Genomic DNA, 388,355 nt, shown 5'->3' with positions numbered 1-388,355 from the left:
GCCGCCCAGGCCGAGCCCAACCCCATCCGCGCCATCGGCCATCGCCTGGATGCCGAACAGTGGGAGCAGGCAGCCGCCGACATCGTGGCCAATGGGCAAGCGCTGATCAGCCAAGGCGCTTGGCGCGCACTGGTCCGCAGCATCACCCGGCTGCCACGCGAAGTGCTGGACCGCGATCCCGAGTTGTGGCTCATGCTCGCCTCTTCAGCCTGGTCCAATGGCGACATGATCGAAGTGCGTCACTGCCTGCGCCGGGCCGCCGCGCTGTGCCGCGGCCGCGAGGACGTCGACGGAGAGAGCCGCATCAACCTGCTGATGCTTCCGCCGCTCGTGATGCTCGGCGACCTGACCTCGGCCGAGCGGGTCCTCGAGTGGTGCGAGAGCCGAGTTCCCACCGATGCGCGGCAACGCAAACTGCTGCCGCTTGCCCGCATGTGGCACGACCTGACCACGGGCGACGCAGCGAGCATGTCCCGCAACTTCGAAGCGCTGGCGAACCTGGTCCGCTCGGAAGACGCGGACCTGCTGTTCGCCTGGCTCAGCCGCTCCGGCGGTGGCTTGCGGGGCAGCATCGTCGGGTTCCGGGGCTGGCACTCGTTCTTCTACGAGTTCGAAGACGCCGTCATGTCGGGCCCCATCGCCGAACTGGAATCTCACCCCGTGCGGACGATGACGCTCACCCTGCGGGCGTGGCGCCTGCTGTGGACCGGTGACCTGCTGGAAGCCCGAGCCGCGATCGACTTCGCGGAAGAGACACAGCGCCGCACGGGCAGCTCTCGCGGCACGGCTGTCGACCTGAGCCATGCGGACATGCTGCTGCGTGCCGTGGCGGGGGATGCCGCCGGCAGTGAAGCCTCCGGCCGCTCGATGCTCGCGCTGATCGAATCCTGCCGCGGGATCCGCGAGGCCTTCACGCCGGTGTACCTGCTCCTCCAGGCCCGCGCCTGCTGGATCCTGGGGCGGTTCACCGAGATGGAAGAAGCCTGCCGGCAGGCTTTCACGGCGGACTTCTCCAATACGCCGCCGTATTTCGAAGGCGCATTGCATCTCACCCAGGCCTACTGCGCCGTGGCCCGAGGTGATCTTGCGACAGCGACCAAGGAACTGGCGGCGGCGACGCGCATCCAGGCACGCATGCCAGTGGCCGCCTTCTACGGCGATGCCACCCTCGTCAGGGCGTACGTCCACCTTCTCGCCGGCGAACAGGAGCAAGCCGCCACGCTCTTCTCGGACGTGCTCGATCGAGTCGACGCCGACAGCAGCCTGGGCCTGCTGATCGTGGAACGCCGCGACATCGTGGACGCGTTGTTTCGCGTTCTTCCCTCCGCATCGCAACCCCATCATGCTGCGCAGCGCCTGCAGCTCGCCGTACGCCGGGCCCACGGCGGGTTGCAGCAAGCCACCCAGGCCGCGGCGCGGCGCGAAGTGCAGCTGTCGGCACGCGAACTCGAAGTTCTGCAGCTGGTGGCCAGCGGCGCCAGCAACAAGATCATCGCGCGCAAGCTGCTCCTGAGCGTGCACACGGTCAAGCGCCACCTGGCGAACATCACCGGCAAGCTCGGTGTAGGCGGCCGCATCGAAGCGGCTGCCGCCTTCCGGCACTCGCAACCGGCACCTCCCTGATCGAAGCGAGCCCGGAGCCATGCGCACCTTGGCTCCTAGTGCGGATGGCGCTCCGGAAGGCGAACTCGACAGTTGAGTTCACCTTCGAAAGCAGTACGCCATGTCCAATTTTCGCCCCGTAGCCACCTTTCGCATGAACCAGCCGATGCGCGCGATCGCATTGGGCTCGCCGGTGGTCAACACCGACGCGGCATTGCTGACCGTCGCGCGCCAGGGCTTCTGCCGGCGCGGCGAGTTCCTGCTGCTTCGCGCCAAGCAGCAGGCCCTGCCGTCCGCTTCGCAGGAGGCCCACGCCACGATCCTGGAGGCAGCCGTCAACTCCCTGCACACGGACGACTATGTGCAGGCCGACCACTGGTCGCACGCGATCGCGTTCCTCGAAACGCTGGCGCAAGCCTGGTCGTCCTTCAGTCCGGCTCATCCCGGCCTGGAGGCCCTGGTCACGATGCAAGGCACCACTCGCGGTGTCCACATCTCGCTGACGGCCGCACGCACGGGTTGGTCCAACTGCCCCAAGGATCTGCACCGCATGGTGCTGCCGATCATGGAAGCGCGGCTGGTCGAACAGCCTGTCGAAGAACTGATCGCTGCGTGAGCCGCGCATGACGCTGCTCGATCTCCTTGGCTTGCGGCGGTCGACGCGATCACCTGATCCACTCGGGGCGGCGTCGCTCCCTGAACATTCCGGCTTGTCCGAACAGCGGTCAGGCTCCCTTCGCAGCAGCTATCCGCACTCGTTGCACCACGATGTCGACGTGGAAGACTTCAGCGGACCGGAGTTCGAGCGCGCTTTCGCGGACACCGAAGCCATGGCACCGCGCGAAAGCTGATTGCTTGCGTCGAACCGCCGGTGGCTCCAACGGGTGAAGAGTCCAGTTCCTTCGCGCGTGAACATCGCCTGCCCCAAGGGATAGGCAGGACGATGAAGGAAGTTGCGGACGTGAGTGCGATGCTGACCCAGGCTTCGGCGCTGTACGCGGCCGGCAACCGGCCGGCGGCAGAACAACTGTGCCAGGCCGTCCTGCAGCTGCAGCCGTCCCATGTGAAGGCACTTCACTTCCTCGGCACCGCCGCCAATCTCGCCGGCGAACACGCCCGCGCCGAGACCCATCTGGCGCAAGCCAGCGCGGTGCAGCCACAAGACCCCCAGCTTCTGTTCGACCTGGGCACGGCTTGCCTGCTGCAGGGCAAGCATGCGCAAGCCCTCGAGGCTTTCGATCGGAGTCTGGCCCTTTCCCCCGCACAGCCGGAGGCGCTCTACAACCGCGGCCTCGCCCTCAACCGGTTGGGCCGCGCGGCCGAGGCCCTTCGCAGCCACGAGCAGGCCTGCCGTCTCGATGGCCGCCACGCGAGAGCGATCTACAGCTGCGGCCTCATCCACCAAGAGGCTGGCCGACCGGAGGCGGCGCTGGCGAAGTACGACGCCGCCATTGCCGCGAAGTTCGACTTCCCGGAGGCGCACGGCAACCGCGGCTTCGTGTTGAATGAGCTCGGCGAGCATGCCGAAGCCCTGGAAAGCTACGGCCGTGCCATCTCGCTGCGGCCCATGTCGGGCATGTACCACTTCGGCAAGGCAAAAGTGCTGCGCCGGATGAATCGCCCACTCGAAGCGCTGGCGAGTTTCCGGGCGGCGGCGCAAGTGGAACCAGGGCTCACGGGTGCGCGGATGGAAGCCGGCGACCTGCTGGAATCCATGAAGCGGCCCGACGAAGCGCTGCAGGAATACGCGGCGGCGATGGCTGCCGATCCCGCATGCCTGCCGGCCTTGCACGCCCGGGGAAGACTGCTGTTGGCAGCCGGGCGTTTCGATGAAGCACGCACCGATTTCCTGCGGGGCGCGGCGGCCGCCCCTCTGGATGCGGCGTTCGCGTTCGGCCTGGCTGCGTGCGCGCAGCGGCGCCGCAACGACCGGCAAGGCATCCAGCAGGCATTGACGTGCGTGGAGAAAGTCCTCGCGCATGAGCCCGGCGCAAAGCTCCACGTCATGCGTGCCAGCCTGCTCAATGCCTTGCTTCGGTTCGATGAAGCCGTCGCCGCAATGGAAACCGCCGAGCGGCTCGGCCCGCTGGACGCCGAGATGCTGCTGGTGCGCGGGCACTCGAACTTCGAAGCCGGCCGCTACGACGCCGCCTTGCAGGACTTCCATCAGGCCGTCGTGCTGGAGCCGCTCAACGGGCTGGGCCGCCTGGACGAAGCGCTCGTCCACCTGCTCAAGGGAGACTTCGTCCAAGGCTGGCCTCTGTACGAATGGCGCTGGGGCAACGGCGCGCTCAAGCCGGAGTTCACGGCCGGCAGGAAGATGTGGCTGGGGCAGGAACCGCTGCAGGACCGCACCATCCTGCTGCACCTCGAGCAAGGCTACGGCGACGTCATCCAGTTTTCGCGCTACGCCACCGTGCTCGCGAACCAGGGTGCCAAGGTCATTCTCTACGTCCAGCCGCCGCTGGTGCCGCTTCTCGCCACCATCCCGGGCGCACACCAGGTCGTCGCAGCCGGCGAAGCCCCACCGGACTTCGATGTGTACTGCCCACTGCTGTCGGTACCGATGGCCACCAACACCACATTGAAGAACATCCCGGGGCCGGCGTCGTACCTGCGCGCCAGTCCCGCAAAGGCACAGCAGTGGCGCGAGCGTCTCGGTCCGCGCAAAGGCCCGCGCATCGGTATCGTGTGCAGTGGCAACACGGATCATGCAAGAGACGCCTTGCGCAGCGTGCCGCTGGCCAGCCTTCTCAGCACGCTGCCGGAAGCCGCGCAGGTCGTCGTGCTGCAGCGCGAACTGCGGGAAAGTGACGCGCGAAGCCTGCAACAGCATGGCCGCGTTCTCTATTTCGGCGAGCAGATCCAGGACTTCTCCGACACCGCCGCGCTGTGCGCCCAGATGGACCTCGTGATCGCGGTGGACACCAGCGTCGCCCACCTGGCCGGCGCGCTGGGCGTGCCGACATGGCTGCTGCTGTCGTTTGCCCCCGACTGGCGCTGGTTGCTGGATCGGGAAGATTCGCCCTGGTACCCGTCGATGCGCCTGTTCCGGCAGCACCGCCTCAACGAGGGCTGGGAGGATGTGCTGCAACGGGTGCGCGGACAGTTGATGCAGCGCTTCAATCCAGCACCTGTCCCGGCCGAGGTGCTCGCCAGCGCTTAGGCGCGAAGCTAGATGGCGCCGGCGTCGCGCAGCGCGGCAATGTCGGCCGATGCCAGGCCGAGTTCAGCAAGGATGGCATCGGTGTGCTGGCCCAGAGCGGGGATAGCGTCCATCCGCGGCTCGCCGGGCTGCAAGCCGGGCGGTACCAACGCGGGGAGCACGCCCGAAGGCGAGGGGACTTCAGACCAGCGGTCGCGGCTGTGGAGCTGCTCGTGGTCCCACAGTTGCTGCATGGTGTTCACACGCGCATTCGCGATCTGCGCGGCCTCGAGCCTTTCCACCAGCTGCGGCGCGGTCAAGGGACGGAACGCATCCTCGATCAGGCCGCGCAGTTGCACCTGGTTCGCCACCCGATTGGCATTGCCGGTGAATCGCGCATCGGTCGCCAGCTCCGCGCGCAACAGCACCTTTTCACAGAAGCTCACCCACTCTCGCTCGTTCTGCAGGCCGAACATGACGCTGCCGCCGTCGGCACCCGTCGGGAACGGGCCGTAAGGAAAGATCGTCGCGTGCGAAGCGCCCGTGCGCTGCGGCTGCGGCGCGCCGTCGAACGCGTAGTACAGGGGGAATCCCGTCCATTCCGCCAGCGCTTCCAGCATCGAGATGTCGATGCGACGGCCGGCGCCCGTGCGCTGGCGTTCGATCAGGGCCGCCAGGACGTTGCTGTACGCGTACATGCCCGCGGCGATGTCGGCGATGGAGATGCCGGCCTTGCTTGGCGTTTCCAGCGTGCCGGTGACGGACAGGAAGCCTGCTTCGCCCTGGATCAGCAGGTCGTACGCCTTCTTGTCGCGGTACGGCCCATCGCTGCCGTAGCCGGAGATGTCGCACACGATGAGCGAAGGCTTGAGCCCGGAAAGGCGGTCATGGCCCAGGCCCAGGCGCGCGGCCGCGCCCGGCGCCAGGTTCTGCACCAGCACGTCGGCCTTCTCCAGTACCAGCCTTTCCAGCAGCGCTGCCGCCCCCGGATGCTTCACGTCCAGCGTGAGGCTTTCCTTCGAACGGTTGGTCCAGACGAAATGCGAAGCGAGGCCTCGCACGCGCTGGTCGTAGCCGCGCGCGAAATCGCCGCTGCCCGGTCTTTCGACCTTGATGACGCGCGCGCCCAGGTCGGCGAGATGGCGCGTGCAATAGGGTGCCGCGATCGCATGTTCCAGCGTGACCACCGTCACGCCCTTGAGAGGCTGCATGGTTGTCCTTCGCCGTCAGCACAGGGTGGCGGTGGCGTCCATCGTGAGCCAGCCTTCGTGGTCCTCGGCCCAGAGCCGCACTGTGCGTCCGTCGGCTTCCGGGCGGCCATTCACGCTCAAGGGTTTGCCATCGAACGTGGGCCGAACCGCGCGGAATGCGAAGGTGGCGAGTTGCGCTTGCGGCATCTCGCGTCCCAGCAGATCGACGAGCAGGGTGGCGATCAGCGGACCGTGCACGATCAGCCCGGGATAGCCTTCCACTTCGGTCACGTAGCGGCGGTCGTAGTGGATTCGGTGGCCATTGAAGGTCAGCGCGGAATAGCGGAACAGCAGCACATCGTCCGGCAGCCATTCGCGCCGCCATGTGGGTGCGCCATGCGTTGCTTTCTGCGGCGGCGGCTCGGCGTCGCCGGGTTTGCGCGCTTCACGGTAGACGATGTCGTGATGCTCCACCAGCGCCGGCTGCGCCGCATCGTTCGCGCGCACTTCATGCCGCACGCGCACGAACACCAGCGGCCCCGTGCGGCCCGACTTGGACGTGACGTCCTCGATGAACGATCTTCGCTCGACACGGTCGCCCACGCGCAGCGGCGAACGGAAGTCGAACTGCCCGCCGGCCCACATGCGCCGCGGCAGCGGCACCGGTGGCAGGAAGCCGCCGCGCCGGGCGTGGCCGTCAGGTCCGATCTCCGATTGGCGGTGCCGCGGCAGGAAGTACAGCCAATGCCACAGTGGAGGCAACGGCATGTCCTGCGGCGCCGAGGGCTCACGGTCCAGCGTCGCTTGCAGCGCCATCACCGGGGTGGGATACGCGACGTCCTCGACCTTCTCGCTGCGCCCGATCCACGCCCGCCAGTCCTGCGCACCGTCCGACATCTTCACTCCTGCGGGACAGCCATGCCCCGCCGCGAGTCTGTCGCGCGTGCGGACCCGTGGCAAGGCCGCGCGGAAAAGAAAACGCCCACCGAAGTGGGCCGTGCAAAAAGAAAGACGCCCACCAAGGTGGGCGTCTGGATTTGGTTGCGCGGGCCTGCAACGTACGTCGGAAGCTGATTCGGGCAGCGAGCTAGACCCCTTCCTCCTGGTAGGCAGGAAGCGGGGGCCCGCGGCGCGAAGGCGGCACAGGGGAGCGCAGCTCCAGGGGGCCGGGGGATGCAATCCCCACGCGGAGGAGCGCCGCGTGGCGCGGGCCGGAGGCCGGTGCCCGCCCCCGCTGCGGGCACAATGTCTCCCTGATGAGCGCTCCCACTCCCACGCCGCCGCCCGGTGACCCCGACAAGGTCCCCGACGAGCTGGCTTTGGCTGCGGCGGAGCGACTCAAGCGCGCGCGGGGCGAGCTTCCGCCGCCTCCCCCAGATCTGCCGGCGGACGATGCCGCTTTCGCGGCACGGCTGAAGGCGGCCCGCGAAGAGCGCAACTTCACTCAGGCAGCCGTTGCAAACCGATCCAGGATGATCGACCCCGCGCAGAAGGGGGTATCGCGCACGGCCATCATCGCGTACGAGCAGGGCACGACGAAGCCCGGCATCCGGGAGCTGCGGATGCTCTGCGAGGTGCTGCACGTCACGCCGAACTGGCTGATCTACGGAACGGACTCCGCAGCGAAGGCGGCGCTCCCCAGCCTGGAGTTCTTCAACGGCGGCCGCCCGGCGGATCTGCGGGACGTGCTGACGCTCTCGCTGGCGATCCTGTCGCTGAAAGGGCATGAGCGCGACTCGCTGCTGACCCTGGCACTTTCCCTTGCTGGGCGCGAGCTCGGTGACGTTCGGCTCTCCTCGCTGATGTCCTGGGGCTGGCTGCTCCAGGATCAATTCCTGAACGCGATCAAGTCCTCATTCCCTGACGAGGTGAAGGACCTCACCCTCGAGCAGCTCGCCGCGCACATGGCCGACGAGGGGACCACCACGAACATGGGAAACCGGTTCCGCCTGGGTGAAGAGGGCGAGATTCTGAACCCCGAAACCGCCGTCTATCCCGGCCCGACTGTTGGGAAAAGTCGCAAATCCTGACTCTATCAAGTCTCAACATTTGACAGGCTGATGTCGGCCATCTAAACTTTTTCATGTCAATTTTGACGACATGAAAAGGTCCACATGGCCCAGCCGAAAAAGGGGGTGAGCCCCGAACAGCTCCGGCAGCTCTCGAAGGAGCTGAACCTCACCGTCGCCGCGATCGCTGAAGGCACGGGCCTATCCAAGGCCTACATCAGCGAGTTCCGGAACGAGACCCGCAACCTGTCCGCGTCCCAGATCGCGCAGCTGCGGGCCTTCCTCGACCAGAAGTGCGAGGAGACGGGGATCGACTTCCCGGAGGACGAGGCGTCCGACGCAGCCGGTGAGCAACTGGTGAAGGGCCTCGGCGGGATGATCCAGCGCATCACGCGGCCGGCCATCCTGTTGTCCGAAGACATCCCGAAGGCGCAGGCCGAGAAGCTCCTGGACCTAATCGAGTCGAACCGGCTGAAGGTCGGCGAGCTCCTGGCCAGTGAGTTCAAGACGCAAGGTGGGATCCTCTTCACCAGTGGCGACGAGATCTCGCCCGACACCGAGCAGAAGATCCGCGACATCTTCGGCCTGCTCGCCCTGAACTACCTGGCGATCACGATCCTGCAGGGCCGCAACGTCGTGCGCGCCGTGCCGCCGGACATCGACGTCAAGACCCTGGGTGACTGGCTCTCCCGCTACGTCACCCAGAACTCGGACCTCGCCGGGCTCCTGCCCGCCGAACCGGTGAAACCGGCCGAGAAGGAACCGGCCCTGGCTGAGGGGGACGAGGAATGAACGGCTTCAGCGCTCCCGTCTCCATGCTGGCTGCCAAGGGTGGCAGCGGCGCGATCGTGGCCGGCGTCATCGGCCTGCTGATCGTCCTCGCCCTCGCTGCGCAGCGCGATCCCACGGCAGCGACCGCGCAGAACCGCCGGTAGGCCACCATGCGTTCCGACGCCTCGAAACCCGCTTCTGACGCGGGTTTCCAAGCCACACCTACGTCCGCAGACGCGCCGATGAGCCTGCGTGACCACTTCGCGCTTCAGGCCCTTCCGGCCATCCTCGCCCACTTCCAGAACGGGCACCCCTTCGGCTGGCACGGCATCGCGGGCGGCGCGTACATGGTCGCCGACGCGCTGCTCGAGGCGCGCCAGGCTGCATCGGGCGATGAGTACGTCGCAGCACTCGCCCAGGCCACCCGCGAAGCCGAGGAAGCGCTCGATCGGGAAGAGAGCGGGTCATGACAGGGGAGCCGCTCTTCTCCCGCCTCGGCCTCGGCATCGTTGGCCGCGGCCGTCTGGGGTACAGCCTGGCGGACATCCTCGGGCTGAGCGCCAAACCGTTCAACGGCACGCCGGCCGAGCGCCTGCGGTCCCTCTGGAGCTGGACCCTCGATGCGGTGCGCCGCCCCTGGTGCATCGCGACGGGCTGCAACTTCGACACGCCCGTCATCCGCTCCTGGTGCCTCTACACGTGCACCCGGTGCGGCTGCGAGATGCTGGGGCGGACCTTCGCCGACCTGGAGCCGGCGCCCGTCGATGACGACGACCGCTTCTTCGACTGGGACCTCCCGGGGGATGGCCGGTGAGCGCGGTGAGCACCTGGCGCACGCCCGGTCTCCGACCCATGTCCGCGCTCCTGCCGGATGTTCTGGCCAGCGTGCTCCGCGCCCGTTCTGATGCGTCGAAACCCAGTTCTGACGCGGCCTCCAGCCCGATTGACTTCCACGCTGCCGGCGTCCCGGCAGGCGTTCTGATGGCCCTTCGAGGGTTGATCGACACGGACATGGCCGGGTCGTCAGAGCGTCTGCCAGTGCGCCGGCAGACCGTCCGAAACCCAGCCGGCGAGGACCCTGCGCGGGCCCTGGAGCCGCGCAACGCAGCCAGGGGTACCCGGTGACTCACCTCCTCCAGATCGACCAGCCAGGGCGGCTTCCGCTGTTCGTGCGCCGCCTCGCCCGAGACGGTCGGATGGCCGTGACCTTCGATCCGGCCCAGGCCTGCCGCTACCCGGCCTGCAGCCCGTCCCTCCTCCGCCACGCCGCCGCCGCTGCCGCCGCCTGGCCGTCTCCAGGGCGCGCTGCCTTCGTCTCCGCCCCCGTCTGACTATGTCTCGGTATACACGCGAAATCGATACACCGGGAACGGGGGGCGGAGCCGCCGACGACCGTCGTTCCATGCTCCAGAAGCGCCACCGGCTGCTCCGCCAGGCGCAGACGATCATGTTCGACCCGGCCAAGGAAGCGAAGGCGCAGCACCGGGTGGTCTGGTGCCACCGGCACGTGCGGACGGAAGGCGCGATGCCGGTCCTGCGCCAACTGGATGGCTCCCGGTCCCGCCTGGGCAGCGTCAAGACCTGCGGCAGCGTGTGGGCCTGCCCGGTGTGTGCGGCGAAGGTGGCCGAGAAGCGCCGCCAGGAACTGGCAGACGCCATGGTCAAGCACACGGCAGCCGGTGGCCACGCCTACCTGCTCACGTTCACCTTCCCGCACTACAAGGGCGAGGCACTGGCGGACCTGATGAAGCCGTTCGACAAGGCCCGCCAGCAGTTCCAGAACTCGAAGGGCTGGAAGAAGGTGATGGGAAAGGAAGGCACCGCAGGCCGCGTCGGTGGCGTCACCTCGCTCGAGGTGACCTACGGCGACGGCAACGGCTGGCACCCGCACCTGCACATGCTGGTGTTCTGCGCACCTGGCGCGTTCCAGGAAGGGGAGCCCGACGAGCAGGGCCGCCTCTCCAGCGCCGCGATCGACTACTTCCGCGGCGTGTGGGTGTCGAAGCTGGAACGGAACGGCCTGGTCGATGCGCAGAATCGGACCCACGCCAGCCAGTACGGGCTCGACGTGCGCGGCGGCGAGAAAGCCGCGGAGTACATCGCGAAGTGGGGCCATGACGAGAAGTGGGGCATGTCGTCGGAGCTGACGAGCAGCCACGCGAAGGTGGGCAAGCGCGCGCAGTGGGGCGCGAACGACCACTACACCCCGTTCCAGCTCCTGGCCATGGCGGACGCGGGCGACATGCGCGCGCTGTGCGCCTTCCGCGAGTTCGTGAAGGCCTTCGACGGGAAACGCATGCTGACCTGGTCGCCCGGGCTGAAGGATCACTTCGGCATCGCCGAGTTGAGCGATGAGGATGCGGCCGCCGAGCAGGCGCTCGCGCTGAACGACGAGCACCAGGTGGGCGAGATCGTGCAGGAGCAGCTGCAGGTGCTCACGAAGTGGGGCCGCCTGGGCGACTTCCTCGCCTTCGTGGCCGAGCATGGCCACCAGGACGACAGCCAGCAGCTCATTGACGACTGGATCGCGAACTGCGCCGGTGGGCGACGACGGCGGGGGAACATCCTGGTCGACGCCCTAGTTGTCCCGGAGCACGGGAACCGCTACTTCTACAAGCCGGTGGAGATCGAGGCGTGAACGCACCCCGCCGCGTCCGCAAGCCGCTCACCGCGCGCCAGGTGGCGCTGGCCCAACTCGACATGTTCGGCGAGGTGCCCGTCACCCGGCAGGACGTGTATGCCTGGCTGATGGCCGTCGTGCAGATGGACCCGGAGAGCTTCCGGGCCGCCGACTACATCCGGAACTATCGCGTCCTGGACAAGATCGTCGCGGCGAAGCTCGATGGCACCTTCGAGCAGATCGTGGGCCCGGCGCGTGCGAGCGCGCGATTCCGCGAGCTTGATGCCGCCGGCACCGCCAACCCTGACGCGCGGAACACGCTGGGAGTCGGCGAGCACCGCGGCGAGCTGGCACCGGCACCGCTGCCGATGAAACCCGTGATGCGCGCGCCCAGGCGGCCACCCGAGGTGATCGCACGCGAACGGGAACGCGCGAAGGCAGAGAAGCGGGCACGCGGGAAGCTGCGCACGTCAGTACTGAATCGGTGGCTGCCCTCCGGCCTGCCCTCCTTCCAGGCGATCCTCGAGGATCTCGGTCAGCCCGACGCGGAGGCAATCGGCGCCGGCCTTCAGGTGCACCCGACCACCGTGCGGCGCTGGCTGCGTGACGGCGATGCGCCGCACGCCATCAAGCTCGCCCTGTTCTGGATGACGCGATGGGGCATTTCCACCGTCGAAGTCAACGCGCAGAACGACGCGATCAACAGCGAGCGCATCGCACGGCTCCACGAGCTGGAGGCCGAGAAGCTGCGCGACAACCTGCGCCTGGTCGAACGGATCGCCGACTTCGGCTCTGCGAACGATCCGCTGCCGAACGTGCAGGCACGCCATCAGCCTGCCGAGACGGCCGAGGGCATGTCATCAGGCGCGGACGTCGACGAGCGCTCTGCGCCCCTTCCTCCTGGTGAGCAGGCAGCGGGGGCCCTGCGCCGAAGGGCGCAAGGGGGCGCAGCCCCGGGGGGCCGGGGGGCGGCACGCCCCGCCGCGGAGGAGCGCCCTAGGCGCGGGCCGGAGGCCTCTTCGGACTCTGACGACACCGGGAGGAACGCATGCGCCGCCTGAAGCGAGTCGAGAAGCGGAAGCCCGGCGAGTTCCGCCTGCTGCTGCGGATCGGAATGGACGGCACGCGCACGCGTGAGGAAGCGCTGGAGTACGCCGCCGGCATCAACGTCGTGCGCTTCAAAAAACACGTCGAGAAGCTGCGCCACCGTCTCTACTGGGACCTCGCGCTGCGCAAAATCAAGGTGCAGGCACGGCGCCGCCGTCGCACCCTGAAGCTGGAAGCGCAGGGGAGTGACGTTTGATCAGGAACGCGGCCTCCCGTCTCGCAGCCGCGCGCGAACTGGCCCAGCTTCTGGTGCTGAACATCGTGCAGCAGCTCGTCGAGGAAGCGTCACACGATGATGGAATCAAGGACGATGACTCTCTCGGCCAGCAGCCCTGCACCGCTCCGCGCGGTGCTCTACGCGCGGTACAGCACCGACCGGCAGCGCGAAACCTCGATCGATGACCAGCTGCGCGCGGCTCGTGCGCGTGCTGCTGCCGAAGGCTGGGTGATAGTCGCGGAGTACGCCGACGAAGGGATCAGCGGCAGCGTGCCCGTTGCCTTGCGCAAAGGCGGCAAGGCCGTGTTGGCAGACGCGCTGGCCGGCCGCTTCGATCTGCTCGTCGTGGAAGGCCTTGATCGCCTGAGCCGGGACGTCGGCGAGCAGGACCAGGTGGTGAAGCGGCTGGAGTTCCGCGGACTGCGCCTGGTGGGCACCGCAGACGGCTACGACACGCAGGCGCGCGGCCGCAAGGTGATGCGCGTTGCTCGCGGGCTGGTGAACGAGCTGTACCTCGATGACCTGCGCGAGAAGACGCACCGCGGGCTCGCCGGCCAGTTCGACCGCGGCTACCACGTCGGCGGCGTCTGCTACGGCTACCGCAGCCAGCCCACGGCTGACGGGCGCGGCCGCGAGCTGGTGATCGACGAGGAGCAGACGTCGGTCGTGCGGCGGATCTTCAACGAATACGCCGATGGCAGCGGCATACGGACCATCGTTCACCGCCTCAACGCGGAAGGGATCAAGAGCCCGCGCGGCGGCACCTGGGCTGTCTCCGCCCTGGTCGGCGATCGCGCTCGTGGCGCTGGGCTTCTGAACTCCGAGATCTACATCGGTCGCCTGATCTGGAACCGCCGGCAGTGGTTGAAGGATCCCGAGACCGGAAAGCGGTGCTGCATCGATCGGCCCCGGGAGGAGTGGCAGATCCGCGATGTGCCGCACCTGCGCATCATCGACGCCGCGACATGGGACGCCGCTCGGGCGCGTGATCAGCACCGCACGCCGTCGAAGGGTGGCGCGAAGATGCGCACCCTCTTTGCCGGCCTGATGCGGTGTTCCGCGTGCGGCGGCCCGATCATCGCGATCGACGCGCGCCGCTACGGCTGCAACGTGCGCAAGGACCGCGGCCCTGCGGCCTGCCCGGGCGGCGGTGCCTTCCTGCGGACGGACGTCGATCAAGCACTGCTGTCGGTCGTCCGCGAGGACCTCATGGCGCCCGAGGTGCTTTCGACGGTAATAGCGACCGTGCAGGCCGCAGTGCGGGCCGCGGAAGCGGAGCGCCAAGCGAAGACGCAGGCCGCGCCTGGCCGGCGGGCCGCCCTTCAGGCCGAGATCGGGCGTCTTGTGGATGCGATCGCGGACATCGGCATGAGCCCGGCACTGCGCGCGCGCCTGGCGGCCGCGGAGGCCGAGCTCGCGAGCCTTCCGGAACAGACCGAGACCCCGATCGACGCCGACCGCCTAGCGCAGCAAGCGATCGCCGCGTACAAGCGCCGCATGCTGGATCTAGCTGCTGCCCTGCAGAAGGACACCACCGACCGCGATCGCACTCGCGCGCTGCTGGCCGAGATCCTCGGGCCGGTGATCCTGCGTCGTGACGACGTCGGCGACTGGGCAGAAATGGAAGAGCCGGCTCAGCGGGTGGCGCTGGCCGGCTCTACGCTTCTATCTGTGGTTGCGCGGGCAAGATTTGAACTTGCGACCTTTGGGTTATGAGCCCAACGAGCTACCAGGCTGCTCCACCGCGCGTCAGAGGGAGAGATTATAGGTTATTCGGAGGCCGATTGCTCGCCGCCTTCGACGGGCTCGGGACGATCGACCAGTTCGACCAGCGCCATCGGCGCGTTGTCGCCGACGCGGAAGCCCATCTTCAGGATGCGCGTGTAGCCGCCCGGACGAGCCTTGTAGCGAGGGCCCAGATCGTCGAACAGCTTGCTCACGTTGTCGCGGTTGCGCAGGCGGTCGAACGCCAGGCGCTTGTTCGCGAGCGTGGGCTCCTTGCCGAGCGTGATCATCGGCTCGACGACGCGGCGCAGTTCCTTCGCCTTCGGCACGGTGGTCTTGATCACCTCGTGCTCGATCAGCGAGTTCATCATGTTGCGCAGCATCGCGAGGCGGTGCTCGCTGGTGCGATTGAGTTTGCGGAGGCCGTGACCGTGACGCATGGTGATTTCCTTTCCTTATCTGCGCCCAGCCGTGTCAGGTACTGGGCGGTTCACCGTGTTGATGGATTAACGCTTGTCCAGGCCGGCAGGCGGCCAGGATTCCAGCTTCATGCCGAGCGTGAGCCCGCGCGAAGCCAGCACTTCCTTGATTTCGTTGAGCGACTTGCGGCCCAGGTTCGGGGTCTTCAGCAGCTCGTTCTCGGTACGCTGGATCAGGTCGCCGATGTAATAGATGTTTTCGGCCTTCAGGCAGTTGGCCGAGCGGACCGTGAGTTCCAGCTCGTCCACCGGACGCAGCAGGATCGGGTCGAACTGCTGCGAGCTGCGCTGCACCGGCTGGTCGAACGCGGCCAGCTCGCTGCCTTCCAGCTGCGCGAACACGGCCAGCTGCTCGACCAGGATCTTGGCCGAAGCGCGCACGGCGTCTTCGGCCGTGATGGCGCCGTTGGTCTCGATCTCGACCACCAGCTTGTCCAGGTCGGTGCGCTGCTCGACGCGGGCGCTTTCGACGGTGTAGCTCACGCGCTTGACCGGCGAGAACGAAGCGTCCAGCACGATGCGGCCGATGGACTTGGTCGGCTCGTCGGCATAACGGCGCATCGTGCCGGGCACGTAGCCGCGGCCCTTCTCGACCTTGATCTGCATGTCGATCTTGCCGCCCTGCGACAGGTGGGCGATGACATGGTCGGGGTTGATGATCTCGACGTCGTGCGGCGTCTGGATGTCGGCGGCGGTGACCACGCCTTCGCCGTCCTTGCGCAGCGACAGGGTGACTTCGTCGCGGTTGTGCAGCTTGAAGACCACGCCCTTGAGGTTCAGCAGGATGCTGACCACGTCTTCCTGGACGCCGTCGATCGAGCTGTACTCGTGCAGCACGCCGGCGATCGTCACTTCGGTTGCCGCATACCCGACCATCGAGGAGAGCAGCACGCGGCGCAAGGCGTTGCCCAGCGTGTGGCCGTAGCCGCGCTCGAACGGCTCCAGCGTCACCTTGGCACGGTTGGTGCCAAGCTGTTCCACGTTGATGGACTTGGGTTTCAGCAGGTTGGTTTGCATGCAGGACTTCCTCTCAATACCCCCGGCTCGTTACACCGGTAAGGCTGGTGAAGTGCCCGGTCACGGTGCCCCGCAACAGGGAACGAAATACTTGTCGGGCGGGACCTTGGGCCCCGCGCCAGCCGCTTAGCGGGAATACAGTTCGACGATCAGCGACTCGTTGATGTCGGAGCCGAATTCGTCGCGGTCGGGCACCTTCTTGAACGTGCCTTCCGCCTTGTCGGCGTTCACTTCCACCCAGCCGGGGATGCCCACCTGCTGGGCCAGCTGCAAGGCTTCGACGATGCGGTTCTGCTTCTTGGATTTCTCGCGCACGGCGACCACGTCACCGGCCTTGACCAGGTACGACGGGATGTTCACCGGCTGGCCGTTCACCGTGATGGCCTTGTGGCTCACCAGCTGGCGCGCTTCGGCGCGGGTGGAGCCGAAGCCCATGCGGTACACGACGTTGTCCAGGCGCGATTCCAGCAGGAACAGCAGGTTGGCGCCGGAGTTGCCCTTGCGGCGGGAAGCTTCCTCGAAGTAGCGGCGGAACTGCTTTTCCAGCACGCCGTACATGCGCTTGACCTTCTGCTTTTCGCGCAGCTGCAGGCCGAAGTCGCTGGTGCGCTGGCCGGAGGTGCGGCCGTGCTGGCCGGGCTTGCTGTCGAACTTGGCCTTGTCGCTGATCGAGCGGCGGGCGCTCTTGAGGAACAGGTCCGTGCCTTCGCGGCGGGAGAGTTTGGCCTTCGGGCCGAGGTAACGTGCCACTTGCTTTCCTTCGTTGACTGCCGCGGCCGTTCACCGCGGGAGCCGGCATCGCATGCGACGCCGGCGGTGGGCTTCAATGAAAACGGCGCGCGCCCCAACGGCGCACGCCGGTTGCGGTCGCAGCCTTAGATGCGACGGCGCTTTTGCGGGCGGCAGCCGTTGTGCGGGACCGGCGTCACGTCGGAGATCGACGTGATGCGGATGCCCAGCGCAGCCAGCGCACGCACCGAGGATTCACGGCCGGGACCGGGGCCCTTGATCTCGACTTCCAGGTTCTTGATGCCCTGCTCGATCGCGGCACGGCCGGCGACTTCGCTGGCCACCTGCGCCGCGAACGGCGTGGACTTGCGCGAACCCTTGAAGCCCTGGCCGCCGGACGAGGCCCAGGAGAGCGCGTTGCCCTGGCGGTCGGTGATCGTGATGATGGTGTTGTTGAAGGAAGCGTGCACGTGCGCGACGCCGTCGCTCACGTTCTTGCGGACCTTCTTGCGCACACGCTGCGCGGCGTTGTTGACGGGGGCCTTGGCCATGGTCTATCTCTTTCCCGGTTTATTTCTTGAGCGCTTGCGCGGCCTTGCGCGGACCCTTGCGGGTGCGTGCGTTGGTGCGCGTGCGCTGGCCGCGCATGGGCAGGCCGCGGCGATGGCGGAAGCCGCGGTAGCAGCCGATGTCCATCAGGCGCTTGATGTTCATCGTGGTTTCGCGGCGCAGGTCGCCCTCGATCGTGAACTGGCCGACGGCGTCGCGGACCTTCTCGAGCTCGGCGTCGCTCAGGTCCTTGACCTTCTTCGAGTAGGCGATGCCGCAGGCCTCGCAGATCTTGCGGGCGCGCGTGCGGCCGATGCCGAAGATGGCGGTGAGGCCGATCTCAGCGTGCTGGTGCGGCGGAATGTTGATGCCGGCGATACGTGCCATGTTCTTTCCCCTAAACCTTTAGCCTTGGCGCTGCTTGTGGCGCGGATCGGTGCAGATCACGCGGACGACGCCCTTGCGGCGGATGATCTTGCAGTTGCGGCAGATCTTCTTGACGGAAGCCGAAACTCTCATTCTTTCTCTCCTAAATCTCTTCCAGCCTTTACTTGGCCCGGAACACGATACGTGCCCTGGACAAGTCGTAGGGCGTCAATTCCACGGTGACCCTGTCACCCGGCAGGATGCGGATGTAGTGCATCCGCATCTTTCCGGAGATGTGGCCCAGCACGACATGACCGTTTTCCAGCTTCACGCGAAAAGTCGCGTTGGGAAGGTTTTCAACCACCTCTCCCTGCATCTGGATCACGTCATCCTTGGCCATCCTTCCTCACCCGCCGAGTGATGTCTTGAAGTTCGCTTTCTTCAGCAGCGATTCATACTGCTGGCTCATCAGGTAGTTCTGCACCTGCGCCATGAAGTCCATCGTGACCACCACGATGATCAGGAGCGAGGTGCCGCCGAAGTAGAACGGCACGTTGTATTTCAGGATCAGGAACTCCGGCAGCAGGCAGACGAAGGTGATGTACACCGCCCCCGCCAGCGTCAGCCGGGCCAGGATCTTGTCGATGTAGCGCGCCGTCTGGTCGCCCGGACGGATGCCCGGCACGAAGGCGCCGCTCTTCTTCAGGTTGTCGGCGGTCTCGCGGCTGTTGAACACCAGCGCCGTGTAGAAGAAGCAGAAGAACACGATTGCGCCCGCATACAGCAGGGTGTAGATCGGCTGTCCCGGTGCCAGCGTGGCGGCGATGTCCTTCAGCCAGCGCATGGAGTCGCCGGTGGAGAACCAGCTGACCACCGTGGCGGGCAGCAGGATGATCGACGACGCGAAGATCGGCGGGATCACACCGGCCATGTTCAGCTTCAGCGGCAGGTGCGACGACTGGCCTCCGTAGACCTTGTTGCCGACTTGCCGCCGCGCGTAGTTCACCAGGATCTTGCGCTGGCCGCGTTCGATGAACACCACCAGGTAGGTCACGCCCGCCACCACGGCGACGATGAAGATGGACGCCAGGATGCTCATGGCACCCGTGCGCACCAGCTCCAGCAAGCCGCCGATCGCGTTGGGCAGGCCCGCGGCGATGCCGGCGAAGATCAGGATCGAGATGCCGTTGCCCAGCCCGCGCTCGGTGATCTGCTCGCCCAGCCACATCAGGAACATGGTGCCGGCCGTCAGGCTGACCACCGCGGTCATGCGGAAGCCGAAGCCCGGCGTGATCACCAGGCCCGGCGAACCTTCCAGCGCCATCGCGATGCCCAGCGACTGGAACAGCGCCAGCCCCAGCGTGCCGTAGCGCGTGTACTGCGTGATCTTGCGGCGGCCGGCCTCGCCCTCCTTCTTCAGCTGCTCGAACGTGGGGAGCACATACGTCAGCAGCTGCATGATGATGGAGGCCGAGATGTACGGCATGATGCCCAGCGCGAACACCGTGAACCGCGACAGCGCGCCACCCGAGAACATGTTGAACAGGCTCAGGATGCCGCCCTGCTGCCCCTTGAACAGGGACTGCAGCTGCCCGGGGTCGATGCCGGGCACGGGGATGTGCGCGCCGACGCGGTAAACCACCAGCGCGAGCAGCAGGAACACCAGCCGCCGGCGCAGGTCGCCGAACTTGCCGGTCTTCGCGAGTTGTGCGGCGTTCGTGGCCAACTTCTTCCTTCGTCCTTCCGGCCGCTTACGCCAGGCTGCCGCCGGCCGCCTCGATGGCAGCCTTCGCGCCGGCGGTCGCGCCGATGCCGGTCAGCTTCACGGCGCGCTTGAGCTCGCCGGACTTGATGACCTTCACGTTCTTGATCAGCTCGCCGACCAGGCCGGCCTGCTTCAGGGCCAGCAGGTCGACTTCCGCCGCGCCGAGCTTTTCCAGCGCGGTCAGCGTGACCTCGCCGTTGAACTTCAGCGTCTGCGACTTGAAGCCACGCTTGGGCAGGCGGCGCTGCAGCGGCATCTGGCCGCCTTCGAAGCCCACCTTGTGGTAGCCGCCCGAACGCGACTTCTGGCCTTTGTGGCCGCGGCCCGCGGTCTTGCCCAGGCCCGAGCCGATGCCGCGGCCGACGCGGCGGCGCGCCTTGCGCGAGCCGGCGGCCGGCTTGAGGTTGTTCAGTTCCATGTCAGAGCACCTTCACCAGGTAGCTGATCTTGTTGATCATCCCGCGCACAGCAGGCGTGTCCTGCAGCTCGGAAACCGAGTTCAGCTTGCGCAGGCCCAGGCCGCGCACCGTGGCGCGGTGCGATTCCTTGGTGCCGATGGGGCTGCGCACCAGCTGCACCTTGACCGTGTTTTGTTGGGTGGCCATGTCGTTCGTCCTTGGCTTCAGGCGGCGAACAGGTCTTCGACCGACTTGCCGCGCTTGGCCGCCACTTCCGAAGGAGTGGTTGAGTTCTTCAGCGCGTCGAAAGTGGCGCGGACCATGTTGTATGGGTTGGTCGAACCGTGGCTCTTGGCCACGATGTCGGTGATGCCCATCACTTCGAAGACGGCGCGCATCGGGCCGCCGGCGATGATGCCCGTGCCCTTGGGGGCGGGCGCCATCATCACGCGCGCGGCGCCGTGGTGGCCGTGCACGCTGTGGTGCAGGGTGCCGTTCTTCAGCGACACCTTGGTCATGTTGCGGCGGGCTTCTTCCATCGCCTTCTGCACGGCCAGCGGCACTTCCTTGGACTTGCCCTTGCCCATGCCGACGCGGCCGTCGCCGTCGCCCACCACGGTCAGCGCGGCGAAGCCGAGGATGCGGCCGCCCTTCACCACCTTGGTGACGCGGTTGACCGCGATCATCTTTTCCTTGAGGCCGTCTTCCGGACCGTCGGCCTGCCTGTTCGCTTGAATCTTTGCCATGTTGCTATCCGTGTCCGTTAGAACTGCAGGCCCGCTTCACGGGCGGCGTCGGCCAGCGCCTTGACGCGGCCGTGGTACGCGAAACCCGAGCGGTCGAAGGCGACCTTCTCGACACCGGCGGCCTTGGCACGCTCGGCGATCAGCTTGCCCACGCGGGCGGCCGCAGCGGCATTGCCGCCCTTGCCGGCGCCGCCGAGTTCGGTGCGCAGGTCTTTATGCGCGGTGGACGCCGAAGCCAGGACCTTGCTGCCGTCCTCGGAGATCACCGAGGCGTAGATGTGCAGGTTGGTGCGGTTGACCGTCAGGCGCGCCACGCCTTGCGTGGCGATGCGGATGCGCGTCTGGCGGGCACGGCGGAGGCGCTGCTCTTTCTTGTTCAACATCGTCCGCTCCTTACTTCTTCTTGGTTTCCTTGATCACGACCTTCTCATCCGAATAACGGATGCCCTTGCCTTTGTAGGGCTCGGGGGCGCGAACGGCACGGATCTCGGCGGCGAGCTGGCCGACGCGCTGGCGGTCGGCGCCCTTCACCACGATTTCGGTCGGGGTCGGGGTCTCGAACTTGATGCCTTGGGGCATCTCGATGTTCACCGGGTGCGAATAGCCCACCGACAGGTTGAGCTTTCCGCCCTGGACGGCGGCCTTGTAGCCCACGCCCACCAGGGTCAGGCGCTTCTCGAAGCCCTTGGTCACGCCCACGACCATGTTGTTCACCAGCTGGCGCAGGGTGCCGCTCATGGCGTTGGCTTCACGCGATTCGTTGGCCGGCTCAAAGGACAGCTTGCCGTCCTTGCTGGTCACCTTGACCAGCGCATTGTTCGCCAGCGACAGCGTGCCGCCCGCGCCCTTGACGCTGATCTGGTCTTCCTTGATCTGCACGTCGACGCCCTGGGGGACGGCGACCGGCATCTTTCCTACTCGGGACATTGCTCGTTCCTCCCTCTTACGCGACGTAGCAGAGCACTTCGCCGCCGACACCGGTGGCGCGCGCCTTGCGGTCGGTCATCACGCCCTTGGGCGTGGTGACGATCGCGACACCCAGGCCGTTCATGACCTGCGGGATGGCGTCGCGGCCCTTGTAGACGCGCAGGCCGGGGCGGGACACGCGCTCGATGCGCTCGATGACGGGGCGGCCGGCGTAGTACTTCAGCGAGATCTCGAGCTCGCTCTTGTTGCCGTCCTTCTTGACCTCGAAACCGTCGATGTAGCCCTCGTCCTTCAGGACCTGGGCGATCGCGACCTTCAGGTTCGACGCCGGCACGCTCACCGACGGCTTGGCCACCATCTGCGCATTGCGGATGCGGGTCAGCAGGTCGGCGATGGGATCACTCATGCTCATTGTTCTCTCCTCGCCTTACCAGCTGGCCTTGATCACGCCCGGGATGTCGCCGGTGAAGGCCATCTCGCGGATCTTGTTGCGGGCCAGGCCGAACTGGCGGAACGTGCCGCGCGGGCGGCCCGTGATCTCGCAGCGGTTGCGCTGGCGGGTCGGGTTGGCGTTGCGCGGGAGCTTCTGCAGCGCCAGGCGGGCGGCCGCGCGCTCCTCGTCGCTCTTCTTGGCATCGCCGGCGATGGCCTTCAGTTCCGCGTGCTTCTTCGCGTACTGGGCGACCAGCTTGTCGCGCTTGAGTTCGCGCTGGATCAAAGCAGTTTTAGCCACGATGCACCTTCAGTTCTTGAACGGGAAACGGAAGCCCTGGAGAAGCGCCTTCGCTTCGTCGTCGGTCTTGGCCGTGGTGGTGATGCTGATGTTCAGGCCGCGCAGGGCGTCGACCTTGTCGTATTCGATCTCGGGGAAGATGATCTGTTCCTTGACCCCGATGTTGTAGTTGCCGCGGCCGTCGAAGGCACGGCCCGAGATGCCGCGGAAGTCGCGCACGCGCGGCAGCGCGATGGTGACGAAGCGGTCCAGGAACTCGTACATCTTCTCGCCGCGCAGCGTGACCATGCAGCCGATGGCCTGGCCTTCGCGGATCTTGAAGCCGGCGATGGCCTTCTTGGCCTTGGTCACCACGGGCTTCTGGCCGGCGATCTTGGTCAGGTCGCCCACGGCGTTGTCCATGACCTTCTTGTCGGCGACGGCCTCGCTCACGCCCATGTTCAGCGTGATCTTGGAGAGGCGCGGCACCTCCATCGGCGACTTGTAGCCGAACTTCTGGGTCAGTTCGGGAGCGATCTTGTCGCGGTAAACCTGTTGCAGTCGTGCGGTTGCCATGTTCACGCCACCTTGATTTCTTCGCCGCTGGACTTGAAGACGCGGATGCGCTTGTCGCCGTCGGCCTTGATGCCCACGCGGTCGGCCTTGCCGGTCGCCGGGTTGAAGATCGCCACGTTGGACTGGTGGATGGGCATGGCCTTCTCCACGATGCCGCCGGTGGTGCCCTTGAGCGGGTTGGGCTTGGTGTGCTTCTTCACCAGGTTGATGCCCTCGACCACGACGCGCTCGTCGTCCTTGCGCAGGACCACCTTGCCGCGCTTGCCCTTGTCACGCCCGGCCAGGACGATGACTTCGTCGCCTTTGCGAATCTTGTTCATGTCTGTCTTCTCGCCTTGGGGTTAGAGGACTTCGGGCGCCAGCGACACGATCTTCATGAACTTCTCGGTGCGCAGCTCGCGCGTGACCGGTCCGAAGATGCGGGTGCCGATGGGCTCCAGCTTGTTGTTGAGCAGAACGGCGGCGTTGCCGTCGAACTTGACGAGCGAGCCGTCGCCACGGCGGATGCCCTTGGCCGTACGGACGACGACGGCGCTGTACACCTCGCCCTTCTTGACGCGGCCACGCGGGGCGGCTTCCTTGATGGACACCTTGATGATGTCGCCCACGCTGGCGTAGCGGCGCTTCGAGCCGCCCAGCACCTTGATGCACAGGACGGACTTCGCGCCGGTGTTGTCGGCGACTTCGAGCCGGGATTCAGTCTGGATCATTTGTGTCTTCCCAACTTGTTCCCGAAGCCGCCTGGCACCACGCCGGCAGGTCTATCGAGGACAGTCTTGGGCCTGTCGTCGGCGCCGAGGGCGGGTTGCCGCTGGATCGGCGCCTCCGGAAAGGCAGATAGCTCGCCCAAAAACAGGCGAGCCCGCGATTATGCCTTATCCACAGGTTCTGTCAACCGGGCCCGAAAGCCCGGGCTTCAGGCCCGCGCGGGCAGGTAGCTGGCCGCCAGCGCCTGGAAGGCGGTCTCGCCCGGCTCCGCGCCGGTTTCCTCGCGCAGCAGCCGCGCCACCACGGGCGCCAGCCGGGCGGCCAGCGCGGCGTCCAGGAACAGCAGCCGCGAGCGCCGGGCCAGCACGTCTTCCACCTTGCGCGCGTATTCGTGGCGGGCGGCGAAGCGCACCATGGCTTCCGTCAGGCCGCCGCCCAGCTCGGCGCCGGCACCCGGCAGTGCCTGGACCTTGGCGGCTTCCGATCCATACAGATGCAGGCCGGGCGCCTCGCTCACCGGCACGGGCTGCGCCCCGCCGAGATCACCGCCGACCAGCGTCAAGTTGGTGGTCACTCCAGCCGCAACCCTCTGGAGAAGCTGCGCCTGGAAGCAGCGATCCAGCACGTCTTCCGCCATCGCGCGGTAGGTCGTCCATTTGCCGCCGGTCACCGTCACCAGGCCGGAACGGCTGACCAGCACGGTGTGCTCGCGGCTCAGCGCCTTGGTGTTGCCGCCGTCATCGTCCTGCGGCTTCACCAGGGGACGCAGGCCGACCCAGATGCTGCGCGCATCCGCCAGCTTCGGCGCCTTGACCAGGTAGCGCCCCGCCTCGCCGAGGATGAAATCCAGTTCTGCCTGGAAAGGCCGCGGCTCGCGCGGCAGGTCGGTGCGCGGCGTATCGGTCGTGCCCAGGATCACCTTGCCGAGCCAGGGCACGGCGAACAGGACGCGGCCATCCGCGGTCTTGGGCACCAGGATGGCGTGGCGGCCGGGCAGGAAGTGGCGGTCCACCACCACGTGCACGCCCTGGCTGGGCGCCACCATCGGCCGAACCGGCCGGCCCATCGCTTCGCCGTCCTGCTGGCGCAGCTGGTCCACCCAGACGCCGGCGGCATTGATCACGCACTTGGCCCGGACCTCGAAGGCCTGGCCGGTCTCCGCGTCCTGCGCCTTCACGCCGGCAACACGGCCCTGCTCGTGCAGCAGGCCCGTCACCGGCATGTAGTTCATCACCAGCGCGCCCTGGGCTTGCGCCGTGCGCGCCAGCGCCAGCGCCAGCCGCGCGTCATCGAACTGGCCGTCCCAGTACTCCACGCCGCCCTTCAGGCCGTCCGGCCGCGCCGTGGGCACTGCGCGCAGCGTGCCGGTCTTCGAGAGGAACCGCGTCGGCGCCAGCCCGGCCGCGCCGGCCAGCGCGTCGTACAGCTTGAGACCGGTGCCGTAGAACGGCGTCTCCCACAGCTTGTACGAAGGCATGACGAAGGGCAGCGGCTGCGCCAGGTGCGGCGCGTTCTTCAGCAGCACGGTGCGCTCGTGCAGCGCCTCCCGCACCAGCGCCACGTTGCCCTGCGCCAGGTAGCGCACGCCGCCATGCACCAGCTTGGTCGCGCGCGACGAAGTGCCGCCGCCGAAGTCGTGCGATTCCAGCAGCACCACGGAAAAACCGCGGGCCGCGGCGTCCAGCGCCACGCCCAGGCCGGTGGCCCCACCCCCAATGATCGCCACGTCCCACGTGGCCGGCCGGGCCAGTTCGCCCAGCAATTCCTGTCGAGTCATTGCCCCGATTGTCCTTCACGCGCCCTGACTGCCCGCCACCCGAAAGCCGCGACGGCTTGCCGGCGCACCTTGAAGGGCGGGAGCCGGTGCAGCTCGGAAGCACTGCGCCGCCGCGCAAAAGCTGAAGAATGTTCGACGCCGGCCCCACTAGACTGGAGGAATGAACATCGCATTCATCGGCGGCGGCAACATGGCTTCGGCCATCCTCGGCGGGCTGCTCAAGCAGGGGCTGGCGCCCTCCGCCGTCCAGATCGTCGAACCCTGGAACGAAGCGCGCGAGCGCCTGCAACGCGACTTCGGCGTGCGGGCGGACGCCCAGGCCGGCGCCTCACTGGCAAATGCATCGCTGGTGGTGTGGGCCGTCAAGCCCCAAACCTTCCGCGATGCCGCAGCGGCCGTCGCGCCGCACGCGCGCGGCGCGCTGCACCTGAGCGTGGCCGCCGGCATCCGCTCGGACAGCATCGCGCAATGGCTGGGCACCGATCGCATCGTTCGTTGCATGCCCAACACGCCCGCGCTGGTGGGCAAAGGCATGACGGCGCTGGTGGCACGCCCCGCCGTCTCCGCGGCCGACCGCGCGCAGGTCGAGCAGGTGCTGTCGCCCACCGGCGCGACGCTGTGGGTGGACGAAGAGAAGCAGCTCGATGCGGTGACGGCGCTGTCCGGCTCCGGCCCGGCGTACGTCTTCTATTTCATCGAAGCGATGGCCAAGGCCGGCGAGCAGCTGGGCCTGCCGGCCGACAAGGCGCTGCAGCTCGCCAAAGGCACCTTCACCGGCGCCAGCGAACTCGCGGCCTCCTCGAATGAGCCGCCTTCGGTGCTGCGCGAGCGCGTCACGTCCAAGGGCGGCACGACCTACGCCGCGCTCACGTCGATGCAGAAGGACGCGGTGGCCGACCACTTCATCGCCGCCATGCACGCCGCATGCAAGCGCGCGGCCGAACTGGGCGACGAATTCGGCCGCGCCTGAGGCGCTACTTCAGCGCGTAGCCGGCCGCCACCCCGGCGAACACCGCGAACCCCACCCAGTGATTGAGGCGGAAGGCGCGGAAGCAGCCTTCGCGCGTGCGGTCGCGGATCATGCGCCAGTGCCACAGCGCCTGCGCCGCGGCGGCCAGCACACCCAGGTTGAACGGCCAGCCCAGCTCGCGCTCGCCCAGCGCCGCCAGCCAGATCGCCAGGAAGGCGCCATAGCAAGCCATCACCACCGCGACATCGGCGCGGCCCAGCGTGATGGCGGACGTGCGGATGCCGATCTTCAGGTCGTCGTCGCGGTCGACCATCGCGTACTCGGTGTCATAGGCCAGCACCCAGAACAGGTTGCCCAGCAGCAGCACCCACGCCAGCAGCGGCACACGCGACTGCACCGCCGCGAAAGCCATCGGGATGCCGAAGCTGAACGCGATGCCCAGCACCGCCTGCGGCATGGCGACGTAGCGCTTGGCGTACGGGTAGACCAACGCGATGGCGAGCGCCGCGAACGACCACAGCACCGTCGCGCGATTCGTCGTCAGCACCAGCCCGAACGCCAGCAGCGCCAGTACGGCGCCCAGCGCCAAAGCTTCCTTCACGGAAATGCGCCCCGCCGTCACAGGCCGCTGCGCGGTCCGTTTCACGTGGCGGTCGAACTCGCGGTCGGCGACGTCGTTGACGCAGCAGCCCGCGCTGCGCATCAGCACCGTGCCGAGCGTGAACACCGCCACCAGGTGCCAGCCGGGAAACCCGTGCGCGGCCACCCACAGCGCCGACAGCGTGGGCCACAGCAGCAGCAGCCAGCCCGCCGGCCGGTTCCAGCGGATCAGGTCCAGCCAGAGCGCCACACGCGCGTGCATCGCGCTTCAGCGAAAGCCCAGCCGGCGCAAGTCCAGCTGGCCGCCGCGCATCGGCGGGCACCAGTAGTACGAGCCGCTGACCGGGCGCGAGAGCTTGAACACGCCGTCGACGATGCCGTCGTCCAGGCCGGCCATGCGGCGCATCTGCGCTTCGAAGGCGTCGAACGACTTGCCGAAGGCCACGAACATCAGGCCGGCCTGCGTGCTGGCCAGCCAAGGCATGGAGCGGCGCAGCACGAAGGCTTCGGGATCGAAGCTTTCCTGCGCCGTGCGCTTGACGTGCGCGGATTCGGGCGCGTCCTCGATCTCTTCGTTGTCCGACAGGCGCCGGCCGATGGCGTGGTTCTGGTGCTCTTCGGGCATGGCGTCGAAGGCATCCAGGTCGTGCACCCACTGCTGCACGGCCACGAAGCTGGCGCCGTCCAGGCCTTCGCCCTGGCCATGCGCAAATGCAGCTTCGATCGCCTCGCCGTCCTTCGGGTTCTCCGTGCCGTCTTCGAAGCCGGTGAGGTCGCGTCCGAAGCCGGTGACGCCGTCATGGCGATGCCGGAAAGCATCGGTGACATGTCGCAGCGTGAACACCGGCGCCAGCGCCTTCTGCAGCTTGCGCGTGACGTGCAGCAGGTCGCCCAGGTCGTCGCCGCGCACCCAGCACCACAGCGTGCCGGGCGTCACGGGCACCTTCACCGAGCCGCCGAGTTCCGGGAACTCGTGCAGGCCCGGCACCTCGCCGCCCAGCGCCTTCACCAATGCGGGCGCCAGGCCGATCACCACGTCGCGCCCGTTCACCAGCGGCGAGATGCGGGTCATCGCGTCTTTCAATGCGCGCGCGGGCTGCCGCTCGCCCGCAAGCGTGAATTGCACGTAACGCGCGACGCGCGGAACGCCTTCGAGGATGCCGGGTTGGTACAGCTGGGAATCGTCGGCCATGTTCAGTTGAAGATCATTTCGCCGCCGCTCACGACAGCCGCTTCACGCCCGGCAGCTCGCAGGCGTAGATGGCGTTGCGCAGCGCGGCGATGGCTTCGTAGCGGGTGAAGCTGCGGCGCCACGCCAGCACCACGCGGCGCGAGGGCGGGTCGCCTTCGAAAGGGATGTAGCGCACGAAGGCCTGGTCGTCCCGGCGGCGCCTGGGCTTGCTGTCGAAAGCTTCCTTGGGCACGGACAGGCGCGGCACCAGCGTGATGCCCATGCCCGCGGCGACCATGTGCTTGATGGTTTCCAGCGACGACCCCTCGAAGCTCTTGCGGATGCCTTCCGCGTCGCTGGAAAAGCGCGCGAACTCCGGGCACACCTCCAGCACGTGGTCGCGGAAGCAGTGGCCGTTGCCCAGCAGCAGCATGGTCTCGGCCTTGAGTTCCTGCGCGGTGACCGCCTTGCGTTCGGCCAGCGGATGGCCGGTGGGCACGGCCGCATAGAACGGCTCGTCGTACAGCGGCGCCAGCGCCAGGCCGGTGTCGGGGAAGGGCTCGGCCATGATGGCGCAGTCGATCTCGCCGGTGCGCAACATCTCCAGCAGCTTCACCGTGAAGTTCTCCTGCAGCATCAGCGGCATCTGCGGCGTGCGGTCGATGGCCTGGCGCACCAGGTCGGGCAGCAGGTAGGGGCCGATGGTGTAGATGATCCCCAGCTTCAGCGGACCGGCCAGCGGGTCCTTGCCGCGCTTGGCGATCTCCTTGATCGCGGCGGCCTGCTCCAGCACGCTTTGCGCCTGGCGCACGATCTCTTCGCCCAGCGGCGTGACGCTCACCTCGTTGGCGCTGCGCTCGAACAGCTTGATCTCCAGCTCGTCCTCGAGCTTCTTGATCGCCACCGACAAGGTGGGCTGCGAGACGAAGCACGCTTCGGCGGCCTTGCCGAAGTGCTTCTCGCGCGCCACCGCGACGATGTACTTGAGTTCGGTGAGGGTCATCCGCCTGCGCCCATTGTCCCGGTCTATGCCTTCAGGTAATCCGATTTTCCACCCAACCAGCGGTCCACGTGGCGGCGGGCGTTTTCGGGGAACCGGTCCAGCATCAGCGGCGCCAGCTCGCGTGCGGCTTGCAGCAGGTGGGTGTCGGTGGCCAGGTCGGCGAAGCGCAACAGTGGGGCACCCGATTGGCGTGCGCCCAGGAACTCGCCCGGGCCGCGGATGTCCAGGTCTCGGCGCGCGATTTCGAAGCCGTCGGCGGTCTCCGCCATCGCCTTCAATCGCGCCCGCGCTGTTTCGCCCAGGCGGCCGTTGTCACCGGCCGAGTACAGCAGCACGCAGGCGGAAGCCGCCGCGCCGCGGCCCACGCGGCCGCGCAGCTGGTGCAACTGCGACAGGCCGAAACGCTCGGCATGTTCGATCACCATCAGCGAAGCATTGGGCACGTCCACGCCCACTTCGATGACGGTGGTGGACACCAGCACGCCCATCTGGCCGCCGGAGAACAGCGCCATCACCGCCTTCTTTTCGGCGGGCGGCATGCGCGAATGCAGCAGGCCGACCATCACGCCGGGCAAAGCGGCCGATAACTCTTCGTGAGTGGCGGTCGCGTTCGTGAGGTCCAGCGCCTCGCTCTCTTCAATCAGAGGACAGACCCAGTACACCTGCCGGCCTTGCGCCAGCTGCGAGCGGATGCGCTCGATGACTTCCTCGCGCCGGCTGTCCGCCACGACCTTGGTGACGATGGGCGTGCGGCCCGGCGGCAGTTCGTCGATCGTCGAGACATCCAGGTCGGCGTAATAGCTCATCGCCAAAGTTCGCGGGATCGGCGTCGCGGACATCATGAGCAGGTGAGGCTCGCGGCCTTCATCGCTCATCTTCTCCCGCAACGCCAGCCGCTGCGCGACGCCGAAGCGGTGCTGTTCGTCGATGATGGCCAGCGCCAGCCGCTGGAACTGCACCTGCTCCTGGATGACCGCGTGCGTGCCCACCACCAGCGCGGCCTGCCCGCCGGCCACCGCGGCCAGCATGGGTTCTCGTTCCTTCTTGCGCTGCCCGCCGGTGAGCCACGCAACGGTGAGCCCCTTGGGCGAGAGCAGTGGTTCCAGCCAGCCGATGAGCTTGCGGAAATGCTGCTCGGCCAGGATTTCGGTCGGCGCCATCAGCGCGCACTGCCAGCCCGAATCGATGGCGATGGCCGCCGCCAGCGCGGCGACCACGGTCTTGCCGGATCCGACGTCGCCCTGCAGCAGGCGGTGCATCGGCACCTCGCGCGCCAGGTCGCGCGCGATCTCCTCGCCGACGCGCCGCTGCGCCGCGGTCAGCTGGAACGGCAGCGCCGCGAGCAGCTGCTCGTGCAGCCCGCCGGCGTTCGTGGCCAGCGCCGGCGCGCGCAACGCATCGCGCTCGCGCTTGCTCTGCAGTTGCGACAGCTGCTGCGCGAGCAATTCCTCGGCCTTCAGCCGTTGCCACGCCGGGTGGCTGCGGTCTTCCAGCGCGGCGAGCGATGTGTCCGGCGTCGGATGATGCAGGAACTGCAAGGCTTCACGCAGGCTCCAGCCGGTTTGCAGCCCCAGCTGGGGCGACAGTTGCGGCGGGATGGTGTCGGCCAGGTCGGCGCGTGCCACGCCCGACTGCACCGCCTTGCGCAGGTACGTTTGCGGCAGGCTGGCGACCGTCGAATACACCGGCGTCAGCGCCTGCGGCAACTCGCCACCCGCCGCGCGAAAGCCCGGGTGCACCATCTGCCGCCCGAGGAAGCCGCCCTTGATCTCGCCGCGCGCGACGATGCGGTTGCCCACCGCCATCGCCTTCTGGTGCGATGGGTAGAAGGTGAAGAAGCGCAGCGCGCAGGTGTCGCTGCCGTCGTCGATGGTCACCACCAGCTGGCGGCGCGGGCGGAAGGCGATGTGGCTGTCGGTGACCACGCCCTCGATCTGCACCGTCTCGCCATCGCGCGCGTCGCGCAGCTTCGTGATGCGGGTCTCGTCCTCGTAGCGCAGCGGCAGGTGCAGGGCCAGGTCGATGTCCCGCGCCAGGCCCATCTTGTGCAGGGCTTTCTGGGGCGCCGTCAGGGGCACGTTGGCGGGCATGGGACAATTCTGCCTGTCCTCCTTGTCGGGAACGGGTCCGTCCGGCCCTCCAGAACATGCGCACCTTCTCCCTGGGCGATTTCGACTTCGCCCTGCCCCCCGAACTGATCGCCCAGCATCCCGCGCCGGAGCGCAGCGCTTCGCGCCTGCTGGATGGGCGCCATTCACGGCCTGCCGACCGCGTCTTCCGCGAGCTGCCCGCCTTGCTGTCGCCCGGCGACCTGATGATCTGCAACGACACGCAGGTGGTGAAGGCGCGCCTGTTCGGCGGGAAGCCCACCGGCGGCAAGCTCGAACTGCTGGTGGAGCGCGTGCTGGCCAACGGCGAGGTCGTCGCCCACATGAAGGTGAGCAAGAAGCCGCCGGTGGGCACGGTGCTGGCCATGGACGGCGGCTTCACCGCCACGCTGCTCGGGCGCTGGCCCGACCCGGAAGGCGCGCTATTCCACCTGCGCTTCAGCGAAGACCCGTTCGGCCTGATGGAACGCCACGGCCACGTGCCGCTGCCGCCCTACATCGAGCACGAGGACACCGCGCAGGACGTCGACCGCTACCAGACCGTGTTCGCGCGCTCGCCCGGCGCGGTGGCGGCGCCGACGGCGGCGCTGCACTTCGACGACTCCGTGCTCGCCAGCCTGGACGCCTGCGGCGTGCGCCGCGCGGCGATCACGCTGCACGTGGGCGCGGGCACCTTCCAGCCGGTGAAGACCGAGGACATCGCCCGGCACCGCATGCACAGCGAGTGGTACGAGATTCCCGCGGCCACCCAGGACGCCATCACGCGCACGCGCCGCGAGGGCGGCCGGATCATCGCGGTCGGCACGACGACCGTGCGCACGCTGGAAACCTGGGCCGCGACCGGCCGCGCGCAAGGCGACACCGACATCTTCATCACGCCGGGCTTCCGCTTCCGCGTGGTCGACCTGATGATCACCAATTTCCACCTGCCCAAGTCCACGCTGATGATGCTGGTGTCCGCCTTCGCGGGCTACGAGCACGTGATGGCGCTGTACCGCCACGCCGTGGCGCAGCGCTACCGCTTTTTCAGCTACGGCGACGCGATGCTGCTGGAGCGGCGCACCTGAGATGCTGAAATTCGAACTGCTGGCCACGGAAGGCCTCGCGCGCCGCGGGCGCCTGACCCTGAACCACGGCGTGGTGCAGACCCCCATCTTCATGCCCGTGGGCACCTACGGCACGGTGAAAGGCGTCACGCCCCGCTCGCTGGACGACATGGGCGCGCAGATCATCCTGGGCAACACCTTCCACCTGTGGATGCGCCCCGGCCTGGACGTGCTGGCGCAGTTCGGCGGCCTGCACCGCTTCGAGCAGTGGCACCGGCCCATCCTCACCGACTCGGGCGGCTTCCAGGTCTGGAGCCTGGGCGAGATGCGCAAGATCACCGAGGAAGGCGTGAAGTTCGCTTCGCCGGTGAACGGCGACAGGCTGTTCCTCACGCCCGAGATCTCGATGCAGATCCAGACGGCGCTGAACAGCGACATCGTCATGCAGTTCGACGAGTGCACGCCGTACGAAACCAAGGGCCACCTCACCACCGAGGCGGAAGCGCGCTTCTCGATGGAGCTGAGCCTGCGCTGGGCGCAGCGCTGCAAGACCGAGTTCGCGCGGTTGAACAACCCCAACGCGCTGTTCGGCATCGTGCAGGGCGGCATGTTCGAGCACCTGCGCGAAGAGTCGCTGGCGACCCTGGTGGAGATGGATTTCCCCGGCTACGCCGTCGGCGGCGTGAGCGTGGGCGAGCCCAAGGAAGACATGCTGCGCATCACCGCGCACACGCCGCACCGGCTGCCGGAAAACAAGCCGCGCTACCTGATGGGCGTGGGCACGCCCGAAGACCTGGTGGAAGGCGTGGCGCAGGGCGTGGACATGTTCGATTGCGTTATGCCCACCCGCAACGCGCGCAACGGCCACCTGTTCACCCGCTTCGGCGACCTGAAGCTGCGCAACTCGCGCCACCGCACCGACGAGCGCCCGCTGGACGAAAGCTGCACCTGCTACGCGTGCAAGGGCCACACCGCGCCGGACGGCACGGTGAGCGGCGGCTTCTCGCGCGCGTACCTGCACCACCTGGAGCGCTGCGGCGAGATGCTGGCGCCGATGCTGGCCAGCATCCACAACCTGCACTACTACCTGAACCTGATGCGCGAGATCCGCGAATCGCTGGAAGCCGGCCGCTTCGCGCAGTTCCGCACGGTGTTCCGGGAAGATCGCGCGCGCGGCGTCTGACCGCGCCGCTACCATCGCGCCACATGGGGCGCCGCTTCCTTTCCTTCCTCGGCCGGCTGGCCAGCTGGCCGATCGCGCTGCTGATCCTGTTCGAGGAATGGGGCTGGGAGCCGCTGCAGCACGGGCTGGTGTGGCTCAGCGCGCGCCTGCACCTGCGCTGGCTGGAGCCGCGCATCCGTGCCTTGCCGCCCTACGCAGCGCTGGCGCTGTTCGTCGTCCCCACGTTGCTGCTGCTGCCGGTGAAGCTGCTCGCGCTGTGGCTGGTCGGCCAGGGACACGTGGCGCTGGGGGCCACCGTCATCATCGTCGCGAAACTGGCGGGCACGGCCATCGTCGCGCGCCTGTTCTCGCTGACGCAGCCGGCGCTGATGCGGCTGGCGTGGTTCGCCAGGCTGTACCCGCGCTGGGTCGCGTGGAAAGATGCACTGCTGGCGCGCGTGCGCTCGTCGTACGCCTGGCGCTGGTCGCGCCTGGTCCGCCGGCGCACGGCGCGCTGGTGGTACCGCCTGCGCGCGGCCTGAACTCTCAGGGCAGCGCGTCCAGGCGCACGGCCTGCGGCGCCGACCCCAGGCCTGACTTCGCCAGCCAGGCGAACGCCGAGTCCACCGTCACGGTCTCGATGCGGTCCGAGAAGCGCTTCTCGTTCGGGTGGTCGTCGAAAGCGATGTTGGCGCGCGTGACGCGGCCGCCCAGGCGTGTGAGCGGGCCCAGGTGCAGCGTGGTGGGCTGGTAGCCCTGCCATTGCAGCCAGGCCTGCGCCTGCGCGCGGTCGGCGGCCGGCGGTGTCTGTGCCAGGGCCAGGGTCTCGATCACCCACTGGTTGGACTGCTGGTACTTCGTGGCCCACGAGTACGCGACCATGCTGTACGCGGGCTGGTGCAGCTTCGCGACGGCAACGTTGTCGCGCAGCAGCGGCAACAGGCGCTGCTGCAGCTCGGGCTTGAGCACCACCCAGGCGGCTTCCTGCCGCCACAGGTCGTCGAGGAAGAACTCACCCAGTCCCTGCCGGTAGAGGGCGCTGGTGGCGGTGCCGCACTGATTGAGCTTGTGCACCACGCGCCAGGTGGCGGCGCCGCCCGACTCGTCGCGGTACGCGTAGCCGAAGTGCGAGTACCGCAGCCCGTACTTCGAAAGGTCCTGGCCGGCCCGCGCCAGCACCACCACCTGCGTGCCGTTGCGGGCGTGTTCGGCTTCCAGCGCCTCCTGAGCGCGCTGGGCCGTGGCCAGCCCGTTGCGCAGCATGTCAGCCGTCATCGGGCGGTCCTCGCAGGACCGGCCCGCGTGGGCATGGCCGGCCGCCAGGGCCAATACCAGCAGCCAGGCCGGTGCGAAAGAGTCGCGGGCCTTCATCTCAGTTCGTCACGCGTTCGTTGTGCATCAGCGCCTTGCCCAGCTCGTTGGGGATGAAGGCGATGACTTCGCCGGCGGCCGACAACACGATGCCGCTGGCCACCACGGTGCTGACCACGGTCTTGTCGACCATCCGGGATGCGCCGTCCGCCACGCGGCCGGCCACTTCCACGCTGATGCGCGCGCCATCCGAGACCCGCTCGAGCACGTACACCGTGCCTTTTGCGCTGGCCTCGACGCCCTTGACCACCAGCGTCGCGCCCGCGGCCGACAACGTCACCGGCACGGCAACCGCAGCGGCCGAGAGCGCCGCGGATCCCACGACCACCGACGCTACCGGTGCGACCGATACCGCGGCGGAGGCGTGGACAGCGTCGTTGGCAGCGCGCGCGGTTCCGGACAGCAGCATCGCGGCGGACAACAGCACGGCGAGTCGCTTGGCGTTGTTCATGGCTTCTTCTTCCTTCTTCGTGGACCCGGTCATCCGGGCGGACGCAGTGTCGGGCCGGTTCCCGCGGCGGAGGCAGGCTTTCGGCCGAATGGCGCGGTCCGCGCTGCCTGGTATCGCTTTTCGATACTTTCAGCCCACCAGCAGCTGCGACACGCGGGCCCGCAGCACCGCCGGCTGCACTTGCGCCGCCGGCAGCGGCTCGCCCACGTTCAGCCCGACACGGCTGAACATCCCGCGCCGGAACGGCCGCACCATCGCGCGCCCTTCCTCCACGCGGCTGAAGAACGAGCCCCACAGGTTGGTCAGCGCCATCGGCACCACCGGGGGCTGCACGCCGTCGGCGCGGGCGCGGTCCAGTACCTTCATGATCCCGCCCTTGAATTCCTGCAGCTGCCCGTCGCGCGTGATCGCGCCCTCGGGAAAGATCGCCAGCAGGTCACCTTCGCGCAGCACCTGCGCCGCGCGTTCGAAAGCCGCTTCGTAGACGGCTGGATCTTCCTTCTGCGGCGCGATGGGGATCGCGCGCGCCAGCCGGAACAGCCAGCCCAGCACCGGGATGCGGAAGATGCGGTGGTCCATCACGAAGTAGATCGGCCGCGGGCTGGCCGCCATCAGCAGCACCGCGTCGACGAAGCTCACGTGGTTGCAGGCCAGCACGGCGGCGCCTTCCACCGGGATGTGCTCGTCGCCGCGCACGCGGAAGCGGTAGATGAAGCGCGACGAGAACCAGGCCACGAAGCGCAGCAGGTATTCCGGCACCAGCAGGAAGATGTACGCCGCCACCACCGCGTTGGCGATGCCGGTGAACAGGAAGATCTGCGGGATGCCGAAGCCGGACTTCAGCAGCGCGCCGGCGATCACCGCGCTGGCGATCATGAACAGCGCGTTCAGGATGTTGTTGGCCGCGATGATGCGGGCGCGGTGCGTGGGCTGGCAGCGCAGCTGGATCAGCGCGTACATCGGCACGCTGTACAGCCCCGCGAACAGCGACAGCAGCGCCAGGTCGGCCATCACGCGCCAGTGCGCGGCCTTGGCGACGAACACGCCCAGCGCCTGCACCGGCACCGCGGGCAGCCCGCGCGAGGCGAAGTACAGGTCCACCGCGAACACGCTCATGCCGATGGCGCCCAGCGGCACCAGGCCGATCTCCACGTGGCGGCGCGACAGCACCTCGCACAGCAGCGAACCGATGCCGATGCCCACCGAGAACACCACCAGCAGCAGCGACGCGACCTGCTCGTTGCCGTGCAGCACCTCCTTGGCGAAGCTGGGGAACTGGCTGAGGAACACCGCGCCGAAGAACCACATCCAGCTGATGCCCAGCAGCGAGCGGAACACCACCACGTTGCCGTTCGCCAGCTTCAGGTTGCGCCACGTCTCCGTGAACGGGTTCCAGTTGATGCGCAGCTGCGGATCGGTGGAAGGCGAGGGCGGGATGAACTGCGCGGCGGCGCGGCCGGCCACCGCCATGGCGATGCACGCCCAGCCCACCCAGTGCGGGCCGACGTCCGGCACCGCGACCAGCAGGCCGCCCGCCACGTTGCCCAGCAGGATGGCGACGAAGGTGCCCATCTCCACCATGCCGTTGCCGCCCGTGAGTTCGCGCTCGGCCAGGTGCTGCGGCAGGTAGGCGTACTTCACCGGGCCGAACAGCGTGGAGTGCACGCCCATGAGGAAGGTGCACAGCAGCAGCGCGGGCACGTTGGCGGCGAAGAAGCCCCAGGCCGCGATCAGCATGATCACGATCTCCAGCCACTTCACGAAGCGGATCAGCACGCGCTTGTCGTACTTGTCCGCCAGCTGGCCGCTGGTGGCCGACAGCAGCAGGAACGGCAGGATGAAGAGAGCGCCGATCGCCAGCCCCGCGAGAGCGGGCGGCAGCCAGCCCACCTGCAGCTGGTAGGTCACCATGACGGTGAACGCGAACTTGAACAGGTTGTCGTTGGCCGCGCCCGCGAACTGCGTCCAGAAGAACGGCGCGAAGCGCCGCTGGCCGAGCAGCGCGAACTGGTTGGGATGCTCGTGCGCGGCCGTCGCCGGCGCGCCTTGCGCGATGGTGGTCATCGTTGTTCTCCTCCTCGGGTCAGGCCGCCTTCAGCGGCTGTTGGGCGGCATTCTGCCCGGCGGGCCGTGGCGTCCATGTGGCCAGTACCGGCCACACCGCGGCCGCAGCGACCAGGTGCTTGAGGCTGTGGCCCGAGATCCACTGGCCCGTCGCTTCCCAGATCGCGTGATCGCCCAGCTCGAACAGCTTGGCCAGCGCGTAGGCGGCGATCACCAGCTCCCAACGGATGGGCAGCGCGTCGTGCCCGCGCAGTAGTGCGCATGCCAGCAGCAGCGCCATGCCGCCGCCTTGCAGCACCGCCCACGGCAGCAGGTTGCCGCTGGCCGCGAACACCAGCAGCGTCAGCGGCGCACCCACCAGCACCAGCACGGCAGTGGCGATGCCCGCGCGGCGGCTGACGTGGCAAGCCGCCAGTCCGAGCAGGCCCGCGAACGCGACGGTCATGCCCAGGCGATCGATCACCAACCCGGCATCACCCGGCTGCAGGTGGTACCAGGACGAACAAGCGGCCGTCAGCAGCAATCCGGCGCAGGCCAGTGCGCCCAGCGCCCGCTGCACGCGGTCCAGCTGCGCAACCGCAAGCCGCCATGCGCCGGCCAGCCCCGTCGCAGCGAACGCCAGGTTCGACAGCACGTCCGCCGCGTGCGGCACGCCCCAGCGGGCCTGCTGGTCCGCGAAGTCGTGGTAGTGCGCGTGCTGCGCGACGGCGGGGCCGAAAGCAGCCACGGCGACCAAGGCCAGTACGGCGGCGAGCAGCCAGCTTTCCCGATCGGTGATGCGGTTCATGTCCTGAATTCCTTCTTGGAGTGGGAACGGACCGCAATGTGCGATCGGGGTGACAGCCGGTCTCGAAATTCAGGCTACATTGCCGCCGCAGAGCACCTCAAGTATCAATACCCGATACCGCCATGAGCACCACCGCCGACCTGGTCACCGCCCTCAAGAAGGAACTCAAGGCCGCGCAACTCACTTACGCCGATCTCGCCAAGCGGCTGGGCATGGCGGAGTCCAGCGTCAAGCGCATGCTCGCCAAAGGCGACATGTCGCTCTCGCGCGTGGACGCGGTGTGCCGCGCGCTCAAGCTCGATTTCGCCGATCTGGCGCGCCGCGTGGCGGACGCGCAGCCGCTGCTGACCGAGCTGACGCAGGAGCAGGAGCGCGCCGTGGTCGCCGACAAGAGATTGCTGCTCGCCGCCATCTGCGTGCTGTCGCAGTGGACGCTGGAGCAGATCGTCGCCGCGTACCGCATCAGCGAAGCCGAGGCGGTGAAGGCGCTCGTTCAACTGGACCGCATCGGCATCATCGAGTTGCGGCCGCTCAACCGCTACCGGCTGAAGCTGGCCAAGACCTTCCGCTGGCGCCCGCACGGCCCGGTGATGAACTTCTTCCGCGACCACGTGGTGCTGGACTACTTCGCGGGCGGCTTCGACGCCCATGCCGAGGGCCTGCTGCTGGTGCACGGCAACGTCAGCCGCGCCATCGCGCCTTCCTTCGTGGAACGCATGCAGCGCCTGGCGCAGGACTTCGCCCAGCAGCACCAGGCCGACCAGAAGCTGGCCGAGAAGGAGCGCGAGGGCTACACGCTGGTGCTGGCGATGCGCAACTGGGAATTCGAGGCGTTCACGCGGCTGCGCCGCTGAAACTCACTCCAGCGCGCCGGGACCGGTGTCCATGGAGCGCGAAGGCACCACTTCCGAACTGTTCCGGAAATCACGCAGCTCCCAGTCGTTTTGCGCGACGGTGCGCGGGCCCAGGTTCTGCGTCACCCCGCCCCTGCCGGGCGCCAGCAGCACCAGGCGGCGGCCGAACTCGTCGCGCAGCAGGGTGCGGGTGCGGATCCAGTAGTCGGCGCGGCGCGTCTGCCGCGAGCGCTTCTCGTCCGACAGCGCGGTGGCCTCCAGCTTCTCGTCGGAGTTCAGCGGCAGCATCACCCAGCCCGGCATCCCCCAGCGGCCGCCGAAGTGGTCCCACAGCGCTTCGTAGCTGGTGAAGATGCGCTTCGCCGCTTCGCGGTGGCTGCGCCGCCAGTTGTACGGCCACGCCCGCAGCCGGTGCCACGAGGGGTCCAGCCCCGCGAGCTGCAGGCCCCAGTACCGGGCCAGTTCCTGCGCCACGCGCACCATCAGCACCGGTGCCTTCCAGCCCTGCAGCACCTGCGTCACTTCGGTGGCCGACATGCGCGAGGCATCGCGCTGCCCGCGCACGCCGCCGATGGCCAGCGTGGGCACCGTGTCCAGGCGGATGCGGGTGAAGGCCAGCACCGCGACGTCGAGCGAAGGCGCCGCGGGCTGCACCTGCGCGGAACGCCGCACCGACAACGTCAACAGCAGCTCGCCTTCCGGGCTCTGGCGAACGTTGCGCTGCAGGCGCAGCTGCACCGCGTCGTAGCCGCGCGGCGGCGGCAGTTCGGCCAGGACCAGCGGCTGGCCGCGCACCAGCCCCTCGTAGGCATCGGGCTGGAACGCGGTCTCCATCCAGTCCAGGTGGTCGATCAGTTGCGCGACGCGCGCGCCGACGTCGGTCTGGCGGTGCACGAAGGGACGCAGCGCGCGCAGGTACTCGCGGCGCTCGTCGTCGATGAGCCCGCGCGAGCGCAGGTCGCTCACCGCGGCCAGCCAGCGGCGCAGCGGCTTGCCGTGGCGCAACGCCGCCAGCACCGCGCGCGCGCCCAGCGCCGCGCGGCCGCGTTGCTCGCCCCAGGCCCACGCCACGCCGCGCCACACGGCCCCATTGCTGGAAGTCGATCCCTTGGCCATCGTTCACCCGAAGACGGTGAGCACGCCCGTATAGCCGTACACGTGGTGGCGCGCGATCTCGCCGCCGGCGAAGAAGCCCACCAGCGGCACGTCGCCCAGCGCGCGGCGCACGATCTGCAGTTCCGCGCTGGGACCGCCGAAATGCGGGCCGCCGCGGCCCGCGCAGCTGACGTAGATGGCGCCCGCGATGCGGCGGTCCGGCGACGGGGACGACAGCGCATCGGGCGCTGCCATCGCGGCCGCCGCGTGCAGCGACATTTCCTCGGGCTCGAATTCCTCGCGGATCTCGGCGCAGATGCGCATCAGGTCGGCCCGTGCGGCCTGCGCGTTGCGGTGGCAGAAAGCCATGCGCATGCCCTTCTCCACCTGGCTGGCCACGGCCACGCCGCGGCGGCCGGGGTCCAGGCCGATGATGTGGCGCACCTCGACGTCGGTGCCGAAGGTGCCGGCGCGCGCCATCACGTCGTCGCCGGGCGCGCTCAGGCCCACCAGCGTGGCGCGCAGCGCGGACATCGCGGCCTGCGGGCGGTCGAGCGAGATGCCCGCTTCATCCAGCAGCACGTCCAGCGCGGGCTCGCCGTCCAGCGTGAGCAGCACGTTGCCTTCGGCGGACGTCACTTCGCGTTCGCGGCCGGTCGGCTGGCAGCCTTGCGTGACGCGCGACACCAGCTTCACGCCTTCGCCGAAAGCCACGCCCGACAGGCCGCCGCGGAACACGCCGCCGGCCTTGCCCTGGCCCTTGATGTTGCCGTTGCCGCCGACGGCGAACTGCACGGCCTGCTGGCGGCTGGCGGCCAGCCCGCCGAACAGGTAGCCGGTGGCGGTGCGGTCGGCCATCTCGGCGATCAGCTCGCCCAGGTCGGGCGTGGCCGCGTCCGCGTGCACCAGCGCCGTGTGCGGCTCGAACCCCATGCCTTCGCCCGCGCCCAGCGGCGCGACGCCGGAGAACACCCGGTACTGATGCGGCGGCACGGCGCACAGCATGACGGCCAGCGCGGGCTCGTCGAAGTACTCGACGTTGCTGGAAGCGATGCCCACGCCGACGGTCCCGCACCAGTCGGTGACCTCGGGCAGCTCGGCGCTGACGTGGTCCAGGATGTCCTGCGCGTACGGCGCGTAGTGGTCGGTGATGTACAGCAGGCCCAGCGTGGGCGACGCCGCGTACCCGGGCAGCGCCAGCTGGGCGCGCAGTTGCGCCAGCACCAGACCGGCCGCCATCGGCCATTGCGGGTGCGTCGCGTGCGCGAACGGGAACAGTTTCATCGGGGGGTCAGCCCGTCTTGCGGCCAGTGGTCTTGCGGGCCTTCTTCGCGGGCGTCTTGCGGGTGACGGACTTCACCGCCTCCTTCGCGACGCCGGTGGCCATGTTGCGAGCGGTGTCGATGGCGGTGTTGCGCGCCGCGTCCTTCATCGCGTCGGCGGCGATCTGCTGGAACTGCTGCGTGAGCGAGCCCCACCACTGCATCGGGTCGACCACGCCGCTGCCGGCAGCCTTGGCTTTCGCGCCCGAGCCGCGCGACGTGGAAGACACCTTCTTCGCCGCGCTGGCGGCAGTCTCGGCGGCCTTCTGCATGCCGCCCATCATGGTTTCGCCCGCCTTCAGCTTCATCGCATTGGCGAGATCACCCATGTTGAAGTTCATGCCCTTCAGCGTGGCCAGCGTCATCTTCTGCACCTCGAGTGCCTGGATGGTGGCCGACAGCGCCTTGGAGTTCTGGTCCAGCCAGAAGTGCACCGCCTTCAGCTCTTCGATGCGCTTCTCGAGTTCTTCGACGTTGAGCGTGGGCGCAACCCAGTTGGAGAGATTGGGCAGCTGCGGGATCGTCTGCGTGGCGCCCTTGGCCAAGCTCTGCAAGAAATCGAACCCGGGAACGAACTTCGCGAAGCCGAGGTTGGGGTTGTCGCTCATGGGGGCGCCTCCGGGTGGTTGGCGCCAGCTTAGCAGGCGCAAGGCGCACGCGCCGGAGCGCGTGCGGCGCCTTGGCAACGGCTGGTGTCAATGCTTGTGCGGCTCCGCACCTACCACGCCCGCTTCCTTGGGCGGCAGGGTTGACACGGGCACCTGCACGGTCAGCTGGCGCGCTTCGCCCTTGGCGGTGCGGAAGCTCAGGGTGACCGGGATGCTGGTATTGGGCGCGAGCGGCGCCTTCAGCTCCTGCAGCATCAGGTGGTAGCCGCCGGGCTTGAGCTGGAACGGCTGGTTGGCCGGCAGCGGCACCGACTGCACGGCGCGCATGCGCATGACGTCGCCTTCCATCTTCATCTCGTGCACCTCGGCCACGCCCGCGACAGGCGTGGACACGCCGACCAGGGTCAGCGCTTCGGCGGGCACCAGCGTCATGAACGCGCCCGAAGCGCGCTGGCCCTGCACGGTGGCGCGGGCCCAGGGGGCCGTCACCGTCACGGGCGCCGAGGCCTGCGCGAAAGCGCCGGCGGCGGCCAGCAGCATCGCGCCGGCCAGCAGAGTCTTCATCTTCTTCATCCAGTCCTCCTGCAAACTTCAATGCGAATGCCCGCCGCCTTCGGCGGGCAGGATCTCCAGCGCGGCGGCCGGGCTCTTCAGGTCCGACAGCTTCTGCCCCGGCTTGGGCACCTCGGTCCAGTCGGCGCGGCCCTGGTCGCACACCTGGCTGACCGGCCAGTAGATCGTGCCCGCCTTGTCGGGCATGGTGGCGGCCAGCACGAACTCATCGTACTGGTCGTTGGGCAGCGCGTCGGCCGGCGTGCGCGCAGTCCAGGTGATGACCGCGACGTCTTCGGCGATGGTGCGCCCGTGCGAGGTGTACGGCGCAGCCAGCTTTTCGCGGCGGATGTCCAGCTGCCAGCCCGGCTTGGGCATGGGCCGCGCGCCCTGCACGCCCGCCGGGATGCGCACGCTGATCTGCCTCGTGGGCGAAGCGTCGGCGCAGCCGTGGCCGACCTTGAAGGTCGCCTTGTAGCTGCTGGCCGCGGGCGCGACCTGGTACTCGAGCACGACGTGCGCGCCGGCGGCGCCGGCCGCGCAGGCGGCGGCGACAAAGAGGAGGTGTTTCTTGCTCATAGGTCTGCCTTCAATTCTGCGAAGTAGCTTCGCTGGGGATAAGGGTGGAAGTTCCAGTATTTGTCGTTGTTGACGTTGTCGATGCCGAACGCGGCCGTCAAGTGCCGGTCCAGTTTGACCTGCGCGCGCAGGTCCACGACGAAGAACCGGCTCACGCCCATGTAGGCGAAGCCGTTGACGTCGCTGTTGTCCAGCGTGCGGAACTGGCGGCTGCTGTAGCGCGCGCCGATGGACGTGGACCAGCGCTCGTTCCAGCGGAACGAAGCCAGCATCGACGCGCGCCAGCGCGGGATGTTGGGCTGGCGCTTGCCGATGGTGTCGCCGGGCGTGGTGACGAAGCCGGCGTTCTCCTTGATCACGGAGTTGGCGTACGTCGCGCTCGCGTTCAGGTCCAGGCCCCTGGCCCAGACGTCGTTGCCGCTCCACGCCGCCTCCAGCCCCTGCGTGCCGATGCGGCCGACGTTCTGCACGCGGCTCACGTTCCGGTTCGCCACGGGATCGAACAGCGTCTGGTTGTAGAGCGCGTCGCGCGTGTCCTCGGTGAAGAAGGTCAGGCGCGCGGTGCCGTTGCCCAGGTCTTTTTCGGCGCTGAGCTCGCCGGTCCAGGACCGCTCCGGCCGCAGGTTGGGGTCGTTGATGAACTGCGCGTTGACGGTGGAAGTCGCCCCGTACAACTCCGCCACGGTGGGAAAACGCACCGCGCGGCCGACCGCGCCCTTGAGCACCACGTCGGGCTTCCACTGCCAGGACAGCGCCGCTTTCGGTGACAACGCGCTTTCGCGTCGCTGGGGCCAATCGGTGTTCACCGCGGGCGCCGCGCCGGGGATGCGCGTGAAGCCAGAGTACGCGGTCCACTGCTCCACGCGCGCGCCCGGCACGAACTTCCAGCCCGGCGCGAACGACCACACGTCCTGCGCCCACAGGCTGCGCAGCCGCGTGCGGCCGCCGGTATCGCTGGCCACCGGGCCGGCGGCATCCACCAGCCAGTTGCCCGGCACGGCGGACGTCAGGTACGCGAGGCGGTAGCTGTCCTGCTGCACGCCGAAGTCGACGATGTGCGGCCCCTTCTCGCCCTGCGGCCGCCACGTGCCGCGCCACGCGAACGCGATCCAGCCGGTGCCGCTGCCGTCGGCGACGGTGCCCGGCCCGCCGGTGAAGGCGGCGGGCGGAACGTTGGCGCCGGCGTTCTGCCGCTTGGTGTCGCGCTGGTAGTCGTAGAGGCTGGCATTCGCCTCCCAGTCGAACTCGCCGCCCGTGCGGCTCTTCACGCCGACGCCGTGCATCACGTGCGTGAGCGACTCTCGCGTGAGCGGGAAGTCCGCGCCCGTGAGCGGCGCGAACGTGGCGCCGCCCAGGCTGACGGCACCCGACGTCACCGGCGCGCCAGCCGCATTGCGCAGGTACGACGCCGGATTGCCGGCGGACTCGTTGCGCCACCAGCCCAGCGTGTACGTCGCGCGCAGCGTGCCGCTGAAGTCGTACGCGAGCTTCACCTTGAAGTGGTCCTGCCGCGTGGCGTATTGCGTCGCGCTGCCGATCACGTACCAGGGCGCGCCGGCGCTGTTGTTCACCAGCGCGGCGCCGGTGACCGGAACACCGGCGCCGCCGGGCGTGCCCGCGCTCGCAAGGCGCGTAGCGAAGGTGAGCGGCTGCCCCTCACTGTCCGTGCGGTTGACACTCACCCACCACGACAGGTCGCCGCTTTTGTTGCCGATCGACGCGCTGGTCTGCCACGCACGGTAGGTGGCATCCGTGCCGTACAGCTCGAACGGCTGCACGACGTAGCCGGCCTTCGCGTGCGCTTCCAGTTTCGTGGGCATGCGCGTCACGTAGTCCACCACGGCGCCGGCCGAGTTGCCGGGATACGCCGCCGAGAACGGGCCGTACATCACGTCGACGCGGTCGATCTCCTCCGGCGTGACCAGGCCCCATCGCGGCGGGAACGAAAGTCCGCCCACGCCGTTGCCCAGCAGGTTGGACAGCAGGATGCCGTCCGCATAGACCAGCGAGCGGGCGCTGTTGCCCGTGCCGGACGCGCGACTGGACAGGATGGCGTGGTTGTAGTCGCCGACGTAGCGCTTGCGCACCAGCAGGCTGGGCAGGTAGCGCAGCGCGTCTTCGCTGTCGGTGGCGTTGACCGATCGCTCGATCTGCTCGCGGTCCACGCCTTCCATGGTGGCGGGCACCTGCGTGGGCAGCGACGTCGACTGGCCGCCGGTGATGGTGACGACGCCCAGCGACTTGCGCGGCGCTTCCTGCGCCTGCGACGCCGGGACGAAGCCGGCAGGGACAACCACGGCCAAGGCCATGGCAAGGGGTGTGCGATGCACGGAATCTCCTGGATGGAACACGGGCCACGCCGCGGCCTCGCCGCGCGTGGACAGGTCAGTGCGTCAGGAGAAAGAAGGTGGTCCGCGCGCCGGCAACGGCGCCGCGGTGAGCGCCGCGGTCTCGGCGGCCGGGATGGATTGAACCGCGCGGCCCAGGGGCTGGACCACGGGCGCCGGCTCCATGACCGGCGGGGGCGCGGAAGCGGCGGCGCAAAGCGGGCAGTCCAACTTGTGCGTCGTGGGCGCCTGGCCGTCGTCGCCGCCGTCCTGGAAGACCACTTTCATGGCGGCGCCACTGCACACCAGCTGCATCGCCTTGGGCTGCACCAGCGGCGACGCGATCGCCACGCCCAGCGACAGCGCGAACCACGCCAGCACGAGGCGGGCGAGGAAGCGGGCGTGGCGCAGGCGCTGCATGGGCCGGATTATCCGGGTTCGCGCGGGAGGCCGCAGCGCGGCCATGCGCAAGGCCCGTTCAGCCGCCGAACTTGGGCGCGCGGCGGTCGCGAAGCGAAGCCACGCCCTCGCGCACGTCGGGGCCCGCGAAGCCCATGAATTCCAGCGCGAGCGAAGTGTCGAAAGCCGGACCGGCCTGGCGCAGCCAGTTGTTCAGCGAGTACTTGGTCCAGCGGATCGCGCTCTGGCTGCCTTGCGCCAGCTTGTCCGCGACCTCGTAGGCCTTGTCCAGCAGCTTGTCGTCGTCCACCGCCAGCGCCACCAGGCCGATGCGCTCGGCTTCCTCGCCGCTGACCGGCTCGCACAGCATCAGGTAGTACTTGGCCTTGGCCAGGCCGCACAGCAGCGGCCACACGATGGCCGCGTGGTCGCCCGCCGCCACGCCCAGGCGCGTGTGGCCATCGACGATGCGCGCAGTCTTCGCCGCGATCGGGATGTCGGCCAGCAGGCCCGCAACGAGCCCCGCGCCCACCGCGGGCCCGTGCATCGCGCTGACGATGGGCTTGTCGCAGTTGATGACGTTGTAGACCAGGTCGCGCGCTTCGCGCCACACACGGCTGCGCACCTCGAAGTCCTGCGTCATGTCCTGCACCAGCGACAGGTCGCCGCCGCCGGAAAAGCCCTGGCCTTCGCCGCGCAGCACCGCCACGCGCACGCTGTCGTCGGCGGACACGTCGCGCCAGACTTCGGTGAGCTCGCGGTGGCCCTCGTGGCCGGCGGTCGGCAGCTTGCCATTGGTGGCGCGCATCTGGATGTCCAGCACGGAATCCGAAGGGCCGCGGCGGGTGATCGCGAGCGTGCGGTAGCGCGAGTAGTCCATCTGGTGCTGCGTTAGTCTTGGGGGGATGCGAAGCTTATTCCACCTCGCCTTCCACGTGACCGACCTCGACGAGGCGCGCCGCTTCTACGGCGGCGTGCTCGGCTGCGTGGAAGGGCGCAGCACCGACACCTGGGTGGACTTCGATTTCTTCGACCACCAGATCTCGCTGCACCTGGGCGAGCCCTTCAAGACCACGCGCACCGGCAAGGTCGGCGGCCAGCTGGTGCCCATGCCGCACTTCGGCCTGGTGCTGCAGCGGGCGCAATGGCAGGCGATGGCCGACCGGCTGAAAGCGGCGGGCACCGAATTCGTGCTGGAACCGCAACTGCGCTACCCCGGCCAGCCGGGCGAGCAATGGACCATGTTCTTCTGCGATCCGTTCGGCAATCCGATCGAGGTGAAGGGGTTCGAATCGCTTGAAGGGCTGTACGCGAGGTAGAGCTCACAGGCGCCACCCGACGCGTCCGCGCAGCCTTCGGACGAGTGGACTCGGCGCGCCCATGCCCCTTCCGCCGAAGCGCGTCGGCACGTAGGCTCATTCCTACACACTCAGGCGCTGGGCAGGCCTGACGGCGGCAACCCGGCGATGGTAGGTTCACGATCCATGAGTTTCGTGGACATCCTGAGTCCGGCCTGCGCGTTGTTCCTGGACTTCGACGGCACGCTGGTGGACATCGCGCCCGAGCCGGGCGCCGTGGTCGTCCCCTCGGGACTCGTTCCCACGCTGTCGGCGTTGCACGGCTACCTCGGCGGCGCCATGGCGGTCGTCAGCGGCCGGCCCATCCGCGAGATCGACCGCTTCCTGCGCCCGCTGCAGCTGGCCGTGGCCGGCGTGCACGGCGCGGAACGCCGCAGCGCGCACGGCGCCGTCGACCGGCTGCCGGCGCATCCCATGCACACCGTGGAGCGCGCGGCCAGGGAACTGGCGGCGGTGCACTCGCAGCTGATGGTCGAGCACAAGGAGCGCTCGCTGGCCGTGCACTACCGGCAGGCGCCGCACCTGGAAGCGCTGTGCCTGGAAGCGATGGAACGCGCGGTGGCGCTGTCGCCCGGCCTGACGCTGCTGCGCGGGAAGATGGTGGTGGAAGCCAAGCCCGGCGCCGCCAGCAAGGGCAACGCCATCGAGGCTTTCCTGCGCGAGGCCCCGTTCCAGGGCCGCGTGCCGGTGTTCGTCGGCGACGACGTCACCGACGAAGCCGGCTTCGCGGCCGTGCAGCGCGCGGGCGGCCTGGGCGTGAAGGTGGGCGAAGGCCCCACCGTGGCGTGGCAGCGGCTGGCCGACCCCGGCGCGCTGCGAACCGAATTCGAGAACGCGGTGGCCATGAAGGTCGCCCGCAGAGGAGAAACCGCATGAATCCCAACCCCGCGGTGCCGAACCTGAACCTCGGCGTCATCGGCAACTGCGCCTACAGCGCGCTGGTGGACGAGCGCGGCAGCATCGTCTGGTGCTGCCTGCCGCGCTTCGACGGCGATCCGGTGTTCAACGCGCTGCTGGACCCCAGCGACAACGGCAGCGTGTGGGCCTTCGAGCTGGAAGACTTCGAGCGCAGCGAACACGCGTACGAGCCCAACACCGCCATCCTGCGCACGCGCCTGTACGACCGGCAGGGGCAGGGCATCGAGATCACCGACTTCGCGCCGCGCTTCTGGAACCGCGGCCGCACGTTCCGGCCGCTGACGCTGATCCGCCGCGTGCGCGTGCTGGGCGGCACGCCGCGCATGCGCGTGCTGCTGCGCCCGCGCTTCGACTACGGCCGCTTCCAGCCGCAGGTGACGCGCGGCAGCACCCACATCCGCTTCGTCGGGCCCGCGCAGACCCTGCGCGTGAACACCGACGCGCCCATCGACTACATCCTCTCCGAGACGTACTTCGTCGCCGACCGGCCGCTGAACTTCATCATGGGCCCGGACGAGACGCTCACGGGCGGCATCGAGGACACGGCGCGCTCGTTCGAGCAGGACACGGCGGCGTACTGGCGCAACTGGTCGCGCGCGCTCGCATTGCCGCTGGAATGGCAGGACGCGGTGATCCGCGCGGCCATCACGCTGAAGATGTCGCTGTTCGAGGACACCGGCGCCATCATCGCGGCCATGACCACCAGCATCCCGGAGGCGCCCCACAGCGGCCGCAACTGGGACTACCGGTACTGCTGGCTGCGCGACGCGTTCTTCGTCGTGCGCGCGCTCAACAGCATCTCCGAAGTCGCGACGATGGAGGAGTACCTGCGCTGGCTCACCAACGTGGTGGTGCGCTCGCGCGGCGGGCACATCCAGCCGCTGTTCGGCGTGGGGCAGGAGGAGAAGCTGCCGGAATCGATCCTGGACCACCTGCCCGGCTACCGCGGCATGGGTCCGGTGCGCCTGGGCAACCAGGCCGCCGAGCACTTCCAGCACGACGTGTACGGCAACATCGTGCTGGCGACGGCACAGGCCTTCCACGACCACCGCCTGCTGCGGCGCGCGGGGCGCGCGGAGTTCGCTTCGCTGGAAGCGGTGGCCGAGCAGGCTTTCCGCGTGTACAGCGAGCCCGATGCCGGCATGTGGGAGCTGCGCACGCGCGCGCGCATCCACACCTCGTCGGCCCTCATGAGCTGGGCCGCCTGCGACCGGCTGGCCAAGGTGGCGCAGACGCTGAGCCTGAGGGATCGCGCCAACTACTGGTCCGAACGCGCCACCACCATCCGCGACCGCATCCTCAACGAATCGTGGAGCGAGGAGCGCCAGGCTTTCGCCGAAAGCTTCGGCGGCCGCGACCTGGACGCCAGCGCGCTGCTGATGGCCGAGGTGAACTTCATCGATCCCAAGGACCCGCGCTTCGTGAAGACCGTGGATGCGCTGGAGAAGTCGCTGTGCAACGGCCCCTACATGCGGCGCTACGAGGCCGCCGACGATTTCGGCGCGCCCGAGGTGGCCTTCAACATCTGCACGTTCTGGCGCATCGATGCGCTGGCGCGCATCGGGCGCAAGCAACAGGCGCGCGAGATCTTCGAGCGGATGCTCGAGTGCCGCAACCCGTTGGGGCTGCTGTCCGAGGACACGCACGAGACCACCGGGGAGATGTGGGGCAACTTCCCGCAGACCTATTCCATGGTCGGCCTGATCAACGCCGCGGTGCGCCTGTCGTCGTCGTGGGACACGGTGATCTGACGGCATGGGACGCCTCGTCGTCGTATCGAACCGGGTAGCGGACCCCCGCAAGACGGCGGCGGGCGGCCTGGCCGTCGCGCTGGGCGAGGTGCTGAACGACAGCGGCGGCCTGTGGTTCGGCTGGAGCGGCAAGCTGGTGGAAGAACCCGTCGGCACCGAGACGCAGATGCACGTGCACCACGCAGGGCCGGTGACGCTGGCCACGGTGGACCTCACGCGCGAGGACTACGACGCGTACTACGTGGGCTACAGCAACGGCGTGCTGTGGCCGGTGTTCCATTACCGGCTGGACCTGGCCGACTTCGACGCCGGCTACATCGAAGGCTACCGGCGCGTGAACCAGATGTTCGCGCGGCGCCTGCTGGCGATGCTGCAGCCCGACGACGTGATCTGGGTGCAGGACTACCACCTCATCCCGCTGGCGGCGGAACTGCGCTCGCTCGGCTGCACGCAGCGCATCGGCTACTTCCTGCACATCCCGCTGCCGCCACCGCTGATCCTGGCCGCCATCCCCGGCCACGACTGGCTGATGAAAGGCCTGTGCGCGTACGACCTCGTGGGCTTCCAGAGCAACGCGGACCTCGACCACTTCTGCCGCTACATCCAGGACGAGGCGCACGCCCAGCCGGCCGGCGAGGGCCGCTGGCGCGTGTTCAACCGCTTCATCCACGCCGCGGCCTTCCCCATCGGCATCGACGTCGGCGAATTCCGGGCGCTCACCGCGGCGCCGGAAGCGCAGGAGATGTACCAGCGCATGAGCCGCGAGTATTCGCGCCGCAAGCTGCTGGTGGGCGTGGACCGGCTCGACTACTCCAAGGGTTTGCCGCAGCGCATGCGCGCCTTCCGCGAGCTGCTGGCGCGCTATCCGGAGACGCGCCAGAGCGCCACGCTGATCCAGATCGCCTCGCCCAGCCGCGAGGACGTCAGCGCGTACACGGACATCCTGCACGAGCTGGAAAGCCTGTGCGGCTCCATCAACGGCAACTACGGCGAACTCGACTGGATGCCGGTGCGCTACATGCACCGCACGGTGGCGCGCGCGCGACTGCCGGGCCTGTACCGCGCCAGCCGCGTGGCGCTGGTGACCCCGCTGCGCGATGGGATGAACCTGGTCTGCAAGGAATTCATCGCGGCGCAGAACCCCGAAGACCCCGGCGTGCTGGTGCTCTCGCGTTTCGCCGGCGCGGCGGAGCAGCTGAAGGAGGCGTTGCTGGTCAACCCGTACGACAGCGAAGGCACCGCGGCCGCCATCCACCTGGCGCTGCAGATGCCGCTGGAGGAACGCCGCGAGCGGCACAAGGCCCTGCTGGCGACCATCCGCCGCACCGACGTGCACTGGTGGTGCGACTCGTTCCTGGACCTGCTCGGCCAGGCCGAGGCGGAAGAAAGCGGGACGCCCTGGCTGCGGCTGTGAGCGGGACGCGCCCGCGGCGCGCCGTCAGCGCGAGTCGTTGACCGAATCGCGCACCAGGTGGCCCGGCGCGGTGAACGGGTCCCAGCTGGGGGGCAGCTGGTCGATCTCCAGCCGCACCTTGTGTTCCGCGGCCACCAGGGCCTGCAGCTCGTTGGGATAGATGCTGCTGATCACGTCGGCCTGGCCCTTCGCGCGCCACGCGGCGCTGGGGCGCTTGGCGCACGCGGCGCCGTAACCCACGAAGCCGCCCTTGGCTTCAACCGTGTAGGCGGCGACGAAGTAGCCGCGGTAGGGGCCGGTGATGCGGTGCATGGACGCTCATCTTACGGCCGGGCTGCGGCCGCCGAAAGCCCCCGCGCGCCACTCCGGCGAATCCGCCCGCGTGCGGCGGCGCGCAAGGGGTGCCTCCCTCAGAGGGGAAGGTCAAGAATCTCAGCCGGGCTGCGCGATCTTCTGCTCGATCGCCCCGAAGATCGACTGCCCGTCCTTGCCTTTCATCTCGATGCGGATGGTGTCGCCGAACCGCATGAACCCGGTGGAGGGTTTGCCGTCCTGGATGGTCTCGATGGCGCGCTTCTCGGCGATGCAGCTGTAGCCCTTGGGCCAGTCGGTGCGGCCGTCCTTCTCCACGCCCTTGTTGCTCACGGTGCCCGAGCCCACGATGCTGCCGGCGCGCACGTTGCGCGTCTTGCAGATGTGCGCGATCAGCTGGCCGAAGTGGAAGGTCATCTCCGGACCCGCTTCGCACATGCCCACGCGGCGGCCGTTCCAGGTGGATTGCAGCGTGAGGTGCAGGCGGCCGCCTTGCCACGCGTCGCCCAGTTCGTCGGGCGTCACCGCCACCGGGCTGAACGCGGTGGCCGGCTTGCTCTGGAAGAAGCCAAAGCCCTTGGCCAGCTCCGGCGGGATGAGGTTGCGCAGGCTGACGTCGTTGGCCAGCAGCAGCAGGCGGATGCCGTCCAGCGCCTGGTCGGGCGTGGCCTGCATCGGCACGTCGCCGGTGATGACCGCGACCTCGGCTTCGAAGTCGATGCCGTAGTCCTCTTTCGGCACGACCACGTCGTCGCACGGGCCCAGGAAGTCGTCGCTGCCGCCCTGGTACATGAGCGGGTCGGTGTAGAAGCTCTCGGGCACTTCGGCGTTGCGCGCGCGGCGCACCAGCTCCACGTGGTTGATGTACGCGGAGCCGTCGGCCCACTGGTAGGCGCGCGGCAGCGGCGCCATGCAGCGCCGCGGCTCGAACGGGAAGGCGTGGCGCGCCTTGCCGCCGTTCAGCGACTCGTACAGGTCCTGCAGCTGCGGCGCGGCGAAGCCCCAGTCGTCCAGCGCCTGCTGCAGGCGCGCGGCGATGCCGGTCGCATAATGAGCCGTCGCCAGGTCGCGCGACACCACCACCAGCTGGCCGTCGCGCGAACCGTCCTTGTACGTCGCAAGCTTCATTGCGGATTTGCCTTCGTTTCGCGTGTTGCGCTAGAGTCGCGGCCGGCGCTAGCGTTACGCATGGTGAAATGAATTTAACTAATCGAAATTCTACCGGAAGCCTCCCGGCATGAAGGAAAGGGTCGGGATCCAGTCGGTGGAGGTGGGCTTCGCGTTGCTCGAAGCCCTGGGCCAGTCGCGCGGGCCGATGATGCTGCGCGACCTGGCGGCGGCGGCCGGCATGAGCGCCGCCAAAGCGCACCGCTACCTCGTGAGCTTCCAGCGGCTGCAACTGGTGTCGCAGGACGCGCACAGCACGCGCTACGACCTCGGCCCCGCGGCGCTGAAGCTGGGGCTGGCGTCGCTGTCGCGGCTGGACGCGGTGAAGCTGGCCCGCGAGCGCATCGAACTGCTGATGGAGAGCATCGGCCACACGCTCGCCCTCGCGGTGTGGGGCAACCACGGGCCGACCATCGTCCATTGGGAGGAGTCGCCGTCAGCCGTGACGGTGAACCTGCGTTTGGGTGACGTGATGCCGCTGCTGTCCTCCGCCACCGGCCGCTGCTTCGCCGCCTACGCGTCGAAGGAGGCCATCACGCCCATGCTGCGCGAGGAGATAGCCCGCGCGCAGAAGCAGGCGCGCGCCGACGTGCCGGCCACCCTGGCGCAGGCGCGGGCCATGCTCGACGAGGTGAAGCAGCGCGGCGCCGCCCGCGTGGTGGACGTGCTGCTGCCGGGCATCGTCGGTTTCTGCGTGCCCGTGTTCGATGCCGACGGCCACATGGCACTGGGCATCGTGGCGCTCGGGCCCACCGGCAGTTTCGACGCCGAGTGGGAAGGCGCCGTGCACGCGCCGCTGCGCGACGCGGCGGCGCAGCTGTCCAGCGACCTGGGCTGGCGGGGATGAACGCGGGGCCGCGCGTCGCGCCGCGGCCCCTGCTGGCGCTCACGGCCGCCGTGCTGGCCGTGCATTGGCTTGCCTTGCGCGGCGTGCCGGAGCGCATCGCATGGCCCAAGTGGGCGGCGCAGCCCGTGCAGGCGCACGTGGTCGATCCTGCCCCGGCTCCGCAGCCGATCGCCGACAAAGTGGCGGTGCGTGCGGAACCGAAACGCACGTCGCCGGCAAAGGCTGCGCGGTCCACGCCTGCGGCAGCGCCCGTCGAGACGGCGGCCCCGCCACAGCCCGCCGTGCTGCTGCCCGCCTCCGCCCGCTGGCGCTACGACGTCACCGCACGCGCTCGCGGCCGGTCCGCATCGGGACACGCGGAACTCTCCTGGCGCCGCGACGGCGACACCTTCGAAGCTTCGCTGCGCGTCGACGTGCCGCCGTGTCCCGTGCGTGCGCAGTCCAGCACGGGCGCCGTCGTTGCGGCCGGCCTCGCGCCCGAACGCTTCTCGGACAAGCTGCGCAGCGAGGAAGCGGCGCACTTCGACAAGGACGGCGCCCGCATCGTCTTCAGCGCCAACCGCGCGCCGGTGGAACTGCAGGCCGGTGCGCAGGACCGGCTGAGCGTGCTGGTGCAGCTGGCCGGCCTGCTGGCTGCCGACCCGGCGCGCTATGCGCCCGGCACGGCCATCGAGGTGCAGACCGCAACCACCCGCGAAGCCGGGGCCTGGCGGTTCACCGTCGAGGGGGAAGAAGAGCTCGCGTTGCCCGGCGGTACGGTGCGTGCGCTCAAGCTCACGCGGCCGCCGGCGCGGCTTTACGACCTGCGCATCGAGGCGTGGTTCGCGCCCGGCGCGGACTACGGTCCGGTGCGCCTGCGTCTGACATACCCGAATGGTGATTGGCAGGACATGCAGTGGTCCGGCACCGACAAAGGCTGAGGCAGCCCGTCCCTACGCTGTGACCCATATCGCGGCGAATGGGTGTCTTGAAAGCCGACTCGGCGCAGCCATCTGGGAGATCGAAGGAATACACCATGCAGATGCTCTATGACTCCGATTCGTTCGTCGTCGTGCACATGCAGGCGAACGAACCCGCCGAAGGCGAGCCGCCGCCGCGCAGCGTCCGTCACGGTTTCGAGATCGTGGACAAGCGGACCAACAAGGAGGTTTACCTCGACGGCACCTGGGCCGAGGCTTTCCAGAAGCAGATCAACGCCTGGCAGCTGAACACGCCCACCCAGGAAGAGGTCGAGGAAACGCTCGACGGCTACGCCGAGCTGGCGCAGAACCCGCTGGTCATGCATTGACCCCGCGGCCGGCCCGCCGCGCGCGGGCCGGCGCCCCCGGCTGCCGGGTCAGCGCAGCCAGCCGTGGCGGTGCAGCGGTTCCACCAGCACCAGCACCGCCACCAGCCGGCAGACCTGGAAAGCGGTCACCACCGGCACCCCCAGCTGAAGCACCTTGGCCGTGATGGCCATCTCGGCGATGCCGCCGGGCGAAGTGCCCAGGATGAGCGTGGCGGGATGCAGTCCCGTGGTCCAGGCCAGCAGCAGCGCGAACAGGATGCACACGCCGATCATCGCCACGGTGCCGAAAGCGACGGCCGCCAGCCAGCGCGGCGCCGTGTGCACGAACTCGGCGCGAAAACGCACGCCCAGGCTGATGCCGATGATGAGCTGCGCCGCGTTGGTCAGCGGCTGCGGCATCGCCGACAGCTCGATGCCGGCCACGGTCAAGCCCATCGACGCCAGCAGCGCGCCGATGAACCACGGGTTGGCGCGGCCGGTGCGGGACATCAGGAACGAACCGACGCCCGTGATCGCCAGCAGCACCGGCAAGGCACCCCAGTCCACGGCGCGCGGGCCCGGCAGCGTGGCATCCACGCCGTGCATGCCCGACCACGTCATGCCGACGGGCAGCAGGATGGTGACGACCAGCAGCCGCAGGCTGTGTGCCGCGGCGACCAGGTCCGTGCGCGCGCCGGCCCGCTCGGCCAGCAGCGTCATTTCGGAAGCGCCGCCGATCGCGCCCGCGAAATAGGTCGTGGCACGCTGCTCGGCCTCAGTGCCGGGCATCCGGCCGCGCACCACGTTCTGCAGCCAGCGCCCGAACCCCCAGCCCAGCAGCAGCGCCCAGCCGATGGCCAGCAGGATGGCCCACCAGAGCTTGAGCACGAGCGCCGACACCTGCGGCGTGAAGTACAGGCCCAGCGCGCCGCCAATCGCCCATTGCGCCACGTTGCGCAGCGGCGTCCAGCTTTGCGTGGGCGCGCCCAGCACCGAGGCGAGGGCGGTGGCGATCAGCGGGCCCAGCATCCAGGGCAGCGGCGTGTGCAGCCAGACACACAGCGAAGCGGTGGCCACCGCGAGGGCCAGGGTCGCCGCGGCGCGCAAGTGGAAACGGGAATCCATGGGAGAGCGGTGCACGGGCCGCAGGCGGTGCGGCCGCGCTTAGTATCGCCGCATGCCCCACTGGTCCCCTGCCGCCTTCCTGACGACGCTCGTGTTGCTGCTCGCCGGCTGCGCCGCGCCGCTGGACCCGGCGGACTGGCGCGGTGCGGACGCGGTGCTGCTCGGCGAGCAGCATGACGACCCGTCGCACCAGCGCACGCACGTGGAAGCGGTGCGGCGGCTCGCGGCCGATGGAAGGCTCGCGGCGCTGGCGCTGGAGATGGCCGACCAGGGCGGCAGCACCGCGGGCTTGCCGCGCGACGCCAGCGAAGCGCAGGTACGCGCCGCGTTGCATTGGGTCGCCGAAGCCTGGCCCTGGTCCGCGTACGGGCCCGCGGTGATGGCGGCCGTGCGCGCGGGTGTTCCCGTGCTGGGTGCCAACTTGCCACGCGCCTCGACGCGCGCGGCAATGAATGACACCGTACTCGATGCAGCGCTGGACGAGCGCAGCATGGCAGCCCAACGAGAGGCGGTGCGTGAAGGCCATTGCGGCCTGATGCCGGAGCAGCAGCTCGCGCCCATGGCGCGGGTGCAGGTCGCGCGCGACCGCGCGATGGCGCGGACGATCATGGACGCGTGGGCGCCGGGCCGCACCGTGCTGTTGCTGGCGGGCGCGGGCCACGTCGATCCCCAGCTGGGCGTGCCGCGGCATCTTCCGCCCGCGATGGCCGTGCGCACCATCGCGCTGCCTCGCGATTCCGCAGCATCAGCGAAAGACCACTGCGCCGGACTGCGCGAGCAGCTCCAGCGCCAACGCTGAACGCCCGCGGCCTACCGCTCAACGGCGCAAGCCGAACGCTTCCGCCGGCCAGTGCCCTGAGCTCACGGAGCCTTCGTGCGAGTGGTAGATGCAGGTGCGCCGCTCCGACAGGAAGCAGCGGAACTTCGGCATCGTGACGCGGGCCACGACGTTGTCCGCGTAGTGGTGCGCCGCGTCGGCGCGCAAGTCTTCCAGCAGCGCCTGGGCGAACCCGCGGTTGAAGCACATCGTCGAGCTCATGCCGCCGGGCGCGTGCGAGTTGAATTCCACGTCCCCATCCAGGCGCCAGTCGCGCGGCTGCGTGTACAGCACGCCGGCGCGCCGCGAGATGGAGAAATCCCAGCCGTCCAGCTCGGCCAGGCCCGCGGCGACGTGGTCGCGCAGGTACAGATCGTCGTGGTCGGTCCAGAAGAAGTGCGTGCAGCCCGCGCCCAGCAGGTGCGCGAGAGGGACGGCGTACCAGTCGTGCTGGCGCAGGCGCTGCGGCGTGTACAGCCAGTCGAGGCGGAAGGGCAGGCGCAGGTCGGCCACAGCCCAGTCGTAACGCGGGCCTTCCCCGTTCTGGTGGACGGCAACGACGTCGGGCAGCCGCGATTGCGCGGCCAGCTGCAGCACGCAGGAACGCAGCAGGTCGGGGCGGCCCGCGGTGGGGACCAGCACGCCGACCTGCGGCCGCGCCATCGCGTCAGGCGTGCGCGCGGATGGAATCGGCCAGCGTGTTCACCAGCTGGTCGATGTGCGACTTCTCGACGATGTACGGCGGCGCGATGACCAGCACGTCGCCGGCCGGGCGCACCAGCGCACCCTTCTTGAAGCAGTCCACGAAGATGTCGTAGGCGCGCTTGCCGGGCGAACCGGCGATGGGCGCGAGCTCCACCGCGGCGGCCAGCCCCAGGCTGCGGATGCCGACGACGTTGGGCAGGCCCCTCAGCGTGGAATGGAACGCGTCGCCCAGCACCTTGCCCATCTCGCCCGCGCGCTGGAACAGGTTTTCCTGCTGGAAGAGTTCCAGCGTGGCGATGGCCGCGGCGCACGCCACCGGGTGGCCGGAGTAGGTGTAGCCGTGGAAGAACTCGACCACGTGCTCGGGCGCGTCGGTCTTCATCATCGTGTCGTACAGCTTGTCGCGGCAGATCACGCCGCCCAGCGGGATGACGCCGTTGGTGACGCACTTGGCGAAGTTCAGCATGTCCGGCACCACGCCGTAGAAGTCGGCGCCGAAGTTGGTGCCCATGCGGCCGAACCCGGTGATCACCTCGTCGAAAATCAGCAGGATGCCGTGCTTGTCGCAGATCTCGCGCAGGCGCTGCAGGTAGCCCTTGGGCGGCAGGTACCAGCCCGCCGAGCCCGCCACCGGCTCCACGACGATGGCGGCCACGTTGCTGGGATCGTGCAGCGGCAGGATGCGCTGCTCCAGCTCCAGCAGCGGGTCTTCCTTCCACACCGGTTCCTGGTTGTGGATGTACGCGTTGTTCACCGGGTCGTGGATGAAGCGCATGTGGTCCACGCGCGGCAGCAGCGCGGAGCCGAACACCTTGCGGTTGGCCGGGATGCCGCCCACGCTCATGCCGCCGAAGCCCACGCCGTGGTAGCCGCGCTCGCGGCCGATGAAGACGTTGCGGTGGCCTTCGCCGCGCGCGCGGTGGTAGGCCAGCGCCACCTTCATCGAGGTGTCCGCCGCCTCCGAGCCGGAGTTGCAGAACAGCACCTTGTTGAGGTCGCCGGGCGCCATCGCCGCGATCATCTCGGCCGCGCGGAAGGCCTTGTCGTTGGACGCCTGGAACGCGGTGGCGTAGTCCAGCGTGTCCAGCTGCTTCTTGATCGCCTCGTTGATGGGCTTGCGGTTGTGGCCGGCTGCCACGCACCACAGGCTGGAGATGCCGTCGATGACCTGGCGGCCGTCGTGCGTGGTGAAGTTCATGCCGTCCGCGGCCACGAAGATGCGGGGGTCCTTGCGGAAGCTGCGGTTGGGGGTGAAGGGCAACCACTGGTTGTCCATCTTGAAGTCTTGGTAGGCCATGCTCGGGGCTCCTTCGAATCAGGTAATCATTTTGCTACCGATGACGAATGACTTCGCGCTGCGCGCTCCATGACGGATGACACACCGTCCTCGTCATTCGTCATTCGTCATTCGTCATTCGTCATTTCACTTCAGGGCGCCGAACACCTTGCGCAGGATGTCGCTGCCCGCCGCGACCGGGTTCTGGCGGATCTTCTTTTCCTCGTCCCCGATCACGAGGTACAGGCCGTCCAGCGCCTTGCGCGTGACGTAATGGTTGATGCTGGCGTCTTCCTGCTTGAGCAGCCCCATGCCGGCGGCCTTGCCGGCCACTTTGTCGTACTTGGCCGCCAGCCCGACCTTGGACACGGCCTGCTGCACCACCGGCAGGAACTGGCCGGAGAGCGGCTCGCGCGTCTTGCCTTCGAAGAAGTGCGTGACCGAGGTGTCGCCGCCCGTGAGGATGTTCTTGGCGTCGGTGACCGACATGCCGCGCACCGCGTTCACCAGCAGGTTCTTCGCCATGGGCACCGCCGCTTCCGCGGCGCGGTTGAGGGCGATCTCCAGGTCTTCCACCTGTTTCTTCTGGCCCATGGCCTTGAGCAGCTTGGACGCGTCCTGCAGCGCGCTGGGCAGTGGGATGTGCACCTTGGGATTGGCGAGGAAGCCGTCGTTCACGCCCAGCAGCTTCACGGCGTTCAGCGCGCCGGTTTCCAGCGCGGTCTTCAGGCCCTTGGTGGCGTCGGCGTCGGTGATGGAAGCCAGGCCCGCGGCGCGTGCGGGAAACGGGAGCGTCAGGGGGGCGGCGGTCAGGGCGATGGTCAGTTGTCGGCGGTCCATGGCATGGGTCGGAAAACGAGGGAAGCGCCCATCATGCCGCCGCGGCCCCAACCCGGCAATGACAGCCGTGCTTTGCGACAATCGCGGCTCCCATGCAGCACGCCTACATCCTCACCCTGTCCTGCCCCGACCGCACGGGCATCGTCCACGCCGTTTCCGGGTTCCTGCTCGAGCGTGGCGGCAACATCGAGGAAGCGGCGCAGTACAACGACCCGGACACGGGCCTGTTCTTCATGCGCGTGCAGTTCGGCTGCGACCAGCTGACCCACGAAGACCTGAAGCTGCAGCTGAAACTGTTCGCCGACACCTTCAGCATGGACTGGCAGCTTCAGGCGGCGCGCGAGCCCATGCGCACGGTCATCTGCGTCAGCAAGGAAGGCCACTGCCTGAACGACCTGCTGTTCCGCTGGAAGAGCGGGCTGCTCCGGCTGGACATCGCGGCCATCGTGTCCAACCACCGCGACTTCTACCAGCTGGCGGCCAGCTACAACGTGCCGTTCCACCACGTCCCGGTGACCGCGGCCACCAAGGCGCAAGCGGAAGCGCGCCTTTACGAAGTGGTGGAAGCCGAGCGTGCCGAACTCGTGGTGCTGGCCCGCTACATGCAGATCCTGTCCGACGACCTGTGCCGCAAGCTGGCCGGCCGCGCGATCAACATCCACCACAGCTTCCTGCCCAGCTTCAAGGGCGCCAAGCCGTACTACCAGGCGCACGACCGCGGCGTGAAGCTGATCGGCGCCACCGCGCACTACGTGACGGCCGACCTGGACGAAGGCCCCATCATCGAGCAGGACGTCGCGCGCGTGGACCACGCCCACACGGTGGAAGACCTCACCGCCGTCGGCCGCGACACCGAAAGCCAGGTTCTCGCCCGCGCGGTGAAGTGGCACAGCGAGCACCGCGTGCTGCTCAACGGGCACAAGACGGTGATCTTCAAGTGACGTTGCGCAACGGAGTGAGCAACGTCATCCCCGCGCAGGCGGGGATCCAGAGCGCACCGCGCTAGCGGTGCCCACCCATGACCGCCCGCATCCCGCCCATCCAGTGCCTGCTGACGTTCGAGGCCCTGGCGCGCCTGCGGTCGGTCACGCAAGCCGCCGAGGAGCTGTGCGTCACGCCCAGCGCGGTGAGCCACCGCGTGCGGCAGCTGGAACAGATCCTGGGGACGAAACTGTTCGGTCGCTCGGACTTCTCGCTCACCACCGAAGGCAGCGAGTACCTCGCCCACGTGCGCGAGGGCCTGTCCATCCTGGAGCGCTTCCCCGGCCGGAACGCCGCGCAGGGCAAGCGCAAGCTGCGCGTCGCGGTCACGCCGACCTTCGCGCGCTCCATGCTGATGCCGCGCCTGCGCGCCTTCACCGACGCCTATCCCGAGATCGACCTCACGCTGCAGGTGTCCATCCCGCTGCTGGACGTGGTGGCCGAGGACGCCGACCTGATGATCCGCTTCGGCAGCGGCCGCTACGCCGACGTGGAGCACCTGTGCCTGATGACGGACGAAGTCACGCCGCTCGCTTCACCGGCGTTCGTGCGCGAGTACGGCCCGTTCGACACGCCGCAGGAGCTGCTGGCCGCGCGCCTGATCCGCAGCCCCCTGGAACCATGGCGAACCTGGTTCCTGGCCCATGGCGTGGACGCCGGCGAGCCCACCGACGGGTCCACCTTCAACGACATCGGCCTGATGTGCGATGCCGCGGCGCAAGGCCTGGGCGTCGCCCTCGTGCGCCTGAAGCTCGGGGCGCCCTGGCTGGAAAACGGCACGCTCGTTCGCTTGTCGGAACGCAACGTCCCCAGCCCGCATGCGCACTACCTGTGCTGGCGCACCGGCACCATGGACCGTTGGGAGTGCGCCGCATTCGCGGACTGGCTGCGCAAATCCCTCGCCTGATCGCTTGGGCTGCGAGGCCCAGGATGTAAGAATCCGTATCAACGCGGTACGGAGCGCGCAAAGGAGGGGATCTTGGCCGAGCACAAAAGCCTGGGGATGACCGCCGGCTGGTGGTTACCGGCGGCGGCCGCCGCCGCTCTCGTGGCGTGGACGGCAGCAGCTTACAAGCCGGTGTCGCTCGCCTTGGTGCTCGCCTCGCTGGCGTGGTTCGCGGTCAGCCTCTGGTCCTGCCGCGCGCTGCTCGGGCGCCGCGCCTCCTGGGCCTTCGTCGTGCTCGCTTTCGCGCTCGGCTGGTTCGCCGAGGAGATGGGCTCGCGCCACGGCTGGTTCTTCGGCGACTACCACTACACCGACGTGCTGGGGCCGCGCCTCGGCTCGGTGCCGGTGGTCATCCCGCTCATGTGGTTCGGCGTCTGCCAGGTCGGCCTGACGATGGCCTGCCTGATCGCGTGGCGGCACCCCGTGCCGCCCGCCGGGTCCGGGTGGCGCCGCGGCGCCGTCACGGCGCTGCTCACCGCGCTGCTGGTCACCGCGTTCGACCTGGGCGCGGACCCGTACTTCGTCTACCAGCTCAAGGCCTGGGTGATGGTGAAGGAAGGCGACTGGTTCGGCGAAACCGTGTGGGGCTTCGCGGGCTGGCTGTTCGTGAGTTTCACCATCACCGCGCTGTTCCTGTGGCTGCTGCGGCTGGTGCCGACGGCATCGAAGGCGCCCGCGACGCTGCGCCGCGCCGCGCTCGTGCCCGTGCTCATCTACACCGGCATGATGGCCTACCAGGTCGCGGTCGGCGATCCGGTCGCGCTGCGCGTGGTCTCGTTCTTCGCGATGGGCATCCCGGCGCTGGCCGCGGCCCTGGGCTGGTGGCAGTGGCGCGCCGCGCCGGTGGCGTCGTCAGTGGATGCGGCGCCTTCGCCCGCGGCCTCCGCGCGCCCGATCGCATGGGATGCGATGACGCGCGAAGCCGACCCGCTGGCCGATCGCACGGTCGCCGCGCTGGTCGGCGCGTGGGATGCGGACGGGCAGCCTCCCGCGGAGGGCCTTGCGCGCCTGGGGCAAGCCACGCGCTTGATGGCGGGCTGGACCAGCAACGCCGCTCTCGCCAACTGGTCGCCCGCGGGCCCGGGCATCGACGCGGACGTGGTCGCCATCCTGCGCGGCTACCTCAGCGAAGCCGGCGACGTGCCCGCCTGGATACGGCCGTCGGAAGTGGAAACGGCCGAAACCGTGTTCATGGACTACGGTCCCCTGTCGTGCACGCTGCTGTTCTGCGCCAGCCTGCCGGAGTGCTACCTGCTGCCCGGGTTGTCCGAGGTGCTGCACATCGCCGGCCAGCTGGAAGCGCGCACCGAACACCGCATCCGCCAGACCGCGGCGATGGTGTTCCCCGTGATGATGAAGGGCGGCCTCACGCGGCCCGAAGGCGCCGGCATCGCGCAGGTGCTGAAGGTGCGCCTGATCCACGCCACCATCCGCCACCTGATCCTGCACGGCTCGCCGACGCAATCGCATTGCGTGCCGCAGCGCGAACGGCGCGCGGGTGCGAGCCTGAACGAAGCGCTGCTGGCGCATGGCTGGGACACGGACCGCCAGGGGCTGCCCTGCAACCAGCTGGAGCTGGCGTACACGCTCCTGACCTTCAGCTACGTGTTCCTGAACGGCTTGCGCAAGCTCGGGCTCGGGTTGCCGCAGGAACAGGAACGGGCGTATCTGCATGCATGGAACGTGGTCGGCCACGTGCTGGGCGTCCGTGACGACCTGCTCGCGCACACGATGGAAGACGCCGCCGCGATGTTCGGTGACCTGCAGGCGCGGGCGCGCGCCAGGCCCGCCGACCCCGACGTGCGCCCGCCGCTCGGCCGTGCGCTGATGGATGCGATGGCGCATTCCATCGGCGTGCCCGTGCTGCGGCACCTGCCGGTGCCGATGACGCGCTGGCTGGTGGGGCGCGCCACCGCCAACGCCATCGGCGTCAACCAGCGCGTGGGCCTGCTGACGCTGCTGCTGTTCCAGGGCGGGCGTTTGTTCCTGCTGGGATTCGACCGCCTGGTGCGCATGGTGGTGCCCGATTTCTCGATCACGCGCATGGTCACCAGAGTCGTGGGGTACCACCTGCTCACGCGCTTCCTGCTCGACCAGACGCGGCCGCTGGGCCTGCCGGAGGAGCTGCTCAACCCGATGAAGCACACGGTGTCCGGCTGGCACCAGGACGCCCGCTCGCCGCGCTGGGTGAACCGGCTGGAAACGCGCCTGACGCGCAAGACTGCGGGCGCGTGATGCAGGCGCTGTCGCCGTCCTGGCGCCGCTGGCTGGCCCTGGCGTGCTGGCTGCTCCTGCTGCCCGCCGCGTCGGCGGCAGAAGCGCCGCGGATCTCGCAATGGGTCGATGCATCGGGCGGCGCCACCATCGAGGAGGTGGCGGGAAATGCGGCCAGGTTCGAACCGATGGAGCACCCGCGCCCAATCACCCTGGGCAATGGCGCGCTGTGGCTGCGCGTCGAAACGCCCGAGCTGCCCGCGGACGAGCACTGGTACCTGATGCTCACCGGCGCGGCCTTCATCGATCACGCCACCCTGTTTTCATCCGTCGGCGGCTGGCGCGAGCAATTCGCGGGCGACCACCGGCCCGTGTCGCAGTGGTCGCACCCGAACTTCGCGCCGCTGTTCGAGCTGCCGCCCGGCGGGGGCACCGTGTGGCTGCGCATCGAGAACAAGCCGGCGCCGGTCAGCACGCACCTGCGCCTGCTCTCGGCTTCGGAACTGCAGGACACGCGCGACTGGACCTATCTGCTGGTGGGCGCGTACCTGGGCTTCGGCGTGCTGGTGGCGGTTCTCGCCATCATGTACGGCCGGCTCTCCGCCGACGTGTCCTTCCATTCGTACACGGCCTACGTGCTGGGCATGCTGCTGTTCCAGCTGGCGTTCACCGGCGTGGGCGCCGTGTTCTTCTGGCCGCACTGGGCGCTTCTCGCCGATGCGGCGCCGTCGATGTTCGTGCTGCTGATGACGGCGGCGGGCATCTGGAACATCCGCAACGCGACGGCGCTGCCGCGGCACGGCCGCTTCGCGGACCGCGCGGTGATGGGCTACGCGTTCCTGGGCCTCGCGCTCGTGCCGATTTACCTGGGCCTGAACAACGCCGCGACCTACGTCGCGCTGAACCTGTACGCGCTGGGCTCGGTGGTGCTGAGCATCTCGGTGTGCCTGTGGACCTGGCGGCGCGGCGAGTCGTACTCGTTGTGGCTGTTCTTCGGCTTCCTGCCGGTGCACCTGGCTTACCCGTTCCCGGCCCTGCGCGCGGCGGGCGTGCTGCCGGACAGCTGGGCCACGCAATACGCGGTGCTGATCGGATCGGCCATCGAGATCCCGCTGCTGCTGTACGTGCTGCACCGGCGCGCGCGCGACTTCAGCGAGAACCGCGCCCGCCTGCGCGCGCTGGAAAGCACCGACCCGCTCACCGGCCTGGTGCTGGCGCCGGTGCTGCGGCTGCGGCTGCGCGACGCGCTGCGGCGCGGCCGCCGGCTGGCGCACCGCAGCGCGGTGATGATGGTGGAGCTGTCCAACCACCAGCAGATCGCGCAGGCGGAGGGCCGCGACGCGGCGGATCGCGCGCTGGTGGTCGCGGCTTCGCGCCTGTCGGCGCTGGTGCGCGACGTCGACACCGTGTGCCGCGTTTCGGACACACGCTTCGCCGTGCTGCTGGAAGGGCCGTGCGAGGAAGAGCTGCGCAAGCGCATGGCGCAGCACATGGTGGCGCGCGGCCTGGAGCGCGTGCACACGCTGCCGCCCGACCTGAACCTGCGCTTTCGCATCGTCACCGCGAGCGTGCCGGACGGCGACCTGGAAACGGCGCTGGACGGCGGCATCGACGAACTCCAGGTGCTGCGGCGCATGGACCAGGCGCTGGACCAGCTGGCCGACGATCCCAGGCGCGTGATCGCGCACCGCGAGCAGCGCGCCGCGGCTGCAGCGGCAGAAGCCACCTGAGCGGCTCAGCGCCGCGCTTCGAAGGGTCGGCAGGTCGTGGTGGCCACGGCCACCAGCGTCGCGTCCTCGCCGAGCATGGCCCAGACGCGCGCCGTGGAGACCGCGTGCGACTTGCCCACCTGCACCGCCTGCCCGACCGCCAGCAGGCGCTCGCCGACGGCCGGTGCGAGGTTGTGCACCTCGAAGGCGGTCGTCGATGCGGCCCAGCCCGCGGGCAAGGTGGATGAAGCGGCGCTGACGCCGGCGTAGTCGGCCAGCATGCCCACCACGCCGCCCTGCACCACGCGGCCGTCGAAGGTGACCTGCGGCGACATGGGCAACTCCAGCAGCGACACGCCGCCGGGCGCGAACCCGCGCACCCGCAAGCCGATGAGGCGGGACGATGGCATCGCTTCGATGGCGGCGGCCAGGTCGGCGCGCAGGCCGGGCTGCAGTTCGGGCGGCGAATAGCTCACCATGGCGTTCTCTCCTGTGGTGCGAGGCATGGTGAGCTTCGGTGGTGGCTTTGCCAGCCACGCCCGCGACAGCCTGTCGCCCGGGTGCCAGCGCCGATTGCAGCGCGCGGCGGTGCCGGATGAAGAATCTTCAGCCTGCCGCGCCGGAACTGGTTTAGGGTTGCGGCCATGAACGCCCCGCTGGATCCCGCCGTCGCTTCCGAAGCCGCGCTGCTCGACCGCCTGCTGCCGGCGCTGCGAGCGGTGCTGCCGCCGCAAGCGCTGCTGTGGCATGCCGAAGAAACACGCCCGTACGAATGCGACGGCCTCACCGCCTACCGCGAGCGGCCGCTCGCCGTCGCGTTGCCCGAGACCGAGGAACAGGTGCAGGGCGTGCTGCGCGCCTGCCATGCGCTGGGCGTGCCGGTGGTCGCACGCGGCGCGGGCACCGGCCTTTCCGGCGGCGCGATGCCGCACCGGCAAGGCGTGACGCTGTCGCTGTCCCGGTTCAACCGCATCGTCTCGCTGGACCCGGCCAGCCGCACCGCGCGCGTGCAATGCGGCGTGCGCAACCTCGCGATCAGCGAAGCCGCGGCGACCTACGGCCTGTACTACGCGCCCGATCCTTCCAGCCAGATCGCCTGCACCATCGGCGGCAACGTGGCGGAGAACTCCGGCGGCGTGCACTGTCTGAAGTACGGCCTGACGCTGCACAACGTGCTGCGCGTGCGCGGCTTCACCGCGGAAGGCGAGCCGGTCACCTTCGGTTCGGAAGCGCTGGACGCGTCCGGCTACGACCTGCTGGGTGTGGTGGTCGGCAGCGAGGGCATGCTGGCGGTGACGATGGAAGTCACCGTCAAGCTGGTGCCCAAGCCGCAACTGGCGCGCTGCATCATGGCCAGCTTCGACGACCTGCGCAAAGCTGGCGACGCGGTGGCGGCGGTCATCTCCGCGGGCATCATCCCGGCCGGCCTGGAGATGATGGACAAGCGCATGACGGCCGCGGTGGAAGACTTCGTCCAAGCGGGGTACGACCTCGACGCCGAAGCCATCCTGCTGTGCGAAAGCGACGGCACGCCGGAAGAGGTGGAAGAGGAGATAGCCCGCATGACGCAGGTGCTGCGCGGCGCGGGCGCCACCGCCATCGCGGTGAGCCGCGACGAGGCCGAGCGGCTGCGCTTCTGGAGCGGGCGCAAGAACGCCTTCCCCGCGTCCGGCCGCATCAGCCCCGACTACATGTGCATGGACTCCACCATCCCGCGCAAGCGGCTGGCGGACATCCTGCTGGCCATCCAGGAGATGGAGCGGAAGTACCGGCTGCGCTGCGTCAACGTGTTCCACGCGGGCGACGGCAACCTGCATCCGTTGATCCTGTTCGATGCCAACGACCCCGACGAGCTGCATCGCTGCGAGAAGTTCGGCGCCGACATCCTGGAAGCCAGCGTCGCCATGGGCGGCACGGTGACGGGCGAGCACGGCGTGGGCGTGGAGAAGCTCAACTCGATGTGCGTGCAGTTCAGCCCCGAGGAGCGCGAGCAGATGTTCGGCGTCAAGCGCGCGTTCGATCCGGCGGGCCGCCTGAACCCCGGCAAGGTGATCCCCACGCTGCACCGCTGCGCGGAGTACGGAAAGATGCTGGTGCGCGGCAACCGCCTGCCGCACCCGGAGCTGCCGCGCTTCTGACGCGCGGCGCGCACCCATGAAAAAAGGGCTGCCGCGGCAGCCCTTTTGCTTGCGCGAGTCCCGCCTCAGGACGGCTTGCAGGACGTGTCGGTCACGACGATGTCGTCGCCCTTCTTCGCCTGCTCTTCCTTGTCGTCCTTCTTGCCCAACGAGTTGTTGGTGGTCTCCACCAGCACCTGTTGCAGGTCGGCCAGTGTCGCGTTCGGCAACAGCTGCTGCAGGGCCGCGATCAGGCCCGCGGCGGTGCCACCGGGGATGTCGATCACCTGGCCGCCGATGTTCATGCGCATCTGCGCCATGATGGCGCTGGGGCCGGACATGCGCGAGAAGCGGCCGGTCGCGGCCGAAGCCTGGATCAGCTCGTAGAAGCTCGTGGGCGCATCGCTCACGGCCACCATCTGCCGCGCCGTCGCCAGCGCCACCGTGCTGGTGGGCACCGCAGGCAGCGAGGAAACCACCAGCTGTCCACCCAGGTTGGCCGTGCCGCCGACCACCAGCTGGTCGTAGGTCTGGCCGGGCACGTAGGTCGTGTTGCCGGCCACGTCCATGCGCAGGAAACCGGTGCTGCCTTGCGAATAGTCGCCCGTGACCACCAGGCGGCCGATGCCGCCCTGTCCGCCGGGCGCGACGGTGCCGAAGTTGGCGACGCTGCCATCGATGGTGCCGGTGCCCTGGATGGTGCCCTGCGGCCCGTTCACCAGCGCCTGCCCGCTGCCGGACAGCCCGCCGGTGGTGTGGTCGTAGCGGCCGAGCAGCACGGTGGACCCGGACTGCAGCGTGAGAGCGTCGTTGTTGGTCCACTGGGCATCGACGTAGAGCTGCGCCGGCACGGTGGTGGACGTGGGCGTGGTCACGGCAGCCAGCATGACGGCCGCCAGCGCCGGCGGGCCGCTCGGCGGGGGCGTGGAACGCGTCGTGGTCGTCATCGTCGACGGCACCACGATGCCGCCGGAGACGGACGTGGAGAACGTTCCCCAGGTCGACCCGTTGCTGCCCGCACGGGCAGGATCGGGCACGTAGTCGCCCACGGTGGCGTCGTAGGTGTACGCGGTGCCTCCGTGGCCGGCGCCGGCCAGCACATCGCCCGCCAGGGTCAGGGTACCGGCCACGTTGATGTTGATGGAACCGCCGTTGCCGCCGTTGCCACCGCGGCCGGCATCGACCTCGCCGCCTTCGCCGCCGCTCGCGTCCAGCGAACCCAGGAGCTTGCTGCTCGCCGCCGCCGTGATGACGATGGCACCGCCTTGCCCGCCGTCGCCGCCGCGGGTGTCGCTGCTGTAGCCGCCCTGGCCGCCGAAGGCTGCGATGAAGCCGCCGGAGCTGCTGGAAGGATCGAGGACCACGCCACCGCCTTGCGCGACCAGGGTGATGGCGCCGCCCGCGCCGCCCTTGCCACCCGCGCTGCCGCTGTAGCCGCCACCGCCCGTTCCGCCCGCCGCGTAAATGGTCTTGCTGGAGAGATCCAGGTCACCGGACTTCTGGACGAGGGTGACGCTGCCGCCATTGCCGCCCATGCCTCCCGGCGTCGTGCCGTCGCTGGAACTGCCGCCCTGGCCACCCGACACATCGACGTAGCTGGTCGAGACTGCGCTCGCAGTCACCGAAACGTTGCCGCCGTTGCCGCCGGCCCGGCCCGGGCCGCCGTCGCCACCGTAAGCGTGGATCGAGCCCACCTGTGCGGTGCCGGCCGCGTTGATCGACACGCCATTCGCGTTGCCGCCCGCGCCGCTGCCGCCGCCGCCTTCCGTGCCGATCGCATAGTCCACGGTGACGTTGCCGAACTGGCTGGTCAGCGAGACGAGGCCGCCATTGCCGCCGCCCAGGCTGCCGCTGTACGAATCGCCGCCGTACGTGCCGATGTTGTAGGCATGGATGTTGCCACCGGCCGTCATGGACACCGCGCCGCCGTCGCCGCCGCGCGCGTACGAGCTGGAGCCGTACGCGTCGACGTAGCCGACATCGATCGCGCCGGTGCCGCGGGCGATCAACGACACGCCGCCGCCGGAGCCCAGGCTGCCGCTGCTGGTGTCGATCGAATAGCCGGTGATGTTGTTGCCGGCCTCGACGCCCACGTGGCCGCCGTGGATCTTTCCGCTGCTGGAGCGCGTGGAGATGCTGTTGAAGTCGATGTTGCCGCCGGCCTTGAGGCTGACGCCGGGGCCATCGGCCGTGGTGCTGCCGCCCGTGTAGAACGAAGACCCCGAGGCGGCGATGTTGCCGCTCGCGTCCAGGCCGATGGAAGCACCGTGGACGTCACGGTTGACCTGGATGTCACCGCCACGCGCCGTCAGCGACACCGCACCCGAGGCGGAGATGTCATCGGAGCTCTTGATGACGAGTGCGCCCGTCTGCTGCACCAGCGTGAGATTGCCGCCGTAGAAGCCGAGCGAGCCGCTGCCGGCGCTTGCATAGCCCTGGGTCGTCTCCAGGTCACTGCTGCCGTACGCCATCACGCTGCCGCCATTGGTCAGCGTGCCGGCCAGGAACCTGGCGTCGCCCAGTTCGACGTAGCCGTTGTTCGCGAACGTGGCGTCGGCGGCCGCCAGCTTGCTGCCGGCGCGCAGGTAGAGGCTGCCGTTGTTCTGCCACGTCGTCCCCGACGTGAGGTTCAGCTTCACCGCATTGCCCGGCCCGCCGGTGCTGGCCGTCACGGTGGTGGGACCGTCGGTGAAAACGGACTTCGCCGCCGTGTTGAAGTTGACGTTCAACACGCCGGTGCCGCCGTCGGTGGCCTGGAAATCCACGCTCCCGGCGCCGACGAACTTGATGGCGCCGTCGGCGTTCAGGTTCAGGTTCGTGGTGCCGCCGGTCGTCTTGTTGAACGTCATCGACCCCGCCGCGGTGTCGAAGGTGATGTCGCCGGTGCCGCCGGTGCCGGAATTCGTCTCGATCGTCACGTTCGTGCCGCCGCCGTTCAGCGCGGCATCGAGCGTGGAAGCCAGCAGGTACGACGTGCCGGCGGCGCCGGCCGAGAACACGTCGTTCGGAGCGCCCGCGCTCGTCGCATCTTCGGCGCCGCCCGCGACGATCGTGATGTCCGCCGGATCCAGCAGCCAGGCGCCGTTCGCACCCTTGGCGGCCGACGCATCCACCTTCACGCCGCTCGCCTGCAGCACCCGCTTGCCCGACGTCTCGACGAAGCCGCCGTTGCCACCGTTCGCACCGCCCTTGGCCTCGATGGTGCCGTGCACGCGCGTGGTGTCGTCGGCCCAGACGATGACGCGCCCGCCGTTGCCGCTGTCGGTGGCATTCGCGCGCAGCGTCGCGCCTTCGGCGACGTAGGTCACCTGCGCGTTCGGCGCACCGGCGCTGGCGCCGCGGTAGTCGCCGCCGATCCGGATCTGTCCGCCGCCCGCGGTGTTGGAGGTGTCGATGGCCGCGCCGTCCATCACGCCCACCGTGCGCGCCAGCACGTCCACCTTGCCGCCCGCGCCATTCATGCCCTGCGCCAAGGTCGTGCCGGACGTCTCGGCGTGCTCGCTCGCCTTGAGCACCACGCGCCCGCCTTCCACCGTCACGCCGGTGGCCTGCACCAGGCCGCTGTGGCGCAGCGTGCCGGCGAAGACGCCGACCGCGTCGCCGCGCAAGGTGCCCAGGTTCACCGCCTGATCCGTCGGCGCCTGCACCTCGAAGAAGATGCCTTCCAGCCCGCGGCCGGTGACTTCCACCTTCTGGCCCGCGGCCAGCACGGTCGCGCCCGCGGGGCTTTCGACCACGGCACCGGCGCCCACCTGCACGTCGCTGCCGATCAGCACCACGTTGCCCTGGCGCGCCAGCACGCGGCCGTCCACGCGCAATGGGCCACCGGCCGTGCCGTCGCCGAAGCGCAGGCGGCCGGCGATGGCATCGGCGTCGCTCATGCGCAGCGTCGAAGCGGTGAAGCCCGCGGTGTCCACCACCGCGCCGGCGCCCACGGCGATGCCGTTCGGGTTCACCAGCACCAGCTTGCCGTTCGACGACAGCGTGCCGAAGATTTTGCTGGGGTCCGCGCCCAGCACGCGGTTGATCGAGGTGCTGGCCGCGTTGGGCTGGTTGAAGTAGGTGGTCGAACCGCCCGGGACGTTGAAGCTCTGCCAGTTGATGGCCGAATGGTTGCTGTTGGCGCCGTTGGTGGTGGTGACCACCAGGTTGTTGCCGTTCTGGTCGAACCGGGCCGTGCCGTGGATCGCGCCGATCGGCACCGACTGCGCGCGCGCGGCGACGGCGGTGAAGCCCGCGGCCAGCGCCAGGGCCAGCAGCACCGGGCGGTGGCCGGCAGCCGCGGGGGCCGGCGCGGGCACCTGGCCGGCCCGCAGGCGTTGGGGGAACTGGCGTCGCGTCATGGACGGCCCTCTTGAAGGTCGTTGGTTTCGAAGCGGCCGCCGCATTTCGACGAGCCAATGCCTTCGTGGCTACTTAGAGCCACGGTCGAGCTGACGGTAGCACACCGTTACGACAGCGGCAACGAATTACAGGTAGCGGTACGCTCCGCGCTCAGGGCCACCTGGTTAGATGCGGTAAATGTCACATCTGAGCCGATCTGCCGGGGCCCAGGAAAGTCAACCCAGCCATGAGCGTCTTCGTCAGCATCGCCGCCTACTGCGACCCGGTCCTGGGCTTTACCCTGGCGCGCGCCCGGGCTGCGGCCAGCCGGCCGCAGGACCTGCATTTCGGGGTGGTGGACCAGAGCCCGCAGCCGCCGGCCGATTCCGCGCTGGCCTTGCTGGCGCCTGCCCGCCTGACCTACCAGCGCATCGAGCCCATCTACGCCCGCGGCCCGTGCTGGGCGCGCGCGCTGGCGATGGCGCTGTACGACGGCGAGGACTGGTTCCTGCAGCTGGACTCGCACATGGATTTCGAGCCCGGCTGGGACGAGCGCCTGGTCTCGCAGGCGAAGGCGCTGGCCCAGGGGCGGCGCGGCGTCGTGCTCTCGGCCTACCCCAACGCCTTCGCCTTCGAGAACGGCCGCCCCGTGCCGCGCCCGACCACGGACAAGGTGCTGGCCCACGTGATCAAGCCCGGCACCGGGTTCGAGGAGGGGCACCCGGTGCTGTCGTTCGAAGCCCAGCCCGTGGACACCGACCAGCCCGTGCCGGGCTTCCACCTGGGCGCGGGCTGCCTTTTCGCGCCGGGGCACTTCGCGCTGCAGTTCCCTTACGACCCGAAGCTGTACTTCCACGGCGAGGAACAGGCCATCGCGGCGCGCCTGTTCACGCACGGCTGGGACATCTTCCACGTGCCTGGCCTGCCGATCTCGCACCTGTACAACGACGGCCGCTCGGGCATGCCGCCGCGCCCGCTGCACTGGGACGCGGCGCACGAAGCCGCGCGCAAGCAGCCGTGGTGGCAACTGGAAGACCGGGCGCGCCGGCGGCTGGCCGCCTTGTTCGACGACGCGCCATTGGGCGTGTATGGATTGGGCGAAGCGCGCACGATGGCGCAATACGCGCAGTGGTGCGGCATCGACTACGCGGCCCGCACGCTGTCGCCGCAGGCCTTCCAGCCAATGCGCAGCGAGCCGCCGCCGCCGGCGGACTGAATCAACCGGCGTCCAGCGTGGTCGCGGCCAGGCACAGATCGGCCCAGGCCTTGGCCTTGTCCGGCAGGTTGCGCAGCAGGTAGGCCGGGTGGTAGGTCACCACCAGCGGCACACCGTGGTAGTCGTGCACGCGGCCGCGCAGGCGGCCCACCGGTTCCTGCGTCTGCAACAGGCTCTGCACCGCGAAGCGGCCCATCGCCAGGATCATGCGCGGCTTCACCAGCTCGACCTGGCGGCGAAGGAAGGGCTCGCATTGCGCGACTTCCTGCGGCTCCGGGTTGCGGTTGCCCGGCGGGCGGCACTTGAGCACGTTGGCGATGTAGACGTTGCGGCCGCGGTCAAGTCCCAGCGCGCGCAGCATGTTGTCCAGCAGCTTGCCGGCCTGGCCGACGAAGGGCTCGCCCCGCAGGTCCTCGTTCTCGCCGGGCGCTTCGCCGATCACCATCCAGTCGGCCTGGCGGGGACCGACGCCGAACACGGTGTTGCGGCGCGACTCGCACAGCCCGCACGCACGGCAACCGGCGACGGCGGCTTCCAGTTCGGGCCAGTCCAGCGTGGGGACGCCCGCGGGGCGATCGCCGAGCGATCGCGCCGGCGGCACCGCGATGGGCGCCTCGACGACCGCCGGTACCTCGGCGCGCAGCGCGGGCGCTTCGGCCGCTTCGGCATCGATCGCTGCCTGCTCCTGCGCAGGCAGCGCCCACGCCGGCAGCAGCCGGATGCCCATCTCGCGCAGCATGGCCGCGCGGCGTTCGTCCATCGCCAGCGTCACAGTTTCAGGCTCATCACGATGGCGTCTTCGCGCCGGCCGTTCAACGCCGGGTAGTAGCCCCGGCGTTCGCCCACGCGGCGGAAGCCGTGCCGCAGGTAGACCTTCTGCGCGCGCTCGTTGCCCATGCGCACTTCCAGCCACAGCCATTGCGCACCCTGGCCTCGCGACCAGAGGGCCAGCGCGTCCAGCATCAGGCGGCCCCAACCCTGGCCCTGGCAGGCGGGCGCGACAGTGAGGTTGAGCAGATGGACTTCATCCACGCCTTTCATGGCGACGAAATAGCCCAGCAGTTCGCTGCCGGCGCGCAGCACCTGGCCCTGGTAGCCCGAGCGCAGCGAATCGGCGAAGTTGCCCGCGGTCCACGGGTGGTCGTAGGCGGCGCGCTCGATGACCAGCACCGAATCCAGGTCGGCGAGGGTCATGGCTTCGAAGCCCGCTTCGCGGGTGTCCAGCACGGCGCTCATGACGGCATTTTCGCTTGGGGAGCGGCGGCGCGCGCCGCTTCGCGCTCGGCCGTGGTCTGCGCGACACGGTCGCGCACATACAGGGGCAGCGCCTGCTCGGCCGGCACCGATTCGCCGCGCGCGATCAGCGCGGGCGCCAGGCTCAGCAGGGCCTTGGCTTCGGGCAGGGCTTCGACGCGGCGTGCCGCGGGCAGCCGGTCGCCGTACGCGGCGAAGGCGTTGCCCGCCAGCAGCGTGCCGGGCGGACAGGCCACGGCTTCGGGCGCGATCAGCTCGATGGCGCCTTCGCGTTGCCAGGCTTGCCCGTCGTGGCGGTAGCGGGCGGCGTAAACCTCGTCCATCCGCGCATCCAGCACGGCCAGCACGTTGGCCGCGCCGTCCTGCGCGCGCGCGGCCTCGGCCACGGCCATCAGCGTTTCGACCGGCAGCACCGGCCGGTCGGCGCCCAGCGCGAGGCCCTGCGCCACGGCGCACGCGGTGCGCAAGCCGGTGAACGATCCCGGGCCCCGCCCGAACACGATGGCATCGAGTTGCCGCAGCGAGAGGCCGGCTTCCGCCAGCATGGCCATCGCCATCGGGATGAGCGTCGCGGACGCGCGCGCGCCGCCCGCCTCGCGCCGCTGCAGCACGGCGCTGCCGGCGCGCACCGCCAGCGTCATCGTTTCGGTGCTGGTATCGAAGGCGAGGAGGTTCAAGGGCGCGCGCGGGGGAAACCCCGATTATCGAGCCGGGATAATCGCCCCGATGCGCTTGCTGTTCCTGCTCGTGGCCGCCTGGTGGTGTTCGGTTTCGGCGGCGCAGCCGCTCCCTGCGGAGGTGGACGCCGCGCTGGCCCGCGCCCGCCTGCCGCGCGACGCCGTCACCCTGCTGGTGGCCGACGTGGACCCTGCCGTGCCGCCGCGCCTGGCGCACCGGGTCAACGCGCCGATGAACCCGGCGTCGATCGCCAAGCTGGCCACCACCTTCGCCGCGCTGGAACTGCTGGGGCCCGCCTTCACGTGGTCCACGCCTGTCTACGTGGACGGGCCCATCGTCGGGCGCGTCCTGCAAGGCAATCTTTACCTCAAGGGCCAGGGCGATCCGAAGCTGGTGCACGAGCGGCTGTGGCTGCTGATCCGCCGCCTGCACGCACTGGGCATCGACCGCGTCGCGGGCGACATCGTGCTGGACCGCAGCGCTTTCGAGCCGATCGCGGGCGACCCGGCGGCTTTCGACGGCGAACCGCTGCGCCCGTACAACGCGCTGCCCGACGCGCTGCTGCTCAACTTCAAGGCCGTGGCGCTGACGTTCACGCCGCAGCCGGGCGGCACGGCGCGGGTGGTTGCGGAACCGCCCCTGGCCGGCGTCGAGTTTCCCGCCACCGTGCCGCTGGCCGCGGGCGATTGCGGCGACTGGCGCACGGGGCTGCTGCTGGCCTTTCCCGCTCCCACCCGCGCGCAGTTCGGCGGCTCGTATGCCGCGGCGTGCGGCGAGCGCACCTGGCCCATCGCCGCGCCCGATGGCGCCGGCTATACGGCGCGGCTGGTGGCGTCCATGTGGCAGGAGGCGGGCGGCACCGTCGGCGGACAGGTGCGCGAAGGCCGGGCGCCCACGGGCCTGGGGCCCATCGCCGAATCGGTTTCACCCTCGCTGGCCGAGGTGGTCCGCGACATCAACAAGTACAGCAACAACGTGATGGCGCAGCAGGTGTTCCTCACGCTGAGCCTGAAGGCGCGCGGCATGGGCTCGCGCCAAGGCTCGCGCGAGCTGCTGCGCGCGTGGTGGCGCGAGCGCTTCGCCGGTGAGCCGCCGCAGTTCGACAACGGCTCTGGACTTTCGCGCGACGAGCGCATCACCGCCGCGCAACTGGCGCAGCTGCTGCAGTACGCGTGGGCCTCGCCGCTGATGCCGGAACTGGCGGCATCGCTGCCGGTGGCCGGCACCGACGGCACGCTGCGGCGCACGAAGGCGGCCCTCGGCGCGCACCTGAAAAGCGGCAGCCTGCGTGACGTGCAGGGCGTGGCCGGCTACGTGCACCTGCCCGGCGGCCGCCGCTTGGTGCTGGTGGCCATCGCCAACCACCCCAATGCCGGCGGCATGCGCCCGGTGATCGAGGCCGTGCTGGCCTGGCTGGCGGCGAAATGAAGAAGGGCCCCGCAGGGCCCTTACGTATCGCGCGCCGGGATGCTTACCAGCGGTCCTTCGAACGCTGGAAAGCATAGTCGCCGAGCGTGGCATTGCCGGCCGGCGTGAGGTACACCTTGTCCGCGAACAGGAAGCTGCCGGGGGAACCGGTGGTCAGCGTTGCGCCGGTGCACAGCGCGGAGTTGACCTGGCCCGCGCCGATGCCGATGCCCACGCCGGGATCGACGGAATTGCAGGTCACGGTGGTGACGTCCGTGTAGCCATACGTGGCGGGCGACGCGGTGACCAGGTTGAACTGGAGCGCGGCATCCACGTAGAGCACATTGGCGCCGAGGTCGACGATGGCGATCTTCAGGCCGTCGTTGAAGTTGGTGGCCAGAGCCTCCATCGCGACAGCGCGACCGGTGGCGATCGCCCACGGCGAGCGGCCGATGTTGTACACGCCCGCGACGATGATGTGCTTGACGCCCGCATCGACCAGGCGCTTGATCTGCGCGCCCAGCTGCGTGCCGGCCTGGCGGACATTGGCGTTCGCCTGGGCATCGCTTTGCGTGCCGGCGATCGCCGCCTGCTCCTCGACGATGAGGTCCGCCGTGCCGGCGCCGATGATCACCAGGTCGTCGCTTTGGACGCCAGAGGTCAGATAAGCCGTCACCTGGTCGGTCACCGTGGGAGTGGCCGCATTGCCTTGCGCGTCCGGCTGCAGGGCAACCCGGGCGCTGCCGATGGCATAGGAGTTGCCGCCGGAAGCCGTGGACGCCAGCGACAGGTTGTAGTTCGCGGCCAGGCGCTGCGTCCAGTTGCTGGTGGTGCTGTCGTTGATCGAGTACTGCGAGCCGCGCCGGCCCGCGTCCGAGAACGCATCGCCCAGGGCGACGGCTCGCGCCGGGGCGAACTGGGACACGACTTTGCCGCCGCCGCAGGCGGCGAGCAGCAGCGAAACGGCACAGGCGGCCGGCAACAAGGCGCGGCGCAAGCGCTGGAAAGGCATGGGGGAATCTCCGTCTTCGAAAGCCCGGATAGTGTAACGACCGCTCAGGCGGCGGCCGCGCGGGCCAGGCGGTCGCGCACGCCGTCCCATTCGGCGTCCTCCGGCGGCGCCTCGACCCAGATCAACTGCACGCCCTGGTCGTCGAAGTCGCGCAGCACCGCGAACAGCTGCCGGGCGGCTTCGACGGCGTCGTCCGGCATGCGCCGGCGCAGCACGCGCTCCGATCGCGTCTGCAGGATGGCGCGGGAATACGTGGCGATGTTGGCCGCCTGGCCGCCCAGCAGATCCAGCGCGGTCTGCAGCCCGCGCGCGTCCATCAGGCGCACCTTCGCGCGCGGCGCGTAGTGCGCTTCCAGCGTGCCCGAAGCGCGCGGCGCGCCGGGCAGGTCTTCTGGCCGGACCAGCGGCTCGCCGCAGGCCGACTCGATCTGCGCCGCCGTGAGAACGCCCGGGCGCAGCAGCACGGGACGCCCGCGGGTGCAGTCGACGATGGCGGATTCGATGCCGACCTCGCACGGTCCGCCGTCCAGCACCAGCAGGCCGTCGCCGAACTCCGATGCCACGTGCTGCGCGCTGGTGGGGCTGACGCGGCCGAACTTGTTGGCGCTGGGCGCCGCGAGTCCGGGAACGGGCGGCTGCGCGTCCGCGCAAGCGCGCAAGAGCGCGTGTGCGACCGGGTGCGAGGGACAGCGCAATCCGATCGACGACTGGCCGCCCGCCGCGGCGCGCGCCACTTCCGGGCGGCGCGGCAGGATCAACGTCAGCGGACCCGGCCAGAACGCGTCGATCAGCTTCTGCGCGAACGGCGGCACGGACGCGGCGAAGTCGCCGACGCGCGAAGCGTCCGGCACATGCACGATCAGCGGATGGTCGCTGGGCCGGCCCTTGGCCTCGAAGATGCGCGCCACGGCTTCGTCGCGCGAAGCATCGGCGCCGAGGCCGTAGACGGTTTCCGTGGCGAAGGCGACCAGCTCGCCCGCCTGCAGGCGGCGCACCGCCTCCTGCAGCGCCGCGGGGTCACTCGGGTCGCGGACCATGGCTCAGAACGTTTCGAGCCCCAGCAGCCCGCACGCGCGCAGCGCCGTGGTGCGCGCCTGTGCCGCATCCGCGGCGGTGAACGTCAGGTGGCCCATCTTGCGGCCGGGCCGCGCGCTGGCCTTGCCGTACAGGTGCAGGTGCGCACCGGGCAGCGCGAGCACGTCGGCCCACGGCGGCGTGCGTTCCGCGCCGCTGGCGAACCAAAGGTCGCCCAACAGGTTGAGCATGATCGCGTGGCTGTGCTGGCGCGGGGCCGCCAACGGCAGGCCCGCCAGCGTGCGCACCTGCAGTTCGAACTGCGACACGTCGGCGCCGTCCATGCTCCAGTGGCCGCTGTTGTGCGGGCGCGGCGCCATCTCGTTGACGACCAGCGAGCCGTCCTGCAGCACGAAGAATTCCACGCACAGCACGCCGACGTAGTCCAAGCCTTGCGCGATGGCGCGCGTGGACTCGATCGCCTGCTGCGCCAGTGCGCCTGGCACCACGCCTTCGCCCACCTCGGTGACGGCCAGGATGCCCGCGCGGTGCAGGTTCTTCTGCACCGGCAGGTGGACCATCGCGCCGTCGGCGCCGCGCGCCACGACGACCGAAATCTCGGAGGCGAGCGGCAGCAGTTTTTCCAGCACGCAAGGCACGCGCTTGAGTTCGTCCCAGGCTTTCGCGAGCGCCGCGCGGTCGGCCACGCGCACCTGGCCCTTGCCGTCGTAGCCCAGGCGCGCGGTCTTCAGCACGCCGGGCAGCAGCGCATCCGGCACGTCGGCCAGCTGGCCCGGCGTTTCGATCAACGCGTTGGGCGCGCAGGGCACGCCGCAGCGGGTGAAGTGCGCCTTCTCTTTGGTGCGGTCCTGTGCCACGGACACCGCATCGGCCGCGGGCGCGACGAAGCGCCGTTCCGCCAGCCCGGTCAGTGCCTCGGCCGGCACGTTCTCGAACTCGGTGGTGATGGCGTCGGCCACTTGCGCCAGCCGGTGCAGCCCGGCCTCGTCGAGGTAGCCAGCCTGCACGTGATGGTGGCTGACCAGGCCGGCCGGGCTGGCTTCGTCGGGATCGAGCACGGCCGTGGCGTAACCCAGCCGCTGCGCCGCGTGCACGAACATGCGGCCGAGCTGGCCGCCGCCCATCACGCCCAGCGTGGCGCCGGGCGCGAGCGGATGTCCGGGAACGGAAGAGGTCATGCCGCCGGCGGCAGCGTCATCGCGCGCGCCGCTTCGGTCTGGCGCGTGCGGAAGGTTTCCAGCTGCGTGCGCAGCCGGGCGTCGTCCGTGGCGAGCATGGCGACCGCGAACAGCGCCGCATTGGCCGCGCCGGCCGCGCCGATGGCGAAGGTGGCCACCGGGACGCCCTTGGGCATCTGCACGATGCTGTGCAGCGAATCGACGCCCTGCAGGTGGCGGCTGGGGACCGGGACGCCCAGCACCGGCACCGTGGTCTTGGCGGCCAGCATGCCCGGCAGATGAGCCGCGCCGCCGGCGCCGGCAATGATGGCCTTCAGGCCGCGGCCCGCCGCCTGTTCGGCGTAGGCGAACATGTCGTCCGGCATGCGGTGGGCCGAGACGACCCTCGCCTCATGGGCGATGCCGAATTCCTGGAGAATCTGCACTGCGTGCTGCAGGGTCTCCCAGTCGCTGCTGGACCCCATCACCACGCCGACCTGGACCGGGGGCATTGAGCTGCTCCTAAAGGCCGGATTCTACGGTTACACCACACTTGCCATGATCGACGCCACCATCGAGAACTTCGAAACCGAAGTCATCGCCGCCTCCATGACCCAGCCCGTGCTGGTGGACTTCTGGGCCCCGTGGTGCGGCCCCTGCAAGACCATCGGCCCCCTCCTGGAGAAGCTGGAGACGGAATACGCCGGCCGCTTCAAGCTGGTGAAGATCAACTCCGACGACGAGCAGCAGCTGGCCGCCGCCTTCGGCATCCGCAGCATCCCCACCTGCATCCTGCTGATGAACGGCCAGCCGGTCGACGGCTTCATGGGCGCGGTGCCGGAAGGCCAGCTGCGGCAGTTCCTCGACAAGCACGTGCCGCCCGCGGGTGAGCAAGACGAGGAGGTCATCGAGGAAGAAGAGGCCGCGCCGCTGGATGCCGAAGGCCAGCTGGAAAAACTGCAGCACGCGGTGGTCACCAATCCGTCCGACGACGATGCGCGCGCCGAGTACGTGAAGGCGCTGCTGCTGGCGGGCCGCGTGGCCGATGCGAAGACGGCTTTCGCGCCGGTGGCGTCCAAGGTCGCAGGCGTGCGCGTGCTCGATTCGCTGCAGCTCGCCATCGACATGATGGAGTTCGCCGCGTCGCAGGGCGATGCCGCCAAGGCCATCGCCGGCTTCGACGCGAAGATCGCCGCCGGCAAGCGCGACTTCGAAGCCCGCTTCGGCCGCGCGCGCGTGCTGGCCGCGCAGCGCCGCTGGACCGACGCGATGGACGAGCTGCTGGAAATCCTGATGCGCGACAAGGCCTGGAACGAGGACGCCGCGCGCAAGGCCTACATCGCGATCCTGGACCTCATCGAGCCGCCGAAGGCCAAGGTCGCGGAAGGGCAGATCCCGGCGGAAGACCCGACGGTGGCGACGTACCGCCGCCGGTTGTCGAGCGTCGTGCTGTCCTGAGTATCCCGAACCGCTGGGCACCCGTACCGTTCCGATGCCCATCCCGTTCGGGCTGAGCTTGTCGAAGCCTGGGGACTACCCTTCGACAAGCTCAGGGCGAACGGTGCGGGGAAACGGCGCGGGGGATAGGGCGAGCGGGGCGGCTCAAGCCGTCAGCCGCTCCAGCGCCTCGCGGTACTTGGCCGCGGTGCGCTCCACCACTTCCTGCGACAGGCGCGGCGCCGGCGGCGTCTTGTCCCAGGGCTTGCCGTTGATGCGCACCTGCTCCAGCCAGTCGCGCAGGTACTGCTTGTCGAAGCTGGGCGGGTTGCGGCCTTCGCGCAGCGCCTCTTCGTAGCCTTCCACCGGCCAGTAGCGGGAAGAGTCGGGCGTCAGCACCTCGTCCATCAGCACGACCTGGCCCTTCTCGTCGAGGCCGAACTCGAACTTGGTGTCCGCGATGATCATGCCCTTGGCCAGCGCGATCTTCGCGGCCGCTTCGTACAGCGCGATGCTGATGTCGCGGATCTTCGCCGCGACGTCGGCGCCCACCATCTGCACGGTGCGCTCGTAGGTGATGTTCTCGTCGTGCTCGCCGGCCTCGGCCTTGGCGGCCGGTGTGTAGATCGGCTGCGGCAGGCGCGCCGCGTTGGTCAGGCCTTCGGGCAGCTGCACGCCGCACACCGAGCGCGACTCCTGGTATTCCTTCCAGCCGCTGCCCGCCAGGTAGCCGCGCACCACCGCCTCGACGGGGATGGGCTTGAGCCGCTTGACCAGCATCGAGCGGCCTACCACCTGCTGCGCCTCGGCCGAGGTCACCACGCTTTCGGGCGTCTCGCCGGTGAGGTGGTTGGGGCACATGCCCGCGAGCCTGCCGAACCAGAACATGGCCATCTGCGTCAGCAGCGCGCCCTTGCCGGGGATGGGTTCGCCCATGATGACGTCGAACGCCGAGATGCGGTCGCTGGCGACCATCAGGATGCGGTCGCTGCCCACGGCGTAGTTGTCGCGGACCTTGCCGCGCGCCAGCAGCGGCAGCGAGGTGAGCGAAGAGGTGTGCAGGGCGGAAGTCATGGCTGTGCGGCTCGGGGGAAAAAGCAAAACGGCCCGCTGGCAGGCGGGCCGCTCCATTATCGCGGGGACAGTCAGTTCACCGTCTGCGCCAGCTCGCCGCGCTCGTACTTCTGCGCGACGACCTGCAGCGTGTGGCCCTTGATCTTGGGCGCCTGGCCTTCGCAGCCGAACTCGATGTAGCGCTGCCTGCAGACCTGCTTGGCGGCTTCGCGCGCCGGCTTCATCCATTCGCGCATGTCGAACTTGTCCAGGTTCTCGGCCAAGAACTTGCGCACCGCGCCGGTCATGGCCAGGCGGATGTCGGTGTCGATGTTGATCTTGCGCACGCCGTGCTTGATGGCTTCCTGGATCTCCTCGACCGGCACGCCGTAGGTTTCCTTCATCTTGCCGCCGTACTGGTTGATCTGCTTGAGCAGCTCCTGCGGCACGGACGAAGAGCCGTGCATCACCAGGTGCGTGCTGGGGATGCGGCGGTGGATTTCCTTGATGCGGTCGATGGCCAGGATGTCGCCCGTGGGCTTGCGCGAGAACTTGTACGCGCCGTGGCTGGTGCCGATGGCGATGGCCAGCGCGTCCAGCTGGGTCTTCTTCACGAAATCGGCGGCCTGCTCGGGGTCGGTCAGCAGCTGCTCGCGCGTCATCGTGGAATCCGTGCCGTGGCCGTCTTCCTTGTCGCCCTTCATCGTCTCCAGGGAGCCCAGGCAACCGAGTTCGCCTTCGACGGTGACGCCCAGCTTGTGCGCCATCTCGACGACCTTCTTCGTCACGTCGACGTTGTAGTCGTAGCTCGCGATGGTCTTGCCGTCGGCTTCCAGCGAGCCGTCCATCATCACCGAGGAGAAGCCCAGCTTGATGGCGCCCGCGCACACGTCGGGGCTCTGGCCATGGTCCTGGTGCATCACCAGCGGGATCTCGGGGTAGGCCTCCAGCGCGGCCTGGATCAGGTGCTTCACGAAAGGCTCGCCGGCGTATTTGCGGGCGCCGGCGCTGGCCTGCAGGATGACCGGCGAGCCGGTTTCCTTGGCGGCTTCCATCACCGCCTGCACCTGCTCGAGGTTGTTGACGTTGAAGGCCGGGATGCCATAGCCGTTCTCGGCGGCATGGTCCAGCAGTTCGCGCATGGAAACGAGTGGCATGGTGCAGTCCTTGGAATGTGAAACCGTCGGCGCCCGCGCGCGGCGCAGGGCGGGAACTGCGTGGAATTTTACCGGTGGGGTTGCCTCGCGGGGGACTTGGCGCCTCGCCCGGGCGGGTCATGGACGCGGTGCGCGCGTGCGCTCACCGCGCGGTTTACCTCAACGGCGGCGCTGCCGGGCAGCGCGTGGCGTCACTGCACGCGGCAGATCTTGAGCATGTTGGTGCCGCCCGGGGCACCCATGGGCTCGCCGCACGTGATGGCGTAGATGTCGCCGGAAGCGACGATGCCGCGCTTCTTCAGGTGCGCCTCGGCGTCACCCAGCGCGGTGTCGCGCTCGGCGCTCTGGTCCATGAGCAGCGGCCGCACGTTGCGGTACAGCGCCATCTTGCGCTGCGTGGCCACCTTGGGCGTCAGCGCGTAGATGGGCACGTGGATGCGGTGGCGGCTCATCCACAGCGCGGTCGAGCCCGAGTCGGTGAGCGCCACGATGGCCTTGCAGCCGAGGTGGTGCGCGGTGAAGAGCGCGCCCATGGCGATGGACTGGTCGATGCGCGAGAAGTCCATGCCGGTGAAGTCGGCGTCCAGCTTCACGTCCTCGGCCATTTCCGCCTCGGCGCAGATGTTGGCCATCTCGATCACCGTCTCCAGCGGGTACTTGCCCGCGGCGGTTTCGGCGCTGAGCATCACCGCGTCGGTGCCGTCCAGCACCGCGTTGGCCACGTCGCTCACCTCGGCGCGCGTGGGCACGGGGTTGGTGATCATCGACTCCATCATCTGCGTGGCCGTGATGACGACCTTGTCGCAGCTGCGCGCGAGCCGGATCATGCGTTTCTGGATCGCCGGCACGGCCGCGTTGCCCACTTCCACCGCCAGGTCGCCGCGCGCCACCATCACGCCGTCACTGGCCTTCAGGATGGACTCGAGGTTGGGGATGGCTTCGGCGCGCTCGATCTTGGCGATGAGCCCCGGCTTGTGCCGGTAGTCGGCGGCCGCCACGTTGCACAGCTGGCGCGCCATCTCCATGTCAGTGGCCGTCTTGGGAAAGCTCACGGCGACGTAGTCGGCCTGGAAGCTCATCGCGGTGCGGATGTCTTCCATGTCCTTGGCGGTCAACGCGGGCGCCGACAGGCCACCGCCCTGCTTGTTGATGCCCTTGTTGTTGGACAGCTCGCCGCCCAGCTTCACGGTGGTGTGCACCTTGTCGCCGGCCACGTTGTCGACGGTCAGCACGATGAGGCCGTCGTTCAGCAGCAGCGTGTCGCCCGGCTTCACGTCGCGCGGAAGCTCCTTGTAGTCCAGGCCGACGCCGTTGATGTCACCGAGTTCGGTGCGCGACGCGTCCAGCACGAACTGGTGGCCCGGCTCGAGCTGCACCTTGCCTTCGGCGAACTTGCCCACGCGGATCTTGGGACCCTGCAGGTCGGCCATGATGGCCACCTCGCGGCCGGCGCGCTGCGCAACTTCACGAACAAGGTTGGCGCGGTCGATGTGGTCCTGCGCCTTGCCGTGGCTGAAGTTCAGGCGCACGACGTTCACGCCGGCGCGGATCATCTGCTCCAGCAGCTTGGGGTCGCTGGAGGCGGGGCCGAGGGTGGCAACGATCTTGGTGGCGCGTCGGGCCATGAAGGCGTCCTGGAGAGAATGCGGTGGGCGGCATTCTCACACGCTGCGCGGGCGTGGGTTACAGGGCGGTTACGGAGCCGCCCCGTACCGATCAGCCCGTGGCGCGCTTGGCCAGGATCTCGAAGGCCGGCAGCGTCTTGCCTTCCAGCACTTCCAGGAAGGCGCCGCCGCCGGTGGAGATGTAGCCCACGTCCTTCTCGATGCCGTACTTGGCGATGGCGGCCAGCGTGTCGCCGCCGCCGGCGATGCTGAACGCGCTGGACTCGGCGATGGCGCGCGCGATGGTCTCGGTGCCTTTGGAGAACGCGTCGAACTCGAACACGCCCACCGGGCCGTTCCACACGATGGTGCCCGCGGCCTTCAGCTGCTGCGCCAGGCGCTGCGCGGTCTGCGGGCCGATGTCCAGGATCAGGTCGTCGGCTTCCACGTCCTTCGCCGCTTTCACGGTGGCGGGCGCGTCGGCGGCGAACGTCTTGGCGGTGACCACGTCGGTGGGGATGGGCACCTCGGCGCCGCGCGCCTTCATCGCTTCCATCACGGTCCTGGCGTCACCCACCAGGTCGGCTTCGGCCAGCGACTTGCCGATGGGCAGGCCGGCCGCCAGCATGAACGTGTTGGCGATGCCGCCGCCGACGATCAGCTGGTCGACGTTCTTCGCCAGCGACTGCAGGATGGTGAGCTTGGTCGACACTTTGGAGCCGGCGACGATGGCGGCCAGCGGCCGCTTCGGATTGGCCAGCGCCTTGGTGATGGCGTCGATCTCCGCCGCCAGCAGCGGGCCGGCGCAGGCGACCTTGGCGTATTCGGCGATGCCGTAGGTCGAAGCTTCCGCGCGATGGGCGGTGCCGAACGCGTCGTGCACGAAGATGTCGCACAGCGCGGCCAGCTTCTTCGCCAGCTCCGGGTTGTTCTTCTTCTCGCCCTTGTTCAGGCGGCAGTTCTCCAACAGCACGACCTGGCCCGGCGCGACATCGACGCCGTCCACCCAGTTCGACTTCAGCGGCACTTCGCGGCCCAACAGCTCGGCCATGCGCTGCGCGACGGGCGCCAGCGAATCTTCCGGCTTGAATTCGCCTTCGGTGGGGCGGCCCAGGTGCGACGTGACCATCACGGCCGCGCCGGCGTCCAGCGCCATGCGGATGCACGGGATGGAGGCGCGGATGCGCGTGTCCTCGGTGATGCGGCCCTGGTCGTCCTGCGGCACGTTCAGGTCGGCGCGGATGAACACGCGTTGGCCGCGGGCGCGGCCCTGGGCGCACAGGTCGGAAAAGCGCAGGACGTTCATGGGGTGTGGTCGTCGGTTCGGTGGAAAGTGAACCGGCGATTCTAGGCAGCGGGGCCGTACCTGCGGGCCCTGCCAGCCCGGCCGCGCTACCAGCCCAGGCCCAGGTGCAGCGGCAGATAGACCAGCATGCCGGCGCCGATGGTGGCCAGCACGCTGCGGCGCCAGTAGAAGGCGGCGACGCCGGCGATGGCGCCGAACACGCGGGCGTCCCACGCCTGGATGAGCTTGCCCTGCACGGTGAAGATCTCGGGCATCACCACCGCGGCCAGCGCGGCGATGGGCGCGTATTGCAGGCCGCGCTCGGCCCAGCGCGGCAGCGACCAGTCGCGCTCGGAGATGAAGAAGAAGCCGCGCGCGAGCACGGTCACGGCGGCCAGCGCAAGGATGATGCCGACGGTCCACAGGTCGGTCATGCGACCTGCTTTCCGGCGCCCGGCCGCTGCTCGAGCGACAGGCACACGAGCACCGCCACCGCGATGGCCATCACGATGTTCAGTTTCAGCGGCAGCGCATAGCCCGTAATGGCGGCCGCGCCACCCACCACCACCGCCACCCAGCGCATGCGCGTGCTGGCCAGCGAACACAGGATGCCCAGCAGGCACAGGATGCCGGCGAAGCCCAGTCCCCAGCGCGTGGGAATCAGGTTGGCCAGCACGATGCCGGCCATGCTGGGGAACACCCAGCTGCCCCAGTTCACGAGGCAGTTGCCCGCCAGATAAGCCTCCTGCGCGAGACGGCCTTCGTCATCCTGCGCGGGCTGCGGAAAACGGCGGGTGAAGATCGCGTACGTCAGGTCCGCGGTGAGGTAGCCGTGCGTGAGCCTTTGCCACAAAGGCAGGTGCATCACATACGGACGCAGGTGCAGGCTGAAGACGACGAAGCGCAGGTTGACGCAGAAACCCGTGGCCAGGATCACCCACGCCGGCGCGCCCGCGATGATCAGCGGCAGCGCCGCGAGTTGCGAGCTGCCCGCGAAGACCAGCAGCGCCATCGCCGACGATTCGACGAACGACAGGCCCGACTGCATCATCGCCACGCCGGTCATCAAGCCCCACGCCGCGATGCCGGGCGCCTGCGGCCACATGTCGCGCATGCCGGCGCGGAACCCGGGGTGGCGGCGCAGCGCCGCGGAGAGGAACATCAGGCTGCCGCGCCGAACCGCTGGCCGGCCGCGACGGGCAGGCCGCGCAGGAAATCGGCCACCGGCAGCCGCCTGCCGCCGGCGCGCTGCAGCTCCACGAGGCGCAGCACGCCCTCGCCGGTGGCGACATCGATGCCGTCGTTGCCCACGGCGACGACGGTGCCAGGCGCGGGCGTTGCATCGGCGCGCACGGCTTGCGCGCGCCACAACTTGATCGCCTCGTCGCCGAACGCCGTGGAGGCGCCCGGGAAAGGATCGAAAGCCCGCATCCGGCGCTCGATCACGGCAGCCGGCTGCGACCAGTCCACCTGCGCTTGCGCCTTCTCGATCTTGTGCGCGTAGGTGATGCCCTCGGCGGGCTGGGGCGTGCGCACCAGGCCGCCGCATGCGGCCATCTCCAGCGCCTCCACCGCCAGCCGCCCGCCCAGCACGGCCAGGCGGTCGTGCAGCGAACCGGTGGTGTCGTCGGGCCGGATGGCCATGCGCTCGGTGAGCAGCATGTCGCCGGTGTCCAGGCCCGCGTCCATCTGCATGAGCGTGATGCCGGTTTCCGCGTCGCCGGCCTCGATGGCGCGGTGGATGGGCGCCGCGCCACGCCAGCGCGGCAGCAGCGAAGCGTGGATGTTGAGGCAGCCCAGGCGCTGCGTGTCCAGCACCCATTGCGGCAGGATCAGGCCGTAGGCGGCCACCATCATCACGTCGGCACGCGCGGCCAGCAGCGCTTCACGCCCGGCCTGCGCATCGTCCGGGTACTTGCCGTCCAGGCGCAGGCTCCGGGGCTGCGCGACGGCGATGCCATGCGCCTGCGCGAACTGCTTGACGGGCGAAGGCTGCAGCTTCATGCCACGGCCGGCCGGCCGGTCCGGCTGCGTCAGGACAAGGGGGATGTCGAATCCGGCCGCGTGCAATCGCTCGAGAGCGACGCGGGCGAACTCGGGCGTGCCGGCGAAGGCGACCCGCATGCGCAGCGCCGTCACCGGTTACGGTCGTCGGGGGCGTTGATGAAGTCGATGCCCGGGTGTGCCCGCTGCACCACGCCAGCCCGGTCGAGGTAGACGTAATAGAACATCAAGCTGCCGTCCAGGTCGCGCCACTGGTAGGTGGCGATCGGGCCGTCCCAGCTGCTCACGTGCTCGAAGTGGTCGGGCGGGCCGAACTCGCGTTCCATGTCCTCGCGCGTCCACTGGCCCGGCACGATGCGAGCGAACTCGCGCGAGTTCAGCACCTGCCGCGCGCTGACGACCCGTCCCGCTCCATCCAGGTCCACCATCCACGTGGCGCGGCCGAACGGCTGGTACGAGTACTGCAGGCGCTCACCGCCCACGATGGGGACCACGCGGGTAGGCTGGCCCAGGCGGGCGATCACATCCTGGCGAGGCGTGCCGGGCACGACGTCGGCGAACGGGTTGACGGCGCAGGCCGCGACGGACGCAGCGGCAAGAACGGCGGCGATGCGGGCGCGCATGGTGGGCACTCCGGGGCTCAGGCCCGCTCGGTCTCGCGGCGCACCTTGAGCATCTTGGTCTTGATGCGGTTGCGCTTGAGGGGCGACAGGTACTCGACGAACACCTTGCCCAGCAGGTGGTCCATCTCGTGCTGGATGCACACGGCCAGGATGCCCTCGGCCTCCAGGGTGCGCGGCTGGCCATTCTCGTCCAGGGCACTGACTTTCACGGCGATGGAGCGCTCCACGCCGTCGTAAATGCCCGGCACGGAAAGGCAGCCTTCGTCATTGAGCTGCTTTTCCTCGCTCGCCCAGACGATCTCGGGATTCACCAGCACCAGCGGCCGGTTGCGCTCCTCCGATACGTCGATGACGATGATCCGCTCGTGGGTGTCCACTTGCGTCGCCGCCAGCCCGATGCCATTGGCGTCGTACATGGTTTCCAGCATGTCGGCCACCAGCTGGCGGATGCGGGCGTCGACGGCCTGCACGGGCTTGGCCACGGTGGTCAGGCGGGGGTCGGGATAACAGAGGATGGGGAGCAGGGCCATGGGAAGCAGGTGGGGGCTGTCGCTATTTTCGCCACTTTTCCGGAGCCCTGCCGCGTCAACAAGCCATAAACGTTGCCGAAATCAAGGGCTTAAGCGCAGAATCGGCAGTGATTTGTCAAGTCGAGTCGAGGAGGAACAGATGATGGCGCAACGCGAGGCCGTGGCCGCCCTCCCCCCGTTTGCACGCCGCGCTGCGGTCGTGCTGGCCGCCGCGCTGGTGGCCCTGCCTGCCATGGCCCAGCCGGTTTCGCCGGCCCAGCGGTCCACGGCCCAGCAGGTGGCCCAGGGCGGCGTGCCTTTGAGCGAGCTGGCGCCCAACGCGCCGGACAGCTACACCGTCAAGAGCGGCGACACGCTGTGGGCCATCTCCCGGCTCTTCCTCACCAGCCCGTGGCGTTGGCCCGAGCTGTGGGGCATGAACATGCAGGAAGTGCGCAACCCGCACCGCATCTATCCGGGCCAGGTGCTGGTGCTGGAGAAGAGCGGCGACCGCGCCCGCCTGCGCGTGCAGCAGGCGCAAGGCGCCCTCGACACGCCGCCGACCGAGACGCTGCGCGTGTCGCCACGCGTGCGCATCGAAACGCTGGCCGACACGGCCCTGCCCACCCTGCAGCCCAACCTGATCGAGCCCTTCCTGGCCGAGCCCGTCATCGTCGAGCCCGGCACCATGGAAAAGGCGCCTCGCATCGTCGCGGTGCCGGAAAACCGGGTGCTCATCACGCGCGGTGACCGCGTGTATGCCCGCGCCAGCAATGGCACGCCGCTGGCCGTGAAGACCAGCGGCCCGCTGGAGGAATTCCGCGTCTTCCGCGAAGCCGTGCCGCTGCGTGACCCCGTCACGCGCAGCGTGCTGGGCTACGAGGCGCAGTACCTGGGCAAGGCCACCCTGGTGCGCGGCGAAGGCACCGAGGAGCCGGCCGGCGGCAAGGGCAAGGCCATGCCCATCCCGGCGACGCTGGACATCGTGTCGGCCCGCGGCGAGATCGCCATCGGCGACCGCCTGCTGCCCGAGCCGCCGCGCCAGCTGGTCAGCTACACGCCGCGCGCTCCCGAAGCCCGCATCGACGCCTCCGTGGTCTCCATGTACGGCGACGCCGTGGGCATGGCCGGCCAGAACCAGGTGGTCGTCATCAACAAGGGCACGGCCGACGGGCTGGAATCCGGCCACGTGCTGGCCATCCAGCGTGCCGGCGCCACCGTGGTGGACCGCACCACCAACGGCGAGCGTGCCACCATCAAGCTGCCCAACGAGCGCAACGGCCTGCTGATGGTGTTCCGGCCGTTCGACCACCTGTCGTACGCGCTCATCCTGGAGTCCGGCGACGGCGTCCAGGTCGGCGACCGGGTCGTCAACCCACGCTGATCCCCGTGCAGCGCGAGGAGCTGGCCGGCTGGCTTCGGCTGGCCTGGTCGCCCGACATCGGCCGGCCGGCCGCACGGCGGCTCCTCGCGGCTTTCGGGCTTCCCCAGCAAATCTTCGCGCAGGCGCCTGAAGCGCTGGGCACGGTCCTGCCGCACCGGCAACTGGAAGCGCTGCTGGCCGAGCCCCAGGGGCTTCCCGCCTTGCTGGACGCCACCTGGGCCTGGCTGCAGGCCGAGCCGGGCCGGCGCCGCGTCCTGACGCTGGGCGACCCTGCCTATCCGCCCGCGCTGCTGCAGACCGAAGACCCGCCGCTACTGCTTTACGCGCACGGCCAACCGGTGGCCGAATGGCCACGCGCCATCGCAGTGGTCGGCAGCCGCAATCCGACACCGCAGGGACGCGAGAACGCGCGGCGGTTCGGCCACAGCTTTGCGCAAGCGGGCCTCACCGTGGTCTCCGGGCTCGCCCTGGGCATCGACGGCGCGGCGCACGAGGGCGCACTGGAGGGCGCCGCCGAGGGGCAGCTGGCGACCATCGCCGTGGTCGGCACCGGCCTGGACCGTGTCTACCCGCCGCAGCATCACGACCTCGCGCACCGCATCGCCGGACGCGGCCTCATCGTCTCCGAATACCCGCTGGGCATCGGCCCGCTGCCGGAGAACTTCCCGCGCCGCAACCGCATCATCTCGGCGCTGGGGCTGGGCACTCTGGTGGTGGAAGCGGCGCTGAAATCGGGTTCGCTCATCACCGCGCGGCAGGCCGCGGAGCAGGGCCGCGACGTGTTCGCGATCCCGGGTTCCATCCATTCGCCGCAATCGCGCGGCTGCCACGAGCTGCTGCGCCAGGGCGCGAAGCTGGTGGAGACCGCGCAGGACGTGCTGGAGGAACTCGCGCCCCGCGCCGCAGCGGCAAAGACCATGGACGCGCCATCGCCCAGCCGCGAGGAACGTCCGCTGCTCGAAGCGATGGGCTTCGATCCGGTCGGCCTCGATGCGCTGGTGGCACGCACCGGCATCTCCGCCGCGGACCTGCAGGCACAGCTGCTCGAACTGGAACTCGAAGGCCTCGTCGCGCGTTTGCCCGGCGGCCTCTTCCAGCGCCAGCAGCTCGCCTGAACGTCACCGCGCGCACGATGCGCGCCCGCAACACACGGGACAAAATTGCCCCCCGCACGGCCGGCGTTCTGCTCTATATTTGCCTTCCATGTTCGATGTGCTGGTGTTTGTGTATGAACACTTCTGGCGCGGGGATGCCTGCCCCGAACTTCAGCAACTCGGACGCAAGCTCAGCGCCCACGGCTTCGAGCCGGACGAGATCCAGGAAGCGCTGGCCTGGCTCGATGGCCTGAATTTCGCGGCGCAGAGCGCGCAGGTTCCCGAACCCACTTACGCCCTTGCCGAGACCTCCGGCGCTCTGCGCGTGTACTCGGTCGCCGAACAGGATCACCTGGGTGCGCAGTGCCTGGGCTTCATCAGCTTCCTCGACTCCGCCGGCGTGCTGCCGCCCGCGATGCGCGAGATCGTCGTCGACCGCGCGATGGCCGCGCCCGGGGACCCGGTGTCGCTGGACGACCTGAAGATCATCGTGCTGATGGTGTACTGGAGCATGGGACAGGAGCCCGACGCGCTGATCCTCGACGAGCTTTGCGAGGACCACACCGGCCGCGTCGCCCACTGACGGCGGACAAGGTTCCGCAAAAAACAAAGGCCCGCTGACGCGGGCCTTTTCATTGGCGCAGCGGGATCACGCCAGCAGGCGTTCCGGATTGGCGTCCAGCTTGGCCAGCGCGTCGCGCGTGGCACGCACGGTGAGCGCTTCTTCCTCCGCCGGCAGCAGCAGCCCTGCCTGCAGGTAGGCCGCCAGCCGCTTCATCTGCACCAGGAAACTGCGGCCTTCACCGGACGCGAACAGGTGCAGCTGGCCGCGGTCGCTGCGCCAGACGTACTGCACCTGGTGCACCTTGCCGTTGTGGTCCAGCGTGAACCAGTTGCCCTGCTGCAGTTCCGCGGCCCACGCCAGCATGGCGTCGCTGGGCTTGGAGCCGCCGTCGGCCACCACTTCGATCATCGAAGCGTCGATGCCCAGCATCATCTCCAGCGCGTCCTGGTCCAGCTCCAGGTCCACCGACGGGTCGTCGGTGATGAAGTCCTCGAGGTTGGCCAGGCGCTTGCCGATGGCGTCGATCTGCTGCTGCGGGATGGACTCGGTCTTGGACATGAAGGCGTCGGCCAGCGTGTCGCCGATCACCTTGATGTGGTTCTCCTGGTCGGCGCCCTGCAGGCCCATCAGCGACATGCCCTTGCGCAGGCGCTGCAGCAGCGCGGGCAGCTCCTGGATCACCTTGGCGCGCTCGGCCCGGTTGGGCTTGGCGCTGGCGGACCACACCAGGTCGGCCGCCGATTTCTTCAGCGACACCGTCTCTTCGTGCTGCGGGCCGTGCTTGACGGCGGCCACGGCCAGCACCTCGGCCCAGATCTTGAACAGGAACTCGCGGATCTCGTCGCGCACCGGCAGGTCGGCCAGCATCTTGCGAAGCTCGATGGTGTACTGGATCGCCATCGTCTCCTTCTGCTCCACCTGCTGCGCGATGCTCACCACCTTCTGGGTGTCGCCCTTCTCGGTGAGGAACTTGGCCAGGAACTTCTGGAATTCGTCGTACACCAGCTGGAACACGCGCCTGCCGGTCTCGGGGTACTGCTCGATGACCTGCACCACGCGCTTGATCTCGATCTCCAGCGCGCTGCCGCCGATGGCCGCGGCATCGAAGCCCAGCACGCACGAGCCCATGCGGTCGATCAGCTGGCGCGCGGGGTGCTGCAGCGTGCCGAAGAATTCAGGCTCGGCCAGCGCCACGCGCAGCACCGGCATCTGCAGCCGCGCGAACCACACCCGCACGGCGGGCGGGATGCGCTCCTCGGCCAGGATGCTCTGGAACATGAGCGCGACAATCTCGATGGTGGCCTTCTCGCTCTGCGTGGAGGCCTTCTTCTTCAGCTCGCCGGTGCGCTGGCGCAGGTCAACCGCCGCGCGTTCGACCGCGGCGTCGTCGTAGACCACCACCTCGCCGGCCGTGTCGGGCGCGACTTCGGTGGACACCTGGGTCTGCACCTGGGTGTGGTGCCGACCCATGGCTTCCGCCAGCGCGGGCGAGGGCGCCACCGCCTGATTGGGATCGAAGCCGGCCTTTTCCGTCAGCAGGCGCTTGAGCTGCCCAATCACGCCGGTGGCCCGCGCCTTGGCGCGCGCCAGCGGCGTGGTGGCGGTCATCATCCGGGTTTCTTCCGCCGCGCTGCCGCCCAGGCCGCGCGTGTGGCCCGGGCCGCCGTAGCTGGACGCCGCGCCGGCATCGCCGCCCGCGTAGCCGCCGCGGCCCCCGCCGCCGCCGCCACCACCAAAGCTTCCGCCGACACCGCCGCCGTAGCCACTCCCTGCGCCAGCAGCTGATGCTCCGGCATCCCCACCCGGGCCGCCGGAAGCGCCGGCACCATGGCCGCCCGAACCAGCGCCCGAACCAGCGCCCGAGCCGCCATAACCGCCGGAACCGCCATAGCCGCCGCCTGCGCCACCAGGGCCACCCGCGCCGCCGCCAGGACCGCCGCCGTAACCGGACGAGCCGCCGGAGCCGCCACCACCGCCGCCGGGACCGCCACCGTAGCCGGAAGAATTGCCATAGCCGCTTCCACCGCCACCGCCGCCACCGGCCAAGCCACCCGCTCCGGTGCCGCCGGTACCGCCCGTATCGGGGGTCCCGCCACCCTCACCGGGTGCCGCGCTGGACGCCGGCCGCCGCTTGGGTGAGGACGCATTGCGCTTGACGCGCGCGCTCAGGTCGATGTCCGGCAGCACGCCGCGATCGACCAGCAGCTTGTTGGTCGACTGGTAAGCCGCGAGCATGGTTTCCACCATGTGCTTCTGGATCACGTCCTGCACCAGCACCCAGGTCGGGCGCGGCAGGCCGGCGGTGTTCCACTGCTCGACCATCAGCTGGGCGACCGCTTCCGGCCGCAGCACGTCGTGGCCGGCCAGCTCTTCGCCGTCCAGGTGCTCCATGCGCGCCTTCAGGTCGTTCAGCTCGAAGGTGGACTTCTCCGCCACCGACAGCGCGACACGCGACGCCAGGATCTTGTTCTCGACCACCTCGTCGCCGATGAGCGACAGGTTGATGGCCTCCAGCCGCACGCGTGCCGTGGCGGTGGGCGGCAGCACCGCGCGCCGCCAGGCCTTGGCCACGCCTTCCTGCCAGGGACGGCGCTGGCGGTCAAAGTCCAGCATTGCGTCGCGCCGCTCCTGCGCCTCGCGCGTGCTGGTGGACGCATCCACCTGCTCGATCAGGCGGGCACGGATGCCATCCGTCAACGCGGGCAGCGAGCCTTCGAGCAGGCCGACGAAATGCTCCCGCGCCTGCCGTGCCACGGCCGCCTGGTTGGAGGAAGGCTGGCTGCTCACGTCCGTTCCGTCAAACCACCGCGCCCGCGTTGGGGTCGTTCGGGTCCTCCTTGCGGGAGCCCCCCTTGACCAGGTCTTCGCGCTTGACGCCCAGCCACATGGCGATGGCGGCGGCGACGAACACCGACGAATAGATGCCGAACAGGATGCCGATGGTCAGCGCCAGCGCGAAGTGGTGCAGCGTCGGGCCGCCGAACAGCAGCATGGACAGCACCATCATCTGGGTGGAGCCGTGGGTGATGATGGTGCGGCTGATCGTCGACGTGATCGCGTTGTCGATGATCTGCACCGTGTTCATCTTGCGGTAGCGCCGGAAGTTCTCCCGGATCCGGTCGAAGATGACCACCGACTCGTTCACCGAGTAGCCCAGCACCGCCAGCACCGCCGCCAGCACCGCCAGCGAGAACTCCCACTGGAAGAAGGCGAAGAAGCCCAGGATGATGACCACGTCGTGCAGGTTGGCGATGATGGCCGCCACCGCGAACTTCCACTCGAAGCGGAAGGCCAGGTAGATGACGATGCCGGCGACCACCATGGCCAGCGCCTTCAGGCCGTCGGTGGCCAGCTCCTCGCCGACCTGCGGGCCGACGAACTCGGTGCGGTGCAGCGTCACGCCCTGGTCGGCGGCCTTCAGCGCGCTCAGCACGCGCTCACTTTGCTGCGCCGAGCTGACGCCCTTTTGCGCCGGCAGGCGGATCATCACGTCGCTGGCGGTGCCGAAGTTCTGCACCTGCACGTCGGCGTAACCCAGGTCCGCCACCGTGCGGCGCACGCCTTCGACGTCGGCCGCGTGGGTGTAGCCCACCTGCATCACGGTGCCGCCGGTGAATTCCACCGACAGGTGCAGCCCCCTGGTCACTAGGAAGAACACCGCGGCGACGAACGTGAGGAAGGAAACCACGTTGAACACCAGCGCGTTCTCCATGAACGGGATGTCGCGGCGGATCTTGAAGAATTCCATGTTCTTGGCCCTGCCTCACTCCGGCTTGGTTATAGCGTGGTCCGCGCCGGGGCGCCAGACGGTACCGATGGAGACCGTCTTCAACTTCTTCTGGCGCCCGTACCACAGGTTCACCAGGCCGCGCGAGAAGAACACGGCGGAGAACATGGAGGTCAGGATGCCGATGCAGTGCACCACCGCGAACCCGCGGACGGGTCCGGAGCCGAAAGCCAGCAGCGCCAGGCCGGCGATCAGGGTGGTGACGTTGGAGTCCAGGATCGTCGCCCAGGCCCGGTCGTAGCCCGCGTGGATGGCCGCCTGCGGCGACGCACCGTTGCGCAGCTCCTCCCGCACCCGTTCGTTGATCAGGACGTTGGAGTCGATGGCCATGCCCAGCGCCAGCGCCATGGCCGCCATGCCCGGCAGCGTGAGAGTGGCCTGCAGCATGGACAGGATGGCCACCAGCAGCAGCAGGTTGACGGCCAGCGCCAGCCCGGAGAACAGGCCGAACAGCATGTAGTAGGCGGCCATGAACGCCACGATGGCGGCGAAGCCCCAGGCCACGCTGTGGAAGCCCTTGGTGATGTTCTCGGCGCCGAGGCTCGGGCCGATGGTCAGTTCCTCGATGATCTCCATCGGCGCGGCCAGGGCGCCGGCGCGCAGCAGCAGCGCCAGGTCGTTGGCCTCGTTCACGCTCATGGAGCCCGAGATCTGGAAGCGGGTGCCCAGCTCGCCCTGGATGACGGGCGCCGTCAGCACTTCACCCTTGCCCTTTTCGAACAGCAGGATGGCCATGCGCTTCTTCAGGTTCTCGCGGCTGACCTCGCGCATGATGCGGCCGCCCTTGGCGTCCACCGTCAGGTCCACCTTGGGCTGCTGGGTCTGCTGGTCGAAGCCCGGTTGGGCGTCGGTCAGGCTGTCGCCCGCCAGGATGACCTGCTTCTTCACGATGACCGGCCGGCCGCCGCGTTCGATGTAGCGCTCGGAACCGAACGGTACCGGGCCCGTGCCCAGTTCGGCCGCGCGCGCCTCGCTGCTTTCGTCCACCAGGCGCATCTCCAGCGTCGCGGTGCGGCCCAGGATGGCCTTGGCGCGGCTGGTGTCCTGCACGCCGGGCAGCTGCACCACGATGCGGTCCGCGCCCTGCTGCTGGATCACCGGCTCGGCCACGCCCAGCTCATTGATACGGTTGTGCAGCGTGACGATGTTCTGCTTGAGCGCCTGCTCCTGGATGCGGCGGGCCGCGTCCGGCTTGAGCGTGGCCACGATCTTGTATTCGGCGCCGTCGGGGCTGTCGGTTGCCTGCAGGTCGGCGAACTGGTCCTGCAGCACCTTGCGGATGGCGGCCACCGTCTGCGTGTCGCGGGCGCGGATCTCCACCTGCTGGCCATTGCGGGCGATGCCGCTGTGGCGCACGTTGGCTTCGCGCAGCTGGCTGCGCAGGTCGCCGGACAGCGACTCGGCGCGCTTGGTCAGCGCCGCCTGCATGTCCACCTGCAGCATGAAGTGCACGCCGCCGCGCAGGTCCAGGCCCAGGTACATGGGGACCGCGTGGATGGCGGCCAGCCACTGCGGCGAATTGGACAGCAGATTCAGCGCCACCACGTACGGCGCATCGTCCTGGTTGGGCGCCAGCGACTTCTGGATGGCGTCACGCGCTTTCAGCTGCGTGTCCGTGCTGTCCAGCCGCACCTTCACCGAGTTGGGGTCCAGCAGCACCAGCTCCGGCTTGATGCCGGCGGCCGAAAGCGCCTGCTCGACCTTCGCCTGGGTGGTGGCGTCGATCCTGACGGTGGACTTGGCGGCCGAGACCTGCACGGCCGGCGCCTCGCCGAAGAAGTTGGGCAGGGTGAAGAGCACCCCCACCAGCAGCGCGACCACCAGGATCGCGTATTTCCAGACGGGATATCTGTTCATGGTTGAGCGTTGGGTGTTGAGCGTCCAGCGGGCGGGACAGTTCCCGCTCAGCGCCCAACGCTCAACGCTGAACCTGTTATTTGATCGAGCCCTTGGGAAGGACCTGGACCACGGAGCTGCGCTGGACCTGCACTTCCACGCCGCTGGCGATCTCCAGCGTGACGAAGCTGTCACCCAGACGGGTGACCTTGCCCAGCAGGCCGCCGGCGGTGGCGACCTCGTCGCCCTTGGCCAGCGCCTCGATCATGGTGCGATGTTCCTTCTGCCGCTTCATTTGCGGGCGGATCATCACGAAGTACAGCACCACGAACATGAGCACCAGCGGCAGCATGCTCATGAGGGAGGATTGCATGTCGCCCCCGGCGGCGGCGGCCGGCGCGGTCTGGGCATAGGCGGAAGAGATGAACACGGAGGCTCCAGCGGATTCGGGTTGTCGAACGCGGGCGCCCCGCCGTGCCCCGAGGGCTGCGACCGGGCGCACAAGAGCGGGATTGTAAGTCGGGGGACGTGCCCCGCCGCGCCGCGCCGGGGTAGCTGAAGGGGTACTTCAGGCAGCTTGGCGCACGGACTCGGCCGGCTGGCGCCAGCGGGCCATCAGCTCGTCCCAGCGGGGGCGGGCCGCCGCCAGGTGGCGCTCCTTCACGTGGCCGAAGCCGCGGATCTGCTCGGGGATAGCGGCGATCTCCAGCGCCAGGGCGTGGTTCGCAGGCGACAGTTTCGCCAGCACCTCCTCGATGCTGCGGCGGTACTCGCCGATCAGCGCGCGCTCGGTGCGGCGCTCCTCGGTGTAGCCGAACACGTCCAGCGCCGTCCCGCGCAGGCCGCGCAGCTTCGCCAGCGCCCGGAAACCCAGCGCCATGGCCGGGCCGTACTTGCGCTTGACCAGCTCGCCCTTCTCGTTGCGCTTCGCCAGCAGCGGCGGCGCCAGGTGGTAGTTCACCTTGTAGTCGCCTTCGAACATGGCGGCGACGCGCTCCTGGAAGCCGGTCTCGGTGTGCAGGCGGGCCACCTCGTACTCGTCCTTGTATGCCATCAGCTTGAACAGGTAGCGGGCCACGGTCTCGGCCAGCGAGGTCTTGCCCAGCGGCGCCTCGGCCGCGCGCACCTTCTCGACGAACGCCTGGTACTCGCGCGCATAGGCCGCGCTCTGGTACGCGGTGAGGAACTCCACGCGGCGGGCCACCAGCGTCTCCAGCGTCTCGCGCTTCTTCAGCTCGATGACCTGCGCGGGCGTGAGCAGCTTTTCCACGCGCGCCGGGTCGTGCGCCGCCTGGCGGCCCCATTCGAAGGCCGCCTTGTTCGCGTCGACGGCCACCGCGTTCAGCTCGATGGCGCGCATCAGCGCCTCGCGGCCGATCGGCACCCAGCCCTTCTGCCACGCGTAGCCCAGCAGCATGGGGTTGGTGTAGATGCTGTCGCCCATCAGCTTGGTGGCCGCCGCGTCCGCGTTGAACGCGCCCACCGCGCCATCGCCCACCGCCTTGGCGATCTCCGCCGTGCAGGCATCGGCGGGATTGGCCCAGCCGGTGTTTCGCACGAAAGCCGCGGTCGGCGTGGCGTGCGCGTTCAGCGCGACGTGCGTGCGGCCCTGGCGCATGCGCAGCGCCGTTTCCTTGCCGGCGGCGACGATGGGATCGCAGCCGATGACCAGGTCGGCCGCGGCCATGCCGACGCGCGTGGTGTGGATCGCTTCCGGTGAATCACCCACCAGCACGTGGCTCCAGGTGGCGCCGCCCTTTTGCGCCAGGCCCGCCGCATCCTGCGTGACGATGCCCTTGCCCTCGATGTGCGCGGCCATGCCCAGCAGCTGGCCGATGGTGATGACGCCGGTGCCGCCCACGCCCGCCACCACGATCCCGTAGGCGCCGTGGATCGCAGGCAGCGTCGGCTCGGGCAGCTCGCCCAGTTCGTACGGCGACACGGCCTTGGCTTTTTCCTTGGCCTTGAGCCTGCCGCCTTCCACGGTGACGAAGCTGGGGCAGAAGCCCTTCAGGCAGCTGGTGTCCTTGTTGCAGGTGCTCTGGTTGATGGTGCGCTTGCGGCCGAACTCGGTTTCCAGCGGTTCCACCGACAGGCAGTTGCTCTTCACGCCGCAGTCGCCGCAGCCTTCGCACACCAGGTCGTTGATCACCACGCGCACGGCCGGATCGACCATGGTGCCGCGCTTGCGGCGGCGGCGCTTTTCGGTGGCGCAGGTCTGGTCGTAGACGATGGCCGTGGTGCCGGGGATCTCGCGGAACTCGCGCTGGATGGCGTCGAGCTCGTCGCGGTGCTTCACTTCGACGCCGGGCGGCAGCGACCGTTCACCCTGAGCCTGTCGAAGGGCCGTGTACTTCTCCGGCTGGTCGGTCACGACCACCAGCTTGCTCACACCTTCGGCCACCAGGCTGTGCGAGATCTGCAGCACCGAGTGGCCCTCCGGCCGCTCGCCCACCTGCTGGCCGCCCGTCATGGCGACCGCGTCGTTGTAGAGGACCTTGTAGGTGATGTTCACGCCCGCCGCGATCGACTGGCGCACGGCCAGGAGGCCGCTGTGGAAGTAGGTGCCGTCGCCCAGGTTGGCGAACACGTGCTTTTCGTTCGTGAACGGCTGCTGGCCGACCCAGGGCACGCCTTCGCCGCCCATCTGCGTGAAGCCGACGGTGGCGCGGTCCATCCAGGTCGCCATGAAGTGGCAGCCGATGCCGGCCATCGCGCGCGAGCCGTCGGGCACGACGGTGGACGTGTTGTGCGGGCAGCCCGAGCAGAACCAGGGCAGGCGGTCGCCCTTGACCTCCAGCACCTGCATGGCCCGTTCCTTGGCTTCCAGGATGGCCAGCTGCGCGTCGATGCGCACCTGCGTGTCGGCGTCCAGGCCCAGCTTGCGCAAGCGCCGCGCGATGGCGCGCGCGATGATGGCCGGCGACAGGTCGGCGTTGGCGCGCAGCAGCGCGTTGCCCGTGGGGTTGGGCATGGACCATTCGCCGCCGCTGCCTTCCACCTCGTCGAACTTGCCCAGCACGGTGGGGCGCACGTCGTCGCGCCAGTTGTACAGCTCTTCCTTCAGCTGGTATTCGATGACCTGGCGCTTTTCCTCCACCACCAGGATCTCGCGCAGGCCGGTGGCGAACTCGCGGGTGGCCTGCGCTTCCAGCGGCCACACCACCGCCACCTTGTGCAGGCGGATGCCGATGCGGCGGCAGGTCTCTTCGTCCAGGCCCAGGTCGGCCAGCGCCTGGCGCGTGTCGTTGTAGGCCTTGCCGCTGGCGATGATGCCGAAGCGATCATGGGGCCCTTCGATCACGTTGTGGTTCAGGCGGTTGGAGCGCACGTACGCGAGGGCCGCGTACCACTTGTAGTCAAAGAGGCGCGCCTCCTGCTCCAGCGCGGCGTCGGGCCAGCGGATGTGCACGCCGCCGGGCGGCATCGTGAAGTCTTCGGGCAGTTTCACCTGCACGCGCTCGGGGTCGATCATCGCCGTAGCGCTGGACTCGACGATCTCCTGGATGGTCTTCATGCCGGTCCACACGCCGGCGTAGCGGCTCATCGCGAACGCGTGCACGCCCAGATCCAGGATGTCCTGCACGTTGGCCGGGAAGAACACCGGCAGGCCGCAGGCCTTGAAGATGTGGTCGCTCTGGTGCGCGGCCGTGGAGCTCTTGGCGACGTGGTCGTCGCCCGCCACCGCGATGACGCCGCCCCACGGCGTGGTACCCGCCATGTTGGCGTGCTTGAACACGTCGGAGCAGCGGTCCACGCCGGGACCCTTGCCGTACCAGATGCCGAACACGCCGTCGAACTTCTGCGGCTCCTTCGGCGCGAAGCCCAGCTGCTGCGTGCCCCACAGCGCGGTGGCGGCGAGTTCCTCGTTCACGCCGGGCTGGAACACCACGTTCTGCGCCTGCAGGTACTTCCTGGCCTTCCACAGCGCCTGGTCGTAGCCGCCCAGCGGCGAACCGCGGTAGCCGCTGACGAAGCCGGCGGTGTTCTTGCCCGCCAGCGCGTCGCGCTGGCGCTGCAGCATCGGCAGCTTCACCAGCGCCTGCACGCCGCTCATGAAGGCGCGCCCGTAGTCGAGCGAGTACTTGTCGTCCAGCGTGACGGTCTCGAGTGCCTTGCGAATGTGTTCGGGCAGGGGGGCGTTCACTTTGTGCTTGTCTCCGGGCTAAGCGGCACAGTGTAGGCAAGCGGGGGCGATATGTCTTTGCTTTTGATGCCGTGAACAGGCTAGGATGAGAAAGGATTTTTCTCGTTTGACCAATCCATGGAAAGACTCGACAAGTTCGACCTGCGCATCCTGCAAGAGCTGCAGGACGACGCGCGGCTCACCAACGCCGAACTGGCGCAGCGCGTGGGCCTGTCGGCCGCGCCCTGCTGGCGGCGCGTGCGCGCGCTGGAAGAGGCGGGCTACATCAAGGGCTACCACGCCGAGATCGACCGCCACAAGATCGGCCTGGGCGTGCTGGCCTTCGTGCGGCTGGACGCCGACCGCAACACCGGCGAGCGCACGCGCGCGATGGAGGAGGCGATCCGCAAGATTCCCGAGATCGTCTCCTGCCACTACATCAGCGGCGCCGGCACGTTCGAACTGCAGGTGGTGTGCAGCGACCTGGACGCGTTCTCGCAGTTCGCGCGGCAGGTGCTGATCAACCTGCCGAACGTCAAGGACATCCACACCAGCTTCTCGCTGGGCGAAGTGAAGGCCAGCAGCGCCTGGCCGCTGAAGCACCTAGCAAGCTGAGGTTCAAGCGCCGTGACACTTGAGCGAAGCGCTCGCGTTCACGGCCCAGTCATCGTCGCTGCCGAAAGTGCGAGGCCCCACCACCTGGAGGCCTCATGCCCGACAACGATCAGATCGGCATCGATCCCGATGACCGCGAGAACAACAACAGCGCCAACACCGACTTCGACTCGCTCCTGAAGGCGCGCCTGCACCGCCGCCACCTGCTTCGCGGCGGCGTCGGCGCCATGGCCGTCGCCGGCCTGGGCCCGCTGGCCCTGAGCGCCTGCGGCGGCGGCAGCGCCGCGGCAGCCGCCGCGGCGCCGGCGGAGCAACTGCCCGCCGCCAGCCTGAAACTGGGCTTCAACGCCGTGCCCAAGGACCTGGCCGACCGCCTGGTGGTCGCCGACGGGTACACGGCCACGGTGATCTACGCCACCGGCGATTCGATCGACCCGGCCGTCACCGACTACGCCAACAACGGCACCGATGCCAGCTTCGCCCGCCGCGCGGGTGACCACCACGACGCCATCGAATACTTCGGCATGAACGCCGCCGGCACCGCGCGCGATCCGCTGAACGCCGACCGCGCGCTGCTGGCCATGAACCACGAGAACATCGCCGGCACGGTGGTGTTCATGCACGCGAACGGCCAGACCAACCCGGCGGGCGTGCGGCCCGAAGCCGAGGCGATCAAGGAGCTGGAAGCGCACGGCGTGTCCATCGTCGAGATCCAGAAGGCGGGCGGGCGCTTCGCGGTCAACAAGAACTCCGCGTTCAACCGCCGCGTCACCGCGCGCACGACCATGGAGATCAACGGCCCCGTGCGCGGGGACGTCCTGGCGCGCACGCTGTTCTCGCCCACCGGCACGCAGACGCGCGGCACCATCAACAACTGCGCCGCGGGCCAGACGCCGTGGGGCACCTACCTCACCTGCGAAGAGAACTGGGCCGGCTATTTCCGCCGCGCGGCCAGCGACACCGGCCGCACGGCCAAGGAAACGACGGCCTTCCGGCGCGTGGGCCTGCTGCCCGGCGCCAACGGCAACAACCGCTGGTTCACCGTCGTGCCCGCCGATCCCACCAGCACCGAGTTCAGCCGCTGGGACGTGACGGCCACCGGCGCCGACGAGACCACCGACTTCCGCAACGCGCACAACACGTTCGGCTGGGCGGTGGAGATCGACCCGTTCGCGCCCGCCTCGGTGCCGCGCAAGCGCACGGCCCTGGGCCGCTTCGCGCACGAAGGCGCCAGCTGCAGCGTGCCCGTGGCCGGCAAGCCGCTGGCCTTCTACATGGGCGACGATTCGCGCGGCGAGTACGTCTACAAGTTCGTCTCGCAATCCGCCTGGGACCCGGCGGACGTCGCGGGCGGGCTGGCGGCTGGCGACAAGTACCTGGACACGGGCACGCTGTACGCGGCGCGCTTCAACGCCGACGGCACCGGCACCTGGCTGAAGCTGGACATGAGCAACGCGGCGATCACCGGCTACGCGCCGTACGCTTTCGCCAACCTGGCGGACGTGCTGGTCAACGCGCGCATCGCGGCCGACGCCGCGGGCGCCACCAAGATGGACCGCCCCGAGTGGGCCGCCGTCAACCCGCGCAACGGCGAGGTGTACGTCACCATGACCGAGAACCCCGACCGCGGCAACGTCGGCAGCAGCAGCAACAACAACCCCAACCCGCCGCTGGACGCCGCCAACCCGCGCTACTGGCTGGACAAGAAGGGCGCCGCCAACCAGAAGGGCAACGTCAACGGCCACATCGTGCGTCTGCGCGAGACCGGCAACGATCCCTCGTCCAGCACCTTCGACTGGGACATCTTCCTGTTCGGGGCGCAGGCGCATGCCGACGCGGGCATCGACGACGTGAACTGGCAGGCCAACGTCAACCTGTCCGGCCTGTCGGACTTCAACGACCTGTCCAAGCCGGACGGCTGCTGGTTCTCGCGCGCGACCGGCATCCTGTGGATCGAGACCGACGACAACACCTACACGGACGTCACCAACTGCATGCTGCTGGCCGCCATCCCGGGCCAGTACGGCGACGGCGCCACCGTGACCGTGGTGAACAAGCCGGACGGCAGTCCCAACGCGGCCGTCGTGGCCAACGTGGACGTCACGACGCGCATGGGCCGCAAGATGAGCGACACGACGTTCAAGCGCTTCCTCACCGCGCCCAAGGGCGCGGAGGTGACGGGCGTGACGGAATCGCCGGACGGCCGCGCGCTGTTCGTCAACATCCAGCACCCGGGCGAGAACACCGCCGTCGCCAACATCGGCACGCCGGCCCTCTACGAAAGCCACTGGCCCGGCAACGGCGCCGGCGTGGCCGCCTACGGGCCCGGCGGCGCGAACGCGCGGCCGCGTTCCTCGACCATCATGATCACCCGCAACGACGGCGGGCTGATCGGCACCTGAAGGCGCTCAGGCCAGCCTGCGCCGCGGCGGCCTCTGCGGCCCCGCGGCCCACCGGGCGCGCCAGGAAATACGTGGTCATGCGGCCCTTGCCCTTGACCTCGATGCCGCCGCGCTCCTCGAAGGCGAACTGGCCGAGCAACTCGTCGCGCACCGCCTCCGTCACGTGCACGCGGCCCGGCTCGCCGCCCGATTCCATGCGGCTGGCCACGTTCACGGTGTCGCCCCACACGTCGTACAGGAAGCGCTTCACGCCGATCACGCCCGCCACCGCGGGGCCGACGTGCAGCCCGATGCGCAGGCGGAAAGCCGTGCCGTGCTCCGCGTTGTACGCATCGATGGCGTCGAGCATGTCCAGCGCCAGCTCGGCCAGGTCGGCCGTGCGCCGCTGCGAGACGGCCATGTACGCGTCGCCGATGGTCTTGATCTTCTCCAGCGAGTGGCGGTCCACCAGGTGATCGAAGCGCGAGAAGATGTCGTCGAGCACTTTCACCACCGACTGCGGCGGCAGCGAACTCGAGTAGTTCGTGAACCCCACCAGGTCGGTGAACATCACGCCCATGCCGTCGAAGCGCACCGCGTTCACGCGCTCGTTCGCCTTCAGTTCATCGGCGATGGACGTGGGCAGCACGTTGTAGAGCACCTTGTCGGCGCGGGCCCGCTCGTGTTCCGCGCGCTGTTTCTCGGCGAACAGCTCCACGTTGCGGAAGTAGGTGTAGCGGTCCAGGTTCACCGCCACGATGGCGATGGACACCGGGTTGACCATCGCGTTCAGCAGGTCCTGCCCGGTGTTCACGTGGAAGACGATGAAGGCGAAGATCAGCGCCACGCCCGCGAAGTACATCGCATGCCGCACGGGGCGCGGCGTGCACAGCACGGTGGCGACGAAGACCGCGCCCAGCGCGAACATCGACAGGTCGCCAACGATGGTCCAGTTGATGATGGCGATCAGCGTCGTCAGCACCAGGATGGCGGCGGCCAGTCCCGTCAGGCAGGCCTGTGTGTGGCGGCGCGCCACCGGCCGGCTGTTGACCCACACGGCGCCCAGCACCACCAATTCGGCCGCGATGTGCCACAGCGCCATCGCGATCCAGGAGGGGTCGTGGCGGCGCGCCGGGTCGAACAGCATCGGCACGTCCACCGACAGCGCCACCGCCGGGATCAGCAGCGCGGCCGCCTTGCAGAAGCCCACGCCCTGGCTCCAGGACTTGTGCGCCAGCCAGCCGGCGAACTCGGGATGGGACGCCATCGCCGCGCGGGAGGCCGCGGCTTGGGCGGAGGAAGACGGCGGGGATTTGGACATGGGGTCAGGCAGGCCGGCAGTGGAGGTCGCGGGGCTGCGGCTGGAGCAGGTGCACCACCGCTTCGCTCGCCTGCGCGCCGAGGCCGAACTCGGCACGCGCACGCGCGTTGGAGAAGACGCTTTGCTGCGGCGTCACGCCGCCGGCGTCGCGCAGCAGCACTTCGCGCCCGCCGGGCAGGCCGTCGACTTGCACTTCGTCCTGCAGCACGCGCAGCCGCAGCTGCAGCCCGTCGTCGCAGCGCAGCCGGATCACGCCCGCCTCGTCCGCCGGCGGCGGCGAGGTCGCCGAGCGCTTGGGCAAGGTCTCGCGCGGCGGCGGCGCCTCGCTGGCGGGCGGCGGATCGCGCATCGCGCAGGCGGCCAGCAGCGCGGCAGCCGCCAGCAGGAGGATTCGGTTTTGCTTCTTCATCTTGGCCACAACGCCCACAGCCGCAGCGGCTGCTTCAGGCGCCCTGCGAGTTCGCCGGCTTCCGGCCCCGCGCCCGCGAACCAGTCGGCGCGCACGGCGCCGACGATGGCGCTGCCGGTGTCCTGCGCCAGCACCAGGCGTTGCAGCTGCACGGTCGGGCCCGTGGAAGCCAGCCACACCGGCGTGCCGTAGGGGATGCTGTCCTTGTCCACCGCGATGGAGCGGCCCGCGGTCAGCGGCACGCCCTGCGCGCCGCGCGGACCGAGCTCGGCGTCCGGCAACGGTTCCTCGCGAAAGAACACCACGCGCGGATTGCTCCACAGCAGCTCGTTCAGCCGCTGCGGGTTGTCGCGCAGCCAGGCCTTGATGCCGGGCCACGACGCGTCGCGTACCGCGCCCTGCTGCAGCAGCCAGCCGCCCACGCTGCGGTAAGGCTGGTCGTTGCTGCCGGCGAACGAAAGGCGCACCACGCGCTGGCTGCCGTCACCCTCGGCGACCCGCAACCGGCCCGAACCCTGGATCTGCAGCACCAGCGCGTCGAGCGGATCGGCCAGCCAGGCGATCTCGCGGCCGCGCAGCTGCTCGCGCGGTTCGGGCAGCGTGTCGATCTCCTGCCGCGTGTACCAGGGCTTGCGGCTCGCCAGCGTGGCGGGCGGCCGGTACAGCGGCACGGTGTGGCGCGCCGTGGGCTGGCGCGACGCATCGAGCATCGGTTCGTAGTACGCGGTGAGCAGGCCATCGGCCGGCCCCTGCAGCGGTTCGATGCGGTAAGGCTGCAGGTTGCGCCGCATCCAGTCGCGCTGCTCGCTCGGCGCCGCGATGGACAGCTGCCGCACCTGCGGGCACAGCGCCGCGAAAGCCGCGGGCGGGCGCTCGCAGCTGCGCAGCCAGGCGTTCCACGCTTCGTACAGCACGTCGTCTTCGAAACCCGGCAGGTCGCTCCAGCGCACCGGCCACCAGCGGCTCTTGCCTTGCACGATGGGCGCGCCGGCGACGGACGGCTCGGCCGTGGCGGCAGGCGGCGCCGCGGCCACGGGGGCGGACGGGGCCTCGACCGGCGGCGGGGCCGAGGCGCATCCCGCGAGCATTCCTACAATCGCCACCAGCCTCGTCATTCTTCTCATGCTGCTGATTTTGCTGGAAGCGCTGCTCGCGCTGGCGCTCTTCGTGCTCATCGTGTGGTGGACCATGTTCTCCGGCCGCCCCAAGGGTGAGCCGCCGAAGGACGACGACCCGCCGCCGCGCGACTGACGGTGGTTGCCGGTCCGCCGCCGGCCCGAAATCCCGGCCCCGGGAACTGTCGAGCTCCGCCGCGGTCCGACCCATCCATGTCCGCACGTTCCTCGTTCACCCGCCGCACCCTGCTGGCCGCATCCCCCTGGCTGTTCGGCGCCGCCCGCGCCGCGCAGCTGCCCGCCGCGCTGGAGGCCCTGCCCCGCACACCGAAGATGCCGGTGGTCTTCATCGGCCACGGCAGCCCGATGAACGTGATCGAGGACAACCCCTGGCGCCCGCAATGGGGAGCGCTGGGCGCGCGCTTCGGCCGCGACTTCCCGCGGCCGAACCTGGTGCTGTGCATCTCGGCCCACTGGCTCACCGAAGGCTGGTGGGTCACCGGCATGGCCAGCCCCAAGACCATCCACGACTTCGGCGGCTTCCCGCAGGCGCTGTTCGACCAGCGCTACCCCGCGCCGGGCGCGCCCGCCATCGCTTCCGCCTTGTCGGCCGCGAACAAGCCGCGGCGCCTGCAACTGGACACGAAAGAGTGGGGCTTCGACCACGGCGCCTGGTCGGTGCTCAAGCCCATGTTCCCCAAAGCCGACATCCCGGTGCTGCAACTGAGCCTGGACTATGGCCGCCCACCCGCCGAACACCTGGCGGCCGGCGCCGCGCTGAAGGCGCTGCGCGAACGCGGCGTGCTGGTCGTCGGCAGCGGCAACGTGGTTCACAACCTGCGCGCGACGCAGCGAGGCGCCGCGCCCCACCAGGCCTACGACTGGGCCGCCGTGTTCGACCGCTGGGCCGCACCGCTGATCGACAAGGCCGACGGCCGAACACTCGCCGCGTTCCAGGGACAGGGCGAGCTGGCGGCGCTGGCGCATCCCTCGCACGACCACCTGCTGCCGCTGTTGCACGCGGTGGGCGCGGTCGACCCGGGCGAGAAGGCGGCGCAGTTCGCGCTGGGGTTCCAGAGCGGCTCGATCTCGATGCGGTCGGTGGTCTGGGGCTGAATTCAAATGAACTACTACACCTGGTTGGTGGACGATGAAGACGACTCCTTCGCGTGGTTTCTGGACACACCGAAGGAGTTGATGGAAACGGACTACCTGCTGCGAAAGGGGAACCCTTGCAAGGAGTGGTTCACTGAAGGCATGGTGTTCGATCTCTCCGAAGAGCGTGGCTCCGCGCTGACGGATGCCATTCCCAACACCGATCGACTCCTCGTCGTCTCGGAGAAGCTCAAGGACCTCCTTGAACGGCATGCCCCGGAAGATTCCATCGAGTTCCTGCCCGTGCGGCTGCGCACGCCCGAGGGGCGGCTGATTCCCCAAGCCTATTTCGTCGCCAACGTCCTGGGTACCGTGGCGTGCGTGAACCGGGAAGAATCAAAGTTCACCATGAACGCCATCCTGAAAGACCAGGTCGGGCGATTCCAGCACCTGGTGCTTGACGAACCGGCCATCCCGGACGGGAAGAAGATCTTCCGGTTGGCGGAATTGAGGACGCTGATCATTGCGCGGCAGGACCTTGCGCAGGCGATCGTCGACGCCGACTGCACCGGGATGCTCTTCATTCCCTTGAAGGACTACGGCGCCGAGTTCCGTTCTGATGTGACGGACGACGACGAGGATGACTAGCGCGGGAGGCTAAGCGCCGTCCACGCCGCGCAGCACGTTGGCCAGCTCCACGGCCGACTTCACTTCCATCTTGTCGAACACCCGCGCGCGATGCACTTCCACCGTGCGCACGCTGATGGCCAGCTGGTCGGCGATCAACTTGTTGGGCAGGCCCTTGGCGACCAGGCGCATGACGTCGCGTTCGCGCTCGGTCAGTTCCGCCAGCCGCGCCGCCAGCCGTTCGGCTTCGCGCCGCTGCGCCAGCACCTCGCTGGACCGGCGCAGCGCCTGCTCGACGCGGTCGACCAGCGCGTTGTCCGAGAACGGCTTCTCGCAGAAGTCGAACGCGCCACGCTTGACCATGTCCACCGCGGTGGGCACGTCGGCATGGCCGGTGAGGAAGATCACCGGCATCGCCTCGACCAGCCCGCGTTCGGCGATGCGCTCGAAAAGCGCCAGGCCGCTCATGCCGGGCATGCGCACGTCCAGCAGCAGGCAGCACGGGTGGGCGGGGCGAAAGCCCCCCTCCAGCAGCGCCTCGAAAGCTTCCGCGTCCTCGAAGCGCTCGCTGGCCAGGTGGCGCGAGCGCAGCAGCCACGCCAGCGCTTCGCGCACGCTCTCGTCGTCATCGACGATGAAGACGGTGGCGTCGGGCGCGGGTTGCATCAGGCGGTGGGCAGGGCGGCCGCCGCGGGCGCCGCAACGGAAGCGGCGTTGCCGGTGGGCAGCGTGAAGCGGAAGATCGTACCCCGCGGACGGTTGGGCTCGAAAGCGAGAAATCCGCCATGCTGCTCGACCACCGTGCGGCACAGCGACAAGCCCAGCCCCATGCCTTCCGCCTTGGTGGTGAAGAAGGGCGTGAACAGCTGCTCGCGCACTTCCTCGGGGATGCCGGGGCCCTGGTCGGCCACCGAGAATTCCAGCCAGCCGGTGCGCGCCGATCCATCGTCCGGCACCGCGCGGCGCAGCTGCAGCAGCAGCGAGGGCTGCGCGATGCGCGCCTCGTCCATCGCCTGCATCGCGTTGCGGGCCAGGTTGAGCAGCACCTGCTCCACCATCGTGCGGTCGCACAGCACCGGAGGCAGGTCGGGAGCGATGCGCGTTTCCACCTGCACGCGCAGCTTGCGCGCCTGCAGCGTCACCAGCGGCATCACCGCGTCCATCAGGTCGCGCGGCGCGACCAGTTCGCGCGCCTTGTCGCGGCGGCGCACGAAGTCGTGCACGCTCTTGATCACCTTGCCCGCGCGCTCGGCCTGTTCGGCGATGCGGCGCAGCGCCAGATGCAGGTCGCCGGCGGCCGGCGCGCCCCGGTCGGCGCCCAGCAGGTTCATGGAGCCGGTGGCGTAGCTGGCAATGGCCGCCAGCGGCTGGTTCAGCTCGTGGCTGAGCAGCGACGCCATCTCGCCCACGGTGGCCAGGCGCGCGGTGGCCTGCAGCCGCTCCTGGCTGGCGCGGGAGAGTTCCTCCACGCGGCGCTGTTCGCTGATGTCCAGGAACGCGCTCATCCAGCCGGTCTGCAGGCCCTGCGCGTTGATCAGGGGCGCCTCGATGATCAGCACCGGGAAGCGCGAGCCGTCCTTGCGCATGAAGACCGATTCGAAACCTTCGCGCGGCGGCGCGTGCCGGCCCGCCAGCCGCACCTCCTGCCGCTTCTGGTACTCGCCCACCAGTTCCGGCGGCCAGTAGGGCGCGGGCGCGCTGTGGCCCAGCAGCTCGTCGGGCGAAAAGCCCACCATGGCGCAGAAAGCCGGGTTCACGTAGGTGATGCGGCCGCTCAGGTCGCGCGCGCGCAGGCCGGTCACCAGCGAGTCTTCCATCGCCTTGCGGAAAGCCAGCGCGTCGGCCAGGTCGCGTTCCACCTGCAGGCGCCGGCGCATGTCCTTGGCCAGCAGCAGCAACACGGACAGCAGCGCGATGGACATCGCGGTGACCAGCGCCGTGAGCACGTTGGGGAACAGGTCGGGCGCGGCGCGCCAGCTGTCCATGCGCAGCACCAGCGTGTTGCCCGGCAGGTCCAGCAGCTGCTGCGAGCTGAACACGCGGCTGCCGCGGCGCACCGCGCCGTGCACGGCCAGCCGCGTGCCGTCGGCCTCGGTGAACGACACCTCGTGGCTGCGCACCAGCTGGGGCCCGAGCAGGCTGGCCAGCATCTCGCCCAGCGAGTAGGTCGCCACCACGAACCCCGCCGGGTGGCCGCCGCTGACCTGCGGCAGGCACATCTCCATCACCTCGATGCCCAGCCCGTCCGGCTGCGGCACGAAGGCGCTCACGGAATAGCCCGGGCCGCTGCTGCGGCGCGCGTTGGTGCAGGCCAGGACGACGTCGGCGTGCGCGTTCTGCCGGCCCAGGCGCGCGAACGCCGGCGCGCGGTACGGCGTGTCCACCGCGGCAATCACGCCCAGCTGGTTGTCGCGCCACTCGATGCGCACCAGCTCGCGCCTCTCGTGCAGCAGCTTCTGCGCGTCCTGCGTCCAGCTGTCCCGGCTGGGCGTGCCCGCCTGCAGGGCCTGCAGCGACTGCACGTTGCGCGTGAGCGCCGCGCGGATGTCGCCGATGGCTTCGGCGTTGTCGCGCTCCAGCCGCGACTGCACCTGGCTCACCTCGTAGCGCCCGGCCAGCCACACCAGGGTGAGCAGCAGCGCCGCGACCAGCGCGATCAGGAGCATCCACAGGCCGCGCCGCGACAACGGCGGGCGCGGGCCCGGCGGTGCGGGCTCGCGCTCTTCCTGCGCCTCGGTCATAGCACCCGGTGATCCAGCGCCGGCAACTGGCGGCGCCACTGCGCTTGCGCGGCGGGGTCGAGATCGGCGGCGACCACGCCTTCGCCTTGCTCGGCGCGCTGCGACACCACCACGCCCCACGGGTCCACCACCAGGCTGTGGCCCCAGGTGCGGCGGCCGGTCTCGTGCACCCCGCCTTGCGCCGGCGCCAGCACCCAGGCCAGGTTCTCGATGGCGCGTGCGCGCAGCAAGGGTTCCCAATGCGCCTGGCCGGTGACGTAGGTGAAGGCGCTGGGCACCAGCAGCACGTCGGCGCGCAGCTCGCGGTACAGCTCGGGGAAGCGCAGGTCGTAGCACACCGACATGCCGATGCGCCAGTCGCGCCCGTCACGCGCGCGCAAGGTGAACGTGGCCGGGCCGCGGCCGGCTTCGATGACGCGCGCCTCGTCGAAGCGCTCTTGCCCGTTGTCGAAGCGGAACAGGTGGATCTTGTCGTAGCGCGCCACGCACTCGCCCTGCGGCGAGAAGGCGAGGCTGGTGTTGCGCACGTGCTGCTCGTCGCCGGCCGCCAGGGGCAGCGTGCCGCCCACCAGCCACAGGCCGTGTTCGCGCGCGGTGCGGGCGAGGAAGTCCTGGATGGGGCCTTCGCCGGGCGCTTCGCGCACGACGAGCTTGTCGGTGTCCTGCCGGCCCATGAGGCAGAAGTACTCGGGCAGCACGGCCAGCTCGCAGCCCTGTGCGGCGGCTTGCGCGACGAGGCGCGCGGCAGCTTCGAGGTTGTCCTGCACGCGCGGGGCGGACACCATCTGGATGGCGGCGGCTTTCATCGGCTGGCCTCCTTTTCGGTCGGCTTGTCGCCCGCGTTCGGCGCCGTGCTTGCGGCGGCGCCCTGGCGCGGCACGCGGGTGATGCGCGGGTCGGCCCAGCTGCCGTCGATCTGGAACTGCTGCGTGGCGGCGCGGGCCAGCGGCTGGCGCAGGAACAGCTGCGCGAGGAACGTGCCCAGGCCGATGGCCGGGTTGATGGCCGCGGCCACCAGCGATGCGGTGCCGGCATTGATCTCGGGCACCACCACGACGCGGATGTCCTGCGTCTCGCGCGCGATGTCGGCCTTGCCCTCCATCAGCACGGCGGCGTTCACGCCTTTCATCTGCAGGTTGTTGGTGGCGGCCACGCCCTGCTGGATGGTGACGTCGCCGCGCACGAAATCGAACTGGAAGCCCTCGCTGAACACGTCGCGGAAATCGAGCGACAGCCGGCGCGGCAGGGACTGCAGGCTCAGCACGCCCAGCAGCTTGGCCAGCCCGGGGTCGGCCTTGAGGAACTGGCCGTTGGCCACGTCGACGTGGAAGGCGCCCTGCATCGACGGGTAATCCAGCCCCAGCGGCGAACCCAGCCACGCGACCTGCCCCTCCATGCGGCCCGCTGCGCGGCGGATGACGTCCTTCATGCCCAGGCGCGCCAGCAGCTGGCCGGCGTCGGCGATGTCGAAGCGGAAGTTCATCACCGTGCGGCGGCGCTCGCTGCCGCGCGCCGGGCGCGCCGCCGCTTGCGCGTCCACCGCGGCCCAGTTGCCGGTGGCGGTGAACTGCGCCTCGGGCATCGAGAGCGCCAGCTTGTTCAGGCGCCATTCGCGCGTGCCGCCTTCGCGCCCGCCGCGGTTGACCGCGTCGATCTCCAGCTTGCCCAGCTTGCGGCCGCGCAGCTCGAAGTCGTCCACCACGATGTCCAGCGCCGGGATGCTGCCGGGCTGCTCGTCCAGCAGCGTCTCCACCGCGTTCGCCTGCGAGGCGGCGATGGCCAGGCGCGACAGGCGCGCGTACACGCGGCCCGCGCCGGCGCCGCTGGGCTGGCGGTATTCCAGGTAGCCGCCCAGTTCGTCCGCATCGACGTTGCCGCGCCAGACCTGGCCTTCGCGCGAGCCGCCGACCACCACGTTGTGCAGCGTGCGGCCCTCCACCGTGATCTGGCGTGCGCGCAGCGCCAGCATGTTCGGCAGGTAGCCCGATGCGTTCGACGGCGGCGCCGCGGTGCCGGCGCCCGGACGCGACGGGCTGGACGCGACGGCCACGCCGTCGAGCACCTGCTCCCAGGCGTCGATGCTGGCCGTGCCCAGTCGCACGTTGGCCGTCACGCCCTGCTCGGGCAGCACGGCGGTTTCGCCGGGCGGCAGGTTCAGCGCGATGGCGCCGCGCAGCACGCGCGGTTCGGCGCCCGAGATGTCGCGCACGTAGTTCACCGACACCAGCTTGCCCACTTCCACCGCCAGCCAGTCCTGCAGCGGCCCGCCGGCCGTGCCGGGCATCACCATGTTCTCGTAGCGCAGGGGCAGGGCTTCGTTCGCCGCCTTGGTGAGCGGCGCGGGCAGGTCGATCGCCAGTCCCTGCAGGCTGCTGGTGACCAGCACCTCCGGCTTGCCGCGGCGGAAGTTGACGGCCACCGCGTACGGCGCCGACCCGGTGGCCTGCTTCGCCAGGCGGGCGATGTAGCCCAGCTCGCGGGCCTGCCGCAACCCTTCGGCGGTGGCCACGCCTTGCGCGCGGATCTGCACCGTGGTCTCGCCGCCGTTGGCCGGCGTGCGCGTGCCGCCTTCGATGCGGACGTCGCCGCCGAAGGCCCGCGCCTGCGTGCCCGCCAGCGCGAAGCCGCGGTCGTTGAACGTCACCACGCCGCGGGCGCGCTGCAGCGCCGGCGTGTCCGGCGTGATCTGCACGTCGTTGCCCGCCAGCGTGACGGTGCCTTGCACCGTGCTGCGGGCCATCTGCGAGATGGGCAGGGAAAGCGCCAGCTTCACGTCGGCGTTGCCGTTGCCGCTGGCCTGCCCCAGCGCGTCCTGCGCCAAGGCGGAAATGGGCGAGCGCTGCACGATGGCCAGCGCCTCGGCCAGCGGGCCCTGCACCTCGCCGTCGACGCCGACGACGGTGTGCGCGAGGTCCGGGATCTCGGCGCGCGCCTTCACGCGCAGGCCCGGCGCGCCGGCGAAGCGGCCGTCCACGTCGTCCACCGTCATGCCGCCCTTGTCGAAGCTGAGGTGGCCCGACAGCTGCTGCAGCGTGGGCCAGGGCAGGCCCGCCGTCTTCACCACGCCGCGCGGCGCGAACGCGAAGGTCGCGTTGCGCACGTGGCCGCTGACGTGGAAATCGCCCGGGCCGGTGCGGAACGGGAAATGGTTCAGTTCGCCCTGCAGGCGGAACTTGCCGTCCGTCACGTCGGCCTGTGCCACGCCCTGGTGGACGTACTCGCGCGCGTCCTGCGGCACCACCAGCGGCAGGTAGCGCCACACCCGCGCGCCGTTGGCCCGCGCCAGCGTGCCTTTCAGGTCGATGACGCCGGGGAAGCGGTGCTGCGGGTCGGCCCCGGTGCGCCAGCTGGCCTCGCCTTCGCCCTGCGCGTCGGCGTTGGCGAAGCGCAGGTTCGCGGCGTTGACCGAGATGCGGTCGCCGTCCAGCGTCCACTGCACGTCGGTGGACAGCTGGTCGAAGGGCAGGACCGGGTCCTCGAACACGCCGGGCAGCTCCAGCGCGCCGCCCGCCAGCGACAGCCGGGCCTTGCCGCGCGACTCGCTGAAGTCGAAGTCGATGCTGGCGTTGCGCACGCCGGGCGTGCCGGCGGCGTGCTTGCCGTCCGCCGGTTCGTGCGGCGCCGAAGCCACGTACAGGCCGCTGATGCGGCCCTTGGCCTGGTACTTGCGCGGCGATTGCCAGGGGCCCTGCCAGCGCGCCTGCACGTTCTCCACCACGCCCTGCGGCGCGTAGCGGTCCAGCGCGGCATGGGTGGCGTCGCCCAGCGGCAGCCGGCCCGCCAGCTGGCCCAGCGCGCCCAGGTCCAGCCGGTCGGCGCGGAACTCGCCGCTGCCGCCTTCCTTGCCGCTTTCGTCGAACGAGGCGAACACGTTGCCGGCGGGCCAGCGCTGGCCTTCGGCGGTGACGAACTGCAGCTCGCTGGCCTGCAGCTCCCAGCCGCCGGGCAGCCGCTTGCCGCCCAGGCGCCCGGAGACGGAGGCCAGGGCCAGCGGCTGCAGCGAAGGCCCGAGCGTGGTGGACACGTCGGCGGCCGACACGTCGGCCACCCCGCCGACCACCTGGCCGCGGTCGACGTCGGCCCAGGCGCGCACGGCGCCGCGGCCGCTGTCAATGCGCACCTGCAGCTGGACGTACCGGTGCAGCTCGGCCAGGTCGACGCGGTGGAAGTCGGCGTGCAGCTGGCCGCTCCAGTCCTGCCAGCGGCCGGCGCGCCCGGACAGCAGCGGCTGGCGGAACATGCCCATGACGGTGAAGCGGTCGCCCCAGGCCGTCGGCGGGGTGGCGTCCAGGCGCATCGAATGGCGGCGCGCGGAGTTGCGCATCACCAGGTCGACGTTGGCCAGCTGCAGCGGCGGCGCGTCGCGCAGCTCGTCGGTCCAGCGCACGGTGCCGCCGCGGATGACGAATTCGGCTTGCTGGAAGAACCAGTCGGCGCCGCCGCCGTCGTCCTGGCCGCCGCGCGCGAGGTCCAGGCCGGCGACGAAGACGTGGCCGTCCTTGCCGCGGCGCACGTCCAGCTCCGGCCTTTCGATGTACAGCTGGTCGAAGCCCAGGTTCCACAAAGACCGCAGCGACAGCGCGGCCTCCACGCGCGGCAGGCGCAGGGCTTCGCGGCCGCCGGCATCCAGCAGCACCACGGATTCCAGCTGCAGCGAGGGCACGAGGCCGTCGCGCGTGGCGCTGACGGACCCGATGCGCACGGGGATTCCCAGGGCCCTGGAGGCCTGCATTTCCAGCTGGGGACGCCATTCGCCGATTCGCGGCACAATCCACGCGTGCAGCGCGCCCCAGGCGAGCAGCAACAGCAGCCAGGCGGTGGCCAGGAGCCACAGGAACCACTTCGCGCAGGCGGCATAGACCTTGAGCAGGCCCGAGGGAAGCGGCGGCGAATCGTTCATGAAGACTACGAGGTGGCAGGAATTATGAGCCCCGGTGCGCAAGCGGGTGAGATGCCGGTGGCCGCGCAGGGTTCCGCCTTCTCCCGGTTCGTCCAGCGCATCCGCCGCCGTTACGCCGCGGAAATGGACCTGCTGCCTCCCGGCGCACCCAGCCGCGACACGCTGCAGTCCACTTACGAAGCGTTGCTGGCGCGCGGCCACGACACCGGCGCGGCGCTGCGCATCCTGCGCCAGCTGGTGCTGGAACGCCTCGCGCGCCTGGACTGCGACGAGCAGGCGCCGCTGGCCACGGTCACCCTTTCCGTCACGCTGCTGGCCGAGTTCGCCCTGGACGCCGCCCTGCGCCACGCGCTGGCCGAGCTGGAAACGGTGCACGGCCGGCCGCTGGGCCCCGACGGCCAGCCGGCGCGCCTGTGGATCATCGGCATGGGCAAGCTGGGCGCGCGCGAGCTGAACGTCTCCAGCGACGTCGACCTGATCTACGTCTACGACCACGAAGGCGAAACGGCGGGGGTCGACGGCCGCGGCCGCCTCAGCCACCAGGAATTCTTCGCCAAGGCGGTGCGGCATGTGTACGCGCTGGTGGGCGAGACCACCGAGCACGGCTTCGTCTTCCGCGTCGACCTGGCGCTGCGGCCCAACGGCAACTCCGGGCCGCCGGTCGTTTCGCTCGACGCGCTGGAGGAATATTTCCTGGTGCAGGGCCGCGAGTGGGAACGCTTCGCCTGGCTCAAGAGCCGCGTGGTGGCGCCGCGCGCCTGGATCAAGGACGGCTCGGCGCAGGCGCTGCGTTCCGTGGTGCTGCCGTTCGTGTTCCGCCGCTACCTGGACTACGGCGTGTTCGATTCGCTGCGGGTGCTGCACCGGCAGATCCGCGAGCACGCCGCGCGCCGCAGCGCCGGCCGGCCCGAGCGCGCCAACGACGTCAAGCTCTCGCGCGGCGGCATCCGCGAGATCGAATTCATCGTGCAGCTGCTGCAGGTGGTGCGCGGCGGCCAGTTCCCCGAACTGCGCACGCGCCCCACGCTGGAAGCGCTGCAGCGCGTCGCGGCCGCGGGGCTGATGCCCGAGGCCACGGCGCAATCGCTGGCCCGCGCTTACGAATTCCTGCGCCGCGTCGAGCACCGCATCCAGTACCTGGACGACCAGCAGACGCACGTGCTGCCCATGGGCTGCGACGAAGGCGACGGCGACCTGGGCTGGATCGCGCGCACCATGGGCTACGCCGAATGCTGCCCGTTCCTGCACGAGCTGGACGGCCACCGCGAATTCGTCGCGCAGGAATTCGACAAGCTGCTGGGCGCCAACGAAGGCTGCAAGACCTGCGGCGGCCCCAAGGGCGGCAAGGCCGCGGCGCCCGATCTCGATGCCCTCTGCGAGCAGTTGCCCGGGCAGCTGCGCGAACGCATCGGCCGCTGGCGCGACCACCCGCGCGTGCTGGCGCTGCGCGAGGACGCGCGCAACCGCCTCTCGCGCCTGATCGCGCGCACCGGCCAGTGGCTGCTGGAAGGGCGCGTCAGCGAAGAAGCAGCGGTGCGCATGGCCGACTGGCTGGAACCGCTGCTGCGGCGCGAGAGCTATCTCGCGTTGCTGCTGGAGCGCCCCGGCGTGCACGAAAGATTGCTGCGCCTGCTGGGCGCGGCGCGCTGGCCCGCACGCTACCTGCTGCGCCATCCCGGCGTGATCGACGAACTGGCGAGCGAAGCGCTCTATGCGGAGCGATTCGACGCGCAAGCCTTCGAGCAGGAGCTGGAAGAGCGCCTGCGCGCGCTGCGCCGCACGAACGAGGACGACGACGAGTCGCTGCTGAACCTGCTGCGCCGCGCGCACCACGCCGAGGTGTTCCGCACGCTGGCGCGAGACGTCGAAGGGCGGCTCACCGTCGAACAGGTGGCCGACGACCTGAGCGCGCTGGCCGACGCGGTGCTGCGCGTCACCACGCGCTGGTGCTGGCAGCGGCTGAAGTCGCGCCACCGCGACGAACCTTGCTTCGGCATCATCGGCTACGGCAAGCTGGGCGGCAAAGAGCTGGGTTACGGCAGCGACCTGGACATCGTGTTCGTCTTCGACGACCAGGACGAACGCGCGCAGGAGGTGTACGGCGCGTTCGTGCACAAGCTGATCAACTGGCTGACCACCAAGACCGCCGAAGGCGACCTGTACGAGATCGACACGGCGCTGCGGCCCAACGGCAACTCCGGCCTGCTGGTCACCACGTTCGACGCGTACGCGAAATACCAGCAGGGACGCGGCAGCAACACCGCGTGGACCTGGGAACACCAAGCCATGACGCGCGCCCGCTTCGTGCTGGGCGGGGCCGACCTGCAGGCGCGCTTCGACGCCGTGCGCGAAGCGGTCATCACCGCGCCGCGCGACGAGGCGGCGCTGCGCACCGAGATCGTGGCCATGCGCAGCCGCGTGCGCGAGGCGCACCCGGTGAAGCCCGGCCTGTTCGACATCAAGCACAGCGAAGGCGGCATGGTCGATGCCGAGTTCGCCGTGCAGTTCCTGGTGCTCGCCGATTCGGGCAAGCATCCCGAGCTGGTGCCCAACGTCGGCAACATCGCGCTGCTGCAGCGCGCCGAAGCCGCGGGACTGCTGCCCGCGAAGGTGGGCCAGCGCGCCGCCGCGGCGTACCGCGAACTGCGCCGCCTGCAGCACCGCGCGCGCCTGGACGAAGCCTCGACCCAGGTGGCGCCCGCGCCGCTGGAAGCCGAGCGCGACGCCATCCACGCCCTCTGGTCCGCCGTCTTCGGTTGAGTTGGCGCCGGCGCGGGATGGTAGGCTTTCGGGCTGCTTCAAGCCGCGGGTGCCACCAGGCCCGCGCGCCCGGGCGCCAACGCCCGCACCAGAGAAGGATCCGATGAAGAAGCTCCGTGTGATCGCGGCAGCCGCGCTGCTGCCGTGGCTGGCAGGCTGCGCGTTGCCGCGGCCCCCGTCCGGCACCGCCGCCGAAGTCCCCGATCGCTGGTATGCGCCGCTGCCGCACGGCGGCACCCAGGCGGACCTGCAGCGCTGGTGGCAGCAATTGGGCGACCCGGTGCTGGTGGACCTGGTCGCCGCGGCGCAGACCGCCAACCCCAATGTCGCTTCCGCACGCTCGCGCATCGGGCAGGCGCGAGCCACGCGCGTGGCCGCGGCCGCCGCGTTGTGGCCCACGCTGGACGCGCAGGCTTCCACCAGCCGCGGCAGCCAGCAGGCGGAATTCCTGGGCACCACGGCCACCATCTCTCAGGTGGGTCTGCAGTCGACGTGGGAGCTGGACCTGTTCGGCGCCAACGGCGCGCGGCGCGACGCGGCGCAGGCGCGCCTGGCCGCCGCCGAGGCGGGCTGGCACGACGCGCGCGTGGCCGTCGCGGCCGAGACCGCCAACAGCTACCTGTCCTGGCGCACGTGCCAGCGCCAGCTGGTGGTCGCGGGCAACGACGCGCGGTCCCGCGGCGAAACCTCGCGCCTCACCGACCTGAGCATGAAAGCCGGCTTCACCGCGCCCGCGACCGCGGCGCTGGCCCGCGCCAGCGCGGCCGAGAGCGCGGCGCGCGAGACGCAGCAGCGCGCGGCATGCGAAACCGAGCTGAAGGCGCTGGTGGCGCTGACCGCCTTGCCCGAACCGGCGCTGCGCGAGAAGCTCGCCGCGGCCTGGAACGAGCCGCCGCTCACGGTGCTGGCCACCGTGCCCGCGCTGCCAGCGCAAGTGCTGGCGCAGCGGCCCGACGTGTTCAGCGCCGAACAGGAAGTTACTGCGGCCAGCGCCGAAGTGGGCGCCACGGATGCGGACCGCTACCCGCGCCTGTCGATCTCGGGATCCATCGCGCTGACTTCGGTGCGCGCCGACGGCATCAGCACCAGCGGCGGCACGTGGCAGGTGGGCCCGCTGGCCGTCTCGCTGCCGCTGTTCGACGCCGGCCGGCGCGCGGCGGCTTCGGACGCGGCGCGCGACCGCTACGACGAAGCGGCGGCGCTGTACCGCGCCAAGGTGCGCGACGCGGTGCGCGAGGTGGAGCAGGCGCTGATCGCCCTGGACAGCGCGCGCTCGCGCAACGAGAACGCGCGCATCGCGGCCGAGGACTACCGCCATTCGTTCAACGCCACCGAGGCGCGCTACCGCGCCGGCCTGGCCAGCCTGGTGGAACTGGAAGACGCGCGCCGCACGCTGCTGGCCGCGGAGACGGCGCTGGTGGGATTGCAGCGCGAAGGACTGGCCGCGTGGGTGAGCCTGTACCGGGCGGCAGGCGGCGGGTGGCGGCGCGGGGAAGGCGTCGCGGCCCGCTGATCGACAAGAAGAAACGCAAGCGAGAAGAAACCATGAAGCTCTCCCGACCCAAGATCGTCGCCCTGGTGGCGCTGGCCGTGGCGATCGTCATCGGCGCCGTCGTGGCGCTGCGCGGCAGCAAGCAGGATGCCGCGAAGAAGGACGAGAAGGCCGCCGGCGCCAAGCCCGCGCTGACCGTCGCCACCACCGTGCCGCAGCGCGTGCCGCTGCCGGTGCGCCTGTCGGCCAACGGCAACATCGCCGCGTGGCAGGAAGCCAGCATCGGCGCCGAAGCCGGCGGCCTGCGCATCACCGAAGTGCGCGTGAACGTGGGCGACCGCGTCGAGAAGGGCCAGGTGCTGGCCACCTTCGCCACCGATACGCTCAAGGCCGACCTGGGCCAGGCGAAGGCGGCGCTGGCCGAAGCCGATGCGGCGGCCGCCGACGCCGCCGCCAACGCCGAGCGCGCGCGCAGCCTGCAGCAGACCGGGGCGCTGAGCGCCTCGCAGATCAACCAGTACCTCACGGCCGAGAAGACCGCGCAGGCCCGCGTGCAGGCCGCGCGCGCGGCGTTCGACGTGCAGCAGGTGCGCCTGACGCAAAGCCTGGTGGTCGCACCCGACGCCGGCATGATCTCGGCCCGCACGGCCACTGTCGGCCAGGTGGTGGCCAACGGCACCGAGCTGTTCCGCCTGATCCGCCAGGGCCGCCTGGAGTGGCGCGCCGAGGTGACGTCGGCCGAACTCGGCAAGCTGGCGCCCGGCACCACCGCCAGCGTCACCGCCGCCAGCGGCGCCAGGCTCGCCGGCCGCGTGCGCACGCTCGGCGCCAGCGTGGACCCGCAGACGCGCACGGCCATCGTGTACGTGGACCTCACGCCGCTGCCGGGCGCCGCCAATGCCAGCGCGCGCGCCGGCATGTTCGCGCGCGGCGACTTCGAGCTGGGCTCGACCCCCGCGCTGACCATCCCGCAGTCGGCGCTGGTGCTGCGCGAAGGCTTCAGTTACGTGCTGCGCGTCAACGACGACCAGCGCGTGTCGCAGGTGAAGGTGCAGCCGGGCCGCATGGCCGGCGACCGGGTGGAGATCGGCGAAGGCTTGCCGGCCGGCGCGCGCATCGTCGCCAGCGGCGGCAGCTTCCTGAACGACGGCGACCTGGTGCGCGTCGCCGACACCGCGCCCGCCCCGGCCGCGGCGGCTTCGCGCGCTTCCGCCGCGAAGCCGGCGGCCAGCCGCTGAACGGGACGCACGCCATGCTCAACGTCTCGTCCTGGTCCATCCGCAACCCGATCCCGGCGGTGATGCTGTTCGTGTTGCTCACGTTCGGCGGCCTGCTGGGCTTCAAGGCGATGAAGGTCCAGCAGTTCCCGGACATCGACCTGCCCACCGTGGTGGTCACCGCATCGCTGCCGGGCGCGTCGCCCGGCCAGCTGGAAACCGACGTCGCGCGCAAGCTCGAGAACGCGATGGCCACGCTGCAGGGCCTGAAGCACCTGTACACCAAGGTGCAGGACGGCGTGGTCACCATCACCGCGGAATTCCGGCTGGAAAAGCCGGTGCAGGAAGCGGTGGACGACACGCGCTCGGCGGTCTCGCGCGTGCGCAGCGACCTGCCCGCGGACCTGCGCGACCCCATCGTCACCAAGATGGACCTGGCCGGCCAGCCGGTGCTGGCCTTCACCATCGCCTCGCCGCAGATGGACGAGGAGGCCTTGTCCTGGTTCGTCGACAACGACATCTCGCGCCGGCTGCTGGCCGTCAAGGGCGTCGGCGCCGTCAACCGCGTGGGCGGCGTCAGCCGCGAAGTGCGTGTCGCGCTGGACCCGCTGCGCATGCAGGGCCTGGGCATCAGCGCGGCCGAAGTGTCGCGGCAGCTGCGCCAGGTGCAGGTGGAAAGCGCCGGCGGCCGCACCGACCTGGGCGGCGGCGAGCAGCCCGTGCGCACGCTGGCCACGGTGAAGACCGCGGCCGAGATCGGCCGCATCGACATCGCGCTGCCGGCCGCCGCGAACGGTGCCGGCCGCCGTGTGAAGCTGTCCGACATCGCGACCGTCAGCGACACCATCGCCGAACCGCGCGCGGCCGCGCTGCTGAACGGCAAGCCGGTGGTGGGCTTCGAGGTGGCGCGCAGCCGCGGCGAAAGCGAGGTGGCCGTGGGCGCCGCCGTGCACCAGGCGCTGGACGAACTGAAGGCGCGCCGCCCCGACATCCAGCTGACGCAGGCGTTCGACTTCGTCACGCCGGTGCAGGAGGAATACGACGGCTCGCTGCACCTGCTGTACGAAGGCGCCGCGCTGGCGGTGCTGGTGGTGTGGCTGTTCCTGCGCGACTGGCGCGCCACCTTCGTGTCGGCCGTCGCGCTGCCGATGTCGGCCATCCCCGCCTTCCTGGGCATGTACCTGCTGGGCTTCTCGATCAACGTGGTGACGCTGCTGGCGCTGTCGCTGGTGGTCGGCATCCTGGTGGACGACGCCATCGTGGAAGTCGAGAACATCGTGCGCCACCTGCGCATGGGCAAGACGCCTTACCAGGCGGCGATGGAGGCGGCCGACGAGATCGGCCTGGCGGTGATCGCCACCACCTTCACGCTGATCGCGGTGTTCCTGCCCACCGCGTTCATGAGCGGCATCGCCGGCAAGTTCTTCAAGCAGTTCGGCTGGACCGCCGCGCTGGCGGTGTTCGCCTCGCTGGTGGTGGCGCGCATGCTCACCCCGATGATGGCCGCGTACATGCTGCGGCCGATCGTGAAGCCGCACCAGGAGCCGCGCTGGATGCCGCCCTACCTGCGCTGCGTGCAGTGGGCGCTGCGCCACCGCCTGGCCACCAGCGTGCTGGCCGGCCTGTTCTTCTTCGGCTCGCTGGCGCTGACGCCGCTGCTGCCGGCGGGCTTCATCCCGCCGGACGACAACTCGCAGACGCAGGTGTACCTGGAACTGCAGCCCGGCTCCACGCTGGAACAGACCAAGGCCGTCGCCGAGCAGGCGCGCGGCCTCATCACGAAGGTGCCGCACGTGCGCAGCGTGTACACCACCATCGGCGGCGGCGCCGCGGGCGGCGACCCGTTCGCCAACACCGGCGCGGCCGAGGTGCGCAAGGCCACGCTCACCATCGAGCTGGACCCGCGCGGCGACCGCCCGCGCAAGCAGCCGATCGAGAACCAGATCCGCAAGGCGCTGGAGCCGCTGCCCGGCGTGCGCAGCAAGGTCGGCCTGGGCGGCTCGGGCGAGAAGTACGTGCTGGTGCTCAGCGGCGACGATCCGCAGGCGCTGCAGGCGGCCGCGATGGCGGTGGAGCGCGACCTGCGCACCATCCCCGGACTGGGACAGATCGCGTCGACGGCCAGCCTGATCCGGCCCGAGATCGCGGTGCGGCCCGACTTCGCGCGGGCCGCCGACCTGGGCGTCACCAGCGCCGCCATCGGCGAGACGCTGCGCATCGCCACCGCCGGCGACTACGACGTGGCGCTGCCCAAGCTGAACCTGTCGCAGCGGCAGGTGCCCATCGTGGTGAAGCTGCAGGACGAGGCGCGCCGCGACCTGCAACTGCTCGAACGCCTGGCCGTGCCGGGCTCGCGCGGGCCGGTGATGCTGGGCGAAGTGGCCACGCTGCAGTTGACGGGTGGCCCCGCGGTGATCGACCGCTACGACCGTTCGCGCAACATCAACTTCGAGATCGAGCTGTCGGGCCAGCCGCTGGGCGAAGTGGCCGATGCCGTGCAGAAGCTGCCCTCCGTGCGCAACCTGCCGGCGGGCGTCTTCGTGCGCGAGGTGGGTGACGCCGAGGTGATGGGCGAGCTGTTCGCCAGTTTCGGGCTGGCCATGCTGACCGGCGTGCTGTGCATCTACATCGTGCTGGTGCTGCTGTTCAAGGACTTCCTGCACCCGTTCACCATCCTGGCCGCGCTGCCGCTGTCCATCGGCGGCGCGTTCGTCGGGCTGCTGGTGGGCAACGCGATGCTGTCGATGCCTTCGCTGATCGGGCTGATCATGCTGATGGGCATCGCGACCAAGAACTCCATCCTGCTGGTGGAATACGCGATCATGGCCCGCACGGAGCACGGCATGAGCCGCTGGGAGGCACTGATGGACGCCTGCCACAAACGCGCGCGGCCCATCATCATGACCACCATCGCCATGGGCGCGGGCATGCTGCCCATCGCGCTGGGCATGGGCGCGGCGGACCAGAGCTTCCGTTCGCCGATGGCCACCGCGGTGATCGGCGGCCTGATCACGTCCACCGTGCTGAGCCTGGTGGTGATCCCGGTGGTCTACACGATCTTCGACGACGTGGAAGGCTTCATCCGGCGGCAGGCGAAGAAGCTGCGGCGCCACGAAAGCGCCGCAAGCTCGGAGCCCGCGAAGGGTTAGGCCGCCTTCAGCGCGATGGGGCGCGGCCCCACCGGCAAGCGCATGCCCACGCCCAGCCGGTTCCAGGCGTTGATCTGCGCGATGGCGAACGACAGCTCGGCGATCTCCTGGTCGCTGAAGTGGTCGCGCAGCGCGTCGAAGCGCTCCTGCGGCGCCTGCGTTTCGCGCAGCAGCGTCAGGCTCTCGGCCCACTTCAGCGCGGCGCGCTCGCGCGGCGTGTAGAGCGACGTCTCTTCCCAAGCCGCCAGGCAGGCGATGCGCTGCAGCGTCTCGCCGGCGGCCGCCAGTTCGCGCGTGTGCATGTCCAGGCAGTACGCGCAGCCGTTCAGCTGCGACACGCGCGAATCCACCAGCGCCAGCAGCTGCTTGCCCAGGCTGGACTTCTTGACGGTTTCGCTCACGCCCAGCATGGCGCGGAAAGCGTCGGGGGCGAGCCTGGTGTGTTCAAGGCGGGGAGAAGCGTGGTCCATGTCGGTTTCCTGGTTGATGACAGAGACAAGACGCGGGCCTCAGCCCGTTTGTGACAGCGCGGCCTGCACGGCCCGCAATTTGTCCGGGTTGCGCTGCACGTACACCGCCGCGATGCGGCCGTCAGCGGTGAGCTCGAAAGCCTGTACCGATTCCAGCCGGCCGTCGAAGTAGCGCGCTACGCCAGGCCCGCCGTTCACGCGCACCGGCACGTAGCGCACCGACTCGCCAGCTCGGCGGAAGGTCGCGTAGTAAAGCTGCGCCAGGCGCTGCGACCCGTGCAGCACGTGCGCGAAAGCGGAGACGCGGCCGCCGCCGTCGCTGACCAGCGCCGCGTCGTCGGCGAACAATTGCCGCAGGCCCTGGAAGTCGCCGCGCGCGGCCGCATCGGCGAAAGCCTCCAGCAACCGGCGATGCGCGGCGGAGTCCACCGCCTGCGGCACGCGCTGTGCCTGCACGCGTTCCTGCGCGCGGTGCACCAGCTGGCGGCAGGCGGCCTCGCTCTTGCCCAGCAAGGTGGCGATCTCGGCGTAGCCGGTGTCGAACACCTGCCGCAGCACGAAGGCCGCGCGCTCGGCCGGCGCCAGCGTCTCCAGCACGCGCAGCAGCGCCATCGACACGTCGTCGGCCCGCTCCAGCAGCGACTGCGGCGTGTCTTCGTCCAGCGGTTCGACCAGCGGCTCGGGCAGCCAGTGGCCGGTGTAATGCTCGCGCTCGGTCTTGGCGTGCCGCAGGCGGTCGATGGCCAGGCGCGAGGTGACGGTCACCAGCCAGGCTTCCGGCGTGCGGAGGCTGTCGGTGTCGGACTCGTTCCAGCGCAGCCACGCGTCCTGCAGCACGTCTTCGGCGTCGGCGCGCGAGCCGAGCATGCGGTAGGCCAGGCCGAAGAGGCGCGGTCGGTGCCGCTGGAAGAGGGCGGTGCGTTGGTCCATCGGCGAAGACGTTCCGGCCCCGCCGCTTGTGACAGCGTCAGCTGCCGGAGCGGATGCGGTCGACGAGGTTGGTGGTGGAGTAGCCATCCACGAACGGGATGGCCAGCGCGCGGCCGCCCCAGCTTTCCACCAGCCGCGTTTCGGCCAGCCTGGCCATGTCGTAGTCGCCGCCCTTGACGTACAGGCCGGGCCTGAGCTCGCCCAGCAGCTGCACCGGCGTGTCTTCGTCGAAGAAGGTGACCAGGTCCACCGACGCCAGCGCGGCGAGCAGCGTGGCGCGGTCGTTCTCGCGGTTCAGCGGGCGGTCCGGGCCCTTGCCCAGGCGGCGGGCGGACGCGTCGGTGTTGACGGCGACCACCAGCGACGCGCCGAGCGCGCGGGCCTGCGCCAGGTAAGTGGCGTGCCCGCGGTGCAGCACGTCGAAAACGCCGTTGGTGAAGACCACCGGCCGCGGCAGGGCGGCCATGGCGGCGGCCGCGCTTTCGCGCGGCACGATCTTGCGCAGGAAGTCCGGGGGCGCGGCGGCCCGTTCCATCAGGCCGCGCTGGAGGCCGGGGCCGCGCCGGTGAGCGAGGCGCCCAGTTCCTTGCGGAAGCGGTTGAGCTCCTGCACGCTCTTGAAGCTGCGGTCCATCAGCAGGCTCATGTTGTGCAGGATGCGTTCGACCACCTTGGTTTCCCACACGGCGTCGAAGTTGATCTGCTTGTCCAGCCAGTGCTCCAACCATTCCGGGTTGGGCAGGCGGCTCTGGATGGTGTCGCGCGGGAACAGGGTCTTGTTCACGTGCAGGTTGGTCGGGTGCAGCGCCTGCGCCGTGCGGCGCGCGCTGGCCATCAGCACGCCCACCTTGGCGAATGCGGCCTTGGCCTCGACGCCGAACTTGCCGATGGCGCGCTTCATGTAGCGCAGGTAGGCGCCGCCGTGGCGGGCCTCGTCCTGGCTGAGCGTCTGGTAGATGTGCTTGATCACCGGCTCGGTGTGCCACTCGGAAGCGCGGCGGTACCAGTGGTTCAGGCGGATTTCGCCGCAGAAGTGCAGCATCAGCGTTTCGAGCGCGGGGGCGGGCTCGAACTCGAAGCGGATCTCGTGCAGTTCCTGCTCGGTGGGCACCAGGTCGGGGCGGAAGCGGCGCAGGTATTCCATCAGCACCAGCGAGTGCTTCTGCTCCTCGAAGAACCAGATGGACATGAACGCGGAGAAGTCGCTGTCGTCGCGGTTGTCGCGCAGGAACATCTCGGTGGCCGGCAGCGCCGCCCATTCCGTGATGGCGTTCATCTTGATGGTCTGGGCCTGCTCGTCGGACAGCATGGACGCGTCGAAGCGGTCCCAGGGGATGTCCTTGTCCATGTCCCAGCGGACGGACTCGAGCTGCTTGAATAGTTCTGGGTAAAGCATGGCGGTGGGAAAGATCGCCCGGATTTTAAGCGGGTGCGAATGAAAGTGTTCTTACAGCAGCCCCTGCACCCGGGGGCATCGGACAAAGCCGCATGCGGCCATGGCCGGCCCGCGTGCATCAGAATGGAACGAACCCAAGTCGCAGCGGAGCTGGCCATGACCTTGCGCATCCCTTTCCTGGTGCTGATCACCCTCGCATTTGCCATTCCGGCCGCGGCACAGTCGCCGGCGCGTCCTGCCTCGGCGGCGCCGGCCGCGGCCGCCTGTCCCGCCGTGCTGCGATACCAGTTCCCCCGGCTGCAGGACGAGAAGCCGCAAGCGCTGTGCCAGTACGCCGGCAAGGTGCTGCTGGTGGTGAACACCGCCAGCTACTGCGGGTTCACGCCGCAGTACAAGGGGCTGGAAGCGCTGTACGCGCGCTACCGCGACCGCGGGCTGGTGGTGCTGGGCTTCCCGTCCAACGACTTCGCGCAGGAGAAGAACAGCAATCACGAGATCGCGGACTTCTGCGAGAACACCTACGGCGTGAAATTCCCGATGTTCGGCAAGAGCAGCGTGCGCGGCGCGGACGCCAACCCGCTGTTCAAGGAACTGGCCGCGAAGACCGGGCGCCAGCCGATGTGGAACTTCCACAAGTACCTGATCGCGCGCGACGGCGCGGTGGTCGCGCAGTACTCCAGCCTCACCACGCCGGAAGACCCGGAACTGGTCGGCCGCATCGAACAGCTTCTCGGCAAGCCCTGACTCGCGCGCCTTGAACTGACTGGTAATCACCAATACCGATCAGTTCATTCGGCTGCACCGATGCACACAAACATTTACCGGACAGTGTCACTCGGGACGGAACTGGGGACGACAGTACAGGGTCGATAAGGGCACGGAGCGGGGGACTGGATCCCAATTGCTGTCGCGAAGCCTTCCCGGCGCATGCCGCCGGGCTGCAATCCTGGGGCGACTCTTCTCCTCCTCCCTCCCTCCCTCCTTCGTCACGGGGCGCTTCGCGGCATTTTTCTTTCCGGCCTGGCCCGGTGGACACGGCGGCGGCGACATGAAAGTCGCCGTCGTCGGTTCCGGTTCCGACTTCGCGGCCGCGCACCAGCGCATTGCGCGCGAACGAATGGTCGCTGGACGAGATGCTGCGCCACCAGCAGGCGAACCGCGTCGGCGCGCTGCACGTCATCGCACGCAGAACGACTTCCGCATGCCGGCAAGGCGCGCCGGTTCACCGGCGGATGGAAGGACAGAGGCGGGAAGAAACGCCCGCGTCAGGCGGGCTTGGTGTCGATGAAGCTCTGCCGCTGCTCCAACTTGGCGTACAGCTTCTCGAGATTCGGGTAGGGCGTCCGCCAATCGATGTCCGGGAAGCGGAAATCGAGGTAGCCGAGCGCGCAGCCGACGGCGATGTCGGCCAGGCTGAGATGGATGCCGGCGCAGAACGGCTTGTCGCCCAGGCCCTGGTTCATGGCCTTGACGCTCGCGTTGACCTTGCCCAATTGGCGGTCGATCCAGGCCTGGCTGCGCTGCGCCTTGGTGCGGCCGGCCCAGTTGGCTTCCAGGCGCGCCAGGATGGCGGCATCGCACACGCCGTCGGCCAGCGCTTCCCAGGTCTTGACCTCGGCACGCTCGCGGCCCACCGCGGGAATGAGCTTGCCCACCGGCGACAGCGTGTCCAGGTACTCGACCACCACGCGCGAATCGAACAGCGCTTCGCCGCCTTCCATCACCAGGCAGGGCACCTTGCCCAGCGGGTTGGATTCGGCGATGGTGGTCTCCGCCGACCACACGTCTTCCTGCACGAACTGATAGTCCAGCTTCTTCTCGGCCATCACCACGCGCACCTTGCGCACGTAAGGGCTGGTCACGGCTCCGATCAGTTTCATGGGGCTCTTGCTGTTGGGGGTCACGCGGCGATTCTAGGGGGAAGCCGGTGCACCGATGTGGTGGAGGGACGACACGCCGCATGGCCCGTCCGCAGGGGTGCGCCCGCCTACAATTCCTGCTTCCCATGACCCTTTCCACCATCTCCGCGCTGTCGCCGCTGGACGGCCGCTACGCCGGGCGCCTGGCGCCCCTGCGTCCCCTCATGAGCGAGCAAGGCTACATGCACCGCCGCGTGCAGGTGGAGGTGTGCTGGTTCATCGCGCTGTCCGACGCCGGCTTCAAGGAGTTCAAGCCGCTCACGCCGGGGGCGCGCACCTACCTGCTCGGGCTGGTGAAGAACTTCTCCGAAGCCGACGCGCTGGCCATCAAGGAGATCGAGAAGACCACCAACCACGACGTCAAGGCGGTGGAGTACTGGATCAAGTCGAAGTTCGAGGCGCGGCCCGAGCTGCGCGCGGCCAGCGAGTTCGTGCACTTCGCTTGCACCAGCGAGGACATCAACAACACCAGCCACGCGCTGCAACTGAAGTACGCGCGCGAACAGGTGCTGCTGCCCGCGCTGGACGCGGTGATCTCGCGCATGCGCGAGATGGCGCACGCCTATGCGGCGGTGCCCATGCTCAGCCGCACGCACGGCCAGACCGCCAGTCCCACGACCGTCGGCAAGGAGATCGCCAACGTGGTGGTGCGCCTGGCCGGCGCGCGCGAGCGCATCGCCGCCGTGCAGCTGATGGGCAAGATGAACGGCGCGGTGGGCAACTACAACGCGCACCTCGCCGCCTGGCCCGAGTTCGACTGGGAAGCCTTCAGCCGCAAGGTAGTGGAGACGCCCGAGCCGCTGGGCCTGGGCCTGACGTTCCAGCCGTACAGCATCCAGATCGAACCGCACGACTACATGGCCGAGCTGTTCGACGCCGTGGCTCGCGCCAACACCATCCTGGTGGACTGGGCGCGCGACGTGTGGGGCTACGTCAGCCTGGGCTATTTCAAGCAGAAGCTGCGCGAAGGCGAGATCGGCTCGTCCACCATGCCGCACAAGGTCAACCCCATCGACTTCGAGAACGCCGAAGGCAACCTGGGGCTGGCCAACGCGCTGCTGCGCCACCTGTCGGAGAAGCTGCCGGTCTCGCGCTGGCAGCGCGACCTCACCGATTCCACCGTGCTGCGCAACATGGGCGTGGCCCTGGGCTACGCCACGCTGGCGTACCACTCGCTGGGCATCGGCCTCGCGAAGCTGGAACTCAACTCGGAAGCGCTGGCCGCCGACCTGGACCAGGCCTGGGAAGTGCTGGCCGAACCTATCCAGACCGTCATGCGCCGCTTCGGCGTGCAGGGCGCGTACGAGAAGCTCAAGGAAGTGACGCGCGGCAAGACCGTGCGCGCCGAGGACCTGCACGGGCTGATCCGCTCGCTGGACATCCCGCAGGAAGAGCGCGACCGCCTGCTCGCGATGACGCCCGCCAGCTACATCGGCGCCGCGGCTGACCTGGCGCGCCGCGCCTGACGCGCGTGGCGCTCAAGTCCACCGTCTTCAAGGCGCAGCTGGCGGTCGCCGACATCGACCGCGGCTACTACGCCGACCACGCGCTGACGCTGGCGCGGCACCCCAGCGAGACCGACGAACGCATGATGGTGCGGCTGGCCGCGCTGGCGCTGAACGCGCACTCGCTGCAGACCGACTGCGGCGGCGACGCCACCCTCGGCTTCGGCGCGGGCCTGTCGGATCCCGACGATCCCGACGCGCTGGTGCGCGACTTCACCGGCCGCGTGGTGCGCTGGATCGAGGTCGGCCAGCCGGAAGAAAAGCCGCTGGTGCGCGCGTGTTCCCGCGCCGACCAGGTGATCGTGTACGCGTTCCATCACGCCGCCGAAGTGTGGTGGCGCGGAATGGAGAACAAGGTGTCGCGCCTGGACAAGCTGCAGGTCTGGCGCTTTCCCTCCGAAGCGTCGCAGGCGCTGGCCGCACTGGCCGAGCGCAGCATGCAGCTGCAGGCGACCATCCAGGAAGGCTCGCTGATGCTGTCGTCGCCGCTGGGCAGCGCGGACATCGAGCCGGTTCGGTGGAAGTGACGTCACGCCCGGCGCATCGCGCGAGCCGGTAACTCATCCCGCGCAGGCGCGGATCCAGTTCGTTCAGGCGGGCGCCGGGCGGCCGCAGTTCCAGCAGCTGCCGAACCCGCCTTCGACGATCTCGCCGCACTCGCAGGCCCAGCGACGCTGCGGGATCGAACGCAGCGCCTGAAGCATCTCGCGCGCACCGGCTTCCTGCGAATCGTCGGCGATCCAGACTTCCGGCAGGCACTGGTCGGGCGGCAGCTCGCCGGCGGCGGCGCCCAGGTAGTAGCGCTGCACGCTGGCGTCGAAACCGGCCTGCCGCAGCGCGTCGGCCCACAGCGCCGCGATGGCGATGTTGGGCGCGCGTGCCAGGCGGCGCATCAGCGGCTCTCGTCTTCCGGTTTTGGCGGCGCGCCTTCGCGCGCCCGCTCCGCGTAGCGGTTGAACCGCCACGCCTCGCCGTGCTGCGTGATGCGGCGCCAGGTCTGGCGCTTGGCGGCGGGCGACATCTCGGGCCACAGCTGGACTTCCTCGAAAGTGCGCCCGCAGCCCTTGCAGGTTTCATCGCCCTGGCTGGTGGAGCAGATGGCGATGCAGGGCGTGTCCGGCGTGCTGTCGTACCAGGCCTTCCAGGCTTCGTACGCCTTGGGCGGGAAGCCTTTCTCGTCGGCCTCGTCCTCGCGGTAATACACCATCAGCGCGTACACCTCGGCCAGCGCGCGCAGCTCGGGCGCCAGCGTCACGCCGTCCGGCGACGGCTTGCGCTCGCGCCAGAAGTTGATGGCCGACTCGATGTCGGTGATGTGGATGCCTGCCATGGCGCGTGGGGACCGGGGCAGGGATGATAGCCAAGCGCGCAAGCCCGCGCGGGGCCCGGCGAATGCGGCGGCGATGCTATCCTGCCCGCGATGAAACTGGTCGCCAAATGGCTGCTCAGCGCCGTCGCGCTGCTGTTCGTGGCCGCGGTCTATTCGGGCGTCGAGGTGAAGAACTTCACCGCCGCCTTGCTGGCCGCCTTCGTCATCGGCCTGCTCAACCTGGTGGTGCGTCCCGTGCTCGTCGTGCTGACGCTGCCGGTGACGGTGGTGACGCTGGGACTGTTCCTGTTCGTGATCAACGCCCTGATGTTCTGGGCCGCGGCCACGCTGCTGGACGGCTTCCAGGTGAAGGGATTCCTGCCGGCGCTGGTGGGATCGCTGATCTACTCGGCGATCGGCGTGGTCATCGATTCAGCGCTCGAGCGACTGTTCCCGAAGAAGTGATTCCACTTCGCGCGTGCGGCTGTCGATGATCGAAGCCTCGATGTGGTCGCCGCCGCCGCCACCACGCCGCACCAGGTCCTGCGCAGCCTTGAGCCGGTCCACCGCCGCGGCGTAATCCAGCACCGCCACCTGCGCTTCGGCATCGGCACGGATCGCGCGCAGCTGCTGTCCCTGCGCGGTGTACGCCGCGGACAGCGTGTGCCAGGCCTCCGCATCGCGCGGCTGCTGCGCCACCCATGTCTGCAGCCGCTGCGCCACTTCGGGCGCGCCGCCGGTCGCCAGCCGCGCATGCGACCACAGCAACACCTCGGGCCGCTTCGTGGCGTTCGCGTCCAGCAACGGCAACGCCGACTGGGCGCGGCCGCCCGCGATCGACACTTCCGCCAACAGCAACCGCGCGAGCCGCGCGCCCACCGCGTCGTCCTTCAGCTGGTCAGCCAAGCGTTGAGCCTGCGTGACCGCCGTGCCGGTATCGCGCAGGCGCGAGGCGGCGAGGCTGGCCGAGTAGAGCAGCGATGCGCGCCGCACCGGCGCCACGTTGGCGGGCATGCTGGCCGCGTCATGCACCAGCGTGCGCAGCGCGTCGACGCCCACGGCGGACAGGGCGCGCGCCCGGGCAGCCATCAGCGAGTGCTCCAGCGACGGCGCGGCCGGCGCCTTCTCGCGCGGCAGGAGTTGCTGGCGCGCCTGCATGTCGGCGGCACGCTCGGTCGTCATCGGGTGCGTGCGGAGGTACGGGTAGTCGCCGCTGTCGTTCAGCCGCGCGGCCTGCGTCAGCTTGTTGAACATGGTGACGAAGCCTTGCGGGTCGAAGCCGGCCTGCGTGAGGACGTTGTAGCCGACGCGGTCGGCCTCGCGCTCCATGTCGCGCGAGAAATTCAGCTGCCCCTGCATGGCCACGGCCTGGCTGCCGCTGATCATCGCGTTGGCCGCGTCGGGACTCTTGCGCCCGGCGAGCGCGCCCAGGATCATGGCGCCGATCACCCAAGGCGCCTGCCGCTTTTCCTGGCTGGTGAGGCGCGAGATGTGCCGCTGCGTCACGTGGCTCAGCTCGTGCGCCAGCACGGACGCGAGTTCGTCGCGGCTGGTGGTGACGCTGATCAGGCCCAGGTGCAGCCCCATCCAGCCGCCGGGCAGCGCGAAGGCGTTGACGGTGCGATCCTTGCCCAGCAGCACCTGCCACGCGAATCGCTGGTCCAGTTCCGCCGTCAGGTCACCGCGCGCGCGCGAAGCCGCCAGCAGCGGCTGCCACACGCCCTGCACGTATTCCACCAGCACCGGATCGTCGATGTAGTCCGGGTCGCGATAGAGCTCGCGCGCGATCTTCTCGCCCAGCCGGCGCTCGGCCGAGCTGGTCATCTCGCTCTCATCGCCCAGCGTGGGCAATTGCGCGCGCGCGAGCGGTGCACAGGCCATCACGGCGGCGAGGGCCGCGGCCGCGAGCCGGCGGGGATAGTGACGGAAGGTGAACGCCATCGATGGGAATGATGCGCCAGAACCGTAAATGGAAGGTAACAGGCCCGGGACGCGCCGTATGATGCCGCGATCCCCGGATTACTCCTTACCCCTGCGGCATGAGCGGCCTCACCCACTTCGATTCCCAAGGCCAGGCCCATATGGTCGACGTGGCCGCGAAGGCGCCGACGCACCGCGTGGCCATCGCCGCGGGCCGCATCGTCATGCAGCCGGCCACGCTGGCGCTGGTGAAGTCGGGTACCGCGAAGAAGGGCGACGTGCTGGGCATCGCGCGCATCGCCGGCATCCAGGGCGCCAAGCGCACCAGCGACCTGATCCCGCTGTGCCACCCGCTGGCGCTGACGCGCGTGGCGGTGGAATTCGAGCTGAACGAAGCGGCGAATGCCGTGACGTGCACTGCCACCGCCGAGACCGTCGGGCCCACCGGCGTGGAGATGGAGGCGCTGACGGCGGTGCAGGTGGCGCTGCTGACGATCTACGACATGTGCAAGGCGGTGGATCGGGGGATGACCATCACCGACGTGAAGCTGCTGGAGAAGAAGGGCGGCAAGTCGGGCAGCTGGACGGCTCCGTAGGTCCGGCATCCGGGCGCCGGACGTCCGATCCGCGCCACGCTTCCCGCCTTCCGTTGCCACCCACGGCAAGAAATTCGCCCATACGGCGATCTCGTCACGGACCCTTCGCCCAAGTCTGCGGAACGGACTTCCGCGCCCACTATAGTTACGCGGCCGATGAGCATCACGCCGCCAGCCTTGCCGCGCACGCACCCGGCGCGACGCGTGCTCGTCGAGCAGATTAGGGACCCTATGACCAAGGCATCCGTCACGCCCGCCACAGTTCTCGCCGCGCGAAAGCGCCTCCTGCAAATGCATCACGAGAGCGGGGTTGGACACATTGGCGGCAACCTCTCTTCGCTGGATTCGCTGCTGGTCCTCTTCCATGAGCGCATCCGCCATGCTGACCGCTTCGTGCTGTCCAAGGGACACTCCGCGGGAGCGCTGTACACGGCGCTGTGGAGCATCGGGCGGCTCACGGACGCCGATCTCAGGACCTTCCACCAGGATGGCACCCTGCTCTCCGGACATCCGCCCGCCAAAGGCCTCGGCGACGTCCTGTTCGCCACGGGCAGCCTGGGCCACGGCCTTTCCCTCGCGGCGGGCACTGCCCTGGCGCTTCGCATGAAGGAGTCCACCGGCCACGTCTACTGCGTGACCTCGGATGGCGAGTGGCAGGAAGGCTCGACCTGGGAAGCGCTGGTCTTCGCCTGCCACCATCGCCTTGCCAACCTCACGGTGCTGGTGGACCACAACGGGCTGCAGGGTTTCGGTTCGACCGGCGAGGTCGCATCGATGTCGCCGCTTTGGGAGAAGGTGCGGGGTTTCGATGCGCAGGCCACCGTGATCGACGGGCACGACCTCGATGCCATCCGTGGCGCGATGGACAGTGCCGCAACCGGACCCAGGCTCGTCTTCATGCGGACCGTCAAGGGCGCCGGCGTCAGCTTCCTCGAAGGCCGCATGGACTCGCATTACCTGCCGCTGACGGCCGACAAGTACCAGAGCGCCGTGCAGGAACTGGACGCCGCATGAGAAAGCACCTTTGCGATGCGCTGGTGGCGCATTCCGCCAATCGTTCGATGGTGTTCCTGACCGGCGATCTCGGGTTCATGGCGCTGGAGCCGCTGCAGGACGCCATGGGCCCGCGCTTCATCAACGCGGGTGTCGCGGAGCAAAACATGGTTTCGGTTGCGGCCGGCCTCGCCCGGGAGGGCCTCGACGTCTGGGCCTACAGCATCGCGCCCTTCATCTACGCGCGACCTTTCGAGCAGGTGCGCAATGACGTGGCTTTCCACAGCCTGCCCGTCCGCCTGATCGGCAATGGCGGCGGCTACGGCTATGGAGTGATGGGCCCCACGCACCATGCCATCGAGGACTACGGCACGCTGCTGACTTTGCCTGGCATGAGCGTGTATGCCCCGGTGTTCGACGAAGACGTTGCCGCGATGGTCACGCGCGCCGCGGCTAGCCGCGGCCCGGCCTACCTGCGCATCGGCCGCGGCGAGCCGCCCGCCGGATGGGAGATTCCGGACTATGCACCGTGGCGGCGGCTGGTCGCCGGCGACGGGCCGGTCCTGGTCGGCGTGGGTCCGCTGGCGGGAACCTACGTCAAGGCCTTGCTTGGCCTGCCCCAGGCGGTGCGCCCCGAACTGTGGGCGGTCGCCGAATTGCCGGTACGCCTGCCCGACATTCCGCGCGAGCTGCTGCAGGCTCTCCAGTCCGGCCGTCCGCTGTGCGTGGCAGAAGAGCACGTCGCCCAAGGCGGCATGGCCGCGCAGATGCTGCTGGCGCTGGCCGGCGCGGGCGTCGGCGTTTCGCGGCTGCGCCACTTTCACGCCACGGCCCACCACTACGAGCGCTACGGTTCGCAAAGCTGGCTGCGCCGGCGGTCGGGACTGGACCCGGACAGCGTGCTGACATCCTTGCAGGAGCTGCGATGACCGACCTGCAAGCGCAGATCACCGCGCTGCGTGGCCCGATCCTGGTGCTGGGTGCCGCGGGGTTCGTCGGCGCGAACCTGTTCCGGCATCTCAGCCGCTTGCGCGACGACGTGTACGCAGTCATCCGCGACGAGAAGAACTGGCGCCTGCGGGACGTGGACGACGACCGCATCATCGCCTGCGACCTGAACGACCCTGTGGCGGCGAAGCACATGGTGCAGTCCATCGCACCGCAAACGGTGTTCGACTGTGTCGCGTACGGTGCGTACTCGTTCGAAGACAAGGCGGACCTGATCTACCGCACCAACTTCAACTCGCTGGTGCAGCTGGTCGAACTGCTGCGCGAGCGTCCCCTGGCGGCTTTCGTCCATGCGGGCTCTTCTTCGGAGTACGGCCTGAACTGCGCCGCGCCCGCCGAGGAGGGCCCCTTCGAACCCAACAGCCACTATGCGGTGTCGAAAGTGGCCGCGGCCAGCTACCTGCACTGGGTAGGCAAGCAGAAGGCATTCCCCTGCGCGAACCTCCGGCTGTATTCGATCTACGGCCCGCTGGAAGACACGTCGCGGCTGATTCCCAACGTCGTGCGCATGGCGCAGCAGGGCCGCCTGCCACCGCTGGTGGATCCGCGCACGTCGCGCGACTTCGTGCACGTTGACGATGCCTGCGCCGCCTTCGTGATGGCGGCCGTGCGCATGAACCCCGAGTTGTACGGCGAAGACTTCAACATCGGCTCGGGCACTCGCACGACCATCGCCGACCTGGCAGCCACCGTACGTGCAGAGTTCGGCGTCCAGGAGGAACCGAAGTTCGGCAGCATGGAAGGCCGCAGCTGGGACCTGGCCGACTGGTATGCCGACCCGGGCAAGGCGTTGCGCCTGCTCGGCTGGAAGACCCGGATCTCCCTCGCCGACGGCCTGCGATCGACGGCCGAGTGGATCCGAACCTTGAGCGATTCCGAAGTCGCGGTCGCCACCAAGAAGACGGCGGCGGGCGCCAGGCGTTCGCTGTCGGCCATCATCGCCTGCTACAAGGACGCGCAGGCGATCCCGGTGATGCACGAGCGGCTGACCGGCACCTTCCGCAAGCTGGGCATCGACTACGAGATCATCTTCGTCAACGACGGCAGCCCCGACGACAGTGCCGAGGTGATCCGCGCCATCAGCGAACGCGACCCGCACGTGCTGGGCATCACCCATTCGCGCAACTTCGGTTCGCAAATGGCCTTCCGCAGCGGCATGGAGGTGTCGACCAAGGACGGCGTCGTCCTGCTCGACGGCGACCTGCAGGATCCGCCCGAGCTGATCGAGCAGTTCTACGCGCAATGGATAGCGGGCCACGACGTCATCTACGGCCGCCGCGTCAAGCGCGACATGCCCTGGCACTGGGGGCTGATGTACAAGGCGTTCTATCGCGTGTTCGCCGCCTTCAGCTACGTCAACATCCCGCTGGATGCAGGCGATTTCTCGCTGATCGACAAGCGGGTGGTGTCCTGGCTGCTGAAGTTCCCTGAGCGGGACCTGTTCATGCGCGGACTGCGGGCCTATGTCGGTTTCCGGCAAACCGGCGTGGACTATGTGCGGCCTGAACGCATGTTCGGCGTGTCGACCAACAATTTCCTGAAGAACATCGACTGGGCCAAGAAGGGAATCTTTTCCTTCAGCAACACGCCGCTGACGATGCTGACGGCGGCGGGCATCGTGCTGCTGGGGCTCTCACTTCTGGCCGCGTTCGTGACCGCAGTCCTTCGCCTGCTGTTCCCCGACATCGCGCCGCGCGGCGTCACTACGCTTCTCATCGCCATCCTGGTTTTCGGCTCGCTCAACCTGTTCGCCGTCGGACTGATCGGCGAGTATGTCGCCAAGATCATGACGGAGGTCAAGCGGCGGCCGGCGCTGATTCGCGCCGCATTCGTGCGCAGCGGCAAGGTCACGGAGCTGCTGCCCGACGGCAAGGAAGCGGCCCGCTGAGGGCGCGGCTACGAGCGCGCCGGAGGTTCGCCGGCTGGCACGCCGGCGAACACCAGCTTCTTCAGCAGGAAGTACGACAGCAGCGCCATGGGCGGAGTCAGGATGGCCTGTGCCACGATAGGCCCGGCAGTCAGATCCGACAGGCGCCCGATGAAGAACCAGTTGGACAGGTAGACCACCGCATAGACGGAAGCGAACCGGGGAAAGCGAGCCATCACGAGGCTGCGGAAAACATAGCCGCCCGTCGTCACGAAGTTGAAGCAGATGCCGGCGAGGTTGCTCGCGGCCAGCGCCGCCCAAACGGGACCATGCATAAGGATGACCGCGCTGTAGACGGTGAAACCGAACAACGTGTTCAGCGCGCTCGCCGCGATGAACCTGGCGAACCGGTGTCGTTGCAGCAGCCGTCGAAGCCGCGTGATCATCTGGAGGACGGGATGCGAAGTGAAGATGCCGCGGGAGCGCGGGGGAAGGATGCATGATTATGGATGCGCACTGCGATCGCCTGGACATGAACGACAACGCCAAACACCCGACGAGGGCCTGCCCGGTCTGCAACGCACCCGCCGCGGCCGCGAAGCTGTTCATGGAAGAGAATCTGCAGCAGGACAAGCTGTCGTCGTTCAGCTTCGCCTCGCGCAAGCTGCCGGAGTACATGTGCCACCACCTCGTGCGCTGCTCCCGCTGCGACGTCGTCTACGCCGACCGCCCGCCGTCGCAGGGTGAGCTGGCGCAGGCGTACCACACGGCCGACTACGACAGCTCCGAGGAAGCCAACGACGCCGCCGCTTCGTATGCCGCCGCCATTCGCCCCGTGCTCGCACAGTTGCCGCAACGAGGAAGCGCGCTGGAGATCGGCACCGGCACCGGAATCTTCCTGGAGCACTTGGGCCAGGAAGGGTTCAGCGACCTGGCCGGCGTCGAGCCGTCGACGGCGGCGGTCGCTTCGGCACCGGCGCACCGCCGCGCCTGGATTCGCGAAGCCATGTTCGTGGAAGACGACTACGCGCCGCGCAGCTTCGACCTGATCTGCTGCTTCATGACCATGGAGCACGTCCGGGATCCGCTGGAGATCGCACGCTCGGCTTCCCGCCTATTGAGACCCGGCGGGGCGTTCGTGACCGTGACGCACGACTACCACTCGTGGGTGAACAAGCTGCTGGGCAAGCGCTCGCCCATCATCGACGTCGAGCACCTCCAGCTGTTCTCGCAAGCGAGCCTGCAGCACTTGTTCACGGGGGCCGGCTTCACGCGGTTCGGCGCCCGCCCGTTCGTGAACCGCTACTCCCTGCGGTACTGGACGCGCCTCGCGCCCCTTCCTTCGGGCCCAAAGGCGCAGTTGTCGAAAGTGCTGGACGCCACCGGTATCGGCAGATCCCGGCTCGGCGTGAACGTCGGCAACACCATCGCCCACGGGTTCGTTCCCGGCTGATCGCCAGGTCGCCAGCGTGGACAAGCTTGCGGAATCAGGGGCGCCGCGAGTTCCTTTCGCGCAGCCGCAGCGCTAGCACTGCCAGAAGGCCTGCGATGCCCAGCAGCAATCCGCTGCGCAGCCCCGGCATGGCGTACTCCAGCTCGATGCGATGCTGCCCGGCGGACACCGGCGCCGCCAGCAAGCCGGCATCGGCGCGCATCAAGGGCACGGGTTGGCCATCGACGCGCAGCGACCAGCCGCTGTAGGCGGGAATGGAGAACACCAGGATGCCCGCCTCGCGGGGGGAGACCGTGCCCGTGATGCGATCGTTCTCGAACGTCTCGATGCGCAGGCCCGACTGCTGCAGCGCCTGCGCGCGCTCGGCATAAGCGGTGCGCAGGTCGATGTTCGGTTGCGAGGACAGCGTGCGGATGTCGAACCGGGCTCCCGCCTCCACCTGCGGCGCGTCGAGCACCGCTGCGTGCAGCAAGGCCAGCTCGCGCAACGCCTGGCGGCGCGGGCCGGTTTCGCCCGGCAACTCCCAATCCGCGCGCGACATCCAGCGTGACTGTACGAACCCGAGCGGCAGCGCAAAGGCGTTGCGATAAGCGAACCAGCCGGGGCCCTGGTGCGCCGGCTCGAAGCCCGGCCAGTCCAGCGGCGACTTGCTGATCACGTACTTCACGCCCAGCAGCGAGTTCAGGACGATGTGGTCACCCGGCCCTTCCAGCCAGTTGGTGTAGTTGGGGGGCTGGAATTTCCCGAAGTTGGGCACCATTCCCAGCGCTTGGTGGAATTCGACGACAGAGCGACCGTGGTAGTAGTAAGACCGCACGCCCATGTAGTCCTGCGCGGCGGAGTCGTCCTGCGTGGCACTGGCGAAGGTCTTTTCCACGCGAAAGATGCCCGGGTCCGCGCCGCGGATGGCCCGTAAGGCGGGCAAGGTGACGTCGTTGAACGGCTGCGCGGCCGGGTTCACCGTCTTGCGGCCGGCCAGGTACGACGGCCAGGCAAACGCCACGGATTCGACCAGCGCCAACATCAAGACCAGCGATGCCAGGCGCGACGCTGGCAGGCGGCGCTTGCCGGCTATGGCAAAGACCGCGGCCCACGCGAACAGGGCCACAATCACCTGCAACAGGTGAGGCGGCCACAGCAAGCCCCAGTTGGGAATGCTGCCGGCAGCCAGCAGCAGAAAGCTCGCACCCAGGCCTGCGGCCAGCAGCCGCAGATCGACGCGATCCAGCGCAAGGTCGAGCGCACGCACGCCCAGCAGCAGCAGGGCCAAGGGAATCCACAGCGTGGTCACGCGAAAGTACGGGACGGCGAAGCCGTAGCCGGCCAGCCGGAAGACCGGCAGTAGCATGTACAGCGCGCAACCCGCCAGGCCCACCACCAATGCACGCCGGTCGTGGGCGCCGCCGCGCCACAGCTGCGGGATCAGCACCAACCAGAGCAGCCCGGCATAGAAACCCGGCCCTTCCAGGTAGTTCATGTAGCCGAAATAGTCGTTGCCCGATCCGAGCAGGTCCTTGTGGAACAACGCTGCCACCTGCAGGGACAGCATCTTCAGGTCGCTGGGCTCCAGGGCCTGCTGCAGCCGTTGCAGCACCGCCCCGCCGCCCGCGACCCGGGGGCTGTCCAGTAGTTGCAAGGCCAGCGGCAGCACGATGGGCGCCCCGATCACGAACCCCAGGACGGCCAGCGGCGCCAGGCGCGTGAGCCACGGGCGCAGCATCGCTCGCGGTTCCTGTGCCAGTGCAAGGCTGGCGAGGAAAGCGACGAAGAGCGACACCGCCAGCGTGACGAAGAAAACGCCCGACAACAAGGCCGCGCCGACCGCCAGAGGAAAGCTTACCTGGTCGCCTTGGCGCAGGAAGCGCACGAGCGACCACAACACCAGCGGGAAGAACACGAAGGCGCTGGCTTCGGAATCCCACACGCCATTGACGACGATGTACCCGCAAAAGGAGTAGCAAAGCGCGGCGACCAGCGCGGCTTCCTTGCGTGCCGCGAACTGGCGCGCCAACAGCAGGAAGAAGGCGCCCCCCAAGGCGATTCTGAGCAGGTACACCCAGATGCGCAGGTCCAGCACGTGTTCGGCACCGCCTACCTGGGTCAGCAGCCGGATCGTGTCGATGAAGTTGAAGGTGATGGGCGCGCCCAAGCCGATCTGGAACGTCCAGCCCGTCCATCCTTCGCGGCCGAACAACCGCGCCAGGTCCTGGCTGAACGCCGTCGCGTTGTTGTAGGTGTCCGAGGCAATGTCCAGGTAGGCGAAGTACCGCTGGCCCGAGATGAACGGCCACAGCGCCAGCGAAGCCACCACCGCCTGCAGGATCAGCAGCACTATCCAGGGCTGTATACGCGTGGCGCCGCCGGTTGCGGCGCGTCCGCCGTTCATGTTCGATTGCGTTTCCAATGCTCCTCCGTGCTTTTTGTAGTCAAGAGCCCGCGCGACCGGCCTGCCGCTGCAGCCACGCCTGGTAAGCATCCGGGAACGCGGCGCGGTATCGCGCCGCGGCCCAGGTTGCGGTCTCCTGGTCGCCGACCAGCAGCGAACTTTCGATCAAGCGCTCGGCCACCATCGGCTCGGGCGAATAGTGCAGCAGCTCGCGTGCCAGCCGCTGCACGTCCACCGCGTTCGCGCGGCTGAGCGGCGTGACCGAGAGTTCGGCGAACCGCAGCTGCGGTTCGAACAGTACCGAGTGACCCGCCCGGCGCACCGGGTCGGCACGGTAGTCCGCCCAGCGCTGCTCCGGCGCCAGGAAGGCCTGGCTGACGCTCTGGTAGTCGGCCCAGATAAATCCCGCGGCGGCGATGATCGACACCGCGATCATCACTATGCGGCCACGGGTGAGCACCACAGCCGTAGCGGGCCGAAGCAGTTGCAGGCACAGGATGGCGGCGACCTGGAATGGCCCATACCAGAGCGGGTACTCGAGCAGGCTGTGCAGGCCGACGACGAGCAGCACACACCAGGCGAGCTGGCGGGCCGACTCCGCCTCTCGCCAAGGCGCGGCGCGCCAGACGATCGCCACCAGCAGCCCGATGGCCACGGCCGCGGCGGGAATGCCCAGCTCCACGGCCAAGTGCAAGGGCAGGTTGTGCGCGTTGTCCAAGATGTCGCAGAACCTGGCGCCGGGATACAGCGTGGAGAAGTGCGCAAAGTCCAACTCTCCCCAACCCCAGCCGGTCCACGGCCGCTCGAGAATCAGCTCGACGACGTTCGACCAAAGCACTTTGCGGCTGCTGCACCCGAGCTCCGAAGTGGCGCGCGCGAGCACGTTCACGGCGTCCACGCCGCGCCACTGCAGGAGCAGCAAAGGCAACAGGAAGGTGGCGACCATGTAGAGGATCAGACCGACGGCGCACCACTGCACCCGCTGCCGCCGGTCCCCCGGCCAGGCGGCAGCCAGCAGAAGCAGGGCCACCCACTCGATCGCACCGGTGCGGGAAGCGGACGCCGCGTTGGCGAAGGCTAGCAGCGCCACGGCAACGGCCGTCCACGCCCTGCCTCGCAAGGGACGGCACCACACGAGAGCCGCCAGGCCGATCGCGGTCAGGGTGGCGAACTGGTTGCGCTGGCGAAGGTTGCCGTAGGCCTGGCCGATGTCCGCGGAACTGATCCAGCTGGTGTGGGGCGCGGCGCCAAACCACTGCAGCAGCCCAATCAGGCTGCTGGCCAGCGCCGCCGCGACCCAGGCCCTGGGCGCCGCCCAAGCGGCTGGGACACCGCCCCAGGATGACAACACCAGCGCCGCGCTCCAACAGCACCACGCGGCGAGGACCGGAACGACGTTGGGCGAGGGGCCTGGCGCGAACGGCCACAGCCAGGGCAATGCCAGCGCAAGCAAAGTCGCGGCTCGCAAAAACCGGTGCTCGCCGGGCAGGTCCATCGTCGGCCGGATGCCGGCCGGCATCCGGCCGGCAGGCTCAGTCATCTCCATCAAGATACCGTCGCGCCACCGCCAACGCCTGTTCCGCACTGGGCATCGGGATCGATAAGGCCGTGGCGTCATCCGTCTGCGCGGCGAACGGATCGAACCCCATCAGCGTGGCCCAGCGCACGCGCGCCTCGGTGCGGTTGCCGGCATCCAGCTCGATAGCGGGATCCACCAGGACGCCCAAGGCGCGATGCACGCGCAACCGGCCGCCGCGCTGGTATACCTCGTGCGTCCAGGCTTCCTCCAGCAAGGTGGCGGCGCCGTGCAGTTCCTCATCGAACTCGACGTCCCGCACCGCCTGCGCGCGGCAAGCCAGCAAGGCGCCTTCGAGCAGCGCCATGCCATCGGCTTGCGCAGTCCGGCCCGGGCCGGCCAGGTGCAGCTCCCAAACCCCCTGGCGTTCCGTTGAAGGTTGCACGACCCCACCGGCTTTCTGCGCGAAGTCGTCCAGCCGCCAATCCATGCGAACCCAGCGTCGCGCGCCCGCAAAACTGACGAGGTCGGCACCTTCGAGCGCCCGTGCGACGCGGCCCGGTAAGCCAGGACCCAGCGGACTGGCGTTCTTCTGCAGCAGCAGCACGATATCGGCGTCTGGGGCACCCAGGGCATCCTGGTAGGCCCGCACGCGATCGTGTTGCGCGCAGCGCTGGATGTCCAGCCGCCATCCGCTCGCACCGGCACAGGCCTCGCGCACCTGGCGCTCGACCGCGTCAAACCGCGCCGGTTCGTCACAGGGAACCACGACCGTGAAACGCCGCTGCGGGCCGGGCGCTTGCGTGCTTGGCAGCGACGCTGCCGCGTGTTCGTCATCGGCAAGCGCGCACCGGAACAGCCGCTCCTGCATCCTGTCGAATGGGTCCGTGGCCCAGGACGCATCGACGGCGTCCAGTTCCTCCCGGGCCTGCGCGTGCCGGCCGAGCAGCACATGAACCCGCGCGGCGGCGAGCGCCGCTGAGAACCGGTCGGCGGGTGCCATCGCAGGCGTCTCCCGCCGGAGGTAGGCCAGCGCTTCGTCGTATCGGCGATCCCACACCATCAATTGCATGCGCAGCAGGTGGGCCGGACCGTCATTGGGGTACTCGCGCAGGCAGTGGTCCAGGATGCGTGCCGCCCCCTTGAGCTGCCCGCGCTGCGCGGCCCAGTACGCCCGGCGCGTGATCTCGCGTGCGGGCAATACCGGGATCTCGGAGCGCCAAGCCGGCGGGTCGTCCGCTGGCCGGGCACGCAAGGCGCTTTCGCAGGCTTGCTCGAACTCGGCGGCGAACAGCCGGCCGTTGCCCAATGCGGTGCCGGCATAGCGCGCGCGGGCCCCTGCGCGGAAGCGGCGCTGGCAGGGCAGGTCCCGCGCCAGATCGATCGCCCGTCGTACGTACGAATGCTCGTCCTGGACCACGAAATCCGCCGCCCCCAGGTTGGCCAGGACCGAGCGTCCCATGCGGCTGAGAAGCGACTCGCCCTCCAGACTCACCACGGGAACGCCCATGTACGTGCAGATGCAGGTGGTGGTGCCGCCGTTGAACGGAAAGGTGTCCAGCATGACGTCGATTTCCCCATACGACTCGTACAGGGCGGCGCCCGATTCGGGCTTGCGCAGGTCGACGCGATCCATCGGAAGGCCGGCGTTGCGCAGGCGCTCGCGCATGGCATTCTCGGACATGGGATCGGTGAAGGTGATGGAGCGGATCAGCAGCCGGCTGCCCTTGACCTCGTCCAGGATCTCGCTCCACGACTGCAGCATACGGTTCGTGATCTTGGCGATATTGCCCACGGACCCGAAGGTGACGTAGCCGTTCCGTTCGCAAGGAGGAGGGACAGGCTCGGGCACTTCCTCCAGCGGGTCGAAGCACCAGAACGAGGTGGGCAGCGCGAGGGGCGCTTCGGCGTAGAAGCGCTCCGGCTGGTCCGTGAGCACATGCGAATCCAGCAGCTTGAAGTCGACGCTCTGCAGGCCCGTCGTAGGGGGATAGCCGATGCCGGTGACCTGCAGGTCCGCCAGGCGGTCCTGCAACAGCGACATGCGATTGTGCGAGGTGTGGCCGGCCAGTTCCACCAGCACGTCCAGCCCATGGCTTCGGATCAGGTTCCGCAATTCGGCGTCGGACAGGGAATGAACGTCGTGGAAATGCTCCGACATGCCTTCGAGCTTGGTCGTCTGCACGTCCTTGCCGGGAAAGTCGTGATAGACGAATGTCTCGACGGCGGATCGGTCGTGGCCATTCAGGAGCGGTCCGAAGAAGAAGCGGACCGAATGGCTGCGCAGGTCGGGTGAGAGATAGCCGATGCGCATGCGGCGCCGGAGCGTCCCGTCCTCAGCGAAAAGTGCCGGCTGGGGTGCCGTTTCATCGGCGCCCTGCTCGCGCGGTTCGGCTGCGGAAGCGCTGTCCGGGGTGGGGGCGACGGTGGATGCCCAGAAGCGATGTTCGGCCGCAAGCCGTTCCTCCGGCAAGTCCGCATAGCAAGACCAGAACAGGTAGGCATTGGCGTGCCGCAGACTGTCGAAATTGGCGCACCACGCGCGCAACTGGTGGGAGAGAGCGCGGTCGACGTCACCGTTGGCCATGCACAACGCGGCGTAGACGCTGTCGACGTGCAGCATGTCCGGCGCGCTCACCTTCGCCCGAACCAGGTAGGGCATCGCTTCCGCGCCGCGCTTGTTGTCGACCAGGACGCGCGCGTGGTTGGCCATCGCGGGCAGGAAGGTGTCGTCGAGCGCGTACGCGAGCTCGAACGTGTCGTTTGCGGCCTGGACGTCTCCGATGTCCGAGAGACACGCCGCGTAGTCGTTCAGAGCGCCGACATTCGCGGGCTCGACGTCGAGGATGCGGCGCAGGACCTTCAGCGACCCGCGGACGTCACCCTTGCCCCGCAGTTCTGCGGCCTCGTCGAACCATTCTTGGGGCGCCTTGTCGGCAGCGGCAGTTTTGGGGGAGAGCAGCCGGTTGAAGTACCGCAGGAGCATTTCGGATGGACGAACTGGGGCGGATCAGAGGCACGAGTGTGCCCGCAAAAAAACAAACCCCCTTACGGGGGTCTGTTGGCGGCAGCTGAAGCCGATCAGCCGCGGCACGTGCCGGGCAGGTACTTGACCGGGCTGCCGGAGCAGGTCCAGGTCAGGGTGCCGGCAGTGCTGCCCGACGAAGTCGGGGTCAGGGTCACGGTCACCGGCTGGCCGATGGCAGTCGAGTTGCCGATGACGGTCACCACGCCGCTGGCGTTCACGGAAGCCGACGACACCTTGCCCTGGGCAACAATGGAGCAGTCAGAGATCACGCTGGATGGGAGGTTGCCGCCGGCAGACTGATAGGCCTCGGTGATGCAAGTACGGGCGCCAGAGGCAGCCAGCATCAGCTCGGACACTTTCGCGCGGATCGTGTAGTCCTGGTAGGCCGGCAGGGCGACGGCCGCCAAGATGCCGATGATCGCCACGACGATCATCAGTTCGATCAGGGTGAAACCCTGTTGAAGTTGACGTTTCATGTAACCTCCAGAGATAGGGAGTACGTCGGATTGCAAACGACGTGCCAGCCGGCTCACTTGGCCGCCGCCCGCCGCGCGCGTGTCAATTCGACAACAAGGCCTTCGGTCACCATGTCGATGAACTCGCCAGGGTAGCCCGCGCTGGCCAACTCCCACTTGAAGTCGTTGGCAAACACGGCGCGCCGGATCATCCCGAGCCGGTGCTGGCGCTCATAGCCGGCGGCACGCGCGTAGGTTTTCTCGAGCATCCGGGTGATCCTGTTCACGGTCATCGACCTGCGATCGGACAGCACCCGGTCGGGCGGCAGATCGAGCACCAGCTGCCGCACCAGCTCCTGCACGAACTCCCGGTGCTTGCGTCCCCCGAACAGCTGAAACATGCTTCTCCCCTGAAAAAAAGAAAACCCCTCGAGAGGGGTTTTCGTGGACATCGTTGATCTTAGATCAGCCGCGGCAGGTACCGGGCAGGTACTTGATCGGGTTGCCGGAGCAGGTCCAGGTCAGGGTACCGGCAGTGCTGCCCGACGAAGTCGGGGTCAGGGTGACGGTCACCGGCTGGCCGATGGCAGTCGAGTTACCGATAACTGTCACGACGCCGCTGGCGTCCACCGAGGCCGACGACACCTTGCCCTGAGCGACAATGGAGCAGTCGGAGGTGACCGACGAGGGCATGTTTCCGCCAGCCGACTGATAGGCCTCCGTGATGCAGGTACGCGCGCCGGATGCAGCCAGCATCAGCTCGGAAACCTTGGCGCGGATGGTGTAGTCCTGATAGGCAGGCAGCGCAACGGCTGCCAGGATGCCGATGATCGCCACGACGATCATCAGTTCGATGAGGGTGAAACCTTGTTGCACTTGACGCTTCATAAATCCTCCGGAGTGAAAGAAGCGATGAGTTTCAGCAAGCGCCGTGCCACCCTCGTTTGTCAGTCTGCTCACAGAAGCACGGCGGTTGTGAGTCTGCTCACAGAAGCACAGCGCCTATAAAGTTCAAAAACGTCCACGCATCAGGAATGGTGGTGACAAATTTGTTACCCGGCCTTGTCATTTGATGCAAACCGATCGAACCTGCTTCAGGTCCGTCAGCCCCATCATGATCTTCTCCATCCCGTCCATCTTCAGTGTGCGCATGCCGCCGGCGACGGCGCAGACGAACAGTTCGGCGACACGGGCTCGCTCCTGGATCAATTTCTTGATGTCGTCTTCACCGATCAGGAGTTCGTGCAGGCCGACGCGGCCCTTGTAGCCAGTCTTGCCGCACTTGTCGCAGCCCACGGCACGGTACATGCGCAGCCGGCCGTTCTCGCCGTAGCTCTTGGCCCAGCCCTCGTAAAGCTTCTTGGCCTCGCCCGCATAGTCGGCCTTCCAGGCCGCGGTGTGCCGCAGGTCCTCGGCGTATTCGGCGATGAAGGTCTTGATTTCATCCGGCTCGGGGAAATAAGGCTCCTTGCAGTCGCACAGGCGCTTGGCCAGGCGCTGCGCCAGGATGCCGAGCAGGGCGTCCGCGAAGTTGAACGGGTCCATGCCCATGTCCAGCAGGCGGATGATGGATTCGGGCGCGCTGTTGGTGTGCAGCGTGGAAAACACCAGGTGGCCGGTGAGCGAGGCTTCCACGCCCATGGACACCGTTTCCTTGTCGCGCGACTCGCCCACCATGATGATGTCCGGGTCGGCCCGCAGGAAGGCGCGCATCACCAGCGCGAAGTCGATGCCCGCCTTCTTGTTCACCTGCACCTGGCGCAGGCCCTTCTGCGTGATTTCCACCGGGTCCTCGGCCGTCCAGATCTTGGTCTCGGGCGAGTTGAGGAACTTCAGGATGGAGTGCAGGGTGGTCGTCTTGCCGGAACCCGTGGGGCCGCAGACGTAGAACAGGCCGTACGGCTTGCTCACGGTCTTCTCGACCCGTTCCTTGTTGTGAGGGGTCAGGCCCAGCTTCTCCAGCGGGATGGGCTCGCCGGCGGCCAGGATACGCATCACCACGTCCTCGACGCCGCCGGCCGAGGGGATGGTGGCGACGCGCAGCTCGATGTCGAGCGGGCCGTACTTCTTGAACTTGATCTTGCCGTCCTGCGGCTTGCGGCGCTCGGAGATGTCGAGGTCGCACATGATCTTCAGGCGCGTGACCAGCGCCTGGCGGAAGTGCGCGGGCACCTCGATGTACGGCACCAGGCTGCCGTCGATGCGAAAGCGGATGCCCGTCTTGCCCTTGCCCGGCAGCGGCTCGATATGGATGTCCGAGCAGCGTTGGTTGTAGGCGTCGATGATGACCTTGTTGACGAACTTGACCAGCTCGTTGTCCGAGGCGGCGGACTCCAGGTTGCCGTCGCCCTCGCCATCGTCGTCCATCGGCGCGTTCAGGTCGGCCAGCAGGTCGTCGATGGATTCGCCGGCGCCCGCGCCGTAAAGCTGCGCCAGCGTCTCTTCGAACTCGGTCTGCGTCGTGACGCGGTACGAGAACTTCGCGAACCGCGGGAACACCTGGGGCACCACGCGCGAGCCGCGCACGGCTTCGGGGTCCATGCACATGAGGACCAGGCCGTCGGGCGATTCCTCCAGCGGGATCCAGCCCTGTTCCTCGACGAACTCGCGCTTGAGCATGCCCTGGATCTGCTCGGATTTGATGCGGCCGGCGTTGAATGCCTCGTACGGCACGCCGAAGAAGCGCGAGAGCGACGGGCCGATCTGCGCGGGGCGGATCTGGTAGTCGGCCATCAGCACGTGCTCGACCGGCTTGCCGTCCTCGCGTGCCTTGGAGATGCACTTCGTGAGCTCCTCCTGCGTCAGCACGCCGTCGGCCAGCAGGCCGTCGTACTTGGTGGCGCGGCGCCGGGCGCTCTCGATCTCCTTCTGCATGCGCTGGCGGATGGCCGTGGCCAGCGTCTTGGACAGCTGCGTCGCCCCTTCGATCTCGAGTTCGCCGAACGGGTTGTCGCTCTTGTTGTTGATCACCTGGATGACACCGTGCAGCACGGCGCCGTCCAGGATGGGCACCACCAGCATCTGCTTGGTGCGGTAGCCCGAGCGCTTGTCCACTTCCTTCAGGAACGCCAGGTTCGGGTGGATGCGCTTCAACGCCTCGTCGTCGTAGACGTCGGCGATGTTGACCATCTGCTTGCTGTAGGCCACGAAGCCCGCGATGGACTGCGGGCTGATCGGCAGCTTCAGGTCCTTGGCCGCGTTCAGGCCGGTCTTCACCTTGGAGATGATGGCCGTGCGGTCCTCGTTCACCGCGTACAGCGTCAGGCGGTCGGCGTTGAACAGCTTGCAGATGTCCTGGCTGGACTCCAGCATGATCTGGTCGACGTTCTCCGTCTCGTGGATGCGCGTGGTCACCAGCTGCAGCTGCCGGAAGAACAGCGCTTCGAAGGTGACGCCGCGCTTTTCCGGCGGCAGCTGCTGGGAATCGAAGAAGGCCTGCGAATCCCGCTCTGTCTTGAGGACTGCGCTCATGGGGAACTCCTGGGAACGTACCGGCGCGGCGGCCGGGGGTTACAGCTCGAACTCCTGGCCGGCGCGCAGGTAGCGGATGTCGTGGCTGACGTCGGCGCCGAACGGCTGCGTCTGGTCGAACCGCTGGATCTCGGCCATGATCAGGTCGGTCTCGGCCGGCTTGGTGTGCGTGATGAAGATCGGGAAGCGCCGGCCCTTCTCGATGCAATCGAGCTCCTCGGCCAGCGCGTTGGGCGACAGGTGCAGGCTGCGCCTGGCCAGTTCCTTCTCGCGATTGGAGAAGGCGGTCTCGATGACCAGCGCCGCGACGCTCATCGCGTTCAGGCGGCGCCAGAACGCGGGGTTGCGTTCCGTGTCGCCGGTGAAGACCCATGCGCCACCCTGCGCCGAGATGGCGTAACCCACCGCGGGCACCGTGTGCACGGCGGGCAGCACCTCGACGCGCTTGCCACCCAATTCCAGGATCTGGCCGACCTGAAGTTCGCGGAAGGTGATGAAGGGCTTCTCGGGCGTGGGGATGCGGCTGAAGTCGGGCCAGATGACGTTGTTGAACACGTGGTTCTTCAACGCGTTGATGGTGCCCGGCAGCGCGTGGATGATGACCGGGCGCGTGAGTTGCGATGCGATGGAATCGATCATCAGCGGCAGCGCCGCGACGTGGTCCAGGTGCGAATGCGTCAGCAGCACGTGCTCGATGCCCGCCATCTCCTCGAGCGTGAGGTCGCCCACGCCGGTACCCGCGTCGACCAGCACGTCGCGGTCGATCAGGAACGAGGTCGTGCGGCAGCCCTTGGCGATGGCGCCCGAGCAGCCCAGCACCCGCACGCGCACGTCAGGCCCCCTGGCGCCCGGCGGCGCGGGTGCCGGCGAGGCGCGGCAGTTGGCGGGAGAGGGTGCCCATGGCGGTCCTCATTTGGTCTCGAAGTTGGTGGCGCCGTCCCAGGCCGGGTCGAACGGCAACAGCTTCATTGAGGCTACACGTTCGTTGTACAGCTCGTAAAGGAATTTTTTGGGGTTCATGCGCTGCAGGTTGAGCAGCAGCACTTCGCAGTTGTCCCAGTCCTGCGCCCGGTACGCCTTCAGCAGCGCCGCCCAGGTTTTGAGCTCGTCCTGCTGCGGCTTTTCCAGCCTGTCCGCCGGCGCCACCGGCCAGAAGATGGCCACGGCCTGCTCCTTGCCCTTGACGCGCACCCGGTCCAGTTCCTGCCAGGCGAAGTCCTTGGCCAGCTGGCGGGTGCTTTCGCTGACCACGATGTCCACGCCGTAGGCCTTGGACAGGCCCTCGAGCCGGGAGCCCAGGTTGACCGCGTCGCCGATCACCGTGTAGCTGCGGCGCACCTGCGAGCCCATGTCGCCCACGCACATCATCCCGGTGTTCAGGCCGATGCCCACGCCGATCTCCGGCAGGCCTTTTTCGCGGTGCTCCTCGTTGATCTTGCGCACCGCGTCGGCCATCTCCATCGAGCTCTTGACCGCCAAGTGAGCGTGCTCGGAAGTTTCGACCGGCGCGCCCCAGAAGGCCATCACGCAGTCGCCCATGTACTTGTCGATGGTGCCGCGGTTGTCGCGGATGATGTCCGTCAGCCGGTTGAACACCGCGTTCAGCAGCTCCTGCAGCTGCACTGGCTCCATCTTCTCGGACATCTTGGTGAAGCCCCGCATGTCGCAGAACATCACCGTCAGCTCCTTGTTGGTGGCCGTCATGCTGTAGCTGTCCGGGTCCTTGACCATCTCGTCCACCAGCTCCGGCGGGACGTAGGTGCCGAACAGGTTGGCCAGCTCGCGCTTGGAACGGCTTTCGATGAAGTAGCCGTAGCTCATGTTCAGCGCGAAAGCCGTCAGCACCATCGACAGCGCTGCGGCCAGCGGCATGACCAGACCGGCGCCGAGGAACAGCCACAGGTTCAGGCCCACCACCGCGGCCAGCACGCCGAGACTGACCGCCACCGCCTTGGGCGCGGTGAGCAGCGGCAGCGCAAATGCCAGCACCAGGCCCGCGAGGAGCAGCACCACCACGTCGTAGCCAATGGCGTAGTCGGGCCGCACGGCCAGGCGGTTGTCCAGCAGGCCCGAGATCATGTTGGCGTGCGTCTCCACCCCCGGGTAGGTCTCGCTCATGGGGGTGGAGCGCAGGTCTTGCAGGCCGGGCGCCGTGGTGCCCACCAGGACGATCTTGCCTTTCAGGCTGCCGGGCGGCAGGCGCCTGGCCACCAGGTCGCCGGCGGAGACGTAGCGGAACGAGCCGCCGCTCACGCCGCCCGGGCCGCGGAAAGGCACCAGCGCCGACACGCGGTCGTCCACCGGGATGCCCATGGTCTTCTGCCCGAGGCGAAGCACCACGCTTTCCAGGCCCTGGTACCCACGGCCGAGGAAGCGGTCGCGCGGGAAGCCGGGTTCCACCGTCGGCAGGCCAACCAACATGCGGAACATGGCCAGCGACAGCGATTCGTAGTACTGGTCGCCGTATTCCGCGAGAAGCGGCACGGCGCGCACCACGCCGTCGACGTCGATGATCGGGTTGAAGAACCCCGCCATGGGCGCCGCCTTGGCGATGGGCTCGATGTTGGAACCGTAGCCGTTCCAGGCCGTGAAGCGGATCGGCCGGCCGCGCAGGTCCTCGCGCTTCATCACCGGCTCGGTCAGCACGCCGCTGGTGCCGCCGCCGCGGTCGCTGCTGAAGTAGTAGCCCAGCACCGCCGGCTTCTTCTGCAGCGAGCGTGCGAACACGGCGTCGTAGTCCAGAGAACCGGCCAGCTGGTCGATGCGCCCCGCGAAACCAGGCGCGTCCTTCAACTCACCTTGCGCCAGCGCGCGCAGCCGCTTCAGGCCCGAGCTGTCATCGGGTTCGGCAAACACCACGTCGAAGCCGGCCAGCGCCACCTGCTGGCGGTCGAACAGTTCGTCCGTGAGTTCAGCCATGCGGTTGCGGCCCCAGGGCCAGCGGCCGACTTCGGCCAGGCTTTTCTCGTCGATGTCGACGATGACGATGCGCTCGTCCATCGTGCGCGGCATGGTGGCGCGCAGGCGGGCGTCATAAAGAACGTTGTCCAAGCGGTCGAGCGCCGCCAGCGGCAACGCCCCGCTGGCGTGCAGCAGGGCGATGAGCAGCGGGATGAGGGTGACCGCGATCCGGGTCCAGTGTCTGGCGAGCGCGCCCATCCGGCCCCGAGCTGGCGAGTGTTGCTTTGCGAACGCCCGGGGCTATCAGCCCTGGACGAATTGCATCTGGGTGCCGGCGAGCTCCAGCAGGTCACCGTTCTTCAGGGTGACCGGCTCCTGGCCGATGGCCGCGCCATTGAGCGTGGGCTTGTTGCCGCCTTCGACATGGGCGACGACGAAGCCGTGGGGGCGCTTGGTGATGGCGGCCACGGCGACGCCGGGCTTGCCGATGGTGGTGACCACCTTGACCAGTGGCACTTCGCGGCCGGCGGCGGCGCCGGAGAGCACCTTGATGGCGCCCTTGACGTCGGCCAGGTCCCCGCCGGTGGCGGCAGCCGCGCCCGCGGTTGCTCCCGCAGGCGCCGCCGGGGGCACCATGCCCGGCTTCATGATCATGGTCTTCTCGAACGTGGCGCCCGGCACCTCGTTCACATACTTGATCTTGTACTTGCCGATCTCGACCGTGTCGTTGTTCTGCAACAGCTGCTTCTTCACGGCCTTGCCGTTGATGTAGGTGCCGTTGGTGCTGTTCAAGTCCTCGAGGTAGACCTCATTGCCGGTCATCTGCAGCACGGCGTGCTCGCCGCTCACCGCGAGGTTGTCGATCACGATGTCGTTGTACGGACGGCGGCCCAGCGTGGTGCGGTCTTTCGTCAGCTGCACTTCCTTGATGACGACACCGTCGATCGAGACGATCATCTTCGGCATGGCCCACTCCTGTTCCAGATCTCTCTTCTAAAAATTCAATACCGAAAACCGAAGGCCTATTTTCCCAGCAATCGGGAGATCAGTCCCTTCTTTTTCGCCCCGCTGTCCGCCTGCGCAAGCAGTACCGAGATGTTGTCCCGGCCCCCGTTCGCGTTGGCCGCGTCCACCAGCTGCACCGCCTTCTCCTCCAGCGCGGCTTCGCCGGCCAGGACGCGCGCGATGCCCTCGTCGTCCACCATGTCCGACAGGCCGTCGGAGCACATGACGTAGATGTCGCCCGGCTCCACCTTGTGCTCGTTCACTTCCAGCAGCACCGCGTCTTCCACGCCCAGGGCGCGGGTGACCAGGTTCTTGTTGGTGGAGACAGCCGCCTGCTCCGGCGTGATGAGGCCCGCGTCCATCTGCTCCTGCAGCAGCGAGTGGTCCTTGGTGATCTGGGCCAGCTCCCCGCCGCGCAGGCGGTAGCAGCGCGAGTCGCCGATGTGGCCCAGGAGCAGGCGCCCGTCCTGGAACACGCCCACGACCAGCGTCGTGCCCATGCCCGAATACTGCGGGTTGGAGTTGGCGGCGTTGAAGATGGAGCGGTTGGCGTTGTCCACGCAGATCTCCATCGCGCGGCGCACTTCCTTGGCGCTGGCATGCCGGCCGGCCTGGGCCAGCCAGCGCCCGAGCTCGGACTTGATGAAGGTGGTGGCCATGCCGCTGGCGATCTCGCCGGCGTTGTAGCCGCCCATGCCGTCGGCCAGGATGCCGAGGCGATTGGGCTCGTCAAAGGTGACGGAGTCCTCGTTGTTCTCTCTGGCGAGGCCCGGGTCGGTACGCGTGCAGAACTCGTAATTCATAGCTGGCCGGCTCAGGCCTCCGGATCGGCCTTGGGAATGTCTGGCTTGTTGTTGAACACCGCCGTCTTGGCGAAGGCATCGGTTTCCCCGCCGGCCGCCGCAGGCGCATCATAGCCGCCCGGATGGGCTGCCATGACCATGGTCTTCTCCGCCACGGCCTGCGCCTGGGCGGCGGCCCCCAGATTCATGGCACGGGTCTTGTTCATGTCATCGCCGGCCGCCGCGGAAGCGGGTGCGCCGCCAGCCAGCCCCGCGCTGGCGGCCCGCAGGTCGGCCGCGAACCTGTCGCCGTCCTGGTAGCGGGCCTCGGGCTTCTTGGCCAGGGCCAGCGCCACCACCTGCGCCAGCCGCTCGGGGATCTCGCTGCGCACGACGCGGATGTCCGGCGCTTCCTCGTTGGCGATCTTGTACATCAGCTCCGCCATCGAATCGCCGCGGAACGGCAGCACGCCGCCGAGCATCTGGAACAGCATCACACCAAGCGAATAGAGGTCGGAGCGGCCGTCCACCTTCTTGCCCGCGATCTGCTCGGGCGACATGAAGCTGGGCGTGCCCAACACCAGGCCGGTCTTGGTCTTGCTGGAGTCGGTGATGCGCGCGATGCCGAAGTCGGTGACCTTGACGGTGTCCGAATCGTGCTCGTACATGATATTGGCCGGCTTGATGTCGCGGTGCACCACGTTCTGCCGGTGCGCGTAGGCCAGCGCTTCCGCCACGCGGGCGACGATGGACAGCACGCGCGGGATGGGCAGCAGGTGGCCGTCCTTGCAGAAGTCGGCCAAGTCCTTGCCCCTGAGGAATTCCATGGCGATATAAGCCAGGTCGTGCTCTTCGCCCGCGTCGAAGATGGTGACGATGTTCTGGTGCTGCAGGCGGCCGGCCGTCTCGGCCTCGCGGAAGAAGCGCTCGCGCGCGTCGTTCAGCTCCTCGCCCTCGAATTCCTGCGACAGGGCCATCGTCTTGATCGCCACCACGCGGCCGATCTTCGGGTCCTTGCCCATGTAGACGACGCCCATCGCGCCCTTGCCCAGTTCCTTCTCGACCTGGTAGCGGCCCAGCATGGGCTTTTCCACCGCGCCGCCATCCAGCAGCATGGTGCCGCCGGGGTGCGCCCCGCCGCCGCCCAGCATCACGGTCTCGGACAGGTTCTTGGCGCGGTTGATGCGCGCCTGCAGGTCCTTGTAGTCCTTGTTGTATGTGGCCATGTGCATGTACACGGCTTCGGCCTTGTTGAACTGGCGCTTGCGCTCGAAGTCCAGCGCCAGGTTGAACAGGTTGTCCATCAGCGAGTCGTTCAGCGGCACGCGCCGAAAGCGGTCGAACGCCATGTCCAGCTGGCCTTGGCCCTGCAGCGCCAGGCCCATCATGCGGTTGGTCTCGGCCGATTCCTCGTCCGACTTCACCTTGCCCGCCTCGGTGACCAGGAAGCGCTTGGTCGTCAGCGCGGCGTGGCCGATGACCAGCAATGCCGCCGGCAACACGAAGCGCAGCCAGGTCGCGGCGCTGGAAAGCAGGAAGTACTCGGCGACCAGCAGCGCCAGCAGCAGCGCGCCGGACGTGGCCGCACCGACACCCGCCGACAGGCGAGGCAGTCCCGCGATGAGATAGCCCGCCACCAGCAGGAAGGCGCCGAACGCTGCCCAGCCGCCCCACGAAGGCTCGACGATGAAATGCTCGCCGAGGATGTTGGAGGTGACGTGCGCCATCATCTCCGCGGGGCTGAGCGCCGCGTAGCCAGGCACGGGGAACGTGGTGCCCACGCCTTGCGCGGTAGGACCGATGAGGACGATCTTGTCGGCGTATTTGCTGGCGGGAATCTTGCCGTTCAGCACGTCGTAGAAGGAGTCGACGGCGAACGGCGGCTTGCCGTCGCGCGCGCGGTAGAACTGCGGCAGGATGCGCGCGGCGTCATCTGTGCGGATGCGCAGGCGGCCCACCTGCACGCCTTCGCCCGGCAGCACCTTGATGTCGCCGGGGCCGAGGTTCAGGCTCTTGGCCGCGGCCAGAAGCGACATCGACGGCACGCCTTGGCCGTAGTAGTTGATCAACAGCGGATCGGCCCGCACGGCGCCGTCCGGATCGTTGGTGACGTTCAGGTGGCCTACGCCGGCGGCCGCATTGCCGATGGCGTCCAGCGGGTACTGGCCGCGCACGGCCGGCAGCGAGAAGCTGTCCTTGTCGGCCACGGCGTTCCTGGCCACGCCCGCGGGCAGTTCCTTGTCAGGCTTGCCCTGCGGCTCGCCCAGCACGAACACCGAAGGGACGATGACGTTGCCCGCCTTGGCCATGCTGGCCGCCAGCTTGGCGTCGGTGTCCAGCGATTGCTCGGCCTCGGCCATCAGCTTGGCGATGGCTTCGTTGCTGTCCGCGCCGGCGCCCAGGGCTTCCTTGATCTTGCGGACGATCACCAGGCCGCGCTCGGTCTGCGGCTCGAAGAAGAACGAGTTGTAGACGATGGTCTTGGCCTTGGCGGCGGCCAGCTTGTCGATCAGCTCGGCGTGCACGTCGCGCGGCCACGGCCAGCGCCCGATGTTGGCGATGCTCTGGTCGTCGATGGCGATGACCGCGATGCGGTCCGAAGGCTGGCGCGAACTCTGGCTGCTGGCCGTGTCGTAGAAGCGGCGCTCCAGGGCTTCGAACAGGCCGGTGGCTTTCCACAGGACGAACACCGCGACGACGATGGCGGCGCCGATGAACCAGTCCGCGCGCCAGAACTGGCGGCGTTTGCCTGTTGAAGAGTGACTCACTTCTGCCCCTTGTGCCTCGGGTGGACTTTTCTGCCGCCAAGGACAGCCTTCCTCGCCCGCTCCGCCGAGGGGCAGGACTTCTGGCTGGACGTTAGCAGAGGGCCCCAGAGCGGACAAGGCAATAGCTCACGGCCTCAGTACGTTTTGTTGCAAATAAGCGGCAAGTCGTGCTGCGATGCACAAGACGCGAAAAAGCCGGCACGGGGCCGGCTTTCGGAATCGATGCCCGCACGTGGCGGGCGCGCTTCACAAGAGCGACTTCAGCAGCTTGCCCATCTCGGACGGGTTGCGGGTCACCTTGAAGCCGCACTCCTCCATGATCGCCAGCTTGGCGTCGGCGGTGTCGGCGCCGCCGGAGATCAGCGCGCCGGCGTGGCCCATGCGCTTGCCGGGAGGCGCCGTGACACCGGCGATGAAGCCGACGATCGGCTTCTTCATGTGGTCCTTGCACCAGCGCGCGGCTTCGGCTTCGTCGGGACCGCCGATCTCGCCGATCATGATGACGGCTTCGGTCTCGGGGTCGTCGTTGAACGCCTTCATCACGTCGATGTGCTTCAGGCCGTTGATCGGGTCGCCGCCGATGCCCACGGCACTGGATTGGCCCAGGCCGATCTCGGTGAGCTGCGCCACCGCTTCATAGGTGAGCGTGCCCGAGCGCGAGACCACGCCGATCCTGCCCTTGCGGTGGATGTGGCCCGGCATGATGCCGATCTTGATCTCGTCCGGCGTGATCAGGCCGGGGCAGTTGGGGCCCAGCAGCAGCGTCTTCTTGCCGCCCTTGGCCTCCTTCTGCTTCATCTTGTTGCGCACGACCAGCATGTCGCGCACCGGGATGCCCTCGGTGATGCAGATGGCCAGGTCCAGGTCGGCTTCCACCGCTTCCCAGATGGCGTCGGCGGCGCCCGCCGGCGGCACGTAGATCACCGACACCGTGGCGCCGGTCTGCTGCCTGGCTTCCTTGACCGAGGCGTAGATCGGGATGTCGAAGATCTTCTCGCCGGCCTTCTTCGGGTTCACGCCGGCGACGAAGCAGTTCTTGCCGTTGGCGTACTCCTGGCACTTCTGGGTGTGGAACTGGCCGGTCTTGCCCGTGATGCCCTGGGTGATGACCTTGGTGTCCTTGTTGATGTAGATCGACATGTGCTTGCTCCGGGCTTCAGGCCTTGACGGCGGCGACGACCTTCTGGGCCGCTTCGGCCATGGTGTCCGCGCTGATGATCGGCAGGCCGGACTCGGCCAGCATCTTCTTGCCCAATTCCTCGTTCGTGCCCTTCATGCGCACGACCAGCGGAACCGAAAGCTGGACCGCCTTGCTGGCGGTGATCACGCCGGTGGCGATGGTGTCGCACTTCATGATGCCGCCGAAGATGTTCACCAGGATCGCCTTGACCTTGGGGTTCTTCAGCATGATCTTGAAGGCCTCGGTCACCTTCTCCGGGGTGGCGCCGCCGCCGACGTCCAGGAAGTTGGCCGGCTCGGCGCCGAACAGCTTGATGGTGTCCATGGTGGCCATCGCCAGGCCCGCGCCGTTCACCAGGCAGCCGATGTTGCCGTCCAGGCTGATGTACGCCAGGTCGAACTTCGAAGCCTCGATCTCGGCCGGGTCCTCTTCATCCAGGTCGCGCAGCGCGACGATGTCCGGATGGCGGAAGAGGGCGTTGGAGTCGAAGTTGAACTTCGCGTCCAGCGCGACGACGTTGCCCTTGCTGTCGCGGTTCAGCGGATTGATCTCCACCAGCGACGCGTCGGTGTCCATGTAGCACTTGTACAGCTTGCGGCACACGTCGGCGAACTGCGCCTGCGAGTCGGCCGGCATGCCCACGCCCTTGCCCAGTTCCTGCGCCTGCGCGTCGGTCAGGCCGATGAGCGGATCGACGAAGATCTTCACGATCTTCTCGGGCGTGGAGTGCGCCACTTCCTCGATGTCCATGCCGCCTTCGCTGGAGGCGATGAAGGCCACCTTCTGCGTGCCGCGATCGGTCACGACGGAGAGGTAGTACTCCTTCTGGATGTCGGCGCCGTCCTCGATGTACAGGCGGCGCACCTTCTGGCCTTCGGGGCCGGTCTGGTGAGTCTTGAGCTGCATGCCCAGGATCTGGCCGGCCAGTTCCTTGACTTGGTCCAGGCTCTTGGCGACCTTGACGCCGCCGCCCTTGCCGCGGCCGCCGGCGTGGATCTGCGCCTTCACGACCCACACCGGGCCGCCGAGCTTCTGGGCGGCTTCCACCGCCTCCTGGACCGTGAATGCCGGGATGCCGCGCGGCACGGGCACGCCGAAGCTGCGCAAGATCTCCTTGCCTTGGTACTCGTGAATCTTCATGGGGTCTCTTTCGGGACGGATGGGCGGTGCGGCGACTTCAGGAGCGCGGCTGCGGCGCCTCGCCAGCGAAGTGCAGCCGCCGACTGTATCATGGTGCGTTGCACAAACCCGGCGCTGGGGCAAGCCCCGCCGGGCGGATTCACAGGACAGTTTCATGCCCAAGGTCTTCATCGACGGCGAGGCCGGCACCACCGGCCTGCAGATCCGCGAACGGCTCGAGAAGATGCCGTCGGTCCAGCTCATGAGCATCGCGTCCGAGCGGCGAAAGGACCCGGCCGCCAAGCGCGAGCTGATGGCCGGCGTGGACCTGGTGATCCTGTGCCTGCACGACGATGCGGCGCGCGAATCGGCGGCCATGGTCGACGCCATCGAGAAAGAGAAGGGCAAGGCCCCGCGCATCATCGATGCCTCGACGGCGCATCGCGTGGCCGACGGCTGGGTCTTCGGCTTCCCGGAACTGGCGCCCGGCCAGCGTGAAGCCGTGCAGAAGGCCAGGCGGGTGAGCAACCCCGGCTGTTACTCGACGGGCGCGATCGCCCTCATCCGGCCGCTGGTCGATGCAGGGATCATCCCGAAGGACTTCCCGCTCGCCATTCCCGCCGTCAGCGGCTACACGGGCGGCGGCCGCTCGATGATCGAAGCGTTCCAGAAGGGCGAGTCAGGCCCGTTCGAGCTTTACGGCCTCGCGCTCAAGCACAAGCACCTGCCGGAGATCGTGAAGTACACCGGCCTGACGCGCCGGCCGATCTTCATCCCGTCGGTCGGCAACTTCGCGCAGGGCATGCTGGTGCAGCTGCCGCTGTTCCTGGACGATCTGCCGGGCAAGCCCAAGCTGGCCGAGCTGGAGCAGGCGCTGAAAAAACATTACGCCGGCAGCGAATGGGTGACCGTGGAGCCGGCCATCGAAGGCGGCCGCATCGAAGCCACCGCGCTGAACGACACCAACAAGATGGAACTGCGCGTTTTCGGCAACGAAGAACAGCGGCAGGCCGTGCTGGTGGCGCGCCTGGACAACCTGGGCAAGGGCGCCAGCGGCGCCGCCGTGCAGAACCTGAAGCTGATGTTCGGCCTGTAAGGCCGGCCTTCAGTCTTCGTCGCCCGATCCGCCGAGCACGCGGCGGATCGTTTCCCCTCCGAAGCCCCGCGCCGCCAGGAACCGCGACTGCTTGCCGCGCGCGGCCGCGTCCTGCGGCAGTTCACCGAACTTGCGGCGCCACACTTCGCGCGCCCTTTCCACTTCGGTGCCGCGCAGCTGGTCCATCGCCTGCGCGACGATGTCGGCCGCCAGCCCCTTGGCCTGCAGTTCCTGCCGGATGCGGCCCGCGCCCAGGCGGGCGGCACGCCGGTGCAGCACCGACTCGGCCACCCGCTCGTCGCGGATGAAACCCTTGGCCTGCAGCTCGTCCAGCACGCGCTGCAGCTGGCCCGCTTCTTCTTCGTGCGGTGCCAGCTTGCGCAGCAGCTCGGCGCGGGAATGTTCCCGCTGGCCGAGCAGGCGCAAGGCCCTCCCCTTGAGTGACAGCTGTCTCGTGACGGCCGGCATGCGGCGGGCGCTTACTCGGCGTCTTCCTCGTCTTCCACGTCCGGCAGCAGGGCGATGCTGAGCGATTCGCGGATCTTGTTCTCGATCTCGCGCGCCAGCTGCGGGTTCTCGCGCAGGAACTCGCGCGCGTTGTCGCGGCCCTGGCCGATCTTCTCGCCCTGGTAGGCATACCAGGCGCCCGACTTCTCCAGGATGCGCGCGTTGACGCCCATGTCGATGACCTCGCCCTCGCGGCTGATGCCCTCGCCGAACAGGATGTCGAACTCCGCGGTCTTGAAGGGGGGCGAGACCTTGTTCTTCACGACCTTGACCTTGGTCTCGTTGCCGATCGCCTCTTCGCCCTTCTTGATGGTGCCGGTGCGGCGGATGTCCAGGCGCACCGAGGCGTAGAACTTCAGCGCGTTGCCGCCGGTGGTGGTCTCGGGGCTGCCGAACATCACGCCGATCTTCATGCGAATCTGGTTGATGAAGATGACCATGCAGTTGGTCTTCTTGATCGTGGCCGTGAGCTTGCGCAGCGCCTGCGACATCAGTCGGGCCTGCAGGCCGGGCAGCGAATCGCCCATCTCGCCTTCGATTTCGGCCTTGGGCACCAGCGCGGCGACCGAGTCGATGACGATCAGGTCCACGGCGCCCGAGCGCACCAGGCTGTCGACGATCTCCAGCGCCTGCTCGCCGGTGTCCGGCTGGCTGATCAGCAACTCCTGCAGGTTGACGCCCAGCTTCTGGGCGTACTGCGTATCCAGGGCGTGCTCGGCGTCGACGAAGGCGCATGTGCCCGCCTGACGCTGCATCTCGGCAATGACCTGCAGGGTGAGGGTGGTCTTGCCCGACGATTCGGGGCCGTAGATCTCGATCACGCGGCCGCGCGGCAGGCCGCCGACGCCCAGCGCGATGTCCAGGCCCAGCGAGCCGGTGGACACCACCTGGATGTCCTCGATCACCTCGCCTTCGCCGAGCTTCATGATCGTGCCCTTGCCGAACTGCTTCTCGATCTGGGCCAGGGCGGCCTGGAGGGCCTTGGCCTTCTCGTTGTCGGCGGCCGCGATCTTGCTCCCCTTGACTTGCGCATCCATGGCAATCTCCTTGTGAATCAATGAGTTAGGTTGTCCACATCCGCTGTTTTGATTCACAGGCTGGATGCATGACCAGCACTCTAACGCGGCAGGTTGCGTGCCGTAAACGGGTTTTTTGGTCAGTTTGCCTTACCATCAACGAATGCTCCCCCATCCGGATGACGCCTGGCGGCAGACCCACTTGGGACGCCTGCTCGGCCACGCCATGCGGCGGTTCGACGAGCGCGTGCTGCACCTGATGGCGCACAACGTGGACGTGCCGCTGGCGCTGTCCAACCTGGCCGCCAGGGCGCAAGTGGGCGCGGCCCACGTCCACATCACCCGCCACCTCGCCATGGGCGGCTCGCGTCTCACCGACCTGGCGGCGCGCGCCGGCATGACCAAGCAAGCGATGGGCGACCTGGTCACGCAGTGCGAAGCCTGGGGCCTGGTCGTGCGGGAGCCCGACCCGCTGGATGCCCGCGCGCGGCAGGTGAGGTTTACCGAAGCCGGGCTGGCCTGGGTCGATGCCTTCCGCAAGGCGGTGCGGCAGGCCGAGGACGAATTCCGCGCCGAGGTGGGCACTGAGATCGCCACCGTCGTCGCCCTCGGCCTCGAGGCCTATGCAGGGCCCGCCGCGGGCGAGTAACAGGTCCGGTCCGCGCCAGCCCGGCGCCTAGAATTTGCCCGGCAGCGCCGGCCACGGCGCGAAGACGACAGGAGACAACGGCATGCGCATCCTCATCGCCGAAGACGACCAGGTGCTGGCGGACGGCCTGCTTCGCAGCCTGCGCGCTTCCGGCGCGGCCGTCGACCACGTCAGCAGTGGCAGCGAGGCCGACACCGCGCTGATGACGAACAACGAGTTCGACCTGCTGATCCTGGACCTGGGCCTGCCGAAGATGCACGGCCTGGAGGTGCTGAAGAAGCTGCGATCGCGCGGCTCGTCGATGCCGGTGCTGATCCTCACCGCCGCCGACAGCGTCGAGGAACGCGTCAAGGGCCTGGACCACGGCGCCGACGACTACATGGCCAAGCCGTTCTCGCTGCAGGAACTGGAGGCGCGCGTGCGCGCCCTCACGCGGCGCGGCATGGGCGCCACCAGCAGCACGATCAAGCACGGCCCGCTGGTGTACGACCAGGCCGGCCGCGTCGCCACCATCGACGGCAAGATGGTCGAGCTCTCCGCGCGCGAACTGGGTTTGCTGGAAGTTCTGCTGCAGCGCGCCGGGCGCCTCGTCAGCAAGGATCAGCTGGTGGAGCGGCTGTGCGAGTGGGGCGAGGAGGTGAGCAACAACGCCATCGAGGTGTACATCCACCGCCTGCGCAAGAAGATCGAGAAAGGCCCGATCCGCATTGCCACGGTGCGGGGGCTGGGTTACTGCCTGGAGAAGATCTCCGGATGACGGATGACTTCGCTGCGGCTCAACGACAAATGACAACGCCGCCATTCGTCATTGAGCCGCAGCGAAGTCATTCGTCATTCGTCATCCGATGAAGATCTTTCAGCGCGAACAGCGCTCCCTCTTCGGCGAGATCCTCGACTGGATGCTCACGCCGCTGCTGCTGCTGTGGCCGGTGAGCCTGGCGCTCACCTGGCTGGTGGCGCAAAGCATCGCCGGCAAGCCGTTCGACCGTGCGCTCGAATACAACGTGCAGGCGCTGGCGCAGCTGGTCCTGGTGCAGAACCAGCGCGCGGTGTTCAACCTGCCGCAGCCCGCTCGCGAGCTGCTGCGCGCCGACGACGCCGACCACGTCTACTACCAGGTGGTGGGCCCCAAGGGCGAGGTGCTCAGCGGCGAGCGCGATTTCCCCGCGCCGCCGGAAGACGAGAAGCCCCTGCTCGGCGAAGTGCGCCTGCGCGACGACGAGATCCGCGGGCTGGACGTGCGCGTGGCGTACACGTGGGTGCGCGTGGACTTGCCCGGCGCGCAGCCGGCGCTGGTGCAGGTGGCCGAAACGCGCGAGAAGCGCAGCGTGCTGGCCACCGAGATCATCAAGGGCGTGATGCTGCCGCAGTTCGTCATCCTGCCGCTGGCGGTGCTGCTGGTGTGGCTGGCGCTGGTGCGCGGCATCAAGCCGCTGTCGCAGCTGGAAGAGCGCATCCGCGCGCGCAAGCCGGACGACCTGTCGCCGCTGGACGACCGTGCCGTGCCGCTGGAGGTGGCGCCCCTGGTGTCGTCGGTGAACGACCTGCTGCTGCGGCTGAAGGATTCCATCGCCACGCAGAAGCGCTTCCTCGCCGACGCGGCGCACCAGCTGAAGACGCCTCTCGCCGGCCTTCGCATGCAGGCCGACCTGGCGCAGCGGGAAGGCGCCAATGCCGACGAGCTGAAGCAGTCGCTCAAGCAGATCGGCCGCTCGAGCGTGCGCGCCACGCACACGGTGAACCAGCTGCTGGCGCTGGCGCGCGCCGAAAGCAGCGGCCGGGCGCTGCCCCGCCAGGCCTGCGACGTGGCCGCGCTGACGCAGGAAGCGGTGCGCGACCTGCTGCCCCGCGCGATGGACCGCCGCATCGACCTGGGCTACGACGGCGCGCAGCCTGGAGCGCCCGGTGTGGGCGTCACCGGCAACGCCACGCTGCTGAAGGAGTTGATCCGCAACCTGCTGGACAACGCGATCAACTACACGCCGTCCAGCGACGCGCAGCCCGGCGTCATCACCGCGCGCGTGCTGGCCGACCCGATCGGCGGCGTGGTGCTGCTGCAGGTGGAAGACTCCGGGCCCGGCATCCCCGAAGCCGAGCGTGAGCTGGTGTTCCAGCCTTTCTACCGTTCGCTGGACACGACGGTGGACGGCTCGGGCCTGGGCTTGCCCATCGTGCTGGAGATCGCGCGGCAGCATGGCGCGCAAGTGCGCCTGGAAGACGCCCACCCGGGACAGGTGCCGCCGGGCACGCGCGCCGTGGTGAGGTTCACCAGCCGCGTGGAGATGGAAGAGGGCGAGGCGGCGCAGGCCGCCTGAAATCTCAAGCCGGCTTGTAGACGTTCAGCTGCAGCCGCTCGCGTTCGATGGCGCGTGCCACGGCCGGCAGCTGCGCCACCTTCTGCACGTGCGCCCACAAGGCCGGGAAGCTTGCGGGGTCGATGCCCGCGAAGCCGCCCCAGCGCAGCAGGGTCAGCGCGTACGCGTCCATCGGCCCGAACTGCGCGCCGCCGAGGAACTCGCGGCCCTGCGAATTCATGCTCTTGGCCATGGCTTCGATCTCGGCCAGCATGGGCCGGTACAGCTGCGCGTTGTAGGCCTTCAGCTCGGCCTGCACCTCGGGCTTGTCGCTGTACTTGAACGGCATGAACACGTGCGTGAAGGTCGGGTGCACGGTGTTGTTCATCCACGCCAGCGTCTCGATCGCCTTGGCGCGCGCCAGCGGTTCCTTCGGCAGGAAACCCAGCTGCGGATGCTTCGCGTCCAGGTAGCCGACGATGGCCAGGATCTGCGTGATGGTGGCGCCGCCGTCCACCAGCACGGGCACCTGGCCGTGGGGGTTGATCGCCAGGTACTCGGGCGACTTCTGCTCGTTCTTGTGCAGCTTCACCATCACCGGCTCGAACGGCTCGCCGATGGTTTCCAGCAGCGTGTGCGGCACGAACGAACAGGCACCGGGCGCGAAATACAGCTTCACGGTCATTTCAGTCTCCTTGGGTCAGCGGCAGGGCCGCAGCGGCTTGCCGCCCAGCGCGGGCTTCAGGTCGTCCAGGCGCCCGCGCAGCGAATCGTCCAGCGCGGGCAGCACCAGCCGCTGGCCGCGGACCTCCGGGCGTTCCTGCACCACCTTCGCGGTGCGCACGCCGCGCGTGTTCAGCTTCTCCAGCTGCTGCTGCGCGGCTTCCTGCGTGGGAAAACCGCCGAGCGACAGACCCGGCTCGAGGTCGGGATTGGACAGCGCTTCGTAGGTCACGCCGATCTGGCGCAGCTCGCCCTTCTTGCGCTCGACGTTTTCCGCGTTCGGGTACTTGCCCATGTAGACGATCCAGCGCCCGGGTTCGTTCACGGGTTCCAGCGACCAGGCCGACTCGGGCCAGCTCACCAGCGCCTGCCGCAGCGGGTCGATGGCGGCGGTTTCGAAGGGGCCGGCCTGCAGGCATTCCGCCGGCCTGGCTTCGGCCTGCAGCCGCCTGGCCTCCTCGGGCGGCAGCACCCGCACCGCTTCCGGCTTGACCTGCTGGGCCAGCCGATGCGGCTCGCGCTCGGGCAGCGGGCCGAAGCCCCAGGACAGCAGCAGGCCGTCGGCCCATGCGTAGTAGGCGCCGTTGGCCAGCAGCAGCAACAGGACGAGGAGGCGAAGCATTTGGGTTCAGGCGGGCCGCACGCTGACTTCCGCGCTGGTGACGGCCCGCATGCCGGCGGCAGTATGCACGAGCAGGGCACCGCGCTCGTCCACGCCGTGGGCCGTGCCGGCCATGCCGTCGGACAGGCGCACCGCGCGGTCGGCGAGGGCGTCGCGGCGCTCGAAGCGGGCCTGGAACGGGGAGAAGCCGAACTGCTCGAAAGCCTGCAACGTGCGCACGACCGGCTCGGCCACCGCAAGCAAGGTGCCGGGCGCCGTGGCATCGGGCTGCAGCTCCCGCAGGCCGATGGCCGGCGCGGCGCGCGGCGCCACGTTGATGCCGATGCCCACGATGGTGTACCGCGAAGCGCCACCGTCCACAGGTGCCGCCGTCTCGATCAGGATGCCCGTGAGCTTGCGATCATCGACCCAAAGGTCGTTCGGCCACTTCAGGCGGATGTCCGCGTGCAGGGCTTCCGCCACCGCCACGCCCACCGCGAGCGACAGCCCCGACCAGTCGGGCGGCGCCAGCGGCAACCCCAGCGAGAAGGTGAGCGAATCGCCGGCGGCGCTTTCCCAGCTGCGCCCCAGCCGGCCGCGGCCGGCCGTCTGGTGCTCGGCCACCAGCAGCACCGGCTCCGTGCGGCCAGCGCGGGCGCGCCGCATCAGTTCGGAATTGGTAGAGTCCAGCTCGGGCAGCACCTCGACGGTAAAGCCCGGCAGCAGGGGCGCCACCGCCTCCCACACGGCTTCGGCCGGCCAGCGCATGGGCTTCAGTCCTTCTTCTTTTTCTTCTTTTTTTTCTTCTTCTCGTCCTTGGGAGCGAGAAGGGTGCCGCGGCAGTCGCCGGCCCCGCACCAGCAGGGGTAGTCGGCCTTGAGCTCCTTGGTGATCTTGCCGTCGATCACCAGGCCGTAGTCGTAGTTGAGCTCCTCGCCGGCCGCGATGTTGCGCAGGGCCTTGATGAACACCCGGCCGCCCACCTCGTCGGCTTCGCAGTTCGGGGCGCAGGAATGGTTGATCCAGCGGGAGGAATTGCCGCCATACAGCGCGTCGATGACACGCTTGTCGTCCACGTGGAAATAGAAGGTATGGTTCGGGTCCTTCGGGTCGTGGGGATGGCGGCGCTGGGCCTCTTTCCAGGAGATGACCTCGCCGACGTATTCGATGATGGTCTCGCCCTCGGGGATGTCCTGCACGGCGAACACACCCTTGCCGTGGACGCCGGAGCGGCGGGTCTGGATCTTCCGACCGGCCCCGGATACTGCGTTTGTTGCCATTCCTGAAACTCTGATAAGTTGAATATGCACACACGCGTGCGCGTACGCGCGCGTGAGAGACACGGGATTGTAGGAACATGGGAAAGACACTGGTCATCGCCGAAAAGCCGTCCGTGGCGCAGGACATCGTCCGCGCGCTCACGCCCGTTGCCGGCAAGTTCGACAAGCACGACGAATACTTCGAGAACGACGCGTGGGTCGTCACCAGCGCCGTGGGGCACCTGGTGGAGATCCAGGCGCCGGAGGAATTCGACGTCAAGCGCGGCAAGTGGAGCTTCGCCCACCTGCCGGTGATCCCGCCGTACTTCGACCTGAAGCCGGTGGACAAGACCAAGGGGCGCCTCAGCGCCGTGGTCAAGCTCGCCAAGCGCAAGGACATCAGCGAACTCGTCAACGCCTGCGACGCGGGCCGCGAGGGCGAGCTGATCTTCCGGCTGATCGAGCAGTACGCGTTCGGGGAAGGCGGCGAGAAGAAGGCCGCCGTGCGCAAGCCGGTCCGTCGCCTGTGGCTGCAGTCGATGACGCCGCAGGCCATCCGCGACGGCTTCGACGCGCTGCGCAGCGACCAGCAGATGCAGGGCCTGGCTTCGGCCGCGCGCTCGCGCTCGGAAGCCGACTGGCTGGTGGGCATCAACGGCACGCGCGCGATGACCGCGTTCAACTCGCGCGATGGCGGCTTCTTCCTCACCACCGTGGGCCGGGTGCAGACGCCGACGCTGGCCATCGTGGTCGAGCGCGAAGAGCAGATCCGCAAGTTCATCAGCCGCGACTACTGGGAGGTGCACGCCACCTTCCTGGCGGAGGCCGGCGAGTACCCCGGCAAGTGGTTCGACCCCAAGTGGAAGAAGAACCCGGACGACGCCGAGCAGAAGGCCGACCGCGTCTGGTCCGCGAAGGAAGCGCAGGCCATCGCCGTCGCGGTGCGCGGCAAGGCCGCCACCGTCACCGAGGAATCCAAGCCCAGCACGCAGGCTTCGCCCCTGCTGTTCGACCTGACTTCGCTGCAGCGCGAGGCCAACGGCCGCTTCGGCTACTCGGCCAAGACCACGCTGGCGCTGGCGCAGTCGCTGTACGAGCGCCACAAGGCGCTGACCTACCCGCGGACCGATTCGCGCGCGCTGCCCGAGGACTACCTCGCCACCGTCAAGCAGACCATGGGCATGCTGGCCGACAGCGGCATGGGCCACCTGGCGCCGTTCGCGGCGCAGGCGCTGAAGGAAGGCTACGTCAAGCCGACCAAGCGCGTGTTCGACAACAGCAAGGTCAGCGACCACTTCGCCATCATCCCGACGCCGCAGGCGCCCAGCGGCCTGTCGGACGCCGAGCAGAAGCTGTACGACCTGGTGGTGCGCCGCTTCCTGTCGGTGTTCTTCCCCAGCGCCGAGTACCTGGTCACCACGCGCATCAGCCAGGTGGTGGACCACAGCTTCCGCACCGACGGCAAGGTGCTGGTCAAGCCGGGCTGGCTGGCCATCTGGGGCAAGGAAGCCGAAGTCGACAAGCCCGAGGGCGAGGAAGGCAGCGGCAAATCGCTGGTGCCGGTGCGCGAAGGCGAGATGCCGCGCGCCGAGGTCGTCGAGCCCAAGGGCTTGAAGACGCGCCCGCCGGCGCGCTACTCGGAAGCCACGCTGCTGGGCGCGATGGAAGGCGCCGGCAAGTTCGTCGAGGACGACGAGCTGCGCGAAGCCATGCAGGAGAAGGGCCTGGGCACGCCGGCCACGCGGGCGGCCACCATCGAAGGCCTCATCGCCGAGAAGTACATGCTGCGCGACGGCCGCGAGCTGATCCCCACCGCCAAGGCGTTCCAGCTGATGACGCTGCTGCGCGGCCTGGGCGTGGAGGAACTCACCAAACCCGAGCTTACCGGCGAGTGGGAACACAAGCTTGCGCAGATGGAGCACGGCAAGCTCTCGCGCGACGCGTTCATGCTCGAGATCGCTGAGATGACCAGGCACATCGTCCGCAAGGCCAAGGAGTACGACCGCGACACGGTGCCGGGCGACTACGCCACGCTGAAGACGCCGTGCCCCAACTGCGGCGGCATCGTGCGCGAAAACTACCGCCGCTACACCTGCACCGGCCGCAGCGGCACGGGCGAGGACGCGTGCGGCTTCTCGTTCACCAAGATCCCCGCCGGCCGCGCATTCGAGCAGGACGAGGTGGAGCAGTTCCTGCGCGACAAGCGCATCGGGCCGCTGGAAGGCTTCCGCTCCAAGGCGGGCTGGCCGTTCACGGCCGAGATCGCGCTGAAGTACGACGAGGAAGAGAAGAACTGGAAGCTGGAGTTCGATTTCGGCGACGAGGAAGACCCGGCGCAAACCGGCGAAGTGATCGACTTCAGCGGTCAGGAATCGCTGGGGCCGTGCCCGAAGTGCGGTGCGCGCGTCTTCGAGTGGGGCAAGAACTACGTCTGCGAAAAGTCGGTGCCGACCGCGGCGCAACCCACGCCCAGCTGCGACTTCAAGACCGGCCAGATCATCCTGCAGCAGCCGGTGGACCGCGAGCAGATGCACAAGCTGCTGGCCACCGGCAAGACCGGCCTGCTGGACAAGTTCGTGTCGATGCGCACGCGCCGGCCGTTCAAGGCTTTCCTCGCGTGGGATGCGGAGGCGGGCAAGGTGAACTTCGAATTCGAGCAGCGCGAAAGCAAGTTCCCGCCGCGCAAGGGCGCCGCCGCGCGCGCTGCGCCGCCGGCCAAGAAGACAGCCGCAGCGAAGTCGCCGGCCGCGAAGAAGGCGCCCGCGGCGAAAAAGGCTGCGGCGCCCAAGGCACCGCGCAAGGCCGGCCCGGGTCTCGCGCCCAGCGCCGACCTCGCCGCCGTGATCGGCGCGGAACCGGTCGCGCGCACCGAGGCCGTGAAGAAGATCTGGGACTACATCAAGGCCAACGGCCTGCAGGACGCGAAGGACAAGCGCGCCATCAATGCCGACGCCAAGCTGCAGAAGGTGTTCGGCAAGCCGCAGGTCACGATGTTCGAGCTGGCCGGCATCCTGGGCAAGCACCTGGGCTGACATGCCGTCCGCCGACACCCTCGAACGCTTCATCGCCCGCGTGGAGAGCAACGCCCACGTCGAGGCGATCCTCGAGTTCTACGCCGAAGGCGCCTCGATGCAGGAGAACTTCGACCCGCCCCGCGTGGGCCGCGAAGCGCTCGTCGCCAACGAGCAGAGGGCCTTGTCGATGGCGAAGTCGGTGTACTCGGAATGCGTGCGGCCGGCATTCGTCAGCGGCGACCGCGTGGTGATCCGCTGGATCTTCGAGTTCACCGGCCATGACGGCAGCGTGCGCCGCATCGAGGAACTGGCCTACCAGCGCTGGGAAGGCGAGCGCATCGCGCAGGAACAGTTCTTCTACGACCCGCGCCAGTTCGCGCCGCGCAAGCGCGACTGAGCGATCAGCGCAGCGCGCGGTGCATGTGCACCTTGCCGTGCGCGCGGCCGTCCACGACGATGGCGCGCGGTTCGGTGCCGAACGCGCGGAAGCCGGCTTTCTCATACAGCCGCTGTGCGGCGCCGTTGCCTTCGGTGACGGTGAGCACCAGGTCGGTCAGGCCGCCCGCGATCGCTTCGTCCAGCAGCGCCTGCAGCAACGCGCGGCCAGCGCCACGCCCCGCCGCTTCCGGCGCCACGTACATGCCCACCACATGCCCCTTGTGGCGCTCCTTCGCCCGCGGCAGCCGTTCCAGCCCGACCATGCCGGCCAGCATGCCCGCGTCGTCGAAAGCGCCCCAGAACATGGTGTTCGTTGAAGCGAGACGCTGCCGCGAAGCTTCCGGCGGCTTGGCACTGTCTTCTTCCCAACTGGACGTGAAGGCCTCGGGATGCTCGCGCAGCGCGCGCAGCCGCAACTCGCGGTAGGCCAGGGCGTCTTCCGGTTGCAGGCGTCGAATGAGCATGCGGCCGATGATGCCGCAGCCGGCGTCAGGCCGCCTGCAGTTCCGCGCGTGCCACGGGCGCGACACGCTCGCGCAACAGCCAATACGCGAGCAAGGGGCCGCGCCCGCGCAGGTCGACCAGACCGCGCGCGCTGAAGTCGAACGCGGCGCCGGCCTGCCGGACAACGGCTTCGCTCACCTGGATGCCGCCTTCGCGGCCGCTGGACTCCAGCCGGCTGGCGACGTTGACCGTGTCGCCCCACACGTCGTACAGGAAGCGCCGCACGCCCAGCACGCCCCCGACCGCGGGCCCGGCGTGCACACCGATGCGCATGGCCAACTCGGTGCCGTTCTCGCGGTTGTAGCGCGCCAGAACCAAGCGCATGTCGAGCGCCAGGCGGCAGAGCGCGTCGACGCGCACGTGCGACACCGCCATGTACGCATCGCCGATGGTCTTGATCTTCTCCACGCCGTGCCAGTCCGCCAGCCGGTCGAAGCCCGAAAAGATGTCGTCGAGCACCAGCACCAGCTGCTCGGGCGGCAGCCCGCTGGAAAAGCGCGTGAAGCCCACGATGTCGGCGAACAGCACGCCCAGGTTGTCGAACTTGCGCGCACGCGCCCGTCCATCGCGCTTGATCTCCTCGGCCACCGCGCGCGGCAAGGCGTTGTGCAGAACTTCGTCGGCACGCTTGCGCTCCGTCTCCGCGCGTTGGGTTTCGGTGTACAGCGCCAGATCACGCGCAAAGGTGAAGCGGTCCAGCCACAGGCACAGCACCACCACGCAGAACGGGTTGAGCAGGCCGGTCAGCGTCCTCTCCAGGTCGCCGCCTTCGCGCTGCCAGAAGGCGCAGCCCAGGCCGATCACGCTGAGGGCGTACAGGGGCTGCCGGATGCGCCGGCGCATGGCCGCCACCGCGGCGCCGAAGGTCATGCCGGCGGCATAGACCGACAGGTCGCGGTGCATCGAAATGTCGACCATGCCGCTCCAGGTGCACAGGCCGATGAAGGCGGCGCAGAACGCGTTGAGCAACAGTTCGCTCGCCGATGCCTGCCAGCGGTCGGCCAGCAGCATGGACAGGAACACGGCTTCCGTCGCCACCTGCCAGGCGATGAGCCAGCCCAGGGATGGCGCGGCGGGGTCGTGCAGCAACTGCAGGTTCGTGGCCAGCGACGCCAGCGGCAGCACCACCGCCACCACCTTGCTGTACCGCACGGTGACCGTCCAGCTCCTGTGCGTGAGCCACTGCACGAATGCCGCATCTTCCATCGTCCCTCCCATCCCGCGTGCCGCGGGGGAGGCGCAACTTAAGGCGGCGCGGCGCCCGTGCGCAACGTGCGCTCCAAGAAGAAAAGCGCCCGGCGGGCGCTTTTCTCATCGGGAGTGGGGACGGGCGCTTACTTCGCCGCGACCACCCGGGCCATCTCCAGCACCTTGTTGGAGTAGCCCCACTCGTTGTCGTACCAGCTCACCAGCTTGACGAAGGTGCCGTCCAGCGCGATGCCGGCGTCAGCGTCGAAGATGGACGTGCGCGCGTCGCCGCGGAAGTCCGTGGCCACCACCTTGTCTTCGGTGTAGCCCAGTATGCCCTTCAGCGCGCCCTGGCTCTGCGCCTTCATCTCGGCGCAGATCTCGTCGTAGGTCGCCGACTTGTTCAGCTCCACCGTCAGGTCGACCACCGAGACGTCGGAGGTCGGCACGCGGAACGACATGCCGGTGAGCTTCTTGTTCAGCTCGGGGATCACCACGCCCACCGCCTTGGCCGCGCCGGTGGACGACGGGATGATGTTTTCCAGGACGCCGCGGCCGCCGCGCCAGTCCTTGTTGCTGGGGCCGTCCACGGTCTTCTGGGTGGCGGTGGTGGCGTGCACGGTGGTCATCAGGCCGCGCTTGATGCCCCACTTGTCGTTCACCACCTTGGCCAGCGGCGCCAGGCAGTTGGTGGTGCAGGACGCGTTGGAGATGATCGCCTCGCCCTTGTACGTCTTGTCGTTGACGCCGAACACGAACATCGGCGTGTCGTCCTTCGACGGCGCGGACATGATGACCTTCTTGGCCCCGGCGGCGATGTGCTTCTGCGCGCCTTCCTTGGTGAGGAAGATGCCGGTGGACTCCACCACGACCTCGGCGCCGACGGCGCTCCAGTTGAGCTCGGACGGATCCTTCACCGCGGTCAGGCGGATCTTCTTGCCGTTGACGATGAGCGTGTTGCCGTCCACCGAGACGTCGCCTTCGAACCGGCCGTGCACGCTGTCGTAGCGAAGCATGTAGGCCAGGTAGTCGGGCTCGAGCAGGTCGTTGATGCCGACCACCTCGATGTCCTTGAAGTTCTGCACCGCGGCGCGGAACACCATGCGGCCGATTCGGCCGAAGCCGTTGATCCCGATCTTGATGGTCATCTTCAGTCTTCCAGTGGTTTCAATGCGAATTCGACAATTCTTGCCCAGCCGCGCGCGCTTGTGGGGCGCCTCAGCGCGACAGTGCCACCCGCACGGTGTCGGCCACGTTCTCCGGCGTGAAGCCGAAGTGCTTGAACAGCACGTTGGCGGGCGCGGACTCGCCGTAGGTGTCGATGCCGACCACCGCCGCGCAGCCGTACTTCCACCAGAAGTCGGTGACGCCCGCCTCGACGGCGATGCGCGGCACGCCCGCGGGCAGCACTTCCGTCTTGTACGCGGCGCTCTGGCGGTCGAACGTGGTGGTGCTGGGCATGGAGACCACGCGAACCGCGATGCCGTCCTGCGCCAGCTGCTCCTGCGCCTTCAGCGCCAGCTGCACTTCGGAGCCGGTGGCGATGATCACCGCGCGCGGCTTGCCGCGGGCGCCGACTTCCGCCGGCTCGGCCAGCACGTAGCCACCCTTGCTGATGTCTTCCAGGCCGGCCTTGGGCGCGTACGGCAGGTTCTGGCGCGAGAGCAGCAGCGCGGTCGGGCGCTGCGTGTTCTGCAGCGCGACGGCCCAAGCCACGGTGGTTTCGGCCGTGTCAGCCGGGCGCCAGACGTCCAGGTTGGGGATCAGGCGCAGGCTGGAAGCATGCTCGATGGACTGGTGGGTCGGACCGTCTTCGCCCAGGCCGATGGAGTCGTGCGTGAACACGTGGATCACGCGCTGCTTCATCAGCGCCGCCATGCGGATGGCGTTGCGGCTGTAGTCGCTGAACGTGAGGAAGGTGCCGGCGTACGGGATGTAGCCGCCGTGCAGCGCGATGCCGTTCAGCACCGCGGCCATGCCGAACTCGCGCACGCCGTAGTTGATGTGGCGGCCGATGCGGCCCTGCTCGTCGCGCTTGACCTCGCCCGCCAGGTCGAAGCGCAGCGGCGCGGTGCTCTTGGTGTTGGTGAGGTTGGAGCCGGTGAGGTCGGCGCTGCCGCCCAGCATCTCCGGCAGGGCGGCGGTGAAGGCTTCCAGCGCCAGCTGCGAAGCCTTGCGCGAGGCGACGGTCTCGGCCTTGGCATGCGCGCCCACGGCGGCATCGACGGCCACTTGCGCGAAGTTGCGCGGCAGCTCGCCCTTCATGCGGCGGGCGAATTCGGTCGCGAGCTCGGGGTAGGCGGCCTTGTACATGGCGAAGCGCGCTTCCCACTCGGCCTGCGCCTTGCGGCCGGAGGCCTTGGCATCCCATGCGCCGTAGATTTCCTTGGGCACCACGAAGGGGTCGTGCGGCCAGCCCAGCGCCTCGCGCGTGAGCGTCACTTCTTCCAGGCCCAGCGCCTCGCCGTGCGCCTTGGCGGTGTTCACGCGGTTGGGGCTGCCCTTGCCGATCTGCGTCTTGGCGACGACCAGCGTGGGCTTGTCGGCGCTGTTGCGCGCGTCGGCGATGGCGCGGTCCACCGCGTCCACATCGTGGCCGTCGATCGGGCCGATGACGTTCCAGCCGTAGGCGCGGAAGCGCGCGGGCGTGTCGTCGATGAACCAGGGCGTGACCTGGCCGTCGATGGAGATGCCATTGTCGTCATAGACGGCCACCAGCTTGTTCAGCTTCCAGGCGCCGGCCAGCGCGCAGGCTTCGTGGCTGATGCCCTCCATCAGGCAGCCGTCACCGAGGAAGACGTAGGTGTGGTGATCGACGATGGTGTGGCCATCGCGGTTGAATTCCGCGGCCAGCAGCTTCTCGGCCAGCGCCATGCCCACCGCGTTGGTGATGCCCTGGCCCAGCGGGCCGGTGGTGGTTTCCACGCCGGGCGTCACGCCCACTTCGGGGTGGCCGGCGGTCTTGCTGTGCAGCTGGCGGAAGTTCTTCAGCTCCTGCATCGGCAGGTCGTAACCGGTCAGGTGCAGCAGCGCGTAGACCAGCATGGAGCCGTGGCCGTTGGACAGCACGAAGCGGTCGCGGTCGAACCACTTCGGATCGGCCGGGTTGTGCCTCAGGTGGCGGTGCCACAACGCAACCGCGATGTCGGCCATGCCCATCGGCGCGCCCGGGTGGCCGGAGTTGGCTGCCTGCACCGCGTCCATGGCCAGCGCCCGGATGGCGTTGGCCATCTGCGCGGCGTCGGCGCGCGCAGCAGCAGGAGTGGAAGAAGCCGGGGTGGAAGCAGCGGAGAGGAGGGACATCGCGGGCGCCTAGGGGGAAACCCGAAATTTTACTGGCTGGGCTGGCGGCCCCTCCGGTCGCGCCGCCGCCGCGTCCGGTCGTCTAAAGTGGCGCAATGCGAGGTCTTCATCTCACCGCCGATCTCTACCAGTGCCGCTGCGAGCCGCGCTGGCTGACCGACGCGCGGGAACTGGGCGAGTGGTCGCGCCAGGCGGCCGAAGCCGTGGGCCTGCCCGTCGAGCGCGAGCTCTTCTACGCCTCGGAGGCTTCCGGCGGCGCCACCGCTGCGCTGATGCTGCCCGGCTCGCACGTCTGCCTGCACACCTGGCCCGACCAGCGCGGCGTCACCGTCGATGTCTGCCTGGCGCATGCCGAAGACGATCTCTCCGCCAAGGCGCGCGGACTGATGTACGCGCTGGTGCAACGCTTCCAGCCCGAGTGGACGGAGCAGCGCTCGCTCGACCGCGGGGACGGCGAGTAATGCAGGCACAGGCGATGGTGCTGGCCGCCGGGCGCGGCGAACGCATGCGGCCGCTGACCGACAGCTGCCCCAAGCCGCTGCTGGAAGTGCAAGGCCGGCCGCTGATCGGCTGGCACCTCGAAGCACTGGCGGATGCCGGCTACGGCGAAACGGTGATCAACACCGCCTGGCTGGGCGAACAGATCGAGTCGCGCTACGGCCACCGCCTGGGCGGCATGCGGCTGGCGTACTCGCACGAAGGCCGTGACTTCGGCGGCGCACTGGAGACGGCCGGCGGCATCGCGCGGGCATTGCCGCTGCTGGACGAGGTGTTCTGGGTGGTGGCCGGCGACGTGTACGTGCCGGGCTTCGCCTTCGACCACGAAGCGCTCCAGCGTTTCGCGTCCGGCACCGCGCTGGCGCACCTGTTCTTCGTGCCCAACCCCGAGCACAACCCGAAGGGTGATTTCGGCCTTCGTGCCGACGGCATCGCGCTGAACCGCGGCGAACCGAGCTACACGTATTCCACCATCGGCCTGTACCGCAAGGCCTTCTTCGACGAACTGCCCGCCGGCAATCCGCGCGGCGAAAAAGTCCCGCTCGCCCCCATGCTGCGCCGCGCGATGGACAATCGGCAGGTCACCGCGCAGCTTCACACCGGACCCTGGACCGACGTCGGCACGCCGCAGCGGCTGGCCCAACTGAACTCACCATGAACAGCACCCACCTGTACGCCGAGCGCCGCGCGCGCGTCGCTTCCCGGATCGGCAAGAACGGCATCGCGCTCGTGCCCACCGCGCCCGAGCGCGCGCGAAACCGCGACAGCGATTTCCTCTACCGGCACGACAGCTACTTCTACTACCTCACCGGCTTCGAGGAGCCGAACGCATTTCTCGTCATCGCGGGTGACGGCAAGAGCACGCTGTTCTGCGCACCCAAGGACCTGGAGCGCGAGATCTGGGACGGCTACCGACTGGGGCCCGAGGCCGCGCCGGCGAAGCTGGGCGTGCAGGAAGCCTTCTCCATCAACGAACTGGACACGCGCCTGCCGCGCCTGCTGGAAAACCGCGACGCGGTCTGGTACCCGTTCGCGATCCACGAAGGCCTGGAAGCGCGCGTCGGCAACTGGCTCAATCAGGTGCGCGCGCGCGTGCGCTACGGCGCGCTTTGCCCCGAGGAGCAGCGTGACCTTTGCTCCGTACTGGACGAGATGCGCCTGGTGAAGGACGCGCACGAGCTGGACGTGATGCGCCGCGCATCGCAGATCAGCGCCCGCGCGCACGTCCGCGCAATGAAGCTGTCGGCGCGCATGTTGCGCGAAGGCCGGGACGTGCGCGAGTACCACCTGGACGCCGAGCTGCTGCACGAGTTCCGCCTGGGCGGCTCGCAGTACCCTGCCTACGGCTCCATCGTCGCGGCGGGTGCCAATGCGTGCGTGCTGCACTACCGCGCCGCAGGCACGCCGGTGCGCAAGGGCGAGCTGGTGCTGATCGACGCCGGCTGCGAACTGGATGGCTACGCCAGCGACATCACCCGAACTTTCCCGGCCGACGGCAAGTTCACCGGCCCGCAGCGCGAGCTGTACAACCTGGTGCTCGCCTCCCAAGACGCCGCGGTGGCGGCGACGAAGGCCGGCGCCCGCTTCAGCGACCCGCACGACGCCACGGTGAAGGTGCTGGCGCAAGGCATGCTGGACGTCGGCCTGCTGGACCGCAACAAGGTCGGCACCGTCGACGACGTCATCGAGAAGCGCGCCTACTTCCAGTTCTACATGCACCGCACCGGCCACTGGCTGGGCATGGACGTGCACGATTGCGGCAGCTATGTCGAACCCAGCGAAGTGGGCGAGGTCAGCGAGCGGCGCGATCCGCTCTCGGGCGAGACGATCAAGAACCGGCCCAGCCGCATCCTGAAGCCCGGCATGGTGCTGACCATCGAACCCGGCATCTACGTGCGGCCCGCCGAGGGCGTGCCCGAGAAGTTCCACCACATCGGCATCCGCATCGAGGACGACGCGGTGGTCACGGACAAGGGTTGCGAGCTGATCACGCGCGGCGTGCCGGTGAAGGCCGACGAGATCGAGGCCCTGATGCGCGCTTGACGCGCGTCCTCGGGGTTCTTGCGCGCTTGACGCGTATCAGCCTTCCGCGAACCCCAGCACCTTCTCCGCCCAGCGCGGGCGCTGCACCGTGTGCAGCTGCATCTGGCTGCCCATCACGGTGGCGATCAGCCGCGGGCCGCCTTCGTGCGCGTCGCTGCCGTCGAACAGCAGCGAGAGGTCGGCCAGGAACACCGCATGCCGCAGGTGGTCCAGTGTGCGGGCGTAGCGCGCCAGCAGCTTGTGCGTCGGCACGCCGTGGCCGCCCTCGCGCACCCGCTGGTTCACGCGCTGCAGCAGCTTGCGCGGCTCGTCCAGGCCCATCGCATACAGCACCACTTCGAAACCCAGCGTTCGCGCCTGCCCGATCAAGGCCAGGCGCGAAGGATGCGAAAGCCCCGTCTCGGCGACGAACGAGACGCGCTCGCGCAGCAGCCGCTGCCACTGCGCGTCGGCCCAGTCGCGCGCAGCGGACGCGCGTGCCTCGTCGTCCTGCAGGTGCTGCAGGTGCGCGGCGGCGTAAGCCTGGGGATCGACGAACGGCAGTGCCGGGTAGCGCGGCGCGACCAAGTAGTGGTACAGCGCCGTCTTGCCCACGCCGTGCGGCCCCGCGATCAGGTGCAGGACCGGCATCGGCTGGGTCTCATGCGGACTTTCGCCCCTTGCCGCGGCCGCGCGAGCGGCCGGTGCTGACGGCTTCCTGCGCCCGCGCCGTCAGCGCGCCGGACTTGGCGAGCGCGAGCACGTGCGCCTGCAGGTCTTCCAGCTCGGGCGAGGCCGGTGGCGGGCTGGTGCCGGGCCCGTAGGCAGATCGCTCCTGCCGGGCGATGAGCGCGCGGCTGTCGCTGGTGGACAGGCCCGCGTGTTCCAGGGCCTTGCCCAGGGTGGCCCAGTACTCGATCTGGCTGGCGACCGAGCGGCGCATGGTCTGCGCCGCCTCGCGCGCCTGGTTCACCAGGTCGGCCGGCAGCTTGACCGAGACGTAGGTGGGAGTGGGTTCTGACATGGCGCGCCTCCGATGTCGGGATTGCGCCATTTTACGCCATGGTGCGCCATGAGGGCGCGTTGCGGCGCGCCCTTTCGGCTGAGCGCCGGATGGCGCCCTCGAGTCAGGCGCGATCTACAATCGCGGCCCCTGAATGAGCCGGCTGCGCCAACGAGCGGCCGGCCGTGGAGACACCCTGCCCATGCCCCCCAACGATTCGCAGAACGCGGGCGACAAGCGTGCCCAGTTGCGCCAGGCCGCCCTCGAATACCACGAGCATCCGACGCCGGGGAAAGTGGCGATCGCCGCGACCAAGCAGCTGCTGAACCAGCACGACCTGGCGCTGGCCTATTCCCCCGGCGTGGCCGCGCCGTGCGAGGAGATCGTCAAGGATCCCGCCGCCGCCTTCCGCTACACCGCGCGCGGCAACCTCGTGGCCGTCATCACCAACGGCACGGCCGTGCTGGGCCTGGGCGACATCGGCCCGCTGGCGTCCAAGCCGGTGATGGAAGGCAAGGGCGTGCTGTTCAAGAAGTTCGCCGGCATCGACGTCTTCGACATCGAGATCAACGAGAAGAACGATCTCGACAAGCTGGTCGACGTGATCGCCGCGCTGGAGCCCACCTTCGGCGGCATCAACCTCGAGGACATCAAGGCGCCGGACTGCTTCTACGTCGAGCGCAAGCTGCGCGAGCGGATGAAGATCCCGGTCTTCCACGACGACCAGCACGGCACGGCCATCGTCGTCGGCGCAGCCATCATCAACGGCCTGAAGGTCGTGGGCAAGAACCTCTCCGAGGTGAAGCTGGTGACCTCCGGCGCCGGCGCCGCGGCGCTGGCCTGCCTGAACCTGCTGGTGAAGCTGGGCCTGCCGAAAAAGAACATCTTCGCCACCGACCTGGCGGGCGTGGTGTACGAAGGCCGCACCGAGCTGATGGACGAGGACAAGGTGCAGTTCGCGCAGAAGACTTCGGCGCGAACGCTGTCCGACGTGATCGAGGGCGCGGACATCTTCCTGGGCCTGTCGGCCAGCGGCGTGCTGAAGCCGGAGATGGTGAAGAAGATGGCCGCATCGCCGCTGATCCTGGCGCTGGCCAACCCCAATCCGGAAATCATGCCGGAGGACGCCAAGGCGGTCCGACCGGACGCGATCCTGGCGACGGGCCGCACGGACTACCCGAACCAGGTGAACAACGTCCTGTGCTTCCCGTACATCTTCCGCGGCGCGCTGGATTCGGGCGCGACCACGATCACGGTGGAGATGGAGATCGCGGCGGTGCACGCCATCGCCGAGCTGGCGCAGGCCGAGCAGAGCGAAGTGGTGGCGGCCGCGTACGCGGGGCAGATGCTGCAGTTCGGCCCCGACTACCTGATCCCCAAGCCGTTCGACCCGCGGCTGATGATGAAGATCGCGCCCGCGGTGGCGCAGGCCGCCGTCGACAGCGGCGTGGCGCTGCGGCCGGTCAAGGACATGGACGCGTACCGCGAGAAGCTGCAGAGCTTCGTATACGCGTCGGGCACGACGATGAAGCCGATCTTCACCGCGGCCAAGGCTTCGACGAAGAAGCGCGTGGCCTACTGCGAAGGCGAGGAAGAGCGCGTGCTGCGCGCGGCGCAGATCGTGGTGGACGAGAACCTGGCGCGCCCGACCATCATCGGCCGCCCCGCGGTGATCGCCCAGCGCATCGAGAAGTTCGGCCTGCGGCTGCAGGAAGGACGCGACTACGACATCGTCAATACCGAGCACGACGACCGCTACCGCGACTTCTGGCAGACCTACCACCGCATGATGGACCGCAAGGGCGTCACCATGCAGATGGCCAAGATCGAGATGCGGCGGCGCCTGACGCTGATCGGCGCGATGCTGCTGCACAAGGAGCAGGTCGACGGCATGATCTGCGGCACTTGGGGCACCACCGACATCCACCTGAAGTACATCGACCAGGTGATCGGCAAGCGCGAAGGCGTGTGCACCTACGCGGCCATGAACGGGCTGATGCTGCCCAACCGCCAGCTGTTCCTGGTGGACACGCACGTCAACTACGACCCCACGGCCGCGCAGCTGGCCGAGATCACGGTGATGGCGGCCGAGGAGATGATGCGGTTCGGCCTGAAGCCCAAGGCCGCTCTGCTGTCGCACTCCAACTTCGGCTCCAGCAACCAGCCCAGCGCGGTGAAGATGCGCGAGACGCTCGGGCTGCTGCGCGACGCCGCGCCGTGGCTGGAAGTGGACGGCGAGATGCACGGCGACGTGGCGCTGGATGGCGCGCAGCGGGCGCAGATCATGCCGCACAGCACGCTGGCGGGCGACGCCAACCTGCTCGTCTGCCCGAACATCGATTCGGCCAACATCGCCTACAACCTGCTGAAGACGGCGGCCGGCGGCAACATCGCCATCGGCCCGGTCCTGCTGGGCGCGGCGAAACCGGTGCATATCCTGACGGCCAGCACCACCGTGCGCCGGATCGTCAACATGACGGCTTTGACGGTGGCCGACGCGAACGCGGGCCGAGTGGGCCACCCACGACAGCTGGCACTAACTTAGTCGGGCGTCAAGCCCGTCCGGAAAGGCCTTGGTGGCTGCCCAAAAATTGGGCAGCCGCTTGCCTTTTGTGACCGGATCGTTCACACTAGCGCCCTTGATTTTCCGGGTTAACCCGAGGGACTGACAGCCGAAAGGCTGGCGCCCACCGGCTCCGGAAAGGCGTCCCAAGGTCAACCCCAGAGGTCCCCAAGCTGTTCCATGGCGCGCGCCGCTGCTTTCAAGTTTGCGCTCACTAGCCTCTTGTTCGCAGCTGCCCTCACCGGGTTTCCGGTGGCAGCCAAGGGCCCCCTGGAAGGTTCCGCCGGAAGCGGCCAAGCCACCGTCAGCGTGGCCGAGCTGCCCCAGCAGGGCCGGGAGACCTACGAACTGATCCGCTTGGGCGGACCGTTCCCGTACGAAAAGGACGGCGCGGTGTTCGGCAATCGCGAGCGGCAGCTTCCTGCGGCGCGACGCGGTTATTGGCGCGAATACACCGTGAGGACGCCAGGCTCACGCGACCGGGGCGCCCGGCGCATCGTGTGCGGCGGCCCGCTACGGCGGCCGGACGCTTGTTACTACACCGCTGACCACTACGCCAGTTTTCGCAAGATCGTGGAGTGACCCTGAAATGAAGCGGGACCTGTTTTTGACATCCATGGAAAGAGAAGCGGAGATGGAGACCACCCTTCGCCCCGACATCGGAGAAACGCCCCTGAAAGGCGTGCGCAGCAACATCGTGCAGTCCATCCGCGCTTTCCGCGTGCAGGACCTGCAGGACAGCGCCCGCGCCCTCGGCCAGCACTTCCTGTACGCCAATCTGGCCAACGCCCAGAGCAAGCAGGACGTCCTGGACCTGCTCGCCCAGCAGTTCATCCTGCCGGCGCACTTCGGCAAGAACTTCGATGCGCTGTACGACTGCATGACCGACCCGGTCCACAAGTCCGGCCCGCAGCCGGGCTTCATCGTGGTGCTGGAGCAGATTCCCGCCACGGCCAAGTTCGACAAGGAAGCACGCGAGCAGCTGCTGGACATCTTCCGCGACACCGCCGACTACTGGGGCGACCGGAAAATCCCATTCCGGTGCTTCTATTCTTTTCTGTAGCCCGTTCCGCGCAAGCAGGCCAAGCGGAACGGGCGAACGAGGCCCAGGGCACCAGCGAACCCGCTGCTGTCGCCCCTGCCGTCACCGAGACCGGAGAAAAGATGCCCACCGACAAGCTGGTGGACGTCTCGCCCCTCGCGCTGCGAATGAGCAGCCCGTTCAATTCGGGTTACTGGCTCAACGCCGCGTGAACTGACGCGCAGCCCTGAAACGAAAGCCCCGCGACGCGGGGCTTTTCTTTTGCCGCTTCAGCGCAGCGACTGCGCGAGCGACACGTACTCGGCGACCGGCACTTCCTCGGCCCGCCGCTGCACGTCGAAAGTGCCGCCGAACGCCTTTGCTTCCAGCCACTTGCCCAGCGAATGGCGCAGCAGCTTGCGGCGCTGGCTGAAGGCCACCTGCACCAGCTCGGAAAGCAGGGCAGCATCCAGCTGCTCCGTCGCGGCGAGGGGAATCATGCGGACCACGGCGCTGTCCACCTTCGGTGGTGGATCGAAGGCCTCCGGCGGCACGTGCAGCACGTTCTCCATCTCGTAGCGCCACTGCAGCATCACCGACAAGCGGCCGTAGTCGGCGGTGGCCGGGCTGGCCACCATGCGATCCACCACTTCCTTCTGCAGCATGAAGTGCTGGTCCTCCACCGCGCCGACGTGGTCGAGCAGGTGGAACAGGATGGGCGTGGAGATGTTGTACGGCAGGTTGCCGGCCACCCGAAGGCTCGGCACCCCCATCGAAGCCGCCAGCGCGGTGAAGTCGATGCGCAGAACGTCGGACTCCACCACATCGAGCTGCGGATGCTGCCGCAGCTTCGCGGCCAGGTCGCGATCGAGCTCGACGACGGTCAGGCGTCCCAGGCGCTCGACGAGCGGCTGCGTCAGCGCCGCCAGTCCGGGACCGATCTCGACCATCGCCTGGCCGGCCTTTGGCGCGATCTCGCGCACGATGGCATCGATGACCGAATCGTCGGCCAGGAAATGCTGGCCGAAGCGCTTGCGCGGCTGGTGTTTCACGCTGGCGCGGCCTGTGCGCGGGACTTACTGCGGCGGCTCGCGGAAATCGACGTACGCACGGCCGCGCACTTCCTGCGCCCACTGAGCGTAGGCCTCGTCCAGCTTCTTCTCGCGCAGCACGTTGCGCGCGACGTCCCTCTGTTCGCGCGGGCTGAGCTCGGCGGTGCGGTGCCCCAGCAGCTGTACCAGGTGCACGCCGAAGCGCGAGACGAGCGGATCGGAGATCTGCCCGGGCTCCAGGGTGTCCAGCACGTCCTCGAACTCCGGCACGAAGGTGCCGGGATTGACCCAGCCCAGGTCACCGCCACGCTGCGCGCTCGCATCCTGCGAGAACTCACGGGCCAGCTGTTCGAACGTGGCCTGGCCGGACTGGATGCGCTTCTTGAAATCGGCCAGCCTAGCGACCGCCGCCGCCTCGGTGAGGCTGCCGCTGAGACGCAGCAGGATGTGCCGCGAATGGGTCTGCGTCACCGCGGTGGCCAGACCGCCCTGGCGCTTCTCGACGACCTTCAGCACGTGGAAGCCGGCGCCCGAGCGGACCACCTGGCTCACGCCGCCCACCGGCAGCGAGCGCACGGCGTCCAGGAACAGCCCGGGGTAGCGGTCCTCGCCGCGCATGCCCATCTGGCCGCCGTTCGCCGCGCCTGGCGCATCGGAGTTCTCGCGGGCGAGCTTGCCGAAGTCCTCGCCGGCACGAGCCTTCTCGGCCACGCGCTGCGCCTTCTCCTGCGCCGCGCGCACCTGCGCTTCGGAAGCGTTCTCGGGCACCGCCACCAGGATGTGGCCGAGATTCAGCTCGGTGGGTCCGCTCTGGGAGGCCTGCTCGCGCATGAACTGCTCGACGTCCAGGTCGGTGACCTTCACGCGCTGGTCCACTTCCCGCTCGCGCAGGCGCGACAGCAGGATCTGGTTGCGAAGGTCCTCGCGGAACGCCGCCGAATCGACACCGGTGGCCGCCAGCCGGCGGCGCAGCGTCGCCACGTCCATGTCGTTCTGGCGCGCGAAGTTCTGCTCGGCCTGGTCCACCTGCGCGTCGCTGGCCTTCAATCCGTTTTCCCGCGCCAGCTGCAGCTGCGCCTTTTCGCTGATCAGCCTCTCCAGCACCACGCGAGCCAGTTCGCCGCGCGGCGGCATCGCGGCGCCCTGCTGGGCCAGCTGCTGCTCGAACCGCAGCAGGCGCGTGCGCACCTCGTTGTTCGTGATCGGCTCGGAATTGACCACTGCGACGATGTAGTCGGCCTGGCGCGGACCAGTGGGCCGGCTGGAAGGTACCGGCGCGGTGGTCAACGGCGCCGTCGGGCGCAACTGGGCAAGAGCGGGGTCGGCCGCGGCGGCCAGGCCGGCCAGCAGAAGGGCGAGGGCACGTGGGCTCATGACGGAGGTCTTCATTCGTAGTTCGAGAAGCGGCTCGGGGCAGGCTGGGCGGGGTCGCGCAGCAACTGGTAGCGCGGCACGTTCTGGCGCAGCGTGGAAAGCGGGTTGGAGCCCAGTCGGCTGAAGCCGACGAACTCGATCTGGAACATGATGCGCTTGTTGGCGCTGGTGGTGCTGCTTTGCAGGCGCTCCAGCACGACACGGCCGATCCAGCAGCAGGCGTCGTACTCGATGCCGGCCACGGTGTCGACGATGCGCTTGTCCTGCAGGCTGTAGTTCAGCCGGCCCACGGCGTACCAGCGGCCACCACCCTGGCCGCGGCCGGGACCAAGATCCTGGCCGCGATCGCCCCACAGGTCGTTGATCGGCCACTGCCAGCCAAAGTCGATCTGCTCCGACTGGCCGCGCTGCAGGCGGTAGGCAGCGCTGATCACGCGGTAGTTGCTCGGGTTGTAGCGGCCGCCGATCGTCGTGCGCTCCGACCGGCCGGTCTTCGGGTTGTACTGCACCGTGCCGTCCACGGTCCACTTCGGGGTCCAGTTCAACGTGGCGCCGAACAGGATGTCCGAGAGGCGCTCGCTGATGGGCGTGCCGCCGGGCAGGGTGACCAGCTGGTCCTTGAAGCGAAGGCGCTGAGCGACGCTGAACTTGGCGGCCTCGGCGCCCGTGCCGGGGTCGATCAGGCGTGTGGTCGCGCCAACGGTCAGCAGGTTGTTGTCCGAGATGCGGTCGTTCCCGCCGAACGCGTTCTCGGTGTAGACAGTGGCGAAGTTGAAGTCGTTGAGGCCCGAATCGTAGTTGGGCAGCAGCGACTGGTCGCGGAACGGCGTGTAGACGTAGAAGGCGCGCGGCTCCAGCGTCTGCACGAACGCGCGGCCGAAGTAGCTGGCCTGGCGCTCGAACACCAGGCCGCTGTCCAGGCTGAAGATCGGCAACGTGCGGGTGGCCGTGGTGGCGCCGTTGGCCAGCGGCGCGTCGAAGCTGTACTGCGTGCTGTGCAGCTGCACCCGCGGCGTGACGAACCATCCCGGCGCCTTCCACGGACGCTCCAGCCGGGCCAGCGTGTAGGTCCGGTCCGCGTTCGGCTGGCCAGTCAGGATGCGGTCCGACTGGAAGCGGGTCGTGCTCACCTCGATCGAGCCATCCAGGCCCAGCGGCAGGTCCGGTCGCGCATAGCGTCCCAGCAGCTGCGGCACCTGGTCGTACGGAGGCGTGATCGGCGCGGTGGCGTCCTGCAGCACCTGCCACTTCAGGGTGCGCGCGGTTCCATACCAATAGCCATCGTTGCTGGTCCAACTCAGGATGGCGTCGTTGGCGAGCAGGCGCTGCGTGAGGGAGGCGCTGGCACGCGAGAAGTCGCGCCAGTAGTTGTCGTCGCTCACCCGGTTCAGGTTCAGGCTGAGCGAGGTCGTGCCGTATGCGGCGCTGGAGGAGACGACGCCATCGTGCTTCGCATTGAAGCCCCAGCGGGTGCGGTCGCGCAGCTTGTCCGAAGGCATCAGGTCGGCGTGCACCTCACCCTGATACCGAGGCTCGAGGTAGCGGAACTCGCCGCCGAAGTCCACGCCGCGCTTGGACATCAGCGTGGGGTAGAACGTCGCGTCGCGGTTGGGCGCGATGTTCCAGTAGTACGGCTGCCGGTACTCCACGCCGTTGATGTTGTCCACGCCGATCAGGGGCGGCAGGAAACCCGACTTGCGCTTGTCCGACAGCGGAAAACTCAGCTCCGGCAGCGGCAGGATGGGCACGTTGAAAAAGCTCAGCACCGCGTTGGTGGCGACGCCGGTCTCCTCTTCCTGGTCGATGCGGATGCCGCCGGCGCGCAGGATCCAGGCCGGCATCCAGCCGGGGTAGTCCTCGCGTTGGCACGTGGTGTAGGTGGCGTCGCGGATCACCAAACGGTCGGTGTCGATGAAGTCCACGCGGGAGGCCGTGCCGTAGGCATCGTTGCGCAGGAACCGGTAGCGCGGCTCGTTGAAGAAGCCTTCGAAGGAATCGACCTTCAGCTCCAGCAGCGGGCCCTCGAACACGTTGCCAGCGCGGTTGATGCGCACGTTGCCCCGCGCCTTGGCCAGATCGTCCGGCTGGTAGTACTCCAGCCGGTCGGCGCGAATCACCGTGTCGCCCTTGCGCAGCTCGGCGTTGCCCTCGACGGTGGTGTCCAGGTCGGGGCGGCCGCTCACGCGGTCGCCGTAGATGAACGTGGGCAGCTGGGGGCGCGCGGTCGCCGGGATGTTCTCGCGCAGCATCGGCGAGGGCTTGAGCCCCACGCCGGACGAAGCTTCCTGCGCCCAGGCCGCCGTCTCATGCAGCAGGCCGAAGGCGGCGAGCGCCAGCGGCGTCAAGGCGAAGCGGGGGCGCGGTGCGCGGTTGGGTTTCAAGGCTCGTCGGGCGTCTCGTGGGGACCGCGCAGCAACCGCGGGGCCGGCGCAGGGCGTTTGTAGAATGGATTATCCATGAGCGATTCCCATACTCCACCGGCGCCGGGCGCCGGCGCGGGCGGCGCCGTGGCATGGGCCGATCCCACGCGCGAGCAGGCCTTCGGCCGCTGGCTCGCGGCGGTCGCCCCCGCCCACGGCCTTGATCCCTCCACCGTGCGCGCCGCCTCGGCCGACGCCAGTTTCCGCCGCTACCTCCGCGTCGACGGCGCAGGGCGCAGCTTCATCGTGATGGACGCGCCGCCCGACAAGGAGGATTGCCGTCCTTTCGTGACGATCGCCCAGCTGATGGCCGATGCGGGCCTGCTGGCGCCGCGCGTGCTGGCCTGGGACGAGCCGCAGGGCTTCATGCTGCTGGACGACCTGGGCACGCAGACCATGATCGAAGTGGTCGATCCGCAGCAGCCGTCCGCCAACCTGCCGCTGTACCTGCGCGCGGTCGATGCGCTGATCGCGTGGCAGCTGGTTTCACGCCCCGGCGTACTGCCACCGTATGACGAGGCGCTGCTCGCGCGCGAGCTGTCGCTGTTCCCCGACTGGTACCTGGCCAGGCACCGCGGCGTGGCCGTCGAGGGCAAGCTGCGCGAAACGCTGGACGAAGCCTTCCACCTGATCATCCGCCGCAACCTGGCCTCGCCCGCGGTGTACGTCCACCGCGACTTCATGCCGCGCAACCTCATGATCCCGCGCGACGCGGCGGAACCACGGCTGGGCGTGCTGGACTTCCAGGATGCGGTGCACGGCCCCATCACCTACGACATCGCCAGCCTGATGCGCGACGCCTTCCTCAGTTGGGACGAGGAGTTCGTGCTCGATGTCACGGTGCGCTATTGGCAGAAGGCGCAGAAAGCCGGGCTGCCGGTGGACCAGGACTTCGGCGAGTTCTATCGCTCAGTGGAATGGATGGGCCTGCAGCGCCACCTGAAGGTCGCCGGCATCTTTGCGCGCCTCACACTGCGCGACGGCAAGCCGAAGTACCTGGCCGACGCGCCGCGGTTCATCGGCTACATCCGCGCCACAGCCGGCCGCTACCGCGAGCTGGCGCCGCTGCTGCGCATGGTGGACGAAATCGAAGGCACGCAGGCCGCCACCGGCTACGCGTTCGGCCGCGTCTAGGCCCGCATGCCGCCGCGCCTGCACTGTCCGCCGCCGCTCCAGGAAGGCGCCGTCTTCGATTTGCCGCCGGCCGCCGCGCGCCACGTCCAGGTGCTGCGGTTGCAGCCAGGCGACGAGGTCACGCTGTTCGATGGCACCGGCGGCGAATGGCAGGCGCAGGTCGCGAAGATGGGCCGGGCCGACGTGGCCGTGCGTGTCGGCGCGTATCGCGCGATCGACCGTCAGCCTGCGCGTGAGGTGCACCTGGCGCTGGGCGTGCCGGCCAACGACCGCATGGACTGGCTCGTGGAAAAGGCCGCCGAGCTGGGCGTGGCCAGCATCCAGCCGCTGGCCACGGAGCGCAGCGTGCTGCGCCTCTCGGGCGAACGCGCCCAGCGCCGCCAGGCGCACTGGCAGTCCATCGCGGCGGCGGCCTGCGAGCAGTGCGGCGGCAACCGCGTGCCGGTGGTCCATGCGTTGGCTGAATTCGCGCAGTGGCAGCCGCTGGCGGGCGCGGCACTGCGCTTTCTCTCTTTCGACGCCGACGCGCGGCCGCTTCTGCCCGCTCCGGCCGCGCCCATCGTGCTGCTCTCCGGCCCCGAGGGCGGGTTGTCGCCGGCGGAAACGCAGCGCGCGCGATCGCTCGGATTCGAGCCCGTGACCCTGGGCCCGCGCGTGCTGCGCGCGGAAACCGCGCCCATCGCGGCGCTCTCCGCGCTGGTGCTCGCCGCATCGTGAAAGCATTCGCATGAACCGGTCGCTGGGGCTGCTGGCGATCTGCCAGGGCCTGTACCTCACCAACAACGTCGTCTTCATCGCCATCAACGGGCTGGTCGGCTTGTCGCTGGCGCCGGTCGGGTGGATGGCGACGCTGCCCGTCATGGGCTACGTGGTGGGTGGTGCGCTGTCCACCGGCATGGTGGCGCGCACGCAAGCGCATTGGGGCCGGCAGCGCTCGTTCCAGGCCGGCTTGCTGGTCGCATTGCTGTCGGCGCTGCTGTGTGCGTATGCGGCCTTCACGCGCCAGTTCTGGCTGCTGTGCCTGGCGACGGTCGTCGCCGGCTACTACAACGCCAACGCGGGTCTGTACCGTTTCGCGGCGGCGGAACTGGTGGACGCGCCGCGGCGGGAGAAAGCGGTGTCGCTGGTGATGGCCGGCGGCCTGATCGGCGCGGTGGCTGGCCCGAACCTCGCCGCGCGCACGCGCGACCTTTTCGCGGTGCCGTTCGCCGGCGCCTATCTCTCGCTCGCGGTGGTGGCGCTGCTCTCGATCGCGCTCATGGCTTTCCTGCGCTTCCCGCCGCCGCCCGCCAAGGCCAGCCTGCCGCCCGGCCGGCCGTTGCGCGAGTTGATGCGCCAGCCCGTGTTCATCGTCGCCGCCGCCGCGGGCGCGCTCTGCTACGGCGTGATGAACCTGCTGATGGCCGCCACGCCCATCGCGATGCAGCAATGCGGCCTGCCGTTCAGCGACGCGGCCGTGGTGCTGCAGTGGCACGTCATCGGCATGTTCGCACCGGGCTTCTTCACCGGCTCGCTGATCAAGCGCTTCGGCGCGCTGGCCGTGATGGGCGCCGGCGTCGTGCTGAATGCGGTCTGCATCGCGATCGCCCTGTCGGGCGTGCAGCTGGAACAGTTCGTCTCCGCGCTGCTGCTGCTGGGCGTAGGCTGGAACTTCCTGTTCACCGGCAGCACCACGCTGTCGCTGTCCACCTACCGGCCGGAAGAAAAGGACATGGCGCAGGCGGCGCTCAATTTCTTCGTGATGGCCACACTGGCCTGCACCTCGCTGGCTTCCGGCGTGCTGGTGACGACGCAGGGCTGGTCGCTGCTGAACTGGGGGTCGCTGGTGCCGGTCGCCTTGGTGGCCTTCGCGTTGGCCTGGCTGGGACTGCGCCGGCGCGCGCCGGCCTAGAAGCGTTCTTCGAGCCAGGCGCGCAGGCACTCGTAGACCGGCTCCGCCTCGCGCTCGTTGAAGATCTCGTGGTAGAGATCGGGAAAGGCGCACGCCGTCACCACACCGTTCGGCGCGGCTTGCTCGAACTCACGGCTGCCCTGGGGGTTCACCAGCCGGTCCTGGCCGGCATACATCAGCAGCGTGGGCACTTTCCACTGCGACGCCTGCGCGATCACCTTCGGTCCACCTTCCGCGATGAACTGCACCAGCCGCGCGCTGATGCGGTCGTGCACCAGCACGTCAGCCTTGTAGGCGCGTTCGACATGCGGGTCGTGCGACAGATAGCGCGTGTTCAGTCCATTGCCCAGCCGCAAGTTGGGTGCCAGCTGGGGGATGAGGCGCGAGAGGAACTTCTGGAACGGCGACATGTGCGTGGCCAGCGCGGGCGAGGACAGCACCAGGGCATCCACCTGCTTCGGGTGCTCGGCCGCGTAACGCGCGGCGACCAGCCCGCCCATGCTGTGCCCGAGCAGGATCAGCGGCTTGCCGTCGGGCGTGCGGCTGCGGGTGCTTTCCACCATCTCCGACAGATCGTCCAGCAACCGGTTGGCCGTGGGCAGGGCGCCGCGCGCGCCGCCCGATTCGCCGTGGCCGAACTGGTCGTACCCACGTACCGCGAAGCCCCAGCCGTTCAGCCGGCGGGCGACATGTTCGTAGCGGCCCGCGTGCTCACCCAGCCCATGGACGATGAGCACGAAGCCGCGCAGCGCCGCCCCTTCGGGCAACGGCCAGTCCTGCACGGCAAGGTTGTCGCCGTCGCTGGCGGTGAAGGTGGACAGCGTGGAGGTGGATTCCGCGGCCATGGAGCCCCGATCATCGCCGACGGCTGGGCCAGCGCCAATCGGCACCAAGCGATGGCCGGCGCCCTTCAGGGCATGCGCGCGATGACCTCGGCCACCGAAGCGGTAAGCCGCTTGGCGTAGGGCACGTGCAGGAACTCGTTCGGGCCGTGCGCGTTGCTGCGCGGCCCCAGCACGCCGCAGACCATCATCTGCGACGTCGGGAAGCCCTGACTGAGCAGGTTCATCAGCGGGATGGTGCCCCCCTGGCCGATGTAGCCGCAGGGCGCACCGAAATGGGCCATCGACGCGGCGTTCAGCGACTGCTCGAACCACGGCGCCGTGTCCGGCGCGTTCCAGCCGCTGGCGGCGCTGCCGGCCTCGAACGTGACCACCGCCTGGTAGGGCGCGTTGTCTTCCAGCAGCGTCTTGAGTTCCTGCACCGCGGCGGCAGCATCGATCAGGGGCGGCAGGCGCAGCGACAGCTTGAAGGCGGTGTAGGGCCGCAGCACGTTGCCCGCGTCCTGCAGCGCCGGAAACCCCTCGGCGCCGGTGACCGACAGCGTCGGCGTCCAGGTGCGGTTGATCAGTGCCTGCACCGGATCGGTGGTGGTGGGCAGCGCCGTCTGCACGGCGCCGCCGCAATCGGCGTGCGCCCACGGGAAGCGCTTGTAGACCTCTTCACCCAGGATGGCGGCGGTGGCCTTGGCCTGGTCCAGCCGCACGGCCGGCACTTCGCAGTGGAAGCTGCCGGGCAACAGGCGGCCGGACTTGCTGTCTTCCAGACGGTCCAGCACCTGCCGCATGACGCGGAAGCTGGAAGGCACCAGGCCGGATGCATCGCCCGAGTGCACGCCTTCGGTGAGAATCTGGACCTTCAGCGTGCCCGAAGCCATGCCGCGCAGCGACGTGGTCAGCCACAGCTGGTCGTAGTTGCCGGCACCCGAGTCCAGGCAGATCACCAGGCCGACATCGCCCATCCGCGGGCGCAGCGCTTCCACGTAGGGCAGCAGGTCGTACGAGCCCGATTCCTCGCAGGTTTCGATCAGCCCGACGATGCGCGGGTGCGCCGCCTTCTGCGCCTTCAGCGCCTGTACGGCGGCGATGCTGGCGTACACGGCGTAGCCGTCGTCCGCGCCACCGCGGCCGTAGAGCTTGCCGTCCTCGTACTTGGGCGTCCACGGGCCCAGGCCGTTGCGCCAGCCGGTGAACTCGGGCTGCTTGTCCAGGTGGCCGTACATCAGCACGGTCTGCGTGGCGCCCGCCTTGGTGGCGGGGATGTCGAAGAACAGCACCGGCGTGCGGCCCGGCAGGCGCACGATCTCCAGCTTCAGGCCTTCGACCTTCTGCGCCTCGACCCACGCGGCGGCGTTGCGCAGCACGGTTTCCAGGTGGCCGTGCGCGGCCCAGTCCTTGTCGAAGCCCGGCGACTTGGCCGGGATGGCGATGTAGTCGGTGATCTGCCGCACGATGTCGCCGTCCCACTGGCGGGTGGAATGGTCCAGCGCCTGGGCGGCGTCAAGCACGGTGGCGGGCATCTCGCGGTGAAGGGGAGCGTTCATCTCTTTCGGTTCCTCGAAGGCAGGGCAGGACTTTACGCCCGCGGCTAAAGTGCGGCAACGCGAAGGAGATTCCACCGATGAGCAATGCGCGCATCTACACGGGCGTAGGCGGCTGGACGTACGAGCCTTGGCGCGGCGGCAACTTCTATCCGGAAGGGCTGCCGCACAGCCAGGAGCTGGCCTGGTCCAGCCGGCGCATGACGGCGGTGGAAGTCAACGGCACCTTCTACAGCACGTTCAAGGCGCCGACCTTCGCCAAGTGGCGCGACGAGACGCCCGAAGGCTACGTTTTCGCGCTCAAGGCGCACCGCTCCACCACCAACCGCCGCGAACTCGGCTCGGCGCGCGAGGCAATCGACCGCTTCCTCGGCTCCGGAGTGGAGGAGCTCGGCGCCAAGCTCGGGCCCATCCTCTGGCAGATGATGCCCACCAAGCAGTTCGATGCGGCCGACTTCGAAGCCTTCCTCGCGTTGCTGCCGCCGAAGGTGGGCTCGCTGCCGCTGCGGCATGTGCTGGAAGTGCGGCATCGCAGCTTCGAGGTGCCGGAGTACCTGGCGCTCGCGCGCCGCTACGGCTGCGCGACCGTGCACACCGACTCGCCCAAGTACGCACACATCGCCGACGACCAGGCGCCTTTCGCGTACCTGCGCCTGATGTGCAGCGAACCCGACCGGGCCACCGGCTATGCGCCGGAAGCGCTGGATGCGTGGGCCGCCGGCGCGAAAGCCTGGACCAGCGGCGACAAAGCGCGCGACGCCTTCTGCTTTTTCATCAATGGCGCGAAGGAACGCGCACCGGCCGCCGCCACCGCTTTCCTGCAGCGGATCGCGGGGACTCCCGGGCGTGCGAGAGAGTCCTAGCGCAAGAGTAGGCGGCAGCCGACACCGCCATTCGCCACCAGCGGTCAAGCCCGGCGGGCCGGCCGATGGCTCAATGGACCCCGATCAAGAATTTGGCAATCGGGAGCATCAGGCCATGGCCTTCACCATCGACACCGTGCCCGCCAACCGCGGACTCATCGACATGAACAATCCTCGCGAAGTGAGCTGGTGGACCAAACGCTTCGCCTGCAACGAGTCCCAGCTGCGGGAGGCCGTGCAACAGGTCGGCACCAGCGCCGCCCAGGTCGAGCAGCTGCTGGACGGGCAGGAGAACATCCTCACGGTGTGAACGGCGCGGCGCGCCAGCGCAGCTGGCCTTGGCCCGACTCGTCCAGGTTCCTGCGGATCAGCGCGGCCGCTTCATCCGGCGCCGAAAACACGAACGCCACGCGTTCGCCGTGCGTGGCCTGTCGCAGCTGCGCGCCGTGGGCAGCCAGTTCGCGGCGCACCAAGCCTTCCAGCGCGTAGGGCGCTTCGACTGCCAGCACGACTTCGCGCCGCAGCGGCACCTTGGCCGCGCCCAGCAGGGGCTGCGCGACCGCATCGGTGTATGCGCGCACCAGCCCACCCGCTCCCAGCTTGACGCCGCCAAAGTAGCGCACGACCGTGGCCAGCACGCCGTCGAGCTGCTGGCGCCGCAGCACTTCCAGCATCGGCCGGCCCGCGGTGCCGGACGGTTCGCCATCGTCGTTGGCGGCCGAGTCGCCGCCGGCCAGCAAGGCCCAGCACACATGTGCGGCACCCGGGTGTTCCGCGTGCAACCCCGCGACCACCTGCACCGCCGCGGCGCGGCCTGCGATCGGCTGCACGCAGCCGATGAAACGGCTCTTCTTGATGATGAGCTCGGCTTGGACCGGCTCGCGCAGCGTGAGCGTGGTCAGGCTCCAGTGCGCGTGCGCCAGCGGCGCAGCCAGCCCAAGCCTTCGCTGGTGCCGCCTTCGGCTGCGCCGCGTGCGGGCCGGTACTCGCAGCCGATCCAGCCTTCCCAGCCGCAGGTGGCCGACACTTCGTCGATGACGCCGAACAGGTAGTCGAAGTTCACCTCGCCCAGGTCGGGCTCGTGCCGCTGCGGCACGCCCGCGATCTGGAAGTGCGCCACGCGGCCCGTAGGCAGGTATTGGCGGATCTTGGTGGCCACGTCGCCTTCGACGATCTGGCAGTGGTACAGGTCCATCTGCACCTTGACGTTGCCGGCGCCCACTTCGGCCAGCACCGCGTGCGCGTCGTCCTGCCGGTTGAGGAAGTAGCCGGGGATGTCGCGCACGTTGATCGGTTCGACGAGCAGGTTCACGCCTTCGCGCTCGGCCTGCTTCGCGGCCCACCGCAGGTTGGCGATGTAGGTGGCGCGCAGCGCGGCGCGGTCGGCGTGCGCGGGCACCAGGCCGGCCATGACGTGCACCCGCGGGCAGCCCAGCGCCTGCGCGTAGCGCATCGCCTGGAGCAGGCCGGCCTGGAACTGCGCTTCACGGCCGGGCAGGCAGGCCATGCCGCGCTCGCCGTTGGCGAAGTCGCCGGGTGGCGCGTTGAACAGCACCTGCTGCAGGCCGTTGCCGCGAAGGCGCGCCGCGATTTCCTCGGGCGCGTGTTCGTAGGGGAAGAGGAACTCCACGCCCTCGAAACCGTCGCGCGCGGCGGACTCGAAGCGGTCGAGGAACGGCCGCTCCGGGTAGAGCATCGACAGGTTGGCGGCGAAGCGCGGCATGTCAGCGCACCGGCAGCTTCACGGCGGCCGCGTTCTCGCGCACGTAGTCGCGAACGACCTGCTCGAAGCTGGTGTCGGCGCCGAGGCCGAGACCACGCGCGCGGTCCCAGCGCACGTCGCCGGGCCAGGTGCTCACCAGCTTCTCGATCGCGGGGTCGGGCTTCCAGTCCAGCAATGCCGTGGCGTCGCCGCCGGCGACCTTCTCCAAGGCGGCTGCCATTTCGCCGACAGTGGTGCGCAACGACGGGAGGTTCAACCCCGTGAGCTGGCCCCAGTCTTCGGACGACGCTTCGGCCGCACGCACGATGCCTTCGATGGTGCGGGCGGGGGACGCGAGTGCGACCAGCGTGTCCGGCGTCACGGGCACTTGCGCGCGCACGCCGGCGAGCGGCTCGCGGATCATCCCCGACAGGAAGCCGGACGCGGCGCCGTTGGGACGGCCCGGCCTCACGCTCACGGTCATCAGCCGGACACTGCGCCCGCGCACGAAACTCTTGCGCGTGTAGTCGGCGACCAGCTGCTCGCCGATGAGCTTCTGGATGCCGTAGCTGCTTTGCGGCGTGGGCAGCGTGTCGTCCTGGATGGGCGTGGGCATCGGCCGGCCGGGCTGCTTGCCGAACACCGCCAGGGAACTCGCGAACACGAACACCGGCGAAGTGCCGAGGCCGCGGCTCGCTTCGAGCAACGCGTGCGTCGCCGCGAAATTGCTGCGCATGCCGAGGTCGAAATCGGCTTCGCATTCGCCGCTGACGGCGGCGGAAAGGTGGAACACCACGTCCGTTTCGGCGGCCGGCAGCCGCTTCGTGGCGATGAGCTCGTTCAGGTCACCGGTGACCACGCTCACGCGCGGGTCGGCGGCCAGGTCATCGGGCGGCGGAACGCGGTCGGTGAGCGTGAGCGAGCGGATGCGGCGCGCCAGCTTGCCCGCAGGCGCCAGTTCGTCCCGGGCCAGCAGCGTCCGCGCCAGGCGCGCGCCGAGGAAGCCACCGCCGCCAGTGATGAGGATGTTCATGCGGGGAGCATAGCCGTGGCCCTGCGCGCCCACCTCGGGGTCAACGCGGACGCCGGCTCATCCGCGCTCGAAGCGGAACACGGCGGTGCTGGCGCGCAGGTTGGGCAGCACGCGCACTTGGTGGCCTTCCTGCAGGCCGAAGGCGTCGACGATGGCCAGCCGGTTGCGCGTGGCCAGCACCTCGAAGTCCTTGAACGTGCCCACGCGGATGTTGGGCGTGTCGTACCACTGGTAGGGCAGCCGCTTGGTGACGGGCATGCGCCCGCGCAGGATCGACAGCCGGTTGGGCCAGTGCGCGAAGTTGGGGAAGGCAACGATGCCCGTGCGGCCCACGCGCGCGGTTTCGCGCAGCATGGTTTCGGCGTTGCGCAGGTTCTGCAGCGTGTCGATCTGCAGCACCACGTCGAAGCTGTCGTCGCGGAACATGGACAGGCCTTCGTCCAGGTTCAGCTGGATGACGTCCACGCCGCGCCGCGTGCAGGCCAGCACGTTGTCGCCGGCGATCTCCACGCCGTAGCCGGTGCAGTTGCGCTCGCGTTGCAGCAGGTCCAGCAAGGCGCCGTCGCCGCAGCCCAGGTCCAGCACGCGGGAGCCCGGCGGCACCAGCCGGGCGATGGTGTCCATGGTGGCACGGTCGCTCATGCCGCCAGCTCCGTGTGGATGCCGTCGAACCACGCCCGCACCAGCGACAGGTAGCGCGGGTCTTCCAGCAGGAAGGCGTCGTGGCCGTGCGGCGCGTCGATCTCGGCGTAGGTGCAGCGGCGCCGGTTGTCCAGCAGCGCCTTCACGATTTCGCGGCTGCGCGCGGGCGAGAAGCGCCAGTCGGTGGTGAAGCTCACCAGCAGGAAGCGCGCGGTGGCCGCGGCCAGCGCCTTCGCCAGGTTGCCGCTGTGCGCCAGCGCTGGGTCGAAATAGTCCAGCGCGCGCGTGATCAGCAGGTAGGTGTTGGCGTCGAAGTACTCGCTGAACTTGTCGCCCTGGTAGCGCAGGTAGCTCTCGATCTGGAATTCGATGTCTTGCGTGGTGTAGCGGATGTCCAGGCCTTCGCGCAGGTGCCGCCCGAACTTCTCGTTCATCACGTCGTCGGAAAGGTACGTGATGTGGCCCACCATGCGCGCGATGCGCAGGCCGCGCTTGGGCACCACGCCGTGCTCGTAGAAGTGGCCGCCGTGGAAGTCGGGGTCGGTGACGATGGCGCGGCGCGCGACTTCGTTGAAGGCGATGTTCTCGGCCGTGAGGTTGGGGGCGCTGGCGATCACGGCGGCATGGCCCACGCGATCTGGGTATTGCAGCGTCCACGACAGCGCCTGCATGCCGCCCAGGCTGCCGCCCATCACGGCCGCCAGCCGCTGGATGCCCAGTGCGTCCAGCAGCCGCGCCTGCGCGTTCACCCAGTCTTCCACCGTCACGACCGGGAAGTCGGCGCCGTAGACGCGGCCCGTGTCCGGGTTCACGTGCATAGGCCCCGTGGAGCCGAAGCACGAGCCAAGGTTGTTCACGCCGATGACGAAGAAGCGGTCGGTGTCCACCGGCTTGCCGGGGCCGATCATGGTGTCCCACCAGCCTTCGGACTTTTCCTGGCCCGGGTACACGCCCGCCACGTGGTGCGACGCGTTCAGCGCGTGGCACACCAGCACGGCGTTGGAGCGGTCGGCGTTGAGCGTGCCGTACGTCTCGTACGCGAGGTCGTACGCGCGCACCGATGCGCCGCTTCGCAGCGGCAGCGGCTCGGCGAAGTGCATGGACTTCGGTTCGGCGATCAGCGTCATGGCCAAAAAGAAAACCCGGCGTCGCTAAACACGATGCCGGGTTGCTGGCTTCGTCTTTAGCTGCATTTGTTGAAGCGCCCGCAAGCGGAAGCAAATCGGCGCTGTAGCGGGGAAGTATAGCAACCGGCCCCGCTCGCCGCGTCAACCGGCCCCGAGCAGCGCCAGCGCGCCCAGTCCCAGGAAGATCATCGCCGACACCACGTGCACCGCGCGGATGGGCACCCGGCGGGTGAGCCGGTCGCCGAACCAGACCACCGGCGCGTTGGCCAGCATCATCCCCAGCGTGGTGCCGGTCACGACGGAAGCCCAGGCATCGAAGCGGGCGGCCAGCATCACCGTGGCGACCTGCGTCTTGTCGCCCATCTCGGCCAGAAAGAACGCCACCACCGTGGTCACGAACACGCCGAAGCGGGGCTTGGTCTGCGCTTCTTCCTCATCCAGCTTGTCCGGAATCAGCATCCAGATGGCCATGGCGATGAACGAGCCGCCGAGCACCCAGCGCAACACGTCGGGGCTCACGTGGGCGGTGACCCAGGCACCGAGCGCACCGGCCAGCCCGTGGTTGACCAGCGTGGACACGAAGATGCCGGCGACGATCGGCCAGGGCCGGCGGAAGCGCGCCGCGAGCACGAGCGAGAGCAGCTGCGTCTTGTCGCCCATCTCGGCGAGGGCGACGACGGCGGTGGAGATCAGGAAGGGTTCCATCAGGGACAACAAACTCCGGCCGGGGCCAAGCAAGCACCGATGACTGCGCCGCAGCCCCGGCCGGAAAGCGGAGGCGGCACAGCCAAAGGTCTCGCCAAGTTCTCCGCCGGCCCGTTGCGGGCCGGCAGGGTGTCCGCCTGCGCCATGAACCTTGCGGTTCAAGTCTGTTGACGCAGGCCCCTCTCGCGATGGAGGGCGGCTACTCCCCAATGACTCGGGCGATTGTACCCGCAGCCGCCTTTCGCACCCTTCTGGCGCGGTTATTGCTTAGCTTTGGTGCGCGATCGCCGGAAACGGCCGGGACGCACCACAAAGACGCAGTTTCATCCAAAGAGGGGTTCATGGAAGCACTCAAACAGGGCGCGGACGTCCTGTTCATCCTGCTGGGCGGCGTGATGGTCCTGGCGATGCACGCCGGCTTCGCGTTCCTGGAGCTGGGCACGGTCCGCAAGAAGAACCAGGTCAATGCGCTGGTCAAGATCCTGGTGGATTTCTCGGTGTCCACCGTCGCCTATTTCATGGTCGGCTACGGCGTGGCGTACGGCACCCACTTCTTCGTCGGCGCCGAGCAGCTGGCGGCGAAGAACGGCTACGAGCTGGTGAAGTTCTTCTTCCTGCTGACATTCGCGGCGGCCATCCCCGCCATCATTTCCGGCGGCATCGCCGAGCGCGCCCGCTTCGCGCCGCAGCTGATCGCCACCGCGGTGATCGTCGGCCTCGTCTACCCCTTCTTCGAGGGCATCAGCTGGAACCACGCCTTCGGTATCCAGGACTGGATCAAGTCCGTCACCGGCGAGGAGTTCCACGACTTCGCCGGCTCGGTGGTGGTGCACGCGGTGGGCGGCTGGCTGGCGCTGCCGGCCGTGCTGCTGCTGGGCGCGCGCAGCAACCGCTACCGCAAGGATGGCGCGATCTCGGCGCACCCGCCTTCGAACATCCCTTTCCTGGCGCTGGGCGCCTGGATCCTCACGGTGGGCTGGTTCGGCTTCAACGTGATGAGCGCGCAGACGCTGGACAAGATCTCCGGCCTGGTGGCGGTCAACTCGCTGATGGCGATGGTGGGCGGCACGCTGGCGGCGCTGGCGCTGGGCCGCAACGACCCCGGCTTCGTGCACAACGGCCCGCTGGCGGGCTTGGTCGCGGTGTGCGCGGGCTCCGACCTGATGCATCCGGTGGGCGCGCTGGCGGTGGGCGCGGTGGCCGGCGCGATCTTCGTCGCCATGTTCACGCTGACGCAGAACCGCTGGAAGATCGACGACGTGCTGGGCGTGTGGCCGCTGCACGGGCTGTGCGGGCTGTGGGGCGGCCTGGCCGCCGGCATTTTCGGCAGCAAGGCGCTGGGAGGCCTGGGTGGCGTGAGCTTTGTCGCGCAGCTCCTGGGCAGCGTCATGGGCGTGGCTTGGGCGCTGCTGGGGGGTTTCGTCGTCTACGGCACCTTGAAGGCGATGCTCGGCCTGCGGCTCACGCAGGAAGAGGAATTCGAAGGCGCCGACCTCGCCATCCACAAGATCGGCTCAACGCCGGAACGCGAAGTGAACTGGTAGTTTCATTTCACCGTTCATTCGCACTCATCCGTGCCGGAGGCGCGCGAGTCCGTGCGCTTCGCGAACGGCCCAGCACCCTTGGGGCGCATCGGCCCCACGTGCCGAAAGGCTTCCCGGGTCCGGCCCCTTGCATGCCATACGGATATCTGCTTCATAATTCGACGACGTGGACTTTCGGGTCCGCGCGGTTTGCGGTGACAAGGTCGCTTTCGCTTCGTTGATGCGTTTTCGGGACTCCATCGCGCTCTTTCCGTTCTTTCCAGGAGTCCCTTTCAATGGGCAACAAACTGTACGTGGGCAACCTGCCCTACAGCGTCCGCGACAGCGATCTCGAACAGGCTTTCGGCCAGTTCGGCGCGGTCACCAGCGCCAAAGTCATGATGGAACGCGACACGGGTCGCTCCAAGGGCTTTGGTTTCGTCGAGATGGGCAGCGATGCCGAAGCGCAAGCCGCCATCAGCGGCATGAACGGCCAGCCCCTGGGCGGCCGCAGCGTCGTCGTCAATGAAGCCCGCCCGATGGAAGCGCGTCCGCGCGGCTTCGGCGGTGGTGGTGGCGGCGGCTACGGCGGCGGCGGCGGCGGTGGTGGTTACGGCGGCGGTGGCGGCGGCTACGGTGGTGGTGGCGGCGGTGGCCGCGGCTTCGGTGGCGGCGGCGGCGGCGGTGGCCGCGGCGGCAACGACGGTGGCTTCCGCAGCCCCTACGGTTCCGGCCCGCGCGGCGGCGGCAACCGTGGCGGTGGTGGCGGCGGCGGCAACTACTGATCGCGCCTCGCACGGCAACAAGGGCTCCTTCGGGGGCCTTTTTTCATGGCCGGTGGAGGATCAGCTGCCTTGCCGGTGCTTGCGTGGCCGCCCGGCCAGCACGCGGTCGAACAGGGCGTTGGGCAGCATCCGCAGCAGCTTGGCCACAATGCCCATCTGCCAGGGGATGACACGGTAGCTGGCGCCGGCCTCGATGGCGCGGAAAGCGCGGTCCGCGAACTCCGGCGGCTGCATCAGGAAAGGCATCGAGTACCGGTTCCTGCTCGTGAGCGGCGTGTCCACATACCCCGGGCAGATGGTCACCACCTTCACGCCGCTGGCGCGCAGCTCGCCGCGCAGGCTTTCGCAGTAGCTGATGACGGCCGCCTTGCTCGCGCAATAGGCGCCGTGCCCCGGCAGCCCGCGGATGCCGGCGACGCTGCCGACGCCCACCAGCCGCCCGGAGCCGCGCTGGGCCATGGCATCGATGAACGGATGGAAGGTCGCCGCCAGCCCGATGTTGTTGGTCGCGAACGTGCGCGCGATCACGTCCAGGTCTTCGCGCACGGCCGTGTCCACGCCGATGCTGATGCCCGCGTTGGCGATCACGGCGTCGGGCAGGCCCTGCTCCGCGATGCAGCGCCGCCCCGCGGCCACGATGCTTTCCGTGTCGGCGACGTCGGCCGCGTACACGGCGTACCGCGCCAGATCGAGTCCCTGCTGCGCCGCCCAGGCCTGGATCTCGCCCGTGCGCCGGGCTGCCAGTGCCAGATTCCAGCCTGCCCGCGCGTAACGCGCCGCCAGCGCCTGGCCGATGCCGCTGGACGCGCCGGTGATGAACACGAGGGGACGCGCCATGCTGCTTTTCCTCAGGGTTTGGGCGTGGGCACCAGCCGGCCGCGCACGCGGCCCTGCAGGCCCATGATGCGGTCGAGGTTGTCGTAGTCCATCGAGTCGCCGTGGAACTCGTCGTTGCCGCGGATCAGCGTCACCGGCAGATGCGTCTTCACGCGCTCGGTGTTGACGAACACGTGCAGGAACTCGCTGCGGATTTCCATGTGCGGCGTCTCCGTGCCCGGCGGCGCATCGCGCACCACCACCGCATCGCCGATCAGCTGCACCTCCGAGCCGTCGCCGTTGCTGATGGCGCGGCGGCCGGTGGCGATGGTGAGCGAGCCGTTCTCGTCGTAGCTGCGGATGCGCGGGTTGTCGATCTCCAGCGTGTCCGTGTCGGGGAAGTGGCGCGCCTCGGTGCCGAAGACCTCGCTCTTCAGCCGGCCATTCGGCTCGAACGTCTTCACCGAGAAATCGCGCATGAAGTAATCGGGGTCGTGCGTCGCCGGCCGCTGCGTTTCCGGCCCGCCGATGAACGAAGGCGTGTTGCTGGCCAGCCAGTAGGTGCCCAGTGCCATGACCCCCATCAGGATGACCGGCAGGTAGACCGCCGCGCGGTCCCAGAGGGCCCGCGCGCGGCGCCACACGGTGGGTGAAGGCAGGGCGGCGGTACTCACCGGTAGCGTTCCAGCAGCTGCGCATAGCGGCCGCCGGCCACCAGCAGCAGGTCGCAAAACTCGCGTGCCGCGCCGTGGCCGCCCGCGGCCTGGGTGACATAGCGCGCCGCGGCCTTGACCTCCGTATGCGCGTTGGCCGGCGCGGCGGCGAAGGCACAGCGGCGCAGCACCGGCAGGTCGGGCCAGTCGTCGCCGATGGCGGCGGCCTGCGACCAGGCCAGGCCCAACGCTTCCAGCGTCTTCTGCGCGGCGGGCGCCTTGTCTTCGGTGCCGTAGTGCACGTGCGTGATGGCCAGCGCGGCCAGCCGCGCGCGCAGCGCCGGTGAGTCGCGGCCGGTGATGACCACCGGCGCGATGCCGCCCTGCTGCAGCAGCTTCAGGCCCAGGCCGTCCAGGATGTTGAAGCGCTTCAGGCTTTCGCCTTCGGCGCCCATGTACAGGCCGCCGTCGGTCAGCACGCCGTCGACGTCGAAAAAGGCCACCCGCACGCCCTGGGCGGCCAGCAGCAGTTCGGGCGGAAAGGAGAGGGCGGGCGCGGACAAGCTCAGATCACCTTGGCGCGCATCAGGTCGTTGCTGTTCACGGCCCCGCACAGGCGCCCTTGCGCGTCGACCACCAGCACGCTGGTGATGCGGTGCTGCTCCATCAGCTCGGCCGCCTCGACGGCCAGGGCGTCGTCGCGGACGGTGCGTGGACCCGCGTGCATGACCTCGTGCGCCTTCACCGCGCGCAGGTCCGCGCCTTTTTCGATCAGGCGGCGCAAGTCGCCGTCGGTGAAGATGCCCAGCACGCGGCCGCCGGCGTCGACGATGGCGGAGGCGCCCAGGCCCTTGGCGCTCATCTCGCGCATCAAGTCGGGGAAGGCGGTGTCCGGCCCGACGCGCGGCACGGCGTCGCCGCTGCGCATGACGTCCGAAAGGTGGGTCAGCAGCTTGCGGCCCAGCGAGCCGCCCGGATGCGAGCGCGCGAAGTCTTCCGAACGGAAGCCGCGCGCGTCCAGCAGCGCGACGGCCAGCGCATCGCCCAGCGCCAGCTGCGCCGTGGTGCTGGCGGTGGGCGCCAGCTGCAGCGGGCAGGCTTCCTTTTCCACGCCGCTGTCCAGCACGATGTCCGCGTGCTGCGCGAGCGTGGAGTTCGCGTTGCCCGTCATCGCCACCAGCGCAACGCCGAAGCGCTTGAGGATGGGCAGGATGGCCGTGATCTCGTCGCTTTCGCCGCCGTTGGAGATGGCCAGCACGAGGTCGATGGCCTTGATCATCCCCAGGTCGCCGTGGCTGGCCTCGGCCGGGTGGACAAACATGGCCGGCGTGCCGGTGGAAGCCAGCGTGGCGGCCACCTTGCGGCCGATGTGGCCGCTCTTGCCCATGCCCATGACCACCACGCGGCCGCGCACGGCCAGCATGGCTTGCACGGCACGCGCGAAAGCATCGCCGGTGCGGGCCTTCAGGCCCAGCACGGCCGCGGCTTCGATGTCGAAAGTCTCCTGGGCCAGGCGCAGCGCCTGGTCGCGGTCGAAAGCGGACATAAGCGGGCGATTTTAGGTGTCCAGCTAGTATCGGGCCCATGCCGATGACCACCCTGGAACTTACGCTGGTGTACCTGCTGGCCGCGGTACTGGGGGTGGTGGCCTCCCGTTCGCTCAAGCTGCCGCCCATGCTGGGCTACCTGGTGGTCGGCGTGGTGATCGGCCCCAACGCGCTGGCGCTGGGCGAGAACTCGGAAGCCGTGCGCTATCTCGGCGAGTTCGGCGTCGTCTTCCTGATGTTCGTGATCGGGCTGGAATTCAACCTGCCCAAGCTGCGCGCCATGCGCGCCCACGTGTTCGGGCTGGGGCTGTTCCAGGTCGTGCTGACCATCGTCATCGGCACCGCCGGCAGCCTGGCGCTGTCGACGGTGCTGCCGCAGTTCTGGCGCATGAGCTGGCAGACGGCGCTGGTGCTGTCGGGCGCGCTGGCGATGAGCAGCACGGCCATCGTCGTCAAGCTGGTCGCCGACCGGCTGGAGCTGGAGTCCGAGCACGGCAAGCGCGTGATGGGCGTGCTGCTGTTCCAGGACCTGGCCGTGGTGCCGCTGCTGGTGCTCATCCCCGCGCTGGGCAGCAAGCCCGAGGCGCTGCTGATGGCGCTGGCCTTCGGCACGCTCAAGGCCGCCGTGCTGGTCACGGTGCTGCTCACCGGCGGCCAGCGCGCGATGCGCTGGTGGCTCACGCTGGTGGCACGGCGCAAGAGCGAAGAGCTGTTCGTGCTGAACCTGCTGCTCATCACACTGGGCCTGGCCTGGCTGACCGAGCACGCCGGCCTGTCGCTGGCGCTGGGTGCGTTCATCGCCGGCATGCTGATCTCCGAGACCGAATACAAGCACCAGGTGGAGACCGACATCCGGCCGTTCCACGACGTGCTGCTGGGCCTGTTCTTCGTCAGCATCGGGATGATGCTCGACTGGCGCCTGGTGGGCGAGCGCTGGGCGCTGGTGCTGCTGATGCTCACCGTGCCGGTGCTGTTCAAGCTGGTGCTGGTGACCCTCCTCACCTGGCAGATGGGCGCCACGCCGGGCGTGTCGCTGCGCACCGGGCTGTACCTGGCGCAGGCGGGCGAGTTCGGCTTCGTGCTGCTGGCGCTGGCGCAACAGAACCAGGTGATCCCGGCACCGCTCCTGGCACCGGTGCTGGCCAGCATGGTGCTGTCCATGCTGGCCACGCCTTTCATCATCATGTACAGCAACTGGCTGGTGATGAAGCTGGTGGCCAACGAATGGCTGCAGCAATCGCTGCAGATGACCACCATCGCGCGGCGATCCATCAACGCCAACAAGCACGTGATCATCTGCGGCTACGGCCGCTGCGGCCAGAACCTGGCGCGCGTGCTGGAGCGCGAGAACATCCCCTACATGGCGCTGGACCTGGACCCCGACCGCGTGCGCCAGGCCGCCGCCGCGGGCGACTCGGTGGTGTTCGGCGACGCCGCGCGCCTGCAGGCGCTGATCGCCGCCGGCCTGGCGCGGGCCAGCGCGGTGGTGGTGACCTACCTGGACGTGCCCGGCGCGCTGAAGGTGCTGGCCAACACGCGCGCGCACGCGCCGCAGGTGCCGGTGATCGTGCGCACCCAGGACGACCGCGAGCTGGAAAAGCTGCAGGCCGCCGGTGCCACCGAAGTGGTGCCCGAAGCGCTGGAAGGCTCGCTCATGCTGGCCAGCCACGCGCTGGCGCTGGTGGGCGTGCCCATGCGGCGAGTGATCCGCATCGTGCAGGACCAGCGCGACGAGCGCTACAACCTCCTGCGCGGCTACTTCCACGGCGCCGACGACGACACGGTGGAAGACCTGCAGCAGGAACGCCTGTCCACGCTGACGCTGCCGCTGGGCGCGCGCGCGGTCGGCAAGCCGCTGGCGCAGTTCGCGCTGCATGCGATGGGCGTGCGGGTGGTGAGCCTGCGGCGGGCCGACGGCAAGGTCGCCGAAGTGGACCGCGACCCCGCGCTGGCGGATGGCGACACGCTGGTGCTCTCCGGCCGGCCGGAAGCCCTGTCGGTCGCGGAACAGAAACTCCTGAAGGGCTAGCGCAGCTCGCCGTACTGCGTGGCGCTGAGCGCGGTGGCGGCGGCTTCGGCCTGCTCGGTGTCTTCGAAGCCCGTGAGCAGCGTGTAGCTGGGCGTGCGGTTCGTGGGCGTCGCCGCCAACGTGTCGGCGGGCGCGGCGGGCTTCGCCAGGCCCGCGGCCAGCGCTTTCTGGAACGCCGCGATCTCGGCGGCATCAATGGGGTCAGCCTCGGAAGGCGCCTTCGCTGGCGTTGGTTGCGCGGCCTTGGCGGCCGGCTGCTTCACCGCGGCCCCTTTGGCGGACGCGCTGTTCTGGCGCCAGTACACGCCCTTGACCGCGATCTGGTGGCGCGCCTTGGCGGCCTCCGCGATCATGTTCTCCACCGCCGCGAGGCTTGCGCTGCTGGCCACCGGCGCATCCACCAGGTCCACCATGATCATGAACTGGCGGCCCCGGCCGTCGAGCGACAGCACCTTGAACCGGTAGCTGGAGGTCAGCACGCCAGCGCGCACCATGCATTCGCGCACGATCGTGTACAGAAGTTCGCGCCGGTGCGTGCGTTCGACCTTTCGGCTGCCCAGGGGCGGTGGACGCGTGGTGTCGCTACCGGGCAGCGAGCCGGAGTGGCCGGCTTCGGCCGGCCGCTTCGAGCGGGTGAACCAACGCAGCAACGACATGGACTCCACTTTCACGGAGAGGCGGACGGCCAGTGTAGCGGGCACCCCCCGCGGCGCGCCATCCCTCGCCGACGCGCGGACACCGCGGCTTCACCGAACGGCCGAGGCTGTGGCTTTCGTCACGCGCCGGATGGCCCTACTTTCCGATACAGAAGCTGGAGAAGATGACGCCGAGCAGGTCGTCCGCCGTGAATTCGCCGGTGATCTCGTTCAGCGCGTTCTGCGCCAGGCGCAGTTCTTCCGCCAGCAGGTCCAGCGCCGGCACCTCGCCCGCGAGTTGCGCCGCGGCCTCCATCAGGTGGGCGTCGACACGGCGCAGGGCTTGCAGGTGGCGCTCGCGTGCGATGTACACGCCTTCCGGCGCGGCCTGCCAGCCCGCGATCTGCAGCAAGCGATCTCGCAAGGCGTTCAGCCCGTCGCCGGTCTTCGCGGACAGGCGCAGCTCGCCCTCGTGCACGGTTGAGCTCGCGGCTGCATCCGCCTTGTTCCACACCTGCACCACGGGCACGGCTTCCGGCACCCGCGAGCGCAAGTCCCGCAGCAGCGCTTCATCACCTTCGTGGTAGCCGGTTTCCTGGGCTCGGGTGAGGTCGTGCAGGAACAGCACCGCGTCCGCGGCTTCGATGCGCGCCCAGGCGCGCTCGATGCCGATGCGTTCCACCACGTCTTCGCTTTCGCGCAGGCCCGCGGTGTCGATCACGTGGACCGGCACGCCTTCGACCTGGATGGTCTGGCTCACCACGTCGCGCGTGGTACCGGGAATGGGCGTCACGATGGCCAGTTCCGCACCGGCCAGCGCATTGAGCAACGAGCTCTTGCCCGCGTTCGGCTGCCCCGCGATGACGACCTGGATGCCTTCGCGCAGCAGCGCGCCCTGGCGCGCGCGGCGCATCACGCCGGCCAGCGCGGACTGCAGGCGATCGAGCTGGCCCTGCGCGTCGGACTGGCGCAGGAAATCGATCTCTTCTTCCGGAAAGTCCAGCGTCGCTTCCACCAGCATGCGCAGGTGGATCAGCGCGTCGCGCAGCGTGTGGATCTCGCGCGAGAACTCGCCGGCCAGTGAGCGGCCCGCGCTGCGCGCCGCGGCTTCGGTGCTGGCGTCGATGAGGTCGGCGATGGCTTCGGCTTGCGCCAGGTCGATCTTGTCGTTGAGGAAGGCGCGCTCGGTGAACTCGCCGGGCCGCGCCACGCGCAAACCCATCGCCGCGCCCGCTTCCAGGCAGCGCGCCAGCAGCAGCTGCAGCACCACGGGTCCGCCGTGCGCCTGCAGTTCCAGCACGTCCTCGCCCGTGTACGAGTGGGGCGCCGGGAAGTGGATGGCGATGCCCTGGTCGATGGGCGAACCATCGGTGGCACGGAAAGGCAGGTACGTCGCTTCGCGCGGCTTCAGCGAACGGCCGCAGACGGCATCGATGATCGGCTGCGCCGACCGGCCCGATACGCGCACGATGCCCACCGCGCCGCGGCCGGGGGCCGTGGCGATGGCGGCGATGGGATCGCGGTGCGCGGTCAGCATGCGGTGATTGTGCGCAAAGAGAAGGGGGCCCGAAGGGCCCCCGTTTTTTTTTGGCTTCCGATCAGCCGCCGAACTTCGGCAGGTTGAACTCCGGCGGCACGCCCATGCGCTTGTTGATCAGCCATTGCTGCGCGATGGACAGCACGTTGTTGGTGATCCAGTACAGCACCAGGCCGGCCGGGAAGAAGAAGAACATCACCGAGAACGCCAGCGGCATGATCCACATCATCTTGGCCTGCATCGGGTCGGGCGGCGCGGGGTTCAGCGCGGTCTGCAGCAGCGTGGTGAGCGTCATCACCGCCGGCAGGATGAAGTACGGGTCCTTGGACGACAGGTCGTGAATCCAGCCGATCCAGGGCGCGTTGCGCATCTCCACGCTGGACAGCAGCACCCAGTAAAGCGCGATGAACACCGGGATCTGGATCATGATGGGGAAGCAGCCGCCCAGCGGGTTGATCTTCTCCTCGCGGTAGATGCGCATCATCTCCTGCTGCATCTGCTGCGGGTTGTCCTTGTAGCGCTCGCGCAGCGCGGTGATGCGCGGGTTCACGGCCTTCATCTTGGCCATGCTCTGGTAGCCCTTGGCCTGCAGCCAGAAGAAGGCGATCTTGATCAGCAGCACCAGCGCCATGATCGAGAAGCCCCAGTTGCCGATGAACGAGTGCAGCTTGTCCAGCAGCCAGTACAGCGGCTTGGCGATGATGGTGAAGATGCCGTAGTCCTTCACCAGGTCCAGGCCGGGCGCCACCTGCTCGAGCATCTTCTCCTGCTGCGGGCCGGCGAAGAACTCGGCCTGCAGCGACTGCGTGGCGCCGGGCGCCACCGGCGGCAGCGGGGCGATCATGCCCACGGAGTACAGGCTGCCGTCCACCTTGCGCACGAAGTTGTCGCGCTTCACGCCGTCGGGCAGGATCCAGGCGCTGGCGAAGTAGTGCTGCACCATCGCCACCCAGCCGCTGGTGGACTCCTTCTGGATGTCGATCTTGTTGTTGTCGATGTCCTTGAACTCGACCTTCTGGTACTTCTTCTCGGCCGTGTAGACCGCGGGTCCGGTGAAGGTGCCGGCGGGGTTGGTGATGAACGAACCGCCCGAAACGCCCGCGCCGCGCGTGAGCTGCACGTACACCTGCGGCGACACCGGCTGCGAACCCGTGTTGATCACGTCGTACTTCACGGCGATCTCGTACGAGCCGCGGTGGAAGGTGTAGGTCTTCACCAGCTTCACGCCGTTCTTCTCGGGCGATTCGAATCGCACCGACAGGTCGTTGGCGCCATCCTTCAGCTGGCGGTCGCCGCTGGGCGTCATCGGCGTGGTGTGGTTGGGGAAGTCGCCGCCGATCAGGCCGGACTGCGCCACGTACTTGCGCTGGTCGTTGTCTTCCAGCAGGACGAAGTCTTCGGGCTGCTTGTTCCTGTCGGCGACGGAATCGGCGGTGACCTTCAGGAACTCGGTGCGCACCAGGGTCGCGCCTTCGGTGTCGAAGGTGACGCGCAGCAGGTCGGTGGTGACGGTGAAGCGCTCGCGCGGCGTGGTGGGCGCGGCCGCAGGCACGCCCCCGGCAGGCGGCGCGGCGGCGCCAGGCGTGGCGGCAGGCACGCCGGCCGTGGCGGCGCTGCCCGGCGTCTTCGGCGCGGAAGCCGTGGCCGCGGGCTTCGCCGGGTGCGGGAAGAAAGTGGCCTGCTTGCCGTTGTGGACCTGCCACTGGTCCCACAGCAGGACCATCGAGAAACCGAAGACCACCCAGAGGATGGTGCGGCGAATGTCGTTCATGGAGTCTTCTTGGGGAAGGGCGCGGCGGTGAACCGCGTGAAGAGTGCCGGCGCATGCGCGGGCACTTCGTCGATGCCGCCGGCGCACCACGGATGGCAGCGCGCCAGGCGGGCGAGCGTGAGGTAGCTGCCGGCCGCCGCGCCGTGGCGTTCCAGCGCCTGCAGCGAATAGGCCGAACAGGTCGGGGTGAAGCGGCAGGCCGAGCCCAGCCACGGCGACAGCAGCAGCCGGTAGCCCCTGACCAGGCCGATGAGCGCGGCGCGGATCACGGCTTGGCTCCCGCGAAGAGGCGTTGCAGTTCCGACCGCACTGCGGCCTTCAGCACATCGGAGGTAGCGCTGCGGAACTGCGCGCGGTCGAAGCCGGACCGCAGCCGCACCACGTGCGCGGCGGCTGGCAATCGGTCTTCAAAGTCCAGGCTCACGGCGTAGATCTGGCGCTTGAGGGTGTTGCGGGTGACGGCTCGGCGCGCCCAGCGCTTGGGCAGGATGGCGCCGATCCACGGCTGGCCCTGCACGGCAAACAGGGCCTGGGCCCGCGAAGGCCCCGGCCCTGTGGATGACTCGGGTGGGGGCGGCGAAGTTCGCTCGAAACCTGCGCGGTGCAGCGCGAAGTGCTCGGTTCGCGCGACAGTGGCGCCGCCGTCCATCACGGCCTGGAACTGCGCCCGGGTCTTCAGCCGTTGCACGATGCCCTCAGCCCGTTCGCCCTGAGCTTGTCGAAGGGCTGGGCGCGGGGCTTCGACAGGCTCGGCCCGAACGGATGTTCCTTAGACGGCCAGGCGCTTGCGGCCCTTGGCGCGGCGCGCGTTGATGACGGCGCGGCCGCCGCGGGTCTTCATGCGGACCAGGAAGCCGTGGGTGCGGGCGCGGCGCACTTTGCTCGGTTGATAGGTGCGTTTCATGGGAATCTTCTTTCGGTGTCTGTCTGGCGGGGAACCCGCGATTATCGGCGAAAACGGCCAGCCCGGCAAGGAAAGGGCCCGCCACCATGCCTGAAACCAGCCCCGGACAATAGCGGAAACCCGATGTGGATAACCTCTTTGTAATCTACAATGGGCTGTTTCCGCAGACGACAACTATCCACAAGGCGGCGACCGAATGAGTGAGGGGTTTGGCAACAGCCTGGCGGCAGGCGCGCCCATGAACGGGGGCGGCGGCCTCTGGCAGGCGTGCATCGACCAGCTGGCCCAGGAACTGCCCGAGCAGCAGTTCAATACGTGGATCAAACCACTGGTGGCCAAGGTCACCGACGATTTTTCCAAGGTCACGCTGTTCGTGGCCAACCGCTTCAAGCTGGACTGGGTGCGTGCCCAGTACGCCGGCCGCATCGCGGCCACGCTGGAGAAGCTCTATGGCCAGCCGGTGCAACTGGAGTTAGCCCTCGCTCAGCGTGAAAGCCCCGCCAAGCCTTTCGTGGCGCCGCAGGCTGCTGAGGTTGCACCCGCCGCTGAACCGGCCGATATGGCCGAGGACATCGCCGCCGGCCCGTTCAAGAACCGGCTCAACACGGCACTGACATTCGACACCCTGGTGGAAGGCACGGCCAACCGCATGGCCCGTGCCGCCGCCATGCACGTGGCCAACGCGCCGGGCCAGCTGTACAACCCGCTGTTCATCTACGGCGGCGTCGGCCTGGGCAAGACCCACCTCGTCCATGCGGTGGGCAACCGCCTGCTGGCGGACAAGCCCGGCAGCAAAGTTCTCTACATCCATGCGGAACAATTCGTCTCCGATGTGGTTAAGGCCTACCAGCGCAAGACCTTCGACGAGTTCAAGGACAAGTACCACTCGCTCGACCTGCTGCTCATCGACGACGTGCAGTTCTTCGCCAACAAGGACCGCACCCAGGAAGAGTTCTTCAACGCCTTCGAGGCGCTGCTGGCCAAGAAAAGCCACATCGTGATGACGTCGGACACCTATCCCAAGGGGCTGGCCGACATCCACGAGCGCCTGATCTCGCGCTTCGACTCGGGCCTGACGGTGGCCATCGAGCCGCCCGAGCTGGAGATGCGCGTGGCCATCCTGATCAACAAGGCCCGGGCCGAAGGCGCCGAGATGCCCGAGGAAGTGGCCTTCTTCGTGGCCAAGAACGTGCGCAGCAACGTGCGCGAGCTGGAAGGCGCCCTGCGCAAGATCCTGGCGTACAGCCGCTTCAACCAGAAGGAAATCTCCATCCAGCTGGCCCGGGAAGCGCTGCGCGACCTGCTGTCCATCCAGAACCGCCAGATCAGCGTCGAGAACATCCAGAAGACGGTGGCCGACTACTACAAGATCAAGGTCGCCGACATGTACAGCAAGAAGCGGCCGGCCTCCATCGCGCGCCCGCGGCAGATCGCCATGTACCTGGCCAAGGAGCTGACCCAGAAAAGCCTGCCCGAGATCGGCGAGCTTTTCGGCGGCCGCGACCACACCACCGTGCTGCACGCCGTGCGCAAGATCGCCGGCGAGCGCCAGACGGTCACCGAATTGAACCAGCAGCTGCACGTGCTGGAACAGACCCTCAAGGGCTGAAGACCATGCGGATCACCCCCTGGCCGTCCGGGCCGAGCCTGTCGAAGCCGGGAGCTGACAACCCTGTGGACCGTTCCGGCACAACTGCCCGGTTGTCCACAGAAGCGGCCGCCAAGGCCGAGTTGTCCCCGTTCGCGGCACACCCCGGAAGCGCTGCCGCCCACACCCTTGCGGCAGCGGCAAGTGCCTGATGAAAAAGGGGAAAATGCGCCTTGTCCACAGCGGGCGCGGTCCCTTATCTAGCTACTACTACCTTTAAAGAGAAAACAGAAAGAGGAGAGGTCGACATGATCGTCCTGAAGGCCACCCAGGAGAAAGTGCTCTCGGTACTGCAGTCCGTCGCCGGCATCGTGGAGCGCCGGCACACGCTGCCGATCCTGGCCAACGTGTTGATCCGCAAGACGGGGGCACAGGTGCAGCTGACCACCAGCGACCTGGAGATCCAGATCCGCACCACCGCCGAACTGGATGGCGACAGCGGCAACTTCACCACCACGGTGGGCGCGCGCAAGCTGATCGACATCCTGCGCACCATGCCCAGCGACCAGACCGTCAGCCTGGAATCCAGCCAGAACAAGCTGGTGCTCAAGGGCGGCAAGAGCCGCTTCACGCTGCAGACGCTGCCGGCCGAAGACTTCCCGCTGGTGCAGGAAGCCGCCAGCTTCGGCCCCAAGTTCAGCGTGCCGCAGAAGACGCTGAAGGCGCTGCTGGCGCAGGTGAGCTTCGCCATGGCGGTGCACGACATCCGCTACTACCTGAACGGCATCCTGTTTGTGGCCGAAGGCAAGCAGCTGTCGCTGGTGGCCACCGACGGCCACCGCCTGGCCTTCGCCAGCGCCACGCTCGACGTCGAAGTGCCGCGTCAAGAGGTCATCCTGCCGCGCAAGACCGTGCTGGAGATGCAGCGCCTGCTGTCCGATGCCGAAGGTGCCATCGAGATGCAGTTCGCCAGCAACCAGGCCAAGTTCTCGTTCGGCGGCATGGAATTCGTCACCAAGCTGGTGGAGGGCAAGTTCCCCGACTACAACCGCGTCATTCCCAAGAACCACAAGAACTCCATCACGCTGGGCCGCCAGCCGCTGCTGGCCAGCCTGCAGCGCACGGCCATCCTCACCAGCGAGAAGTTCAAGGGCGTGCGCCTGAACGTGGAACCGGGCACCCTGCGCGTGGCCAGCAACAACGCCGAGCAGGAAGAGGCGGTGGACGAACTGGACATCGACTACGGCGGCGACGCCATCGAGATCGGGTTCAACGTCACCTACCTGATCGACGCGCTGGCCAACATGGGCCAGGAGATGGTGAAGATGGAACTGGCCGACTCCAACAGCTCGGCGCTGATCACCAATCCCGAGGATGCGAACTTCAAGTACGTGGTGATGCCGATGCGCATCTGACCCAGGCCGTTTGAACACCAACGGCCGTTCGGGCTAAGTTTGTCGAAGCCGGGGCGCAAGCCCTTCGACAGGCTCAGGGCGAACGGTGTTGGAGGAGAAGGGACCCGCCGATCCAGGCGGGTTCCGTGCTTCCAGAGATTACGAAAAGCGTTTCATGTCCGACCAGAACCTGCCCGACAACCAGCCGAACACTCCCGCCAACGCCAGCGATTCCTATGGCGAAGGCGCCATCCAGATCCTGGAAGGCCTGGAAGCGGTGCGCAAGCGCCCCGGCATGTACATCGGCGACACGTCCGACGGCACCGGCCTGCACCACCTGGTGTTCGAGGTGGTGGACAACTCCATCGACGAAGCGCTGGCCGGCCACTGCGACGACATCGTGGTGACCATCCACACCGACAACAGCATCAGCGTGGTGGACAACGGCCGCGGCATTCCCACCGGCGTGAAGATGGACGACAAGCACGAGCCCAAGCGCAGTGCCGCCGAGATCGCGCTGACCGAGCTGCATGCCGGCGGCAAGTTCAACCAGAACAGCTACAAGGTCTCGGGCGGCCTGCACGGCGTGGGCGTCAGCTGCGTCAACGCGCTGTCGGTCATGCTGCGCCTGACGGTGCGCCGTGAAGGCAAGGTGCACGTGATGGAGTTCAGCCGCGGTATTCCGCAGAACGCCACTACCGAGGTGCGCGACGGCTTCGAAGTGCGCCCCATGACCATCCTGGGCGACACCGACAAGCGCGGCACCGAAGTGCACTTCCTGCCCGACGTGGAAATCTTCCGCGAGAACAACGACTTCCACTACGAGATCCTGAGCAAGCGCCTGCGGGAACTCTCGTTCCTGAACAACGGCGTGAACATCAAGCTGGTGGACGAACGCAACGGCAAGAGCGACGACTTCAGCGGCGCCGGCGGCGTGAAAGGCTTCGTCGACTACGTGAACAAAGGCAAATCGGTGTTGCACCCCAATGCCTTCCACGCCATCGGCGACAAGACCAGCGACCAGGGCACCAACATCGGCGTCGAAGTCGCCATGCAGTGGAACAGCGGCTACAACGAGCAGGTGCTGTGCTTCACCAACAACATCCCGCAGCGGGATGGTGGCACGCACCTCACGGGCCTGCGCGCGGCGATGACGCGCGTCATCAACAAGTACATCGAAGAGAACGAGCTGGCCAAGAAAGCAAAGGTGGAGATCACCGGCGACGACATGCGCGAAGGCCTCACCTGCGTGCTGAGCGTGAAGGTGCCCGAGCCCAAGTTCAGCAGCCAGACCAAGGACAAGCTGGTGTCCAGCGAAGTGCGCGGCCCGGTGGAAGACGTGGTGGCCAGCAAGCTGAGCGACTACCTGCAAGAGCGCCCCAACGACGCCAAGACCATCGTCGGCAAGATCATCGAAGCCGCGCGTGCGCGTGAAGCCGCCCGCAAGGCGCGCGAGATGACGCGCCGCAAGGGCGTGCTCGACGGCATGGGCCTGCCCGGCAAGCTGGCCGACTGCCAGGAGAAAGACCCCGCGATGTGCGAGATCTACATCGTGGAGGGCGACTCCGCCGGCGGCAGCGCCAAGCAGGGCCGCGACCGGAAGTTCCAGGCCATCCTGCCCCTGCGCGGCAAGATCCTGAACGTGGAGAAGGCGCGCTACGAGAAGCTGCTGACCAGCAACGAAATCCTGACGCTGATCACCGCGCTGGGCACCGGCATCGGCAAGGCGGGCACCGCCAACAGCAACGGCAAGGGCGACACCGACGACTTCAACGTCGCCAAGCTGCGCTACCACCGCATCATCATCATGACCGACGCCGACGTGGACGGCGCGCACATCCGCACGCTGCTGCTGACGTTCTTCTACCGCCAGATGCCCGAGCTGGTGGAGCGCGGCCACATCTACATCGCGCAGCCGCCGCTGTACAAGGTGAAGGCCGGCAAGGAAGAGCTGTACCTGAAGGACGGCACCGAGCTGGACGGCTTCCTGCTGCGCATCGCGTTGCAGGGCGCCACCATCCACACCGGCGGCGACAACCCCACCACCATCAGCGGCGAAACGCTGGCCGAACTGGCGCGCAAGCACATGGTGGCGGAGCAGGTCATCGGCCGCCTGTCGAACTTCATGGATGGCGAAGCGCTGCGCGCCATCGTCGACGGCGTGCGCCTGAACCTGGACACCGTGCCCGAAGCCGAGGCCAGCGCCGTGCAGCTGCAGGCGCACCTGCAGGAAATCGACAAGGCCCACCACGCGCCGCCGGCCGAAGTGGCGGGCGAGTTCGATGCCCGCACCGACAAGCCCATCCTGCGCATCAGCCGCCGCCACCACGGCAACGTGAAGAGCAGCGTGCTGACGCAGGACTTCGTGCACGGCGCCGACTACAAGGCCCTGGCCGACGCCGCCGACACCTTCCGCGGCCTGCTGCACGAAGGCGCCCGCGTGGTGCGCGGCGAAGGCGAGCGCGCGAAGGAAGAAAAGGTCGGCGACTTCCGCCAGGCCATGCGCTGGCTGATCTCCGAAGCCGAACGCGCCACCGCGCGCCAGCGCTACAAGGGCCTGGGCGAGATGAACCCCGAACAGCTGTGGGAGACCACGATGGACCCGAACGTGCGGCGTCTATTGAAGGTTCAGATCGACGACGCGATCGAGGCGGATCGCGTGTTCACGATGCTGATGGGGGATGAGGTGGAGCCGCGGCGGGACTTCATTGAGACGAATGCGTTGAGGGCGGCGAATATTGACGTGTGATGCGGATTCGTCGAAGAACCGAGGGATCGCTGCAGAACAGCGTCAAGGACAAAGTTGCTATGGGGGAAGCTCTTGCCCTCTTAGCGTTCCTTGGGGCTGCCATCGCCGGTCTAGCTTGGACGACAACCTATGTTCTGATGAACGAGTTCTATGGTTTCTTTGGTGCTCGACGTGTATTTGCATGGTCGTACCAAGAAATGGTCTTTCTAGGGGCACTTGAGCAGCTTCAGCCCCTACTGTACGTCGGCATCGCTTCTTTGATGGCATGGAAGTTCTTGTCAGACTTTTCGCCTGCTCGAAGAACTGCAGTCCTTAAGAGCTTCGCCTATTGGAGTCCGGTCGCCCTTGCATTAGCCGCGTACGGCGTCCTGTACGCATTGGGTCTTGCCGAAGAGCACGGTATGGAGCGCGCAAGAAAACTCGCGGTAGATAGTGAGCAAGGTATAGGTTCCAGAACGACTGTGCTTCGAAGAACTGGAGCGATGGTTTCGCGAATTTCTGGATTCCGAGTCGCGTGCACCGATAGAGCTTGCCTGCTCTATTTACCAGGTGAGAAGAAGACTACAGGCTCTGCAAAGCAAGCGGCTGGCACCACTGCGTTGGTGCTCTTAGATTCCAGCAGCTGCGTGGTCTCCCGTTTGAGCACGACCAGCGCAGACGATGCTCTTCCGGACTGCTGAATTTGAAGGACAAGAGCAGCGCTACTCGGTGAGCAGGAACTCTTCGTACCGCTGTGCCAAGCGGTCCTGATCTGGCCTGTCCCGATCGCGTGGCGGTAGTCTCAGTGCCGCACCGTTCAAACTCTTGAGTGCTTCGAGCATTGGGCCATCTCGCTGTGTTAGCAAGCGCTCTGCTACGCGAACTTTGAAGTCGGGAGAAATTCCGATGAGATGCGCATCAAACGCTGCGTGGTGAATCTTCGAAAGTGGAATGCCGTTTGGTACCACGGGTTGCCCGAAGTTCTCGTCCGCATCAGCAACGATGTGAGCCGCATCTAGTAGCGCTGCTTCCGGAAGCCCAGAAAGCGCGCATCGTCCGCCGTACGCAGCGACGACAGCTTCTCTAAACGACGCTTGATGAAGCCGCTGCTTGACTTGTCGGAGCGCGTATCTTCGTTCCGCGACATCTTGAGTAGGTGCACTTAGCGGATTGGAAAACGGCTCGTTAAAAAATATCTCTGCTCTCAATAGCTTTGCGTCCCAATCACCCACAAAGCAAGGGAAGATAGGAATGTATCGAGCAGGCGCGACGCCAAGGAAATAGATGATCGGGACTTGAGATTCCAGCGCTTCTTTCAACCACCTATTCTCGGGCGCTTGGGGATCGTCTCCCATGAAGGCATACGCAACGGAGGCGGAGCCATTCATGATTTGCTGATGAACCTCGCGTTGATCGTCGTACCAGACCTTCGCGCCTTTCTTAGGGTAGACGGTGCGAATGGAAAGTAGTGCTTGCATTGCACTTGGCTTGAAGATCCCGCGTTGAGGATTGATGAAGGGAACTCTTTTGTTCTCGGCCAAGAAACCTGCGCGAATATCGCTCGAATCAAGTACGGGCTTGGAATCCATCAATCTCCGCAGCTGCCTAAAAGCGGCTGCTCGAATTAGCCAATCGTTACTCGACGTCTGCATCTTCTAAGCTTAGCTCTGATTCACATATCTAACACTGTGCCAGCGCTCTTTACCGCTTTCCTGCCGCTTCTCCCGCTCATGCTGGCCGTCTTCGCCGGCTTCTTCCCCTCCGGCATGGCGCTCCCCGTCGTCCCGCGCTACGTCCACGACACGCTGGGCCTCGGCACCTTCTTCGTCGGCCTGGTCATGGGCAGCCAGTACGTCTCGTCCATCCTGTTCGGCCGGCGGCTCGCGGGCAGCACGGTGGACGGCCGCGGGCCGAAGCTGGCGATGCGCCTCGGGCTGCTGGGCATCAGCGTGGTGGGCGGCGGCTACTTCGCGTCGCTCGCGGTCGTCGAACAGCCGGCAGCCGCGGTCACGCTGCTGATCGCCGCGCGCCTGGTCACGGGCGTGGCCGAGGGCTTCATCATCACGTCGGCCCTGGCGTGGGGCATCGCGCGGCTGGGCGCCGCGCATTCGGGCAAGGTGATCGGCTGGGTGGGCATGGCGTTGTTCGCGGCGTACGGCGTGGGCGCGCCGGTGGGCAGCTGGGTGCACGAGCGGTTCGGCTTCGCGGGGGTCGCGGCCGCCGCAGTGCTGGTGCCGGTGGTACCGCTGGCGCTGGTCACGCTGATGGCCGGCACGGCGCCCAGCGGGCTGAAGCGGCCGCCGTTCCTGCACGTGCTGGGCCTGATCAAGCTGCCGGGGCTGGCACTCACGCTGGGTTCGTTTGGCTATGCGTCCATCAACGCCTTCATCGTGCTGCTGTTCGTGGGCAAGGGCTGGGGCGGCGCGGCGCTGGCGTTCAGCGCGCTGGGCGCGGGCTTCATCGTGGCGCGGCTGCTGGTGGGGCACTGGCCCGACCGCCACGGCGGCGCCATCGTGGGCGCGGGTTTCGCGGCGCTGCAGGCCGTGGGGCAGCTGCTGATCTGGCTGGCGCCCGGGCCGGTGTTGGCGTGCATCGGCGCGGCGCTGACCGGCGCCGGCTACGCGCTGCTGTTCCAGGGCTTCGGCGTGGAAGCGGTGCGGCGCACGCCGCCCGAAAGCCGCGGCGCGGCGATGGGCGGGTACGTGGTGTTCCAGGACATCTCGATGGGGCTGTCGGGGCCGTTGGGCGGGTGGCTGGCGCTGCAGGCCGGCGTCGACTCGGTGTACCTGGCAGGCGCCATCGCTTCCGCGGGGTCGGTGGCGCTTGCGCTGTGGATGCGGCGGCGACCCGTGGCGGCCTGAGTCAGCGCGGCGGCGAGCTGCCGCACTTCAGCGCGAACTGCCGGTCCCGCGCGAATTGACGTTCGCTGCGGATGCGGTCCTGCTCGGCGGGGCCCAGCGGCTCCCTGGCCCAGGCGTCGAGCTGCGCCACCCGGGCATCCAGATGCAAGCATTCGGGATGGCGCATCGCGGCTGGCTGCGGCGGGGCTGCAGCGACGGGCGCGGCCATGCCACGCGCGCGCTCCTGTTCCGCGAGTTGCACCTTCTGCGCCCAGGGCAGATTGCCGGGCACGGGCACGATCTGTTCGATCAGGGCGTTGTGCTGGTTGCAGTGCGCTTCGGCCCAGAACGCGCTGCCGTTGTAGGCCCGGCAAAGATAGATCGAGCTTGCCGTGGTGGACGACGGCTCGGAAGAAGCTCTGCTCTCCGTGTACCGCGAGACGACGGTTGCCTTTGTATTTGCTTCGCACGGGCCGTTCGACAGCGTGATGCCCGAGGCGGAAACACACTTGACGACGGTAACGCCGCGGTCGGCTTTCGATCGTTCCAGATCCTGCGGTGGTTCGATGGATGGCCCTGGGGCGCCGTCGGCTGCGCGTTGCGGTGCCGCTCTGGAAGGCGTGCCGTGTGTCGGGAGTTGTGCCCCCCACCACTGACAAGCCTTCAGCGAAAGGCAGGCGATGCAAACCACGGCAGTGACCGCGATGACCCAGCCATGGGCCGTGGACTCCGGCGGGCTGAAGGGTGCGTCCGTGCCCGGCGATTGCCGCGTCTCCCGGGCGTTGTCCCGGTCCATCAGTCCCATGCTTCCTCCCCGGCTTCTGTGCCGGCGAGTTTAGTGGCGCCGCTCGCCTGCACCCTGCACAATCGCGCGCATCACGAGTGGAGAAGAAGCATGGCTGCTTTGATCATCGGTCTGGTGCTGTTCCTCGGCGCGCACTCCGTGCGCATCTTCGCGGACAGCTGGCGCGCGCAGCGCATCGCGTCCATGGGCGAGAAGCCCTGGAAGGGCGCGTACACCATCGTCTCCCTCATCGGCTTCGCGCTCATCGTCTGGGGCTTCGGCATGGCGCGCCAGCATCCCGTGGTGATCTGGTCGCCGCCGCGCGGCATGAATCACCTGGCCGCGCTGCTGATGCTGTTCTCTTTCATCCTGCTGCCGGCGGCGTACGTGCCGCGCAACGCCATCAAGGCGAAGCTGCACCACCCGATGGTGCTGTCGGTGAAGGTCTGGGCGTTCGCGCACCTGCTGGCCAACGGCAACCTGGCCGACGTGGTGCTGTTCGGCGCCTTCCTGGTGTGGGCGGTGCTGGACTTCCGTGCGGCGCGGCAGCGCGATCGCGCAGGCAATGTGCAGTACGCGGCGGGCACGGCGAAGGGCACGGCCATCACCGTCGTCATCGGGCTGGTGGCGTACGCGGTGTTCGTGTTCTGGGCACACGCCTTTCTCATCGGCGTCAGCCCGCTGGGGTTCTGACCATGCGCATCGAGGTGCTGCGCCTCGCGCCGGGGCAGGACTTGCGCCAGGCCTTGCAGCAGGCGTTCGCGGGCTGGCACCAGGGCGAAGGGTTGGAAGCTGCGTGCATCGTCTCGGCGGTGGGCAGCCTGTCGCGCGCGGTGCTGCGCTACGCGGGTGAGCCGCAGGGCACACAGTGGGCCGAGCCGCTGGAACTGCTCACGCTCTCGGGCACGCTCAGTCCGGACGGCGTGCACCTGCATGCTTCGGTGTCGGATGCGCGCGGGCAAGTGCGTGGCGGCCACCTGATGCCCGGCTGCATCGTGCGCACGACGGCGGAGGTGGTGGTGGGGCTGTTGCCGGATTGGTCGTTCGGCCGGCAACCGGATGCCGCGACGGGTTACCTGGAGCTGGTCGCGCGCAGGCGCTGAGGCAGTGCCTCGGCTTCGACAGGCTCAGCCCGAACGGGGGGCTGCCGATCGGTTGCCGGCTGCAGACCCAGGCTGGCTGCAGGCACAGCCGCAGCCTTTGTCCTCACTGTGAGTCTCGTCTCGCCTCACCGCGAGTCGTCCTTTCACCGTGGCCGCTCGCTCTTCTTCGTCTTGCGCGCCGCGGGCTTGTCGTACAGCGCGCGCAGTTCGTCCTTCGCGTCTTCCAGGTGCTTGCGCTGGCGGCTTTCCAGCTGGTGGCCGGCACGGTTGATGTAGAAGGTCAGCATCGACATGGCCGAGCGGTAAGGGTCGCTCTTGCGCCGCTCGCTGTGCTCGGCCGACGCCTTCAGCGACCGTGCGATCTTCTTCGGGTCGGTCTGCCGGAAGACGCCTTCCTTCAGGTCCAGCGCGTCGCTGGTGTCGGTGACGTGCTGCGACCAGCGGCGGGTGCTCGTGCGGGCCATGGCTGCTCCTTGGCTTGGCTGTGCCGCCAGTGTCGGCGTGATGCGCGGTCACGGCTGTCAGCCCGCGCTGTTGTTGCGTCCGCTTGCAGCGCGTCACAACGCATGACGCGTGAGGGCACACGTCCGACAGGCAGCGCGCAGCGGTGTTCCCAGAATGTCCTGGAGCACGCACCCAAAGGAGAGCTTCCATGGACATCACGCCCGCGCAGGCCACGGCCGAGATGCACCGCAAGCTGGCCGAGCCGGGGTCGGCCAGGCGCTACCACCCCGAGCGTGAAGAGGTCCACCCCGTGGGCCGTGAAACCGAAGTCAAGGGAAGGGACCAGAGATGAACATGAGCAAGAAGCGCGCTTTCCTCGCGAAAGAGCAGAGACGGGCCCGCAACCCCGGCAAGATGATGAAGGGCAGCGCTGCGGAGCGCGGCACGGCCAAGGGCAACGTGGCGGACCACCAGCAGCCCGGCGTGGGCAAGTTGGCCAACGACCACAACAAGCAGGGCGCGCAGGCCAGGACGCAGACCAACCAGCACGAGCGCACGCCGGAGAGCCGGAGCGATCGCGAGAACCTGGCGGGCTCGCACAACCAGGTGTCTTCGCGCAAGGGCGGCGGTGGCGCGGGGCGCACGCCTCGCGGGGCGGGCTGACGGGTACGCTACGCTTGCGGCTCCTTTTCCCAGGAGCCGCCCATGCCGCAGCCCGAGTCCGTTCTCTCGCACATCTCGCTAGGCACCAACGACTACCCGCGCGCCAAGGCGTTCTACGACGCCGTGCTCGCCACGCTGGGCATCCGTTGCCTGATGGAGCACGGCCCTTCGGCCGGCTACGGCAAGGGCTTCCCCGATTTCTGGATCGGCCTGCCGCACGACGGCGGCCGCGCGGCGGTGGGCAACGGCACGCACGTGTGCTTCGTCGCCAACTCGCAGGAAGAGGTGCAGGCCTTCCATGCGAAGGCGCTGCAACTCGGCGCGCATGACGACGGCGGTCCCGGCATCCGTCCGGAGTATTCCCCGCGCTACTACGCCGCTTTCGTCCACGACCCGGACGGCCACAAGATAGAGGCCGTGTACCTGCTGCCGCAAGGCACGCAGTGAACGGCTGAGGCGGCGCTTGTCATTGCGGGCTTGACCCCCAATCCACCGGGTCAAGCCCGGCATGACAGTCACTGCCCCTTCAGCGTCTTCTCCAGGTTCTCCAGGACCGTCGTCCAGCCGCCTTCGGCGCGCTCCAGCATCTCCGTTGCTTCTTCATCGGCGGGGCCGAGGTCGTGGCGCAGCGTCAGCAGGCAGCCATCGCCCTGGGGCTCGATGTCGACGATCACCGTGGTTTCGTGCGACTGGAACTGCGGCAGCCCGAAGCTGAAGGCGATGCGCCGCGGCCGGTCCAGCTGCAGGAAGCGGCCGGTGTGTTCCACATCCATCTCGGTGTCCGGGCCGGCTTCCAGCCGGCGGCGGTCGACGATGGTGAAGCGGCCATTGACGTTCGGCTCGATGGTGCAGCGGATGACTTCTCCGGTGGACGTGGCGAACCAGAAGCGGCGCGCCAGCTGCGGGTCCAGCCAGGCGTCGTACACCGCCTCGGCGGTGCAGTCGTAGGCGCGCTGGACGCGCACGATGGTGGAGGTGGCCATGCTCCGGTTATCGCGGCGGGGCCGCGCCTCGTCAAGCCGGAACCGGTCGCGTTCGCTTGTAGGGAAGCGCTCGCGGCGGCTGCGTCCTACACATTCTGTTGCCGCCGTCGGCCTGTGCCGCGCGTGGCCGCGCACCACACTGCCAGCGTGAACTCGCAGGAGCACGCCATGAAGATCCAACACCAACCTTGGCACTGGGCCGCCGTGGCGGCCGTGCTGGCTGTCGCGCTGCTCACGCTGCACGACGCGCATGGGCAAAGCGGTTCGGCGGCCGTGTACCAGGGCCGTCCTGCCATGAGCGGCGCGCAGGCGGGCCTGGGCGCGATGTCGGGGCCGCCGCAAGGCGGCGTCGGCCCGCAGAGCGTGGACGAACCCGGCGGCGGGCTGGGGCTGCGCAGGCCGCGCGACGTGGAAGTCGCGGGGCCGGTGTTGCCGCGTGACCCGGGCCTGGACCGCTCGCAGCAGCGCGACGACACCCTGGCGCCGCAACGAGACCGCGACAGCGGCGACGTGGTCAAGCGCGAGCGCAACACCACCGGCGCGAAGGACCAGATGCGGTCGACCAGCAAGGCCAAGCGCGCCGTGAAGCGGGACGTGGAGCGCGCGCGGCACGGGGTGAGCGGGGTCGACAGCGCGAACTGAAGTCTTTTCCTTCCTCCAGAGGGGGAGGGAGCAAGAATCAAAGCACCGACTTCGCCTTCCGCAGGTCCGCCACGAAATCCTCGAACGCCTGTTCCCTCTCCTCCGGCAGCATGCGCAGCAGCGCGCTGGGGTGAAGCGTCACCAGCACCTTCAGCCCGTCTTGGCGCGTCAGCCACTTGCCGCGCTCGGACATCACGGGCACGGCTTGGCCCATCAGTGACCGCGCGGCGGTGGCACCCAGCGCCACCAGCGCCTTCGGTTTCACCAGCGCGATCTCGTCTTCCAGCCAGTGCAGGCACGCGGCCGCTTCGCGCTGCGTGGGGCTCTTGTGGATGCGCCGCTTGCCGCGCAGTTCGAACTTGAAGTGCTTCACCGCGTTGGACACGAACACGGCGTCGCGTGGAATGCCCAGTGCTTGCAGCGCGCGGTCCAGCAGTTTGCCGGCGGGGCCGACGAAGGGGTGGCCCTGCAGGTCTTCCTGGTCGCCGGGCTGCTCGCCCACGAACATCAGCGCCGCGTGCACGCGGCCTTCGCCGTTGACCGACTGCGTGGCGAATTCGCCGAGGGGACATTCGCGGCAACGCATGGTGGCGGCCTTCAGGTCTTCCAGCGAAGCGATGCGGTCTTCGTGCAGCGTCACCACGGGATTGCGTGCCACGGGCTTGGGCACGCGTTTGCGGGGTGCTTCGGCGGGGCGTTCGATCATGCTGCCGCTCCTTTCCACCGCCTGCGCCGACAGGCCGCCGATCAGCTGCGATTCGGGCAGGTTGTGCCAGTACTTGCGCGGCATCTCCTTGCGCATCTGCCTCATCTTCAGCCGCGCGGGATTGAAGATGCTCTCGTAGTAGGTGAGCCACAACGCCTCGCCGGCATCGGGGCCGGGCGCGTCGGCGCGATCGCCGCCGGGGCCGAACCGCAGCCGCTGGCCGTCCCATTGCACCGAGCGCTCGGGCGTGAGGATGGCCCAGCGCATGTTGGCGAAACGCCGCGCGAACCAGAGCGACACCGCCTCGACGATGTGGTGCGCCGGCTCGAACCACGCCACGTGCACCACCTCGCCCGCATGCTCTTCGTCGGGCACCTGGCGGAAGCGCACGAACGCCTTCATCTTGTGGATGTCGCGCCGCACCGACTGCGCCATCTGCTGCGCCTGCAGCATGTCGGCGTCCAGCGGGTCGTGCCTCAGCGTCGGCTCGTGCACCAGCCGCCACAGCAGGCGGTACAGCAGGGCGAAGCGATGCGGGTCGTGGTGCAGCACCACCACTTCGCACAGCCCCAAGAACGATGCGGGCACCAGCGCCGTCGCCGCGCGGGACAGGCCCCTGGTGCGCCCTTCGCCTTCGCCCACCGGCTGCGCGAACATGTCGTCGCTGAGCGTGTGCAGGGTTTCCCAGTGCACCTGCTCGGGCGGCACCTGGTGGGCCAGCAGTTCGCGCGCTTCGTTGCGGAAGCCCGCCAGGTCGGTTTCGCTGGCCAGGCGTGGCATGGCGTCAGAACAGCGCGCCTTGTTGGGGCACGCGTTTGGGGGCCGCGGGCGCGGGGCCGCGCGGGACGTGGTCGGCCATCTCGACGAAAGGCAGCACCTTCTTCACCGGCACGTGCAGGCGCTTCAGGTCGTCGCTGCGCAGGCGGCGGATGCGGCGCGCGGCCAGCAGGCGATCGACCGCCTTCACGCCCAGGCCGGGCACGCGCAGCAGCAGCTCGCGCGGCGCGCGGTTCAGGTCGATGGGGAAGCGCTCGGGATGCGCGCGTGCCCAGGCCATCTTCGGGTCTTCGTCCAGCGACAGCATGCCGCCGCCGGCAGCGGGCGTGATCTCGCGCGCTTCGAAGCCGTAGAAGCGCATCAGCCAGTCGGCCTGGTACAGGCGGTGCTCGCGCACCAGCGGCGGCGCCTTCAGCGGCAGGTTGCCGGCGGCGTGCGGGATGGGGCTGAACGCGGAGTAGTAGACGCGCTTCAGGTCGTACGAGCCGTACAGCTGCGCGCTGGTGGCCAGGATGGTGGCGTCGTCGGTGGCATCGGCGCCGACGATCATCTGCGTGCTCTGGCCCGCCGCGGCGAAATGCGGTGCTTCCGCTCGCCTGGGCTTGGCGTTGCCGAACACGGTGATGGGCTTTGCTTCGACTTCGCGCCTGGCCTCTTTCGCTTCGTCGATGTGCACGCGCAGCCGCGCCATCGACCGCTTGATGGCGCCCACGTCTTTTTCGGGCGCCAGCGATTGCAGGCTGGCCACCGTGGGTAGCTCGATGTTGATCGACAAGCGGTCCGCGTAAAGCCCCGCGCGCGCCAGCAGGTCGGGCGCGGCTTCGGGAATCGTTTTCAGGTGGATGTAGCCGCGGAAGTCGTGCTCTTCGCGCAGGCGGCGCGCGACTTCGACCACCTGTTCCATCGTGTAGTCGGGGCTGCGGATGATGCCGCTGGACAGGAACAGGCCTTCGATGCAGTTGCGGCGGTAGAAGTCCAGCGTGAGGTGCACCACCTCGTCGACCGTGAAGCGCGCGCGCTGCACGTTGCTGGTGGCGCGGTTGACGCAGTACAGGCAGTCGAACTGGCAGTAGTTGGTCAGCAGGATCTTCAGCAGCGAGATGCAGCGGCCGTCCGGCGCGTAGCTGTGGCAGATGCCCGTGCCTTCGTTGGAACCGATGCCGCGCCCGCCCACGGAATCGCGCGCGACGCCGCCGCTGGACGCGCACGAAGCGTCGTACTTGGCGGCGTCCGCCAGGACCGCGAGTTTGGTCTTCAGTTCCACTGGAAGAATGTACAGTAGTCAGCCGCGAGGCCCGCCGAGCTTGCCTGTTACATGACCGTGCTGCGGGGACTTGGCGCGCACCGGCACCGGCTGCAGGCCGCTCGTGGCGCTCAGCCACTGCTGCAAGGAGCGCACCAGCCACTCGGTTTGCGCCTGCTGCCAGGCCAACGCGCCGTCGAAAAGGGCGGCGGCTTGTTCAGGCAGCGGGAAGGAAGGTTTGTGGTGGGAAGCCATGGTGGAAGGTCCTTTTGGCGTTGGAAGTTCATGCGGCCGGGGCGATGTGCGCCCTCTTCTTGAGCCGCCGCGCGCGCACCTCCATCACGAGGTACATCAACGCGGCGATCGCCAGCGGGCCGATGTAGTACACGGCCCGGTAGCCGAGCAGCGCGGCCAGCAGCTGCCCTTCGGAAATGCGGTGCCCCAGCAGGGCGATGAACACGGCTTCGAACACGCCCAGGCCGGCGGGCACGTGCAGCACGACGCCGGCGATGGCGCCCACCAGCAACACCGTGAGCACGTCCGTGTAGTCGATCTGCCGCTGCAGCAGCACGTAGATGATCCCGGCCATCAGCATCCAGTTGGCGCACGAGATGGCCATCTGCAGGATGGCGATGCGCCAGGGCGGCAGGTACAGCTCGTGCCCGCGCCAGTCCCAGGTGTGGTCGCCCATGCGCCAGCACGCCACGATGTAGGTCAGCGAAATCGTGACCAGCGCCGCGCCCAGCCATTCCAGGCCGTGGTTGCCCATGTGCCATGCAGGCGGCAGCGCCAGCGGGTGCGTGATGAACAGGACGCCGGCCAGCAGCTTGTAGCCCAGCCAGTTGGTCAGCATGCTCATCGACACGATGCGCGTGATGACGCCCGTCTTCAGTCCCAGCCGCGAATACAGCCGGTAGCGGAAGCCCACGCCGCCCACCAGTGAGCCGATGCACAGGTTGAACGTGTAGCTGACGAACGTCACCGCCATCACGATGCCGGTCTTCAGCGTGTGGCCCGTGTAGTGGCGGCCGATCAGGTCGAACGTCGCGTAGAGCAGGTGGCTGGCGATGGCGAGGCCCACTGCCATGGCCAGCGCGGGCCCGGGAAGGTGCTTCAGCGAGTCGAGGACGTCGCCCCAGTCGATGTGCTGGGCGTACTCGAACAGCAGCCAGGCCACCGCGATGAAGAACACCCAGGAGGTGATGCGCTTGGCCCAAGGCCACCAGTGGCGCTCCCTCAGCCGGGTTTTCTCTCCCTCCCCCCCTGGGGGAGGGTGGGGGTGGGGGCGAGTCGAAGGCGGTGCATGCCCCCACCCCAGCCCTCCCCCAGGGGGGGAGGGAGCAAAGCCGCCATGACGGGCCGAGTGCGTGTTCATCGCACCTCCTCCCCCGTCACCGCGCACGCCGGCTGCATCTCCTCCGGCATCGCGGGCGCGAGCCTGGGCCGGTGGCGCGGCAGCCACGACGCCATCGCCGGATACAGCCGCACCAGGTGGAACGCGATGAAGCTGCGCACCACGCCCAGCCAGCCGGCGTTGTGCTCCAGCTCTTCGTACAAGATCTCCTGGCAGCTCTTGCGCATCAGCCGCTGCAGGTTGGACGACAGCTCCTCGTTGAAGCCGCGGTCGCGGATGATGACGTTGGCTTCCAGGTTCAGCTGCAGGCTCAGCGGGTCGAGGTTGCTCGAGCCGATGGTGGCCCACTCGCCGTCGACCAGCGCCACCTTGCCGTGCAGCGGGCGTTCGCAGTATTCGAAGATGCGCACGCCCGCTTTCGCCAGGTGGCCGTACAGCGCGCTCGCGCCGACCTTCACGATCGCCATGTCGGGCGTGCCCTGCAGGATCAGCCGCACGTCCACGCCACGCCGTGCCGCGCGCCGCAGGTCGCGGATCAGCCGGTAGCCGGGGAAGAAGTAGGCGTTGGCGATGACGATGCGCTTGCGGGCCGCGCGGATCGCGATGCGGTACTGGTGCTCGATGTCGCTGGGGTGGTAGCCGTTGTCGCGCGTCACCAGCATCGCGCGCGCGGTGCCGGCGCGCGGCAGCTGCCCGGGTGCGCTGCGCACCTGCCGCCGCCAGCGCCACCAGCGGCGCGAGGCGTTGTGGCGCGAGCCCGCCGCCAGTGCCGCATGGGCGAAGCGGTGGATTTCCGCGACGATGGGCCCTTCCACTTCGGCCGCGTAGTCCTGCTTGGCTTCCGGGCCGTAGTCGCCCAGGTGGTCGGCCGAGTAGTTGATGCCGCCGATGAAGGCGATGTGGCCGTCGACCACCACGATCTTGCGGTGCATGCGGCGCAGCACCTTGGGGCGGAAGCCGAACGGCCGCGGGCCGGGATCGAAGACGTGCAGCCGCGCGCCGGCTTCGCACAGCGTGGAAATGAAGTGGGGCGACAGGTCGGGGGAGCCCCAGCCGTCGACCGTGATGTCGACCTGCACGCCGCGGCGCGCGGCCGCGACCAGCGCCTCGTGCAGCTGCAGGCCGACCTTGTCCTCGAAGAGGATGAAGCTCTCGATGACCACTTCCCTGCGGGCCTCGGCGATGCGCGCGAGCACGCGCGGGAAGAACTCTTCGCCGTTCTCCAGCAGGGTGAAGCGGTTGCCGTCGTACCAGCGGGCGGACATGGTGTCCTCTCTTGTCCTTTCGGTCTCTACAGGTGGATCTCCGCCACGAGCGGTGCGTGGTCGGACAGGTGGGACCACGGGCGGCGCGGCAGCACCACCGGCAGGTGGACGGACGCGTTGCGCACGTAGATGCGGTCCAGGGACAGCAGCGGAAAGCGCGCCGGGAAGGTCTTGGCCGACTCGCCGTAGGCGTGCACGAAGACTTCGCGCAGGCCGATCTCACGCTCCAGGATCGCGTTGGCGCGGCGGCGCCAGTCGTTGAAGTCGCCCGCCACGACGAGCGGCGCGTTGTCGGGCACTTCGCTGCGCACCATCTCGCACAGCAGGTCCAGCTGCTGCACGCGGTGCGACTCGGCCAGGCCCAGGTGCACGCAGATGGCGTGCACGTCCACCGGCTGCCCCGGCACGCGCAGCACGCAGTGCAGCAGGCCGCGCTTCTCCGGTCCCGGCAGGGACACGTCGTGGTTCTGGAAATGCACGATGGGGAACTTGGACATCACGGCGTTGCCGTGCTCGCCCTTGGGGTACACGACGTTGCGGCCGTACGCGTACTGCGGCCAGATGCTGTCAGCCAGGAATTCGTAGTGCGGCTCGTCCGGCCAGTCCTGGATGCGCCTGCCGTGGCCTTCGTGCGAGCCCAGCACCTCCTGCAAGAACACTACATCGGCGCCGATCTTGCGCACGGCGTCGCGCAGCTCCGGCAAGATGAACTTGCGGTTGAAGGTCGTGAAGCCCTTGTGGATGTTGACCGTCATCACGGTCAGCGGCGGGGCGGCCGGATGGTCTGCCATGTCCATTTTCGCGCGTGGTTCTCCCGGAGAAGTTTTGTACCGGCGCGCTCTACCGTGACCTGTAGGACGGCAGGCCCCAAGGCCCGTCGCCTCGGTTGCGACCGGGCGTGCGACACGCGCCCAACCTCGCGCAATCGGGAGTTCCATCCCCATCCATCAGCACGACAGCGGGGTGGTTCCCAGGCTGGGCTGGTTCCACCACAATCGTCCACCGTCCTTCTCAACTTCCCGGAAACAGAAAGAGCCCATGCCGCGTTCCGCCCGAATCCCTTGTCTTGCAGCGGTGCTTCTCGCCGGCGCCCTGCCGTTGGCCGCCTTCGCGCAGGACTGGCGGCCGGCCACGGTGTTCGTGCAGGGCGGCCCTGGGCCGAAGGACGGCCTGAAGGCGGTCACGGTCGGGGCGCAGTGGCCCTGGGTCTGGCGCAGCGAATTCGCCGGCGGCGAGTTCACGGGTGCGACCGAGGTGTTCCTCAGTGGCTGGCGCGCCGACGCGCCCGGCGGCGGCCACCGCACCTACGCGCAGCTCGGGCTGGTGCCCATGTTCCGCTGGCGCCCCGCGCAGGCGCCCTGGTTCGTCGAGGCCGGCATCGGCTTGTCCGTGCTGGACAAGCAGTACGTCACGGCGAACCGCGTGCAGTCTTCAGAGTGGAATTTCAGCGACAACCTGGCGCTGGGGTACGACATCGGCAAGGGGTCGGAGGTGAGCCTGCGCTGGCAGCACTCGTCCAACGGCGGGGCGCGCAAGCCCAACCCCGGGATCAACCTGTACGCGGTGCGCTACGCGGTGAAGTTCTGATCCCGCGTTCACCGCGGCCATGAAGAAAAGCCTGCCCGGCGAGAGCCGGGGCAGGCTTTTTTGTTCCGCCCGAGCCTGTCGAACGCTTCGGCAAGCTCAGCCCGAACGGTCCGGATCAGCCGTGGCGGTGGCCGCCGGGGCCGCGGTTGAACATGCGAGCCGTCTCGTTGTCGAAGGTCTTCTTCTGGTCGGCGTTCAGCTGGGCATAGAAGGCCTTGGTGGCGTCGGCGCGGCGGTCCATCTCGGCGTTGCGCTGGTCACGCATGGCACGCATGTGGTCGATGCGGTCCGGCGTGCTCAGATTGGCGAGGGCGCCGCGGTCGGGGCGCTGGCCGGCCGCGGGCGGCTGCATGGCGTTGGCGAACGTGGTCCAGGCGCTTTCCTGGTTGGGCGCGATCTTCAGCTTCTGCTTCAGGTCGGCCAGGCGCTTGTTCACGCGCTCGGCGCGCTTGGCGGGATCGAACGCCTTGCGGCCCTGCTGGGCTTGCGTGCCGCCGGCGGGCGGGGTGCCGGGGGCCGGCTGCGCCTGCACGGCGAACGCCGCGCCGGCCAGCAGCGCGCAGGTGACGAGGTGCTTGCGGATGTGCGATTTCATGGCTTGCTTTCCTTCCGGGTGGTTGGGCCTTCGGCGGGATCCCGCCTCAGGTTGGAAGGCAGTTTCGGCGCCGCGTGCAAACGGGCCATGCCGGGAAGGTAGAGCAAACGTAAAGGCGGGGCCGGGCCTCGTCACAGCTGGGCTGCCCGCGCGCCGTGCGGCGCGTCCTACGGGGGGACACCGTTCCGGGCCACAGACGCGGATGGGGGGTCCGCCCATCATGGGCTGATCCATCTCACCAGGAGAACCCCATGAAGATGCAGCAAGCACGGCCGTTGGCCGTGATGGCGCTGACGGCGGGACTGGCTGGCGGTGCGATGGCGCAGCCGGCCACGCCGGCGGTCCCCGCCGACTCCGATGCGCCGCCTTCGTCGCCGGGTCAGGTCATGAGCGATGTGCAGCCGTTGCCCGCGGAAGTGCGCGACAGCCATGGCGCGATCGTCCTCGACCAGTCGAAGGTGCGCGCGCAGCGGCAACGCAACGACTTCCAGGCCGCGGGCGACCGCACCGGCGTCACGTCGACGATCGGCCGCAACGTGTCGCGCATCGTGGAGCGCTCACGCAGCTGGAGCGACCTCCGCGAAGCCGAGGCCCCGCCGCCCGACGGCGGGCGCTGAAACCAGTCGAAGCGGCCGCCGCATCAAGGACGCGCCGCCTTGCCGCCGTCGCTGGTGCCCGGTTCGGCCCAGCGCGGCGTCCAGTCCAGCATCGGCAATTGTTCGGCCAGCGCCAGTTTCTTGGCGCGCGGCATGCCGCGCATGGCCAGCAGCACCCATTGCGCGCGGGCGGTGTCGATGCCGCCGCGCCCGGCCCACCGCTGCGCCTCGAAGCCGGGGTTGTGCAGCATCGCGGCCAGCCAGGCCGCCTGCGCGGGGCCGAGCTCGTGCGCGCGCACGCCGAAGTAACGCAGCGACGCTGACTCGGCGCCGCACAGCCCTTCGCCCCAGGGCGCGTGGTCCAGGTACATGTGCAACAGCCGTGGCTTGCCCAGCGTGCGATCCAGCTCCACCGCGTACAGCAGCTCGCGCAGCTTGCGCACCGGGCTGCGTTCGTCACCGGTGACGAGCAGGCGCGCCACCTGTTGCGACAGCGTGCTGGCGCCGCGCTGGATGCGCTGCGCTTCGTTGTTGCGCACCAGCGAGGCGGTCAACTCCGCCAGGTCGTAGCCGGTGTGGTCCCAGAAGCGCTGGTCTTCCGCCGCGACCACCGCGCGGGCCAGCCAGCTGTCGGCGGTGAGGCGGCTGGCGCGCCGGCTGCAGGCGCTGCGCGCGCCCACCAGCGCCTCGGTGCCCAGGCCGGCGACTTCGAAACCCTCAATGCGTGGCGTGACCGTCAAGGTGCTCTGGGGCAGCGACCACGTGGCGTCCAGCGAGAAGCTTCCGCCGATCCGCGCTCGACCCACTTCCGGGATCACGCCGGCGAAGAGCGCGAATCCGTCGGCCAGCGGCGTCGAGGGGATCCGCAGTTGCAGGCGCAGCCCTTGAGGCGACAGCTGGCCTTGCCAGCGGCCGTGCACCGCGCCGCTGCGCACTTCGCCGGACAGCAGGTCGGCCAGGCGGCTCACGGTGAACTGCACTTCCGGCAGCACCAGCGGCTCCTGCCCCAGGCCCGGTGGTTGCAGCGTGCACGGCGCGCAGCGCACCTGCAGTTCACCGTCGCCTGCGTGCTGGATGTGAAGCCGGCCTTGAGCGACGGGCAGCGCGCGGCCGTCCAGCAGCGGCGCACCCCACCACGAGGTCGCGAGCCGCAAGGCCGACGGCACGCCGGCCTGCAGCTTCAGCGGGCCGATGGCCAGCGGCAGCGCCCATTCGCCCGGCAGCGGTGTCAGCGCGATGCGCAGCACGAGGAACACGGCGAGGGCGATCACTACCAGCACGGCGAGCAGCGCGCCCAGGATGGCGAACAGCGTCTTCATAGCGGTTGCGCCACGGTGACGGCGCGCCACGGGCCGTGCGACTGGCCCAGCGCCGCGGACCAGTACCACGACGAGGCGTCGGTGAAGCCGCGCCCTTGCGCGTCGACGATGCGTTCGCACACGCGCTGGCGCACGCCGCCGCGCTCCACTTCGAAGCAGCGCCACAACTCACCCTGCGCGTCGCGCCACAGCACCTGCGTGCCGACGCGCCAACCCAGGCCGCGGTAGCAATCCGCCGCGGGGTGCAGCATGCGCGTGGGCTGCAGCACGGTGCGCAGCACCAGCACCTGCCGGCCGTTGGTGAGGCGGGCGATGCTGCCCGGGAAGCGATCGGCAAACCGCTCTTCCACCGCGGACAGCGCCAGCGGGCGCAAGGGCCGGCCTTCCCACTCGGCCGGTAGTTCGGGCTGCACATTCGGAACGTATTGCGCAGCAGGCCGGCCCCACGCCGCCCAGGCGCTCCACGCCAGGCACAGCGGCAACAGCACCGCCCAGGCCAGCTTATGGGCCACGCGGTTGAGGAAGGTGTTGTCAAACATGGCGGCCGTTCCCGTGCATGACCCACGCGATGCCCGTGCAAACGAAGCCCAGCACGGCCAGTCCCACGACGTCGTGCGCGTTTCCGACCATGGGCCGCCCGATCGCCTCGCCCGCGACCAGCACGGTGTTGCGGATCACGTTGCCCGCCAGGACGATGGCGCTCACTGCCGGAAGCCGCGCGAGAAAGGACTTGTCCGCACGCCCCGCCCACAGCGCGGTGACGCACGCGGTGAAGTAGCCGAGCCACAGCATCTGCACGCCGGAGCACGGCGCGTCGACGATGACCAGCCGGCCGTCCACGCGCAGGCTGCTGCCCATGCGTTCGGCGAGGAAGAAGGGCGACAGCAGCCAGCGGCTCGCTTCGGCCGTCAGCACGCGCAGCGGGTAGCCGGCGTAGAACTGCAGCGACGCCAGCAGGGGCAGCGACAGCACCGCCAGGCCCATCACCGGCGCGGCGGCAACGCGTGCCGGCAGGAAGGCGGCCAACGCGGCGCCCAGCGAAGCCAGGCCAAGCAGGGCGGCCGGCAGCGGCGGCCACCAGCCTTGCGCCACGCTGGACGCCACGGCCAGCAGCAATGCCACGGCCAGCCACCGCAGACGCGGCGCGACGCGCAACTGCCGGCGGCACGACCACGCGGTGACGGCCAGCGCGGCCAGCGCCAGCACGCCGAGCGGATCGTCGGAGCCGTCGGCCACGCGGCGTCCCATCCAGGCCCACGTCGGCAGCAGCGCCGCGGCCAGCAGGCCCAGCCACACGGCTGGCGCGGCGCGGTCCAGCGCGATGGCGGCTTCCAGCAGCCGCGGCCGCGCGTAAAGGCGTTCGAGCAGCATGGCGGCTTCCTCAGGCGGTGAAGCGTTCCGCCCGCTGGCGGCGGGCGCGGCGCGCCAGCATGGCCAGCACCGACAGCGTGACGAAGACCGCGCCCCAGGTGGCGGGCTCCGGCGTGCCGGGCACTTCGGCGCCGACGGCGGTGGCTTCCACGCCTTGCGGCAAGGGCAGCGGCTGGTCCACGGCCGTGGCCGGCGTGGCCGTGCGCACGACCTGGTCGACGGCCAGGAAGCTGGTGTACTGCGTGAGCAGCGTGTAGCGCAGGCCCAGGTCGGTGATCTGCTGCCGCAGCCCGTCGCCGCCTTCCAGGCCTTCCTGGTCGGACAGGCGCGCGATGCGGTGGCGCGCCCACAGGTAGCGCAGCGCGGCGGTGTCCTGCGCGACCTGCGCGCCGACGGGCAGCGCTTCGCGGTAGGTGCCCGCGGCGTTGCGGCCTTCGATGACGACCTGGCCGCGCGCATCGCCGCGCCACTTGCCGAACACCAGCACCGGGCGCTCGCCCAGCACGTCGGGCAGCTCGCGCGGCTCGACGTCGTACACCTCCAGGCCTTCGAAGCGCGCGTTGACGCTGGTGAGTACGGGCGACTCGATCATCTTGCGGAAGCGCGCGGCTTCGGCCGGCGCCTGCGCGGGGTCGGTGATGATGAAGGGCTCGCCCATGCCGGCGCGGGCCAGGCCTTCCATCAGGTGGCGGTTCACCGAACTGCCGATGCCGAAGGCGAACACGTTGGCTTCGGACAGGTGGCGGCGCACCAGCTCGAAGGCTTCGCGTTCCACCGACACGTAGCCGTCGGTCACCACCACCACCGTGCGTGCCACGTCGGGCGTCTTGGGTTCGGCGTAGACCTTGCGCAGCGCGGGGATCAGCTCGGTGCTGCCGCCGCCTCGGTAGTTGGCGAGCGTGCCCATGGCGCGGTCGATGTTGGCGCGCGTCGCGGGCACGCTGCGCGGCGCCAGGAACTCGCTGCTGCCCGAGAACAGCAGCACGTTGAAGGTGTCGCTGGGTTTCAGGCCGCCGACCAGCTCGCGCAGCATGGCCTTGGCGGTGTCCAGCGGGAAGCCGTGCATGGAGCCGGAGATGTCGACCACGAAGATGTACTCGCGCGGGCTGATGGCGGCCGGCGCCACGTGCTTGGGCGGCTCCACCATCGCCAGGAAGAAGTTCTCGTCCTGCCCGCGGTACAGCATGACGCCCGATTCGATGCGGTCGCCGGCCAGGCGGTAGTCGAGGATGAAATCGCGGTTGTCCTGGCGGCCTTCGCCGCGCGCCAGCGTCACGCCGGCGCGCTTGTCGCCTTCCTCGGTCACTTCCACCTGGTGCGTGGTGGAGTGAATTTCCTTCAGGCCAATGGGGCTGGCGAGAGCGACCTTCAGGTCGAAGGTGGGCGCGCGCTGGTCCTGCGTCCCCGGCGGCAGGGTGGGCTGCGCGATCCACTTCGCGCCGGCGTCGGCCGACTGCGGGCTGTTGTAGCGCGGTCCCACCACGGTGGGGAACACGAACCGGTAGTTGCCCGACTGCGGCACCAGCAGCTCGGTGTAGCGCAGCTCCACCTTCACGTCGTCGCCGGGCAGGATGTTGGCGACGTTCATCTGGAACACGTTGGGGCGGTGCTGCTCCAGCAGCGCGGCCGTCTTGCCTTCGCCCTTCGCCTGTTCGTATTCGACCCTGGCCTGCTGCTTCTCACGGATGCGCGCGGTGACGATGCGCTCGCCCAGGCGCACGGTGAGGCCGTTGACGGCCGCGCGCGTCGAGCCGGGGAACACGTACTTCGCCTCGATCGGCCGCCGGCCCTCGTTGCGGTACGTCTGCGTGACGGTCACGTCGGCGATCACCCCGGAGATGCGCACGTCGACTTGCGTGCCCTTGAGCGGCAGGCGGTCCACCGCGGGGTCGGCGCCCTGCACGAAGAAGTACGGGCTTTCGGTCTTCTGCGGCGGCGCGGCGTCCTCGGCGCGGGCGGGCGCGAAGGTGAGGAAGCAGGCGGCGGCGGTGCCTGCGGTGACGGTCATCAGCCAGCGCAGGGCGCCTTGGGGGGCTGGCGAAAGGGGGGTGTCCATGGGCTCGATCTCCCGGGCGTGCGACGGTGCACGGAGCGAAGGTTCGGGCCCGAGCGAGAAGCCGGTGGGAAGCGCGGGAGGGCTTGTGTGAAGTCCGCGTGAAGTCGCGGCTTCACGCTGCGCGCGCGGACGGCGGCGAGCATCCGCGGCTCCACAACTTCGCGAGGAGAAGCGAGATGAAGAACCTATTCGGCCAGTCCATGCTGGGCAAGGGACTGCTGCTGGTGTTGCTGCTGGTGCTGCTGTGCTTGCCGCTGGCGCAGATCGGCGGCCTGGTCGGTGACCGTGGCGTGGCACAGGTGCAGGCGGAACGCGAGCTGGCGCAGACGCACGCAGGGCACCAGCAACTGGCCGGCCCGGTGCTGGTGGTGCCTTACGTCGAGCGCTGGACCGAGGCGCAGCTGGATGCGAATGGGAAGGTGTCGGGGCGCGTGCCGCAAAGCATCAGCGGCGTTCACCTGGTATTCCCGGAGAAACTGGACGTCGAAGGCGCGCTGGCGCCGGAGGAACGCTACCGTGGCATCTTCACGGTGCTGTTCTACAACTGGAACGCCAGGCTCACCGGCGGCTTCGCCGGGTCCGGCCCTGCATCGATCCCGCGCACGCGCAAGGACTCGGTCATCGAGGCCGATGCCCCGATGCTGGCGGTCGGCGTGACGGATCCGCGCGGCATCCAGGGCTTGCCCACCTTGCGGCTGGCGGGCGAGGAGGCCCGGCTGCAGGCTCGCGTACCCGGTGTTTCGGAGCGCAGCGTGTTGGCGAGTGGTGTGCACGCGCCCCTGGCTGGTGCCGCCCTCCAGGCCTGGCAACGCGGCGCGCCGATCCCGTTCGAACTGAAGCTGAGCCTGCTGGGGCAGCAGAGGCTCTCTATCGTGCCGCTGGGCGAGGACACGCGCGCGCGCATGGCGTCCCCGTGGCCGCATCCCAGCTTCGGCGGCGACTTCCTGCCGGCCCATCGTGAAGTCACGGGCGGCGGCTTCCGCGCAGAATGGGCAGTGACCTCGCTCGTCACGCCGGCCCGTTCGCAGATGCAGGCCAACGTCACGAACCCGGGATCCGCGACCGAGTCCATGCAGACGTTCGACGTCGCGCTCGCCCAGCCGGTGAGCCCCTATTCGCTGACCCACCGCGCCATCCACTACGGCGTGCTGTTCATCGGCCTGGTGCTGATGGCCGCGTTCATGTTCGAGCTGTTCCTGCGCCTGCGGCTGCATGCGATCCAGTACGGGCTGGTGGGGATGTCGATCGCACTGTTCTTCCTGCTGCTGCTGGCCGGCTCGGAGAAGGTGGCTTTCGGCATCGCCTACGCGGCGGCCGCGGCCGGCAGCGTGGCGCTGCTGGCGGCGTACTTCGCCGGCGCGTTGCGAAGCGCGTGGCGCGGGCTGGCGCTGGGCGCCTATGTGGGCTTGCTCTACGCGGCCCTGTATGGCCTGCTGCTGTCGGAGGACAACGCGCTGCTGCTCGGGTCGTTGCTCGCCTTTGCGATGCTCTCGGTGCTGATGCTCGCCACGCGCAAGGTGGACTGGTACGCGCTCACGGCGCGGCCGGAAGGCGCGCCGGCTTCAGCCTGAAGCCACCGGCAGCCGCAACCGCGCCACGGCGCCGGCGCCTTCGCCGGCGTTCACCAGTTCGACGCGGCCATGGTGCAGCGATGCGATCTCGCGCACGAAGGGCAGGCCCAGGCCGGTGCTCTTCTTGCGCGAATGCGGGCGGGCGAGGGAGTAGAACTTCTCGAACACCTTGTCCTGCGCGTACTCCGGGATGCCCGGGCCCTGGTCGGCCACTTCGATCACCAGTGAGCGCGGCCGCAGCCGGGTGCTGACCAGCACCTCGCCGCCTTCGGGCGAAAAGTCGATGGCGTTGTCCAGCAGGTTGCCCAAGGCGCGGCGCAGCAGGAAGGGGTCGCCGTCCACCGACGCGTCGGCCCCGATGGCCAGCTTCACGCGCACGCCGCGCGCGGCGGCGGTAGGGTTGGCGGAGGCGACCACGTCCTCGAGCAGGGGCGTCATCGCCACCAGCTGCGTCGCGTCGAGCCGGCGCCGCGTTTCCAGCGCGGTGAGCTCCATCATGCGGTCCACCGTTTCCTGGATGCGCTGTGTTTCGCGCGTGATGTTGTCCAGGAACTGCTGCCGCTGCCCGGGCGGCATGCCCGGCTCCTGCAGCAGTTCGGCCGCACCGCGGATGGCCGACAGCGGGCTCTTCACTTCGTGCGTGAGCGTCTGCACGTAGTCGGCGACATAGTTGCGGCCCGCCAGCGCGTCGCGCATCTCTTCGTACGCCGCGCCGATGACGCCCAGCGCGCGCCGCCCCAGCCGCGGCAGGCTCAGCTTGCGCTGCGAGCGGACGTAGCGCACGTAGTCGGCGATCAGCCCGAACGGCCGCACCAGCCACACCGACACGATGATCGCCAGCATGAGCACCGCCACCGCGGACGTCAGGCCGACGTACAGCGTCTTGCGCCGCGCCGCCTGCACGAACTGGCCGAAGCTTTGCACCGGCTTGCCCACGCTCACCGCGCCCACGATCCCGTCGCGCCAGCGCACCGGCGCGCCCACGTACATCACCGAGGTGTCGGGCTCGTGCTCCAAGTCGGGCGAGGTTCGCGCGCCGTACTCGCCGCGCAGCGCCAGCCGCACGTCGCGCCACTGGGAGAAGTCGGCGCCGGCCACCTGCCCCAGCGAGTCGTACAGCACGCGGCCGCCGCGGTCGGTGACGTACATCCGCAGCTCCACCCGCTCCTTGGTCATGCTGAAGATGCGCGCTTCGAAGCGGCGCGCATAGACCGAGCGGAACAGCGGATCCAGCCGCGCGGTGTCGATGGCGCCGTCGCGCACGTCCTGTTCCACCAGGCTGGCCATCAGCTGCGCGGTTTCCACCAGCGATTCCTCGGCCGACTCGCGGTAGCGCGGGTCCAGGTCGGCCAGCACGCGGTACAGCAGGAACGCGATGCCGATCGCGTAGATCAGCAAAATGCCGATGAAGATGCGGTTGCGCTTGGCGTTCACGAAGGCTCGCCCGGCAGGTCCTCGCTCAGCGCGTAGCCGGTGCCGCGCAGGGTGCGGATCGGCTCCAGGGACGGCGCCACGGCCTTGAGCTTGGCGCGCAGCGTCTTCACGTGCGCGTCCACCGTGCGGTCGAAGCTGTCGCTGTCGTCGTCCCACACCTTGGCCAGCAGCTCGTCGCGGGTGTACACGCGGCCGGGCTTGAGCACCAGCAGGCGCAGCACGCCGTATTCGTAGCGCGAGAGTTCCAGCGCGCGGCCGTAGTAGCGGATCTGGCGCTTGTCTTCGTCGAGCGCGAAGGGCACGGGCGGCGGCGCAGCCGGTACCGATGCTGCGCTGCCGTTGGCCGCCGGCCGGCTGCTGCGGCGCAGGATGCCGCGCACGCGCGCCACCAGTTCGCGCGGCGAGAACGGCTTGGCGATGTAGTCGTCGGCGCCCAGCTCCAGCCCGACGACGCGGTCAATCTCGTCGCTGCGGGCGGTGAGGAACAGCATGGGCACGCCGGCGGCGCCGGGCAGCGCCTGCAATTGCTTGAACAGCTCGAAGCCGTTCAGGTCGGGCAGGCCGACGTCGAGGATGGCGAGCGCGGGCGGCCGGGCCTGAAACTCGCGCAGCGCCTGATCGGCGGTGGCGCACCAGACGGGCGCGAAGCCGTCGGTGGCCAGCACGTACTGGATCGTGTCGGCGATGCCCGACTCGTCCTCGACGACCAGGATGCGCGGCTTGCTGAGCATGCGCCTATTGTGGCGGCGCGCGCGCGTCGCCACCGGCGCCGCTTCAGGCCAGCGTGGGGTAGTCGGTGTAACCCCTGGCGCCGCCTCCGTAGAAGGTGGTCTTGTCGGGCGCGTTCAGCGGCGCGCCGGTGCGCAGCCGTTCCACCAGGTCGGGGTTGGCGATGTACAGCTTGCCGAAGGCGATCAGGTCCGCGCCGTCGCGCAGCGCGTGGTCGGCCAGCTGGCGGTCGTAGCCGTTGTTCACCATCCACGCACCCTTGCCGCCGGCTTGCCGGTAGGCGCGGCGCAGCGCTTCGTAGTCGAACGGACGCTCGGGCAGTTCGCGCGCGCCGCCGGTGGCGCCTTCGATGACGTGAATGTACGCCAGGCCCAGCGGCGCCAATTGCTTCACCACGTACTCGAACAGCGGCTGCGGCTCGGGGTCGTGGATGTCGTTGGCCGTGGTGACCGGCGACAGGCGCACGCCGACCAGGCCGCCGCCGACTTCGTCGACGAGGGCGCGCACCACCTCCAGCAGCAGCCGCGCGCGGTTCTCGATGGAGCCGCCGTAGTCGTCGGTGCGCTGGTTGGCGCCGCGCTTCAGGAACTGGTCGAGCAGGTAGCCGTTGGCACCGTGCACCTCCACGCCGTCGAAGCCGGCGGTCTTCACGGCTTCGCGCGCCGCCACCTGGAAGGCGTGGACAATGCCGGGGATCTCGCTCGCTTCCAGCGCGCGCGGCATCGACGTGTCGGCGAAGCCGCCGACGCCGTCCTTGATCAGGTAGGTCTTGGTCTTGGCCGCGATGGCGGACGGCGCCACCGGCTTGCCGCCTTGGGGCTGCAGCGAATCGTGCGAGACACGGCCCACGTGCCACAGCTGGGTGACGATGCGGCCGCCCTTGGCATGCACGGCGTCGGTGACGCGCTTCCAGGCCTGCAGCGCTTCGGACGTGTAGAGGCCGGGCACGTCGGCATAGCCCTGGCCCTGGTGACTGACGGCGGTGGCTTCGGTGACGAGCAGGCCGGCGCTGGCGCGTTGCGCGTAGTACTCGGCCATGAGAGGCGTGGGCACGGCACCCGGCGCGCGGTTGCGCGTCAGCGGGGCCATCACGATGCGGTTGCGCAGGGCCAGCTTGCCGGCGTGCACGGGATCGAACAGGGAGGGCATGTTCCTTCGCTTTCTTCTCGGACGGACGCAGTTGGGGACGCGTGCAGCGTAAGGCAAGCACCGATGTCCTGTGCCCTGCAAGACGATGCGGTTTCATGTTTGCCCGACAATCCGGCTCCGTGGCCGACACCGCACCCCAGCCATTCCTGCGCCTGGCGCTGGCCTTGTCGCTGGGTGCGGTAGTCTCGCTGGGCATCACGAGATTCGCGTACGGACTGCTGTTGCCACCGATGCGTTCGGACCTGCAGTGGTCGTACACGCTGGCCGGGGCGATGAACACGGCCAATGCGCTGGGTTACCTCATCGGGGCGCTGCTGACGCCTCGGCTGATGCGGCGGTTCGGCCCGCCACGCCTGCTGCTCGGTGGCGCGCTTCTTGCCAGTGTGTTCATGGGGCTGTCGGGCTTCTTCACCGCGCCGGCGCCGCTGTTGCTGCAGCGCACGTTGGCAGGTGTCGCCAGCGCCTTCCTTTTCATCTCGGGCGGCCTGCTCGCGGCGCGGCTGGGTGCGATGCAGCCCAAGCGCAGCGGATTGCTGCTGGGCCTGTACTACGGCGGCACGGGCCTGGGCATCACCTTGTCGGCCGTGCTGGTGCCCGTAGTGCTGGATGCGGCCCACGGTGTGCCGCACGGCTGGGCGTGGGCCTGGTGGGCGCTGTCGCTGGCGTGCATCGCCGCGACGGCCGTGCTGGCCTGGCCCGCGCGCGTGCTGGGCGATGGCGAGCTGCCGGGCACGACGGGTGCCTCGCAGCCGCAGCACTTCCGCGTCCGCGACTTCGCGCCCACGCTCGGCGGCTACGCGCTGTTCGGCGTCGGGTACATCGGCTACATGACGTTCGTGATCGCGCTGCTGCGCGAGCAGGGCGTCGGCGCGGGCCGCATCACCTTGTTCTACGCGCTGCTGGGATTGGCGGTGATCGCTTCGTCGCGCATCTGGGCCGGGCTGCTGGACCGCTATCGCGGCGGGGAGCCGCAGGCGTTGCTGAACGGCTTGCTGGGGTGCGCGACCATCGTGCCCGCGCTCACCGCTTCATGGCCGCTGGTGCTGGTTTCGGGCCTGGTGTTCGGCGCGGTGTTCCTGTCCGTGGTGGCGTCCACCACCGCCATCGTGCGCCACAACGTGCCGCCGTCGCAGTGGGCCGCCGGCATCAGCGCGTTCACCACGGTCTTCGCGTTCGGGCAGATCGTGGGGCCCACGGTGGTGGGCTGGATCGCGGACGGGCAGGGCGGGCTGGCGCGCGGGCTGGTGTTCTCCGCGGCCGCCCTGTGGGTGGGGGCGGCGCTGGCTTGGCGCCAGCGGCCGCTGTCCCAATGACTTATTTCGCCAGGCCCTCGGCCTTCAGCGCTTCCTGCACCGCCGGGCGGGCGGACATGCGTTCGCGCCAGGCCATCAGGTTCTTGCGCGCCGACAGGTCGATGTTCATCGGCTTGGCCCAGTTGGTGACCACGAACAGGTAGGCGTCGGCCACGCTGAAGTGGTCGCCCATCAGGTAGTCCTTGCCGGCGAGCTGGCCGTCCACCCACTCGATGCGGCTGGCCAGGCGATCGCGGTAGATCTGCTTGCCTTCCTCGGGCATGGCCGGGTTGAACAGCGGCGAGAACGACTTGTGGATCTCGGTGCCGATGAAGGTCAGCCACTCCTGCAGGCGGTAGCGCGGCAGCGTGCCGTTGGCCGGCGCCAGGTTCTTGGTCGGCACCTGGTCGGCGACGTACTGCACGATGGCCGGGCCTTCGCGCAGGCGGGTGCCGTCGTCCAGCTCCAGCATCGGCACGTAGCCCAGCGGGTTGATGCCGTAGTAGTCCGTGCCGTCCTGCAGCTTGTGCGTCTTGGTGCTGGCCAGCACCAGCTCGAAGGCCAGGCCCGCTTCACGCAGGACGATGTGGGGCGACAGGGAACAGGCGCCGGGGGAGTAGTAGAGCTTCATGGGTGGGTTTGTCTTCCTCGGGATGAGGACCCGGATGCTAGCCGTGCCGCAAATTTCCTGCAGGCGCGAGAATCGGGCTCATGCGCAAGTGGATGAAATGGGTGCTCGCGGCCGTGGCCGCGGTGGTGGTGCTGCTGGCGGCGGCGGTGTTCGCGCTTTCGCGCTGGGCGTCCAGCGACGATTTCCGGCAGCGGGCGCAGCAGCAGGCGGCCGCGGCGCTGGGCGTGCCGCTGCAGCTGGGACGCATCGAGATCGCCGTGTTCCCGGCGCCTTCCGTGGCGGTCTACGACGCGCGGGTGCAGACGCAGCCGCCGCTGACGCTGGAAAGGGTGGAGGCGCGGCCCGTCTGGACCTCGCTGCTGGCGGGCAAGCCGGAGCTGGGCTCGCTGGTCGTGCGCAACGCGGTGCTGCCGCAGCAGGGCATTGTGGCGCTGATGACACGCCTGCAAAAGCAGGATGCCGCGGGCAAGCCGGCCGGTGCGGCCTCGTCGCCCCCCAAGGAATCGTCCGCCGCGCCCACACTGCCGCGGCGCATCGTCCTGGACCGCGTGACCTGGGTCGACGAGAAGAACCAGAAGCTGACCGTCGATGCCGACGTGGACTTCGAAGGCGAGCTGCTGCCGCAGTCCGCCAGGGTGGACGTGGTGGACGGCCGCTTCAAGGGCGCCAAGGCGCGGCTGGAGCGCACGGCCGACGCGTGGCAGCTGCGCAGCGAGATCGGCGGCGGCACGGTGACCGGCCCGCTGCGCCTGCAGCAGCAGAAGAACGGCCAGTGGCGCCTGGCGGGCGAGCTCGCCACCAAGGGCGTGGAGGTCTCCGCGCTCACTGCGCCCAGCCGCGCGCTCACCGGCCGCGTGGACGCGAACACCACGCTGCAATCCGACTTCAAGGAGCCCGGCGCGCTGGCCGATGCCATGCACACGCAGACGAAGTTCACCGTGCGCAACGCGGTGCTGCACGGCATCGACCTGGCGCAGGCGGTGCGCACGCTGGGTGCCAGCCGCAGCGGCGAGACGGCGCTGGACACGCTGGCCGGCAATGTCACGACGCAGGGCCGCGTCGTGCACCTCACCAACCTGGTGGCCAGCTCGGGCCTGCTGTCCGCCACGGGCAACGTCACGCTGAACGCCGACAAGAGCCTGGCCGGCAAGGTGCAGGCTTCGCTGACCGCCGGGCCGATCGGGCAGCTGGCGGGCGTGCCGCTGCAGGTGGCGGGCACGCTGGACTCGCCCTCGGTCACGCCGACGGGCGTGTCGCTGCCGGGCTCGGGCGTCGCTTCGTCGGTGGGCGAGAAGGTCGGCAAGGGCCTGGGCAGCCTCAAGGGCCTGTTCGGCAAGTAGCGTTCCTACAGCGGCCCGCGCCGCTGGCTGATGGATGCCGAAGGTTTCGCCGGCGACCATGGATGAGCCCGGCAAAGCGCCGCGCGAACCTTCCATGCACCTGTCGACCGTCGAGACCGTGCTGGCGTACGACGTGCGCCAGCCTTCGCATTTCTGCTTCAACATCGAGGCCGCGATCTGGCCCACGCAGGACATCGTGGGTGAGAACTTGTCGGTGTTCCCGCCGGTGCCGCTGCGCACGTTCGAGGACCCCGGCAGCGGCAACCGCTTCTTCCGCTTCGACGCGCCGCCCGGGCCGCTGGAGGTCCGCTACAAGGCCGACGTGGAAGTGCACACCGAGCCGGTGGACGAGCACCTGCCCGAGGTGCCCGTGAGCCAGGTGCCCGACGACATCCTCCATTGCCTGCTGCCCACGCGCTATTGCGAATCGGACGTGGTGGGCGCGTGGGCGCGCGAGCAGTTCGGCCGGGTGCCGCCGGGCATCGCGCGCGTGCGGCACGTGGTGGACTGGGTGAACCGCAACATCGACTACAGGCCGGGCAGCACGGGGCCGACATCCACCGCGCACGACGTGCTGTCGCAGCGCGCGGGCGTGTGCCGCGATTTCGCGCACGTCGGCATCACGCTGTGCCGGTCACTCAACATCCCGGCGCGGCTGGTGGCGGGCTACGTGTGGTTCGACGAGCCGCCGCAGGACTTCCACGCCGTGTTTGAGGCCTGGCTGGACGGGTACTGGGTGATGTTCGACGCCACCGGCATGGCGCCGGTGGACCGGTTGGTGCGCATCGGCACAGGGCGCGACGCGAAGGACGTGGCTTTCAGCACCATCTTCGGCAACGTCGCGATGACGAACAAGCAGGTGCACGTGCTGGAGCACGATGCGCGCCTGCCCGTGGCCCCGCCCGTGCCGCCCGTGCCGGCGGCGCCGGCTCAGGTTTTGTAGGAGGGGTCTTCGCGATCCAGCTTGCGCAGCAGCGCGGGCCACGCGATGTTCGCGCCCTGGCCGGCGGTGACGGTCTTCATCACCTGCGCCATGCCCTCCAAGATTTTCGGGTTCACCTGCACCAGCTCGTCGCCCGCCTGTGCGTCGATCTGGATGCGGCAGGTGTTCTCGAACGTGTACATGCCGAGGAAAGCGTCGGGCACCGACTTGCCCACGGTGAGCAGCCCGTGGTTGCGCAGCACGAGGAAGTTCTTCTCGCCCAGGTCCGCGACCAGGCGCGGCTTCTCGTCGTCGCGCAGCGCCACGCCTTCGTAGTCGTGGTAGCCGAGGGACGCCAGCACGAAGGTGCTTTGCTGGCTGATGGGCAGCACGCCGCACTTCTGCGCGCTCACGGCAACGCCGGCGCGGCTGTGCGTGTGCAGCACGCAGCCGACGTCGTGGCGCGCATCGTGGATGCAGCTGTGGATGACGAAGCCCGCCGGGTTGACCGGGAAGGGCGAGTCGATGATCTTGCTGCAGTGCTGGTCCACTTTCACCAGCGACGACGCGGTGATCTCGTCGAACATCAACCCGTAGGGGTTGATCAGGAAGTGGTGCTCGGGACCGGGGATGCGGGCGCTGATGTGGGTGAAGACCAGGTCGCTCCAGCCGTAGGCCGCCACCAGGCGGTACGCGGCCGCGAGGTCCACCCGCAGTTGCCATTCCTCGGCGCTGACGACTTCGCGCAGGGATGCGATGTTCATGGGCGTCTCCTTGTGGTCGCTCGCCGCGGCATGCGGCAGGACGATCATTCTGTCCGTTCGTGCGGCGCGCGCTGTCTGCCAAATGACAGGCGCGGGAAAACCTCAGGCCGTGAGCCGCTCGAGCGTCGCCAGCCACTGCAGCGCATGCTCGCGCGAGCCGCCGCACATCTCTGCCTGCGGCTGCAGGCCGCCGCAGAAAGCCGGGCGCTCGGGTTGCCCAAAAATGCGGCAGCGGTTTTGGTCGTCGAGCTGCACGCATCGCACGCCCGACGGCTTGCCGTTCGGCATGCCGGGGATCGGCGAGGTGATGGACGGCGCGATGCAGCAGGCGCCGCAACCCGGCCGGCAGGCGAGGGACATCCCGCGATTGCAACACATCGGCCTTGCACCACCCGAAGCCAGTGAGCGCTTGCTGGCAAGGGAATGCAACCGGAACGTAAAATGCCGGGCTCGCAGGTCCACGACCGCCCGCGCCCGGCAAAAGGCGCTCCCCTCATGCTCTATCCCGAAGAATTCGACGTGATCGTCGTCGGTGGCGGCCATGCCGGCACCGAAGCCGCCCTGGCCGCCGCGCGCATGGGCTGCAAGACGCTGCTGCTGACCCACAACATCGAGACGCTGGGCCAGATGAGCTGCAACCCGTCCATCGGCGGCATCGGCAAGGGCCATCTCGTGCGCGAAGTGGATGCGCTGGGCGGCGCGATGGCTATCGCCACCGACGAGGCAGGCATCCAGTTCCGCATCCTCAACAGCTCCAAGGGGCCGGCGGTTCGCGCCACCCGGGCCCAAGCCGACCGCATCCTCTACAAGGCGGCGATCCGCCAGCGCCTGGAGAACCAGCCCAACCTCACGCTGTTCCAGCAGGCCGTCGATGACCTGATGGTGGAGGGCGACCGCGTGGTGGGCGCCGTCACGCAGGTCGGCATCCGGTTCCGCTCGCGCACCGTCGTGCTGACGGCCGGCACCTTCCTCGACGGCAAGATCCACGTCGGGCTGAACAACTACGCGGGGGGCCGCGCGGGCGATCCGCCGGCCGTGTCGCTTTCGGCGCGGCTGAAAGAGCTGAAGCTGCCGCAGGGCCGCCTGAAGACGGGCACCCCGCCGCGCATCGACGGCCGGACCATCGATTTCTCCAGGACGGAAGAGCAGCCGGGCGACCTGGACCCGGTGCCGGTATTCAGCTTCATGGGCCGCGCGGACATGCATCCGCGCCAGGTGCCGTGCTGGATCACCCACACCAACGAGCGCACGCACGACATCATCCGTTCGGGCTTCGACCGCAGCCCGATGTTCACCGGGAAGATCGAGGGCGTGGGCCCGCGGTACTGCCCGAGCGTGGAAGACAAGATCAACCGGTTCGCGGACAAGGACAGCCACCAGATCTTCCTGGAACCGGAAGGGCTGACCACCCACGAGATCTACCCCAACGGCATTTCGACCAGCCTGCCGTTCGACATCCAGTACGCGCTGGTGCGAACGCTGCCGGGACTTGAGAAGGCGCACATTCTGAGACCGGGCTACGCCATCGAATACGACTACTTCGATCCGCGTTCGCTCAAGGCCAGCTTCGAAACGCGCCAGATCGGCGGCCTGTTCTTCGCCGGCCAGATCAACGGGACGACCGGGTATGAGGAGGCCGCCGCCCAAGGCCTGTTCGCCGGCATCAACGCCGCCCTTCAATGCCAAGGCCGCGAGGCTTGGCTGCCCCGCCGGGATGAGGCGTACCTGGGCGTACTGGTGGACGACCTGATCACCAAGGGCGTGACCGAGCCGTACCGCATGTTCACCAGCCGGGCGGAGTTCCGGCTGCAGCTGCGGGAAGACAACGCGGACATGCGCCTGACCGAAGCGGGGCGCCAGCTGGGGCTGGTGCCGGACGACCGCTGGGACGCGTTCAACCGCAAGCGCGACGCTGTTTCACGTGAAACACAGCGGCTGCGATCGGTCTGGGTGAACCCCCGCAGCCTGCCCGCGGAAGAGTCTGAGCGGGTGCTCGGCAAGTCCATCGAGCACGAGCACAACCTGTTCGACCTGCTGCGCCGGCCGGGCATCGGCTACGAGCAGCTGTTGACCCTGGAAGGTGGCAAGCACGCCAGCCCGGCTGTTTCACGTGAAACACTCGGCGAGCTCTACGGCCCCGTGGTCGAGCAGCTGGAGATTGGCGCCAAGTACGCCGGCTACATTGAACGGCAAAAGGACGAGGTGGAGCGGGCTGCCAACTACGAGGGCCTGCGGCTGCCGGCCGAGCTGGACTACATGCAGGTGGCGGCGCTGTCGATCGAGGTGCGCCAGAAGCTGAGCAAGCACCGGCCGGAAACGCTGGGCATGGCGTCCCGCATCTCGGGCGTCACCCCGGCGGCGATCTCCCTTCTGCTGGTGCACCTGAAAAAGCACAAGTTCCAGGGTTTCGCCGAAGCCGCCAACCAGGCCAAGCAGGCCGCATGAGCCTGGCCGTAGGTTTGGCCGCTGGGCTGCGTGAGCTCGGCTTGGGGTTGGATGAAGCGCGGCAGCAGCAACTGCTGGCCTACCTGGACCTGCTGGCCAAGTGGAACAAGGTCTACAACCTGACCGCCGTGCGTGACCCGGCCGAGATGCTGACGCATCACCTGCTGGACAGCCTGGCGGTGATCGAGCCGTTGCGACGGCGGACGGGTGGGGCGGCCGCCCGGGTGCTGGACGTCGGTTCCGGGGGCGGGTTGCCGGGCGTCGTCATCGCCATCTGCTGCCCGCAACTCCAGGTTGACTGCGTGGATACCGTCGGCAAGAAGGCGGCTTTCATCCAGCAAGCGGCCGTGCAGCTGCAGCTTCCCAACCTGCGTGGCGTGCACGACCGGGCGGAAAAGCTGGCCGGGCAGTACGAGGTCATCACCTCTCGCGCCTTCGCCACGTTGGCGGATTTCGTCGCTGTTTCACGTGAAACATTGGAGGCGCAAGGGCTGTGGATGGCGATGAAGGGCAAGCACCCGGACGCCGAGCTGGCGTCGCTTCCGGGCGATGTGGCCGTGGTCGAAATCGAGCCTTTGCGGGTGCCGGGACTGGGGGCTGAACGCTGCATCGTCTGGATGCGCCAAGCCGCCGCAGGGGCCTGACTTACACTCGGCCCTCCACAGCACAGCCTTACCGGGGGGATTCATGTTCGGCGTAGCGGACTACGGCGCCTTCGTCGCCGCCATCATCGTGTTCCTGGCCATCCCCGGACCGGGCAACCTGGCGCTGATTTCCTCCACCGGCAAGGGCGGCATCCGGGCGGGACTGGCCGCCACGCTCGGCATCATCGCCGGCGACCAGGTGCTGATGTGGGCCGCAGTCGCCGGCGTGGCCGCGCTGCTGATCGCGTACCCGGCTGCATTCCATGCCGTGCAGTGGGCGGGCGCCGCCTACCTGGCGTGGCTGGGCTTCAAGATGCTGATGGCCAAGCCCGGCGCGGCGCCGGTGCTGAACATCCAGCCGCGCCAGTACTTCCGGCAGGCCGCCTTCATCACGCTGCTGAACCCCAAGGCCATCGTCTTCTACATGGCCTTCTTCCCGCTGTTCATCGATCCCAAGCAGCACCAGGGCATGGCCACCTTCGGCGTGATGGCGCTGACCATCGCCACGCTCACCTTCCTGTACGGCCTGGCCGCCGTGCTGCTCACGCACTTCCTCGCCGCCCGCCTGAAGGCCAACCCGCTGATCGGCCGGGTGCTGGAGAAGGTGGCCGGTGTTTTCCTGATCGGCTTCGGCGTCAAGCTGGCCGTCTCCCGGTAACCGCATGGCCCGCATCTTTTGCGTCGCCAACCAGAAGGGCGGCGTCGGCAAGACCACCACCACCGTCAACCTGGCCGCCGGCCTGGCCAAGATTGGCCAGCGCGTGCTGATGGTGGATCTCGACCCCCAAGGCAATGCCACCATGGGGTCGGGCATCGACAAGCGCAAGCTGGAACTGACCGTCTACGACGTGCTGCTCGAATCCGCCGGCGTGGCCGAAGCGCGCGTGCGCAGCGACAAGTGCGGCTACGACGTGCTGGGCGCCAACCGTGACCTGGCCGGTGCCGAAGTGGAGCTCGTGGGCGTGGACCGCCGCGAGCGGCGCCTGCGCGAAGCGCTGGGGAAAGTCTCGCAGGACTACGACTTCGTCCTGATCGACTGCCCGCCGTCGCTGTCCATGCTGACGCTCAACGGCCTTTGCTCCGCCCACGGCGTCATCGTGCCGATGCAGTGCGAGTACTTCGCGCTGGAAGGCCTGACGGACCTGGTGAACACCATCAAGCAGGTGCACGCCAACCTGAACAAGGACCTGCAGATCATCGGCCTGCTGCGCGTGATGTACGACCCGCGCATCACGCTGCAGCAGCAGGTGAGCGAGCAGCTCAAGGACCACTTCAAGGACAAGGTGTTCGACACCGTCATCCCGCGCAACGTGCGCCTGGCCGAAGCCCCCAGCTACGGCCTGCCCGGCGTGGTGTTCGATCCCGCGGCCCGCGGCAGCCAGGCTTTCGTCGAATTCGCCGGCGAGATGGTGGAGCGCATCCGCAAGATGTGATGTGGTGCCAGGCCGCGCCACATCTAGCTTTTCAGCTATCGGATCAGGAGCAATGAAGCCCTCCAACGTCCTGCTGCTGCCTGGATGGCAGAACAGCGGCCCGCAGCACTGGCAGTCGCTGTGGGAGCAGCGGCATGGCTACGTGCGCGTGGAGCAGCACGACTGGATGCGGCCGCTGCGCGGCGACTGGGTCACGCGCCTGGAAGAAGTGCTGCTCACGCGCGACGAGCCCGCGGTGCTGGTGGCGCACAGCCTGGGCTGCATGCTCACCGCGGCGTGGGCTTCGGTCACGCGCAACCCGCAGCGGGTGAAGGCGGCGCTGCTCATCGCCCCGGGCGACCCGGAACGCGAAGAACTGCGCGAGCCGCTGCGCACCTGGTGGCCGGTGCCTTTGCAGCGGCTGCCTTTTCCCAGCGTGCTGGTCGCGGCGCGCAACGACCCGTACTGCGCGCAGGAGCGCTCGCGGCTGTTCGCGCATGCGTGGGGCAGCCGCTTCATGGACTACCGCGACGCCGGCCACATCAATGCCGACTCGGGCCTCGCCAGCTGGCCGGAAGGCCATGTGCTGCTGCAGGACCTGATGACACTTTAGGAACGAGAAGACGATGGTGACCAAGAAACCCAAGGGCCTGGGCCGCGGGCTGGAAGCGCTGCTGGGGCCGACCGCGGCCGAGGGCGCGGCCGCCGACAAGCCGGGCGCGAACGCGGGTCAACCCGCTTCGCTGCACCTGTCCGACATGGTGCCCGGCATGTACCAGCCGCGCACGCGCATGGACGAAGGCGCGCTGTACGAGCTGGCCGAGAGCATCAAGGCGCAGGGCATCATGCAGCCGATCCTGGTGCGCAAGCTGGCGGACGGGCCCGACACGGGCAAGTTCGAAATCATCGCGGGCGAGCGCCGCTTCCGCGCCGCGAAGCTCGCGGGCCTGGACAGCGTGCCGGTGCTGGTGCGCGACGTGCCCAACGAGGCCGCCGCCGCGATGGCGCTGATCGAGAACATCCAGCGCGAGGATCTCAACCCGCTGGAAGAAGCGCAGGGCCTGCAGCGCCTGATCCGCGACTTCGGGCTGACGCACGAGCAGGCTGCGCAAGCGGTGGGCCGCTCGCGCAGCGCGGCGTCCAACCTGCTGCGCCTGTTGAACCTGGCCGATCCGGTGCAGACCATGCTGATGGCCGGCGACCTGGACATGGGCCACGCTCGTGCGCTGCTCGCGCTGGAGCGCGCGGCGCAGATCACGGCGGCCAACCAGATCACCGCGAAGAAGCTGTCGGTGCGCGAAGCCGAATCGCTGGTCAAGAGGATCGGCGCCGAGTTCACCCTGGTGTCGCCCAAGCCGAAGAAGGAAAAGTCGCGCGACCTGCGGCGGGTGGAGGAGGAGCTGTCGGACCTGCTCACCGCGGAGGTCGAAGTGCGGGTGAAGAAGCGCGTGAAGCGCGCGGGCCGCACCGAGGAGATGGGCGAGCTGGCCATCCAGTTCGGCTCGCTGGACGAGTTGAACGGCTTGATCGATCGTCTGCGGGGCTGAATCCGTGAAATAACCAGCAGGCGGACGGGCGGCTGCTGGGCACAATCGCGGGATTCGTCTCGTTACCGCACCCATGAGCTGGGTGCTCGTTCCCAGGAGTCCTGAAGATGCGTACCCGCTTCCTGCTTGGCGCCGGCGTGCTGGCCGTGCTGTCCCCCTTCGTGCAAGCCCAGACGCTGGGCGGCGCCAGCGGCCCCGCCGGTGACGCGCAGAAGGTGGAAAAGTGCGACGCGCCCAAGGGCACGCTCGCCGTGGTGGAGCCGCAGGACGCGGTGCTGCAGTCGCTGCAGACCATGGGGCTGGGTTCGCCCACCAGCATGATCCGGCTGATCATCCAGCAGTCCAACTGCTTCCAGATCGTCGAGCGCGGCGCGGCTTTCCAGAACGTCATGCAGGAACGCGCGCTCGCCGCAGGCGGCCAGCTGCAGGCCGGCGCGAACGTCGGCCAGGGCCAGCTGGTGGCGGCCGACTTCGTGGTCACGCCCAGCGTCGTCTTCTCCAACAACAACGCGGGCGGCGTGGGCGGCGGCATCGGCGGCCTGCTGGGCGGGTTCGGCGGCGGCGGCGGCCGCGTGTTGGGCGCCATTGCAGGCGGCCTGAAGTTCAAGGAGGCGCAGACGTCCATGACCATGGCCGACACGCGCTCGGGCATCCAGGTGGCCGCGGCCGAAGGCAGCGCCCAGAAGACCGACTTCAACATCGGCGGCGCGCTGATCGGCGGTGGGGCGGGCGCGGCGCTGGGCGGCTACACCAACACCGCCGAAGGCAAGATCGTGGCGGCCTCGTTCCTGGACAACTGGAACAAGATCGTGCTGAACATCCGCAACAACCCGTCGCTGATCCAGGCCAAGGCCGGTCCCGCGTCGCAAGCCAATGCCGCACACAGCGTGAAGGCCGGCGCCGCGGTGGCGGGCGACGTCTACCTCGCGAAGATCGCGGGCGTGAAGGTGTACCGCGACGCCAACGAGAGCGCCGGGCTGGCGATGACGCTGTCCAAGACCGACGAAGTGATCGCCGAGGGCCAGGAGCAGGACGGCTTCATGAAGGTCGCGACGCCCAAGGGATCGGGCTGGGTCAAAGCGATCATGATGCGCAAGCAGTAACTATTCACCGGCAAAACGCTACGCGTTTCGCCGGTGCCCTGATCAGATGAAGAAGGCCGGGCAAAGCCCGGCCTTCTTCATGAGGTGTCCGCGCTGCATGTTATTCCGCGCGAACGGAGTGCCGGCCGCGAGCGGCCGGCATTCAAAGCGAGAAGATCTTGCCGGGGTTGAGGATGTTCTTCGGGTCGAGCGCGCGCTTGATCGTGCGCATCATGTCCACCGCGCCCGCGCCGGCTTCGTCGACCAGGAAGCCCATCTTGTGCAGGCCCACGCCGTGCTCGCCGGTGCAGGTGCCGCCCAGGCTCAGGGCGCGCGCCACCAGCTTGTGGTTCAGCTCCTCGGCGACCTCGCGTTCCTTCGGGTCGTTGGGATCGAGCAGGTAGCCGAAGTGGAAGTTGCCGTCGCCCACGTGGCCGACCAGGAAGTAGGGCAGCTTGCTCTCGTCGGCTTCGGCCACCGAATCCAGCAGGCAGTCGGCCAGGCGGGAGATCGGCACGCAGGTGTCGGTGCTGATGGCGCGGCAGCCGGGGCGCGACTGGATGGCCGCGAAGTAGGCGTTGTGCCGCGCGGTCCACAGGCGCGTGCGCTCTTCCGGGGTGGTGGCCCACTCGAACGCGTTGCCGCCGAATTCGGCCGCGATCTCCTGCACCACCTCGGCCTGTTCCTTCACGCCGCTGGGCGAGCCGTGGAACTCCATCAGCAGCATGGGCTCTTCGCGCAGGCCCAGCTTGCTGTGCGCGTTGACCATGCGTACCGTGTTGACGTCGATCAGCTCCACGCGCGCGATCGGCACGCCCAGCTGGATGACCTGGATGACCGTTCGCACCGCGGCTTCGATGCTGGGGAACGAGCAGATGGCCGCCGAGATGGCTTCGGGGATGGGGTACAGGCGCAGCGTGATCTCGGTGACGATGCCCAGCGTGCCTTCGCTGCCCACCATCAGGCGCGTGAGGTCGTAGCCGGCGGACGACTTCTTCGCGCGCGTGCCGGTGCGAATGACTTCACCGCTGGCCGTGACCACCTCCAGCGCCAGCACGTTCTCGCGCATGGTGCCGTAGCGCACGGCGTTCGTGCCCGAGGCGCGGGTGGCCGTCATGCCGCCGATGCTGGCGTCGGCGCCGGGGTCGATGGGGAAGAACAGGCCCGTGCTCTTCACCTCTTCGTTCAGCTGCTTGCGCAGCACGCCGGCCTGCACCGTGACCGTCAGGTCGTCCGCGTTGACGGACAGCACCTTGTTCATGCGGCTGACGTCGATGCTGATGCCGCCTTGCACCGCCAGCAGGTGGCCTTCCAGCGAGGAGCCGACGCCGAACGGGATGACCGGCACGTCGTGTTTCGCCGCCAGCGCCACCGCGTCGGCCACGTCTTGCGTGCTCTCGGCGAACACCACCGCGGCGGGCGGCGGCACCTCGAACGAAGACTCGTCGCGGCCATGCTGTTCGCGCACCGCCATCGCGGTGGAGCACCGGGCGCCGAAGCGAGCCGCCAATGCGTCGAGCAGCGCCTGCGGCACCGCGCGCGGGTGGAATTCAGGAACGAGGTGCGAGAGGGCGGTGGGCGCGTTCATGGGGTCTCCTGGCGACCGGCCAGTGTACGCCGCGCGCCCCGTGCCGTCACCCGAGGCGAGCCCCCGGGATCACCGCATCACCGCAGGCTGGCCTCGTATTCCGAGCGGGACACCACGCCGTCGCGGTTGGTGTCCATGTCGTCGAAGCTCATCGTCACCAGCGGCAGGCGCAGCGCCTCCGCGCGCGTGAGCAGGCCGTCGTGGTTCAGGTCGGCCACGGCGAACATCTGCGCGATCTGCAGCGCGGTGAGCGGGCCGATCGGGCCGGCGACATTGGCGGCCACCGAGGGCGTGCCGTTGCTCAAGCTGCCGGGCGGGCCGACGGTGCCGACCGCGGTGGCACCGGTGGACGGCAGGGTGCCCGTGATGGGAGCGACCGCGCCGGCGGATGGCGCCACCGCACCGGCCGCGGTCGCGGGGCCGTTGGGGTCGAGCACGAAAGCCGCGTTGCCGGCCGCACCCGCCGCGCCGGCATCGGCCGCACTGGTGGCGGGCGCCGCCGTGGCGCCTGGCACCTGCACCACGCCGCGCGTGCTGCTGGCCACGCCACCGGCGGTGCTCGTGCCGGCGGTGCTGGGTGCGACGGTGGTGGTGGTCGGACCCGTCGCGGCGGCGGACGTGCCGGGGGCGGCGATCGACGTCGAAGGGATGCCGGCGGGGAAGGGCAGCGGCGAGGGAAGCCCGTTGGGGAAAGCGGAAGGCGAGGCCAGGCCCGAGGGTGAAGGCGAGCCAGCGGGCAACGTGGAGGTGCCGCCCAGTTCGCCGATGGTGCTCGCGCCGGTGGTGGTCGTGGTTGTCGTGGTGACGCCGCCGGACGTGCCGCTGGTCAGCGGAGCCCGTGCGGGCGAGGTCGCACTGCGTGCAGGGGCGGTGCGGTTCACCGCCAGTTGCGCGAACGCCGTGCCGGCGCAGAGCGTGAGCACGGTGGCGGCGAGCACGGTAGCCCGGAAGGAAGGGCTGCGGGATTTCATGGTCGCATCTCCTGTTGCTTGCCATGTTCGGCAAGCGCCGGGTCATCGCCTGTCGCGCGAACACGGCAGTACGCGTAGGACGCGCCTCGCACCGCGCTGCGGCCTGGCTTGCCACGCGGTGGGAGAATTCAGGCAGATCACAGGAGCAGCAACCGATGGGCAACCGCCTGACGCAGATCGCCACGCGCACCGGCGACGACGGAACGACCGGCCTGGGCGACAACACCCGCGTGCCCAAGAGCAGCCTGCGCGTGCAGGCGATGGGCGACGTGGACGAGCTCAACTCGCACATCGGCGTGCTGCTGTGCGAGGAGCTGCCCGGCGACGTGCGGCCGCTGCTGGTGGAGGTGCAGCACCAGCTGTTCAACCTGGGCGGCGAGCTGTCGATCCCCGGCTACGAGCTGCTCAAGCCCGAGGCGCTGGCGGTGCTGGACGACGCGCTGGCCACGCACAACGCCAAGCTGCCGCGGCTGCAGGAATTCATCTTGCCGGCGGGCAATCGCGCGGCTTCCCAATCCCACGTGTGCCGCACCGTGGCGCGCCGCGCCGAGCGTGCGGTGGTGGCGCTGGGCCAGGTGGAGGCGGTGAACGAAACGCCGCGGCGCTACCTCAATCGCCTGTCCGACCTGATGTTCGTGCTGGCGCGCGTGCTCAACCGCATGGACGGCGGCGACGACGTCTACTGGAAGAGCGAGCGGATGGCTCGCGAAGGCTGAAGAAAGCGGACTCCCTTACGCAGAGCTCGCAGAGTTCACGCGGGGCACACAGAGAAGAAACCATCAGGACATTTCTCTGCGACCTCTGCGTCTCCTCCGCGAGCTCTGCGTAAGGGAGTCGGCCCTTCAGCGCGCCGGCAGCATCGCCATCGTGATGCGCGCGACGCAGGTGAGCTCACCCTTCTCGTTCGTCATCTCGATGGCCCACACGTGCGTGCTGCGGCCGATGTGCACCGGCCGCGCGGTGCCGGTGACCCAGCCCGAAGGCGCGGCCTTCAGGTGGTTGGCGTTGATGTCCAGGCCAAAGGCTCGCTGGTCTTCACCGCTGGCGTACATCGCGCCGCACGAGCCCAGCGTCTCGGCCAGCACCACCGACACCCCGCCGTGCAGGATGCCGTAAGGCTGGCGCGTGCGCGTGTCCACCGGCACGCGCGCGCGGATGAAGTCGTCGCCGACCTCCAGGAACTCGATGCCGAGGTGCTGCACGGCGGTACCCACGTGCACCTCGGTCAGGTGTTCGACGGAGATCGGCTTTTTCCAAATGCGCATCGCGCCGATGTTAGTGCGAGCCGGGCGCCGGCGTGGCCGCCGGCATCGGGCGCGCCTGGCCGCCGCGGCTGAGCAGCGCGTACAGCAGGATGGCGCCGAAGGTGGCGGTGCCGATGCCGCCCAGCGCGAAGCCGCCGAACTTCAGCGTGAAGTCGCCCGTGCCCAGCACCAGCGTGACGGCCGCGACGATGAGGTTGCGGTTGTCCGAGAAGTCCACGCGGTTGTCCACCCAGATCTTGGCGCCCGCGGCGGCGATGAGGCCGAACACCACGATGGACACGCCACCCATCACCGGCAGCGGGATGGCCTGGATCACGGCGCCGAACTTGGGAGAGAAGCCCAGCACGATGGCGATGGCCGCCGCCAGCACGAACACCGCGGTGGAGTAGATCTTGGTGGCCGCCATCACGCCGATGTTTTCCGCGTACGTGGTCACGCCGGTGCCGCCCGCGAAGCCGCTGACGACCGTGGCGACGCCGTCGCCGATGAACGCGCGGCCCATGTAGGCGTCAAGGTTGCGGCCCGTCATCGCGGTCACGGCCTTGATGTGGCCCAGGTTCTCGGCCACCAGGATGATGGCCACCGGCGCGATCAGCAGCATCGCGGAACTGTTGAACTGCGGCGCCGCGAATGCAGGCGCGCCGGCCCATGCGGCCGCGGCGATGCCGCTCAGGTCCATCGGCTTGCCCAGCCCCAGGCCGTTGGCGAGCACCGCGTACACGATGCTGGCGACGATCAGGCCCATGAGGATCAGCAGGCGCTGCACCATGCCACGCGTGAACACCGCGACGAGCGCCACGCAGACGAAGGTGACGGCCTGCATCCACGAATCGAAGGTGCTGGACGCCATGTTCTTCACCGGGATGCTGGCGAGATTCAGGCCGATGACCGCCACCACCGAGCCGGTGACCACAGGCGGCATCAGGCGTTCGATCCAGCCCGTGCCCGCGGCCTGCACGATGGCGCCGATGACGATGTACACGACGCCGCAGGCGATGATGCCGCCCAGCGCCACGCCGATGTTGCCGTTTGGGCCCTTGCCCGCGTACGCGGTGGCCGCGATCACCACGCCGATGAAGGCGAAGCTGGAGCCCAGGTAGCTGGGCACCTTGCCGCCGGTGATCAGGAAGAAGATCAGCGTACCGATGCCGCTCATGAGGATGGCCAGGTTCGGGTCGAACCCCATGAGGATGGGCGCGAGCACGGTGGCGCCGAACATGGCGATGACGTGCTGCACGCCCATGGCCGCGGTCTGCGGCCAGGGCAGGCGCTCGTCGGGCGCGATGACGCCGCCTTGTTGCAGCACCTGCGCCGGTTTTTCCGTCCAGTTGAACATTCGTTTCTCCTCTCCGTTGTCGATGAGGCGAATGTACGCGCGCGGCGCGGCGCGGGGCAAGGGCGCTTTCAGCGCAGGAAGGTGGCCACGGCCTCCAAGACCGATGGCTCTTTCAAGAGCTTGCGATGGCCCAGTCCCTCCGTCGGCAGCAGTTTCGCACCGGCAATGGCCGCCACGAACGCCTCGCCGTCGTGGAAGCGGTTGATGCTGTCAGCGCGGTCGTGGACCACCAGCGTCGAAGCGCGGATGCGCGGGCCCGAGGCGTGCGGCTCGAACTGCGCCATCAGCACGCCTTCACGCGCTTCGATGCGCGACTGCATGCGGGCGCGCGTGGCTTCGGACAAGCCGAACACCGCGGCGAAGAGGCGCGTGAACTCGCGCGGCGAGGCGGGTGGCGCCAGCAGCACCAGGCGTTGCATCGCCAGGCCGCGCGCCGCCGCATAGGCCGCGGCGTTGGCGCCGAGCGAGTGCGCGATCACGGCGTGCAGCGTGTGGCCTTGCTGCGCCAGCCGCGCTGCCACGTAGTCGATCGCGCGCGCGAACTGCGGCAGGTTGCTCACGCTGCCGCGGCTGCGGCCATGCGCGGGCAGGTCCACCAGCACCGGGCGCAGTCCCGCCTTGGCGACGGCATCGGCCAGCGCCAGCATCTGCCGCGCATGCCCGCCCCAGCCGTGCACCAGCAGCACCGTGGGTGCATGCGGCGCCGCGGCGGGCGAGTAGAACGTGAGGCTGGCGTCCTCGAAGGGCCACGACTCGACGCGCCAGCCGGCGCTCCACGTACCGCCGCGTTGCAGCCAGCGGGGCGGCAGCGGCGTGCCGAACAGGCGGTAGGCCGCGCGCACGGCGAGCGAAGGCCAGAGGCGCTGGAAGGCGCCCAGCGCCAGGCGGAACACGCGCACGCCCGGGCTGGTGTCGTAGAAGGCCGAGGCGGCCTGCAGGGTGGTGCGCGCCGTCATCAGAAGAACACCATGTCGTCGTTGCGGCGCGGCAGGTGGCGCACGGCTTCGGCGGCGCCGCGGACGGCGCGCCAAACGGCATAGATCGCGGCCAGGGCGAGGAGGGTCAGCATGTCAGCTCCTTTCTTCGCACAATCGTGCGAAATTCGGTCGAACGTTCAGGGTCCATGTCTCCTCCTGGTGGCCCGGTTACTGCGGCAGGTAGCTCGCCAGCAGGCGGCGCCAGCTGGCTTGTGCGCGCTCTGCGGCGCGGTGGTCGCGCAGGAAGCGCACGTCGTGCACCATGCCCAGCGCGAGCGAATAGATCTCGCCGACCAGCTGGTCGGCATCGGTGTCGGCCTGCAGGTGCCCGGCCTCGATGGCCTGCAGCACGGTGCGCCGCAACGCGCCGCGCCAGCGCATCACTTCCGAATGCAGCAGGTCGCGCAGCGGGCCCTCGCGATCATCCAGCTCGAAGGCGCCGGCGCTGAAGATGCAGCCGGACCTGGCCTCGACGTCGCGCATGCGAACGATCCAGCGCTGCACGATGGTGTCCAGCCGCGGCAGGCCCTTGGGCTGCTGCATCGCCGGCACGAACACGTCGTCGATGAAGCGGCGGCCGAACTCTTCCACCACCGCCTTCTGCAGCGTCTCGCGCGAACCCACGCGCGAGAACACGCCGCTCTTGGAAAGGCCGATGCGGTCGGCCACCGCCTGCAGCGTGATGGATTCCAGCCCTTCCGCGGCGGCAAGGTCCAGCGCCGCGCCGACGATGGCGGCACGGGTCAATTCGCTGCGCTGGGTCTTGGCTTCCACGCGGCGCACTTTAGCACGATCGTGCGAAATCGCAAGCCGACCGTGATCCGGGTTGCCGCCGAGGCGTCTGCCGCCGCGCCGCGCTACGCTCCCCCGCATGACCCGACCGCCTTTCGTTCCCCAGATCCGGCTGTACCAGGATTGGCTGCGCGAGCACCGCGGCCTGGAGTTCGCCAGCTACGACGAGCTGTGGCGCTGGTCCATCGATGACCTGGACGAGTTCTGGCAGAGCATCTGGGACGCCTTCCGCATCGAGTCGCCGACGCCGCACTCGGCCGTGCTGGCCGACGCGAAGATGCCCGGCGCGGTGTGGTTCCCCGGCGCGCAGGTGAACTACGCGCGGCAGGTGCTGCGGCACGTGGACGCGGCGCATGCCGCCGGCTTCCCGGCACTGATCGCCCGCAACGAGAAAGGTGACAAGCGGGACCTGTCATGGCTGGACCTGCGCCGCCAAGTCGCTTCGCTGGCGCTGCACCTGAAGGCGCACGGCTTGCGAAAGGGTGATCGCGTCGCCGCGTACCTGCCCAACGTGCCCGAAGCCATCGTCGCCTTCCTCGCCGTCGTCAGCCTGGGCGGCATCTGGAGCATCTGCGCGCCCGACATGGGCACCAACGCGGTGCTGGACCGTTTCCGCCAGATCGAGCCCAAGGTGCTGATCGCCTGTGACGGCGTGACGTACGGCCACAAGGACTACGACCGCGCCGACGTGGTGGCGCAGCTGCGCGCGGAACTGCCGAGCGTGAAGCACCTGGTGGGCCTGCGCAACCTGGGCACGGGCACGCTGAAGGCCGACGCCTGGTACCACGATGCGGTCGCGCGCGACGACCAGGCGACGAGGGCGTTCGAACCCGAGTGGGTGCCGTTCGAGCACCCGATCTGGATCGTGTACTCCAGCGGCACCACCGGCCTGCCCAAGCCGATCGTGCACGGGCACGGCGGCATCATGCTGGTGATGCTGGCGCACCTGGTGCTGCACAGCGACATCGGCTGCAGCTACCTGCCCAACAACTGGGGCGAGCGCTACCACTGGTACAGCAGCACCGGCTGGGTGATGTGGAACGCGCAGATGGCGGCGCTGATGAACGGCACCACCTGCTGCCTGTTCGACGGCAGCCCCGCGGGCCCGCGCGAGGCGCCGGACTGGTCGACGCTGTGGCGCTTCGGCGCCGAGGTGGGCACCACGTTCTTCGGCGCGGGCGCGGCGTTCTTCGCCAACTGCATGAAGGCCAACGTGGACCTGCCCGCCATCCGCGGATTGAAGTCGGTGCGCGCGCTGGGCACCACCGGCTCGCCGTTGTCCGAAGACGTGCAGCGCTGGGTCAACGCGCAGTTCGCGGCCATGGGCAAGCCCGGCATGTGGTGGGCCAACATCTCCGGCGGCACCGACTTCGCCGGCGCCTTCATCGGCGGCAACCGCGAACTGCCGCTGGTGCCGGGCGAGATGCAGTGCCGCCTGCTCGGCTGCGCGGTGGAAGCGTGGGACGAACAAGGCCGGCCGGTGGTCAACGAAGTGGGCGAGCTGGTGTGCACCAGGCCCATCCCTTCGATGCCGCTGTACCTGTGGAACGACGAAGGCCGCAAGCGATACCTGTCCTCGTACTTCGACACTTACCCCAGCGTCTGGCGCCATGGCGACTGGTTGAAGGTGACGGCCGACGGCGGCTGCATCATCTATGGCCGCAGCGACGCGACGATCAACCGCCACGGCCTGCGCATGGGCACCAGCGAGCTTTACAGCGCGGTAGAAGCTTTGCCGGAAGTGCTGGACTCCATGGTGGTCGACCTGGAATACCTGGGCCGCGACAGCTGGATGCCGCTGTTCGTGGTGCTGCGTCCCGGCGTGGCGCTGGACACCGCGCTGCGCCAGAAACTCAACGACGCGATCCGCCGCGCCCTCAGCCCGCGCTTCGTGCCCGACCAGATCTACCAGGTCGCCGAGATCCCGCGCACGCTCTCGGGCAAGAAGCAGGAACTACCGATCAAGAAGCTGCTGCTGGGCCAGCCGCTGGAGAAAGTGGTGAACCGCGACGCGATGGCCAACCCGGGTTGCCTGGGCTGGTACGAGCAGCTGGCGCGCGAGCGCCAGCAGGCGCAACGCGCGGCGGCCTGACCCGTCAGCTGCGCTTCCGGTTCACCAGCACGATGCCGGCGGCCACGCCGGCCAGCGCCAGCATCAGCTGCACCGTCAGCGGCTCGTGCAGCAGCACGACGCCGAACACCAGCGCGAACACCGGCGTGAGGAAGGTGAACGAAGCCATCTGCGTCGCCGGGTAGTGCCGCAGCAGCCACATCCACGCCAGGTAGCTGGCGAAGGCGCCGATGATGGTCTGCGCCGCCAGCGAACCCCACGCTTGCGCGGAATAGCTGAACGACCAGGGCTCGCCCCAGGCCAGCGACAGGAACGGCACCACGGCCGCCGTGACTGCCACTTGGTAGAACAGCGTCTTCTCGGCCGACGCGCTTCCCAGCTTCGATCCGCGGATCACCAGCGTCGTCAGGCCCCACAACGTGCCGGCCACCAGGGCCAGCGCGTCGCCGCGCAACTGGCGTGCGGTGGTGTGGCCCATGAAGCCCTCGCCGAAAGCGACCGCCACGCCGACGAAGGCGATGAGCAGGCCGGCCCATTGCACGCCATGCAGCTTCTCCGTCGGCACCACGCGCGGCATCAGCAGCGCGACGACGAAGGGCGAGGTGTAGAGGAACACCGTCAGGCGCGATGCCGTGGTGTCGCGCAGGCCCAGGTAGATGCAGCAGAACTCGCCGGCGAACAACGCGCCCGCCAGCAGGCCGGCGCGCAGCGTGCCGTCGCGGCCGAAGAGCGACACGCCGCGGATGGCGCACCACGCCCACAGCAGACCGGTGGCGCAGACGAACCGGATCGAGGCCTGCCACAGGGGCGGAACCTCACCCACCGTGGTCTTGATCAGGATCTGCTGGAAGCCCCAGAACAGGCAGCAGGCGATGAGAAGCCCGACGGCCAGCCCGTCGAGGTGGTGTTTTCGTTCGCTCATCCGTCGATGCTAGCGGCGCAGGCGCGATGCCGCTTGGGGTCCGCTACCGACAACGATGGTGCTACACGCGGTGTTCGGCCTGGTGCGCGACGAGCTTTTCCAGCAGCGAGCGCAGCGCCTTTTTCTCGGTGGCGCCCAACGCGCGCAGCAGCTTCGCCTCGTGCGCCTTGGCCTGTTCCACCAGCGGCTTCACCAGGCGGCGGCCGGCCGCGGTGGCGCTCACCAGCGTGCGGCGCTGGTCGGCCGGATCGGCCTGCAGCGCGACCCAGCCCTGGTCGGCCATTCGCTGGACCAGCTTGGTGACGGTGGGCTGCTTGGACAGCACCTCGTGCGCCAGCTGGCTGACGGTGAGCGGGCCGCCGTCGTGCAGCGTCGCGAGCGTGCGCCACTCGATGGAGCTGAGCCCGCGCGCGCGCACCTGCGCGTCGAAGTCCTTGTACAGCGCGTGATTCGCCTGGCCCAGGAGATAGCCCAGGTAGTTGTCGACGAACCGCTCCATTACAGCGGCAGCTCGGTGTAGAAGCGGCCGCCGTGGAACAGGAGCGGCGCGGCGCCGGGCTTGTACGTCACGCGCTCCACCTCGCCGACGAAGATGACGTGGTCGCCTTCCTCGTAGCGGCTGCGGTTGAAGCATTCGAAGATGGCCGCGGCGCCGGTGATCAGCGGCGCATTGCCGACGCCCGTGGCGTAGTCCACGCCGCTCCAGCGGTCGGCGCCCTTGATGGCGAACTTCTCGGCCAGCAGCTTCTGGTCGGCCGCGAGGATGTGGATGGCGTAGTGCGAACCGGTGCTGAAGGCGGGCAGCGAAGCCGCCGCGCGCGCCAGGCTCCACAGCACCAGCGGCGGATCCAGCGACACCGAGTTGAACGAGTTGGCCGTCAGCCCGATGGGTTGGCCTTCCGCCGTGGTGGCCGTCACGATGGTCACCCCGGTGGCGAACATGCCGAGCGCGGAGCGGAACTCCTTGGGCGAGAAGGCGGGCGGCTGGGCCTTGGGGGGCGGGCTCATCGGCGGTTTTGCATGAAATTTCATGTAGTATGGATCAAACCGGAGGCCGCATGTTGCAGGAGCGAATCGAATCCGACTGGCTGCAGGCCTTCGAAAACGTGCTGCGGCGTTGCGCGCTCCAGCACGGCGACACGGTGGCCGTGCTCAGCGAAAGCCAGAGCCGGCCGGTGCTCGTGCAACTGGCTGAGCTGGCCGCCGCGTGCATCGGCGCACGTGTGTTCGGCGTGGTGATGCCGTCCCCATCCGTGCACAACGGGCCGCCCGCGCGGTCCACCGGCGCATCGGAAGCGTTGCAGGGCATCGCGCCGGCCATCGCCGCGCTGGCCGGCAGCACACTGGTGGTGGACTGCACCGTCGAAGGTTTGATGCACGCGCCCGAACTTCCCGCCATCCTGAAAGGCGGCGCGCGCGTGCTCTACGTGAGCAACGAACACCCGGAGGCGCTCGCGCGGCTGGCCCCTTCGGACGATAGCTCGATGGAGCTAAGGGTCAAGGACCACGTCAAGCGGTTGCGCGCCGCGAAGCAGATGCGCGTCACTTCGGCGGCCGGCACCGAGCTCACCATCTCGCTGGAAGGCGCGGTGGCCGGTGGCAACTGGGGTTACACCACGCGCCCCGGCACGATCACGCATTGGCCCGGCGGGCTGGCGCTCGCGTTTCCGGCGAAGGGTGCGGTCAACGGCAAGCTGGTGCTTGCACCGGGCGACGTCAACCTCACCTTCAAGCGCTACCTGGAACAAGCGGTGACGCTCACCGTCGAAGCCGACCACGTCACGCGCATCGACGGCCGCGGCGTCGATGCCGAGCTGATGCGCAGCCACTTCGAAGCCTGGGGCGACCGCGAGGCGTATGCGGTCAGCCACGTGGGCTGGGGCCTGAACGAAGCCGCGCGCTGGGACAGCATGGCCCTCTACGACAAGCGCGACTTCAACGGCACCGAGCTGCGCGCCTTCGCCGGCAACTTCCTCTACAGCACCGGCGCCAACGAAGTGGCGGGGCGGCACACCCGCGGCCACTTCGACCTGCCGATGCGCAACTGCACCGTGGCCCTGGATGGCCAGAAGGTCGTGGAAGAAGGGCGCCTTCTCGCATGAGCGTGCTGCCGACGTTCACGACCCTGGGTTCCGGCCCCACCGTGCTGATGCTGCACGGCATCGGCGGCGGCCATCTCTCGTTCGCGCCGCAGGTGGAATCGCTGGCCTCGGCGGGCTACCGCGCGGTGGCCTGGGACATGCCGGGCTACGGCCGCAGCGCCCCCATCGAGCCCTACACCTTCAAGGGCCTGGCCGAAAGCTGCATCACGCTGATCGAAGGCCTGCGCTGCAAGCAGGTCGTGCTGATCGGCCACAGCATGGGCGGCATGGTGGCGCAGGAAGTGCTGGTGCGCCGGCCGGAATTGGTCAGCCGCCTGGTGCTGTGCGGCACCTCACCTTCGTTCGGCAAGCCCGATGGCGACTGGCAGCGCGAGTTCATCGCCTCTCGCACCGCGCCGCTCGACGCGGGCAAGACCATGGCGCAGCTGGCCGAAGTGCTGGTGCCGCAGATGATCGGCCCCGGTTCGCTCCCCGAAGGCGTGCGCCTGGCGCACCATTGCATGTCGCAGGTGAACCCGTCGACGTACCGCCGCGCGCTGGAGGCGCTGGTCACCTTCGACCGGCGCGCACAGCTGCCGCAGATCCACGTGCCCACGCTGCTGATCGCGGGCGAGCACGACCGCAATGCGCCGCCGGCCGTCATGAAGAAGATGGGGCAGTCCATCGTCGGCAGCACCTATCTCGAGATGGCCGGCATCGGCCACCTGCAGAACCTGGAAGCGCCCGACGAATTCGACGCCGCGGTGCTCAACTTCCTGAACCTGCCGCGGCAGCTGTTGCACTGAGCGCATGAAGGCCGCACTCGCCGCCGTCCTGGCCGTGGCCGCCTGCGCCGCGCAGGCCGAGCCCGACGAAGCACGCCTGGGCAAGGACCTGGGTTATCCGGTCGGCACGCGCGAGACCTGGTACGCCAACCCTTACCGCGTGGGGTCGTGGTCGGCGCTGGACCAGGTTCGCGGTGTCCTGGTGCGCCGCGTGGCGGCGTCCGCGCAGCCGATGCCGTTGCCGCCGATGGCGTCGCCACCCGCCATTCGCTACCGGTACCGCAACATCGGCTACTCGCTGGACGAGTACCTCGAGCGCCAGCGCACCACCGGGCTGATCGTGCTGAAGGACGGCCAGGTCGTCGCGGAGCATTACCGCTACGGCCGCCGGCCGGACGCGCGCTTCCTGTCGTTCTCCATGGCCAAGAGCGTGGTGTCGCTGCTCGTCGGCATCGCCAACGCGCGCGGCGACATCGCGTCGCTCGATGACCCGGCGCAACGCTACGTCAAGGACCTGGAAGGCACCGCTTACGGTGCCACGACCATCCGGCAGCTGCTGCGCATGTCTTCGGGGCTGACGTTCACCGAACGCTACGACGGCACCGACGACATCGCCCGGCTCAGCTACGCATTCGCCAACAACCCGCGTGGTTCGATCGACGTGCTGCGCGGCATCTCCGACCGCCATTCGCCTGCTGGCGAGAAGTTCGTCTATGCCAGCGCCGAGACCGACGTGCTGGGCCGCGTGGTGGCCGGCGCCACCGGGCGCAGCGTCGGTGAGCTGACGCAGGACTGGCTGTGGAAGCCGATGGGCGCGGAGCACGAGGCGTTCTGGCGCATCGGCCGCGACGGCCAGGAAGGCCACCACGGCTACTTCAACGCCACCCTGCGCGACTGGGCACGCCTCGGGCTGCTGCTGGCGCATGACGGCCAGGCGAATGGCCGGCAAGTCGTGCCGCGCGATTACCTGATGGACGCCACCGACGTGAAACGCCAGCCCGCTGCATTCCAGCCGGGGCGCGCCACGCCGTACTGGGGCTACGGCTACCAGTTCTGGCTGGCGCCGATGCGCGAGCGCACGTTCGCGCTGCAAGGCGTGCACGGCCAGACGGTCTACGTTCAGCCGGGCACCGGCATCGTGCTGGTGCTGACGTCGGTGTGGGAGCAGGCCAGCGGCAGGCAGGACCCGCAGCCCTACGAAGAGCGCGAAGCGCTGTGGCGCGGCGTGCTGCAGTCGCTGGGCGGCAGGCCCGAACGCAATTGAGGAGACAAGCAAGCATGGACGCGATGCAGAGCCTGGGCTTCACGCCCGCCGTCGGCGACACCGAACTCACGGCGCAGCAGCGGTCGCTGCTGTCGCTGGCGCACGAACTGGGCGAGCGGAAGTTCGCGCCGCGGGCACGCCAATGGGACGAGACCGCCACCTTCCCGTTCGCCAACTACGAAGACCTGCGCGACAGCGGCCTGCTGGCGCTGTGTGTGCCCAAGGACCACGGTGGCGGAGGCTCGGATTACGCGACCTACATGATGGTGGCCGCCGAGATCGGCCGCTTCTGCGGCGCGACGGCGCTGACGTGGAACATGCACATCTGCTCCACCATGTGGACCGGCGTGCTGGCCGACGGCGTGCCGATGACCGAAGAGCAGCGCGCCGAGCACGTGCGCCGGCGAGAACTGCATTTCCGCCGTGTGGTGCAGGACGGCGCCATCTACGCGCAGCCGTTCTCCGAAGGCAGCGCCGCCGCCGCGGGCCGCGCGCCTTTCGGCACCACCGCACGCAAGGTCGATGGCGGGTGGATCGTCAACGGGCGCAAGATTTTCGCTTCGCTGTCCGGCGCGGCCAACTACTACGGCATCCTGTGCACCGAAGACCGCGAAGGCGTGAAGCCCGACCCGCGTGACACGCTGTACCTGGCCGTGCCCGCCGACAGCAAGGGGTTCGCCATCAGTGGCGAGTGGAACCCGCTGGGCATGCGCGGCACCGTGAGCCGCAACCTCACCTTCCAGGACGTGTTCGTCTCCGACGACGAACAACTCATGCCGCGCGGCGTGTACTTCAAGGGCGCGCAAACCTGGCCGGCGATGTTCTTTACGCTGGCGCCCACCTACCTGGGCCTCGCGAACGCGGCGTACGACTTCACCGTGAAGTACCTGCGCGGCGAAGTGGAAGGCGAGCCGCCGGTCAAGCGCCGCATGTACCCCACCAAACAGGTGGCGGTGGCGCAGATGCGCATCCAGCTGGAGAACCTGAAGAGCATCTTCCTGCGCGCCATCCGCGAAGCGCGGCCCAACCCGGGCAAGGACGAACGCATGCGCCTGTACGCGGCGCAGTACACCGTGATGGAAGGCGCCAACGACCTGGCGCGGCTGGCCATCCGCACCTGCGGCGGCCAGGGGATGATGAAGCACCTGCCGCTGGAGCGCATCTACCGCGACAGCCGCTGCGGCTCGCTGATGCTGCCATGGACCGCCGAGCTGGTGCTGGACCGCATGGGCCGCGAGACGCTGTACGAGCCCGGCGAGAAGGACGAGGCCTGATGCCCGGCGGGGGACCGGGCCTGTCGCTATTCCGCGCGGCGGCGCCACTGCCGCCACTGCCGCCACAGCAGCCACAGGCCCCAGGCGTTGGCAGCGACGACGATCGCGCAGCCTGCCTTGTGCACGCCCATGCCGATACCCCAGGCGCGTTCGCGCAGGCCCATGGTGCGCAGCAGGTACAGCCAGTCGTGGAAGCTGTCTTCGCCGGTGCGGCCGCCCAGCAGCATCAGCTGCAGGTCCATCGCGTCGTAGACGTAGGGCGCCAGGTCCAGCAGCGACACGCCGAACAGCCACAAGGCCAGCGAGACGCCGAACGCATCGCGGTTCGCGCGCCACAGCGCGACGCCCATCACGACGGGCATCAGCAGCTGGGCGAGGCTGCCGCCGGCCACGGTCATCCACTCACCGAGCGGAATGAAGACGACGTGGCCCGCCTCGTGGAAGATCAGCAGCGGGCGGTGGATGAAGCTGCGGACGATCTCGCCGTACGCCACGTCCAGCCGCATCAGCACCCAGCCCCAGTACGCGAAGCCGGCCCACAACACGGCGCGCATCCCGAGCAGCAGCGGATCGACGGGCGTGGGCGGTTCTTCGGCCCGCACCTCCATCGGCTCGATCACCGGCAGGCTGGCGGGCACCGCGCCGATCTTCGCCAGGATCACGCCGCAGCCGGGGCATTCGGCGGGAAAGTCCTGCTTCTGCGGCAACGATGCGTACTGGCACTTGGGGCAGCGGCTGAGCATGCGGCGCAGTGTAGGTTCGCGCGCGTGCTCGCCGTCACCGTGGCCGGACTGGTGTGCGCGGCTGCGCACCCAGCGCAGGCGGTCGCGCCGGGTTGCGCGGAGTTCGTGCACCGCCTGCCCAACCTGCCGGCCAAGCTGTGCGAGCAGGCGGGGCTGCAGCCGGGTCCGGCCAAGTCGTTCGGAGGAACGCCGCTGTACGTGCGCGACGTGCAGGCGGCGCAAGCGAAGCTGCGCGTGCTGGTGGTCGGCGCCATCCACGGCGATGAGCTGTCGTCGGCTTCGGTCGCCTTCCATTGGATCCGCTTGGCGCAGGAAGACGCGAACCTGCCGCAGCCCGTGCATTGGCGTTTCATCCCCGTGCTGAACCCGGACGGCGTGCTGGCGCGGCCGCCCAAGCGCACCAATGCGCATGGCGTGGACCTGAACCGCAATTTCCCGACGCCCAACTGGGAGCGCGACGCGGCGTTCTACTGGGAGAAGCGCACGCGCAAGGACCCGCGCCGCTGGCCCGGCCCGGCGCCGCTGTCCGAGCCGGAGAGCCGCTTCCTCTTCCAGGAAGTGGAGCGGTTCCAGCCACAGCTGATCGTGTCCATCCACGCGCCTTATGGCGTGCTGGACTTCGACGGCCCCAGCGTGCCGCCCTCGCGGCTGGGGCGCCTGTACCTCGACCAGGTGGGGATCTTTCCCGGTTCGCTGGGCAACTGGGGTGGGGTGCACAAGGGCGTGCCGGTGGTGACCATCGAGCTGCCCAACGCGATGCGCACGCCGCTGGACGCCGAGACGCGGCAGATGTGGCTGGACCTGTTGCGCTGGATCGGCGAACGGCTGGCGCCGGCGGGCGCGCCGTCGCGCTGAGCGCCCTGCAAGCAACGCAGGCCGGCGGCACAATCGCGCCTTCCCCCGGAAGGAGCCCCATGAGCGCAGACCTGGACACCCCCGACGTCGCGGCCCGCTTCGGCAGCGGACGAGCCGTCCCCCGCATCGAGGACGAAGGTTTGCTCAAAGGCGTGGGGCGCTACGCCGATGACATCCAGCCCACCGGGCAGCTGCGCGTGGCTTTCGTGCGCTCGCCGCATGCTCATGCGCGCATCGTGTCGGTCGACACCGCCAGCGCGCAGGGCATGCCCGGCGTGGTGCTGGTCGCCAGCGGCGCTGAGCTGGCGGGCGCGGGCGTCAAGCCCCTGCCGGTGAACGCGGGCTTCAAGCGTGCGGGCGGCGCCGCGGGGGCATCGCCCGAGCGCCGCGTGCTGGCGCACGAGCGCGTGCGCTTCGTCGGCGAGCCGGTGGCCATCGTGGTGGCCGAGACGCTGCAGCAGGCACGCGATGCGGCCGAGGCGGTGTGGGTCGAGTACGAAGAGCTGCCCGCGGTCAGCAACGTCGAGCAGGCCGTGCAAGGCGCGGCCGTCATCTGCGACGAAGCGCCGGACAACATCGCCGCCGAGGCGCGCTACGGCGACGCGGCGGGCGCCGGGGCCGCGTTCGCGAAAGCGGCGCATCGCGTCACGCTGTCGATCGAGAACCAGCGTGTTGCCGCGCTGTCGATCGAACCGCGCACGGTGCTGGCCTGGATCTCGGACGATCGCCGGCTCACTTTCCAGATGAGCACGCAGATGCCCTCGGGCGTGCGCAACACCGTCTGCGACCTGCTGAGCCTGAAGAAGGAACAGGTGCGCGTGACAGTGGGCGACGTCGGCGGCGGCTTCGGCATGAAGACCGGCGCTTACCCGGAAGACGTGGCCATCGCCTGGGCCGCGTGGAAGCTGCAGCGGCCGCTGAAGTGGGCCGCCGATCGCAGCGAGGAATTCCTGTCGTCGCACCACGGCCGCGACCTCAGCACCCAGGCCGAACTGGCGCTGGCCGCCGACGGCCGCATCCTCGCGCTGCGGCTGCACTCGCGTGCCAACGTGGGAGCGTACGCCACCGGCACCGGCGTCGCCATCCAGTTGTTGATCGGGCCCTGGGTGCAGACCAGCGTGTACGACATCCCGCTGGTGGACTTCCACTTCGAGGCGGTGATGACCAACACCGCGCCGACGGGCGCGTACCGCGGCGCCGGCCGGCCGGAGGCCATCTACACGATGGAGCGGCTGATGGACGAAGCCGCGCGCCAGACCGGCATCGACCGCGTGCAGCTGCGCCGCCGCAACTTCATCCGGCCCGAGCAGATGCCGTACAGGAATCCGATGAACCAGACCTACGACGTGGGCCGGTTCGAGCACGTCATGGACCAGGGCCTGAAGCAGGCCGGCTGGGACGGCTTCGAAGCGCGGCGCGCGAAGAGCCAGTCCGAAGGCAAGCTGCGCGGGCTGGGGCTGGCGACGTTCCTGGAGTGGACCGGCGGCAACGCGCTGGAAGAGCGCGTGACGGTCTCGGTGCTGGCGGACGGCATCATCGAAGTGTTCTCCGCCGTCAACCAGATGGGGCAGGGCATCGCCACCACGCTGGCGCAGCTGGTGGTGGACGTGTTCGGCGTGCCCATGGACCAGGTGCGCGTCGTCCTGGGCGACACCGACCGTGGCGACGGCTTCGGCAGCGCGGGCTCGCGCTCGATCTTCACCGGCGGCTCGGCGTTGCGAGAAGGCTCCGAGAAAACGCTGGCGGAAGCGAAGAAGCTCGCGGCCAAGGAACTCGAAGCCAGCGCGGAAGACCTCGACTACTCGGCGGGCCGCTTCCGTGTGCGGGGCACGGACCTCTCGGTGGACCTGTTCGCTCTCGCGGGCAAGCAGCCGCAGCGGCAGATTTTCCTGGAGAGCAGCACCGCCGTCGCCGGCCCCAGCTGGCCCAACGGCTGCCACGTCAGCGAAGTGGAAGTCGATCCGCAGACCGGCGAAGTGCGCGTGGTGGCATACAGCAGCGTCAACGACGTCGGCCGCGTGGTGAACCCCACCATCGTGCGCGGCCAGCTGGATGGCGGCGCGGTGCAAGGCATCGGCCAGGCGCTGCTGGAACAGGTGGTGTACGACAGCGGCAGCAGCCAGCTGCTGACCGGCAGCCTGATGGACTACGCGGCGCCGCGCGCCGACCTGGTGGCTTGCGAGTTCGTGACTTCGATGGACGAGAGCACGCCGTGCAAGAACAACCCGCTGGGCGTGAAGGGCGTCGGCGAGCTGGGCACGATCGGCGCGACGCCATGCGTGGTCAACGCGGTGGCCGATGCGCTGGCGCGCGGCGGCTTCGCGGCGGTCTCGCCGAAGCTGCAGATGCCGCTGACGCCGCTGCGGCTGTGGAACCAGATGCACGGCGCGGCATGACGCCGCGCCCGCTCACTTCGCCAGGAAACTGAGCGCGGCTTCGCAGGCCGCTTCGTCGTTGGCCACGGCGCCCGGCGCGCCGCCCTTGCCCCACAGCTCGCCGCCCCAGCGCATGCCCATGAATTCGGCGCAAAGGCGGATCGAATCGATGCTGGGTTGCGCCTTGGGGCGGTCGCCGCTGGTGGTCACCAGGCGCAGGCTCTTGGCGGCCATGCGCGCCTTGAAGTCCAGGCCCGGCACGCGCAGGAAGGCGCTCCAGTGGTCGATGAAGGCCTTCAGCGGCGCGGGGATGCTGTACCAGTAGACCGGCGAGACGAACACGATGTCGGTGGCAGCCAGCATGGCGTCGAGCAGGCGGCGCAGGTCGCCTTCGGGCATGGGGTACTCGCCCACCGTATGGCGGCGGTCCACGAAGGGCGGCACCGGCATCGCGGGCACGGAGAGCCAGGTCTGTTCGACCTCGGGGGCCAGCGACTGCGCGGCGCGGCGCGCCAGCCATTCGGTGTTGCCGGTGATGCCGGGATCGCGCGTGGACGCGGCGAGGAAAAGGAAATGCGGGGAAGTCGCGGAAGAGGCGGTCATGGGCCGCGATGCTAGCGGCACCGCCGCCGTCAGGCCGCCGAGGGTCGCAAGGCCGGTTGCTCGCCGAAGCCGTGGAAGCCGAACTCGATGCGAGGCTGCTCGCCGCTGATCAGCGCCGCCATCGCCTTGCCCGAGCCCGCGCCGTGCGTCCACCCCAGCGTGCCGTGGCCGGCGTTGACCCACAGCCGGCCGACGCGGGTGCGGCCGATGAAGGGGATGTTGGTCGGTGTCGCGGGGCGCAGGCCGGTCCAGAAGCGCGGGTTGCCGCCTTCGGCTTCGCTGCGCGTGTCGCACACGCCGGGCATCACCTGCTCGATGCGCTCGGCCAGCATGCGGCAGCGCGCCTGCGCCACCGGCGTGTCCAGCCGCAGGTCGTAGCCGCCCAGCTCGATGGTGCCGGCCACGCGCAATTCATCGCCCAGGCGCGACATGGCGCACTTCACCTCGTCGTCGATGGTGCTCACGCTGGGAGCGAGTTCCGGCTTCAGGATTCTGAAGGTCGCGCTGTAGCCCTTGCCGGGGTAGATCGGCAGGTCCACGCCCACGGTGCGCAGCAGCGGCGCGCTGTATGAACCGCATGCCACCACCACCGCGTCGGCTTCGATGCGGCGCGCCACGCCGGTGGCCCGGTCGCGCACCTGCGCGGCACGCACTTCGCCGCCCACCTTTTCCAGTCGCACGATGTCATGGCCGAAGAGGAACTGGGCACCGTGCTTGGCGGCACGGGCGGCCAGTTGCTCGGTGAACACGCGCGCATCGCCGCTTTCGTCGCTGGGCGTGTAGGTGCCGCCGACGATGCGGTGCGCGAAGGGGCGGAAGGCCGGCTCGATGGCCAGCAGCTCGTCGCGCGAGACCACTCGGCGGTTGACGCCGTACTGCTGCATCAGCCGGGCGCCCACCTCCGCGTCGGCCATCGCGGCTTCGTCGGTGTAGTAGTGGGCGATGCCGCGCTCCAGGCGGTGGTATTCGATGCCGGTGGCGCGCACCACGTCCTTCAGCGCCGCGTGGCTGTACGAGCCCAGCGCCACCAGCTGGCGCACGTTGCGCTCGAACGCGGCGTCGTTGCACTGGGCCAGGAACTGCAGGCCCCAGCGCCATTGCTGCCAGTCCAGCTGCGGGCGGAACAGCAGCGGTGCGTCGTTGCGGAACATCCACTTGAGCACCTTGCCGGGCGCGTGCTTGTTGGCCCAGGGCTCGCAGTAGCTGACCGAGATCTGGGCCGCGTTGGCGAAGCTGGTTTCGCGGGCCGCCGCGTCCTGCCGGTCGACGACGGTCACGTCGTGGCCGCGTTCGAGGAGGTGCCAGGCGGTGCTGGTGCCGATGATGCCGGCGCCGAGGACGAGGACGTTCATGCAGCCAGTTTGGGAGAAGTTGCCGCCTGCATCAAGGAAACTTAAACTGACAGCAAAACCATCAGAGGAACTTATGAGCGCCTACGACCCCGCCGCGCTGGAATGCCTGGCCGCCATCGTCGAGGAGGGCGGCTTCGAGCGGGCGGCGCGGCGGTTGTCGATCACGCAGTCGGCCGTCTCGCAGAGGCTGCGCGCGCTCGAGGCGCAGGTGGGCACGGTGCTGATCGTTCGCAGCCGGCCGCTCAAGCCCACGGCCGCGGGCCAGCTGCTGCTCAAGCACACCAAGCAGCTGAGGCTGCTGCGCGCCGACCTGGAGCGCGACCTGCGCGACCTGGCGCCCAGTTCCACCGGCGGCATGCGTGAGGACGAGCGCGTGGCCATCGCGGTGAACGCCGACAGCATCGCGACGTGGGCGCTGCCGGCGCTGGGCACGCTGGCCAAGCAGGGCTTGCCGATGGAGCTCATCACCGACGACCAGGACTTCACCCACGAGTGGCTGCGCGAAGGGCAGGTGCTGGGTTGCGTCACCACGCTGAAGCAGGCCCTGCGGGGGTGCAAGGTGGTGGGCCTGGGCGCGATGGACTACATCGCCGTCGCCAGTCCCCAATGGAAGCCGGCGCAGGGCACGGGACTCACCGCGCACAACTTCCGCGACGTGCCTTTCGTCTCGTTCAACCGCAAGGACGACATGCAGAGCGAGTTCATCGCCAAGGCCTTTGGCCTGCGGCGCGTGTCGCTGCGGCAGCTGTTCGTGCCCAGCTCCGAAGGCCAGGTGCGCGCGGTGTTGGCCGGCTGGGGCGTCAGCGTGGTGCCGGAGCTGCTGGTGCGCGGCCTGATGGAGCAGGGCCAGCTGGTGGACGCGCTGCCCGGGCAACGCCTGCCCATCGAGCTGTACTGGCACTGCTGGAACCTGCAGTCGGAAGTGCTGGACGCGCTGACGCAGGCGCTGGTGAGCACTGCTTCACAGGCTCTGGCCCAGCATTAGAATTTTCCGCATGAACAGCACCGTGGCCGCCCGGCCTTCGTTCAAGGAGCAGATGCTGGCCGCGCGCGAAGAGGCCATCATCCAGAACGTCAACCGGCTGCTGGCCGAAAAAGGCTTCGACGCCATGACGGTGGACGAGGTCGCGGCAGCGGTGGGCATCGCCAAGGCCAGCCTCTACAAGCATTTCCAGAGCAAGGAGGACCTGGCCGCCGCGGCCATGGTGCGCGTGATGACGCGCGCGCAGGAATTCCTGGACGGCATCGACGCCGCGCTGCCGCCGCTCGACAAGCTCAAGGCCGTGGTGCGCTGGATGCTGCAGGCGCAGCTGGCCGGCCAGATGCCTTCGCTGCCCAGCCAGAACTCCTCGCTGCGCTCCGCGCTCATGGGCCACCGCGGCTACATCGACGCGCTGGTGCGCGTCAGCGACCGGCTGGGCGAGTGGATCGAAGCGGCGCAGCGTGCCGGCGCGCTGAACGCTTCGTTGCCGCCGCTGGGCGTGCTGTACACGCTCTATGCGCGCGCCTGCGATCCCGTGGTCGAATTCCTCAAGGGTGCCGGGCAGCACACCGACGAGCAGATCGTCGCGCTGGTGCTGACGACCTGCTTCGACGGGCTCAGCGCCCGCTGACGCGCGGCACTTCCACCAGCAGGTGCGGCAGGAAGACGTCCTGCTCGCCCTTCCTCGCATAGCCCAGGGGATTCGCCACCACGCGCGTGGACCCGATCACGTAGTCGTTCGGGCAGTGCAGGTGGCCATGCACCCACAGATCGGCCAGCGGCACCAGCTCGTCCAGCGAATTGCAGAAACCCGCGGTGCCGGGCGTGAGGCCGTAGCGCGGGTCGGCGCTGCGCAGCGAAGGCGCGAAGTGCGTCACCGCGACCGTCGGCCCGTCGAAGGGCTGTGCCAAAGCCGGCTTCAGCCACGCTTCGCATTCCAGGCCCAGCTCGCGCCATTGTTCGGCCAGCAGCGGTTGCCCGCGCCGCGTCGCGGCGGTCTTCGTCAGATAGAAGTCGGCGGCGCGGAAAGCCTTCTCGCGCTGCTTCAGTGCCCGCGTGGTATCGGGCGCCTGCACAGCCAGCGCATCGAAGTCGGCCCACAGCGTGGTGCCCACGAAGCGCACGCCATCGATGACCAGCGTCTCGCGTTCCAGCCAGGTGATGCCCAGCCGGTCGCAGGTTTCGCGCAGCCGCGCGTGCGCTTCGTCCCAGTCGAGCCCGTCGTACTCGTGGTTGCCGGGCACGAACAGCACCGGCACCGGCCAGCCGTGCCGGGGCGAAAACCTTCCCAGGCCGAAATCGCTGTCGGGCAACTTGCTGCCGGGCTGGTACGAGCCGACGTCGCCGGCCAGCACCAGCAGGTCGGCGCCGGGTGCGGGCGAGAACTGTTGCTCGGGCTGGGTTTCTAGGTGCAGGTCGGACAGCAGCTGGAACTTCACCCCGCCATTGTCAGGCGGGCCTTGGCCAGGTGGCGCTGCGTCACGTCGGTCCGGCCCTTGCGGCGGATGGCTCATGCCGGTCGCAACAGCACCCATGCACATCCGGCATGAAGAGATGGCCGGGTTAGAGTGGAATTCCTAGGGTTAACCCCTATCCTTCAAGAACCGATCCAACAACGCACCCACGAGGTGCCTCAACCATGTTCTCGCTGATCAATGCCATCGCCCGCCTGCTGAGCCAGCCCGCCGCCCCCGGCGCGGACGCGCCTGTGCGCGAACTGTTCGAAACCGCCGGTGCCCGCGCCGGCCACGACCTGAGCGAAGCCCGCGCCCTGCGCGCCGCCGCCCAGGCGTACATGCGCGTGGTTCGCTGAGCCAACGGCTCAGTAGCGCTCGATCTCAAAGGCCTTCTGCGCGGCGGCCGCAACCGCCAGCCGCAGCCACGCATGCTCGCTGCGGTGCCCCTGGCGGTGATGCCAGAGCGAGTCGACGTGCACCCGCTGCACCTCGAAGGGCAGGTCGCGGAACACCAGTTCATCGGCCATGCCGGTCGCGCTGATGAAGTGCCGCGGCAGCACGGTGAGCAGGTCCGAAGTGGCCACCACCCGGCCGGCGGTGAAAAACTGGTTGACGGTCAGCACGATGCGCCGCTGCCGCCCCTGGGCGGCCAGCGACTCGTCGATGAAGCCGTAGGGCCGGCCGGAGAAGCTCACCAGCAGGTGATGGGCGGCGCAGAACGCGTCCAGCGTGAGCGGCTGGTTGGCCAGCGGATGCCCGCTGCGCATCACGCACACGTAGTAGCCCTCGTACAACCGCTGGTGGTCGAAAGGCGCGACGTTGCCGGCCTGCGAGCGCGCCGTGAGGTCGGCCAGCACGGCCGGGAAGAAGCCGACCGCCAGGTCGATCGCACCTTCGTCCAGCAGGCGACGGGGGTCGCGGGTGGTCAGCGGCAGCACCCGCATGGAGACGCCCGGCGCGTCGCGCTCGATGATCTCCACCAGGCCAGGCATCAGCTTGGCGGCGGTCGCATCCGCCATCGCCAGCACGAACGTGGTGTTCGCTTTCGAAGCGACGAACTGGCCCGGCGAGAGCGCCGCTTCCAGCTGCCGGAGCGAGTCGCTGACGGACGGCCAGAGCTCCAGCGCGCGGGGGGTCGGTTCCACGCCGTAGCCGCTGCGCACCACCAGCCGGTCGCCCAGGGTGTCGCGCAGCCGGTTCAGCGCATTGCTGACCGCCGGCTGGGTCATGGACAGGTTCCTGGCGGCGCGGGTGAGGTTGCGCTCGGCCATCACGGCATCGAAGACGCGCAACAAATTCAGGTCGAAGGTGCGGAAATTCGGCATGACTATCTTTATCTTGAATGATAGTCATCACCACTCTTGATTTGGAAAATATCAGGTCAAACCCTAATCTAACGCCTGTGCCCGGGCGTCCGGGCTTCAGAAGGAGAGAAAAACATGACCAGCTTCGTTCACGTCGAACAGCCCACCCAGCACCCCGGCGTCGCCCGCATCGGCCGCGCCGTCTCTGCCCTGCATGACATCGGCCGCGAATTCGACGGCAACCGCGGCGCCGCCACCCTGCTGCTGGCTGCCATCGTTTCCGCGCTACTCGTGGTCGCCAACCAGGTGGTCGACACCTGGTCCGAAGGCCACCTGCTGGCCGCCTGGATCGTGATGTGGACCCTGGCCTTCGCCGCGCTGGCGCTGCTGGCCGCGCCGGCCCGCCGTGCCGCCACCGCGCTGCGCGCCTACTGGGCCGAAGCCGCCGTCGCCCGCCGCCAGGCTCGTGAAGACCGCCGCCTGTGGGAAGTCGCGCTGAGCGACGCCCGCGTGATGGCCGACTTGAGCCGCGCCATGTCGGCCGACGCTTCGCGCGACCTGCGCGCCTACTACTGATCGCGATGCTGCTGCTCTCGGCGCTGAGGAACCTGCTGGCGGTGCTGCCAGCGCCGCTGCGCGCCCGGCTCGACGCCGCGGCGCGGCGGGATGCGGAGCGCCGGGCCGAAAGGCGCCGGCAGCGGTTGCTGGCCGGCGCGCGGCACTGAACTTGAAGGGCCCGACCGTCGGCGCGTCGATCTGCTTCTACGCCATCGACAACGCCGCGGCGGACCGCAAGGGTGCCAAGGTCGCGGCGCAGGCGGGCTCCACCCGTACGCTGTGCCTGCGCCCATGATCACGGTCCCCAACACGGACTGAATCCGCGATCCACCAAAGAAAGAGCCGCCCTCGGGCGGCTCTTTCTTTGGTGCGGCGTTGAACTCAGGCGGCCAGCCGCTTCTCGATCGTGGCCTTGGTCTCCGTCAGTTCCGGCGGCAGGTGGTAGGCCAGCTGCTTGAACAGTTCGGCGTGCAGTTCCAGCTCCTTCTGCCAGGCGGCCTTGTCGATGCTGGTGACCGACTTGAACTGGTCGCGCGAGAAGTCCAGGCCCGTCCAGTTGAGTTCCTCATACGCCGGGCTCACGCCGAAGACGTGCTCGTCGCCCCTGGCCTGGCCTTCGATGCGGTCGATCATCCACTTGAGCACGCGCATGTTCTCGCCGTAGCCGGGCCAGACGAACTTGCCGTCTTCGCCCTTGCGGAACCAGTTGGTCGTGTAGATCTTCGGCAACTTCGCGCCGGACGCCTGCAGGCTCGAACCCAGCTTCAGCCAGTGCTGGAAGTAGTCGGCCATGTTGTAGCCCGTGAAGGGCAGCATGGCGAACGGGTCGCGGCGCACCACGCCCTGCTGGCCGAACGCCGCGGCGGTGGTCTCGGAGCCCATGGTGGCGGCCATGTACACGCCTTCCACCCAGTTGCGCGCCTCGGTCACCAGCGGCACGGTGGTGGAGCGGCGGCCGCCGAAGATGAACGCGTCGATGGCCACGCCCTTGGGGTCGTCCCAGGCTTCGTCCAGCGCGGGGTTGTTGGTGGCGGCCACGGTGAAGCGCGCGTTGGGGTGCGCGGCCTTGGCGCCGCTTTCCTTGGCGAGTTCCGGCGTCCAGTCCTTGCCCTGCCAGTCGATGGCGTGCTTCGGCGCCGGTCCCATGCCTTCCCACCACACGTCGCCGTCGTCGGTCAGCGCGACGTTCGTGAAGATCACGTCGCGGTCCAGGCTGTCCATGCAGTTGGGGTTGGTGTCGTGGTTGGTGCCCGGGGCCACGCCGAAGTAGCCCGCTTCCGGGTTGATGGCGTACAGGCGACCGTCCTGGCCCGGCTTGATCCAGGCGATGTCGTCGCCGATGGTGGTGACCTTCCAGCCTTCGAAACCCTTGGGCGGGATCAGCATCGCGAAGTTGGTCTTGCCGCACGCCGAAGGGAACGCGGCGGCCACGTGGTACTTCTTGCCTTGCGGGTTGGTCACGCCCAGGATCAGCATGTGCTCGGCCAGCCAGCCTTCGTCGCGGCCCATGGTGGAAGCGATGCGCAGCGCGAAGCACTTCTTGCCCAGCAGCGCGTTGCCGCCGTAACCGGAGCCGTACGACCAGATCTCGCGCGTTTCGGGGTAGTGGACGATGTACTTGGTCTTGTTGCAGGGCCAGGACGTCTCGTCCTTCTCGCCCGGCTGCAGCGGCGCGCCGACGGTGTGCACGCAGGGCACGAACTCGCCTTCCACGCCCAGCACGTCGTAGACGGCCTTGCCCATGCGGGTCATGATGCGCATGTTCACCGCCACGTACGGGCTGTCGGACAGCTCGATGCCGATGTGGGCGATGGGCGAGCCCAGCGGGCCCATGGAGAACGGCACCACGTACATGGTGCGGCCTTTCATGCAGCCGTCGAACAGCGGCTGCAGCGTGGCGCGCATCTGCGCGGGATCCATCCAGTTGTTGGTCGGGCCGGCGTCTTCCTTCTTCGCCGAGCAGATGAAGGTGCGGTCTTCGACGCGCGCGACGTCGCTGGGGTCGGACCAGGCGAGGTAGGAATTGGGACGCTTGGCGGGATCCAGCCGCTTGAAGGTGCCCGCGTCCACCAGCTGCTGGCACAGGCGGTCGTATTCCTCCTGGCTGCCGTCGCACCAATAGACGGATTCGGGCTTGCACAGGGCGACCATGTCGGCCACCCAGGCGATCAGCTTGGCGTTGCGCACGTAAGGGGGCGCCTTCACGTTCAGCCCCTGCATCACCGGTGAGTTCATCGAAAAAGCTCCTGAAACAAAGAAACCTGGTTTCAGAAAGGAGCTCTGCAGCGGGGGCCGAGCGCGCCTTTTTGAAACCGGGCTTGGCTCAGTCGGCGTGGGCGCGTCCGTCAGGGGCGGCAGGGTCGCTGCATGTCCGCTTTTCGCGCCGGGGGTCGGCTGGAACAAAAGATTCTAGGGAGCCTGAACTGATCTGGGCTCCAGGCACACGGCGATTCCATGCAAAACAGGCATGACCTTATGCGCACGAATTTCTGAGTCAGCCAAAAGCAAACAGCCCGGCAGAGCCGGGCTGTTTTGGATGGGTTCGGGGACCCGTTCAGGCCATGTACACGGCGATGAATGCCAGCAGGAACATCAGCACGCCGCCGACGATGGGCAGGACGAGGGGGATGACGGGGACGACGCCTTCCACGGGGTCGTGCGGCTCGTGGGCTTCGCCGTGGGTGTGGCGGGGTTCGGTGCTGGCCATGATGGGTCGGTTCCTGGGGAAGCGCCGATTCTAGCGGGCGCGCCGGGGCGCGATTCCTACAGCAGGGCGTAGGTGGTGCTGGCGCGGCAGACACTCTTGCCGTCCTGCGCGCCGCGGATGTCGATCTCGCCGAAAGCCAGCGCCTTGCCCGCGCGGATGATGCGGGCCTGCACCAGCCCGTCCTGCGCCGACAGCGGCTTGAGGAAAGCCGTGTTCAGCTGCACCGTGGTGCAGGGCCGGAACTCGCCGAAGTGGTTGATCAGCGCCAGCACCATCGCGGTGTCGGCCGCGGCCATCATGGCCTGCCCGCACAGCATGCCGCCCACGCGCGACAGCTGGTCGCTTTGCGGCAGGCGCAGCGTCACGCTCTCGGCATCGAAGGATTCAGCGCGCAGGTTCAGCGCCTGCACCCAGGGCGCGAAGTACTCGGGAAGGGCGGCTTGCAGCTGGTCGAGCGTCATGGGCCGCGATCATACGAAGGTGCGCTACTGCCGCTCCGCCTGGAAGCCCGCATTGCGCAACGCCGCGAGCACCGCCTCAATGTGGTCCGGCCCGCGGGTCTGGATCACCAGCTCGATCTCCACGTTCTGCGCCGCCAGCATGGTGAAGGCGCGCTGGTGGTGGACTTCGTTCACGTTGGCGCCGGCTTCGGCCACCGTGGCGGTGATGCGCGCCAGCGAGCCCGGCACGTCGCGCGCGCTGACGCGGATGCGCGCCAGGCGCCCCGCGCGCACCATGCCGCGCTCGATGATGGCCGCCAGCAGCAGCGGGTCGATGTTGCCGCCGCCCAGCACCAGCCCGACGGTGCGTCCCTTGAAATGCTCCGGGTGCTTCAGCATCGCCGCCAGCCCGGCGGCGCCCGCGCCTTCCACCAGGGTCTTCTCGATCTCCAGCAGCAGCACGATGGCGTGCTCGATGTCGCCTTCGTCCACCAGCACGATGTCGTCGACGCAGCGCTGGATGATCTCGCGCGGCACCTGGCCCGGCGTGCCCACCGCGATGCCTTCCGCGATGGTCGACAGGCCCTGCGGCAGCTGCGCGCCCTTGACGGCGTTGTACATGTTGGGAAAGCGCAGCGTCTGCACGCCGATCACCTGCATCGAAGGCCGCAGCGCCTTGGCCGCCAGCGCCATGCCCGCGATGAGGCCACCGCCGCCCACCGACACCACCAGCGTGTCGAGCTCGGGCACGTCGGCCAGCATCTCCAGCGCGGCGGTACCCTGGCCGGCCACGATGGTTTCGTCGTCGTACGGATGCACGAAGACCAGCTTCTCGCGCTCGGCCAGCGCCAGCGCATGCGAACGCGCCTCGTCCAGCGTGTCGCCGTGCAGCACCACCTCGGCGCCGAAGCTGCGCGTGCGCTCCACCTTCACGCCGGGCGTGAAGCGCGGCATGACGATGACGGCGCGGATGCCCAGCCGCTGCGCGTGGTAGGCCACGCCCTGCGCGTGGTTACCCGCGCTCATCGCGACGACGCCGCGCGCACGCTCTTCCGCGCTCAGCTGGGTCAGCTTGTTGCAGGCGCCGCGCTCCTTGAAGGATGCGGTGAACTGGAGGTTTTCGAACTTGAGGAAGACGCGGGCGCCGGTCAGCTGTGAGAGGGTTTGCGATTCCACGCACGGCGTGCGTAGCACCTGGCCCTGCACGCGGTCGGCGGCGGCGCGGATGTCGGCGAGTTGCAGCATGGCCCCATTGTCGTGCGAGTGCAGGTGGGCCGAGTGGCCATAACTTCTCACCACAGGGCATCAAGCCGGGTTATCGTTGCGCCGCGGGTCCACCTCACCACCGGGCCCGGCAGGAGGCCGCACCCATGGTCAAGCGTTCGGTCGATGCGCAGGCGCTCCCCTCGCCGGGACTGAAGGAAGCGCCCGTGCTGGACCTGATGTGCTCGCATTTCGTGCTGACGCTCGCGGCCAAGCAGGGCGGCAAGTTCAACGTGCGGCGCGACCTGAACGGGCTGCTGTCGCTGGCCGGCCGCCACCTCGTGTGGCCGGCGCCGGCGCTGGTCCGGCTGCGTGAGTTCCTGGGCCGCCGCTGCAAGGACAACGAGTTCTGGCGCGGCCACGAGCAGCTCGCCACGAATGAGTTTCTGGAGCGCCACGGCGTGTGGCGCGGCCCGTACGAGGAAGGCACGCTCTTCTTCTACCTGGACGAGTACGCCAAGGACCAGCCCAAGGACCTGCTGTCCGTGCTCACCGTCACCGGCGAGTGGCTGACGCATGCGCTGAAGAAGCAATCGACGCTGGTCGAGAAGAACATCGACGCGCTCTCGGGGCTGCTGCAGCTGAACAAGGCCGAACGGGCGCTGCTGCTGTACGGCACGTTGGCGCGCTACCAGCGCGATCTGCGCAGCATCCTCGTCGAGTTCAAGGTCAACAACGCGCCGGAAGCGTACGCCGCCATCGCCGATATCGCGGGCGTCAACGCGGCCGACGTGGGCGAGGCGCTTCGCGCGGGCTCGCGGCTGGAGCGCATCGGCCTGGTGGAGAACCTGATCTCCGAGCACAACATCACCGACCTGGCCGACCTGATGAAGGTCAGCGAGAAACTGCCGCCGGTGCTGATGCGCGAGTACCGCGACCAGAGCGAGCTGATGGCGGTGTTCACCCGCCCGTGCGCGAAGAGCGGGCTCTCAGTGTCCGATTTCGAGTTCGTGGAAGAAGACGCCCAGGTGCTGCGCGCGCTGTTGCGCAACGCGGTCGCGCGCAAGGAGCCTGGCGTCAACGTGCTGCTTTACGGCCCGCCCGGCACCGGCAAGACGGAACTGGCCAAGGTGGTGGCGCAGGCCGCGGGGCTGGAACTGTTCGAGGTGGAGTACGCCGACCGCGACGGCAATTCGCTCAGCGGCCGCGACCGCTACCGCTCGCTGCAGATCGCGCAGGTGTTCCTGAAGGGCAGCGCGCAGGCCGCGCTGCTGTTCGACGAAGTGGAAGACGTGTTCCCGCCCATCAGCTCCGAGGCCGCGCAGATCATTGCGCGTGCCGAGCAGGTGGCGGCACCGGCCAGCGGCAGCGTCAGTGGCAAGGCCTGGGTGAACCAGATTCTGGAATCCAACCCGGTGCCCACGATCTGGGTGACCAATCGCATCGAGCAGATCGATCCCGCTTTCCGCCGCCGGTTCGCCTACCACCTGGAGCTGAAGTCGCCGCCGCCCGGCGCGCGCGAAGGCCTGGTGCGCAAGACGCTGGAAGGCGTGCAGGTGTCCGACAAGTTCGTCGCCAAGCTCACCGGGCGCAAGGGCCTGACGCCTGCGCAGATCCGCACGGCGGTGCGCTTCGCCGGACTGGCCGTGACGGAAACCGCCTCGGCCGAAAGCCTGATCGAACGCCAGCTGCGCAATGCCGACCTTGCGCTGGGCAACGCGGCTGCGACCGCGCAGCGTCCCCCCGTCACCACCTGGGACCTGGGCATGCTCAACGTCGAAAGCCGCTTCGAAGTGCCGCGCATCGTGCAGGCGCTGCAGGCGCGCGGCCACGGCACGCTGTGCTTCTACGGCCCGCCGGGCACCGGCAAGACCGCGCTGGCCGAACACATCGCGCGCAGCCTGGACCGGCCGCTGCTGATCAAGCAGGCCAGCGACCTCATGAGCAAGTTCGTCGGCGAGACCGAGCAGAACATGGCCGCGATGTTCCGCGAGGCCGAAACCGAAAAGGCCGTGCTGCTGCTGGACGAGGCCGACAGCTTCCTGCAGGACCGCCGCGGCGCGCAACGCACCTACGAGGTGACCGAAGTCAACGAGATGCTGCAGGGCATGGAGCGCTTCGCCGGCATCTTCGTGTGCACCACCAACCTGCTGGACCGCATCGACCAGGCGGCGCTGCGGCGCTTCACTTTCAAGATCCGCTTCAAGCCGCTGACCATGGCCCAACGCGAGACCATGTTCACGACGGAGGCGTTGCGCGGCGATGCGCCGGCGCTGACGCCGGACATCCGTTCACGGCTGGCGAAGCTGGACCAGCTGTGCCCCGGCGACTTCGCCGCGGTGAAGCGGCAGGTGGACATCCTGGGCGCGGGCGACTTCGCGCCCTTGGAATTCCTGGAGCAGCTGGAAGCCGAGCACCGCATCAAGCCGGAAGTGCGCGAAGCGCGGCCGATGGGGTTCACGCACTAGCGGCGCCTCAAACGGTGCCCAGCACCCGGATCACTTCCTCGCCGTACGCCTCCAGCTTTCGCGCCCCGATCCCGCTGATGCCCTGAAGGTCCTCGACCGACCCCGGCGCCAGCGCCGCGATGGCCGCCAGCGTTGCGTCGTGGAAGATCACATAGGCCGGCAGGTTGTGCGACTTCGCCACTTCGCTGCGCCAGGCCTTCAGCGCCGTGAAGCGCGCCTGGCCGGCATCGGTGAGCCCCGCGGCCACCGCCGGCGGCGCGCCGGAACGCTCGCGCTTCCTGCGCCCGCCCGACGACTGCGCCACCGACTCGCGCAGCGTGACCGGCTGCTCGCCGCGCAGCACCGCGCGCGAGCCTTCCGTCAGCCGCAGCGTGTTGAACGCCTCCGCGTCCACCGAGAGCGCGCCGATGGCGATGAGCTGGCGCATCACGCCGCGCAGCTGTTGTTCGCTGTACTCCGCGCCCAGCCCGAAGGTGGACACCTGCTCGTGGCGGAACTGCGCCACCTTGTCGGTCTTTTTCCCGCGCAGGATGTCCATCACGTGGCCGGCGCCGAAGCTGATGCCGCTCATCTGCTGCACGCGGTAGACGGTGGACAGCAGCTTGCGCGCCGCTTCCGTGCCGTCCCACACGTTGGGTGGCGACAGGCAGTTGTCGCAGTTGCCGCACGGCTGCGACGGCTCGCCGAAGTAGGCCAGCAGCCGCACGCGGCGGCAGTCGGTGGATTCGGCCAGCGTCAGCAGCGCGTCCAGCTTGCCGCGCATCACCTGCTTGAACTCTTCGCCGGCGGGGCTTTCGTCGATCATGCGGCGCTGGTTCACCACGTCCTGCAGGCCGTACAGCATCCAGGCCTGCGAGGGCTGCCCGTCGCGGCCGGCGCGGCCGGTCTCCTGGTAGTAGCCCTCGATGTTCTTGGGCATGTCCAGGTGGGCGACGAAGCGCACGTCCGGCTTGTCGATGCCCATGCCGAAGGCGATGGTGGCCACCATCACCACGCCGTCGTCGCGCAGGAAGCGGTCCTGGTGGCGCTGGCGCATCTCCGCGTCCAGCCCCGCGTGGTAGGGCAGGGCGTCCAGCCCGTGCGAGCACAGCATCTGCGCCGTTTCCTCCACGCGCTTGCGCGACTGGCAATACACGATGCCCGCGTCGCCTTCGTGCTCGGATTCGATGAAGCGCAGCAGCTGCGCCGACGGGTCCTTCTTCTCCGCGATGCGGTAACGGATGTTGGGCCGATCGAAGCTGCTGACGAATTGCCGCGCTTCCTGCAGCTGCAGCCTCTCGACGATGTCTTCGCGCGTCAGCGCGTCCGCGGTGGCGGTCAGCGCTATGCGCGGCACCTTCGGGTAGCGCTCGTGCAGCACCGCCAGCTCGCGGTACTCGGGCCGGAAGTCGTGGCCCCACTGGCTGACGCAATGCGCCTCGTCGATGGCGAAGAGCGACAGCCGCCCGTTCTCCTGCAGCCGGTCCAGCTGCGAGAGGAACCGCGGCGTGGTCACGCGTTCCGGCGCGGCGTAAAGCAGCGTCAGCTCGCCGCGCATCAGCTTGCGCTCGATGTCCTGCGCCTCTTCGTACGAGAGCGACGAATTCAGGAAAGCCGCCGCCACGCCCGCTTCGTGCAGGGCGCCCACCTGGTCGTGCATCAGCGCGATGAGGGGCGAGACGACGATGGTGACGCCCTTGCCATCGCCCTGCCGCGCGATGGCCGGGATCTGGTAGCACAGCGACTTGCCGCCGCCGGTGGGCATGAGCACCAGCGCGTCGCCGCCGGCGATGACGGCCTGGACGATGTCGGCCTGGTGGCCGCGGAAGGCTTCGTAGCCGAAGACCTGCTGGAGGATGGAAAGCGCGCTGCTGGACACGATTGGGCCGATTGTCCCCGTTCATTCGGGCCTAACCCGTACTTCCTACAATCACGGGACCATGAAAGCCCCCGTGTACACCCGAGGCCAGAACCTGCCCGCGTTGCTGGAGCAGCGCATCCTCCTGCTGGATGGCGCGATGGGCACCATGATCCAGCGGTTCAAGCTCACCGAGGCCGATTTCCGCGGCGAGCGGTTCAAGGACCACGGCAAGGACCTGAAGAACAACGGCGAGCTGCTGGTTCTGACCCGGCCGTCGGTCATCCGCGACATCCACGAGAGCTTTCTCGCGGCGGGCGCCGACATCATCGAGACCAACACCTTCGGCGCCAACGCGCTGGCGCAGGACGACTACGGCCTGGCCGAAATCTCGCGCGAGCTGAACGTCGAAGCCGCCCGCATCGCGCGCCAGAGCGCCGACAAGTTCAGCACGCCCGACAAGCCGCGCTTCGTCGCCGGCGCGCTGGGCCCGACCCCGCGCACGGCCAGCATCAGCCCCGACGTCAACGACCCCGGCGCGCGCAACGTCGACTTCGAGCAGCTGCGCGCCGCTTACTACGAGCAGGTGGAAGGCCTGGTGGAGGGCGGCGTCGACCTGCTGCTGGTGGAAACCATCTTCGACACGCTCAACGCCAAGGCGGCACTGTTCGCCATCGACGAGTATTTCGCCGACAGCGGCCAGCGCCTGCCCCTCGTCATCAGCGGCACGGTCACCGACGCTTCCGGCCGCATCCTCAGCGGCCAGACCGTCACCGCGTTCTGGTACAGCGTGCGCCACGCGCAGCCGCTGGCCGTGGGCCTGAACTGCGCGCTGGGCGCGGCGCTGATGCGCCCCTACATCCAGGAACTGGCCAAGGCCGCGCCGGACACCTTCATCAGCTGCTACCCCAACGCCGGCCTGCCCAACCCGATGGCCGAGACCGGCTTCGACGAGACGCCCGACGTCACCTCGCGCCTGCTGCGCGAGTTCGCGGCGGAGGGGCTGGTGAACATCGTGGGCGGCTGCTGCGGCACCACGCCGGAACACATCGCGGCCATCGGCCAGGCGGTGTCGCCGCTGCCGGCGCGCAGCCGCCAGCGCGAGTTCTTCTACAAGGAAGCGGCCTGAGCGGGGTCGCTGCGCCTCTGCGGCGGCAGGCCCGCTAAAATCAGCCCCTGCCAAGGAGCGTTGCAGCGGGCCCGTCGCCCGTCAGGCTTGGCGAGATCCGCAACGACGCTCACCTCGATGTCGCAACGAAGGTGAGCCGCATGTCTTCCTCCCCCCAAGTTCCCCCGCTGAAGCTGTCCGGCCTGGAGCCGGCGGCCATCGGTCCGGGCAGCCTGTTCGTCAACGTCGGCGAGCGCACCAACGTCACCGGCTCCAAGGCCTTTGCCCGCATGATCCTGGCCGGGCAGTTCGAAGAGGCGCTGGCCGTCGCGCGCCAGCAGGTGGAGAACGGCGCCCAGGTCATTGACGTGAACATGGACGAAGCCATGCTGGACAGCAAGGCTTCGATGGTGCGCTTCCTCAACCTCATCGCCAGCGAGCCGGACATCGCCCGCGTGCCGGTGATGGTGGACAGCTCCAAGTGGGACGTGATCGAGGCCGGCCTGCGCTGCCTGCAGGGCAAGGGCATCGTCAACTCCATCTCGATGAAGGAAGGCGAAGCCGAGTTCCGCCGGCAGGCCACGCTGGTCCGGCGCTATGGCGCCGCCGCGGTGGTGATGGCTTTCGACGAGAAGGGCCAGGCCGACAGCTACGAACGCAAGATCGAGATCTGCGAGCGGGCCTACCGCATCCTGGTGGACGAAGTCGGCTTCCCGCCCGAGGACATCATCTTCGACCCCAACATCTTCGCCATCGCGACGGGCATCGAGGAGCACAACAACTACGCCGTGGACTTCATCGAAGCCACGCGCTGGATCAAGCAGAACCTGCCGGGCGCCAAGGTGTCGGGCGGCGTTTCGAACGTCAGCTTCTCGTTCCGCGGCAACGACCCCGTGCGCGAAGCCATCCACACCGTGTTCCTGTACCACGCCATCAAGGCCGGCATGGACATGGGCATCGTCAACGCCGGCATGGTGGGCGTGTACGACGACGTCGAGCCGCAGCTGCGCGAGCGCGTGGAAGACGTGGTGCTCAACCGCCGCCCCGACGCCGGCGAGCGCCTGGTGGAGATCGCCGAGCAGGCCAAGGGCGCGGCCAAGGACGAAGGCAAGAAGAACGAATGGCGCGGGCTGCCGGTGGAGCAGCGCCTGGCGCACGCGCTGGTGCACGGCATCACCGACCACATCGTTCCCGACACCGAGGAGATGTACCGCAAGATCATCGCGCAGGAGGGTGGCCGCCCGCTGCACGTGATCGAAGGCCCGCTGATGGACGGCATGAACATCGTGGGCGACCTGTTCGGCGCCGGCAAGATGTTCCTGCCGCAGGTGGTGAAGTCGGCGCGCGTGATGAAGCAGGCCGTGGCCCACCTCATTCCCTACATCGAGGAAGAGAAGAAGCAGCAGGAAGCGGCGGGCGAGGACGTGCGCGCCAAGGGCAAGATCGTCATCGCCACCGTCAAGGGCGACGTGCACGACATCGGCAAGAACATCGTCACGGTGGTCCTGCAGTGCAACAACTTCGAGGTCGTGAACATGGGCGTGATGGTCCCGTGCCACGAGATCCTCGCGCGCGCCAAGGTCGAAGGCGCGGACATCGTCGGCCTGTCCGGACTGATCACGCCTTCGCTGGAAGAGATGCAGTACGTCGCCAGCGAGATGCAGAAGGACGAGCACTTCCGCGTGAAGAAGATCCCGCTCTTGATCGGCGGCGCCACCACCAGCCGCGTGCACACGGCGGTGAAGATCGCGCCGCACTACGAGGGCCCGGTGGTGTACGTACCAGACGCTTCGCGCAGCGTGGGCGTGGCGACCAACCTGCTCTCGGAGCAGGCGGCGAAGTTCATCTCGGACGTCGAGACCGACTACGAGAAGGTGCGCCAGCTTCACGCCAGCAAGAAGCAGGTGCCGCTGTGGCCGCTGGCCAAGGCGCGCGCCAACAAGACGCCGCTGGACTGGACGTCGTACACGCCGCCCAAGCCCAAGTTCATCGGCCGCCGCGTGTTCCGCAACTTCGACCTGGCGGAACTGGTGAAGTACATCGACTGGGGCCCGTTCTTCCAGACCTGGGACCTGGCCGGCCCGTTCCCGGCCATCCTGAAGGACGAAGTCGTCGGCAGCGAAGCGGTGCGCGTGCTGTCCGACGGCCAGCGCATGCTCAAGCGCCTGGTGGAAGGCCGCTGGCTCACCGCCAACGCGGTCATGGGCATCTGGCCGGCCAACACGGTGAACGACGACGACATCGAGCTGTACACCGACGAGTCGCGCTCGCAGGTGGCCATGACCTGGTACGGCCTGCGGCAGCAGACCGAGAAGCAGGCGGTGGACGGCGTCATGCGGCCCAGCCGCTCACTGGCCGACTTCGTGGCGCCGCGCGGCGCGGGCAACGACTACGTGGGCGCCTTCGCGGTCACGGCGGGCATCGGCGCCGACGTGAAGGAGCAGTATTTCCTCAAGGACCACGACGACTACTCGGCCATCATGCTCAAGGCGCTGGCCGACCGCCTGGCCGAAGCCTTCGCCGAATGCCTGCACCAGCGCGTGCGCACCGACCTGTGGGGCTACGCGGCCGGCGAGCAGCTGTCCAACGAGGAAATGATCGCGGAGAAGTACCAGGGCATCCGCCCCGCGCCCGGCTATCCGGCCTGCCCGGACCACAGCGTGAAGGGCGACCTGTTCCGGCTGCTGCAGGCGCAGGAGATCGGCATGGACCTCACCGAAAGCCTGGCGATGACGCCCGCGGCCAGCGTCAGCGGCTTCTACCTGAGCCACCCTCAAGCCAAGTACTTCAACGTCGGGCGCATCGGCACCGACCAGCTTCACGACCAGGCGCAGCGCCGCGGCGCGGACGAGTCACAGCTGGAGAGGCTGCTGGCGCCCAACCTGTCGTAGGGGTCCGCGTCGGCGCAGTCCCACCGCGGTTGCCATGCGCGACCGATAAGCGCGCAGGCGGCGGTGCGCGACGCTGCGCCCATGGCAGGGGCAAACCGGGTTCAAGTCACCGAACGGCTGCAGCGCGTGGCACAGCCGGCGCGGCCGCTGTACCGCGCGGCCATGCTGTGGCGCGATGCCGGGGGCATGCGCATGAGCGCCGCGATGTCGTTCTACGGCATCCTCAGTCTCGCGCCGCTGCTGCTGGTGATGGTGGCCGTGCTGGGCTGGTGGCTCGACCGGCAGATGCTGGCCGACACGCTGGTCTCGCAGATCGGTGGCCTGGTGGGCGCCCAGGGCGCCGCGGTGATCCAGCAGGCGCTGGACAGTGCCAGGCAGCCCGGTGAAGGCATCGTCGCCACGCTGGCCGGCTTCGGCGTGCTGCTGTTCGGCGCGACGGGCGTGTTCGGTGAACTGCAGGAGGCTTTCGCGCGCGTGTGGGCCGATGGGGGTCCCGCGCCCAAACCGGGTTGGCGGCACACCGCGTCGCTGCGCCTCCGCGGCGTGGCGTACATCCTGGCTTTCGGCTTCCTGCTGCTGGTGTCGCTGGTGGTGTCCACGCTGCTGTCGGTGTTCTCCGGCTGGCTCGGCGGTTGGGCGCTGCTGGCGGTGGCGGGCAAGCTGCTGAACGAGGCGGTGTCGCTGGGCCTGTGCACGGCGCTGTTCGTGTCGCTGATGCGCCTGTCCGCGGGCCACAAGCCCGGCATGCGCTACCTGGTGCTGGGCGGCGTGGTGGGCGCGGTGCTGTTCGGCGTGGGACGGCAGCTGCTGTCGATCTACCTGTCGAAGGCGGCGGTGGTCTCGGCGTACGGCGCGGCAGGGTCGCTGGTCGTGCTGCTGATGTGGATCTATTTCTCTTCGGCCGTGCTGCTGTTCGCCGCGGCTTGCGCGAAGGCGACCGAAGAAGCGCGGCGCGCCGGGGGCGCACCCAAGGTGCCCTTGCGGCCCAACGGCTACCCGCACCTGCGCGCCGTCGGCGGCACGCGGCACTCGCGGTACCACTGAGTCAGTTTGCGGCGTCCATCCGACGGGGCAAGCACATCGTCGGCGAAATCCGTTGTCAGCTGCTCGCGACGCGCAGGGAATCGAGCACCTCGTTCCAGATGGCGTTCTTGGCGTCGTCCTGCGCCAGGTCGCTCTCCATCTCGATGGACATCTTCGGGTGGTCGGCGGACCTGGCCATTCCCGCGTACGTCCAAAGGAAGTAGAGCTGGCGGCTGTTTCCCTCGGCATGACGGAGGATCAGCTCCTCGCCTTTCAGCCCGGCCACCGTGCGGGATCGGTATTTCTGTGCGACGAGGCTGCCCCGCAATCCCTCACCGGCCAGGGCCAGGGAGTCAGAGAGCCGATCCATGAGGCTCGGCCTCTTTTGCTGCTGGCTCAACGTCTTGGTGGTGATCGCCAGCTCGAGTCCGAGCGGATGTCCCGCGAAGCAAGCCCGAGCCTCCTCCTTGAACTTCATGGGCAGGTCGACGCGGCCATGGTTCAGGTAGAACCAGTCTTTGCCCGCCACCGGCCACCGTTCCTGCGGCTGCGCAGGCCGATAGGCCTGGGCCATCCCGGTCAGGCGCGCGGCCCACTCGCTCTCGCGATCCAGGTCCCCGTCGATCTGCATCCACACGTCGACGGGCCCGCTGCGCAGCAGCGCGCCCCAGGAGACGAGCTTCGGGTTGTCGTCCTCGTGGAAAAGCACGCCATGCAGGCCAGGGCCCAGTTCCCGCCGGGCTCGAATCTCTCCCTGCAGGTCCGAGGGGATTTCACGTCTCTTCCTGAGTGCCTCGATCCGGGCCAGCCGCTCGCTCCATACGCGCTGCCGGGCCTCGGCGTCGGGCTCCTTCCAGAAGGACTCTTCCAGGGAAACGTACTGGAGCGAGAAGGCGCTGGCCTTGCGGGCCATGGAGGCGGGAACATCCAGGCAGAAGCGGCCGACGCATTGGCGGACAAAAGGCTCTGCCGGCTGCGGCCTGGGCGGAAGGTCCTGGCGCGCAGCGGTCCCCGCGGCGTTGCGGGGAGGCGGCGTGTTGAAAGTGCTCCAGCCATGGGCGAGAGCCGGCGCGAACGTCAGGCCGCATGCGCCCGCGAGAAGAGAACGTCGATGCACAGGGGAGGGGTTCATGGAATCCCGGCAGGTGAGGTCGCCACGCGAGCTATTCGCGCATGTCCTGAATCCGGCGCTCGGTGTGTTTGACCAGGCATCCGTAGTGTTCGACGGGCCAGATCGAGCCGGATTCCTCGCGAGGTCCGGCTTCATACAGGCATGCCGCGTCCCGAAATGCCAGCCAGGCGCGCTGCGCATCGCGAAACCTGGTTCGCGTCGCAGGGTGCCGAAGCATCGGCAGCTTGGCCCGGTAGAGACGATTCAGTTCCTTGTCGACCTCTTCGAATCGCGCGGCGGCACACACGTTCATCGCCAGCTGATTGACGTTGCAGTCGCGCCGGCCCGCCGCTGGTTGTGCGTGCACGGGCACACTTGCCGACAGGCCCAGGAGAAGCACCGCGAACGAGGTCCATCCGGACGGTCGATCGCCTGGCGGACGGCCACCGCAGCGAAGTGTGCGAGATGCAGTGCCGTCAATGACGGCGGCGACCCCAAGGTATTTCCGTTCAGCTCCCATGGGGCGGTTCTATGATGGCTTCCGTCTTCGCGCCATCCTGCGCGGACAGTACCGCGACAGAGTCGCCAGCGACTGCCTTTCCCACGCCTTTGTTCCAGTGATCCTGCGGCGCCGGCGGCTTGGCTGGTGGTTGAGTTTCAGGCGTTGTTCACGCCGGCCAGCCCGCGCCGGTACTGCACCGCTTCCGCCACGTGCGGCACCTGCGCCTTGTCTTCCGCCGCCAGGTCGGCGATGGTCCGTGCCACCTTCAGCACGCGATGCGTGGCGCGGGCACTCCAGGCGAGCCGCGCGGCGGCGTGATCGAGGAAAGCCGCGGCGGCGCTGTCCAGCCGTGCGAACTCGTCTACTTCCGCACCTTGCAGCGCGTGATTGGGGCGGCCTTGCCGCGCCAACGCCCGGTCGCGTGCCGCCACGCAGCGGGCGCGCACCGCGGCGGTGGCTTCCCCCGGCGGCGCCCCCAGCAACTCGTGCGGCGACAGCGCCGGTACTTCCACGTGCAGGTCGATGCGATCGAGCAGAGGCCCCGACAGCTTGCCTTGGTAGCGTCCCACCTGGTCGGGAGAACAACGGCAACTGCGCTGCGGCGCGCCGCGCCAGCCGCAAGGGCAGGGGTTCATCGCGGCGATGAAGTGAAAGCGCGCGGGGAACTCGGCCCGGCGCGCGGCGCGCGCGATGGTGATCTGACCCGTTTCCAGTGGCTCACGCAATGCTTCGAGCGCGGCGCGCGGAAACTCCGGCAGCTCATCGAGGAACAGCACGCCGCGATGCGCGAGCGAGATCTCGCCGGGCCGCGGCGGCGACCCGCCGCCCACCAACGCCACCGCACTGGCGGAGTGGTGCGGGCTGCACGTGGGCCGCACGGCCCATTGCGCCAGCCGGAAGCGCCCGCTCAAGCTGGCGATGGCCGCGCTCTCCAGCGCTTCTTCCACCGGCATCGGCGGCAGCAGGCCGGCGAAGCGGTGCGCCAGCATCGACTTGCCGGACCCCGGCGGCCCCATCAGCAGCAGTGAATGCCCGCCTGCGGCCGCGATCTCCAGCGCCCGCTTGGCGCCGCTTTGGCCCTTGACGTCCAGCAGGTCCGGATACGCTGCCGTGCCCACCGGCGGCTGCGTCTGCACGCGCTGCCAGCCGTCGCCGGGTTCACCGGACGGCTCGGTCTGCAATTGCGCCACCACGTCCATCAGGTGCCGCGCCCGCCACACGCGCGCACCGGGCACCAGCGCCGCTTCTTCCGCGCTGCCGGGCGGCAGCACGAGTTGCGCGCCCGCACCCGCCGCATGCAGCGCCAGGCTCATCGCCAGCGCGCCGCGCACGGGCCGCAGCTCGCCTGACAGGGACAGCTCGCCCGCGAACTCGTAGTCGGCCAGCCGCGCGCCGTCCACTTGCCCGCTGGCCGCCAGGATGCCCAGCGCGATGGGCAGGTCGAAGCGGCCCGAGTCTTTTGGCAAGTCCGCAGGCGCCAGGTTCACCGTGATGCGCTTGTTGTGCGGGAAGTCCAGTCCGCAGGTAATGAGCGCCGCGCGCACCCGCTCGCGCGCCTCTTTCACTTCCACGTCGGCCAGGCCCACCAGCGTGAAGCTGGGCAGGCCGTTGGCCAGGTGCACTTCGACCTGCACGCGCGCCGCTTCCAGGCCCAGCAGCGCGCGGCTGCGCACCAAAGACAGGCTCATGTCCGCATTCCTCCCTGCTTGGGTGCATGGGCGGGCGTGGTGCGCGCCGGAAAGGCGGGCGCGCACCGGCGCGGTGCAACCCCGCGGCCATCCCATGCTGATCCGTGCCTTTAACGGGCGAAGCGCGCGGCCCAGCCATGGCGTGCTCCCCTGTTGTGACGGGCTGGTTACGGGTGGCACGCGTCCTGCTAAGTGCCTCCACAGAATTTTCCAAGACGGAGCGAGCCCCCATGAATCTGAAGTCCACCCTGCTGTTGTCCACCCTAGTGCTGTCCAGCGCGGCTTTCGCGCAGGCGAAGGCGCCGGAGCCGGACTACACGCTTTCCTACAACGTCGGCGTCGTGTCGGACTACCGCTACCGCGGCATCTCGCAGAGCGCGCGCGACCCCGCGCTGCAGGGCGGCATCGACTTCGCGCACAAGAGCGGCTTCTACCTGGGCACCTGGGCTTCGACCATCCAGTGGATCAAGGACTCGACGCCGGCGGACCGCGGCGCGGTGGAAGTCGACCTGTACGGCGGCTACAAGAGCTCGATCAACGACGACTTCTCGTATGACGTCGGCCTGCTGCAGTACTGGTACCCGCGCAACAACTACAAGCTGGCCACCGGCACCAACGCCAACACCACCGAGGTCTACGGCGCGCTGACCTACAAGATGTTCACCGCCAAGTACTCGCACGCGCTGACCGACCTGTTCGGAACGCCCAACAGCAGCGGCAGCGGCTACCTGGACCTGTCGGCCGGCTTCGATCTGGGCAGCGGTTTCACGCTGACCCCGCATGTGGGCTGGCAGCGCATCCGCGGTTTCGGCACCTACCGTGACCACGCGCTGACGCTGAACAAGGACTTCGGCAACGGCTTCAACGTCAGCGCCGCCCTCGTCGGCACCAACTGGAAGAGCCACTTCGGCACGCCGTACACGCTGCCCGGCAGCGGCACCACCGACCTGGGCAAGACCAGCCTGGTGATCGGCGCGAAATACAACTTCTGAGCAGGGCTCCAAAAGGAAAGGCCATGAAACTCGTCACCGCCATCATCAAGCCCTTCAAGCTGGACGAGGTGCGCGAAGCGCTCTCTGCCATCGGCGTGCAGGGCATCACCGTCACCGAGGTCAAGGGCTTCGGCCGCCAGAAGGGCCACACGGAGCTGTACCGCGGCGCCGAGTACGTCGTGGACTTCCTGCCCAAGGTGAAGATCGAAGCCGCCGTCGCCGACGACCTCGTCGAGCGCGTCATCGAAGCCGTGGAAGGCGCGGCCCGCACCGGAAAGATCGGCGACGGAAAGATCTTCGTCTACGACCTCGAGCAGGTCGTGCGCATCCGCACCGGCGAGACCGGCAAGGACGCCCTGTAGTACCCCATCCCACCGAAAAGAGACGACCACCATGAGAAAGCTTCTCGCCTCCCTGGCCCTCGGGCTGGGCCTCCTGGCCGGCAGCGCGGCGGTGCTGGCGCAGGCCCCGGCCGCGCCGGCGCCCGCTGCTGCTGCCGCTTCCACGCCAGCGGCGGATGCCAGCGCTCCTGCGGCTGCCGCTGCCGCCGTGCCCGCTGCCGCCGCAGCGGCTTCCGCGCCTGCCGCCGCCGCGGCGCCCACGCCGGTCCCGAACAAGGGCGACACCGCGTGGATGACCGTCGCCACCGCGCTGGTCATCTTCATGACCATCCCGGGCCTGGCCCTCTTCTACGGCGGCCTGGTGCGCAGCAAGAACATGCTGTCGGTGCTGATGCAGGTGTTCGTGGTCACGTGCATGATCTACGTGCTGTGGGCGCTGTACGGCTACAGCGTGGCCTTCACCGGCGGCAGCTCGTTCTTCGGCGGGTTCAGCAAGGTGTTCCTCGCGGGCATCACGCCAGACTCGGTGGCCGCCACCTTCAGCAAGGGCGTGGTGATCCCCGAGCTGACGTTCGTCGGCTTCCAGGCCACGTTCGCCGCCATCACCTGCGCGCTGATCGTGGGCTCGTTCGCCGAGCGCATCAAGTTCTCGGCCGTGCTGCTGTTCTGCGCGATCTGGTTCACGTTCGCCTATCTGCCCATCGCCCACATGGTGTGGTACTGGGACGGCCCGGATGCCATCACCGACGCCAAGTCGCTGGAGGCGGTGACCGCCGCCGCCGGCTGGCTGTGGGCCAAGGGCGCGCTCGACTTCGCGGGCGGCACCGTGGTGCACATCAACGCCGGCGTCGCCGGCCTGGTGGGCGCGTACGTCATCGGCAAGCGCGTGGGCTACGGCAAGGAAGCCCTGGCGCCGCACAGCCTGACCCTGACCATGGTCGGCGCCGCGATGCTGTGGGTGGGCTGGTTCGGCTTCAACGCCGGCTCCAACCTGGAAGCCAACGGCGCCGCCGCCCTGGCTTTCGTCAACACGCTGCTGGCTACCGCCGCCGCTGCGCTGTCGTGGATCGCCGGCGAAGCGCTGTCCAAGGGCAAGGCTTCGATGCTGGGTGCAGCTTCCGGCGCCGTCGCCGGCCTGGTGGCCATCACCCCGGCCTGCGGCTTCGTGGGCCCGATGGGTTCCATCGTCATGGGCCTGCTGGCCGGCCTGGTCTGCCTGTGGGGCGTGAACGGCCTCAAGCGCCTGCTGGGCGCCGACGACTCGCTGGACGTGTTCGGCGTGCACGGCGTGGGCGGCATCCTGGGCGCCCTGCTGACCGGCGTGTTCGCTTCGCCCTCGCTGGGCGGCACGGGCGTCTACGACTACGTGGCCAACAAGGTCAGCCCCGACTACTCCATCGGCGGCCAGGTGTGGATCCAGTTGCAGGGCGTGCTGACCACGCTGGTCTGGTCGTCCATCGTGGCGTTCATCGCCTACAAGATCGTCGACCTGGTGATCGGCCTGCGCGTCAGCGAAGAGGAAGAGCGCGAGGGCCTGGACATCTCGTCGCACGGCGAGACGGCGTACAACCGCTGAACCGTGAAAGGCCTGCGGGCCTTTCCGAATGCAAGTTCTCCTTTGGATGTTCGGCCCGCTTCGGCGGGCCGCTTTTTTTGCCTGGCGCTGTGTTTTCTGGCGTCATCCTCGCGCAGGCGGGAATGACGAAGAGCGGGCGTTACGCCAGGACTGGAAAAGCGAGCGTGGCCGTGCTCTCCGTGTACGAGAGCTCCACATCCTCCGCCCGCGCCATCGCATTCACCTCGCCCCACTCCATCGAGCGGTAGCTCAGCTTGCTGCCGTAGCCGCCGTCGCCTTCGGTGCGGATGAAGCGGATCTCGACGTGGATCACGTCTTCGCCGGTGCGCGCGCTGATCACGACGTCGGCCGGACCTTCCTGCGTGTCGGTCAGCGCGAGCAATGCGGCGGGCAGCAGCATGCGTGCGGCGGCGCGGCCCACGGGCTGGGGCAGTTCGCTCACCTCGGCGGCGAGGTTGAAGCCGCGAAAGCTGAAGTTGCTGTGCAGCAGGTCGACGCAGTCGCGCACGGCGGCGTCGAAAGGCATGGTGGCGCCGGGCTCGGGCGACATCCAGGTGATGACGTCCAGCACGTCCTTGGCCGCGGCCTTGGACAGGCTGTTGATCTTGGCCGCGCCGTCGTGGATGGCGGCGAGGTCGGGCGAAGCCGCGCGCGTGCGACGCTCCAGCAGCTCGGACACCATGCCGATGGGCTGCAGGTGGGCCACCATCTGGTGGCGGATGGCGGCGGCCAGGCGCCGCAGCAGCGCATAGCGCGCGGACTCCACCAGCATCAGCGTGGCCTGGGCGGAACTCGGGGTCGAAGCACTCATCGCGGACGATGGTAGCGGCTGCGCCAGCTCATCCGCTTGCCCCGGCCGCACAATCGGCCGATGGATCGCTGGCAGAGACTCACTTCGCAACCCGACGAATTGGGCGAGTCGCCGTTCTGGCATCCCCGGGAAGGGCGGCTCTACTGGGCCGACATCGCCGCTCGCGCGCTGAGGCGCATCGACCCTGCGAAAGGCGAGCCGCAAAGCTGGGCGATGCCGCAGGAGCCGGGTTGCTTCGCGCCCGCGAGCGCAGGCGGATTCGTCATCGCGCTGCGCGACGGCTTCTACCGCGCGCGCGAGTGGGGCGCGCCGCTGGCGCTGCTGCGGCATGCGGACCACGATCCCGCGACCACCCGCTTCAACGACGGCAAGGCCGATCCGCGCGGGCGCTTCTGGGCCGGCTCGCTGTTCGAGCCGAAGACGGCGCCTGCCGCTGAGTTGCTGTGCCTGGATGCGCACGAGGGCATGCGCCTGAAGCGCATGGCGGGCGGCTTGATCACCGCCAACGGCCTCGCGTGGTCGCCGGACGGCCGCACCGTGTACTGGGCCGACACGCAGGCGCACCGCATCCGCGCCTGGGACTGGGACGCCGATTTCAACGAGCTGCGCAACGAGCGAGTGTTCCACCAGTTCGAGCCCAAGCCCGCCGGCTGGAAGCCGGGCGATGCCGGCTACGGTGGCCGCCCCGATGGCGCCGTGGTGGACGCGGAGGGCTGCTACTGGTGCGCGATGTTCGAAGGCGGGCGCGTGGTGCGGTTGTCGCCGCAGGGCGAGCTGATCGAGAGCATCGACACGCCGGTGCTGTGTCCCACCATGCCCTGCTTCGGCGGGCCGGACCTGCGCACGCTGTATGTCACGAGCGCGGGCAAGCGCGATGCGCAGGAGAAAGCCGCGCGCCCCTGGACCGGCCACGTGGTCTGGACGCGCGTCGGTGTGCCCGGCCTGCCGGTCAATTTCTTCATCGACTGACCCCAAAAAGTTCAACGGCCGGGGCAGGGGCCACCGCCCGGCTGGCGCGTACCATCGGCAACCCATGGAAGCAGCGCTCGCCGACGCCATCGCCCGCATCCGCGCCGCCGCGGCGTCGGGCACGCGCCTGCGCCTGCGCGGCGGCGGCAGCAAGGACTTCTACGGCGAGCCGGCGCAAGGCGAAGTGCTGGACACGCGCGGGCTGTCGGGCATCCGCAGCTATGAGCCCAGCGAGCTGGTGGTCACCGTGGGCGCGGGCACGCCGCTCACGGTGCTGGAAGACGCGCTGGCGCAGGCCGGGCAGGAGCTGCCTTTCGAGCCGCCGCGTTTCGGCGGTGCCACGGTCGGCGGCATGGTCGCCACGGGCATTTCCGGCCCGGCGCGAGCCAGTGTCGGCAGCGTGCGCGACTACGTGCTGGGCCTCACCATGGTCAACGGCCGCGGCGAGCTGCTCACGTTCGGCGGCCAGGTGATGAAGAACGTCGCCGGCTACGACGTGTCGCGGTTGATGGCGGGCTCGCTGGGCACGCTGGGGCTGATCGTCGAGGTGAGCCTGAAGGTGCTGCCGCATGCGCCCGCGCAGGCCACGCTGCGATTCGAACTCACTCAAGCCGAGGCGCTGAAGCGCTTGAACGCCTGGGGCGGCCGGCCGCTGCCGCTGAACGCCAGCCGCTGGGAAGCGGGCACGCTGTGGCTGCGCCTGCGGGGCGCGCGGGCGGCCATCGAAGCCGCGTGCGGCTCGATGGGTGGCGAGCGTGTCGACGACGCATCGGCGCAGTGGGACGCCTGCCGCGAGCAGCAGCTGCCCTGGTTCACAGCGCGCGCGGACCGCGACCTGTGGCGCCTGTCCGTGCCGCAGACCGCACCGGTGCTGGACCTGCCGGAAGACCCGCTGGTCGAGTGGCACGGCGGCCAGCGCTGGGTCGCCGCGGCGGCCGGCGACGCGGCCCATCTGCGCCGTGCGGCGGAGCAAGCCGGCGGCCACGCCACGCTGTTCCGTCCCGCGCAGCCTGCCACCACCGGCCGCTTCCATCCGCTCACGCCGGCGCTCGCGCGCATCCACCGCGAGCTGCGGCGCGAGTTCGATCCCCACGGCGTCTTCGACGGCGGCCGCCTGTTCCCGGACCTCTGACGTGCAGACCCACCTGTCGCCCGAATTCGCCGGCACCGCCGAAGGCGCCGAGGCCGAAGCCATCCTGCGCAAGTGCGTGCACTGCGGCTTCTGCACCGCGACCTGCCCCACCTACCAGGTGCTGGGCGACGAGCTGGACGGGCCGCGCGGGCGCATCTACCTGATCAAGCAGGTGCTCGAAGGCGAGACGCCGACGGAAAAGACGCGGCTGCACCTGGACCGGTGCCTCACCTGCCGCAACTGCGAAAGCACCTGCCCCAGCGGCGTGCAGTACGGCTACCTGGTCGACATCGGCCGCCGCATCGTCGAAGAGAAGGTGCCCCGCGACGCGGCCTCGCGCGCGCTGCGCTGGACGCTGAAGGAAGGCCTGACCTCGCCGGCGTTCGGTCCCGCGATGCGCGTCGGCCAGGCCGTGCGCGGCCTGCTGCCCGGCGCGCTGAAGGAGAAGGTGCCCGAGCGCCGCCCCGCGAAGGCCTGGCCCACGCGCACCCACTCGCGCAAGGTGCTGCTGCTGGATGGCTGCGTGCAGCCTTCGATGGCGCCCAACATCGACGCCGCCACCGCCCGCGTGCTCGACGCGGCGGGCATCCAGGCCATGGTCGCGCCCGGCTCGGGCTGCTGCGGCGCGGTGAAGTTCCACCTGAACGACCAGGAAGGCGGTCTCGCGCAGATGCGCCGCAACGTCGACGCGTGGTGGCCGCTGATCGGGCGCGGTGAGGTGGAAGCGCTGGTGATGAACGCTTCGGGGTGTGGCGTCACCGTGTGCGAGTACGGCCATCACTTGAAGCACGACGCCGCGTACGCCGAGCGCGCGGCGAAGGTCAGTTCATTGACGCGCGACCTGAGCGAGCTGCTGCCCGATCTGGTCCCCGCGCTCGAAGGCCGCGTGCGCGCGCCCGAAGGCGTGCTGGCCTACCACCCGCCGTGCACGCTGCAGCACGGGCAGCAGCTGCGCGGCGGCGTCGAGGCGGGCTTGCGCCAACTTGGCTTCGACGTGCGCGTGGCGATGAACGAATCGCACCTGTGCTGCGGCTCGGCCGGCACTTACTCCGTGCTGCAACCGGACATCTCGCACACGCTTCGTGACCGCAAGCTGGGCCACCTGGGCGCGCTGCAGCCCAGCGCGGTGATCTCGTCCAACATCGGCTGCATCACGCACCTGCAGTCAGGCACCGGCACGCCGGTGCGGCACTGGATCGAAGTCCTCGACGAGTCGCTTGCGCCCGCGTGAGTGCGCGGGCCCGCAAAGAAACAATTGATTGCCCAGCCGCCTGCCTGCGCAGCGCGGCGTAGATTGCGCGCTCCCGCACGACCGAAGGAGCTCACCATGGCCAGCCAGAACCGAAGGACGCAACAGAATGCAGCGGACGAGACCGATCCGCTGCGCAATCTCGTGGGTGCCACCGGCACTTTCGCGGTGATGCAAAGGCAGCAGATGGCCGCGATGGCCGACGCGATGGGGGCGCTGTTCCGCGCCGGCGAATCCATCCACCACGCTCAATTGCAGCGCGACCAGCGGGCGTCGCTGCTGCACCGGCAGGCGGCCGACAACCTGCGGAACGCCACGTCGCCCATGGAACTGGTCAGCATCCAGTCCACGCTGGCGATGTACGAGATGCAGGAAGGGATGCGCTACTGGCAGGAACTGGTGGCGGCGACCTTGAAGGCGGGCGGCGAGTTGATGCGCAGCGGCGCGCCGGGGCCTGCGGGTGTCGAGGGCACGCCGATGGAGGGCGCGGGCGAAGCGGCGGCCACCATGGCCGAAGCCTTCCAGCAGATGTTCGCGTTCAACCAGAAAGCCGCGCCGACGCAGCATTGAGCGGCGCGGGCTCGGCCAGCGCGTCGCGGTAACGGCGGCTGCACGGCACGAAGCCGCCGTCCTTCATCTTCAGGCGCGCGTCGCCGGCTTCCAGCGGCTCAATCTCGGCGACGCGGTCCAGGTTTACCGCCCAACTGCGGTGGACGCGCGCGAAATGCGCCGGGTCCAGCTGCTCCAGGAAATCGGCCAGCGTTGAGCGCAGCAGGTAGTCGTGCCCGTTCACGCGCAGGCCCACGTAGTTGCCCTGGGCCTGCAGCCAGTCGATGTCCGCCGCGGCCACGAGGAATTCCTTGCGCAGCTTGCGCACCAGGAAGCGCTCGGGGCGCGCGGGTGAAGGTTCGGGGGGCCGGCCGGCCGGCGGCTCGGGCGCGTCCAGCACGCGCGCCTCGCCCTGCGTGCGCAGCAGCAGGTAGCGCCAGCCCAGCACGGCCAGCAGGATGGCGCTGTAGCTGCGCACATCCTTCAGGTATTCGTAGGCTAGCACTGTGCCCCAGGCTTCGTGCCGGTAGGGCACGCCGGCCGCAGCGAACGCGGCGTAGCGCAGCAGCACCATGCCCGCCGCGTGCACGAGCAGGAAGCCGATGCTGCCCAGCACGTGCCAGCCCAGGCCGCCCGGCAAGGTGGCCCAGCGCAGCGGGTGCCGCCGCTCCCACCAGACGACGGCCGGGATGAGCGCGGCGACCGCCGCCGTGCTGGTGGATTCCAGCAGCAGCGGATGCCAGAACGGATGGGCCGCATCGATGCGGCGCAGGTCGATCCAGACGACCAGGCTGTTGAAGGCGACCTGCGACAGCATCACCAGCGCCCAGAAGCCGGCGTCCGCCGCCCGCTCGTGGCGGCGGTAGAGCTGGAGCCAGCGCGGCAGGGTATCGGGCATGGCGGGCGAGTGTAGGCGCGGGGCCGGCAGGCCGTTCCTGTTTCGTCCCGGCCGGCCGCCGCTCGTCACAAACGGCGCCGCCGCCGTCCCAAACGCCCCTCCGGGCGGCCGCGCCGCCCGCACCATCCGCGCCTTCCAACAGGAGCAAGGCATGGAACGAAGACACGACATCGACGCGCTGCGGGCACTGGCGTTCGCGGGCGTCATCCTGTACCACGTGGGCATGTACTACGTGGCCGGCTGGCACTGGCACGTGAAGAGCCCGCACGAGGCCGAATGGCTGCAGTGGCCCATGCGGGCGCTGAACCTGTGGCGGATGGACCTGGTCTTCCTGGTGTCCGGGCTGGCGATGTCGTTGCTGTGGCGCGGCGAAGGCTCGCGCCGCGCGCTGCTGGGCCAGCGCAGCTGGCGGCTGCTGCTGCCGCTGGCTTTCGCGATGGCGGTGGTCGTGCCGTACCAGGTCTACGCCCAGGTGGTCGCCAACGGCAGCAGCGAACCGGGGCTGGCGGCTTTCCTGCGGCGCTACTTCACCGGCGGGCCCTGGCCGCGCGACGCGTTCGACGGCGCCGAGGCAGGCGTCACCTGGAACCACCTCTGGTACCTGCCCTATCTGTGGCTGTACACGGCGGTGTTCCTGCTGGCCTGGCCGGTGCTGGGGTCAGCGGCCGGGCTGCGCCTGCGCGAGCGATTCCGCGCGCTGCGCGGCTGGGCACTGGCGCTGCCCGTGCTGCCGCTGCTGGGCTGGTCGCTGCTGCTGTGGCGGCGCTTCCCGCCGAGCCATGACCTCATTCACGACGGCTGGCTGCATGCGATGTACGCCACGCTGTTTCTCTACGGCTGGTGGATGGGCGTGGATGCCGGCCTGTGGGCCGAGCTGAAGCGCTTGCGCCACCGCACGCTGGCGATCGCCGCCGCCTTGCTGGTGCTGCACTTCGTCCTGCCGCGCGGGCTGCCGTCCCGGCTGGCGGGCGACCTGTACCTGTGGGCCATGGTGCTGGCCGTGCTGGGCTGGGCGCACCACGCGCTGAACCGGCCCTGGCCCTGGCTGGCGTGGGCCAACGAATCGGTCTACCCCTGGTACGTGCTGCACCAGACGCTGATCATCTGGCTGGCGGTGCAGCTGTCGCCCTGGAACCTGGGGCCCGTGATCGAACCGGTGGTGCTGGCGGCCGGCACGGTGGCCGGCTGCTGGGGGCTGACGGCCGTGATCCGGCGCAGCCGCTGGCTGCGGCCCCTGTTCGGACTCAAGCCGCGATCGCGGCCTGCACGTCCTTCGCCAGCTTCTCCGGCGCGTCCTGCGGCGGGTACCGCTTGATCACCTCTCCGTCCTTGCCGACCAGGAACTTGGTGAAGTTCCACTTGATCGCCTTGCTGCCCAGCAGGCCGGGCGCTTCGGCGGTCAGCCACTGGTACAGCGGGTCGGCCTTGGCGCCGTTGACGTCGATCTTGGACATCATCGGGAAGTCCACGCCGTAGTTGCGCTGGCAGAACGCGCCGATCTCCTCGTTGCTGCCGGGGTCCTGCGCGCCGAACTGGTTGCAGGGAAAGCCCAGGACCACCAGCCCTTGCGGCGCGAACTGCTCGTGCAGCTTCTGCAGGCCCGCGAACTGCGGCGTGAAGCCGCACGCGCTGGCGGTGTTGACGATCAGCAGCGGCTTGCCGCGGTATTGCGCCAGGTCGACCGGCTTGCCGTCGATGGACGTGGCGTGGAAGTCGTAGGCGGTGGTCATGCCGGCGATTGTGCGCCGTTGCCGCTTTTCGTGCCCGGCTCCGACAACGCCGACCACGCGGCCGCCGCCAGCACCAGCGCGCCGCCCGCCAGCGTGCGCGGACCCAGCGTCGCGGCGCCCGCGGCGACGGACGACACGCTGGCGAACAGCACCTCGGACAGCATCACCAGCGCGGTGGTCTGAGCCGGCAGGCGCGAGGCGCCGAACTGCATCGCCGCATTGCCCAGCAGGAAGCCCACGCCCAGCACCAGTGCCAACGCGGCGGCACCGATGGGCAGCAGGGTGGGCGAAGGGGCCAGGCCTTGCGTCACGGCGATGGTTCCGGCTGCGGCGGCGGCGAGCGTGCCGCCGGTGAACATCGCGGTGACGCGCGCGATGGCGGGCGCACCGCGCAGCCGCAGCACCAGGATGTTGACCAGCGCGAAACTGAAACCGCCCAGGATCGCCAGCACGTCGGGCAGCGATTGCGGCACGGGCCACGGCGTTTCGGGCGTCTTCAGGATCACCACTACGCCGGCCAGCGCGAGCGCCAACCGCACCAATGCGGGCAGCTGGGGCCGCTCACCCAGCAGCGGCCATGCCAGCAGCACGCTCCACGCGGGCATCAGGTAGAAAAGCAGCACCACGCGCACCACGTCGCCCACGGTCACCGCCCAGTTGAAGCCGACGTTGGTGCAGCCCGATGCCAGCATCAGCCAGAGCAGGGCGGGGTGGCTGCGCACCGCCCGCAGCAGGCCGGGCCGCATCGCCGTCACCACCAGCAGCGAGAAAAGGTAGACGGCGCACGTGGCCCACAGCGGGTGCAGGCCTTGCGACTGCAGTTCGCGGAAAGGCCACCAGGAAACGCCCCAGACGAAGGCGTTGAAGACGAGGGCGGCCACGGCCGCCGCGCGCGGGCCCTCAGGCCCCGCCATGCGTGTTGTCGTGCCGCGCGATCGAGATCAGGTGCTCCACCTCTTCGCGGTGGTTCACCAGGTTCCAGCCATGCCAGCGCTGAATCAGCCACATCATCGCGGACACCACCAGGCCGAAGGCGGTGATGGCGCCGAACGCACTGAGGCCCATGCCGGCCGAGAGGCTGTAGAACGCGCCCAGGCCCAGGATGCAGGCCTGCTCGTTGAAGTTCTGCACGGCGATGGAGCGGCCCGCGCCCATGAGGTTGTGGCCGCGGTGCTGCAGCAGCGCGTTCATCGGCACGACCAGGAAGCCGCCCAGCCCGCCCAGCAGGATGAGGAAGGGCGCGGCCACCCAGACGTTGTGGATGAAGTTCATCAGGATGACCAGCAGGCCCATGGCGATGCCCAGCGGCATCACGCTGGTGGCCATGTCCAGCCGCATGCGCACCGAAGCGACGATGGCGCCGACCGCGGTGCCCAGCGCCACCACGCCCGACAGCGACGAGGCCTGCGTGGTGCTGTAGCCCAGGGCGGCGGCGCTCCACGCCAGGATGATGTAGCGCAGGTTGCCCGACACGCCCCAGAACAGCGTGGTGGTGGCCAGCGAGATCTGCCCCAGCTTGTCGCGCCACAGGCGCGAGTTGCAGGTCCAGAAGTCCGGCACCAGTTCCAGCAGGTTGCGCGGCATCGGGCGCATCTCCACGCCGGTGTGCGGGATGCGCAGGTTGAACCAGGCGGCGATGGCGTAGACGAAGATCAGCACCGTGATGGCGGCTTCGGGCGGCGTGTTGATGCCGGTGTCGATCAGCGGGAAGTCCAGCGCCAGCAGGCGGCTGGCCACCACGTGGCCCACCAGCTGGCCGCCCAGCAGGATGCCCAGGATGATGGAGGCGATGGTCAGGCCTTCGATCCAGCCGTTGGCCTTGACCAGCTGCGAGGACGGCAGCAGCTCGGTGAGGATGCCGTACTTGGCGGGCGAGTAGGCCGCCGCGCCCAGGCCCACGATGGCGTACGCCAGCAGCGGGTGGGTGCCGAACAGCATCATCAGGCAGCCCACGACCTTGATCGCGTTGCTGACGAACATGACGCGGCCCTTGGGCTGGGCGTCGGCGAACGCGCCCACGAACGGGGCCAGCACCACGTAGAACAGGGCGAACATGGGCACCAGGGCGGCGCGTTGCCATTCGGCGGCGCCGCCGGACTTCAGCAGTTCGACCGCCGCGACGAACAGGGCGTTGTCCGCCAGCGACGAGAAGAACTGCGCCGCCATGATGGTGTAGAAGCCGCGCTTCATCGGTGGGGCTTTGCGGTCGCCGTCATTGCGGCTGCGGTGGGAAAGGCGGCTGTCTCCAAGCGTCGGGCTTTATATCACGCGGGGTAATGACAAAATCGCCGAGACAGCCCCGAAGAGACCCCCGCGAATGCCCCGTCCCATCCTCGCCACGATCCACGTCGAAGCCCTGCGGCACAACCTTTCGCGCATGCGCGCGGCGGCGCCGGACGCCCGGGTGTGGGCCGTGGTCAAGGCCAACGCGTACGGCCACGGCATCGAACGCGCCTTCGACGGCCTGCGCGGCGCCGACGGCTTCGCCCTGCTGGACCTGCAGGAAGCCGAGCGCGTGCGCGCGCTGGACTGGCGCGGCCCCATCCTGCTGCTGGAAGGCACCTTCGAGCCGCGCGACCTGGAGCTGTGTTCCCGGCTGGGCTTGTGGCACGTGGTGCATTGCGAGCAGCAGATCGACTGGCTGGCGGCCCACAAGACCCAGCAGCCGCACCGCGTGTTCCTGAAGATGAACTCGGGCATGAACCGGCTGGGCTTCACGCCAGCCGCATTCCGCGCCGCGTGGACGCGCCTGAACGCGCTGCCCCAGGTGGACGAGGTGTCGCTGATGACGCACTTCAGCGATTCCGACGGCCCGCGCGGCATCGCGCACCAGATGAAGACGTTCGCCGAAGCCACGCGCGACCTGCCCGGCGAGCGCACGCTGTCCAACAGCGCCGCCACGCTGCGGCATGCGCAGGACGCCGGCGTGCGCGCCGACTGGCTGCGCCCCGGCATCGCGGTGTACGGCAGCGCGCCCGACTACCCGGAGAACGACGCCGCTCACTGGCAGCTGCGGCCGGCGATGACGCTCACCAGCCGCCTGATCGGCGTGCAGCAACTGCAGCCGGGCGACACCGTGGGCTACGGCTCCAGCTACACGGCGGAACAGCCGATGCGCATCGGCGTCGTGGCCTGCGGCTACGCCGACGGCTACCCGCGCCATTGCAGCACCGGCACGCCGGTGCTGGTGGACGGCGTGCGCACCCGCCTGGTCGGCCGCGTGAGCATGGACATGCTGACCGTGGATCTCACGCCGGTGCCGCAGGCCGGCTTCGGCAGCGAGGTCACGCTGTGGGGCCGCGCTTCCAACGGCCAGGTGCTGTCCATCGACGAGCCCGCGCGCGCGGGTGGGACGCTGGGGTATGAGCTGATGTGCGCGGTGGCGCCTCGCGTGCCCGTGACTGTGGACGGCTGAGGCGCCGTTCCGTCATTTTCGCGGAGGCGGGAATCCATGGCTTCAACTGGTCTGCGCGCCCTCAGCGCTTGCGCATTCCCAGCACCATCACCGCGCCCACCACGATCAGCGCGCCCACCACCTGGATCGGCGCGATCGCCTGGCCGAGGATGAGGAATCCCAGCACCAGCGCGAACACCGGTTCCACGTTCATGATGGCCGAGTTGCCCACCACCCCCAGCTTGGGCAGCACGGTGAACATGATCGTGAACGCGGTGCCGTATAGGAACGTCAGCGCCGCCAGCCCGCCCCAGCCTGCGGGCGCTTGCGGCAAGTGGAAGCCGCCCTGCAGGCCCACGGTGATGAGCGCGACGATGGCGGCCATCGACATGGTGGTGGCGGTGCGCACGCGGCCATCGACATCGCCTGCTTCGTGCTGCGTGAGCACCAGCGCCAGGCCGAACGTGCCGGCCGCCGCCAGCGCGAAAGCCACACCCGCGCCGATGCGGCTCCACTGGCCGGCGGCGCCCAGGCCCGAAGCCGCGCCCAGCACGTCCAGCGCGAGCGCCAGGCCGAACAGGATGACCGGCATGGCGTACAGCATCGCCTTCTCTGGCTTGTGCCGGTAGACGAGGCCCGACCAGATGGCGGTCCAGATCGGGTAGGTGTTGAACGCCAGCAGCGCCAATGCCACCGGCAGCCGCGCGACCGCCGAATACAGGCACAGGCTCTGGATGCCGATCAGGAGCCCGATGGCCGGCAGGAACTTCTTGTGCCGCGCGGTGAACTTCACCTTCACGCCTTGCGACGCGAGGATGGCCACGATGACCAGCGCGGTCACCGTGCTGCGGAACACCACTGCCGTGGCGACGTCGGCGCCGTTGTTGAAAGCGACGCGCGCCGCCACGTGGTTGGCGCCCATCATCAGCGCGATGAGCAGCAGCGTGGCGAAGGCCGCGCCCGACAGCGCGCGCCGCGAAGGAAGCACCGCGGCCATCAGTACAGCCCGTGCACCTGCGCGTGCAGCCGAGCCAGGCCGAGCAGCACGTCGGTGTACGGCGTGGGCACGCCGGTGAGTTCGCCCAGCTCCTTCACCACGGTGACCAGCGCATCCAGCTCGACCGGCTTGCCGGCCTCCACGTCCTGCAGCATCGACGTCTTGAAGGCGCCCAGCTTCTTCGTGACCTGGTGCCGGTCTTCCGGCGTCTGCTCGATGGGGATGCCGATGCGCGCGCCGATCTCGCGCGCTTCCAGCATCACGTTGCTGATGAAGCCGCGCACCAGGTCGTCGTTCATGATGCGGTCGACCGTGGCGCCGGTGATGGCGCTGACCGGGTTGACGGTCATGTTGCCCCACAGCTTGTACCAGGTGTCTTTCTGGATCTGCTCGGACACCACGACCTCGTGGCCGGCCTGCTCCAGCGCCGTGGCCAGCATCTTCATCCGCGCGGTTTTCTCGCCGGAAGGCTCGCCGACGATCAGCTTGTTGCCGAAGTGGTGCTTGACGAAGCCGGGTCCGTTGAGCGCATAGCTGGCGTGCACCACGCAGCCGACCACGTGCCGGCCCGGGATGGCCCTGGCGATGGAGCCATCGTGGTCCACGGCCTTCAGCCGGGTGCCGGCCAACTTGCCGCCGAAACTCTCGAAGAACCACCACGGCACGCCGTTCATGGCGGTGAGCACGATGGTGTCGGGGCCGAGCAGCGGGCCGATGGCCTTGGCGACGTCGGCCATCGCCGGCGCCTTCACCGCGACCACCACCACGTCGTGCGGGCCCAGCTCGGCCGGCGACGCGCTGGACCGCACGGGCGCCGTCAGCACCTGGCCTTCGGTTTCCAGCCGCAAGCCATGCAGTTGCAGGGCTTCCAGCGTCGCGCCGCGCGCGACCACGCTCACCTGATGGCCCGCGCGCGCGAGCCTGGTGCCGATCCAGCCGCCGATGGCGCCGGCGCCGTAGATGCAAACCTTCATGGGATCAATTCCGGTACGAGGGGTCGATGCGGTCGATGCGCCGCACCAGCGCGTCGAACACGTCCTGGCCGGCGCCGAACTGCGCGTCGAACTGGAACGAGTCGTGCGTGGTCTTCACCGCCACCGCTTCGGGCACCGCGATGGCCGGGCCCAGCGCGGCCTGCGCCACCTGGATGTCGCAGGCGCGCTGCAGCGTCCACAGGCGCACGAAAGCCAGCGGCAGCGTCTTGCCCCACGACAACAGGCCGTGGTTGCGCAGGATCACCACCGGCTTGTCGCCCATGTTCTTCAGCAGGCGCGGCGCCTCGTCGGCGTGGATGGTGATGCCCTCGAAGTCGTGGTAGGCCACCAGGCCGTGCAGCTGCGCCGAATAGAAATTGTTCTGCGCCAGGCCGCCCTGCGTGCACGCGACGGCCAGGCCGTTGGTCGTGTGCGTGTGCATCACGCAGTGCGCATCGGCGATGCCTTCGTGGATGGCGGAGTGCACGGTGAAACCAGCGGGGTTCACCGGCCACGGGTTGTCGTCCAGCTTGCGGCCCTGCACGTCGATCTTCAGCAGGTTGCCGGCCGTCACCTCGCTGTAGTGCAGCCCGAAAGGGTTGATCAGGAACTGCTTCTGGCCGCCGGTCACGCTGTCGGGCAGGCGCACGGTGATGTGGTTGTAGATCATCTCCGTCCAGCCCAGCAGGTCAAAGATGCGGTAGCAGGCGGCCAGCTGCACGCGGGCTTTCCACTCGTCGGGGTGCATGGCCGCGGAAGGCGGCTTGAGGATCGCGTTCATGGCGTTCCCTCTCCTGGTGTTCAGTACGGATTGCCGCCCTTGGCGGCGGGTGCCGGCGCGGTGCCCTTGAACTTCGCCGCGAGCGCGGAAGTGGCCTTGACCAGCAGGTTGTTGTCCAGGCCGACGGCGACGAACAGCGCGCCCAGCTCCAGGTAGCGGCGCGAAGCGGCTTCGTCGATGCTCAGGATGCCGGCGGCCTTGCCCGCGCGGTTGATGCGCGCGAAGGCGTCCTCGATGGCGGCCTGCACTTCCGGGTGCGCCGCGTTGCCCACGTGGCCCATGGAAGCCGACAGGTCCGAAGGGCCGATGAACACGCCGTCCACGCCCTCGACGGCGGCGATGGCGTCCAGGTTGGCCAGTGCCTCGCGCGTCTCCACCTGCACCAGCAGGCAGACCTGCTCGTTGGCTTCCTTCGGGTAGTTGGGGTAACGGCCCCAGCGCGAAGCGCGCGCCCCGCCCATGCCGCGCACGCCCTGCGGCGGGTAGCGCATGCTGCGCACGAGTTCCTTCGCCTGCTCGGGCGTGTCGACCATCGGCACCAGCAGCGACTGGATGCCCAGGTCCAGGTACTGCTTGATCAGCATCTGGCCCACGTGGCCGTGGCCCATGGGCACGCGCGCGACGGCATGCGTCTGCGGGTAGCCCGCGATGGCCTGCGCCTGCTGCAGGATGCTTTCCAGGCCATTGGGCGAATGCTCGCCGTCGACCAGCAGCCAGTCGAAGCCGGCGCCGGCGCAGATCTCCGCCGTGTACGCGCTGGCCAGGCCCTGCCACAGGCCGATCTGGGCACGCCGCTCGCGCAGCGCCTGCTTGAAGGGGTTCACGGGGGTCTGCATGGGCTCGTCTCTTCTTCTCAGTTGAACGTGAATTCGAAGCGGCCCAGCGGGCCGTAGTCGGCGTCGAAGCGGTCGCCGGCTTTGGCGCCGACGGGACGGGTGAAGGAGCCGGCCAGCACCACTTCGCCGGCTTCCAGGCATTCGCCCCAGGGCGCGAGTTTCATCGCCAGCCAGGCGACCCCGATGGCGGGATGGCCTTGCACGCCGGCGGCCAGGCCGGTTTCCTCGACCGCGCCGTTCTGCCGCAGGATGGCACCGCACCAGGGCAGGTCCACGTCGCGCGGCTTCACCTTCCGGCCTGCCACGATGATGCCCGCGTTGGCCGCGTTGTCGCTGATGGTGTCCTGCACCTTGCGCATCACCCTGGTGTGGCGGTCGAACTGCTCGATGCGGGCGTCGATGATCTCGATGGCGGGCGTGACGTAGTCGGTGGCGTCCAGCACGTCGTCGACGCTGATCCTGTCGCCTTCGAGCTTCTTCTTCAGCACGAAGGCCAGCTCCACTTCCACGCGCGGGGCGATGAAACGCTTCATCGGAATGCCGCCCGGCTCGAAGAACATGTCGTCCAGCAGCGTGCCGTAGTCGGGCTCGTCGATCTGGCTGGACATCTGCATGGCGCGCGAGGTCAGGCCGATCTTGTGGCCGCGCACCTGCCGGCCTTCGGCGATCTTCATCTTCACCCAGGCGCGGGAGACGGCGTAACCGTCCTCGATGGTCATGCCGGGAAAGCGCCTGGAGAAATGCTCCACCTGCGCGCGAGATTGTTCGCTGGCGTGCAGCTCGGCGGCGAGTTGCCGGATCAGTTGGTCGTCGAACATGGTTCCTGCTTGGTCATCGCCGCACCATCGGCGTGAAAGGTTCATCTGTTGAACAGCGGATGCAGCGTGCTGTGTTTCCCGTCGTACACCTGCCCCGGGCTTTCGTCGATCTGCAGCGTGATCCCCACCAGTTCCTTCTCGAACCACGGCGCGACGTGCTGCCTGACGACGTCCAGCAGCTTGTCGCCGGCTTCCTTCTGCACCGCGGCGCTGCGGCCCGCGGCCATGCGCACGTTCAGGTACATGAAGCCGTAGTCTTTCGCGCCGTCGGCCACCGCGTAGTGCGCGGCCGGATACGCCAGCACGCGCGTGCCCCCGGTGGGAAACACCTGCTTGCCGGCTTCGTCGCGCAGGGTGAGCATCGCGTCGGCCAGCTTGCGGCACAGCGCGCCCATCTCGAGCTTGGGTTCGAGGTTGGGGGTGTAGAGGATCACGCAATGCGGCATGGCGGCCTCAGAGGCGGGTCTGGATGGAGGTGTAGCCGTCGGCCGCCGAAGCGACCGGGCGCGGGATCTGGTCGCCCTTCACCGGCGTGACGGGGAAGACGGCGTTGATCTGGCCCGTGCCCGAAGCGCCGAAGTAGGGCGTCACCACTTCGGCCTTTCCGGTGTACTCGGACCAGCCCAGCGTGCCCAGCAGCATCGCGGTGTCGTGCATGAAGCCTTCGCCGTGGCCCTTGCTGGCGTACTCGGGCAGCATGCCGCAGAAGGCGGGCCACTGGTCGCCCGCCTGCCACATGCGCACCACCTCGCGGTCCAGCTGCTCGAGGAAGGGGCTCCATATCCTGAAGGCGTATTCCGGCGCCAGGCCGTTCTGCGCGAAGCGGTGCGACAGCGAGCCGCTGGCGAACACCGCCACCGTGCCGTCGTACTCGTCCTCGATGGCGCGGCGGATGGCCCAGCCCAGGCGCGCGCTGTCGTTCAGGTAATGCGCCATGCACAGCGCCGAGACCGACACCACCTTGAAGTGCAGGTCCTCATTCATGTAGCGCATGGGCACCAGCGTGCCGTACTCGGGGTGCAGCGTGGTGGCGTCATGCGCCAGCGATTCCACGCCCATCTCGTTGCACTTCTTCGCCAGCAGCTTGCCGAGCGCCGGGTTGCCCGGGATCTCGAAGCGCATGTTGCTGATGAAGTGCGGCAGCTCGTTGCTGGTGTAGCGGCCCTCGAAATGCGGCGCGCAGTTGAAGTGGTAGTTGGCATTGACCAGCCAGTGCGAGTCGAACACCACGATGGTGTCCACGCCCAGCTCGCGGCAGCGGCGGCCGATCTCCTTGTGGCCGTCGATCGCGTCCTTGCGCGTGTCCTTGCGCGGGCCGTCCAGCTCGCTCAGGTACATCGAAGGCACGTGGGTGATCTTGGCCGCCAACGCTAACTTGCCCATGGACGACTCCTTCAGCCTTCCGCCGTGATGTTGGCGCGGCGGATGACGTCCGCATAGCGCGCGATCTCGGACTGGATGAACTCCGCGAACTGCGCGGGCGTGCCCGACAGCGAGGCGATGCCGCCTTTCTGGAAAGCTTCCAGCACCGCGGGTGAGGCCAGCGCCTTGTTCACTTCCGCGTTCATGCGCTGCACGACGGCGTCCGGCGTGGCCGCAGGTGCGAGCAGCCCGTTCCAGGAATTCGATTCGACCTTCACGCCCTGCTCGGCCAGCGTCGGGATCTGCGGTGCGTACACCGACCGCTTGGCGGTCGCCATGCCGATGGCCACCAGCTTGCCGGCCTGCACGTGGGTGCGGAACTCGGGCCAGTTGCCGAACATCATGGACACCTGCCCGCCCAGCAGGTCGCTCAGCGCCGGCGCCTGGCCCTTGTACGGCACGTGCGTGATGTCCACGCCCAGCTGCGCCTTCAGCATTTCGCCCGCCAGGTGCGCCGACGTACCGGAGCCGAACGACGCGTAGCTCAGGCTGCCCGGCTTGGCCTTGGCCTGCGCCACGATGTCGGCGACGGTCTTCAGGCCGCTGCCCGGATGCGTGGCCAGCACGTGCTCGGACATGCCCATCAGCGTCACCGGCCGCAAGTCCCTGAGGCCGTCGTACGGGAGCTTCCTCACCAGCGTCTGGTTGACGCAGAAGCTGTTGGCGACGGTGACGAAGGCGGAACCGTCCGGCGGCGACTTGGCGACGACGTCCACGCCGATCACCGTGCCGGCGCCGGGCTTGTTGTCGACGATCACCGGCTGGCCCAGCGTCTTGGCCAGCTCGACGCCGACCAGGCGCGTGACGTAGTCGGTGGTGCCGCCCGGCGTGAACGGCACGACCAGTTTCACCGGCTTGGACGGCCACGCCTGTCCTGAGCTTGTCGAAGGGGTGCCTTGCGCGCGGACGAACGCGGGCGCGGCGGTGGCCGCGGCCGCGAGAACGAAAGTGCGGCGATCCATCAGACCCCCCAATGCGGGATGTGGTGCGAGCCGAGCGACATCGCGACGTTCTTGGGCTCGAGGAACACCTCGTAGCTCCAGGTGCCGCCTTCGCGGCCGACCCCCGAAGCCTTGGTGCCGCCGAACGGCTGGCGCAGGTCGCGCACGTTCTGGCTGTTGACGAAGCACATCCCGGCCTCGATGGCCGCGGCCACGCGCAGCGCGCGGCCGGCGTTCTCGGTCCACACGTAGCTGGAAAGGCCGTACTGCGTGTCGTTGGCGATGCGGATGGCTTGCGCTTCGTCGGTGAAGGGGATGAGGCAGGCGACGGGCCCGAAGATCTCGTCCTGCGCGATCTTCATGCGGTTGTCGACGTCGGCGAACACCGTGGGCGCGACGTAGTTGCCCTTCTTCACGCGATCGGGCAGCAGCGGCGCGTCAAGTCCGCCGCACAGCAGCGTGGCGCCTTCCTTGGGACCCAGCTCGATGTAGCTGCGCACCTTGGCCAGGTGGCCCTGCGAGATCATGGGACCGATGATGGTTTTCTCGTCGAGCGGGTCGCCGACGGCGATCTTCTTCGCGCGCGCCACGAACTTCTCGACGAAGTTGGCATAGATCGACTTCTGCACCAGGATGCGGCTGCCGGCGGTGCAGCGCTCGCCGTTGTTGGAGAAGATCATGAACACGGCGGCGTCCAGCGCGCGGTCGAGGTCGGCGTCGTCGAAGATCACGAACGGCGACTTGCCGCCCAGCTCCATGCTGAACTTCTTCAGCCCCGCTTCCTTCACGATGCGGTTGCCGGTGGCAGTGGAGCCGGTGAAGGAGATGGCGCGCACGTCGGGGTGCCGCACTAGCGGCTCGCCGGCCTGCTTGCCGTAGCCGTGCACGATGTTCAGCACGCCGGGCGGGATGCCGGCTTCCAGCGCCAGCTCACCCAGTCGGGCGGCCGTCAACGGCGACAACTCGCTCATCTTCAGCACGGCGGTATTGCCGAAGGCCAGGCAGGGCGCGGTCTTCCAGGTGGCCGTCATGAACGGCACGTTCCATGGCGAGATCAGCGCACACACGCCGACCGGGTGGAACAGCGTGTAGTTCAGGTGCGTGTCGGTGGGATAGGTGTGCCCGTCCACGCGCACGCACATTTCGGCGAAGTAGCTGAAGTTGTCGGCCGCGCGCGGCACCAGCTGCTTGCCGGTTTGCGAGATCACCTGGCCGGTGTCGTTGGTTTCGGTCTTCGAGATCTCGGGCACATGGGCCGCGATCAGCTCGCCCAGCTTGCGCACGAGCTTGGCGCGCTGCACGGCGGGCATCGCAGCCCACTTCGGGAAAGCTTCCTTGGCCGCGGCGACGGCGGCGTTGACTTCGGCCTCACCGCCGCTGGCGACTTCCGCCAGCGTTTCCTGCGTGGCCGGGTTGACGGTCTCGAAGTAGTCGGTGCCGGCGACGGCCTTGCCGCCGATCAGGTGGTCGATGCGCATGAAGAAGGTCCTACTGGATCGTGTTCTCGAGTGCGCCCAGGCGCTCGATTTCGGTGACCACCACGTCGCCCCGGCGGCAGTCCACCACGCCGTCGGGCGTGCCGGTGAGGATCAGGTCGCCGGGTTGCAGGGTCATGAAGCTGGAGAAGTACTCGATGAGGAAGGGCACGCCGAAGATCATGTCCTTCGTGTGGCCCGACTGCGTGACCTTGCCGTTGACGGTGGTCTGCAGCTTCAGGTCCATCGGGTCCGGCACGTCGTCGCGGTCGACCAGGAAGGGGCCCAGCGGCGTGGCGCCGTCGCGGTTCTTCACGCGCAGGTTGGGGCGGTACCAGTTTTCCAGGTAGTCGCGGATGGCGTAGTCGTTGGCCACGGTGTAGCCGGCGATGAAGTCGTACGCGTCGTCGCGCTTCACCTTGCGCGCGGTGCGGCCGATCACGACCGTCAGCTCGCATTCGTAGTGCATGAACTGCACTTCGGGCGGCCGCTTCGTGAACTGGCGGTGGCCGTTCAGCGCGCCTTCTCCCTTCAGGAAGACCAGCGGTTCTTCGGGCGCCTTGAACGCCAGCTCCTTGGCGTGGTCGGCGTAGTTCAGGCCCAGCGCGAGGATGGTGCGCGGCCGCGGCGCGGGGTCGACGGGCGGCAGCCAGGTGACGGCGTCGAAGGCCACCAGCTTGCCGTCCGCCAGCAGCAACTGGCCGTCGCGCTCGACGGCGCGTTGCGTGGCGCCCTGGTGGACGATGCGGGCGTGCTTCATGCGGCCTCCGCGACGAAGGTGTTGGCCAGCGTGCCCAGTTGCGGCGAGCGCAGCTCGATGCGGTCGCCCACGCGCGCGCGGGGCCGTGGCGCGTCGCAGCCGAGCAGCAGCACGTCGCCTTCGCGCAGCGTCATGAACTCGCCGACGTCCTGCACCAGCGCTTTCGGCGAGCGCACCAGCGCGTCGAAGGTCACCGACTGCCGGCGCTCGCCGTTGATCCACACCTCCAGCGTGACTTGCTCCGGCTGCACGCGTTCCACCGGCGTGCCGATGCCGAGGAAGCCGTCCAGGCACTTGAACTTCACCGGCGGGCGGAAGAAGCTGTCGTGCGGCACGGACAGGTCGTTCATCAGCACGCAGGCGCCGGCTTCGGTGGCGCTGCGCATCACCAGGCCCACGGTGGCGCCGATCTCCACTTCCGGCACGTTCGCGGGTACCGGGATGGCCGCGCCGGAAGCGCTGAAAGTGTTGGCGGTCTTCACGTACAGCACCGGCGCTTTCGGCGGCGCCTTGTAGGGCGCTTCGTTCATCTTTGCCGCCCACGCGTCGCGCTCGCTGCGGAAATTCAGCAGCGTGCCGTACACGGTGCCCTTCGGCAGCCAGCTCATGCGGACGCCTCCGCGCGTGCGTTGGCGGGGCGGGGCAGCAGCGGCTCGCGGTGCGCGACCTCGGGCTGCTCCAGCTCGATCAGTTCGTCCAGCAGCGCGTACAGCTGCTCCAGCTTCTGCTTGCCCAGTTGTTTCTCCATGAACTGGTAGTGCGATTCGACGGCGTGCGAGAGCTTGTCGACCATCTTGCGGCCCTTGGCCGTGGCTTCGACCACGGTGCGGCGCTGGTCGGCGGGGTCGCGCTCCCGCTTGACCAGGCCGTCGCGTTCCATGCGGGCCAGCACGCCGGTGAGGCTGGGGCCCAGGATGAAAGCTTCGCGCGCCACGCGCCCGGTTTCCACCGTGCCGTGCTCGCCCAGCACGCGCAGCACGCGCCATTGCTGGTCCGACAGGCCGTGCTGGCGCAGGCGCGGGCGGTTGTGGGCCATGACGGCCTCGCGCGCCTGCAGCAGCAGGCGCGGCAGGTTGCGGTGCTTGAAAGTCGTGGTGTCGGCCATGGCGTGAATGCTTAACATGTTAAATGAATCGGCGGATGCGTCAACCGTGAACGCCCAAGGGGCTGCGGCGTATCCTCGTGTCCATGTCGCGTTCCCAGCGGTTGCTCCAGCTCATGCAGGTGCTGCGCGCCCACCGGGCGCCGGTGGCCGGCGCCGCACTGGCGCGCGAGATCGGCGTCAGCTTGCGCACGCTGTACCGCGACATCGCCACGCTGCAGGCGCATGGCGCCACCATCGAGGGCGAAGCGGGCGTGGGCTACGTGCTGCGGCCGCTGATGCTGACGGAGGAAGAGCTGGAAGCGCTGGTGCTGGGCGCGCGCTGGGTCGCGCGCCACACCGACGAGCGGCTGGCCCGCGCGGCGCGCGACGCTGTCGCCAAGATCGGCGCCGTGCTGCCGCCGGAACTGCGGCTGTCGCTGGAAAGCAATGCGCTGCTGGTGGCCAGGCCGGAGGCCGCCGCGCCCGGCGCCGACCTGGCGCTGCTGCGCGAGGCGATCCGCGAAGAGAGGAAGCTGCGGCTGCGGTACCGCGACGGGCAGGGGCGCGCCACGCGCCGCCTGGTGTGGCCTTTCGCGCTGGGCTTCTTCGAGCGCACGCGCATGCTCGCCGCCTGGTGCGAGACGCGCCGCGAGTTCCGCCATTTCCGCGCCGACCGCATCGAGTCCGCCGAGTTGCAGGCCGACCGCTACCCGCAGCGCCGCCAGGCGCTGATGCGGCAGTGGCGGCAGCAGGAGGGCATCGAGGCGCCGGCGCTTTGAAGGAGACTTCCATGGACCGTCCCATGTTCAAGGCCGCCGCCGCACTGCTCGCCACGTGCGCGGTGATGCAGGCGGCCGCCGCCACTTGCGAGGCGGTGTCGCGCCCGCAGCTCACGCCGGTGATCGAGCTGTACACCTCGGAAGGCTGCAGCTCCTGCCCGCCGGCCGACCGCTGGCTGAGCGGGCTGAAGTCCGCTGCGGCGCAGGGCCGCGTGGTGGCGCAGGCTTTCCACGTCGGCTACTGGGACTCCATGGGTTGGGTGGACCGGTTCGCGCTGGCGGCCAACACCGCGCGCCAGAAGGAGATCGCCGCCGCCAACCATGAAAGCGGCATCTACACGCCGCAGCTGGTGCGCAACGGCCAGGACTGGCGCGACTACGGGTCGGCGCTGGCCGTGCGCACGGAGCCGGCGCGCGCCGCGATCCGTCTGGCGGAACCCGAGCCGGGCCGCTTCGAGGCCACCGTCACGCCGGCGGACCCGGCGCAATCGTGGGCCGCGTACTGGACGGTGACCGAGCACGGCCACGCCAGCAAGGTGAAGGCCGGCGAGAACGCGGGCGAGTTCCTGCAGCACGATTTCGTCGTGCGCCAGTACGTGCCCGTGCCCGCGCAGCGCGGGCCGCAGACGCTGCAGCTGCGCGCCGTGCCGCGCGACGGCCAGGCCCCGCGGCAGGCCAACCTGGTGGTGTTCGACCCGAAGACCATGAAGCCGCTGCAGGCGCTGAGCCTGGCCTGCGCAGGCTGACCTCGCCCCGCATCATTCCGGCGCAGGCGGGAATCCAGGGCTCTTTGCTGCTGCCACTTTTTGGCAACACCGTTCCTAGCATCGCGTCTCCACCAGAAAGGAGACCGCCATGCCCCCGACCCACTTCATCCTGCTGCACGTGCAAGACCCTCTCGCGTCCGCGCGCTTCTACGCCCGCCTCCTCGGCCGCGAGCCGGTGGAGAGTGCGCCGACCTTCGCCATGCTCGAGTTCGCGCCCGGCGTGATGCTGGGCCTGTGGAAGCGCGACGGCGTGCAGCCCGCCGTGCGCGGCACGCCCGGCGCGGCGGAGCTGTCATGGGTGCTGCGGGACGAAACGCAGCTGCGCGACTGGCACGCTCGCTGGTCGGCTGACGGTGTGGCGATCGCGCAGCCGGTGACGAAGATGGACTTCGGCACCTGCTTTACCGCGCTGGACCCGGACGGGCACCGGCTGCGGCCTTTCGTGCCGGCTGTGGGCTGAGGCCTAAGGGCTCTGCCGCGCCGCCTGGCACCACGCTTCGGCGGCCGGCGGATCGACCGGCAGGAAGACTTTGCCGGTCCACTGCTTCGGCTCGCCGGCGAGCGCGGCCAGGTCCTGCGGTGTGAGCGACGCCTGCACCTGCAGCAAGGGGCCGCAGATGTTGGCCGCGACGTAGGCGCGCTCCTCCGGGGACTGCGCGAGTTCGCGCGCCGTGAGGAATTGCTCGTGCGCGCGTGAATATTCGTACGCCAGCCTGGCGCCGGGCTTGCGCACGGCTTCCACGTGCCACTGCATGGAACTGGCGCTCAGCGACAGCCGATGCAGCGTGGCCCGCTCGGCGCGGATCATGGCCAGGCCCAGACCGCCTGCGTTCTTGTAGACGATTTCTCCCGGGCTCAGGTTCACGTAGCCTTCCTTCTCCACGTGCAGCGAGCCGAACAGGCAGCCGAAGACGTCGCCGCGATCGAAGTAGTAGCGGCCTTGCGCATCCGTCGTCCTGGTCACCCTGCGCAGGACCTCGGAGCCTTCCAGTCCGCGGCTGGTTTCGCAGTCCAGCGTGACCTGGGCACCCGGCAGCGGCCGGTTGGTGTCGGCCTCCATCACCACGCTGCCGCCCGGCCCCAGCGCCGCCTGGCAATAAGCCAGCAAGGCCATCGCGCCGATCGCGCCGCCGATCTGCATCACCCTCTTCACCACGGTCACCCTCGTCTCCCTGCTTGCCAGGACGTCGTCCAGCCTAGATTGGGGGCGCGCGGATCGCGTCACCCGGGCGAGCCACGCGGCGGCGGCCCTACACTGCCCGCGTGGCGAAAGAGAAAACGAATTACGCGTGCAGCGAATGCGGGGGCACCACCCCCAAGTGGCAGGGCAAATGCCCCAACTGCGGCGCCTGGAACACACTGGTGGAAACGGCGGCCGAGACGCCCGCGGCGCAGCGGCACCGGTTCGCCTCGCTGGCGCCGACGGCGGCCGTCGCGGTGCTGGCCGACATCGAAGCTTCCGAGGTGGCGCGCACGCCCACCGGCATCGGCGAACTCGACCGCGTGCTGGGCGGCGGCATCGTCGAAGGCGGCGTGGTGCTGATCGGCGGCGATCCGGGCATCGGCAAGTCCACGCTGCTGCTGCAGGCGCTGGACGCGCTGCAGCGCGCGGGCACCAGCACGCTGTACGTGACGGGCGAGGAATCGGGCGCGCAGGTCGCGCTCCGTTCGCGCCGCCTGGGGCTGGACCAGTCGCAGGTGCGGGTGATGGCCGAGATCCAGCTGGAGCGCATTCTGTCGACCATGGCGGACGCCCATCCGGCCGTGTGCGTGATCGACTCCATCCAGACCGTGTACTCCGACCAGCTCACGTCCGCGCCGGGCTCGGTCGCGCAGGTGCGTGAATGCGCGGCGCACCTCACGCGCGCGGCCAAGGCCAGCGGCACGTCCATCGTGCTGGTGGGCCACGTCACCAAGGAAGGCGCGCTGGCGGGACCGCGCGTGCTGGAGCACATGGTGGACACCGTGCTCTATTTCGAAGGCGACACGCACAGCAGCTTCCGCCTGGTGCGCGCCATCAAGAACCGCTTCGGCGCGGTCAACGAGATCGGCGTGTTCGCCATGACCGAGAAGGGCCTGAAGGGCGTGGCCAATCCCAGCGCCATCTTCCTGTCGCAGCACGCCGAGCCGGTGCCCGGCAGCTGCGTGCTGGTGACGCTGGAAGGCACGCGCCCCATGCTGGTGGAAGTGCAGGCGCTGGTGGACACCGGCGGCCCCAGCCCGCGGCGGCTGTCGGTCGGCCTGGAGCGCGACCGCCTGGCCATGCTGCTGGCGGTGCTGCACCGGCACGCCGGCGTGGCCTGCCTGGACCAGGACGTGTTTGTCAATGCGGTGGGCGGCGTGCGCATCACCGAACCGGCGGCCGACCTGGCGGCCATGCTGGCCATCACGTCCTCCCTGCGTGGCAAGCCGCTGCCCAAGGGCTTCATCGCGTTCGGCGAAGTCGGCCTGGCCGGCGAAGTGCGTCCGGCCCCGCGCGGCCAGGAACGCCTGCGCGAAGCGGCCAAGCTGGGCTTTTCCGTCGCCGTCGTGCCCAAGGCCAACGCGCCGAAGAAGGGCTCCAAGGACATCGAGGGCCTGACCATCCACGCCGTGGACCGCATCGACGAGGCCCTGGACGCCGTCCGCGGCCTGGACTGAGCCCGCCCGCCTGCCCGGCGACAATCGCGGCATGAATTTCCAGCGAATCTTCGTGCCCATCCTGGGCGTGGCCCTGGTCGCCTGGGCCTGGTCGGCTTACGGCTGGGGCGGCGTGGCCCTGGTCCTGGCCGGCATGGTGATGTGGGTGTTGCTCAACTTCACCCGCATGACCGGGGTGCTGAAGCGCGCCGCCGACCAGCCCGTGGGCTATGTGGGCAGCGCGGTGATGCTCAACGCCAAGCTCAAGCCGGGCCTGACGCTGCTGCACGTCATCGGGCTGGCGCGGGCGCTGGGCGAGCAGCTGTCGCCCAAGGACGAGCAGCCGGAGATCTACCGCTGGACCGACGGCACCGCGTCCAGCGTCAGCTGCGAGTTCGTGAATGGCAAGCTGGCGAAGTGGACGCTGGTGCGGCCCCGGTCCGAGGCGCCCGCCCCGGAAACACCGGCTCAGTAAAATCCCCGGTTTGCATCCCACCCCCAAGGACGAGACATGAGCGCACTGCCTTCCATGGCCGACCGCGACGGCAAGATCTGGATGGACGGCGAGCTGGTCGACTGGCGCGACGCCAAGATCCACGTGCTGACCCACACGCTGCACTACGGCTGCGGCGCTTTCGAGGGCGTCCGCGCGTACAACACCGTCAACGGCACCGCCATCTTCCGCCTGCAGGAACACACCGACCGCCTCTTCAACAGCGCCAAGATCCTGCGCATGCAGCTGCCCTTCTCCAAGGAGCAGGTGAACGAAGCGCAGAAGCAGGTCGTGCGCGCCAACAAGCTGGACAGCTGCTACCTGCGCCCGCTCACCTGGATCGGCTCGCAGAAGCTGGGCATCAGCCCCAAGGGCAACCAGGTCCACCTGATGGTGGCGGCCTGGGCCTGGGGCGCCTACCTGGGCGAAGAAGGCATGAAGCGCGGCATCCGCGTGAAGACCTCCAGCTACACCCGCCACCACGTCAACATCACCATGACGCAGGCCAAGGCGGTGAGCAACTACAGCAACTCCATCCTGGCCAACATGGAAGCGCTGGACGACGGCTACGACGAGGCGCTGCTGCTGGACAGCTCGGGCTTCGTCAGCGAGGGCGCCGGCGAGAACGTGTTCGTGGTCAAGGACGGCGTGGTGTACACGCCCGACCTGTCGGCCGGCGCGCTGAACGGCATCACGCGCAACACCGTGTTCCACATCTGCCAGGACCTGGGCATCCAGCTGGTGCAAAAGCGCATCACGCGCGACGAGATCTACATCGCCGACGAGGCTTTCTTCACCGGCACCGCCGCCGAAGTCACGCCCATCCGCGAACTGGACCGCGTGGAGATCGGCGCCGGCTCGCGCGGCCCCGTCACCGAGAAGATCCAGTCGGCGTTCTTCGACATCGTGAACGGGCGCAACCCCAAGTACGCGCACTGGCTCACCAAGGTCTGACCATGGACGCAACTGCGAAGAACCAGGCGGTGGTCGAGCTGGCCGCCAGCGACCTGAACGGCAACGGCGGCGTGTTCTGCCCCAGCCCCATCGCGGGCATGAAGCTCTGGAACACGCATCCGCGCGTGTTCCTGGACATCGCCACCAGCGGTGAGGCGAGGTGCGCGTACTGCGGCACCGTCTACAAGCTCAAGCCGGGCGAGCACGTCGGCGGCCACCACTGATCCCGTGACCCGGTCGCTGGTCATCGCCCCGCAATGGATCGGCGATGCCGTGATGACCGAGCCGCTGCTGCGGCGGCTGCACGCGCACGGTGAGCGGCTGACGGTGGGCGCGGTGCCCTGGGTGGCGCCGGTCTACCGCGCGATGCCGCAGGTCGACGAGGTCATCGAGTTTCCTTTCCAGCATGGCGGCCTGCAATGGGCCGCGCGCCGGCGCCTGGGGCGCGAGCTGCACGGCCGCTTCGACGCGGCTTACGTGCTGCCCAATTCGCTGAAGAGCGCGCTGCTGCCTTTCCTGTCAGGCATCCCGCGCCGCGTCGGCTATCTGGGCGAAGCGCGCGTGGGGCTGCTCACGCACCGGCTCAAGAATCCGAAGAACCGGCCGCCGATGGTGGCGTTCTATTCGGCATTGAGCGGCGATCGCGAAGGGCTGGAACACGACCGGCCCGCTCTGCACCTGCCTCCGGAGGCCATCGAAGCGGCGCTGGCGGCGCAAGGCCTGCAACGCGGCGGGTACGTGGTGTTCGCGCCGGGCGCGGAGTTCGGCCCGTCCAAGCGCTGGCCCGCCGAGCACTACGCGCAGGTCGCCGCGGCCTGGCCGCAGCCGGTGCTGCTGCTGGGGTCCGGCAAGGACTCGCCGGTGTGCGAAGAGATCGCGCAGGCCGCGCCCAACGCGCGCAACCTGGCGGGCCGCACGTCGCTGGCGGAAGCGTTCGCGCTGATCGCCGGCGCGCGCGCGATGGCCAGCAACGACTCGGGCCTGATGCACGTGGCGGCCGCCTTCGGTTTGCCGCAGGTGGCGCTGTTCGGTTCGTCCAGCCCGCACCACACGCCGCCGCTGAACGACCGCGCCACCATCGTGTGGCTGAAGGAAGACCCGCAATACCAGCCGCCGCTGGATTGCGCGCCGTGCTTCGCGCGCGAGTGCCCGCTGGGGCACCACCGCTGCCTGCGCGACCTGGCGCCGGCGCGCGTGTCGGCCCTGCTTCAGGCCGCCAGCAACGCCTGAAGCCGCTCCAGCGCTGTGGAGGGCGTGCCGTTCCACACCAGGTGCGTGTGGTTGCGGCGGAAGCGCGCGGGCAGTTCGTGCTGGCGCACCTCCGCACCCGAGCGCAGCGAGGCCAGCAGCGATTTCGGCACGATGGCGAAGCCGGTGCCCGCCGCCACGCAGGCGATCATGGCCTGGTACGACGCGAACTCCAGTGTGCGAGCGGGCATCACCGCCGACGCGCCCAGCCACTCTTCCACGCGCTTGCGGTACGAGCAGCCGGTGGCGAAAGCGATGAGCGTCAGCCCCTGCAGGTCGGCGGCGCGCCGCACTTCCGGGATGTCGCGCGGCGTGATGAGCACCAGCTCTTCCTCGAACACCTTCCGCGACGACAGGCCCGGCGCGCTGAAGGGCTCGGAGACGAACGCCGCTTCCAGTTCGAAGTTGGTCACGCGCTGGATGAGTGCGCCGGTGGTGCCGGTGGCCAGTTCCACCACCACGGCCGGGTACTGGCGGTGGTACTTCGACAGGATGGGCGCCAGGCGGCTGCCGGCGGTGCTCTCCAGCGAACCGATGCGGAAGGCGCCCATGGGCTGGCCGGTGCGCAGCTCGCTCTCCGCTTCCTCGGCCAGGCGGAACAGGCGCTGCGTGTACGACATCAGCACTTCGCCTTCGGGCGACAGCACGATGCCGCGGCCTTGCCGGCGGAAGAGCGGCAGGCCCAGGCGCTCTTCCAGCTGCTTGATGCGCGTGGTGACGTTCGATTGAACGCGGCCCAGCTTGCCGGCCGCGCGGTTGATGCCGCCTTCCTGCACCACGGCGCGGAAGATCTCCAGCGAGTCCAGGTCGATCGTTCTCATGGCGAGAATGTTCTTTCCGAAAAATTCATTTGTGCGTGAGGGTCATTCTGGTTGTAATGGCCCGCCATGGCAAACGCCGCCGAACCGAAACCGCTTCCCGCCTGGGCCCTGGGCGTGGCCGGGCTGCTGTCGCTGGCCGTCGCGATGGGCATCGGCCGCTTCGCCTTCACGCCCATGCTGCCGCTCATGGTGCAGGCCGGGCAGCTGGACGTGGGCGGCGGCGGCTGGCTGGCCGCGGCCAACTACGCGGGCTACCTGGCGGGCGCGCTGATCGCCGCGCGCACCGGCTGGCCGGCGGCGCGCCTGGCCGTCGTCGCGTTGCTGTCCACGGCGGCGCTGACCGCGGCGATGGCGCTGCAGGGCCCGCTGGCCTGGTGGGCGCTGCTGCGCTTCCTGGCGGGAGGCGCCAGTGCATGGGCTTTTGTCGGCACCAGCCTGTGGTGTTTGTCGGCGCTGGCAGCGCGTGGTGCGGCCGCGTGGAGCAGCGCGTTCTATTCGGGTGTGGGCGGTGGCATTGCATTGGCGGGGCTGTATTGCCTGGTGGCTGGCTCGGCCGGCTGGCAGGCTCAGCTGATGTGGCTGCAGCTGGGCGCACTGGCCGTGGTGCTTTCCGTGCCGGTGCTCCTTGTGCTGGCAAAGCTGCCGCCTGCCGCAGCGGCAACCGCCAGTGCCGGCCCCGCGCAAGCAACCAGCCGCCATCGCGGCCTGGTGCTTTGCTATGCCGTGCTGGGCTTCGGCTACATCCTGCCCGCGACGTTCCTGCCCGTGATGGCGCGCTCCATCGTGCAGGACCCCAAACTCTTCGGCCTGGCGTGGCCGGTGTTCGGCATCACGGCCGCCATCTCGACGCTGGTCGCCGCGCGCGTGCTCCAGCGTTACTCCCGTCTGCAGGTGTGGGCGGTGTCGCACGCGCTGATGGCCGCCGGCGTGCTGCTGCCCAGCCTGTGGCTGGGCAGCGTGACCATCGCGCTGTCGGCGCTGCTGGTCGGCGGCACCTTCATGGTCGTCACGCTGGCCGGCATCCAGGAGATCCGCGCGCGCACTCCGGGCAACGCGACGGCCGCGGTCGGCCGCATGACCGCCGCTTTCGCGCTGGGCCAGATCGCGGGCCCGGTGGCTTCGTCGCTGCTGCTGCAGCTGTCGCCCGCGCACGGCTTGACGCTGGCGCTGCAGGCCGGCGCGGTGGTGCTGGTCGCCAGCGCCGTGTGGCTGTGGCGCGAGACCGCGCCCACCGTTTCCATTTCAGAGGAGAAGCGACATGCCTGAATCCAGTGTCCCCGACGCGCTGCGCCAAGGTTCCACCCAGCCCTGGACCGAACGCCTGCCGCTGCCGCCGGCGGAGAAGATGACGCCGGAGCAGCGCGCCGCCGCGCAGGCGCTGATCGACAGCCCGCGCAAGGGCGTGTTCGGTCCCTTTCTGCCGCTAATGCAAAGCCCAAAGCTTCTGGACCGCGTGGCGAAGGTGGGCGAGTACCTGCGCTTCGAAAGCGTGCTGGACGCGCGCGTGCGCGAGCTGTGCACCTGCGCCACCGCGCGCCACGTGGGCAACCAGTTCGAATGGCACATGCATGCGCCGCTGGCCATCAAGGCCGGCGTCGACGCCGGCGCGATCGACGCGCTGCGCCAGGGCGCGCGGCCCTCGTCCGGCCTGAAGGACGACGAAGCCCTGGCACTGGACTTCACGCAGGAGCTGCTGAACACCAACGGGGTCAGCGACCTCACCTACGGCCGCGCGGTGAAGCAGTTCGGCGAGCAGGGCGTGGTGGAGCTGGCCTCGCTGGTGGGCTATTTCGCGATGGTCAACTGGGTGATGAACGTGGCCCGCACGCCGGCGCAGGCCTCGTCGGGCGAGGCCATGCGCCCGTTCCCGCTCTGAGCGATTACGCCGGCAACCGCAGCACGAACACCGCACCGCCGCCTTCGCGGTCTTCGCAATGCACCGTGCCGTGGTGGCGCTGCGCGATGGACCGCACCAGCGCCAGACCCAGGCCCACGCCGCCTTCGCGCTCACTGGCGCCGGGCAGGCGGTAGAACGGTTCGAAGATGCGTTCGCGCTGCGGCGGCGGCACGCCCGGGCCGCGGTCGGCCACGCGCACCACCGCGTATCCGCCTTCGCGGCGCACGTCGATCTCCACCGGACCGGTGGTGTAGCGCCGCGCGTTCTCCAGCAGGTTGCGCACCGCGCGGCGCAGCAGCTTGACCACGCCGTTGGCCTGCACCACCTCGCCGCCGTCGATGACCAGCTCGGCGCCCGAGCGCGCGCTTTCTTCCGCGGCCAGCCCGGTGAGGTCCACCGGCTCGAAGGTGCCGACGTCGCTTTCGCGCGCGTCCAGCCGGCTGGCCAGCAGGATCTCGTCGATCAGTTGGTCGAGTTCGGCGATGCTGCGCAGGATCTCCTGCCGCTGCGTGGGCGTGGGCGGGCCGTCCATCAGTTCCATGCCCATGCGGATGCGCGCCAGCGGCGAGCGCAGCTCGTGCGACGCGTTGGCCAGCAGCGACTTGTGGCTCTTGACCAGCGTCTCCACGCGTTCGGCCGCGTGGTTGAAGCGGGCGGCGAGGAAGGCGACCTCGTCGGTGCCGCTCTGGTCGACGCGCGCGGCCAGGTCGCCTTCGCCCCAGCGCTCGACGCCGGTGCGCAGGTTCTCCAGCCGGTGCGTCAGGCGCCGGATGAACGGATAGGTGGCGATGACGACGGCGATGGCCACGATGCCCAGCAACCAGAACAACCCGGTGGGGCCGCCCGGCAGGAACGGCCCGACGCCCGGAGGCCCTTCGCCCGCGCGGCGCGGCCGCGGCGGGATCTGCACGACGATCGTGCGCCCGTCCTTCATCGGCACGTCGATCACCAGGCCCTGGCCCGGCACGCGGGGCCGCTGCAGGGTGCCTTGGCCGAGCACGTCGCCGGCTTCGTTGCGCAGGATGATCTCGCGCGGCGGCGTGCTTTGCTCGCTGCGCACCTGCTCGCGATAGGCCTGCCACAGGGCGCCGAAGGCGATGGTGAGCACGGCCACGGCGGCGATGACCGCGAGCCAGACCCGCAGGTACAGCGGCAGGCGCAACTTCATTCTTCGTCAGTCTTGCTGTTTGGCGAACACGTAGCCCACGCCGCGCACGGTGACGATGCGCTTGGGGTTCTTCACGTCGGCTTCGATGGCCGCGCGGATGCGGCCCATGTGCACGTCGATGGAGCGGTCGAACGCTTCCAGCTCGCGGCCGCGCACGGCTTCCATGATCTGGTCGCGCGTGAGCACGCGGCCGGCGCGTTCGGCCAGCGCGACCAGCAGGTCGAACTGGTAGGAGGTGAGCTCGCGCATCTCGCCGCCGACGGTGACGGTGCGCGCGTCGCGGTCGATCTCCAGCGAGCCGAAGCGCATGCGCTTGGCCGTGGGCGGCGCGCCTTCGCCGCGGCGGCGCAGGATGGCGCGCACGCGCGCCAGCAGCTCGCGCGGCTCGAAAGGCTTGGGCAGGTAGTCGTCGGCGCCCAGTTCCAGGCCGACGATGCGGTCCATGGGGTCGCCCTTGGCGGTGAGCATCAGCACCGGCACGCGCGCGGCGTCGCCCGGCATCGAGCGGATGCGCCGGCAGACTTCCAGCCCGTCGAGGTCCGGCAGCATCAGGTCCAGGATCACCAGGTCGGGCAGCGAGCCGGGCGGCTCCTGCAACAGGTCGAGCCCGCCCTTGGCGTCGCCCGCCTTGGTCACGGAAAAGCCCGAGCGCTCGAGGTACTCGCCGACCATCTGCGCCAAGCGGGCATCGTCTTCGATCATCAGGAGTTGCTGCATGGGGCTATGGTAGTCACAGGTGCTGCCACGGTGAGCATCCGGGGGCCGCGGCAAAGGGGCTTGTCCCAGCGGTAAAGTTAGGTAAATGGCCGTTGCCGGTTCCGAACCCACCTCGCTGTCCGCGGTGCCGGCGCACCACGCGGCGCATCAGGCCGATGCGCCCGCGCTGCGGTTCGAGGGCCGCACCTTCACCTGCGGCGAGCTGGCGGCCTGGTCCGATGCGCTGGCGGGGCGCTTGTGGCACGAGTGGGGCGTGCGGTCCGGCGACCGCGTGGCCTGGCTCGGACTCAACCATGTGGCGCAACTGGCACTGCTGTTCGCGCTGGCGCGCCTGGGCGCCATCCTGCTGCCGCTGAATTTCCGGCTGGCGCCGGCGGAGTGGTCGGCGCAGCTGGCCGAATGCGGGCCGCTGCGCCTGGTGCACGACGATTCGTTCGAAGCCGCCGCGCGAGAGCTCGCTGCCAAATACGGACTGGCGCTACATCCCGTTGGCGAGCTGGAAGGCAGCGGCCCGCCCGCACCGGACCATTCCGGCGACGACGCGGCGGTGCTGCTGGTCTACACGTCCGGCACCACCAGCCGGCCCAAGGCCGCGGTGCACACGCAGGGCAACCTGCTGGCCAACATGCGCATCGCGTCGCTGGTGCAGCGCATGACGCCCGACGACCGCGTGCTCACCGTGCTGCCGCTGTTCCACGTCGGCGGCCTGTGCATCCAGACGCTGCCCGCGCTGTACGCGGGCGCGCAGGTGCAGTTGCACGCGCGCTTCGCGCCCGACGCGGTGTTCGATTCGCTCGAGACTTTCGCGCCGACGCTCACGCTGCAAGTGCCGGCGACGATGAAAGCACTCATCGAACATCCGCGCTGGGCCGGGGCGCCGCTGTCCGGCCTGCGCGCGGTGTGGGCCGGTTCCAGCCTGCTGCCCGCGCCGCTGGTGCACGCCTTCCATGCGCGCGGGGTGCCGGTCTGCAACGTGTACGGCGCCACCGAAACGGGACCGTTCTCCATCGCGCTCCAGCCTGAACACGCCATGAACCACGTCGGCAGCTGCGGCTGGCCCGCGCCGGGGGTGGAGGCGCGGCTGGCCGTCGCGTCCGGCGGCGACCTGTGGCTGCGCGGGCCCAACATCGTGCGCCGCTACTGGCCCGACCAGGCCGCCTGCGACGCCGAAGGCTGGTTCAACACCGGCGACCTGGCGCGGCAGGCCGCGGACGGCAGCTACACCATCGTGGGCCGGTCGAAAGAGCTGATCATCTCGGGCGGCGAGAACATCCATCCGGCCGAAATCGAGGCGCCGCTGTCGGAGCACCCGGATGTTGCGGAATGCGCCGCATTCGGTGTCCCCGACCCTGACTGGGGCGAAGCGGCGGCCATCGCGGTGGTGCTGCGCGAGGGTTCGTCCGTCACCGACGAAGAGCTGCGGGCCTACCTGGCGCAACGCATCGCGAAGTTCAAGCTGCCGCGCCACTGGGTGCGCGTGGAGCAGTTGCCGAAGACCGCGCTGGGCAAGGTGCAGCGCACGCAGCTGGCCGCGCTGCTCAGGGCGAAGCGGTAGCCACCTGCGCCGGCGCGGCGCGCACCCGCCCCGCCAGCCACACCAGCACCAGCACCGGCAGGCCCAGGCAGGCGGTGGCCAGGAAGAAGTGGCTGTAGCCGAAGGCTTCCACGTACCGGCCGGAGAACCCGGCCAGCCACTTGGGCAGCAGCAGCATGATGGAGCTGAACAGCGCGTACTGCGTGGCCGAGTAGTTGACGTTCGTCAGGCTGGACAGGTAGGCGATGAACGCGGCGGAGGCGATGCCCGATGAGAGGTTGTCCGCGGAGATCACGGCCACCAGCGCGCCGACGTCGTGGCCGCGCGTGCCCAGCCAGGCGAACAGCAGGTTGCTGCCGGCGCTGAGCGCGGCGCCCAGCATCATCACCCGCATGACGCCCAGCCGCAGCGCGAGGATGCCGCCGACAAAGGTGCCGGCCAGGGTCATGATGACGCCGAACACCTTGGTCACCGCCGCGACCTCATCCTTGGTGTAGCCCATGTCGGCATAGAACGGGTTGGCCATGATGCCCATCACGACGTCGCTGATGCGGTAGATGGCGATGAGTGCCAGCACGACCACGGCCTGTGTGCCGTAGCGCCGCAGGAAATCGGCGAAGGGCTCCACCACGGTATCCCGCAGCCATTGCGCCGCGTCGCGCGCGGGCGGCAGTTCGCGCCGCATGGGCTCGGGCGACAGCAGCACGGTGAGCACGCCGACCACCATCGACGACGCCATCGCGAAGTACGCGGTGCGCCAGGCTTCGTGCTGGTAGCCGGTGACGCCCGGCACTTCGGCCCGCGCGGCGACCCAGAACACGCCGGCGCCGGCCCAGATCATCGCCAGCCGGTAGCCGGTCTGGTACGCCGCGGCCAGCGCGCCTTGCCGGTTGACGTCGGCCGACTCGATGCGGAACGCATCCAGCGCGATGTCCTGGGTGGCCGACGCGAACGCGACCGCCAGTGCGCACAGCGCGACGGCCGTGCGGTCGATCTTGGGGTCGAACCAGGCCATGCCGCACAGGCCGGCGACGATGCCCAGCTGCGACAGCAGCAGCCAGCTTCTTCGCCGGCCCAGCGTGCGCGTCAGCACCGGCAGGGGGAGACGGTCCACCAGCGGCGCCCAGGCCCACTTGAAGGCGTACGCGAGGCCGACCCACGACAGGTAGCCGATGGTGGCGAGGTCCACGCCCGCTTCGCGCAGGCGGTAGCTGAGGGTGCCCAGGACCAGGAGCAGCGGCAGGCCGGCCGAGAACCCGAGCGCGAGCATGCGCAGGGTGGGCGGTTCGAGATAGACCTTGAAGCTGGCGGCCCAGCCCGCGGGGCGGCTCGTCTGAGGCGGCGGGGGGACGTTGTCTGACATCTGCTGGGGTGTGCCTGTTTATTATTGCCGCATGTGCCAGCTCTGCTACGCCCGCACCTCCCCGTGGATGCCGCGCCGCGGCTTCCTTGCCCTGGCCGGTGTGGCGGCCACGCAGTCGGCCCTCGCGCAGGTGGACGTCGGCCCGCCCTCGAAGGCGCGCAGCCTGGTGCCCGCCGAGGAGATCGAGGCCGCCGCCGCGCAGCAGTATTCGCAGATGCTGGCGCAGGCCAAGCAGCAGGGCGCGCTGGCGCCGGACAACTACCCGCAGCTGCAGCGGCTTCGCTACATCGCTTCGCGCCTGATCCCGCAAAGCCTGCGCTGGAACGACCGTGCCAAGAGCTGGCGCTGGGAAGTCAACCTGCTGGGCAGCAAGGAGATCAACGCGTTCTGCATGCCGGGCGGCAAGATCGCCGTGTACACCGGCCTGCTCGACCAGCTGAAGCTGACCGACGACGAGTGCGCGATGGTGGTGGGGCACGAGATCGGGCATGCCGTGCGCGAGCACGCGCGCTCGCGCGTCGCCAAGGAGCAGGGCACGGGCACGCTGCTGCAGCTGGGCGCGCAGCTGTTCGGGCTGGGCCAGCTGGGCGACGTGGCGGCCAACATCGGCACCCAGCTGATCACGCTGCGCTTCTCGCGCGAGGACGAAACCGAAGCCGACCTGGTCGGCCTGGAGATGGGCGCGCGCGCGGGCTACAACCCGCAGGGCGCGGTCACGCTGTGGGAGAAGATGGGCCAGGCTTCCGGCGGCAGCCAGGGACCCGCCTTCCTGTCCACGCACCCGAGCGGAGCCGACCGCCTGGCCCGCCTGCGCGACAACATCCCGAAGGTGATGGGCCTCTACCAGCAGGCCGTGGCCAACTCGCCGCCGGTGAAGCACTAGCCTGGACCGCTTTCCGCGCGGCCCGCAAAGGCCGCAGCACCGACGCGATCGCCGCCATCGTCAGCACGACGGCGGCCAGTCGCGGGGCGATCCTTAAAATCGCCGGCATGACTTTCCTCGAGATGCTGCAGGGTGCGCAGGAGCGCAACGGCTCGATGCTGTGCGTGGGGCTGGACCCGGAACCGAAGCGCTTCCCGGGCGCGCTGAAGGGCGACGCCGGCCGCATCTACGACTTCTGCGCGCGCATCGTCGACGCCACGGCGGACCTCGCCATCGCGTTCAAGCCGCAGATCGCCTACTTCGCCGCGCACCGCGCGGAGCAGCAGCTGGAAAAGCTGGTGGCGCACATGCGCAGCACCGCGCCGCACGTGCCCGTGATCCTGGACGCCAAGCGCGGCGACATCGGTTCCACCGCGGAGCAGTACGCGGTGGAAGCCTTCGAGCGTTACGGCGCCGACGCGGTGACGCTGTCGCCGTTCATGGGCTTCGATTCGGTGCAGCCTTACCTGAAGTACGAAGGCAAGGGCGCGTTCCTGTTGTGCCGCACGTCCAACCCCGGTGGGGACGACCTGCAGAACCAGCGGCTCGGCTCCATCGAAGGCAGCCCGCTGCTGTACGAGCACGTGGCGAAGCTGGCGCAGGGGCCATGGAACCTGAACGGCCAGCTGGGGCTGGTGGTGGGCGCCACCTATCCCGTGGAGATCGAGCGCGTGCGCGCCATCGCGCCCAGGCTGCCGCTGCTGATCCCCGGCGTGGGCGCTCAGGGCGGCGACGCGGCCGCCACGGTGCGCGCGGGCTGGCGCGCCGATGCGCCCATCGTCGTCAATTCGTCGCGCGCGATCCTGTACGCGTCGTCCGGCGACGACTTCGCCGACGCGGCGCGCGCGGAAGCGCGCCGCACGCGCGACCTGCTGGCCGCCTCGCGCCCCTGATCACTTCGCGCCGAGTTCGTGCACGCGGTCCGAGTTGGTCGTGCTGCGCGCGCCCTTGAGGTGCAGTTCCACGTCGGTGGCGCGGTCGCCGACCGCGCGCACCGCTTCGCGCAGCTGGTCTTCGCTGGCGTCCAGCTTGCGGGCCCAGTGGACGCGGGCCTGCGGGTTGTCCATGTCGATGCGTTCGGGCTGCACGCCCGGGGTCTGGTCTTTCATGGCGGCTCCTTTCGGCCAAGGTAGCGCGCAAGGACGCCGCAGGCTGTAGGCGAGGGCCGCAGGGCGTGGTTCAGCCGCGCCCCGGCGGCCCGCCGGCGCCATCCGGTAGCCGCCTTCGGCCGGCTCGTCCAGGGCCTGACCGCTCAGGCGCGCAGCAGGCGCTTGAGGTACTTGCCGGTGAAGCTGGCCGGGTTCTTCGCCACGTCTTCCGGCGTGCCGGCGGCCACCACGGTGCCGCCGCCCGCGCCGCCTTCGGGGCCCATGTCGATCACCCAGTCGGCGGTTTTGATCACGTCGAGGTTGTGCTCGATGATGACGATGGTGTTGCCCGCGTCGCGCAGCTGGTGCAGCACCTTCAGCAGCAGGTCGGTGTCGGCGAAGTGCAGGCCGGTGGTGGGCTCGTCCAGGATGTAAAGCGTGCGGCCGGTGTCGCGCTTGGACAGTTCCAGCGCCAGCTTCACGCGCTGCGCCTCGCCGCCCGACAGCGTGGTGGCGGCCTGCCCCAGCTTGACGTACGACAGGCCCACGTCCAGCAGCGTCTGCAGCTTGCGGGCGATGTTGGGCACGGGTTTCAGGAACTCGTGCGCGTCCTCGACGGTGAGGTCCAGGATCTGGGCGATGTTGCGGCCCTTCCACTGCACCTCCAGCGTCTCGCGGTTGTAGCGCGCGCCCTTGCAGACGTCGCACGGCACGTAGACGTCGGGCAGGAAGTGCATCTCCACCTTCACCACGCCGTCGCCCTGGCAGGCCTCGCAGCGGCCACCCGCGACGTTGAACGAGAAGCGGCCCGGGCCGTAGCCGCGTTCCTTGGCGGTGGCGGTCTCGGCCATCAGTTCGCGGATGGGCGTGAACAGGCCGGTGTAGGTGGCCGGGTTGCTGCGCGGCGTGCGGCCGATGGGCGACTGGTCGACGTTGATCACCTTGTCGAAGTGCTCGATGCCGTCGATCTCGTCGTGCGCCGCAGGCTCTTCGTGCGCGCGGTACAGCGTGCGCGCCACCGCGGCGTACAGCGTGTCGTTCACCAGCGTGGACTTGCCCGAACCCGACACGCCGGTGACGCAGGTGAGAAGACCCACGGGGACGTCCACCGTCACGTCCTTCAGGTTGTGCCCGCGCGCGCCCGCGATGCGGATGCGCTGCACCTCACCCGCCTTGCCGCCTTCCAGCGGCAGCCAGGGTGTGCGCTTCTTCGGCACCGCGATCTCCAGCTTGCCGGACAGGTACTTGCCCGTGAGCGATGCGTCGCTGGCCTCGACTTCGGCGGGCGTGCCTTCGGCCATCACCTGGCCGCCGTGGATGCCGGCGCCCGGGCCCATGTCCACGACGTGGTCGGCGGCGCGGATCATGTCCTCGTCGTGTTCCACCACGATGACCGAGTTGCCCAGGTCGCGCAGGTGCTTCAGCGTGCCGATCAGCCGGTCGTTGTCACGCTGGTGCAGGCCGATGCTGGGCTCGTCCAGCACGTACATCACGCCGGTGAGGCCGCTGCCGATCTGCGATGCCAGCCGGATGCGCTGCGCCTCGCCGCCGGACAGCGTCTCGGCGCTGCGCTCCAGGCTCAGGTAGTTCAGGCCGACGTCGTTGAGGAACCGCAGCCGGTTGGCGATCTCGCGCACCACCTTGCTGGCGATCTCGGCCTTCGCGCCTTGCAGGTGCAGCGATTCGAAGTACGCCAGCGCCTCGCGCAGCGTGACCCCGCTGACTTCATAGATGGTTCGGCTTTCGCCGCCTTCGCCGATGCGCACGTGCCGCGCTTCGGTGCGAAGGCGCGTGCCACCACATTCATGGCAGGGCTGCAGGCTGCGGTAGCGCGCCAGTTCCTCGCGCACGGCCGACGAATCGGTTTCGCGGAAGCGCCGCACCATGTTCGGGATGACGCCTTCCCACGGGTGCTTGCGCGTCACCTTCTTGCCGGCCGACGCGCCCGATTCCATCACGTAGTGGAACTTGATCTCTTCTTCGCCGGAGCCGTTGAGCACGGCGTTCTGCACCGGCAGTTCCAGGTTCTCGAACGGCTCGTCGACGCTGAAGCCGTAGTGCTTTGCCAGGCTCTCGATCATCGAGAAGTAGTACGGGTTGCGGCGGTCCCAGCCCTTGATGGCGCCGGACGCCAGCGACAGCGAAGGGAAGGCCACCACGCGCTGCGGGTCGAAGAATTCCTGGCAGCCCAGGCCGTCGCACACCGGGCAGGCGCCCACGGGCGAGTTGAACGAGAAAAGGCGCGGCTCCAGCTCGGCGATGGAGTAGTGGCAGATGGGGCAGGAGAACTTGGCGTTGAACAGGTGCTCCTTGCCGTCGTCCATCTCCAGCGCGATGGCGCGGCCGTCGGCCAGGCGCAGCGCGGCCTCGAAGCTTTCGGCCAGCCGCTGCTGCACTTCGGGGCGCACCTTCAGCCGGTCGATCACCACGTCGATGTCGTGCTTCTCGGTCTTCTTCAGCTTGGGAAGGCTCTCTGCTTCGTACTGCGTGCCGTTGATGCGGAAGCGGATGTAGCCCTGCGCCTGCAGCTGCGCGAACACGTCCTCGAACTCGCCCTTGCGCTCGCGCGCGATGGGCGCCAGCACCATGAGCTTGGTGTCCTGCGGCAGCGCCAGCACCGTGTCCACCATTTGCGAGACCGTCTGCGACGTCAGCGGGATGTCGTGGTCGGGGCAGTAGGGCGTGCCCGCGCGCGCGAACAAGAGGCGCAGGTAGTCGTGAATCTCGGTCACCGTGCCGACGGTGGACCGCGGGTTGTGGCTGGTGGCCTTCTGCTCGATGGCGATGGCGGGCGACAGGCCTTCGATCAGGTCCACGTCCGGCTTGTCCATCAGCTGCAGGAACTGCCGGGCATAGGCCGACAGGCTTTCCACGTAGCGGCGCTGGCCCTCGGCGTACAGGGTGTCGAAGGCGAGCGACGACTTGCCCGAGCCCGACAGCCCCGTGATCACCACCAGCTGGTTGCGCGGCAGGTCGAGGTCGACGTTCTTGAGGTTGTGCGTGCGCGCCCCGCGGATGGCGATCCGCTGGTCCTGCAGTGAGCGGGCGAGGTACTTGCCTTCGGCGGAGGTGTTCAAAAGGCTGGGCTGGCGCGAGGGAAACCAAGCATCATAGACCGGCATCCCGGCCCGGCGGGACCCGCCCGGCGCGCATGTCCGACAATGCGGGGTTCGCCCATCCGCACGGGCCCGCAGCGTTCCGTTCCTCCCCTTCCCGTGACCACAGCTTCCCCCGACCGGCATCGCATGACGCCGCTGGAGCGCCGCGCCAGCGGCTCGCTCGCCACCGTGTTCGCCTCGCGCATGCTGGGCCTTTTCCTGGTCCTGCCCGTGTTCGCGCTGGAAGCCGCGCGCTACCCCGGCGGCGGCGACCCGGCGCTGATCGGCCTGGCCATGGGCATCTACGGCCTGACCCAGGGCGTGCTGCAGTTCGCGTACGGCCTGGCCTCCGACCGGTTCGGCCGCAAGCGCGTCATCCTGCTGGGCCTGGCGGTGTTCGCGGCGGGCAGCTTCCTGGCCTCGGCCGCGCCCAGCCTGAACTGGCTCATCGCCGGCCGCGCCCTGCAGGGCGCCGGCGCCGTTTCCGCGGCCGTCACCGCTTTGCTGGCCGACCAGACGCGTGACGAAGTGCGCACCATCGCCATGGCGATGGTGGGTGCCAGCATCGGGCTGATGTTCGCGCTGTCCCTGGTGGCGGCGCCGGCGCTGGCCGGCTGGATCGGCCTGTCGGGCCTGTTCGCCATCACCGGCTGCCTGGCGCTGGGCTGCATGGCGGTGGTGGCGTGGTGGACGCCACCCGAGCCGGTGCGGCACAAGAACGTGCCGCGCGGCCGCCTGCGCGACGTGCTGGGCTACGGCCCGCTGGTGCGGCTGAACGTCGGCGTGTTCGTGCTGCACGCGGTGCAGCTGGCCATGTGGGTGGCCATCCCGGCGCTGCTGGTGCAGGCCGGCCTGGCCAAGGACCACCACTGGCAGGTGTACCTGCCGGCCGTGCTGGCGTCGTTCGTGGTGATGTCGATGACGCTGTTCCCGGCGGAACGGCGCGGCTACCTGCGTGCGGTGTTCCTGGCGGCCATCGGCGTCATCGGCGCCGTGCAGGTGGGGCTGGCTCTGGCGCCGCGTCCCGGCATCGCGCTGCTGGGGGTGATGCTGTTCCTCTTTTTCTGCGGCTTCAACGTGCTGGAAGCCAGCCAGCCCAGCATGGCCTCGCGCGTGGCGCCGCCGCAGGCGCGCGGCGCGGCGCTGGGCGTCTACAACACCCTTCAATCGCTGGGTTTCTTCGCCGGCGGCGCCGTCGGCGGTTGGCTGACCAAGCACGTTGGGAGCACGGGCCTGTTCGCGGCCTGCGCCTGCGCCACGCTGGTGTGGCTGGTGGTGGCGTGGCCCATGGTGGCGCCGGTCCGCTCGCCTTCGCCGGAGCAGGTGCTGGCCGATGAGGCCGAGGCCACATAATCTGATCTAGGAGGAACCCCTCAATGTCATCCGTCAACAAGGTCATCATCGTCGGCAACCTGGGCCGCGATCCCGAAATGCGCACCTTCCCCAGCGGCGGCCGCGTTTGCAACGTCACCATCGCCACCACGGAAAAGTGGAAGGACAAGCAGTCGGGCGAGATGAAGGAACTCACCGAGTGGCACCGCGTGGTCTTCAACGACCGCCTGGCCGAGATCGCGGGCGAGTACCTGCGCAAGGGCTCGCAGGTCTACGTGGAAGGCAGCCTGCGCACCCGCAAGTGGACCGACCAGAGCGGCCAGGAAAAGTACACCACCGAGATCCGCGCCAGCGAAATGAAGATGCTCGGCAAACGCGAAGGCATGGGCGGCGGCCAGGGCGGTGGCGGCGGCGGTGGTTATCCGGAAGACGACGGCTACGGTGGCGGTGGCGGTGGCCGCAGCCAGCCTTCGCGCGCGCCCGCACCTGCGGCCAAGAGCCCGGCGGCGAACAAGCCTTCGTCGGGGTTCGACGACATGGACGACGACATCCCGTTCTGAGCGGGTGGTCTCCCAGACAAAACGCCGGGTCCAGCCCGGCGTTTTGTTTGGTGCCGGTCAGGCCGCGGCTGACGCGATGACGCCACCGCCCAGGCACACCTCACCGTCGTACAGCACCGCCGACTGCCCCGGCGTGACGGCCCACTGCGGCTGCGGGAAGTCGAGGTGGAACGCGCCATTCGCACCCGACGCCAGCACGCACGGCGCGTCGGCTTGGCGGTAGCGCGTCTTGGACCCGTACTCGCCGGACGCGGGCGCCGCGCCGGCGATCCAGCTGGCGTCGTCGGCTTCCAACGCCAGCGACTGCAGCCAGGGGTGGTCATGCCCCTGCACCGCATAGAGCGTGTTGCGCTCGATGTCCTTGCGCGCCACGAACCAGGGTTCGTGCTCCCCGCCGCCGCGCTGCGCGCCCTTGGCTTTCACGCCGCCGATGCCCAGGCCCTGCCGCTGGCCCAGCGTGTAGAACGACAGCCCCTGGTGCTGGCCGATGACGCGGCCGCGCTCGTCCTTGATCGGCCCCGGTTCGCGCGAGATGTAGCGGTTGAGGAAGTCACGGAACGGCCGCTCGCCGATGAAGCAGATGCCGGTGGAGTCCTTCTTCTTCGCGTTGGGCAGGCCGATCTCTTCCGCGATGCGCCGCACCTCGGTCTTGCGCAGCTCGCCCACCGGGAACAGCGAGCGCGACAGCTGCGCCTGCGTCAGGCGGTGCAGGAAATAGCTCTGGTCCTTGGTGTCGTCCAGGCCCTTGAGCAGTTCGAAACGGCCTGCGTTCTCGCGTACGCGGGCGTAGTGGCCCGTGGCGATCTTCGCTGCACCCAGACGCATGGCGTGATCGAGGAAAGCCTTGAACTTGATCTCGGCGTTGCACAGCACGTCCGGGTTGGGCGTGCGGCCGGCCTGGTACTCGCGCAGGAACTCGGCGAACACGCGGTCCTTGTATTCGGCCGCGAAGTTGACGTGCTCGATGTCGATGCCGATGACGTCGGCCACCGCGGCGGCGTCCAGGAAGTCCTGGCGCGACGAGCAGTACTCGTCGTCATCGTCGTCTTCCCAGTTCTTCATGAAGATGCCGACGACGTCCCAGCCCTGGCGCTTGAGCAGCCAGGCGCTCACCGCGGAATCCACGCCTCCGCTGAGTCCGACCACGACACGCTTGCTGTTCATGAGGTGGATTATCCCAAGCGGCCCTTTCACCGCGCCGGGCTGCGGGCATGCCGGCTCAGGGCTGGCGGTACACGCTCTCGTCGGTGGTCACCAGCGACAGCGGGTGCCGCGCGCCGGCCAGGTAGTCTTCCATGCAGCGCAGCAGCAGCGGGCTGCGGTGCCTTTCGCGGCTGGCGCGCACTTCCTCGGGCGTCATCCACAGGGTGCGCACGATGCCCGTGTCCAGTGTCCGGCCCGGCTCGCGCTCGCCCAGTCCGCCGCAGAACGCGAATCGCAGATAGGTGAAGTCCGCGCCGGTGTCCGTCTCGCGTGAACGCGAGAGGTACACGACCAGCGCCGTGGGCGTGAAGCGATGCGCCGTTTCCTCCAGCGTTTCGCGTGCGCAGCCCTGCTGGGGCGATTCGCCCGGGTCCAGGTGGCCGGCGGCGTTGTTGAGCATGAGGCCGTCGCGCGTCTCTTCCTCGACCAGCAGGAAGCGCCCGTCGCGCTCGATGACGGCGGCCACGGTGACGCTAGGTTTCCAGCGGATGTTCATCGCGCGATTATCGAAAAGCGCCCGTTCGTGCGGGCGCGCCGCGCGGCCTGGCGGCCTGGCGGTCAGGCGTCGTACTCGTCGGAGCCCTGCACCCAGATGAACGATTGCACGTCGATCATGTCGCGGGCACGAAAGCCCGGCCGGCGGTCCAGGTCGCGGCGGATGATGGCGCCGAAGGTCTGCAGGCCCTGGTAAACCGCCCAGGACGGCTCGGACTGGTAGCCGAAGTCAAAGCCGTAGCCGCGCGCCGCCCGGCGCGTGACGCGCGGCTTCAGGAACAGGTGCTTGTCGGGCCGCGCAATGAAGCCGAACACCGTGACCACCGGCCACGTCAGCACTCGCGCCCGCGGCTGCGGCAGGTCGGCCACGGCCTGGATCCAGTCATCGAACTTGCGCTGGGGCGAGCCGCGGCCGTACAGGAAGGCATACAGCTCGTGCGCGAACAGCCGCGAACCGGCCGGCGTCTTCAGCGCGTCGCGCAGCGCCATCTTCTCGAACGAGAAGAGCAGGTTGGTGCGCGCCTCGATGCGGATGGCCGCGTCGGCGATCTGGCGGAACTCGCCGCGTGCCAGCAGCTTGCGGAAGTCGGCGGGACCGAGCTCGGCCTGCCATTCGAGGTGGGCGCGTTCCTTGTGCGCGCGTTCGGCGATCAGGTAGGTGTCGTCCTGGAAGCCGTCCGGGTAGTAAAGCTCGAACTTGCGTCGCGCGCGCGCGGCGCCGAGATAGGAAACGTTGCCCGCGCGGGCGCCGGTGAGCGGGGAGGAGAGGAATGCGGCACGTGGCATCCGGTCAGTTTTCCGTCCCGCCCCAGCTCATCCGCGTGGGACGCGGCCCTACCCGCTTGTAGGACTCACGCCAGCCCAGCTGGTCGGCAGCTCAGCCGCGTACCAGCCTCAGCCGGGTGATTTCGGACGGTGCCGCCACGCGTTTGGGCGGTCCCCAGTAGCCTGTACCGCGGCTGACGTAGACCCAGAGCCGCCCCAGCCGGTGCAGCCCGGCCGTGAAGGGCTGCTGCAATCGGACGAAGAAGATCCAGGGGAAGAACTGGCCGCCGTGGGTGTGGCCCGACAGCTGCAAGTCGAAGCCGGCCAGCTCAGCGGCAGGCGCGGTGCGCGGCTGGTGTGCCAGCAGGATCCTCGCGCCGGCATCTGCTGGCGCGCCGGACAGCGCCTTGGCCGGGTCGCTGCGGTGCGAAGGCTCGAAGTGGTGGGCGCTCCAGTCGGGCACGCCCGCCAGCACCAGCGTGGTACCGGCGCGTTCGATGACCACGTGCTCGTTCAGCAGCACGCGGATGCCCAGCCGGCGCAGTTCCGCCAGCCAGGGCGCGTGGCCCGCGTAGTACTCGTGATTGCCGGTGACGAAGAAGCTGCCGTGGCGCGAGCGCAGCTCGCCCAGCGGCGCGACATGCGCGCCCAGCTCGGGCACCGGGCCGTCGACGATGTCGCCGGTGATGGCCACCGCATCGGCTTCCAGCGAGTTGACGCGCTCGACGATGCGGCGGATGTAGCTGCCGCGGATGGTGGGCCCGACGTGCAGGTCGGTGATCTGCGCGATGGTGAAGCCGTGCAGCCCGGGCGGCAGGTTGGCGATGGGCACGTCCACGCTCTTCACCCGGGCGGTGCGGCGGGTGTTGGCCAGGCCCAGCAGGCTGAGCGCCAGGGCGAGCAGCGGCACGCCTTCAGCGGTCCAGCGCGAGAGCTCCGGCCGCGTCCAGTCCAGCAGCAGGGCCGCGATCAGCACCACGTCGCGCAGCAAGGTCAGCACCAGCAGCGACGAGAACAGGCCGAGCGCGAACAGCCCGGCCGCCTGCAACTGGTCGGATCGCGGCGGCCGGGCGAAGCGGCGCGCCACCATGCCCATAGGCACCAGGGCGGCGGAGAACACCAGCCACGCGGCCAGCGCGATGGACGGGCCCAGGCCGAGCGCGGGCAGCAGGCGCATGCCGATCAGGGTGTGCAGCAGCGCGGAGAGGATGAAGAGGGCCAAGGCGGAGGGCTCGCGGAGGTGCGCCACCCAGTTGGGGACGCGTGCGAAGGATTCCAGTGCAGCGGCAGAGTTCAGGTAAGCTTGAACGAAACCTTACAACCTCACCGCGCAAGCGAGGAGACAACCCCATGCTCATTGGAGTGCCCGCCGAGACGGTGCCGGGTGAAAAGCGCGTCGCCACCGTGCCCGCGGTGGTGGAGAAACTCGTCAAGCTCGGGTTCTCCGTGGCGGTGCAAAGCGGCGCCGGCGACGCCGCGAACTTCGCCGACGACACCTACCGCGCCGCCGGCGCCGAAGTGGTGCCGGACGCCGCCACCCTGTGGAGCCGCGCCGACATCGTCTTCAAGGTGCGGCCGCCCAGCCCGCAGGAAGTCGGCCTGATGCGCGAAGGCGGCATGCTCGTCGGCTTCGTCTGGCCGGCGCAGAACCCCGAACTCATGCAGCAGCTGGCCGCGAGGAAGGCCACCGTGCTGGCCATCGACGCGCTGCCGCGCCAGCTGTCGCGCGCGCAGAAGATGGACGCGCTGACGTCCATGGCGGGCATCACCGGTTACCGCGCGGTCATCGAGGCGGCCAATGCCTTCGGCCGCTTCTTCAACGGCCAGGTCACCGCCGCGGGCAAGGTGCCGCCGGCCAAGGTGTTCATCGCCGGCGCCGGCGTGGCCGGCCTGGCCGCCGTCGGCACCGCGGCCAACCTGGGTGCCATCGTGCGCGCCAACGACACGCGCGCGGAAGTCGCCGACCAGGTGAAGTCGCTGGGCGGCGAGTTCGTCAAGGTCGACTACGAGGAGGAAGGCTCGGGCGGCGGCGGCTACGCCAAGGTCATGAGCGAAGGCTTCCAGCAGGCGCAGCGCGCCATGTACGCGCAGCAGGCCAAGGACGCCGACATCATCATCACGACGGCCCTGATCCCGGGCAAGCCGGCACCCAAGCTGATCACGGCCGACATGGTGAAGACCATGCAGCCGGGCAGCGTCATCGTGGACATGGCCGCCGAGCAGGGTGGCAACTGCGAACTCACGGTGCCCGGCCAGGCCGTGGTGCGGCACGGCGTCACCATCGTCGGCTACACCGACCTGGCGAGCCGCCTGGCCAAGCAGTCGTCCACGCTCTATTCGACCAACCTGCTGCGGCTGGCCGAAGAGCTGTGCAAGGCCAAGGACGGCGTCGTGAACGTCAACATGGACGACGACGCGATCCGCGGGCTCACCGTCATCAAGGACGGCGCCATCACCTGGCCCGCGCCGCCGCCCAAGCTGCCGGCCGCCCCGCCGCAAGCCAAGCCGGCCGCCGCGGCGCCCACCGCGCCCAAGGGCCACGGCCATGGCGCGGGCGAGCCGATGCCGGGCCGGTCGCTGGCCATCATCTTCGGTGTCTGCGCGGTGCTGTTCGCGCTGGTGGGGTTGTTCGCGCCGGCGTCGTTCCTGGCGCACTTCACCGTGTTCGTGCTCGCCTGCTTCATCGGCTACATGGTGATCTGGAACGTGACGCCGTCGCTGCACACGCCGCTGATGAGCGTGACCAATGCCATCTCCTCGATCATCGCCATCGGCGCCTTGATCCAGGTGGCGCCGCCGGTCACCGGCGCGGACGCCAGCCGTCCGGCGCAGCTGATCCTGGGCCTGGCTGTCTTCGGGCTCGCGCTGACGGCCGTCAACATGTTCGGCGGCTTCGCGGTCACGCGTCGCATGCTGGCGATGTTCCGCAAGTAAGAGACTGACATGACTGCGAGCCTCGCCACCGTTTCCTACATCGGCGCCACCATCCTGTTCATCCTGAGCCTGGGTGGGTTGTCCAATCCCGAAACCGCGCGCCGCGGCAACCTGTTCGGGATGATCGGCATGGCGGTCGCCGTGCTGGCCACCGTGTTCGGTCCGCGCGTCACGCCGGCCGGCATCCCGTGGATCGTCGGCGCGCTGGTCGCCGGCGGGGCCGTCGGCCTCGTCGCGGCCAAGAAGGTGCAGATGACGCAGATGCCCGAGCTGGTCGCGCTGATGCACAGCCTGGTGGGCCTGGCCGCCTGCCTGGTGGGCTACGCCAGCTACGTGGACACCTCCATCGCGTTCGAAGGTGCCGAGAAGGCCATCCACGAAGTGGAAATCTACGTCGGCATCCTGATCGGCGCGGTGACTTTCTCCGGCTCCATCGTGGCCTTCGGCAAGCTGTCGGGCCGCATCGGCGGCAAGCCGCTGCTGCTGCCGGGGCGCCACTGGCTCAACCTGGCGGGCCTGCTGATCGTCATCTGGTTCGGCCGCGCGTTCCTGCATGCCGAATCCATCCCGGCCGGCATGACGCCGCTCATCGTGATGACCGTCATCGCGCTGCTGTTCGGCGTGCACATGGTGATGGCCATCGGCGGCGCCGACATGCCGGTGGTGGTGTCCATGCTGAACAGCTATTCGGGCTGGGCCGCCGCGGCCACCGGCTTCATGCTGTCCAACGACCTGCTGATCGTGGTGGGCGCGCTGGTGGGTTCGTCGGGCGCGATCCTCTCGTACATCATGTGCCGCGCGATGAACCGCAACTTCATCAGCGTCATCGCGGGCGGTTTCGGCACCGGCGGCGGCGCGCCGGCACCGGCGGCCGGCGGCGCGCAGCCGGCCGGCGAAGTGACGCCCATCAGCGCGGCGGAAACCGCCGAGATGCTGCGCGAGGCCAAGAACGTGGTCATCGTGCCCGGCTACGGCATGGCGGTGGCGCAGGCGCAGCACACGGTCTACGAGATCACGAAGCTGCTGCGCGAGAAGGGCGTCGACGTGCGCTTCGGCATCCACCCGGTGGCCGGCCGCATGCCGGGCCACATGAACGTGCTGCTGGCCGAAGCCAAGGTCCCGTACGACATCGTGCTGGAGATGGACGAGATCAACGAGGACTTCCCCGACACCGACGTCGCGATGGTCATCGGCGCCAACGACATCGTGAACCCCGCGGCGCAGGACGACCCGTCCAGCCCCATCGCCGGCATGCCGGTGCTGGAGGTGTGGAAGGCGCGCCATTCCATCGTGATGAAGCGCAGCATGGCCTCGGGCTACGCCGGCGTGGACAACCCGTTGTTCTACAAGGACAACAACCGCATGCTGTTCGGCGACGCCAAGAAGATGCTGGACGAAGTGCTGGCGGCGCTGAAAGCCTGAGCCCCCCTCGCAACGAAAAAAGACGGAGACAAGCATGACGACCAATCCCCCCTGGCTGGGCGCCTATCCGGCCAGCGTGCCGGCGACGATCGATCCCTCGCAGTACCGCTCGCTGGTGCAGCTGATGGAGGAGAGCTTCACCCAGTACCGCGACCGGCCCGCCTACAGCTTCATGGGCAAGGAGGTCACGTACGGCCAGACCGATTCGCTCAGCCAGGCGCTGGCGACCTACTTCCAGGGCATCGGGCTCGCCAAGGGCGACCGCGTCGCGATCATGATGCCCAACGTGCCGCAGTACCCGGTGGCCGTGGCCGCCATCCTGCGCGCCGGCCTGGTGGTGGTGAACGTCAACCCGCTGTACACGCCGCGCGAGCTGGAGCACCAGCTGAAGGACTCGGGCGCCAAGGCCATCGTCATCATCGAGAACTTCGCCAACACGCTGCAGCAGTGCATCGCGGCCACGCCGGTCAAGCACGTGGTGATGGCCGCGATGGGCGACATGCTGGGCCTGCTCAAGGGCGGGCTGGTCAACTACGTGGTGCGCAACGTCAAGAAGATGGTGCCCGCCTACGAACTGCCCGGCGCGGTGCGCTTCAACCAGGCCGTCGCGCAAGGCACGCGCGGCACGTTCAAGCCGGTGGACACCAGGCCCGACGACGTGGCGGTGCTGCAGTACACCGGCGGCACCACCGGCGTTTCCAAGGGCGCGGTGCTGCTGCACCGCAACGTCATCGCCAACGTGCTGCAGTCCGAAGCCTGGAACCAGCCGGTGATGGGCAAGGTGCCCGCGGGCGAGCAGCCCACCGGCGTGTGTGCGCTGCCGCTGTACCACATCTTCGCGTTCACGGTGGGGATGATGCTGTCCATGCGCACGGGCGGAAAGCTGATCCTCATCCCCAACCCGCGCGACCTGCCCGCGGTGCTGCAGGAGCTGAGCAAGCACACCTTCCACAGCTTCCCCGCGGTCAACACGCTGTTCAACGGCCTGGCCAACCACCCGGACTTCGACAGGGTCAACTGGAAGAACCTGAAGATCTCCGTCGGCGGCGGCATGGCGGTGCAGGGCGCGGTGGCGCAGAAGTGGCTGCAGAAGACCGGCTGCCCGATCTGCGAAGGCTATGGCCTGTCGGAAACCTCGCCGTCGGCCAGCTGCAACCCGGTGACCAGCACCGAGTACAGCGGCACCATCGGCGTGCCGCTGCCGTCCACCGAGATGAAGTGCCTGGACGACGACGGCAACGAGGTGCCGCTGGGCCAGCCCGGCGAGATCGCCATCCGCGGCCCGCAGGTGATGGCCGGCTACTGGCAGCGCCCCGACGAGACGGCCAAGGTCATGACGCCCGACGGCTTCTTCAAGACCGGCGACATCGGCGTGGTGGACGAGCGCGGCTACTTCAAGATCGTCGACCGCAAGAAGGACATGGTCCTGGTGTCCGGCTTCAACGTGTACCCGAACGAGGTCGAGGACGTGGTCGCCAAGCTCGACGGCGTGCTGGAGTGCGCCGTGGTCGGCGTGCCCGACGAGAAGACCGGCGAGGCGGTGAAGCTGGTCGTCGTGAAGAAGGATCCCGCGCTGACCGAAGAAAAAGTGCGCGAGTTCTGCCGCGCCAACCTCACGGGCTACAAGCAGCCGCGGGTGATCGAATTCCGCACCGACCTGCCCAAGACGCCGGTCGGCAAGATCCTGCGGCGCGAGCTGCGCGACAAGAAATAGGGCTCGGCGCGGGACTTGCTTGCGGCTCCCGCCGGGCTGGCGGGTAATCCCTAAGCTCGAGGGCGGCACAATAGCGCCCCCCGCGGCCTTTCCGTTTCCATGTTCCGTTTCATCCTCACCCGCCTGTCGCTGGTCATCCCGACTTTCTTCGGGATGACGCTGCTGGCGTTCTTCCTGATCCGGCTGGTGCCGGGCGACCCCATCGAGACGATGGCGGGCGAGCGCGGCATCGACGCCGCCCGCCACGAAAAACTGCTGAAGGAATACGGCCTGGACCAGCCGGTGTGGGTGCAGTACGGCATCTACATCGGCCGCGTGCTCCACGGCGACCTGGGCAAGTCCATGATCACGCAGGAACCGGTGATCCGCGAATTCGCGGCGCTGTTCCCGGCCACCATCGAACTGGCGCTGTGCGCCATCCTGTTCGCGCTGCTGCTGGGCATCCCGGCGGGCATCGTCGCCGCGGTCAAGCGCAATTCCGTGTTCGACCATGGCGTGATGGCGACGTCGCTCACCGGCTACTCCATGCCCATCTTCTGGTGGGGCCTGCTGCTGATCCTGCTGTTCTCCGTGCAACTGGGCTGGACGCCGGTGTCGGGCCGCCTGGCGGTGCAGTACTTCATCGAGCCGAAGACCGGCTTCCTGCTGGTCGATTCGCTGCTGTCCGACGACAAGGGCGCTTTCGGCTCCGCGGTGAAGCACCTCATCCTGCCGGCCATCGTGCTGGGCACCAACCCGATGGCGGTGGTGGCGCGCATGACGCGCTCGGCCATGCTGGAAGTGCTGGGCGAGGACTACATCCGCACCGCGCGCGCCAAGGGCCTGCCGCCGCTGCGGGTGGTGGGCGTGCACGCGCTGCGAAACGCGCTGATCCCGGTGATCACCGTCATCGGCCTGCAGGTGGGCGTGCTGTTCACCGGCGCCATCCTCACCGAAACCATCTTCTCCTGGCCGGGCGTGGGCAAGTGGCTGATCGAAGCCATCGCCCGCCGCGACTACCCCGTGCTGCAGGGCGGCATGCTGCTGCTGGGCGGCGTGGTCATGCTCGTCAACCTGCTGGTGGACGTGACCTACGGCTTCATCAACCCCCGCATCCGCCGATGAGCACCGCCGCCGCACCCGTCACCATCCAAGCCGCGCCGCCCGGGCCGCTGCGCGAGTTCTGGCTGGCCTTCAGCGCCAACCGCGGGGCCGTCATCGGCCTCGTCGTGGTCGTCGTCATGCTGCTGATGGCGCTGTTCGCGCCCTGGCTGGCGCCGCACGCGCCCTTCGAAACCAACAACGCCGTGTTCCTCAAGCCGCCCGCGTGGCAGTCCGGCGGTTCCGCTTCCTACCTGCTGGGCACCGACGCCATCGGCCGCGACATCCTTTCGCGCCTGATCCACGGCGCGCGCCTGTCGCTGTCCATCGGCCTGGGCGTGGTCGCCCTTTCGCTGGTGGTGGGCGTCGCGCTGGGGCTGGTCGCCGGCTTCGCGCGCGGCGTGACCGAGATCGCGATCATGCGGATGATGGACATCCTGCTGACGCTGCCCAGCCTGCTGCTGGCCATCGTGGTGGTGGCCATCCTCGGCCCGGGCCTGGTCAACGCGATGCTGGCGGTGGCCATCGTGCTGCTGCCGCACTACGTGCGCATCACGCGCGCGGCGGTCATCGCGGAAGTGTCCAAGGACTACGTGACGGCCGCGCGCGTCAGCGGCGCCGGCACGCTGCGGCTGATGTTCAGCGAGGTGCTGCCCAACTGCGCCGCGCCGCTCATCGTGCAGGCTTCGCTGGGCGTCTCCACCGCCATCCTCGACGCGGCCGCGCTGGGCTTCCTGGGCCTGGGCGCGCAGCCGCCCGCGCCGGAATGGGGAACCATGCTGGCCGACGCGCGCGAGTTCGTGCTGCGCGCCTGGTGGGTCGTGACTTTCCCCGGCCTGATGATCCTGGTGGCCGTGCTGGCCTTCAACCTGCTGGGCGACGGCCTGCGCGACGCGCTCGACCCGAAGCTGAAAAGATGAGTGAGTTGCTGCTCGAAATCGAAGACCTGCACGTGGAATTCCCCACGCAGGGCAGCGTCATGCACGCGGTGGAAGGCGTCAGCCTCCAGCTGCGCCAGGGCGAGGTGCTGGGCATCGTCGGCGAGTCCGGCTCCGGCAAGAGCGTGACCATGATGGCCGTCATGGGCCTCATCGGCTTCCCCGGCCGCGTGCGCGCGAAGAAGCTGCGCTTCCTGGGCCAGGACCTGCTGGGCCTGTCGCCGGCCGCGCGCCGGCGGCTGGTGGGCAAGGACATGGCCATGATCTTCCAGGAGCCCACCAGCAGCCTGAACCCCTGCTTCACCATCGGCTACCAGCTGGTGGAAGCGCTGCGGCTGCACCTGCCGCTGGACAAGGCGGGCGCCAAGCGCCGTGCCATCGAGCTGCTGGAACAGGTGGGCATCCCCGCCGCGGCCAGCCGGCTGAACGACTACCCGCACCAGCTGTCGGGCGGCATGAACCAGCGCGTGATGATCGCGATGGCCATCGCCTGCAACCCGCGCCTGCTGATCGCCGACGAACCCACCACCGCGCTGGACGTCACCATCCAGGCGCAGATCCTGGACCTGCTGCGCCGCCTGCAGCAGGAAACGGGCATGACGCTGGTGCTCATCACGCACAACATGGGCGTGGTGCACGAGATGGCGCAGCGCGTGGCCGTGATGTACGCCGGCCAGGTGATGGAACAGCAGCCGGTCGACGCGCTGTTCGCCCGCCCGCAGCACCCCTACACCGAGGCGCTGCTGTCCGCCTTGCCGGAACGCGGCGAGGTCGGCAGCAAGCTGGCCACCATCCCCGGCGTGGTGCCGGGCGTGTTCGACCGGCCCACGGGCTGCCTGTTCGCGCCGCGCTGCGCGTACGCCACCGGACACTCGCGCGCCGTGCGGCCGGAGTTGCGTGAATGGCAAGGCGGCCAGGTGCGCTGCCACTACCCGCTGGGCGACCCGCAGCGGCAGCAGGCCATCGCGCAAGACGGCCTGGTGGGCGCGGAGGCTTCGCAATGAGCACCGCCATGACTCCCGTCGTTGAAGCCAAGGACCTGCGGCAGGTCTACAAGATCCGCCGCGGCCTGTTCAAGGACCCCGCTCTGCTGCAGGCCGTGGGCGGCGTGTCGTTCACCATCGAGCCGGGCCGCACGCTGGCGGTGGTGGGCGAGTCGGGCTGCGGCAAGTCCACGCTCGCGCGCATGGTGTCGCTGATCGAGAAGCCCGCGGCGGGCACGTTGTCGCTGGGCGGCGTCGACGCGGTGGATCCGCCCCATGACCAGCGCCGCCAGCTGCGCCGCTCGGTGCAATTGGTGTTCCAGAACCCGTATGGCTCGCTCAACCCGCGCAAGAAGATCGTCGACGTGCTGGCCGCGCCGCTGGCCATCCACACCGACCTGGGCGCGAAGGAACGCGCGGACAAGGCGCGCGAGATGCTGGCGCAGGTGGGCCTGCGGCCCGAGCAGGCCAGCCGCTACCCGCACATGTTCAGCGGCGGCCAGCGCCAGCGCATCGCCATCGCGCGCGCGCTGATGCTGCAGCCGAAGCTGCTGGTGGCCGACGAGCCGGTGTCGGCGCTGGACGTGTCCATCCAGGCGCAGGTGCTCAACCTGCTGGCCGACCTGCAGGCGAAGTACCAGCTGGCGTACCTGTTCATCTCGCACGACCTGGCGGTGGTGCGGCACATCGCGCACGACGTGCTGGTGATGTACCTGGGCCTGGTGATGGAGCAGGGCCCGCGCGAGAGGATCTTCGCGCGCCCGCTGCACCCGTACACGCAGGCGCTGCTGGCGTCCACGCCCGGCGTGGGCTCGCAGCAGCGCCGCATCGTGCTGCAGGGCGAGCTGCCATCGCCGCTGAACCCGCCGCAAGGCTGCGTGTTCTCCACCCGCTGCCCGTACGCGGTGGAACGCTGCAAGGTGGAACGTCCGCCCGCGCGTCCGGTGGACGGCCGCCTGGTGGCCTGCCACTTCGCCGAGGACTTCCTCGCGTCGGGTTTTCCCGAAGCCCGTCCTGTCGATAATCGCCCCCTCAGCGCCCAAGCGGCGTGACCTTTCAAGGAGCCCCCATGCAACTGTCCTTCAACCGCAAGCAGGTCGCGATGGCCGTGCTGGCCCTGGCCTGCGCCACCGGCGTCTCGGCCAAGACCCTGGTGTTCTGCTCGGAAGGCAGCCCGGAAAACTTCTATCCCGGCGTCAACACCACCGGCACGTCGTTCGACGGCAACGAGCCCATCTACAACCGCATCGTCGAGTTCGAGCGCGGCGGCACCAAGGTCGTGCCCGGCCTGGCCGAGAAGTGGGACATCTCCAATGACGGTCTGGTCTACACCTTCCACCTGCGCAAGGGCGTGAAGTGGCACAACCAACGCGCGTTCAAGCCCACGCGCGACTTCAACGCCGACGACGTGGTGTTCGCCTTCGACCGCCAGTGGAAGGAAGACAACCCGTACTACAAGGTCACCAGCTCCAACCACTCGTACTTCAACGACATGGGCATGCCCAAGCTGCTGAAGTCGGTCGAGAAGGTGGACGACTACACCGTCAAGATCACGCTGAACAAGCCCGAGGCGCCTTTCCTGGCCAACCTGGCGATGCCGTACGCGGCCGTCCAGTCCAAGGAATACGCCGACGCCATGCTCAAGGCCGGCACGCCCGAGAAGATCGACCAGGAGCCCATCGGCACCGGCCCGTTCTACCTGGTGCAGTACCAGAAGGACGCCGTCATCCGCTACAAGGCGTTCCCGCAGTTCTGGGGCCCCAAGGCCAAGATCGACGACCTGGTGTACTCCATCACGCCGGATGCCAGCGTGCGCTGGGCCAAGCTGCAGAAGGGCGAGTGCCACGTCATGCCGTACCCGAACCCGGCCGACCTGGACGCGATCAAGAAGGACCCGAACGTCACCGTCCTGGAGCAGCCGGGCCTGAACATCGGCTACCTCGCGTACAACACCACCAAGAAGCCGTTCGACGACGTGCGCGTGCGCAAGGCCGTCAACATGGCCATCAACAAGAAGGCCATCATCGACGGCGTGTTCCTGTCCACCGGCGTGGCGGCGAAGAACCCGATCCCGCCCACGATGTGGTCGTACAACGACGCGGTCAAGGACGATCCGTACGATCCCGAAGCCGCCAAGAAGCTGCTGGCGCAGGCCGGCCACCCGAACGGCTTCACGACCGACCTGTGGGCCATGCCGGTGCAGCGCCCGTACAACCCGAACGCCAAGCGCATCGCCGAGCTGATGCAGGCCGACCTGGCCAAGGTGGGCATCAAGGCCGAGATCAAGACCTTCGAGTGGGGCGAGTACCGCAAGCGCATGCAGGCCGGCGAGCACCAGATGGGCATGCTGGGCTGGACCGGCGACAACGGCGACCCGGACAACTTCCTGAACACGCTGCTGGGCTGCGATTCGGCCAAGACCAACGGCTCCAACGTCGCGAAGTTCTGCTACCAGCCGTTCGAGGACGTGGTGCTGAAGGCCAAGACGGTGTCCAACCAGGCCGAGCGCGCCAAGCTGTACGAACGCGCCCAGGTGATCTTCAAGGAACAGGCTCCCTGGTTCACCATCGCCCACGCGGTGCAGCTGAAGCCGGTGCGCAAGGAAGTCATCGACTTCAAGCTGTCGCCGTTCGGCCGCCACAATTTTTACGGCGTGGACATCAAGGAATAAGGCACTCGCCCGATCCTGTGAGAGAGGCCCGCGAGGGCCTCTTTCCATTTCACCCGCAGAACCCGCCCATGCGCACCGCCATCGTCTCCGCCATGCACGAGGAGTTGTCCGCCGTGCTGGCGCTGATGCCGCACGAATCGCGGCAGGTGGTGGCGGGGCGCGAGTTCTGGGTGGGGCAGCTGCACGGCCGCGAGGTGGTGGCGGTGCTTTCGCGCATCGGCAAGGTGGCGGCTGCGACCACGGCTGCCATGCTGGTCGAGCGTTTCGGCGCGCGCGAGATCGTCTTCACCGGCGTGGCGGGCGGCCTGGCGCCGGGCGTGCAGGTCGGCGACGTCGTGGTGGCCGACAGCTTCCTGCAGCACGACCTGGACGCGTCGCCCATCTTTCCGAAGTACGAGGTGCCGCTCTACGGCACCAGCACCTTCGCCACGGACACTTCGCTCACCGAACGGTTGGTGCGCGCCGCGCAGCAGGCGTTGCCGCAGGCCAAGCTGCATCGTGGGCTGATCGTCAGCGGTGACCGGTTCGTGTCCACCACCCCGGAGAGCCGCGCGCTGCAAGCCGCGCTGCCGAACGCGTTGGCGGTGGAGATGGAAGGCGCCGCGGTGGCGCAGGTTTGCCACGATTGCGGCGTGCCTTTCGCGGCCGTGCGCACCATCTCCGATCGCGCGGATGACGACGCCCACGTGGACTTCGCGCGCTTCGTGCGCGAGGTGGCCAGCCGGCACTCAGCCGCCATCGTGCAGGCGCTGCTGGGCTGACGCAAGGGCATGGCCGGCTGGATCGACCGCCTGCGCACCTGGGCGCGCGGCCTGAAGCGCGAATCGGTGGCGCTGTGGTTCGCCTGCCAGGATCCCGGGATGCCGTGGACCGCGAAGGCGCTGGCGCTGTTCACCGTGGGCTATGCGCTCAGCCCCATCGACCTGATCCCCGACTTCATCCCGGTCCTGGGTTTCGTCGACGACGCGATCCTGTTGCCGGCGCTGATCTGGCTCACGCTGCGGCTGGTGCCGCCGCCGGTGATCGAGAGGGCCCGCGCGCGCGCCGACGAGTGGCTGGCGCAGGGCCGCGACAAGCCTTCCAGCCGGGCGGCGGCGGTTGTGATCATCGTCGTGTGGCTCGCCGCCGCAGTGGCTCTTGCCTGGGCCGTGAAGCCCCGGTGGCTCGCACCCCGCTGAACATGAAGAGCACGAAGCAATCCGCCAAGTGGGTGGCCGCCTCGCTGGGCGCGGGCCTGCTGGCCGCGGCACCGGCGCTCGCGCAGCAGGACGCCGCGCTGCGCGGCGTGGACGTGCAGAGCACGCGCGAAGACCTGCAGGGCGTGGCGGGCAGCGCCAGCGAAGGCGTGGTCACGTCCAAGCAGCTGCGCACGCGCCCGGTGCTGCGCGCAGGCGACGTGATGGAAGCGGTGCCCGGCCTGGTGGCCACGCAGCATGCGGGCGAGGGCAAGGCCAACCAGTACTTCCTGCGCGGCTTCAACCTGGACCACGGCACCGACTTCGCGACTTTCGTCGACGGCGTACCGGTCAACCTGCCGACGCACGGGCATGGCCAGGGCTACACCGACCTGTACTTCCTGCTGCCGGAACTGGTGGACACCATCACCTACCGCAAGGGGCCGTACTACGCCGACACGGGCGACTTCGCCGCCGCCGGCAACGTCCGCATTCGCACGGTGCGCAAGCTGGACCGGCCGTTCGCGATGCTGGAGGCCGGGCGATTCGGCTACCGCCGCGCGCTGGCGGCCGGCTCGGTGAGCGTGAAGGGCGGCGACTTGCTGCTGGCCGCCGAGCGCGGGCGCGACGACGGGCCTTGGGATGTGCCCCAGGGCCTGGGCCGCACCAACCTCGTGGGCAAGTACACGCTGGGCTCGGCGGACGACGGCATCACCTTCGGCGTCAACCACCACGAAGCTTCCTGGATCTCCACCGACCAGGTGCCGCAGCGCGCCATCGACAACGGGCTGATCGGCCGCTTCGGCACGCTGGACCCCACGTCCGGCGGCCGCACCAAGCGCACGTCCGCCCAGGTCAACTGGGCGCGCCGCGACGGCGAGGTGCGCACGACGGTGGACGCTTACGCGCTGCGCTATTCGTTCGACCTGTTCTCGGATTTCACGTACTACACGCGCGGCTGCGACACCGCGCCGCTGCCCGCGGCCTGCGACTCGGGTCCGCCGCTGGACCAGTTCGAGCAGGTGGACCGCCGCCACGTGTTCGGCCTGGCGGCTTCGCAGTCGCGTCCGCTGCGGCTGGGCGGCCTCGATGCGCAGCTGGCATTCGGCACCGACCTGCGCCGCGACGACATCGCCGAAGTCGGCTTGTACGGCACGCAGGCTCGCGCGCGGCTGGCGCAGGTGCGCAGCGACCGCGCGCGCATCGATGCGCTGGGCTTCTGGTCGCAGCTGGAAGTGCAGCTGGCGCCGCAATGGCGCGCCATCGGCGGCCTGCGCTGGGACCACCGCGCGCTGGATGTGCAGAGCTCCATCGCGGCGAACAGCGGCGCCACCACGGCTTCCATCACCAGTCCCAAGCTGTCCCTGGTCTGGAGTCCCGGCCCTCGCACCGACCTCTATGCCAACTGGGGCCGGGGCTTCCACAGCAACGATGCGCGCGGCACGGTGCTGAAGGTCGATCCTTCGGACGGCGTCACGCCCGCACAGCGCGCCGATCCGCTGGTGCGGGCCACCGGCTACGAGCTGGGCCTGCGGCAGAAGTGGGCCGACAACCTGGTGGTGACCGCGGCTGCGTGGGTGCTGAAGCTGGACTCCGAGCTGCTGTTCGTCGGCGATGCCGGCACGACCGAAGCCACGCGGCCCGCGGCGCGCCGCGGCATTGAACTGTCCGCCAACTGGCGGCCTGCGCCGGCCTGGGAGATCGACGCCGACCTGGCGCTGTCGCGTGCGCGCTTCAGCGACGCGGACCCGGCCGGCGACCGCATCCCGGGCGCGTTGCCGCGCGTGGCTTCGCTGGGCATCACCTACCTGAGCGGGCCGTGGACCTTCGGCGCCCGGCTGCGCCACTTCGGCGCCCATCCCCTGATCGAGGACGGCTCGCTGCGCGGCTCGGGCAGCACCGTCGTGAATACCCGTGTCGCCTACCGCGTCACGAGCGCGGCGGAACTGTCGCTGGACGTCTTCAACCTGTTCAACCGCCAGTCCAGCGATATCCAGTACGCCTATGCGTCGCGGTTGCCGGGCGAGCCGCCATTCGCCGATGCGGGCACGCCCGCCACGCTGCACGTGCACCCGTCGCTGCCTCGCACCTTGCGGGTCGGATTGAGGCTGTTCTTCTAGAGCCCGCGTTCTCCGGCAGGCGCGTTCGCGATAGAGTCCGCCTGATGGACGGGCTGCACCTCACCGCCGACCTGCACGATTGCGGATGTGCCCCGCACTGGCTGGCCGACGCGCAACGCCTGGGTGAGTGGTGCGTGGCCGCGGTGCGCGAAAGCGGCCTGCAGCCGGTGAACCAGCTGTTCCACGCATTCCCCGCGACCGGAGCCGGCCCCGGCGGTGTGACGGCGGCGGTGCTGCTGGCCGAGTCGCACCTGTGCCTGCACACCTGGCCGGAGAGCCGCTCGGTGACGGCTGACGTGTACGTGTGCAACTTCGGCGCCGACCATTCGGAGCGCGCGCGCGGCCTGATGGCCGCGGTCATCGCGCATTTCCGCCCGCGCTCCGTGACGGAACGCTCGGTCCGCCGCGGCTGACGGCCGGCCGCGTCGTATCATGCCCCGCACACGGAAGGAGCAAGGCATGGCCCTCATGGACTTCATCAAGAAGCAGTTCATCGACGTCCTGCAATGGACCGAGAGCGGCGACGGCACGCTCGCCTGGCGCTATCCCATGGCCGACATGGAGATCCAGTACGGCGCCGCCCTCACCGTGCGCGAGTCGCAGATGGCCGTGTTCGTGAACGAAGGCAAGGTGGCCGACGTCTTCGGGCCCGGCCTGTACAAGCTCACGACGCAGACCATCCCGGTGCTGACGTACCTGAAGAACTGGGACAAGCTGTTCGAATCCCCGTTCAAGAGCGACGTCTATTTCTTCAGCACGCGCCAGCAGGTGGACCAGCGCTGGGGCACGCCGCAGCCCATCACCATCCGCGACAAGGACTTCGGTGCGGTGCGCCTGCGCGCCTTCGGCAACTACAGCTACCGCGTGGCCGACCCGAAGCTGTTCCACACCACGATTTCCGGCACGCGCGACGTCTACACGGTGGCCGACCTGGACGGCCAGTTGCGCGGGCTGATCCTGCAGCACATCTCCAACGCCATCGCGGCCAGCGGCGTGCCGTTCCTGGACCTGGCCGCCAACCAGAATGCCTTCGCGCAGGCGCTGGCCAACGAGATGGGGCCGGCGTTCGCCGCGATCGGGCTGAAGCTCGAAGTCATGACGGTGCAGAACCTGTCGCTGCCCGAGGAGCTGCAGAAGATCCTCGACCAGCGCATCGGCATGGGCATGGTCGGCAACGACATGGGCCGCTTCATGCAGTACCAGACCGCGCAGGCCATTCCCGAGATGGCCAAGGGTGCGGGTTCCGGCGGCGGCATCGCGGGCGATGCGATGGGCCTGGGAGCGGGCGTCGCCCTTGGACAGGTGCTGGCGAGCAACCTCCAGCAGGGGCTGCAAGGCGGTGGCCAGGCGAGCGGCGCCGCCGCGACGGTGAAGCCCGAGGACGTCATGGCCACGCTGGAGAAGCTGGGCGACCTGAAGGCCAAGGGCATCCTCACGCAGGAAGAGTTCGACGCCAAGAAGGCGGAACTGCTCAAGAAGCTGGCGTGAGCCTCCGCCGCCTGTCATCGTCCGCGCGCGGCCCGCGCCCGCTGATTCGCTGAGCGATTGGCGTCCGCCGCACCCCAGCGCATCTACCGCGCGCCCTGCCCGGGGTGCGGCGCGCCCGTTGAATTCCGCAGCGCGCAGTCCACGCACGCCGTCTGCAGTTACTGCCACAGCACCATCGTCCGCTCCGGCGAGACGCTGCAGCGGCTGGGCAAGATGGCGGAGGTCTTCGAGGACTACAGCCCGCTGCAGCTGATGGCGTCCGGCCGCCACGAAGGCAGGCCCTTCGTGCTGGTGGGCCGCCTGCAGTACCGCGGGAGCAGCGGGCCTTGGGCCGAGTGGCAGGCGGCGTTCGATGACGGGCGCGTGGGCCAGCTGTCGGAGGACAACGGCTCGTACGTCATGACCTTCCCGGCGGAGCTGGGACGGGACGTCCCGCCGGCGGAGCGCTTCCGCGTGGGTGCGACGACGGCGGTGTCCGGCAAGTCGTTCACCGTCAGCGCGAACGACGAAGTCGCGCTGGTCTCCGCGCAGGGCGAGCTGCCGAAGCTGCCGCCGCTGGGCCAGTCGTTCCGCTCGGTGGAGCTGCGCAGCGCGCAAGGTGAGGTGCTGGGCATCGACTACGCCACCGTGCCGCCGCAGGTCAGCCGGGGCCGGGCGGTCAGCCTGGACGAACTGCAGCTCACCGGACTGCGCGCCGAGGCGGCCAAGGAGGAAAAGGGCCGCGGGTTCGCGTGCCCGAGCTGCGGTGCGCCGGTGCAGGTGAACCTGGCCGGCACCTTGAGCGTCACCTGCCCCAGCTGCCACAGCGTGATCGACGTCTCCCAGGGCATCGCCGGCGAGCTGCGGCATGCCCAGCAGGACGAACCCGTGCGCCCGCTGATCCCGCTGGGCAGCACGGGGGAACTGCAGGGCGTACCGTGGCAGGTGGTCGGTTTCCAGCACCGCATGGGCGCGGAGCCCGGCGACGAGGACGAGCAGTTCGGCTGGAGCGAATACCTGCTCTACAACGCGAAGCGCGGCTTCGTGTTCCTGGTCGATTCGGAAGAAGGCTGGAGCTTGGTCAAGCCGACGACGGGGGCGCCGCAGCTGGCGCCGGACAGCCGCTCGGCCACTTACCTCGGCACGCGGTATGGGCTGAAGTACAGCTACAACGCCGAGACCAACTACGTGGCCGGCGAGTTCTACTGGCCGGTGGTGCGCGGCCAGAAGACGTTCAACCGCGACTTCGCCGCGGGCGCGCGGTTGCTGTCGATGGAGCAGACGCCGCGCGAAGTCACCTGGTCCAGCGGCGCGGGGCTGTCGTCCGATGCGGTGGCGGCGGCTTTCGGCATGAAAGACCAGGACAGGTTCCGGCGCGGCGACGCCGGGCCCACGGGCGGCAAGTCCGCCGGGCTGGGCTGCGGCTGCCTGATCGTGATCCTCATCGTCATCCTGCTGCTGGTGCTCGTCGTGGTGCTGGCCCGCAACGATGACGGCAGTTCCGGCTACACCAGCGCCCCGCGCACCAGCGGCGGGTCCTGGGGCGGCTATTCCGGCGGCGGCGGCCACAAGTGAGCCGCCGCCAATCCTTCCACCCGCAAAGGAGGTCCCCATGGACTTCGAATGGTTGAAACCCGCCGCCGTCTTCGGCTCCATCCTCTACGCCGTCATCGGCGTGGTGGTGTTCTGGGTCGCTTTCGTCATCATCGACAAGCTCACGCCCTACGACCTGTGGCAGGAGCTGGTCGAGAAGCACAACCAGGCGCTCGGCATGGTGGTGGCCGCGATGTCGCTGGGCATCTGCATCATCGTGGCCGCGGCCATCCACTGACCGTGCCCGCTCCCGGAGTCCCGGCGCGGGCCGGGCCTTCGCCGCTGGCGGTGGCCCTGCTCGCCTCGGTCTTCGTCGTCGCCGCCTGCGGCCTGGTGTACGAGCTGGCAGCGGGCGCCCTGGCCTCGTACGTGCTGGGCGATTCGGTGCTGCAGTTCTCCACCGTCATCGGCACCTACCTGTTCGCCATGGGCGTCGGGTCGTGGCTGTCGAAGTTCGTGGAGCGCCAGCTGCCCGCGCACTTCCTGCGCATCGAGCTGCTGGTGGCACTCGTGGGCGGCTCGCTGCCCGCGGTGCTGTTCGCGGCCAATGCCTGGCTGCCGGGCGCCTTCCGGCCGCTGCTCTACGGCCTTGTCTTCGCCGTCGGCACGCTGGTGGGCCTGGAGATCCCGCTGGTGATGCGCATCCTGCGCCGCGACGTGCAGCTGCGCGAGCTGGTGTCGCAGGTCCTGACCTTCGACTACCTCGGCGCGCTGGCGGTGTCGGTGGCCTTTCCGCTGCTGTTCGTGCCGCACTTCGGGCTGGTGCGCACCGGTTTCTTCTTCGGATTGCTCAATGCCGGCGTGGCCGCCTGGGCGCTGTGGCTGTTCCGGCACGAGCTGCGCCGGCGGGCCGAGCACGCGGCCGCCTGCGTGCTGTGCGCCGCGGCGCTCGCCGCGGGCCTGGCGGGCGCGGGGCAGCTCACGACGCTGGCCGAGGACCGCTTCTACCAGGAACCCGTGGTGCACGCGGAGAGCTCACCGTGGCAGCGGATCATCGTCACGCGCGGCCGCGCCGGCGTGCGGCTGTTCCTGAACGGCAACCTGCAGTTCGCCGAACGCGACGAGTACCGCTACCACGAGGCGCTGGTGCATCCCGCGATGTCGGCCCAAGGGGCGCCGCGCAAGGTCGCCATCCTCGGCGGCGGCGACGGCATGGCCTTGCGCGAAGTGCTGCGCCACCCTTCCGTCGAAAGCGTGACGCTGGTGGAGCTGGACCCAAACATGACGCGCCTGTTCGGCAGCGACCCGGCGCTGGTGCGGCTGAACGGCGGTTCGCTGTCGTCGCCCAAGCTGCGCATCGTCAACGAGGATGCGTTCGGCTGGCTGGAGCGCACGGAGGAGACGTTCGATGTCGTCATCGTCGATTTCCCGGACCCCACCAACTTCGCCATCGGCAAGCTGTACACCAACTCGTTCTACGCGTTGCTGGACCGGCGGCTGTCCGCGAGCGGCTACGCGGTGATCCAGACCACTTCGCCGCTGGTGGCGCGCCAGAGCTTCTGGACCGTGGTCACCACCATCGAATCGGCCGGCCTCACCGCCACGCCGTACCACGCCAACGTGCCGAGCTTCGGCGAATGGGGCTTCGTCGTCGCCAGCCGCCGGCCGTGGCGCATGCCGCAGCGGCTGCCGGCGGGCCTGCGCTTCCTCACGCCGGAATCGCTGCCCCTGCTGTTCGATTTCCCGCGCGACATGCAGCGTGTTCCGGCGGAAGTGAACCGTCTTTCCAACCAGGGCCTTGTCACCACGTACGAGCGCGAGTGGGGCAAGGTGCTGCCGTGAGGCGGCGCGAGTGGCTGGCCGCGGCGGCGGCGTTGCCGGCTTACGGCTGCGCGCCGGCGCTGGCACCGGTGGAAGGCGGGTTCGCCGGACCTTCGCCCGAACGCGGCCACCTGCTGCGCGCCACCCGCGTCGGCGCGCCTTCGCAGGTCCGCCGCGCGCGCTTGGTGATCGCGGGCGGCGGCATCGCGGGGCTCGCGGCCGCGCGCGCCCTGCGGCTCGCCGGTGTCGACGATTTCGTCCTGCTGGAACTGGAGGACGAGTCCGGCGGCAACAGCCGCGCCGGCCGCCTGGCGGGGCTGGACTGCCCGCTGGGTGCGCACTACCTGCCGGTGCCCGGCGACGGCGCGCATCATGTGCAGGACTTGCTCGAGGAGATGGGCTTGCGCCGGCGCATCTCGGGCCGCTGGACCTACGACGAGCGCCACCTGTGCCACAGCCCGCAGGAGCGCCTCTACTTCCGCGGAGAGTGGCAGGAAGGGCTGCTGCCGGCGCATGGCATCGGTGCGCCGACGCAGGCGCAGTACGTCAAGTTCGCGCGCCTGGTCGATCGCGCCTCGCGCGAGGCGCGGTATAGCATGCCCGCGGGCACCACCACCGCACCTGCGCATCTCGCGCTGGACGCCATCCCGTTCGCCGAATGGCTCGGGCGGGAGGGGCTCGACGACGAGCACCTGCTCTGGTACCTGGACTACTGCTGCCGCGACGACTATGGGGCAGGGATCGCTGCCGTCTCCGCCTGGGCGGGACTGCATTACTTCGCCAGCCGCCATGGCTTCCACCCGCCCGGCGAGGAAGGCGAGCGCGACGCGGTGCTCACCTGGCCCCAGGGCAATGCGTATCTTGCGCGGGGGCTCGCGGCGCCGCTGGGCGCGCGCCTGCATGCTTCGCGGGTGGTCACGCGCATCGAAGCCGTGCGCGGCGGCATGCAGGTGGATGCCGTGGATCCGCTCTCTGGCGTTGCCGAGCGTTGGGATGCGCTGCACGTGGTCGTTGCGCTCCCGGTGTTCGTCGCCGCCCGTGTGCTGGCCTCGCCGCCGTATTTCGTCATGCAAGCCGCGCGTGCCACGCGGCATGCGCCGTGGGTCGTGGCGAACCTGCAGATCCGTGAGCCGCTCCGCGATCGCCCGGGCGCCGCGCCGTCATGGGACAACGTGCCCTACGGATCGGCGGGCCTGGGCTATGTGGATGCCGGTCACCAGCGTCTGGACCCGCGCCCCGCGCCCACCGTGCTCACCTGGTACCTGGCGCCAGGTGAGAGCGCACGCGCGCAGCTGCTTTCAGCGCCATGGACGCACTGGCGCGACCTGGCGGCCGCCGAACTGGCCGCGCCGCACCCGGACCTGCCCGGCAAGCTGCAGCGCGTGCTGGTGGCGCGCTACGGCCATGCGATGGCGACGCCCGTTCCCGGCACGCGCGCGCGGCTGCGGGCCGTGCCTTTGCACGGGCGCGCCATGAGCTTCGCCCATTCGGACTGGGCGGGCTACTCGGTGTTCGAAGAGGCCTTCACGCTGGGCCACGAGGCGGGCGTGGCCGCGGCACGCGCCGTGGGCGCGCGCGTGCCGGCGAGACTTACCTGAGCCAGCCCCGCCGGCCGAAGTACCACATCGGCACGCCGGCGCTGGCGATCATCAGCACCACCACGTACGGGTAGCTGAACACCGGCCCGAACCATTCCAGCTCGGGGAACTTCATGTTCATGCCGTAGATGCTGGCCACCAGCGTGGGCGGCAGCAGCGCCACGCTGGCCACCGAGAAGATCTTGATGATCTTGTTCTGGTTGATGTTGATGAAGCCGACGGTGGCGTCCATCAGGAAGTTGATCTTGTCGAACAGGAACGCCGTGTGGTTGTCCAGCGACTCGATGTCGCGCAGGATCTGCCGCGCGTCCTCGAACTGCTCCTGCGTCAGCATGCGGCTGCGCATCATGAAGCTGAGGGCCCGGCGCGTGTCCATCACGTTGCGGCGGATGCGGCCGTTCAGGTCTTCCTGCCGCGCGATCTCGCCCAGCACCTCGCCGGCCAGCGTGTCGCTCACCCGGCCGGCCAGCACTTTCTTCGACGCCTTCTCCAGCCCGTCGTAGATGCCTTCCAGCGCATCGGCGGAATATTCCGCGTCGGCGTCGAACAGCTTGAGCAGCACGTCCTTGGCATCCTCGATCAGCCCCGGCGCGCGGCGCGCGCGCAGCCGCAGCAGGCGGAACACGGGGATGTCCTCGTCGTGGATGGAGAACAGCACGCCCTTGCTGCGCAGGGACTCGTTGGTCTGGTTCAGGATGAAGGCCACGCGCACGCTGCGCGGGTCCTCGTCGTCGATCAGGAAGTCGCTGCGGATGTGCAGCTCGCCGTTGTCTTCCTCGTAGAAGCGGGCGGACTCCTCGATGTCCTCGTCCATCGCGTCCTCGGGGATGGACAGGCCGTAGTACTGCTTGACCCAGCGCTTTTCCTCGATCGTGGGCGACTCGAGGTCGACCCAGATCGGCTGGAACCGGGAGAGCTCCTCGAGCGACTCGATCTCTTCCTGGAAGAGTCGCCCGTTGGCGAGCGTGAAGATGTTGAGCATGGCTCACTCCGTGAGGGATTGGCGGATCGGCATGGGGCTGGCTTCCGACGCCGCTCACGGACGCCCGGAAGCTACCGACTAGGGCAGGTTTCCAAGGAGTGCTCTCCCGAAATGAAGACGGGCGATTATGCCGTCTGAGTTTCCGCGAATGCGAGGAGTTCGCCCTTGCGCGCGAAAGCGTCCTGCTCGCCCAGCGCGATGAGCGCGCGCACGAAGGCGGGCTCGAACAGCAGGTAGCTGGCGAGCGCGCCACCGCCCTTGCCGGCGCCCAGTCCACCCAGGGCGCGGCGCACGGCGGCGGGCAGCAGGTGCGCGTGCGCCTGGGCGATGGCGTCCAGCGACTGCGAAGGCTGGATCGCCAGCACCTCGACGTCGCGGTAGGGCAGCACGGCCGCGATCTCGCGCGGCAGCTGCTGCAGCGTCCGGGTGACGCGCTGCGCCTGTTCCACGTCGGCCTGCAGCGTGTCGTGGAACACGCTGGCCATCGCGTGGCCGGCGATGGCGCCCAGGCCCGGTGCTCCCGTGCCGGCGGCGGCGCCGAAGGCCGCGCGTTCGGGCTGGCCCACGCCGACCACCAGCACGCGGTGCGCGCCCAGGTGCAGCGCGGGCGAGAGCGGCGAGACCTGGCGCATGGAGCCGTCGCCGAAGTACTCGCGCCGGCCGTCCACCCACAGGGGCGTGGCGGGGAAGAGGAAGGGGATGGCGCTGGACGCCATCAGGTGCTCGATCGTCAGCGGCTGGAACTCGGCCCGCCGCCCCGGGCGTTGCCACGGCGTGTGCCGGTGGTCGCGCGCGGTGTGGCAGAAGGTCCAGTGCACGCCGGTGGTGTAGCTGGACGCGGTGATGGCCACGGTCTCGATCGCCTTCGATGCCAGCGCTTCGTCGATGCCGCCCAGCGACACGGCGTGGTGCAGCGTGTCCACCAGCGGCATGGTGTCCAGGATGGCGCCCGCGTGCCGGGCCTGGCCCCACAGCCGCACGGCCGTCACCAGCCGGCTGAAGCGCACCCACACGGGCACGTCGAGCCGGTAGACGTTGTCGCTGCGCAGCCGCGACCAGAACACGGAGAGTTCGTCGAAAGCCTGCAGCCCGCGCGACGCGGCGCTGGCCAGGAAGGCGACGTTCAAGGCGCCGGCCGACGTGCCGACCAGCACCTGGAACGGAAAGGACGCACCCGCGCCGGCCTGCAGCCGAAGCATCGATGCCAGCGCCTGCAGCACGCCGACCTGGTACGCGGTGCGCGCGCCACCGCCCATCAGGACCAGCGCATGTTTGGGCCGGCTGGGCAGTGTCAGGGAATGGATGATGGTGTCCAGGCTCACGCCTTCGCCTCCTGCGGCCCATCCTAGGCGGCCGGTCGAGGGGCGGCACTGCTCAGTTACCCGGGGCTCACGCGGTGGAAGGCCGTGCGTCGCACTTCAGGATGTTGCCCATGGAGGCCGACGCGTCGCGCTTGGCCTTCGCGCTCCCGGCGCCCCGGGGAATCCAGCGGCTGATGAAATCGATGAGCAGAAGTACGCGCTGACTTTTTGGTAAACGCTTGAGGTTCAACCCCGTTTTGCCGATGCGGTGCCGGCACGGCGCGGATCCTGGCGGCGGGCCCACCTTGGCTGTGCCGTTCGGCGGCAGGCTCGGCCGCAGGAGACGTCCTACACGGTCGGGCCGACCTGTCCGACATCCCCGATGAGGTCGCGTCCCTACAGTGGACTGGTCCCGTCGGCGCCCATGCGTCCGCGGGCCGCAAGGAGCAGTACCGATGATCCAGCTAGCGAACGACCCGAATGCCAGCCGCAATGCCTGGCGTCCGGCGCAGGACGAGAAGGCTTCCGCGAGCGATTTCCGCCGCGGCCGTCCCGGCCATGCCTGGCCGTTCCTGAGCCCGCACGCCCGCCGCCAGGCCCCCGCCGACGGCGCCAAGCCCCGCAACGACAGCGGCAGCTGACAGCCGCACCACCTCCTGCCTTCGAAAGAGGTCCCACCATGCCGATCGAGACCAAGAGCCCGAACAAGTTCAACGACGCGCCCCGCGACAAGCCGCAGGGCGAGCGCGTCGAGCACGCCAATCTGGATCGCCCCGGCGCCCAGGCCCACCCCCGCGCCCGCAACGCCGGCTGGAGCGCGTACGCGAACCGCGCCGCCGCCTGGCGCTGGAACTGAATCACCACGGCGCGCGCCAGTGCCCGCCAACGCGACGGACGGCCCTTCGGGGCCGTTTTCTTTGGTGCCTTCGCACCCACGCTTGCGTTGCACGAAGTCTTTTTTGTTTCAGCCGACTCGTGGCGATTGCTTTCGCTGCGGGCGCGCGGCATAGTGGTCCGCAAGCGCACGTTTCTTTCTCAAGTTTCTTCCCCCTTCCCCCCGTTCCCCCGGCCGCCCACCGCGGCCATCCACCCGAGCGAAACCAGGAGGTCTTACATGAACTTGACGATCAGCGGTCACCACCTCGCCGTTACTCCCGCACTGCGCAGCTACGTGACTACCAAGCTCGATCGGATCACTCGCCACTTCGACCAGGTGGTGGACATCAAGGTTCTTCTCACGGTGGAAAAGCAGAAGGAAAAGGAACGACGACAGCGGGCGGAATGCCGCATCCACGTCAAGGGCAACGACATGTTCGCCGAGAGCTCGCACCAGGATTTGTACGCGGCGCTCGACGAACTGGTCGACAAGCTGGACCGGCAGGTGAGCCGGCACAAAACCATGATGCAGGACCACCACCACCCCGCGCCCAAACGCGTGATGTGACCCGCGCGATGTGACGCTTGCCACGGGGGCGTTGCCCCGTGCACGAACGGCCTCCCGCGGGAGGCCGTTCCCGTTGAGGTGCGGGGGTGCGGGTGCATAATCGCCCCCCATCCCCATGAACCGCCTCGCAGCCATCCTGCCCGCCGCCCAGGTCCTGGTGGGCGTCGACGCCACCAGCAAGAAGCGCGCGTTCGAGGAAGCGGGCCTGCTGTTCGAGAACCTGCACGGGCTGTCGCGCGCGCTGATCACCGACAGCCTGTTCGCGCGCGAGCGCCTGGGGTCCACGGGCCTCGGCCACGGCGTCGCCATTCCGCACGGCCGCATCAAGGGGCTGAAGGCGCCGATGGCCGCGCTGTTCCGGCTGGAAAACGCCATCGGCTTCGACGCTCCGGACGAGCAGCCGGTCGCGCTGCTGATCTTCCTGCTGGTGCCCGAAGCCGCGACGCAGAAGCATTTGGAGATCCTGTCGGAGATCGCAGAGCTGCTGTCCGACGCGCCGCTGCGGGAGAAGATCAAGGCCAGCACCGACGCGGCCGAGCTGCACCAGCTCATCGCCACCTGGCAGTCGGCGCAGCCGGCCTGAGCCCGGGTCTCAAGCCGGTGCCGTGAAACCCACCGTCGTCAGCGCCGACGTCCTGTTCGAGGACCACCGCACCAAGCTCAAATGGGAGTGGGTCGCGGGCCTGGGCGCCTCCGAGCGCCGCTTCGACGAAGTGGCCGTGCGTGCGGCACGTTCGGGCGCCGACCTGGTCGGCTACCTCAACTACATCCACCCGTACCGCGTCCAGATCCTGGGCGAGCGCGAGGTGGCGTACCTCACCAACGCCACCGCCGACGATTGCGCGCGCCGCATCTCGCGCATCGTGACGCTGGAGCCGCCCGTGCTGGTGCTGACCGACGGTCAGGCCGCGCCCGAGTCGCTGCTGTCCATGTGCGAGCGGGCGCAGATCCCGATGTTCGCCACGCAGGAGCCTTCCGCCTTCGTCATCGACGTGCTGCGCGCCTACCTGTCCAAGCACTTCGCCGAACGCACCTCGATGCACGGCGTGTTCATGGACATCCTGGGCGTGGGCGTGCTGATCACGGGCGAAAGCGGCCTGGGCAAGAGCGAGCTGGGGCTGGAGCTGATCACGCGCGGCAACGGCCTGGTGGCCGACGACGCGGTGGACCTGTACCGCGTCAACCAGACCACCATCGAGGGCCGCTGTCCGGAGCTGCTGCAGAACCTGCTGGAGGTGCGCGGCATCGGCCTGCTGGACATCCGCGCCATCTTCGGCGAGACCGCGGTGCGGCGGAAGCTGCGCCTGCGCCTGATCGTGCACCTGGTGCGCCGCGAGACCCTGGAGCGCGAGTACGAGCGGCTGCCCTACGAACCGCTGGTGCAGGACGTGCTGGGCGTGCCGGTGCGCAAGGCGGTGATCCAGGTGGTGGCCGGCCGCAACATCGCCGTGCTGGTGGAAGCGGCGGTGCGAAACACCATCCTGCAGCTGCGCGGCGTGGACACTTACCAGGAATTCGTCGAGCGGCACCGCCGCGCGATGGAAAAGGGAGGTTGAGCGTCGGGCGGGGGGCTTCCACGCCGGACGCTCAGCGCTGAACCCTCAACCTCTTTTCGGCGGGCGGTGCGGGCAGTTCGCCTTGGTGCAGTGCGCGTACAGCGACAGCGCGTGCTCGGCGATCTCGAAGCCCTTGGCCTTGGCGACCGAGTGCTGGCGCTTCTCGATCTCGGCGTCGTAGAACTCCTCCACGCGGCCGCAGTCCAGGCACACCAGGTGGTCGTGGTGCGTGCCTTCGTTCAGCTCGTAGACCGCCTTGCCGCTTTCGAAGTGGCTGCGCGACAGGATGCCGGCCTGCTCGAACTGCGTGAGCACGCGGTACACCGTGGCCAGGCCGATGTCCGAGCGCTCTTCCAGCAGCACGCGGAACACGTCCTCGGCCGTCATGTGGCGCTGCTCGCCCTTCTGGAACACGTCCAGGATCTTGAGCCGCGGCAGCGTCGCCTTCAGGCCGGTGTTCTTCAGTTCGTCGATGTTCGCCATGGGTGCACGGGAGGGGACCACGGAAGGGCTCCCGCTACAATCGCCGCGATCATATCGCCAGCCTCCGCGCCATGCCTTTCCACCGCTCCAGCCTCCTTCGCCCCGGCCTCGTGTTCGCGGCCTGCTCGGTGCTCGCGGCCTGCGGCAGCTTCGACAGCGTCAGCCACCGCATCGCCTCGGCCGTGACGCCGTACAAGGTGGAAGTCGTGCAGGGCAACTTCATCTCGCGCGAGCAGGTGGACCAGCTCAAGCCGGGCCTGTCGCGCCAGGCCGTGCGCGACCTGCTGGGCACGCCGCTGGTCACCGACCTGTTCCATGCCGACCGCTGGGACTATGTGTTCACGATCAAGCGCGACGGCGTGCAGGCTGAGCCGCGCCGGCTGACCGTGTACTTCAAGGACGATTCGCTCGACCGCTTCGAGGGCGACACCATGCCCAGCGAAGCCGAGTTCGTCGCCTCCATCGGCGCCAAGCCGCGCAGCTCCGGCAAGATCCCGCCGCTGGAAGCGACCGAAGAACAGCTGCAGAAGGCCGCGCCGCCCAAGCCGGCGGCGGCCGCTTCCGCGCCGGCTCCCGCCGCGGCGCCCGCCACCAGCTACCCGCCGCTCGAACCGCCGGCGCGCTGAGCCGATGGCCGCATCCGCCCTTCATCAGGTCGCCGTCGCCGGCGCTACCGGCCGGATGGGCCACATGCTCATCGAGGCCATCCGTGCCTCGGACGATTGCCAGCTGGCCGGCGCGCTCGACGTTCCCAGCAGTCCGGCCATCGGCAACGACGCAGCCGCGTTCCTCGGCATCGCCAGCGGCGTGCCGGTGGTGTCGGACATCCGCCAGGGCCTGGCGAAGGCCAAGGTGCTGATCGACTTCACCCGGCCCGAAGGCACGATGGCCCACCTGGCCGTGTGCCGCGAGCTGGGCGTCAACGCGGTCGTCGGCACCACGGGCCTCTCGGGCGAGCAGAAGGCGAAGATCGCCGAGTACGCGCAGGACGTCGCCATCATGCTGGCGCCCAACATGAGCGTGGGCGTGAACGTCACGCTCAAGCTGCTGGAGATGGCCGCGAAGGCGCTTTCCACCGGCTACGACATCGAGATCATCGAGGCGCACCACCGCCACAAGGTGGATGCGCCGTCGGGCACCGCGCTGAAAATGGGCGAGGTCATCGCCGCGGCGCTGGGCCGCGACCTGGATCATTGCGCGGTCTACGCGCGCGAAGGCGTGACGGGCGAGCGCGACCCGTCCACCATCGGCTTCTCGGCCATCCGCGGCGGCGACATCGTGGGCGACCACACCGTGCTGTTCGCCGGCACCGGCGAGCGTATCGAGATCACCCACAAGTCGGCCAGCCGCGCCACCTACGCCCAGGGCAGCCTGCGCGCGGTGCGCTTCCTGGCCGGCCAGCGCCGGGGCCTGTTCGACATGTTCGACGTGCTCGGGCTTCGTTAAGCCGGGCGCGCGGCGCCGGCCGCCAGGAGAGGCTATGGATTTCTCGCAGTTGTTCAGCCAGGCCGACGCCATCGGCCGTGCCGTGGCGCTGCTGCTGCTGCTCATGTCGGTGGCCAGCTGGGTCGTCATCCTGTGGAAAGCGTGGCTGCTGCGCCGCGCGGGCGGTGACGTGGACCGCTCCACCGTCGCGTTCTGGCAGGCCCCTTCGCTGGCCGAAGCGCAGCAGCGTGTCGCCGCGTTCGACCGTGAGAAGCTGGTGCTGCCGCTGATCGAGGCGACGCAGGCGCAGGCCCCCGGCTCGCTGGCCGCCGCCGGCGATCGCAGCCAGCAGCTCACGCGCATGCTGCGCGACGCGCTCCACGCGGTGCTGGACAAGCTGCAGTTCGGGCAGGTGCTGCTGGCCACGGTGGGTTCCACCGCGCCTTTCGTCGGCCTGCTGGGCACGGTCTGGGGCATCTACCACGCGCTGACCGGCATCGCCGCCGCGGGAACGATCAGCATCGACAAGGTGGCGGGGCCGGTGGGCGAGTCGCTCATCATGACGGCCGCGGGCCTGGCCGTCGCCATCCCCGCCGTGCTGGGCTACAACATCTTCGGCCGGCTGATCGGCCGCATCGAGGCCGACCTGGAAGGCTTCGCGCTCGACCTGCGCGAGCTGGTGGCCCACCACGCCGGGGGCGCCTGATGCCTTTCGGCCGCCTGGAACGCACCGAGGGGCCGCGCCCCATGAGCGACATCAACGTCACGCCGCTGGTGGACGTGATGCTGGTGCTGGTGGTCATCCTCATCATCACCGCGCCGCTGATGGCCAGCTCGCTGCGGCTGGACCTGCCCAAGGCGGAAACGGCCAAGGCGTCCGACGCGCCGCGCTCCGTGGTGGTGGGCCTCGAATCGTCCGGCAAGGTGTTTTTCAACGACAAGCCGGTGGACATGCCGCAGCTGGCCCAGTCGCTGGCCGAGGCCGCCCGCCAGGGGCCGGACACCGAAGTGCAGCTGCGCGCCGACCAGGCCGTGCCCTACGGCAAGGTGGTCGAGGTCATGGCCGCCGCCCAGAAGGCGGGCCTGTCGCGCATCGGCTTCGTGGCCGAACCCGCGCGCTGAAGGCCCCCGGCCGGCCTGTGGCCGGGCCATTTCCTAGAATCCCGGGATGCAAGACAAGTACAACCACCTCGAAGTCGAGAAGGCTGCGCAGGCGCACTGGACCGCGCGCGACGCCTACCGCGTCGTCGAGGACGCGCGCCGCAGGAAGTTCTACGCGTGCTCGATGCTGCCGTACCCCAGCGGCAAGCTGCACATGGGCCACGTGCGCAACTACACGATCAACGACATGTTGACGCGCTACCTGCGCATGAACGGCTACAACGTGCTCATGCCCATGGGCTGGGACGCCTTCGGCCTGCCGGCGGAGAACGCGGCGCTGAAGAACGGCGTGCCGCCGGCGAAGTGGACGTACGAGAACATCGCGTACATGAAGGGCCAGATGCAGGCGATGGGCCTGGCCATCGACTGGTCGCGCGAGGTCGCCACCTGCGATCCCGATTACTACAAGTGGAACCAGTGGCTGTTCCTGAAGATGCTGGAAAAGGGCATCGCCTACCGCAAGACCCAGGTGGTGAACTGGGACCCGGTGGACCAGACCGTGCTGGCCAACGAGCAGGTCATCGACGGCAAGGGCTGGCGCACCGGCGCCCCGGTGGAAAAGCGCGAGATCCCCGGCTACTACCTGAAGATCACGGACTACGCCGGCGAGCTGCTGGACCACGTGCAGAACAAGCTGCCCGGCTGGCCCGAGCGCGTGAAGCTGATGCAGGAGAACTGGATCGGCAAGAGCGAGGGCGTGCGCTTCGCCTTCACGCACGAGATCCGCGGCGCGGATGGCCGCCTGATCGGCGACGGCAGGATGTGGGTCTTCACCACGCGCGCCGACACCATCATGGGCGTCACGTTCTGCGCCGTGGCGCCGGAACACCCGCTGGCCACGCATGCGGCGCGCGACAACCCCAAGCTGGCCGCCTTCATCGAGGAGTGCAAGAAGGGCGGCACGACGGAAGCCGAACTGGCGCTGAGGGAAAAGGAAGGCCTGCCCACCGGGCTGGCGGTAGTGCACCCCATCACCGGCGAGCCGGTCGATGTGTGGGTGGGCAACTACGTGCTCATGGGCTACGGCGACGGCGCCGTGATGGGCGTGCCGGGCCACGACGAGCGCGATTTCGCCTTCGCCCTGAAGTACGGCCTGCCCATCGTGCAGGTCGTGCACGTGGACGGCGAGCACTACGACTACCAGCACTGGAACGAGTGGTACGGCGACAAGGAACGCGGCGTCACCATCAACTCCGGCAACTTCAGCGGCTTCGGCTACCGCGAGGCGGTGGACGCGGTGGCGCACACGCTGCAGCAGCTGGGGCTGGGCGAGAAGAAGATCACCTGGCGCCTGCGCGACTGGGGCGTCAGCCGCCAGCGCTACTGGGGCACGCCCATCCCCATCATCCATTGCGCCGAGCACGGCGCGGTGCCCGTCCCGGAGAAGGACCTGCCGGTGGTGCTGCCGCAGGACTGCGTGCCCGACGGCACCGGCAACCCGCTGAACAAGCGCGAGGACTTCCTGGCCTGCGCCTGCCCGGTGTGCGGCAAGCCCGCCCGGCGCGAGACGGACACGATGGACACCTTCGTGGACAGCGCCTGGTACTTCATGCGCTACTGCGACCCGAAGAACGGCCAGGCCATGGTGGGCGAGGGCACTCAGTACTGGATGCCGATGGACCAGTACATCGGCGGCATCGAGCACGCCATCCTGCACCTGCTGTACGCGCGCTTCTGGACCAAGGTGATGCGCGACCTGGGGCTGGTGAAGATCGACGAGCCTTTCACCAAGCTGCTGACGCAGGGCATGGTGCTCAACGAGGCCTTCCACCGCATCGGCGAGAAGACCGGCAAGCGCTATTACTGGACGCACGAGCTGGACATCCAGCGCGACGAGCACGCCAAGGTCATCTCAGCCACCGCGAAGGACGACGGCCTGCCGGTCACCTACGAGGGCTGGACGACCATGTCCAAGTCCAAGAACAACGGCGTCGACCCGCAGGAGCTGATCGAGAAGTACGGCGCCGACACCGCGCGGCTGTACACCATGTTCACCGCGCCGCCGGAAGCCACGCTGGAGTGGAACGACGCCGCGCTGGAAGGCAGCTACCGGTTCCTGCGCCGCGTGTGGCAGTTCGGCCACCGTCTCGAAGGCTCCGCCGCCGTCGCGGGCCACGTTTCGCGCCTGGGCGCGACGGCGCAGTTCGGCAAGGCCGCCAAGGCGCTGCGCCACGAGGTGCACACGGTGCTCAAGCAGGTGGACTACGACTACGTCCGCATGCAATACAACACCGTGGTGTCCGGCGCGATGAAGATTCTCAACGCCCTGGAAGACTTCAAGGCCGCGGGCGAACAGGGCGCCGACGCCGTGGTCGCCGAGGGCTTCGGCATCCTGCTGCGCGTGCTGTACCCCGTCACGCCGCACCTCACGCACGCGCTCTGGCACGACCTGGGCTACGTGGCGCTGCATGGCGAACTGCTGGATGCGCCGTGGCCGCGCGTGGACGAACAGGCGCTGCAGCAGGACGAGATCCAGCTGGTGCTGCAGGTGAACGGCAAGACGCGCGGTTCGGTCACGGTGCCGGCCGGCGCGGGCAAGGACGAGATCGAGAAGCTGGCTGTCGCGAGCGAGGACTTCGCGAAGTTCTCGGGCGGCGCTTCGCCGAAGAAGGTGATCGTGGTGCCCGGGCGCCTGGTCAACGTGGTGGTGTGATGCGGCGGCGCCTGTTGCTCCTGGCCGCGCCCGCCGCGCTCACCGCCTGCGGGTTCGAGCTGCGCAAGGCGCCGGATTTCGCGTTCAAGTCCATCGCCATGCCGCGGCTCGGATCGAACGTGTCGATGGACTTGGCCCGAACGCTGGGTTCGGACAACGCCCTGCAGGTTGTGACTTCCGGTGACACCAGCAAGGTCGACGTCGTGTTCGAGCCGCTCGCTGAAACACGCGACAAAGTGGTGGTGGGCCTCAATGCGAGCGGCCAGGTCCGCGAGTTCCAGCTTCGCATGATGTACCGGTTCCGCTTGCGCACGCCGCAGGGCCGCGAGCTGATCCCGCCTACCGAACTCACGCTGCAGCGCGACATCAGCTTCAACGAAACGGCCGTGCTCTCCAAGGAAGCGGAAGAAGGCCTGCTGTACCGCGACATGCAGAACGACCTGGTGCAGCAGATCATGCGGCGCCTGGCCGCCATCAAGAGCCTGTAGCGGCCCAGCCGGGCCATGCCGGCAAGGCGTTCTCCGACGCCGGCGGGCGGCAACTCGTCCTAGACTGGCTCGGCGGGGGCTCTCGCCTCCGAGGGAGTGCCGTCATGGACAGCCAGGCCGGACCCGGCAGCCGCGACTATGTCGCGCTGGAGGCGCGCTACGGCGCGCGCAACTACCATCCCATCCCCGTCGTCGTCGAACGCGCGCGCGATTGCCTCGTCTGGGACGTGGAGGGCCGCGAGTACATCGACATGATGGGCGCGTACTCGGCGGTGAGCCATGGCCACTTGCACCCGCGGCTGGTGGCGGCGGCGCAGAGGCAGCTGGAGAAGGTGGCCGTCACCTCGCGCGCCTATTACGGCAGCACGCTCGGCCCCTTCCTCGCGAAGCTGTGCTCGCTGGCGGGCTTCGATCGCGCGTTGCCGATGAACACCGGCGCAGAGGCGGTGGAAACCGCGATCAAGTGCGCGCGGCGATGGGGCTATCGGGTAAAGGGCATCCCGGAAGGACAGGCCGAGATTCTGGTCGCGCGCGGCAACTTCCACGGGCGCACCAGCACCATCGTCGGCTTCTCCAGCGAACCCGAATACCGCGCCGGCTTCGGCCCGTTCGCGCCGGGGTTCCGGCATTTCGATTTCGGCGACATGCGCAGCATCGAGGCGACCGCGACGCCCCAAACCTGCGCGGTGCTGGTCGAACCGATCCAGGGCGAGGCCGGCGTGGTGCTGCCACCGCCCGGCTTCTTCGCCGCGTTGCGCCAGTGGTGTACCGCGAACCACGTGCTGCTGATCGACGACGAAGTGCAGGCCGGGCTGGGCCGCACCGGGAAGTGGTTCGCCTTCGAGCATGAAGGCATCCGGCCCGACGCATTGATCCTGGGCAAGGCGCTGGGCGGCGGGCTGCTGCCGGTGAGCGCCTTCCTGGCCGACGACGAAGTGATGCAGGTGTTCGACCCCGGCAGCCACGGCTCCACTTTCGGCGGCAACGCGCTGGCCGCGGCGGTGGCGCTGGAAGGCTTGCGTGTGCTGGAAGAAGAGAAGCTGGTCGAGCGCGCCGCCCAACTCGGTCCGTACTTGATGCGAAAGCTGCAGGACGTGCAGCGCGAAGCCGCGCCGCTGATCCGGGACGTGCGGGGGCGCGGCTTGTGGGTGGGCGTGGAGGTCGATCCCGCCCACGCCAGCGCGCGCCGGCTGGTGGAGCGCCTGGCCGAACGCGGCGTGCTGTCGAAGGAAACGCACGAGACCGTGATCCGTTTCGCGCCGCCGCTGACCATCACGCCGGCGCTGATCGACCGTGCCGTGGACGCGTTCCGTTCGGTGGCGCTTCAACGCTAGGGAGGACTCACCCGCCGCGACTAAACTCGCGGCCATGCAGCTCGCCCCCGCCCAACTCCAGGCCCACCTGGGCAAGGGCCTGCGCTCCCTCTACACGCTGCACGGCGACGAGCCGCTGCTGGTGCAGGAGGCGGCCGATGCCATCCGCGCCGCCGCGCGCGCGCAGGGCTACACCGAACGCACCGTGCACACCGTCGCCGGCGCGCACTTCGACTGGAGCGAGGTGCTGGCGGCGGGCGGCTCGCTCAGCCTGTTCGCGGACAGGCAGATCGTGGAGGTGCGCATCCCTTCCGGCAAGCCGGGCAAGGATGGCAGCGCGGCGCTGCAGCAGCTGGCCGAAAGCGCGCAAGGCAACGACAGCACGCTGACCATCGTGCTGCTGCCGCGGCTGGACCGCATGACCAAGCAGGGCGCCTGGTTCGGCGCGCTGGAGAACTTCGGCGTGACGCTGGCGGTGGAAGGCATCGAACGTTCCGCGCTGCCGCAGTGGATCGCCCACCGGCTGTCGCAGCAGGGCCAGCGCGTGCGCCAGGGCGAGGAGGGTCAGCGCACGCTGCAGTTCTTCGCCGACCGCGTGGAGGGCAACCTGCTGGCCGCGCACCAGGAGATCCAGAAGCTGGCGCTGCTGTACCCGCAGGGCGAGCTGGGCTTCGAGCAGGTCGAGAGCGCGGTGCTCAATGTCGCGCGCTACGACGTGTTCAAGCTGTCGGAGGCCGTGCTGGCGGGGCAACTGGCGCGCGTGCAGCGCATGCTGGACGGGCTGCAGGCCGAAGGCGAGGCCGAGGTGCTGGTGCACTACACGCTGGCCGAGGACATCCGCGCGCTCAAGCGCGTGAAGGACGCCATGGGTGCGGGCCGCCCGCTGCCCATCGCGTTGCGCGAGCAGCGCGTTTGGGGCCTGAAGGAGCGCCTGTTCGAGCGCGTGCTGCCGCGCCTTTCCGCCACGGCGCTGGAAAACCTGCTGCAGGCCGCGCACGTGGTGGACGGCATCGTCAAGGGCCTCAAGGCCCCAGGCTGGCCGAACGACGGCTGGCAGGCGCTGCACCGGCTGGCCACCGACCTGTGCCGGGAATGCGCGCCCGTGCCGGCGCGACGCTGAAATCCTTTCCCGGCAGGGCCATGCGCGGCGGGGGATAATCCCGCTGGTGAATGCGCTGAACGTCGCCGAATACATGCAATCGCTGGGGCTGCAGGCCCGGCAGGCGAGCGCGCGCATGTCCTCGGCTTCCGCGGCCGAGAAGAACCGCGTGCTGCGCACGCTGGCCGGCAAGCTGCGCGCGTCGTTCGATGCACTGGCCTCCGACAACGCGCGCGACCTGGAGAAGGCCCGCGCCGCCGGCCTGGCCGAGCCGATGGTCGACCGCCTCAAGCTCACACCGAAGATCCTGGAAACGCTGGCGCAAGGCTGCGAACAGCTGGCCGCCATGCCGGACATCATCGGCGAGGTCATCGGCCTGACGCAGCAGCCTAGCGGCATCCGTGTCGGCCGCATGCGCGTGCCGCTCGGCGTGTTCGGCATGGTGTTCGAGAGCCGGCCCAACGTGACCATCGAAGCGGCCAGCCTGTCGATCAAGAGCGGCAACGCCTGCATCCTTCGCGGCGGTTCCGAAGCCATCGAGTCCAACAAGGCTTTGGCGCGCCTGGTGCGCGAGTCGCTGGCCGAAGCCGGCCTGCCCGAGGACGCCGTGCAGCTGGTGCAGACCACCGACCGCGAAGCCGTGGGCCAGCTGATCGCGATGCCGCAGTACGTGGACGTCATCATCCCGCGCGGCGGCAAGGGCCTGATCGAGCGCATCAGCCGCGACGCCAAGGTGCCCGTCATCAAGCACCTGGACGGCAACTGCCACGTGTATGTCGACGATCCGTGCGACGTCGACATGGCGGTCACGCTGGCCGACAACGCCAAGACGCAGAAGTACAGCCCCTGCAACGCCAGCGAAGGGCTGCTGGTCGCCCGCGGCGTGGCGGCGCGATTCCTGCCGCGCATCGGCGCCGTGTACGCGGCCAAGGGCGTGGAGATGCGGTGCGACGCGGAAGCCAGGGCGATCCTGGAGAAGGGCTTCGACAAGCTCAGCCCGAACGGATTGTTGAAGGACGCCACCGAGCAGGACTGGTTCGAGGAATACCTCGCGCCCATCATCAGCATCAAGGTGGTGGCCGGCGTGGACGAGGCCATCGCGCACATCAACCACTACTCCAGCCACCACACCGACGCCATCGTCACGCGCGACCACGTGCACGCCCAGCGCTTCCTGCGCGAGGTGGATTCGGCCAGCGTGATGGTCAATGCGAGCACCCGCTTCGCCGATGGCTTCGAGTACGGCCTGGGCGCGGAGATCGGCATCAGCACCGACAAGTTCCACGCGCGCGGACCGGTGGGCATCGAAGGGCTCACCTCGCTCAAGTGGGTGGTGCTCGGCCAAGGCGAAATCCGGCAGTAACGCCCGGCCCGGCCGCGCCACGGTCGAGGTGATCGGGCTTGCAAAGGCCGGCGGCGGTGCCAGATTCCTACAATCCAAGTCGGATTTCCCAGAAAGACTGAGCGCTCCATGGTCCCCCATCTCGTCACGGCCCTCAGCGGCCCCATCAACGAGCTCGAGGAGCGCATCCTCGATTCCATGCCGGCCATCGAGCGGTGGTTCCGGCTGGAATGGATGGAGCACACGCCCCCGTTCTACACGTCCGTGGACGTGCGCAACGCCGGCTTCAAGCTGGCGCCGGTGGACACCAACCTGTACCCCGGCGGCTGGAACAACCTGACGCCCGAGATGCTGCCGCTGGCGGTGCAGGCCGCCATGGCCGCCATTGAGAAAATCTGTCCCGAGGCGCGCAACCTGCTGGTCATTCCCGAGAATCACACGCGCAACACGTTCTACCTGGCGAACGTGCTGCAGTTGAAGCGCATCTTCCACATGGCCGGGCTGAACGTGCGCGTCGGCTCGATCAATCCGGAGATCAAGGAACCCACCACCATCGAGCTGCCCACGGGCGAATCCATCGTGCTGGAGCCGGTGGTGCGCAGCAAGACGCGCCTGGGCCTGAAGGACTTCGACCCCTGCACCATCCTGCTGAACAACGACCTGTCGGCCGGCCCGCCGGGCATCCTGGAAGACCTGCACGAGCAGTACCTGCTGCCGCCGCTGCACGCGGGCTGGTCTGTGCGGCGCAAGAGCCGCCACTTCCAGAGCTACGAAGAGGTGGCCAAGCGGTTCGGCAAGATGCTGGGCATCGACCCCTGGCTCATCAACCCGATGTTCAACCGTTGCGGCGAGATCAACTTCGCCGAAGGCTCGGGCATGGACTGCCTGACCACCAACGTGGACGCGCTGCTCACGCGCATCCGCAAGAAGTACAAGGAATACGGCATCAACGAGAAGCCGTTCGTGATCGTGAAGGCCGACAACGGCACCTACGGCATGGGCATCATGACCGTGCGCGACACCAAGGACCTGGAAGAGCTCAGCCGGCGCACGAAGAACAAGATGGCCGTCATCAAGGACGGGCAGGAAGTGCACGACGTCATCATCCAGGAAGGCGTGCAGACCTACGAACGCATCCATGACGCCGTGGCCGAGCCGGTGGTCTACCTGATGGACCGCTACGTGGTCGGCGGCTTCTACCGCGTGCACCCCGAGCGCGGCATCGACGAGAACCTCAACGCGCCGGGCGCCGGCTTCGTGCCGCTGGCTTTCGCCGAGAGCACGCGCCTGCCTCAGCCGGGGCAGAAGCCCGGCGCCAGCGCGCCCAACCGCTTCTACATGTACGGGGTGATCGGCCGGCTGGCCATGCTGGCGGCCAGTTACGAGCTGGAAGCCACCGATCCGGAAGCCGAGACCTACGACTAAACCCATCCGGGTGGTTGCTGCACCGCAACAAACCCTAGGGCAAGGCTTGGGGCGGGAGCGCACAATAGCGCTCCCCAAAGGAACGGAACCCCGCCGGCCGCAGGCAGAAGACGGGGCCCGCTGAGTGCAAAGTACGAAATCATCGCTAGCCGCGCTGACCCTCGGCGCCATCGGCGTCGTGTACGGCGACATCGGCACCAGCGTGCTGTACGCGGTCAAGGAAGTCTTCGGCTCCGGCCACGTTCCCTTCACCCCGGCCAACGTCTACGGGATCCTGTCGATCTTCTTCTGGACGCTGACGGTCATCGTCTCGATCAAGTACGTCGTGCTCGTGCTGCGGGCCGACAACAACGGCGAGGGCGGCCTCATCGCGATGCTGGCGCTGGCGTCGCAGGCGGTGAAGGACAAGCCGGAACTGCGCAAGGTCCTGCTCGGCGTGGGCATCTTCGGCACCTGCCTGTTCTACGGCGACGGCGTCATCACGCCGGCCATCTCGGTGCTGTCGGCGGTCGAGGGCCTGGAGGTGGTGTCCCCGCAGTTCACGCAGGGCGTGATCCCCCTCACGCTGGTCATCCTGTTCGGCCTCTTCTTCTTCCAGAAGAACGGCACCGGCGGCGTCGGCCGCTTCTTCGGCCCGGTGACCCTGCTCTGGTTCTTCGTGCTGGCCGTTCTGGGCATCGGCAACATCCTTCGCCACCCCGAGATCCTGTCGGCGCTCAGCCCGCACCATGCGGTGCTGTTCATGTGGCACCACCCCAAGGTCACCTTCATCATCCTGGGCGCGGTGGTGCTGTGCGTCACCGGTGCCGAGGCGCTGTACGCCGACCTGGGCCACTTCGGCAAGAAGCCGATCCGCCTGGCCTGGTTCTCGGTGGTGATGCCGGCCCTGACGCTCAACTACTTCGGCCAGGGCGCGCTGCTGCTGGAGCAGCCCGAGGCGGTGAAGAACCCGTTCTACATGATGGCGCCGGACTGGGCCCTGGTGCCGCTGGTGGTGCTGGCCACGGCCGCCACGGTGATCGCGTCGCAGGCGCTGATCACCGGGGCCTTCAGCGTCACCAAGCAGGCGATGCAACTGGGCTACCTGCCGCGCCTGAACGTGGAGCACACCAGCGTGCGCGAGACGGGCCAGATCTACATCCCGTTCGTCAACTGGGGACTGTTCATCGCCATCGTGCTGGCGGTGGTGCTGTTCCGCTCGTCCAGTAACCTGGCCGCGGCCTACGGCATCGCGGTGACGCTGGACATGCTGATCACCACCACGCTGACGTTCTTCGTCATCCGCTACGGCTGGAAGTACCCGCTGTGGCTATGCGTGGCGGCCACCGGCTGGTTCTTCGTGGTGGACGTCACCTTCTTCGCGTCGAACATGCTCAAGCTCCTGCACGGCGGCTGGTTCCCGCTGATGATCGGCGGCTTCGTGTTCACGCTGATGATGACCTGGAAGCAGGGCCGCCACATCCTGAACGACAAGCTGCGGGCCGACGCCATCGACCTGCAAAGCTTCCTGGAAGCGGTGTTCGTCAGCCCGCCCACGCGCGTGGAAGGCACGGCGGTGTTCCTCACCGCCGAACCAGGCACCGTGCCCAACGCGCTGCTGCACAACCTGAAGCACAACAAGGTGCTGCACGACCACAACCTGTTCGTCACTGTGCGCAGCCACGAGGTGCCCTGGATCGGCATGAACAAGCGTCTGGAAGTGGAGCCGCTGGGCCACAACTGCTGGCAGGTGGTGGTGCACTATGGCTTCAAGAACGATTTCGACGTGCCGCGCGCGCTGGACCACATGCGCGGCCGCGGCTGCGAGATCATGCCCATGACCACCAGCTACTTCCTCTCGCGCGACGTGGTGGTGCCCACCATCGGCAGCGGCATGGCCGCCTGGCGCGAGAAGCTGTTCGCGCAGATGCACCACAACGCGGGCGCGGCGGCCGACTTCCTGAAGCTGCCCAACAACGCGGTGGTGGAGCTGGGCTCCAAGATCGAGATCTGAGCCGCGGTGCCGCGCCGTGCGGCACGCACCTGGTTTCAGGTTTCGCAGACGCGCCATGATCGGCCCGAACGTGCAGCGCAGAATCGTTCGCGGCCCATCCTCTGGAGCAAGACATGGCCGAGAACGCACCTTCGGCGGCGGCAGCGCCACAGCGCAATCCCTTGCGCTGGCTGCTTTGGCTGGCCGCCGCGCTGGCGGTGGGTGCGGCGGTCTACTGGCTGGGCTGGGCGCGTCCCCATGAGGCCGATGGCGCTGCCGGCCGCCGGGCGCGCGCGAGCAACGCGCCCACGCCGGTAGCGACGGCCACCGTCACCCGGCAGACGATCCGCAGCACGCTCAACGCCCTGGGCACCGTCACGCCCGTGGACACGGTCACGGTCCAGGCCCAGGTCAGCGGCCAGCTGACCCAGGTGGCTTTCACGGAGGGCCGCACGGTGCGCCGCGGCGACTTCCTCGCGCAGATCGATCCCCGGCCCTACGAAGCAGCGCTGGCTCAGGCCCAGGGCCAGTTGCTCAAGGACCAGGCCATGCTGGGCCAGGCGCGTATGGACCTCGTGCGCTACCAGCAACTGGCCGAGAAGAACTCGATCAACCGGCAGCAGGCCGAGGACCAGAAATGGGTCGTTCAGCAGGACGAGGGCGTGGTGAAGGTGGATGAGGCGCAGGTGCAAACCGCGCGCATCAACCTGGGCTATTGCCGCATCGTCGCGCCGACCGACGGCCGTATCGGCCTGCGGCTGGTGGACCCCGGGAACCTGGTGCAGACAGGCGCCAGCGCCACGGGCCTGGCCGTCATCACGCGCATGCAGCCCATGAGCGTGGTGTTCGTGCTGCCCGAGGACAGCCTGGCCGTGGTGCTCGCGCGGCAGCACGCGGGCGCGGCGCTGCCGGTGCAGGCCTACGACCGCAGCGGCACGCGCCTGCTCGACACGGGTGCGCTGCAGGCCATCGACAGCCAGATCAACACCAGCACCGGCACGGTCAACCTCAAGGCGCAGTTCCCGAACGAGGCGGGCAACCTGTTTCCCAACCAGTTCGTCAACGTCGTGCTGCGCGTCGACGAGCAGCAGGACGCCGTCGCCGTGCCCACCGCGGCCGTCCAGCGCGGCAGCAACGGCAGCTTCGCCTACCGCGTGGACGGAGACGGCAAGGTTGCCGTGGCGCCGGTGCAGCTCGGGCCCGTGGACGGCGAGCGCGCCGCCGTGATCTCGGGCC

The 388,355-nt window shown here is 68.9% G+C and carries 379 protein-coding genes, 1 tRNA gene and 2 riboswitches (1 of these 382 running past the window's edge); of the genes, 175 read left to right on the top strand and 205 right to left on the bottom strand.

Features of this window, described 5'->3' with window-relative positions:
• From EZ216_RS21985 to EZ216_RS13080, 4 genes are all read left to right on the top strand, one after another.
• A partial coding sequence (locus EZ216_RS21985) for a LuxR C-terminal-related transcriptional regulator (RefSeq protein WP_135250202.1) occupies positions 1–1,623 on the top strand: 1,623 nt, incomplete at its 5' end.
• Between the two features lie 145 nt (positions 1,624–1,768).
• Entirely contained in the window at positions 1,769–2,218 is a 450-nt protein-coding gene (locus tag EZ216_RS13090; protein WP_135250201.1) for a PM0498 family protein, read from the top strand.
• A gap of 7 nt (positions 2,219–2,225) precedes the next feature.
• On the top strand, positions 2,226–2,453 hold the full coding sequence (locus EZ216_RS13085) for a hypothetical protein (protein ID WP_135250200.1): 228 nt from the start codon (positions 2,226–2,228) through the stop codon (positions 2,451–2,453).
• Positions 2,454–2,572: 119 nt separating this feature from the next.
• Positions 2,573–4,768: a tetratricopeptide repeat protein gene (locus EZ216_RS13080; protein ID WP_239024378.1), complete on the top strand. Its 2,196-nt coding sequence runs from the start codon at positions 2,573–2,575 to the stop codon at positions 4,766–4,768.
• 8 nt (positions 4,769–4,776) lie between these two features.
• Here EZ216_RS13080 and EZ216_RS13075 read toward each other — a convergent pair whose 3' ends face one another.
• Together EZ216_RS13075 and EZ216_RS13070 are read right to left on the bottom strand one after the other, a co-directional pair.
• The gene (locus EZ216_RS13075) at positions 4,777–5,958 is read right to left on the bottom strand and encodes a CaiB/BaiF CoA transferase family protein (RefSeq protein WP_135250198.1); all 1,182 of its coding nucleotides are present in this window, start codon (positions 5,956–5,958) and stop codon (positions 4,777–4,779) included.
• Positions 5,959–5,973: 15 nt separating this feature from the next.
• The gene (locus EZ216_RS13070; protein ID WP_135250197.1) at positions 5,974–6,834 is read right to left on the bottom strand and encodes an HTD2 family dehydratase; all 861 of its coding nucleotides are present in this window, start codon (positions 6,832–6,834) and stop codon (positions 5,974–5,976) included.
• A gap of 359 nt (positions 6,835–7,193) precedes the next feature.
• On the opposite strand from EZ216_RS13070, the gene EZ216_RS13065 reads away from it, so the two are divergent.
• From EZ216_RS13065 to EZ216_RS22060, 9 genes are all read left to right on the top strand, one after another.
• Entirely contained in the window at positions 7,194–7,967 is a 774-nt protein-coding gene (locus tag EZ216_RS13065) for a helix-turn-helix domain-containing protein (protein ID WP_135250196.1), read from the top strand.
• A gap of 84 nt (positions 7,968–8,051) precedes the next feature.
• Complete coding sequence (locus EZ216_RS13060) at positions 8,052–8,738, top strand: helix-turn-helix domain-containing protein (protein WP_135250195.1); 687 nt, start codon at positions 8,052–8,054, stop codon at positions 8,736–8,738.
• Entirely contained in the window at positions 8,735–8,881 is a 147-nt protein-coding gene (locus tag EZ216_RS21375) for a hypothetical protein (RefSeq protein WP_167772887.1), read from the top strand. Before EZ216_RS13060 ends, EZ216_RS21375 begins: the two co-directional genes overlap by 4 nt.
• 78 nt (positions 8,882–8,959) lie before the next feature.
• On the top strand, positions 8,960–9,187 hold the full coding sequence (locus EZ216_RS13055) for a hypothetical protein (protein WP_135250194.1): 228 nt from the start codon (positions 8,960–8,962) through the stop codon (positions 9,185–9,187).
• Positions 9,184–9,531: a hypothetical protein gene (locus EZ216_RS13050; RefSeq protein WP_135250193.1), complete on the top strand. Its 348-nt coding sequence runs from the start codon at positions 9,184–9,186 to the stop codon at positions 9,529–9,531. Before EZ216_RS13055 ends, EZ216_RS13050 begins: the two co-directional genes overlap by 4 nt.
• Positions 9,532–10,119: 588 nt before the next feature.
• Entirely contained in the window at positions 10,120–11,355 is a 1,236-nt protein-coding gene (locus tag EZ216_RS13045; RefSeq protein WP_135250192.1) for a protein rep, read from the top strand.
• Positions 11,352–12,398, top strand: a complete 1,047-nt coding sequence (locus EZ216_RS13040) for a hypothetical protein (protein WP_135250191.1) — start codon at positions 11,352–11,354, stop codon at positions 12,396–12,398. Before EZ216_RS13045 ends, EZ216_RS13040 begins: the two co-directional genes overlap by 4 nt.
• On the top strand, positions 12,386–12,640 hold the full coding sequence (locus tag EZ216_RS13035; RefSeq protein ID WP_135250190.1) for a hypothetical protein: 255 nt from the start codon (positions 12,386–12,388) through the stop codon (positions 12,638–12,640). The genes EZ216_RS13040 and EZ216_RS13035 overlap by 13 nt, the downstream gene beginning before the upstream one ends.
• Positions 12,641–12,736: 96 nt before the next feature.
• Positions 12,737–14,377 carry a recombinase family protein gene (locus EZ216_RS22060; protein WP_369126983.1) on the top strand — a complete coding sequence of 547 codons (1,641 nt, stop codon included), beginning with the start codon at positions 12,737–12,739 and terminating at the stop codon, positions 14,375–14,377.
• Here the strand turns inward: EZ216_RS22060 and EZ216_RS13025 are convergent.
• From EZ216_RS13025 to EZ216_RS12930, 20 genes are all read right to left on the bottom strand, one after another.
• Positions 14,334–14,410, bottom strand: a tRNA-Met gene (locus EZ216_RS13025). The two genes, EZ216_RS22060 and EZ216_RS13025, sit on opposite strands and share 44 nt — an antisense overlap.
• A 20-nt stretch (positions 14,411–14,430) precedes the next feature.
• Positions 14,431–14,826 (bottom strand): 50S ribosomal protein L17, encoded by a 396-nt coding sequence (rplQ, locus tag EZ216_RS13020; protein WP_135250189.1) that lies wholly within the window; start codon positions 14,824–14,826, stop codon positions 14,431–14,433.
• 66 nt (positions 14,827–14,892) lie between these two features.
• A complete protein-coding gene (locus EZ216_RS13015) occupies positions 14,893–15,882 on the bottom strand; it encodes a DNA-directed RNA polymerase subunit alpha (RefSeq protein ID WP_135250188.1) in 990 nt (329 codons plus the stop codon).
• Between the two features lie 126 nt (positions 15,883–16,008).
• The gene (gene rpsD, locus EZ216_RS13010) at positions 16,009–16,632 is read right to left on the bottom strand and encodes a 30S ribosomal protein S4 (RefSeq protein ID WP_135250187.1); all 624 of its coding nucleotides are present in this window, start codon (positions 16,630–16,632) and stop codon (positions 16,009–16,011) included.
• Between the two features lie 125 nt (positions 16,633–16,757).
• On the bottom strand, positions 16,758–17,162 hold the full coding sequence (rpsK, locus tag EZ216_RS13005) for a 30S ribosomal protein S11 (RefSeq protein WP_135250186.1): 405 nt from the start codon (positions 17,160–17,162) through the stop codon (positions 16,758–16,760).
• 19 nt (positions 17,163–17,181) lie between these two features.
• Positions 17,182–17,547, bottom strand: a complete 366-nt coding sequence (rpsM, locus tag EZ216_RS13000; RefSeq protein WP_135250185.1) for a 30S ribosomal protein S13 — start codon at positions 17,545–17,547, stop codon at positions 17,182–17,184.
• A gap of 18 nt (positions 17,548–17,565) precedes the next feature.
• Entirely contained in the window at positions 17,566–17,679 is a 114-nt protein-coding gene (rpmJ, locus tag EZ216_RS12995) for a 50S ribosomal protein L36 (RefSeq protein ID WP_011481465.1), read from the bottom strand.
• A 28-nt stretch (positions 17,680–17,707) separates the two neighbouring features.
• On the bottom strand, positions 17,708–17,926 hold the full coding sequence (gene infA, locus EZ216_RS12990; RefSeq protein WP_135250184.1) for a translation initiation factor IF-1: 219 nt from the start codon (positions 17,924–17,926) through the stop codon (positions 17,708–17,710).
• Positions 17,927–17,932: 6 nt separating this feature from the next.
• Positions 17,933–19,252, bottom strand: a complete 1,320-nt coding sequence (gene secY / locus EZ216_RS12985) for a preprotein translocase subunit SecY (protein WP_135250183.1) — start codon at positions 19,250–19,252, stop codon at positions 17,933–17,935.
• Between the two features lie 25 nt (positions 19,253–19,277).
• Positions 19,278–19,709, bottom strand: coding sequence for a 50S ribosomal protein L15 (rplO, locus tag EZ216_RS12980; RefSeq protein WP_135250182.1), 432 nt, complete (start codon positions 19,707–19,709; stop codon positions 19,278–19,280).
• 1 nt (position 19,710) lies between these two features.
• On the bottom strand, positions 19,711–19,896 hold the full coding sequence (rpmD, locus tag EZ216_RS12975) for a 50S ribosomal protein L30 (protein WP_135250181.1): 186 nt from the start codon (positions 19,894–19,896) through the stop codon (positions 19,711–19,713).
• A gap of 17 nt (positions 19,897–19,913) precedes the next feature.
• Positions 19,914–20,435, bottom strand: coding sequence for a 30S ribosomal protein S5 (gene rpsE, locus EZ216_RS12970; protein WP_135250180.1), 522 nt, complete (start codon positions 20,433–20,435; stop codon positions 19,914–19,916).
• A 17-nt stretch (positions 20,436–20,452) separates the two neighbouring features.
• Positions 20,453–20,818, bottom strand: coding sequence for a 50S ribosomal protein L18 (rplR, locus tag EZ216_RS12965; protein ID WP_135250179.1), 366 nt, complete (start codon positions 20,816–20,818; stop codon positions 20,453–20,455).
• Positions 20,819–20,828: 10 nt separating this feature from the next.
• Positions 20,829–21,362: a 50S ribosomal protein L6 gene (rplF, locus tag EZ216_RS12960; RefSeq protein WP_135250178.1), complete on the bottom strand. Its 534-nt coding sequence runs from the start codon at positions 21,360–21,362 to the stop codon at positions 20,829–20,831.
• 16 nt (positions 21,363–21,378) lie between these two features.
• Entirely contained in the window at positions 21,379–21,774 is a 396-nt protein-coding gene (rpsH, locus tag EZ216_RS12955) for a 30S ribosomal protein S8 (RefSeq protein WP_135250177.1), read from the bottom strand.
• A 15-nt stretch (positions 21,775–21,789) separates the two neighbouring features.
• Positions 21,790–22,095, bottom strand: coding sequence for a 30S ribosomal protein S14 (gene rpsN / locus EZ216_RS12950; RefSeq protein ID WP_013902961.1), 306 nt, complete (start codon positions 22,093–22,095; stop codon positions 21,790–21,792).
• Between the two features lie 9 nt (positions 22,096–22,104).
• Positions 22,105–22,650, bottom strand: a complete 546-nt coding sequence (gene rplE / locus EZ216_RS12945; RefSeq protein WP_135250176.1) for a 50S ribosomal protein L5 — start codon at positions 22,648–22,650, stop codon at positions 22,105–22,107.
• Between the two features lie 2 nt (positions 22,651–22,652).
• A complete protein-coding gene (gene rplX / locus EZ216_RS12940; RefSeq protein ID WP_135250175.1) occupies positions 22,653–22,970 on the bottom strand; it encodes a 50S ribosomal protein L24 in 318 nt (105 codons plus the stop codon).
• Between the two features lie 21 nt (positions 22,971–22,991).
• Complete coding sequence (gene rplN / locus EZ216_RS12935; protein ID WP_013902964.1) at positions 22,992–23,360, bottom strand: 50S ribosomal protein L14; 369 nt, start codon at positions 23,358–23,360, stop codon at positions 22,992–22,994.
• A gap of 206 nt (positions 23,361–23,566) precedes the next feature.
• A complete protein-coding gene (locus EZ216_RS12930; protein WP_135250174.1) occupies positions 23,567–25,135 on the bottom strand; it encodes a glycerol-3-phosphate dehydrogenase/oxidase in 1,569 nt (522 codons plus the stop codon).
• 160 nt (positions 25,136–25,295) lie between these two features.
• Here EZ216_RS12930 and proC point away from each other — a divergent pair, with 160 nt between their 5' ends.
• Positions 25,296–26,105 carry a pyrroline-5-carboxylate reductase gene (gene proC / locus EZ216_RS12925; protein WP_135250173.1) on the top strand — a complete coding sequence of 270 codons (810 nt, stop codon included), beginning with the start codon at positions 25,296–25,298 and terminating at the stop codon, positions 26,103–26,105.
• A gap of 4 nt (positions 26,106–26,109) precedes the next feature.
• Here the strand turns inward: proC and ubiA are convergent, their stop codons facing one another.
• From ubiA to recG, 4 genes are read right to left on the bottom strand one after another with little or no spacing between them, the layout of a single operon-like run.
• Complete coding sequence (ubiA, locus tag EZ216_RS12920; protein WP_135250172.1) at positions 26,110–26,967, bottom strand: 4-hydroxybenzoate octaprenyltransferase; 858 nt, start codon at positions 26,965–26,967, stop codon at positions 26,110–26,112.
• A gap of 6 nt (positions 26,968–26,973) precedes the next feature.
• On the bottom strand, positions 26,974–27,897 hold the full coding sequence (locus tag EZ216_RS12915; protein WP_135250171.1) for a Dyp-type peroxidase: 924 nt from the start codon (positions 27,895–27,897) through the stop codon (positions 26,974–26,976).
• Between the two features lie 28 nt (positions 27,898–27,925).
• On the bottom strand, positions 27,926–28,879 hold the full coding sequence (locus EZ216_RS12910; RefSeq protein ID WP_135250170.1) for a LysR substrate-binding domain-containing protein: 954 nt from the start codon (positions 28,877–28,879) through the stop codon (positions 27,926–27,928).
• Between the two features lie 23 nt (positions 28,880–28,902).
• Entirely contained in the window at positions 28,903–30,969 is a 2,067-nt protein-coding gene (recG, locus tag EZ216_RS12905; RefSeq protein WP_135250169.1) for an ATP-dependent DNA helicase RecG, read from the bottom strand.
• 56 nt (positions 30,970–31,025) lie between these two features.
• On the opposite strand from recG, the gene queA reads away from it, so the two are divergent.
• From queA to EZ216_RS12890, 3 genes are read left to right on the top strand one after another with little or no spacing between them, the layout of a single operon-like run.
• Complete coding sequence (gene queA / locus EZ216_RS12900; RefSeq protein ID WP_135250168.1) at positions 31,026–32,054, top strand: tRNA preQ1(34) S-adenosylmethionine ribosyltransferase-isomerase QueA; 1,029 nt, start codon at positions 31,026–31,028, stop codon at positions 32,052–32,054.
• A gap of 1 nt (position 32,055) precedes the next feature.
• Positions 32,056–33,216, top strand: a complete 1,161-nt coding sequence (gene tgt, locus EZ216_RS12895) for a tRNA guanosine(34) transglycosylase Tgt (RefSeq protein ID WP_135250167.1) — start codon at positions 32,056–32,058, stop codon at positions 33,214–33,216.
• Between the two features lie 23 nt (positions 33,217–33,239).
• Entirely contained in the window at positions 33,240–33,737 is a 498-nt protein-coding gene (locus tag EZ216_RS12890) for a hypothetical protein (protein WP_135250166.1), read from the top strand.
• Positions 33,738–33,741: 4 nt separating this feature from the next.
• On the opposite strand, the gene EZ216_RS12885 is transcribed toward EZ216_RS12890, so the two are convergent.
• The 4 genes from EZ216_RS12885 to EZ216_RS12870 all read right to left on the bottom strand — a co-directional run bounded on the left by EZ216_RS12885 (position 33,742) and on the right by EZ216_RS12870 (position 37,868).
• On the bottom strand, positions 33,742–34,566 hold the full coding sequence (locus EZ216_RS12885; protein ID WP_135250165.1) for a DUF2145 domain-containing protein: 825 nt from the start codon (positions 34,564–34,566) through the stop codon (positions 33,742–33,744).
• 1 nt (position 34,567) lies between these two features.
• A complete protein-coding gene (locus EZ216_RS12880; protein ID WP_135250164.1) occupies positions 34,568–35,017 on the bottom strand; it encodes a hypothetical protein in 450 nt (149 codons plus the stop codon).
• A 129-nt stretch (positions 35,018–35,146) separates the two neighbouring features.
• A complete protein-coding gene (locus EZ216_RS12875; protein ID WP_135250163.1) occupies positions 35,147–37,081 on the bottom strand; it encodes an MFS transporter in 1,935 nt (644 codons plus the stop codon).
• Positions 37,082–37,100: 19 nt separating this feature from the next.
• The gene (locus tag EZ216_RS12870; protein ID WP_135250162.1) at positions 37,101–37,868 is read right to left on the bottom strand and encodes a hypothetical protein; all 768 of its coding nucleotides are present in this window, start codon (positions 37,866–37,868) and stop codon (positions 37,101–37,103) included.
• A 122-nt stretch (positions 37,869–37,990) separates the two neighbouring features.
• Between EZ216_RS12870 and EZ216_RS12865 the strand changes: the two genes are divergently transcribed.
• Positions 37,991–38,722, top strand: coding sequence for a helix-turn-helix domain-containing protein (locus EZ216_RS12865; RefSeq protein ID WP_135250161.1), 732 nt, complete (start codon positions 37,991–37,993; stop codon positions 38,720–38,722).
• Positions 38,723–38,725: 3 nt separating this feature from the next.
• Here the strand turns inward: EZ216_RS12865 and EZ216_RS12860 are convergent, their stop codons facing one another.
• The 8 genes from EZ216_RS12860 to EZ216_RS12825 form a co-directional block, all read right to left on the bottom strand.
• Complete coding sequence (locus EZ216_RS12860; protein ID WP_135250160.1) at positions 38,726–39,838, bottom strand: DUF535 family protein; 1,113 nt, start codon at positions 39,836–39,838, stop codon at positions 38,726–38,728.
• A gap of 3 nt (positions 39,839–39,841) precedes the next feature.
• Positions 39,842–41,101: an FIST signal transduction protein gene (locus EZ216_RS12855; RefSeq protein ID WP_135250159.1), complete on the bottom strand. Its 1,260-nt coding sequence runs from the start codon at positions 41,099–41,101 to the stop codon at positions 39,842–39,844.
• A gap of 7 nt (positions 41,102–41,108) precedes the next feature.
• The gene (locus tag EZ216_RS12850) at positions 41,109–41,747 is read right to left on the bottom strand and encodes a PhaM family polyhydroxyalkanoate granule multifunctional regulatory protein (RefSeq protein WP_338050545.1); all 639 of its coding nucleotides are present in this window, start codon (positions 41,745–41,747) and stop codon (positions 41,109–41,111) included.
• Between the two features lie 87 nt (positions 41,748–41,834).
• The gene (locus EZ216_RS12845) at positions 41,835–42,320 is read right to left on the bottom strand and encodes a copper chaperone PCu(A)C (protein WP_135250158.1); all 486 of its coding nucleotides are present in this window, start codon (positions 42,318–42,320) and stop codon (positions 41,835–41,837) included.
• Between the two features lie 18 nt (positions 42,321–42,338).
• Positions 42,339–42,878 carry a YcnI family copper-binding membrane protein gene (locus EZ216_RS12840; RefSeq protein WP_135250157.1) on the bottom strand — a complete coding sequence of 180 codons (540 nt, stop codon included), beginning with the start codon at positions 42,876–42,878 and terminating at the stop codon, positions 42,339–42,341.
• On the bottom strand, positions 42,875–45,187 hold the full coding sequence (locus tag EZ216_RS12835) for a TonB-dependent receptor (protein WP_135250156.1): 2,313 nt from the start codon (positions 45,185–45,187) through the stop codon (positions 42,875–42,877). The genes EZ216_RS12840 and EZ216_RS12835 overlap by 4 nt, the downstream gene beginning before the upstream one ends.
• Positions 45,188–45,271: 84 nt before the next feature.
• Positions 45,272–45,625 carry a DUF2946 family protein gene (locus EZ216_RS12830; protein WP_205959672.1) on the bottom strand — a complete coding sequence of 118 codons (354 nt, stop codon included), beginning with the start codon at positions 45,623–45,625 and terminating at the stop codon, positions 45,272–45,274.
• Between the two features lie 58 nt (positions 45,626–45,683).
• The gene (locus EZ216_RS12825) at positions 45,684–46,484 is read right to left on the bottom strand and encodes an enoyl-CoA hydratase/isomerase family protein (protein ID WP_135250155.1); all 801 of its coding nucleotides are present in this window, start codon (positions 46,482–46,484) and stop codon (positions 45,684–45,686) included.
• Between the two features lie 25 nt (positions 46,485–46,509).
• On the opposite strand from EZ216_RS12825, the gene EZ216_RS12820 reads away from it, so the two are divergent.
• The 4 genes from EZ216_RS12820 (at position 46,510) to otsA (ending at position 51,045) form a co-directional block, all read left to right on the top strand.
• Complete coding sequence (locus EZ216_RS12820; RefSeq protein ID WP_135250154.1) at positions 46,510–46,923, top strand: VOC family protein; 414 nt, start codon at positions 46,510–46,512, stop codon at positions 46,921–46,923.
• Positions 46,924–47,088: 165 nt separating this feature from the next.
• The gene (otsB, locus tag EZ216_RS12815; RefSeq protein ID WP_135250153.1) at positions 47,089–47,838 is read left to right on the top strand and encodes a trehalose-phosphatase; all 750 of its coding nucleotides are present in this window, start codon (positions 47,089–47,091) and stop codon (positions 47,836–47,838) included.
• A complete protein-coding gene (locus tag EZ216_RS12810; protein WP_135250152.1) occupies positions 47,835–49,631 on the top strand; it encodes a glycoside hydrolase family 15 protein in 1,797 nt (598 codons plus the stop codon). The genes otsB and EZ216_RS12810 overlap by 4 nt, the downstream gene beginning before the upstream one ends.
• 4 nt (positions 49,632–49,635) lie before the next feature.
• Positions 49,636–51,045, top strand: coding sequence for an alpha,alpha-trehalose-phosphate synthase (UDP-forming) (gene otsA, locus EZ216_RS12805; protein ID WP_135250151.1), 1,410 nt, complete (start codon positions 49,636–49,638; stop codon positions 51,043–51,045).
• Between the two features lie 24 nt (positions 51,046–51,069).
• On the opposite strand, the gene EZ216_RS12800 is transcribed toward otsA, so the two are convergent.
• Together EZ216_RS12800 and EZ216_RS12795 are read right to left on the bottom strand one after the other, a co-directional pair.
• A complete protein-coding gene (locus EZ216_RS12800; RefSeq protein WP_135250150.1) occupies positions 51,070–51,357 on the bottom strand; it encodes a hypothetical protein in 288 nt (95 codons plus the stop codon).
• Positions 51,358–51,477: 120 nt separating this feature from the next.
• Positions 51,478–52,485, bottom strand: coding sequence for a fumarylacetoacetate hydrolase family protein (locus tag EZ216_RS12795; RefSeq protein WP_135250149.1), 1,008 nt, complete (start codon positions 52,483–52,485; stop codon positions 51,478–51,480).
• Between the two features lie 109 nt (positions 52,486–52,594).
• Between EZ216_RS12795 and EZ216_RS12790 the strand changes: the two genes are divergently transcribed.
• From EZ216_RS12790 to EZ216_RS12780, 3 genes are all read left to right on the top strand, one after another.
• Positions 52,595–53,371 (top strand): IclR family transcriptional regulator, encoded by a 777-nt coding sequence (locus EZ216_RS12790; RefSeq protein WP_135250148.1) that lies wholly within the window; start codon positions 52,595–52,597, stop codon positions 53,369–53,371.
• Positions 53,368–54,291, top strand: a complete 924-nt coding sequence (locus EZ216_RS12785; RefSeq protein ID WP_135250147.1) for a DUF3108 domain-containing protein — start codon at positions 53,368–53,370, stop codon at positions 54,289–54,291. Before EZ216_RS12790 ends, EZ216_RS12785 begins: the two co-directional genes overlap by 4 nt.
• 95 nt (positions 54,292–54,386) lie before the next feature.
• Entirely contained in the window at positions 54,387–54,659 is a 273-nt protein-coding gene (locus tag EZ216_RS12780) for a BTH_I0359 family protein (protein WP_135250146.1), read from the top strand.
• A gap of 48 nt (positions 54,660–54,707) precedes the next feature.
• On the opposite strand, the gene EZ216_RS12775 is transcribed toward EZ216_RS12780, so the two are convergent.
• On the bottom strand, positions 54,708–55,763 hold the full coding sequence (locus EZ216_RS12775; RefSeq protein WP_135250145.1) for an AbrB family transcriptional regulator: 1,056 nt from the start codon (positions 55,761–55,763) through the stop codon (positions 54,708–54,710).
• 52 nt (positions 55,764–55,815) lie between these two features.
• Here EZ216_RS12775 and EZ216_RS12770 point away from each other — a divergent pair, with 52 nt between their 5' ends.
• On the top strand, positions 55,816–56,562 hold the full coding sequence (locus EZ216_RS12770; protein WP_135250144.1) for a ChaN family lipoprotein: 747 nt from the start codon (positions 55,816–55,818) through the stop codon (positions 56,560–56,562).
• Positions 56,563–56,580: 18 nt separating this feature from the next.
• On the opposite strand, the gene EZ216_RS12765 is transcribed toward EZ216_RS12770, so the two are convergent.
• The 3 genes from EZ216_RS12765 to EZ216_RS12755 form a co-directional block, all read right to left on the bottom strand.
• Positions 56,581–57,243, bottom strand: a complete 663-nt coding sequence (locus EZ216_RS12765; RefSeq protein ID WP_135250143.1) for a glycosyltransferase family 2 protein — start codon at positions 57,241–57,243, stop codon at positions 56,581–56,583.
• Positions 57,244–57,247: 4 nt separating this feature from the next.
• On the bottom strand, positions 57,248–58,582 hold the full coding sequence (gene aptA / locus EZ216_RS12760; RefSeq protein ID WP_135250142.1) for an omega-aminotransferase AptA: 1,335 nt from the start codon (positions 58,580–58,582) through the stop codon (positions 57,248–57,250).
• A 126-nt stretch (positions 58,583–58,708) separates the two neighbouring features.
• Positions 58,709–59,401 carry a DUF4197 domain-containing protein gene (locus EZ216_RS12755; protein ID WP_135250141.1) on the bottom strand — a complete coding sequence of 231 codons (693 nt, stop codon included), beginning with the start codon at positions 59,399–59,401 and terminating at the stop codon, positions 58,709–58,711.
• 92 nt (positions 59,402–59,493) lie between these two features.
• Between EZ216_RS12755 and purU the strand changes: the two genes are divergently transcribed.
• The 4 genes from purU to EZ216_RS12735 all read left to right on the top strand — a co-directional run bounded on the left by purU (position 59,494) and on the right by EZ216_RS12735 (position 65,272).
• Positions 59,494–60,342, top strand: coding sequence for a formyltetrahydrofolate deformylase (purU, locus tag EZ216_RS12750; RefSeq protein WP_135250140.1), 849 nt, complete (start codon positions 59,494–59,496; stop codon positions 60,340–60,342).
• A gap of 77 nt (positions 60,343–60,419) precedes the next feature.
• Positions 60,420–61,289, top strand: coding sequence for a LysR substrate-binding domain-containing protein (locus EZ216_RS12745; protein WP_135250139.1), 870 nt, complete (start codon positions 60,420–60,422; stop codon positions 61,287–61,289).
• A 72-nt stretch (positions 61,290–61,361) separates the two neighbouring features.
• Positions 61,362–63,563 (top strand): carotenoid biosynthesis protein, encoded by a 2,202-nt coding sequence (locus EZ216_RS12740; RefSeq protein ID WP_135250138.1) that lies wholly within the window; start codon positions 61,362–61,364, stop codon positions 63,561–63,563.
• On the top strand, positions 63,563–65,272 hold the full coding sequence (locus tag EZ216_RS12735; RefSeq protein WP_167772886.1) for a sensor domain-containing diguanylate cyclase: 1,710 nt from the start codon (positions 63,563–63,565) through the stop codon (positions 65,270–65,272). The genes EZ216_RS12740 and EZ216_RS12735 overlap by 1 nt, the downstream gene beginning before the upstream one ends.
• Positions 65,273–65,277: 5 nt before the next feature.
• Here EZ216_RS12735 and EZ216_RS12730 read toward each other — a convergent pair whose 3' ends face one another.
• On the bottom strand, positions 65,278–65,730 hold the full coding sequence (locus EZ216_RS12730) for a PaaI family thioesterase (protein WP_135250136.1): 453 nt from the start codon (positions 65,728–65,730) through the stop codon (positions 65,278–65,280).
• Positions 65,731–65,895: 165 nt separating this feature from the next.
• Between EZ216_RS12730 and EZ216_RS12725 the strand changes: the two genes are divergently transcribed.
• Positions 65,896–67,389: an FAD-linked oxidase C-terminal domain-containing protein gene (locus EZ216_RS12725; RefSeq protein ID WP_135250135.1), complete on the top strand. Its 1,494-nt coding sequence runs from the start codon at positions 65,896–65,898 to the stop codon at positions 67,387–67,389.
• Between the two features lie 65 nt (positions 67,390–67,454).
• Here the strand turns inward: EZ216_RS12725 and EZ216_RS12720 are convergent, their stop codons facing one another.
• Positions 67,455–71,711 (bottom strand): two-partner secretion domain-containing protein, encoded by a 4,257-nt coding sequence (locus EZ216_RS12720; protein ID WP_167772885.1) that lies wholly within the window; start codon positions 71,709–71,711, stop codon positions 67,455–67,457.
• A 227-nt stretch (positions 71,712–71,938) separates the two neighbouring features.
• Between EZ216_RS12720 and EZ216_RS12715 the strand changes: the two genes are divergently transcribed.
• Positions 71,939–72,907, top strand: a complete 969-nt coding sequence (locus EZ216_RS12715) for a GlcNAc-transferase family protein (RefSeq protein ID WP_135250133.1) — start codon at positions 71,939–71,941, stop codon at positions 72,905–72,907.
• A 1-nt stretch (position 72,908) separates the two neighbouring features.
• Here EZ216_RS12715 and EZ216_RS12710 read toward each other — a convergent pair whose 3' ends face one another.
• From EZ216_RS12710 to tsaB, 3 genes are read right to left on the bottom strand one after another with little or no spacing between them, the layout of a single operon-like run.
• Positions 72,909–73,667, bottom strand: a complete 759-nt coding sequence (locus EZ216_RS12710) for a uracil-DNA glycosylase (protein ID WP_135250132.1) — start codon at positions 73,665–73,667, stop codon at positions 72,909–72,911.
• A gap of 8 nt (positions 73,668–73,675) precedes the next feature.
• The gene (gene rimI / locus EZ216_RS12705) at positions 73,676–74,143 is read right to left on the bottom strand and encodes a ribosomal protein S18-alanine N-acetyltransferase (protein WP_135250131.1); all 468 of its coding nucleotides are present in this window, start codon (positions 74,141–74,143) and stop codon (positions 73,676–73,678) included.
• Positions 74,140–74,838: a tRNA (adenosine(37)-N6)-threonylcarbamoyltransferase complex dimerization subunit type 1 TsaB gene (gene tsaB, locus EZ216_RS12700; protein WP_135250130.1), complete on the bottom strand. Its 699-nt coding sequence runs from the start codon at positions 74,836–74,838 to the stop codon at positions 74,140–74,142. Before tsaB ends, rimI begins: the two co-directional genes overlap by 4 nt.
• A 49-nt stretch (positions 74,839–74,887) precedes the next feature.
• Between tsaB and dacB the strand changes: the two genes are divergently transcribed.
• Positions 74,888–76,267 (top strand): D-alanyl-D-alanine carboxypeptidase/D-alanyl-D-alanine endopeptidase, encoded by a 1,380-nt coding sequence (gene dacB, locus EZ216_RS12695; RefSeq protein ID WP_135250129.1) that lies wholly within the window; start codon positions 74,888–74,890, stop codon positions 76,265–76,267.
• Between the two features lie 43 nt (positions 76,268–76,310).
• On the opposite strand, the gene EZ216_RS12690 is transcribed toward dacB, so the two are convergent.
• Genes EZ216_RS12690 through purE form a run of 4 tightly spaced genes read right to left on the bottom strand, consistent with a single transcriptional unit; the run spans position 76,311 to position 79,962 of the window.
• Entirely contained in the window at positions 76,311–77,258 is a 948-nt protein-coding gene (locus tag EZ216_RS12690) for an SGNH/GDSL hydrolase family protein (protein ID WP_135250128.1), read from the bottom strand.
• Positions 77,259–77,302: 44 nt separating this feature from the next.
• Positions 77,303–78,295: an L-threonylcarbamoyladenylate synthase gene (locus EZ216_RS12685; RefSeq protein ID WP_135250127.1), complete on the bottom strand. Its 993-nt coding sequence runs from the start codon at positions 78,293–78,295 to the stop codon at positions 77,303–77,305.
• A gap of 3 nt (positions 78,296–78,298) precedes the next feature.
• Complete coding sequence (locus tag EZ216_RS12680; protein WP_135250126.1) at positions 78,299–79,471, bottom strand: 5-(carboxyamino)imidazole ribonucleotide synthase; 1,173 nt, start codon at positions 79,469–79,471, stop codon at positions 78,299–78,301.
• Positions 79,468–79,962 carry a 5-(carboxyamino)imidazole ribonucleotide mutase gene (gene purE / locus EZ216_RS12675; RefSeq protein WP_135250125.1) on the bottom strand — a complete coding sequence of 165 codons (495 nt, stop codon included), beginning with the start codon at positions 79,960–79,962 and terminating at the stop codon, positions 79,468–79,470. Before purE ends, EZ216_RS12680 begins: the two co-directional genes overlap by 4 nt.
• 46 nt (positions 79,963–80,008) lie before the next feature.
• On the opposite strand from purE, the gene trxA reads away from it, so the two are divergent.
• The gene (gene trxA, locus EZ216_RS12670; protein ID WP_135250124.1) at positions 80,009–80,908 is read left to right on the top strand and encodes a thioredoxin; all 900 of its coding nucleotides are present in this window, start codon (positions 80,009–80,011) and stop codon (positions 80,906–80,908) included.
• Positions 80,909–81,052: 144 nt separating this feature from the next.
• Here trxA and EZ216_RS12665 read toward each other — a convergent pair whose 3' ends face one another.
• The 9 genes from EZ216_RS12665 to def form a co-directional block, all read right to left on the bottom strand.
• Complete coding sequence (locus EZ216_RS12665) at positions 81,053–81,961, bottom strand: phosphoribosylaminoimidazolesuccinocarboxamide synthase (RefSeq protein WP_135250123.1); 909 nt, start codon at positions 81,959–81,961, stop codon at positions 81,053–81,055.
• A 71-nt stretch (positions 81,962–82,032) separates the two neighbouring features.
• Positions 82,033–83,097, bottom strand: coding sequence for a class II fructose-bisphosphate aldolase (fba, locus tag EZ216_RS12660; protein ID WP_135250122.1), 1,065 nt, complete (start codon positions 83,095–83,097; stop codon positions 82,033–82,035).
• Positions 83,098–83,288: 191 nt separating this feature from the next.
• A complete protein-coding gene (pyk, locus tag EZ216_RS12655; protein WP_135250121.1) occupies positions 83,289–84,722 on the bottom strand; it encodes a pyruvate kinase in 1,434 nt (477 codons plus the stop codon).
• Between the two features lie 91 nt (positions 84,723–84,813).
• On the bottom strand, positions 84,814–86,007 hold the full coding sequence (locus EZ216_RS12650) for a phosphoglycerate kinase (RefSeq protein ID WP_135250120.1): 1,194 nt from the start codon (positions 86,005–86,007) through the stop codon (positions 84,814–84,816).
• An 86-nt stretch (positions 86,008–86,093) separates the two neighbouring features.
• A complete protein-coding gene (locus EZ216_RS12645) occupies positions 86,094–86,420 on the bottom strand; it encodes an AzlD domain-containing protein (protein WP_135250119.1) in 327 nt (108 codons plus the stop codon).
• Complete coding sequence (locus EZ216_RS12640; RefSeq protein WP_135250118.1) at positions 86,417–87,148, bottom strand: AzlC family ABC transporter permease; 732 nt, start codon at positions 87,146–87,148, stop codon at positions 86,417–86,419. The genes EZ216_RS12645 and EZ216_RS12640 overlap by 4 nt, the downstream gene beginning before the upstream one ends.
• Positions 87,148–88,110, bottom strand: coding sequence for a methionyl-tRNA formyltransferase (fmt, locus tag EZ216_RS12635; RefSeq protein WP_135250117.1), 963 nt, complete (start codon positions 88,108–88,110; stop codon positions 87,148–87,150). Before fmt ends, EZ216_RS12640 begins: the two co-directional genes overlap by 1 nt.
• An 11-nt stretch (positions 88,111–88,121) precedes the next feature.
• Positions 88,122–88,613 (bottom strand): hypothetical protein, encoded by a 492-nt coding sequence (locus tag EZ216_RS12630; protein WP_135250116.1) that lies wholly within the window; start codon positions 88,611–88,613, stop codon positions 88,122–88,124.
• Positions 88,614–88,630: 17 nt separating this feature from the next.
• On the bottom strand, positions 88,631–89,143 hold the full coding sequence (gene def / locus EZ216_RS12625; RefSeq protein WP_135250115.1) for a peptide deformylase: 513 nt from the start codon (positions 89,141–89,143) through the stop codon (positions 88,631–88,633).
• A gap of 139 nt (positions 89,144–89,282) precedes the next feature.
• Between def and EZ216_RS12620 the strand changes: the two genes are divergently transcribed.
• The 3 genes from EZ216_RS12620 to EZ216_RS12610 all read left to right on the top strand — a co-directional run bounded on the left by EZ216_RS12620 (position 89,283) and on the right by EZ216_RS12610 (position 92,183).
• On the top strand, positions 89,283–90,506 hold the full coding sequence (locus EZ216_RS12620; protein WP_135250114.1) for a LysM peptidoglycan-binding domain-containing protein: 1,224 nt from the start codon (positions 89,283–89,285) through the stop codon (positions 90,504–90,506).
• 5 nt (positions 90,507–90,511) lie between these two features.
• Complete coding sequence (gene dprA, locus EZ216_RS12615) at positions 90,512–91,621, top strand: DNA-processing protein DprA (protein ID WP_135250113.1); 1,110 nt, start codon at positions 90,512–90,514, stop codon at positions 91,619–91,621.
• Positions 91,622–91,709: 88 nt separating this feature from the next.
• Positions 91,710–92,183 carry a Smg family protein gene (locus tag EZ216_RS12610; protein WP_135250112.1) on the top strand — a complete coding sequence of 158 codons (474 nt, stop codon included), beginning with the start codon at positions 91,710–91,712 and terminating at the stop codon, positions 92,181–92,183.
• A 66-nt stretch (positions 92,184–92,249) separates the two neighbouring features.
• Here EZ216_RS12610 and EZ216_RS12605 read toward each other — a convergent pair whose 3' ends face one another.
• From EZ216_RS12605 to EZ216_RS12585, 5 genes are all read right to left on the bottom strand, one after another.
• A complete protein-coding gene (locus tag EZ216_RS12605; protein WP_135250111.1) occupies positions 92,250–94,952 on the bottom strand; it encodes a DUF1631 family protein in 2,703 nt (900 codons plus the stop codon).
• Between the two features lie 10 nt (positions 94,953–94,962).
• A complete protein-coding gene (gene secF / locus EZ216_RS12600; protein ID WP_135250110.1) occupies positions 94,963–95,913 on the bottom strand; it encodes a protein translocase subunit SecF in 951 nt (316 codons plus the stop codon).
• Between the two features lie 15 nt (positions 95,914–95,928).
• Positions 95,929–97,809, bottom strand: a complete 1,881-nt coding sequence (gene secD / locus EZ216_RS12595) for a protein translocase subunit SecD (protein ID WP_135250109.1) — start codon at positions 97,807–97,809, stop codon at positions 95,929–95,931.
• Between the two features lie 76 nt (positions 97,810–97,885).
• Entirely contained in the window at positions 97,886–98,218 is a 333-nt protein-coding gene (yajC, locus tag EZ216_RS12590) for a preprotein translocase subunit YajC (protein ID WP_135250108.1), read from the bottom strand.
• A 138-nt stretch (positions 98,219–98,356) separates the two neighbouring features.
• A complete protein-coding gene (locus tag EZ216_RS12585; protein ID WP_135250107.1) occupies positions 98,357–101,935 on the bottom strand; it encodes an indolepyruvate ferredoxin oxidoreductase family protein in 3,579 nt (1,192 codons plus the stop codon).
• Between the two features lie 117 nt (positions 101,936–102,052).
• Between EZ216_RS12585 and EZ216_RS12580 the strand changes: the two genes are divergently transcribed.
• Positions 102,053–102,529, top strand: coding sequence for an Lrp/AsnC family transcriptional regulator (locus EZ216_RS12580; protein ID WP_135250106.1), 477 nt, complete (start codon positions 102,053–102,055; stop codon positions 102,527–102,529).
• 95 nt (positions 102,530–102,624) lie between these two features.
• Complete coding sequence (locus EZ216_RS12575; protein WP_135250105.1) at positions 102,625–104,931, top strand: PhoX family protein; 2,307 nt, start codon at positions 102,625–102,627, stop codon at positions 104,929–104,931.
• Here the strand turns inward: EZ216_RS12575 and EZ216_RS12570 are convergent.
• The 3 genes from EZ216_RS12570 to mltA are packed head-to-tail and all read right to left on the bottom strand — an operon-like array spanning position 104,897 to position 107,764.
• Positions 104,897–106,231: an adenylate/guanylate cyclase domain-containing protein gene (locus EZ216_RS12570; protein WP_135250104.1), complete on the bottom strand. Its 1,335-nt coding sequence runs from the start codon at positions 106,229–106,231 to the stop codon at positions 104,897–104,899. The genes EZ216_RS12575 and EZ216_RS12570 overlap by 35 nt on opposite strands.
• 4 nt (positions 106,232–106,235) lie before the next feature.
• A complete protein-coding gene (locus EZ216_RS12565) occupies positions 106,236–106,640 on the bottom strand; it encodes a hypothetical protein (protein WP_135250103.1) in 405 nt (134 codons plus the stop codon).
• Positions 106,637–107,764: a murein transglycosylase A gene (mltA, locus tag EZ216_RS12560; protein WP_239024366.1), complete on the bottom strand. Its 1,128-nt coding sequence runs from the start codon at positions 107,762–107,764 to the stop codon at positions 106,637–106,639. Before mltA ends, EZ216_RS12565 begins: the two co-directional genes overlap by 4 nt.
• On the opposite strand from mltA, the gene EZ216_RS21625 reads away from it, so the two are divergent.
• The 3 genes from EZ216_RS21625 to EZ216_RS12545 all read left to right on the top strand — a co-directional run bounded on the left by EZ216_RS21625 (position 107,649) and on the right by EZ216_RS12545 (position 109,498).
• The gene (locus tag EZ216_RS21625) at positions 107,649–107,891 is read left to right on the top strand and encodes a hypothetical protein (RefSeq protein ID WP_239024365.1); all 243 of its coding nucleotides are present in this window, start codon (positions 107,649–107,651) and stop codon (positions 107,889–107,891) included. The two genes, mltA and EZ216_RS21625, sit on opposite strands and share 116 nt — an antisense overlap.
• A 77-nt stretch (positions 107,892–107,968) precedes the next feature.
• Complete coding sequence (gene ygiD, locus EZ216_RS12550; RefSeq protein ID WP_135250101.1) at positions 107,969–108,871, top strand: 4,5-DOPA-extradiol-dioxygenase; 903 nt, start codon at positions 107,969–107,971, stop codon at positions 108,869–108,871.
• A gap of 6 nt (positions 108,872–108,877) precedes the next feature.
• Complete coding sequence (locus EZ216_RS12545; RefSeq protein ID WP_135250100.1) at positions 108,878–109,498, top strand: imm11 family protein; 621 nt, start codon at positions 108,878–108,880, stop codon at positions 109,496–109,498.
• A gap of 9 nt (positions 109,499–109,507) precedes the next feature.
• Here EZ216_RS12545 and EZ216_RS12540 read toward each other — a convergent pair whose 3' ends face one another.
• From EZ216_RS12540 to EZ216_RS12525, 4 genes are read right to left on the bottom strand one after another with little or no spacing between them, the layout of a single operon-like run.
• Complete coding sequence (locus EZ216_RS12540; protein ID WP_135250099.1) at positions 109,508–110,143, bottom strand: response regulator transcription factor; 636 nt, start codon at positions 110,141–110,143, stop codon at positions 109,508–109,510.
• Entirely contained in the window at positions 110,143–112,218 is a 2,076-nt protein-coding gene (locus tag EZ216_RS12535) for a two-component system sensor histidine kinase NtrB (RefSeq protein WP_135250098.1), read from the bottom strand. Before EZ216_RS12535 ends, EZ216_RS12540 begins: the two co-directional genes overlap by 1 nt.
• Positions 112,215–113,024: a carbon-nitrogen hydrolase family protein gene (locus EZ216_RS12530; protein ID WP_135250097.1), complete on the bottom strand. Its 810-nt coding sequence runs from the start codon at positions 113,022–113,024 to the stop codon at positions 112,215–112,217. The genes EZ216_RS12535 and EZ216_RS12530 overlap by 4 nt, the downstream gene beginning before the upstream one ends.
• On the bottom strand, positions 113,021–117,118 hold the full coding sequence (locus tag EZ216_RS12525) for a YhdP family protein (protein WP_135250096.1): 4,098 nt from the start codon (positions 117,116–117,118) through the stop codon (positions 113,021–113,023). The genes EZ216_RS12530 and EZ216_RS12525 overlap by 4 nt, the downstream gene beginning before the upstream one ends.
• A gap of 24 nt (positions 117,119–117,142) precedes the next feature.
• Between EZ216_RS12525 and glnE the strand changes: the two genes are divergently transcribed.
• The 4 genes from glnE (at position 117,143) to EZ216_RS12505 (ending at position 125,736) form a co-directional block, all read left to right on the top strand.
• Positions 117,143–119,878: a bifunctional [glutamate--ammonia ligase]-adenylyl-L-tyrosine phosphorylase/[glutamate--ammonia-ligase] adenylyltransferase gene (gene glnE, locus EZ216_RS12520; protein ID WP_205959668.1), complete on the top strand. Its 2,736-nt coding sequence runs from the start codon at positions 117,143–117,145 to the stop codon at positions 119,876–119,878.
• 103 nt (positions 119,879–119,981) lie between these two features.
• Complete coding sequence (locus EZ216_RS12515; RefSeq protein WP_135250095.1) at positions 119,982–121,391, top strand: efflux transporter outer membrane subunit; 1,410 nt, start codon at positions 119,982–119,984, stop codon at positions 121,389–121,391.
• 32 nt (positions 121,392–121,423) lie between these two features.
• Positions 121,424–122,608 carry an efflux RND transporter periplasmic adaptor subunit gene (locus tag EZ216_RS12510; RefSeq protein ID WP_135250094.1) on the top strand — a complete coding sequence of 395 codons (1,185 nt, stop codon included), beginning with the start codon at positions 121,424–121,426 and terminating at the stop codon, positions 122,606–122,608.
• Positions 122,609–122,622: 14 nt separating this feature from the next.
• The gene (locus EZ216_RS12505) at positions 122,623–125,736 is read left to right on the top strand and encodes an efflux RND transporter permease subunit (RefSeq protein WP_135250093.1); all 3,114 of its coding nucleotides are present in this window, start codon (positions 122,623–122,625) and stop codon (positions 125,734–125,736) included.
• On the opposite strand, the gene EZ216_RS12500 is transcribed toward EZ216_RS12505, so the two are convergent.
• From EZ216_RS12500 to EZ216_RS12485, 4 genes are read right to left on the bottom strand one after another with little or no spacing between them, the layout of a single operon-like run.
• Positions 125,733–126,206: a carboxymuconolactone decarboxylase family protein gene (locus tag EZ216_RS12500; RefSeq protein WP_135250092.1), complete on the bottom strand. Its 474-nt coding sequence runs from the start codon at positions 126,204–126,206 to the stop codon at positions 125,733–125,735. The genes EZ216_RS12505 and EZ216_RS12500 overlap by 4 nt on opposite strands.
• A gap of 39 nt (positions 126,207–126,245) precedes the next feature.
• A complete protein-coding gene (locus EZ216_RS12495; protein WP_135250091.1) occupies positions 126,246–127,136 on the bottom strand; it encodes an RNA polymerase sigma-70 factor in 891 nt (296 codons plus the stop codon).
• Positions 127,137–127,173: 37 nt separating this feature from the next.
• The gene (gene rfaE2, locus EZ216_RS12490) at positions 127,174–127,671 is read right to left on the bottom strand and encodes a D-glycero-beta-D-manno-heptose 1-phosphate adenylyltransferase (RefSeq protein WP_135250090.1); all 498 of its coding nucleotides are present in this window, start codon (positions 127,669–127,671) and stop codon (positions 127,174–127,176) included.
• The gene (locus tag EZ216_RS12485) at positions 127,671–128,531 is read right to left on the bottom strand and encodes a ferritin family protein (protein ID WP_135250089.1); all 861 of its coding nucleotides are present in this window, start codon (positions 128,529–128,531) and stop codon (positions 127,671–127,673) included. The genes rfaE2 and EZ216_RS12485 overlap by 1 nt, the downstream gene beginning before the upstream one ends.
• 156 nt (positions 128,532–128,687) lie before the next feature.
• Between EZ216_RS12485 and EZ216_RS12480 the strand changes: the two genes are divergently transcribed.
• Positions 128,688–129,275, top strand: a complete 588-nt coding sequence (locus tag EZ216_RS12480; protein WP_135250088.1) for a glutathione peroxidase — start codon at positions 128,688–128,690, stop codon at positions 129,273–129,275.
• A 521-nt stretch (positions 129,276–129,796) separates the two neighbouring features.
• On the opposite strand, the gene EZ216_RS12475 is transcribed toward EZ216_RS12480, so the two are convergent.
• Positions 129,797–130,411: a glutathione S-transferase C-terminal domain-containing protein gene (locus EZ216_RS12475; RefSeq protein ID WP_135250087.1), complete on the bottom strand. Its 615-nt coding sequence runs from the start codon at positions 130,409–130,411 to the stop codon at positions 129,797–129,799.
• A gap of 125 nt (positions 130,412–130,536) precedes the next feature.
• On the opposite strand from EZ216_RS12475, the gene purB reads away from it, so the two are divergent.
• Together purB and EZ216_RS12465 are read left to right on the top strand one after the other, a co-directional pair.
• The gene (gene purB / locus EZ216_RS12470) at positions 130,537–131,916 is read left to right on the top strand and encodes an adenylosuccinate lyase (protein WP_135250086.1); all 1,380 of its coding nucleotides are present in this window, start codon (positions 130,537–130,539) and stop codon (positions 131,914–131,916) included.
• Between the two features lie 5 nt (positions 131,917–131,921).
• Positions 131,922–132,482 (top strand): YaeQ family protein, encoded by a 561-nt coding sequence (locus EZ216_RS12465; RefSeq protein ID WP_135250085.1) that lies wholly within the window; start codon positions 131,922–131,924, stop codon positions 132,480–132,482.
• Between the two features lie 63 nt (positions 132,483–132,545).
• Here the strand turns inward: EZ216_RS12465 and EZ216_RS12460 are convergent, their stop codons facing one another.
• Positions 132,546–132,848, bottom strand: a complete 303-nt coding sequence (locus EZ216_RS12460) for a DUF2007 domain-containing protein (RefSeq protein ID WP_135250084.1) — start codon at positions 132,846–132,848, stop codon at positions 132,546–132,548.
• Positions 132,848–133,285 (bottom strand): DUF3717 domain-containing protein, encoded by a 438-nt coding sequence (locus EZ216_RS12455; RefSeq protein WP_135250083.1) that lies wholly within the window; start codon positions 133,283–133,285, stop codon positions 132,848–132,850. Before EZ216_RS12455 ends, EZ216_RS12460 begins: the two co-directional genes overlap by 1 nt.
• Before the next feature lie 90 nt (positions 133,286–133,375).
• On the opposite strand from EZ216_RS12455, the gene EZ216_RS12450 reads away from it, so the two are divergent.
• Positions 133,376–133,729, top strand: coding sequence for a phage holin family protein (locus tag EZ216_RS12450; protein WP_135250082.1), 354 nt, complete (start codon positions 133,376–133,378; stop codon positions 133,727–133,729).
• On the opposite strand, the gene EZ216_RS12445 is transcribed toward EZ216_RS12450, so the two are convergent.
• Positions 133,697–135,205, bottom strand: coding sequence for a M48 family metalloprotease (locus EZ216_RS12445; protein ID WP_239024364.1), 1,509 nt, complete (start codon positions 135,203–135,205; stop codon positions 133,697–133,699). The two genes, EZ216_RS12450 and EZ216_RS12445, sit on opposite strands and share 33 nt — an antisense overlap.
• Before the next feature lie 98 nt (positions 135,206–135,303).
• Here EZ216_RS12445 and moaC point away from each other — a divergent pair, with 98 nt between their 5' ends.
• The 4 genes from moaC to EZ216_RS12425 all read left to right on the top strand — a co-directional run bounded on the left by moaC (position 135,304) and on the right by EZ216_RS12425 (position 139,669).
• A complete protein-coding gene (gene moaC / locus EZ216_RS12440) occupies positions 135,304–135,780 on the top strand; it encodes a cyclic pyranopterin monophosphate synthase MoaC (protein WP_135250081.1) in 477 nt (158 codons plus the stop codon).
• Between the two features lie 156 nt (positions 135,781–135,936).
• Positions 135,937–136,794 carry a thiamine pyrophosphate-binding protein gene (locus tag EZ216_RS12435; RefSeq protein WP_239024363.1) on the top strand — a complete coding sequence of 286 codons (858 nt, stop codon included), beginning with the start codon at positions 135,937–135,939 and terminating at the stop codon, positions 136,792–136,794.
• A 47-nt stretch (positions 136,795–136,841) separates the two neighbouring features.
• Entirely contained in the window at positions 136,842–137,702 is an 861-nt protein-coding gene (locus tag EZ216_RS12430; protein WP_239024362.1) for a transketolase family protein, read from the top strand.
• The gene (locus EZ216_RS12425) at positions 137,699–139,669 is read left to right on the top strand and encodes an NAD-dependent epimerase/dehydratase family protein (RefSeq protein WP_135250079.1); all 1,971 of its coding nucleotides are present in this window, start codon (positions 137,699–137,701) and stop codon (positions 139,667–139,669) included. Before EZ216_RS12430 ends, EZ216_RS12425 begins: the two co-directional genes overlap by 4 nt.
• An 8-nt stretch (positions 139,670–139,677) precedes the next feature.
• Here the strand turns inward: EZ216_RS12425 and EZ216_RS12420 are convergent, their stop codons facing one another.
• Positions 139,678–140,094: a GtrA family protein gene (locus EZ216_RS12420; RefSeq protein ID WP_135250078.1), complete on the bottom strand. Its 417-nt coding sequence runs from the start codon at positions 140,092–140,094 to the stop codon at positions 139,678–139,680.
• A gap of 59 nt (positions 140,095–140,153) precedes the next feature.
• Between EZ216_RS12420 and EZ216_RS12415 the strand changes: the two genes are divergently transcribed.
• Complete coding sequence (locus EZ216_RS12415) at positions 140,154–141,101, top strand: class I SAM-dependent methyltransferase (RefSeq protein WP_239024361.1); 948 nt, start codon at positions 140,154–140,156, stop codon at positions 141,099–141,101.
• 34 nt (positions 141,102–141,135) lie between these two features.
• Here EZ216_RS12415 and EZ216_RS12410 read toward each other — a convergent pair whose 3' ends face one another.
• From EZ216_RS12410 to sucC, 14 genes are all read right to left on the bottom strand, one after another.
• Positions 141,136–143,487: a YfhO family protein gene (locus EZ216_RS12410; protein WP_167772884.1), complete on the bottom strand. Its 2,352-nt coding sequence runs from the start codon at positions 143,485–143,487 to the stop codon at positions 141,136–141,138.
• 40 nt (positions 143,488–143,527) lie between these two features.
• Positions 143,528–145,027, bottom strand: a complete 1,500-nt coding sequence (locus tag EZ216_RS12405) for a PglL family O-oligosaccharyltransferase (RefSeq protein ID WP_239024360.1) — start codon at positions 145,025–145,027, stop codon at positions 143,528–143,530.
• Entirely contained in the window at positions 145,020–147,989 is a 2,970-nt protein-coding gene (locus EZ216_RS12400; RefSeq protein ID WP_135250076.1) for an O-linked N-acetylglucosamine transferase family protein, read from the bottom strand. Before EZ216_RS12400 ends, EZ216_RS12405 begins: the two co-directional genes overlap by 8 nt.
• 95 nt (positions 147,990–148,084) lie before the next feature.
• Positions 148,085–148,507, bottom strand: coding sequence for a pilin (locus tag EZ216_RS12395; protein ID WP_135250075.1), 423 nt, complete (start codon positions 148,505–148,507; stop codon positions 148,085–148,087).
• A 53-nt stretch (positions 148,508–148,560) separates the two neighbouring features.
• Positions 148,561–148,887 (bottom strand): hypothetical protein, encoded by a 327-nt coding sequence (locus EZ216_RS12390; protein ID WP_135250074.1) that lies wholly within the window; start codon positions 148,885–148,887, stop codon positions 148,561–148,563.
• A gap of 64 nt (positions 148,888–148,951) precedes the next feature.
• Positions 148,952–149,374, bottom strand: coding sequence for a pilin (locus EZ216_RS12385; protein ID WP_135250073.1), 423 nt, complete (start codon positions 149,372–149,374; stop codon positions 148,952–148,954).
• Between the two features lie 177 nt (positions 149,375–149,551).
• Positions 149,552–151,957, bottom strand: coding sequence for a GspE/PulE family protein (locus EZ216_RS12380; RefSeq protein WP_135250072.1), 2,406 nt, complete (start codon positions 151,955–151,957; stop codon positions 149,552–149,554).
• A gap of 39 nt (positions 151,958–151,996) precedes the next feature.
• Positions 151,997–152,788, bottom strand: a complete 792-nt coding sequence (locus EZ216_RS12375) for an MBL fold metallo-hydrolase (RefSeq protein ID WP_135250071.1) — start codon at positions 152,786–152,788, stop codon at positions 151,997–151,999.
• Positions 152,789–152,866: 78 nt separating this feature from the next.
• Positions 152,867–155,116, bottom strand: coding sequence for a CHASE2 domain-containing protein (locus tag EZ216_RS12370; protein ID WP_135250070.1), 2,250 nt, complete (start codon positions 155,114–155,116; stop codon positions 152,867–152,869).
• A gap of 45 nt (positions 155,117–155,161) precedes the next feature.
• Positions 155,162–155,824 carry an FHA domain-containing protein gene (locus EZ216_RS12365; RefSeq protein ID WP_135250069.1) on the bottom strand — a complete coding sequence of 221 codons (663 nt, stop codon included), beginning with the start codon at positions 155,822–155,824 and terminating at the stop codon, positions 155,162–155,164.
• A gap of 56 nt (positions 155,825–155,880) precedes the next feature.
• A complete protein-coding gene (locus EZ216_RS12360; protein WP_135250068.1) occupies positions 155,881–156,666 on the bottom strand; it encodes a Stp1/IreP family PP2C-type Ser/Thr phosphatase in 786 nt (261 codons plus the stop codon).
• A gap of 11 nt (positions 156,667–156,677) precedes the next feature.
• Positions 156,678–159,413, bottom strand: coding sequence for a CHASE2 domain-containing serine/threonine-protein kinase (locus EZ216_RS12355; protein WP_135250067.1), 2,736 nt, complete (start codon positions 159,411–159,413; stop codon positions 156,678–156,680).
• A 246-nt stretch (positions 159,414–159,659) separates the two neighbouring features.
• Positions 159,660–160,553 (bottom strand): succinate--CoA ligase subunit alpha, encoded by an 894-nt coding sequence (sucD, locus tag EZ216_RS12350; RefSeq protein ID WP_135250066.1) that lies wholly within the window; start codon positions 160,551–160,553, stop codon positions 159,660–159,662.
• A 16-nt stretch (positions 160,554–160,569) separates the two neighbouring features.
• Positions 160,570–161,733 carry an ADP-forming succinate--CoA ligase subunit beta gene (gene sucC / locus EZ216_RS12345; RefSeq protein ID WP_135250065.1) on the bottom strand — a complete coding sequence of 388 codons (1,164 nt, stop codon included), beginning with the start codon at positions 161,731–161,733 and terminating at the stop codon, positions 160,570–160,572.
• Positions 161,734–161,887: 154 nt separating this feature from the next.
• On the opposite strand from sucC, the gene argC reads away from it, so the two are divergent.
• Positions 161,888–162,808: an N-acetyl-gamma-glutamyl-phosphate reductase gene (argC, locus tag EZ216_RS12340; protein ID WP_135250064.1), complete on the top strand. Its 921-nt coding sequence runs from the start codon at positions 161,888–161,890 to the stop codon at positions 162,806–162,808.
• A gap of 9 nt (positions 162,809–162,817) precedes the next feature.
• Here the strand turns inward: argC and recX are convergent, their stop codons facing one another.
• Together recX and recA are read right to left on the bottom strand one after the other, a co-directional pair.
• Positions 162,818–163,276 carry a recombination regulator RecX gene (recX, locus tag EZ216_RS12335; RefSeq protein ID WP_135250063.1) on the bottom strand — a complete coding sequence of 153 codons (459 nt, stop codon included), beginning with the start codon at positions 163,274–163,276 and terminating at the stop codon, positions 162,818–162,820.
• Positions 163,277–163,287: 11 nt separating this feature from the next.
• Positions 163,288–164,352 carry a recombinase RecA gene (recA, locus tag EZ216_RS12330; RefSeq protein WP_135250062.1) on the bottom strand — a complete coding sequence of 355 codons (1,065 nt, stop codon included), beginning with the start codon at positions 164,350–164,352 and terminating at the stop codon, positions 163,288–163,290.
• 142 nt (positions 164,353–164,494) lie between these two features.
• Between recA and EZ216_RS12325 the strand changes: the two genes are divergently transcribed.
• The 3 genes from EZ216_RS12325 to EZ216_RS12315 all read left to right on the top strand — a co-directional run bounded on the left by EZ216_RS12325 (position 164,495) and on the right by EZ216_RS12315 (position 167,295).
• Positions 164,495–164,980, top strand: a complete 486-nt coding sequence (locus EZ216_RS12325) for a MarR family winged helix-turn-helix transcriptional regulator (protein ID WP_135250061.1) — start codon at positions 164,495–164,497, stop codon at positions 164,978–164,980.
• An 82-nt stretch (positions 164,981–165,062) separates the two neighbouring features.
• Complete coding sequence (locus tag EZ216_RS12320) at positions 165,063–165,737, top strand: response regulator (protein ID WP_135250060.1); 675 nt, start codon at positions 165,063–165,065, stop codon at positions 165,735–165,737.
• 88 nt (positions 165,738–165,825) lie between these two features.
• Positions 165,826–167,295: a sensor histidine kinase gene (locus EZ216_RS12315; RefSeq protein ID WP_135250059.1), complete on the top strand. Its 1,470-nt coding sequence runs from the start codon at positions 165,826–165,828 to the stop codon at positions 167,293–167,295.
• Positions 167,296–167,299: 4 nt separating this feature from the next.
• On the opposite strand, the gene EZ216_RS12310 is transcribed toward EZ216_RS12315, so the two are convergent.
• Genes EZ216_RS12310 through EZ216_RS12295 form a run of 4 tightly spaced genes read right to left on the bottom strand, consistent with a single transcriptional unit; the run spans position 167,300 to position 169,878 of the window.
• Positions 167,300–167,959, bottom strand: coding sequence for a glutathione S-transferase family protein (locus EZ216_RS12310; RefSeq protein WP_135250058.1), 660 nt, complete (start codon positions 167,957–167,959; stop codon positions 167,300–167,302).
• A 15-nt stretch (positions 167,960–167,974) separates the two neighbouring features.
• Positions 167,975–168,619 carry an SPOR domain-containing protein gene (locus EZ216_RS12305; RefSeq protein WP_135250057.1) on the bottom strand — a complete coding sequence of 215 codons (645 nt, stop codon included), beginning with the start codon at positions 168,617–168,619 and terminating at the stop codon, positions 167,975–167,977.
• Positions 168,620–168,625: 6 nt separating this feature from the next.
• Positions 168,626–169,366, bottom strand: a complete 741-nt coding sequence (locus tag EZ216_RS12300; protein WP_135250056.1) for a biotin--[acetyl-CoA-carboxylase] ligase — start codon at positions 169,364–169,366, stop codon at positions 168,626–168,628.
• A gap of 5 nt (positions 169,367–169,371) precedes the next feature.
• On the bottom strand, positions 169,372–169,878 hold the full coding sequence (locus tag EZ216_RS12295; protein WP_135250220.1) for an SET domain-containing protein: 507 nt from the start codon (positions 169,876–169,878) through the stop codon (positions 169,372–169,374).
• 77 nt (positions 169,879–169,955) lie between these two features.
• On the opposite strand from EZ216_RS12295, the gene EZ216_RS12290 reads away from it, so the two are divergent.
• A complete protein-coding gene (locus tag EZ216_RS12290) occupies positions 169,956–172,889 on the top strand; it encodes a DNA topoisomerase III (protein ID WP_135250055.1) in 2,934 nt (977 codons plus the stop codon).
• 1 nt (position 172,890) lies between these two features.
• Positions 172,891–173,268 (top strand): nuclear transport factor 2 family protein, encoded by a 378-nt coding sequence (locus tag EZ216_RS12285; RefSeq protein ID WP_135250054.1) that lies wholly within the window; start codon positions 172,891–172,893, stop codon positions 173,266–173,268.
• Positions 173,269–173,272: 4 nt separating this feature from the next.
• Here the strand turns inward: EZ216_RS12285 and EZ216_RS12280 are convergent, their stop codons facing one another.
• From EZ216_RS12280 to tkt, 4 genes are all read right to left on the bottom strand, one after another.
• Complete coding sequence (locus EZ216_RS12280; RefSeq protein ID WP_205959667.1) at positions 173,273–173,773, bottom strand: GNAT family N-acetyltransferase; 501 nt, start codon at positions 173,771–173,773, stop codon at positions 173,273–173,275.
• Between the two features lie 25 nt (positions 173,774–173,798).
• Complete coding sequence (locus tag EZ216_RS12275) at positions 173,799–175,019, bottom strand: adenylate/guanylate cyclase domain-containing protein (protein ID WP_167772883.1); 1,221 nt, start codon at positions 175,017–175,019, stop codon at positions 173,799–173,801.
• Between the two features lie 128 nt (positions 175,020–175,147).
• Positions 175,148–176,149 (bottom strand): type I glyceraldehyde-3-phosphate dehydrogenase, encoded by a 1,002-nt coding sequence (gap, locus tag EZ216_RS12270; protein ID WP_135250052.1) that lies wholly within the window; start codon positions 176,147–176,149, stop codon positions 175,148–175,150.
• A 70-nt stretch (positions 176,150–176,219) separates the two neighbouring features.
• On the bottom strand, positions 176,220–178,304 hold the full coding sequence (tkt, locus tag EZ216_RS12265) for a transketolase (RefSeq protein WP_135250051.1): 2,085 nt from the start codon (positions 178,302–178,304) through the stop codon (positions 176,220–176,222).
• A 95-nt stretch (positions 178,305–178,399) separates the two neighbouring features.
• On the opposite strand from tkt, the gene EZ216_RS12260 reads away from it, so the two are divergent.
• Genes EZ216_RS12260 through EZ216_RS12250 form a run of 3 tightly spaced genes read left to right on the top strand, consistent with a single transcriptional unit; the run spans position 178,400 to position 180,845 of the window.
• Positions 178,400–178,765, top strand: a complete 366-nt coding sequence (locus EZ216_RS12260; protein WP_135250050.1) for an S-adenosylmethionine decarboxylase family protein — start codon at positions 178,400–178,402, stop codon at positions 178,763–178,765.
• The gene (gene murU / locus EZ216_RS12255; protein ID WP_239024359.1) at positions 178,765–179,460 is read left to right on the top strand and encodes an N-acetylmuramate alpha-1-phosphate uridylyltransferase MurU; all 696 of its coding nucleotides are present in this window, start codon (positions 178,765–178,767) and stop codon (positions 179,458–179,460) included. Before EZ216_RS12260 ends, murU begins: the two co-directional genes overlap by 1 nt.
• A complete protein-coding gene (locus tag EZ216_RS12250; RefSeq protein WP_135250049.1) occupies positions 179,457–180,845 on the top strand; it encodes an aminopeptidase P N-terminal domain-containing protein in 1,389 nt (462 codons plus the stop codon). Before murU ends, EZ216_RS12250 begins: the two co-directional genes overlap by 4 nt.
• Positions 180,846–180,881: 36 nt before the next feature.
• Here EZ216_RS12250 and EZ216_RS12245 read toward each other — a convergent pair whose 3' ends face one another.
• Positions 180,882–181,475 carry an ATPase gene (locus EZ216_RS12245; protein WP_135250048.1) on the bottom strand — a complete coding sequence of 198 codons (594 nt, stop codon included), beginning with the start codon at positions 181,473–181,475 and terminating at the stop codon, positions 180,882–180,884.
• Positions 181,476–181,485: 10 nt separating this feature from the next.
• Positions 181,486–181,848, bottom strand: coding sequence for a TA system antitoxin ParD family protein (locus EZ216_RS12240; protein ID WP_135250047.1), 363 nt, complete (start codon positions 181,846–181,848; stop codon positions 181,486–181,488).
• Between the two features lie 181 nt (positions 181,849–182,029).
• Here EZ216_RS12240 and EZ216_RS12235 point away from each other — a divergent pair, with 181 nt between their 5' ends.
• The 3 genes from EZ216_RS12235 to EZ216_RS12225 all read left to right on the top strand — a co-directional run bounded on the left by EZ216_RS12235 (position 182,030) and on the right by EZ216_RS12225 (position 185,453).
• Entirely contained in the window at positions 182,030–184,372 is a 2,343-nt protein-coding gene (locus tag EZ216_RS12235; RefSeq protein ID WP_135250046.1) for an NADP-dependent malic enzyme, read from the top strand.
• Positions 184,373–184,570: 198 nt separating this feature from the next.
• Positions 184,571–184,972: a guanyl-specific ribonuclease gene (locus EZ216_RS12230; RefSeq protein WP_135250045.1), complete on the top strand. Its 402-nt coding sequence runs from the start codon at positions 184,571–184,573 to the stop codon at positions 184,970–184,972.
• 52 nt (positions 184,973–185,024) lie between these two features.
• Positions 185,025–185,453 carry a barstar family protein gene (locus EZ216_RS12225; RefSeq protein WP_135250044.1) on the top strand — a complete coding sequence of 143 codons (429 nt, stop codon included), beginning with the start codon at positions 185,025–185,027 and terminating at the stop codon, positions 185,451–185,453.
• A 248-nt stretch (positions 185,454–185,701) separates the two neighbouring features.
• On the opposite strand, the gene rsmA is transcribed toward EZ216_RS12225, so the two are convergent.
• From rsmA to EZ216_RS12210, 3 genes are read right to left on the bottom strand one after another with little or no spacing between them, the layout of a single operon-like run.
• Positions 185,702–186,463 carry a 16S rRNA (adenine(1518)-N(6)/adenine(1519)-N(6))-dimethyltransferase RsmA gene (rsmA, locus tag EZ216_RS12220; protein ID WP_135250043.1) on the bottom strand — a complete coding sequence of 254 codons (762 nt, stop codon included), beginning with the start codon at positions 186,461–186,463 and terminating at the stop codon, positions 185,702–185,704.
• A 24-nt stretch (positions 186,464–186,487) separates the two neighbouring features.
• Positions 186,488–187,837: a peptidylprolyl isomerase gene (locus EZ216_RS12215; RefSeq protein ID WP_135250042.1), complete on the bottom strand. Its 1,350-nt coding sequence runs from the start codon at positions 187,835–187,837 to the stop codon at positions 186,488–186,490.
• Between the two features lie 11 nt (positions 187,838–187,848).
• Positions 187,849–190,218, bottom strand: a complete 2,370-nt coding sequence (locus EZ216_RS12210; protein ID WP_239024358.1) for an LPS-assembly protein LptD — start codon at positions 190,216–190,218, stop codon at positions 187,849–187,851.
• 75 nt (positions 190,219–190,293) lie between these two features.
• Here EZ216_RS12210 and EZ216_RS12205 point away from each other — a divergent pair, with 75 nt between their 5' ends.
• The 3 genes from EZ216_RS12205 to EZ216_RS12195 are packed head-to-tail and all read left to right on the top strand — an operon-like array spanning position 190,294 to position 193,282.
• Positions 190,294–191,391 carry an aminoglycoside phosphotransferase family protein gene (locus EZ216_RS12205; RefSeq protein ID WP_135250041.1) on the top strand — a complete coding sequence of 366 codons (1,098 nt, stop codon included), beginning with the start codon at positions 190,294–190,296 and terminating at the stop codon, positions 191,389–191,391.
• Between the two features lie 6 nt (positions 191,392–191,397).
• Positions 191,398–192,108: a 16S rRNA (uracil(1498)-N(3))-methyltransferase gene (locus tag EZ216_RS12200; protein ID WP_135250040.1), complete on the top strand. Its 711-nt coding sequence runs from the start codon at positions 191,398–191,400 to the stop codon at positions 192,106–192,108.
• 10 nt (positions 192,109–192,118) lie between these two features.
• Positions 192,119–193,282, top strand: coding sequence for an MFS transporter (locus EZ216_RS12195; protein WP_135250039.1), 1,164 nt, complete (start codon positions 192,119–192,121; stop codon positions 193,280–193,282).
• Here the strand turns inward: EZ216_RS12195 and EZ216_RS12190 are convergent.
• Together EZ216_RS12190 and EZ216_RS12185 are read right to left on the bottom strand one after the other, a co-directional pair.
• Complete coding sequence (locus EZ216_RS12190; RefSeq protein ID WP_135250038.1) at positions 193,279–194,127, bottom strand: alpha/beta hydrolase; 849 nt, start codon at positions 194,125–194,127, stop codon at positions 193,279–193,281. The two genes, EZ216_RS12195 and EZ216_RS12190, sit on opposite strands and share 4 nt — an antisense overlap.
• Before the next feature lie 65 nt (positions 194,128–194,192).
• The gene (locus tag EZ216_RS12185) at positions 194,193–195,665 is read right to left on the bottom strand and encodes a M20 family metallopeptidase (protein ID WP_135250037.1); all 1,473 of its coding nucleotides are present in this window, start codon (positions 195,663–195,665) and stop codon (positions 194,193–194,195) included.
• A 77-nt stretch (positions 195,666–195,742) separates the two neighbouring features.
• Here EZ216_RS12185 and EZ216_RS12180 point away from each other — a divergent pair, with 77 nt between their 5' ends.
• Both EZ216_RS12180 and EZ216_RS12175 read left to right on the top strand, forming a co-directional pair.
• Positions 195,743–196,525: a DUF72 domain-containing protein gene (locus EZ216_RS12180; protein ID WP_135250036.1), complete on the top strand. Its 783-nt coding sequence runs from the start codon at positions 195,743–195,745 to the stop codon at positions 196,523–196,525.
• Between the two features lie 115 nt (positions 196,526–196,640).
• Positions 196,641–196,835, top strand: a complete 195-nt coding sequence (locus EZ216_RS12175) for a DUF3606 domain-containing protein (protein WP_135250035.1) — start codon at positions 196,641–196,643, stop codon at positions 196,833–196,835.
• On the opposite strand, the gene EZ216_RS12170 is transcribed toward EZ216_RS12175, so the two are convergent.
• The 6 genes from EZ216_RS12170 to EZ216_RS12145 form a co-directional block, all read right to left on the bottom strand.
• The gene (locus EZ216_RS12170) at positions 196,825–197,364 is read right to left on the bottom strand and encodes an IMPACT family protein (protein ID WP_500690379.1); all 540 of its coding nucleotides are present in this window, start codon (positions 197,362–197,364) and stop codon (positions 196,825–196,827) included. The genes EZ216_RS12175 and EZ216_RS12170 overlap by 11 nt on opposite strands.
• Positions 197,365–197,423: 59 nt before the next feature.
• Positions 197,424–198,248, bottom strand: coding sequence for a 2-oxo-tetronate isomerase (gene otnI / locus EZ216_RS12165; RefSeq protein ID WP_135250034.1), 825 nt, complete (start codon positions 198,246–198,248; stop codon positions 197,424–197,426).
• 1 nt (position 198,249) lies between these two features.
• Positions 198,250–199,260 (bottom strand): D-erythronate dehydrogenase, encoded by a 1,011-nt coding sequence (gene denD, locus EZ216_RS12160; protein ID WP_135250033.1) that lies wholly within the window; start codon positions 199,258–199,260, stop codon positions 198,250–198,252.
• A gap of 57 nt (positions 199,261–199,317) precedes the next feature.
• A complete protein-coding gene (gene metW, locus EZ216_RS12155; RefSeq protein ID WP_135250032.1) occupies positions 199,318–199,902 on the bottom strand; it encodes a methionine biosynthesis protein MetW in 585 nt (194 codons plus the stop codon).
• Positions 199,899–201,029 (bottom strand): homoserine O-succinyltransferase MetX, encoded by a 1,131-nt coding sequence (metX, locus tag EZ216_RS12150; protein WP_135250031.1) that lies wholly within the window; start codon positions 201,027–201,029, stop codon positions 199,899–199,901. The genes metW and metX overlap by 4 nt, the downstream gene beginning before the upstream one ends.
• A 141-nt stretch (positions 201,030–201,170) precedes the next feature.
• Positions 201,171–201,734, bottom strand: a complete 564-nt coding sequence (locus EZ216_RS12145) for a TMEM165/GDT1 family protein (protein ID WP_135250030.1) — start codon at positions 201,732–201,734, stop codon at positions 201,171–201,173.
• Positions 201,735–201,796: 62 nt separating this feature from the next.
• Positions 201,797–201,959: riboswitch (yybP-ykoY riboswitch) on the bottom strand.
• Between the two features lie 116 nt (positions 201,960–202,075).
• Here EZ216_RS12145 and EZ216_RS12140 point away from each other — a divergent pair.
• Both EZ216_RS12140 and rbp read left to right on the top strand, forming a co-directional pair.
• Entirely contained in the window at positions 202,076–203,278 is a 1,203-nt protein-coding gene (locus tag EZ216_RS12140; protein WP_135250029.1) for an ammonium transporter, read from the top strand.
• 275 nt (positions 203,279–203,553) lie between these two features.
• Positions 203,554–204,042: an RNA-binding regulator gene (rbp, locus tag EZ216_RS12135; RefSeq protein ID WP_135250028.1), complete on the top strand. Its 489-nt coding sequence runs from the start codon at positions 203,554–203,556 to the stop codon at positions 204,040–204,042.
• A 60-nt stretch (positions 204,043–204,102) separates the two neighbouring features.
• Here rbp and EZ216_RS12130 read toward each other — a convergent pair whose 3' ends face one another.
• The 4 genes from EZ216_RS12130 to EZ216_RS12115 are packed head-to-tail and all read right to left on the bottom strand — an operon-like array spanning position 204,103 to position 206,934.
• Positions 204,103–204,879, bottom strand: coding sequence for an SDR family oxidoreductase (locus tag EZ216_RS12130; RefSeq protein WP_135250027.1), 777 nt, complete (start codon positions 204,877–204,879; stop codon positions 204,103–204,105).
• An 11-nt stretch (positions 204,880–204,890) separates the two neighbouring features.
• On the bottom strand, positions 204,891–205,532 hold the full coding sequence (gene lptC, locus EZ216_RS12125; protein WP_275405146.1) for an LPS export ABC transporter periplasmic protein LptC: 642 nt from the start codon (positions 205,530–205,532) through the stop codon (positions 204,891–204,893).
• The gene (locus EZ216_RS12120; protein ID WP_135250214.1) at positions 205,529–206,080 is read right to left on the bottom strand and encodes a KdsC family phosphatase; all 552 of its coding nucleotides are present in this window, start codon (positions 206,078–206,080) and stop codon (positions 205,529–205,531) included. Before EZ216_RS12120 ends, lptC begins: the two co-directional genes overlap by 4 nt.
• The gene (locus EZ216_RS12115; RefSeq protein ID WP_439126734.1) at positions 206,077–206,934 is read right to left on the bottom strand and encodes a KpsF/GutQ family sugar-phosphate isomerase; all 858 of its coding nucleotides are present in this window, start codon (positions 206,932–206,934) and stop codon (positions 206,077–206,079) included. Before EZ216_RS12115 ends, EZ216_RS12120 begins: the two co-directional genes overlap by 4 nt.
• A 167-nt stretch (positions 206,935–207,101) precedes the next feature.
• On the opposite strand from EZ216_RS12115, the gene EZ216_RS12110 reads away from it, so the two are divergent.
• Positions 207,102–209,087, top strand: coding sequence for a monovalent cation:proton antiporter family protein (locus EZ216_RS12110; RefSeq protein ID WP_135250213.1), 1,986 nt, complete (start codon positions 207,102–207,104; stop codon positions 209,085–209,087).
• On the opposite strand, the gene EZ216_RS12105 is transcribed toward EZ216_RS12110, so the two are convergent.
• The 6 genes from EZ216_RS12105 to rpmH form a co-directional block, all read right to left on the bottom strand.
• Positions 209,084–209,743, bottom strand: a complete 660-nt coding sequence (locus EZ216_RS12105; RefSeq protein ID WP_135250025.1) for a hypothetical protein — start codon at positions 209,741–209,743, stop codon at positions 209,084–209,086. The genes EZ216_RS12110 and EZ216_RS12105 overlap by 4 nt on opposite strands.
• A gap of 136 nt (positions 209,744–209,879) precedes the next feature.
• Positions 209,880–211,259 carry a tRNA uridine-5-carboxymethylaminomethyl(34) synthesis GTPase MnmE gene (gene mnmE / locus EZ216_RS12100; protein WP_135250024.1) on the bottom strand — a complete coding sequence of 460 codons (1,380 nt, stop codon included), beginning with the start codon at positions 211,257–211,259 and terminating at the stop codon, positions 209,880–209,882.
• 61 nt (positions 211,260–211,320) lie between these two features.
• Positions 211,321–213,030: a membrane protein insertase YidC gene (gene yidC / locus EZ216_RS12095; protein WP_135250023.1), complete on the bottom strand. Its 1,710-nt coding sequence runs from the start codon at positions 213,028–213,030 to the stop codon at positions 211,321–211,323.
• Positions 213,027–213,299 (bottom strand): membrane protein insertion efficiency factor YidD, encoded by a 273-nt coding sequence (gene yidD, locus EZ216_RS12090; protein ID WP_135250022.1) that lies wholly within the window; start codon positions 213,297–213,299, stop codon positions 213,027–213,029. The genes yidC and yidD overlap by 4 nt, the downstream gene beginning before the upstream one ends.
• The gene (locus EZ216_RS12085; protein ID WP_135250021.1) at positions 213,296–213,718 is read right to left on the bottom strand and encodes a ribonuclease P protein component; all 423 of its coding nucleotides are present in this window, start codon (positions 213,716–213,718) and stop codon (positions 213,296–213,298) included. The genes yidD and EZ216_RS12085 overlap by 4 nt, the downstream gene beginning before the upstream one ends.
• Before the next feature lie 81 nt (positions 213,719–213,799).
• Entirely contained in the window at positions 213,800–213,934 is a 135-nt protein-coding gene (rpmH, locus tag EZ216_RS12080) for a 50S ribosomal protein L34 (protein ID WP_027101598.1), read from the bottom strand.
• Positions 213,935–214,130: 196 nt separating this feature from the next.
• On the opposite strand from rpmH, the gene dnaA reads away from it, so the two are divergent.
• The 4 genes from dnaA to EZ216_RS12060 all read left to right on the top strand — a co-directional run bounded on the left by dnaA (position 214,131) and on the right by EZ216_RS12060 (position 220,345).
• Positions 214,131–215,543 (top strand): chromosomal replication initiator protein DnaA, encoded by a 1,413-nt coding sequence (gene dnaA / locus EZ216_RS12075; protein WP_135250020.1) that lies wholly within the window; start codon positions 214,131–214,133, stop codon positions 215,541–215,543.
• 287 nt (positions 215,544–215,830) lie between these two features.
• Positions 215,831–216,937 carry a DNA polymerase III subunit beta gene (gene dnaN, locus EZ216_RS12070; RefSeq protein WP_135250019.1) on the top strand — a complete coding sequence of 369 codons (1,107 nt, stop codon included), beginning with the start codon at positions 215,831–215,833 and terminating at the stop codon, positions 216,935–216,937.
• A 154-nt stretch (positions 216,938–217,091) separates the two neighbouring features.
• Entirely contained in the window at positions 217,092–219,665 is a 2,574-nt protein-coding gene (gyrB, locus tag EZ216_RS12065; protein ID WP_135250018.1) for a DNA topoisomerase (ATP-hydrolyzing) subunit B, read from the top strand.
• A gap of 137 nt (positions 219,666–219,802) precedes the next feature.
• Entirely contained in the window at positions 219,803–220,345 is a 543-nt protein-coding gene (locus tag EZ216_RS12060) for a hypothetical protein (RefSeq protein ID WP_135250017.1), read from the top strand.
• Positions 220,346–220,366: 21 nt separating this feature from the next.
• On the opposite strand, the gene EZ216_RS12055 is transcribed toward EZ216_RS12060, so the two are convergent.
• On the bottom strand, positions 220,367–221,233 hold the full coding sequence (locus EZ216_RS12055) for an HNH endonuclease (protein ID WP_239024357.1): 867 nt from the start codon (positions 221,231–221,233) through the stop codon (positions 220,367–220,369).
• Between the two features lie 99 nt (positions 221,234–221,332).
• Between EZ216_RS12055 and EZ216_RS12050 the strand changes: the two genes are divergently transcribed.
• On the top strand, positions 221,333–222,505 hold the full coding sequence (locus EZ216_RS12050) for an arabinose transporter (RefSeq protein ID WP_275405145.1): 1,173 nt from the start codon (positions 221,333–221,335) through the stop codon (positions 222,503–222,505).
• Between the two features lies 1 nt (position 222,506).
• Here EZ216_RS12050 and EZ216_RS12045 read toward each other — a convergent pair whose 3' ends face one another.
• Positions 222,507–223,289: a hypothetical protein gene (locus EZ216_RS12045; RefSeq protein WP_135250014.1), complete on the bottom strand. Its 783-nt coding sequence runs from the start codon at positions 223,287–223,289 to the stop codon at positions 222,507–222,509.
• A 90-nt stretch (positions 223,290–223,379) separates the two neighbouring features.
• Between EZ216_RS12045 and EZ216_RS12040 the strand changes: the two genes are divergently transcribed.
• Together EZ216_RS12040 and EZ216_RS12035 are read left to right on the top strand one after the other, a co-directional pair.
• Positions 223,380–223,961 carry an NnrU family protein gene (locus tag EZ216_RS12040; protein WP_135250013.1) on the top strand — a complete coding sequence of 194 codons (582 nt, stop codon included), beginning with the start codon at positions 223,380–223,382 and terminating at the stop codon, positions 223,959–223,961.
• 2 nt (positions 223,962–223,963) lie between these two features.
• On the top strand, positions 223,964–224,371 hold the full coding sequence (locus EZ216_RS12035; protein ID WP_135250012.1) for a PPC domain-containing DNA-binding protein: 408 nt from the start codon (positions 223,964–223,966) through the stop codon (positions 224,369–224,371).
• A 143-nt stretch (positions 224,372–224,514) separates the two neighbouring features.
• On the opposite strand, the gene EZ216_RS12030 is transcribed toward EZ216_RS12035, so the two are convergent.
• The gene (locus EZ216_RS12030) at positions 224,515–224,835 is read right to left on the bottom strand and encodes a DUF3175 domain-containing protein (protein WP_135250011.1); all 321 of its coding nucleotides are present in this window, start codon (positions 224,833–224,835) and stop codon (positions 224,515–224,517) included.
• Positions 224,836–225,023: 188 nt separating this feature from the next.
• Between EZ216_RS12030 and EZ216_RS21370 the strand changes: the two genes are divergently transcribed.
• Genes EZ216_RS21370 through EZ216_RS12020 form a run of 3 tightly spaced genes read left to right on the top strand, consistent with a single transcriptional unit; the run spans position 225,024 to position 225,925 of the window.
• Positions 225,024–225,167 (top strand): hypothetical protein, encoded by a 144-nt coding sequence (locus EZ216_RS21370; RefSeq protein ID WP_167772875.1) that lies wholly within the window; start codon positions 225,024–225,026, stop codon positions 225,165–225,167.
• A 2-nt stretch (positions 225,168–225,169) separates the two neighbouring features.
• Positions 225,170–225,478, top strand: coding sequence for a hypothetical protein (locus EZ216_RS12025; RefSeq protein WP_338050539.1), 309 nt, complete (start codon positions 225,170–225,172; stop codon positions 225,476–225,478).
• Between the two features lie 42 nt (positions 225,479–225,520).
• Positions 225,521–225,925 carry a VOC family protein gene (locus tag EZ216_RS12020; RefSeq protein WP_135250010.1) on the top strand — a complete coding sequence of 135 codons (405 nt, stop codon included), beginning with the start codon at positions 225,521–225,523 and terminating at the stop codon, positions 225,923–225,925.
• A 68-nt stretch (positions 225,926–225,993) separates the two neighbouring features.
• Here the strand turns inward: EZ216_RS12020 and EZ216_RS12015 are convergent, their stop codons facing one another.
• Positions 225,994–226,461, bottom strand: coding sequence for an SRPBCC family protein (locus EZ216_RS12015; RefSeq protein ID WP_135250009.1), 468 nt, complete (start codon positions 226,459–226,461; stop codon positions 225,994–225,996).
• Positions 226,462–226,629: 168 nt separating this feature from the next.
• On the opposite strand from EZ216_RS12015, the gene EZ216_RS12010 reads away from it, so the two are divergent.
• The gene (locus EZ216_RS12010) at positions 226,630–227,103 is read left to right on the top strand and encodes a hypothetical protein (protein WP_135250008.1); all 474 of its coding nucleotides are present in this window, start codon (positions 226,630–226,632) and stop codon (positions 227,101–227,103) included.
• A 37-nt stretch (positions 227,104–227,140) separates the two neighbouring features.
• Here EZ216_RS12010 and EZ216_RS12005 read toward each other — a convergent pair whose 3' ends face one another.
• The 6 genes from EZ216_RS12005 to EZ216_RS11980 form a co-directional block, all read right to left on the bottom strand.
• Positions 227,141–228,589 (bottom strand): UdgX family uracil-DNA binding protein, encoded by a 1,449-nt coding sequence (locus tag EZ216_RS12005; protein WP_135250007.1) that lies wholly within the window; start codon positions 228,587–228,589, stop codon positions 227,141–227,143.
• Between the two features lie 4 nt (positions 228,590–228,593).
• Positions 228,594–229,850, bottom strand: coding sequence for a putative DNA modification/repair radical SAM protein (locus EZ216_RS12000; protein WP_135250006.1), 1,257 nt, complete (start codon positions 229,848–229,850; stop codon positions 228,594–228,596).
• 18 nt (positions 229,851–229,868) lie between these two features.
• Positions 229,869–230,084: a hypothetical protein gene (locus EZ216_RS11995; RefSeq protein WP_135250005.1), complete on the bottom strand. Its 216-nt coding sequence runs from the start codon at positions 230,082–230,084 to the stop codon at positions 229,869–229,871.
• 28 nt (positions 230,085–230,112) lie between these two features.
• The gene (locus tag EZ216_RS11990) at positions 230,113–231,021 is read right to left on the bottom strand and encodes a lysylphosphatidylglycerol synthase domain-containing protein (protein WP_239024356.1); all 909 of its coding nucleotides are present in this window, start codon (positions 231,019–231,021) and stop codon (positions 230,113–230,115) included.
• 179 nt (positions 231,022–231,200) lie between these two features.
• On the bottom strand, positions 231,201–232,448 hold the full coding sequence (clsB, locus tag EZ216_RS11985; RefSeq protein ID WP_135250003.1) for a cardiolipin synthase ClsB: 1,248 nt from the start codon (positions 232,446–232,448) through the stop codon (positions 231,201–231,203).
• Between the two features lie 26 nt (positions 232,449–232,474).
• On the bottom strand, positions 232,475–233,245 hold the full coding sequence (locus EZ216_RS11980) for an endonuclease/exonuclease/phosphatase family protein (protein WP_135250002.1): 771 nt from the start codon (positions 233,243–233,245) through the stop codon (positions 232,475–232,477).
• A gap of 241 nt (positions 233,246–233,486) precedes the next feature.
• Here EZ216_RS11980 and EZ216_RS11975 point away from each other — a divergent pair, with 241 nt between their 5' ends.
• On the top strand, positions 233,487–234,035 hold the full coding sequence (locus EZ216_RS11975; protein ID WP_135250001.1) for an acyloxyacyl hydrolase: 549 nt from the start codon (positions 233,487–233,489) through the stop codon (positions 234,033–234,035).
• Between the two features lie 115 nt (positions 234,036–234,150).
• Here EZ216_RS11975 and EZ216_RS11970 read toward each other — a convergent pair whose 3' ends face one another.
• The gene (locus EZ216_RS11970) at positions 234,151–234,630 is read right to left on the bottom strand and encodes a Spy/CpxP family protein refolding chaperone (protein WP_205959665.1); all 480 of its coding nucleotides are present in this window, start codon (positions 234,628–234,630) and stop codon (positions 234,151–234,153) included.
• 251 nt (positions 234,631–234,881) lie between these two features.
• On the opposite strand from EZ216_RS11970, the gene EZ216_RS11965 reads away from it, so the two are divergent.
• Positions 234,882–235,247 carry a hypothetical protein gene (locus EZ216_RS11965; protein WP_135250000.1) on the top strand — a complete coding sequence of 122 codons (366 nt, stop codon included), beginning with the start codon at positions 234,882–234,884 and terminating at the stop codon, positions 235,245–235,247.
• Positions 235,248–235,270: 23 nt separating this feature from the next.
• On the opposite strand, the gene EZ216_RS11960 is transcribed toward EZ216_RS11965, so the two are convergent.
• Genes EZ216_RS11960 through EZ216_RS11945 form a run of 4 tightly spaced genes read right to left on the bottom strand, consistent with a single transcriptional unit; the run spans position 235,271 to position 239,972 of the window.
• Entirely contained in the window at positions 235,271–236,545 is a 1,275-nt protein-coding gene (locus EZ216_RS11960; RefSeq protein ID WP_135249999.1) for a biosynthetic peptidoglycan transglycosylase, read from the bottom strand.
• Positions 236,542–237,084 (bottom strand): exosortase Q subunit 2, encoded by a 543-nt coding sequence (xrtQb, locus tag EZ216_RS11955; RefSeq protein WP_135249998.1) that lies wholly within the window; start codon positions 237,082–237,084, stop codon positions 236,542–236,544. The genes EZ216_RS11960 and xrtQb overlap by 4 nt, the downstream gene beginning before the upstream one ends.
• Positions 237,077–237,916, bottom strand: coding sequence for an exosortase Q (gene xrtQa, locus EZ216_RS11950; protein WP_135249997.1), 840 nt, complete (start codon positions 237,914–237,916; stop codon positions 237,077–237,079). The genes xrtQb and xrtQa overlap by 8 nt, the downstream gene beginning before the upstream one ends.
• Before the next feature lie 10 nt (positions 237,917–237,926).
• Positions 237,927–239,972, bottom strand: coding sequence for a VIT and vWA domain-containing protein (locus EZ216_RS11945; RefSeq protein WP_135249996.1), 2,046 nt, complete (start codon positions 239,970–239,972; stop codon positions 237,927–237,929).
• A 176-nt stretch (positions 239,973–240,148) separates the two neighbouring features.
• On the opposite strand from EZ216_RS11945, the gene creD reads away from it, so the two are divergent.
• Positions 240,149–241,543: a cell envelope integrity protein CreD gene (gene creD / locus EZ216_RS11940; protein WP_135249995.1), complete on the top strand. Its 1,395-nt coding sequence runs from the start codon at positions 240,149–240,151 to the stop codon at positions 241,541–241,543.
• On the opposite strand, the gene creC is transcribed toward creD, so the two are convergent.
• From creC to EZ216_RS11925, 3 genes are read right to left on the bottom strand one after another with little or no spacing between them, the layout of a single operon-like run.
• Positions 241,535–242,977: a two-component system sensor histidine kinase CreC gene (creC, locus tag EZ216_RS11935; protein ID WP_135249994.1), complete on the bottom strand. Its 1,443-nt coding sequence runs from the start codon at positions 242,975–242,977 to the stop codon at positions 241,535–241,537. The two genes, creD and creC, sit on opposite strands and share 9 nt — an antisense overlap.
• Positions 242,974–243,708 (bottom strand): two-component system response regulator CreB, encoded by a 735-nt coding sequence (creB, locus tag EZ216_RS11930; RefSeq protein ID WP_135249993.1) that lies wholly within the window; start codon positions 243,706–243,708, stop codon positions 242,974–242,976. The genes creC and creB overlap by 4 nt, the downstream gene beginning before the upstream one ends.
• Before the next feature lie 43 nt (positions 243,709–243,751).
• The gene (locus tag EZ216_RS11925) at positions 243,752–244,855 is read right to left on the bottom strand and encodes an alkene reductase (protein WP_135249992.1); all 1,104 of its coding nucleotides are present in this window, start codon (positions 244,853–244,855) and stop codon (positions 243,752–243,754) included.
• A 119-nt stretch (positions 244,856–244,974) separates the two neighbouring features.
• Here EZ216_RS11925 and EZ216_RS11920 point away from each other — a divergent pair, with 119 nt between their 5' ends.
• On the top strand, positions 244,975–246,168 hold the full coding sequence (locus EZ216_RS11920; RefSeq protein ID WP_239024354.1) for a YbfB/YjiJ family MFS transporter: 1,194 nt from the start codon (positions 244,975–244,977) through the stop codon (positions 246,166–246,168).
• Between the two features lies 1 nt (position 246,169).
• On the opposite strand, the gene gstA is transcribed toward EZ216_RS11920, so the two are convergent.
• Positions 246,170–246,778 (bottom strand): glutathione transferase GstA, encoded by a 609-nt coding sequence (gstA, locus tag EZ216_RS11915; RefSeq protein WP_135249990.1) that lies wholly within the window; start codon positions 246,776–246,778, stop codon positions 246,170–246,172.
• Between the two features lie 80 nt (positions 246,779–246,858).
• On the opposite strand from gstA, the gene EZ216_RS11910 reads away from it, so the two are divergent.
• Positions 246,859–248,118, top strand: a complete 1,260-nt coding sequence (locus EZ216_RS11910; protein ID WP_135249989.1) for an AsmA family protein — start codon at positions 246,859–246,861, stop codon at positions 248,116–248,118.
• 94 nt (positions 248,119–248,212) lie between these two features.
• Positions 248,213–249,061, top strand: coding sequence for a transglutaminase-like domain-containing protein (locus EZ216_RS11905; protein WP_135249988.1), 849 nt, complete (start codon positions 248,213–248,215; stop codon positions 249,059–249,061).
• Here EZ216_RS11905 and EZ216_RS11900 read toward each other — a convergent pair.
• Both EZ216_RS11900 and EZ216_RS11895 read right to left on the bottom strand, forming a co-directional pair.
• The gene (locus tag EZ216_RS11900; RefSeq protein ID WP_135249987.1) at positions 249,049–249,804 is read right to left on the bottom strand and encodes a class II aldolase/adducin family protein; all 756 of its coding nucleotides are present in this window, start codon (positions 249,802–249,804) and stop codon (positions 249,049–249,051) included. The genes EZ216_RS11905 and EZ216_RS11900 overlap by 13 nt on opposite strands.
• A 102-nt stretch (positions 249,805–249,906) precedes the next feature.
• A complete protein-coding gene (locus EZ216_RS11895; protein ID WP_135250210.1) occupies positions 249,907–250,182 on the bottom strand; it encodes a YkgJ family cysteine cluster protein in 276 nt (91 codons plus the stop codon).
• Between the two features lie 117 nt (positions 250,183–250,299).
• On the opposite strand from EZ216_RS11895, the gene mnmG reads away from it, so the two are divergent.
• The 7 genes from mnmG (at position 250,300) to EZ216_RS11860 (ending at position 256,955) form a co-directional block, all read left to right on the top strand.
• Positions 250,300–252,249, top strand: a complete 1,950-nt coding sequence (mnmG, locus tag EZ216_RS11890) for a tRNA uridine-5-carboxymethylaminomethyl(34) synthesis enzyme MnmG (protein ID WP_135249986.1) — start codon at positions 250,300–250,302, stop codon at positions 252,247–252,249.
• Positions 252,246–252,893: a 16S rRNA (guanine(527)-N(7))-methyltransferase RsmG gene (gene rsmG / locus EZ216_RS11885; RefSeq protein WP_135249985.1), complete on the top strand. Its 648-nt coding sequence runs from the start codon at positions 252,246–252,248 to the stop codon at positions 252,891–252,893. The genes mnmG and rsmG overlap by 4 nt, the downstream gene beginning before the upstream one ends.
• Before the next feature lie 43 nt (positions 252,894–252,936).
• On the top strand, positions 252,937–253,551 hold the full coding sequence (locus EZ216_RS11880; protein ID WP_135249984.1) for a LysE family transporter: 615 nt from the start codon (positions 252,937–252,939) through the stop codon (positions 253,549–253,551).
• A gap of 4 nt (positions 253,552–253,555) precedes the next feature.
• Entirely contained in the window at positions 253,556–254,326 is a 771-nt protein-coding gene (locus EZ216_RS11875) for a ParA family protein (RefSeq protein WP_135249983.1), read from the top strand.
• Positions 254,327–254,378: 52 nt separating this feature from the next.
• Positions 254,379–254,918 carry an RBBP9/YdeN family alpha/beta hydrolase gene (locus tag EZ216_RS11870; RefSeq protein ID WP_135249982.1) on the top strand — a complete coding sequence of 180 codons (540 nt, stop codon included), beginning with the start codon at positions 254,379–254,381 and terminating at the stop codon, positions 254,916–254,918.
• 13 nt (positions 254,919–254,931) lie between these two features.
• Entirely contained in the window at positions 254,932–255,852 is a 921-nt protein-coding gene (locus EZ216_RS11865; protein WP_135249981.1) for a ParB/RepB/Spo0J family partition protein, read from the top strand.
• Between the two features lie 107 nt (positions 255,853–255,959).
• A complete protein-coding gene (locus EZ216_RS11860; RefSeq protein ID WP_135249980.1) occupies positions 255,960–256,955 on the top strand; it encodes a CsgG/HfaB family protein in 996 nt (331 codons plus the stop codon).
• A gap of 142 nt (positions 256,956–257,097) precedes the next feature.
• Here EZ216_RS11860 and EZ216_RS11855 read toward each other — a convergent pair whose 3' ends face one another.
• Together EZ216_RS11855 and EZ216_RS11850 are read right to left on the bottom strand one after the other, a co-directional pair.
• Entirely contained in the window at positions 257,098–258,522 is a 1,425-nt protein-coding gene (locus tag EZ216_RS11855; RefSeq protein ID WP_135249979.1) for an FAD-binding oxidoreductase, read from the bottom strand.
• 77 nt (positions 258,523–258,599) lie between these two features.
• Positions 258,600–259,493 (bottom strand): EF-hand domain-containing protein, encoded by an 894-nt coding sequence (locus EZ216_RS11850; protein WP_135249978.1) that lies wholly within the window; start codon positions 259,491–259,493, stop codon positions 258,600–258,602.
• A 155-nt stretch (positions 259,494–259,648) separates the two neighbouring features.
• Here EZ216_RS11850 and EZ216_RS11845 point away from each other — a divergent pair, with 155 nt between their 5' ends.
• Positions 259,649–260,209 (top strand): cob(I)yrinic acid a,c-diamide adenosyltransferase, encoded by a 561-nt coding sequence (locus EZ216_RS11845; RefSeq protein WP_135249977.1) that lies wholly within the window; start codon positions 259,649–259,651, stop codon positions 260,207–260,209.
• Between the two features lie 126 nt (positions 260,210–260,335).
• On the opposite strand, the gene EZ216_RS11840 is transcribed toward EZ216_RS11845, so the two are convergent.
• The 4 genes from EZ216_RS11840 to EZ216_RS11825 all read right to left on the bottom strand — a co-directional run bounded on the left by EZ216_RS11840 (position 260,336) and on the right by EZ216_RS11825 (position 263,845).
• Positions 260,336–260,758 (bottom strand): hotdog fold thioesterase, encoded by a 423-nt coding sequence (locus EZ216_RS11840; RefSeq protein WP_135249976.1) that lies wholly within the window; start codon positions 260,756–260,758, stop codon positions 260,336–260,338.
• Positions 260,759–260,768: 10 nt separating this feature from the next.
• Positions 260,769–262,094: a solute carrier family 23 protein gene (locus EZ216_RS11835; RefSeq protein WP_135249975.1), complete on the bottom strand. Its 1,326-nt coding sequence runs from the start codon at positions 262,092–262,094 to the stop codon at positions 260,769–260,771.
• A 68-nt stretch (positions 262,095–262,162) separates the two neighbouring features.
• Positions 262,163–263,050: an alpha/beta hydrolase gene (locus tag EZ216_RS11830; RefSeq protein ID WP_135249974.1), complete on the bottom strand. Its 888-nt coding sequence runs from the start codon at positions 263,048–263,050 to the stop codon at positions 262,163–262,165.
• A 189-nt stretch (positions 263,051–263,239) separates the two neighbouring features.
• A complete protein-coding gene (locus tag EZ216_RS11825; protein ID WP_135249973.1) occupies positions 263,240–263,845 on the bottom strand; it encodes a TetR/AcrR family transcriptional regulator in 606 nt (201 codons plus the stop codon).
• Positions 263,846–263,942: 97 nt separating this feature from the next.
• On the opposite strand from EZ216_RS11825, the gene EZ216_RS11820 reads away from it, so the two are divergent.
• Positions 263,943–265,955, top strand: coding sequence for an acetoacetate--CoA ligase (locus EZ216_RS11820; RefSeq protein ID WP_135249972.1), 2,013 nt, complete (start codon positions 263,943–263,945; stop codon positions 265,953–265,955).
• 4 nt (positions 265,956–265,959) lie between these two features.
• On the opposite strand, the gene EZ216_RS11815 is transcribed toward EZ216_RS11820, so the two are convergent.
• The 3 genes from EZ216_RS11815 to EZ216_RS11805 form a co-directional block, all read right to left on the bottom strand.
• Positions 265,960–266,856: a DMT family transporter gene (locus tag EZ216_RS11815; protein ID WP_135249971.1), complete on the bottom strand. Its 897-nt coding sequence runs from the start codon at positions 266,854–266,856 to the stop codon at positions 265,960–265,962.
• Positions 266,857–266,917: 61 nt separating this feature from the next.
• Entirely contained in the window at positions 266,918–267,355 is a 438-nt protein-coding gene (locus tag EZ216_RS11810; RefSeq protein WP_135249970.1) for a MarR family winged helix-turn-helix transcriptional regulator, read from the bottom strand.
• Positions 267,355–267,864, bottom strand: coding sequence for a flavin reductase family protein (locus EZ216_RS11805; RefSeq protein WP_135249969.1), 510 nt, complete (start codon positions 267,862–267,864; stop codon positions 267,355–267,357). Before EZ216_RS11805 ends, EZ216_RS11810 begins: the two co-directional genes overlap by 1 nt.
• 50 nt (positions 267,865–267,914) lie before the next feature.
• Here EZ216_RS11805 and EZ216_RS11800 point away from each other — a divergent pair, with 50 nt between their 5' ends.
• The 4 genes from EZ216_RS11800 to EZ216_RS11785 are packed head-to-tail and all read left to right on the top strand — an operon-like array spanning position 267,915 to position 272,260.
• Entirely contained in the window at positions 267,915–268,958 is a 1,044-nt protein-coding gene (locus EZ216_RS11800; RefSeq protein WP_135249968.1) for a 2,5-dihydroxypyridine 5,6-dioxygenase NicX family protein, read from the top strand.
• On the top strand, positions 268,955–269,743 hold the full coding sequence (locus EZ216_RS11795) for an alpha/beta fold hydrolase (protein WP_135249967.1): 789 nt from the start codon (positions 268,955–268,957) through the stop codon (positions 269,741–269,743). The genes EZ216_RS11800 and EZ216_RS11795 overlap by 4 nt, the downstream gene beginning before the upstream one ends.
• A 4-nt stretch (positions 269,744–269,747) precedes the next feature.
• The gene (locus tag EZ216_RS11790; protein ID WP_135249966.1) at positions 269,748–270,986 is read left to right on the top strand and encodes a serine hydrolase domain-containing protein; all 1,239 of its coding nucleotides are present in this window, start codon (positions 269,748–269,750) and stop codon (positions 270,984–270,986) included.
• A 14-nt stretch (positions 270,987–271,000) separates the two neighbouring features.
• Positions 271,001–272,260 carry an acyl-CoA dehydrogenase family protein gene (locus EZ216_RS11785; protein WP_439126733.1) on the top strand — a complete coding sequence of 420 codons (1,260 nt, stop codon included), beginning with the start codon at positions 271,001–271,003 and terminating at the stop codon, positions 272,258–272,260.
• Positions 272,261–272,286: 26 nt separating this feature from the next.
• Here the strand turns inward: EZ216_RS11785 and EZ216_RS11780 are convergent, their stop codons facing one another.
• Positions 272,287–273,003, bottom strand: a complete 717-nt coding sequence (locus EZ216_RS11780; protein WP_239024353.1) for a hypothetical protein — start codon at positions 273,001–273,003, stop codon at positions 272,287–272,289.
• 24 nt (positions 273,004–273,027) lie between these two features.
• Here EZ216_RS11780 and EZ216_RS11775 point away from each other — a divergent pair, with 24 nt between their 5' ends.
• Positions 273,028–273,858 carry a M14 family zinc carboxypeptidase gene (locus EZ216_RS11775; protein WP_239024352.1) on the top strand — a complete coding sequence of 277 codons (831 nt, stop codon included), beginning with the start codon at positions 273,028–273,030 and terminating at the stop codon, positions 273,856–273,858.
• Between the two features lie 59 nt (positions 273,859–273,917).
• Complete coding sequence (locus EZ216_RS11770; protein WP_135249963.1) at positions 273,918–276,254, top strand: xanthine dehydrogenase family protein molybdopterin-binding subunit; 2,337 nt, start codon at positions 273,918–273,920, stop codon at positions 276,252–276,254.
• A 12-nt stretch (positions 276,255–276,266) separates the two neighbouring features.
• Here EZ216_RS11770 and EZ216_RS11765 read toward each other — a convergent pair whose 3' ends face one another.
• Positions 276,267–276,836 carry a flavodoxin family protein gene (locus tag EZ216_RS11765; protein WP_135249962.1) on the bottom strand — a complete coding sequence of 190 codons (570 nt, stop codon included), beginning with the start codon at positions 276,834–276,836 and terminating at the stop codon, positions 276,267–276,269.
• 29 nt (positions 276,837–276,865) lie between these two features.
• Positions 276,866–278,188: a D-amino acid dehydrogenase gene (locus tag EZ216_RS11760; RefSeq protein ID WP_135249961.1), complete on the bottom strand. Its 1,323-nt coding sequence runs from the start codon at positions 278,186–278,188 to the stop codon at positions 276,866–276,868.
• Between the two features lie 73 nt (positions 278,189–278,261).
• On the opposite strand from EZ216_RS11760, the gene EZ216_RS11755 reads away from it, so the two are divergent.
• Both EZ216_RS11755 and EZ216_RS11750 read left to right on the top strand, forming a co-directional pair.
• Entirely contained in the window at positions 278,262–279,173 is a 912-nt protein-coding gene (locus tag EZ216_RS11755) for a LysR family transcriptional regulator ArgP (RefSeq protein ID WP_135249960.1), read from the top strand.
• A gap of 10 nt (positions 279,174–279,183) precedes the next feature.
• Positions 279,184–279,801 carry a TetR/AcrR family transcriptional regulator gene (locus tag EZ216_RS11750; RefSeq protein ID WP_135249959.1) on the top strand — a complete coding sequence of 206 codons (618 nt, stop codon included), beginning with the start codon at positions 279,184–279,186 and terminating at the stop codon, positions 279,799–279,801.
• On the opposite strand, the gene EZ216_RS11745 is transcribed toward EZ216_RS11750, so the two are convergent.
• Positions 279,788–280,609 (bottom strand): metallophosphoesterase, encoded by an 822-nt coding sequence (locus EZ216_RS11745; protein WP_135249958.1) that lies wholly within the window; start codon positions 280,607–280,609, stop codon positions 279,788–279,790. The two genes, EZ216_RS11750 and EZ216_RS11745, sit on opposite strands and share 14 nt — an antisense overlap.
• A 200-nt stretch (positions 280,610–280,809) precedes the next feature.
• Here EZ216_RS11745 and EZ216_RS21365 point away from each other — a divergent pair, with 200 nt between their 5' ends.
• Positions 280,810–280,983: a hypothetical protein gene (locus tag EZ216_RS21365; RefSeq protein WP_167772881.1), complete on the top strand. Its 174-nt coding sequence runs from the start codon at positions 280,810–280,812 to the stop codon at positions 280,981–280,983.
• Positions 280,984–280,992: 9 nt separating this feature from the next.
• On the opposite strand, the gene EZ216_RS11740 is transcribed toward EZ216_RS21365, so the two are convergent.
• A complete protein-coding gene (locus EZ216_RS11740) occupies positions 280,993–281,952 on the bottom strand; it encodes a LysR family transcriptional regulator (protein WP_135249957.1) in 960 nt (319 codons plus the stop codon).
• A gap of 114 nt (positions 281,953–282,066) precedes the next feature.
• On the opposite strand from EZ216_RS11740, the gene EZ216_RS11735 reads away from it, so the two are divergent.
• The 3 genes from EZ216_RS11735 to EZ216_RS21980 are packed head-to-tail and all read left to right on the top strand — an operon-like array spanning position 282,067 to position 282,784.
• Positions 282,067–282,507 carry a hypothetical protein gene (locus EZ216_RS11735; protein ID WP_135249956.1) on the top strand — a complete coding sequence of 147 codons (441 nt, stop codon included), beginning with the start codon at positions 282,067–282,069 and terminating at the stop codon, positions 282,505–282,507.
• Between the two features lie 5 nt (positions 282,508–282,512).
• Entirely contained in the window at positions 282,513–282,656 is a 144-nt protein-coding gene (locus tag EZ216_RS21360; protein ID WP_167772880.1) for a hypothetical protein, read from the top strand.
• A 2-nt stretch (positions 282,657–282,658) separates the two neighbouring features.
• Positions 282,659–282,784, top strand: a complete 126-nt coding sequence (locus EZ216_RS21980; RefSeq protein WP_275405144.1) for a hypothetical protein — start codon at positions 282,659–282,661, stop codon at positions 282,782–282,784.
• Between the two features lie 86 nt (positions 282,785–282,870).
• On the opposite strand, the gene EZ216_RS11730 is transcribed toward EZ216_RS21980, so the two are convergent.
• The 4 genes from EZ216_RS11730 to EZ216_RS11720 form a co-directional block, all read right to left on the bottom strand.
• A complete protein-coding gene (locus EZ216_RS11730) occupies positions 282,871–284,724 on the bottom strand; it encodes a phosphoenolpyruvate carboxykinase (GTP) (protein ID WP_135249955.1) in 1,854 nt (617 codons plus the stop codon).
• A gap of 319 nt (positions 284,725–285,043) precedes the next feature.
• Positions 285,044–285,196 carry a hypothetical protein gene (locus EZ216_RS21355; RefSeq protein ID WP_167772879.1) on the bottom strand — a complete coding sequence of 51 codons (153 nt, stop codon included), beginning with the start codon at positions 285,194–285,196 and terminating at the stop codon, positions 285,044–285,046.
• A gap of 56 nt (positions 285,197–285,252) precedes the next feature.
• On the bottom strand, positions 285,253–285,657 hold the full coding sequence (locus EZ216_RS11725) for a PaaI family thioesterase (RefSeq protein WP_135249954.1): 405 nt from the start codon (positions 285,655–285,657) through the stop codon (positions 285,253–285,255).
• A gap of 24 nt (positions 285,658–285,681) precedes the next feature.
• Entirely contained in the window at positions 285,682–286,881 is a 1,200-nt protein-coding gene (locus tag EZ216_RS11720; RefSeq protein ID WP_135249953.1) for a threonine ammonia-lyase, read from the bottom strand.
• A gap of 125 nt (positions 286,882–287,006) precedes the next feature.
• Between EZ216_RS11720 and EZ216_RS11715 the strand changes: the two genes are divergently transcribed.
• Entirely contained in the window at positions 287,007–289,307 is a 2,301-nt protein-coding gene (locus tag EZ216_RS11715) for an ATP-binding protein (RefSeq protein WP_135249952.1), read from the top strand.
• A gap of 7 nt (positions 289,308–289,314) precedes the next feature.
• Here EZ216_RS11715 and recQ read toward each other — a convergent pair whose 3' ends face one another.
• On the bottom strand, positions 289,315–291,165 hold the full coding sequence (gene recQ, locus EZ216_RS11710; RefSeq protein ID WP_135249951.1) for a DNA helicase RecQ: 1,851 nt from the start codon (positions 291,163–291,165) through the stop codon (positions 289,315–289,317).
• A gap of 61 nt (positions 291,166–291,226) precedes the next feature.
• Here recQ and EZ216_RS11705 point away from each other — a divergent pair, with 61 nt between their 5' ends.
• The 3 genes from EZ216_RS11705 (at position 291,227) to EZ216_RS11695 (ending at position 296,187) form a co-directional block, all read left to right on the top strand.
• A complete protein-coding gene (locus tag EZ216_RS11705; RefSeq protein WP_135249950.1) occupies positions 291,227–292,273 on the top strand; it encodes a homocysteine S-methyltransferase family protein in 1,047 nt (348 codons plus the stop codon).
• 46 nt (positions 292,274–292,319) lie between these two features.
• Positions 292,320–292,391, top strand: a riboswitch (S-adenosyl-L-homocysteine riboswitch).
• Positions 292,392–292,404: 13 nt separating this feature from the next.
• Positions 292,405–295,143, top strand: coding sequence for a methionine synthase (metH, locus tag EZ216_RS11700; RefSeq protein WP_135249949.1), 2,739 nt, complete (start codon positions 292,405–292,407; stop codon positions 295,141–295,143).
• Positions 295,144–295,224: 81 nt separating this feature from the next.
• On the top strand, positions 295,225–296,187 hold the full coding sequence (locus tag EZ216_RS11695; RefSeq protein ID WP_135249948.1) for a YihY/virulence factor BrkB family protein: 963 nt from the start codon (positions 295,225–295,227) through the stop codon (positions 296,185–296,187).
• 55 nt (positions 296,188–296,242) lie between these two features.
• On the opposite strand, the gene EZ216_RS11690 is transcribed toward EZ216_RS11695, so the two are convergent.
• The 3 genes from EZ216_RS11690 to EZ216_RS11680 all read right to left on the bottom strand — a co-directional run bounded on the left by EZ216_RS11690 (position 296,243) and on the right by EZ216_RS11680 (position 299,467).
• Positions 296,243–297,079 carry a T6SS immunity protein Tli4 family protein gene (locus EZ216_RS11690; RefSeq protein WP_135249947.1) on the bottom strand — a complete coding sequence of 279 codons (837 nt, stop codon included), beginning with the start codon at positions 297,077–297,079 and terminating at the stop codon, positions 296,243–296,245.
• A 250-nt stretch (positions 297,080–297,329) separates the two neighbouring features.
• A complete protein-coding gene (locus EZ216_RS11685) occupies positions 297,330–297,797 on the bottom strand; it encodes a lysozyme inhibitor LprI family protein (protein ID WP_135249946.1) in 468 nt (155 codons plus the stop codon).
• A gap of 137 nt (positions 297,798–297,934) precedes the next feature.
• On the bottom strand, positions 297,935–299,467 hold the full coding sequence (locus EZ216_RS11680) for a YifB family Mg chelatase-like AAA ATPase (protein WP_135249945.1): 1,533 nt from the start codon (positions 299,465–299,467) through the stop codon (positions 297,935–297,937).
• 230 nt (positions 299,468–299,697) lie between these two features.
• Between EZ216_RS11680 and EZ216_RS11675 the strand changes: the two genes are divergently transcribed.
• From EZ216_RS11675 to EZ216_RS11665, 3 genes are read left to right on the top strand one after another with little or no spacing between them, the layout of a single operon-like run.
• The gene (locus EZ216_RS11675) at positions 299,698–300,459 is read left to right on the top strand and encodes a TorF family putative porin (protein ID WP_135249944.1); all 762 of its coding nucleotides are present in this window, start codon (positions 299,698–299,700) and stop codon (positions 300,457–300,459) included.
• A 23-nt stretch (positions 300,460–300,482) separates the two neighbouring features.
• Positions 300,483–300,821 carry a P-II family nitrogen regulator gene (gene glnK / locus EZ216_RS11670; protein ID WP_135249943.1) on the top strand — a complete coding sequence of 113 codons (339 nt, stop codon included), beginning with the start codon at positions 300,483–300,485 and terminating at the stop codon, positions 300,819–300,821.
• 31 nt (positions 300,822–300,852) lie between these two features.
• Entirely contained in the window at positions 300,853–302,376 is a 1,524-nt protein-coding gene (locus EZ216_RS11665) for an ammonium transporter (protein WP_135249942.1), read from the top strand.
• A 139-nt stretch (positions 302,377–302,515) separates the two neighbouring features.
• On the opposite strand, the gene EZ216_RS11660 is transcribed toward EZ216_RS11665, so the two are convergent.
• A complete protein-coding gene (locus EZ216_RS11660; RefSeq protein ID WP_135249941.1) occupies positions 302,516–303,187 on the bottom strand; it encodes a sensor histidine kinase in 672 nt (223 codons plus the stop codon).
• 60 nt (positions 303,188–303,247) lie between these two features.
• Between EZ216_RS11660 and EZ216_RS11655 the strand changes: the two genes are divergently transcribed.
• The 4 genes from EZ216_RS11655 to EZ216_RS11640 all read left to right on the top strand — a co-directional run bounded on the left by EZ216_RS11655 (position 303,248) and on the right by EZ216_RS11640 (position 307,107).
• Positions 303,248–304,156, top strand: a complete 909-nt coding sequence (locus EZ216_RS11655) for an SMP-30/gluconolactonase/LRE family protein (protein ID WP_135249940.1) — start codon at positions 303,248–303,250, stop codon at positions 304,154–304,156.
• Between the two features lie 64 nt (positions 304,157–304,220).
• Entirely contained in the window at positions 304,221–305,288 is a 1,068-nt protein-coding gene (gene glcE, locus EZ216_RS11650; protein ID WP_135249939.1) for a glycolate oxidase subunit GlcE, read from the top strand.
• 1 nt (position 305,289) lies between these two features.
• Positions 305,290–306,519 carry a glycolate oxidase subunit GlcF gene (glcF, locus tag EZ216_RS11645; protein ID WP_135249938.1) on the top strand — a complete coding sequence of 410 codons (1,230 nt, stop codon included), beginning with the start codon at positions 305,290–305,292 and terminating at the stop codon, positions 306,517–306,519.
• A 96-nt stretch (positions 306,520–306,615) separates the two neighbouring features.
• Positions 306,616–307,107, top strand: coding sequence for a phasin family protein (locus EZ216_RS11640; protein ID WP_135249937.1), 492 nt, complete (start codon positions 306,616–306,618; stop codon positions 307,105–307,107).
• On the opposite strand, the gene EZ216_RS11635 is transcribed toward EZ216_RS11640, so the two are convergent.
• Positions 307,076–307,984 (bottom strand): LytTR family DNA-binding domain-containing protein, encoded by a 909-nt coding sequence (locus EZ216_RS11635; RefSeq protein ID WP_135249936.1) that lies wholly within the window; start codon positions 307,982–307,984, stop codon positions 307,076–307,078. The two genes, EZ216_RS11640 and EZ216_RS11635, sit on opposite strands and share 32 nt — an antisense overlap.
• A 151-nt stretch (positions 307,985–308,135) precedes the next feature.
• On the opposite strand from EZ216_RS11635, the gene EZ216_RS11630 reads away from it, so the two are divergent.
• Entirely contained in the window at positions 308,136–309,299 is a 1,164-nt protein-coding gene (locus EZ216_RS11630) for an acyltransferase family protein (protein WP_135249935.1), read from the top strand.
• Here EZ216_RS11630 and EZ216_RS11625 read toward each other — a convergent pair.
• From EZ216_RS11625 to lplT, 3 genes are read right to left on the bottom strand one after another with little or no spacing between them, the layout of a single operon-like run.
• On the bottom strand, positions 309,229–309,714 hold the full coding sequence (locus EZ216_RS11625; protein WP_135249934.1) for a glutathione peroxidase: 486 nt from the start codon (positions 309,712–309,714) through the stop codon (positions 309,229–309,231). The genes EZ216_RS11630 and EZ216_RS11625 overlap by 71 nt on opposite strands.
• Positions 309,711–310,628: an EamA family transporter gene (locus EZ216_RS11620; protein ID WP_135249933.1), complete on the bottom strand. Its 918-nt coding sequence runs from the start codon at positions 310,626–310,628 to the stop codon at positions 309,711–309,713. The genes EZ216_RS11625 and EZ216_RS11620 overlap by 4 nt, the downstream gene beginning before the upstream one ends.
• The gene (gene lplT / locus EZ216_RS11615) at positions 310,615–311,904 is read right to left on the bottom strand and encodes a lysophospholipid transporter LplT (protein ID WP_135249932.1); all 1,290 of its coding nucleotides are present in this window, start codon (positions 311,902–311,904) and stop codon (positions 310,615–310,617) included. Before lplT ends, EZ216_RS11620 begins: the two co-directional genes overlap by 14 nt.
• Before the next feature lie 127 nt (positions 311,905–312,031).
• Between lplT and alr the strand changes: the two genes are divergently transcribed.
• The gene (gene alr / locus EZ216_RS11610) at positions 312,032–313,129 is read left to right on the top strand and encodes an alanine racemase (RefSeq protein ID WP_135249931.1); all 1,098 of its coding nucleotides are present in this window, start codon (positions 312,032–312,034) and stop codon (positions 313,127–313,129) included.
• A 61-nt stretch (positions 313,130–313,190) separates the two neighbouring features.
• Here alr and EZ216_RS11605 read toward each other — a convergent pair whose 3' ends face one another.
• From EZ216_RS11605 to hpaR, 12 genes are read right to left on the bottom strand one after another with little or no spacing between them, the layout of a single operon-like run.
• Positions 313,191–314,105 carry a DMT family transporter gene (locus EZ216_RS11605; RefSeq protein ID WP_135249930.1) on the bottom strand — a complete coding sequence of 305 codons (915 nt, stop codon included), beginning with the start codon at positions 314,103–314,105 and terminating at the stop codon, positions 313,191–313,193.
• The gene (locus tag EZ216_RS11600) at positions 314,105–315,079 is read right to left on the bottom strand and encodes a 2-dehydropantoate 2-reductase (RefSeq protein ID WP_135249929.1); all 975 of its coding nucleotides are present in this window, start codon (positions 315,077–315,079) and stop codon (positions 314,105–314,107) included. The genes EZ216_RS11605 and EZ216_RS11600 overlap by 1 nt, the downstream gene beginning before the upstream one ends.
• Positions 315,080–315,083: 4 nt before the next feature.
• Positions 315,084–315,860, bottom strand: a complete 777-nt coding sequence (locus tag EZ216_RS11595; RefSeq protein ID WP_135249928.1) for a class II aldolase/adducin family protein — start codon at positions 315,858–315,860, stop codon at positions 315,084–315,086.
• Positions 315,861–315,880: 20 nt separating this feature from the next.
• A complete protein-coding gene (locus EZ216_RS11590; RefSeq protein WP_135249927.1) occupies positions 315,881–316,696 on the bottom strand; it encodes an aldolase/citrate lyase family protein in 816 nt (271 codons plus the stop codon).
• 17 nt (positions 316,697–316,713) lie between these two features.
• Positions 316,714–317,514: a 2-oxo-hept-4-ene-1,7-dioate hydratase gene (gene hpaH, locus EZ216_RS11585; protein WP_135249926.1), complete on the bottom strand. Its 801-nt coding sequence runs from the start codon at positions 317,512–317,514 to the stop codon at positions 316,714–316,716.
• A gap of 41 nt (positions 317,515–317,555) precedes the next feature.
• Positions 317,556–317,960 carry a 5-carboxymethyl-2-hydroxymuconate Delta-isomerase gene (locus tag EZ216_RS11580; RefSeq protein WP_135249925.1) on the bottom strand — a complete coding sequence of 135 codons (405 nt, stop codon included), beginning with the start codon at positions 317,958–317,960 and terminating at the stop codon, positions 317,556–317,558.
• A 7-nt stretch (positions 317,961–317,967) separates the two neighbouring features.
• Positions 317,968–318,897 (bottom strand): 3,4-dihydroxyphenylacetate 2,3-dioxygenase, encoded by a 930-nt coding sequence (hpaD, locus tag EZ216_RS11575; RefSeq protein ID WP_135249924.1) that lies wholly within the window; start codon positions 318,895–318,897, stop codon positions 317,968–317,970.
• 11 nt (positions 318,898–318,908) lie between these two features.
• Positions 318,909–319,898, bottom strand: coding sequence for a tripartite tricarboxylate transporter substrate binding protein (locus EZ216_RS11570; RefSeq protein ID WP_135249923.1), 990 nt, complete (start codon positions 319,896–319,898; stop codon positions 318,909–318,911).
• Positions 319,898–321,355, bottom strand: a complete 1,458-nt coding sequence (gene hpaE, locus EZ216_RS11565) for a 5-carboxymethyl-2-hydroxymuconate semialdehyde dehydrogenase (RefSeq protein ID WP_135249922.1) — start codon at positions 321,353–321,355, stop codon at positions 319,898–319,900. Before hpaE ends, EZ216_RS11570 begins: the two co-directional genes overlap by 1 nt.
• A gap of 10 nt (positions 321,356–321,365) precedes the next feature.
• Complete coding sequence (locus EZ216_RS11560) at positions 321,366–322,112, bottom strand: fumarylacetoacetate hydrolase family protein (RefSeq protein WP_135249921.1); 747 nt, start codon at positions 322,110–322,112, stop codon at positions 321,366–321,368.
• On the bottom strand, positions 322,109–322,720 hold the full coding sequence (locus tag EZ216_RS11555) for a fumarylacetoacetate hydrolase family protein (protein ID WP_135249920.1): 612 nt from the start codon (positions 322,718–322,720) through the stop codon (positions 322,109–322,111). Before EZ216_RS11555 ends, EZ216_RS11560 begins: the two co-directional genes overlap by 4 nt.
• Positions 322,717–323,217: a homoprotocatechuate degradation operon regulator HpaR gene (gene hpaR, locus EZ216_RS11550; RefSeq protein ID WP_239024350.1), complete on the bottom strand. Its 501-nt coding sequence runs from the start codon at positions 323,215–323,217 to the stop codon at positions 322,717–322,719. Before hpaR ends, EZ216_RS11555 begins: the two co-directional genes overlap by 4 nt.
• Positions 323,218–323,300: 83 nt before the next feature.
• On the opposite strand from hpaR, the gene EZ216_RS11545 reads away from it, so the two are divergent.
• From EZ216_RS11545 to EZ216_RS11535, 3 genes are all read left to right on the top strand, one after another.
• Positions 323,301–323,975 (top strand): helix-turn-helix transcriptional regulator, encoded by a 675-nt coding sequence (locus tag EZ216_RS11545; RefSeq protein ID WP_135249919.1) that lies wholly within the window; start codon positions 323,301–323,303, stop codon positions 323,973–323,975.
• An 11-nt stretch (positions 323,976–323,986) separates the two neighbouring features.
• Positions 323,987–324,721: a DUF1223 domain-containing protein gene (locus EZ216_RS11540; RefSeq protein WP_239024349.1), complete on the top strand. Its 735-nt coding sequence runs from the start codon at positions 323,987–323,989 to the stop codon at positions 324,719–324,721.
• 109 nt (positions 324,722–324,830) lie between these two features.
• Positions 324,831–325,202, top strand: a complete 372-nt coding sequence (locus EZ216_RS11535) for a VOC family protein (RefSeq protein WP_135249918.1) — start codon at positions 324,831–324,833, stop codon at positions 325,200–325,202.
• A gap of 3 nt (positions 325,203–325,205) precedes the next feature.
• Here EZ216_RS11535 and EZ216_RS11530 read toward each other — a convergent pair whose 3' ends face one another.
• Entirely contained in the window at positions 325,206–325,904 is a 699-nt protein-coding gene (locus EZ216_RS11530; RefSeq protein WP_135249917.1) for a hypothetical protein, read from the bottom strand.
• Between the two features lie 101 nt (positions 325,905–326,005).
• Here EZ216_RS11530 and radA point away from each other — a divergent pair, with 101 nt between their 5' ends.
• From radA to waaF, 5 genes are read left to right on the top strand one after another with little or no spacing between them, the layout of a single operon-like run.
• Complete coding sequence (gene radA, locus EZ216_RS11525) at positions 326,006–327,382, top strand: DNA repair protein RadA (protein WP_135249916.1); 1,377 nt, start codon at positions 326,006–326,008, stop codon at positions 327,380–327,382.
• 31 nt (positions 327,383–327,413) lie between these two features.
• Positions 327,414–327,836, top strand: a complete 423-nt coding sequence (locus EZ216_RS11520; RefSeq protein WP_135249915.1) for a glycerate kinase — start codon at positions 327,414–327,416, stop codon at positions 327,834–327,836.
• A gap of 36 nt (positions 327,837–327,872) precedes the next feature.
• Positions 327,873–328,808, top strand: a complete 936-nt coding sequence (locus EZ216_RS11515) for a branched-chain amino acid transaminase (RefSeq protein WP_135249914.1) — start codon at positions 327,873–327,875, stop codon at positions 328,806–328,808.
• Between the two features lie 2 nt (positions 328,809–328,810).
• Entirely contained in the window at positions 328,811–329,032 is a 222-nt protein-coding gene (locus EZ216_RS11510) for a zinc-finger domain-containing protein (RefSeq protein ID WP_135249913.1), read from the top strand.
• Between the two features lie 4 nt (positions 329,033–329,036).
• Complete coding sequence (gene waaF / locus EZ216_RS11505) at positions 329,037–330,038, top strand: lipopolysaccharide heptosyltransferase II (RefSeq protein WP_135249912.1); 1,002 nt, start codon at positions 329,037–329,039, stop codon at positions 330,036–330,038.
• Here the strand turns inward: waaF and EZ216_RS11500 are convergent.
• The gene (locus EZ216_RS11500; RefSeq protein ID WP_135249911.1) at positions 330,017–330,877 is read right to left on the bottom strand and encodes a LysR family transcriptional regulator; all 861 of its coding nucleotides are present in this window, start codon (positions 330,875–330,877) and stop codon (positions 330,017–330,019) included. The two genes, waaF and EZ216_RS11500, sit on opposite strands and share 22 nt — an antisense overlap.
• 66 nt (positions 330,878–330,943) lie before the next feature.
• Between EZ216_RS11500 and EZ216_RS11495 the strand changes: the two genes are divergently transcribed.
• Together EZ216_RS11495 and EZ216_RS11490 are read left to right on the top strand one after the other, a co-directional pair.
• Positions 330,944–332,143, top strand: coding sequence for a YbfB/YjiJ family MFS transporter (locus EZ216_RS11495; RefSeq protein WP_135249910.1), 1,200 nt, complete (start codon positions 330,944–330,946; stop codon positions 332,141–332,143).
• Positions 332,136–332,753 carry a carboxymuconolactone decarboxylase family protein gene (locus EZ216_RS11490; protein ID WP_135249909.1) on the top strand — a complete coding sequence of 206 codons (618 nt, stop codon included), beginning with the start codon at positions 332,136–332,138 and terminating at the stop codon, positions 332,751–332,753. Before EZ216_RS11495 ends, EZ216_RS11490 begins: the two co-directional genes overlap by 8 nt.
• 4 nt (positions 332,754–332,757) lie before the next feature.
• On the opposite strand, the gene EZ216_RS11485 is transcribed toward EZ216_RS11490, so the two are convergent.
• Together EZ216_RS11485 and EZ216_RS11480 are read right to left on the bottom strand one after the other, a co-directional pair.
• A complete protein-coding gene (locus tag EZ216_RS11485) occupies positions 332,758–333,942 on the bottom strand; it encodes a sensor histidine kinase (RefSeq protein ID WP_135249908.1) in 1,185 nt (394 codons plus the stop codon).
• Between the two features lie 6 nt (positions 333,943–333,948).
• Entirely contained in the window at positions 333,949–334,659 is a 711-nt protein-coding gene (locus EZ216_RS11480; protein WP_135249907.1) for a response regulator, read from the bottom strand.
• 85 nt (positions 334,660–334,744) lie between these two features.
• Here EZ216_RS11480 and EZ216_RS11475 point away from each other — a divergent pair, with 85 nt between their 5' ends.
• Positions 334,745–336,214, top strand: a complete 1,470-nt coding sequence (locus EZ216_RS11475; RefSeq protein ID WP_135249906.1) for a class I adenylate-forming enzyme family protein — start codon at positions 334,745–334,747, stop codon at positions 336,212–336,214.
• On the opposite strand, the gene EZ216_RS11470 is transcribed toward EZ216_RS11475, so the two are convergent.
• Positions 336,198–337,556: an AmpG family muropeptide MFS transporter gene (locus EZ216_RS11470; RefSeq protein WP_135249905.1), complete on the bottom strand. Its 1,359-nt coding sequence runs from the start codon at positions 337,554–337,556 to the stop codon at positions 336,198–336,200. The two genes, EZ216_RS11475 and EZ216_RS11470, sit on opposite strands and share 17 nt — an antisense overlap.
• Before the next feature lie 31 nt (positions 337,557–337,587).
• Between EZ216_RS11470 and EZ216_RS11465 the strand changes: the two genes are divergently transcribed.
• Both EZ216_RS11465 and pyrF read left to right on the top strand, forming a co-directional pair.
• Positions 337,588–338,439 carry a M48 family metallopeptidase gene (locus tag EZ216_RS11465; RefSeq protein ID WP_135249904.1) on the top strand — a complete coding sequence of 284 codons (852 nt, stop codon included), beginning with the start codon at positions 337,588–337,590 and terminating at the stop codon, positions 338,437–338,439.
• A 107-nt stretch (positions 338,440–338,546) separates the two neighbouring features.
• On the top strand, positions 338,547–339,371 hold the full coding sequence (pyrF, locus tag EZ216_RS11460; RefSeq protein ID WP_135249903.1) for an orotidine-5'-phosphate decarboxylase: 825 nt from the start codon (positions 338,547–338,549) through the stop codon (positions 339,369–339,371).
• Here the strand turns inward: pyrF and EZ216_RS11455 are convergent, their stop codons facing one another.
• Positions 339,372–339,587: a DUF3606 domain-containing protein gene (locus EZ216_RS11455; protein ID WP_135249902.1), complete on the bottom strand. Its 216-nt coding sequence runs from the start codon at positions 339,585–339,587 to the stop codon at positions 339,372–339,374. It lies immediately after the preceding gene.
• Between the two features lie 143 nt (positions 339,588–339,730).
• Positions 339,731–342,688 carry an excinuclease ABC subunit UvrA gene (uvrA, locus tag EZ216_RS11450; RefSeq protein WP_135249901.1) on the bottom strand — a complete coding sequence of 986 codons (2,958 nt, stop codon included), beginning with the start codon at positions 342,686–342,688 and terminating at the stop codon, positions 339,731–339,733.
• 123 nt (positions 342,689–342,811) lie between these two features.
• Between uvrA and EZ216_RS11445 the strand changes: the two genes are divergently transcribed.
• Positions 342,812–344,017, top strand: a complete 1,206-nt coding sequence (locus EZ216_RS11445; RefSeq protein ID WP_135250207.1) for an MFS transporter — start codon at positions 342,812–342,814, stop codon at positions 344,015–344,017.
• A 23-nt stretch (positions 344,018–344,040) separates the two neighbouring features.
• On the top strand, positions 344,041–344,556 hold the full coding sequence (gene ssb / locus EZ216_RS11440) for a single-stranded DNA-binding protein (protein WP_135249900.1): 516 nt from the start codon (positions 344,041–344,043) through the stop codon (positions 344,554–344,556).
• A 57-nt stretch (positions 344,557–344,613) separates the two neighbouring features.
• Here the strand turns inward: ssb and mnmA are convergent, their stop codons facing one another.
• The 4 genes from mnmA to EZ216_RS11420 all read right to left on the bottom strand — a co-directional run bounded on the left by mnmA (position 344,614) and on the right by EZ216_RS11420 (position 348,196).
• Complete coding sequence (gene mnmA, locus EZ216_RS11435; protein WP_135249899.1) at positions 344,614–345,720, bottom strand: tRNA 2-thiouridine(34) synthase MnmA; 1,107 nt, start codon at positions 345,718–345,720, stop codon at positions 344,614–344,616.
• Between the two features lie 55 nt (positions 345,721–345,775).
• Positions 345,776–346,255: an NUDIX hydrolase gene (locus EZ216_RS11430; RefSeq protein ID WP_135249898.1), complete on the bottom strand. Its 480-nt coding sequence runs from the start codon at positions 346,253–346,255 to the stop codon at positions 345,776–345,778.
• Between the two features lie 62 nt (positions 346,256–346,317).
• Complete coding sequence (locus EZ216_RS11425; protein WP_135249897.1) at positions 346,318–347,040, bottom strand: hypothetical protein; 723 nt, start codon at positions 347,038–347,040, stop codon at positions 346,318–346,320.
• A 91-nt stretch (positions 347,041–347,131) separates the two neighbouring features.
• Positions 347,132–348,196, bottom strand: a complete 1,065-nt coding sequence (locus EZ216_RS11420) for a metallophosphoesterase (protein WP_135250206.1) — start codon at positions 348,194–348,196, stop codon at positions 347,132–347,134.
• Positions 348,197–348,369: 173 nt separating this feature from the next.
• Here EZ216_RS11420 and EZ216_RS11415 point away from each other — a divergent pair, with 173 nt between their 5' ends.
• The 17 genes from EZ216_RS11415 (at position 348,370) to EZ216_RS11335 (ending at position 368,475) form a co-directional block, all read left to right on the top strand.
• Positions 348,370–349,953, top strand: coding sequence for a Re/Si-specific NAD(P)(+) transhydrogenase subunit alpha (locus tag EZ216_RS11415; protein ID WP_135249896.1), 1,584 nt, complete (start codon positions 348,370–348,372; stop codon positions 349,951–349,953).
• 9 nt (positions 349,954–349,962) lie between these two features.
• Complete coding sequence (pntB, locus tag EZ216_RS11410) at positions 349,963–351,375, top strand: Re/Si-specific NAD(P)(+) transhydrogenase subunit beta (RefSeq protein ID WP_135249895.1); 1,413 nt, start codon at positions 349,963–349,965, stop codon at positions 351,373–351,375.
• Positions 351,376–351,409: 34 nt separating this feature from the next.
• Positions 351,410–353,089 (top strand): long-chain-fatty-acid--CoA ligase, encoded by a 1,680-nt coding sequence (locus EZ216_RS11405; RefSeq protein ID WP_135249894.1) that lies wholly within the window; start codon positions 351,410–351,412, stop codon positions 353,087–353,089.
• 99 nt (positions 353,090–353,188) lie between these two features.
• The gene (locus EZ216_RS11400) at positions 353,189–354,193 is read left to right on the top strand and encodes an ABC transporter permease subunit (protein WP_135249893.1); all 1,005 of its coding nucleotides are present in this window, start codon (positions 353,189–353,191) and stop codon (positions 354,191–354,193) included.
• A complete protein-coding gene (locus EZ216_RS11395; protein WP_135249892.1) occupies positions 354,190–355,089 on the top strand; it encodes an ABC transporter permease subunit in 900 nt (299 codons plus the stop codon). Before EZ216_RS11400 ends, EZ216_RS11395 begins: the two co-directional genes overlap by 4 nt.
• Positions 355,086–356,111, top strand: a complete 1,026-nt coding sequence (locus tag EZ216_RS11390; protein ID WP_135249891.1) for an ABC transporter ATP-binding protein — start codon at positions 355,086–355,088, stop codon at positions 356,109–356,111. The genes EZ216_RS11395 and EZ216_RS11390 overlap by 4 nt, the downstream gene beginning before the upstream one ends.
• A gap of 8 nt (positions 356,112–356,119) precedes the next feature.
• Positions 356,120–357,142 carry a dipeptide ABC transporter ATP-binding protein gene (locus EZ216_RS11385; RefSeq protein ID WP_135249890.1) on the top strand — a complete coding sequence of 341 codons (1,023 nt, stop codon included), beginning with the start codon at positions 356,120–356,122 and terminating at the stop codon, positions 357,140–357,142.
• A 17-nt stretch (positions 357,143–357,159) separates the two neighbouring features.
• A complete protein-coding gene (locus EZ216_RS11380) occupies positions 357,160–358,761 on the top strand; it encodes an ABC transporter substrate-binding protein (RefSeq protein ID WP_135249889.1) in 1,602 nt (533 codons plus the stop codon).
• A 68-nt stretch (positions 358,762–358,829) separates the two neighbouring features.
• Positions 358,830–359,522 carry a 5'-methylthioadenosine/adenosylhomocysteine nucleosidase gene (locus tag EZ216_RS11375; RefSeq protein ID WP_135249888.1) on the top strand — a complete coding sequence of 231 codons (693 nt, stop codon included), beginning with the start codon at positions 358,830–358,832 and terminating at the stop codon, positions 359,520–359,522.
• A 9-nt stretch (positions 359,523–359,531) separates the two neighbouring features.
• Positions 359,532–359,939: a YkvA family protein gene (locus EZ216_RS11370; protein ID WP_135249887.1), complete on the top strand. Its 408-nt coding sequence runs from the start codon at positions 359,532–359,534 to the stop codon at positions 359,937–359,939.
• Positions 359,940–359,941: 2 nt separating this feature from the next.
• The gene (locus EZ216_RS11365; RefSeq protein ID WP_205959663.1) at positions 359,942–362,056 is read left to right on the top strand and encodes a TonB-dependent receptor; all 2,115 of its coding nucleotides are present in this window, start codon (positions 359,942–359,944) and stop codon (positions 362,054–362,056) included.
• 44 nt (positions 362,057–362,100) lie between these two features.
• Positions 362,101–362,469 carry an S-adenosylmethionine decarboxylase family protein gene (locus EZ216_RS11360; RefSeq protein ID WP_135249886.1) on the top strand — a complete coding sequence of 123 codons (369 nt, stop codon included), beginning with the start codon at positions 362,101–362,103 and terminating at the stop codon, positions 362,467–362,469.
• A 46-nt stretch (positions 362,470–362,515) separates the two neighbouring features.
• A complete protein-coding gene (locus EZ216_RS11355) occupies positions 362,516–363,544 on the top strand; it encodes an SPFH domain-containing protein (protein ID WP_135249885.1) in 1,029 nt (342 codons plus the stop codon).
• Between the two features lie 57 nt (positions 363,545–363,601).
• On the top strand, positions 363,602–365,098 hold the full coding sequence (locus tag EZ216_RS11350) for a DUF4178 domain-containing protein (protein WP_135249884.1): 1,497 nt from the start codon (positions 363,602–363,604) through the stop codon (positions 365,096–365,098).
• A 37-nt stretch (positions 365,099–365,135) separates the two neighbouring features.
• The gene (locus EZ216_RS11345) at positions 365,136–365,354 is read left to right on the top strand and encodes a DUF350 domain-containing protein (RefSeq protein WP_135249883.1); all 219 of its coding nucleotides are present in this window, start codon (positions 365,136–365,138) and stop codon (positions 365,352–365,354) included.
• A 2-nt stretch (positions 365,355–365,356) separates the two neighbouring features.
• A complete protein-coding gene (locus EZ216_RS11340) occupies positions 365,357–366,898 on the top strand; it encodes a polyamine aminopropyltransferase (RefSeq protein ID WP_135249882.1) in 1,542 nt (513 codons plus the stop codon).
• The gene (locus tag EZ216_RS11335; protein WP_135249881.1) at positions 366,895–368,475 is read left to right on the top strand and encodes an FAD-dependent oxidoreductase; all 1,581 of its coding nucleotides are present in this window, start codon (positions 366,895–366,897) and stop codon (positions 368,473–368,475) included. Before EZ216_RS11340 ends, EZ216_RS11335 begins: the two co-directional genes overlap by 4 nt.
• Here EZ216_RS11335 and corA read toward each other — a convergent pair.
• The 3 genes from corA to EZ216_RS21350 all read right to left on the bottom strand — a co-directional run bounded on the left by corA (position 368,468) and on the right by EZ216_RS21350 (position 371,008).
• Entirely contained in the window at positions 368,468–369,457 is a 990-nt protein-coding gene (gene corA / locus EZ216_RS11330) for a magnesium/cobalt transporter CorA (protein ID WP_135249880.1), read from the bottom strand. The genes EZ216_RS11335 and corA overlap by 8 nt on opposite strands.
• Before the next feature lie 125 nt (positions 369,458–369,582).
• Positions 369,583–370,779, bottom strand: a complete 1,197-nt coding sequence (locus EZ216_RS11325) for a patatin-like phospholipase family protein (protein WP_135249879.1) — start codon at positions 370,777–370,779, stop codon at positions 369,583–369,585.
• A 67-nt stretch (positions 370,780–370,846) separates the two neighbouring features.
• Positions 370,847–371,008 carry a hypothetical protein gene (locus tag EZ216_RS21350; RefSeq protein ID WP_167772878.1) on the bottom strand — a complete coding sequence of 54 codons (162 nt, stop codon included), beginning with the start codon at positions 371,006–371,008 and terminating at the stop codon, positions 370,847–370,849.
• Between the two features lie 205 nt (positions 371,009–371,213).
• Here EZ216_RS21350 and EZ216_RS11320 point away from each other — a divergent pair, with 205 nt between their 5' ends.
• The 5 genes from EZ216_RS11320 (at position 371,214) to hprK (ending at position 373,758) form a co-directional block, all read left to right on the top strand.
• Positions 371,214–371,399 (top strand): hypothetical protein, encoded by a 186-nt coding sequence (locus tag EZ216_RS11320; protein ID WP_135249878.1) that lies wholly within the window; start codon positions 371,214–371,216, stop codon positions 371,397–371,399.
• A gap of 38 nt (positions 371,400–371,437) precedes the next feature.
• Entirely contained in the window at positions 371,438–371,614 is a 177-nt protein-coding gene (locus EZ216_RS21345; protein ID WP_167772877.1) for a hypothetical protein, read from the top strand.
• A 258-nt stretch (positions 371,615–371,872) separates the two neighbouring features.
• A complete protein-coding gene (hpf, locus tag EZ216_RS11315; RefSeq protein WP_135249877.1) occupies positions 371,873–372,202 on the top strand; it encodes a ribosome hibernation-promoting factor, HPF/YfiA family in 330 nt (109 codons plus the stop codon).
• 115 nt (positions 372,203–372,317) lie between these two features.
• Positions 372,318–372,785 carry a PTS sugar transporter subunit IIA gene (locus EZ216_RS11310; RefSeq protein WP_135249876.1) on the top strand — a complete coding sequence of 156 codons (468 nt, stop codon included), beginning with the start codon at positions 372,318–372,320 and terminating at the stop codon, positions 372,783–372,785.
• A 22-nt stretch (positions 372,786–372,807) separates the two neighbouring features.
• Complete coding sequence (hprK, locus tag EZ216_RS11305) at positions 372,808–373,758, top strand: HPr(Ser) kinase/phosphatase (RefSeq protein ID WP_135249875.1); 951 nt, start codon at positions 372,808–372,810, stop codon at positions 373,756–373,758.
• Between the two features lie 45 nt (positions 373,759–373,803).
• Here the strand turns inward: hprK and fur are convergent, their stop codons facing one another.
• Positions 373,804–374,241 (bottom strand): ferric iron uptake transcriptional regulator, encoded by a 438-nt coding sequence (fur, locus tag EZ216_RS11300; RefSeq protein WP_135249874.1) that lies wholly within the window; start codon positions 374,239–374,241, stop codon positions 373,804–373,806.
• Between the two features lie 71 nt (positions 374,242–374,312).
• Here fur and EZ216_RS11295 point away from each other — a divergent pair, with 71 nt between their 5' ends.
• The 12 genes from EZ216_RS11295 to EZ216_RS11240 form a co-directional block, all read left to right on the top strand.
• Positions 374,313–374,867, top strand: a complete 555-nt coding sequence (locus EZ216_RS11295) for an outer membrane protein assembly factor BamE (RefSeq protein ID WP_135249873.1) — start codon at positions 374,313–374,315, stop codon at positions 374,865–374,867.
• Between the two features lie 4 nt (positions 374,868–374,871).
• Positions 374,872–375,687, top strand: a complete 816-nt coding sequence (dapB, locus tag EZ216_RS11290; protein ID WP_135249872.1) for a 4-hydroxy-tetrahydrodipicolinate reductase — start codon at positions 374,872–374,874, stop codon at positions 375,685–375,687.
• Positions 375,688–375,721: 34 nt separating this feature from the next.
• Complete coding sequence (locus EZ216_RS11285; RefSeq protein ID WP_135249871.1) at positions 375,722–376,372, top strand: MotA/TolQ/ExbB proton channel family protein; 651 nt, start codon at positions 375,722–375,724, stop codon at positions 376,370–376,372.
• Positions 376,372–376,788, top strand: a complete 417-nt coding sequence (locus tag EZ216_RS11280) for an ExbD/TolR family protein (RefSeq protein WP_135249870.1) — start codon at positions 376,372–376,374, stop codon at positions 376,786–376,788. The genes EZ216_RS11285 and EZ216_RS11280 overlap by 1 nt, the downstream gene beginning before the upstream one ends.
• 46 nt (positions 376,789–376,834) lie before the next feature.
• Positions 376,835–379,480, top strand: coding sequence for a leucine--tRNA ligase (gene leuS / locus EZ216_RS11275; RefSeq protein WP_135249869.1), 2,646 nt, complete (start codon positions 376,835–376,837; stop codon positions 379,478–379,480).
• A complete protein-coding gene (locus EZ216_RS11270; RefSeq protein ID WP_135249868.1) occupies positions 379,480–379,968 on the top strand; it encodes an LPS-assembly lipoprotein LptE in 489 nt (162 codons plus the stop codon). The genes leuS and EZ216_RS11270 overlap by 1 nt, the downstream gene beginning before the upstream one ends.
• Positions 379,969–380,072: 104 nt before the next feature.
• Positions 380,073–381,302 carry an ornithine--oxo-acid transaminase gene (gene rocD, locus EZ216_RS11265; RefSeq protein WP_135249867.1) on the top strand — a complete coding sequence of 410 codons (1,230 nt, stop codon included), beginning with the start codon at positions 380,073–380,075 and terminating at the stop codon, positions 381,300–381,302.
• A 34-nt stretch (positions 381,303–381,336) separates the two neighbouring features.
• Complete coding sequence (holA, locus tag EZ216_RS11260; protein ID WP_135249866.1) at positions 381,337–382,401, top strand: DNA polymerase III subunit delta; 1,065 nt, start codon at positions 381,337–381,339, stop codon at positions 382,399–382,401.
• Positions 382,402–382,447: 46 nt separating this feature from the next.
• Positions 382,448–383,743 carry a glutamate-5-semialdehyde dehydrogenase gene (locus tag EZ216_RS11255; protein ID WP_135249865.1) on the top strand — a complete coding sequence of 432 codons (1,296 nt, stop codon included), beginning with the start codon at positions 382,448–382,450 and terminating at the stop codon, positions 383,741–383,743.
• Between the two features lie 108 nt (positions 383,744–383,851).
• Complete coding sequence (gshA, locus tag EZ216_RS11250) at positions 383,852–385,147, top strand: glutamate--cysteine ligase (protein ID WP_135249864.1); 1,296 nt, start codon at positions 383,852–383,854, stop codon at positions 385,145–385,147.
• A 124-nt stretch (positions 385,148–385,271) separates the two neighbouring features.
• Positions 385,272–387,140: a potassium transporter Kup gene (locus EZ216_RS11245; protein ID WP_135249863.1), complete on the top strand. Its 1,869-nt coding sequence runs from the start codon at positions 385,272–385,274 to the stop codon at positions 387,138–387,140.
• Positions 387,141–387,253: 113 nt separating this feature from the next.
• Positions 387,254–388,355, top strand: partial view of an efflux RND transporter periplasmic adaptor subunit gene (locus EZ216_RS11240; protein ID WP_135249862.1) — the 5' portion only. Its footprint extends 89 nt past the window's final position; 1,102 of the gene's 1,191 nt are visible here — the first part of the coding sequence; it begins with the start codon at positions 387,254–387,256; its stop codon lies beyond the right edge, outside the window.

The sequence above is a fragment of the Ramlibacter humi genome, from assembly GCF_004681975.1.
GTDB classification, from domain to species: Bacteria; Pseudomonadota; Gammaproteobacteria; order Burkholderiales; family Burkholderiaceae_C; genus Ramlibacter; species Ramlibacter humi.
This window is presented reverse-complemented; position numbering and strand designations above follow the sequence as displayed.

Coding starts and splice junctions, on each gene's coding strand:
- EZ216_RS13090 (WP_135250201.1), top strand. CDS start 1,769: ATGCGCGCGATCGCATTGGGCTCGCCGGTGGTCAACACCGACGCGGCA.
- EZ216_RS13085 (WP_135250200.1), top strand. CDS start 2,226: ATGACGCTGCTCGATCTCCTTGGCTTGCGGCGGTCGACGCGATCACCT.
- EZ216_RS13080 (WP_239024378.1), top strand. CDS start 2,573: ATGCTGACCCAGGCTTCGGCGCTGTACGCGGCCGGCAACCGGCCGGCG.
- EZ216_RS13075 (WP_135250198.1), bottom strand. CDS start 5,958: ATGCAGCCTCTCAAGGGCGTGACGGTGGTCACGCTGGAACATGCGATC.
- EZ216_RS13070 (WP_135250197.1), bottom strand. CDS start 6,834: ATGTCGGACGGTGCGCAGGACTGGCGGGCGTGGATCGGGCGCAGCGAG.
- EZ216_RS13065 (WP_135250196.1), top strand. CDS start 7,194: ATGAGCGCTCCCACTCCCACGCCGCCGCCCGGTGACCCCGACAAGGTC.
- EZ216_RS13060 (WP_135250195.1), top strand. CDS start 8,052: ATGGCCCAGCCGAAAAAGGGGGTGAGCCCCGAACAGCTCCGGCAGCTC.
- EZ216_RS21375 (WP_167772887.1), top strand. CDS start 8,735: ATGAACGGCTTCAGCGCTCCCGTCTCCATGCTGGCTGCCAAGGGTGGC.
- EZ216_RS13055 (WP_135250194.1), top strand. CDS start 8,960: ATGAGCCTGCGTGACCACTTCGCGCTTCAGGCCCTTCCGGCCATCCTC.
- EZ216_RS13050 (WP_135250193.1), top strand. CDS start 9,184: ATGACAGGGGAGCCGCTCTTCTCCCGCCTCGGCCTCGGCATCGTTGGC.
- EZ216_RS13045 (WP_135250192.1), top strand. CDS start 10,120: ATGCTCCAGAAGCGCCACCGGCTGCTCCGCCAGGCGCAGACGATCATG.
- EZ216_RS13035 (WP_135250190.1), top strand. CDS start 12,386: ATGCGCCGCCTGAAGCGAGTCGAGAAGCGGAAGCCCGGCGAGTTCCGC.
- EZ216_RS22060 (WP_369126983.1), top strand. CDS start 12,737: ATGATGGAATCAAGGACGATGACTCTCTCGGCCAGCAGCCCTGCACCG.
- rplQ (WP_135250189.1), bottom strand. CDS start 14,826: ATGCGTCACGGTCACGGCCTCCGCAAACTCAATCGCACCAGCGAGCAC.
- EZ216_RS13015 (WP_135250188.1), bottom strand. CDS start 15,882: ATGCAAACCAACCTGCTGAAACCCAAGTCCATCAACGTGGAACAGCTT.
- rpsK (WP_135250186.1), bottom strand. CDS start 17,162: ATGGCCAAGGCCCCCGTCAACAACGCCGCGCAGCGTGTGCGCAAGAAG.
- rpsM (WP_135250185.1), bottom strand. CDS start 17,547: ATGGCACGTATCGCCGGCATCAACATTCCGCCGCACCAGCACGCTGAG.
- rpmJ (WP_011481465.1), bottom strand. CDS start 17,679: ATGAGAGTTTCGGCTTCCGTCAAGAAGATCTGCCGCAACTGCAAGATC.
- infA (WP_135250184.1), bottom strand. CDS start 17,926: ATGGCCAAGGATGACGTGATCCAGATGCAGGGAGAGGTGGTTGAAAAC.
- rplO (WP_135250182.1), bottom strand. CDS start 19,709: ATGGAACTGAACAACCTCAAGCCGGCCGCCGGCTCGCGCAAGGCGCGC.
- rpmD (WP_135250181.1), bottom strand. CDS start 19,896: ATGGCCACCCAACAAAACACGGTCAAGGTGCAGCTGGTGCGCAGCCCC.
- rpsE (WP_135250180.1), bottom strand. CDS start 20,435: ATGGCAAAGATTCAAGCGAACAGGCAGGCCGACGGTCCGGAAGACGGC.
- rplR (WP_135250179.1), bottom strand. CDS start 20,818: ATGTTGAACAAGAAAGAGCAGCGCCTCCGCCGTGCCCGCCAGACGCGC.
- rplF (WP_135250178.1), bottom strand. CDS start 21,362: ATGTCCCGAGTAGGAAAGATGCCGGTCGCCGTCCCCCAGGGCGTCGAC.
- rpsH (WP_135250177.1), bottom strand. CDS start 21,774: ATGAGCATGAGTGATCCCATCGCCGACCTGCTGACCCGCATCCGCAAT.
- rplE (WP_135250176.1), bottom strand. CDS start 22,650: ATGGCAACCGCACGACTGCAACAGGTTTACCGCGACAAGATCGCTCCC.
- rplX (WP_135250175.1), bottom strand. CDS start 22,970: ATGAACAAGATTCGCAAAGGCGACGAAGTCATCGTCCTGGCCGGGCGT.
- rplN (WP_013902964.1), bottom strand. CDS start 23,360: ATGATCCAGACTGAATCCCGGCTCGAAGTCGCCGACAACACCGGCGCG.
- EZ216_RS12930 (WP_135250174.1), bottom strand. CDS start 25,135: ATGACTCGACAGGAATTGCTGGGCGAACTGGCCCGGCCGGCCACGTGG.
- proC (WP_135250173.1), top strand. CDS start 25,296: ATGAACATCGCATTCATCGGCGGCGGCAACATGGCTTCGGCCATCCTC.
- ubiA (WP_135250172.1), bottom strand. CDS start 26,967: ATGCACGCGCGTGTGGCGCTCTGGCTGGACCTGATCCGCTGGAACCGG.
- EZ216_RS12915 (WP_135250171.1), bottom strand. CDS start 27,897: ATGGCCGACGATTCCCAGCTGTACCAACCCGGCATCCTCGAAGGCGTT.
- EZ216_RS12910 (WP_135250170.1), bottom strand. CDS start 28,879: ATGACCCTCACCGAACTCAAGTACATCGTCGCGGTGGCGCGCGAGAAG.
- recG (WP_135250169.1), bottom strand. CDS start 30,969: ATGCCCGCCAACGTGCCCCTGACGGCGCCCCAGAAAGCCCTGCACAAG.
- queA (WP_135250168.1), top strand. CDS start 31,026: ATGCGCACCTTCTCCCTGGGCGATTTCGACTTCGCCCTGCCCCCCGAA.
- tgt (WP_135250167.1), top strand. CDS start 32,056: ATGCTGAAATTCGAACTGCTGGCCACGGAAGGCCTCGCGCGCCGCGGG.
- EZ216_RS12890 (WP_135250166.1), top strand. CDS start 33,240: ATGGGGCGCCGCTTCCTTTCCTTCCTCGGCCGGCTGGCCAGCTGGCCG.
- EZ216_RS12885 (WP_135250165.1), bottom strand. CDS start 34,566: ATGAAGGCCCGCGACTCTTTCGCACCGGCCTGGCTGCTGGTATTGGCC.
- EZ216_RS12880 (WP_135250164.1), bottom strand. CDS start 35,017: ATGAACAACGCCAAGCGACTCGCCGTGCTGTTGTCCGCCGCGATGCTG.
- EZ216_RS12875 (WP_135250163.1), bottom strand. CDS start 37,081: ATGACCACCATCGCGCAAGGCGCGCCGGCGACGGCCGCGCACGAGCAT.
- EZ216_RS12870 (WP_135250162.1), bottom strand. CDS start 37,868: ATGAACCGCATCACCGATCGGGAAAGCTGGCTGCTCGCCGCCGTACTG.
- EZ216_RS12865 (WP_135250161.1), top strand. CDS start 37,991: ATGAGCACCACCGCCGACCTGGTCACCGCCCTCAAGAAGGAACTCAAG.
- EZ216_RS12860 (WP_135250160.1), bottom strand. CDS start 39,838: ATGGCCAAGGGATCGACTTCCAGCAATGGGGCCGTGTGGCGCGGCGTG.
- EZ216_RS12855 (WP_135250159.1), bottom strand. CDS start 41,101: ATGAAACTGTTCCCGTTCGCGCACGCGACGCACCCGCAATGGCCGATG.
- EZ216_RS12850 (WP_338050545.1), bottom strand. CDS start 41,747: ATGAGCGACAACCCCAACCTCGGCTTCGCGAAGTTCGTTCCCGGGTTC.
- EZ216_RS12845 (WP_135250158.1), bottom strand. CDS start 42,320: ATGAAGAAGATGAAGACTCTGCTGGCCGGCGCGATGCTGCTGGCCGCC.
- EZ216_RS12840 (WP_135250157.1), bottom strand. CDS start 42,878: ATGAGCAAGAAACACCTCCTCTTTGTCGCCGCCGCCTGCGCGGCCGGC.
- EZ216_RS12835 (WP_135250156.1), bottom strand. CDS start 45,187: ATGGCCTTGGCCGTGGTTGTCCCTGCCGGCTTCGTCCCGGCGTCGCAG.
- EZ216_RS12830 (WP_205959672.1), bottom strand. CDS start 45,625: ATGCAGCGCCTGCGCCACGCCCGCTTCCTCGCCCGCCTCGTGCTGGCG.
- EZ216_RS12825 (WP_135250155.1), bottom strand. CDS start 46,484: ATGGACTACTCGCGCTACCGCACGCTCGCGATCACCCGCCGCGGCCCT.
- EZ216_RS12820 (WP_135250154.1), top strand. CDS start 46,510: ATGCGAAGCTTATTCCACCTCGCCTTCCACGTGACCGACCTCGACGAG.
- otsB (WP_135250153.1), top strand. CDS start 47,089: ATGAGTTTCGTGGACATCCTGAGTCCGGCCTGCGCGTTGTTCCTGGAC.
- EZ216_RS12810 (WP_135250152.1), top strand. CDS start 47,835: ATGAATCCCAACCCCGCGGTGCCGAACCTGAACCTCGGCGTCATCGGC.
- otsA (WP_135250151.1), top strand. CDS start 49,636: ATGGGACGCCTCGTCGTCGTATCGAACCGGGTAGCGGACCCCCGCAAG.
- EZ216_RS12800 (WP_135250150.1), bottom strand. CDS start 51,357: ATGCACCGCATCACCGGCCCCTACCGCGGCTACTTCGTCGCCGCCTAC.
- EZ216_RS12795 (WP_135250149.1), bottom strand. CDS start 52,485: ATGAAGCTTGCGACGTACAAGGACGGTTCGCGCGACGGCCAGCTGGTG.
- EZ216_RS12790 (WP_135250148.1), top strand. CDS start 52,595: ATGAAGGAAAGGGTCGGGATCCAGTCGGTGGAGGTGGGCTTCGCGTTG.
- EZ216_RS12785 (WP_135250147.1), top strand. CDS start 53,368: ATGAACGCGGGGCCGCGCGTCGCGCCGCGGCCCCTGCTGGCGCTCACG.
- EZ216_RS12780 (WP_135250146.1), top strand. CDS start 54,387: ATGCAGATGCTCTATGACTCCGATTCGTTCGTCGTCGTGCACATGCAG.
- EZ216_RS12775 (WP_135250145.1), bottom strand. CDS start 55,763: ATGGATTCCCGTTTCCACTTGCGCGCCGCGGCGACCCTGGCCCTCGCG.
- EZ216_RS12770 (WP_135250144.1), top strand. CDS start 55,816: ATGCCCCACTGGTCCCCTGCCGCCTTCCTGACGACGCTCGTGTTGCTG.
- EZ216_RS12765 (WP_135250143.1), bottom strand. CDS start 57,243: ATGGCGCGGCCGCAGGTCGGCGTGCTGGTCCCCACCGCGGGCCGCCCC.
- aptA (WP_135250142.1), bottom strand. CDS start 58,582: ATGGCCTACCAAGACTTCAAGATGGACAACCAGTGGTTGCCCTTCACC.
- EZ216_RS12755 (WP_135250141.1), bottom strand. CDS start 59,401: ATGGACCGCCGACAACTGACCATCGCCCTGACCGCCGCCCCCCTGACG.
- purU (WP_135250140.1), top strand. CDS start 59,494: ATGCAGCACGCCTACATCCTCACCCTGTCCTGCCCCGACCGCACGGGC.
- EZ216_RS12745 (WP_135250139.1), top strand. CDS start 60,420: ATGACCGCCCGCATCCCGCCCATCCAGTGCCTGCTGACGTTCGAGGCC.
- EZ216_RS12735 (WP_167772886.1), top strand. CDS start 63,563: ATGCAGGCGCTGTCGCCGTCCTGGCGCCGCTGGCTGGCCCTGGCGTGC.
- EZ216_RS12730 (WP_135250136.1), bottom strand. CDS start 65,730: ATGGTGAGCTATTCGCCGCCCGAACTGCAGCCCGGCCTGCGCGCCGAC.
- EZ216_RS12725 (WP_135250135.1), top strand. CDS start 65,896: ATGAACGCCCCGCTGGATCCCGCCGTCGCTTCCGAAGCCGCGCTGCTC.
- EZ216_RS12720 (WP_167772885.1), bottom strand. CDS start 71,711: ATGACGCGACGCCAGTTCCCCCAACGCCTGCGGGCCGGCCAGGTGCCC.
- EZ216_RS12715 (WP_135250133.1), top strand. CDS start 71,939: ATGAGCGTCTTCGTCAGCATCGCCGCCTACTGCGACCCGGTCCTGGGC.
- EZ216_RS12710 (WP_135250132.1), bottom strand. CDS start 73,667: ATGGACGAACGCCGCGCGGCCATGCTGCGCGAGATGGGCATCCGGCTG.
- rimI (WP_135250131.1), bottom strand. CDS start 74,143: ATGAGCGCCGTGCTGGACACCCGCGAAGCGGGCTTCGAAGCCATGACC.
- dacB (WP_135250129.1), top strand. CDS start 74,888: ATGCGCTTGCTGTTCCTGCTCGTGGCCGCCTGGTGGTGTTCGGTTTCG.
- EZ216_RS12690 (WP_135250128.1), bottom strand. CDS start 77,258: ATGCCTTTCCAGCGCTTGCGCCGCGCCTTGTTGCCGGCCGCCTGTGCC.
- EZ216_RS12685 (WP_135250127.1), bottom strand. CDS start 78,295: ATGGTCCGCGACCCGAGTGACCCCGCGGCGCTGCAGGAGGCGGTGCGC.
- EZ216_RS12680 (WP_135250126.1), bottom strand. CDS start 79,471: ATGACCTCTTCCGTTCCCGGACATCCGCTCGCGCCCGGCGCCACGCTG.
- purE (WP_135250125.1), bottom strand. CDS start 79,962: ATGCCCCCGGTCCAGGTCGGCGTGGTGATGGGGTCCAGCAGCGACTGG.
- trxA (WP_135250124.1), top strand. CDS start 80,009: ATGATCGACGCCACCATCGAGAACTTCGAAACCGAAGTCATCGCCGCC.
- EZ216_RS12665 (WP_135250123.1), bottom strand. CDS start 81,961: ATGACTTCCGCCCTGCACACCTCTTCGCTCACCTCGCTGCCGCTGCTG.
- fba (WP_135250122.1), bottom strand. CDS start 83,097: ATGCCACTCGTTTCCATGCGCGAACTGCTGGACCATGCCGCCGAGAAC.
- pyk (WP_135250121.1), bottom strand. CDS start 84,722: ATGGCCCGACGCGCCACCAAGATCGTTGCCACCCTCGGCCCCGCCTCC.
- EZ216_RS12650 (WP_135250120.1), bottom strand. CDS start 86,007: ATGAACGTCCTGCGCTTTTCCGACCTGTGCGCCCAGGGCCGCGCCCGC.
- EZ216_RS12645 (WP_135250119.1), bottom strand. CDS start 86,420: ATGACCGACCTGTGGACCGTCGGCATCATCCTTGCGCTGGCCGCCGTG.
- EZ216_RS12640 (WP_135250118.1), bottom strand. CDS start 87,148: ATGTTCCTCTCCGCGGCGCTGCGCCGCCACCCCGGGTTCCGCGCCGGC.
- fmt (WP_135250117.1), bottom strand. CDS start 88,110: ATGCGGGTCGCCTTCGCCGGCACGCCCGAGTTCGCCCGCGTCGCTCTC.
- EZ216_RS12630 (WP_135250116.1), bottom strand. CDS start 88,613: ATGCGCGCCCGCATCGCCGCCGTTCTTGCCGCTGCGTCCGTCGCGGCC.
- def (WP_135250115.1), bottom strand. CDS start 89,143: ATGGCCCTGCTCCCCATCCTCTGTTATCCCGACCCCCGCCTGACCACC.
- EZ216_RS12620 (WP_135250114.1), top strand. CDS start 89,283: ATGATGGCGCAACGCGAGGCCGTGGCCGCCCTCCCCCCGTTTGCACGC.
- EZ216_RS12610 (WP_135250112.1), top strand. CDS start 91,710: ATGTTCGATGTGCTGGTGTTTGTGTATGAACACTTCTGGCGCGGGGAT.
- secF (WP_135250110.1), bottom strand. CDS start 95,913: ATGGAATTCTTCAAGATCCGCCGCGACATCCCGTTCATGGAGAACGCG.
- secD (WP_135250109.1), bottom strand. CDS start 97,809: ATGAACAGATATCCCGTCTGGAAATACGCGATCCTGGTGGTCGCGCTG.
- EZ216_RS12580 (WP_135250106.1), top strand. CDS start 102,053: ATGGAAAGACTCGACAAGTTCGACCTGCGCATCCTGCAAGAGCTGCAG.
- EZ216_RS12575 (WP_135250105.1), top strand. CDS start 102,625: ATGCCCGACAACGATCAGATCGGCATCGATCCCGATGACCGCGAGAAC.
- EZ216_RS12570 (WP_135250104.1), bottom strand. CDS start 106,231: ATGTCCAAATCCCCGCCGTCTTCCTCCGCCCAAGCCGCGGCCTCCCGC.
- EZ216_RS12565 (WP_135250103.1), bottom strand. CDS start 106,640: ATGAAGAAGCAAAACCGAATCCTCCTGCTGGCGGCTGCCGCGCTGCTG.
- mltA (WP_239024366.1), bottom strand. CDS start 107,764: ATGAGAAGAATGACGAGGCTGGTGGCGATTGTAGGAATGCTCGCGGGA.
- ygiD (WP_135250101.1), top strand. CDS start 107,969: ATGTCCGCACGTTCCTCGTTCACCCGCCGCACCCTGCTGGCCGCATCC.
- EZ216_RS12545 (WP_135250100.1), top strand. CDS start 108,878: ATGAACTACTACACCTGGTTGGTGGACGATGAAGACGACTCCTTCGCG.
- EZ216_RS12540 (WP_135250099.1), bottom strand. CDS start 110,143: ATGCAACCCGCGCCCGACGCCACCGTCTTCATCGTCGATGACGACGAG.
- EZ216_RS12535 (WP_135250098.1), bottom strand. CDS start 112,218: ATGACCGAGGCGCAGGAAGAGCGCGAGCCCGCACCGCCGGGCCCGCGC.
- EZ216_RS12530 (WP_135250097.1), bottom strand. CDS start 113,024: ATGAAAGCCGCCGCCATCCAGATGGTGTCCGCCCCGCGCGTGCAGGAC.
- EZ216_RS12525 (WP_135250096.1), bottom strand. CDS start 117,118: ATGAACGATTCGCCGCCGCTTCCCTCGGGCCTGCTCAAGGTCTATGCC.
- glnE (WP_205959668.1), top strand. CDS start 117,143: ATGAGCCCCGGTGCGCAAGCGGGTGAGATGCCGGTGGCCGCGCAGGGT.
- EZ216_RS12515 (WP_135250095.1), top strand. CDS start 119,982: ATGAAGAAGCTCCGTGTGATCGCGGCAGCCGCGCTGCTGCCGTGGCTG.
- EZ216_RS12510 (WP_135250094.1), top strand. CDS start 121,424: ATGAAGCTCTCCCGACCCAAGATCGTCGCCCTGGTGGCGCTGGCCGTG.
- EZ216_RS12505 (WP_135250093.1), top strand. CDS start 122,623: ATGCTCAACGTCTCGTCCTGGTCCATCCGCAACCCGATCCCGGCGGTG.
- EZ216_RS12500 (WP_135250092.1), bottom strand. CDS start 126,206: ATGGACCACGCTTCTCCCCGCCTTGAACACACCAGGCTCGCCCCCGAC.
- EZ216_RS12495 (WP_135250091.1), bottom strand. CDS start 127,136: ATGGACCAACGCACCGCCCTCTTCCAGCGGCACCGACCGCGCCTCTTC.
- rfaE2 (WP_135250090.1), bottom strand. CDS start 127,671: ATGGAACGGGCCGCCGCGCCCCCGGACTTCCTGCGCAAGATCGTGCCG.
- EZ216_RS12485 (WP_135250089.1), bottom strand. CDS start 128,531: ATGCTTTACCCAGAACTATTCAAGCAGCTCGAGTCCGTCCGCTGGGAC.
- EZ216_RS12480 (WP_135250088.1), top strand. CDS start 128,688: ATGACCTTGCGCATCCCTTTCCTGGTGCTGATCACCCTCGCATTTGCC.
- EZ216_RS12475 (WP_135250087.1), bottom strand. CDS start 130,411: ATGAAACTGATCGGAGCCGTGACCAGCCCTTACGTGCGCAAGGTGCGC.
- purB (WP_135250086.1), top strand. CDS start 130,537: ATGACCCTTTCCACCATCTCCGCGCTGTCGCCGCTGGACGGCCGCTAC.
- EZ216_RS12460 (WP_135250084.1), bottom strand. CDS start 132,848: ATGCGCCGCCTGGCACGCGCGCCCAACATCGCCATCGCGGCGCTGTGG.
- EZ216_RS12455 (WP_135250083.1), bottom strand. CDS start 133,285: ATGGCAGGCATCCACATCACCGACATCGAGTCGGCCATCAACTTCTGG.
- EZ216_RS12450 (WP_135250082.1), top strand. CDS start 133,376: ATGAAACTGGTCGCCAAATGGCTGCTCAGCGCCGTCGCGCTGCTGTTC.
- EZ216_RS12445 (WP_239024364.1), bottom strand. CDS start 135,205: ATGGCGTTCACCTTCCGTCACTATCCCCGCCGGCTCGCGGCCGCGGCC.
- moaC (WP_135250081.1), top strand. CDS start 135,304: ATGAGCGGCCTCACCCACTTCGATTCCCAAGGCCAGGCCCATATGGTC.
- EZ216_RS12435 (WP_239024363.1), top strand. CDS start 135,937: ATGAGCATCACGCCGCCAGCCTTGCCGCGCACGCACCCGGCGCGACGC.
- EZ216_RS12430 (WP_239024362.1), top strand. CDS start 136,842: ATGGTGTTCCTGACCGGCGATCTCGGGTTCATGGCGCTGGAGCCGCTG.
- EZ216_RS12425 (WP_135250079.1), top strand. CDS start 137,699: ATGACCGACCTGCAAGCGCAGATCACCGCGCTGCGTGGCCCGATCCTG.
- EZ216_RS12420 (WP_135250078.1), bottom strand. CDS start 140,094: ATGATCACGCGGCTTCGACGGCTGCTGCAACGACACCGGTTCGCCAGG.
- EZ216_RS12415 (WP_239024361.1), top strand. CDS start 140,154: ATGGATGCGCACTGCGATCGCCTGGACATGAACGACAACGCCAAACAC.
- EZ216_RS12410 (WP_167772884.1), bottom strand. CDS start 143,487: ATGAACGGCGGACGCGCCGCAACCGGCGGCGCCACGCGTATACAGCCC.
- EZ216_RS12405 (WP_239024360.1), bottom strand. CDS start 145,027: ATGACTGAGCCTGCCGGCCGGATGCCGGCCGGCATCCGGCCGACGATG.
- EZ216_RS12400 (WP_135250076.1), bottom strand. CDS start 147,989: ATGCTCCTGCGGTACTTCAACCGGCTGCTCTCCCCCAAAACTGCCGCT.
- EZ216_RS12395 (WP_135250075.1), bottom strand. CDS start 148,507: ATGAAACGTCAACTTCAACAGGGTTTCACCCTGATCGAACTGATGATC.
- EZ216_RS12390 (WP_135250074.1), bottom strand. CDS start 148,887: ATGTTTCAGCTGTTCGGGGGACGCAAGCACCGGGAGTTCGTGCAGGAG.
- EZ216_RS12385 (WP_135250073.1), bottom strand. CDS start 149,374: ATGAAGCGTCAAGTGCAACAAGGTTTCACCCTCATCGAACTGATGATC.
- EZ216_RS12380 (WP_135250072.1), bottom strand. CDS start 151,957: ATGAGCGCAGTCCTCAAGACAGAGCGGGATTCGCAGGCCTTCTTCGAT.
- EZ216_RS12370 (WP_135250070.1), bottom strand. CDS start 155,116: ATGGGCGCGCTCGCCAGACACTGGACCCGGATCGCGGTCACCCTCATC.
- EZ216_RS12365 (WP_135250069.1), bottom strand. CDS start 155,824: ATGCCGAAGATGATCGTCTCGATCGACGGTGTCGTCATCAAGGAAGTG.
- EZ216_RS12360 (WP_135250068.1), bottom strand. CDS start 156,666: ATGAATTACGAGTTCTGCACGCGTACCGACCCGGGCCTCGCCAGAGAG.
- sucD (WP_135250066.1), bottom strand. CDS start 160,553: ATGTCGATCTACATCAACAAGGACACCAAGGTCATCACCCAGGGCATC.
- sucC (WP_135250065.1), bottom strand. CDS start 161,733: ATGAAGATTCACGAGTACCAAGGCAAGGAGATCTTGCGCAGCTTCGGC.
- argC (WP_135250064.1), top strand. CDS start 161,888: ATGCCCAAGGTCTTCATCGACGGCGAGGCCGGCACCACCGGCCTGCAG.
- recX (WP_135250063.1), bottom strand. CDS start 163,276: ATGCCGGCCGTCACGAGACAGCTGTCACTCAAGGGGAGGGCCTTGCGC.
- recA (WP_135250062.1), bottom strand. CDS start 164,352: ATGGATGCGCAAGTCAAGGGGAGCAAGATCGCGGCCGCCGACAACGAG.
- EZ216_RS12325 (WP_135250061.1), top strand. CDS start 164,495: ATGCTCCCCCATCCGGATGACGCCTGGCGGCAGACCCACTTGGGACGC.
- EZ216_RS12320 (WP_135250060.1), top strand. CDS start 165,063: ATGCGCATCCTCATCGCCGAAGACGACCAGGTGCTGGCGGACGGCCTG.
- EZ216_RS12315 (WP_135250059.1), top strand. CDS start 165,826: ATGAAGATCTTTCAGCGCGAACAGCGCTCCCTCTTCGGCGAGATCCTC.
- EZ216_RS12310 (WP_135250058.1), bottom strand. CDS start 167,959: ATGACCGTGAAGCTGTATTTCGCGCCCGGTGCCTGTTCGTTCGTGCCG.
- EZ216_RS12305 (WP_135250057.1), bottom strand. CDS start 168,619: ATGCTTCGCCTCCTCGTCCTGTTGCTGCTGCTGGCCAACGGCGCCTAC.
- EZ216_RS12300 (WP_135250056.1), bottom strand. CDS start 169,366: ATGCGCTGGCCGGCCGAAGCCGTGTGGGAGGCGGTGGCGCCCCTGCTG.
- EZ216_RS12295 (WP_135250220.1), bottom strand. CDS start 169,878: ATGGCAACAAACGCAGTATCCGGGGCCGGTCGGAAGATCCAGACCCGC.
- EZ216_RS12290 (WP_135250055.1), top strand. CDS start 169,956: ATGGGAAAGACACTGGTCATCGCCGAAAAGCCGTCCGTGGCGCAGGAC.
- EZ216_RS12285 (WP_135250054.1), top strand. CDS start 172,891: ATGCCGTCCGCCGACACCCTCGAACGCTTCATCGCCCGCGTGGAGAGC.
- EZ216_RS12280 (WP_205959667.1), bottom strand. CDS start 173,773: ATGCTCATTCGACGCCTGCAACCGGAAGACGCCCTGGCCTACCGCGAG.
- EZ216_RS12275 (WP_167772883.1), bottom strand. CDS start 175,019: ATGGAAGATGCGGCATTCGTGCAGTGGCTCACGCACAGGAGCTGGACG.
- gap (WP_135250052.1), bottom strand. CDS start 176,149: ATGACCATCAAGATCGGGATCAACGGCTTCGGCCGAATCGGCCGCATG.
- tkt (WP_135250051.1), bottom strand. CDS start 178,304: ATGTCCCTCCTCTCCGCTGCTTCCACCCCGGCTTCTTCCACTCCTGCT.
- EZ216_RS12260 (WP_135250050.1), top strand. CDS start 178,400: ATGCGAGGTCTTCATCTCACCGCCGATCTCTACCAGTGCCGCTGCGAG.
- murU (WP_239024359.1), top strand. CDS start 178,765: ATGCAGGCACAGGCGATGGTGCTGGCCGCCGGGCGCGGCGAACGCATG.
- EZ216_RS12250 (WP_135250049.1), top strand. CDS start 179,457: ATGAACAGCACCCACCTGTACGCCGAGCGCCGCGCGCGCGTCGCTTCC.
- EZ216_RS12245 (WP_135250048.1), bottom strand. CDS start 181,475: ATGCCGGTCCTGCACCTGATCGCGGGGCCGCACGGCGTGGGCAAGACG.
- EZ216_RS12240 (WP_135250047.1), bottom strand. CDS start 181,848: ATGTCAGAACCCACTCCCACCTACGTCTCGGTCAAGCTGCCGGCCGAC.
- EZ216_RS12235 (WP_135250046.1), top strand. CDS start 182,030: ATGCCCCCCAACGATTCGCAGAACGCGGGCGACAAGCGTGCCCAGTTG.
- EZ216_RS12230 (WP_135250045.1), top strand. CDS start 184,571: ATGGCGCGCGCCGCTGCTTTCAAGTTTGCGCTCACTAGCCTCTTGTTC.
- EZ216_RS12225 (WP_135250044.1), top strand. CDS start 185,025: ATGGAGACCACCCTTCGCCCCGACATCGGAGAAACGCCCCTGAAAGGC.
- EZ216_RS12215 (WP_135250042.1), bottom strand. CDS start 187,837: ATGAGCCCACGTGCCCTCGCCCTTCTGCTGGCCGGCCTGGCCGCCGCG.
- EZ216_RS12205 (WP_135250041.1), top strand. CDS start 190,294: ATGAGCGATTCCCATACTCCACCGGCGCCGGGCGCCGGCGCGGGCGGC.
- EZ216_RS12200 (WP_135250040.1), top strand. CDS start 191,398: ATGCCGCCGCGCCTGCACTGTCCGCCGCCGCTCCAGGAAGGCGCCGTC.
- EZ216_RS12195 (WP_135250039.1), top strand. CDS start 192,119: ATGAACCGGTCGCTGGGGCTGCTGGCGATCTGCCAGGGCCTGTACCTC.
- EZ216_RS12190 (WP_135250038.1), bottom strand. CDS start 194,127: ATGGCCGCGGAATCCACCTCCACGCTGTCCACCTTCACCGCCAGCGAC.
- EZ216_RS12185 (WP_135250037.1), bottom strand. CDS start 195,665: ATGAACGCTCCCCTTCACCGCGAGATGCCCGCCACCGTGCTTGACGCC.
- EZ216_RS12180 (WP_135250036.1), top strand. CDS start 195,743: ATGAGCAATGCGCGCATCTACACGGGCGTAGGCGGCTGGACGTACGAG.
- EZ216_RS12175 (WP_135250035.1), top strand. CDS start 196,641: ATGGCCTTCACCATCGACACCGTGCCCGCCAACCGCGGACTCATCGAC.
- otnI (WP_135250034.1), bottom strand. CDS start 198,248: ATGCCGCGCTTCGCCGCCAACCTGTCGATGCTCTACCCGGAGCGGCCG.
- denD (WP_135250033.1), bottom strand. CDS start 199,260: ATGAACATCCTCATCACTGGCGGCGGTGGCTTCCTCGGCGCGCGCCTG.
- metW (WP_135250032.1), bottom strand. CDS start 199,902: ATGAGCGACCGTGCCACCATGGACACCATCGCCCGGCTGGTGCCGCCG.
- metX (WP_135250031.1), bottom strand. CDS start 201,029: ATGACGCTGATCGCCGAACCGAAGTCCATGCACTTCGCCGAGCCGCTG.
- EZ216_RS12145 (WP_135250030.1), bottom strand. CDS start 201,734: ATGGAACCCTTCCTGATCTCCACCGCCGTCGTCGCCCTCGCCGAGATG.
- EZ216_RS12140 (WP_135250029.1), top strand. CDS start 202,076: ATGGAAGCACTCAAACAGGGCGCGGACGTCCTGTTCATCCTGCTGGGC.
- rbp (WP_135250028.1), top strand. CDS start 203,554: ATGGGCAACAAACTGTACGTGGGCAACCTGCCCTACAGCGTCCGCGAC.
- EZ216_RS12130 (WP_135250027.1), bottom strand. CDS start 204,879: ATGGCGCGTCCCCTCGTGTTCATCACCGGCGCGTCCAGCGGCATCGGC.
- EZ216_RS12115 (WP_439126734.1), bottom strand. CDS start 206,934: ATGCTGGCCGTGCGCGGCCGCGTGGTGGTCATGGGCATGGGCAAGAGC.
- EZ216_RS12110 (WP_135250213.1), top strand. CDS start 207,102: ATGACCACCCTGGAACTTACGCTGGTGTACCTGCTGGCCGCGGTACTG.
- EZ216_RS12105 (WP_135250025.1), bottom strand. CDS start 209,743: ATGTCGTTGCTGCGTTGGTTCACCCGCTCGAAGCGGCCGGCCGAAGCC.
- mnmE (WP_135250024.1), bottom strand. CDS start 211,259: ATGCTGACCGCGCACCGCGATCCCATCGCCGCCATCGCCACGGCCCCC.
- yidC (WP_135250023.1), bottom strand. CDS start 213,030: ATGAACGACATTCGCCGCACCATCCTCTGGGTGGTCTTCGGTTTCTCG.
- rpmH (WP_027101598.1), bottom strand. CDS start 213,934: ATGAAACGCACCTATCAACCGAGCAAAGTGCGCCGCGCCCGCACCCAC.
- dnaA (WP_135250020.1), top strand. CDS start 214,131: ATGAGTGAGGGGTTTGGCAACAGCCTGGCGGCAGGCGCGCCCATGAAC.
- dnaN (WP_135250019.1), top strand. CDS start 215,831: ATGATCGTCCTGAAGGCCACCCAGGAGAAAGTGCTCTCGGTACTGCAG.
- gyrB (WP_135250018.1), top strand. CDS start 217,092: ATGTCCGACCAGAACCTGCCCGACAACCAGCCGAACACTCCCGCCAAC.
- EZ216_RS12060 (WP_135250017.1), top strand. CDS start 219,803: ATGAACGAGTTCTATGGTTTCTTTGGTGCTCGACGTGTATTTGCATGG.
- EZ216_RS12055 (WP_239024357.1), bottom strand. CDS start 221,233: ATGGATTCCAAGCCCGTACTTGATTCGAGCGATATTCGCGCAGGTTTC.
- EZ216_RS12045 (WP_135250014.1), bottom strand. CDS start 223,289: ATGGGACTGATGGACCGGGACAACGCCCGGGAGACGCGGCAATCGCCG.
- EZ216_RS12040 (WP_135250013.1), top strand. CDS start 223,380: ATGGCTGCTTTGATCATCGGTCTGGTGCTGTTCCTCGGCGCGCACTCC.
- EZ216_RS12035 (WP_135250012.1), top strand. CDS start 223,964: ATGCGCATCGAGGTGCTGCGCCTCGCGCCGGGGCAGGACTTGCGCCAG.
- EZ216_RS12030 (WP_135250011.1), bottom strand. CDS start 224,835: ATGGCCCGCACGAGCACCCGCCGCTGGTCGCAGCACGTCACCGACACC.
- EZ216_RS21370 (WP_167772875.1), top strand. CDS start 225,024: ATGGACATCACGCCCGCGCAGGCCACGGCCGAGATGCACCGCAAGCTG.
- EZ216_RS12025 (WP_338050539.1), top strand. CDS start 225,170: ATGAGCAAGAAGCGCGCTTTCCTCGCGAAAGAGCAGAGACGGGCCCGC.
- EZ216_RS12020 (WP_135250010.1), top strand. CDS start 225,521: ATGCCGCAGCCCGAGTCCGTTCTCTCGCACATCTCGCTAGGCACCAAC.
- EZ216_RS12015 (WP_135250009.1), bottom strand. CDS start 226,461: ATGGCCACCTCCACCATCGTGCGCGTCCAGCGCGCCTACGACTGCACC.
- EZ216_RS12010 (WP_135250008.1), top strand. CDS start 226,630: ATGAAGATCCAACACCAACCTTGGCACTGGGCCGCCGTGGCGGCCGTG.
- EZ216_RS12005 (WP_135250007.1), bottom strand. CDS start 228,589: ATGCCACGCCTGGCCAGCGAAACCGACCTGGCGGGCTTCCGCAACGAA.
- EZ216_RS11995 (WP_135250005.1), bottom strand. CDS start 230,084: ATGGCTTCCCACCACAAACCTTCCTTCCCGCTGCCTGAACAAGCCGCC.
- clsB (WP_135250003.1), bottom strand. CDS start 232,448: ATGTCCGCCCGCTGGTACGACGGCAACCGCTTCACCCTGCTGGAGAAC.
- EZ216_RS11980 (WP_135250002.1), bottom strand. CDS start 233,245: ATGGACATGGCAGACCATCCGGCCGCCCCGCCGCTGACCGTGATGACG.
- EZ216_RS11975 (WP_135250001.1), top strand. CDS start 233,487: ATGCCGCGTTCCGCCCGAATCCCTTGTCTTGCAGCGGTGCTTCTCGCC.
- EZ216_RS11970 (WP_205959665.1), bottom strand. CDS start 234,630: ATGAAATCGCACATCCGCAAGCACCTCGTCACCTGCGCGCTGCTGGCC.
- EZ216_RS11965 (WP_135250000.1), top strand. CDS start 234,882: ATGAAGATGCAGCAAGCACGGCCGTTGGCCGTGATGGCGCTGACGGCG.
- EZ216_RS11960 (WP_135249999.1), bottom strand. CDS start 236,545: ATGAAGACGCTGTTCGCCATCCTGGGCGCGCTGCTCGCCGTGCTGGTA.
- xrtQb (WP_135249998.1), bottom strand. CDS start 237,084: ATGTTTGACAACACCTTCCTCAACCGCGTGGCCCATAAGCTGGCCTGG.
- xrtQa (WP_135249997.1), bottom strand. CDS start 237,916: ATGCTGCTCGAACGCCTTTACGCGCGGCCGCGGCTGCTGGAAGCCGCC.
- EZ216_RS11945 (WP_135249996.1), bottom strand. CDS start 239,972: ATGGACACCCCCCTTTCGCCAGCCCCCCAAGGCGCCCTGCGCTGGCTG.
- creD (WP_135249995.1), top strand. CDS start 240,149: ATGAAGAACCTATTCGGCCAGTCCATGCTGGGCAAGGGACTGCTGCTG.
- creB (WP_135249993.1), bottom strand. CDS start 243,708: ATGCTCAGCAAGCCGCGCATCCTGGTCGTCGAGGACGAGTCGGGCATC.
- EZ216_RS11925 (WP_135249992.1), bottom strand. CDS start 244,855: ATGCCCTCCCTGTTCGATCCCGTGCACGCCGGCAAGCTGGCCCTGCGC.
- gstA (WP_135249990.1), bottom strand. CDS start 246,778: ATGAAGCTCTACTACTCCCCCGGCGCCTGTTCCCTGTCGCCCCACATC.
- EZ216_RS11910 (WP_135249989.1), top strand. CDS start 246,859: ATGCGCAAGTGGATGAAATGGGTGCTCGCGGCCGTGGCCGCGGTGGTG.
- EZ216_RS11905 (WP_135249988.1), top strand. CDS start 248,213: ATGCACCTGTCGACCGTCGAGACCGTGCTGGCGTACGACGTGCGCCAG.
- EZ216_RS11900 (WP_135249987.1), bottom strand. CDS start 249,804: ATGAACATCGCATCCCTGCGCGAAGTCGTCAGCGCCGAGGAATGGCAA.
- EZ216_RS11895 (WP_135250210.1), bottom strand. CDS start 250,182: ATGTGTTGCAATCGCGGGATGTCCCTCGCCTGCCGGCCGGGTTGCGGC.
- mnmG (WP_135249986.1), top strand. CDS start 250,300: ATGCTCTATCCCGAAGAATTCGACGTGATCGTCGTCGGTGGCGGCCAT.
- rsmG (WP_135249985.1), top strand. CDS start 252,246: ATGAGCCTGGCCGTAGGTTTGGCCGCTGGGCTGCGTGAGCTCGGCTTG.
- EZ216_RS11880 (WP_135249984.1), top strand. CDS start 252,937: ATGTTCGGCGTAGCGGACTACGGCGCCTTCGTCGCCGCCATCATCGTG.
- EZ216_RS11875 (WP_135249983.1), top strand. CDS start 253,556: ATGGCCCGCATCTTTTGCGTCGCCAACCAGAAGGGCGGCGTCGGCAAG.
- EZ216_RS11870 (WP_135249982.1), top strand. CDS start 254,379: ATGAAGCCCTCCAACGTCCTGCTGCTGCCTGGATGGCAGAACAGCGGC.
- EZ216_RS11865 (WP_135249981.1), top strand. CDS start 254,932: ATGGTGACCAAGAAACCCAAGGGCCTGGGCCGCGGGCTGGAAGCGCTG.
- EZ216_RS11860 (WP_135249980.1), top strand. CDS start 255,960: ATGCGTACCCGCTTCCTGCTTGGCGCCGGCGTGCTGGCCGTGCTGTCC.
- EZ216_RS11855 (WP_135249979.1), bottom strand. CDS start 258,522: ATGAACGCGCCCACCGCCCTCTCGCACCTCGTTCCTGAATTCCACCCG.
- EZ216_RS11850 (WP_135249978.1), bottom strand. CDS start 259,493: ATGAAATCCCGCAGCCCTTCCTTCCGGGCTACCGTGCTCGCCGCCACC.
- EZ216_RS11845 (WP_135249977.1), top strand. CDS start 259,649: ATGGGCAACCGCCTGACGCAGATCGCCACGCGCACCGGCGACGACGGA.
- EZ216_RS11840 (WP_135249976.1), bottom strand. CDS start 260,758: ATGCGCATTTGGAAAAAGCCGATCTCCGTCGAACACCTGACCGAGGTG.
- EZ216_RS11835 (WP_135249975.1), bottom strand. CDS start 262,094: ATGTTCAACTGGACGGAAAAACCGGCGCAGGTGCTGCAACAAGGCGGC.
- EZ216_RS11830 (WP_135249974.1), bottom strand. CDS start 263,050: ATGACGGCGCGCACCACCCTGCAGGCCGCCTCGGCCTTCTACGACACC.
- EZ216_RS11820 (WP_135249972.1), top strand. CDS start 263,943: ATGACCCGACCGCCTTTCGTTCCCCAGATCCGGCTGTACCAGGATTGG.
- EZ216_RS11815 (WP_135249971.1), bottom strand. CDS start 266,856: ATGAGCGAACGAAAACACCACCTCGACGGGCTGGCCGTCGGGCTTCTC.
- EZ216_RS11810 (WP_135249970.1), bottom strand. CDS start 267,355: ATGGAGCGGTTCGTCGACAACTACCTGGGCTATCTCCTGGGCCAGGCG.
- EZ216_RS11805 (WP_135249969.1), bottom strand. CDS start 267,864: ATGAGCCCGCCCCCCAAGGCCCAGCCGCCCGCCTTCTCGCCCAAGGAG.
- EZ216_RS11800 (WP_135249968.1), top strand. CDS start 267,915: ATGTTGCAGGAGCGAATCGAATCCGACTGGCTGCAGGCCTTCGAAAAC.
- EZ216_RS11795 (WP_135249967.1), top strand. CDS start 268,955: ATGAGCGTGCTGCCGACGTTCACGACCCTGGGTTCCGGCCCCACCGTG.
- EZ216_RS11790 (WP_135249966.1), top strand. CDS start 269,748: ATGAAGGCCGCACTCGCCGCCGTCCTGGCCGTGGCCGCCTGCGCCGCG.
- EZ216_RS11785 (WP_439126733.1), top strand. CDS start 271,001: ATGGACGCGATGCAGAGCCTGGGCTTCACGCCCGCCGTCGGCGACACC.
- EZ216_RS11780 (WP_239024353.1), bottom strand. CDS start 273,003: ATGCTCAGCCGCTGCCCCAAGTGCCAGTACGCATCGTTGCCGCAGAAG.
- EZ216_RS11770 (WP_135249963.1), top strand. CDS start 273,918: ATGAGCGCAGACCTGGACACCCCCGACGTCGCGGCCCGCTTCGGCAGC.
- EZ216_RS11765 (WP_135249962.1), bottom strand. CDS start 276,836: ATGACCGCCTCTTCCGCGACTTCCCCGCATTTCCTTTTCCTCGCCGCG.
- EZ216_RS11760 (WP_135249961.1), bottom strand. CDS start 278,188: ATGAACGTCCTCGTCCTCGGCGCCGGCATCATCGGCACCAGCACCGCC.
- EZ216_RS11755 (WP_135249960.1), top strand. CDS start 278,262: ATGAGCGCCTACGACCCCGCCGCGCTGGAATGCCTGGCCGCCATCGTC.
- EZ216_RS11750 (WP_135249959.1), top strand. CDS start 279,184: ATGAACAGCACCGTGGCCGCCCGGCCTTCGTTCAAGGAGCAGATGCTG.
- EZ216_RS21365 (WP_167772881.1), top strand. CDS start 280,810: ATGTTCTCGCTGATCAATGCCATCGCCCGCCTGCTGAGCCAGCCCGCC.
- EZ216_RS11740 (WP_135249957.1), bottom strand. CDS start 281,952: ATGCCGAATTTCCGCACCTTCGACCTGAATTTGTTGCGCGTCTTCGAT.
- EZ216_RS11735 (WP_135249956.1), top strand. CDS start 282,067: ATGACCAGCTTCGTTCACGTCGAACAGCCCACCCAGCACCCCGGCGTC.
- EZ216_RS21360 (WP_167772880.1), top strand. CDS start 282,513: ATGCTGCTGCTCTCGGCGCTGAGGAACCTGCTGGCGGTGCTGCCAGCG.
- EZ216_RS11730 (WP_135249955.1), bottom strand. CDS start 284,724: ATGAACTCACCGGTGATGCAGGGGCTGAACGTGAAGGCGCCCCCTTAC.
- EZ216_RS21355 (WP_167772879.1), bottom strand. CDS start 285,196: ATGGCCAGCACCGAACCCCGCCACACCCACGGCGAAGCCCACGAGCCG.
- EZ216_RS11725 (WP_135249954.1), bottom strand. CDS start 285,657: ATGACGCTCGACCAGCTGCAAGCCGCCCTTCCCGAGTACTTCGCGCCC.
- EZ216_RS11720 (WP_135249953.1), bottom strand. CDS start 286,881: ATGCTGCAACTCGCCGACATCCGCGCCGCCGCCGACCGCGTGCAGGGC.
- EZ216_RS11715 (WP_135249952.1), top strand. CDS start 287,007: ATGGTCAAGCGTTCGGTCGATGCGCAGGCGCTCCCCTCGCCGGGACTG.
- EZ216_RS11705 (WP_135249950.1), top strand. CDS start 291,227: ATGAAAGCCCCCGTGTACACCCGAGGCCAGAACCTGCCCGCGTTGCTG.
- EZ216_RS11695 (WP_135249948.1), top strand. CDS start 295,225: ATGGCAGGGGCAAACCGGGTTCAAGTCACCGAACGGCTGCAGCGCGTG.
- EZ216_RS11690 (WP_135249947.1), bottom strand. CDS start 297,079: ATGGCCCGCAAGGCCAGCGCCTTCTCGCTCCAGTACGTTTCCCTGGAA.
- EZ216_RS11685 (WP_135249946.1), bottom strand. CDS start 297,797: ATGGGAGCTGAACGGAAATACCTTGGGGTCGCCGCCGTCATTGACGGC.
- EZ216_RS11680 (WP_135249945.1), bottom strand. CDS start 299,467: ATGAGCCTGTCTTTGGTGCGCAGCCGCGCGCTGCTGGGCCTGGAAGCG.
- EZ216_RS11675 (WP_135249944.1), top strand. CDS start 299,698: ATGAATCTGAAGTCCACCCTGCTGTTGTCCACCCTAGTGCTGTCCAGC.
- glnK (WP_135249943.1), top strand. CDS start 300,483: ATGAAACTCGTCACCGCCATCATCAAGCCCTTCAAGCTGGACGAGGTG.
- EZ216_RS11665 (WP_135249942.1), top strand. CDS start 300,853: ATGAGAAAGCTTCTCGCCTCCCTGGCCCTCGGGCTGGGCCTCCTGGCC.
- EZ216_RS11660 (WP_135249941.1), bottom strand. CDS start 303,187: ATGAGTGCTTCGACCCCGAGTTCCGCCCAGGCCACGCTGATGCTGGTG.
- EZ216_RS11655 (WP_135249940.1), top strand. CDS start 303,248: ATGGATCGCTGGCAGAGACTCACTTCGCAACCCGACGAATTGGGCGAG.
- glcE (WP_135249939.1), top strand. CDS start 304,221: ATGGAAGCAGCGCTCGCCGACGCCATCGCCCGCATCCGCGCCGCCGCG.
- EZ216_RS11640 (WP_135249937.1), top strand. CDS start 306,616: ATGGCCAGCCAGAACCGAAGGACGCAACAGAATGCAGCGGACGAGACC.
- EZ216_RS11635 (WP_135249936.1), bottom strand. CDS start 307,984: ATGCCCGATACCCTGCCGCGCTGGCTCCAGCTCTACCGCCGCCACGAG.
- EZ216_RS11630 (WP_135249935.1), top strand. CDS start 308,136: ATGGAACGAAGACACGACATCGACGCGCTGCGGGCACTGGCGTTCGCG.
- EZ216_RS11625 (WP_135249934.1), bottom strand. CDS start 309,714: ATGACCACCGCCTACGACTTCCACGCCACGTCCATCGACGGCAAGCCG.
- EZ216_RS11620 (WP_135249933.1), bottom strand. CDS start 310,628: ATGGCGGGGCCTGAGGGCCCGCGCGCGGCGGCCGTGGCCGCCCTCGTC.
- lplT (WP_135249932.1), bottom strand. CDS start 311,904: ATGAAGCGCGGCTTCTACACCATCATGGCGGCGCAGTTCTTCTCGTCG.
- alr (WP_135249931.1), top strand. CDS start 312,032: ATGCCCCGTCCCATCCTCGCCACGATCCACGTCGAAGCCCTGCGGCAC.
- EZ216_RS11605 (WP_135249930.1), bottom strand. CDS start 314,105: ATGGCCGCGGTGCTTCCTTCGCGGCGCGCGCTGTCGGGCGCGGCCTTC.
- EZ216_RS11600 (WP_135249929.1), bottom strand. CDS start 315,079: ATGAAGGTTTGCATCTACGGCGCCGGCGCCATCGGCGGCTGGATCGGC.
- EZ216_RS11595 (WP_135249928.1), bottom strand. CDS start 315,860: ATGAACGCGATCCTCAAGCCGCCTTCCGCGGCCATGCACCCCGACGAG.
- EZ216_RS11590 (WP_135249927.1), bottom strand. CDS start 316,696: ATGCAGACCCCCGTGAACCCCTTCAAGCAGGCGCTGCGCGAGCGGCGT.
- hpaH (WP_135249926.1), bottom strand. CDS start 317,514: ATGTTCGACGACCAACTGATCCGGCAACTCGCCGCCGAGCTGCACGCC.
- EZ216_RS11580 (WP_135249925.1), bottom strand. CDS start 317,960: ATGCCGCATTGCGTGATCCTCTACACCCCCAACCTCGAACCCAAGCTC.
- hpaD (WP_135249924.1), bottom strand. CDS start 318,897: ATGGGCAAGTTAGCGTTGGCGGCCAAGATCACCCACGTGCCTTCGATG.
- EZ216_RS11570 (WP_135249923.1), bottom strand. CDS start 319,898: ATGGATCGCCGCACTTTCGTTCTCGCGGCCGCGGCCACCGCCGCGCCC.
- hpaE (WP_135249922.1), bottom strand. CDS start 321,355: ATGCGCATCGACCACCTGATCGGCGGCAAGGCCGTCGCCGGCACCGAC.
- EZ216_RS11560 (WP_135249921.1), bottom strand. CDS start 322,112: ATGAAGCACGCCCGCATCGTCCACCAGGGCGCCACGCAACGCGCCGTC.
- EZ216_RS11555 (WP_135249920.1), bottom strand. CDS start 322,720: ATGAGCTGGCTGCCGAAGGGCACCGTGTACGGCACGCTGCTGAATTTC.
- hpaR (WP_239024350.1), bottom strand. CDS start 323,217: ATGGCCGACACCACGACTTTCAAGCACCGCAACCTGCCGCGCCTGCTG.
- EZ216_RS11545 (WP_135249919.1), top strand. CDS start 323,301: ATGTCGCGTTCCCAGCGGTTGCTCCAGCTCATGCAGGTGCTGCGCGCC.
- EZ216_RS11540 (WP_239024349.1), top strand. CDS start 323,987: ATGGACCGTCCCATGTTCAAGGCCGCCGCCGCACTGCTCGCCACGTGC.
- EZ216_RS11535 (WP_135249918.1), top strand. CDS start 324,831: ATGCCCCCGACCCACTTCATCCTGCTGCACGTGCAAGACCCTCTCGCG.
- EZ216_RS11520 (WP_135249915.1), top strand. CDS start 327,414: ATGAATTTCCAGCGAATCTTCGTGCCCATCCTGGGCGTGGCCCTGGTC.
- EZ216_RS11515 (WP_135249914.1), top strand. CDS start 327,873: ATGAGCGCACTGCCTTCCATGGCCGACCGCGACGGCAAGATCTGGATG.
- EZ216_RS11510 (WP_135249913.1), top strand. CDS start 328,811: ATGGACGCAACTGCGAAGAACCAGGCGGTGGTCGAGCTGGCCGCCAGC.
- EZ216_RS11500 (WP_135249911.1), bottom strand. CDS start 330,877: ATGAGAACGATCGACCTGGACTCGCTGGAGATCTTCCGCGCCGTGGTG.
- EZ216_RS11495 (WP_135249910.1), top strand. CDS start 330,944: ATGGCAAACGCCGCCGAACCGAAACCGCTTCCCGCCTGGGCCCTGGGC.
- EZ216_RS11490 (WP_135249909.1), top strand. CDS start 332,136: ATGCCTGAATCCAGTGTCCCCGACGCGCTGCGCCAAGGTTCCACCCAG.
- EZ216_RS11485 (WP_135249908.1), bottom strand. CDS start 333,942: ATGAAGTTGCGCCTGCCGCTGTACCTGCGGGTCTGGCTCGCGGTCATC.
- EZ216_RS11480 (WP_135249907.1), bottom strand. CDS start 334,659: ATGCAGCAACTCCTGATGATCGAAGACGATGCCCGCTTGGCGCAGATG.
- EZ216_RS11475 (WP_135249906.1), top strand. CDS start 334,745: ATGGCCGTTGCCGGTTCCGAACCCACCTCGCTGTCCGCGGTGCCGGCG.
- EZ216_RS11470 (WP_135249905.1), bottom strand. CDS start 337,556: ATGTCAGACAACGTCCCCCCGCCGCCTCAGACGAGCCGCCCCGCGGGC.
- EZ216_RS11465 (WP_135249904.1), top strand. CDS start 337,588: ATGTGCCAGCTCTGCTACGCCCGCACCTCCCCGTGGATGCCGCGCCGC.
- pyrF (WP_135249903.1), top strand. CDS start 338,547: ATGACTTTCCTCGAGATGCTGCAGGGTGCGCAGGAGCGCAACGGCTCG.
- EZ216_RS11455 (WP_135249902.1), bottom strand. CDS start 339,587: ATGAAAGACCAGACCCCGGGCGTGCAGCCCGAACGCATCGACATGGAC.
- uvrA (WP_135249901.1), bottom strand. CDS start 342,688: ATGCCGGTCTATGATGCTTGGTTTCCCTCGCGCCAGCCCAGCCTTTTG.
- EZ216_RS11445 (WP_135250207.1), top strand. CDS start 342,812: ATGACGCCGCTGGAGCGCCGCGCCAGCGGCTCGCTCGCCACCGTGTTC.
- ssb (WP_135249900.1), top strand. CDS start 344,041: ATGTCATCCGTCAACAAGGTCATCATCGTCGGCAACCTGGGCCGCGAT.
- mnmA (WP_135249899.1), bottom strand. CDS start 345,720: ATGAACAGCAAGCGTGTCGTGGTCGGACTCAGCGGAGGCGTGGATTCC.
- EZ216_RS11430 (WP_135249898.1), bottom strand. CDS start 346,255: ATGAACATCCGCTGGAAACCTAGCGTCACCGTGGCCGCCGTCATCGAG.
- EZ216_RS11425 (WP_135249897.1), bottom strand. CDS start 347,040: ATGCCACGTGCCGCATTCCTCTCCTCCCCGCTCACCGGCGCCCGCGCG.
- EZ216_RS11420 (WP_135250206.1), bottom strand. CDS start 348,196: ATGCGCCTGCTGCCCGCGCTCGGCCTGGGCCCGTCCATCGCGCTGGCC.
- EZ216_RS11415 (WP_135249896.1), top strand. CDS start 348,370: ATGCTCATTGGAGTGCCCGCCGAGACGGTGCCGGGTGAAAAGCGCGTC.
- pntB (WP_135249895.1), top strand. CDS start 349,963: ATGACTGCGAGCCTCGCCACCGTTTCCTACATCGGCGCCACCATCCTG.
- EZ216_RS11405 (WP_135249894.1), top strand. CDS start 351,410: ATGACGACCAATCCCCCCTGGCTGGGCGCCTATCCGGCCAGCGTGCCG.
- EZ216_RS11400 (WP_135249893.1), top strand. CDS start 353,189: ATGTTCCGTTTCATCCTCACCCGCCTGTCGCTGGTCATCCCGACTTTC.
- EZ216_RS11395 (WP_135249892.1), top strand. CDS start 354,190: ATGAGCACCGCCGCCGCACCCGTCACCATCCAAGCCGCGCCGCCCGGG.
- EZ216_RS11390 (WP_135249891.1), top strand. CDS start 355,086: ATGAGTGAGTTGCTGCTCGAAATCGAAGACCTGCACGTGGAATTCCCC.
- EZ216_RS11385 (WP_135249890.1), top strand. CDS start 356,120: ATGACTCCCGTCGTTGAAGCCAAGGACCTGCGGCAGGTCTACAAGATC.
- EZ216_RS11380 (WP_135249889.1), top strand. CDS start 357,160: ATGCAACTGTCCTTCAACCGCAAGCAGGTCGCGATGGCCGTGCTGGCC.
- EZ216_RS11375 (WP_135249888.1), top strand. CDS start 358,830: ATGCGCACCGCCATCGTCTCCGCCATGCACGAGGAGTTGTCCGCCGTG.
- EZ216_RS11370 (WP_135249887.1), top strand. CDS start 359,532: ATGGCCGGCTGGATCGACCGCCTGCGCACCTGGGCGCGCGGCCTGAAG.
- EZ216_RS11365 (WP_205959663.1), top strand. CDS start 359,942: ATGAAGAGCACGAAGCAATCCGCCAAGTGGGTGGCCGCCTCGCTGGGC.
- EZ216_RS11360 (WP_135249886.1), top strand. CDS start 362,101: ATGGACGGGCTGCACCTCACCGCCGACCTGCACGATTGCGGATGTGCC.
- EZ216_RS11355 (WP_135249885.1), top strand. CDS start 362,516: ATGGCCCTCATGGACTTCATCAAGAAGCAGTTCATCGACGTCCTGCAA.
- EZ216_RS11345 (WP_135249883.1), top strand. CDS start 365,136: ATGGACTTCGAATGGTTGAAACCCGCCGCCGTCTTCGGCTCCATCCTC.
- corA (WP_135249880.1), bottom strand. CDS start 369,457: ATGCTCAACATCTTCACGCTCGCCAACGGGCGACTCTTCCAGGAAGAG.
- EZ216_RS11320 (WP_135249878.1), top strand. CDS start 371,214: ATGATCCAGCTAGCGAACGACCCGAATGCCAGCCGCAATGCCTGGCGT.
- EZ216_RS21345 (WP_167772877.1), top strand. CDS start 371,438: ATGCCGATCGAGACCAAGAGCCCGAACAAGTTCAACGACGCGCCCCGC.
- hpf (WP_135249877.1), top strand. CDS start 371,873: ATGAACTTGACGATCAGCGGTCACCACCTCGCCGTTACTCCCGCACTG.
- EZ216_RS11310 (WP_135249876.1), top strand. CDS start 372,318: ATGAACCGCCTCGCAGCCATCCTGCCCGCCGCCCAGGTCCTGGTGGGC.
- fur (WP_135249874.1), bottom strand. CDS start 374,241: ATGGCGAACATCGACGAACTGAAGAACACCGGCCTGAAGGCGACGCTG.
- EZ216_RS11295 (WP_135249873.1), top strand. CDS start 374,313: ATGCCTTTCCACCGCTCCAGCCTCCTTCGCCCCGGCCTCGTGTTCGCG.
- dapB (WP_135249872.1), top strand. CDS start 374,872: ATGGCCGCATCCGCCCTTCATCAGGTCGCCGTCGCCGGCGCTACCGGC.
- EZ216_RS11285 (WP_135249871.1), top strand. CDS start 375,722: ATGGATTTCTCGCAGTTGTTCAGCCAGGCCGACGCCATCGGCCGTGCC.
- EZ216_RS11280 (WP_135249870.1), top strand. CDS start 376,372: ATGCCTTTCGGCCGCCTGGAACGCACCGAGGGGCCGCGCCCCATGAGC.
- leuS (WP_135249869.1), top strand. CDS start 376,835: ATGCAAGACAAGTACAACCACCTCGAAGTCGAGAAGGCTGCGCAGGCG.
- EZ216_RS11270 (WP_135249868.1), top strand. CDS start 379,480: ATGCGGCGGCGCCTGTTGCTCCTGGCCGCGCCCGCCGCGCTCACCGCC.
- rocD (WP_135249867.1), top strand. CDS start 380,073: ATGGACAGCCAGGCCGGACCCGGCAGCCGCGACTATGTCGCGCTGGAG.
- holA (WP_135249866.1), top strand. CDS start 381,337: ATGCAGCTCGCCCCCGCCCAACTCCAGGCCCACCTGGGCAAGGGCCTG.
- gshA (WP_135249864.1), top strand. CDS start 383,852: ATGGTCCCCCATCTCGTCACGGCCCTCAGCGGCCCCATCAACGAGCTC.